Here is a 461,373-nt window from a genome sequence, read left to right on the forward strand (position 1 = left end):
GAACACGTTCCACTTGCAGCTCGTCCCGGTAATCGGATCGGTGTGACCGCCAGGAACGATGTGAAAGATATTCTTCTCGTTGGTCACCTGCGACATCGCATAGGCGATGCCGGAATTCACGTCACCGAGGATGACTGCGACATTGTCGCGATCGATCAGCTTCCGGGTCTTCTGCACCCCGGTGCCGACATCGTTCGCGGAATCTTCGACGAGGAGTTGGACCTGGCGACCGAGAATGCCGCCCTTCTTGTTGAGTTCGGCTTCGGCATATCGGGCGCCGTCGACCTCACTCTGCGCCAGCGCGGAAAGCACGCCGGTCAGTGGATTGACCATTCCGATCTTGACCGGCTCGTCCGCGAGCGACTTGACGATGAAGGGCGCGCCAATCGCCTGGCTGCTGGCCAAAGCCAATCCGGACTTGATGAGCGTGCGACGATTGATCGACAACCGAATCGTAGCCATTCCAGACCTCCCGGTTTTGCAGTTTTTCGCGGACGTTATTTCATGAAGACAAGGTCACTCCGGCTGCTCCAAGTGATCGTGAAGAGATCACGATCTCAGAGATCAAGGGCGATTTGACATCGCTGTTTGGAATTGGGCGCGCGAGGCGGCTGGCTCTTCTTTCCGCATCGCAGGATGCGGCAGTCGCGGCGCTCCGATGCGGCAGATTGCCCCACTCCTCCTGCGGCACAAATCCACAATTCGTCTAACCGGATGCGGATGTAGCGCCCGGGCCGCCGCCGGCGGTGTCACACACCGAAACGGCAGCCAACGTTTGGTTCGGCGTGGCGGCAGCGTGGCTGACCTGGAAGATCAAGGCGATCGGTCCGTCGGTCGAGATGCCCGGATCACCGGCGGTCACTGCTGGCGCGGCGGACGCTCGGCAAGGCGTTCCGCACGATCATGCTCATGGTGCGGCCGCGACGCACCGCGATGAGACCATCGCGCCAACTGATCTATTTGAACATATAATACACCTAGTCGTCTGCGTCCGCCCGCTCGAGCTGCGGATGGGCGAGCCGGCTGGCCGCATCGATGTGGCTGCGCATCAGCGCCGCCGCGACCTCCAATTCGCCGCGCTCGATCCGGTCCAGGATCTCCAGATGCTCGTTGCAGGACGCGACGACGCGCTCATGGCCGAACGTCCAATCGTAGTTGACGAAACGCCGTAACCGGTTCTGCTGCTCGAGCGCCAGGAGCAAGTAGCGATTGTCGGCGCCGGCCGCGATCCCCTGGTGGAACGCGGCGTTCATCTCGAAGAAATCGACACTCGAGGATTTGCGCCAGGGCGCGGCCAGTGCGGCGCGATGACGTTCGCGCATCTCGGCCATCCAGGCCGGATCGAGGCGAAAACGCGGCATCAGGATCGCCGCAGGCTCGAGCAAGCGGCGGAAGGCAAAACTCTCTGCCCTCGCTTTGGGATCGTCGATCGCTTGCGAAAACAGCCAGCCTCGCCCCGGCTTGCGCTCGATCAGCGCGACCCCGGCAAGCCTGTTCAAGACCTTTAGCAGGAACGGCCGCGTCACCTGATAGCGCCGCATCAGATCGGACTCGGAGACTTCGAGCGGCAGGCGACCAGCGAGCCTGTCGCGGGCAATCTCGACGCAGAGCTCGCTCGCCTCGTCGGAAGTGGCCGGCGCGTCGTCAAGCGACAGGCTCGTGACGCTCTTGCGCAATACGAAACCGCGGCGCGGGCGCGCCTCGACGAGACCGCGCCGCGCCAGATGCTGGAGGGCGGCACGCACCGGCGTGCGCGATACCTGCAGCCGCGCCGCAAGGTCGGCTTCGGTCAGGCGCGCACCCGGCCCGAGCCCGTCGCCGCGCACCAGCTCGACGATTTGCGGCAACAGGTCCCGTTGCAGGCGGGTGGGACGAGATGTCGATTTTTGTTTCATGTGGCTATAAAATACACTAGTGTCCCCGCCATGACCAGAGGAGAGTGAGCATGACCGAGCGGATCGCTGATGACGCGAGGCGCGCGCAAGACGCGCCCGGATCGCTCGACGGCCCACTCTGGCGCGCTGACGCCACCGCGCTCGCCGCAGCAATCCGGGCGCGGAAGATTTCGGCGCGCGAGGCGGTCGAAGCGGCACTCGCGCGCATGGCCGACGTCAATCCTTCGCTCAATGCCATCGTTCTGTCGCTCGCCGACGAAGCGCTCGCCACCGCGGACGCGCTGGACGCCAAGCAGCGCGCCGGCGAGGAATTGGGCCCGCTGCATGGCGTGCCGGCGACGATCAAGATCAACATCGATCAACGCGGCTGCCCGACCGACAACGGCATCGTCGCCAACAAGGGTCTGATTGCCGAGCAGGACAACCCGGTCGTCGCCAACCTTCGCCAGGCCGGCGCCATCCTGATCGGACGCACCAACGCGCCGGGCTATTCGATGCGCTGGCACACCGGCAACGCATTGCATGGCGAGACCCGCAATCCATGGCGCGCCGATCGCACCTGCGGCGGCTCCAGCGGCGGCGCGGCGGTTGCGACCGCCATTGGCATGGCGCCGATCTCCCATGGCAACGATATCGCCGGCTCGATCCGCTACCCGGCCTATTGTTGCGGCGTGTTCGGCCTGAAGCCGTCGCTTGGACGGGTCCCCTCCTACAATCCGAGCTTCCAGGGACTATCGCCGATCTCGTCGCAGTTGATGGCGGTGCAAGGCCCGCTGACGCGCAGCGTCAGGGATTTGCGCCTCGCTTTCGCGGCGATGGCGAAACCCGATGTGCTCGATCCCCGCACCGTCGCACCGGCTCCCTTCCCTCCGGCGCGCCAGCCGATCCGGGTTGCACTCGTCGACAGCCTTGACGGCGCCGCGTTCCATCCGGCGGTGAGCGCAGCGCTCAAGGCTGCCGCACGTGCACTTGAGGACGCCGGCTATCGTGTCGAGCCGGCTTCGCCGCCGGAGCTCATCACCGCCGCCGAAACCTGGCCGCGCCTCGCCATGCCCGATCTTCTCGCCCAGCTCGAACCCTATATCGAGACGAACGGCGATGACGGCGTCCGCCGCGCCGCCGGTCTGTGGCGGCGGGTGTGGCCGCAACGCGATCCGACCGAAGTGCTCGTTGCGCTCGGCGAACGGCTGAGATTGCTGCGGCAGTGGCAGATCTTCCTGATCCGCCATCCGCTCATCCTCATGCCGGTCTCGACTGAGCCGGCTTTCGAGGTCGACGCCGACGCGCGCGACGAAGCGACGACGGCTGCGATCATCCGCTCCCAGCGACCGATGACTGCGGTCTCGCTGCTCGGCCTGCCCGCAATCTCGGCGCCTACGCTGGTGTCCGATGGACTGCCGATCGGCGTCCAGCTCGTCGCTGCGCCCTTCCGCGAGGACCTCTGTTTCGATGCGGCCGAAGCGATCGAGTCGCGGCTTCCGCCGGCGCTGCCGCCCGAGCCGCGGCGATGAGCTCATCCGCCCCGAAGCGCCAAGGCCACGGTGCGCGCCTCTCCTACTATGATTTCGGCCGCACGACCGTCTATTGCTGCCAGCGCGACCCGCGCTTTTCCTATTGCGCCTACGTTCCGGAAAGCTATGCCGAGGATGGCGCTGATCGCTACCGCCTGCTCGTTGCCGTCCACGGCTCGCGCCGCGAGATGATCGCCTATCGTGACGCCTTCATCGCGCTTGCCGAGCGGCGCCGGCTGATCGTCCTTGCGCCCTTGTTTCCGGTCGGCATCGTCGCACCCGACGATCATTCGAGCTACAAGATGCTGCGCGTCGGTGCGATGCACTACGACGCGGTGCTGTTCGCGATGATCGCAGAGCTTGAGGCGCGCTACCGGCTCGATGCCGATCGCTTCGGTCTGTTCGGCTTTTCGGGCGGTGCGCAGTTCGCCCAGCGCTTCCTCTATCTGCACCCGGAGCGGCTCAGCGCCGTATCCATCGCATCGCCCGGCGTCGTCACCCTGCTCGACGTCGAACGCGACCACTGGGTCGGCGTCCGCGACTTCGCCGATCGCTTCGGCAAGCCGCTCGACCTTGCCGCGATGCGTCCCGTCGCCGTGCAGATGGTCGTCGGCGCCGACGACAGGGACACCTGGGAAATCACCATCAAGCCGGGCGACGCGTGGTGGCAGCCGGACGCCAATATTGCCGGCGCCGACCGGCCGGCTCGGCTCGATGCCCTCAAGGCGAGCTTCGAGGCACATGGCATTTCGGTGCGACGGGACATCGTTCCCGGCGTCGCCCATACGCTGCCCGGCCTGATCCCGGTCGTCGAGGATTTCTTCAATGCGGCTTTCGCTGGTGAAGCGGATCATAGGGAGGGCGTGCGATGAAACGAGCGCTGGTGGCAGCCTGGCTTTGCACGATGCTGGTCACGCAAGCCGTTGCCGAGGAGCAACCGAAGCAAGGCGGCCTGCTCACGATCCGGCTCAATTCCGACATCCGCAGCCTGGAGCCCGGCGTCAACCGGGACACCAACACCGATAACGTCCTCAACCATATCTTCGAGGGGCTGGTCGCCTATCGCGCCGACATGAGCGTCGGGTCGGCGCTTGCGGACTCCTGGACCGTCTCCGGCGACGGCAAGACCTATCGCTTCGTGCTGCGCGACGGCGTGATGTTTCACAACGGCGCTCCATTGACCTCGGCCGAGGTGAAATGGAGCTGGTCGCGATTGCAGGCCAATCCCGCCTGGCAATGCCGCAACGTCTTCGATGGCAGCCAGGGCGTCAAAGTAATCGACGTCGAGGCGCCCGAGCCGCGCATCGTCATCTATCACCTGGAAAAGCCCAGCGGCATGTTCCTCAAGCAACTGGCGAACATCCAATGCGCGGTGCTCGTCGCCCATCCCGACAGCCTCGACGCGCAAGGCCAATGGCGTGCGCCGATCGGCACCGGCCCGTTCAAGCTCGCCGAATGGAAGCACGATCTGTCTATCGACCTCGATCGCGTCGCCGCCTACCGGCCGAGCACGGCACCGGCCAGCGGCTACGCCGGCGCGCGGATTGCCCATGTCGATCGTATCAGCTTCAGGATCATCCCCGATGACAGCGCGGCGCGAGCCGCTTTGCGGACCGACGCCGTCGACGTGATCACGGAAGTGCAGCCTGAGCGTGTCGCAGAGTTGCAGGCGGGCGGCGTGAACGTGCAGACGACGCCCGGACTTGCCCGCGACGCGCTTCTGATCAACGACAAGGACCCGCTGCTCGCCAATCCGAAAATGCGCGAGGCGATCGCCACGGCCATCGATCGCGAGCAGATCGCGGAGACCCGCAGCCAGGGCCTTGCCAAGGCCAACTCCTCGGCGGTCAGCACGTCGATGGCTTATTTCGATCCGGCCTTTCTCGCTTGGCCCGCGTATGACCCGAGCCGGGCCGCGGCACTTTTGAAGGAGGCCGGCTATCACGGCCAGCCGATCAAGCTGCAGACCAACAAGCGCTATCCGGGGATGGACGCCAATTCCATCCTGCTGCAGGCGATGCTGTCGGCGGTCGGTCTCAATGTGCAGATCGAGACCCTCGATTGGGCGACACAGCTCGATCGTTACATGAAAGGCGAATTTCAGCTCCAGTCCTTCACCTATTCCGGCCGCTTCGACCCGGCCCTGACTTACGCGACCTTTCTTGCCGACCGCGCCAGGTTCAAATGGGCGCAATGGGACGATCCGAAGGCGCTCGAGTTGCTGCGCGAGGCGATGGAAACGGCCGACGACGCCCGGCGCAAGCAGCTCTTCCTCGACCTGCATGACTTGCTGAGGGCGCAGATTCCAACCATCGGGCTGTTCTACGAGCCGGCGGTTGACGCAACGACAAAGCACGTGCACGGCTATCGGGTGTGGGCGCCGGACCGGCCGATTGCCTGGGGCGTGTGGAAGGACTGACGTCAGGCAAGCAACAAGGCGACGACCTCATGGCCCAGCAATCAGCGAGCGGCTCGCCACCCGCAACCGGCGACAAGTTCTTCTCCGCACCGCATTTCCGCCAGCCCGATGCGGCGCAGGCGCTGCAATGGCTGCGCCGCTATCCGTTCGGAGTCCTGATCACCACGGGCGCGTCGGGCGTGCGCGCGACGTCCCTGCCCTTCGTCGTGGAGAAGGACGATCCCACCGACATCCGGTTGCTCGGGCATATCGCCTTGAGGAACAGCCACGCGGCAGACCTCCCGTCCGTGAGCGAGGTTCTGATCGTTGCCAATGGTCCAAGCGCCTATATCTCGCCGCGCTGGTATGCCGGCCCCGCCAATGTGCCGACCTGGAACTATGTCGGCCTGCAATTGCGCGGACGGATCGAGCTGCTGCCCGCCGAGACGGATCGGCGCCATGTGCTGGAGCGCACCGTCGATGAGTTCGAGCGTCGTGCTGCCACGCCCTGGCGGTTGAGCGATGCGCCGGAGGATCTGGTCGCGCGGCTTCTCGGCGGCATCGTCGCGTTTCGGATCGGCCCGTGCCGGCTCGAATGCGTCGAAAAGCTCGGGCAGAACAAGCCCGGCGCCGACGCCGAGGGCACCATGGCCGGCTTGCGCGAAGAAGGCGACGAGATGGGCCATGCGGTGGCCCGCATGATGCAGCAGATCTTCGCAAGCCCAGGCTAAAGCGCGATGTGATTGAGTTGAATCGTCATCGCGCTTTAGCTCTTTGTTTGAGCATGATCTTTTCGGAAAAACCGCTTCACACTTTTCCGGATCATGCTCTAGATCAGGCGGCGATCGACGCCGGCACGCGCTCATCGACCAGCGCGATCGCATCGCGCAGCACATCGGCACCGGCCCCCGGCTTGACGCCATGCTCCGCCAGGTGGCGGCGGAACGCACGCGCGCCGGGGACGCCATGGAAGGCGCCAACGAAGTGTCGCGTGATCGCATGCAGCCGCGTCCCGAGCGCGAGCTGCGCCTCGATATAGGGCATCATCGCCGCGAACACGTGCTTCATCGTCGCATGCGGCGACGGCTCGCCGAACAGTTCGGAATCGACGGCAAGCAGCCGCCACGGCTCCTGATAGGCCGCCCGTCCGAGCATCACGCCGTCGACATGCGCAAGATGCTGCCGCGCCTCGGCAAGGCTCGCGATGCCGCCATTGATGATGATGGGCACATCGGGCAACGCCGCCTTCAGGCGATAGACGCGGTCGTAATCGAGCGGCGGGATATCGCGGTTCTCCTTCGGCGACAGCCCGTTGAGCCAGGCTTTGCGGGCGTGAACGATCAGCATGTCCGCCCCCGCCGCAACCACCCCGCGCGCCAGCACATCGAGTGCGACTTCCGGATCCTGATCGTCGATCCCGATCCGGCATTTCACCGTGACGGGAATGCTCACCGCGCGCTTCATGGCCGCGACCCCGTCGGCGACCAGCGCTGGCTCGGCCATCAGGCAGGCGCCAAACCGGCCGTCCTTCACGCGGTCGGAGGGACAGCCGACATTGAGGTTGATCTCGTCGTAACCGAAATCCTCGCCGATCCTGGCGGCTGTCGCGAGATCGCGTGGATCGGAACCGCCAAGCTGCAGCGCCACCGGGTGCTCGCTCGCATCATGCCCGAGCAGCCGCATCCGATCGCCGTGGATCACCGCGCCGGTCGTCAACATCTCCGTGTAAAGCCGCGCCCGCCGCGACATCAGCCGATGGAACACGCGACAGTGCCTATCGGTCCAGTCCATCATGGGGGCTACGGAAAATTTCCAATGACTTTCAACCACTTAGGTGCACCGCTGGTCCAGTCCTGGGAAGACACGGCACCGTATCTATACTGATTTCGCTGGTTTTTTTAGTCCCAATACGCTCGTGGTGAGACTATCGAACCAGTTTTTGGCGGTGATTTGCTACCAAATTTGCTACCGGTCCGATGCTCATGATCGCGCTTTTTCTTGGTAGCAAATCGAATGCAAACTGGCCGTTACCCAAAGAAAAAGCCGCAAGGAGGCGGCTGTCGTCTGGACGATCAACTCGTCAATTAGGGCGTGTCCTCATCGGGCGAAGCGCCGTCGCGAAAATAGTCCGTTTCACCAATCCCGGCGACGGCCACACGGCTCCGCAGCGTTCGCGCGTCTCGACCGCGCCCCGTCACGGCTTGGCATTCTGTCGCGAGGGCTGGCTGCCGAAGGCTCCGCCTGCGGCAAGGCGCGCGATTTCCGCTTCGTCGTAGCTGAGCAACTCGCGCAGCACATTTTCGGTATGTTGCCCAACGGCCGGTGCCGCTACGGGATCGACGATCGGCGTCCGCGAATAGCGGATCGGCAGGTTCACATTCGGCACCCATCCGACCGTGTCATGCGGGATCCGGGTGACGATGCCGCGCTCCCGCGCCTCCGGGGAGCGGATCGCCTCGCCGACGGTGCGCACCTGGCCGCAGGGCACCCCGGCTGCCCGCATCCGCGACTGCCAGTGCAACCAGGACTGTCGGGCGAAGGCCTCGCCGAGAATCGCGAACAACTCCTCGCGACGGCGGATTCGATCGGGGCCGGTTGCATAGATCTCGGCCGCCGCGAGATCCTCGCGCTCAAGAACCTGCGCCATCAGGCGCTGGAAGATCTTGTCGTTGCCGCAGTTGATATAGAAGGAGCAATCGCTGGCCAGGAACACACCCGACGGACACGTGTCCGGGCTGGTGTTGCCGCTTCGCTTCGGATCGGTGCCGCTGAACAGCGACTGCATGGTCGCATAGCCGGTCATCAGGACGGCATTCTCGAACAGCGATACCTCGATGGCCTGACCCTGCCCGCTGCGCTCGCGGGCGAACAACGCACCAAGGATCGCATTGCTGGCCATCATCGCGGTGCTGATATCCATCACCGGAGACAATGCGCGCACGCCCTCCCGGTCGACATAGCCGTTCATCGACACGAAGCCACTCTCGACCTGCGCGATCGGATCGAAGCCGAGCCGGTCCGAAAACGCCCCATCGCGGCCATAGGCCGAGACCGAGCAATAGATGATCTCGGGATTGATCTTGCGGCAGCTCTCGTAGTCGAGGCCCAGCCGCGCCATCACGCTCGCCGAGAAATTCTCGACGAGGACGTCCACCGTCGCGATCAGCTCACGCGCGACCTTCAGACCCTCTTCAGACTTCAGGTCGAGGGCAACGCTGCGCTTGTTGCGGTTGGTCCAGAGAAACGGCGCACCGTGCCTGAGCTCGGGATGCACCGGCGGATAGCGGCGCAAATCATCGCCGCGGCCCGGCGCTTCGATCTTAATCACCTCGGCGCCCATGTCGGCCAGGATCATGGTCGCAAACGGTCCCGCGATGAAATGCGAGAAATCGATCACACGGACCCCCTCGAGTGCCCTTGGTGCATCGACAGGGCGCGGGGTGTGCTCGGGGAAGTCGGCTTCAAGCTGATCCAGCATCGGGATATCCGTCAATTTGATGTTCTAGAGATCGAGCACAAGCGTGCGGGACTTTGCTCCTGAGCAGCAGATCATGACGCTCTTGTTCGCCGCCTGCTCGTCCTCGCTCAGAAACTGGTCGCGATGGTCGGGTATGCCCTCAAGCACGCGCGTCTCGCAGGTGCCGCAGACCCCCTCGGTGCAGGCGTAGTTCGCGGTGATGCCGGCATCCAGCAACGCATCGAGGATGGTCTTGCCTGCCTCGACCGCGATGGTGCGATTGCTTCGCGCCAGCTTGACGGCGAAGCCACCCCTGGTGGCCGGAGCTTCCCGCGCCTTGAAATACTCGACATGCAGGTGATCGGCCGGGCGACCGGCCGACGCCGCCTCGAACGCCTCGAGCATGGGCACCGGACCGCAGCAGTAGAGATGCGCGCGAGCCGGTGCGTTCCTGACGATCGTCGCGAGATCGAAAGCCAGTCCCGATCGCTCGTCGTCGAAATCGAGATGTACCCTCGATCGATATCTGCCGAGCTCGTCGAGAAATGCGGCAGCGGCGCGCGTCCTCGCGGCGTAGAACAGCTCCCATCGGAGCCCGAGCGCTTCCAGACGCCGGATCATTGACAGCAGCGGCGTGATGCCGATGCCCCCGGCGATCAGGATCGAGTGCTCGGCCTGCTCGTGGAGCGCGAAGTTGTTGCGCGGCCCGGAGACCGTGATGATATCGCCGACCCTGACGGCGTCGTGAATGTGGCTTGAGCCGCCGCGACTCTCAGCATCCCTGTTGACCGCAATGACATACCGGTGACGCTCGCGCGGATCGTTCACCAGCGAGTAGCTGCGGATCATGCCGTTCGGCAGATGCAGGTCGATATGGCTACCGGCCGTGAACGAGGCCAGCTCGCCGTCCGTCCGCGCGATCAGCTCGTAGGACTGGGTCCGCTCAGCTTCGTAGCCGATGCGCTTGACCAGAAGCTCCTGCGTGTCAGCCATATGGTTGGATGCGTTCACAGCTCGTACCCGAAATCGGCACCAAGCTTCGCCCGCATGAACGGGGCGCTGACGTCGACCCAGGAATCCTCCGGCGGCAGCCGCAGCGACACGGCTCGCACCATGAATACGTCGGGATCCGACACCCCCTTGGGCCTGATCGCGTGATCGCGATAGGCGCCGAGCGCCTCCAGAATGAAGCGCCGCGTCATCGCAATCCCGGTATCGCTCGAGCAGAGCGTTTCCTTGGTGCGATCAAAGATCGGCGAGACACCACTCTGACACGCACCGTCCTGCACCCAGAGCCCCGGCAGGCCCGAGAACCAGGTGGTCCGCTGCGCCTCGTAGTCGAATTGAAAGCCGTTCTGCGGATTGTATTTGGTCCAGTAACCCGCATACGGGACGGGCGGCGGATGCTGCACGAGCGCGTGGCGGCTGGCATGTCCGCTCTCGCGGCCCTTGTGTCCTTCGGCGAACACCTGCCGCGTCTTCTCCAACAGCGGCTCCGACGGATGATAGGAGAACATGATGCACAGCGTATTCTCGTCGTCGATCGGCACCCAGGCGTGTCCGCTTAGATCGGGAAACGGAGACAGCGGGGGCACCAGCGTATAGAATGGCAACAGGAACTGGTTGACCCGCCAGTACAACGTGTTGGCATCGTAATTGCGCCGCGCGGCGATGCTCATGCCGAAATCCTGCTTGATGCATTCGAAGGTCGGCCGGAGGTCGCGCTTCTGGATCCAGGCGCTCGTCGTGCCCTGGGCATCCAGTCGCCCGTGCAGCAGCGGCGCATGCGCCGAATCGATCTCGCCCTCGACCGCCTGCAGCCAATTGCACTCTTGGACGCGAACCGAAATGTGCACCTGCTCGGCCGGCACCAGATTCCATTCGAGGTTCGGCAGCGGCGGAAGCTCGGCCTGATCTGGCCCCATATAGGTCCAGATCATCCCGTTGCGCTCCTTGCAGGGATAGGCCTTGATCCGCACCCGCTCCTTGAGGCGGCTACGCACCGGTTCTGCCGGCATGTCGGTCACCGCGCCGGCAACGTCGAATTTCCAGCCGTGATAGACGCAGCGCAGGCCGCAATCCTCGTTTCGTGCGAAGATCAGCGGCGCACCGCGATGTGGACAGGCCTGATCGACCAATCCGATGCGGCCCTCGGAATCCCGGAATGCGACCAGATCCTCACCAAGCAGCCGGATGCGCTTCGGCTGCCCGTCCTTGGCGAGGTCCGCCGACGGCAGGAACGGAATCCAGTACAGGCGAAACAGCTCGCCGAGCGGCGTGCCCTTGCCGACCCTCACCAGCCTCTCATTGTCTTCGTGCGAGAGCATGAGCTTTCTCCATGTGATCTAGCGCTGCATCCCGGCGAGCCTATTTGGCCGCGCTGCCGAGCAACGCTGCGACTCCTGCGGATAGACCGAGATCGTTGGCCGTCCAGAGCGGATCGGAAGAGGCAAGTGGCTCGCGCGGAACGGGAGGCTGCTTCCCCGCTTCCACAAGACTCACGATGATCTCGACCCGGCGCCGTTCGAGTTCTCTCAGCACGTCTTCAAGCAGATGGCCCTCTGCGGTGCAGCCAGGCAGCTCGGGATAGGCAAGGCGCAGCCGCCATCTGCCGGCCTCGGCTTCGACGGCCTCGGCCTCGAGCAGATAGGGAACCGACAGGAGCTCGCGCAGGTTCAAGCCACCCTCCCGGGGGCGACGTCGATCCGCGCCCCTCATTATTGATACGTATACGTACTACATCCGCGACTGCATGGCAAGGCCGGATCAGATCGCCCTCAAGACCATTCCGATCTTCGCCTTCGACGGCAGCGGGGTTGAGGGTCGGGAATCAAGCTGCTAACGGCTACGGATAGATTTTCAGATGGATGACATGACGAACGACGAGGCAAGCAAGACGGGTTCGCCGAGCGAGATCGCGCGCCGTTGGCAGCTCGAAGGCGGCATCGGCTTTCTGCTTCGCCTGCTCGAAGCCCGTTACGACATGCTCTATCAAACACTGACCGAGCAGAACGATATCACCCCGCGTCAGTTCGGTGTGCTGATGGCGCTCTATCAGGATGGCCCCCTCACCCCGTCCGTCCTCGCCGAACGAATCAGCTCCGATCGCAATACGCTGAGCGAGATGCTCAAGCGCATGACGACGCGCAAGCTGATCTCGAAAAAGGACAATGCCGAGGACCGCCGCTCCATCCAGGTCCAGATCACCGCGAGCGGCGAAGCGGCGCTCTTGAAGGTGATCCCGGCCGCAGCAAAGCTGCAGGATCTCCTGCTTGCACCGCTCACCAAGAAAGATCGCGCGCATTTCATCAAATGCATGCGTGCAATCGCAAAGGCCTCGCCGTCGCGGGCTTCAATCCCGTCCGGCGACTAGGCGTCGTCTGCACGCGATCGCGGCCGGCACCGCACCGGCAGCCGCTTGACGCCGCCGAGGAAAGAGGTCTCGGTCCAGGCCGGCTTGCCTGCAAGCTCGACATGGTCGATCCGCCTGAGAAACTCGCGGAAGAATGCCACGATCTCGGCCTTGGCGAGATGCCGACCGATGCAAGCATGAATGCCGAAGCCGAAGCCGAGATGCCGGTTGGGCGAACGGTCCGCAATGAATTCAAAGGGACGATCGAATGCTTCCTCGTCCCGATTGCCGGACGGAAAGCTGATGAAGAGACTGTCGCCGGCCTTGATCTTCTTGCTGCGGATTTCGTAGTCCGCCGCCGCGGTCCGGAAAAAATGTTTGACGGGTGAAACCCAGCGCACCATCTCCTCCGCCGCACCGGGAATCAGGTCGGGCTCGCGTTGCAGGCGGCTCATCGCGTCGGGATTCTCGATCAGGGCCAGCAGGCCGCCCGCAATCGTGGCGCTGGTGGTGTCGTGCCCGGCGCTTGCCAGCGCCACGTAATAGGAATAGGCCTCAAAATCCTCGATCGGTCTGCCGTCGATCTCCGACATCGCGATGACGGTCGCCACGTCATCCCTGGGATTTTGCCGCCGCTCCTTTGCGACGTCCTTGAAATAATTGACATAGGCGAGCGTCGCATCGATCAGGTCACTGCCCTGTTGCATCTCCGGATCGCCGCCGCCGAAATAGGCCTGCGTGATCTTCAAGAGACGCTGCTCGTCTTCGCGCGGCAGTCCGAGGATCGTCATCAATACGCGCAGCGGATAGTAGATCGCGATGTCATTATAGAAATCGCACTCGCCGCCGATAGCAAGAAGCCGGTCCACGCTTTCCTTCGCCAGCGCCTCCATGCGATCCGACAAGGTGCGGAGCTGGCGCGGCTGAAACCACGCATGTGTCAGTTTCTGGTACTTGGCGTGATCGGGATTGTCCATCTGCGGCAGCGCCCGCACCAGCATGGGCCGGCCGTTCATGGCTTCCCGGACCTTGCTTTCGAAATCGATGCTCAGAAGCTTGGTCCGCGGTGTGTTGATGAAGCGATCCGCCTGGCGTTCGATCTCGATGATGTCGGCATATTTCGTGACCGTCCAGAACGGACGATAGCCCGCGGGCTCCGTCCAATGGATCGGATCCTCGCGCCGCAGCCGGGCAAACAGCCGGTGTTGCAGCTCGACATCGCCGTAGGTCTTATGATCGGCGATGGCGTTGTCCAGCGTTGTATCGCGCATTTCATTCCCTCCCTGGTGTACGACGCCCTCGCTTTCGTTCGTGCGAGTTCGGCGTCAAAAGGTCATTGCGGCCGACCTCTCGCCTGCTTCTCTCTCCGTTCTTCCCTTGGTTCTCCGAAGGCCCCGCGCCTCACGAGCGCGGTGATTGCCTCAGGTGAAAGCCCGAGCGTGCGCGACAGCACCTCATCCCGGTGCGCGCCGATGGCGGGAATGTCGCGACCGATGCTGGTCTCGGCGCCGGACATCCTCCAAGGCGCATTCACGCCGGAAAATTCGCCGGCGCCGTCGGCAATCGTCGCGAAGGCGCCACGTTCGAGGAGATGCGGATCCGTCAGCGCCGCCCCGGGATCGCGGTACCGCGCACAGGGCACGCCGGCGGCATCAAGCGCCGCCAAGCATTGGTCGACCGTATGCCGCGCGGTCCATTGCTCGACCACCTGCATCATGGCCGTCCAGTTGGCGCCGCGCGCCGGTAGCGCGTTGAATCGCGGATCGTCAGCGAGTTCACGCTGCCCCGTTACTTCGCACAGAGCGACGAAATTGCGGGCGGTCACCGGCGCGATCAGAAGGTCACCATCGCGCGCCCGCACCGGGCCATAGGTCGGGCGCGGCGCGCGGATCGCGAATTGCGCTTCCTGAAGCTCATAGACCAGCAGATTCAGCATGCAGTCCATCAAGGCCACATCGACGTGCTGTCCCTTTCCGGTGCGCGTACGCTGCACCATCGCGGTCTGGATCGCGGAGTAGCCGAAGATGCCGCCGAGGATATCGGCGACGAAAATGGCACCCGGCGCGGGACGCTCCCGGTCGCCGGCATAACGCATCAAAGAGCGATCGAATCCGCTCTCGGCATGCACGATCATCGCATAGGCTGCGCGCCCGGCCTCCGGGCCCGATTGGCCATAGCCGGAAATCGAGCAGTAGATCAGCCGGGGATTGATCTCGCGCAACGCCTCATAGCCGAGGCCGAGACGGTCCATCACACCCGGGCGGAAATTCTCCACCAGGATGTCGGTCTCGGCGACGAGGCGGTGTACAAGACGGATCGCCTCCGCGCTCTTCAGATCGAGTGCAAGGCTCTTCTTGCCGGCATTGAGCTGGCCGAAATAGGTGCTGTGGCCTTCGCGTAGCGGCGTCCGCAGCCGCATGTCGTCGCCTTCCGGCGGCTCGATCTTGATGACCTCGGCGCCCACGTCGGCGAGCAGCCGCGCGCAATACGGACCCGCCACCATGATCGAGAAATCGAGCACCCGTACGCCGGCGAGTGGCGCCCTGTCGCCATCCTTCTGCATCCGATCTCTCCTATCTCGGCAACCCGAGAGCGCGTTGCGCGATCAGGCTGCGCTGGACCTCGTTGGTCCCGATGCTGATGACCCACATCAGCGAATGCCGCAGGTTTTGCTCGAAGCGGCCATTGTCGATCGCGCCCGGCATCTGCTCGGACAGCGCGGCGCGCATCCCGAGGATATCGAGCGCGGCCTCGCCGAAGCGCTCCATCAACTCTCCTGAGAACACCTTGCTGATCGCGCCATATTCCGGCGGCGTCACGCCGTCGGCGGCGAGCTCCGCGCAATGCATCATCAAGAGACGGCCGATCTCGATCTCCGACGCCAAGGTCGCCATCCTGTCGCGGACGATCGGATCATCGGCGAGAGACCGATCACCGTCTTTCGCCACCACATGCGAACGCAACTGCTCGAACGCGTGCGCGACCTTCAGGACGATCCCGCCACCAACCAGCCCGCGCTCGAAGGCGAGCGCGCCGGTCAGCACCTTCCAGCCGCCATTGACATCGCCGACCAGGTTCTCGGCGCGAATACGGACATTGTCGTAGAAGATATTGGCAAACGTGCCGTCATACATGGTTGCAGATGGCCGGATGGTGATGCCTGGCGCATCCATCGGCACGATGAACATGCTGATTCCGGCGTGAGGCGGTTTGGCATCCTTGTCGGTCCGCGCGGCGAGGAACATGTATTTACCCCACCAAGTGGTGGTCCAGATCTTCTGGCCGTTGATCACCCAGTGATCGCCGTCCTTGACCGCGCTGGTGCGCAGCGCTGCGAGGTCCGAGCCCGCCTGCGGCTCGCTGTAGCCCATGCCGTGCATGGCTTCGCCGCGCAGGATTTCCGGAAGGTATTTTTGCTGCTGCTCGGAGGTACCGAACATCATCAGAGCATTGGCCTGGATCGCCGCGCCGATCCGCGGGGCTTCGCCCCGCTCCATCGTCTCCATGAAGGCGATCTGCTCCAGTGGGGAGCGTGCCTGGCCGCCGAATTGCTCCGGCCATCCGAGGCCGATCCACCCGGTCTCGCCCATGTTTCGAGCAAAGCCGGCATCGAACTCGCGCTTGGCGAACGGCCTCTGGTCGAACGCCTGCTTCGTGTCTCCGGTCCAGTTCTGCTCGAGCCAGCGCCGAACCTGCTCGCGAAACGCATTTCCGGCGGACCCGAGGTCGTATTGCGGCAAGCCGGTGCCGCCTGCATCCAGCAGCCGCGCGGCCAGTCTATGCTTGGCATCCGAGGTGCCGCCGAGCGCGATCGTGTCGAGATGCACGCGCTTGAAATGGATTGGCGCCTCGTGCTCCTCGGCATAGCCGATCGCACCGAACGTATGCTGGGTCTCCAGTGAAACCTGCCGCAGCGCATGCCCGGAGAACGCCGATGCGCAATCGGCGAAGTAGCGCCAGTCGTGGTTGCCGCTGTCATGCAGTCTGGCGGTATGCTCGAGCATCAGCCTGATGCCTTCGAGGGCGATGAGGCAGTTGGCCAGCTTGTGCTGGACTGCCTGGAACTTGCCGATCGGCTGCCCGAACTGGTGGCGCTCCTTGGCGTAGTCAACGGCCAGATCAAATGCACGCCGCGCCGCGCCGTAGGCGCGCGCGGTCAACGCCACCCTGCCTTTGATGCGAAGATCGTCCAGATCGATCGTCCCGACAGGAATGAGTGTGACCGGCGCCGCGTTCAGCTTGACTTGGTACAGCCCCCAAGCCCCCATCGCCCGGGTCGCGACGCGTTCGACACCGGGACCACCGAGGTCGATCAGCACCATGTGAGCCTGATCGAGCGCGACCAGAAGGTGCGTGGCGCCTCCGGCCGCCTCGACAAAACGCAAGACGCCCGTTGCCTTGAGGTCCGCGACCTCGACCGAGCCCGCGCCGATGTCCGGATCCAGCGCACCGAACGAGAAGGCGACGGTCACCTCCCCCGAGTGCAGCCGCTCAAGCAGATTCAGCACGACGTCGACCTGCGATCCGGAGATCGCAAGGTTGGTGAGTGCCGCAGACCACATCGGTGCCGGACAGCCGGCCCGGCCAAGCTCCGCCATGACGACGAGAATCTCGGCGAGGCCGCCTTCACTACCTGCTGCACCGAGCTCTGCTACGCCCTGTCCGACCAGCTTGCGCCAGATGGCCGACACCTCGTCTGGCGACGACGACGCAGCCACCCCAAGCGGACGCCAATGCTCGTCCAGGAACCCCCGCACGGAATCGCGCAGCATTCCTGCGACATCGCCATCCGATGCTTCGATCGCGGCCATGGGCCCGGCCTATGCCTGGCCGAACCTCGGCTTGCGCTTCTCCTTGAACGACATCGTCGCTTCCTTGTGGTCCGCAGTCTCGAACGTTACCTGCTCCAGCGCCATGGACGCCTCAAGCAGCAGGTTGACCCGCTCCTTGACGATCTGGTTGATCGACAGCTTGGTCCAGCGAATGGCCCAGGCCGGACCGTTCGCGAGCTCAACCGCGATCGCGCGGGCCGTGGCCAACACCTCCGCACGCGGCGCGACGTGATTGACCAGCCCGATCCGCTCCGCCTCATTGCCCTTCAGGAGCGTGCCGCGGATCAGGAACTCCTTGGCCTTGTTGATGCCGATCAGCAGTGGCCAGATCACCGTGCCGCCGTCGCCCGCGACCAAGCCGACGCGCGAGACGTGGGTGTCGCCGATCCGCGCGTCCTCCGCCATCACGGTGATGTCGCAGAGCAGCGCGTGGGTCGCCGCAAGGCCGATGGCGTCACCATTGATCGCGGCAATGATCGGCTTGTCGAGTTCGAGCTGGCGGGTGACGCCGCGCCGGCTGATCATGGGATCGTGCACCTCGCCCTCTTCGAGCACGTCACCCCCCGGACGTTCGGACATCGCCTTCACGTCACCACCGACGCTGAAGAAGTCACCGGCGCCGGTCAGCACCACGGCGTTGACGGCGTGATCGTCCGCGAGATCGTCCCAGATCGTCCGCAACTCGCGGATCAGCTTCTGATTGATGGCATTGCGAGCCTGCGGGCGATTCAGGGTCACCGTCGCGACTTTGTCCGCGACCTCGACTGTCAGACATTCATACTTGGCGTAGCTGGACACGTTTGCCTCCGCTGTTATCGCTGCTTGAATTGCTGATTTATTTGCAAGATGAGCACACTATCGGCGCATCCCGGGCTGCACGTCAGCCAATGCGACATGAAGCGACATGGCGCCAGGATCCTGCTCGAGCATGCGCTGCACGGATTCCAGGTGCGATCGCAGCAGCCGGCTTGCCAGCGCCACGTTTCGCTCGCTCAGCGCAGCAAGGAACTGCCGCCGCTTCTCAGCCAGTCGCGCCATCGCGACGCCGCTGGAGGCTACCTTGGCGTAGACGAAGCGCATGTGGATCTCGGTAACGGAGTCCACGATCATCGCAATCACCTTGTTGCCGGTCGAGGCCGCCAGCAGCTTGTAGAACTCGCGCGAACATTCGACCCGATCGAGCAGGCGCCCCTCCTTCGTCGCAAGCTCCGTCCGCTCGATATTAGCTTCCAGTGCATCGAGATCGGCCCGCCGCGCATTGGCGCACGCTAGCTGCACCACGAGCTCGAGGACGTGGACGCGCGCCTCCGACAACTCCCGCACGGAAATCGTCCCGAGGCTCAGCATGTCGCGCATGACCTCGTTCATGCGGCGGGTGTCGCCCTGCTGGATGAAGGCGCCGCCCTTGACGCCTTTCTGCAACCGCAGCACGCCGGCCATTTCGAGGCTGCGCAGCGCCTCCCGCAACACATTGCGGCTGACGCCAAGCTGCTGCGCCAGCTCGCGCTCGGCCGGCAGCTTGTCGCCGGGCTTTAGCACGCCGAGCGCCAGTTGCTCGCGAATCCGTTCGCAGATCTCCTCGAACGTCCGCCTGGTGTGGATCGGCTTGAATGTCGGTGCTGCGACGGAGCCAGCCGTCCGGTGATCGGTGGCCCGCTCGCGGCGGTTCGGCGAGGCGGTACGGGAGCGCTGCGGCGCGCGAGGGCTTGACTTGGTGCTCATGCGGTGGATTATTAAATGGATCACCCATTCAATGGAAGACCCTTTTTGGCCTTCCGATAAATAAAACAAACAGGGAGCCCGCATGAGTTTTTCCGAGGAGCAGGTCGCATTCCGCGACAACGTGCGCAGGATGGTCGCCAGACACGTGGCGCCGATCGCCGCCGAGATCGACGAGACCGATCGCTTCCCGCTCGAATTGGTCAAACTTTTCGGCGAGATGGGACTGATGCAGCTCTGGGTGCCGGAGCCCTATGGCGGTCCGAACGGCAACCTGACCATGGCCTGCATCGCGCGCGAGGAGATCTCGAAAGTCTCGCCCGCCTGCGCATCGATCGCGGCGCTCAACACCATGTTCATCATGCCGCTGCTGCATTTCGGCTCGGAGGAGCAGCGGAAGAAGTACCTGCCGATCATCGCCCAGGGCGGCGTGGTCACCGCCATCGCGATCTCGGAGCCGCAGGCCGGCTCCGACGTCGCCGCGCTCAACACTCGCGCCCGGAAGGACGGCGACAGTTACGTCCTCAACGGCCGCAAGCAGTGGTGCAGCTACGGCGTCGTCGCCGACTACATCGTGGTGATGGCGCGCACCAGTGACGGCGCCGGCGCGGACGGCATCAGCGCCTTCATCGTCGAGCCGAAGAAGACACCGGGCATCACGTTCGGCCGCCACGAGCGCAAGATGGGCTTTCGCGGCGCTCCCAACACCCCGATCTTCTTCGATAATGTCCGGGTCCCTGCGGAAAATCTCGTCGGCGAGGAAGGTAAGGGTTTTCGTGCGTCGATGCGCGCGCTCGACCTCAACCGTCCGACCATCGGCGCGCAGTCGGTTGGCCTCGCACAGGGCGCGCTCGATGCCTGCATCGCCTACGCCAAGGAGCGCAAGCAGTTCAAGCAGCCGATCGCCGAGTTCCAGGGTGTGCAGTTCATGCTCGCCGACATGGCCATGCAGATCGAGGCGGCCCGCGCGCTGGTCTACGAATGCGCCCGCGCCGGCGACGCCGGCGACTGGAAGCAGCTCAACGTGCTCGCAAGCATGGCCAAATGCGTCGGCAGCGACATGGCCATGAAGGTGACGACCGACGCAGTCCAGATCTTCGGCGGCTACGGCTACACCATGGACTACCCGGTCGAACGCATGATGCGCGACGCCAAGCTGACCCAGATTTTCGAAGGTACCAACCAGATCCAGCGCGTGGTGATCGCCCGCGAACTGCTGCGCTAGCGCAGATCGATTTCAAGAAGAAACAATTGCAGGGAGGAACGATCTTGTACCACATCATCAACCGGGCATTGATAGCCGGCGCGCTGTCAGCCCTGCTAGCGGCGCCGTCCTACGCTCAGAAAGCCTACAGTCCCGGCGCCAGCGATACCGAGATCAAGCTCGGCCAATCGACGCCGCTGAGCGGCCCCGCCTCCGCATTCGGCGCGGGTGCCGGGCGAGCGGTGGTCGGCTACTTCGAGATGCTGAACGCCAAAGGCGGCATCAACGGCCGCAAGATCAACTTCACGCAGCTCGACAACGCCTACAGCGCGCCGAAAGCGGTCGAACAATCACGCAAGCTGATCGAGGATGTCGGCGTATTGGCCGAGGTCGGCACGATCGGCACCGCGCCGAATGTCGCGATCCAGAAGTACCTGAACGCCAGGCAGGTGCCGCAGCTCTTCATCACCGCTGGCGGACGCCGCTTCAACGATCCCAAGGCATTTCCCTGGACGATCCCGCTCTATCCCGACTTCGAAACCGAAGGCCGCGTCGTCGCCAAGTACATCCTGACCGCAAAGCCAGACGCCAGGATCGGCGTGCTCTATCAGAATGACGACTACGGCAAGGACTACCTCAAAGGTCTCCGCACCGGTCTCGGACCGAAGGCCGAGCTGATCGTCGCCCAGGCCTCCTACGAACTCGCCGATCCGACCATCGACTCCCAGATCGTGCAGCTAAAAGCCGCCGGCGTCGACACCCTGATCGAGCAGTCGTCGTCAAAGGCGGCGGCACAATCGATCCGCAAGGTCTACGAGCTCGGCTGGAAGCCGCTGCACGTGATCGGCGGCTCGACCGCATCGGTCGAAACCATCCTGAAGCCCGCAGGCCTCGAAGCATCGAAAGGGCTGGTCACAACGCAATTCCTCAAGCAGCCGGGCGACCCGGCCTGGGCCAATGATGAGGAGGTCAAGGCCTACAAGGAGTTCTTGAAGGCGTATGCACCTTCAGCCAATCCGGACGACTATTCTGTGCTCGTGGCCTATATGAACGTGCACGCCGTGGAGCTGGCTCTGCGCAAATGCGGCGATGACCTGACCCGCGAGAACCTCATGAAACAGGCGACCGCGCTGACCGGCGAGCGACTGCCGATGATGCTTCCAGGCGTCGCGATCAGCACCCGACTCGGCGACTACACGCCATTCCGAACTCTGCGGATTGCGACATTTGACGGCGAGAGCTGGACCTTGACCGGCGCGCCCCTATCGGCCGACTAAACCAGACCGCGGCGAGAGCCACCAAGGCTCTCGCTACGTCGGGACACGGCCGGCTCGGGTAGGGCTGCTCGAAGGAGCAGCTATGTCGCTATGGAGTTGGAACGGGTCCGACCCCACCAAAACTCGAAAACAACCCCATGCAAAGTAGCATCACCATCGCAGGGGCTCTTCTGTCAACCCGAAGACGCTTGACACGTCGGGCAACTCACGTACCGGCTATCCGGGAAGTCGACAGACATCCGGATGCAGCAGCGCCGCCTCCTTTATCCAGATTTTCGCGCCTTCTGGGCCAACCGCGGCTTTCAGGTCGACGCCCGCGGGGAGCCGACCCCAGCTCTGCGGCTGCAGCGTCTCACCCCCGATTGTTAGTCCCCCCGATAGAACAAAGAACTCGAGCCCGCGCGCATTCGCAAGGCTGATGGTTTCATCCGGCCGCCAGTCTTCAAGGCGGACCTCCTCGTGGCCGTCGTCAAAGAGAACGCGAACGCCGCTTGCGCCGGGGCGCGGTGGTGCAACCTGTCGGCCCTGACCTGGCTGGCGCACGATCTGGGTCCTGTCCCCGTCCCGGAACTGCCAGAGCCGCACGAAGATGGTACAGCCATCCTTCGAGGCGGGAACATGTGACGTCCCCGGAGGATTGCGGAAGTAGCTGCCGGTGGGATAGTCGCCATGCTCATCCTGAAAGATGCCTTCAAGGACGACAATCTCTTCTCCACCGCCATGCGTATGACGCGGGAAGGCGCTCCCGGGAGCATAGCGCACGATCGAGGTGGCGCGCGCGACTTCGCCGCCAATTCGGAACAGCATGCGCCGATCCACGCCGGCCGACGGACTGGCCACCCAGTCCAGTTTCGCGGCGTGAACGATCACAGGCTTCGATAGATCATCATTGATGCGCATCGTTGCTCTCCCTCAGGGTAGCATCATCCGAAACTCGCCGGTCCCTATCTTACCAGGGCTATCGCATGTGCCGCCTTAGGCGGCTGCGTACGTACTCGGCCTCGTGGTTCGAGACGCGCCGCAAGCGGCGCTCCTCACCATGAGGGTCTACTATTGTGCCGCAAGACAACACCTCATCCTGAGGAGCCCGCCAAAGGCGGGCGTCTCGAAGGATGGCCGCAGGGCGCTTTTCTCTCAAATGCAATTGCCCTACCGGTCTTACCATTACAGGTCCCCTAAACGGAGACACCTTTGCAGTCGTGAGCTAGTCTAACGAACTCCCTTCTTCAATCCGGCATTCGTCCAGGAATTCTTGCAGGAAAGCTGCCCTCGTCTGCTCTAGATCCCCGCGAGCGGAACGCCGCTCGCCGCATTCTGTGGTCGTCGTGAGGCGATCAGCCGCCGCGCCTCGTCAGCCCGACCACTGCGCAGCAAGGCGCACGTCACGGAATATTCCAGCAGGTCGCGCTGGGCGCGGCTGCCTCCAACCCTTTCATGGGTTGCCAGGACGGGCCTCAGCTCGTCCACGACCCGCGTCCAGTCGCCTTTGGCCAAACCATCGAAGCCGCGCGCGATCGGCACCACGATGTCCGCGGCAGGTCCCTTTGGGTTCTCGATGATGCCAGCCAGCGCCTCCGCATCGCCAGCCATTGCGAAGGCAAGCGCACTGTGCACATCGGCAAAGATGATCCCTGAGTTCGGAAACCACTTCGCCGCATACTGGCTGATCTCTTTCCACAATTCCGGAGATCGCGGCTCGCCCGCCATCTCGGCGCGCGCAAGGAACGAGGCGCAGTCCGTGAGGACATTGATCTGCGGCCCCCACGAGCCGCCCGGATGCAGCGCCTCACGATAGATCTTCCAGGCTTGATCCCGCCTGCCGGTCTCCAGCGACCAGAGGGCAAGATGCCAATTGATATGGCAATGCAGTTGCCCCTCGCGTGGATAGGCATCGTTCCATTGCCTGAGGTAAGCCAGCCCTTCCTTGCGCTGTCCTTTCTCATAGAACAGATGGGCCTTGATATGCGCAGCGTGGGCGTTACGAGGAAAACCACGAAGTGCGGTCTCGATATTCTTGAAACCACTGTCGAACCTGTGCAGCTCGATTTCGGCAAACGCGAGCACAGTTCGAAACCACCAGTCATCGCCGTAGTGGGTTGCAAGCGGCTCCAGCATCGCCAGTTGCTCGACCTCGCGGCCGGACTTGCCGGAGAAGCCGATCAAACCGAAGACACCGGTGGCCGGCGCCAGCACCATGGCATCGCGCGGCCAGTGCTTCATGTGTTCGGCGATCATCGAAACCGCCGCAGCGCCTTGACCGCTGAGGATCTTGGCGAAGATCGCAATATGACCTTGCTCGCGTGACGTCGTAGCCGGCGCCAGCGCCACAGCGCGTTCGAGCGGCGCTTTGGCTTCGTTGCCGCGACCGAGCACTTGCAAGGCTCGCGCAAGCGCGATGTGCGCCAGAGCAAAACCTTCGTCGGCGGCGATCGCATCGCGGAATGCCTGGTCAATTCTGGAGCCGGCCGAGAGCAGCTTGTCGACGCCGACGACATATGCGTCGCGGGCGGCGGCAGAGCTTGTGCTCAAGCGGTTACCGTACCGGTCTTCAAGAACGCGCGCGCGATTTCCCGCCGAGCTCTCAGTCATTTCGATGAACTCCCCCGACGGAAGCCTGCTTGGCCTTGGCTTGCCGCTGGCGGCGCTCATCACCCAGCTTGAGCAGCCGCTCTCGATCCTCCGGATTTACTCGTCCGTATCGCGGCCGCCAGAGCGAACCGTCCTCCTTCCACGCGAATGGCGCCTTCACGGTCGTTCGCGGCGCCGTCGCCGTGTCAAAAAGCGCGAGCGCCTGGCGCATGATGTCACGCTGCATGTCAGGTCACCACGGATGCCCGCACGGATTGCCGAGAGGAAAATCCGTGAAGTAGAACCGTGGAACGCCGCAGTGCTCCACAACGTCCAGTGCCGAGCCGATAATGACGGTCGGAATGCCGTTCGCTTCCAGATGCCGGGCCACCAGACTTACGGTCTGATGACAAACCGGGCATAGCGGGCAAAGGATGGCAGCATCCGCCCCATCTTTTCGCACACGCGCCAGGATTTCAGGTGCATCCTCGGTGCTCGTTTTCCGTTGGCTGTATTCTGTCGGCACGCCATGAAAGTGCCGGGTCAGCCCGACGAGCGCTCCTTCGCGGACCAATCCGAACGCGGCTTCTATGGGCAAGAAGCTTCCGGGGTCATTGGTGTGGGTCGACTCCTTGTCCCACGCAACATTGTCCGTAAACAGCTTCTTGGGCGGCGGCGAAACCAAACCGGACCACACCCGCTTCACGCCGTCAAAATCCGCCGGACTCGCCGTGGTGATCAGTGCGATCCGCAAGTCCGATGACGGCTTGGCAGGCAAGGTGAAGGGGACATCAGCGAAGGTCGCCCAGACATAGTCGTTGTCGTAACCGAGGGCACGGTAATAATGGCGGGTTCGCTCCATGTACTGAACTGGGGTTTCCGCTGCGGTCATGTGGAATCTCCTCGAGACGCTAGCTTCGTCGTGCGGTGGGCCGACATGAAAAGCCAATGAGTGCCAACAAGGCGGCGAGCAACGGTGCGAACGACAGCATCAGGACAGTCGACCAGCCGAACGACGATAGCAGGCCGCCCGAAAGGAAGGAGCCGATTGTCATCGTTCCGAAGACCACGAAGTCGTTGAGCGACTGCACGCGCGCCTTTTCCTCGGGACGATGGCACTCCAGAACCATGGCCGAAGCGCCGATGAAGCCGAAATTCCAGCCGATCCCGAGCAAGCTCAGCGTCGCCCAGAAATGGACGACATCGATCCCAAGCAGGCCCACCGACGAAGAGGCCGCGATGAGCGCGAGGCCGACGGCGACGACAGCGGAGGCACCGAACCGCGTGATCAGACGTCCGGTCCAAAAGCTCGGGGCGTACATCGCAATGACGTGCCACTGCAGACCGAGATTGGCCGATTCCTGCGACAGCCCGCAGAACTTCATCGCCAAAGGGGCCGCCGTCATGAGGAAGTTCATCAGCAAGTACGAGACCACGCCACAGATCACGGCCAGGATGAAACGCGGCTGCCGGGCGATGACGGCGAGCGGCCTTCCGGCGCTTGGATGAGCTGCAGCCAGCGGAGGAAGCTCAACGCCGGCCAGAATGACCGCCGAGAGCGCGGCAACTGCCGCCTGGCCGACAAAGGTCGCGGCAAAGAGGTAAGGCGCCCACAGGTTCATGGTGTGCGTCACAAGCTGTGGACCGATCACACCGGCGAACACGCCGCCAGCCATCACGGCGGAGAGCGCACGCGGACGCCGTTCCGGTGCTGCGCAATCGGCCGCCGCAAAGCGAAAGGAGAGCACCACTGCCGCGTAGACGCCACCAAAGAACGTCCCGGCGCAGAATAGCCAGAACGACGCGTGGAGGACCGCGAGGAGCGCAATCAAGCCCGCGAGGACGCCGCTTCCTGCACCGAGCAGAAATGTTGGACGCCGGCCATACCGCTGCGCGATAGCGCCCGCCGGCAGCGTGCACAGGGCCATGCCGACGACAAAAACCGAAACCGGCAGCGTCGCAAGCGCCTTGCTGGGCGCCAGCATGTCGCCGACCACAGCCCCGGTTGCGTAGACCACCGTAGAATTGGCGCCCGCGAGGGCCTGGGCGATTGCAAGCCTTACGACGTTGCTGCGCTCTCGGCGAATGGCCGTCGGCGCCTCATGGCCGAGAGCGGAGAAATTGAAGTTCACGCTGCCGCTTGCTCCACTGGTCGATGTCCATCGGTAAAACGTGGCCGGCAAGACCGGTGGCGGGTCCAGCAGGCCGTGGTTCACACGGCAAAGTAAGAAGAAAATCGTTGGACTTTTCCCTCTACAGAATGCCAATTTATATCGATGAAACGTCACATATCGCCGGGGAATGCTGGCTGGAAGACCGTCGAGGCGCCGCAGGGCCTTGGATCGCCGAAGCCCTTGATCGTTCGCGTGCAGTCGCTTCCCGCGAGAAGCTACTTCGCCGAACACAGTCACACCTGGAATCAACTGGTCTACGCGGTCTCGGGCGCGCTCACCGTAAACGCGGACGGACGGAGCGTCGTCATTTCTCCAGAACAAGCCGTCTGGCTGCCGGCCGGCACGAAGCATTCGGTTGGCTCCCTCATGGGGGCGGAATTCCGGAGCCTGTGGGTCGCCAACGATGCCAGCCAAGGTATGACGTCCGAGACGACGGTCATCCATGCGTCCCCGCTCCTGCGGACGCTGATCGTGGAAGCAGCGTCGCTGAAACGTGAAGATCGTCACTACGCCGCTCGCGTGATCGCACTCATCCTCGATCAGTTGCGGCGGGCGACGCCCATCTCGGGAGCGCTACCGTGGCCCACTCACCCTGGCCTGCTGGCACTCTGTGAAACTCTCTACGCCGATCCTGCGAATCCCCGCCACGCTGACAAATGGGGGCGCGAGATCGGCATGTCCGCGCGGACCCTAACGCGGCACTTTGAGCGCGAGGTCGGCATGAGCTTGCGCGCCTGGCGCCAACGCCTTCGCCTGTTCAAGGCTATCGAATTGTTAGCCAGCGAACTGCCGATCACTGAGATCGCGTTGCGTCTGGGCTACTCGTCGGCCTCGGCATTCATATTCATGTTTCGCTCGGAAATGCGCATCAGCCCCCTGCAGCATCGACGCAACCTCGGCCACAGCTCAACTAACAGAGGCACTTCATAAGCGGATCGATCCGGACCTCAGACGCGCTCATCCAACGCCGACGTTCCAGACACACCGTCATGGCAAGCTCCCGGTCGGCGCGATGCGCCGCCGGATGACAGGCTCCGCGAAGCAATCCATCGCGCCGCATATGCGGAGGAATGGATTGCTTCGTCCGTCGCTACGCTCCTCGCAATGACGGTATACAGGAGCTTCAACAAGGAACTGCGCCGCTCCGACGATGGTTACATCTCGGGAGAGTCCCATGGCCAACAGGATCAGCGCGCCAGCTCCGAGGAGGAACGACGAGGGTTGGAGCGCCGCGGCGGCGCTCGTGCTGCTGGCGGCGGGCTTTGTGGTGGGACGTCTTATGTCGTCCGGCTGGCAGATGCTTCCATCGCAACGGGGCGGCGATCGGAGCGCTTCCGCCATCGGCTCGACGATCGAGACCGGCAATCGCGGCCGATCGACGGGCTCTCCGGCAGACGTTCCTGCTGCGGGGTGGAAGGACATCCTGCTGCGGGTCTATGGCAATATCGGCCAGCATCGCGTTCTCGCGCTGGCAGCCGGCATCACCTACTACAGCATCCTCGCACTCTTTCCCGCCATCGCGGCTCTGGTCGCCATTTACGGACTATTCTCCAATCCCGCCAGCATCGCCAGACAGCTCGACAACGTTAGGGGGCTGATGCCGGGTGGCGCAATCGATGTGGCGCACGAACAGCTCATACGCGTGGCCGCAAGAGAACACCACACGCTCGGCCTGACATTCGTCGTCGGTCTCACTGTCGCGCTCTGGAGCGCGAATGCCGCGACGAAAGCGTTATTCGATACCCTGAACGTCGTCTACGGCGAGGAGGAGAAGCGCGGCTTCCTCAAGTTGAACGCGGTCTCGCTTTCGTTCACCGTCGCGGCGATCGGGTGCGTTCTTCTGGCCCTCGGTGCTGTCGTCGTAATACCGGTGGCATTGAACTACCTGTCGCTCTCGAGCTCAGCCGATCTGCTCATTCGTCTCGCGCGCTGGCCAGCCCTGGTCGTGGGCTTGGCGCTGGCCCTCGCCTGCGTCTATCGCTTTGGACCCAGCCGCAAAGCGCCATATTGGCGATGGATCACGTGGGGAAGCGTCGCTGCGGGCTTGCTCTGGCTTGTCGCGTCGGCGCTGTTCTCCTGGTATGCCGCAAACTTCGGCACCTTCAATCAGACCTATGGCTCGCTGGGCGCGGCCATCGGGTTCATGACGTGGCTTTGGATCTCCGCCATCGCGATCTTGCTTGGCGCAGAACTCGACGCCGAGATAGAGCACCAGACGGCGCGCGGCACCGGGATGGGTACTGCAAACCGGTGAAAGCGCGAGCGGCACACACGTCCGACTCGACCAATGCGATCAGCGATCGCGAACCGGTTCCGCAGCAGACCCTTATCCCGAAAACCTATCCGTCACACATCCACGGCGTCGAGGCCAAACCAGCGACTAAGCCGCCGTCTGCCTCTCGCGCAGCCGCGCGATCTTCTGCCGCGCTCGACTGATTCGGCTTTTGACGGTGCCGATGGGAAGGTTGAACGTGTGGGCAAGATGCTCGTACGAGCAGCGTTCGTTCAAGAAGGTTGTTAGCAAACTGCGTTGCTGAGCCGGCACTGCGTCAAGTTCGGCCTCGGTGAAATCGTCGGTCGAGTCAGCAGGCTTGGTCATTGCACTACGTCTCCCTTTCTCAAGAACATCATGCCGGTCCGTCGATTGGCGCGGCTCTCGGAGCGTCGATGTCCATCACAGCGTGCCAACGTCGAACAAAACGGACCGGCAACCGGATCTCCCGTCTGAGCCGCCAGGCCTCCGCGGATGATGAAGGGGACGCGGATATTCACCTCCATCTCGTCCGCAGAACCAAAGCCCGGCCTTATCGAGCTCCGTCATCACCGCAAGGGCGATGGCAGCGAGGTCCATGATACCCCTCGGGCCGGCGCGATGCTGGCACCGGCCGCCAACGCTCAAGAGCGAGTTTTCGCATTGCCGTTCTTCTGTTTCATCTGGGGCAATAATGCGTGATTTACCTGCGGGTTCCTAAGCCGCCTCGGGCTAGGTCGGACACGGCGCGCCCAAGGAACCCGCTAGGCAGTTGCGGTGGGCTTCGCGGGGTGGGCTGTCCGCGGATGGTGATCGTGCAAATAGACAGCAAGACTTTGCCGGAGAGCTTCGTCACCTGCGACGGCATCCTCGAACAGATGCTCCTGCACGTCGCGCGGCATATCGGCCCAGATACGCAGTGCAGCACGTCCGAGGACCTGCGCAAATCGTGTCGCGTCGCTCATTGCTTCACTACCCAATCTTGGTCGAAAGGCCGGCGCCAACCGCATTGCTACGCAGCGCCTCCCTCCCCCGGGAATACGATCATGTTGGAACGCGGAGGATAAAGGCTCGTTCCCGTTGCACGGTCGATTGGCCGGAACTCACCTAGGAACGTCTGTCTTCCGCATCCATTTGCACAGCAGGAGATGGAGGCGACAACGCATGCGGTCTCGCGGTGAGACTCCGGAATCAAGAGCAGAACCCATGGCAGACGCCGAGGGGCACCGGCGCGCAAGCCTCGCACAAGCGGAGCGGTTTTATGCGGACGTCCTGTCGGATCTGCTCAAGGCTCGGGTCCGGTTCCTGGTCGGCGGCGGATATGCCGTGAACGCCTATACCGGCGCGCGTCGTCCGACCAAGGACATCGACATCTTTACGACCTCGGATGAATTGCCCCGCCTGCTCGACTGCCTGCAGCAGGACGGCCGCACCGCATCGATGGTGGACGAGCGCTGGATCGGAAAGATCCACCATGGAGCCAATTTCGTCGATATCATTTTCGGTTCGAGCAATGGCCTCGTCCCGGTCCAAGACCAATGGTTCCGGTACGTGCAGGAAGCTCGCGTTCTCGGGCATGACGTACCTCTGATCAGCCCCACGGAGCTCATCTGGTCCAAGGTCTTCGTTCAGAAGCGGCAGCGCCACGATGCCAGCGACATTGCCAACGTCATCTTGATGCAACGCAATGATATCGACTGGCACCGCCTCGTTGCCTACGTGGACAAGCATTGGGAGATCCTGCTTTGCCATGTGCTCAGCTTCCGCTGGATTTATCCCAGCGAACGGGACGCCATTCCAGGGTGGCTGCTCGACGAGCTTCTCGATCGCCTGGAGCGACAGCGCAAGCACGCAGCGCCCGGTACCAGGATCTGCCGCGGTCGATTGCTGTCGAGCTCCGACTATCGGATCGCTGTCGAGAAGTGGGGCTTTCTGGATGCAACAGGTGAACATGGCAATGACAGGTGATGCCAACTCATTCACATTTGCGAGCATCGGTGATCTTCACGTCAAGGACAATCAACCGATCTTGCTTCGAGAAATGTTCGAGGAGATATCAAAGCGCGCCGGCGCGCTGGTCCTTTGCGGCGATCTCACCGACACCGGGACGCCGACGCAGGCTGAACTTCTGGCCAAGGAGCTGCGTGCCTGCGCGATCCCGGTGATTGGAGTTCTGGGCAACCACGATTACGAGTCCGGGCATGCGGATCAGGTGAAGCAGATCCTGTGCGACGGAGGCATGCGCCTGCTCGACGGCCAGGTCACCGAAGTGGACGGGGTGGCGTTCATCGGCGTCAAGGGCTTTGCCGGAGGATTTGGCCCGCGAATGCTGAGCTCTTTCGGTGAACCGGCCATCAAGACGTTCGTCGCCGAAGCAATGAACGAAGCGATGCGGCTGGAAAACATCATGCGGACCGTCAACAGGGAGCGCGTCGTTGTGGTCTTGCACTACGCCCCGATCGTCGAGACGGTCGAGGGCGAACCGTTGGAGATTTACCCGTTCCTCGGCTGTTCGCGCCTCGCGGAGACGATCGATCGGTTCAAGGTGAGCGCGGTCGTGCATGGTCACGCCCATCGCGGCAGGTACGAAGGCCGCACGCCTGCCGGAGCGCCGGTGTACAATGTTGCCAGGCCTGTGTCGAAGCCGTCAGCGCTCCCCTATGCGCTCGTTTCCGTCTGACGAATTCCGCTGCAGGCGCCGCGAAAGGAAACGACATGCCGGGGACGCCGCTGCCCTCGCCCGCAGGTGGAAGCACCCGCGGGTAGGCATCGCGCTCGCGAATGCAGGGACCTCTTAGGCAGAGGCCGAGCTCTGGTTGTGCTGCTGGCTCGGACGAGCAATACCATGCAGTGCCTTGGCGGTTCCGGCTGAATGCCGCGCCAAGTCGCTGAGCGATACGATCCCAACCAGGCGCTTGTTCCGGTCCATGACCGGCAGCCGCCGTACTTGGATCTCGCTCATGTTCGCACAGACGTGAGCGATGTCCTCGTCCTCGAAACAGTATTTCACTTCCTTGCTCATGGCGTCGCGAACCTTGGCGTCCGGCCCTTTGCCCTCCGCAATACAGCGCACTGCGATATCGCGGTCGGTGATCATGCCCACGAGGTGGTCGCCGTCGCCGACCGGCAATACACCGCAATCGCACGCTTTCATCAGCTTCGCGGCGTGCTGAAGGGTATCGTTGGGACTTACGAGCTTCGCGTCCCGTGTCATCACATCACTGATCTTCTTCATGGTCGCCTCCGATGCCGGGTTTACCACCGGCACGTCTCGCTCATGCGGTGGCGTCATCGATTGAAAGGTCGATCCGATTTTAACGGACGCAATTGTGACGCGTTCCAAAAGGGACGCCGCTGATGTCGAACGCGAAGTCGCCAACGCGAAGCGAGTTCCTCGCGAAAACGCTTCCGGGCGGTCTGTACGATGTGACGCGCCGCGCGCAGGAATAGCAACGATCCGGAGCGTTGCATGTTGTTCGGACGGTGAGCGATGACTGGTTCGGCCAAAATCGGGCGCAACGGTCTCGCGCCGGAACGATCTCGCGCCGGGAGGACATCGTGGCTCGCTCACCTCGACCAAGGCCAGGAATGCGAACAGGAAAGCGAACAGATGCGACATGAAGGTTTGAGCAATCCGATCGCCGTGTATCCGAAGCCGCCCTTCAAGAAACAGTCGCAGCCATGGCCTGGCCTTGCCGGCGGGATGGATCCGCGTCCCGATCATGGCGAGGCCAGCTACAAGGGATCCGGCCGGCTGGCAGGACGAAAGGCGCTGATCACGGGCGGCGACTCCGGGATGGGACGCGCGGCGGCGATCGCGTTTGCGCGAGAGGGCGCCGACGTTGCGATCAACTATTTTCCAACTGAGGAGCCGGACGCGCAGGAGGTCATTGCGTATATCAAGGCGGAAGGCCGTGTCGGCCTCGCCATCCCCGGCGACCTCACGAGTGAGGCGTTCTGCCGAGACCTGGTGGACCGGGCCGTGAAGGGCCTCGGAGGGCTCGACATCGTCGTCAGCAATGCGGCGCGCCAGCAAGCCCGCGAGTCGATCCTCGACGTGTCGTCAGACGACTTCGACGCGACGATGAAGACGAACATCTATGCACCGTTCTGGATCATCAAGGCCGCGCTGCCGCATCTGAAGTCAGGTGCGTGCATTATCGGAACGACTTCCGAGCAGGCCTACGACCCCTCGCCCGAGCTCTATGACTATGCGCAAACCAAGGCCGCGACCATGAACTACGTGAAGTCGCTGGCAAAGCAGCTTGGTCCGAAGGGGATTCGCGTGAACGCGGTGGCGCCCGGCCCGATCTGGACCCCGTTGCAGGTCTCCGGCGGCGCACCGATGGAAAAGCTCGAGAAGTTCGGCGGTCAAACGCCGCTTGGCCGTCCCGGCCAGCCTGCCGAACTGGCTTCAATCTACGTCCAGCTCGCAGCGGCGGATGCCAGCTACACGACCGGCCAGGTCTATGGCGCATCGGGCGGTGCCGGACAACCATGACGCCTCGGCGATCGGAGCACGCCGGGCGCTAGCACGCCGGGCGCCAGGTTGCTCCACTCATTTGGGATTCGGATCGTCCAGGCCCTCGCTGGGATTCTCGAGCCGACCGGAGCGCGCAAGCAAGACCGCCCGTCCAAGCGCACGCGCGGCGTTCAAGGTCTCCTGCTGAAAGGCTGTGTCCCTGTCGAGCGCCGCATGCGAGGTCGCGTATGGCTCCATGTAGCCGAGATAGCCGTCCACCTCCCCGGCCCGTCCGCTCGAGACCAGGCTCATGTCGGTCAGCCAGTCGGACAGCGACCGTCGCAGCGTTTCGGCGCCAGCTCTGTCACCATGCACGACGATGCCGAAATGACGGCCGGCCAGGTGGCGAGGATATGGCCAGCCCTTCAACTCCAACGCCTTTGCCTCGTCAGCGTGCTTGCCATGCGTCGAGGTCGGGTCCGGGTTGCCGCCGTCGGCACAGACCAGGCGGTCCATCATGGCCTTCAGGCCGGTGGGCGCATGGTACCAATTCACGGGTGTGACAATCAGGATTCCGCGCGCCGCGACCCACAACGGATAGATCTCGTTCATCCAGTCTCCGGTCTGCCCGAGCGAATAGTTGGGATAGCAACTGCACGGCCAATGGCAGAGCGGCATCGCCGTTGCGACGCACGACTTGCACGGATAAATCCGCCGGCCGAACTCGGACGCGAGCCTCGACAGGTCGAGGATGTCCACCGCAAGTCCCATCTCGCGGAAGACCGGCTCGGCAAGCTTGACGAGCCGCCACGTCTTCGACATCTCGCCCGGGCACGTGTGCTCACTTCGCGACGAACCATTGATGATCAGGATACGGGCCGGCTCATCGGCCGCGTCGTGACGGCGTTGCGCTTCCATCAGCTCCCGGCGTGCCGCAAGCCAATCGATAGCCACTTCGTAGGTCGGGTCGGCAAACCCGGGACCCGCCCGGCTGGTCCGTGGCGCCTTGCGCGAGTGGCTATAGGCATCCCACGCCGCCCCGATGATCGCGTCGATCTCGCGCTGCAAGGGATCGAACGCAGGATCGGTGAAACCGCGCCGATACCGTCGCTCGAACTCCTCGCGCGACAATTTGGCCGGCGGCATTCCTTTCCGAATGGCAGCGTCTGGTAGATCCGTCATTTGCTACTCCAGCTCACGCCCGACGATGTACTGCGCGACGCAATGGCCGTTGACGATCTCAATCGTAGGCTTCGTCCTGCTCTCTGCCGATCGATGTTCGCGCGTGAGAGTCAACACCCTAATCCCTCGCCGGGTTGCTGCGCCGACTGGACAGCTTTGCAGGATCAGCGCGATAGCGGGTTGCAGACCCTTGATCGGTGTCCCAACGACGATGCCGGCGAGGCGTCGCAAACCACCCGGCTCTACCGCTGAGCGGGCGTCTGTATCGGAACGCCGGGCGCGCGATCTAGCGGCGGATGGGGCTTCGCCAGCCCGGTCGTGCCCGGTGGCGTGTCATTGCTGGCCACGCGCGTGTTGACGTTGTTCAGCGTGAGTATGGTTGCGGCGACGCATGCGATCGCGAGGGCGACAGCGAAAAGGACCAGTGCCGTTCGATGACTGTTCATCACACCCACCTCCAACGGAAACTGAGATAACGAACTGCAGCGAATTTGGGTTCCCGGCCAACCTGCCTGAAGCATTTTCGGTTCTGATTGAATCAAAACCGAAGCTCTAGATTGTTGTTTTGACGCGTTTTCTTCTAGCGAACCGGTTTCCACTTCGCTCGAAAACGCTCTAAGGGGATTTCGACTTTACGAAACAAAGGGCTGCCTCAACGGGAGGCGAACGAGAAACGCTGGTGCTTCAAGCCAGATCATCGCCACCAGACATTCCAGCGGGGAGCCCCTCGTCCACATTTGGCGTGAACGGTTGGATGCTCCCCGCCGGGCCTTTTCCCGGGATGGACGAAAGGCGTGCGGAAGCCGTCGTGGCCGCGAACGTTCCTACTTCAACATCTTCGCAACATTGTCCTTCGTCACAATGTCGAGGCCGGTGTAGATGATCTCCGGCACCTTCTGACCCTTCTTGATGGCCAGCAGCGTATCCATCGCCTTTTCGCCCATCTCGAACGGACGCTGACCGACCAACGCATTGGCATAACCCTCGTTCAGAAGCTCAAGCTGCATCTTGAGAGTATCGGCCACGACGAGCGTGAACTTGCCGGCATCGATGTCCTTCTTGCTCTTGCTGGCGAATGCCTTGAAGCCTTCCGGCGCGAACATGGGCCAGCCGCCGACCGGGACGATCGCCGCGAGGTCAGGAGTCGCGGTGCGCAGATCCGTCATCTGCTGTACGCCAAGCGCCGGGTCGTCGTTGCAGAACGCGGGCGAGCCCGAGACTTCAGTCCACTTCGAACCCTTGAGCGCTTCGCGGACGCCGTTGACACGTTCGGCCAAATTCTCCGCACCCGGCCCGCCCGAGATCATCGCGTACTTGCCGCCATTGGGCCGGAGCGCCAGCAATTGCTTGCCAAGGGCGACGCCGAACTCCTTGTTGTTGGTGCCGATATAGGCAATCCGCTTCGAGCCCGGCGCGTCCGCGTCGAACGTGATGACGGGAATGCCGGCGGCGGTGGCCGCCTCGATCGACTTGGTCATCGCGGCCACGTCAGCAACCGAGATCGCCAGGCCATCCACCTTCTGGGTGATGAAATCCTGGATGATCTGCGCCTGCGTCGCCGGCTCGTGCTCGACAGGACCTTTGTAGACGCATTCGATGTTGCCCAGCTCCTTGGCACGCTTCTGGCAGCCGTCGCGCGCGAAATCGAAGAACGGATTGTTCATGGCCTTGGGAACGATCACGAATTTGTAGCTCTGGGCGAACGCTGGCGTCGCCATCATGGCAACTGCGATGCCGACAAGAAGTACCTTCCTCATTGCTTCCCTCCACATTTCTTGTGCCTATCCCTTGCAGTCAGCGGGCTCCGGGAGGCGGATAGGCGAACATGATGATCCTCCGGGATGAAACTCCTTAGGCCAGGCGCGAGCGGAGACGATCGACCAGCACCGCCGCGATGATGATCACGCCCACCAAAGCCTGCTGCCAATAGGAGTTGACTTGCGCGAGCACGAGGCCGTTGCGGATCACCTCCAGCAGCGCGCAGCCGACAATGGCTCCGAGCGGGCCGCCGACACCACCGGCGAGATTGGCGCCGCCGATGACGGCGGCGGCAATGACGTTGAGCTCGTAGGACGTCGCCATGTTTGCGGGCGCCGATCCGAGCCAGCCGGAGACGATGATCCCCTGCAGTCCCGCTGCGAGCGCGCAGATCACGTAAACCCCGATCTTCACGCGCACGACAGAAATGCCGGTCAGCGCAGCCGCCTTCTCGTTGCCGCCGAGCGCAAAGACGTGACGGCCGAAACTGGTGTGATGCAGCACGGCCGCCATCACCGCTGCGAGGATCACGAGATAGACGAACGGCGCGGGCATGCCGAACACGACGCCCGATGTCAGCGCATAGAAATAATCGGCGTCGGGGCCGCCGGGAAAGCTGCCGCGGCCGTTGGAGACCACGTAGCCGAGGCCGCGCACGATCGAGAGCATGCCGAGCGTGGTGACGAAGGGCGACAGCTCAAGCACCGCGATGCAGAAACCGTTGACGAGGCCGACCAGCAAAGCGACGCCGAGCCCCGCCAGGACCGAGACCAGCAGGATCAAACCCGGGACATTGGCGATCACGGTCTTGCCGTCAGCCGCCAAATGCACGAACCACTCCGCGCCGGGCGCGCCCGGTGTCGACAGATGCGTCATGACCATCGAGGTGATCATCGCGGAAAAGCACATCATCGAGCCGACCGAGAGATCGATGCCACCGGTGATGATGACGAAGGTCATGCCGAGCGTGGCGATGGCGATGAAGGAAAAGTTCTTCGCCACGTTCTGCATATTGCCTTCGGTGAAGAAATAGGGGCTGGCGAAGTTCATCACCACGAACAGCGCCACCAGCGCGAGCAGGACATATCCGGTCTGCGAGGCAAAGAAACCGGTCTGCCACCATTTGGCCCGGCCGACATTGCTGAAGGTGATGCCAGATTCCAGAGGTGTGGCCATCACGCAGTCTCCTTCGCTCCCGTGATGAGGGAGGTGACTTCCTCGGGACTGGTCTCGCCGATCGCCTTGTCGGCGCGCTTCTCGCCGCGCCGCATGACGACGACGCGATCGCAGACCGCGAACACGTCGGGCATCCGGTGCGAGATCAACATGACCGCGACACCCTGCTCCTTCAGACGATGGATCAGGCTCAGGACCTGCTCGACCTGACGAACCGAGATCGCGGCTGTCGGCTCGTCCATCATCACGAGCTTCGCATTGGAGAGCCGCGTCCGCGCGATCGCGACCGCTTGACGCTGGCCGCCCGACATCTGCTTGACGAGGTCGTGCGGACGGGTCTCCGAGCGCAGCTCGCCAAACAGCTCCAGCGCGCGCGCCGCCATCGCCTTGTGATCGAGAAAGGCGAACGGACCGAGCTTGCGCTTGAGCTCGCGGCCGAGGAAGACATTGGCTGCCGCCGTGAGATTATCGGCAAGCGCGAGGTCCTGATACACCACCTCGATTCCGACTGCGCGGGCGTCGATCGGACGGGCGAAATGAACCGTCTTGCCGTCAAAGCAAATCTCGCCGTGGCTCGGCGGGAAGTTGCCTGCGATGATCTTGACCAGCGTCGACTTGCCGGCGCCGTTGTCTCCCATCAAGCCAACCACCTCGCCGGCGAAGATGCGCATGTCGACGTCGTGCAGCGCGCGAATGGCGCCGAACTCCTTGCCGATGCCCTTCAACTCCAGGACCGGTCGTCCGGCATCGTGAGGGGTTACCATGGTCGGCCTCGTTCAGACGGGCTGGTTGACCAGCGATTTCCAGATAGTCCTGGCGTCCCGAACGCGGTTGCGGATCGAACCCAGGCGCATGCGCGGTCGCCGAGCGAACCCTCCTTCGCGAGGATTGCTCGACCCCGGCATGGCCCATCCCTCACACCGCGTCAGGGTCACTCAATGCTTTGACCCGGACAGGTTATGTCCGCATCAGAAGTGAACCTCGGTGCGCATACCAAGAACCACGGCATTATCGGTCTTCACGCCGGCGCCATTATACCCGCGCCCGCCGGGATTGATCACGTACTGTGCGTCGAACTTGAGGTTCATCCAGCCCGTCGCCTGCCATCCGTACCAGACTTCGATCGGAACTTCGTTGCCGCCCGCATTCGGGCTGAGTGCGGCAGAATTCACGTGGGTCGTGCCCACCGCGAAGCCGACTTCGTCGTCCGGGCGCCAGGAGAACGTTCCGGTGTGCTTGAAGCCCAGGGCGATCTGGTAGTCCTGGAACGACGTCCGGTGATCGGCAACGGTCGTGTTGAGGAAGGTATACCAACCCTGCGCCTTCGGACCCTCAACGGTCAACCGCTGCAGGATCGACTCATAGATGCCATAGCGGCCGCGTTGATCGCCCAGATTCTGGTCCGGGACACCGCCGACACCCGGGATGGTCGTGATGATACCCGGGAGGCCACCATCAATCGTCGACGCATCGTCATACCAGCCGCCGAGTCTCCAGGTGCCGTTCAACGGACCGCTCGGCGCCCAGACCAACTCCACCGGCACCAGCACGCCGGAGGCCCGGCTCGAGCTCGGCACGCCCGGCAAGAAGTAAACGCTGGAGTCTGAGGTCGTCAGATAATTCGGATTGGCGTCGTAGACGCCGACCGACAACGTTAATTCCTTGGCAAAGTTGTAGTGGACCACACCGCCCCATTGGCTCACCGGCCAATTGTAGATGTAGCCGCCCTGGATATTGCCGGGCTGACCGCCGCAGAAGGTCAGGTTGATGAACTCGCACAGGCCGAAGAAGAAGTCGGAGCCCACCGGAAGACGGCCGCCCTTGATTTCAAGGCGATCGTCGAAGAGCTTCTGAGAGTAGTAGAGTTGGGTCAGGCGTAGAATGTTGCCGCGGCCGAACACTTCGTTGGTTAGCTGGAGCGCCGGAATTCCAGCCTCGGAATTCAGATTGTCGCCGAAGCGGTCGACCAGCGTAAGGCCGACCGTGCCCCCCGGGATACCGGCAAGCTTCCCCATGTCCAACTTGGCACCGAACCAGAGCTGTCCGGCGTTGGCCGCGGTGTTCCTGCTTCCGCCCGATACGTTGCCGACGGATTCATTACCCAACGTCAGGCCGATATCGATGCCTTGCTCCTTCAGCCTGGTTCTGCCGAGATCGCCGAACAGATACGGCCTTGTCCAGAAATCGTCGGTCTCCGCATAAGGAAGAGGCGGAGCTTTCGTCAAAAGATCGGCGGCATACGCTCCACCGCTCAACAAGGATGACAAAGCAATCCCCACACCGCACAGCCGTGCCGCGTTTACAGACCTATGCAACATTTTTGCACTCCCAGCGTCCCCGGCTTTGCCTGTTTCGTCACGTTCCTGCCCAAAGCCCTGCAGCCTGGAACGCGCCCCGTAGATTCCCTGTATTTCGCTCTCATGCATGGTCGCCCGTTCTCGTTGGCAACGCAGTTGCTCCACGCGGCGACGCGCTCTGCTTTTCTTGCGCAGGTGTAGATCTCGGCGCCGTTCGAGCCAGCCCGGCCAGCGCCATCTTTTGCCGCCGACGGGCCTGCAATTGCTGATCCGCCAGCACACCGAGCAGAATCACCGTCCCCATCACCGCGAAGTTCAGCGAATTCGGGATGCCCAAGATATTCACCAAGTTCTGCAGCACCTGCAGCAACGCCGTTCCCAGCACGATGCCGAGAATGGAGCCCTCGCCCCCGCGCAGGCTGCACCCGCCGAGAACGGCGGCCGCGATCGCATAGAGCTCGTAGAAGTTGCCGAACGAACTCGGAGAGACGGAGTTGGTGTAGAACACGAACAGCACGGTCGAGACGCCGGCGAGCCCGCCGCTGATGATATAGGCCGTCGCGATCACGATATTTGTGCTGATGCCGGAGAAGCGCGCTGCTTCCTCGTTCTTGCCCACCGCATAGAGCCAGCGCCCGTAGACAGAGCGGTGCAGCAGCACGCCGAGGATCAGCGCCAGGATGATCAGGAAGATGAAGGTGTTCGGGATGCCGGCGATATTGCCGGACGCGATGTTGCTCAGCGTGCTCGCCTCGTCACCGTAGCCGAAGCCGCGTGTCGAATCGCTCGTGTAGTAGCGTGCGACGCCGCGATAGATCAGCAATCCGCACAAGGTCACGATGAAGGGCTGCATCTTCAGCCGAGTGATCAGGAAACCCTGGATGCCGCCCAGCGCCAGCCCGCCCAGCAGGACCAGCAACAGCGCGAAGGGCCAATAGATCTGATAAGTCGTCAGAAGGTCGACGAAGACGACACCGAGCAGCGCGAACATCGAGCCGAGCGAAAGATCGATGCCTCCGGTGATGATCACCAGCCCCTCACCGAGCGCGAACACACCGAACAGGCCGATCAGATTGGCCATGTTCAGCAAGTTCACCAACGACAGAAAGGCCGGATTGATCGCGCCTGTGATGGCGAACACTACCGCCAGAAGCAAAAACAGGCCCAGTTCTTTCTTCATCATGACGCAGCGGCTTCCATGGTTTCCAGTGTCTGGCCCATCGCAAGCCGCAACACGTTGTATTCGCTGAACTGATCGCGCTCGAGCACGCCGCTGATACTGCCTTCGTGCATCACTGCGACCCGGTCGGAGACGCCGATGACCTCCTCCATGTCCGAGGAAATCATCACGATCGCGACGCCCTGGTCGGCGAGCTCGCGCATCAAGGCGTAGATCTCGCTCTTGGCACCGACATCGATGCCGCGGGTCGGCTCGTCGAAGAACATCACTCGCGGCTGCATCGAAAGCCACTTGCCCAGCACGACTTTTTGCTGGTTGCCGCCGGAGAGCGTCACCGCCTCGATGTCGATGCTCGGCGCCTTTATGGACAGGCTCCTGGCCTGTTGTTTTGCGACCTTGCGCTCGGCCGCGCCGCTCACCAGCCACATCCGCGCATAATTCAGCAAGTTCGCGAGCGTCACGTTCTCGCGGATCGGCAGCTCCAGCACCAACCCGGACTTCTTGCGGTCCTCCGGCACCAGATAGATCCCTTGCCTGATCGCGTCCCGCGGCGAGGCAACACCGACCGGCGTGTTGTCGATCCTGATCTCGCCACCCAGCAGCGGGTCAATGCCGAAGGCCGCGCGCGCAAGCGAGGTGCGACCTGCGCCCACCAGCCCTGCCAGGCCAAGGATCTCGCCGCGCCGCACAGAAAGATCAATCCGCCGGTCGGGAAAGGCTGATGTCACAAGGCCGGCGATATCGCAGCCGCCCGGCTGCGGCGGCTGCATCGGCGGCGTGTACAGCGCCTTCAGGTCGCGGCCGATCATCAGTCGGATCATCGCGGCATGGCTTAGCTCGTTGCGCGCCAGCTCCCCCACGGTGCGGCCGTCACGCAGCACCACGACGCGATCAGCGCAGGTCATGATCTCGCCGAGCCGGTGAGAAATATAGATCACCGAGATGCCGTGCGCCTTCAGGTCGGCAATCACCTCAAGCAGCCGTTCCGTCTCCGAAATCGTCAGACTGGAGGTCGGCTCGTCCATGATGATCACGCGGGCGTCAATCGAGAGCGCCTTGGCGATTTCCACCATCTGGCGTTCCGCGATGGACAGATTGTCGACCAGCGTGTCCGGCGTGAAATCCGCGCCCAGCCTCTCCAATAGCGGCGTCACGCGGGCGCGCATCTCCGCGTTGTCCACCAGCTTCAGCGGACCGCCGGTGCGCTTCTCGCGCCCGATGAAGACGTTGGCCGCGACGTCGAGATTCTCGAACAGGTTCAGCTCCTGATGCACGAAGGCGATGCCGGCCTGCGTCGCCTCATTCACCGTCATCCGGGCGTGGTCGTTGCCGCTGATACGGATCACGCCCTCGCTCGGCGCGATCACGCCGCCCAGCACGCGCATCAGCGTCGACTTGCCGGCACCGTTCTCGCCGATCAGGCCCAGCACCTCGCCGCGATACACGCGCAGGTTGACATCATCGAGAGCCTTGACACCGGGATACGTCTTGCTGATCCCGATGAGCTCGAGCAGCGTCTCTGCCATTTAGCGGTTCCTCCGGCTCATCGCCCGGCAGCTTGTGGCAGCCGGGCGATGAGCATGCTGATGTTACTTCTTCAGCAGCTCCTTCAGATTTGCGGTGAACTCCGCGACATTTGACTTATTGATCACCTTGGTCGGCACGATCAGCTTGCTGCCCGCCGGGATCCACGACTTGTCGCCGTTCAGCGTCTTGATGATGTTGGTGGCGGAGAGGTAGCCGAACTCATAGGGCTGCTGCACGACCGTGGATTCGATCGTTCCGTCGGAAATGCCCCGCAGCGTGCGCTGGTCCTCATCGAAGCCGACAATCTTCACCTTGCCGGCCTTGCCCGCCGCCTTCACCGCGTCATAGATCAGCGGCGTCTCGTAGCTCCACAGGCCGGACAACAGCGCAATATCGGGATATTTGACGAGCACGTTCTCCATGTTCGCCTTGGCCTTGGCGAAGTCCACCTGGTCGGTGAACACATCGACCAGCTCGACCTTGGTGCCGGCAATCGCCTCCTTGATACCCTGCACCCGCTCGCGAGCGTTGTCAGCGTCCATCGTTCCCACGAACAGCGCGATCTTGCCGCCGTTGGGCAGCGCCTTTTTGATCTCCTCGCCCGCCTGCCGGCCGGCCGCGACGTTGTCGGTACCGATATAAGCGAGACGATTGCTCTGCGGTGCGTCGCTGTCCGTCGTAATCAGCACGGTCTTGGCCGCAACCTTGTTGAGCTCTTCGGTTGCATGCGGCGCATCGTCGACGGAGATCGAGATGCCGGCGACGCCACGCACCAGGAGGTCGTCGAGTTCGCGCCGCTGGCCTGCCGCCGTTCCTTCGTTGGTGACGATCAACTCGATATTGTAGTCCGGATGCTCTTTCTGCGCTTTCTCGAGCCCACGACCCGCGATGGTCCAGAAATCGGCCGCGACATTGGTCACCAGCGCGATGGTCTTCTTTTGCTGCGCCTGCGCCATCCCCGTTGCCATCGCGAGCGCGGCTGCGCCCACCAATAGCGGCGCGATCAATTTTTTCACTGAGTCATTCATGCGTACCTCCCTGTCGACACCCCCGATGAGGGGATTTCACACGCGACGCCTGTTCGCGCCTTATTTTATTCACGCAACTAATAAATTATCGCGACAAATTGTCCAGTCAAGGACGCTCTCGATCGAACCTTCAACCAACAATAGTTTCAAGATGATGCAATTCAGCAACTATCCGCGCCTTTTCCGCCCGTGCCCGATTCGGCCGGATTGAATAATTTCATTGGCTGAATTAAAGGGGACGTATGAACGAACAGCCCGAGCCGCTGAGACGCGCTTCCAGCTTGGCCCGCGGATCGAACCGCGGCCGCCTCGTCGAAGTCTTACGACGTCAGGGGCCATTGCCGCGCGTCGAGCTCGCACGCAGCACGGGGCTGAGCTTCCCGGCCATTTCCGCCATCACGTCGAAACTGATGGCGGAAGAACTGCTGTGCGAAGCCGAGACCGAAACGGTGGCGGCAACGCAGTGGCCCGACGATGCCGATGAGGAGGATGCGGACGGGTTGAACGGCCGTCGCCGCGGCCGGCCAGCGACCCTGCTGACCCTGAACCCCGAATTTGGCCGCATCGTCACCGTCTCGCTGCGCATGAATCTGATCGAGACATTGATCGCTGATTTCAGCGGCGCTGGCCTGGCACAGTCGCGACTTGAACTCGCGACGCGCGCGCTCGATGCAGACGCGTTGTGCGATCTCGTGATCGCACAGATCGACGCCATGCTTGATGCGACCGCCACGCCGCGGCATCGGCTGCTCGGAATCGGAATAGCGCTGCAGGGCATCGTCAACGCCGACACCGGCCGGCATCTGTGGAGTCCGGCGCTATCGATCACAGACGTCGACCTGGCGACGCCGGTCCGTCAGGCATTCGGCGTCGACGTCGTGATGGCGAACGACGCGGTCGCCGTTGCGCTGGCGCTCGCAGCCGCGGAACCGGCGCTGGCGCAGGGCCTCACGGCCACGATCATGGTGGGCCATGGCGTCGGCATGGGCGTCATTGTCGACGGTGAAGCGCGCTTGGGTGCCGGCGCGGGCAGTGAGATCGGCCATGTCAAGCTGGCGCAGAACGGCCCGCAGTGTCGCTGCGGTCAGCGCGGCTGCATCGAGGCTCATCTCGCCGACTATGCGCTCTACCGCGACGCCCGCACCTTTCTCGACTTGCCGCCGGCCGTGTCGCAGCAGCCATCCGAGGCGCAGATGGCTTTGCTGCGCGAGCGAGCGCGCGGCGGCGATCCCCGTCTCGAGCACTTGTTCCGGCAGGCCGGCCACGCGCTTGCCGAGGCGGTCGCCACCACGATATCGGTGCTGCGCCCGCATCATGTCATCCTGGCCGGTCCCGGCGTGCAGGCCTTCGACATGATGCGCAGTGCCTATGAAGAGCGGCTCGATCAGGCCGTGTTGCCGTGGCTGCTGAAGTCGACGGCAATATATGTGCGTCCGAGCGAGTCGGCGGCCATTGTCGACGGCATGGTGCGGCGGACGCTGCCGGTCGTGGATCGAAGCCACATGGAGACGACCGAGTGAATACCGGGAGCTGCGCCCCGTGGTTGGGCCGCAGCAAACGCAACCGACGCCCTTCAGGCGCCAAATCGAGAGGATGCCAATGCAGGGTGCCACCTATCCAAGCCTCAAGAACCGGACTGTGCTCGTAACCGGCGGCGGTTCCGGTATCGGCGAGGCCATCGTCCGGCAATTCGTCAACCAGGGCTCGCGGGTCGGCTTCATCGATATCGATATCGACGCCTCAAAGCAGCTCCTGGAAAGCTTGCCGGCGCATGCGAGTGTGCACTTCGAGCACGCCGACCTGCGCGACATCGGCGCGCTGCGACGCGCGATCGCCGCCGTCCGCGAGACGTTCGGGCCGATCACCATCCTGGTCAACAACGCGGCCCGCGACGACCGTCACGCGATCGAGGACGTCACCCCGGAATATTGGGACGAGCGGATCGCGGTCAATCTGAAACACCAGTTCTTCAGCGCCCAGGCGGTTGCGCCGGACATGAAGCATGCAGGGGGCGGCGCAATCGTCAACATGGGCTCTGTGAGCTGGGTGATCGGCCAGGGCAACATGCCCTGCTACACCACAGCCAAGTCAGCCGTTCAGGGCCTCACCCGTGCGCTCGCCCGCGACCTCGGGCCGAACAACATACGGGTTAACTCCATCCTGCCCGGATGGATCATGACAGAGCGGCAGCGGGATCGGTGGTTGACGCCCGAAGGTGAGGCCGAGCTCATGCAGCGGCAATGCCTCAAGCGCAAGCTCGTGCCGGACGATATCGCCCGCGTGGTCCTCTTCTTCGCATCCGACGACAGCGGCGCCTGCACCAATCAGAACTACATCGTCGATGGAGGCTGGGTCTAACCATAGCCGATGCCGGTCGGGAAGCGGCGGCGTCTTGCCGTCGTCAACTTCAATCAGGGGTATCCCCCGAGCCGCCGTCCCGCCGAACGGCGCTGCCCGGGGGACGGCGAGCCGGACGTCCAGCTTGCAAGCGCGTAAGGGACACCAAGAAATCCCAGACCATCAATCGAGTTCCGAAAAGACAACAAAGGGAGTGACCAATGCCGAGGCTAACAACCACTATCGCAACGCTGGTGCTCGCGGGCCTTTCCGCGATCGCTCTGGGTAACGGCGCGTTAGCGCAAAACAAGCCGACGATCGGGATCGCGATGCCGACAAAATCGTCCGCGCGCTGGATCGATGACGGCAACAACATGGTCAAGACGCTGCAAGGGCGCGGCTACGGCACCGACCTGCAATATGCCGAGGACGATATTCCAAACCAGCTTTCGCAGGTCGAAAACATGGTGACCAAGGGCGTGAAAGCCCTTGTCATCGCCGCCATCGACGGCACCACGCTGTCGGACGTGCTCAAGCAGGCCAAGGCCGCCGGCATCACCGTGATCGCCTACGACCGTCTGATCCGGGACACGCCCAACGTCGACTACTATGCGACGTTCGACAATTTCCAGGTCGGCGTGCTGCAGGCGCAATCGATCGAACAAGGGCTCGGGTTGAAGGATGGCAAAGGACCATTCAACATCGAGCTGTTCGGCGGCTCGCCCGACGACAACAATGCCTATTTCTTTTACAATGGCGCGATGTCGGTGCTGAAGCCTTATATCGACAGCCACAAGCTCAATGTGGTCAGCGGGCAGATGGGCATGGACAAGGTCGCGACCCTGCGCTGGGACGGTGCGACAGCTCAGGCCCGCATGGACAACTTGCTCAGCGCGTACTACGGCAACAAGCGTGTCGATGCCGTGCTGTCGCCATATGACGGCCTTTCCATCGGCATCATCTCCTCGCTGAAAGGCGTCGGCTATGGCAGCGCCGATCAGCCGATGCCGATCATCAGCGGGCAGGATGCGGAAGTGCCGTCGATCAAGGCGATGCTGCGCGGCGAACAATATTCCACCATCTTCAAGGATACCCGCGACCTCGCGAAGGTGGCAGCCGACATGGTGGATGCAGCCCTCGCCGGCAAGCAGGTCACCGTCAACGACAGCAAGACCTATAACAACGGCGTCAAAGTGGTGCCCTCCTATCTGCTGAAGCCGGTCGTGGTCTACAAGAGCAATTGGGAGAAGGTCCTGATTGACTCCGGCTACTACAAGCGCTCGCAATTTGAGTGATGCAATGCCACCGGCGGGCGCGAGACCGCGCCTGCCGGTGGCGCGGCGATGCGGGACATGATGCGATGACGGCAATGCTTCAGATGCGCGGTGTCAGCAAGGCGTTTGCCGGCGTGCAGGCGTTGCGCGACGTCAGTTTCTCGGTGGAGGCCGGCCAGATCCACGCCCTTGTGGGCGAGAACGGCGCGGGCAAGTCCACGTTGATGAAGGTGCTCAGCGGCGTCTACCCCCATGGCAGCTACGAAGGAACCATCACCTTCGACGGCGAGGAGCGGCGCTTTCGCGACGTCAACGATTCGGAGGCGCTCGGCATCATCATCATTCATCAGGAGCTCGCGCTGATCCCGCTCCTGTCGATCGCCGAGAATATCTTTCTGTCGCACCCTCCGGCGCGGTTCGGCGTCATCGACCGCGACGAGGTATACCGGCGCACGCGGGACCTTTTGGCCCAGGTCGGCTTGCGCGAGCAGCCTGATACGCTCGTGACCGACCTCGGCATTGGTAAGCAGCAACTGGTCGAAATCGCCAAGGCGCTTTCCAAGCGCGTCCGCCTGTTGATCCTGGACGAGCCGACGGCGAGCTTGAACGAGTCCGACAGCACAGCCCTGCTCGACCGCCTGATTGCCTTCCGCGACCAGGGCCTCGCCTCGATCCTGATTTCCCACAAATTGAGCGAAGTCGCCCGCGTCGCTGATCGCATCACGGTGTTGCGCGACGGGCTCACTGTCGACAGCCTCGACTGCCGGACCGAGCCCGTGGAAGAGCAGCGGATCATCCGCAGCATGGTCAACCGCGACCTCGCCCATCGGTTTCCCGAGCGCGACGCGCGCATCGGCGATACGGTGATGGAGGTCAAAAACTGGTCCGTGCACCATCCGCTCCACCCCGAGCGGCAGGTCATCAAGAATGTCGACTTCCACCTCCGACGCGGTGAGGTCGTGGGCATTGCCGGCTTGATGGGCGCGGGGCGTACCGAGTTCGCCATGAGCCTGTTCGGCCGCGCATGGGGCACCGCGATCAGCGGCCGCATTACGCTCGACGGGCGCGAGGTCGAGCTGTCCAGCGTCCCGGCGGCGATCGACGCGGGGCTCGCTTACGTCACCGAAGACCGCAAGCAGCTCGGCCTGATCCTGGCCGACGACGTGCGCAAGAACGTCACCCTGGCAAGCCTCGAGCAGGTGGCGCCAAGGTGGGTGATCGACGACATCGGTGAATTGAAGGCCGCCACAGCCTATCGGAACCGGATGCGCATCCGCTGCTCCGACGTCTATCAGGAGGCCGCGACCCTGTCCGGCGGCAACCAGCAGAAGGTCGTGCTGTCGAAATGGCTCATGACAGACCCAAAGGTTCTGATCCTCGATGAGCCGACCCGCGGCATCGACGTCGGGGCCAAATACGAGATTTACCGCATCATCAACGAGCTCGCCGCGGCCGGAAAGGGCATCGTCGTGATCTCGTCCGAAATGCCGGAGCTGCTCGGCACCTGCGATCGCATCTACGTCATGAACGAGGGGGCTTTTGTTGGTGAATTTGCGCGTGATGATGCGACCCAGGAAAAGATCATGCATGCTATCATGCGCAACAAAAGCCTGGGGAACGGGACCAGCGTCAACGACGCGCAGGCGGAGGGAATGAGGCCATGACCGACAAGACGGTATCGCTGCCGGAAGAACGGCGGCATGCCAGCTTCATCAAGAACAACTTGCGAAACTACGGCATGCTGCTGTCGCTGTTCGCGATCATGCTGTTCTTCGAGCTTGTCACCAACGGCACGCTGCTGCAGCCGCTCAACCTGACGAATCTGGTGCTGCAGAACAGCTACATCGTCATCATGGCACTCGGCATGCTGCTTGTGATCGTCACCGGCCATATCGATCTTTCGGTCGGCTCGGTCTCGGGCTTCGTCGGCGCGGTCGCGGCCGTGCTGATGGTCCGCTATCACCTCGACCCGCCGCTCGCCTTCCTCGCCTGCCTCCTGCTCGGCGCGGCGATCGGCGCGGCTCAGGGTTATTGGGTGGCCTATTTTGGAATCCCCTCCTTCATCGTCACCTTGGCGGGCATGCTGGTGTTCAAGGGCCTGGCGCTGGCGGTCCTGCAGGGCCAGTCGGTGGGGCCGTTTCCGCCGACCTTCCAGAAGCTCTCGTCGGGCTTCATTCCTGAACTGCTCCCCGACACCGGCACGCTGCATCCGACCTCGCTCCTGATCGGAGCCGCGCTTGCGTTTGCGATGGTCTACGCCAGCGCGAGGGGCCGCGCGCGGGAGCAGTCGCATGGCATCGAGGTCGAGCCCTATGCACTTTTTGTCGGAAAGAGCGTGGTGCTGGCCGGCGTGGTGCTCTATTTCACCTACATGATCGCCTCGCATCGCGGCTTGCCGAACGTGCTCGTCGTCATGACGGCGCTGATCGCGCTTTACGGCTTCGTGACGCGGCGAACCGTGGTCGGCCGTCACATTTACGCGGTCGGCGGCAATGCGAAGGCGGCGAAGCTATCCGGCATCAAGACGGAGCGTCTCACCTTCCTGACCTTCGTCAACATGGGCGTCCTGGCGGCCCTGGCCGGGCTCGTCTTCGCCGCGCGCCTCAACACCGCAACGCCGAAGGCAGGCCTCGGCTTCGAACTCGACGTCATCGCCGCCTGCTTCATCGGCGGCGCCTCCGCCTATGGCGGCGTCGGCCGGGTCGGCGGAGCGGTGGTCGGCGCCATGATCATGGGCGTGATGAACAACGGCATGTCCATTCTCGGCATCGGCATCGACTATCAGCAAGTCATCAAGGGGCTCGTCCTGCTGGGTGCGGTGTGCATCGACGTCTACAACCAGCGCAGATAACGAGCGGAACGCACACTGACATCCGCCCGCTCCTATCGCGGCATCGTTCCGCTTGTCCCGGCCAGCGGCCGACGCGAGCGGCATCATTTGGAGCCAAGCAACGTCAGCCGCCAAATCGCTTGACCAGCTTTGAGCCCTTGGCCGTCTCAATTTGCTGCTTGGTCAAGTCGCTGCCGACGCTCAAGCCTTTCGTCATGAGGTTGCCGCGCAACGCCGCCGCCTGCTTTTCGTTCATGTAATCGATGTCGACGTGATCGACACTCATGAGATGACCGAGTTCATGCGCGAAGGCACGTCCATTCGCGAAGTCATCGCCGTACCACTGGACAAAGCTGGCCGGCTCCGGATCGCTGTGAAGGTACGAGCCTCCGCCGGCTGGAAGATTTTGAATCGGATTGACCAGATAGATATGGACTGCATTGTCGGGATCATGGCGGAGGCTGAGCACACCCAGCATCCGCTTATCGTCGTTGCGGGCGCTCTTGGCGATGTCGAGCGGCTTGTCTGTCAGGCAATCATTGATCACGAACGAAATCTTGGCCTTTGACCAGATCGTATTGACCACATCCAGTGCCTTCTTGGCCGCATCGCAACTCCATTTTCCGGGCTCCAGAACACCTTTCTCAGCAAACGGCGTGATGTAAATTCTCAGCGGAATGGACATAAGGTTCTCCAAAATTGGATTTCGATTCAATCTTCGTACGTTCTGAGCAAATGGTGTTGGATAATGATTTGCAGATCAAGCGAGGTGAGCGCCGCACTGGCTCCGCATCGGGCAATGCGAGCAGGCGCGACATGTCGGCCGTAATCACCACCATGGGAACCTTCGAGCCGTTCTCTCCGGTCTGTCCGATCAACCGCTGCCAGCCTTCGCCCATTTCACATGCCGCTCGCCGAAACGTGTATTTCGAACGGCGTGCTCACGGCGCTGTGGCAGGATCGCGCGAGGGCTTCAATCACGAGCCATATCAATGCCTTACGGCACAACTGACAGCAACCGATAACCCCTCATTCGAGCCCGTTGGCCGCCACAATCTTCGCTGCGGGCTTGAACATGTTCACTGCGTAGAACGACAACATGAGGAATGGATCGGGCTCATAATTGTCGCTGTACGCGGACAGGTGGCCGCCAGTAGCGTGCGAATTGGTTCACTGAGCATTTTTTAGGGCCATCTTCGCAAGGCTACCTGTCTTCGGGCAGCCGCAGGATGTTTCGCCATGAGATTGCATAGGCACCTTCGCGTTTGCCTTCTTCTTGCTGCTTCGCTGTTCCTGACCTGCCAGCCGGCTTGGGCGACCAAGCGCGTGGCCTTGGTGATCGGCAATTCCAGCTATCAGAACGTCCCATTGCTTCCAAACCCGGCCAACGATGCGGCCGCCATCGCCGCAACCCTGAAAGGCGCCGGCTTTGACGTGGTTGACTCCAAGCTCAACCTCGCCGCCAGCGACATGCGGCGGGCACTGAGAGATTTTGCCGATCAAGCGCGGGATGCCGACATTGCGCTGGTCTACTACGCGGGCCACGGTATCGAGATCGACGGGACGAACTATCTGATCCCGACAGACGCGAAACTTGAACGCGATACCGATATCTATGACGAGGCGTTCTCGCTCGATCGTGTCCTGCTGGCGATTGAGCCGGCGCGGCAGCTCCGTGTCGTGATCGTGGATGCGTGCCGCAACAATCCCTTTGCCGACACGATGAAGCGAACAGTTGCATCGCGATCAATCAGCCGCGGGCTGGCCAGGGTCGAACCCACCGTGTCCAATACGTTGATCGCATTCGCGGCGAAGGCCGGATTGACGGCGCTCGACGGCAACAGCAAGAACAGTCCTTACGCGACGGCTCTCGTGAAATATATCGCCAAGCCGGGGCTCGACTTGCGCAGAGCTTTCGGCTTCGTCCGCGACGATGTCTTGCAAGCCACGGGCAACCGGCAAGAGCCTTATGTCTACGGCTCGCTGGGCGGCGAGGACGTCGCTCTCGTCCCCGCGCCCAAGACGGAGGAGCCGACGCAAGCGGCCAATCCCCAGTCCGAGATTCGTCGTGACTACGAATTGGCCTTGCAGCTCCGCAACAAGGCCGCCTTGAACGCGTTCCTGACCCAGCATCCGGACGGATACTACGCTGATCTGGCCAAGCTGCAGCTTAACCAGCTCGAGGCCGAGGATGCACGCGTCGCAGCGATCGAGAAAGCGCGGCAAGCCGAACAGCAGCAAGCGCGGCTGACGTCCCAAGGCGCGCAGCGGGCCGACCGGGAGAAAGCGGCCGCCGATCTCAAGGCCGCGGAAGACGCCCGCATTGCCGCCGAAAATGCAAAGCAGGCGGCGCAAGAGCAGGCCGCCGAGGCCGAACGGAAGCGAACTGACTCGGAAACCGCAATGGTGGCTGCGCTCTCCGCGAACAAGCCGGCTGTTGAGAACAGCGTCGCGGGCAATCCCGAGACCGCCGCGCCTGTCCAGGCTGACAAGGCTCCCAACCTCGCCGCGCTGAGCCCGGAGCCCGGCCAGACCGATGTTGCCAAGACTGATGCCGACAAGGCCGATATCGCCAAGTCCGTGCAGAGCGAGCTCAGCCGCGTCGGCTGCTTCACCGGTGCCATCGATGGCCAATGGAATGCGGCTTCGCAGCGCTCGCTGGCCCTCTTCAACCGGCACGCGGGAACCAAGTTTGACGCCAAGCTCGCAAGCCTCGATGCGCTTGACGCGATCAAGCTCAAGCCGTCGCGGGTCTGTCCCCTGATCTGTGAGCACGGCTACAAGGCCGACGGCGGCCAATGCGTGAAGATCACCTGTGCCGAGGGCTCGTTCCTCAACGACGACAATGAATGCGAGAAGCGGCGCGGGAAGAAGCCGGTTGCAAAACGAAATACCGACGAGCGTCCGTTACGTGCGGATCGTCCAGTCCGCGAAAGGCGAGAGCCGACAGTGGACGCTCCGCGCCGACAGGCGACCGCGAAGTCCGGCGGCGGCACCGGTCAGATCGTTTGCGATCAATATCTGTGCCGGCAGGTCAGGAGCGGCTGCCACCTCGAGTATCGCGGCGGCGGCGGCCCCGGCGGCAACACCGGCAATGTCGAGGTCTGCCACTAGACGCGGAGCAGCCTTGTGGTGGCGTGCGAGCTTGAGCAGAATGACGTCAACGCCTTTCCGGGGGTGACGCTCTTCACGAAGCGCCAGGCGCCCGGCATGAAGCCGACAGCAGTCTATTTTCCGCCAAAACACGTCAACGCCGCGACCAAGTTCGATGTCGTGATCTGGCTGCACGGGTTCTACGTCAAGGATCATGAATTCCTGTTCCACAACGATCCGGCGCGATTGCGCGAGCAGGTCCGCGATTCCGGCAAGGACGTGGTGCTCATCGCACCATTCCTGGGCTACGAATACGCCGTCGCCGACGGCTTTGCCGGAAGCTACAGTGTCAAGGACCTCGCAAGCCCGAAATGGGGCGAACGCTACCTCGATGAGATCCTCGGCGCTCTTGCAAGCTTCCTGGGCGCCGCCTCCACCTCCATTCCTCAGCTCCAGATCGGCAAGCTCATCATCGCCTGCCACTCCGGCGGCGGCAATGCGATGCGCAATCTCGTCGGAAGCCTCGGAAAGTATGACTCGAACCTGACGGCATGCTGGGGATTTGACTGCCTCTACGGTGCCAGAGCGCAGCCCGACGATGCGACGTTCTGGTACCAGTGGCTGTCGGGACAGAGCGGCCGCGTGCTCGAGATCGTGTACGGCCCCTCAACTCTGCCCCAATCCGTGAAACTGGCCCTGATCGGACGCGGGCTGGCGACAATCGACGGCAATCGAGCTCAGCCAGAGCGTCCCGCCCTCAAGAACCTCAACGTGAGCCTGGGCCATTACGACTCGTTTCCAGCGTTTGGGCAGATGGTCCGGGTCAACGATCTGGACCCGGCCTTCGTGGATCGGTTCATGATTCCGCAGGTCGCCGACCAACCCCGGTTGCACCACAGGCCGGCGCCACAGCACGGGGAGTTTCTCCAGCAAGCGATCTCCAACGTTCGCGACGCTTTTCCCTTTCCGAAGGATATTCATTACATGATCGCCCGGGGTGGCTTTTTCAGCCGCCTGAGCAAGCTGTAGCGTCACGGAAGTCATTTGATGGAATAAGGCTTGGCGTCGAACGACCAGTTGTTGGTCACCAGCTTTTCGCCGTCCGGTACCCGCAGCTCACTGGTCCAGGTCGATAAATAGCTCAATGCTTCCGCCTGCCCTTGCAGCTTGCGGGGCAAGTCGGGCAGATCGAGCAACTGCAGGCGCCGCTCGCTCAGGATCGCCACCATCAGCGCAGCCCCGGTCGGCGGCGCGACGACATATTCAAATCCGCGCTGACGTGTCGCCGGCGTCGGAATAACGAATTCGACCCCAGGCCTGACGAGATTGATGTCGCGTCCGTCCGTCTGCGCCAACAGCTCGGGAGTCGGAAAGATCTGAGACATCCGCCCTTCCGCGTCGACATCGACCAGGATGAGATATCCCCGCTTCCTGGCGGTCACGCCGAACGAGATCTTGGCACCGACGTCGACCGTCTGGCTCGGCAGTATCTCGAGGGACACATTTGCTGTATTGGTCTGCCCGCGTGCGGCCTGTACGGGCCAAACCCATGGTGCGTTCGCCGTGTTCACATATGGCGATGCCGATGGCAGCGGCGCTGCGAACGCAGCCCCACTTCCCGCCAGCAGCAGCAGAAATACGAGCCAGGATCGCTCGTGGAGGATCGGCTGCGATGACGACATGGCCTGCTTCTCCCCAAACGTCAGGGAGCGCTGAAGAAGCCGATCGAGGCAATCCGTGCGTCCGCAGGCAGGTAACGCTCGAGGCTCTTGATGACCTGCCCCGAGGCACGGCGCCGGTTGAGCTGCATCAGCACCGTCTCAAGATCGGCCATGCGCTGTTGCGAGGTCACCGCAATAACCTGTTCCGCGCCGAACGGCTCGCCCACCCTGAGTGGCAACCGCAGACTTGCCGACCGAGACAGCGCCGCATCCGAACCCACCGGATACAACATCTGGATGGTGCCATCGCCGGACACATTGAACAGCAGAACCGCCCTTGAGGCGACGTCAGACAGGTCAACTTCGATCGTCTGGCCGGCGCGCTGCTGTCGATCGTCCGGCCAAATACGCATCATCTGCGGCGACCGGGTCGCCATGCGTTTGAGCTCACGGATCGCTGCGGTCCGGTCAACCACCGTCGGCAAACCGGTCACGTCCACCCCATAGGCGACCACGTCACCCCAGGCGATCACGTCGTGGGACACAGGATCCCATATCAGATCCGGATTGTCCGTCGGTTGAACCGCCTGCACTGTGACGTCCTTTGGCGTCACGCTGGCAAAATAGTTGGTCTTGCCGTCGAGCGCTGCCAACCGGATCGGCGCCGCGAGGTGTAGGGGCGCCGGCGCGGAGCTGGTTGGAGCTGCTACCTTGGTTGCAGCGGTAAACGTCTGAGTGGTGGGCGCCTTGGCCATGACAGTCGACGGCGCCTGCGCCTGTCCTTCGACGGGCGCCACCGCTCCGGCCTGACCAGAGGCCGCTCTCGCGGACGGTCCCTGGATCAGCACCACGCCGCGTGTCAGTTCGAACGCGACGTCGGTTTCCGGCGTCTGCGCCGGCGATGATATCGTCACGATGTTCTGGCGCTGGTCCGAGAGCTGATACACCACCTGCCGAACATTGCTGAAGAGCTCCTTGAGCGTCACCTTCCCATCGTGATTGATGTCCGCGCTGCCTTCCATCGCCCGCGCCACCGCGTAGCTGAGAGCCCCGCGCAGACCATCGATGCCGGGAATACGCACTTCCGGCGCCTTGGTGTAGCGATCAACCGCAGCCAGGAACGCGGTATGGTCGAAATCGAGCTCGGACTTTGGATCGTTACTGTCCGATACCGGCTTCAGTTCGTCGACCAGCAACGTGTAGCGCGGCACCTGCCGGAAGCTCATCTCCGCGGCACGCGGATCGATATCGCGCACCATTCCGCCGCCATGACAAGTGTCGGCCACGAAGATCACCTTGGCGCCGCGCAGCTCGAACTGCCGAATGAAATGGTTGAACTCACTGCCCAGAATGCGCTCGACGGAGCCGCTTGGCGTCGTTTCGAAGCCCGGCAGCAGAAACACGTTCTCCATCCCATCCGGTTCCGAGCCCTTGACGCGCTCCGGCTCCTGGCTGCCATGACCGGCGATCGACAAAAGGATGAGGTCGTTGTTCCTGGTGCGCTCCACCAGCGCGCTGATCTCACGCAGGACGCTTGCCCTGTCGGCTTGGGCGTTGGTCAGCTCGATGACATCGCCAACACCCATGGACTTCAGGCTGGTCACGATGTCAGTAGCGTCGGCCACCGCGCCCTTCAGCTTGCGCACGTGCTGATAGTCGTCGATGCCGATCACGAGCGCGCGTACGGCTGCACCGTCCGGATTGCTGATCGACAGGCCATCTGCCGCGCGCGCCGGTGGAATTGCCAGACCGATCAATACGGCGAGCCCGATCGTGACGAATAGCCGCCCGACCCCGCGATCAAGTCCTCTGGGCATCCGCATCGTGACCCACCTCGCCATCATGCCTACCCATTCTGTAGCGCCAACGACACGCGTGGTTCAGCGTCTCTTACTTGCCGTTTTGCGGGCCGCCGGCGCTTCGGTCTCCTGATAGGCGCTCGCTGAAACGGTGGTCTGATCATCCGCAAAGGCGCGAAAGCGGACCGGAACGTAGCCGCGCGCGAGCAGGCTCGCCAACGGATAGACGTTGCGGCAGACGCGGCCGTTACAGCCTCCCGTCGAGGATTCCATGACCTCCGCCTTGCGATCAGGCGTGAACCGCAGGAACAGCATCACGTGTGAGCCCGGCTTGTTCAGCGCATCGCCAGGCTTGAGGTCCCACGGATTTGCCACCGACGCTGCGATCGCGGGAATGGCGGCGGTCGTATAATGGACGGACAGTCCCCACGCGGCGCTGACGAATGCCGAACAATCAACGCCCGCCACATCCGGGCGTGGCGCGTTGCGAGTGCAGACATTTCCGGCCAGCGTCCCGCTCTCGATCCGTTGCCGGAAGTTCGCGAGCGAACCATGGCAGCCCCAGCAATAGGGTACGCCGCGCACCTCCTGGTTCACCTTGCCCTGGAGATACCACGGCCGGCGAATCCGGTTGAAGCCGCTGCATTGGCTGTCCGGATCGCTGCCGTAGTTCGCCTGCGTCAGCTTCCACTGGAAGCCTTCGAACGCAAACGCGGTCTCGATCGCCTGCTGACGATTGGATGGCCGCACGGCGGCTGTCGCGTTGAACTTCACCTCGGGTTTTTCGGCCGGCGCCGCGGCCGTTCGCGACGGCCGCACATCGATCGCTGCAACTTTGCCTAGCGGACGGAATCCGACACCAACCACTTCGATACCGTCCGGCTTGGTGCGCAGGAAATACACATCGCCATCGCCCGAGACTGTGACGAACCGCCTCGTCAGCGGCGTGTTTTCCAAGGGCAGTTCGTAGATTCCCTCGAGACGGCCGTTCGCAGCATAGCGCGCGACGAATGTGGCGGCGTTCTTTCCCGATGGCGGAATGTCCTCGGCCAACACATAGAAGCGGTCGCTGTTGTCTATCTCGAGAAACTCCACGGTGCCGAGCTGGTTGCGCACGCGCAGGCCGAGCTGTGCGATGATCTCGTTGGTGACCATCGTCTGGATCTCGATCCGCACGCTGGCGTTGCCCTTGTCCGGAATGATGTCGGCGATTACCGAGCCCTTGCTTCGGGACGCGACATATTGCCGGTCGGGTTGCCGCGTCGTCTTGATGATGGCCGCACGGGTGTTCTGATCAAGCAAGTCGGTCGCGCTGTCGAGCGCCTGCGATCCCATCTGGGCGAAAGCCGACACAGCGACCTGATCGTCCGCACCACGGCTCGAGACCTCCTCGAGCTGGATCACGTCGCCACCGAGTCCGCGCGTGGATTGTCCTGGTGCCGCCTTCAGCGTCCGCACCCCGCCGTCCCAAACCATGATGTCGTCGTTGTGGACGACAAGGTCGGTCGGCTGGACGTCCTTCGGCATCTTGAGGACGTCAGGATCGGAGCTCGGCTGTTTGGGATCGAACTGGAGAATGCGGCCGTTGACCTGATCGAGCACAAACAAGTTGCCCTGCCCGTCGGCAGCGAGCGCTTGCGGGCCTGCGAGTTCCACGTCCTCGCTTGCCGGAATGATGCCGACCATGGAAGCCGCCGAGCCACCGACAAAGCTGCGCACGACCGTATCGTCGGCATGCGCCCCGACAGGGAGAAAAATCGCGCCAACGATGAATAACCAGATCCAATGAATTCGACGAAGCATGTTCGCCTCAACATACCCCGAACCGAATGCCGCGCCGGACCGACTAACTCGACATGCCAGTAATGCGGCACGTCAATTAGTGGTTGGAAATTTCAATCGCGTTCAATTCATCACCGGACGGTGATCGTCCGAACCTCTTCAGCTTGCGGTGCGAAATCATGGCTCGAAATCGATTTGAGCAGGTCAATGAAGTCCAGCCCGACGCTATCACGCTGGTCCTGAAGCGCGACAGCAATGGCGCCACCGGATCGGTCGTGCTGCCCGCCGCCGCGACTGGAGGACGGCTGACCACAGATCAGGTCAGCGCCCAGTTGCCGGCCCAGGACGCCTTTCGCGGCGCGATCCGGCTGGCCAACGACCTGAAGCTCGCGATCGTGGTGTGCGATCCTGATGCGGTCTGGACGTCCGAATGGGGTGATCTTTACCAGGCGATCGATTGATCCATACCGGCTGGAACGGGCATATGTTGCGGCGCCACATGGACAATAGCATGGTGGACAAAGCGCTCATCTCGCCGTCGCTTCGACTCCGGACCTTCGTGGTCGCGCTGTCGATCGCGACGACCTGGCCGGCGCGGGCCAACGACTCGGCTGCGGAACTGTCGATCGGCGGGCTCCAGTTCGTTCGCACCAATGACGTGGCCATGGCGAGCGAGGACCTTCATATCGCGCTCGACAGGATCAGCGTTCGCTACCAGTTCACGAACCTCACCAGCAAGCCGGTGACGCTGACTGTTGCTTTTCCGCTGCCGGACATCGACCTGTCTGACGCCGAGACCATTGCGCTGCCGTCGAACGATCCGGTGAACTTCGTCGACTTCGAGACCAAAGTCGACGGCAGCCCGGCGCCGTTGACCATCGATCAGCGCGCTATGGTTGGCAACAAGGATGTCAGCGCCCTGCTCCGTGAGCTCAAGCTGCCGCTCCTGCCGGTCGGTGGCCGCGAGATCCGGGCGGCCGACCTGCCTGCGGCGACCCGAACCCGGCTCGTAGACGACGGGCTGCTCATGCCTGCCGGCATGAGCGACAACGGGCGCCAGCAATATGCGCCGGGCTGGGTCACCAAGACCTCGGCCGTGCGCCAGCAGGTATTTCCGCCCACGCGAACCGTCACGGTCGAACACCAGTATCGGCCAAGTGTCGGCTCCAGCCCCGACACCATTCTGCGCTCCAGCCTGCGCCGTAGCAGCGCTCTCAGTCAGGAGGTCGCGCGTTACCGGAAGGAGTATTGCATCCAGGATGCGCTCCTCGCCGAGATCGACAAGCGCGCAGGCGACAGCCAGGCCAACACCGCGAAGCTGCAGGAGCGGCGCATCTCGTACGTGCTCAAGACCGGCGCGAATTGGGCCGGGCCGATCCGGTCGTTCAAGCTGACCATCGATCCAGGCGGCAGCGACCGCTTGGTCAGCTTCTGTCCAGGGCGGCTCAAGCCATCCTCTCCCGGAAACACGCTTGAATATACGGCAAACGACTTCAAGCCGGATGCCGATCTGAAGATCCTGGTGATCGGAAAGTTCTGAGCGTGCCGATCAGTTCGTGAGCAGCACGTAGCGCGCCGCTGCGGTGATTGTGATCTTGTTGCGCTGCGCCTCGCTGAGCGCCTGCAGGAAAAACGTATCGGCAGCCGTCGGTCGCGGCTGGCGCAACGAGTCCAAGACCTGCGGGGTCGCCACGACCAACAGCAGTTGCGGACCGCTCGCGCGCGCGATCGGAAGCGTAAACGAAAGCGAATCGATGCCGGGCTTGAGCAGATAAGACAGGCTCTGAACCTCGCCGCGATCAGACACCATGAGCAACTCCACCACGCGGTTGGCGAAGTTCTCGATCGTGCCATTAAGCGTTTCGCCGGCCTTCAGCTCGGTCGCCGACAACGTGATGCGCGGCGCTCGCGCCTGATCGCCGCCGACCTGACTCAAGAACTGTACGGCCGGACATTGCGCGGGGGTCACCTGCCTGACGCCGACCGAGGCCTCGAATCCCTGCTCACGCCGGAACGCCTTGTCGAAGGTCTCGAACGGGGCCGTCGAGGCGCCGAAGCCTTCGATGATGGCGGCGCTTTGGCTCACGGCCACCGGAAGGATGAAGAAGCAGTCACCGCCGGAATATTGGGCCACATATTTGCGGATCCGCTCGGCTCGCCCTGGCCCATCGAGGGCCGGAGTCGGTGTCACCGTCGGCTGCGCTGACAGCTTCACTGGCTCCTGGCGTCCAGGCGGCGGTCCGGCAGGTTCGACCTTCGGGGGTGACGGTGTCCCGGCGAGCTTCGGAGGTGGCGGCAAGGCCGCAACGCCGGGCGCGGACCAGATCAGCTTGTAGAAGCCATATCCACCTCCGCCGAGCAGAAGCAGCACCATTGCCACGCCCGCACCCAGCCAGAGGCCGCGCAGGCTCCGCGCCGTTGGTGGAATCCCGTCCCGCGGCGCCGGCGCCGTGCTTTCCGGTCGCCGCAGCGGATCGAAGCCGTACATCGGCGTGGAAGGCGTCTCAGCCGAACCGGTCGGCATCCAATTGGCGACCTCGGCCATGGTCGGACGTAAGGCCGGATCAGGCTGGAGCATCTGCTCCAGCAAAGGCCGGATGCGCATGTCTACCGCACCGAGATCCGGCACACGCCGGCGCTTCTCCACCAGTTGAAACTGGCTGCCGCCCATGTCGAGCTTCTGTCCGGTCAGCGCATGGAACAGCACGAGACCCAGGCTGTAGACATCCGATTTCGCGGTGACCTCATTGCCGTGCAGCCCTACCTGCTCCGGCGATGCGTAATTGTCCTTGCCGGCAAAGCTCGAGCCGATGATGGTCTTGTCACCCACTTGGGTCGACCGGGCGATACCGAAGTCTATGATCTTCGCCCGCCTGACATCATCGAGCGGCACGATGATGTTATCGGGAGAAACGTCGCGATGGATGATGCCGTGCTCATGGGCGGCGTCCAGACCCGATGCGACGCGCTGCTTCAGCTTGATCAGTGCCTCGAAGGTCAACGGTCCTTCGTCGAGCATGTTCGAGAGCGAGCGGCCGTTCACGAACTCCATCGCGAGGTATGGTCGTTGCAGCACCGGCTCCACGGTGAACAGGAAGTAGCGGACGATCGCGTCGTGCGGAAGATTGTGGAGCGCTGCGGCTTCGCGGCGGAACAGTGCCAGCGCCGCCTCGTTGTCGATCATGTCGGGCAGCAGCATCTTCACGGCAACCGCCGATCCGGTTTGGATCTCGCGGCACTTGTAGACCTCGCCCATGCCGCCGGCGCCGATCATCGCTTCGATCTCGTAGATGCCATTGAGCCGGGTGCCGGGCGGCACGCCGTGATAGGACGCTCGGAACGGATCGTTCGAATTCATTGTTGCGACTCCCGATCGAGCGGCGATCGTGTCGGCTCCGAAGATCGCGGCATCAGCAGCCGCACGATCACGATCGTCACGTTATCGAGCCCGCCGCGATCAAGAGCCATGGCGAGCATGTCATCGCAAGCCGCCTGGGCGCGCCGCGTGACCGCCTGCTGCAGGATCTCGTCATCCTGCAAGTGCTTGGTCAGGCCATCGCTGCAGATCACGAAGATGTCCTCCGGCTCGGCCGGCCCCGTCACCACCTCGAACTCCGGATCATCGGCAACGCCGACGGCCCGGGTAATGGCATTGTTCGGCCAATCCTTCACGTCCTCACGCGACAGCGCGCCTTCGGCGATCAGTTCCTCCAGTTCGCTGTGATCATGCGACACCTGGTGGATGCGGCCGCGGTTGATCAAATAGACCCGGCTGTCACCCGCCCAGATGCAGGCATAATAGCCGTCGCGCACGAGCAGAACCGCCGCTGTCGTACCCACGGTGGCACCCTGCCGCTCGCGGCTAAGTGCCAATATCTGCTGGTTCGCGCTGAACAGCCGCTCCTCGCATTCCGCCAGCAAGTCAGCCGCCGATTCCGGCGTGCCGATCGTATCGAGCGACTCCACGACGATGCGACTGGCGAGATCACCGGCCTCATGACCGCCCATGCCGTCGGCGACCGCCCACAGGCCGACATCGGTTCGGACCAGACATGAGTCCTCGTTCCGCGCCCGCACCCGTCCGGCGTGGGTCACGCTACCGACGTCGAACGAGGATGGGATGTGGATCATCGCCCGTCATCCCGACCTGGATGCTGCGCGGTCGAGATCGCCGGTCATCAGCGCGGAATAGTGGAACGGATCCGGCAATCCGCGGCTACACAGCGCCAATGGAGGAAAGTCTTCTCCTCCGGCAGTCCACCAGAAGCTGGCCGCCGCAAAGACTCGTGGGTTGGCGGCGCAAAGTGCGGCAAACGATCCGGCGAATGCGTCGATCGCCGAAGCCCTCCCGATGGTCGCGGCGCCCAGCGATGTGATCGGTGGACCGTCGGTGACGGCCCTCTGCAGTCGCGGCACCGCGAGACGATCGAGCGCATCGGAGATTTGCTCGAAGGTTGCGGCGCGATCCAGGGTCGAGAGCAGGAAGGCCTCCGCCTGCCCGAACCATTCGTCCTGCGGATCAATGTTCGGAGGCGGCAGCGACGCGTCATCGCCTGTCACCGCGTGCAGCGTCAATGGATAGTACCGCCCGACCCCGTCGAGCGAGGGCATCACTGCACCCGCCACCGTGGTGCCGCAGATCGCGGCGCCGAGCCAGAATCGCCAGACCGGCGCGGTCAGGAACGCCTGCTGCCAGGCTGGCCCAAGCTGGTGGCGGCTTGCCGACAGCGCAGCCTGCATCCACGGCTCCCAGGCTTCAAGGAAGCTGCGCGGGGTCGCGATCGCGATGAAATCGCGCTTCGCGCCGATCTTGCCGAACAAACCGCAGCGCATGGTCATATCCCGGTCGGGCAACGGAACTCGCGGAGCACTGACAGATTCAGCGGATTGCGTAACGAACCGGTCGAAATGCGATAGTTGAGCTCGCGCCCCGCGACGATGAAGGTCGCGCTGGCGGTTTCCGCCTTCGCCACCAACGAACCCGCTTCCAGCATCCGGAACAACGACCAGGGACCGATGCGCTCCAGCACGGACGGCGGGCCGGTGTCGTTGCTGACTGAAATCGCCGTCCGCGGCGATGGGCCCGGCCACAGGACGGTCGTCGGCGCGTTGCTCTGTGGCTGTGGTTGCGGCGCTGGCGGCGGACCGGCGAACATGGACGAAGCGGCCGGTGCCGGCGTGGTGGGGCTTGTAATAACGGTGCCGCCGATCTCAGTCTTGACGGTCACGCCCGGCTCGCCTGCCCCAGGCGGCCGGATCGCGAATGACACCGCCGGCACGCCGCCGCCCGTCTGAAAGAAGGCGTCGCGGATATAGGCCGCATGCTGGAACTGTTTGAGCGTGTCCGGTGAGAACGACCGGCCGACGGGGCTCTCTTTTCGCCAGACCCAGTCCGACCGCGACGTGTCGGCATAAGGTGCCAGGTACTGGCTGAAGAACTTGTCCATGACGCCGTTGGGGCTGAACAGCTTCGCGAAGTCGGCGAGCGGGACCTCCTGGCTGCTGCTGCGGACAAACGGATAGCGGTTGGTGATTGTCTGTTGGCAGACCGGCGTCACCTGATCGCGCAGCGTCTGAAGGATCTGTCCGGCGGTCGAGGCCGCGATACTGCCTTCGAACTCCCCGGCCGCCGCCCGCAGCATGTCGGAAAATGGCGGCGGCATGCGCGAGGCGTTGTTGCGAAGCGCTGCGACCTGGGTCTGAAGTGCAGCGGTCGCCTGCGCGGTCAGTTGCGGATTTTCGATGATCAGCGTCAGGTTCTGCGCGATGTCGTTCAGATTGGCGATGGTCGAATCGATCGGCCGGCGGGTGCTCTCGCCTTCGAGCACCGCATGATAGGGTTTGAACTGCGCCTCGATCGTCGCCCCGAGCGGTCCGTCCTGGGCATTGCTGAAGAGTGCCGGCGCGGTCGCCGCGGCGGCCGCGGCAGGCGCTGTAGCGGTCGCGGACTTCGGCCTTTCCTTGGTCAGCATCGTCTCGTCGCGCACCGATTCCAGGATTTGTCGCATCGGCGAAGTCGGCGCCGACAGCGCTCTCAGCACCTCGTATTTTGGCTTGTCGGCGAGCAGCTTCTTCAGGCGCAGGCTGCCGAGCGCCGTTCGCCAGGCCGTCACGAACTCGTTGGAATAGATGTTGAGCAGATCGCCGGCCAGACTGTCGTACTGCTGATCGATGGCCGACTGCTGACCGGCATCGCCCAACACCCAACGCTCCCGCTTCATGCGTTCCGACAATCCGGGCAGCCGGGAGATGAACTTCTCATGGAACCCGTTATAGGTGAAGAACTCAGGCACCCGCACCGCGTCCAAAGGCTGCCCTGTCGTGGTTTCGAACACGACGGCCATGTCGGGACCTCCGCGGCGGCCGGCGATCCAGTCGCCCGCAGTCGACGTGCGCGCTTCCGATTTCAAGAACTCGTAGGCGCGCTGCGACACACTGAGGCGCGCCAGGGAAGTCTGGGCCTGCTTGATCAATCGACCGTCGAGCTCGACCAGTGGCGGCTGCTCGGTCTCGAGGTCGAACATCGCCACCAGATTCTCGTCGAGCAGACGCCTCCCTTCCGCGTTGGTCGCGCCGGGATAGAGATTGTCCGCCCAGTCACGTTGCATCCAGGAGCGGATCAGCTCGCGGTCGGGCGCCTGCAGGCCACCGAGCATCAGATAGACCTTCAGCGCCTCGTAGACGAAGGCAGGTTCGTTGATGCGGGCATTGAGCTGCTCCTCCAGCCGATACAGCAGGCGGGGCCGGAACATACGCTCGAGCGCCGTGTGATAGGCCGCCTTCGAGGGCGACAACAGCCGGGCGTGCTGGCTTAGCCCATAGCGCGCCGACAGTGCCACCGGCTCGTTGCGCGATTGGTACCCCGCCGGGGCGTTGCGCAGCCGGTAGAGCAGCGGCAGCACCTTGTCGAGATCGTGATCGGCGATCAGCGTCTGCTTGATGAGGGGCGCTCCGGCAACCGCGTACTCGCTATCCGCCTGCAGGCTCTGCTCGATCAGATCGGAGTTGCGCTTGTAGCTCGTCAGCCACGCCGCGATCAATCCGACCGAGATCAGGCCGATCAGCGACAGCGCTGCGGTTTTCAGGATCAGTGCACGACGCACCGCGGCTCGATCGGTCGAGACCCAGTCGGCCTCGCCGATGATGACCTTGGAGATCAGATCGGCAAGGAAGTAGCTCTTGCCCGTGCCGGAATAGGACCCGGCGCCGACCTCCTCCGCGCCGAACGTGCGCGCCAGCGAGCCGATCAATTGGTCGATCGGCGTGCCCTGCTGTGTGCCGGACGTAAAGTAGAACCCGCGCAGGTTCGCGTTGACGTGATAGCGCGTCGGCTCGAAGATCTGATTGAGGAAATCGTGGATCTGGGGCTTGAGCCGCGCCATCTGCGCCGGAAAGCCGAACAATTGCACGCGGTGCTGCGGCGTCGGTTCGTCCTGCAGGCGATCGAGCGTCTCCTCGCTGAGGCGCTCCAACAGACGGTCGAACTCGACCGGGATCTGTCCCACCAGATTGCGGGTTTTGTCGGCGGTCTGGAACGTGGCGCCCCAGACCTGGCGGCGGCCGGCCTCGTTAAGATAGGCGAAGTATTCGGTGAAGCCGGCGACGAGATCGGCCTTGGTAAACAAGGCGTAGACCGGGAAGCTGACCTTGAGCCTTTGGTGCAGCTCGAGCAGGCGCATCCTGATGGCGTCGGCGTGAAGCGCGAGCTCCTGCTTTGGCAGCGTCAGCACGTCTTCGATGCTGATGGCGACAAGGACGCCATTGATCGGCTGGCGCGACCGGCTCTTCTTCAGGATGTCGAGAAAGGCCAGCCAGCTATCCTTGTCGGCCTTGCTGTTGGAATCCTGGGTCGTGTAGCGGCCGGCGGTGTCGATCAGCACGGCTTCCTCGGTAAACCACCAGTCGCAGTAGCGGGTACCGCCGACACCCGCGATCGCCGCCGGCGTCGCCCCGTGCGCGAGCGGAAATTTGAGCCCGGAATTGACCAGCGCCGTTGTCTTGCCGGCGCCGGGCGGACCGATGATGACGTACCAGGGCAGATCGTAGAGATAGCCCGACTTGTTGCCGCTTGCAGTCTTGAGCGTTGCGAGCGCATCCTTCATGCGCTCCTTGAGCACCGGCTCATCGCTGGCTGGTTGATCCGCGCCGGCGATGCCGTCGGCAATCTCCTTGGCATTCTTGCGCCGCTTGAACAGATTGAGGCCGACGATGCCTGCCACGGCCGTGGTGAGCAGCAGAATGGCGATCTCGCGGACGATATGGTTCTCCAGCGGACGCCAGTCGCCGAACGCGACAAAGGGACCGGCGAAATAGATCACCGCGCCGAGAGAGCTGAGCCCGACGCCGTAGAGAACGATGCGGAGAATGTCCTTGGCAAGCATCTAACCCTACCTGTCGCAGACCGCGTGAGCTGGCGGTATCTGCCTATTCGCTGCGTTCGATAAAGATCTCGACGCGCCGGTTCTTGGCGCGCCCCTCAGGTGACGTATTGCTCGCGATGGGCGCATCGGCCCCCTTGCCCTCGACGTCGACGCGCGAACCATCGGTCAGGCCCGGTTTCAATGCGGCCGCAACTGCCTTGGCGCGCTCGACCGACAATTCGAAGTTCGAAGGGAAGCGCACGGTGTGGATCGGTGAGCTGTCGGTATGACCGACGACCCGGATTCGTCCCGGCTCCTTGTCGAGGGTGGCCGCGACACGGGATGCGACCGGCTTGAAGCCGTCGAGGATGGTGGCCTGCCCCGACGCAAACAACGCCAAGGCGCAGACCCTGATCACAATGAAGCTCGCGGTCTGGTCCGCCGTCATGGCACAGACGGTGTTCTCCTTCGCGAGCGCGTTGCGGATGCGCTGCAACTGGGTGATGCGGTCCGGTGGCGGCGGCGGTGGAGGCGGCGGCGGTGGCGCAGCAACCTGGCGCTTGAGCTCGATCGGGTCGCCCGGATGCAGCGCGAGCGCAACCTGGGCAGCATTCTCTGCGCGGCCAGCAAGCAGCGTCCGCAGGACGAAATAGGATCCGGTCAGCAGCGCGGCGGCGACGGCCGCCACCAGCCAGACCGGAACCCGCAAACGCTGCCGGCGGCCAGCCAGCGCCTGCCCGCGCCAGTTGGGCGACAGGTCGCCCATCGTCTTGGGCCGGACGCGGCGCAGCGTTTCATAGAGGTTGCGCTGGATCACTTGCAAGCTCGCGAGCCCGCCCGCCGACGTGCGGTGAATGCCCTGGAAGCCGAGCGCAAGGCAGGCGTGCTGAAGCTCGAGCACCGGATAGTTGACCAACGGATCGGCCTTCAGATGGTCGAGGATCTCGAAGAAGCGGACGCCGCCGACCCGCTCGCCAAAGAACCGGCTCAGCATCGAATATTGCGTCCAGACGTGGCGATCCTCGGTCGGGATGTGTTGCACGATGTCGTCGGCCGTGGCGCACAGGATGTATTTCGCCGTGTTGGCCTGGTGCTCGGAAATGCCCGCGGAACGGATATCCTTCTCGAAGAATTTGATGGCGTCGGCGACCTGCTCCATGAGGCTCGCGAAAGACGCACGCATCAGCGCCACCCGCAGCCGGCCAAGCAACTGCAGCAACGGACCCGCAGCGCGCATCACCGGATTGGCGTTCGGCGCAACCAGATCGTCGACGCGCAACGGCGGTCCCGGCGGCACTATCGGATGCGGCGTCTGGGCTTGCGCCGACGTCGAGATCCATTCTTCGGTCGGATGACTGATCGGTGCGGCGGCGTAGCCCGGGCCCTGCGGGACGGGAGAAAAAGATGACAGCGGCGCCGGCGCGTCAGCGGAAGGCAGAGGCGACGGCGAATAGGCCGGACGTGCCGCAGGTCCCTCCCCCGGAGGAGGCTCAGAGGTCGGCGCCGGCGGCACCTTCCCGCCGGGGTTGGGACGGATGATGGTCCGTTCGCCCCGACCGAAAGGATTGACCGGCTTGTCCCTGTCGTTCATGGCCTGTCTTCCAGGATAGCCCAAAGGTACAGCTCGAGCTCTGGCCAGTCGCCGGAGAAGTGCATCCCGATCGAGGCCGCGGTGCTGAACTCGGGCCACAGCGGCGACTTGCGGTCGAGATAGAAGTAAACGTGATCCGTGATGGCCCGGATGTGCGGCGGCGGCGTTGGCAAGTGCACCAGCGTCAGCCCCGGCAGGTTTGCGTGCACGATCTCGTTCATCTTGGTGTTCGGGCCGACCTTGAACAGGTGCGGGAAGTCGTTCTGAATCTCGACGAGCGGCCGCCGTGCGGCAACCTCAAGCACCAGCGTCGCATTGCGGAACAGCGCCCGATCGCGGATCGGCGATACGAATGCGTTCTGCGCGCGTTCGATGATTTCCAGCCGGATCGCCCGGCGACCCAGCCGCGCGCTCAGGAAGTCCTGAATGTCGCTCACCAAGGGTGTGAAGACGTTCTCGAGATCGTCATGATCGTACGCCGGATAGTTGCGCGCGCGCCGCTCCGCCGTGGCAAATGTCGCAAGCTCACCCGCGAACCTCAGCAATTCCTCGTACAGCCGCTCGGGGTGCACGCAGCCCGAACGCTGGAAATGGGTCAGCACGGGAATCGTGCGATTCAGGACTTGCAGCACGAGGTAGTCGACGCTCTGCAAGCCGCCACCGGACGACGGATCAACTGCGTAACGGGCGAGCTCGTCGAGCTTGGTCTCGACCCAGCCAATGATGCGGTTGAGCCAGCCATCGATGATCGGATGTGCGGCGCAAACCAGCATCGGCGGGACGAATTTGTCGTCAAAAAGGATATTCTTGTCGCGTACCTCCAGAATGCGCGCGATGCCGAGGCCCATGTATCCGGGCTTGCTGGTCTTGCGCAGTTCGAACGACAGCCGGGGATAAGCGATGTCGATCTCTTCCTCGATGCGCAACGCCGAGGTCGAGTCAATGAAGGTCTCCGAAGTACGAACGTAACGACTGGCACTCTCGGTGCGGTCCTCATCCACCTCGCGGGTGTTTGGCGCAGCGACCGGCATCATCAGCCAGACGATCTGACCTGCGGCCGAATCCGGCACTTCGATCGCCTCCGGGATGGGACTATCCGCAGGAAGATCGAACGGCGTTCCGTCCGGCATGACGCCGGATGCATTGCGCAGCGCGAACTTGCTTTGTTCAGTAAGGTCCCTATCGATCTCGAGCTGAGCGAAGCCCCAGGGGTAAGGAGTCGTGTAGCGAACGCGCTTCTCCAGCAAATGTTCGATGTAGCGATCGTTCTGCTGCAGATGATGCGGTCGCAGAAACAGACCTTCTGACCAGAAAACCTTGCTGTACCAAGACATTCCTGCATCCACTTAGCAATTTGTCGGCGACCGCGTGGTCGCCAGTAGTTCATTTTGACCCGGCCTTGTCGGCGCGGTCGTAATAGTCCGAGAAATGCAACATAAAGGTATCGATCGGCGCGCTGCTGTCGCGGCCGAGATGCGCCTTCCAGCGCGTCAGAAATTCGTCCCAGAGCTTGCTCTTGTTCGTGCCGAGCCAGGAGCTTGCGCCACGCTGAAGCTCGAGCTCTCGCGCCATCAGCGTCGGATCGATACTGGCGATCAGCTCATGGACGGCGTGCTGCATCGCCGTGTAGGTCTTCAACTGATGCAATTTGAGGTCGCTGAATCCTTGTGCAAAGGCACGCTGCGCGTCGAGGTAGCTACGCGTCGGCGGCCCGAACAGAATGCGCATCGCCTCTTCCGAGGTCGGCGAAAACTTCAGCGGATTGTTCTCGATGGCCTGGATGGTGGTCTGGCTCGTGCTGCGGGTGAGCTGCTTGGCCTGTGTTCGCGCCTGCAACAGCGCCATCAGATTATCCACCGTCATGCGCAAGATGATGCCAAGCTGCTCGGCGAGCTCAGCATCGGTGTTGTCGGCGAAGAAGTTGTCCGGCAATCCGGCCGCGCGAGCCACCAGCGGAGCGAACTCGGCACGGCCGACTGGCGAGGTCATGGCAGCCGCTCCGGCTGCTGGCTGCGCCGGTTGCGGCGCGTCACCCTGCGGCCGAGCTGCTGATGGCGATGGCTCGATAGCCACAGGCTCATCACCGGCCCACACCGACGGCCGGCGCGGGATCGGTACGGCGGGCGGGCGCTCGACCTGCGGTTTCGGCGCGGCGACCGGACCGGCCGCCCAGCTCATGTCGTCCTGGATAGACGGCTGGTACCGAGGCATCGGCGATGAACGTCGAACGGGATCCACACCCGGCGCCGGGACGCTCGCTGCCCAATCCAGAAATTCCGGATTGACCGGCCGCGCGGCCTCGCGCGGCGTCTTCAACTGCTGCGGATCAATCGGCGGCGGCACGTCACGATCGGCCGCCCAAAGCTCTTCGCCATTCGCGTGTTGCCGGACGGGTGGCTCGTGCGGTTGTGCGTCATGGTAAGGGACGCGATCGCCACCCTCACCTTCCAGCGAAACCGCGATGATGTAATGGCCGATCGTGAGCCGATCGCCGTCGCGCAGCCGGTGCGGCGCCCGCATGCGGTGGTCGGCGCCATTGAGAAAGGTGCCGTTGGTCGAGACGTCGTGCAGCCAGTAGCCGCCGTCGCGAAAATGTACCTCACAATGCTTTCCCGAAATCATCCGCGCCGGGTCCGGCAACGTCCAATCGAGGTGGCGGTCGCGGCCAATATCGACCGAACGCCGGCCGGTGACCGCAAATGACACAGGGCCGCCGTCGGGAAGGTTCGGTTCGTTCTCGATATGGAAGCGAAGCACCATCACATCGTCTCGTCAGCGTGAAGGGCGCGGTTCGCCGCGTGCCAATTGAATACCATCCTCCAGGCAAGCCGTCATTATCCGGTCGCGGGAGTCGCGGGGCAGCCGGCAAAGGCCGATCAGCAGGGCCGCACGCACCGCCCGCGCGGCCTGGTCTGGCTTGGCCTCGACCGGCGGAAATTCCGCGGGAACCACGCTTCCGCCGGACCAGCCGGCCGCCAGCGCCAGCCATGTCGCCGGCTGCTCGGGATCGTTGGCATTGCCGACAGCCAGCGCCTTGTTCCGGGATTGCTCGTCCGGTTGCCGAACCCAGGTCTCGGCGAAGTTCAGCGACCTAGTATCGTTGGCGTCGAAATGGTCGAACATGCGCCGCAACGATCGACAGCCCCAGGCGATGGCCACGCGCCTGGGGAGCAGATAGGCGCAGAACGACACGGCCTGGTGCCAGTTGCGTGCATCCGCGGCCTCCTGAAGGAAATCCAGCGAAGGCCTGTCGGCGTCGGCCTTGCCGACGTCATAGCGCGCCATGGGATAGGCCTGCAGCAGATCCTGAACCATGGCGAACCGAAGCTGACCCATGAGCGTCATCCGACCAGGGTTGGCGTGCCGTGGGCCACCAGCGGGCCCCCGGCTGCAAGTGCCATCGCGCCTTGCGCCGTCATGGCGATCGTCGGCGCGTTGATCACGATACCTGCGGGCGACAGGATGATCTGGCTGGGACCAACCTGCAGCGTGATGTTGACGTTGGCCATCAGTGTAATGCTGATGCCCGCGTTGACCGATTGATCCATCGCAAGCGTGATGTGCTGGCCGCCCAACTCGATATCGAGCTTGTCGTTGCCGTTCTTGAGCGTGGTCTTGCGCGTGTCACCGCCCAACGCAGCTTCGCCGATGGTCCGCGTCTCGCTGTCGCGGACCGTGACGTCGTAGTCCTTCTCCGCATGGAGCGTGATCTTCTCGGATCCCTTCTTGTCCTCGAAGCTCCATTCGTTGTAGCCGCCGCCCCCCTTGGTGGAGTCCGACTTCAATCCGGCGATGGTCTTGTTCGACGGCAGATCGTAGGGCGGCTTGTATTCGTCGTTGTACACGGTCCCGATCACCAGCGGCCGATCCGGATCCCCTTCCAGGAATTCGACCACCACTTCCTGTCCGACCCGCGGTATGACCTGGCCGCCCCAGCGCTTCCCGCACCAGACCTGACCCACGCGCAACCGGCACGATCGCTTGTTCTGATGGTCCCAGAAGAAGCGGACGTAGATCTCGCCCAGTGACTCGACGTCGATTTCCTCGTTCGAAGTATCCTTCTTGGTCACCACCTTGGCCGTCTGGATGCCATTAATCCTTGGCTTCGGGGTCATCATCGGTGCCCGGAACGGCCGGTCGCTCGGCAGAAGCTCGTAGCTGCCGAAATAGACGTGTTGTCCGGCGTCGCTGAGACCACCGGACCGATAGGATTCGATCGAGAACGAATGGGTGGCGCGCACCACGAGATATTCGACGTTTTGCGAATCCTTGGAGTGCTTCGCGAGCCTGGTCAATCCGCCGGGGAACAGGTTGACCGCGTCGCCATTGCCGCGGCGCCGGCGATCCATCGCCTGTTCGGCCTGGAGTTGGATCTTCGCGTAGCGCTCGCCGTCGGATTTCTCCTTGTACTTGCCGGGATAGTCGTAGAACTTCATCTCCGAGCGGGCGTAGTGCTCGGAGCCGTTGGCATCACAAAGCATCTGCGCATTGGGCTTCTCGTAGTTGTAATCCTTGAGCTCGACCTTCCCGGTGCGAAACCGGCGCTCGGAGACCCACTCGTAGATGTGCTGCTCCCCTCGACGGTCGGCGCCGGTCAGTGGGATGTAGGGAATCGTGGCGAGGCCCTGGATCGGACTGTGCGACGACTTGGAGTCTGCCAGCACCAGCGTGTGCTTACCGCCCTCATGCTTGAAGAAGTAATAGATGCCATGCTGTTCCATGAGCCGGCATACGAAATTGAGGTCGGTCTCACGGTATTGAACGCAATACTCGAGCTCCGGGCAGGAGCCCTCCTCGGTCAGCCTGGATTCAAAATCCGTGAAGCCACGTTCGGTGAAGACCTCCTTGATGATGTCGGGCGCCTTCTTGTCCTGAAAGATCCGGCAATCGGTGGTGCGCGACAGCAGCCATAACCATGGCCTCAGCACGATCCGGTAACTGAAATAGTCGTTCTTCACGCCGAGCCACTGCGCTTCCGTCAGAATGCCGCTGAATTCGCGCTCTTTTCCATGCAGCTTGATCGTCAGCGTGCACTGCTGACCGATCGCACGGTCGAAGTCGAGGTCGGCATCTTCGCTGATGCACTCGATGCGATATTCAAACAGTTCGCTGAGACTTTCCGAACCTTCGAATCCGACAAAAACCAGAACGTCCTTGCCGAGAGGCGTCTTGAGTTCGCAGAGCCGGGTATCCTGGGTAAGCTGGCCCATGTGGGCGTTTAAACTCCCTGACTAGCCACCTGATCGGCCACAGCACAGCAGATCTGGCGTCATGCAAGAACCACGGAAATCCCGCCCGCCATTGGCAGTGCCGGCAAATCCGCCCCGGGGCCGAGCCTCCTGACGCGCCACAAGCAGCCGTCCAAAGAACCACCCCGGCCCTCAAGTAGTCGGCTTCAAGAGCTTGCCGGTTCACGCGAAAATGTCATGATCGTCGGGAGTGAACCGGGACCGGCAAGCATCTGACCCATAAGGAATCGGATCATGATGCCCCCTGCGTGATCCGCCACCGTCGCGTTCGGCAGAGGGGCCATGGCCGAGCAGAGGACGATCCTCGCATGCTTGATGTCGCCTCCCTGACACAGCCGATAGCCGCGGAAGATCCCTGCGGGCCGGATCTCGATGCCATCGGAGATGTCCAATATCTCAACTTCTTCGCAAGTGCGGAATCGCTGCTGCCGATGTCGTTCTTCGAGGTCGTCAACGCCAACGGAGAGCGCGGGCGCTTCGACCCGAAGGCGGTCGACTTTGCCGGCCAGTTTGTCGCCGCGCAGCCGCTTCTGACACGTACCCGCGATCTGCGGCTGAACGTGTTGCTGGCCAAGTTTTCCATCCTCAACCGTGATCTCGACGGCTTTCTCAACTGCCTGAAGGCAACCAACCTGCTGCTGCGCGAGCAGTGGGACGCGGTGCATCCGAGGGGCGAGGACGGCAACTATGCACTTCGCGCCGTCACGGTCGAAGCGATCGACGTGTTTCCGACGGTGATCAATCCGCTCCAATTCCTTCCTTTGATCGAGAACCGCCGGCACGGCAGCCTCAACTACCGTGCCTATCAGGTGGCCAAGGGCGAAATTCCCGCCGGCGACGCCGACGTCGACGGGCCGGATCTTGCGACCATCGAGCGCATCGTCAGCGAAACGGACCTCGACACGCTCAAGGCCGCCAGCGCGCGGTGCGCCGCAGTCGCCCTCGAACTCGCAGACCTCAAAGCGATCTGGCACGAAAAGTTGAACTCGGGCCAACCGATCAGCCTCGACAGGCTCTCCGGCTTGGTTAACGGAATGGCTGCCTGGCTTGCGGGTCTCGTCACGGCACGTGACCCGGCTGCGATCGCCGCGCCTGCTGAAGTCTCCGCCGTCGACGAGCAAGTGGCGCCCGACATGATCGGCGTGCTGGCCTCCTCAGCGCAGGCCTCCGCAGCACTTGCCGCTGTTGCCGACTACTTTGCCCGAATGGAACCATCCAGCCCGGCGCTGTTGCTGGTGCGTCAGGCGCAAGAGATGGTCGGCAAATCGTTCATCGAGGTGATGCGGATGCTGGTGCCGTCCCACCTGGAGAACGCTGCGATCAACATCGGCCGCGACAGGGTCTTCGATCTGCCGATCGAACGGATGGCGGAGCTTGCCTCCGCGCCAACATCGACGGCCGAGAGCGATGCTCAAGCTATTGTCTTTTCAATAGAAAACAGGACTCAAGCCCTGGACTTGCTGACCAAGGTGGCGTCGTTTTTCCGGGCTGCGGAGCCCTCCAGCCCGATCCCGTTTTTGGTTGATCGCGCGCGCGATCTCGCACAACGAGACTTCCTCAGCCTGTTGAATGACGTCCTGCCCGAGGGCGCGCTGAAGACAATCGACAAATCGCATTGAACCCGCTTTTCGCTCGAGCGGACTAACCGGACATAAGGAAGCTTTGCCGACCGTGAGCTGAGGCGCCTTGTCACCCCGCGTCGCGCAAATCGGCTTCCCAAAGCGATTTCGTGGAGAGGAAATCATGGCTACCGACAGCGGTCAGAAATTCATTCGGCGCAATCGTGCACCACGGGTGCACATCACCTACGAAGATCCATACGATGCCGAGCGGCTGATCGAATTGCCGTTCGTCATGGGCGTCCTCTCTGATCTGTCCGGCAACAATCCCGGCGTCGAGAAGCCGAAGGTCGAAGAACGCAAGTTCCTCGAGTTCGACATGGACAATTTCGACAACCGCATGGCGGCCATCCAGCCCGGCGTGACGGCCCGCGTCGCCAACCGGCTCAGCGATGCCGACGAGAAACTCTCCGTCAATCTGCGCTTCAACAAGATGGCCGACTTCACGCCGGTGGCGGTCGCCCGCCAGGTGCCGGCTACGGCCAAGCTGCTCGAGGCGCGCGAACAACTCGCCAACCTGCTGCGCTACATGGATGGCAAGGTGGCCGCCGAGGATCAGCTCAAGAAGCTTCTCGCCGATCCTCAACTGATGGCCGCGCTGCACGAGCGCGCCACCAGCCAGTCTACCGAACCCGACGTTCAGAGCTAAGGGAAGGAATGGGGACCATGGCAAACGAAGCTGCTCATCAAGTCACCACCCAGGTCGGGACCGTCGAGGCAGACGAGTTCGCTGCTCTGCTGAAGCAAAGCTTCAAGCCGCGCACCGAACGCGCAGCGACCGAAGTCGAGAACGCGGTATCCACGCTCGTTCAAGAAGCGTTGAAGGACTCGAGCGTCATCAAGTCGGATGTGCTCGATACCATCGAGGAGATGATTGCGCGGATCGACCAGAAGCTGACCGCGCAGATGAACGAGATCCTTCATGCACCCGAGTTCCAGGCGATCGAAAGTGCCTGGCGCGGCCTCCACTACCTCGTCTTCAATTCGGAAACCGACGCTAACCTCAAGATCCGGGTGATGAACGTCTCCAAGAGCGAGCTGTATCGGAATCTGCGGCTCTACCCCGATGCGCGCTGGGATCAAAGTCCGCTGTTCAAGCAGATCTACGAGTACGAATTCGGCCAGTTGGGCGGCGAACCGTTTGGTTGCCTGATCGGCGACTACTATTTCAGTCACCTGCCCACCGACGTCCAGTTGCTTCGCGACCTCAGCAAGATCGCCGGCGCGGCACACGCCCCCTTCTTCAGCGGCGCAGAGCCGACACTGATGGGAATGGATTCGTGGACTGAACTGTCCAACCCCCGCGACATCGGCAAGGTGTTCGACACGCCGGAATATGCCGCGTGGAAGGGACTACGCGATCAGGACGACTCGCGCTATCTCGGCCTGTGCATGCCGCGTGCGCTGGGGCGTCTGCCCTACGGCGCGAAGTCGGAGCCCGTGGAAGAATTCGCCTTCGAGGAGGAGACGGACGGGCACACAGGCGACAAATACGGCTGGATTAACGCCGCCTATGCGATGGCGGTCAACATCAACCGCGCCTTCAAGGAGTTCGGCTGGTGCACGCGCATCCGCGGCGTGCAGTCGGGCGGCGAGGTCATCAACCTGCCGACGCATACATTCCCAACTGACGACGGTGGCGTCGACCTGAAATGTCCGACCGAGATCGCGATCAGCGATCGCCGCGAGCACGAACTTGCTAAGGCGGGCCTCATCCCGCTGATCCATCGCAAGAACACCGACAAGGCTGCCTTCATCGGCGCCCAGTCGCTCTACAAACCGAAGAAGTATTTCGGTGAGAAGGGCGTGGATGCAACCGCGTCCGACAACCTGTCGTCACGTCTGCCCTACATGTTCGCAGTATCTCGCTTTGCGCATTACCTGAAGTGCATGGTTCGCGACAAGATCGGATCCATGAAGGAGAAGGATGAGCTGACGGTCTGGCTGCAGACCTGGATCAACGAGTACGTTGACGCCAACCCAGCCCTGTCGTCAGAAGCCGAGAAAGCGCGCAAGCCGCTGGCCGCTGCGAAGGTTGAGGTCATAGCAAACGAGGAGAACCCGGGATATTACAACGCGCGCTTCTTTCTTCGCCCACACTTTCAATTGGAGGCGATGGACGTCGGCCTCAGCCTGGTTTCACGCCTGCCCGGCCCCAGCTCCTGACGCCACACCGTCGCAACCGCAAACATGCAGAATTTTGAGAGGACTATATTATGGCTGTCGATATCTTCTTAAAGCTCGATCCGATCAAGGGCGAGTCGCTGGACGACAAGCACAAGGACGAGATCGACGTTCTGAGTTGGTCGTTTGGCGAGAGCCAGAGCGGCACCTTTCACAGCGGCCCGGGCGGCGGCGCCGGCAAGGTCAACGTACAGGACCTCCACTTCACGCACTTCGTCGACAAGGCCACGCCCGAACTGTTCAAGGTCTGCGCGAACGGCAAGCATATCGATAGCGCCATCCTGACTGTCCGCAAGGCCGGGGAGCACCCGCTTGAATATCTCAAGATCGAGATGAAGCAGGTTCTGGTCAGCAGCGTATCGACGGGCGGCTCGCACGGCGAGGATCGCCTGACCGAAAACGTCAGTCTGAACTTCGCGAAGGTCAAGATCACCTACAAGACGCAGACGGAAAAAGGCGGCGCCGGAGCTTCGCCGACGTTTGGCTGGGACATTCCGGCCAACAAGGAGTGGGCCTGATTGCAGGCCTCGCCTGGCGCCGGATGCGAATAGCGCGAACCGGCGCCAAGCGTGCGATTGGCGACTTGGCGTCGCAGGCCAACCGACGCGCCGCCAAATCGTATGCAAGTCGGGTGTCATGGGGACATGAATGACCATTACGCCAAAGAAGGATCGGCTCTGTCCCCCGTTAATGCTGGCCTTTCGCTCGGCGCATGGCGCGCGCGATGCGCGCAAGAAACTCAATCTGCGCGATGAGTCCGGTGAGCGGGTCATTGCCGGGCGGCGCAGCGCAGGCCGTTTTCCGATCTCGGAAACATTGCTCCGGCGCGAGGTGTCCCACGACCTTGAAATGCTCCTCAACACCATCGCCCTGGAATCGACCTTGGACCTGAGCGGGCGGGATTGCGTTCGAACATCAATTTTGAACTACGGCTTTCCCGATATTGCCCACCGTTCGATCGACGAGGTCACGGACGACGAGCTCACCGACGCGCTGCGTGCAACGCTGACGACCTATGAACCCCGGCTCGATCGCAAGACGATCCGGGTCCGCCGCGACGGCTCGGTCGGCCCCGAGCAGCTCAAGCTGCGCTTCATCGTTCATGCCGACCTGAAGGCCGAGCCGCTCGACGTCCCCGTGGAATTCGTCGCCGACGTCGATCTCGACAGCGGCGATATCCAGATCAACCGACTTTAACATGAATCGCGAATTCCTCGATTTCTACAATCGCGAACTGTCACTGCTGTACGAGCAGGCAGGAGATTTCGCCGAGGAATACCCGGGCATTGCGGAGCGCCTCGGCGGCCTGATCCGGGATCGCTCGGATCCGATGATCACCGGGCTGTTGGAAGGTGCCGCGTTTCTCGCCGCCCGCGTTCAGCTCAAGCTCAAGCACGAATTCCCGGAGTTCACCGCAAACCTGCTCGAGCAACTGGTTCCGAACTACCTTGCTCCCACTCCGTCGGCCATGCTGGTCGCGGCGCGGCCACCCTATGCCGACCCTGCGCTGCGCGATGGCAAGAAGATCGCACGCGGCGCCTATTTCGATGCCACCTACCGCGAGCGGGAGCGAAGCCTTTCCTGCCGGTTTCGACTTTGCAGCGAGATCGTGCTCTGGCCGTTTGACGTCACTGGCGCCGAGTACTTCTCGACGGCAGGCGCGCTGCAAGCGCTCGGGATTCCGGTCGGCAGCGACGTCATCGCCGGACTGAGGCTGTCGTTAACGCATCGCACTGCGGCCCGGCTTGATGAGGAATTGCCAGACGCAGAGGCCCGGGCCAAGCCGGAAACCTGGTTTGCAGGCTGTCGCGTCAGCGACCTCCCGATCTACCTGTCCGGCGCGGAATCCGATGCCATCGCGCTCTACGAGCAATTGATCTCGAATTGCAGGGGTGTCTACTTCCGCCATCTCGACGACTTCGGCGATCCCGTGGTGACCCGTGCGCCACATGACTGCGTGCAGCAACTTGGCTTCGGCGAGAGCGAGGCTCTGTTTCCAAACGACAACCGGATCTTTCGCGGCTCGGAGCTGCTGCGAGAATATTTCATGTTTCCGCGCAAGTTCCTCGGCATCAACCTGACGGGCCTTCGCGGCCTGATGCCTCGGCTGCGCAGCAAATCGATCGATATCGTCTTTGCCTTCGATGAACACAATTCGCGGCTTGCCGCCGCGGTGCGTCCCGACACCTTCCGGCTCTACACCGCGCCAGCGATCAACCTGTTCGAGAAGACGAGCGATCGCATCCCGGTCAAGTCGAACACCCATGAGTACCATGTGGTGCCCGATCGCAGCCGTTATCTCGAGTACGAGCCGCACCAGGTACTCGACGTCTACGCGCATTTTCCGGCAGAGAGGGACAAGCGGCCGGTGCGCCCGCTGTACTCGGCCGCCGTCGACCGGACCAGCGGATCGGTCGAGGGACTTTACTTCACTGTCCGCCGGTTGCCCCGGCGCCGCACGGTGGAAGAGAAGACGTATGGCGCGTCCTCCGACTACACCGGGACGGATATGTTCCTGTCACTGCTCGAGCCCGGTGAACTGAGCGGCGAAGGCGCCGTCGCCGAACTCAGCGTCCGGGCTCTGTGCTCCAACCGCCATCTCACCGAGCACCTGCCCGTCGGCCAGGGCGGCGCCGATTTCCGCTTGCTGGACGATACCTCCCTTGACCTGATCTGCGTCGCTGGCCCCACGCGGCCTCGCGAGCCGGTGGTGGCTCAACTGCGCAGCCGGAGCAAGATCGCCAATAGCGGAGCCGTCAGTTGGTCGCTGATCAACATGCTGACCCTGAACTACCTCGGCCTCGTCGAGCGCGGTGGCGGCAAGAATGCCGGAGCGCTGCGCGAGATGCTGTCGTTGTTCGCCGACCAGTTCGACGATGCCACCGAACGCAAGATCCGCGGCGTACGCAGCATCGAAAGCCGGCCCGTCGTCCGCCGGGTGCGCGAGCGCACCGGCAGCGGCGCAGCGCGGGGACTGGAAATCACCGTCACCCTTGACGAGAAGGCATTCGAAGGCAGCGGCGTGTTCTTGCTCGGCGCCGTGCTGGAACGCTTCTTCGCCGACTATTCCGGCTTCAACACATTCACGCAGACGGTCATCTCGACGCCGGAACGCGGCGAGATCATGCGGTGGCCGCCGCGCATGGGCACGCGGAGACCGCTGTGACGCTGATCGAGCAGATGAAGGCCGAACCCTGGCGGTTCGATTTCTTCGACACCCTCCGCCAGTTCGAGCGGGCCCATCCGGATCGGCCGCGGATCGGGGATAGTGCCGCGCGCCGCGAGGAATACATCGATCTCGGCCAGGCGCCCTATCTGGAGTTCCCCGCCTCAAACCTTGCGGCGGTCGACGACCAGAACGGCCGCCTCAGGATCCTCGTCAAGTTTCTCGGTCTGCTGGGACCGCAAGGCGCGCTGCCGCTTGCCACCACCGATGAAAGTCTCGGCTGGTGGCTGATGCGCGATGACGCCTTCCCGCACTTTCTCGACCTTCTCAACGGACGCTTCCTGCAATTGTTCTTTCGCGCCTGGGCCGACGCGCGGCCGATCGCCCAGCATGACCGGCCGGCCGAGGATCGCTTCATCGCCTATGTCGGCTCTTTCGCCGGCTTGGGCTCCGACGTTTTCGCCAATCGGGACACCGTACCCGACATGGCGAAGCTCAGCTTCGCCGGGCTGGTCGCACCCAAGGCCAAGTCCGCGTCGCGGTTGACGCGGTTCTTGCAGGGGCTGTTCGACGTCAAGGTCGAGATCGACGAATTTGTCGGAACCTGGCTCTCGTTCGACACGGGTCACTGCAGCCGGCTGGGCGGGACGCATGCCAGCCTCGGCCGGGATGTTCTTCTGGGCTCTCGCGTGTTCAGCGTCGAGGACAAGATCAGGGTTCGTGTCTTCGTCAAGGATTTCACCCAGTACGAGAAGTTTCTGCCGTCCGAAACGCGCAACTTGTCGGAGCCACTGGCGGATGCCGTCTTCTTCTATATCGGCGACGAGTTGGACTGGGAGGTGGAGCTCGCCATTCCGGCGGGCGAAGTGGTGCCGGTCAGGCTCGGACAGAGCGGACGACTGGGATGGACCACCTGGGTGTCGCCGAACTGGACCTCGACGGACGACTATCGCCGCGACGCGCGCTTTGCGCTCGGCGAACGCTTGAGGGCCCGTCGGAGCGCCGCGGACGATGCCGCAAATTGAACCTAACCAACACGCCGATCGCCCAACTGCAAGGGAGTCGAGGCGATTTCCGCCAACCCGGGCATCCCGGAGCAATTGAGCAGGAGGTGCCGCAATGACCGACATCAGCCTTGAAGCCGTGACGGGCAAACTGAACCGGGCCGGCTACGATGCCTTCATCCAGGCACTGCGCCACGCCAAGAGCGCCGGCAACCGCAACGTCGAGCTCGCGCACTGGCTGTTTCATATCCTGCAGCAGGAGCGCAACGACCTCAGCCTCTCGGTGGATCACTACAAGCTCGACCGGTCTCGACTATTGTCGGACCTCGCCGGTGTCATCAATGGCTTTCGCAAGAACGAAACCGACATGCCGGGTGTCGCCAATTCGGTCATCGATCTCCTCGACCGCGGCTGGCACTATGCCACGCTCTTCTTCGGCGAGACCCAGATCCGCACCGGTCATCTGCTGGTGGCAGGACTGAAGTCGAACGATATCCGTCGTGCACTGAACAATCTCTCGCAGGAATTCTCCAAGCTCAATGTCGACGCGCTCGCCACGGAGCGCCGCGCCGTTTGGGCCGGCTCCGACGAGGAGACCATGAGGCCGATGGACGGCTCGGGATTGGTCGGTGCCGGCACAGAGGGCGCCGGCCAGGCCGGCGCCAGAGGAACGACACCGCTCGACCGGTTCTCCCAGGATCTCACAGCCAAGGCCAAGTCCGGCCAGATGGATCCGATCCTCGGCCGGGACGAGGAAATTCGCCAACTGATCGACGTGCTGATGCGCCGGCGCCAGAACAATCCTATCCTCACCGGCGAGGCCGGCGTCGGCAAGACCGCCGTGGTCGAAGGCTTCGCCCAGCGCATCGCCGCCGGCGATGTGCCGCCGCCGCTGCGCAATGTGAGGCTCTGCGCGCTCGACATCGGCCTGATGCAGGCCGGCGCCTCCATGAAGGGCGAATTCGAACAGCGCTTGCGCTCGGTGATCGATGAGGTCCAGAGCTCACCCACTCCCACCATCCTGTTCATCGACGAAGCCCATACCTTGATCGGCGCCGGCGGCGCGGCCGGCACGGGAGACGCGGCCAATCTCCTGAAACCCGCCCTCGCCCGCGGCACGCTGCGTACGATCGCCGCCACCACATGGGCCGAATATCGCCAGCACATCGAGAAGGACCCCGCGCTTACGCGACGCTTCCAGCCGATCCAGGTCGATGAACCCGACGTGGAGACCTGCTGCGTCATGCTGCGCGGCCTTCTCGGTCCGATGGAAAAGCATCATGGCGTGCGCATCTCGGATGTGGCAATCGTTGCAGCAGTCAATCTTTCGCACCGCTACATTCCTTCACGGCAGTTGCCGGACAAGGCAGTCAGCCTGCTCGACACCGCCTCGGCGCGGGTGGCCATCAGCCAGAGCGCGACGCCGGCCCTGATCGAGGACACTCGCGTTGCGATCACCGCTCGTGAGGCGGAGCGGTCGGCCCTCGTCAGCGATGGCGATCTCGGGACCGAAGACAGCGAGCGCATTGCCGCGATCGACAGCGACATCGCCGCACTGAAGGACAAGCTGGCGCGCCTCGAGGCCGATTGGGCCGCCGAGCAGGAACTCGTCAAGGACATCCGCAGCCTTCGTGATCTGCTGTCCAAACCGGAGGAAGGCCAGGATCCGGCAACGACGCGCGCGGAGCTGCGCAGCAAGTTCGAGACGTTGGAGCGTGTCGATCCCGACAAGCGGATGGTCTACGCCCACGTGGACCAGCAGTCGGTTGCGTCTGTCGTGTCTGACTGGACCGGCATCCCGGTCGGCCGGATGATGCGGGACGAGATCGAAACTGTGCTGAAGCTGCCGGAGATTCTCAACCGCCGCGTGGTCGGCCAGTCCCATGGACTGACCATGATCGCCAAGCGAATTGAGACCAGCCGCGCCAAGCTGGACAATCCGTCAAAGCCGATCGGCGTGTTCATGCTGGCCGGACCATCCGGGGTTGGCAAAACCGAAACCGCCCTGGCGCTGGCAGAGACCCTCTATGGCGGCGAGCAGAACATGATCACGATCAACATGTCGGAATTCCAGGAGGCGCACACCGTCTCCAGCTTGAAGGGTGCACCTCCCGGCTATGTCGGCTATGGCGAGGGCGGCCGTCTCACCGAGGCGGTCCGGCGCAAACCCTACAGCGTCATCCTGCTCGACGAGGTGGAGAAGGCCCATCCCGATGTCCACGAGATATTCTTCCAAGTATTCGACAAGGGAATCATGGAGGACGGCAATGGCCGCCGGATCGACTTCAAGAACACCTTGATCATTTTGACCACCAACGTCGGCACGGATCTGATCATGGGCCTGTCGCGCGACCCGAAGTATCGCAACGAGCCGGAAGAGCTCGCCAGGCTGCTGAGACCGGAGTTGCTGAAGGTGTTTCCGGCCGCGCTGCTCGGACGTATCGTCTCGATTCCATACTTCCCGCTGTCGGACGAGATGCTCGGCGGGATCGTTCGGTTGCAGCTCGACCGGATCGGACGGCGTCTCCGTGACAATCACAACGCGGCCTTCAGCTACGACGACGCGGTCGTCGAGCACATCGTGTCGCGCTGCAATGATCCCGATTCCGGCGGTCGCATGATCGATAACATCATCACCAACACCTTGCTGCCGGAGCTATCGCGCGAATTCCTCAGCAAATCGATTGCCAAGGAGGAGGTAAAGCGGGCACGGGTCTCGATCGAGAACGACAAGTTCGCATACTCCTGGAACTGAGGCGATGAACGTTCAAACCGAGCATCGCTCTCCGGCGATCGGTCTCACGCCATACGACGAGGTCTACTATCCCGGCCACGTCTACGGCCTCACTCACCCGAACCACCTCGCGACCATTGCCGCCGTTTACGGCATGCAGCCGGCTCCGGTCGAGCGCTGCCGTGTGCTGGAGCTCGGCTGTGGCGTTGGCGGCAACCTGTTGCCGATGGCTTTTCAACATCCGGCCAGCGAATTCATCGGTGTCGACCTGAGCGGCGTGACGATCGAGCGCGGCCGGCGAAACATCGCGACACTGGGCCTGAACAACATCAAGCTCCTGCATTGCGACATCATGAACGTCGACGCCAGCTTCGGACTGTTCGACTACATCATCGCACACGGCGTGTATTCTTGGGTACCTCCGGCGGTGCGTGAGAAGATGATCACGATTTTCAAGCAGAACCTTGCGCCGCACGGGGTCTGCTACGTCAGCTACAACGCGCACCCGTTCTCGCATCTTCGCGACATGGTCCGCGACATGATGCGGTATCACACCCGCCGCCTCACCGGCATGAAGGAGAAGGTAGGACAGGCTCGCGCGATCCTAAAGTTCCTGAGCGAGGGCTCGAAAGCCAACTCGGTGCACGGTGCGGTTATGCGCGACCAGTACAACCGGGTCCTCAAGGCTCCGGACGAACTGCTGTTTCACGACGATCTCGACGAGGGCGCCGAGGCCTTCTTGCTGCATGAGGTCGTCGAAGACGCGGGCCGCCATGGTCTGCAATATCTGAGCGACGCTGATTTCTCACGACGCTATCTCGCCGGCTATTCCGAGGAAATCCGCACGACGTTGCAGCGCTTCCCGGACAGTGAATTCATGGCGCGCGACCAGTACCAGGATTTCATCGACGGCAACGGCTTCCGGCGCACCTTGCTCTGCCACGACAGCGTCTCACTTCGCCGCCAGATCGACCTCGATTTCGTCACCAGGTTTTACCTCCTGAGCACCACCAGCCCGGTCGATCCCGACGCCTGCGTGACCGACGACTCCGCGATGGAATTTGAGCAGCAAGACGGCAGCAGGGTTACGGTGGCCAAGCCGCTCTTGAAGGCTGCGCACCTCTGTCTCGGCCGGGCCTGGCCACGCGCGCTGTCCTTTGGCGAATTGCTCGATGGCGCCCGTACGCTGCTGGGCGGCCGGCGGGCAGATGATGATCAACAGGTGCTGACGGAGGCGATGTCCATCCTGGCTTGCAGCGGCGAGGTCACCTTCCTGGTATCACCTCCCTTTCTCCGGAACGAAGCGAGCGACCATCCGCAGGCGAGCCTGCTCGCGCGAAAACAGGCGCAAACCGGTCCGTTGGTCACCAACCTGCTCCACCAAACGGTACAGTTGGAGAACGATCGGACGCGGGATTTTCTGCAGTTGCTGGACGGTGTCCGGACCATCGACCAGATCATTGCCGAGATGACCGAAAGATTCGGCCCAACCATCCGGATAGACCAGACCGATACTGCCGGGCAGCCTGCCGAGCCGTTGCTGCTGTCAATGCGAGAGAGCGTAGAACGCTCGCTCGCGATGGTAGGCAAGCTGGGCTTGCTGGTCGCCTGACGCGCTCAACGGCATCACCCCCTGTCCAGGAAGGGCAAGAAGCCGGAAGCCCGTGCCGCCCTTTTTGGAAGCGGCTCGCGCCACTCAGCCATCGTGGGTGTATTGCTGGCCGAGGAGCCATCCGGTGAGAATGCCGGCGGGTCCTCTGGTATAGACCGGATCAATGCCGACACCGGCGCGCAACAGCCGCCATTCGTGCTCGCCGACCCAGGGAATTCCGGGGTCCCCCTTTTGGTATTGCGATAGCAACGTTCGGGCGACCCCAGCGGCATTGGCGTAGATCGGCCCGTTCGCCCACCGAGGTCGCGGCAGACCTGTCATGCGGCAATAGAGCGCCGTGCAGACGTAGGCAGACGCCTCTTCCGCATTGGCGTCAAGGCCGGTGCGCAACAGATCGTAGGCCGCATGCAGACTCTCATGGACGATGTAGGCTTCATCCAGCCGCCCGGTCGCGGACACGACCTCCAACGTGTTCGCCGCAACCACTGTACCGTCCGCTCGGGTTCGCGCGACATCGTTGTATTGCGCTGCGACGTCTGCCGCGAGGTCCGTCGGAACCCTGACGTGGACCTGCCCCAACCGGATCGCGCGCGCGACATGCTGGAACGTCTGTGGCGCGATCGTCACGTGGCTCCCGCGGATCGGAAACCGGAAGCGAATGCGCGCGACCGCCGGACCATTGAGCACGTCTAGCACCCTGCTCCGCAGTGACATCGGATCGTCCTCGTTGTTGACACCGCCCCACGGATGGTGGTCGGCGGTTCTTGTTGGGAGGTTCAAACAGCTCTACGCGGGCATGACGGGACGTCGACCTTCACCGGAAAGCGCCGTCGGCAAAGTCATTCAGCCGGCCGGCATTGAACCCCACCCCGTTCGCGCCAGACCAATCGGAGATCAGCCTTGACCCGGAGGCGGCCCCGTGACGACCATCAACCCGACCACGACCGACACCTACCGGAAGATTGCGGCGCGGCTGACCATGTTTCGGCCGCAGATCGATCTGGCGCAGTACTTCGCCGGGCCCAACCCGGATGTGCGCCTCCATGACGAGAAGCCCTACATCCGACACCAACTCGAGAAGTACGGCGTCGCTGCCGCGACAAACACACTCGACGGCGTCACCTTCCTGCCGAAAAACTGGGACGACCTGATCCAGAAGCTGCGCATTGCCAAGACAACGGACGGATACGATGCCTTCGCCGAAGGGCAGAGCCTGGACAAGCCGCATTGGGCCCTCGATTTGTCGATGGCCGCCACGATCGGCAAGGGATTTCGCGAGATCTGGCGGCCAAAGCTGTCCGACAGGCCGCTCTCGACGCGAGATCTCCCGGGCCGACACGGCTTCGGGCTCGGACGCGACCGCGGGCAGTGGAGCGACGCCTACAGTTCGCAGTTCGGCAAGGACCCGCAGCCGCAGGACATCACCTCGCTGCATTTCGCGGTAGCACCCGATCGGGTGAACGTGCACATCGACGAAACGGGATTCGTGTTCGAGGGCGCCGACGGTGCACTCACGGTCGGGCCGAACTTCGCGCACCACGCCGGCAATGAACTGTTCTGGAAGAGCAATCCGCACCTGCCGCGTTGGGCGGCCGAACACATCGACCTGATCCTGCCGAACAGCGCGAACGACTTTTCGCGCATGGGCATTTCGGTCGACATGTACCAGCGCAAGGATCTGCGCGTCACGGTCACCGGCTCCTGCGGATTTTTCGGCGGATTCGAGTGCTCGGGAACGGTGAGCATCAGCGGGACGCACGATCTGCTTGGTTCGAAGCCCAAGGGCGCGCGCTGAGGTGGGTCTGGACTATGGAGTTTTTGGGAGAAAAACGCCCTGCGGCCATCCTTCGAGACGCCCGCCTTTGGCGGGCTCCTCAGGACGACGGAGAGGGTGCGCGCGCTCCATCCCCGTCATTGCGAGCGGAGCGAAGCAATCCAACGCGCCGCGTACGCGGAAGCATGGATTGCTTCGTCGCTTCAGCGCAAAATTGCTTTGCAATTTTGTCGCGAGCTCCTCGCAATGACGGCCACATAGATACACAGCCTCATGAGGTCTTGTTTTGCGGCACAACAGTAGACCCTCATGGTGAGGAGCGCCGCTTGTGGCGCGTCTCGAACCACGAGGCCGAGTATGTGCGCAGCCGCCCAAGGCGGCATATGCGATAGCCCTGCCGTCGGGAGAGGTGACCTCCGCCGCTGGTTCAGATCAAGCTCATCCCATCATGCGTTAGTGGCTGATCATCCATGGGCGCGCGGTCGGAAAGGCCTTCGCGCCGCTCCTGGTCTTGGTCACCAGCCGCGCCGGCTTCTTTCTGCCGGTCGAACAGCAGCCGCAACCCGGACCATGCACGGCCTTGTACTGATCGAGCGTCTTCGGCGCATGCCGGCTCTGCTCGTTCACCGCGTGCGCCTTGCGCCTGTCCGAGGGCATGCAAAAGAACGCCGGCGCAGTGAGGATCACGCGCGGCGACGTCGCCTCGCATTGCGGACAGTCCTGCGGCAGGTCGCATTCCGCCATCGGACGCATATCGGTGAACGGACCACAGTCATTGCAGAGATATTCGTAGATCGGCATCTTTGATCCTTGCGATTTGGGTGCGGCGCCATCAGGCGGCGGACGCGGGGCGGTCGAACTGCGCCGTCCCGCGCCCTTGCCGCAAGCGTCACTTGTCAGGCGAGATCGGCATCTGCACGTCGCCCTTGATGTGCTTGATGGGTCCTGCCGCCGACGGCATCACGTCGAAGTCGAAGATTTCCGTCGGCAACCACAGCGTGGCGCAGGCGTTGGGCACGTCGACAACGCCGGAGATATGGCCCTGGCACGGCGCGGTGCCGAGGATCGAATAGGCCTGGGCGCCGGAGTAGCCGAACTTCTTCAGATACTCGATCGCATTCAGGCAGGCCTGGCGATAGGCGATGTGCACGTCGAGATAATGCTGCTTGCCGGCCTCGTCGACCGAGATGCCCTCGAAGATCAAATAGTCCTTGTAGTTCGGCGTGATCGGCGACGGCTTGAACACCGGGTTCTTGATGCCGTATTTCGCCACGCCATCCTTGATGACGTCGACCTTGATGTGCAGCCAGCCCGCCATCTCGATGGCGCCGCAGAAGGTGATCTCGCCGTCGCCCTGGCTGAAATGCAGGTCGCCCATCGAGAGACCGCCGCCGGGCACATAGACCGGGAAGTAGATCTTCGAGCCGCGCGAGAGATCCTTGATGTCGCAATTGCCGCCGTGCTCGCGCGGCGGTACGGTGCGGGCACCCTCGAGGCCGATCTTGGCCTTGACGTCACCCTTGGCCTGGCCGGCATGCGCGGTCGGTGCGAACGGCGGGTTGGCGAGCCCCGGCACGCGGGTCGGGTTGGTGGCGATCAGCTCCGCTTCGCGCGCATTCCAGGCCGCGAGCATCTTGGCATCGGGCAGACAGCCGATGAGACCGGGATGGATCAGACCGGCGAAATTGACGCCGGGGACGTGACGCGAGGACGTGTAGAGACCCTTGATGTCCCAGATCGACTTCTGCGCGAGCGGGAAGTGATCGGTCAGGAAGCCGCCACCGTTCTGCTTGGAGAAGAAGCCGTTGAAGCCCCACAGGCTCTCCTTGAGCGGCCCGACGTCAAGCAGATCAACCACGAGAAGATCGCCGGGCTCGGCGCCCTTGACGCCGATCGGGCCGGAGAGGAAGTGCACGATCGACAGATCGATGTCGCGTACATCGTCGGCGGAATCGTTGTTCTTGATGAAGCCGCCGGTCCAGTCGACGGTCTCGATGATGAAGTCGTCGCCGGGGCTGACCCATTCGACGATCGGAACCTCCGGATGCCAGCGGTTGTGGATCTTGTCGTTTTCATAGGCCGACTTGCTGAGATCGACCTTGATCAGTGTATCAGGCATCGAGTTGCTCCCCTTGGTTTACTGACAGTCAGACGGACAAGTATTTGGAGATCTGCGCGGCATCGACGCTCTGGCGCGGATCGTCGCGCACGATCTCGCCGTTCTCGATGACAAGAACCCGATCGGCGATGTCGAGAGCGAAGCTCAAGACCTGCTCGGAGACGACGATCGACAGGCCCCGCTCATCACGGATGCGCTTCAACGTGCGCGCCATGTCCTTGATGATCGACGGCTGAATGCCTTCGGTCGGCTCGTCGAGCAGCAGCACCTTCGGCTTGGTCGCGAGCGCGCGGGCGATCGCAAGCTGCTGCTGCTGGCCGCCGGAGAGATTACCGCCGCGGCGGCCCTTCATCTCGAGCAAAACCGGAAACAATTCGTAGATATCGCCGGGCACTTCCGAGCCGCCGGAGACGACAAGGCCGGTCTCGATATTCTCCTTCACCGTCATGGCGGAGAAGATCATGCGACCCTGCGGCACGTAGGCAAGGCCCCTCGCCACTCGCTCGTAGCTCTTCAGCGCACCCAGCTCAATGCCGTCCATGGTCACCTTGCCGCTCTTAGCCGGCAGGATGCCCATCAGCGACTTCATCAGCGTCGTCTTGCCCATGCCGTTGCGGCCCATGATCGCAACGATCTCGTTGGGCGCGACTGACACGTTGAGCCCGTGCAACACTTCGCTCTGGCCGTAGGCGACGTGAAGATCATTAATTGCCAGCATTGACTAGCTCCCACGACCGATTGGTCTTCTTCACCTCTCCCCATCGGGGAGAGGTCGGCGCGTAGCGCCTGGTGAGGGGCAACAGGTGCCGCGAGAGAGCAAAACCCCTCACCCGGATCGCATCTAGCGATGCGATCCGACCTCTCCCACAAGGGGAGAGGTGAACCGAGTTCGCGGCTCGACCTATCGCAACCATGCGTCAATGCCCCAGATAGACTTCGATGACCTTTGGATCGTTCTTGACGTGCTCCATCGTCCCCTCGGACAGGATCTGGCCCTGATGCAGAACGGTCACCTTGTGGGCGATGTCCTCGACGAACTTCATGTCGTGCTCGATCACCAGCACGGAGCGGTCCTTGATGATGCGGTTGAGGAGCTCCGCGGTCTTGGCGCGCTCCGAGACGCTCATGCCGGCGACCGGCTCATCGAGCATCAGGAGGTCGGGATCCTGGATCAGCAGCATGCCGATCTCGAGCCACTGCTTCTGGCCATGGCTGAGCTGATCAGCGTACGTGTGGAGCCGGTCCTTCAGGAAGATCATCTCGGCGACCTCCTCGACGCGCCGCTTGACCGTCTCATCGCGCTGGAAGGTCAGCGAGCCGAACACGGTGCGGCCGCGCGGGAAGGAGATTTCGAGGTTCTCGAACACGGTGAGATCCTCGAACACCGACGGCGTCTGGAATTTGCGGCCGACACCGGCTTGCACGATCTCGTTTTCCTTCAGCCTGGTCAGCTCCTCGCCACGGAACTGGATTGAACCCGACGTGGCCCTGGTCTTGCCGCAGATCAGGTCGAGCACCGTGGTCTTGCCGGCGCCGTTGGGACCGATGATGACGCGGATCTCGTTCTCCTCGACATAGAAGGAGAGATCGTTGACCGCCTTGAAGCCGTCAAAGGAGACCGTGAGACCGGAGACGGCGAGCAGGAAGTCCTTGGGTTGATGACCGATGAGCATGGTGATCTCTCCTCACTCGGCCGGTGCGCCGTCGGCGACATAATTGGCCGATTTCGGCTTGCGGGACGCCAGCAGGCGGTCGATGCGCGGCTGGACATGGTCCTGCCAGATGCCCGACAGACCGTTCGGAAAGGCCAGCACCACTGCGATGAACAGCGCGCCTAGGCCGAACAGCCAGAGCTGCGGAAAGGATTCCGACAGGCTCGTCTTGGCGAAGTTGACCAGGAGCGCGCCCCAGACTGCGCCGAAGATCGACATTCGCCCACCGACCGCGGTGTAGATCACCATCTCGATCGACGGCACGATGCCGACAAACGATGGCGACATGAAGCCAACCTCGAGCGTGAACATCGCGCCGCCGATCGCAGCGAACACCGCCGCGGCGCAGAAGGCGAAGATCTTGAAGTTGGCGACGCTGTATCCGGAGAAGCGCACGCGGTCCTCCTGCTCCCTCATCGCCACCAGGATGCGCCCGAGTTTTGTCAGGCGGATGAATTGCGCAGCACCGATGCAACCGAACAACAATGCCACCTCGACGAAGTACAGGATATATTTGGCGTGATCGGTGCGGATATCCCAGCCGTGCAGGGTGCGCAGGTCGGTAATCCCGTTGATGCCACCGGTATAGCCCTGCTGTCCCACGATCAGGATGGTCATGATCGCCGCAATCGCCTGCGTGATGATCGCGAAATAAACGCCGCCGACCCGGCGCTTGAACATTGCTGCGCCAATGATGAACGAGAAGAGCGCAGGCACCAGGATGATCGCGATCACAGCCTCCGGGAAGCTATGGAACGGCTTCCAGAAGAGGGGTAACGAGGTGATCTGGTTCCAGTCCATGAAGTCGGGGATCCCCGGGGTCGACTGGATCTTGGTGTTCTCGACGCTGGATGCTTCGAGCTTGAGATACATCGCCATGCAGTAGCCGCCGAGGCCGAAGAACACGCCCTGCCCCAAGCTCAGAATGCCGCCATAGCCCCAGCACAGCACCAGCCCGATGCCGACGAAGGCATAGGTCAGATATTTGGCGACCAGGTTGAGACGGAAGATATCCAGCGACAACGGAAGAATGACGAGCAGGAGCGCCGCGAGCGCGAGGAAGCCGATCAATTCTGATCGATTGAAAAAGCGCGAGTTGATGATCATGGCGGCCTGCTCCTACTTGCGGACCTTGAGCGCGAACAGTCCCTGAGGACGTAGCATCAGGATCGCGACGATCGTCAGCAGCGTGATGACCTTGGCCATCGAGCCCGACATAAAGAACTCCAGCGTCGATTGGGTCTGCGAGATCGAGAAGGCGGAAGCAATGGTGCCGAACAGTGACGCGGCGCCGCCGAACACGACGACCAGGAAGGTATCGACGATGTAGAGCTGGCCCGCGGTCGGGCCGGTCGAGCCGATCATGGTGAAAGCAGAGCCCGCAATCCCGGCGATGCCGCAGCCGAGGCCGAACGTGTAGCGGTCGACTTTCTCGGTGTTGATGCCGACGGCTCCTGCCATCACGCGGTTCTGCACCACGGCCCGGACCTGCTTGCCCCAGCTCGACCAGAACAGGACGTAGGCCACCGCGATGGTGATCAAGATGGTGAGTGCCATCACGAACATGCCGTTGATCGGGATCTGGATCGCATCGGTCGCCTGCCAGGAACCCATCATCCATTCGGGCAACTCGACGCCGACCTCACGTGCGCCGAAGATCGAGCGATAGGCCTGCTGCAGGATCAGGCTCAGTCCCCAGGTTGCCAGCAGCGTATCGAGCGGCCGCTTGTAGAGATGGCGTATCAGGGTCCACTCGACCAGCATGCCGAGCGCACCGGAGGCGATGAACGCGAGGATCATCGCGATGAAGAAGTAACCGGGAAACAGCCAAGGCACGAAGCTCTGCACCGCGTTCGACGTCATCCAGGTGACGTAGGCTCCCAGGATCATGAACTCGCCATGGGCCATGTTGATGACGCCCATCTGGCCGAAGATGATGGCGAGCCCCAGCGCCATCAGCACGTAAACGGAGAACAGGATGAGCCCCGCAAATCCCTGCATCGCAAGGATGGCACCGAGATCGCTGATCGAGTAGTCGCCGAACATGGTGGGTCCTGCAGTTCAAGAAGCATGCGCCGTGGCGCCCGGTGCGCGCCGCGGACGATTCACGCCGCGATGCGCTGAGAGTGAGCTTGCACCTTAGGCGCCCGGTCTCACTGGTATCCCTTCGGGAACGGATTCGGCTCGACGAGGTCGGCGGTTTCGTAGATCAGCTCATACTGGCCGTCGGCCTTGGCCCGTCCGACGCGGGTCTTCGACCAGAGATGGTGATTCTCGTGGATGCGGACATAGCCTTCCGGCGCCCCCTTGAACTCGACACCGGGCGAGGCGGCCGCGACCTTGTCGATGTCGAACGAGCCCGCCTTCTCCACCGTCAGCTTCCACAGCCATGGGCCGAGATAGGCGGCCTGCGTCACGTCACCGATCACGGTCTTCTCGCCCCACATCTTCTTGAAGGCAGGCACGAAGGCCTTGTTGTTTGGATTGTCGAGCGACTGGAAGTACTTCATGCAGGCATAGGCGCCTGCGATGTTTTCGCCACCGATACCGTCGATCTCGTCCTCGGTCACGGAGATCGTCAGCAGCGTCTGCTTCGACAGATCGATGCCGGCTGCCTTGAGCTGCTTGTAGAAGGCAACGTTCGAGCCGCCGACGATGATCGCGTAGATCACATCGGGCTTTGTCAGCTTGATCTTGTTGATGACGGAGTTGAACTGGGTCGAGCCAAGCGGGAAGTACTCCTCGCCGACGACCTTGCAGCCCTGCAGATGACCCTCGATATGCTTGCGCGCGATCTTGTTCGAGGTACGCGGCCAGATGTAGTCCGAGCCGAGCAGGTAGAAGCTCTTCGCGCCCTTGGTCTTGTTGACCCAATCGAGGCCGGCGATGATCTGCTGCGTCGCCTCCTGGCCGGTGTAAATGACGTTCTTGGACTGCTCGAGGCCTTCATAGAAGGTCGGGTAGTACAGCATGCCATTGTACTGCTCGAACACCGGCAGCACGGCCTTTCGCGAGGCCGAGGTCCAGCAGCCCATCACCGCGGCACACTTGTCGTTGACCAGCAGCTTCTTCGCTTTTTCCGCAAAGGTCGGCCAGTCACTCGCGCCGTCCTCCTGGATGAACTTGATCTTGCGGCCGAGCACCCCGCCGGCGGCGTTGATCTGCTCGATCGCGAGCTTCTCGGCCTCGACCGACCCGGTCTCGGAAATCGCCATGGTGCCGGTGACGGAGTGCAGGATGCCAACCGTGACCTCGCTATCGGTGACTGCAAGACCGGTCGTGTTGACCGCGGAGGTTGCAGGAATGTCCGCCAGTGAGGGGCGGGACAGCATCGAAACGGCCGGCAATGCGGCCATTCCCATCAACAGCTTGCGGCGGAGCTGCGACTGCAGCCCTGCTTTGGTTTCGTCTGACATGAGCACCCCATTGGTTCGAGAACGCTTATTGACGAGGCGAGGATTGCTCACTTTTGTGCACCGCACTGATACGCAAGATCGCGTATACGGCACCGCAAAATAGCGACGTAGGTTTTGGTACGGGATTTGCTCCGCAACGGGAGCGAGGCATCACGGACCAGGAGCAAGAGCGCGTGGCAGGGCGGCAGCGGATTGACCGCGTCAGACGCCAGTACAACCAATGGGTCGCGAACCAGACGCTGGAGGACTACGCGCTGCGCTTTACGGCCAAGGGCGCACGAAGATGGTCGGCCGCCCGGGTCGCCAACACGGCGCTCGGCGCCATTTCCTTCCTCGCGCTGGAAGCGATCGGCGGCACCATCACGCTGAACTATGGCGCGATGAACGCCTCCGCAGCGATCCTGGTCGTCAGCGTCATCATCTTCCTGTGCGGGCTGCCGATCGCCTACCATGCCGCAAAATGCGGCATCGATATCGACCTGCTCACCCGGGGCGCGGGTTTCGGCTATATCGGCTCGACCATCACCTCGCTGATCTACGCCTCCTTCACCTTCATCTTCTTCGCGATCGAAGCCGTCATCCTCGCCAGCGCGCTCGACATGTGCTTCGGCATTCCGCGCCCGATCGGATATCTGATCAGCGCGGTCGTGATCATTCCGTTGGTGATCTACGGCATCACGCTCATCAGCCGCTTCCAGCTCTGGACCCAACCGCTCTGGATCATTCTTCACATCATGCCGTTCGCGGCCATTGCCTGGGCCAATCCGCATTCCTTCGCTGAGTGGCGCAAGTTCGCCGGTGAACACGGCGATCCGACGGGCCATCTCGACCTCCTGCTGTTTGGCACGGCCGCCTCCGTCGTATTCGCGCTGGTGGCGCAGATCGGCGAGCAGGTCGACTTCCTGCGATTCCTGCCGCGCGACCGCCGCACCTCGCGAAAAGCATGGTGGATCGCGCTGCTCAGTGCCGGTCCCGGCTGGATCGTGCTCGGCGCGCTGAAGCTGCTCGCCGGCTCCTTCCTCGCCTTCTTTGCGCTCAGCCACGGCGTCTCCGCCGAGCACGCCGCCGAGCCCGCGAGCATGTATCTCGAAGCCTTCCGCTACGTATTGTCGCAGCCGGATCTGGCGATGGCGCTGACCGGAGCGTTCGTGATCCTGTCGCAGGTCAAGATCAACGTCACCAATGCCTATGCCGGGTCGATCGCCTGGTCGAACTTCTTCTCACGCCTCACCCACTCCCATCCCGGCCGTGTGGTGTGGCTGGTGTTCAACGTCGTCGTCGCGCTGCTGTTGATGGAAATCGGCGTCTACAAGACGCTGGAGCAGACGCTCGCGCTCTATTCCAACGTAGCGATCGCCTGGGTCGGCGCGCTGGTCGCCGATCTCGTCATCAACAAGCCGCTCGGCCTGCGCCCACAGCACATCGAGTTCAAGCGCGCGCATCTCTGCGATATCAATCCGGTCGGCGTCGGCGCAATGACGATCGCGACCGTCGTCTCGATCAGCGCGTTCTATGGCCTGTTCGGACCGACCACAAAAGCGTTGTCGGCCTTCGTCGCGCTGGCGGTCGCATTCATCACGGCGCCGCTGATCGCCTGGGCGACCGGCGGCAAGTATTACATCGCACGCAAGCCGAAACGGAGCTGGCAAAACCTGGAGTCGATCCAGTGCTGCATCTGCGAGCACGCGTTCGAGCCCGAGGATATGGCCGCCTGCCCGGCCTATGCCGGCTCGATCTGCTCCTTGTGCTGCTCGCTCGATGCGCGCTGCCACGATCTCTGCAAGCCGCATGGGCGGATCGGCGCGCAGGTCTCGGACGCCCTGGGCAAGGTGATGCCGCAGCCGCTCTACGCCCGCATCAACTCGCAGCTTGGCCATTATCTCGGCGTGTTTGCGGTCTCCTCCGGACTGGTGGCGCTGGTGCTCGGCCTGATCTATCTGCAGACGTCGGCGGCGATGCATACCGACGAGTTGCTGGCCGACGTGCTGTGGAAGGTGTTCTTCGCGCTGATCCTGATCATCGGCGTGGTCGCGTGGCTGTTCGTGCTGGCACAACAGAGCCGGCGCGCGGCGGAGGCGGAAACACGCCGGCAGACCACGCTGCTGATCCAGGAGATCGACGCCCACAAGCGCACCGACGCCGAGTTACAGCGCGCCAAGGAGGTCGCGGAATCAGCCAATCTCGCCAAGAGCCGCTATGTCGTCGGTCTCAGCCACGAGCTGCGCTCGCCGCTGAACGCGATCTCCGGCTACGCCCAACTGCTGGAGCAGGACGAGAGCTTGCAGACAAGGCCGCGCGAGCAGGTGCGTGTGGTCCGCCGCAGCGCCGATCACCTGTCGGGACTGATCGACGGCATCCTGGATATCTCCAAGATCGAAGCCGGGCGTCTCTATCTTTCGCGCGACGAGGTGCGCTTGAGCGACTTCCTCGAGCAACTGGTCGGCATGTTCCGCCTGCAGGCCGCCGCCAAGGGCATCGACTTCGTGTTCAAACGGCCTGCCGTGCTCCCCGCCGTGGTCTATGCCGACGAGAAGCGGCTGCGGCAGATCCTGATCAACCTGCTTTCGAACGCGATCAAGTTCACCCAAACCGGACAGGTGCAATTTGTCGTGCATTACCGCAGCCCGGTCGCCGAGTTCGAGGTGATCGATACAGGGCCGGGCATTCAGCCCGATGACCTGGAGCGGATTTTTGCACCCTTCGAGCGCGGCGCGCTCGGCGTCTCGCAGCCGCAAACCGGCACCGGTCTGGGCCTGACCATCAGCCGTCTGCTCGCGGGCGTGATGGGTGGCGACATCAAGGTGGTGAGCGCGGTGGGCGCCGGCAGCACGTTCCGGGTGAAACTGCTGCTCTCGGAGGTGACCAATCCGCGGCGCGAGGCGCCGGTCGATGCAACCGTTTACGGTTACCATGGCCCGCGCAAGACCATCCTGATCACCGACGACGACCCGACGCATCGCGACCTGCTGCGCGAGGTGCTGGCGCCGCTCGGCTTCATCCTGCTCAGCGCGCCCGACGGACCAGGCTGCCTTGCGCTCGCGCGGCATTGCCGGCCGGACCTGTTCCTGCTCGACATCTCGATGGCCGGCATGGACGGCTGGACGGTTGCCGAAACCTTGCGCTCCGACGGGCATCACCAGGCCCGCATCCTGATGATCTCGGCAAGCGCGCTGGAGGCCCATGGCGCACCACTGGCCCAGCCATTCCACGACGGCTATTTGATGAAGCCGATCGACATCCCGCGGCTGCTCGAGACCGTCCGCCAGTTGCTCAAGATCGAATGGCAGTATGAGCCCGACCAGGCCCCTCCCCCACAATGGAAGCCCGACAGCGCCATCTGTCCGCCGGTGAAATATGTCGAGGAGCTGATAAGCCTCGGCCAATTGGGTTACATCAGGGCGATCCAGCTCAAGCTGGACGAGATCGGCAATGAACATCCCGAACATGCCGACTTCGTCGCGGGGATGCGCACGCTGATCGACCGCTTCGACCTCGACCAATACATGGCGACCTTAAAGATATTGCACAGTTATGACCATTGACCAGAAGAAGCGTGACATCGCCCTCGTTGTTGACGATTCACCCGAAACGTTGCGCTTGCTGACTGATGCGCTCGACGGCGCCGGCATGACGGTGATGGTCGCGCTCGACGGCGCCTCCGCGATCCGGATCGTCGAGCAGATCACGCCCGACATTGTGCTGCTGGATGCCGTGATGCCCGGCATCGACGGATTCGAGACCTGCAGGCGGCTGAAGCGCGACGCCGGGCTCGACGGTGTGCCGATCATCTTCATGACGGGACTGGCCGAAACCGAGCACATCGTCCGCGGGCTGGAGGCTGGCGGCGTCGACTATGTCACAAAACCGATCGTGGTCGAGGAATTGCTGGCGCGCATCCGCGTCCATCTCGCCAACGCGCGGATGACACGGAGCGCCCGTGCGGCGCTGGATGTCTCCGGCCGTTATTTGCTTGCGGTCAACGCTGCGGGCGAGCTGCTGTGGGCGACGCCGCAGGCGCAGAAACTGCTATCAGATACGCTCGTCGACGCTGCCGACAACTTCGCGCTGCCCGCCCCGATGCTGCAATGGCTCGACCAGATGCAAAAGGGCAAGTCGGATTCGAAGACCGCGACCGTGGCGTCGTTGCCCGGTGACGAACAACTCCGCCTGCAGTATATGGGCAAGCTCGGCCCGAACGAGTTCCTGCTTCGGCTCGCCAAGGACACCAGCGGCGACGTGCCGACCGAGTTCTCCAGCGATCTCGGCCTGACCACCCGAGAGGGCGAGGTGCTGTCCTGGCTGTCCAAGGGCAAGACCAACCGCGACATCGCGCAAATCCTGGGCGTGAGCCCGCGCACCGTCGACAAGCATCTGGAGCAAATCTATGCGAAGCTGGGGGTCGATAATCGAACCGCCGCGGCGACGATCGCCGTCAACGCAAGACATCGAAAAACCTGACCGCTCAAGTGGTCGCTAGATTGCATCTCGACAAACCTGCGAATTCCACGCTGGCCTCGTCCAAAGTGGGGCGCGACCCGAACTATCCGCTTGCTCCTCAAATGGTCGCGATGCCTGGGAAGAACAGATAACAGGCGACTCCAACGAGCACGAGATAGACCAGCAGCACGAAAGTCCAGCCCATGTTATGCCGGATCACTGCACCTTCGTCGCGGACAAACCTTGTCGTCGAAACACCGACGCTCGCAGTCTGCGGTGCAACCGGTTTGCCGATCTCAGCTCCGACCGAGTTGAGCGTTGGCAAGATCAGCGGCGGGAAGCCCAGCAGTTGACCGACCAATGCCTGGAACTTGCCGAACATTGCGTTGGTCGAGGTATTGCTGCCGGACAGCGCTACACCGATCCAGCCCAGAATTGGCGCCACTACTATGAACGCCACGCCGATCTCGGAGAACGCCTTCGCAAGCGAGCCTGCCATCCCGGAATAGTTGTAGACGTACGCAAGTCCGAAAATGAACACGCCGACCAGGCAGGCACCCCACATTTGCTGCCAGCTCGTTGTCCAGATCTGCGCGAGCTGCCGACCGTTGATACGCAAGAGCAGCGCAACGACGATCCAGGAGACGAGGATCGCGGTCCCGCCGACGCCGGGTTTGAAATCGAATGCAACCGAGACGGTCGCTCCCTGGGTTACCGAGGACTGCGCGGTCACGGCTGCGTGGAGCCAGTTGATCGTCGGCAACCTTGACCAGGGACCGGTCCATGCCACGACGACGACCACGAGCACGATGATCGGTAACCAGGCTTGCAATATTTCGCCCGCGCCAAGCTCGGCGTCGCGCTCGCTTTTCGGAAGCTCGCTGATCGCCAAGACCGTGCCGCCATAGCCAAGCACACGTCGGGGACGCCAAAACTTGAGCAGAACGAGTAACGCCACGAAACAGACGATCGCTCCGGTCACATCCGGCAAGTAAGGTCCGAGATAGACCGCGACGGGAAATTGGCCTGCGATATAGCCCAAAGAGCCGACGATCGCGAGCGGCCAGCCGTCCCGGAAGCCATCCCTGCCGGCGACGAGATAGATGAGAAGCCATGGTGGCAACAAGGCCAGAATGGCCACGATATGGCCAACTGAGGCCGAAAGCGCCATCAACGGATAACCGGTGACAGCGGCAAGCGCGATGATCGGGGCGCCGAGCGCTCCGTAGGAAACCGGCGCATTATTCGCGATCGCAGCCACGCGCACCGCGTCGAGGTCGGGTATTCCGAGTGTGATCAGTATGGGCGCGACAAACGCCCAAGGGTAGCCGAAGCCGACGAGTCCCTCGAGCAGCGCGCCCAGCGCCCATGCGAACAGCATGGTCTGGACGCGGACATCCTCGGTACCTTGGGAAATCAGCCATCGGCGGAATTTCTCGAAGGTGCCGGTCACCACGAGCGTGTTGAACAGCATCACGCCCCAGAAAGTAATCCAGTCGACGTTCCAGATGCCCGTCGCCGAACCATAGATATAGGCCAGTGCGCCATTCCCGAGCGGCATCTTCCAGACCCAAAGGCCAAGAAAGAACGTTACGACCGATCCGATCAATACGGCGAGCCATGCCGACATGCGAAACGCGGCGAGCAGAACCAACAGGAGAATGACTGGGATCAGAGCCACGATCCAGGTGACGAAGAGGTTTCCCGTGGGGTTGAGTATTTGCGAAAACATCGAAGGGATTCCTCAATCGATCCCAACGGGCGCCGCGCCATGTGGCCCGACGGCGTACGTGGCTCACTCCACCTGCCGCCTGAACAGAGCTGCCTCCCCGGCAGCCGCACAACAGTTCTCGCGTCGACGGCTCAACGTATCGCTCACACACGTCACCACATGTATCGGCTGTGAGGTCGACGTTACGCCGACGGCACAACGCGCGCCTTCGCTGTTGGTTCCAGCATCCTGCCTGCCCGAGCGATCTCCCTCTCCGCCTTGGCGGTGCGTGCGAGACATCCCCGTCGGCTGCACGCGCCGCAAGCAAGGACGTCGCTTCCAACTGCCGATGTCGTTCGTGCATTCACACCGCTGGCTGGCGGGCTCTTGCGCCTACCTTGCCTCCGATTGTGCGGCGGCCTTCACCAAACTGCACGTGCCTTTCTCTTCGGCAAGCGGGCGGAATGCCTGGTCAGCAGGGATCGTGGAGAGGACCTTGAAGTAATCATAAGGACTCTTCGACTCCGCTGGCTTCTTGACCTCGACTAGATACATGGCATGAACGGCCCGTCCGTCCTCGCGAACCATGGTGCTTCCAAAGAGCGGATCGTCGTAGCGGGCAGCCTTCATGGCTTCGACGACCTTCGCGCCATCAGTCGCAGATCCGGTCTTGGCGACGGCTTCGAGATAATGAAGCAGCGAAGAATACACCCCGGCCTGAACCATGGTCGGATACTTGCCGCCGTTCCGGGCAGCGAAGCGTTTGGCGAACGCACGAGTGTGATCGTTGAGGTTCCAGTAGAATGCCGTCGTCAACGTCAGGCCCTGTGCAGTCGGCAAGCCGAGGGCATGAACGTCGGTCAGGAAAACGAGAAGTCCGGCGAGCCGCTGCCCGCGTTGCACGATCCCGAACTCGGCGGCCTGCTTGACCGAATTGATGGTGTCGCCCCCGGCATTGGCAAGCCCGATGACTTGCGCCTTCGAGCCCTGTGCCTGCAGCAGATACGAGGAGAAATCGGCCGTGTTCAGCGGGTGACGCACAGCGCCGAGCACCTTGCCACCGGCCGCTTCCACGACGGCCGCCGTATCGCGCTCAAGGGCATGGCCGAAGGCGTAGTCAGCCGTCACGAAAAACCAGCTCTTGCCGCCCTGCCGCACGATCGCACCGCCGGTTCCATGTGCAAGTGTCCACGTATCATAGGTCCAGTGCACCGTATTGGGCGAGCATTGCTTGTCAGTCAGATCGGAATCGGCTGCTCCCGAGACGAGAAAGACGCCGTTCTTCTCGCGCGTCACGTTGCTGACCGCCAGCGCAACCGCTGAGTTGGGTACATCGGCAATAGCATTCACCTGCTCCGTGTCGAACCACCTGCGAGCAATCGCTGATCCGATGTCCGGCTTGTTCTGATGATCGGCGGAAACGATCTCGACCTTCATGTGATGACTTCCAGGATTGAAGTCTTCGACCGCCATTTGCGCGGCAGCAACCGAGCCTGGTCCGCCGATATCAGCGTAGAGCCCGGACATGTCGCTGAGGACGCCGATCTTGACCGTGAGTGAGGTATTGCTGCTCGGCTGCTGCGCCAGCGCCGGAGTGGTGAAGAGCGCAATGGTCAACGGCATCACCAACGTGATTGCAGCTCTCATCTTCCGTCTCCCTCGTGAGAGCGCCCCCACACCGATTTTGTTGAGATGAACGCTGTTCGGGCCGGTTTTGATCCTTTGGCATAAAGTCGGATCAGTCTGCCGAAGACCTTGGCGCCATCCGAGGCCAGCTTATGCTGATCCCCGCGCCGCACCTGAGCAGCGTGCGGCGACGCAAGCGGACAACGCTGTTCGCAGCGAGCCGTTTTGTGTACACTCCCACTGCATCTCGATCCCGTTGGGAGAACTGCAATGAAAGCCTTCTTGCTTGCCTGCGCGGCCGCCATCGCCGTGGCGGCGGTCGCGGCCGCGGTTCTTAGCCGTGTGCAGGAGCCGGTCGAACAGGCCTTTGCGACAACGGGCGTGCGGCTTTAGCGAGTGCGCGCTGGCCGGCCAGGAGCGCGTGTCTCGTCTACTCCGCCGCGGTTGCGGAGGGCTGAGGCCGTGCACCGCCTGCGCCGGTACGCGCATTTTCCTGTTCGAGCCAGAGGCTGTGATGCTCCCTGGCCCAGTTGACATCGACGGTGCCGCTGCCCATCGCCTCGAACGCGCCTTCCATGCCGATCGTGCCGATATAAATATGCGCGAGCATCACGGCGATGAAAAGCATCGCAACGATGGAGTGGACCACCTGCGCGAGCTGCATCCCCTCGATTTCTGATAGATAGAAGGGAAACATCAGGTTGTACCCGGTAGCCGCCACCAGCGCTCCGCCGATTATCACCACCCAATAGATCGCTTTCTGTCCGGCATTGAAACGATAGGCCGGCGGCTGATCGTGACCAACGATGCCGCCGCCGCGCTTCAGCCAATCGATGTCCGCCTTGTTCGGGATATTCCCTGAGATCCACATCAGGAAAATCAACACGACGCCGATCGTAAAGGGGAAGCTCAGGTAGTTGTGCGCGTATTTCGCCCACTGCGACCACGTGGAGAACGCCTCGTGGCCGATCAACGGCAACAGCAATGGACGGCCAAAGCTGATGTTCAATCCGGAAATCGCCAGTACGATGAAGCAAGTCGCAGTCATCCAATGCACGAAGCGCTCGAACGAGGTAAACCGCACGATGGTTCGGCCGGAACGACCGTGCTCCAGTCGCACCATGCCGCGGGCGAGATAGAAGATGATCAGCACAGCCAGCATGCCAAGAATTGAGATGCCGCCAATCCAGGGCAGCGCAACGTTCCGGAACTCCCGCCATTCGCGGCCCGCCGGCTGTTCAAGCAGTCCGGATTTCTCATCGGGGATGCTGACGCGTCCCTGGACCCGGTTCAGTTCTTGCAGCAGTTGTTGCTCCTTGACCGAACTGGCGGTCGGGTTGACCTGTTGGGCCATCGACGGTGAAGCTGCAGCGACGAACAGCACCAGCGCCGCCGCGCCGATGGCGAGCCGAATAAATCGTGCAACACACGCCATACCTTCCTCCAGATTTTGACGCGACAGCAAACGGTCGCGCCGTCAGGACTCGATCGTCTCGCGATACGCGGTCTTCCAGCCCCAGGCACCGGAGCCGTAGCCGCGCTTCATCACCCGCTCCTTGTAGATCTGGGCAATGATCTCGCCGTCGCCCGCAAGCAGCGACTTGGTTGAGCACATCTCGGCGCAAAGCGGCAGCTTGCCCTCGGCCAGACGGTTCGCGCCATATTTCTCGTACTCCTCCTTGCTGCCGTCCGCTTCCGGACCGCCGGCGCAGAAGGTGCATTTATCCATCTTGCCGCGCGAGCCGAAATTGCCGACCTTCGGGTATTGCGGCGCTCCGAACGGACAGGCGTAGAAGCAATATCCGCAGCCGATGCACAGATCCTTCGAATGAAGCACAACGCCGTCGGCGGTGGTGTAGATGCAGTTCACTGGGCAGACCGCCGCGCACGGCGCGTCGGTGCAGTGCATGCAGGCCATCGAGATCGAACGCTCGCCCGGTTTGCCGTCATTGATGGTGACGACGCGGCGCCGATTGATGCCCCAAGGCACCTCGTGCTCGTTCTTGCAGGCGGTGACGCAGGCATTGCACTCGATGCAACGGTCGGCGTCGCAGAGGAATTTCATACGTGCCATGGTCGTTGCTCCCTATGCTGCCGCGATTTGGCAGAGCGTCACTTTGGGCTCCTGCATGCCGGTCGCCGGATCGTAGCCGTAGGTGGTGATCGTGTTCGCGCTTTCGCCAAGCACGATTGGGTCGGTACCTTTCGGATAATTGCCCCGAAGGTCCTTGCCCGCGAACCAGCCGCCGAAGTGGAATGGCATCCAGGCAACGCCCTTGCCGACACGGTCGGTCACCAGTGCCTTCATCCGGGCGCGCGAATTGTTCTCAGCGCCCGTGACCCAAACCCAGCCGCCGTCCTTGATCCCCCGGTCGGCCGCATCGGCAGGATTGATCTCGATGAACATGTCCTGCTGCAGCTCGGCAAGCCACGGGTTGGTGCGCGTCTCCTCGCCGCCGCCTTCGTACTCGACGAGACGGCCCGAGGACAGGATGAGCGGGAATTGCTTGGCAATCCCCTTCTCGACCGCGGCCTTTTGCACGGAAAAGCCGATGTTGGGCATCCTGAACTGCTTGGCATCGGGCAGCGTCGGATATTTCGCGACCAGATCGACGCGCGGCGTGTAGATCGGCTCGCGATGAACCGGAATGGGATCGGGCAGCCCGAATGCATTCATGCGCGCCTTGCCGTTGCCGTACGGCACGCAGCCGTGCTTCAGCGCGACGCGCTGGATACCGCCGGACAGGTCGAGTGACCACGACACCGCATCCGGATTGGCGGAATTGACCTTGGTGATGGTGGCCATTTCCGCTTCGGTCAGGTCCTTGTCCCAGCCGAGCTTCTTCAGGCTCGCCAGCGTGAATTCCGGATAGCCGTCCTGGATCTCCGAGTCCTTGGAATAGGATCCCTCTGCAAGCAGGCTTACCTTCCGGCTCGTACCATCGGCGAGCTTTTCCTCGCGTTCGACGCCGAAGCGCGGACGGAACGTGCCGCCGCCGTCCATGACGCTGAGATTGGTGTTGTAGAGCAACGGAGTGCCGGGATGCCGCACCTCGGGTGAACCCCAGCATGGCCATGGCAGGCCGTAATAGTCACCGCCGACTTCCGGAGCGTCCTTCGGCGCGCGCATGGTGAGCATGTCGAACTTGGCCTGGTTCCTCATATGCGCCTTGAGCCGCTCGGGCGATTGCCCGCAATAGCCGGTTGACCAACTGCCGCGGTTCATTTCCCGAAGCACGTCCTCGGCCTCCGGCAGATTGTTCTCGACCTTGATGTGCTTGAACATCTTGTCGGCGAAACCGCACTTCTTCGCCATCAGGTAAATGACCTCGAGGTCATCCTTGGACTCGAAGACCGGCTTGACGATCTGCTCGCCCCACTGCAACGAGCGGTTCGAAGCGACCCGCGAACCCTTGCACTCGAATTGCGTAGCGACCGGAAGAAGGTAGAGGCCATCTTTGCGCCCGGCCTCCACCGCCAGCGATGCCCAGGTGGTCGGATGCGGGTCGGCGACGACGAGCAGTTCGAGCGCCTTCAGGCCCTGCAGGGATTCCGGAATGCGCGTGATGCTGTTGCTGGCGTGCCCCTGCACGAAGATCGCCCGCACATTGTCCTTCTGCGCGACCTGGTCTTTCGGCAGTATCACCGCTTCGAACCACCGGGTGAGCGGGATGCCCGGGGTCTCCATGATCTGCTTGGAGTCGAAGCGCGACTTCAGGAAGTCGTAGTCGACGTCCCAAACCCGCGCCCAATGCTTCCACGCGCCTTCGGCAAGGCCGTAATAGAACGGCAGGGTGACGATATCGAGCCCGACGTCGGTCGCCCCCTGCACGTTGTCATGGCCGCGGAAGATGTTGGCGCCCGTGCCGGGCTTGCCGACGTTGCCGGTCAACAGCAATGCAATGCAGCTTGCCCGCACGTTTGCGGTGCCGACCGTCTTCTGGGTCTGGCCCATGGCCCAGATCAGAGTGGCCGGCTTCTCCGTGGCCAGCATCTTGGCGACGCGCTTGAGCTGCTCGCCGGGAACGCCACTGACGCGCTCGACTTCTTCCGGATTCCACTTTTCTATTTCCTTCCGGAGATCATCAAAGCCATAGACCCGTTGCTTGATGAATTCCTTGTCCTCCCACCCGTTCTGGATGATGTGCCACATCATGCCGTAGAGCACCGGAATATCGGTGCCCGGGCGCATGCGCACATATTCGGTTGCATGGGCTGCGGTACGCGTCAGCCGCGGGTCGATGACGACGAAGTTGGCCTTTTGCATCTCCTTGCCCTCGAGGAGATGCTGCAGCGATACGGGATGGGCCTCAGCGGGATTGCCGCCCATGATGATTTGGGTCTTGGCATTGCGGATGTCGTTGAAGCTATTGGTCATCGCGCCGTAGCCCCAGGTGTTGGCGACGCCGGTGACGGTGGTGGAATGGCAGATGCGTGCCTGATGGTCGGTGTTGTTGGTTCCCCAGAACGCACCGAGCTTGCGAAAGAGATACGAGCCCTCGTTCGTCATCTTGGCTGATCCGAGCCAATAGACCGAATCGGGGCCCGACTTCTCGCGAATTTCGGCCAGCTTGTCGCCGATCTCGTTGATCGCCGTGTCCCAGGAGATGCGCGTCCACTGTCCGCCCACGAGCTTCATCGGATAGCGGAGCCGACGTTCGCTATGCACGAGCTCGCGCACCGAGGCCCCCTTCGCGCAATGCGATCCGCGATTGATCGGGGACTCCCAACTGGGCTCCTGACCGATCCAAACTCCGTTCAGCACCTCTGCGGTCACGGTGCACCCAACCGAGCAATGCGTACAAACGTTCTTGCGAACGGCCGCTCCTGAGGTCAGAGGGCCCGCCATCGCCGCATTCGCCTTGCGGACGCTGCCGACCGGCAACGCTCCCAGCGCGGCCAGCGCGCCGCCGGCAAGGCCGGATCGGCGCAGGAAGGTGCGGCGGTCGAGACCATCGGTTTGGCCAGACAGGCCCGCAGCGATTGATCCGCGTGAAGCGGCTTCGGAATGCTGGTGTGTTCTCCTGATCAGCACGACCGCCTCCCTCAGCCAGGGTAACGATTGACGCGGTAGTAGGCTTTCACGTGGTCGGTTTCCTTGTAGCGCGGCTTGCGCTTCTCGTCGTCCGACTCGCTATCGGCTTGCGCCGAAGTCGTCAGGGGGGTTGCCAACGTCGCCCCGGCGCCGGCGGCACCGATGCCGAGCTTGCGAAGAAAGTCGCGGCGACCGACGGTCGTTCTCTTGCTGTCTCTCATCGCATCTCTCCCAGATCAGCGGCAGTGATCAGTTGGCGAACGTGAACGCTTTCAATTCGATCTCCAAAAAAACTCGTCCGATCATTCCGACCGAACGATAGAATTTGGCGCTTTCCGCCTTCTCCATGTCGGCGAACAAGCGTCCCATCCAGCACGACAGGTGCCTCTCGAAGAAGGCGTGTTGTGCTTGCGCCGATGCTCGAAAGGCGCCGGTCGCGAAGCCCGCCATGATCTCGCACAGCGTCGCCGCGTGATCCTCGGGCTCTTGGCTGTCCTCCACGCGTTCGATGCCGAGCGCGGCAAGATCGCCGCGCAGACGGGACAGCGGACGTTCGTTGAGGAAGCCAGTTAGGTAATAGGAAGCGTAAGGCAGCAGCTCGCCACGGCCGAGACCGACGAACAAATCAAAATATTCGCGCTCGACTTCGAATGCGGTCGCGATCGATGCAGCGTCTGCCAGGATTGCATGAGCGCGGCCAAGCGGCGTCGTATCACCCTTGAGCTGCGCGATTTGATCCAGCAATGCGGCCGGCGGTGCTGACGAGAGCAAGCTCGCGAGCAGCGCGTATTCCCGCGCGCGATCCACATCGATCGGATCAACCGAATCGTTCGTTACAACTGGCTCGCTATAGAGATCCGGACGAAGCACCTTGCGCGATATGCCGGTTGCCCCTTCGACCGCAATGACGCGCTGCGCGGGCACCCTGTTCCAGTTCGACACCGAGGGCTGCGCAATACCGATTTTCCGGGCAAGCTGGGCAACGCCGCCCGCCGCATCGATGGCACGTTCAAGGCCTGCATCGCGCACGCTGACCTCCCCATCCTCGGGGTCAATTGCGTTTGCACGCCAAAGATTACGACGCGCCTCGCGAAGCGGTCAATGAAGGAGCATAGCTTGAGGCTATCGCACTTAGTCGCAGTCTACCGGGGCAGCGCTCCGCCATGTGTGCGACGCAGAACAGGAGCTTGTTCGCCCGGAGCCGCCGGTTGCGATGCAGCAGAATTCGGCGACAGGCCCGCGACCGCAAGATCGCTCTGCGACTGAGGATCCGTGGCCACTTTCGCCGCGTTCAATGATTCCGAAAAGCCGACCTCCTCTCCTGCCGGCCCCCCAGCAGCTTCGTCTCGGGGCTGGCTGGTGAGGTTCTCCGCGGTCTCTGCGACTCCGCCAACGACGCGGCGAACCAGGGCGTCAATCCGCTCGGCCGAATAGTCCAGAGGACCGAAGCCGGGCATGGCGTTCGGATCATTGAAGTCCCACGCGTTCTCCGCCAACCCCACGAAATCGCGGATGGCCGGATCAGCGCTCCAGGCGCGACGGAGCGCCGCGCGGCTCAACTCCTGCGGAATGCCTTTGCGCAGGAAGGCCGTGATGTCGGTGGCGGCATCGATCGTTTCAATCGAGGGCAAGTTTGAAAGTTCCGGCTCGGCTGGACTTGGCGCTGACGCGACGTTGTCTAGGGACGCCGGCCCAGACGCCTGGGAGGCTTCTTCAGCGTGACCGGCCTTCGCGTTCTGCTTGCGACGCGACCAGCGCGCCAGGAATTGCTCGTCGCTCATTCGTGCCCGCCTCCGGGATGTCGTCGCGCCAGCGCCTCCGGATCGGCGCGCCGCCGCTCGCGCTTGACGAACTCCGTGTCGACGTGGTGCTCGGCGATGAAATATTCAATCGCCTCACGCAGCGCCTCAGGCATCGGCACCGCTTCGACCAGATTGTCGCCGGCTTCGGTGAACGCTTCCCCCTCCGCGGGGTCCGCGGTGATGGCTGAAACAGCGTAGGGCCAGGCGCCCTCGGACGGAGTCAATATGATCCAGATACTGGGCGCACCGCTCGCAAGGTTATCACGGTAGCGCGCGGTTTCCGAACAATAGAGATCGATCGTCGCGCTCCCGGCGTAGAAGAGGGTCGCCCCCTCCTGCTCCCGTAGAACGGTCCACGGCATCATCTCCGGTTCATCCGGCAATACGCCGGTGCCGCGCCAGACAAAATCGATCCATGCAGACTCCGCTTTTCGCCGCTCAACCACGACGCCGACCGGAATGCGCAAGGCTGGAACGACGGCCGGGCTCACGTTGCAGCCTCCAAATGTCTGATCGGCAACCCCGTCAACAGATTCTGCGGCTTCATCCGCACCAACTGATCCGAGCTCATTGCCAGGATCAAATGGACCGGCTCGCGCCCGACGGCATCGACGACCAGGTCCCCCTCTGGAAAGGTAAGCTGGAACAGGGCCAGCACACGGCCCGCGGTGCGCTCATCCAGCGTCTCTCCATGCCAAAGCCGGTCGCCTATCCGGGTGGCTTCAGCATCTAGGCCAACGTACCAGGAGAGGCTTGCGTCGCGCACGGCGGTGAGCGGTTCGATTGCGACGTCGACGCCAAGCAAATGAGAAATCCATAGCCTCATGGCGTCGGCCAGCGCCGCCGGCCCCCGTGTTCCACCGGTGAGATCGAACGCCAGATCGAACTGGTCGCTGCGCCGCCAATAGGCGTCGGCATTTCCCGCGCTCAGTATTTCGAGCTCGGCGCTTGCTGCCCCCAGCATCGATATCAACGACAGCACCGGCGTGACGTTTGACCCGCCAATGACTTCTTCATCTCCCAACAGCAGCATATGTTCGTGCGGCACGATGCGCTGCGGCCGGAAGAACAGCTCGGCTGCACGCAGCACGAACGGATCCTCACAGCCATCAAGCGCATTTCGCAGGATCACGTGAACGAGATGGTTCACAAACAGCGGCGGCAAGTTGACGGATCCTGACCGAACCAACGCAAGATAGGCCGCTTCCAGCGTAGGCTCACGCAGTAGAAGCTTGCGAAGCGCCAGCACGAATTGCCAGTTCTCCCGTGCATCCGCATCGGCGATCGCGGCGACCTCCTCCGCAGCCACGGCCCGGCGCGGGTCAGCGAGCAGCTCTTGGTGCAGCATGCGCTCGACCGCACAAGCCTCCTCGGGCGGCATGAGCTCCGGACGTGCCAAATAGGCCCTCAGAAACTCATCGGTGACCACGAGTCCGCCACTCGCATCGTGATCGAGCAGGTGATGGCCGCAGGCGATCCAGAAATCCTTCATCGGCGCAACTGCTCCTCGCTCATCTTCGCCAGGTCAAGAGCGCTGTCAGGCTCGATCTCCTCCTCCATTTCCATGAACGAGAACGCCTTGCCGTGACGCTGGCCTTCGCGCAGTTGCAATCTGCGGAATGACTCGCGGATCTCACCATCGCTCGCCGCGCGGTGGACCGCAACCAGCGCACCGATGGGATGCGTGCAGAGCGATTGCACAAAGGCGACCTCCTCTTCGGCGGCCAGGCGTGCGGTTGCAAGATCCGGCGCCCCGAACCGCTCGACAAGTCGGCCCGCAAGGAGTTCCACCAATGTCCGGCGATCCTCCTCGGTCGCATGGACGATTTGCGCCAGCGTCGACCAGCCCCAGGACCGCACTCCGAGAAAACCGCTGCGGAACGCCGACCGCTCTTTGCCGCCCAGCTTCGCCGGATCCCGGTCACAAAATCGGAACGCACCCGACACCGCCCAATCGCCCGGCTCAGCCCACGCGTCGAACACGAAAGTGTCGGATCGATCGAGCGCGATGGTGCGCAGGAGCTTCACAGGCGCGGCCCTCCAAGGAGCGGATCGAGCCACGACGGCAACAGCAAATCTCGCTTCAAATCGCGCCGATCGGCCTTGCTTGTCCCGACCCGGCGCACCAAAAGGTCGCCGTTACCGTCAATCATGCGGGACGTGTTCTGATCGCGTGTCAGGCGATTCAGAAACTCTCGTCCGATGGCGTTAAAGCCATCGACCTGCCAGGTATCTGTGGCCAGCATCAGATGCCTCGCAAAGCTCTCGGTGATCTCAATCGCACCAGCCTCACCAAACCCCTCCCGATCCAGTGCGGAAGCGAGCGGATGCACGCCGGCTTCCCTGTCGGTCATCGCCACCATGCGGACCACGGCACCGAACACCAACCAGCGCGGCGGCTCTTCTTCCCTCGCGCGTGGGGGCCAGCCGAGCCGCCCGCCGCCAACAAGGCCGCCATCGACCCGGATCGCGTCGGGCCAGTCGATCGCGACCTCCTTGTTCGGCGGTGCATAGGCGCGCAGGGCGTCGGTCAGGGCCACCATTCCTGCGTAGAAGGCGCGGCGCGCGGTGCGCAGGGGCTCGCCGGGCTCAAGCACAACCGCGAACTCGGCAAGATCAAACCGTCCGACATAGGTCAGCGTCCCTGCCCCGCTTTCGTCCGCGATATCGATGGCGTGGGCAAAGGCGTCACGATTCTCGCGCAGCCGCACCAGCGTGAATGGCGGCGGCAGAGTGATCGGCTCCGCGATCGCGGAGCGCCTAGGGGCCGTCGGTATCAGTCGGACCTCCAGCTTCCTTTTCTTCTCTTGTAAGAATAGCTTAATCGAGCGGGAGGATCGAGGCGAGTCCGCTCGCCGGTTCTTAGCCTCGTCGAAGGTCGTAGCTGCGTATGCCGGATCCGCCGAAAACCATCCTGATCTGCTCGTGCGAAGACACGATGCGTCTCGACACGGCCGCTATCAAACGAGGATGCGGTAAGAGCGAAATCGCCGAATTCCGTCAGCTCTGCCGGGCCGAGCTCGATCATTTTCGCGACGCGGCAAAGGCGGAACGACCGCTCGTCGTCGGCTGCACCCAGGAGGCCGCGCTGTTTGAGGACGAGGCGAAACGGTGCTCCCGGACATTGCAATTCGTCAACCTTCGCGAGATGGCCGGCTGGTCGACGGAGGGAGCCAAGGCTGGGCCAAAGATGGCAGCGCTGCTCGCAGCAGCGTCCGACGACGCGCCGGCTTCTCCCTTTGTCACCTTATCGAGCGAAGGAGTGATCCTGATCTACGGCCGCGACGATGTTGCGGTCGAAGCAGGCCAACTGCTCGCCGATCACCTCGATGTCACAGTCATGATCACGAAGCCCGCGCAGATCATGCCACCGTCCGTGACAGCCTTTCCGATCGTCCAGGGGACGATCCGCAACGCAACGGGTCATTTGGGAGCGTTCGAGGCAACGATCGATGACTATGCGGTCGCCCGGCCCTCCTCGCGCGATTCGCTCACGTTCGGGGCTTCCCGCGATGGCCTGACCTCGCGATGCGACATCGTGCTCGATCTTTCCGGCGGCAGGCCGCTGTTCCCCGCTGATGGCTTGCGCGATGGCTATCTGCGCGCGGATCCGGGAGATCGGTCTGCAATGTTACGCGCGGTGCTGCGCGCGCGCGACCTTGTGGGCAGCTTCGACAAGCCGAAATACATCGATTTCGAGGCAGACCTCTGCGTCCATTCGCGCTCCGGGCTGACCGGATGTCATCGCTGCCTCGATCTCTGCCCAACCGGAGCGATCACGCCGGATGGCGATCACGTCAAGATCAGCGCCGAGGTGTGCGCCGGGTGCGGCCAGTGCGCCGCAGCCTGTCCGACAGGTGCGGCAACCTATGCCCTGCCGCCGGCCGACGCGCTGCTCCACAAGCTGCGCGCAATGCTCTTGACCTTTCGAGAAGCCGGCGGTGCCAATGCCATTGTGCTGTTCCATGACGGCCAACACGGCGCCGCGCTGATCGATGCCCTCGCCCGGCATGGCGACGGGCTTCCGGCCAATGTTCTGCCGTTCGCCGTCAACGAGGTGACGCAGATCGGACTCGAAGCACTCGTGGCGTCCTTTGCCTATGGCGCGATCGGGATCCGTCTTCTGCTGCGGGCAAAGCCGCTCCACGACACAGCCGGCCTCTCCCAGACCATCGCCACGGCCGATGCGATTGTTTGCGGGCTCGGGCTTTCCGGGCAGCGTGTCTCGACGATCGAAACCGACGATCCGGACGTCCTGGGTCAAGAGTTGCGGGCGATCGAACCACTGCCGGGCGTCGAGCGTGCGGCCACCTTCAAAGCGACAGGCAGGCGCCGCGAGTTGCTTCGCTTCGCCCTTCATGAACTGCATCGTGTTGCGCCTGCGCCGACCGACATCATTCCGTTACCGCAAGGTGCGCCGCTTGGCGCGGTCGCCATCGATACGGACGGATGCACGCTTTGCCTGTCTTGCGTCTCGGCTTGCCCCACCGGCGCGCTGCGCGACGATCCCGACCGTCCCATGCTCAAGTTCGTCGAAGACGCCTGCGTGCAGTGCGGGCTGTGCCGAAGCACATGCCCGGAAAAGGTCATTACGCTGAAGCCGCAGATCGATTTCGGCGCCGCAAGAGCTCCGGCCCGGATCATCAAGGAAGAAGAGCCGGCGCTTTGCGTTCGCTGCGGCAAGCCGTTCGGCGTGAAGAGCACGATCGACAAGGTCGCCGCGAAACTCGAAGGCCGGCACTGGATGTTTCCCGCGGGCGACAGGCGGCTGGACGCTGTCAGAATGTGTGCGGATTGCCGCGTCGTCGCCATGAGTGAGCAACAGTTCGACCCGTTTGCCGACATGCCCGAACGCGCACCGCCGCGGACAACCGACGATTATTTGCGCCAACGGAACACCAAGGCCTAAGACGCGGACCGACGAAAGCAGCTATTCCCTGGGCAGCAAACCGCGGGAGCACGTGATGTCTCGATTCATCAAGGTGACGTCCTTCATTGCCGCGCTATGCTTCGGCGTCGCCGCAGCAATGCCTCGGCCCGCTGACGCTGCGACCCCGTCCAAGGCCGACAAGGTCGCCCTCAAGCGGGCGATCGTGGCCTGCAAGGCGGAAGCTAAAGGCAAGAAGATCAAGTGGCTCTCGCGCCGGAAATACGTCAACGCCTGCGTCACCGAGGCTATGAAGGCCCATCCCACCGTAGACGTCATGACCATGCTCAAAGAGCATCCGGACTTGACCGATCTTCCCGTCGAGCGGTGGCCCGGCTTCTAGACGAGAAGCCGGGATACAATCCAGACGGCCAGAACTTACCTTGACCTGCACCACCGATGACCAGCGCCCTTCATTTCGATGTTGCCCGCCCCAGAAAATCGGTGAGCGCCTTGCGATCCTCCGCCGATCCAATTCGTTGCTCCGGCATCTTGGTTCCCGGCGTATAGGTATTTGGACCGAGCTCGAACAGTTTTGACACCGTCTCGGGCGTCCACACGATAGTCATCCCTTTCAGGGCCTCCGAGAAACGATAGCCGGGCAGCGACGCAATCTTGCGGCCGTACAGGCCAGCGAGCGTGGGGCCGGCGCGCTGCGGATCGTTCGCCGACAGGGTGTGGCATGCAACGCACGCTCTGAACACCTCGGCGCCACGGTCTCCGGTAAAGCCTGCAAGCGGATCACGCGACGTGGCTTGCAACGATGAGCCAATGGCATCGCCGGTCCGCGCATTCCAGCGCCGGATCTTGCCGTCGGCGCCGCCGGTCAGCAATGTTGCGTTGTCCCGCAGGAATGCGACCGACCATACGGGCGAACCTGGATCATCCAACGATCGCGCGATGCCGCGCGAGGTTCGGTCGATGATCGTCACGGCTCCGGCAATTCCTGACGCAGCGATCAGCGAGCCATCCGGCGAGATCGCCAGCGCAACGATCGGCATCCGGCTCGCTTGCGCCTCATCAGTTTCCGAACCATCCGATCTGAGAAAGCGCAGCCTGCCGTCGGCGCCGGCGGCCACGATCTCGCCGTCGGGCGCGATTGCCAGGGCGTTGAGCGGGGCGGCCAGCCTGATAACGCTCGGGGTGCCTCCCGCGAGCGGCCATATCCTCAGCTCACGGTCATAACCCACGCTGACCAGTGATCGTCCGTCCGGCGTGAATGCGACGCCGTTGACGTTCTGCGCATGCCCCTCCAGCACCTGTTGCGCGCCGTCGCGGAGCGACCAGATGCGAACCGTATGATCCCAGGAGGCGGAAGCCAGCCTTTCACCGTCCGGCGAGACGGCGAGGGAAACGATCGGCGCGGTATGGTCCTCGTAAACCTGATCCGGCTGCTGCCGCCCGGCCGTCCAGATTGCGATCTTCGCGTCCGCTCCGGCGGTCGCCATTCGACCATCCGTCAGGAACGCGACTGCGTTCACCGCGCCGGCGTGGAAACGAAGCACCTGCTCGGCCGCTTCGGTCTTAAGCGACCATCGGATGGCCGCGGTGTCGAAGCTGCCCGACAGGACACTGTCGCCGTCGCTGGAAATCACAATCGCCCTCACCGGTCCGCCGTGACCGGCCAATTGCGCATGCGCCGGCACTGAATGGATCGCCAGCAAGGCGGCCACAACGCGGAGACTGCTGGCAAAACGTCGGGCCCAACGCATCTGCAATCTTCAGATCGCCTGCGATCAATCGGATGTTCAGGCGCTCGGTGTCGTCGACGGCCGAAGCCATCCTACGGCCAATGCTGCATCGCAGGAGTGGTCCCCTGCTACTCGATGCCGCAACGGCGGTTGTTAACTTGAACCGGGCATAGCCTGGACCTATCGTCGATGTATGCATTGAGGACGACGTCATGCAAATACGGCCGAAGGCGTATCTGCATTTCATCTCCCGGTGGCGATCACATCGCGATACGCTGCCGCCGCAGCATTCTGACGTACGCGACAGAGCGTCGCCCACGCTCATCTATGCCACGGTCGTGCTGGCGTTTCTCCTGGCTGTTCTGGAAATTGACGCTCATCGGCTGGAACTGGAACAGCTTGGTCTGCTGAGCGGTAACCATCCCGTCCAGGTCGGCTTGTTCAGCCCGTAAGCGCGGGTCCCCTCGGCACCGATTCATCTTCGGCCAAGGGGCCGCATGCGCCGCCTTGTGCCTAGCGCTTAGAGTCCCTTGGAAAGACCAATGACCGATCGTCAAAGTCCTCGGCCTGCAGCTTGCCTCCGAGGGTGCTTTGCATGTCGTGCAGTGTCGATGTGTTTGCCGGCCCGGCATGTCCGATCGTCGAGCCCGAGTTTGGTCGCGGGATGCCGGTCGCAGCAGCCAGCAATCCGGCCGCGGCGATGACAATGATGATCAGGGGCTTCATGCAAATCTCCCGTTGGGTTGAAATCCAGGAAATGCTTGCGCCGACCTGATTACTGCGAGGCGCGAGGACAGGGTGTGAACCGCCTCACAGCCACTGGAATTCTTGCTGCAAAGCCCCCGCAGGTTCCCGGGCCGGAACTTACAAAGCCGCGAGCCAGAACGGAGCAACGCTCCGTTCGTTGCGTTTTCCTCATAGGGGATATCGGACAAGGATGAACGGCCATGAAGGCTTCAACCGTATTGGCTGCGCTCGTGATGATGCTGAACACTAGCGTAGTCGCATTCGCGCAATCGAATGTCCAAGGCGCAGTCGAGCTCAGCAACGGCACCAAGATTTCGCAGGATCCATCGCTGCCGAAACTGAACCTGACAAACATGCAGCGCGAGCAAATTCGCAAGGCGGTGCTTACCGAGCACAACGAAGTCCAATTTCGATTGCCGACCACCAAGTCAGCGAAGGACTTCACCCCCGCTGTTGGCGCAAAGATCCCGAACGGAGTTAAGGCGCAATCGCTGCCAACGCCGGTTCTTGCGCAAATGCCAGAGCTGCGTGACTACATGTACGTCAAAATGAAGGATCAGGTGCTGATCGTGAACGGCATGACGAGCAAGATCGTTGATGTGTTCCCGGAGACGCAGCCCCCCTCCTGACCGTCAACGGACTCGATGGCGATCATGCGAGGTTTGCGTCGCCGAAGGCGCCCTTGGACGCGTAGTCGGACACTTCCCTTTGCGTCCATCCGAGCCAGTTCTCGAACACCTCGAAGGTGTGCTCGCCCAACGTCGGCGGCGGGGTCGAAGGCGCCGGCGGACGATCATCGAAGCGCAGCGGACGGGCGACGAACTTGACTTCGCCGGCGAGCCTGTGCGTCACGGTTTGGATCATGCCGCGTTGGATCAGTTGCGGGGCTTCACAGACCTCGCCGACCGTCCGGATCGCGCCGCATGGAACGCCGGCGCGGCTGAGGACTTCGAGCCAATGGTCGCGCGGCGCGGACTTGAATATGGGCCGCAGAATCCCGGCTAGCGTCGCGCGGTTGGCCGCGCGCTTGGGAGCGCTATCGAAGCGCGGATCGGTTTCCATGTCGTTGCCGCCGATGACGCCGCAGAACAACGACCAGAACTTATCGTTGGCGATCCCGAGATTGAGCCAGCCGTCACTGGCTTCGAAGGTTTCGTAGGGACTGATCGTGGGGTGGGCGTTGCCCCGGCGCTTCGGGCTTTCTCCGGACGCGAAGTACATGCCGGCGTTGAACGTCAGCAATGAGGCCATGGCATCGAGCATGGAGACGTCGACGCGCCCGCCGACACCCGTCCTCTCGCGCCTCATGAGCGCCGCCAGCACGGCCTGCGACGCGTAGAGACCGGTCACCAGATCGGCGATCGAGGTTCCGACCTTCGTGGGCGGACCGTCCGGATCGCCGGTGATGTCCATCACGCCGGATTCCCCCTGCAGGATCAAGTCGTAGCCAGGCCGATTGGCGTCCGGACCGATGCGCCCGAACCCGGAGATGCTGCAATGGATCAGCCCGGGGTTGCGAGAGCTCATCGCCTCATATGTCAGCCCCCATCTGTCAAGCGTTCCGGGCCTGAAATTGTCGATCACGACGTCGGCGACATCAGCGAGCGCGATGATCGCGCTCCGGCCCGCAGACGACTTCAGATCGATCGCGCAGCTTCTCTTGTTGCGGTTGACCGACAGGAAGTACGAACTCTCCCCGTTGACGAATGGAGGACCGTACCGCCGACTTTCGTCGCCGACACGGGGATCTTCGATTTTCACAACGTCCGCACCGAGGTCGCCGAGATGCATCGTGGCGAAGGGGCCGGAGACGACGCGGCAAAGGTCCAGGACCTTGATGCCGCAGAGAGCTTCCGTCCTAGACGATCGCATCCGCAAGGTCCTTCATCGTCGGGACGGTGATGTCGGGCTTGTGCGGCGTCTCTTCGAACGGCCGGTCGCGCCGATTGATCATGGCGCTGCGCATGCCCGCCGATTTCGCGCCGATGACATCGAAGGCATGGTTGGCGACGAAGAGGATCTGTTCCGGCTTGAGGCCAAGGATTTCTGCGGCCCTCGTGTAGGTCGCGCGATGCGGCTTGAAGGAGTTCGCTTCGGCAACCGATATCACCTTGTCGAAGGGGACCTTGTGATACTGCTTGGCCGCCTCGAGCATGTCAGGATCTCCGTTGGAGAGCACGACCAGCTTGTACTTGGTTTGCAGCTTCGCCAAAGCCGCCGGCACCTCCGGGAAACACTCCAGCTTCACGATCTCGCCGACGAGATACTTCACCTCGTCCTTTGTATATTTGATGCCGGAGCGGTCCATGACGTGCGAAACCGCACGGTGGCCGATCTCACGATAAGGCGTGTGCTCGCGGTGGAGCAGCGCATCGATCATCGAGTTCTCGAAGTGTGTTCGCCGCCACCAAGTGACGAAGGAGTTCGGATTGCCGGTCCAGCCCTTCCCCTTCAGGAACGGCGCCGCGATCTTCACCAGGCCGCCCTGCATATCGACCACCGTGCCATATTGGTCGAACATGCAGACTTTCACTTCGCTCTTGATGCTCTCAAAGCTCATAGGCGCCTCCTCGGTTGCGCTCGGTGTGTACCGAGTCCGGCATGATCGGTGAAATGGATTTGTCCTCTGCTCACATTCACGATATCAATGATCGGATGAACCTTCGCTCGATCGACCTCAACCTGCTCGTCGCGCTGGATGCGCTTCTGACGGAGCGCCACGTCACCAAGGCGGCCGAACGCGTCGGTCTCAGCCAGCCGGCGATGAGCAATGCGCTGAGCCGGTTGCGAGCGATGTTTGAAGACGAGCTCCTGGTTCGGACGACAACCGGGATGAAGCCGACGCCCCGCGCGAGCGAGCTTGCCGAGCCGCTGCGGCAAGTGCTGCGTCAGGTCGAACGCGTGATGGTGAGCGATGCCGGGTTCGACGCGTCCCAGACAGAACGCACCTTCACCATCCGAATGTCGGACATTCTCGCTTGCCTCCTGCTTCCAAGGCTTGCAGCCGCGAGACCGGCGAATTCGAGAATCTCCTACAACACGATCCATCTGTCGCCTTCGCTGACCGTAGATGCGCTGGAAAGGGACGAGATCGACATCGCCGTCAGCATGGGTCTCGAGCACTCGGCCTCGATTCGTTCGGAGACGCTGCTCGAGGACCGTATGGTCTGCCTGATGCGGCGTCTTCACCCGATCAAGCGCGGCCGGCTGACCTTCGACAGCTTTATCGCTCAGGAGCAGATGAAGGTTTCCATGAGCCCGACCGACCTGCGGTTTGTCGATGATGTGCTCGCCGAACGGGGCCATCGGCGGCGGATAACCCTGAACGTACCACATTGGCTGGTTGTGCCCCACGTGCTCAAGCAGACCGACCTTCTTGCGGTGATGCCGAGACATCTCGCCGCCGTCCTGATGGACGACGAGCTCAGGATGGAGGACCTCCCGTTCGAGTCTGCGCCGTTCGACTGGATGTTGTACTGGCATCGACGCTATGACCAGAGCAACGCGAATGCATGGCTGCGCGAACGGATCAGGACGGTCTGCACCAATCTGAGCTAGGCGCCGACATCGACGGCCTCGCGCGAGACCGAGGCTCGGCTCTCATCGGGTGCGACCGCGGACGCATTCTCCAGGGACCGACCTTTCGTCTCGAATCCGAAGATAAGAAAAATTACGGCCTGAAAGACCAAGATGCCGGCCAAGATCGTCAGCACGCCGGTCAGTCCCTGCCAGGCGAAGATCGCTACCACAACGTACTGGACCAAAGCGGTTGCGATGCGTCCCGACGTGGCGCAAATGGCGGTGCCGCGAAGCCGATATCGCGTCGGAAACAGCTCGGGCACGTGCATGGCGAACCCGGTCGCCAACATCACGTAGATGGCGGTGACGAGCAGGAATCCCGTGCCCGCGAGAGCGGCGCCGTCGGACATATAAGGGTATGCGATCCCGAGCGCTGCGGCGGCCACCGATGAGAAGATGATCGACGGCCTGCGCCCGAGCCGGTCCGCCAGCGCGAGCCCGATCAGCGATCCGAGCGGGCCGCCCAACGCCATCACCGTCGTGTAGCCGAGCGAGGAGACGACGCTGTGGCCACTCTTGACCATGAATGTCGGGAGCCAGCCGATGAAGCCATAGAGGCTGAATCCGACGACGATGTGGAGCAGACTTCCAAGCAGCGTGCGCCTGAGATAGGGCGGCTGGAACAGCCGCCAGACCGAACCTGGGCTCTCCACCGCGGCCGCCTTGGGCGCAACGGGAGCAAGCACGCCCTTGCGCGCGGCCTCGGCTTCGATGGCGGCGAGGATTGCTTCGGCGTCTTCCGCGCGTCCGTTAGCCGCCAGCCAGCGAGGCGACTCCGGCATCGACTTGCGCAAGAACCAAACGATCATGGCGAGCACGCCGACGAGGCCGAACATGTAACGCCATCCGAAATTCGGAATCACCCACAGGCCAACCATGGACGACACGAACAGCGAAAAATTGGTGATTACGGCGAGAAGGCCGATCCAGCGCCCGCGCGACGATGCAGGGACGAACTCGGTCAAGGTTGCATATCCCACGACGATCTCGGCGCCGAGACCGATGCCAATGATGAAGCGAAGACCGATCAGGACGGTCATGTTGGGCGCGAAGGCAGCCGCAATCGATGCCAGGCCGAAGATCGCAAGATTGACCTGGTAGGAGAAGCGGCGGCCGAAGCGGTCTCCGAGGATGCCGGAGCACCAGGCCCCGATGGTCATGCCGACGAAGGTCGCCGCGACAAAGGCGGCGTTCAACTCGATGGTGGACCACCCCTCCTTCACGACTGCCCCCAGCACGCCTCCAGCGAGATAGATGTCGAAAGCGTCCAGGAACATGCCGGCGCCGATCAAGGCCAAGATGCGCCAGTGGAAACTGCAGATTGGCAGCCTATCGAGGCGTGCACCGGCGTTGACGTCGACGAATGCGGATCGAGCCACTTGTAACCTCCCCTGCCCGGCGTCTGGGCGCCGAATGCTCCGATCGGCAATTGATCAACGCGCGCGAGAGCGCCGTCCAATCGAAATCGGAAATTCAAGTATTTGCTTCAGTGATGGACGGAATCGCGATCGACACTGCACACCCGCACGGCGTCCGGGCCTGCACGAGCGCGCATGGGGCGCACGGCGAACGGACGAGACCCAGGCTCCCTCCGCAACGTCCACTCCTTCGGCTCACCTGATCCGTCGTGCGTCCGAAGCGCCGCGCTGCCGCAGAGGCCGACTGATCCTCGCCGGCGCGATCGCAATCGTCCCGATTCTCTTGATCCCGGCGGGGGTGATCGATCAGGATCGCCTTGCCGGTCCAGCGCCAGAGGCGCTGGACCTTGCCAACAGCATGGAACTTGCTGCGTTCCCCTCACGGATCACCCCCTGCGCCGGAATTTCGGGAACGACTTCCTCCACCATCGGTTCTTTAAAGAGGCCGCTGATATTACCGTCCTCAACACATGCAAATGGAGTTGAAGCATGCTCGGCGCTGCCACCACTCCACTTCCGCTCGTGATGCTCTGGTGGGCCGGGGCCGCCCTGCTCGGACTTGCCCTGGTCTTTGCCGTGGTGCGAGCGGGCCGGCTGCGCCGCGACGAGCGGGAGCGGCTCGATCAGACCACACGGGAATTGGTGGATGAGGAGGACACGAGGGCGCGGGCCGTCTCCGAACAGCAAGAGCAGGCGGCGCGTTCTGCGGGTGCGGGATTCGCCCCACGCCCGAGCGTTTCTAGGGAATTCGGCTTGCCGGGTGCGCTTGCGTTCCTTGCGATCGTGCTGATGATCTTGGCGACGACGAAAAACCCCGAACCGGCGAGCGAAGTAACGACGACTGGTCGTGCGCCCGATCAGGCCGCGCAAAACCAGCCTGGTGGCCAGCAACAACCGGCCCAAGCCAGGCCCGGCAACGAGCCCGGTAGCGACAGCGCACGTGGCTCCCAGGAGCCCTTGACCAAACGTCAGTGAGGCCGCGGTCACCACCCGCACAAATCACCGACAGCGGTCAATTCGCTGACCTTAAGGAGTCGGCGAGCAGTCGAAATGGTCAGATAACAATTCGATCGAAGTCATTTGCAATTCTGCTGTTCGGGAAGACACTTGCCGCCTCGGCCAGTATCTCCTCGTCTGGGTACCGCCCCGAAATGTGCGTGAGCAACAACGCCTTGGCGTTGGCCTCGGCTGCGAGCAACGCCGCCTCCCGTGCCGTGAGATGGCCATAGCCCCGAGCCATGGTGACATCGCGATCCAGAAATGTCGCCTCGATCACCAACGCGTCGGCATCGGCGGCGTAGCTGGACAGGTCATCGGTTGTCTCGGCGTCGCCGATAACGACAAGCTTCTTGCCGCCACGCAGGGGTCCAAGAACGTCCTCGGGATCAATGGTCCTGCCATCCGCGATCGTCACCGATCTTCCTTCCGCGAGCTCTTTGCGCAGCGGGCCGTCCGGCACGCCGAGGGCCGCGAGGCGGTCCGGCTGAAGGTGGCGACGCGCGGGGATTTCGAAGGTGAAGCCGAAGCTGTCGGTGTCGCGATGGCGAACCTGGAAGCAGCCAATCACGCATTCCCTGGTGTCGATGACTTGACCTTGCATCAAGGGGATGAGCTCCAGCGGTAGCGGCGCTCTCCCTTCGCCCCAGAAACCTGCAAGCATCCGGATGACGACATCGAGAGTTTGCGGGCCACCGTGGATCGCCATGGCCCCGCTCCCCTGCCGCAATCGCAGGGTGGACAACAGGCCGGGAATGCCAAGCACATGGTCAAGATGGGCATGGGTCAGAAGGATGCGTTCAAGCCGGCGAAAGCCGGCGCCGGCGCGCAGCAATTGGCGCTGGGTGCCCTCGCCGCAATCGACCAGAATGCGCCGGCCGGCCGCCTCCACCAAAAGCCCCGGATGATTGCGATCCGCCGAAGGAACGCTTGCCGATGTCCCCAGGAATGTGAGAGCGAACATGCGATGTCACTCGTCCAGAAGGTCCAGGAACTCCTCGACCCGATCAAATGGGTCCTCATGCGTCTTGCAGATGCAGACCACGCGATCGCCGTCGCGTTGTAGCGATCGTGCCTTGGATTTCCGCAGTCGCCCGGGCAAGAAATTCGCCGCGATCGCCTCCGGTCCGATATCGAGCCGGATGATCCCCCTCCGCTTGCACTCCATCCTCAGCTTTGCAGCCGCGAAGAACGCCTGGGCCGGCGCCGGCAGCCTGCCGAAACGACGCGTCGTTTCATCTTCCAGGTCGTCGAGATCGTCCTCACTCAGGCATCTGGCAACGCGACCATAGATCTCGAGCCGGACCGGCTCCGATTGGACGTAGCTCGTGGGCAGCGTGTCTTCGAGGGGCAGGTTGAGATCCGGCACCCAAAGATCGGCAGCGCCGTTATCGGCTTTCTCCGAGGCAATCTTCAGAAGGTGACTATAGAGCACAGGTCCGAGCACCTGGACATGGCCCGATTGCCGCTCCGAAAACAGATCGCCGGCGCCCCTGAGGTCGAGGTCACGCTCGCTGATGGCAAAGCCGGCGCCTGGTCTGCTGAACTCCTCCAGCACGGCCAAGCGCTTCTCGGAATGCTCCGAGCCGGACTCAGTCAACAGGTGGGCGAACGCGCGCGTTCCGCCTCGCCCCACGCGTCCCCGGAGTTGATGCAGTTGCGCAAGACCGAACCGTTCGGGCCAGCAGACCACGATGGTGTTCGCGCGTGGAATGTCGAGACCGCTCTCGACGATGTTGGTTGCCAAGAGAACGTCAGCCTCGCCCTCGACGAAGCTCATCATCCGGTCGTCAATCTCGTCGGCGGGCAGCTTGCCATGGAGGCAGACGATGCGAAGGTCGGGAGCCACTGCCTGCACACGCGCCAGGATCGGGTCGAGATCCTGAACGCGGGGACAAATCAGGAAGCTTTGGCCGTGCCGACTGCGTTCGCGCAGCAATGCGGAGGCGATAGCGGCATCCGAAAGCGGAGCTATTCTGGTCACGACCGGCAGCCGGTGGACCGGCGGGGTCGCGATGACGCTGAGATCCCTGAAGCCCGCGAGACCCGCCGCAAGAGTCCGCGGGATCGGCGTGGCGCTCATCAAGAGCGTATGAACTCCCTTGGATAGCTCCGAGAGCTTCGCCTTCTCCGCCGCTCCAAAATGCTGTTCCTCGTCGATGATCACGAGGCCGAGATTCGCGAACTTCACGTCCTTCGATGCCAGCGCTTGCGTGCCGATCACGATCTTGAGCTTTCCGCTCCTGAGCCGCTCCTTCGTATCCCTGGTCTCGGCTGCCGAGGTGGCCCGCGAGAGGCCTCCCACCTCGATGTCGAACGGACCAAAGCGTTTGCGGAAGGTCGCGATATGCTGTCGCGCCAGGACGGTTGTCGGCACCACAACCCCCACCTGCTTGCCTGCCAGCGCCACGGCCGCCGCCGCCCGCAGCGCCACCTCGGTCTTTCCAAATCCGACGTCACCGCATATGACGCGGTCCATGGGATGACCCGATGCAAGATCATCCAGGACATCTCGAATAGCCTTCGCCTGGTCGATCGTCGCAAAGTACGGAAAGCGTGCAACGAACTTCTCGTAGGCAGGGCCCGGCGGCACCAGCTTGGGAGCGCGCCGGCGGCGCCGCTGTCTGATGTGTTTGGCGAGCTCTTTGGCGGACGTTTGAATCTCCTTCTCCGCCTCGCTACGCCGCGCCCACCAGGAACTTCCGTCCGCCCGGTCGAGTGTCAGCTTGCCCAGCTCCGCGGCATAAGGCCAGATCAGAGCCAAGTCCGCGGGCGGAACGAGGACGGCATCATCTGCCGCGAATACGAGTTTGACCATCTCGCGCGACGCTCCGCCTCCCGTTTGCACGGCCTGCAAGCCATCGAGCAACGCCAGTCCTCGTTGCAGATGAACGACCACCGTGCCCTGCTCCGGCACATCCGGGTGATCGAATGCCGCATTCCAGGCTCTGGCCATGGGTTGCGGATGATGAGCCCTACTGCCGAGGACATCGGCCGCCGTCACCACGACAAGAGGCTTTGCGCCGGCCCCGACAAAGCCTGCATCGAAGTCAGCCAGGAGCGCCCCTTCTCGGCTCCGCCCCGCCGTCGCTTCGCGCCAATCCGCAAAGCGCTCCGCCTTGATGCCGGCGATCCGCTCCATCGCTCGCAAGTCCTCCTCCAGCGCGGCAACGAAAAGCAGCCGCGATCCGGCGCGCTGCGTGTCGGCGACAAATGCACGGAGGGCCTTCCTCGGCGAGGTCAGCTTTGAGAAATCCGGCGTCGATTTGAACGCCGACTTGTCAGGCAGCATGCTGACGCGCTTCGCCAGTCCCTTCCAGTCACTCCGTGCGAGATATTCGCGCGCGGCCTCCTTGCGACCAGCCGCCTCTCCGATCGTATCCAGCCAGCTATCGGCATGCGCAGGCACGCCTGCATCCGCGATCCACTTGGCTCCGCCACAATAGTCGAGCAGCGTCGCCCGTCCCGCACGCTTGCCGGCGAACGCAAGCCGCTCCGACATCGGGTCGATCGGAAGCTCCTTGGTCTCGTAGATGATCTCGTGTTCGACCGGGTCGACCGCCGCAATCTTTCGGATCACGCCTTTGGCGTGCTCTATCCTGAACGGACCGAGAGCGCCTGCAGGAAACACCTCGAACGTCATTCCGTGGAACAGTACGCCGCCTGGATACTCCGCCTCTTCATCCACGGCGTATCCGAGCGCTTCGAGGCGCGTCTTCAGATCCCGCTCGGAATAAGCCGCTCCGACCTTCAAGCCCAACCCAACGCGCGACCAGGCCGACGGCATCGGCAGCCGTTCCATCACGGCCTCCGCCGTCGACACCAGCAGGACAGGCTTTCTTGCCTTGGCCAGACGTCGCAACACCGAGCTTCGTCGACCTGCGATCTCCCGGGACGGCTCTAACTGGTCAAACGGTAGCGTATTCAGCCTCGGGAAAACCAATACGCCGCACGAAGGATCAAGCGAGTGAACCACACTCCCGAGCCGCTCCGCCCTGTTCTCGTTTTCAGCAAGAAAGACGACGCCGCCGCGCGCGGATTTTCGCAACTGTGCAAGAAGGTGAAGAGCCAGCATGCCGAGCGGCGACGACGAGGAGACTTCGATACGCGATGCCCTCTTGCTCTTCTTTGTCGCACGGCTGGCGGCGCGCACCTTTTTTGAATGTCCCACGCTGAATCCGTCGTTGTTTCGCGGTCACGGCTGACGCGAGTACCTCTGATCGACCCGGTTGATGCCGCTGGCCTAGATCTTGATCCTGTTGGACTGGCCGCAGAAAAGCCACCACCGCGGCAGGCTTGGCGGCCGGCGGGGATATCCCACTGTGCAAGGTCAATCCAGCAATTGCCTGCACGAACGGCCTAGGTCAAGGTCGTTCAGCTCGATCGATGGGGAACGCCGAGCGTTCCGGAGGAATGCTCCCCTCAGCACCATGTCTCATCGGAGCACCCGGGACGGTCAGTTCGAGTCCAAACGCTCTCAATCCGCGAGTTCAACGAACACCGGTTGATGATCGGAGGCACTGGTCTCGCCATTGACATCGATGTGATTGATACGGCCGACCAGATCTTCCGTCACGAAAATGAAGTCGCGACAATCGGGTCCATTGGTCCATTGGACGTGATCATATAGTCCGCAGGTCGGTGACCGCTGACGATCGGGACGACCAGCCGTCCAGGCATCGCGATAGTTGAGGCCTGGACGGCTCGACCGGTGTATCAAGGCGTGCTGCGGATCGGTGACATCGAAGTTGAAATCGCCGCACATCAGGCTCGATGCCGCAACGGTCTGGCTTTCATAGGGTTCGTCGGGCGGCGCTGTGGGCGCCTTTGGGCTGGTCGATGCGTCCTGCTGCAAGTCCAATAGTTGCGTAATCTGCGCTTCTCGCTGAGCGGCCGAATAATACTCGAGATGAGTATTGACGATGCGTAGCGTGCCAAAGGGCGCCCGAACCGTCACGTCCAGGGCATGGCGGCGCATGCTACGCACTGTGCCCGCCTCAGGCCAAGGCAGAAGATGATTGGTGATCTGGACGACCGGCAGGCGCGACAGGGTCATGTTGCCGAACTGATGCAGCCGGCCGGCTTGATCGACGGTCTCGATCGCCGGTCGGAACACGGGCATGTAGTCAGGCAGCAGCGCGGCAAGTTGCGCGCTCTGATCGCCTCCCCCGTCGTGTTTGGAAAAATTCGAGCTCACCTCCTGGAAGCAGAAGACATCCGCATCAGATATCCGCTTGGCGGTCGCAACGATCCTCGCAAGATCGGTCACGCCATCGCAGCCCTTGCCGCATTGAATGTTCCAGGTGAGGAGATGCATCAACGAATCCCTGCGCGCATGAACGACTGGACGAACTGTCGCTGGAAGAGAAGGAATGCAATCAGCAGCGGCGCCATTGTCATCACGGTTGCCGCTGTGATGACCGACCAGTCCACTCCCGTCTCCGGCGCGCCGAACACCGCGAGGCCAACTGTCAATGGCCGCGCCTCGACCGAGTTGGTGACAATCAGCGGCCACAGAAAATTGTTCCAGTGATAGCTGACCGAGACGAGCCCGAACGCCACATAAGTCGGGCGCGCCAGCGGGACGTAGACCCGCCAGAGAATCCCCAAGGGCCCCGCTCCCTCGACCCGAGCGGCTTCGACGAGTTCCTGCCGGACGCTCTTGAACGTCTGCCGCAACAGGAAAATGCCGAACGCGCTGGCGAGATAAGGCACAGCAATCGCGGGGATCGTGTCCAGCAGGCCCAACTTAGCGATCATGCGGTAGTTCTCGACGATCAGCACGTCAGGCATGATCATCAGCTGGAGCAGAACGAGCGCAAACGCGATGCCGCTGCCCTTGAATTTGAAGCGCGCGAAAGCATAGGCGGCCAGCGTCGACAGGATCAGTTGCCCGATCAGGATCAGGCTCACCAGCACAATTGTGTTGAGGTAGTAGCGGGTGAACGGCGCCTGTTTCCAGGCCCGGGCGAAGTTCTCCAGCGTCCACGGCGCCGACAGGCTGAACGACGTTGCGTAAGCGGCTGGATGCACTGCGCTCCAGAACGCATAGGCCAATGGCGCGAGCCAGATCAAGGCCAGGAACCAGGCGGCGGTCACCTCGACGGGATGGGTCCGGCCTCTCATTGATAATGGATCCTGCGGTCGAGATAGCCGAACTTGACCAGCGCGACGGCGCTCAGCAGCACCAGAAGCACAACGGTGAGCGTTGCCGCGTAGGAAGAGTCCTGGAAGGTGAAGGCGACCTCATAGATATAATAGAGCAGCAGCGTACTTGCATTGTTCGGACCGCCCTTGGTCATGATGACGAGGTGATCCACCAGCTTGAACGAGTTGATGACGGCGTTGATCGCCACGAACAGCGTGGTCGGCATCAGCAATGGAAACGTGATCCGCCGGAACGTGTACCATCGGCTCGCACCCTCGATCGCCGCGGCCTCGTCGAGGTCCGGCGAGAGTTGCTGAAGGGCCGCCAGGTAGAAGATCATGAAGAAGCCGGCTTCCTTCCAGATCACCATCACGATCAGGCACCCCATGACCGTCGAGGGATCGCCCAACCAGTTCCAGCCGGCGAGACCGAACAGTCCACGCAACTGATCGAGCAGCCCGTAGTCCGGCGTGTAGAAGAACAGCCAGATGTTGGCGACCGCGATCATCGGCAGCACCGTCGGCGTGAAATAGGCCAGGCGCAGGAAGCCGCGGCCGCGCATGTTGCGATTGACCCAAATCGCCATCACCAGTGCGAGCGCGATCGACGTCGGAATCGTGCCGAGCGCGAACCAGAAATTGTTGACCAGCGCTTTCCGGAAGATCGGATCGGCCGCCATGGCCTGGTAGCTGTCGAGGCCGACGAAAACCTCGGTGCCGTTCCGGCGCGTGACGAACAGCGAATGCCGGATCGTCGCCAGGATCGGGTAATGGGTGAACGCGATCAGCAGGACCGCCGCCGGCAACAGCAGCAGCCAGGCATTCGCTGCATTCCACCACGCCTGCGATCCAGCGCGACGTCGGGAGATCGGCGATGAGGCGGCGTAGTCGGACATCCGTCAGTGGTGGGATGGCGGCGAGCCGCCACCCCACCATTTCCCTTACTTGTAGGCGCGCAGCACGCGGTCGGACTGCTGCTGTGCGGCAGCCAACGCCTCCTGCGGCTTCTGCGTGCCGGTGACCGCGGCCTGCACGGCATCATTGACGAACTTGTAGATGCGGCCGTTCTCGTGGACGGAGAGCTCCGGAATCGCGTGCTCGAGTTGATCGCGCGCGACGACAGCCTGCGGAAAGCCCTTCGCATATTCCTGCATCGCGCTGGTCTTGTAGGCGGCCGGCGAGACGGCGACGTAGCCCGTCTTCATGCTCCATTCTGCCGCACGCTCCGGCGCCGTCATCCACTGGATGAACTTGACGGCTGCCTTCTGCTGCTCGGGAGACGCGCTCTTGAAGAGGTAGAAGTTGCCGCCACCGGTCGGCGAACCCCGCCGTTCCTTGGCGGGCAGCATGGCGACGCCGAAGGGAAACTTTGCGGCATCCTTGACGGCAGTCAGGTTGCCGGTGGTGTGCCACATCATCGCCGTCTTGCCTTCAACGAAGTCTGTGCGCAGCGTCGCCCAGTCGATGCTGCCCGCCGGCATCACATTGTGCTTGCGCGACAGTTCGACCCAGTAGTCGAGCGCGGCGACCGTCTTCGGCGCGGTCAGATAGACCTCGTTACCGGGCTCGTTCATCATCTTCTGGCCGTTCTCGATGGTCAGTGCCTGCAACATCCAGTAGCCATAGCCGGTCGAGGGAATTTCGACGCCCCAGCGCGTGGTGTTTCCGGAGCCGTCCTTCTTGATCAGCTTCTTCGACATCTCGACCATTTCGTCCCAGGACGCCGGCGCCTTTTCGGGATCAAGGCCTGCCTCCTTGAAGGCTTCCTTGTTCCAGTACAGCACAATCGTCGACCTCTGGAACGGGATGCTCCAGGTCTTGCCGTCGATCTGCCCGTTCGCCATGAACGCCGGATAGAACTCCTTGAACCACGCCTTGTCGCTGACCAGCCCGTCGATCGGAACGATGGCGTTTTCGTCCATCAGCGTGAAGACATCGGTGGATAGCAGGACCGACAGTTGCGGTGGCTGCCCGCCCTTCATGGCCGTCATCGCCTTGGTCATCGTATCCGTGTAGTTTCCGGCGTAGACGGCCGTGACCTTGATGTCCGGATTGTCCTTCTCGAACCGCGCGACCATGTCATCGATGATCTTCGTAACGGGACCGCCGACGGCAACCGGATAATACATCGTCAAATCCACCGCGGCTGCAGGACGGGCGCCCATGGACAGCGCAGCGAGTGCAGCCGCCATCAATATCGTTCGTCGCGCAAACATCTTTTAGTCTCCCTCATTGAACCGATTCCGCCGACCCGAAAATCACCGCGATTGGCCCGACGCCGTGAGCTGCCCCTCTTTGAAGGTGCTCGCCAATCGCCGTTCCGAGACCGGATCGAACCGATGCTCGTCGCGAGGCTCCCACGCAATCCAGACGTCCTCGCCTGGCTGAACTCTGCTGAAACCGTCGAGCCGAACCGCGGCCGGCTGACCGTCGATCTCGCACAGGATGATGCTGTCAGCTCCGAGATGCTCGACGGCCTTGACCCGCGCCGCGTGATTGCCACCCGACACGATGCGGATGTGTTCAGGCCGGATACCGATGAGATGATCACCTTGACGCAGCAGGTTCATCGGCGGCGTGCCAATGAAGCGTGCCGTGAACGCCGTTGCTGGACGGTTATAAAGCTCCTCGGGCGAGCCGTTCTGCTCGATCCGGCCGTCGCGCATCAGCACGACGCGATCGGCCATCGTCATCGCCTCGGTTTGGTCGTGAGTCACGTACACCATCGTCATTCCAAGGCGCTGTTGCAGCGCGCGGATCTCGGTGCGCATCTCGTGGCGCAGCTTGGCATCCAGATTTGAAAGCGGCTCATCCATGAGGCAGACCCGCGCTTCCGCGATGATCGCTCGTCCCAGCGCCACACGCTGGCGCTGACCGCCGGACAACTGAGACGGCTTGCGTTCAAGCAGGTGCGACAGGCCGACAATGTCGGCGACGCGCCGGAGCCGCTGGTCTCTCTCGGCGCGCGACACGCGCCGCACGCGGAGGCCGAAAACGATATTCTCGGCCACGCTCAAATGCGGAAACAATGCGTAGGACTGGAAGACCATGGAGATCTTCCGTTGCGCCGGGGTGAGATGGGTCACGTCGATGCCACCGATGGCAATTGTGCCGGCATCGGCCTCCTCAAGCCCCGCGATCAGGCGAAGTGTCGTCGACTTGCCACAACCCGAGGGACCGAGCAGCACCAGCAAACAGCCTTCATCCGCCGTCAGACTGACATCGTCGACCGCGCGCATCGCCCCCCAAGACTTGGAGACGTGACTCAGCGTAATCGCTGACATGCCCTGCTTGCTCTTAGCTGCGGGGATCGGTGCGGAGTGCAGACATCACCACGTGCACTCGCCGCGTCCTGCTCCGGCGGAGCAGCCGAAGGCCGGCCACCAGAAGCAGACCGATCCATATCGTTCCTCCCAGACCGCGCACCATTCATCGGCGCAGTGCGTATAATGTTCATATGAACATAATGTGACGCCATATGAAACAGAAAATTGCCTCCTCGGCGTTCAAATGATACTTTGGTGGAGACGGATAACCCAATGCTCAAGACCGCCGCGTCACGTCAGGCCCACATACTGGAGATCGTGCGCGAGGAAGGCTTCGCCTCGATCGAGCACCTTGCGACGCGCTTTGACGTGACGCAGCAGACTATTCGCCGTGTCGTGAATGCGCTCTGCGATCAAGGACTGCTCCGCCGAATCCACGGCGGCGTCAGCCTCCCGGTTCAGAACCAGAATCTTGCCTATGGCAGCCGACAGGGATTGAATGCCGACGCCAAACGGCGCATTGCGCATGCGACTGCGAAGTTCATTCCCAACGGCGCCTCGCTGATGATCGGGCTAGGCACGACGCCCGAATACGTCGCGCAGGCGCTGTCGCGTCGTCACGATCTGCGCGTGATCACCAACAACCTGAACGTCGCCGCCGCGTTCGCACATAATCCGGACATAGAGATCACGATCGCCGGCGGGACGCTCCGCCCGCTTGACCGCGACATCGTCGGCGAGGCTGCCGCGCGCTTTTTCGCGGGCTTTCGAGCCGACTACGGAATCTTCGGGGTTGGCGGCGTCGACCAGGATGGCACGCTGCTCGATTTTCACCTCGGCGAAGTTCAGGCGCGGCAATCCATCGTCGCGAATTCACGCACAGCCGTGCTCGTCGCCGACACCACGAAGTTTGGTCGCAACGCGAGCGTGCGAGGTGGCCATCTCGACGAGTGCCATCACCTCTTCACCGATGGTCCGTTGCCGACAGCCTTTGCGCCGATCACCGCAAAGTACACCGATCGCATTCACGCAAGCAGCGACACCGCTCTGGCTCGATGAGTCGACGGCTGACGGAATCTTGCGGACGCCCCCTTGCGAGACAGCTTGACAAGCTCCCCGGAACAATCGGCCGACGGAAAGCGGCCAGACCGACCGATCCGCTCATCGCCCGGCCGCCTGTCTGCACGCGCACCTTCACTGCTTCGCCGCCGGTTTGCCGGTTCGCTATTGGCCATCGAGATAGTTTAGGCCTAAAGTATTCACCCAAAGCCATAGTCGCAGCACGGGCTGCGTGCGAAGGGCGCCGCCCGCTGGGCGGGCCCGAAGGCGTCAAAAGGAGCCAGGGCCGCAATGAGCCGCGACATCCGCTATCGATCGCCAGCCGATGCTTTCGCGGCCACAGCCGCAAGGCTACCGGACGTGCCCTTCCTGATTGCGCCGGCGAGCGCGGGGCTGCCCTACGCGCCAGACGGGTTCAGGATCAAATACGGGAGTTTCAAGACCGACGTCGATCGCCTGCGCGCGGAGTATGCGGCCGCCGGCTATGGACGCGGCGCCCGGGTTGCCCTGCTGCTTGAAAATCGTCCGGTCTTCTTCCTGCATTGGCTGGCGCTCAATGCGCTCGGAGTTTCGATCGTTCCGATCAATCCCGACGTCCGCGCCGAGGAGCTGTCCTTCCAGCTCGAGTTGTCGCAGGCCGACCTGCTGGTGGCGACCTCTGATCGCATCCATGTGACCCGGGATGCACGACTCGGACGCGCTCGCCTGATCGATACCGACGGCCGCATTCCCGCGTGCGAAAGCGACGTTACCGGCCAGCATCCGAATTTCGAAGACGAATGCGCGCTGCTGTTCACCTCCGGCAGCACCGGAAAACCGAAGGGATGCATGCTCTCGAACCGCTATTTCCTTCAGGTTGCCGACTGGTATCTCGCGCAAGGCGGCGTCGCGGCATTACAGCCGGACCGCGAAATCAACCTGACGCCTTTGCCGATGTTCCACATGAACGCGCTTGGCTGCAGTGCCGTCGGGATGATGGTGCTTGGCGGCGCCGTGGTGCCGCTCGACCGCTTTCACGCCAACCGCTGGTGGCAGTGTGTGGCCGATAGCGGCGCAACTGTCGTGCATTGCCTCGGAGTCATTCCGGCCATTCTGCTGCAACTTCCAGTGACCGAGGTCGAGCGGCAGCACCGCGTGCGCTTCGCCTTTGCACCCGGCGTCGACGTCCGCCACCGCGCCACTTTCGAGGAGCGCTACCGCATCCCGATCGTCGAGGCCTGGGCGATGACCGAGACCGGAGGCGCCGCGGCCACCACCACCGCACGGGAGCCTGCCGGCTTCGGCGCGCGCTGCGTCGGCCGGCCATCCGACGGCATGGAGTATCGCCTCGTCGACGATCAGGGCGCCGACGTCGCGCTTGGCAAACCCGGCGAATTGCTGGTCCGCGCCAAGGGCGACGCCCCGCGAGCCGGATTCTTCAGCGGCTACCTGAAGGATGAAGAGGCCACTGAAGCGGCCTGGGACGGCGGCTGGTTCCATACCGGAGATCTTGTATACGCCGACGAAGACGGCCTGATGTATTTCTTCGACCGCAAGAAGACCATCGTGCGTCGCAGCGGCGAGAATATCGGAGTGCTCGAGGTCGAAAGTGCGCTTTACATGGATGCTCGCATCAGCGGCTGCGCGGTGACCCCTGTTCCGGACGACATCCGCGGCGAAGAGGTTTTTGCCTTCATCGTGCCGAACGCAAAGGTCGACGACGCCGACGCGCTCGCGACATCGATCGTCAAGGCCTGCGCGGAGCGCCTTGCCTATCACAAGGTGCCGGGCTACGTCGCAATCGTCGACGAACTGCCCTTGTCATCGACGCGCAAGCTTGCCCGTGGCGAGATCAAGACGCTGGCGGCTGCCGCCGTCGCGTCCAACCGCGCGATCGACATGCGCGCCCTCAAGGCGAAGTTGCGTCATAGCTGAGCTGCGGGCCGCAGCCATTACGGCAGCAGCTTGTACTTGCCGTTCTCGATCTGGACCAGAATCCGTGCGCGGTCGTCGACGCCGTGACGGTCGGCCGGCGTATAGGTGTAAATGCCGTGCGCACCCACCACGTCCTTGGTCGTGAACAGCGCCTCGCGCAGCGCGTTGCGGAACGCTGGCGTGCCCGGCGCCGCACCCGTTGCCTTGGCGCGCTTGGCGGCATCCATGAACACCAGCCAGCCGTCGAAAGCATAGGGGGAAAAGGCATCTGCCGGCGCCTCGCCGTTGGCCTTCTCGTAGGCTGAGCGGAACGCAAGCGCGACCTTGCGGATTGGATTGCCCTCGGGAAGTTGCTCGGCGGCCGTCACCGGCCCGGTCGGGCAGATGATGCCCTCCGCCGATTTGCCGGCGAGCCGCAGGAAATCGGCGCTGATCATGCCGTGATTGCCGTAGAGCGGACCCTTGTAGCCGCGCTCGGACAGCGCGATCACGGGCAGCGCGCCGGGCGTCCCGGTGCCGCCCAGCATGATCGCATCGGGCCGCGCAGAGATCGCGCGCAGCACCTGCGCGGTGACCGAAGTATCGGAACGCGCATAACGTTCGTTCGCGATCACCTTGATCCCGACCTTCTCGGCGCCTTGCACCAAGGACGTGTACATCAAATCGCCGAAAGCATCGGAGAAGCCGATGAACGCCACGGTCTTCACGCCACGGCTCTTCATGTGATCGACGATGCCCTGCACCAAAAGCGGCGTCGGCTGCGGCGTCTGCACCACCCATGGTCCGCCCTCGCCCGCCGGCACCGGCGCGATCGGCGAAATCGCGACCATCGGCACCTTCATTTCGACCGCGGCCGTGGCCATCGCCAGCGTCTGCGGCGCGCCTGATGTCCCGATCAGGAAATCAACCTTTTCCTGCTCCACGAGCTTGCGCGCGTCGCGCGTCGACGCAGCCGGATCCGAGCCGTCATCGAGCTGGATGACGCGGACCTTCTCACCGTCGATCTCGCCGACATACGCCTGGCCCGCAGCCAGCCCTTTGGCGTTCGGCACGCCGATCGAAGACACCGGCCCACTCAGCCCGGTCACGAATCCCACAAGGATTTCAGCGCGTGCCGGCGTCACGAGGCCCAGCAAGAGTGTGGCGCCGACAACAAATGTCTTGTTCATGATTTCACTCGATGCGAACGGAGAACTCTAACCCTGCGGTGCGGGCACCAGCGCGAGCACGCGCAGCGGGCTACCGGAACCGTTCTGGATCTTGAGCGGCGCGGCCACGACCACTGCGCCGGTTGCCGGGAGCTGATCGAGATTGCACAGGCATTGCAGCCCGTAGCGTCCGCCACCATGCAGGAAATGGTGCGCCGGATACGGCGGATCGAGATGACCGGCTTGGCCGGCATCGGTCCCGATCGTCTCCGTACCGAGCCCGATGATGCCGCGCTCCTCGACGAGCCAGCGCATGACGGCAGCATCCGGTCCGGGCGTGTGCGCACCGTCGTCCCTTAGATTGGCGTAGTCGCGCCAGCCCTTCTTCGACCAGTCGGTGCGCAGGAGCACCCAATGGCGTTCCGGGATCCGTCCGTGGTTTTTCTCCCAGGCCTCGACGACCGGTATCGTCAGCAGGAAATCCGGATCCTGCGCAGCTTGCGCCGAACAATCAATCACGCAGGCCGGCGCAATCATGTCGCGCACCGGCAGCGTATCGACCGAATTGTTCGGCAGATCCTTGCCAGTAAACCAATGGATCGGCGCGTCGAAATGCGTGCCGGTGTGCTCGCCGAAGCTGAGGTTGTTCCAGTACCAGGCGGGACCGGCGGCGTCGTATTGCGAAATCCGCTGGATGCGCACGGGCGCGGCCTGGCCAAATTCCGGCGGCAGCACGATGACCGGGAAATCCGGACTGAGCGTGAAGGTCAGATCGACAACCCACACCGCGCCGGATGCCACCGCCCCGGCAAATTGCATCAGACTGCTGCTGTCCATTGCGCTTCTCCCGTTTCGACAAGCTGGTTACGTCCCTAGCTCGCGTTCGACCGCCTTGGGATTGGCCGCAAGACGCTGGCGAATGTCCTCGGCGACGTCGCCCACGAACACGTCCTCAAGTCCGCGCTTCAGCGCCGATACGATTGAGGTCGCGACCACGCGAGGCGCGACCTTCGGCGGCGGCACTGTCTGGAACCACTCGATGTCGAGCGGGCCCGTAAGCACATTCACCACCTTGACGCCGCCGGGCCGAAGCTCCGCGCGCAGGCAGTGCGACAGCGACAGACAGGCGGCTTGCGAGGCCGAATATGCGCCGAACACCGGCCAGTTCGCCAGCGCATAGACCGAGAGGATATTGACCCAGGCGGCAGCGCTATTAATGCCATCGGCGCCGCGCATCCGCATCACCGGACCGAACGCCTGCGCCAGATGCACGAAGCCGAGATAGGCCTGGTCGATCTCGTCGCGCACGACGCTGGTCCCCCGGCGATCGAGCAACCCGCCGGAGCGGACGTGCTCGGCGGTGTTCACGAGGATATCGACCTTGCCGCCGATATCCGCCGCCAGATCGGCGACAGACTTTTCGTCGCCGACGTCGAGCGGCACGATCTCGACGCCGTCAAGCGCGCGCAAGGCATCCTCGCCGCGGAACGGCTTCCACGGCTCGGCGACGCCGACGAACACAATCGACGCGCCGGCAGTCTTCAGCGCGGTCACCACCTCCTGACCGACGACGCTCCGTCCGTTCGTCACCAGGACGCGTCGAAACTTCGGATCGGCCGTCATCTCACGCCACTGCTTGTCGTCCGTCATGTTGGGGGTCTCACGTTCGGGGTGCGCGAAGGCCACGGCCTGCCCGCTCTTGTCGAGTTGAAGCGACATCACGACCGGCCGCCCCTCCTCGCAATCGGCATGGAGATGCGTCACCAGCGTGGGTCCGCAGTCCATCGCAACCAGCCCAATGCGCCACGGCGCGCGCTCGCGGAAATGCACGTCGGCCGGAACATGCAGCGTGGTTTCGCTCAACAGCATTCCGCGGCGCGGCGCATCTGCAAAAACGAGATCGGCCGACAGGCACACAGGGCAGGCATCGCGCGCCGGATAGCAAAAGCTCGCGCAAGCGCTGCAACGTTGCAGCACGAAGCGCCCCTCGGCAGCGGCGCGTGTAAGGCCGTGCGACGCACGGCTTCGTGCGCCCGGCGGCGACGTCGGCAGCCGCGTCCGCGCAAGGGGATTCTTCCGACGCGGCTTTGCGATCGGGTCGATCATGAGCCTCGTCCCGCGAGGATCGCCGCGCCCGAGGCGAGGCCGCGATCATAGTTGATCATTCCGAAGCCCGACGCCAGGCCGATGCGAGCATCCTTGACTTGTGTCGAACCGGCGAGCCCGAGAACCTGGCGCAACGCCTCGACCAGCCCGAGATAGGCGCCCCCCGCACCGGCCTGCCCGACCGACAATTGACCGCCGGAGGTGTTATGCGGGAACGAGCCGTCGATCGTGAGGTCGTGCTGCCGCACGAAATCGGGCCCTTCACCCTTGCGGCAGAAGCCAAGATCCTCGAACTGCATCATCGAGATCACGGGGTAATCATCATAGGTCTCGACGAAATCGAGATCGTCCGGCGTGACGCCGGCCATCCCATAGAGCTCGTCGACGTCCATCGCCCAGCCGCCGCGAACCTGAACGGGATCCTCGCTGAAGGCATTGTGGCGCTCGATGGTGGCCAGGATTTTTGCGGACGGCAAATTCAGCGACGCGGCAACATCCTCCCCCATCACCAGGAAAGCCTCCGCGCCGGCGCACGGCATCACGCAATCGAACAGATGGATCGGATCGGCAATAGGGCGCGCCGACATGTACTGCTCGATGGTCAGCGGCGTTTTCATTAAAGCGTGCGGATTGCGAAGCGCGTTGCTGCGCTGGGCGACGGCGATCTTGCCGAAATCCTCACGCCGGGCACCGTACGTGCGCATGTAGTTGCGCGCGATCAGCGCAAAGCTGGCATTGGCGCCGCCAGCGCCATAGGGATAGACCGCATCCTGGTTGAAGCGCGAGAAGTTCTCGAGCGTGGAACGAAACGAATCGACATGGTTGGTGTCGCCGGCTACGCAGGCCACGATGCGGGCATCGCCCGCCTGCACCGCCCGTGCGGCGCGACGCAGCGCGGCAATCGCGCTCGCACCGCCGAGCGGAATGGTATCGACCCAGCGCACGCACAGCCCGAAATGCTGGGTCAGCCCGATCCCGCTGTCTAGCCCCGCCGTGAAGCTTGAAACGCAGAACCCATCGAGATCGCGCGGTGTGATCCCGGCACCCTCGACCAGCGATTTCAGCGCACGGCCGATCCACCATTGCGCGCTTTCAATCGAGTAGCGCACATACGGGATCGTCACCGGAACCGCCATCACAACCCGGTCATAAGGTGTTCGGACGGAGCGCTGCATAAGACTGCCGGTTCCCTACCGCAAGGCCGCTCAGAGCACGGTCAATTTGACGTCGACATTGCCGCGCGTTGCGTTCGAATAGGGACAGCGCTCGTGCGCGCCGGCAACGATTTCCTCGGCGACGGATTCCTCTACACCGGGGAGCAGCACCTTGAGCTCGACGGTGAGCGCGTAGCCGACCGCGACCGGTCCCATGCCGACCTTGGCGGTGACGGTGGGCTCTGCCGATTGCGCGATCTTGCGCGTGCGCGCAACGAGGTTCACCGCGCCGAGAAAGCAGGCTGCATACCCTGCGGCAAAAAGCTGCTCTGGATTGGTTCCTGGCCCGCCCGGGCCGCCCAAGGATTTCGGCAGCGACAGCGACACTGACAGAAGCCCGTCGTCACTCGCGGCCTTGCCGTCGCGTCCGCCGGTCGCAGTGACTTCGGCCTCATAGAGAATCCTGGCGGGCGACAGCATGCTTGTCCTCGGGGTATCCGGGTTCGTTGCTCTGCGTGCGGGTCACGAGTGCGCGAAAATCCTGGCGGGCGCGGTCATTGGCCAGCGCGAAGCTCGGCCCGCGGCTCGGTTCGGTGCCGTTGAGGCGCTGCAGTTGCACCCACATCTCGGCGCTCTTCAGCGCGACCGCCGCGCAATTGACCACAGGCGCATGACCAACCTTGAAACCATGCTCGCTCGCAATCAGAAGCCCCGGCAGGACGCCGGCCGGTATGACCACGTCGGCACCGCGATCGACCAGCGGCTGCGCGCACACTGCAAAATCGCTCAGCATACGTGCCCTTGCCGTCGCATCGCCCGCGAACGCGGCGCTAAAATCCTCCGGCCGGCAGCCCATGCCGGTGACGTGCAACACCCGGCCGCTCAGGCCATAGCGGTCGGCCTGTTCGTAATGCCAAACTTCGAAAGCTGAATCGAGCGTAACCAAGCCAAGGCGCCGTCCGAGCTGGGAGGCGGCCAGCAGCGTGGCCTCGCCAGCGCCGACCACGGGAATCGTCAGCGCCGAGCGCAGTTCATACAATCCCGGATCCTGGAAGTGGCCCATGACATAAGCGTCAAAGCCGCGCTCTTGCGCCGCAAGCCCATTGTCGACCGCCTGAATCGCGCAGCGAAATTCGCTCAAGCGGCCAAAGTCGCGATCGGCGGGCGTGATGCCCTCGACGTGCACGGTGACGCCAGGCGCGGCAATCTCGTTCAGATAAGTCGCAAGTCGCGCCATGTAGGACGCGCTCGTTGTCCGGTCGACGAAGCTCTGCCAGAAGATGCGCACAGCGGACATCCTGTTCACGGGCGGACGGTGCCGGTCCTCGAACTGCCGACGTCTGAGAGACCGACAACACGCACAAGCATGTCGTTGCCAGCGCCACGGCGATGACGCCCTCGACCAAAATATTTCAATCACAAAATAATTTTGGCGTCAATTCAACGGCGCGCCCGCACGCTCTGGATGCGACGAGGATCGACTGCCGGGAGGACAGGCAGATCGCGCCCTCGTAGTTTGCACAAGCGAATTCAGCGTCCCGTGAGCACGTTCGCCGCGACAAACTTTTCCGCAGGGCACCAAGCGGGCATATTGACGTTCAGCCGAAAGATACTTTAGGCTTTAAACAATTGACGGGGAGACCGGCGCTCCGCACGCGCGCGTCGCGTTGATGGTTGCGTCGATCAAGGGTTCCTCCAACGTGGCTGAGATCATCGACCTCCGAACGACGTGGGCAGCCGGCGGGTTCGCATTCGCCGCGGCCGATGCTTGCATGTCAGCGTTCGGCGATGTGGGCGATCACGAAGTCGCGCACGAGGCCGGCAAAAGCCTCCGGCATCTGATCGGGAAGCGGCACCATGCCTCCTGAGAGTTCGCGCAGGATGCTGCCGCCGATAGCTCCAGCGACCTTAGGGGCCACGGGATGAGCGTGCGGATCGCCTGTCGGAGCAATAACCAACGTGGGGCACTGGATGTGTCCCAGACGGTCTTCCATCCGATAGCGATTCACTACTCGGTGGCCCTCCGCCGCCATCTCGCCGGCCCTCAGGGCGTCGATCATGAAGCGCCGCAGCAAGTCCGTATCCCCAGCCGGATAGAATGGCTGCCGCCGCGCCCAGAGCTCCGCGAGATGGACGCCGTCGGTACGCGTCTCGACATCATCAATAACCCGCATGCCGGCGTGCTTGGCGCGGCGCGCTGCATCGACAAAGGGACAGGCCGAGAGCACCAGCGCGCGTACCCGCGTGGTTGCCGCAGCGGCCACTTCCACGGCGATCGCCGCGCCGCTGTGATGGCCGACGATCGCAGCATATGGCTCGTCCAGCGCGTCGAGCAGCCCAAGCGCCGACTGCGCCCACAATTCGATCGAAGGCATACCGGCCGGCCGGTCGGAATCGCCGAAGCCAGGCGTATCCATTGCGATCACGCGGAAATCGCGGCCGAGCAGCGGCAGCACATCACGATACTCATCCCACGACCGCGGCGTCTGATGCAGGAGCAGGACAGGAAATCCCACTCCCGTGATCGCCACATGGATGCGGCCATGCCTTGTCGAAACGAAGCGGCGTTCGACGCGGGAACCGGCTCCGGTGGCGCTCATTTCACAACTCCTGTCGGCACGCGAGGACCAGCCAATCCAGGATATCAATCGCGGCATCGATCACGCTGGTCCGATCTCGATCCATGCTGACATCTCGCTCAGGTCACCGCTATTTGCAACCAAGGGGGAATGCAATGCGCAACATATTGGGTTTGACTGTTTTCGTCGGCGGCCTTCTCGCAGCCTCGGTCGCACAGGCCGACATTACGGTCGGCTTCGTGACATCGCTGAGCGGACCCGGCGCCTCGCTTGGCATCCCCTACGGGCGCGGCATCCAGGCCGCGCTCGAGTACAAGGGCGAAGTCAATGGCGAGAAGATCAAGTTGATCCAGCTCGATGATGGCTCCGATCCGTCCGCCGCCACTCGCGCCGCGCGCAAGCTGATCGAGGAAGAGAAGGTCGATCTGCTGATCGGCACCGCGACCACTCCGTCGACCATCGCGATGACGGCCGTCGCGACCGAGTTGAAGGTGCCGATGATCGCCGTCTCCCCGCTTGCCGGGCAGCCCGATCCGGCCGATCAATGGGGCGTCTCCGTTCCGCAGCCCGCCTCGCTGCTGGTCAAGGTCGTCGCCGATCGCATGAAGCGCGATGGGATGAAGAACATCGGCTACATCGGCTTCTCCGACGCCTGGGGCGATCTCGTCTACAGCGGCGCCAAGGCTTCCGAAGCTGCAGATGGCCTCAAGGTGCTGACCAACGAGCGCTATGCACGCGTCGACACCTCGGTGACGGGCCAGATCCTCAAGGTGCTTGCCGCACGTCCGGATGCCGTGCTGATCGGCGGATCGGGCACGCAGGGTGCGCTGCCGCTGCTGGCGCTCAGCGAGCGTGGCTTCAAGGGCAAGACCTACGGCACCGTCGCACTGGTCAATCCGGATTTCGTACGCGTCGGCGGCAAGGCAGCGGAAGGAATCCAGGTCTCCGCAGGTCCGGTCATCGTGGCCGAGCAGCTTCCGGACAGCCATTTCGCCAAGAAGCTCGCGCTTGAATTCCGCGCGGCCTACCAGAAGGCCAACAATATGCCGACGACGGACGGCTTCTCGGCCTATTCCTTTGACGGTTGGAGGATCTTCACCTCCGCCGCGGAGCGCGCCCTGAAGACCGCGAAACCCGGCACCGTCGAATTCCGCAAAGCCCTGCGCGACGAGATTCTCAACACCAAGGAACTCGCCGGCGTGCACGCTATCTACAACTTCAAGCCTGGCGCCTATCATGGTGTCGACGAGCGCGCGCTGGTGATCGTGCGCTTGAGCAATGGCGCTTGGACCTACGCGCCCTGAGCCAAGGACCGCAAGAAGATCGGCTGAGACCATGACGGCAGACATCGCAGCGATCCTTGCGATCGACGGAATAGCGACCGGGGCGGTCTACGCCCTGGTGGCGATCGGTACCGTGCTGATCTTCACCGTCACTCGGGTGATTTTCATTCCGTTCGGCGACATTGCGGCCTTCACCGCCCTGACGCTGGCGGCGCTCGACGCGAGGCAGCTTCCCGGGACGGTCGGGCTGGTCGTCGTGCTGGCCTGCCTGGCTTGCGTCATGGAGATCACCACGCTGGCGCGCGCAGGTGAACTTCGCGCGGTACCGAAGGCCGTGCTCGGCTATCTGGCACTTCCCTTGCTCGCGGTCGGCATCGTCTGGCTCGGCATGCGCTTCAATCCGCCGATGCCAGTCAGGATCGTGCTGGCTCTGCTATTGATCATGCCGGTCGCGCCCTTGCTGGACCGGATCGTGTTTCGTCCGATCGCGGACGCCTCGGTGCTCCTGTTGCTCACGGTCTCTGTCGCGCTCCATTTCGCGCTGGTCGGACTGGGGTTGCTGTTCTTCGGCCCCGAAGGCGTCAGGACCGAGCCACTGACCTCGCTGGCGATCGAGATCGCCGGCGTTAATGTGTCCGGACAGACGATGCTGATCCTGACGGCTGCCCTCGTGTTCAGCGGCCTGCTCCTTCTGTTCTTCGACTTCACCCTCATCGGCAAGGCGTTGCGCGCGACCGCCTTCAATCGGACCGGCGCACGGCTGATGGGAATCAGGCCGGCGCGCGCCGGGACCATCGCCTATCTCTTGGGATCGCTGATGGCGGGTGTGTCCGGCATCCTGATCGCGCCAGTCAATACGATCTTCTACGACTCAGGCTTCCTGATCGGCCTGAAGGCGTTCGTCGGCGCCATCATCGGCGGCATGACCAGCTATCCGGGAGCCGCACTTGGCGCGTTCGGCGTCGGTCTTCTCGAAAGCTTCGCCTCATTCCAGAGCAGCACCTTGAAGGACGTCATCGTCTTCTCGCTGCTGATCCCTGTCCTGCTCTGGCGCTCGCTCGCCTCGCAGCATTCCGAAGAGGAAGTCGAGGAATGACCCGGACGCAGATTCGCCTCATCATTGCCGCGGTGATCGCCTGCTTCCTCGCCGCTCCGCTGGTGCTGAATCCGTTCAGCATCACATTGATGAACTACATTGGCATTTACTCACTCGCGGCCATCGGGCTTGCGTTGCTGACCGGGGTTGGCGGCATCGTGTCGTTCGGTCAGGCTGCTTTCGTTGGGATCGCAGCCTATTCGACGGCGTGGGCCTCCGCACTGAACGGCTATTCGCCCTGGCTCGGACTGGTGTTGGCCGTCCTCCTGACCGGCGGCGTCGCGGCGATCCTCGGCTTCGTGACGCTGCGCCTGCAAGGACACTTCCTGTCGTTGAGCACGGTTGCCTGGGGACTGGCGATCGCATTCCTGTTCGGCAACATCGAGGGGCTCGGTGAGCATAACGGCATCTCGGGCATTCCGCCGATCTCGATCGGCCCGTTCGCCCTGGTCGAGAGCTGGCAGATCTATTTCCTGATCTGGGCCATCGTCGGGGCGGTCCTGCTCGTCTGCTACAACCTGCTGGACTCGCGCATCGGGCGCGCGATGCGTGCGCTGCGCGGCGGCAATACGCTGGTCGAAAGCCTCGGCATCAATTCGTTCCAGATCAAGCTGGTGACATTTGTCATTGCTGCGTTCCTTGGCGCGCTGTCCGGGTGGCTCTACGCTCATCTCGGCCGCTTCGTCAGCCCAGGGCCGTTCGACGCCAGCATGGGCATCGAATATCTGATGATGGCGATGGTCGGTGGCGCAGGCAGCGTGTTGGGCGGCGTGGTGGGGGCTGCGATCGTGACGCTGCTGAAGAATTCCGTGCAGGACTACCTTCCCTTGATCGCGAAGGGCGCCTCGGGCCAGTTGGAGATCGTCGCCTTCTCGGCCTTGTTCATCCTGTTTCTGCAACGGGCGCGACAGGGTATCGTGCCGCTCGTTGCCGGCTTCCTGCCGGACCTGAAATTGTCTCGTCCGGACGCCGCCGCGCCGCTTCCGCGCCGCGAGCAGCCCGCGCCAGGCTCGCTCCTGCTCAAGGTCAGCGGCGCGCAACGGCGATTTGGCGGCCTGGTCGCCGTCAACAATGTCAGCTTCGAGGTGCGGTCCGGCGAGATCCTCGGCCTGATCGGGCCGAACGGCGCCGGCAAGACCACGATGTTCAACCTGCTCACCGGCGCCCTTCGCGCCAACCAAGGCGAGATCAAGTTCGCCGGCCGGTCGATTACCCGTGACCAGCAATTCCGCATCGCCCGCTCCGGGATCTCGCGCACGTTCCAGCATGTCAAATTGCGCCCGCGCATGACGCTGCTCGATAACGTCCTGCTCGGCACCTATTCACGCACCAGGATTGGTCTGCTCGCCGGCGCCTTTCGCCTGAACCAGGCCGAGGAAGCGAGTGCGCGCTACGAAGCCTTGCAGCAGCTCGAACGGGTCGGGCTCGGCGAGAAGCCGTTCGAGCTCGCCGGCAACCTACCGCTTGGCAGTCAGCGCGTGCTCGAAATCGCCCGCGCGCTCGCGGCGGATCCGACCCTGCTCGTGCTCGACGAGCCTGCGGCCGGGCTGCGTCGCCAGGAGAAGCTCAAGCTCGCCGAGCTGCTGCGGTCATTGCGCGCGGACCACCTGACCATCCTGCTCGTCGAGCACGACATGGAGTTCGTGATGTCGCTGGTCGACCGCATCGTCGTGCTCGATTTCGGCTCGAAGCTCTGCGAGGGCGGGCCGGCGGCGATCCGGAGCGACGCTCGCGTGCAAGAGGCCTATCTCGGAGGCGTCGCGTGACACAGATGCTCTCGATCGAGAATGTGTCCGTCGCCTATGGCAAGGTGGAGGCGGTGCGGAACGTCTCACTGTCCGTCCAGCAGGGACAGATCGTGACCGTGATCGGCCCCAACGGCGCCGGCAAGACCACGCTGCTCATGGCGGCGATCGGCCTGTTGCGATCGACGGGACGAATGATCTTTCAGGGGACCGATCTGGCGAAAATCGACGTCGAGGGCCGCGTCGAGCGTGGCCTCTGCCTCGTGCCCGAGAAGCGCGAGCTTTTCGCTGACATGACGGTCGCCGACAATCTGTTGCTCGGCACCTACAGCCTGCGCGATCGTTCGGCGACGCGGAGATGCCTCGATGACGTGTTCGATCGCTTTCCGCGGCTGAGGGAACGCAGCAAGCAGGCCGCCGGCACATTGTCGGGCGGAGAGCGGCAGATGCTTGCGCTCGGCCGCGCGCTGATGGCGAAGCCGAAGCTGCTCGTGCTCGACGAACCGAGCCTCGGGCTCGCACCGCTGATCGTCCGCGAGATCTTCCGCACCATCGCCTCGTTGCGGAGCCTTGGCGTATCGGTTCTGCTCGTCGAGCAGAACGCGCGGGCTGCGCTCGAGACCGCGGACTACGGCTATGTGCTGGAAACGGGCGAGATCATCCAGTCGGGCCCTGCCGACACCCTGATCCACGATCCAAAACTGATCGCGGCCTATCTCGGCGGGCATTAGAGAGCGGGACTAAAAACTGCGAAAACAACCCCATGCAAAGTAGAAATGGGGCTTCGCAATCATCCGACCTACTAAATCTGGGACGCGTGCTCTATCAATCTTCGTCGATGTCCGGTTCGCCCGACACCGACCGCCTTGTGCAATCGCAACCGATGCCGCGATGGGGCAACAGCCGACGTCCGGGCGACCAAGGGGCGGCGTCCGGAATGAGGCGCCCCGCCGCAACAAGCAGCGCTGCGATCCGCAATGAGCGTTCTGGCCTTCGTTCCCGCGATCTATGAGGACGGAACGCCAAGCCTTTCGGCGAAGGCGTCGCCAACTTGATATGCTGCTTCGGCGCTTCACTCCCTCGAGGTCTTATGTCTCAAGTCGACTGGTTGAGTCATCTCCTGCAAATCATCACCGTTACCGGCCAACTCGAGGTCCGCTGCGTCTACGGAGCACCATGGCGTGTTATCTGGCCCAAGGCGGCGGCGAATGAGATCCCGTACCATGTCATCGTCAAGGGCCGGGCCATTTTCGAGGACCCTGATTCGAGAACGGTGCAGGAGCTTGGGAATGGGGATATCGTGCTGCTCCCTCACGGTTCGGCGCATATGCTGCACGACGGCAGCGGCGAAACGCCAGTCAGCACGCACGAAAGCACGGGCTCCGCAGGATGGATGTTGAGCGAGAACGATGGACGCGGTGAGCAACTGGATCTGCTGTGCGGACGGTTTTTCGTCGTGCCACCCCATGATCGACTCATCCGCAACTACCTGCCAACAAATCTGGTCGTGCGGGCTTTGGAAAATCATAGAGAAGAGGACATCGCGTCGGCATCGAGTCAACTTTCCGGACTGGTCGGGCTGATGCGAATGGAGTCCGCTGGTGACCGAGCGGGAGGACGCGCCATTCTCAACGCGCTTTCTTCGGTCTTATTCACTCTAGTTCTGCGCGCCGCAAGCGAAGCCGGAAAATCCACTGAAGGCTTGTTGGCCCTTGCTGGCAATCCGAGGTTGGCACCGGCCATTGCGGCGATGTTCGCTGATCCGGCGCGCCCTTGGAAGCTTCCCGATCTGGCCGATTTATGCGGCATGTCACGGGCGACATTCATGCGCCAGTTTCAGGACAAGTTAGGTCGCTCCGCCCTCGACCTGTTGACCGATCTTCGCATGAGTATGGCCGCCAACGAGCTGAAGAAGCCAAGGATCAGCACGGAAGCCGTGGCTGAGACGGTCGGATATCAATCCGTTTCGGCATTCCGGCGCGTATTTGCGGAGAGGATGGGGATGACGCCGGGGGAATGGCGCCGACACGTACACAACGGCGAGTAGTCCAGAGGGGATCCACACTGGCGCAAATGATCCTTTTGCGCATCATTTTGAGCCAATAGAGGCTCGAAATCATCAACGCTATCCGTAAGTTGGGCTCCGTAATCACTTGATGAGGGAGTCACCCAATGAACTACACCGCTACAATCGCTGCCGATCCCGAAACCTCCCGTTCGCTCGCGGGGCCGCTGCCGACAAACGCCGTGCTCGAAGCCATTCTGAGCCGCAGTGCTGCCAAGTACTATGACTCGACCGCTACCTTAAGCGATGATCATATCCGCGACCTGGTGCGGATCGGGACTTCGGCGCCGACATCCTTCCATCTGCAGAACTGGCGCTTCATCGCCGTGCGCTCACCGCAAGCAAAGGCACGGCTCCGACCGATCGCCTGGAATCAGCCCGCAATCACCGAAGCAGCCGTTACCTTCATCATCATCGGCCAGTTGGCCGATGCCAGCACCGTCCCTGAGCGCCTGGCGCCAGTCGTGGAAGCCGGAATCATGCCGGCACATATGGTGCCGGAATGGGAAGGACCTGCGCGCGGTCTGTACGACAATCAACCGCAGCGCCAGCGCGACGAGGCCGTACGCTCCGCGACTTTCGGTGCCGCAGCTATCATCTATGCAGCCCGCTCGCTAGGCCTGGGGTCGACACCGATGATCGGTTTCGATGCAGAGGCCGTGCACAAAGAGTTCGGCCTGGCCGAAGACGAAGTCCCGGTCATGCTGCTGACCGTCGGGCCGGAGCGGCCTGGCAACTGGCCGCAGAAGCCGCGCCTGCCCGTGGCCGATGTGCTGCACTTCGCATAACCAACCCCGAAGTCAATCATTGCAGGAGAAATGTCATGGCGAGAGCTGCTGCTCTGAAGCCGGAACATGTGCCGGCCGATTCGAAACCAACCCTCGATACGTTCACCAAGAACATCGGGTTTACTCCAAACATGATGGCAACCTTCGCGCAAAGCCCGATCGCGTTCAACGCATGGGCCACTCTGCTCGGCTCGTTGAGCAAGGCGCTCGACGTCAAGACGCGCGACAGCATCGGCCTCGCGGTCTCCGAAGTGAACGGCTGCGACTACTGCCTGACGGTGCACAGCTTCACGGCGGAGCATATGGCAAAGCTGCCGGCCGAGGACATCATCCTCGCCCGAAAGGGTCACGCCAGGGACCCGAAGCGGGATGCCGCCGTGCAGTTTGCACGCAAGATCATCGAGAGCCGTGGCCATGTCACGGACGCCGATCTGCAAGCCGTCCGCGATGCGGGCTACACGGATGCGAACATCATGGAGATCGTCGCGCTTGTGGCCATGTATTCGCTGACGAACTTCTTCAACAACGTGTTCCATCCGGACAAGGACTTCCCCGCGGTGGCACCGGCCGGCTCGATCTGAGCACGGTGCTCTCGGTTCGCAGACCGGGAAGCTCGGAATCTGAAACGACATCACACATACAGGAGTCGAAGATGAAAGCGATTATTGTGACGGACCAGGCTGCCGGATTTGCCGGGATGAAGCTGGTGGACCGGCCCGAACCTCAACCAGCGATCAACGACGTGATCGTGAAGGTTCACGCATCTGGATTCGTTCCGACGGAATTGGAGTGGCCCTCGACATGGACCGATCGTCGCGATCGGGACAGAACTCCGTCGATCCCTGGGCACGAATTCGCCGGCATAGTCACGGCGCTTGGCTACGGCACGACGGGACTGTCGGTGGGACAGCGCGTATTCGGCCTTGCCGACTGGTATCGCGACGGCACGCTCGCTGAATATATTGCCATCGAGGCGCGCAATCTCGCGCCATTGCCGGGCGACGTCGATTTCAAGGTGGGCGCAAGCCTGCCGATCTCGGGCTTAACCGCGTGGCAGGGGCTTTTCCAGCACGGCCATCTTCAGGCAGGCCAGAGCGTGCTCGCGCATGGTGCGGCGGGCGCGGTCGGTTCTATGGTGGTTCAACTCGCACGAGAGGCTGGTGCCTATGTCATCGGAACGGGACGCGCAGCCGACCGACAGAAAGCGCTCGACTTCGGCGCCAATGAATTCGTCGACCTCGAGAACGACGCGCTCAAGGATGCCGGCAGCGTCGATCTTGCCTTCGACGTCATCGGCGGCGACATCCAGAAGCAGTCTGCAGCCCTTATTAAAGCCGGAGGGACGCTGGTGAGTGTCGTCGGCCCGGCGGAGGCTCGGCCGCTGGACGGATTGGCCATCGACTTCGTCGTGGAGGCCGATCGTCGTCAGTTGAGCGAGATCATCCAGAGGGTGCGGGACGGAAGGCTGCGGACAAACATCGGACAGGTTTCCTCCCTCGACGATGCTGTCGCCACCTTCAGCTCGGCGCAGCGACGCCAGGGCAAGACGATCATTCAGGTCCGCTCGTAACGGCTTGGCAGAACGAACGATTCAGCTCTCCCCAGCAAGTCATCGTTCCGCTTCTGGATCATGGCAAGTGCCTTGGCGCACTTCCAGGCGAAGGGGAATCGCATTTGGGAGAAGAGCGCCTGCGGCCATCCTTCGAGACCGCCCGCCTTTGGCGGGCTCCTCAGGATGAGGTCTCGTTTTGCGGCACACTAGTAGACCCTCATGGTGAGGAGCGCCGCTTGCGGCGCGTCTCGAACCACGAGGCCGAGTATGTGCGCAGCCGCCCAACGCGGCATATGCGATAGTCCGGCCTCCAGGCGGAGGATGTAATCGTCAGTCCGCCTGGGGTCACGAGTGTCGCTTCGCCCCAGCGCCGATCACGTCGGAAATGTCCCTGTTAGCCGACGTCGAGACAAGCGCGGGAGGTGTCCGAAAAAGGGCCAGAAGGCGACATCACTGACACATCACAATTGTCGCCGACGACCTCTTCGATTGAACTGCCTAGCTGTGAAGTTGCGCGTTGAGGCCGTCCCAATTTGGTGTACGTCTGGTTGCCTCAAGAGCGCCGCTCTGGGAATTACGGCGAAAAAGAAGACCCTTCTGGCCCGAGAGGTCTCTAGCTTTCAGGACTCGGCCATCTTCCAAACGGATGCGCGCGCCTGCCGTGACATAACAGCCCGCTTCGACGATGCAATCGTCCCCCAATGAAATGCCGATACCGGCGTTGGCTCCGATCAAGCAGCGCTCACCAACTGTAATCCTCTCTTTCCCTCCTCCGGACAGAGTGCCCATGATAGACGCTCCGCCACCAACGTCGCTGCCGCTTCCCACAACCACGCCGGCGCTGATCCGGCCTTCGACCATGCAGGCACCAAGCGTACCAGCATTAAAATTGCAAAAGCCTTCATGCATGACGGTTGTGCCCGGAGCCAAGTAGGCTCCGAGTCTTACGCGATCCGCATCTGCAATTCTCACGTCCGCAGGCGTCACATAATCAGTCATGCGCGGAAACTTATCCAGGCCGGTCACCTCAAACGCGAGAGCACGCTTTCGCGCCAGGATTCGCGCCTCCGGCACACGAGAGCATTCACAGGGACCGAGTGTCGTCCAGGCAACGTTAGGTAACAGACCGAAAATGCCTTCAAGGTTCAGGCAATTGGGCTGGACGAGCCGGTGGCTCAGTAGATGGAGTCGAAGATATGCGTCGTGCACATCAGTCGGCGCAGATGCAAGGGAGGCAATTTCCGTGCGAATGGAAACGATGTCGACATTGCGGATGTCGTCGTGTCGCGCATATCCGTCCGCCGACTCACCCAACGATCTGCTGATCTCGTTGCCCATCAGCCGCACCGTTGCCGCCTTGTCGGCCTGCGCAACCAACTCTAGCCGAAGAAACCAGGAATCCAACACACGACCATCAGCGGCAATGGTCGCAAATCCCTCTCCTCTCGCGCCTCCCAGTTCCATCGTCATTTGAATTTCTCGCGCTATGATCCAACACGTAGTGCATACGCGAGTTCTCGCAGAAATGGCAACTTAGGACACTCGAACACGTCCGCTCAGGGTCAAAAGCTGCCGATAGCGACCGACTTGGAGGGCTTCCGCTTCACCCCGCAGAGCCGACGTTCCCGATGGTCATACAGATGGTCAGCTAAGAGCCAGAACCGGACTTGTCTCACACCGCCGCGAGGCTTTGCGATTCTGGCAAACGCTGCGGCCGGGGACAAGCCACGATCATGGCTGGCAGCCAGGATCGCAGGAGCGTTCTCTTTTGCCCGCCGTCGGTGTTTGGTCGCGACCAGCGGGAGGACGGGCGATGCGGGGATTCCTCGGGGAGAAGATCAATCAGGGCGGCACGGCGGACATCCACGCCTGGGCGCCAGGTCAGGTCGTAAAACTGTTCAAGGAAGGCTTCCCGCCGCGGCTCGGCCAGCAAGAGGCGCGGATGACCCGCGCAGTCTTCGCCGCCGGCGCGCCTGCGCCGGAGGTGTTCGGCGAGGTGACGCTGGACGGACGCTTCGGCATCGTGCTCGGCCGCCTCGACGGGCCGACCCTGCTGGAGCTCACGCGCAGCGGCGCCGTGACATTCGCCCAGGCGGGCGCAATCATCGCGTCCCTCGGCTTGTCCGTTCACAGGTTGTCGCCACCGCCAGAGACCTTCCATCTGCGCGGCTGGATGGACACCACCTTCAGGCGCTCGGGCGATATCGTGCCCAAGCACATCGCCTCCGGCATCCTCGCGCTGATCGACCGCCTGCAGCAGCCGGACGACGGGCTGTGCCATGGCGACATCCATCCTAATAACGTGATCATGACGACGGATGGTCCGCGGCTGATCGATTGGACCTTCTCGATCCGCGCGCCTGCGGCCCTCGATCATGGGTTCACTCACATCAGCCTGACCGAGTTCGCCCTCGACGTCACCGACAATCCGCAGCGGCCGCTTGCAATCAATGCGGCCGCGCAATCCGAATACGCGCGGCTGTCGGGCACGCCGATCGCGGCGCTGACGCAGGCGATGGAGGCCTGGCTGCCGATCGCGATCGTCCGCTACTTCCTGATCATGGGCGGGCCGACAAGTGAGCGCTGGCAGCGCATGATGCAGCGAGCCGAAGCGGCCCTGCGCCCGCAGGACTGATTTCTTCAGCGCGCGTTACGCGACAGGCTCGCGCGCCAGACCCATGGCCCGCAGCGCCGAGGCAAAGGCCGCCAGGCGCTGCTCGCGATAGGCGGCCTGGTCGACGCCGTCATAGTTCATAAAGCCCTGCCCGGTCTTCATGCCGATGCGTCCCTCGCGCATGTTCGACGCGATGATCTCCGGCGCGGCGTAACGGCTATTGCCCAGCGCCTCGACCAGATAGCGGCTGGCGTGATGCAGGATGTCGCCGCCGCCCCAGTCGATGAATTCGAGCAGGCCCAGCACGGCGAAGCGGAAGCCGAAGCCATAGATGACGGCCTTGTCGATATCCTCCGCCGAGGCAACGCCCTCCTCCACCATGCGGGCCGCCTCGTTCATCGCCAGCGTCTGGATACGCGGCACGATGAAGCCCGGCCGCGCCGCACAGACCACCGGCACCTTGCCGATGCCTTCGAGCAGCGCCTTCATCCGCGCCGTGGTCTCAGGTGCGGTGCGTTTGCCGGGCGACAGCTCGATCAGCGGCACCAGGAAGGCCGGATTGAGCCAGTGCGCGTTGAGGAAGCGACCAGGGTGCTCGATCGATCCGGCGAGGTCATCGACCAGGATCGTCGACGTGGTCGAGGCGATGATCGGACCCTCGCCGGCAAGCCGCGAGGCCTCGGCCAACGCAGCCTGCTTCAGGTCGAGGATTTCCGGCATCCCCTCGAAGATGACATCGCAGCGCGGCAGCGCCGCGGCCGCCTCCTGCCGGGACACGATCGTGATCCTCTCGGCGATGGTGGACACAAGCTCCGACGGCAGGAGATCGATGCGCGAGAGAATATCGAGCGTCGCGCGGATTTCCGCCGTAGCGTCGGCCGCCAGCGCATCAAATGCCGATGCGTCCCGTTCCTTGAAGTCCACGACCACGACCCGGTGCCCAGCGAATGCGAAGACCACCGCAATGCCGCGCCCCATTCGTCCGGCACCGAGGCATCCGATGACCGGCTTCATCGAAAGCCCTCCGTGAGAAGGTTTTGCAATGCAGCCCTATCGAGATCTCCAAGGCCGAGCGAGGCCAGGGTCCGGCCGGTCGCCGTGAAATCCTCGCCGGCCACGGCAGAGCCGATCGCGAGGAACGCCTTCACCAGCGGTGTCCGCACGCCAGCAAGATCGCCCACCGAGGCGAGGAATGACAGACCCAGGCGCAGGTCCTCCAGCATGTAGCGGTGCTCGGTCAGAACAAGCCGCTCGGACCAGTCGCCGGAATCGGTGAGCTGCTCATGCGCGTCGCGCGCATACATCCAGGGCTCGCCATCGCGTGAATAGTGGTCAGCCAAAGGGAAATGCGGACCTCGATAGCCAAGCGCCTCGCGAATCGCGATACGTTCGGCGTCGAGCGCATCAGTGACGCGGCGGATTGCCGGCTGGGTTCCCTCCTTGTGGATATCCCACTTATCAAAATGCTCGATCGGACCGGCGTTCATCGTGATCAGCGGCGGATGGATGATCGGGCCGGCATTCATAAGCGCCCCTGAGAGCGCATCGCCGCACGGTTCGATCGCATTCGGAAACGCGCGCCCGATCACACCCAGCGCGTGGCGGGTGAGACGCGAGGGAAACACGCCGGTCGGCAGCCGCGCACCCCGGCCCGAGATGCGAACCGCATAGGGACCTTGCTTGCGCGCAAGCCATGGCAACGTCCCCGTCTCGGCGGTTGCGATCTCTGCCTGATTGCCGGCATCGCGCGCGGCGCGGGCGAAGATGTAGGAGCCGAACGTGCCAGGCGGCAGGAACACGGCCTGACCGCTGCGCAAGTGCGGCGCTGTGAGCTCGGCAATCGCCGGCTGCGCGAACGCGGGCGCCGGACACAGGATGAGATCAGCCGCCTCGACGGCTTCTGCGATCGACGCGGTGATGGCCGCGAGCCTGGCATCGCGGCGGCCCGACCGATCGATGACGGTGATCGTGCCGCCCTGGGCCCGATGCGCCTCGACATCCTTCGGATTGCGTCGCCATAGCGTGACGTCGTGCCCGGCCAACGTGAGATCGCCCGCGGCCGCGAACGAACCATTGCCTCCACCCAACACTGCGATCTTCAAGATGCCCTCCCAGTTCAAACCGTTACGCAGGCTTCGCTTTGAGTTGCTGTTCCTGCCAGGCCGCCCAGGTCGGGCGATCAATCTGAAACAAGTCGGTGGAGCGCGCATACCAGCCGCTGCCGTGCATGCGGGCAATCAGACCCAACGCCTGGGTGTTGATGTGGCAGCGCTCCTTATCCAGGATCACCGCGTCATCGATGTGGGCGCGGACGACGCGGCCGATGACGGCGGTCTGCCGCGGCCCCGTGACCAGCGACGCGAGGACCCGGCATTCGAACGACACGGGCGATTCCGCAATGCGCGGCGGGCGCACGGCCTGCGAAGCCGCCGGCGTCAATCCGGCCAGCCGGAGCTCATCGATCTCGGGCGGCGCATCGATGCAGGTGATGTTCATGGCTTCGGCGTTGCGCTCGCCGACGAGATTGACGACGAACTCGCCGGTATCGAGAATATTCGCGGCGGTGTCCTTGAAGCCATCCGCGCCCGCCAGGAGCCCGATCGCGATGGTGGGCGGCTCGTGCCCCATCACGTTGAAGAAGCTGAAAGGAGCGGCATTGATCACGCCGTTTGCGGAGAGCGTGGTGACCCAGGCGATCGGCCGCGGCGTCACCGTGGCCGTCAGGATCTTGTAGCGGTTCTCCGCTTCCAGCGTCTCCATGTCGAAGATCATGGCGACCTCTCAGATCGCCACCACCGGGTGGCGCAGGCGGCCGATGCCCGTCACTTCCGCCTCCACCACATCGCCGGGCCACAGCCACTCCTGCGGGCTCCGCCCGGCGCCGACGCCCTCGGGGGTGCCGGTTGCGATGATGTCGCCCGGCTCGAGCGTCATCGCGGCCGAAATATCCGCGATCAGATGCGGTACCCTGAAGAGCATGTGGCGCGTGTTGGACCGTTGCTTCTCGACCCCGTTCACGGTCAGCCAGAGATCGAGCGCGTGAGGGTCCGCGATTTCGTCCGCGGTGACGATGCATGGCCCAAACGGCGCATAGGTGTCCTGGCCCTTGGAATAGATCCATTGGCCGGCGCGGCGATTGTCGCGCGCGCTGACGTCGATCATCACGCTGTAGCCGAACACGAAGCCGAGTGCGTCGGCCTCCGCCACGCGGCGCGCGGTCCGTCCGATTACCACGGCAAGTTCGACCTCCCAGTCGAGTTGCTGGGTGATCTTCTTGTCGTGATGGATCGCTTCGCCCGGTCCGATGACGCTGGTCGGCGGCTTCGAGAAGATGATGGGCTGCTTGGGCAGGTCCCTTGCCGTATCGAGGGCGCGCGAGGACTCCGCAACGTGCTCGACATAGTTCAGGCCGATGCCGAAGATGTTCTTGCGGGGACGCGGGATCGGCGCCAGCAGGCGGACATTGGCAAGCGGCAATGCAGCGCCGACCGGCCAACCGCCTTTGCCTTCGTTCAATAGCCTCTTGAGCGCCGCCAGCGCCGGTGGTCCTAGATCGACGAAATCCAGCATCGATGATGGAAGGCAAGCCCCGGCATGCTGCCCTGCCTTCTCGACGTCCACGATGAGATCGTCGACAACCGCGCCGAGACGGGCGGCAGCTTCAACGCCGCTGCGAAAGGTGACGAGACGCACGGATTCTCTCCTAGGACACCAGGATAATCACATATGACATTTGCGGAGGCTGTCCGCCGGCTCCATTCGCCTCTCCCGCTTGCGGGGGAGGCCGACGCGTGCGCAGCGCGCGGCGGATGGGGGCTCTTTCCACAGTACGACTCGTGGAGAGAGCCCCCACCCCAGCCCTCCCCCGCAAGCGGGAGAGGGAGCCGACTGCCGACGTCGTTGCCACGCGAATCCCATATGCGATAGCCCTGCCTAGGAGATGAGGGGCTGGCGACCGCCATTGTCGCCGTAGGCTTCCTCACGATAGAGCCCGAGCGCGTGCATGACCGGCAGATCGTTGAAGGTAAAGAGACAGGCGTCTTCGCTGGCGGAGGCGTTCACATGCTCATGCCAGGCCCAGGATGGCACGCAGAAGATGTCCCGCTCCTTCCAGTCGAAACGCTTGCCGTCGATGATCGAATGGCCGCGTCCCTTGGCGACCTGATAGATGAAGCTGCCGGTGTGGCGATGGGCGCGCGTGCTTTCACCGGGCCGCAGCATCTGCATCGATGCGCCGATCGTCTGCATGACAGGACCACCAGTCACCGGATTCACATAGTTCATGAGAACGCCGTCAAAGAGCGAACCGTCGGCGGCCTTGGCATAGCGTTGCAGGGCCTCATAGGTGGGGCCCCACTCGTATTTCAGCAGTGGCGAGTATCCCCTCGACCATTCAGCACCCGCCGGACGCAGGCCCGGATTGCCCCAGGTGTGCGTCATGTCATCGACGGGATAGCCGACGCTCTGCTGCAGGTCGGGGTGGACCACATAGAAGTTGGCCTCGAGCGCGTTGACCAGGGGAATATCGAGACCGTCCTGCCAGATGCAGGCCGTGCCGTCGCTGGAGACGCCATGTTCGTGCCAGGTGCCGTTCGGCGTCAGCACGAAGTCGTTGGCGCCGAGCGTCATCTTGTGACCATCGACGATGGTGTAGGCACCCTCGCCCTCCATGATGAAGCGAAGCGCGGATGCCGAATGGGCGTGGGCGGACGCGACCTCGCCCGGATGCATCACTTGCAGACCCGAATAGAGCCAGCCAACCGCGGCGGCGTGGTCGCGGCGGCCGGGATTATTCAGATAGATCACGCGCCGCCCGGCCTTCTCCGGCGACACCAGTTCGACGGAGCGCAGCACGTGTGCGCGGAGATCCTCATAGCGCCACAGCACCGGAACGGAAGACGATTTGGGCTGCCAGGGCTCGATCTTGTTGGCGACCGTCCACAGCGCCCCGGTGTCCAGCCTTTCGAGCTCATCATAGTAGGCGAGCAGTTCAGGCGTATCCTCGACATTGGCGCGTCCGGCCACGTCTTCCCGATGGTTTTCGCGCGCTTTCGTACCCATCTCGCCCTCCCGTGCTGGCGCCTAGTCGGTCGCCACGACGTCAATTGACCCCGACGTGATCCTTGATCAGGCCCCCTTCAGGACGTCGCGTCCAATGATCAGCTTCTGGACCTCGGTCGCGCCTTCATAGATGCGCAAGGCGCGGATCTCGCGATAGAGCTGCTCGACGATCTCACCCGAGCGCACGCCGCGGCCACCGAACATCTGCACCGCGCGGTCGATCACCGCCTGCGCGGTCTCGGTCGCAACCATCTTCGCCATCGCCGCTTCGCGGGTGGTGGACGCCTTCTGCACATCGCGCCGCCATGCGGCCCGATAGGTCAGAAGCGCACTGGCATCGACGCCCGCGGCCATGTCGCCGAGCGCGGCCTGCGTCAATTGCTGGTCGCCCAGCACCCCGCCGAACATCCGCCTGCTTTTTGCATGCGCCGTCGCCTCATCGAGCGCGCGACGGGCGAAACCGAGTGCAGCGGCAGCAACCGACGCACGGAAGATATCGAGCGTGCGCATCGCGATCTTGAAGCCTTCGCCCGGCGAGCCCAAAAGCCGGGCCGCCGGAATCCGGCAGCCCTCGAACCGCAACGTCGCAAGCGGGTGCGGCGCCATCACGTCGATGCGATCGGCGATCGAAAAGCCGGGATCATCAGGCAGAACCACGAAAGCCGAAATGCCGCGCGCGCCCGGCGCCTCGCCGGTGCGCGCAAACAGCGTATAGACGTCGGCAATGCCGCCGTTGGAAATCCAGGTCTTCTCGCCATCCAGGATGTAGTGGTCGCCCTCACGTCTGGCACTGCAGCTCATGGCGGCGACGTCAGAACCAGCCTCCTTCTCCGACAAGGCAAAGGCCGCCACCCATTCGCCGCGGCGCGCCTTCGGCAGCACCAGCGCACGCAACTCGGGCGAACCTGATATCGCCACCGCGCCCGTGCCAAGCCCCTGCATCGCAAAGGCAAAATCGGCAAGCCCGCTGTGCCAGGCCAACGTCTCGCGGGCGAGGCAGATCATCCGGGAATCGATCACGGCATCGATCTGATCGCCGGCGACCGATGCCTCGAGCAGGCCTGCGGCGCCGAGCCTGCGAACCAGAGAGCGGCAGGTTCCGTCGACGTCATGACCATGGGTGTCGCCGAGATCGGCGGCAAACGCGTCGAGCGCGGTTGCATAGTCGCGGTGGCGGGACTCGAAGAACGGCCACGCGAGGTGCTCGCGCGACGGCCCGCGTGGTGGCGAAACCGGGGTCATGTGACTCTCCCGCAAAGGCCCGCACGCCGCCAAGCGCAACGCGCGTCAATAATGTTTCACTATTAAAATATCATGTCAAGCAGTGCCGATCGCAGCGCAGAGCGCGGCATCGTGCATAAAGCCTGCGAAACAAGCTCGCAATGCACGCAAACCGATATTCTGCCGTAGTCCGCGCACCGGCGCCGGCGAGTCCAATTGACATCATTTTTGTTTGATGACTAAACTATATTCGGTCTTGCGGAACACCGCGGATGGCCGAGGAGACGAGCATGGCAGAACGCTCTTTCGCGCGCGAGGTGGAAGACCTCAAGCTCGGCGCCGGCCAGGAATTTCGCGGCGAAGGCATCCTCGCCATCACCAAGGCCTTGCTCGAATGCGGCGTCAGCTATGTCGCCGGCTATCAGGGCGCCCCCATCTCGCATCTGATGGACGTGCTCGCCGACGCGCAGGACATTCTGTCCGATCTCGGCGTCCATTTCGAATCCAGTGCCAGCGAGGCAACAGCGGCGGCGACGCTGGCCGCATCGGTGATGTATCCGATCCGCGGCGCGGTCACCTTCAAGGCTCCGGTCGGCATCAATGTCGCGTCCGATGCTCTCGCCAACCTCACCTCGGGCGGCGTGACCGGCGGCGCGCTGATCATCATCGGCGAGGATTACGGCGAAGGCTCCTCCATCATGCAGGAGCGGTCGCACGCCTTCGCCATGAAATCGCAGCTCTGGCTGGTCGATCCGCGGCCCAACGTGGCTTCGATCGTCAAGGCGGTGCGGGACTCCTTCGAGCTATCAGAGGCGTCGAACACACCGGTGATGCTAGAAGTGCGGATTCGCGCCTGCCATGTGCATGGCCGGTTCGCCACTCGCGACAATGTCCGGCCGAGCTTTCCACTGTCCCGCGCGCTCGACCAGCCGTCGCGCGACACCAATCGCATCGTGCTGCCGCCGGCCTCGTTCCTGCACGAAAAGGAGAAGATCGAGAAGCGCTGGCCTGCGGCGATCGAATTCATCCACGCCCGCGGCATGAACGAGACCTTCAACGGCGATCTCGACGATATCGGCATCATCATGCAGGGCGGCATGTACAACGGCGTCATCACGGCGCTGCGCGAGGCCGGGCTCGCCGATGTCTGGGGCGAGACGCGCGTGCCGCTCTATGTGATGAACGTGACCTACCCGATCGTCGACCGCGAGGTGATCGACTTCTGCCGTGGCAAGAAGGCCGTGTTGATGGTCGAGGAGGGCCAGCCCGAATTCATCGAACAGGCACTGCACAAGATCCTGCGCAATGCGGACGTTCCGGCGAAGCTGCACGGGAAAGACCTGTTCCCGATGGCCGGCGAGTACACCGCGCAAGTGATGAACGAGGCGATCGGCGCCTTCATCCGCCGCTGGCGGCCCGATGCGCTGCCGGATTCCGCGCGCGCGCCGAACATCGACCGCGTCGAGGTCGACGACAAGATCCGCGCGCTGGCCGACGTGGTGCCGCCGCGGCCACCGGGCTTCTGCACCGGCTGTCCGGAGCGGCCGATCTTTTCCGCGATGAAGCTGGTGGAAAAGGAGCTCGGCCCGCATCATGTCGCCGCCGACATCGGCTGCCACCTGTTTTCGATCCTGCCCCCGTTCAACATCGGCGCCACCACGATGGGTTATGGCCTCGGCCCCGCGTCGGCATCGGCCTTCAACGTACCGGCGGGGAAACGCTCGATCTCGATGATGGGCGACGGCGGCTTCTGGCACAACGGGCTGACCAGCGGTGTCGGCAACGCCGTCTTCAACCAGCACGACGGCGTGATCGTCGTGGTCGACAACTACTATTCTGCCGCGACCGGCGGCCAGGACATTCCCTCTTCACGCGCCAACAACCGTTCGCGTTCGACCAAGCATCCGATCGTCGAGGCGGTGAAGGGTGTCGGCGCCACATGGGTGCGCCAGATCGACCGCACCTACGACGTAACGAAAATGCGGGATACGCTGCGCGAGGCGCTGACGACCGAGGAAAAGGGCCCGAAGATCATCGTCGCCTCGTCCGAGTGCATGCTGAACAAGCAGCGGCGGGTGAAACCCTTGGCGGCGGCCGCCGCCAAACGCGGCGAGCGGATCGTGCGCGAGCGCTTCGGCGTCGATGAAGACGTCTGTTCCGGAGACCACGCCTGCATCCGACTGTCCGGCTGCCCATCGCTATCGGTGAAACCGACCAGCGATCCGCTGAAGGACAATCCGGTCGCTGCCGTCGACAACAGTTGCGTCGGCTGTGGTCACTGCGGCGAGGTCGCGGACGCCGCCGTGCTGTGTCCCTCCTTCTATCGCGCCGACATCGTGTCCAATCCGACCGCGTTCGAGATGAGGCTCGACCGTCTCTGGCGGCAACTGATCGGCGCCTTGCAGCGCTGGCGGGCGGGCCGGCGGGTCACGTTTGAGCAGGAGGCGGCATGAACGTCTCCGTCGCACCCTCCTCCATCGGCCTCAGCCAAGCGCGCCCGATCAGCGTCGCGGTGCTCGCGATGGGCGGCCAGGGCGGCGGCGTCCTGGTCGACTGGATCGTTGCGCTGGCCGAGCGCCGCGGTTGGTACGCACAATCGACGTCGGTGCCCGGCGTCGCGCAGCGCACCGGCGCCACCATCTACTACATCGAGATGATCGCACCCGATGCGAGCAGGCCCGACCGCCACCCTGTGCTGTCGCTGATGCCGGCGCCTGGCAAGGTCGACGTCGTCATCGGCGCCGAGCTGATGGAAGCCGGCCGCGCCATCCTGCGCGGACTGGTTTCGCCCGACCGAACGCTCTTGATCGGCTCGTCACACCGCTCTCTGGCCGTGATCGAGAAGACCGCGCCCGGTGACGGCACCGCCGATGCGGCGCAGGTTTACGAGGCCGCGAATGTCGCAGCCAATCGCTTCATCGCATTCGACATGGCCGAGATTGCCGATGCCACCGGCAGCGTGGTCTCCGCCGTGCTGTTCGGTGCACTGGCGGGCTCAGCCGCCCTGCCCTTCGCGATCGAGGATTTTGAAGCCACGATTCGAGCCGCCGGTGTCGGTGTCGATGCCAGCCTGCGCGCCTTCGCCGCCGGCCGCGAGCGTAGCGCCGCCGCGCTCAAGCAGGACCCGAAGGTCAAGCCCGCGGCCAAACCGGCACCCGCAAAGCGCTTTCCGAGCCTCGAGCCGATCGGTCATGCCGGCTACGACGCGCTGGTCGCGCGGGCACGGAAGCTGCCCGCCGAGCTGCATGGCATCGTTGCGGCCGGCCTGCAACGCGTGGTCGATTTCCAGGACGTCGCCTACGGCGACGAGTACCTTGAGCGGCTGGAAGCCCTGCCGCGCGACGCGACCGGCCTGTTGCAGGCCTTTGCCAAGTATCTCGCGGTGGCGATGGCCTATGACGACGTCATTCGCGTCGCCGATCTCAAGACCCGCGCAGGGAGGTTCAACCGGGTGCGCCGCGAGGTACGGGCTGGCGACGATCAAGTCCTCGCCATCACCGAGTTCTTTCATCCGCGGATCGAAGAAATGGCCGGACTCCTGCCGCCGCGGCTTGGCGAGAAGCTGGAGCGCAGCAAACACCTCGCCCGGCTCATCGATCGTGGACGCAAGCTGCGCACCAGCGCGCCGCCGTCTTTCCTGCTTTTGTACTGCGTTGCCGGCCTGCGCCGCTTCCGTCGCGGCACGCTGCGGCACGCTCGCGAGATGCGCCATCTCGACGCGTGGGCGCAGCACGTGCAGAGATTTGCGGCAAGCGATCCCGCGCTTGCAACTGCCGTCTGTGAAGCCCGCCGTCTCGTCGGCGGCTATTCGGATACGCATACCCGCGGCGAATCCAAGTTCGACAAGGTGATGCGCGCCTCCGAGCGCCTGGCCGGCCGGCGCGACGCCGCCGAATGGGTGCAGCGGCTGACCAAGGTCGCGCTCAAGGACGCCGATGGCGCCGAACTCGACGGCGCGCTGCGCACCGTCGAGACGCTGTTCGAGGACGCCTGAGGATGGATCACTTCGAAGTCGTGGTGTCGAAGACCGAGGCGCTCACGCCGCGCATTCGCGAATTCGTGCTCAAGCGCGGCAACGGCGCGCCGATGCCGGGCTGGGCGGCCGGCGCGCATATCGACATCCATCTGCCCGATGTCGGCCGGCGTTCCTATTCGCTGATCGAGACCAATTCGCCGCGCGCGGCCGCCGAACACCCGACCAGCTATCGCATCGCCGTGCTGCTGGAAAGCAAGAGCCAGGGCGGCTCGACTCATATGCACGGTCTCAAGCTCGGCGATCGCGTGACGATCTCGCCGCCGGCGAACAACTTTCCTCTCGGCTCCGGCGCGGGCGAAGTTGTGCTGGTCGCGGGCGGCATTGGCGTCACACCACTGCTCACGATGGCCTGCGAGCTCAGCGTCGCGAGGCGTCCCTTTTCGTTCTACTACGCCGGGCGCAGCCGCGCCGAACTCGCTTTCCTCGGCGAGATCGAGCGGCTCGCAGGTGCCAACGCGAGCATCCACGCCGACGACGAAGCCGGCCGCTTCTTCGATCTCGATGGCTTGATGACGCGGCTCGGCTCCGACGTACCGCTCTACCTCTGCGGACCGCTGCCGATGATCGAAGCAGCGATCGCGCTGGCAAAGCGGTTGAACTGGCCGCAGGGACGGCTGCATTTCGAGATCTTCTCCGCGCCCGAGGAGAAATCCGGCGACGCCAGCTTCGAGGTCGAACTTAAGAGCAGCGGCCGCGTCTACGAAATTCCCGCCGGCAAAACCATCCTCGATGTCCTGCTCGAGGCCGGCGAGGATCCGATACACGACTGCAAGCGCGGCGATTGCGGGATTTGCCAGACCGCGGTGATCGAGGGCATCCCCGATCATCGCGACTACATCCTGAGCGATAGCGAGCGGGCGTCGAACAAGGTGATGCAGATCTGCATTTCGCGCGCGAAGACCAAGCGACTCGTGCTCGACCTGTGATGGAGGAACGCATGTCCCGGTATGCCGGCAACTCCGCGGCGATTCGCGCTCTGGTCCGCGACCAGGAGGTCCACCGCGATGTCTATGTCAGCGAAGAGGTGTTCCAGCTCGAGATGGAGCACATGTTCCCGAACAGTTGGGTCTATGTCGGCCACGACAGCCAGGTGCCCAACCCCGGCGACTATTTCGGCACGACGATCGGCACGCAGCCGGTTCTGCTGGTTCGCCACACCGACGGCACCGTGCACGTGCTGTACAACCGCTGCCCGCACAAGGGCACGCGCATCACCTCCGAGACCTGCGGCAACACCGGAAAGTTCTTCCGCTGTCCCTACCATGCCTGGAGCTTCAAGACCGACGGCTCGCTGCTCGCGATCCCCCTGAAAAAGGGTTACGAGAACACCGGCTTTGAACAGAGCGAGGCCGCGCGCGGCATGACGCCGGTGCGCCACGTCCGCAACTATCGCGGCTTCGTGTTCGCCAAGATCAACGACGGCGGCCTCGACTTCGAAGAGTTCTTCGGCGACAGCCTGTCCAGCTTCGACAACATGATCGACCGATCGCCGGTCGGGCAGCTCAAGGTCGCCGGCGGCGTGTTGCGCTACATGCACAACTGCAACTGGAAAATGCTGGTCGAGAACCAGACCGACACCTGTCACCCGATGGTGGCGCACGAGTCATCCGCCGGAACCGTGGTCGAGGTCTGGAAGAAGGCGCCACCCGGCACCAAGAAGCCGATGGCGGTCGAGATCATTGCTCCCTTCATGAGCCCGTACGAGTTCTTCGAGAACATGGGCATCCGGATCTGGGACAACGGCCACGGACATACCGGCGTGCACCACTCGATCCATTCCGACTATTCGGCGGTGCCCGGCTATTTCGAGAAGATGACGGCGGCCTATGGCGAGGAGCGCGCGAAGCTGATCCTCGGCGAGAACAGGCACAACACGGTCTACTTCCCCAACATCATGATCAAGGGGCCGATCCAACTGTTGCGGCAATTCAAGCCGATCGCGGCCAACAAGACGCTGGTCGAGTCCTGGACGTTCCAGCTCGTCGATGCGCCCGACATGCTGCTCGAGCGCACGCTGATGTACAACCGCCTGATCAATGCCCCCACCTCCATCGTCGGCCACGACGATCTCGAAATGTACGAGCGCGCACAGGAAGGCTTGCATTCGAACGGCAACGAATGGGTCAACCTTCAGCGCCTCTACAGCCCCGACGAAGCCGGCCAGACCAATGTGGCAGTCAACGGGACCAGTGAGTGGCCGATGCGCCACCAGTTCCGGGCCTGGACCAAGTTCATGACGATGGGGATGTGACCATGACGATCGTTGCCGAAGCCCCTCTTGTGAATGCCGAGCCCACCGATCGCGAACTGATCGACTTCGTGATACGCGAGGCGCGGCTGATCGATCAGCAGCGGTTCGACGAGTGGCTCGCCCTGTACGCCGATGATGCCTTCTACTGGATGCCGCTGGAATGGAATCAAACCGATCCACGCCTAACCTGCTCCCTGATGTATGAGGATAAGCTGTTGCTCTCGATCCGGGTCGAGCGGCTCAAGGGCGCACGAACCTTCAGCCAGAAGCCGAAGAGCCGCTGCCATCACGTGCTGCAGACGCCGCAGGTCGATGCGCGCGACGCTGCCGCCAACCGCTACGTCACCTGGACCCCGATGCATTATATCGAGACCCGCATGGAGGAGCAGACGCTCTACGCCGCCTGGGCCACGCACCATTTGAGCGTCGAAGACGGCAGGCTGCGGATCAAGCTCAAGCGCGTCGATCTGATCAATTGCGATGCCGCCTTCGGCAACATCCAGCTCTTCATGTAGGGAACAATGAGCGTGGCCAACTACACGGCAATCGTCACCGGCGGCAATACCGGGATCGGGGCTGCGATCGCGCGTGATTTCCTTGCCGAGGGCTATCGGGTGATCTCGCTGTCACGCCGCAAGCCGGACTGGAGCCATCCGAAGCTCTCTTCCCACGAGGTCGACCTGCTCGATGCGGCGGCGACGCGCCAGGCGGCCGCGGCGATCGCCGCGACGGTTGCGATCACTCATATCGTGCACAATGCGGGAGCGATCCGGGCCAAGCTGCTGGAAGAGGTCGAGGACGAGGACGTCGGCGCCCTGGCGCAACTGCATTTCGGCGCCGGAATTGCGCTGGCGCAGGCGGCATTGCCCAGCATGAAGCAAGCGCGCTTCGGCCGCATCGTGCTGCTGTCCTCCCGCGCGGCGCTCGGCGCTGTCACCCGCACGGTCTATTCGGCGACCAAGGCCGGTATCATCGGCATGGCGCGGACCTGGGCACTGGAGCTCGCCCCGTTCGGGATCACGGTCAATGTCGTAGCCCCTGGCCCGATCGGAGATACCGAGATGTTCGAGAGCGTGATGTCGCCGGAATCGGAGCGCGCCAAGGCACTGGCGCGCTCGATTCCGCTTGGTCGTCTCGGCAAATCCAGCGACGTTGCGCGCGCAGTCAGTTTCTTCAGTTCACCGGATGCCGGCTTCATTACCGGGCAGACGCTCTATGTCTGCGGCGGGGCCAGCATCGGGTCGATCTCCATTTAGCTTCGGTGAGAACGCCAGCCATGGACGCCACGGTCAAACGAAAGACCCGATCCCCGAAGAACGCGCGCCCACCGCCGCTGCGGTCGATCGAGCCCGCGCACGAGTCCGACGGCGCGCATCTCGAGCTACGGATCTGGCTCCGACTGCTCGCCTGCGCAACCAGGATCGAAAAGGCGCTGAACGCGCGGCTGCGCAAGGAGTTCAGCACCACGCTGGCCCGCTTCGACCTGCTGGCGCAGCTCGAGCGCAAGCCGGAAGGCGCGACCATGTCCGAGGTCTCCGATCTCCTGATGGTCTCGAACGGCGCCATCACCGCGCTGGTGCAGAAGCTGGAAGCCGACGGCTTGATCCATCGCGAGGTCGATTCCGAGGATCGGCGCACCTTCCGCTTGCGCCTGTCGCAGGAGGGCGCAAAGGAATTCGGCCGTATGGCGCGTCGCCACGAGGAGTGGGTGATTGCCCTGATCGGCGAGCTGTCGCCCGTCGCGCAGTCCGATCTATTGCAACATCTGACCCTGCTCAAGCGCCGCCTCGACAAGCATGCCTGACGACCCCGGCCACTTTCAACGGGTCGATGTCCCGCCGAGATTCCAGCCGCGGCCGTTTTCGCCGAACATCTCGTATCCGGTCGCCGTCACCGCAATCGTGTCCTCGAGCTTGATGAAGCCGCGCTCGGGATGCTTCATCGTGGTTTCGACTGAAATGACCATGCCGGGTTCGAGCGGGCGATCGGCATCGGCCGCATCGTAGCGGACAGGACCCGAGGCGGTCAGCCGCGGCGCTTCGTGGCTGACAAGGCCCATGCCATGAGCCAGGAACTCGGTGTTGTTGCGCTGGCTCGTCCCCTTGAGCGCGCGTTCGGCTGCGGTATAGATCACGCCGCCCATCGCGCCCGGTTTGATCACCGCGAAAGCCGCTTGCTCCACGGCGTCGATCTCGGCCAACAGGTCCCGCAACTCGGCATCCGGCTCGCCGAGCACAGCCATGCGGGCGAGGTCCCCGATATAGCCGTGATAATTGCCGCCTGAATCAAGCGAGAGCACGTCGCCCGCTTCCCAGCGCTGCTCCGACGGCGCGCGGTTGTGGCTCTTGCCTGCGGCCAGCAGGCAATATTCAAAGGTCAGCCCACGCTTCACCTCGGCGACCCGTAGTGCTTCGAACAACTGCCGCTTGGTGACGCCGGGGCCGTGATGGGCAATCACATCGAGCATGGCTTCGGTCACGAGTTCGGAGGCGGCCCGCAGCTTGGCGAGTTCGGCAGGCGTCTTCACGGCGCGCAGCCGTTCCAGCGCAAACAGCGCATCCTTGATCTCGCTATTGGGAAAGGCGTCCTGCAGCGCCTTGCCGGCATCCATCGGCAGGAAGGCGGTCTCGACGCCGATGCGCCTGGCGGGCACGCCGCTGGTGCGGATCATTTGAACGGCAGTCGCGATCGCATCCAGGCTACCATGGCCGGAGGTCTTGAGCGTCGGCACCCAGGGACGCACCACCTCTCGCTGATGCGTCTCCAGTCCGTGGCCAACATAGCCGGCCTTGTCAGGCGCACCCTTGGCGTAGATCATCACGGGCAGATAGCGGCTGATGCCGAGCGCATCCATATAATCGAAGAAGATCGCCCGCTCGACATCGAGCATGTATTGCACGTTGTGTTTGGATGTGACGAGCAGCACGTCGAGGCCCGCCTCCTCCATCAGCCGGTCAAGCTTGTCCGTATCGAAGGGGATTGCCCGGGAGCCCTGTCCAGTCTGAACGCTGTCCTGCATGACATCCTTCCCTGTCTTCCGTGTTTGTCGTGACGGCGCTTGGGCAAAAGCTATGATGGCGTCGGCCGCGCCGCAACGCCGACCTCTGCCTCGCGGCCGGGACGGGCGACACCTGTTCCCGCACCTTCACCAGGTTGCGACGCCTCTAACGCGAGCGGGCGGCCATGGGTTTCGATACCAAGCACCGTGAAAGCGAGCCCGATCGCCAGCCCGCAGGCTGCAAGGAACAGGAACGCCGGCGTTACGGCATCGATGGTGGCCTTGGGCGTAATCAGGTTGGAGGTGCCGGCAATCAAGGCGAGGCACAAGGGACCCGCGATCTTGCCGACGCCATTGGCGGCCTGCGCGAGCCCGACGCCGCGCGCACTGAGGCGGACGGGAAAGATTTCCGCCGAGTATGGCGCGATGTTGGAGAAGCCGCCGTCAAAGAACAGTGCTGCCGGGATCAGGAGCACCACGAAGGCAGGATAACCGAACAGCGTCCGGTCGAAGAACAGTCCGGCCGCGCCGAGCGACAATGCGATACCATAGCCCATGATCTCGCCACAGCGCCGGCGGCCGATCCGCTGCGCCAGCACGGAAAAGATGGCACGCCCGATCATGCCGGTGAGCGAAACAATCACGAATAAATGAGCTACCTCGACGGCCGACACACCCATCAGCAGAGCGACGATCGTTGGCCCCCACAGAAACACGCCGTAATTCGCCGTGCTGGCGCCGAACCAGACGATCAGTGTCAACCAGATCCGCCTTGGTTCCTGTAGCAGCTCCGCAAAGCCCGCACTTTGCGCCTTGGCGACTGTCTCGATCGCCGGTGACGACGGCAACGCTTCCGGCGCGACGCGCAGCGCGCGTGCGACGATCCGGCGCGCCTCCGCATCGCGGCCGCGCGACACCAGCCAGCGCACTGATTCCGGCATGATCAGCCCAATCAAGAGCGCCGGCAGCAAGGGCAGGAAACCAAGCGCGGCAAGGCCACGCCAGCCGATCTGGTCCAGCAGGGTCGCGGCCGACAGCGATGCGGCAAGGATGCCGAGCGAGACCGGGATGACGGTCGCGCTGGTGACGAGGGTGCGGTGGCGCGTCGGCGTATACTCCACGATCAACGGCACGGCGACCGAGGCTGCGGCGCCGACGCCAAAGCCGACGAAGAAGCGCAGCACGGCGAACGCGATCCATGCCCCGTCCGGTATCAGCGAAACAGAGCCCGCGCTCAACGCGCAGAGCGTGACACCGGCGACCAGAAGCACCTTGCGGCCGAACCGGTCGGCAAGCGCGCCCCACGCCAGCGATCCCATGATTGCACCGACGCCGGCGCTGAGCAGGATCAACGAGGTCTGCCCGAAAGTGAGCTGCCATTGCGGCGCCAGCACCGCAACCAGGAAGCCGACGACGTAGTAGTCGAAGTAGTCGAACACGCTGGTCGAGATGCCGAGCGCGATGCTGATCCAGTAGCGGGCGTCGAGCCGCGCTCCGTCATAGGCTGTGACGAGATCCTCCCCTGCCTTCGCCATGGTCGTCCTCCTCCACGATTGCTTTAGTTATCGTTTTGCAGAAAGGCTCTCACTTGCGCCGCCATCGACGCCGGATCCTGAATCGTGCCGACATGGCCAACGCCTTCGACAATGGCGGTGCGCGCGCCCGGAATCTCTCGCACCAGCGACAGCGTGTGCGCGGGCGGAATCAGGCGGTCCTCGCTTCCCGCCAACACCAGGGTCGGCGCCTTGACGGCAGCGAGCGAGATCTCGACCGGCTGCGCCAGCACCGCACTGCGACGTTCTCTTCGTCCGGCGTCACGCTTGTTGCCCGTGAAGAGGGAGAGCGCATCCGGATGAGCCGCGACGTAGCCTGGCGTGAAGAAATATTCGGCGAAGGCCGGCAGACTCTCCGGCAGGCGTGCGCGCAGCTCGGCAAACCTCGGAAAGCCTTCCGGGTTGATCGAGGCGACGGGCACACCGACGCGGAAGGTCGAGGCGAGTATCAGGCAATCAATGCGTGCGGGGTGACGAACGGCTGCCACCTGTGCGATCGCGCCGCCGAAGGAAGTGCCGAACACATGTGCGCGCGCATAGCCGAGCACTGCGACCAGCGCGGCGAGGTCGTCGGCAAGCTCACCCAGGCCATAAGGCTGCGGCGGGTTGCGCGTAGCACCGGAATCGCGCTGGTCATAGGCGATGACGGTAAAATGTGGTGCAAGCGCCGCCGCAAACGCGTCGAACATGGCATGATCGGCTTCCGCGCCATGCAGCAGGAACAGGGGTGGCCCCTCGCCGCGGCGCCTGAAGCTGATCGAGATGCCGTTGGCTTCAACCGTCTCCATGGCTAGTGCAACACGGAGTGCAGAGCGCCGGCGAGCTCGCGCGCGGGATCCTGCGGGATGTAGGGCATGCGCCAGGCCACGTGACCGTCCGGCCGGACCAGCGCGGCGCCGCGCAGGCCCATCTGGATGCCGTCCGATTGATGCGCGTTCGGCAGTTGCTGCAGATTGAGCGGGATGCCAAGCCTGTCGGAAACTGCGCGGCCGGCCTCCAGCCAGTCACCGCCTTGCGGGCCGGTGACGACGGTGAACTCCTTGTCGAACCAGTCGAGCGTCGAGCGCTTGCGTGCCATGTCGAGCCACAGATGCGGAAAGCGTCCCCCCGGGCGGTCCGATGGAAAATAGGTCCGGGTCAGGTGGCCGCCCCGTGGCGTGCCGTCGGGGATCACGGCGCCTTCCTCGTAGGAGAAGCCGAGCGCCTGGCCGATCGAGTGCAGATGGTTGTCGAGGTCGTTGACCCAGAAGCGGATGCGGTCCTCGTTGCCGGAACGCACCGCCTCGTCGAGGCGGCGGAAGCGGATCATGTTGCCGTAGCTGAAATCGGCATTCGATTGCGCAACCGGGCGGCGCTCGACGTCATAGCTCTCGAGCAGCCGCTCCGAGGCTGCCCCGCGCAACACATAGGCGAGCTTCCAGGCAAGGTTATGTGCGTCCTGCACGCCTGAGTTCAGGCCGAAGCCGCCGGTCGGCGGAAAGCGATGCGCGGCGTCGCCGACCACGAACACGCGGCCCTTGCGGAACTGCGCGGCAACCTGCTTGCTCATCCGCCAGATCGAGCGGTTGAGCAGCGTCACGTCGAGGTCGGGGACGCCGGCGTGGGTCCGGATGATCTCGATGGTCTCGGCATCCGTCCACGGCCGCGGCCGCTCATCCTTCTCCTCGCCGATCTGGATCACCGACAGCCAACGGTCGCGGCCGTTGGTGTTGAGGATGCCGGCTCGCCGCGGCATGCCCGGCTGGTCGCTATAGACCTGATAGCCGGCGGCCTCTCGCGTGATCGGAAAGCGTGAGAGATCACCGCGCCAATATTCGTTGAGCATGACGGCAAGCGTCGCCGGGCCCACCATATCGATGTCGGCGCGGCGCCGGGTCTGGCTGCCGGCACCGTCGCAGGCAAGAAGATATCGTGCGTGCCAACGCTCGCTGCGACCGGTCTCCACCGAGCGGATCTCGCAGATGACGCCGTCTTCGACCTCCTCGAAGCCAACGAATTCGGTCGAGAAATGCACCTGCACGAGGTTCGAATGCTCGATGACCTTGTAGATCTCCTCCTCGACCGCATCCTGCGCGACCAGCGATTTCCACGCCGGGGTCTGGCCGAGATTGGGCTCAGGGCGCGAGCGGCTGATCTCGCGGCCGGCGATGCTTTCCACCTGAACGAACATGTCGGACGAATCCTGCAAGCCGCGATCGCGGATCGCCTGCTCAATGCCCCATTGGCGGAAAATCTCCATGGTGCGGACCCAGCAGCCGCGCGACTTCGGATGATCGGTTGTGGTCGGGCTCTTCTCGACGATGATGGCGTCGATGCCGAAGCGGTCGAGCAGCAGCCCCATCGCGAGCCCAACCGGTCCGCCGCCGACGATCATGATCGATGTCCGGCGCGGCGTCTCGACAGACGTGCCCATGTGCGTTTCCTTCCCGTTGCGCGTTGTTGGCCCACAGGATGCGCCGCTTTTGACATCTCGCAAGAATATGTTTGATATGCTCTCCATCTCATTCCGAGATGGAGGCGGCGATGGACCTGCGTCAGCTTCGCTATTTCATCGGTGTGGCCGAGCGCGGCGGCTTTGGCGCCGCCGCCAGCGCGCTGAACGTGGCGCAGTCCGCGCTCAGCCGTCATGTCAAGGAGCTCGAACGTGAGCTGGGCGGCGCGCTGCTCACGCGCACCGCGCGCGGTGTCGCAGTGACGGAGTCCGGCAAGGTGCTGCTGGAGCGCGGGCGGTGGCTGCTCGGCTTGGTGGACGACGTCAAGGCGGAGGTGCGCACCGAGAACCGCGAGCCGAGCGGCACCGTGCGGCTGGGCGCGCCGTCGAGCGTTGCGGAGATCTTCTACCCGCCACTTGCCCGCCTCGTTGCCGATCGTTTTCCCCGGGTCCAGCTCGAGCTCGGCGAAGCTCTGACCGAGCTTGCCTGCGACCGCCTGCTGCGCGGCCAGCTCGATCTTGCGATCGTCACGGCGCCGCAACCGAACGACCATCTGGCCTATGAGACGCTGGTGGTGGAGCAGGTGTTTCTGATCGGCCCGCCGCGCGATCCCCTGCTGAAGCGCGGCAGGATGACAGTCAATGACGTGAAGCGCCTGCCGCGTGCCATCCTCCCGTTGAGCCGCACGCCGTTCCCCGCGGAAGTCCCCTCGTTCGTGCGGGTAGAGAGCAGCACGCCGATGAAGCGCATCGTCGCATCCGGTCTTGGCTACGCACTATTGCCGTACTCCGGCATCTCCCAGGAGATCGTCGCCGGTCAGCTCGCCGCGGCGCTTTTGCCCTGGATGCGCGCCGAACGGGTGCTCGCTCTGCCGCGCGGCCGCCCCATCAGCAGAGCAACGCGTGAAACCACGACCCTGCTCAAGGAAATCTGCGGCGACCTGATCCGCGATGGAATCATCCGGACTGCGCAGCGCGCGATCGCGCGCAAGAGGACGACCTGACGGGCCGTCCCCGAAGCGACGCATCCCGTCGGTCGCAGCAACCGGGCTCCTAGAGCATGATGGGATTAGGTTGGCCTGAAAACAGCGTCGGAGGCCACCTGTCCCTTGGGAGAGGTCGATTTGCGCAGCAAATCGGGTGAGGGGTTACGGTCTATCGAGAGCGCAAGGCCCCTCACCCGGATTGCTTCGCAATCCGACCTCTCCCCGTCGGGGAGAGGTGGGCAGAAGCTGCTGCGAGTCGATTCGACCCGATCCCATCGCGCTTTAATCCCGAAGGCTCTGGATGCCTGTCGGCGCGCGGAGCGGCGATAACGCAAAAATCCGGAGCGCCGGTTCTGATGCGACCAAAACCGACGCTCCAGCCTCGATGCGGTCGATGCTCTACTTGCCTTTCCAGTTCGGCGCGCGCTTTTCCGCAAAAGCAGTCGCTGTCCAATTCAGCGGGGAGCCATCCGGATGGCGCCGTCCAGTCGGACGTCCTCGCCGTTGAAATAGCCGTTCTCGATCATCGTAAGGGCGAGATGCGCGTATTCGTCGGCGCGGCCAAGCCGCTTGGGGAACGGCACGGAAGCGCGCAGTCCGGCCTTCACATTCTCTGGCGCACGCGCCAGCAAGGGCGTGTCGAAGATGCCGGGCAGGATGGTGTTCACACGGATGTTCTCGCCGGACAGATCGCGAGCAATCGGAAGGGTCATGCCCACGACCCCGGCCTTTGACGCTGTATAGGCAACCTGCCCCATCTGCCCGTCCTCCGCCGCGACCGAAGCCGTGTTCACGATCGCGCCGCGGTCGCCGTCCTCCTGGGGTGGCAGGCTCAGCATGCCCGCGGCGGACTTGGTGATGCAGCGGAATGTCCCGACCAGATTGACCTCGATGATCCGGTAGAAGTTGTCCAACGGATATTCCCGGATCGAACCATCCTCTTTCGAGCGGCTGGCCGTCTTGGTCGCGCCGCCGCCGACGCCTGCGCAATTCACCAGGATGCGCTCCTGGCCGTGAGCCGCGCGGGCCTTGGCGAAGCCGGCCACGACGGAGGCTTCGTTTGCGACATTCACCTCGCAATAGATGCCGCCAATTTCCTTGGCGACTGCTTCGCCAAGTTCGCGATTGAGATCGAACAGCGCGACCTTGACGCCCTTGGCGGCAAGCGCGCGCGCCGTCGCGGCGCCAAGACCCGAGGCTCCGCCCGTGACAACGGCAGCGACCGAGGAATCGAGCTTCATTGCAGTATCCTTTCGAGGTCAGATGCGTTCGATGATGATGGCGGGCGCCATTCCGCCGGCGGCACACATGGTGACAAGACCATAACGTCCGCCGCTGCGCTCGAGCTCGTCGAGCGCGGTGCCGATCAGGATCGATCCGGTCGCGCCGATGGGATGGCCGAGCGCGATGGCACCGCCATTGATGTTGACCTTTGCCCGATCCAGCTCGAGGTCGCGAATGAACTTCTCGGCGACCACCGCGAAGGCCTCGTTGATCTCCCAGACGTCGATATCGGCCTTGGTCAGGCCGGCCTTGGCGAGAACCTTCTTGGCGGCAGGAACGGGAGCGTTCAGCATCAGCGTCGGGTCGTCACCCTGATTGGCATAGGCCACGATCCGGCCGCGCGGCTTGAGACCGTGTCTCTCGGCATATTGCTTTGAGGTGATCAGAACGGCGGCCGCGCCGTCCACCACGCCGGAGCTGTTGCCGGCGTGATGCACGCCCTTCCACTCGAGGCCTGGATAGCGGCGCTGGATCTGCTTCTTGAATGTCGTGCCGTTGCCGAGATCGAAATCGGCAAGCTGCTCGAAGCTCGGCTTCAGCGCGGCGAGTCCTTCGGCCGTCGTCTCAGGGCGTGGAAACTCCTCGCGATTGAGGGCGACGCTGCCGTCGTCGTTGTAGACCGGAACCACCGACTTGGCGAAGCGGCCTTCATCGATTGCCCTCTTGGCCCGCTGCTGGCTGACCAGCGCCAACGCATCGCAAGCCTCCCGGCTGATGCCCTCGCGGGTGGCAATGGCGTCGCCGCATACGCCCTGGTGAGACTGCGGGTGAACCGCATCAAGCGCCGCGTTGCCCGCGCCCATCGTCCGCGCCGGCTGTCCCGCCTTGGATCGCTCCGCTGCGAGAGTCTGTTGATAGCTCATCATCTCGGTGCCGCCCGCGATGACGCAATCCTCCATTCCCGACATCACCGAAGCAGCCGCAAGGTTCACCGATGTGATGCCGCCGCCGCAGAAGCGATCCAGCGTCGTCCCGCTGGCATTGATATCGTATCCGGCCGCAAGCGCCGACATGCGTCCAAGATCACCGCCCTGCTTGCCCTCCTGGGTCGATGTCGACCAGATGATGTCATCGACCGTCGACGTATCGAGCTTGTTGCGATCCTTGAGCGCCTTGAGCACCGTCGCGGCCAAATGCTGCGGGTGCAGGTGCGACAACGCTCCCTTGCCCGGCTTGCCGATGCCTCGCGGCGTGCGAACGGCGTCAATGATATATGCTTCGGGCATGCGTTCCCCTTGGTTTCGAATGTTATTGTTTCATTGAGTAGTGACGATGGTTCGGACCATACGATGCGTCGGTCCCACGCTGGACCAGCGCAGCGTTGATCTTCAAAGCGCTCAAAGCACGAGTTGATCTCTCGCCACGTGGACGCTCGCGCTGCCGTGGAGCTCCTGCTCTTCGATACAAACCGCCTTGTCGCAGCCTTCCGCAAATAGCGAGGCGCCGAGCGCGATGGCATGGGGGCCCAGAGCATATTTCTGCTCTTGCGGCAGGTAGATCAGTTGGCCGATCCGGGTGAGGGTCAACATGAGGCGGGAGACCGTCGACCGAGGAAGGCCGCATCGGTCGGCGATTTCCCGATTGCCCAGGCGCATGCTCCGACCTTCGAAACAGCGCAAGATGTCGAATGCGCGCGACACGACCTGTATCACTTGCCTGTCTTCCACGCCGGAAGACCCGTCGTGCGCCATCAGTTTCTCAGATCGACGTCCCATCGCTTACGCTCCCAAACAACCCAGTCCCACTTTTGTACGCGTGAACCGATGCCACCCTGGTTCGTGCAAGCCCGCCGCTTGATCTTGACTTCACCAGGTTGAAGACCCGGGCCCTCAAGGGCTCCACCCACATCAGACTCGAAGCGGCCGAGAGCGGCTTTGACCGGCAGGCCATCTTCTTTGCCGATGCGTTCCTTCCCAAGGGCTTGCGGTCGAACCTTAATTAGTTGATTAATTAGTTAATCAGGTGATTAAGGGGGTGGACGTCCCCTGTCAACCGTCCTTGCAGCAGACCCGGCCCGCGCGGCCGGGGGATCTGTCACCGGGCCGCCCCCGCTTGGCCACGGCTGGTCAGATCAATGCTTGCGCTCCCATCGCGGATGACATCTCTCGCGGCACTGAATGGGCGATCGAGCCGGCCGTGGCGGCATGAAAATCCACCCCAACCGGCAGAACTCTGCCGATTCAGCGCATCAATGGGAAATCAGCGATCGCTCGACGAATGTCGGCAATCCGGGGCATGGATCAGGCTTGGTGAGAAGCACGACGTGATTGAGGAGCGAACGGGCCGCCATTGGACGGCCTTCGCTCCTCATCAGGATCCGCGTTGCAGTGGCCAGGTCACGCCGCCGCCGATCCGGCCGGCATCGTTGCCCGCAACCGGGCCTCAAGCGTGGCCACCGTCGAGAGCAGTTTGGCTCTGCGCTCCCTGAGGTGCTTCGCGAGCGTAGGATAGGTACAGCTTGTCTCGTCGCGGACGCGCGAACGCTGCTCCTCTTCCGCGATGTCGGAGCTGAGGAGCTGAATTCTCCAGTTAAGGTCCGCGATCAACGCTTGTAGCGATAAGGCACTCTTCGTTCCGTAATCGGACGGCTGCTTCATGACGATTGCCTCATGGTGAAGCAACCCCTCTCGGGTTGCCAGATAGGTCAATCAAACAGCAAGAGCGATGCCATGCTTGCGACCAGCGTCGCATTGCTGCGGAATCCGAAGCCGCGCCCAACGGCACTCCAGCATTCAATGGCGTGTCATATTTTTTTCGTCCTGCTGTAGTCCGGCTCTGAAACAGTCGGCGCGCTGGGGCAAATCGCCGCAGAAATCCCCTTCGATTTGTCTTTGAGGACCCACAGGGAGAAACCTCCAATGCACTTGTCCAAAACGCTCGGACTGGTCTCTGTTCTCGCGCTGTCGCTGATGGGCGCGGGCGCTGTTGCCGAAGACGACCACGGCCGCTCTGACAACTCAAATTTCGGCCGCGACCACGACCGTGATGGCCACCATCACGTGCATACGGCGACGCCGATCAAGCACCTCGTCGTGATCTTTCAGGAAAACGTTTCCTTTGACCACTATTTCGGCACCTACCCGAACGCGGAGAACCGCCAGGGCGAAACGCCGTTCCATGCAAAGCCGTTCACCCCGGTGGTCAACGGCCTGAAGACGCCGCTCGACGTCAATCACGGTTTTTCAGCGCTCAAGGGCGTCGATCTGCTCGCTCATAATCCCAACAGCAATCCGAGCGCTCCGGTTGCCCCCAACAACAAGGTCCAGAACGGCGCCGGCGCCTCCAATCCGTTCCGCCTCGCACCGGGACAGGCGCTCACGGCCGATCAGGGCCACAATGAAGCGCCCGAAGAGAGCGCCTACAACAACGGCCATATGGACGGCTTCCCGGCCTTCACCGGCACCGCGGGTCCGCCGCCGGCCGGTATCGGCACCAAGGCGTTGGTGATGGGCTATTATGACGGCAACACGGTCACAGCGTTGTGGAATTACGCCCAACACTTCGCAATGAACGACAACAGCTACTCTTCGCAATTCGGTCCGTCGACGCCGGGTGCGCTGAATCTCATCTCGGGCCAGACCAACGGTCTCTCGGCGACGATGAATGTGATCAACGGCTCGGGCACGTTGCTGCACACCACTCATGAGGCGTTCGGCGACGCCAGCCACACCACGAGCAACATCACCTTGATCGGCGACGCCGACCCGATCGGCGACGTCTGCTCCAATCCGACCGGAGACCAGGTGACGCTGGGCGGCCGCAATATCGGTGACTTGCTCAACGACAAGGGCATCACCTGGGGTGCATTCATGGGCGGCTTCGACCTCACCGTCGTCAACGCCAACAAGACGACCGGCTGCCAGCGCGAGACCGATCCGACTGCGCCCGGCACGGCTGCATTCACGTCGGCTGACTACATCCCGCACCACGCCTGGTTCCAGTACTACGCCTCGACCCGGAATCCGCAACACACCCGGCCAAGCTCGGTCGAAGCCATCGGCCACAGCTTCATCCCCGGGACCAAGACGCCGGAGCCCGCCAATCACCAGTACGACAGCAATGATTTCTTTGCTGCGCTCAAGGCCCACAACCTGCCCTCGGTCAGCTTCCTGAAGGCCCCCGCCTACCAGGACGGGCATGCCGGCTATTCCGATCCGCTCGACGAGCAGAATTTCATCGTCAGCGTGATCAATGCGGTGCAGCAGAGCCGCGATTGGGAAGATACCGCCATCATCATCGCCTACGACGACTCCGATGGTTGGTATGATCACCAGATGCCCCCGATCGTGAACACCTCGGCGAGCCCGACCGTCGATACGCTGAACGGCCCCGGCGTTTGCAACACCAGCAACGGCTTCCAGCAGGGCCGCCAGACTCCAAGCCAGCCGCTCAACGGCAACTTCGGCCAGCCGGCCTGGGGCCGCTGCGGTTACGGCACCCGCCAACCGCTGCTCGTGATCTCGCCGTTTGCCAAGCGCAACTACGTCGATCACACCTTGACCGATCAATCGTCGGTCCTGCGCTTCATCGAGGACAACTGGCTCAACCGCGAGCGCATCCAGCCCGGCGGATCGTTCGACACCATCGCAGGTCCGATCGACAACATGTTCGACTTCGACCGTCGCGACGAAGAATATCCGCGCAAGCTGATCCTCAACCCCAACAACGGTAGCGTGGCGTATCTCGGGCATTGAGGCTCAAGACCCGGTCCCCGTGCGTCCACGAACACGTCCCCGGCATCAAGCCGGGGACGTGCTGTTTTGAAGACGCCGGCTTGCTCGCGCTTCGGTCCCGATGCCAGTTAGCGGCGAGCTGCCGCCTTCCGCATGACGTACTGACTATGCGCGATGAGGTTTGTGAACGGCGCGGGACCCACACCGACCGATCGTGCCCCTCTTGCCCCTAAGGGGAAATGTCCGTTCCCATCACTGCGGCTTCTGGTGATGGTCGAGCGCTTGTCTTAACGCCGCATAGTGTGCGTCATGGACCTTCGGGTTGAACAGCGACCATTGCTCGGCATTGTAGAGCAGCGTCGGAACTTCGATCTTCATCTCGCCGCGATAGAGCTCGTAGTCCGCGGCTGCATCGTCGAACCGTCCGTCGGCAGCCGCCATGTCGATGCGTCGCAGCGTGAGAACCTGCTCCTTGAGCGCCTGACGCACCAGCATGCGCTCGTTCAATCCGTCGGGCGTCAGGCTGGTGTCCTTGCGATCGGGATATTGCTCGGTCAGATCGCGCAGCTCGGCGCCGATCGTGTCGACAGCAAGCGCGATCACGTCCCTGTCGTGGTTCGCGATCGCCGTACCCAACACACTCGCGAAATCGTTGAGCTCCTTGGTCGTCGCGACATAGCCTTCATACTCGTTGGGTGACATGCCGGCGCCGACAGCCTGCAGGTAGATCACGAGATCCTGCCGCTCCGCGTCCGACAGGCCGAGGTCGAAGCTGCGGTTGAAGAACGCGACCACCTGGTCGTAGCTGTCGAAACGGCCATCATGGAAGTAAGGCGCGTTGTAATTGGCGTTCAGCAATGTCGGCGTCTTGAACAGGCCGCCGGAGCCGACGTCGTGCTGCTGGTGATCGACGAATGCCGCCGAGGGAACGTGGCAACCGGCGCAACTGAGTTTCGGATCGTGCGGAAACGGCTTGAAGAACAACGCTTCGCCGCGCTGCTCGCTGTCCATCGCCAGCGGGCCGAGCCGTCCGCCCGGACCGAGATTCGGATTTGCCAGGAAATCGATGTCCTGAATGTAGGCAATCATGGCGTCAAGCAGTGCCGGCGACGGCTCGGGGCCGGCAAACTCATTGACGATCACGTTGTGGACGAAGTCGCGCAGCGAAGCAATGCGGCCGTCATGGCCATAGGGGCCGAGAAACCGCGCACCGCGGAGACTTGGGATGCGAACGGGATCGAACACCAGATTGTCGGCCTTTGGATTGAACAGCGGCCCCGTGGTGTCGAAGGTGCCGGGATGGCCAGACATCTTGGGCATGTAGAATTTCGGGTTGGCGGCACCGTTCACGTGGCAGGTCCCGCAACTCATTCCGGCTTGCCGCGCCACCCCACCCAGGACGCTCGGCGAGTTGAAGGCGAGATCTCCGAGATTGACCAGATAGGATTTATGGCCGCGATTGAGTTCGCTATGAAACGCCTCGCGCGGCTTGATCAGCGCATCCTCATTGAGCTCGGTGGTGACGGGCAGCAGCGTCTGCCGTCCATCGAGCGGAAATGCCGCGAGCCGACCGGCCGCAAACACAGCACAACCGAGCATGGCGAATGCCCAAATGCCTTTCTTTGCCATTTCGGGAAGCTCTCCAGCGACGCGGGACGCGTGTCACGCGCTTGCAAATATTGTCGAGTTCCTTTGCCGATTTGTGACGGCCGACTGCGCCGCGGTCATATCAAGGCCTCGGCTCGCGCGTCTGGTCGGCAATCCATACGTCGCTTTGCTTGATCTGTTCGATCAGCTCCTCCGGGCTGAACTTCCGAGCGCGCGGCGGCAGCTCAAAGAGTGCAGCCGACGGCGGTTCATCCTTGATATTCTCAACCGAAATCACCGTCCCGTCCTCGCTTTTGATCCGCAGCGGAAACCTTCGCTCGCGGTCAATCCAGCCGAGAAGCGCCGGCCCGGCCACGGGAACGGCGCGGACCATGATCATGTTGCGGCCCTGAATCACATCCTCCCCTGTTCGCTCGCAGCGCCAATCGCCGCCCTCTTGCAGTCCGGCGAGATGCGCCATCGACTGCCATTGCCGGCAAGGGTCATCCGGATCGAGGGGCACCAATAGCCGGGTGAACTCGCTCGACTGCCGGGCATCCATAAAGATCCGTGCGGCGGGCCGAACGAACCAGGCCGCCGGCTTTGCCGCGTCGACCAGAAAGAAGCCGTCGGCAAACTCCGGCGTTTCGATCCTGATCTTGCTGCCGAGCACGTGGAGCCGTCCCGCTGGCGACGACACGGCGCCCCGCTGCACGGCAACATCGGCGGAGAATTGTTGCGCCTCTGCCGCAACCGCGCTGCCGACAAGGGCGACGCCAACCGCCGCGATGCGCATCATTCCGCAAAGAGCGGCCAGAATCCCGTCCTTCACCATCGTCTTCATCTCAACCAATGGGCGACGCCGACCGAACCGCGAGGTTCGATCGGCGCCGGTCGTGGACTCGATCTCAGGGCCGATCACTCGAGGTAGGAGATATCCACCGGCTTGTCGAAGTCGAACGCATCGAAGAGATCAGCGAGCGCCGGGCTGTTGGTCGGCACATAGTGATTGCCCTTCGTGTACGTTGGGTTCGGCAGGTTATCGCGGCTTCGGTTCGTGAGCGGCTTCAGGTTCCAGTTGCGCTCGATGAACTTCAGCAACGACACGTGGTCACCGTAGTTGTGATAGACCTTGCCGCCGGTCGAATACGGCGACAAGATCAGAATCGGCATGCGCGCGCCATCGCCGAAGAAGTCGATCGACTGGATGTAACCCGAATCCCAGTAGCCGCCGGCTTCGTCCCAGGTGATGAACACCGCCGTTTCCGCCTTCAGCTTCGGATTGGCTTCGAGCGCACCGAGGATGTTGGCGACATAGGCCTCGAACAGATCAACCTTCGAGCTCTGCGGATGACCGTCGAGCAGGCCATCCGGCTTGCCGAACGCCACCGAAGGCAGCTCGTTGTTCTGGATCGCGGTGATCAGATCGGAGGTGTCCTTGATATGCGCCGCCCGGATCGTCGGGTCGGCCATGATCGAGGTCGCGTACTGGAACGGGTTGCAGATCTGGCAATAGGCCACGCCGAGCGCGTGGGCCGGATCGGCAAGGGCCGCACCGTTCAGGTCCGGGCTGGTCGCATTCTTGGCCACTGCCTCATTCGAGAGCACCACGGCGTCATTATACGCACCGCCATAGTAGGCCCACGAGATCTTCTTTTCGATCAACGCGTCGCCGATCGTTCTGACCGACGATGGCGGCAGGGTCTTGCCACCGGAGAGCGCGCCGTTCGGTAGATAACCGGGGTTGGTATTGTTGAGCATATAGTAGTGGTTCGGCTTGCAGTTCGGCTCCGCCGCGTAGGGCAGCCCCTCGAGGTAGCTGACGATCGGCTTCACGCCCGGCTGGCTGAAATCGCCGCAATTGCTGAAATTGCCGTCGACCGTGTACTTGTTGACGGTGCCCGCGGCCGGATTCGGATTCGCGATCAGGTTCGCGGGCGGCGTGACCGGGTTACCCTGACCGTCGCTCCAGAAACCCGCGTCACCGGTGCCGAGCATGAAGTGGTTGGCGCCGGTGCCACCGTGGAACGACTGATGGAAGTTGTCGCCCAGCGTGAAGCGATCCGCCAGCATCTTCAGGATCGGGGCCTGTCCCTGCTCGACGTTGTAGAAGCCCATCTCGTTGCCCTGGCTCCTGTTGGTCGCCGAGTAGGTCGCCATGACGAACGGAAACAGGTCGCTCAAGCAACCCGAATTGTTGCTCTTCGACGCGGTGGCCGCGCTGCAATCTTCCTGCTGCCAGTCCTGGTAGAACCGGTGGGTCGTGTCACCGGTGTAGTCGTCGTCGGTGATACTTGCACCCTGCAACAGGAACGGGCCGGCGAGGCTGCCCGCACCGGGAACGCGCGTATCGAGGGCGCCCGTCGGCAAACCGGTGGCGCCGGTCGTCAGGATGTCGAGGTCGCTCGGATCCATGTCCTTCTCGACGCCAGCTTCCGTAACCGTCTTGAACGGAGCGCCCGTGTCGCTCTGCGCCTGCGGAGCACCGTTGGTGTTCGGCTGCGGCATCACATTGGTCGGGCTGTAGGGTGTCTTCGCGATCGCCGGAGCACCGACATAATAGGACGACTGCGCCGCGGCCGAGAACTGCTGCGCCTTGGCGAAGTTCGGGCCCGGTGAACCGTCCTCGTTGACGATGCCCTTCGACAGCAGGTTCGAGATCGTCTCACCCCTGCCCTTCGGCTTGTACACCCCGAATGTGTGATCGAAGCCGCGGTTCTCGCCGATCAGGACGATGACGTGCTTGATCGGCGATGCCGTCTTCACCTTGCTCGCCGGATCATGGTCCCCGTTGGGGCCTTTGTGCTCCTGGGCGTTGGCGTTTTGGTGATGCGCGTGTGAGCGCGTGTCCCAATCGCTGCGTCCACCGAAATTCGCTGCGTAAGCTGCCGTGGTCACCACGATCGTTGAAGCAATGCAAAGCGCCGTGGTTGTTCGCCAGTGATCTCTAAAGTTGAAAGCCATGTCGACTCCAAGCGGTTGTTGTTTAGCGCCGCCGGTAACTAGTGCATCAACATGACGCAGGCATATCGCCGCGATGAAACGACGCACGAAACGCAGAATGATGCCTGTTATTTTTCTCCTTCTCGCACGCAATGAGCTCGACGCGTCATCTCTCGCATAACTACGCGCTTGAGGTCGCGCGACCTCAGCGCTCATCCCGATGTAAGCCTATTCGGGTCCGTCATTGCGAGGAGCGCAGCGACGAAGCAATCCATCCTTCGATTTCTGCGGAGCTGTGGATTGCTTCGCTTCGCTCGCAATGACGCGGATAGCTTTGAGCTGCGCGATCGACGATCCCAGCACTTCCGATCATCGGCCGCCCGACCAAATGCCGGGCAGGCGTTATCGAGCTACGTGCCTTGATTCAAGAATGCGGCGGAGAGCGGCGTAATGCTGGTCGTGCACAGCGGGGTTGAACAGCGACCATTGTTCGGCGCCGGCCAGCAGCGAAGGCACGGCCGCAGCCATGAGGTAGCGATAGTTGCGGTAGTCGGCCGCGGCGTTTTCGGTTCTCCCCTCGTCGACCGCGACCTCAATCCGCCGCAGCAGCAGGACAACCTCCTTGAGAGCAGCACGCGCGTTCACGCGCTCCCGGTCGCCGCCCGACACGCTGGTGTTCTTGCGGTCCGGATATTGCTCCGTCAGCTCGCGCAGCTCGCCGCCGATCGTCTCCACGGCCAATCCGACGACATCCCTGTCGCCGGCGGCGATGGCCGTCCCCAACACGGTCGCGAAGTCGTTGACCTCCTTCAGCGAAGCGCCGGCGCCCTCGTGCTCGTAAGGCTGGGTACCGTCGCCGACCGCCGTGAGATAGGCCACCAGATCTCTGCGATCCTGCGCGGTCAGGCCGAGTCCGAACACCGTATCGAAATGCGTCACCACCTGATCGAACGTATCGAAGCGACCATCATGAAAGTATGGCGCGTTGAAGTCGGCGTTGCGCAGCGTCGGCGTCTTGAACAGACCGCCCGATCCAACGTCATGCTGCTTGTGATCGACGAAGGAACCTGACGGGACATGGCATCCGGCGCAGCTCATGCCGGGATCATGCGGGAACGGCTTCCAGAACAGCGCTTCGCCGCGGTGCTCCGCTTCGCTGATCTTGCCGACCAGACGGCCCGTGGGACCGAGGCTCGGATTGGGCAGGAAATCGATATCCTGGAGATAGGCCACAATGGCGTCGAGGATTACGGGCGACGGTTCGGGACCGGCAAATTCATTGACAATGACGTTGCGCACGAAATCGCGCAGCGAGGCCATCCGGCCATCGGCACCGTAAGGCGCGAGATAGCGCGCACCGCGCAGGCTCGGAATTCGCACGGGGTCCAGCAATCCATTGTCCGCCTTCGGATTGAACAGGGGCCCGGTCGTGTCGAAGTTGCCAGGCCGTGTCGACATCTTCGGCATGAAGAACCTGGCATTGCCGGCGCCGTTGACGTGACAAGTGTCGCAACTGACGTTGGCCTGCCGCGCAACGTCACCGAGGATCGATGGCGAGCTGAAGGCCAAATTGCCGAGATTGACCAGGTATGACTTGCCTCCTGACATCTCCGAGCGAAACACCTCGCGCGGTCGTTCCAGCGCGTCCTCGTTCAGCTCGGTGTTAACAGGCAGCGCCGTCTGGTTACCGTCGACCGGAAAGGCCAAGACCGGTCCATGCCAGGCAGCAATCAGGAGGCCGAATGCGGCAGCGACGGTGCCGAGACAACGCAAGCTCATCGCGACTGAGCCTCCAGCGTCGGCCGCTGCAATCCGAGCCTGAGCGAGGCGGCCTGCAGCGAGACCACCAGCTCTTCGCTGGCGCGCCGCAAGGCGCGAACATCGACATGCGGCAGATCATGCGCTGCGACGATGGTCTTGAGTTCGTCGATGCGCTCGGTCACCTGCTTGGCGAGCCGCGCGTCGGTCACCTGAAGCGTCTCCGCAAAGATGGTTCGATAGGCAAAGTCGATGCCGTCGACATTGTTGCGCATGTCGTCGAGCGAGGTCCCGCTGATCCGGGACTCGCCGCCATCCGCTTTGCTCTCACCCACCTCGTAGGCAAGGCGCACGGTGCCGTCGAGCAGGCCTTGCGGGGTCAATGCCATGGTCGGCAGCCTGCTCTCGAGCTGGTCGAGGTGCCCGATCAGCGCATCGGTGTCGCGCACGACATCGATCTCTCCGGTGCCGAACAATTTTGCTTCGATGGCGTGGAATCCGCTGTCGGCATTGGGCCAGGCGTCGATCAGCGTATCGAGCTCAGGCACGAAACCGGCCGTGAAGACTTCCGAACGCTCCCAACCGGCGCGGGCTGATAGCCAGGCCCTTTTCGCACCCGCCAGATCCTTGGCGGCGACCCGTTCGCGCAGCTCCTTGATGCCCGCCAGCGCCGACCCGATGCCCTCGATCATGTAGGGACGATAGCGCTCCGCGGCATCGTCCAGCGCGGTGGCGCCTACCGGACCGACGCTATTCGCAATAGCGAGCGAAACAAGGCACAGCACCACGCTCTTCTTCATTGCCCCCTCCACCACGCGGAGTGCAGCCATTCGCGACGCTGCGTCCAACGATCCCACAATATTGTCGGCTTGTTATACTGTTTTGTGACGGTATCGCGTTTCTTCACGCCTTCCCCGCCAATCAAACAGAATTGCCGCGGAGCAACTCCTTGCTTGCGCATCATCGCCAAGCGCATGGGCACGCGGGTCGGCGACAACAATAGTTTCTTCGAGTAAACTTCATGCCCTGGCGGCAATGCCAAAGTTCGTCGATCGACGCCGCGTTCCTTATCCTTCAGCGAGTGACATGACAGCCAACACGCCACCGCTTCTGATTGCAGGATTCTTCGCTGCGCTATGCCTGCTGTGTAGCAGCCTCGCTTTGATCGACTTTCGTCGGGGCATCATTCCAGACGCCCTCAACCTTGCAGTCGGCGGTATTGGTCTGGCCCGGGCTATCGTTACGGGGGGCGCCGTGGCCGGCGTTGAGGCCACAGCGGAGGCTATCATTGTCGGACTCATCTTCTGGTTATTTCGCAGGCTCTATTTCGCCGCGAGAAAAATCCAAGGGTTGGGGCTTGGGGACGTCAAGTTTCTCGCCGCGGCCACGTTATGGATCGGCCTCCCTGGCATCCCCGTTCTGATCCTGATTGCTGCGCTCTCGGCATTGATCGCAGTCGGTGGCGCGCAACTGGCCGGACAAACCCTGACACGGCAGACCTCGCTGCCGTTCGGCCCATTCCTGGCGCTCGGCTTGCTGTCGGCCGTCGCCGCCCAGCAGTGGTTCGGCTTGAGCTAGCGCGCGATGAGATGAGGTTGAGCTGGAGCGGCGGCGGTGCTCCACCCCTCCCTTGGGAGAGGCATAGGCCGCCTTCGGCGGCCGTCCTTAAGAGAACGCCGAAGCGCTGCTTCGGCTACGGCGCAGCGCCGGGTGAGGGATTACGGTCCCTCGTTAGCGCCGCAGCCCCTCACCCGATTTGCTTCCGAAAATCGACCTCTCCCCGTTGGGGAGAGGTGAACCGAACGCGTGGCTAAAGCACTGGCTGATGTCAGTGATCCCAACCTTCGCCATGGCCACCGTGGTGGTGGCCGTCGTCGAAGTCGAAGAGGTCGAACAGATCGCTCAGCGCCGGGCTGTTCACCGGAACGTAGGCGTTGCCCGGTGCGGCAACCGGGTTCGGAAAGTTGTCGCGGCTGCGGTTTGTAATCGGCTCCAGGCGCCAATTCCGCTCGATGAATTTGACGATCGAGACATGATCGGCATAGGCATGCGAGATGTGCCCCTGCTTCACGAACGGTGAGACCACGATCAACGGGATGCGGGTGCCGTCGCCGAAGAAATCGAGCGGCTGCACGTAGCCCGAGTCGAAGTAACCGCCGCCTTCGTCGAAGGTGATGAAGATCGCGGTGTCGTCGGCGTAGTCCGAGGCCTCGACCTGATCGACGATCTTCTTCACGAAGCCTTCGAACAGGTTGAGCTTGGAAGAGGCCGGATGACCGTCGGTGTAGCCGCTCGGCTTCACGATCGAAACGGCCGGCAGAGTGTGCTTGGAGATATCCGAGTACAGATTGACCGTGTCCTGGATGTGGGCGGCAACCTGATCCGGATGCGACATGATCGACGTGTCGTACTGGAACGGATTGCAGATGTTGCAATATTCGTCGGCGGTGGGTCCGGCTACGCCCCAGTTGAGCTGGTAGGGATCGTTGACATAGTTGTTCCACTGGTCGCCGTAATACTTCCACGAGATGTGCTTCTCGTTCAGGCTGTCGCCGATGCTCTTTCTCGTCGACGGCGGGATCGTAAACGGCGTGTTGGACGGGTTGGTGTCGGTATAGGCGTTCTTGCCGTTGCCGAAATAACCGGGATTGTAGTTGTTCAACAGATAGTAGTGACCCGGCTCGCAATTCGCTTTGATCCGGACCGATTTCAGATAGTCGAGGATCGGCTTGACGCCGGGCTGGCCGGCATCCGAGCAGTTGCTGTAGGAGCCGCCGCCGGAGACCGGGTTCGTCGAATAAGGCGGCGGAGAGCCGCCATTGCCGCCCGCGCCGTAGCCATCCTGGATGTACCAATTGTTGGTGCCCATCGCCGGGTTCGGATTCTCGATCTCATGGACCGTACCGGCGTCGGGAGTGCCGCCGAAAACCTGCGTGCCGTCCGGCGGCGCGACCGGATTGCCATAGGTGTCGCTGAAATAGATCATGTCGGCGTGTCCGAACATGATGTGATTGGCCCCGGTGCCGCCGTTGACGGACTGGTGGAAATTGTCGCTCATCGCGTATTTCTGCGCGAGACTTGTGAAGTAAGGCACGTCGCCTTTCTGCACGTTGTAGAAGCCGAGCGCGGTCGACCCCTCGCCCGTGGTCGTCGCGGTCGGCGAATACTCCGTCGAGAAGTTGGAAGGCGGCTGCGCGCCATTGCTGCCAGCACCGACCGTCACCTCGACCCAGGCGAACAGGTTGCCGTTGCAGCCCGACGGATTGTCGCGGCTGGCGGCGGAGGTGTTGCAGTTGAGCTGCTGCCACATCTGATAGAAGCGATGCACCGGGCTTGCCGCATAGGCGTCGTAGGGCATGGCATCGCCGTTGGTGAGCTGGAACGGGCCGGCCGGCAGCGCACTGACATTCGTGATGCGCTGGTCGGGCGTCTTCGACGTCTGCCCGGTGCCGCCGGTCAAAAGATACTGGTAGTACTCGGATGGGAGGCCGGATTCGGATTGCTGCGCCAGCGCCAGGGACGCCTCGCAGGTCGTGATCGGCGAGCTTCCGCACTGATTGGGGATGTAGGAGTCCTTGGGACCGCCCACCAGCGGAGCCGGCAATTGATCCTTGGGGAAGGTCTGCTTCGGCGGGCTCAGCAGGAACGCATCGTTCAGGCCGGTGTCGGTGGCGGAGAGCTGATGTGCCTTTTCGAAATTGGGCCCGGGGACTGCGTTCTTGTTCTGATCGAGCTTGACGATGCCCTGCGACAGCAGGTTCATCACACTCTCGCCAGGCCGGTTTGGCACATAGGTGGCGAACACATGATCGAAGCTGCGGTTCTCGCCGATGATCACGATCGCATGCTTGATCGGCGTCCTCGTCTCATGGCCACCGTGGTGCCCCCACTCTTCCGCAAGCACGGGACTTGCAGTGAACTGACCCAGCGCCAGCGCGCTGAGCGTAAGGCGGCACCCCTGCAGCCAACGTGACGTGTGCTTGTCGCGCATCAAAGCTCTCCTCTCTTCTGTTGGTCGGACGACGTCGTTGACGTTGCGGTATTCCTCGGCACCACCTTGATCCGTCCCATCATGCCGCCATCCTCATGCTCGAGGACGTGACAGTGATAGACGAAGGTGCCGACGATGTTGGGATCGCGGAAATCCATGCGCAGTCGCACGCTGGGATATTTCAGCATTCGGCCGTTGTAATAGGGAACGTTCACCGTATCGCGCAGGAACGGCTCGTTGACCGCGATGCCGGACCAGTCGCGCAACTGGAAGTGAAGCTGGTGGATATGGAAATCATGCAGCTCCATCGAGCGGTTCTCGATGATCCAGTCCTCGACATCGCCCTGCCTCACCTCGATGTCGGGGACGTCGGACTGCGGATCGAACGGCTTTGGCGTGTTTCCGTCGATGGTGAGAAAGAATTGCGTGGGACTGTTCGGATCGTTCGGGTTCTCCGGTCGCTCGGAGAAGAACAGCTTCCTGATGCGCACCGGTGCAACATCGCCAACCCATGGCCGATCGGGCGGCGGCAACGGCTCCGCTGCGATCGGCAGTGTCGCTTGCGGCTCGCCCGCATCTACCGTGCCCCTGATCGCCATCAGCGCGCGGTTCGGGTCGTTCTCGCCGGCTGGCCCGGTATCGACGGCGCGCGTCACCAGCAATGCGGACGCTCCCGCCGGCGGACCTTCGACGACGAACTCGGCGCGAGAGCCAGGCGGCAAGCCGATATGATTGACCCATTGCACCGCCGACGACGGGCTGCCCTGGAAGCGCAGCGGGATACCGTCGATACCGACCACGCCGATCTGCTGCGGCGCGCGGCCGACCAGCAAAGCGAGGTTGAGATACGTGATCGCGGACGCGTTCAGAACACGCCATAGCTGGCGCTCTCCCGGCTGCATCGAGAGCGTCGCCGGCGGGTAGTTCGGATACGGCACCGGCACGAAATTGACGGACAGGTCCTTCGATGGCTTGCCGAATCCGGTGCCGGAGTTGGCAACGTCCCCGTCATTGTCGAGCTGGCTCTTCGACATCACCGGCTCGAACTTCGACGGCGGCGCGTCGGGGTTGACCAGATCCTGGTCGCGGATCACGAGCACGCGCTCGGGCAATCCGGCAAGCGATGGGTCGGCACGTTCGATGCCTTCGACGATCAGGGCGCCGGAGGCGCCGCCGAGCACCTGCGTCTTGCTGAAGCCGTGAAGATGCGGGTGATACCAGTAGAGCCCTGGCGGCGCATCGTCAGGAATGCGCAGGCGATACTCGAATGGCTTATCGTCGGGCTGGATTGATGTCTTCAGCACATCGTCCTGGTGACACACCGGCGGCACTGTCAGCCCGTGGAAGTGCAGATTGGTAGACACCGGCGTCATTGCGCCGCTCTCGCAAGGATCCGCCTCCTGCTTCGCCGTGCAAATCGGTCCACCGGCGAGTGCCCGATCAATCACGGGCGTTGTGGCAGCAAGGTCAACAAGGTCGTTCTTGAAATGGATGACGAGCTGATCGCCCGGCTTCACGCGCAAGGTCGGCGACGACTTCCCGTCGGACGTCACGTAGCAGTACCGGCTCGTCCCGTCCGGCAGCCGCTCGTCATGTTCGCTGAGATCGACCTCGAGGATTCCGTCGCGACTCCGCAGCTCCGCCGGTTCGGCGATCGCGCTTCCAGGCTCCGGTCGGGCGCACACATCATGCTGCGCGCGCGGCGAGCCGGGCAGCTCCGCCGCGCCCAGCCAGGCGGTTATGCCACTCGTGGCGAGCCCGATGCCGGCCGCGACGATGACACAAGAAATTGTCGAGTATCGTCGAAGCACGCCATCCTGCCCATGCGCCGCGGCCATGCAAAGGCACGCTCACGCCACGCATGGCGCCAGCCAGCCTCGCGACCGCAGTCGCCAACGAGTGTTCTGTTTGACCTCGCAACGCTACATGCGCGTTGTTGCGGGAATCTGGCAGGTTTCTAACAGCCAAATGACAGTGGATTGCGGCATTTCAGCGCGGAACACTTTCACGATGCTGACAGGCCACGTCTCCCGGGGGCGAAGCGCAGCCGCGCAGCAAATTGACGTTTCATCGCCGCCTCAGCTCGGCCTGCGGCGTCGAGCCGTCGGCGCTGACCGGCGTCACCAGCACTGGCGCATTGGCGTGTTCGCCGGGTTGCGGCAACGTCAGTATCGCTGCCTCGTGATCCATTTCCATCGTGACCTCGCGGCCCTGGATCGTAAGCAGCTTCCAGCCTTGATAGTTTTCGCCGAGCTTCAAGCGCAGGGCCTGCTTGGTCGACTGATCGAGAAAGATGCCAAAGCTCTCGTCGTCGCTTGCGATCGTTCCAACCAGCGACAACGGTGGCGGTCGGATTTCCTTCTTCCGCGGCGGCGCGGGTGGCGGCGCGGCCGCAGGCTCCGAGGCGACCACAGGCGGCGGCCGCCGCGACGGCGAAAAAATCGGACGATCGCGCGTTCCCGACAATCGAGCGAGCGGTATCGCCCATAGCGGGTTGGCGCTCAGCGGCTGCTCTTGCGCCGGCGGCGGGGCAACAACACGAACGGACGTCACCGGTTCGCTCGAACGCGGCGCGGCCGGCCCCCCAAGCCGCGTCTCCTCGGCAATGCCGGCGTCGAGGTCGTCGGTCGTGATTGCGACCGTCGCCGCCCTGGCAACATGGAGCGACAGCCCAAGCGCCACTATCAGAATGATAGTGATAAAGCTGCGGTTCATTTGGCGCCTCGCCATTGCCCGGACACTCCCAGCAGAACCCGTAACTTGCCGGGCTGCGACCCGGATGAGGTTGTCGGGGTCTGGACCACCAACTGATCGACAAACAGGAACGGCATTCCCGCCTCGATATCGTAAAGCAGCTCCTGCAATTGAGGCTGCTCGATCTCACAGCTCGCGATCATGCTGAGGAATCCCGGCTTGCTCGATGAGCTCTGCACGTCAAGCTGTGTCGACAACACGTTGCCGCCGAATTTCGTGACGGCGTTCGCCACCCGCTGCAACAAAGTCGCGCCTGCAATCGTGACGGTGGCGCCCTCGAGGTACGGCGACCCGGCCGGCATCGCACCCTCTGCATTCGGCTTGGCCGCCGCGCGGTGCCCCCCGAGTTGCTCCAGCATGGTCACGGCGGCAGCGACCTCGCTGCGCTGGTCGATCAGATCGGAGATCGACGTCACCACGGTGAACAGCAGCATGATGACCAGGCCGACATAGGCCACCGCCGCCAAGAGCGGCGAGGACGTTACCAACCTTAAGGGTGTGGACTGGATATTCACGAGCCTGATCCGAAATAGGCGGTGATGTGAGCTTCAATGTGGAATCGTTCGCCGGGCTCGTTCGCCGCATGCGTGGTGGGCGCAAAGAAGGTGGCGCGGGTGAATTGTGGGGAGGACTGCTCGATCAAGCGGATCAGCGAGGGGGCATCCTGGGTCATCCCGACGATCTGGATCTTGTCCCCCTCGATCCGCAATTCCGTCACATAGGTGGAATCGGGCAACGCCCGCGAGATCGCCTCCAGCACCATGACGCTCGATGGCGTGGTTTGCTTGCGCTTGGCGAGCAGGCCGAGCCCTGACGCAGAGCCGTTCGTGCCAAGACGCAATGCGGCGCGGCGCTGGGCGATATGCTGCTGCAGGTCGTCGAGCTCCGATTGCAGCGAGCCGCCAAGATAAGCACTGACCAGGAGCGACGCGGCCGCGGCGAGCGCGCTCGACAGCAGGATGCCGCGCAGCAATCGGGGCACGTTGACCGCGGCGCTGATCACGCTGCGCAGCGGCCGGTCCAGCAACTTGATCGGCGCGGACGGATCGGCTGGCGCCAAGATCGCAACCGATGCAGCGCCGACGGCCTCAGCGAACCGCAACAGCGGCGCGACCTTCTCTCTCGACGTTGCCGCAAAGCTCACCTCGATCCGGTCATTCGCAGCAGACGTGGGTGCCCCCCAGCCGAACACCGCATCATTGGCCGACCATGGCGTCAAACGATCGACCTGAGCCCTGATCATTCCATCGAGGAAATCGGCCGCCTTGCTCGGGAAATCGAGCTGGTCGGTCATGACGTGATCCGCGCGCAGCAGCGCCTCGATGCGGCTTCCCCGGAACGCGACGTTCCACGTCTCCGGCAGCGGCGGGTCCGGCGCGTCGCCATCGAAACGGAAGGACAGGTCGGGCAGATCGACCCCGCCCTTCGCGTTGCTCGCACTTGCCGTGAACGTGCCGTCATCGTGTTCCACGAGCTCGATGCGTGGCGCGCGGCCGAAGCGGCCAGCCATCGCGTCGATCGCGCGGCTCACCGCCTCGATCCATTCGGTCAGGAACGATTTCGCGTCCGATATCAGCGCCATCAGGACCTCCGGCGAAGAGGCAGGTGAGCGGATTCGACATCGTCCTGCCACGACAGCACGCGATAGGGCTCGCGCTTGTCGCCGAGAGCAATCACCACTTCCGACGTGGCGCGCCGGCCGTTGGCAAAGCCGATCGTCGTTTCGACGCGGTAGCACGGGCTCTTGGCTTTCGGCAGGTTGCTCTTCGCCGGAACGGACGGGTCGGCACCGGCAAGCGGATCGTTCGAAGGTCTGATCGCACTGCCGAATGGATCCGCGCCTGCACTGGAGCGTTTTGCGAAGGCCGCGACCACTTCCGGCGCCGCGATCGTCGCATCGATATCCGCCGACCCGTTGAAGATAGTAACAAACGGCAAAGCGCGATCGACGAGTGCCGGCGGAAGCCCAGCGACCAGGGCAAGCTCATTGACATGCGTGAACAACGACTGCCGTGGCGTGTACCCCAAGGCCGCGTAGCGCGCCGCCTCTTCGTTGGTGCTGCCCGGCGCGGGACGGGTGCGCCAGCCGACGATGCGGTCAGCATCCTCGTTGGCAGCGTCCTTGCTGGCACCGAGCCCAGCCAGAAACGCGGCGAGCACCTCTTTCGACGCAAGATTGAGATCGATCCGAGCCGCTTCCGAGGTGAAGGTCACGCCGACATCGGCGTCGTCCATCCGGAAATGGAATGAACCCTGCGCCGGCCTTGCATCGTCGCTGGCCAGGATCAACTGATAGGCCGTGAGCTCGACGCCGGCTGATACCAATGCTTCATTCTGCAGGGCGGTGTCGCCGAGCGACATCGCGCGAGCCGATGCCGACAGATAGAGCGTAAAGATCATCGCCAGCGATGACAGCGTCAGGAGAATCCACAGCACCACAACGATCACGAACCCGCGTTGGGACTCATCGGCAGCGCGTCGCGCACTGGTCATAACTGACCTCCCTGCCCGACGGCGTTGGCCGGCCCGCCGCTGCCGGGGTTGTTCGGCTTGTCGGTGCAGTTACCGTCCGGCCGCGTGCAATCGCTCGGCACCTGGGCATGGACCGGCGCAATGGTCGAGACCGAGAGCACGCGCTGGCTGGCGGCGTCCCGGATGGTCAGCTTGATCATGACGGGCAATTGCTCGGCCTCGCGCCATGTGCTTTTCCAGACCCGGTCCGGCCCCGCATAGGCAAAGGACAGTCGAAACGACGAGCGCAACAACACCACGGGATCGCGGAAATGCAACTGCTCGGACAGCGACGAGCCGGCCGGCAGCGGCCCAAACCGCGTCCGCGAGCGCACCGTCACGAACTCTCGGCGATCGGAGCTCTCGCCGAGATGCACGACGTCGAGCCCTGGCCCCGCGTTGGGGCCAATCGCAGTGCGTACGAAGGTGATCGAGAGCTCCGAGCCATCGAACAGTGGACGGCGGGATTCGCGATTGGCGGGAACATACTCGGCTGCGGCGAGGTCAGCCGCAATGCGCTGCAGCGCCGTACCAATCACTTCATCGCGCTGGACCCGGTCAATTCCCCGATTCCAGTTCGGCAGCCATTGCGCGGTGATGCTGGCAAGCGCCGACAACACGAGGCCCATCAACGCCAGCGCCACAATGGCTTCGATCAAGGTAAAGCCAGCCTCACGCTCGCGCCGGGTCGCCATCACCGCCGTCATTGGGAGGCGACCTTTTTCATCAAGCGCACCGTACGAACGTCCGATGTGGCTCCGCTGGGCGATCTGACGCGCACCCTGACAAGCTCGGGTATCCAGGCCACGTCGGAATCCGGAACCGTCCAGTCACCGCCAAGTGGAGTGACGTCGACCGTCCAGCCGTAGCCGTCGGCCTGCCCTGACGAGGTTCCCTGCCGAAGCTGATCGCGCGGCGGAATCGCTGCGGCCATCGCGGTGCGCGTGGCCTGCATCAGCGCGACATGTCGCTCCAGCGAACGCACCCCGCGTACGTTGGTGCCCATCACCGAGCCGATGGCAACGATCACGACGGCGACGAGCGCCAGCGCCACCAGCACCTCGATGATGGTGAAGCCGGCGTCACGGCGTTCAGTTGATGGCGACGTGGCGGGGAACAATCTCGACCCTCCCGGTCAGCCAGTTGACGCGAACCTCATAGCCTGCGTCGAAACGCGTCAAGGCGATGGTGCCGCCGCACGACGTGCCATTGGCTAGAAAGCGAATGGTCGACACCGCAGCCTGCCGCTGGCACGTCTCCGGCAGCACCGCATCAAAGCGCACGTCTTCCGGAATCCGGATCGCGCGTTGCGAGGCGCCGGACCGGATCATGCGCCCCTCGGCATCGACCAGCGTCGCGACGCTGACCTGCCGGCGGATCGCGGCATCGCGGTCCCCCTTCAGGAGCGTCGCCGCCTGCAAGGCATAGGCCTCCAGTCGCGAACGCGAGGTCTCGCGCGGAACGAAGGGCAGCAAGACGGCCGAAAGCAGCGCGATGATCGCGAGCACGCAGACCATCTCGAGCAAGGTGAAGCCTTGTTCCGCCGATCTATTCATTCTTCGCAGTGAGCTTTTCCAGCGAGATGTCGGCGGCCGTGCCGCTGCCCCCTTCCTGACCATCCGATCCGTAGGAGACGATGTCATAGGGGCCGTGCTCGCCCGGTGAGCGATAGATATAGGCATGGCTCCACGGATCGTTGGGAACGCTGCCACCCTTGAGATAGGGCCCGTTCCAGGCTGCGACGCCCGGGGTCGACCGCACCAGTGCAGCCAATCCCTCCGCGCTCGACGGATATCGGCCGGCATCGAGATAGTAGAGGTCGAGGGCGCTCGCAAAGCTCTGCAGTTGAATCCTCGCCGCCTTGACCTTGGACTCACTGAGATAATTGAGCACGCGCGGTCCAATCAAGCCCATGATGAGACCGATGATCGCGATCACGACCAGCATTTCGACGAGGGTAAAGCCGGCCTCGCTGGCGCGCGAGCCTTCACGTCTGGCGCGCTGTCGGGCCGTTCCGTCGATGAGATGCTCGCCGATATATTTGAATGAGATCATGGTGAACCACCCTCCGGCCTAGTTGACCAGTTGCGTAACCGACAGCAACGCTGTCATGACCGACACGATCAGGCCCCCGACGACCGTGCTGATGGAAATGATGGCGAGCGGCCCGACAATGCCGACAATGCGGTCGAGGCTGCGCTGCAGCTTGGCCTCATAGAATTCGGCGACGCGGCCGGCGAGCGTCGGCAACTGCCCGGTCTCCTCGCCCAGCCGCAGCATGCGCACCGCCATCGGCGGCAGGCTGTTGGCAACCGCAAGCGCGTCCGACAGTTTTCCGCCGTGCCGCACGCGGTCGGCCGCCGCGCTCCAGCTTTGCTCGTTCCCGGTCACCGCCATGATATCGACGAGGATGCGCAGGGTCGCCGTGAGGTTGACACCGCTGCCGAGCAAGACGCCGAGATTCCGGCAGAACAGGCTGCTGCGATAGAACTGGAAAATGCTGCTGACACCAGGCAAGCGCGACAGGCCGCTCACCATCGCCGCGCGCGTGCCGGGCCGGCGCAACAGCCCCCAGCCGCCGGCGATTGTGGCCGCGGAGACCAGCATCGCCGGGGTCGCGTTGGCACGCAGAAAATCCGACAGCTTGATGAAGGCGCCCAGCGTCGTATCCGACTTGCTGCCGAAATCCTGCAGCACCGACGAGAACTGGGGCAGCACGAACAGAATAAAGAACAGCATGACGCAAGCCGACGCGACCAGCACGAAAGCCGGATATTGCATCGCATCCGTCAGCTTGCGTCGCATCTGCTCCGAGCGTGCACGCTCCGCGCCAAGCATGTCCAGCACCTGATCGAGCGTGCCCGACACCTCCCCGACGCGGACCAGCGCGGCATACATCGGCGAGAACAGCGCGGGATGATTGGCGATGGCATCGGCCAGGCTTTCGCCCGTGAGCAGCGAGGCGCGAAGCTTGGCGACCACGGGACGCAACCGTCCGACATCGGCATCGCCGGCCAGCAGCTCGAGCGCATCGTCGAGCCTTGCGCCTGCCTTCAGCAGCAGCGCAAGGTCGCGCGTGAAGGTGGTGATCTCGGCGGCACTTGGCCGGCCGAACAGTCCGTAGGCCATGGCGCCCGAGGGCGACCGCTTGTCTTCGGTCGTCTCGATCGGAAGCAACCGCAGATATTCAATGCGGCGTGCGACCTCGGCCGAGGTCGGCGCCGAGATCGTGCCGATCACGATCTCGCCGTTCTGTGTCAACGCCCGGTAGCGGAAGTTCGGCACGGCATCACCGCAGGGTTGTGACACGGAGGATTTCGGCAGGCGATGTCAGGCCCGCACGGCACTTGACCACGCCGTCGTCGAGCATCGTCGTCATGCCACCCTGGATCGCCATCTCGTCGATCTTCCGTCCATCCGTCTTGTCGCCGATCAGTTCGCTAAGCTCGCCGGTGAGCTCCAGCACCTCGAAGACGCCGAGGCGGCCGCGATAGCCCGTGCCGCCGCAGCGTTCGCAACCAACGGGGTCATGGATCACATCGCCGCAATGGAAGCCGAATGCGCCAAGCCGCGGGTCTTCGGCAAGATCGGCATCGGCGAGCACGCGGGGTGCCTTGCAGCGCTCGCAGAGTTGGCGAACCAGCCGCTGCGCGATCACCGCGCGCAGCACCGAACGCAAAAGATATCCCTCGACACCAAGATCAAGCAGACGGGGCACCGCAGCCGCGGCCGTCTCGGTATGCAGCGTGGTGAGCACCAGATGCCCGGTCAGCGCGGCATGAACCGCGACATGCGCCGTCTCGGAATCGCGGATTTCTCCGACCATGATCACGTCCGGATCCTGGCGAACAAACGAGCGCAGCGCCGCCGCAAAGGTCAGGCCGATGGCCGGCTTGACCTGCGCCTGATTGATTCCGGGGATTTCGTATTCGACGGGATCCTCGATGGTCAGGATCTTGCGGATCGGTTCGTTGAGGATCGACAGCACGGTGGCGAGCGTCGTGGTCTTGCCGCTGCCGGTCGGACCGGTGACGACGATCATGCCGTGCGGCAATTTCAGCAACCGCCGCAACCTCGCTTCGTCGGGAGGAGAAAATCCCAGCTTGTCAACGACGAGCAGCCCGCGATCCTTGGGCAGAATGCGGATCACCGCCGACTCGCCGTGCTGCATCGGCATGATGGCGACGCGGATATCGATGTCGGCCCGACCGGCTCTCAAGCGCGCGGCGCCGTCCTGCGGCAGTCGCCGCTCGGCAATGTTGAGGTTGGCCACGATCTTGATACGGGAAATGACCGCCTGCGGTAGCACATTGGCCGGCGCAGAGACAGATCGCAGCAGGCCATCGATGCGCATGCGCACCACGAGGCCGCTTTGGAAGGGCTCGATGTGAATGTCGCTGGCGCGCAGTTCGACCGCCTTTTCAAGCAGATCGTTGACCGCGCGCACCACCGGCGCGCCGCTTGCGAGGTCGCGCAGGCTCTCGATGTCGTCCTCGCGAAGCTGCGCCGGCAGGGCATCGCTGGCTTCGGCCTCTTGCTGCTCCAGACGCTGATCGAGGACCACCGCCAGATCTTCGGAGGTCGCAACCTTGATGGCGACGCCCGTGCCGAGCACGATTTGCGCCGCACGTTGCGCGGATTGATCGGTCGGGTCAGCCACGGCGAGCACCGCTTCGCCTTCCGGCGAACGATACGGAAAGACAACGGTTTCCCTCAGGAAGCGCGGCGAGAACGACGATGCCAGCGATGCCGCCGACATCATGTCCTGCAACGTCACCCGCTCATGCCCATGAAAACGTGCGGCCTCGTCGGCGAACTCCCCCGCCGACAGGTCCACGAGCTCCCACAGCTTGGCCCGTCGCTGATCGGCACCAAGCTGACCCGCGGCATCGTCGCGGCCATCGACCACCGTCAAGTGCTTGGCTTGACGGAGATGTTCAGCAAACTGCGAGGATAAGTCGCCAGCCATACGTCGCTCCGGAGGCGCAAGCTTTGAGCTAGGCCGCCGTGTCATGGGCCGTCGAAGGCGATGCGTGCGGTTACCAGCTATCCGGGATGTTATTGACCCGAAGTATGACAGCCGTACGAAGCTTCGCGCGCCGCCACCGCCCAAAAAGCGTTCAACGATCGGTAGTCACCGGCGAACGCCGACATCATCTGAAATCAACATAGGTCCACAAACCACCGGTCGATGTAGCGACCAATTTATTTCTGTCATGTTCGATCGCTAAGAATTCAATCCCGGAGAGGTGACACAATCAGATCGTCACAAACGATCCACAAAACACCGGTAGTCGGAACGGCGAAGTCTTATGATGCGTGTCACCAAGCTTAGCCGTCATCCGGCGATCCGTCGTGGCATGGCGGCGGTCCTTCTTCTGTCTTCGCTGACGCTCCTGGAGTCCTGCAATTCCGCGACCGTCGGCTCCAGCGTCGACGGCTCCCAGCTCGACATTACGGACAAGATTCGCTCGATCGACCTGTTGCCGCGTCAGTCTCAGCCGGTGGGTAACGGGTCCGCCGCGGCTGGCAGCAACCGCGCCGGCTCCCCGGCGATCTATGAAGGCGCAGCGATCACGGCTGTTTCCGATGACCGGCCGCAACCGACGTCGAGCGGCAACGGCTTCGACCTGAATTTCGAGAACACGCCGGTCGCAACCGTTGCCAAGGTCGTGCTCGGCGACATCCTCCAGGTCGGTTACACCATCGATCCGCGGGTGCAGGGTACGGTGAGCCTCGTGTCGGTCAGGCCGGTGTCGAAGTCGGACATCATCTTTGTGCTGGAGGATGCACTGCGGCTCAGCGGCGTGGTGCTGCTTCACGATGCCTCCGGCTATCGCCTGACGCCGCTGGGCGATGCGGTCGGCGCCGGTCGCGTTGATGCCGCGGCGGCACGTCCCGAGCCGGGCTTCGGGGTGTCGGTGGTGCCGCTACAATATGTGTCGGCCCAGACGCTGCTAAAGCTGATGGATAGTTTTGCCACCCGGGCCGGCACGGTGCGCGCCGACACCACGCGCAACCTGCTCCTGATCCAGGGCACCGGCGCCGAGCGCCGCACCGCGGTCGATACGGCGATGAGCTTCGACGTCGACTGGATGCGCGGTCAGTCGGTCGGAATTTTTCCGATCTCGAGCGGCCCTCCGGCGCCGATCATCGCCGAACTGGAGAAGATCGTCGATTCCGGCGAGAACGGTCTCAGCCAAAACGTCGTCAAGTTCGAGCCGATCGCCCGGCTGAACGCCATCATGGTGGTGAGCAAGCGCCCTGACATGCTGCGCACCGCCGCGACGTGGATCAAGCGGCTTGATCACGCCGACACCGCGCGCACCAGCGTTCATGTCTATCACGTGAAATACGGCGAAGCCCGCCAGATCGCGCGCGTCTTGACCGACATGTTCCTCGGCGGCTCGAGCGCCTCGAGCCTGCTTGACAGTGCCGACAACCAAGTTGCGCCCGGCTCGGGCACGTCGGCGACGTCAAGCGCCGACCGCCTGTCGCTCAATGCCAACAATCCCGCCACCGCCAACAGTTTTGCTGCGCGCGGAGGCACTGCGAATGGCAGCGCGGCCGGCCTTGGCGCGCAAGGCGCAAATGCCTCCGGCACCAATGGCGGCGCGCTCGACGCCGGCCATGGCGCGACGCCGTCGGGCAATGGCCAGCCGATGCTGCAGGACGTCCGGATCACTCCGGACGCCACCAACAACTCGCTGCTGATTTACGCCGATCAGGCGAACTACCGGATCATCGAGTCGACCTTGCTGCAGATCGACCAGCCACAGGTGCAGGTCGCGATCGATGCGACGATCGCCGAGGTGACGCTCAACAATACCCTCTCCTACGGCGTGCAGGCCTACATCACCGGGCAGAATCTCGGATTGCGTCCGAACTCCGGATCGATCCTCAATACCCAGGCGACGCAGGCGCCCGCAACCACCATCGATGCCAGCACAGGCGTTGCCTCCGTGACGGGGTCTTTGACCAACGCCTTCATCAACCAGGCCTTTCCCGGCTTCAATTTCCTGGTCGGTTCGGCGACGCAGCCAAGTCTCATTCTCGATGCGCTGCATGCCGTCACCAACGTGAAGGTGCTGTCCAATCCCTCGCTGGTCGTGGTCAACAATCAGGTCGCAACCCTGCAGGTGGGCGACGTGGTGCCTGTTTCAACGGGCAGCGCCACCGTGCTGACCACCAGCAACACCGTCGTCAACACCATCGACTATCGTAACACCGGCATCATCTTGCGTGTCTCGCCCCGCGTCAGCGTCAACGGCACGGTCCGGCTCGACATCGAGCAAGAGATCAGCAACGTGCCGAACACGGGAACAGCCAGCACCCCCAACCTGACGCCGACCATCTCGGAGCGCCGGGTCAAGAGCCAGATCGCGGTTGCGAACGGCCAGACCGTGCTTTTGGCCGGCCTGATCAGGGAGCAACAGACCGGCGCGCGCAATGCGATCCCCGTGCTCGACCAGATACCCGGACTTGGCGACGCGTTCGGCCATCAGTCCAACAACACCGAGCGAACCGAACTGATCATCTTCATCAGGCCGCAGATCATACGCGATGGCTCGGACGCGCATGTCGTGGCCGAAGAACTTCGATCCAAACTGCGCGGAACGATCGCGACCACGAACACCAATGCTCCAATCACGACCAGCTACCATTGACACCAGCCGTCCGGCGTCACTCCGACGTGCTCTGCGGCACTGCTTGCCGGCTGCCCTGGGAGTTGCGCTCGCCGTCTGCGGCGGCCTGCCCGTTGCTCGCGCGGACGCGCTCAGCCGCGGCGTCGCGGCGCTCGACCGTGCCGACTATCTCCGGGCCGTGCGGGAATTGTCGCCGCTCGCCGCGCGGGGCAATCCAAGAGCGCTCGGCCTGCTCGGCTTCATGTATGAGCATGGCTTCGGCGTCCCGCAGGCCTATGATGCCGCATTCGATCTCTATTGCCAGGGCGCAACTGGAGGCGATCCGTTCGCGCAAGCCATGCTCGGATTGATGTACGACAAAGGCCACGGTGCGCATCAGGACTTCATCCAGGCCTACAAATGGCTCAATCTCGCGGCGGCCCGGTCGCAAGGCCACACGCGCGATGTTTACACGCGACTTCGCGATGCGGTCGCCTCAAAGCTGTCGCGCGATGAAATCATCGTCGGACAACGACTCGCCCTGAGTTGGTTGCCCGGCGCTCCAGCTTTTCCCTAGATCCGCAACGGCTCACGCTCATCTGGTCGCGATACGGGTCCAGCGGTCCGCATCATCGCCGAGGCCAACAAACGATGACGAGGTAAATGGTCAGCCTCGTGGGGTCTGCGGTCTGCTGCATCGATCGATCAGAGATCGGTCCGCTCTTCGGAGATATCGCGACGCTGCTCCATGTTGAAGCGCCCCGCATAGATTGGTCGCCCGCCGGTGGTCGGACCAGGATACTGCACGATCAGGATCTCGCCGCCCGTTGACGTCTCGAACTTGCCTTCGAAATGCGGATCCGGATGGAAGATCATCGTGCCCGGCGTATGGAGCTTGTCGTCGATCTTGAATTCGCCGCTCAGGATGTACCAGACCTGTGCGAAATCGTGATTGTGGATTGGATGATGCGCACCGGGCTCGAGCCGCAGGATGCCGGCATTCGGTTCGGTCGGCCGCTCCGGCCGCGGATGAAACAGCATCTTGCCGGTCTCGCCGGGCCAGCGGATGGTCTCCCATTCCACATCGTCGATGTGCTTCGCCTCATAAGGCAGGTGCCTGCCGGTCCCGGTTGCCGTCTGCATGGATCAATCTCCTTGGGGCTTGCTCTTGCTTGATCGGACTGGAGCGGCGGCGCTCGGCACGCGCCACCAATCGAAATGCTCGGCCTTCTGCGGTGATTTCGCGACCACCATCAGGATGCGCGCCTCATCCTCGCTGATATTGTCGGCGCGGTGCGGCAGCTCGGAATTCAGGAAGATGCCTTCGCCGGGCGCCAGATCGAACACCTCGGCGCCGACGTGGAAGCGGATGCGCCCGCTGATCACATAGCAATATTCCTGCCCCGGATGCGACACCATCAGGTCCATCCGGTTCTTTCGCGGAAACGAGAGGTGAAACACCTCGAGATCGTCGTTCGGCATGCCGCCGGCAAACAATCGCCAGCGATAGCCGGTGCTCGGGATGCTCTGGTCCTCACCGTCGTCACCGTGCCGATGCACCGTGACATGGCTGCGCGACGGGTCCTGTGGCGCGGCGAAAAGCTCGCTGACACCTATGTCGAGCGCCTGGGCGATCTGGATCAGGTTGGCAACGGAGCTCGAGACCTGGCCGCGCTCGAGGCGCGACACGAAGGCGTCGGACAGCCCCGTCACGTCGGCGAGCTCCTTCAATTTCATGCCGCGCTCCTCCCGCAGTGAGCGAATGCGTGCGCCAAGCCTCGCCAGCGTCTCGTCCTGCGTCCTCATTGCTCCCATCCTCCCGCCAATTTGCTTCCTTGTCAACATAAATTGCCCTATAGGCAATTAGCTTGCAGCCGATGTGCGGAATTCTTCGGAGAAATCCGTCATCCCGAACGTTGGCGCGCGAGCAAGTTGCGTATCACGCAATCAAAACGAAGAGCAAACAATACCCTGGAGGAAACCCCTGACATGACGATGCCTTTCAAAACCACCCTGTGCGCGGCGACCACCGCCATGCTGTTGCAGATCCCGTTCGCGCACGCCACGATGTCGGACAACGTCATCCGCATCGGGATTCTCAACGACCGCTCGGGCGCCTATGCCGACCTCGGCGGCGAAGGCTCGGTCGTCGCAGCGAGGATGGCGGCGCAGGAATTCGACAACAACATCGGCGGCGTGCCGGTGGAGATCGTCTCGGCCGATCACCAGAACAAGCCGGACATCGGGCTCGGCATCGTGCGGCGCTGGTTCGACACCGAGAAGGTCGACGCCGTCGCCGACATTTCCAATTCCGGCGTCGGTTTCGCCGTGACCGCGCTGGCCAAGGAGCGCAACAAGATCGTGTTGAACGCGTCAGCGTCATCCGACTTCACCGGCAAGGCCTGCACCCGCACCTCGTTCCAGTGGGTCTACACCAGCTACACCAACGGCTACGGTCTCGCACGGGCCCTCACGGCGCAGAAGCTCGACAGTTGGTTCCTGATCACGGTGGACTATTCGTTCGGCCATGCCTTCGCTGCCGACATGCGCCAGGCGGTCGAGAGCGGCGGAGGCAAGATCGTCGGCGAGGTGCGCCACCCCCTCAACACCGCGGACTTCAGCTCCGTGCTGCTGCAGGCGCAGGCATCCGGCGCCAGGGTGATCGCACTCGCCAACGCCGGCGCCGACATGACCAACTCGGTGAAGCAAGCCGCCGAGTTCGGCATCACCCGCGGCCAGACTTTGGTGGCGCCGACCGTATTTCTCACCGACGTCGATGCGATGGGCCTCGCCTCCGCGCAGAACTTGCAGTTCATCACCGCCTTCTACTGGGACCGCGATGCGGAGTCGCGGGCGTGGGCCAACACGTTCTTCGAGAAGTACGGGCGGATGCCGACCATGACGCAGGCCGGCATCTATTCCGCCGTGCGCCACTACTTGCGCGCCGTCCAGGCGGCGAACTCCGACGACGGCCTCGCGGTCGCGGCCAAGATCCGCGAGCTGCCGGTCGCCGACGCGTTCGCTCATGGCACGGTCCGCGCCGATGGTCAGTTCGTGCACGACATGTACCTGGCGCGCGTCAAGACGCCGGCGGCCTCGACCCGGCGTTGGGATTACTACGATATCGTCGCGACGATCCCCGCAGCGCAGGCGTTCCGCCCGCTCAGCGAAGGCGGCTGCGAGCTGGTCTCGCAGTGACGACGCCGGTGGCGGACGGCGTACCGCTGTCCGCCACGATCCCCGGATGGCGTTTGCTGCGATGCACCGGTCGGCTTGGGCCGACGGGCGTCGACAGGACTTGTGGCCGAACGGGCCAATAGCAGCATTGCGGAAGCCGCTTGCCAAGGGCATCCTGATCCCATGGGCTCGACGCTGATAGTTGTGGCAGTGGTCGGCGCCGTGGCGCTGACCGAACGCAGCACTGAACACCTCCCGTTTGCCATCGCGGCGCTGCTTTGTAACGCAGCTCTCTTGCTGATCTTTGTCGCCGATTTCGACAGAGCGATCCTGTTGGCTGGCATAGTGGCGATCGCCATTGCCGGAGCATCCACGGTAAAGTTCGATCACAGCGCCCTCAAACTGACCATTTCGGATTTACCGCTGGTGTTTGCAGGCACCGTCCCATTCCTTGCGCTGCAATATCCACGCATGATGTTGGGAATGCTCGTCAGCATTGTCCTGTTCGTTGCCGTTTCGATTGCGGTGCTGCTCTACGCTGCCGGGCCACCGATCTCGCTGGCGTTTCGACTCCTGCTATTCAACGTTGCTGTCATTGGCTTCGCCGCTGCTGTCGCGACGAAAGGCGGCGTCGCGCCGTCGCGGCTGATGTTGACGCAGCGGCGCGGCTTCTACTCGACCTTCATGGCTTCGCTCGTCGATCGTGTGTGCTGGCGGCAGTTCGGCGGCCTCGCGCTGAGCGATATCGCCAACGACCCGCTGCCGCTGAAGGAGGCGACACCTGCGCGGTCAGACGACTCTCCTGACATTATCATCATCCAGCACGAGTCGGTGTTCGACCCGCGCATCTTCGGACTGCCCGTCGAGCCAATCGTTGAAGAGCTGCTGTCGCCCGCAGATGGTCAACATGGGCGTCTCAACGTCGACATCTTTGGCGGAGGCTCCTGGCAGTCCGAATTCAGCCTCTTGACCGGCCTTTCGAGCGCGAGTTTCGGGTCCAGCGCGTACTATCTCTTCAAGAAGGGTGCCGGCCGATTCCACAGCAGCCTTCCCCATTCCTTGGCATCGCTCGGCTATCGCACGACACTCATGTCGAGCTGTCGTCGCGGCTTCCTTAGCTACGACCGATTCTACAGCTCGATCGGCATACATGAGCGGATGTTCATCGAAGACCTTCCGCCTCCGTTCGATGCCCGATGCTTCGAGGCGACAAATTCCGATGCAATGTTTCTGGATGCGGTGATCGACGCCCACATCAAGAGCGTTACCGATCATCCGGCACCGCACTTTCTCTACGTGCTGACCAACTTCAATCACGGCCCGCACGATCGCCGGCTCGTGCCGGCTGGACAATTTGAGAAGCAGCGCGCCTTTGCCGCGGCGAGCCTCCCCGATGCCGGCTACGCCGAGTATTACGCGCGACTGGCTAAGACCGCTTCCACCTGGCAGAAACTCAAGCGCAGGCTGGCAAGCCGTTTCCCGGGACGCCCCATGCTGATTGTCCATTATGGGGATCACCAACCGGTATTGACGCGACGGATCGCCCACCGGCTCACGTGCCGGGGAGATGCGCGAGACGCGTTCACGACATTTTATGCGATAGAGGCTTTGAATATGTCCCGGACGCCATTTGGCTCCGGACGCGGCGCAGATCTCGACATCGCCTTTCTTGGGACCGTTGCCTTGCAACACGCGGGGCTTCCGCTTGACCCGGTGTTCTCAACCCGCGCGAGCTTGCTGGACGATTGCAGGGAAGCCTACTTTGGCTCGGCTTCCGAACGGAAACGCCAGTTCCATCGTACACTGGTGGATCTCGGCCTGATTGATCTCGTGCCGAACGTTCCACCTGCACGTTAATCGGCGTATTCGGGATACCGCCGCGTCGAGCGAAACGCCTGCAATTATCTGCGCAATCCACAGTCTTTTGGTCGATGGAGATTGCGGCGGATTCTCCTCCTGTCCAAAACGGCGTTGCCCTGCGTCCACACCGGCCCGTCCTCCGAAACATGAGGCGCTCGACTGGCCGCGATCAGGTTGATAAGCCCCACTCGCAAGGAGACTTTGAGTCGAGACATGACCGTTGCGATCGAGATGGGGCATACGACGGCGGGCGGCTCGGCCACTCTGGACCTCGAGGAACTGCTGGCAACGCGGCTGCTGGTGCAGGGCAATTCGGGGTCCGGCAAGTCCCATCTGCTGCGCCGGTTGCTGGAGCAGAGTGCCCCATGGGTGCAGCAGACCATCGTTGACCCGGAAGGTGACTTCGTCACGCTGGCCGAACGTTTTGGTCATCTCGTCATCGACGCCGAGGACCATACCGAACGAGGCCTGCAGGTCGCCGGCGAACGCGCGCGCGTTCATCGTGTCTCCACGGTGCTCAATCTCGAAGGGCTCGATGCCGAGAACCAGATGCGGCGCGCCGCCGCCTATCTGAACGGTCTGTTCGAGATCGCCCGTGATCACTGGTATCCGATGCTGGTGGTGGTCGATGAGGCCCAGCTCTTCGCGCCGGCGGTTGCCGGAGAGGTGTCCGACGAGGCGCGCAAATTGTCGCTCGGGGCCATGACGAATCTGATGTGCCGCGGCCGCAAACGTGGTCTGGCGGGCGTGATCGCAACCCAGCGACTGGCAAAGCTTGCCAAGAACGTCGCGGCGGAGGCCTCGAATTTCCTGATGGGCCGCACCTTCCTGGATATCGACATGGCGCGCGCCGCCGACCTCCTGGGCATGGAGCGCCGACAGGCCGAAGCCTTCCGCGATCTCGAACGCGGTCAATTCATGGCGCTGGGCCCAGCCCTCTCCCGTCGTCCCGTGGGTCTGCGCATCGGTGCTACCGAAACCCAACCGCGCAATGCGCCGGCGAGACTCGTTCCGCTTCCTGGAGCGGCGCTGGAGGACGCGCGGGCCGTTATCCTTGCAGCACCGCCCCCCGAACATAGCCGGCCCCAGCGCCGGCCGGCGCCAGATCTGCTCGGTCAACTCATGGCCGCGAAGTCCGCAGCGGCGGAGATGCGTCCCGACGTCGTGGAGCAGGGCCTCAGCGCTGAGGAATTGGCCGAGCGACGGGCGCGGCTCGATCGGATCCTGTGCGCCATCCTGGCCGAGCCTGACGCGGGTTTCCGCGCCATCGGCGTCCTCTATCAGGAGTTCGTGGTCCGCTGCCGGATCGAGGGCCTCGGCGCGGCCGTGCCCGACCTTGGCGACTTCCGGCGCATGCTGACGCACGCCCGCGCCGGGCTTGCCACCGACATGGCAGAGGATGACGCGTGGCAGGATGTCTCGGTCCGCGCTTCCATCCTGCCCGAGGACATGCAGGGTGTGTTCATGATGATCGCCCGCGCAGCGAAGGAGGGCCGGCCCTGTCCAAGCGATGCCGCGATTGCCCGTGCCTATGGCACACACTCGTTTCGTCGCGCCCGTCGTTTGCTGACCTACATCGAGGAGCAAGGCCTCATCGTCTGCCAACTTGACGGCGCCGGCCGGCGAATCGTGACGCTCGTCGAACTGGCCTGGGCGACGGCTCCGGGTGATCCAACTGCCGAGGAGCTGCCCGCCGAAGCAGACCCAACCAGCTTGGCTCAATGATGCGAGGTCGGGCGGGCGAGGCTGAATCTCCTCCGTCCTTGCCCGCTTAAAGCGCGACGAGATTGAGTTGAATCCTCATCGCGCTTTAGCTCTTTGCTTGAGCATGATCTTTTCGGAAAACCGCTTCACACTTTTCCGGATCATGCTCTAGCGAAATTGCCAACACCACGATGCGTCGCCGCGATCGCGGCGCTCGGTGACGTCGACGCGAATGAAGCGGTCATGCGCCAGCGCGGCTCCAATCCACAGCTCATTCCATGCGTCAAAGATGGCCGAAGACAAAGCCTCGCGTTCCGCCATCAGCCGCCATGAGGTCTGCCGGACGGTTGCGAGGCCGCGTTCCATCAGCAGTTGCGCATCGTCGCCCTGCCCGGCCGCAAGCCTGGCGAACGCCGCCGCGAACCCGGCGGCTCCCGGGCCGACGCCTCCTAGCAGCGATGCGACCTCGTCAAAGGTGTGCATTCCGACCAGACGCGCGGCCGCGCCGGCGAGATGGCCGCCCATCTCGGGCCCGAGCACCGCGATCGTCTCCGGAACGATCGAGGTGATGTACTCCATCGCATAGTTGCGCAGCACCTTCTGCAGCCGCGCTTCGGGCCAGGCATTTTCGGGGAGCCGCGGGGCGAGATCGGCCCGGAACGGAGGGCAGCGCTCACCGGGCGAAAACTGCAAGCGCTCCTCGGGAGCGAGGTCGTGATTCCACTCCTTGTAGTAGCCTTCGAGGCCGGGCTGTCCGTCCACGGTCTGGCCCGTGCATACAAACCCCAGTCTCGGATTGCCGAGGACGACGCCGTTGTTGGCGTGCCATCCCCACAACATCGCGCGCGACACCTCGGAGGGGATGCCGCAGATCGCCGTCCCCGACCAGATCCACCGCGGCGGCGGATAGCGCACCCAGGCCTTTGTGTCGCTTTCGTAGACGTACTCGACCTTCACGCCGCCGACCTGGTTCGACAGATAGTGATATTGCGCACAAGCGACCGCATGAGGAAGCTGATCGAGGCCGAGCTTCTTCAGGCCCGGAACGAAACGTGCCAGCTGCTGGCGCCTGAACGTCCTGAACACCACGTCGGCGGCGCGGATAGCACCGACGCGGGACGAGATCATCAGGATCAGCCCCGTCAGGTAGGAGTGATAGATCAGCTCGATCGCGCGATAGGCCGCGATGTCGTCCTTGGTGGTGCCCGATCCCTGGTTCATTTCTTCTTCTCCAAGCCGGCGACCACGAAGTCGGCAATCTGCTCCGCGAGACGCTTCTTCGCCGCCTGTGTTTCCCCCGAGCGCGGCTGGTACCAGCGCGACGTCCAGTTCAGGGCGCCGAGCAGCGGCTTTGCCGCGAGTTTCGTATCCACCGGCCTGAACTCGCCGGACTCAACGCCATCTCTGATGACGCGGATATAGAGGTTCTCGTTCGCCTCGCGCAGCGCGGCGACCTCCGCAAGCTCCGCCCGTTCGCTTTCGTTGGTGCGCTCCAGAAGATGCAATTCCAGCCCCTGCGCGATCACGCGCAGATACGGCAGGCGATCGATGACCAGGATCGTGTGCGCGACCGCCATGCCGTGCAGCCGTTCGCGCGCGGACAATTTCGCGTCGAAAGACGGCCGGATCGCGGCTTCCGTCAGCTCCATGCCGCGGCGGTGCACCGCAAAGAACAGCTCCGACTTGCTGCGGTAGTAGTAATAGATCGCGCCTTTGGTCGAGCCGATCTCGTCGCTGACCCGATCGAGCGACGTCGCGGCGAAGCCCTGGCGCATGAAGGCGCGCGCAGCAGCATCGAGAATATCGCCCCTGCGATCGGCCAGCGGTTGGCTGCTCTCGATCCTGCCCAGCTTGCTCACATGGCTCTCCTATCGTCGGCACCGTTGACATCACAACATACTACTCGGTAGGTTTCAACATACTACTCGGTATCTAAGGCAGGAGGGTCGGTCGGTGACGGCCGATCGCCCCTCGTCGAGAACGGCACGGTCATCGCCGCACAACAAGAAAAGGCAGGTTGGAAAATGACAGCAAAGATGAAAGCGGGCGCCGCGGTCGCCGGGCTTCTGGCGATCCTGACGGCTTCCACCGCGACGGCCCAGGTGTCCGACAACGTCGTGCGCATCGGCATCCTCAACGACATGACCGGCATCTATGCGGATGCCGGCGGCAAGGGCTCGATCCTTGCGGCCCAGCTCGCGGCCGAGGATTTCGGCGGCAAGGTCGCCGGCGCGCCGATCGAGATCGTGTCGGCCGACCACGCCAACAAGCCGGACATCGCAGCCAATCTCGCCCGCCAGGAATACGACGCCCAGGGTGTCGACGTCATCGCCGACGGCGGCTCGTCGGCGGCGGCGCTCGCGATGCAGAACGTGTCGCGCGAGCGCAAGAAGATCATCCTGCTATCAGGCCCCGCCACCGCCGAGATCACCGGCAAGGCCTGTTCGCCGTACAGCTTTCACTGGATGTACGACACCTATGCGCTGGCCGCGGCTCCTCCGGCGGGCGTGTTGAAGCGCGGCGGCGACACCTGGTTCTTCATCACCGCCGACTACGCGTTCGGCAAGTCGATGGAGAGCGAGGCGACGAAGCGCATCGTCGCCGACGGCGGCAAGGTGATCGGCGGCGTGCGTTCGCCGCTCGACACGCCGGACTTCTCCTCGTTCCTGTTGCAGGCGCAGGGCTCCGGCGCCAAGGTGCTTGCGCTGGCGACCGCCGGGAGCGATACCAGCAACGCGATCAAGCAGGCACAGGAATACAACGTGATCGGACCGAATACGCAGGTCGTCACCTTCCTGATGTTCATCAACGACGTCGACGCCATGGGCCTCAAGAACGGACAGGGCCTCGTCTCCTCGACGACCTACTATCATGACCTCGACGACGGCAGCCGCGCATTCGCAAAGCGCTTCTGGGACAAGATGGGACGGCCGCCGTCGATCGTGCAGGCCGGCGTCTATAGCTCCGTGGTCCACTATTTGAAGGCGGTCGCCGCGACAGGAACTGACGATGGCGACAAGGTCGCCGCCAAGATGCGTGAGCTGCCGGTCGAGGATGCCTTCACCCACGGCGCCAGGATCCGCGCCGACGGTCGCCTGCTGCGCGATCTCTACGTGACCGAGGTGAAGAAGCCGGAGGAATCGAAGGGCCCCTGGGATTATTGGAAAATTGTCGCAACGATCCCCGGAGAGAAAGCATGGCGGCCCGCAGACGAGAGCGAGTGCCCTCTTCTGAAAACCCATTGAGCCAGGGAGTGTCGGGGCATGACGGATCACCGCAAGCTTGTTGTCGAGAACGATGGTCCGATCACGATCATCACCATCAACCGCCCGGACGTTCGCAATGCGCTCGACAACGAGACGGCCTCGGCCCTGACCGCTGCGCTACGCGCGTTTGACGCGGCGCCGGACCAGGCCGTCGCGGTCCTGACCGGTGCCGGAGGCAACTTCTGCGCCGGCGCCGACCTGAAGGAACTTGCTGCGGGTCGCGAGTACCGGCCGTGGGCGGGCGATCCTGATGGTCCGTGCCATGACCTGCTCTCGAAGCCGGTCATCGCCGCGGTGGCAGGCTACGCGTGCGCGGGCGGCCTCGGCGTCGCGCTGCGCTGCGACCTCCGCGTCGCGGAGGAAGGCGCGACCTTTGCCGTCTTGTCGCGGCGATGGGGCGTTCCGATGAGCGACGGCACCACGGTGAGGTTGCCGCGCCTGATCGGCACCGGACGCGCGCTCGACATGCTGCTGACCGCAAGGAAGGTGTCGGGAGCGGAAGCCGTCGCGATGGGGCTCGCCGACCGGCTGGTGCCGAACGGGCAAGCCCTGCCCGCGGCGATCGGGCTCGCGCGCGAGATCGCCGCCTTTCCCCAGATCGCCATGCGCTCGGACAGGATGTCCGCGATACGTCAATGGAATCTGTCGGAGGAGCAGGCGCTCGCGCTTGAAACCAGCCTGTCGATCGAGGCGAGGCAGAAGGAAGCGCGCAGTGGCGCTGCCCGCTTCGCAGCCGGCGCGGGGCGTCACGGCTCGATCGAGAAGGAATAGTTCATGCGCGCGGTGGTTGGACATCAGTTTGGCGGCATCGACAACTTGCGTCTCGAAGACGTGCCCGCTCCGTCTCTTGCGCCGGGCACTATCCGCATCTCGGTCCGCGCGGCCGGCGTGAGCTTTGCAAACCTCTTGTTCATTGCAGGCAAGCACCAGAACCGACCATCGCTGCCCTTCATTCCCGGAACGGAGATCGCCGGCATCGTCACCGAAATCGCTTCCGATGCCGCAACGCCGCTCAGCGTCGGCGACCGCGTGTGTGCCGGATTGCCCTCGGGGGGATTTGCCGAGGAAGCCCTCGTCGATGCCGGCAACGTCTTCGCAATTCCCGATGCGCTGAGCTTTGCGCGCGCGACACTGTTTCCGACCATCTACGCGACGGCCTACGCGGGCCTGACCTGGCGTGCCAACCTCAAGGCGGGCGAAACCCTGCTCGTCCACGGCGCCGCCGGAGCAAGCGGATTGGCCGCAGTCGAGATCGGCCGTGCGCTCGGGGCGCGGGTGATCGCGACGGCGAGCGGCGAGCGCAAGCTCGAGACTGCGAGGCGCTTCGGCGCGGACCACGCGATCGACTACAAGCGCCAGGATTTTCGCGAGGCCGTTCTCGAGCTCACCAACGGGCGCGGCGCCGACGTCGTATTCGATCCGGTGGGCGGCGACGTCTTCGACAATTCCCTACGTTGCATCGCCCCGCTCGGCCGCATCCTGCCGATCGGCTTCGCCTCCGGCCGCATCCCCCAGATACCCGCCAACATCGTCCTGGTGAAGAACCTCACGGTGATCGGTCTCTATTGGGGATTCTACATGGCGTGGGGCAAGTCCAGGGCCGACACAGCCCTGCGCGCGCAAGTCGGGACCTTGTTCCACGAGCTGTTTGCGCTCTTTGAGGCCGGAAAGCTCGGCGCTCCGGTCGACCAGACGCTTCCCCTTGCGCAATTCGCCGACGGCCTTCGACGCGTCGAGCAGAGGCAAGTCATCGGCAAGGTTGTCCTTGTCCCAGGAGAAGCGGCGTGACCGAACAAGCCGTCGGACTGACTTGGCGCCATATCGCGGCCTGTGCACGCTCGATTTCGGCCGGACGTGGCCACTCCTGTCGCCACGCGACCGCCACAGCGGATGTTGTACGCGTCAGTCTCCGCTGGTCGCCCTGGCGAAAGCCGAGCCGCATCCACTGCTGTCGTCCCGGCGAAGGCCGGGACCCATAACCACCGCACTTGGTGATGAATGGGATTGTGGCCCCGGCGTTGCGCAACAATGAACATTTGGGGTAATGGGTCCCGGCCTTCGCCGGGACGACGGTGGGGTAGATCTTGCTCGATGTCTCCCGCGCCGTCGGGCAACTCAGTGATTGGCAGATTCAGCGCGCGTCGTAGAAGACGTCGACGACAGTCAGCGTCAGCGCAGCCTTGCGGGTTTCGACGAGGTGAATTGTGCAGGCGGTTTCGACACGAACAAAGTTGCGCGCCGGCGTGACCGAGAGGAATTCGGCCTGCAGGACCAAGGGCGCGTTCGTCTCGACGGGATGCCTGAAGCGGACATGGCGATATTCGGCGACCAGGCATTTCTCGAAATGCGTGACGCTGTAAGTCTCTTGCAGCAGGCGCGGGAGCCGCAGCAACAATAGATTGCCGGGCACGATGGTGCGACCACCCGGCAGTTCCAGCTTGGCTCGCTCGACATCGGAGTGAATCCACTGGCGATCACCGCTGAGTTCGACGAAGCGATCGACATCGGACTGAGCAAGTGCGAATGGCTCGCTCCGCAGTCCGACGCCGACGAACGCGGCAAGATCGGCGGGGCGGTCGACACGAACCGGCATGGGCCCCTACTCCACGCGAAGCAGCACGGCGGAGCCAAGTCCGCCTGCCGCGGCGATCGCCGCAAGTCCGCTCGCCCCCGCAGGCATGCTCTGCAATTCATGCCAGGCGCGCACTGCCACGATCGCCCCGGACGCGCCGATCGGATGCCCCCGTGCCAGCGCGCCGCCGCCAGGATTGACGCGAGCGGGATCGAGGTCGAGCCCGCGGATACAGGCCATGGCCTGAACGGCGAAGGCCTCCATGATTTCTGCGACAGAAAGGGACCATGTGGTCAATCCCGCACGACGCAGAGCCGCGCGCGAAGCCTCGATCGGCGCCAACCCCGGGCGCTCGGGATCACCGCCCGTCCGCCCGGCACCGACGACACGGATCACGCGAGTGGAGCAATGCAAGGACGCCAGCGTGCGCTCCGACACCAGCAGCACCGCAGCGGCGGCATCGGCTTCGACCGCGACGGTTGCGGCAGTCACGCCATAGGCCGCGCTTCCTGCAAGAACGGGAAGCCGCGCACAAAGTCCGGCCGCCAGACGGCGGGCAAAAGGATCTCCCGCATGCTCCGCGACGGGCACGAATTCCTGCGCCGGGACGCCGCGAGCCAGAGCCTTGCGATGGCTCTCGATGGCGAACGCCTCTTGATCACCGCGCGTGATGTTCCACTCCGCCGCGAGCATCGCGGCGGCCGGAATCATGTCGGGATCACGCTCCGGCCAGGGCGCGAAAGGCGGCCTGTCGTAGGTCTGCGCGACCTCACCGGGAACCAGCGGGCGGCGCGCGCGAATTGGACTGCGGCTGAAGCTTTCGACGCCGCCCGCGATGATGGCATCGGCTTCTCCGGCCTTGATGCGCGCGGCCCCCAGCAGGATCGCATCGAGGCCTGCGCAACATTGGGTGTCGATCGTGCTTGCCGGGACCTCGACGGGTAATCCTGCTTTCAGCGCCGCGACGCGTGCCGGGTTGCCGCCGCCATACAGCGCGTTGCCCAGGATCACCTCGTCGACATCGGACGGTGGAAGACCCGCGTCGTCGAGCACCGCTCGAATGGACGCTTCGGCCAGATCGACGGCCTCGACCCTGGCAAACGCGCCGCCGCGCGGCACGACCCCGGTGCGACGCGCGGCAACGATGAAAGCCGCGCTCATGATAGTCTCCGCGCCATCGTGCCCGCACTCCAGGCCCGGCGCAGCCGGTCGAAATCGGTTTTCCCGGATCGCGTCAGTGGCCATTCCGGCACACTCGCATAGACACGCGGCACCTTGTAGAGCGGCAACACCGCGCGCAGGTAAGCGATGAGCTCCGACGCGGCTACGATCGCATCCGCGCGCATGTTGATCAGCCCGATTAATCGCTCGCCGCGGCTGGCGTCGGGCGCGCCGAGCACGACCGCGGCCGCGACCGCGGGGTGACGCTCCAGCACTCGCTCGATTTCCTCGGGATAGACGTTCTTTCCGGACGTCACGATCTTCCGGCTGGCGCGGCCGACCAAATGCAGGAATCCATCAGCATCGAGGTAGCCGATGTCACCGACCGACACGGCATCGCCGCGACGGAGCAGATCGGATGATTCACCGCAGGCGTAGTTCATGAACAGAAACGGACTCTCGACGAACACGTAGCCGGTCTTTCCGGCCCGCAGGGAGCGGCCGGCACGGTCTCGGATCGTCACCACGGCGCCTGAGAAGGCGCGGCCGACCGATGTTTCGGGACTGCCTTCGTCGGCCTTCGCCACCGTCATGAAGCTCGTCTCCGAGGCGCCGTAGAACTCAGCGATGCGGGCATTGGGAAACGCGCGCCGCAACGGCTCGCGCTGTTCCGCCGGCAGCTTGGCCCCGGACGACAAGACCCAGCGCATCGAGACGAGCGGAACGTCGCCCGCGGCCTTGACGATCATCTGGAGCTGCGCCGGCACAGCATAGAGCACAGTCGCACGCTCGGCTTCGATCAGGCGCGCGACCGTGTCGGGCCGGAATTTTCGGCAGAGAATGACGCGGGCGCCGACGTTGAGCCCGTGGACGAGCGCATAAAGGAACAGCGAGTGGGTGAGCGTCCCGGGCGCGAGGATCACGTCCTCCGCGCCAATTCCAAACTCCTTTGCGTCGTGGCGGATGCTCTCGGTCCACGATCGATGATGACGGCGGTAGCCTTTCGGAAGGCCGGTCGATCCGGAGGTAAAGCCGACGTAGAAGGGCTCGAGGCCATCCGGCGCGGCGACCGGGATTGCTTCGGGCGCCGCGCCGAGGATCGTCCCAAGCTGCGTGAAGGACGACAGAGGATCGGCAAGGACGATCGCCCGGTCTCCGGCGAACCGGGCATCGAAGCTGATCAGCAAAGCAGAGGATAGCTGCGCCAGGATCGCGCGCGTCATCTCGGCCGGCCAATCGGGATCCAGCACCTGCGCCTCGCGCCCGGCGCGCGCAACCGCGAGAAACAGCAGCGCAAGTGCGGGGCCGGTCGGCAGATGCAGCGCGACGCCGCTGCCTGCCGGAGTCGCGGCGGCAATGACGCTCGCCAATCGATTGACCTCGTGGTCGAGATCTCGCCAGGAGATCCGCTGCTCCTCGAATACCAGTGCGGCGCGGTCCGGCGTTCGCGCGGCGTGATGCGACAGCGGCTCCGTGATGCTCACGCGCGATACCCGAGCGCGGCCGGATAGGCCTGTTCGGCGGCCTTGGTCAGGAACGCCGCGGCAACCACCTTGACGAGGTCACCCGGCAGGAACACCGAGGTGGCCAGCAGCGCCTGCAGCGCCCCCATGTGCGCCACGATCATGAGACCGACGATGCCACAGCCATAGACGACGACGATTCCGCCGGCGATCGCGGCTGCGAATGCGGCGGCGAACACCGGCACCTTGGTGAGACGCTGCATGACGGCGCCGGTGACGAAAGCGCCGGGAATCCAGCCCAGCAGGAAGCCGGTCGAAGGAGCGAAGAACACGCCCAGCCCGCCTCGCCCGCCCGCCAGAAGCGGCGCACCAAGCGCGACCACGAGCAGCAGCAGCACCACGGCAAGCGCGCCCTGACGCGGCCCGAGCACAATGCCCGCAAGCATCACGCCGAGCGTTTGCGCCGTGATCGGCACGCCGCCGGCCAACGGGAGATGAAACGTCGGCAGCAGGCCGAGCACTGCGATCATGGCAGCGAGCAGCGAGATTCGAGCAATGGCGCGCGAGTCCATCAGCGTGATCCTTTGGGTTGGCGATCCGCGCGGCCGTAGCCGCGCGCATCGAGCGCGTCGGCGACGTGGTCGGCAAGTCGCAGTGTTTCGATCAGGAACAGGACAACAATGCGAAGCGGAACGCGTCGCTGTGACCGCGACCGCCACGCCTCTTCGCGTGCGTGCCAGTTGGCCAGCAGCACCGGAATGAAACGCAGCACCAGCGCGACCGACAACGCGATCTTCTTGGAGTTGATACCCAGCGGGCGCAGCAGCCGGAACAGCGGCTCAACGGCTTCCATCAACGCCGACATCGTCGTCGTCATCGTGACGAGATCGGCGACAAGCACCATGACCAGGAGTCGCAGCACCACGCTGGCTCCCTCGTCCCACCGGCTGGATATGCCCTGCAAGCCACCGACGATCACGAGCAGCGGAACAAGCGGCCTCAGCAGGCCGAGCCGCCGCATGGCATCGCGGCCGAGCGCCGCATAGACGCCGACAACAACAGCGAGGCAGAGCGCGAGCAGCCGCCAGTCCTGCATCGGCAACAGCACGATGCTGATGCCCGCGACGGCGAGGAGCTTGAGACCCGCCGGAAGCCGATGCAGCCACGTCGCGCGGGATAGATACCCGCCCATCATGCCGCGCCGCTCTCCAGCATCAACGCGCCCCGCGCGGCGGCGTGCGCTCGGTATTCCGGGAGCACCTGCGAAGGCGTGCCGTCGGCCCTCACCTCGCCCTTCTCCAGCCAGATCACCCGATCGAAGTCGTTCAGCAGATCGAGGTCATGGCTCGCCATCACGATCTGCTGCGGCAACCGCGCAAGCCTTGCCGACAGCGACAGCCGCGTCGGCAGGTCGAGGCTGGAGAATGGTTCGTCGAGCAGCACGATCTTCGGCTCTGTCGCGAGAATCGCCAGGATGCAGACGAGTTGCTTTTGCCCCTCCGACAGGTCGTGGATCGCGTGATCGATCCACTCGGCGCAGCCGTGATCGGCCATTAGATCGCTCGCCGCCTGCCTGGCCTGAGCCGCGGTCCGGCCACTCTCGATCAGCCCAAAGGCGACTTCCTCGCCGACGGTCGGAAAGATGATTTGATGGTCCGGATTCTGAAACACGAATCCGACATCGGCGTGCGGTTCCCTGCCCGCCCGCGTCGTGCGATGTCCGTTGACGATCACCTCGCCGTGTTCGGGCGACAGCAGGCCGTTGGCGAGGCGCAACAACGTGCTCTTGCCCGAGCCATTGTCGCCGACCAACCCAATTCGCCGCTCACGCAGCTCGAGCGACAGGCCATCGAAAATCCGGTTGCCTCCCCGACTGAGGCAAACCTGATCGAACACGACCCCAACAGACGGCGCCGCAGGGCGAGGCTCGCCCACATCGCCCTGGTGCCCGCCGGGGCTGCGCCTTGACCGCAAAATATCGAGGAATCCCATAGTCTTCGGCCGTTCTCAAAGCCCCTGTCGCAGGCCAGGAAGCCCGCCACCAGTAGCCCGTGCGCGCCGAAAACTCCACCCGGTCGAATGAATGGTGGATGTGTAGGATCTGAGCGGACTTATCCATGGGTATTGGGGAACGGAGATAGCTGACACTTCCGGCTGGCTTGCCCCGCACCCAGACCGGCGATCGCGATACCGTCACTGGCTACAGATCCTTCTCGGCCAGCTTGCGGAACGCGTCAGGCACCGAACGAGAGAAGCCAAGCACCACCGAGCCGTACCCGATCGCATCCCATCCGAAGCGATCGCGGATCCGGTCGATGGCACAGTCCGCCGCCCAACGCGCCAGGCCAAGCCTACTGCCGGGACGCCGGGCCTGATCGTCAAGCCCAAACAACGGGAGCTCGAGCGCAAGATCCCAGTGCTCCTCGAGATGCGAGACGGAGATCGCCAACAGCGAGATGATCGTCTCATCCGGATGATCCGCCAGGATCGCACCCACCAATTCCTCGGCGAGTTCGGCGAGGATCACAGTGGCGGAGATCGGCGCATCGAGCGTGGTCGAGCGCGTCACCGACCTCAAGTCGGCGAAGCGCACGCGCACCGTAATCGTTCGGCCGGGCCTGGACTTTGCCCGGAGCCGGGTGGCGACGCGGTCCGCGAGGTGAAGCAGTGTCGGCCGGATGACGCGCTCAACGGCGGGCTTCCTGCCGATCGCCGACTGCGCGCCAGCCGATCGAGCCCGACGGTGAGGCTTGAGCTGCCGCGGATCACGATTCCAGGCCAGCTCTGACAGTTTTTGCCCCGCGGCCGGTCCGAGCAACCGCTCGAGCGACCAGCCGGGCAATTTGGCAAGCTGCCCGATCGTCGACACGCCGACCGCCGCCAGCCGAGCCTTGGTGACCGGGCCCACGCCCCACATCAATTCGACCGGCAGTTGATGCAGGAATTCCAGCTCACGGGCGGGATCGACCACCACGAGCCCGTCAGGCTTGGCAACCTGCGAGGCGATCTTGGCGAGGTGCTTGGTGCGCGCGACGCCCACCGAGATCGGCAGGCCAAGCTCGATCCGCACGCGCCGGCGGATCGCCGCCGCGATTTCGGCGGGCGTGCCGAACAGATGAGTGCAGCCGGCAACATCGGCAAAGGCCTCATCGATCGAGATGCGCTCCACGAGCGGTGTGAAATCACCGAGCACCCTGATGGCGGCGTCACCCAACCGCTGGTAGTCCTTGAAGTGGCCACCGACAAAGATGAGCTGCGGACACAGCTCGCGCGCCTGCCGTCCCGACATGCCGCCGCGGATTCCAAACGCCCTCGCTTCGTACGAAGCGGCAAGCACCACTCCGCCACCGACGGCGATGGGCTGGCCGCGCAAGGATGGATCGAGCAGTTGCTCAACCGACGCATAAAATGCATCCAGGTCGGCGTGGAGGATGGTGCCTGCTGTTGCCATCCCAACCCCTCACCTGTGCTGACCAAAACTTGATGCCGCTATCGCAGGGCCGCGATTGACATGAGAACAAAATAGGAACATCATCAAGGCCGGTCAATCGGGAAGCTCTAGGCATGCCGGCCGTTTCAAAGACGCAGCAAAGGCGCGATCCGCTGGACACGGTGGCCGATCAAGTGATCGCGGTGTGCGACGGCGATCCGCGTGCCGCCGTCCGCGCACTGATCGTCGCCAAGGGGCTTCTCGAGGCCGAACTCGAGGACATCTGCGCGGCGACCTCGAAGGGTTACACGCGCGGACGACGCACAGGGCGTGCGCGGGATTAGGCCTCGCCTTCGGGGCATCGATAGATTTTGCTCCTTGAACTGCGAGGAGCGGATACAACTCTGTCATTGCAAGTTCGGACCGGCGTGAAGTCGTCGACCCGCTTTGAATGAAAGTGGGTGAGTGCACCGGACCGAACTTGATCTGGCACTCACCCACTTTCTTTCTTGATGGCGGAACGAGATGCAAGGCTCGGACAAATCATGTCGCGAGAATACGGATAGACATTCTCTCGCAGTCGTCATGGCCCGCGCAGGCGGGCCATCCAGTACGCCGCGGCCTCTCGGTTCAAGCACCAGCTTCTCTGGAATACTGGATCACCAGCATGCGCGGGCGATGACGTGGATCGAATCGTGTGCACCATCACCCGGTGCTGTCGAAGTGTTGTAGCGCCGACGCTCTGGCGCAGAGCGCAGGAGTTCTTCAAGCGGCACGGTGCGATGCCGACGGCCTACTAGGCCGGCATGAATTCGGCGCTGCGGCACTCTTAAGGCGGTGACTGCCACCAGTTCAACCCAATCTCATTGCGCTTTAGGAGCACAGCGGCGTTCACAGATAGCTTGCAAAGCTGTCGCGTTGCGCGCGCGTCAGGTGCAGGCCGTGCTTGGTGCGCCTTTCAAGAAAATCAGCGGCCCTTGTCGCCCACTCGGTCTCGCGGAGATAGACAGCTTCGCGCTCGTAGAAATTGCCGCCGAAATGGCGGCCGAGGTCGGCCACGCTGCGTGCCGATCCAAGAAGATCGCGTGCGCGCGTACCGTACAGGCGCGCATAGTGATGGACGACCCGTTGAGGCAGATCGGCATAGGCGCGTGCCAGATCCGTCGCAAAGCCCTCGAAGGTGCCGCCGATGTCGCCGCCCGGCAGCGGCTTTCGCGCCGTCCACGCCGATGACATCAAGGGAAACCAGGGCTGCAATCGACCGAGTGCGTGCTCGGCGAGCCGGCGATAGGTCGTGATCTTGCCGCCGAAGATCGCGAGCAGCGGCGGCTGCTCCGTCGTTCCATGAACTTCGAAAACGTAGTCTCGCGTCACTGCGGAAGGGTTCGCGGAATTATCGTCATAGAGTGGTCGCACGCCGGAAAAGGCGTGCACGATATCCTCTTCGGACGGGGACGCGCGAAAATAGCGGCGCAGTATCCCGAGCAGATAGGCAATCTCGCCGCCGTCGATCGCGACGTCCTCCGCGCGGCCGTCATAGGGAATATCCGTGGTCCCGATCAGCGCGAGATCGCCCTCGTAGGGGTTGACGAAGATGACGCGGCGATCCTCGTTCTGAAGCAGATAGGCCTGCGGACCGCTCCAGAACTTCGGCACGACGACATGGCTGCCCTTGACCAGCCGCACATTGTGCGCCGAGTTCAACCCTGCGACGCCCTGCACGACGTAGCGGACCCACGGGCCTGCCGCATTGATAAGCGCTCGCGCGCGCACCACCTGCAGGCGGCCGTCCTCAGCCAGCATCTCGAGGCGCCAGCTCTCTCCCTCGCGCCGCGCGCCCACCGCGCGCGTTCGCGGCAATATCTGGGCGCCGTTGCGGGCGGCATCGATCAGATTGAGAATCACGAGCCTGGCATCGTCGACCCAGCAATCCGAATACTCGAAGCCACGGTGAAATTCGGGACGTAGCGGCGCGCCCTCAGGCACCCGGGACAGATCGAGCCCGCGGCTCGGCGGGAGTTGCTTGCGGCCGCCGAGATGATCGTAGAGAAACAGCCCGGTCCGCACCAGCCACGCCGGCCGTTGCTCGGGTGAGTGCGGCAGCACGAACCGCATCGGCCAGATGATATGCGGCGCCGACGCCAGCAGCACCTCCCGCTCGATCAGGGCCTCGCGGACCAGCCGAAATTCGTAGTATTCGAGGTAGCGTAGCCCGCCATGCACGAGCTTGCCCGAGCGCGACGAGGTGCCCTCGGCAAAGTCATCCTTCTCGCACAGCAAGACCTTGAGGCCGCGGCCGGCCGCATCCCGGGCAATGCCGGCGCCATTGATGCCGCCACCGATGATGGCGACATCGACGAGCCCGTGGTCGCTGCCCGTGCCCGGTGCGGCTGCAGTCATCGCGTCCCGCTGCGCTTCTTGTCGACCCGCCGGCGGGCTGCGGCTTTTCCAGCCGTGCGCGCCTTCGCGGGCTTTGGCTTCGGCGCCTGGAGACCATAAGTCGAAAATCCCTGCGCCGTTTCCGCGATCTGGTCCTCGCTGAGAATGTGCGGGGTCTCGAGCGCAAGCGAGAGATAATATTGACGCGCGATGGTCTCGAGCTCGACCGCGAGCCACATTGCTTTGTCCAGGTTCGGGCCGACGGCAATCATGCCGTGATTGGCCAGCAGGCAGCCGTTGCGACCCTCGAGTGCGGCGAGCGCGAGTTCGGACAGCTCCGCCGTGCCATAGCGCGCATAGCCCGCGCAGCGAATGTCGTGGCCGCCGAATGCGGCCATCATGTAGTGACAGGCGGGAATCGACTTGCGTGCGATGGCGAGCACCGTGGCGTAGGTCGAATGGGTGTGCACGACGCTGCCGACGTCGGGCCGGCCGCGCATGATGTCGAGATGGAAGCGCCATTCGGTGGAGGGCTGCAGCGGCCCTTCCCACGCCCCATACTCGCCCTCGAGCGGCATCGATGCGATCATTTCGGGCTTCATCGCGTCATAGGGCGTGGCCGACGGCGTGATCAACATCCTGTCCTTGTAGCGGGCGGAGATGTTGCCTGACGTTCCCTGGTTGAGACCCGACGCATTCATCCACCGGCACTTGGTGATGATTGCTTCGCGCAGCTCTCGTTCCTCACGGGTCATATCAAGGCACCTTTCGTCTTCAGCACGGATTGAGCGGCGGCTCGCCGGCCAGAAAGCGGCGAACCTCCTCGGCCGCCTGATCGGCGGCAAACGTCACGGTACGCACGGAAGCGCCGGCGATATGCGGCGTCAGCGTGACATTGGGCAATTGCAGCAGCGGCCAGTCGGCCGGCACCGGCTCGACCGCGAATGTGTCAAGCATCGCGCCGCCAAGCCGTCCGGTGGACAACGCTTCGTAGAGCGCCTCATAATCGACCAGCGGGCCGCGCGCGGTATTGATGAAGACCGCATCCGGTTTCATCCGCGCGAGCGCCGCGCGATCGATGAATCCGGTCGTCTCGGCCGTGACCCTTGCATGCAGGCTGATTACGTCGGCACGCGCCAGAAGGTCCGTCAGCGCGACATGCTCGACACCGTCGTTACGGTCCTGTGCCGTGAGCTGAACATAGGGATCGGCCACCAGGATCTTGCAGCCGAACGCCTTGAGTAGCCTCACCACGCGGCTGCCGATCGCGCCATAGCCGACGACACCGACCGTCATCTCGCCGAGCTCGCGGCCTGTCCGGTCGGCGCGATAGAGGTCGCCGCGCCATTCGCCGCCACGCAGGGCTTCATGGCCGCTGCGGATCAGCCGCGTTTCGGCGAGAATGGCGCCGATCGTGAACTCGGCCACCGCGCTCGCGTTGCGGCCAGGAGTATTGACGACAAGCACCCGGTGATCCCGCGCCGCCTGCATGTCGATGTTGACCGGACCGCCGCGCGAGACCGCGATGAATTTGAGATTCGGCAGCCGCTCCAGTATCGATCGCGATATCGGCGCCAAATGCGTCACAAGCATTGGTGCATCGGCAATGAAGTCGGCGATCTCGCTTGGATCACCCATGAACTCCTTCAAGCCATCGAGCTTGGAGCCGGCATAGCCATGCTCCATCGGCTCGTCGGGCCATGGCTGCTCCAGGATGCGAATGTCGACAGCGTCGCCGCAAGCCGCCCTGATCCGCTCGGCAAAGACCGACGGCAGCATGAAGCGGTCGCCGATGATGGCGATGGTTCTAGACATGGCCGCCTCCTGTCCGCAGCGCTGCGAGTTGCTTCCAGACGGGCGGCGCGGCCAGCCTTGCGCCGAGATAGGCCGGGAACATCCGCGAATAGAGCGAAGCCAGCTCCGGATCATGCGTTTGCGCCGGGTTGAGACAGGGTGTCACCCAGTCCTCGGCGCACGCCGCCATATCAGGATATATGCCGGTCGCGACCGCCGCGATCATGGCAGCACCTGCAGCGCCGGCTTCACCGCGGTTGCAAACGCGGACATTGCACTCAAGCGCGGCGCCCAGGATCGCGCCGAGGGCGCGACTTCGCGCCGCGCCGCCGGTGATCCGCAGGTCACGCGGCAACGAGCCCATCGCCGCATAGCAATCACGTGCAGCGAAGGCGAGCCCCTCCATCACGGCTCGCATCAGGTCCCAATAGCCGTGACGGGAGCGCAATCCCAAGAATTGAGCACAGGCCTCATGCGAAACAAATGGACCGCGCTCTCCGGCATCCGAGATGAAAGGATGAAACAGCAGTTCGCCGGGCCGCGCCCCGAGCACACGCTCATCCAGCCGCCGGATCAAGTCGGCGCGCGAACGCGTCACTCCCTCAGCGGCCAAGAGGTCGCGCGCCAGATCGATGAGCCAATCGATGTTCAGCGTGGCAGCCATGTTGGACTGCATCTGGGCATAGTGACCGGGCACAGGGAACGGCATGGTGTAGCCGGTCGCCTCGGTGTTCAGCACGACGGCATCGGCGCGTGGGGCGAGCCGCATGTGCATGCCGGTCGATCCGATGATGGTGCAGCCGACGTCCGGCGCCGGATCGTAGAGCCCAGCCCCCAACGCATTGCAGATCACGTCGACATAACCAAGGGAAACCGGTACGCCCTGCGGAAGTCCTGTCTCCAGCGCCGCCCCAGCGTTCAGTGGATGCGTCGTCGAGACACCGTCGACAACGTCTGGAAAAAGCGCCGTGCAATCAGTGATGCCGATGAGCCTCGCCGTCTCCGCATCGAACCCACGCTTGCGGAAATTCCCGCATGTAAAGCTCGCTTCCGACGGATCGGTCGCGCGCTGGCCGGTGAGCAGAAAATAGAGCCAGTCCTTGCAATGAAAGGCCGTGCTTGCCTGCGACAGCGTCTCCGGCGCGTGGGCTTGCAACCAGGCGAGCTGGGCGCCCTGCTGGCAGGCGTTCAGCCCCGAGCCCGTCCGCTGATAGAGGGCCGTGTTGCGATCGCTGGAGCGGATGTCTTCCACCAGACTTGCTGCCCGGGAATCCAGCCAGAGCAACGCTGGCGCGACCGGTCGGCCATCGTCATCAATCAGCCACGTGCCGTCGCCCTGCCCTGTGACCGCGATCGCAGCGATCCGCGACGGCAGATCCGGCACGGCCGCCACCAGCCCGCGCAGCGCGGCGACGGTGTCATTCCAGGTCCGCGCCATATCCTGCTCGACACGGCCACCTGGCAACGTGCCGTACGTGTTAGGCAACGAGAAGTCCGCGAGCTGTCGACTGTCTCGCGTGAAGGCGACGGCCTTGATCAGCGATGTTCCGGCATCGATGCCGATAATCACGTCGCGGCTCTGCGGGATCGACATCTTAGACGGCCTCCGCATGGCGGATGCAGGCTCCGTCGGCGCCGAACATATGCAGATGCCGCGGCTCGAGCCCGAACGGAATGATGTCTCCAGGCCGCGCCGCGACCCGGCTTGACGTCACCGCGATCAGGACATGACCCGCGCATTCACCGGCGACATGCGACTGATCGCCCAACCATTGATTTGAGATTACGCGCAGCCGCGCTTCACCCGCTCCGACCGCAATCTTCTGCGGCCGGATGCCGACCCGGACCCGCTTGTTCTGCTCGAGCGCGCGCTGGGCGGCCTTATCGAGTGCGCCGCCAGCAAGGTGCAAGGCAATATCCGAGCCGACAGACAGGCGGAAACCGCCATCCGCGGCCGCCACGTCGGTCTCGAGCAGGTTCATCGGAGGTTCGCCGATGAAGCTTGCCACGAACAGATTCGCAGGTCGGCTCTTCAGCTCCTTTTCGCTCGCGAACTGCTGGAGTACGCCATCCTCCATCACGGCGATGCGATCGGCGAGCGCGCTGGCCTCCGTCTGGTCGTGGGTGACAAAGATCGCAGTCATGCCGCGCTCCGCCAGCAAGCCCTTGATCCGCCCGCGCAGCACGGCCCGGAGCTGAGGCTCCAGTTGCCCCATCGGCTCGTCGAGCAAATAAAGATCGGCGTCGCGCACCAGCGCCCGCGCCAGCGATACGCGTTGCTGCTGGCCGCCCGAGATCGAGCGCGGATATTTGTCGAGCGTGTCCTCAATCTCGACCAGCCGCGCGATCGCATCGACGCGGCGCGTGACCTCGCTGTGCGACAACTGCTGCGCCTTAAGCGCGAACGCGATGTTCTCGCGAACCGTGAGCGGCGGATACAGCGAATAGCCTTCGAAGGCCATCGCCACCTTGCGCCTCGCCGGCGGCAGTTCGTCGATGCGCCGCTGGCCCAACGTGATCGCTCCCGAGGTGACGCTCTCAAAGCCTGCGATCATGCGTAACGTCGAGGTCTTGCCGCAGCCCGAGGACCCGAGCAGCGCGACGATCTCGCCCTTTCCGACTTCCATATCGAGCGCGCGGACAGCATGGACGGGCGGCTTGCCGCGACTGCGGTAAACCTTGTCGACATTCCGGATCTCGAGCATGCCCATAGTCATTCCGCCTTCTTCACGCCGCCTGCCGATGATCGGATTGACCGACGCGGAGCCCGGATGCGCGATCGAACAGGAGTGCCGCCTGCGGTGCGAACCGAACGAAGACATCGTCGTCCGCGCTCGCGGCCGACGCATCAGGCGGTAACGCGGCCAACCATTCGGAGCCATCGGCAAGGCGCAGCAGCAACACGTTCCGCTCGTGCATTGGCGTGATCGCGACGACCCTGGCGGGAATGGCGTCATCTCCGGGATCGCGGCTGATCGCAAGATCGTCGGGACGAATACCGAGCCAGCAGGGACCATGAGCGGCCGGCTGATCCGCCGAATCGAGCCGCACTCTCGTTCCCGCTATCTCGGCGCTCAGTCCTCCCTGCCCGACTTCAGGATCGACTTCGGCAAGATTGATGCTGGGATCGCCAAACAGCCGCGCCACCGCAACCGATGCCGGCTTTGCGTAGACCTCCGCCGGTCGTGCGAGTTGCACAAGCTGGCCCCGAACCAGGACGGCGATCCGGTCCGCGATCGCCATCGCCTCGCGATAGTCTTGCGTGACATAGAGGACCGCGGCGGAACTCCGGCGTAGCAGACTCGGAAGCTCCAATCGCATCTCGTAACGAAGCTTGGCGTCGACGTTGCGAAGCGGATCGTCCAGCAACAGAACATCCGGATTGCCGATCAGGGCACGCGCCAGCGCAGTGCGCTGCTTCTGCCCGTTCGACAATTCCCGAGGCATGTGACCAAGGACGTGCTCGATCTTGAGAAGCCTGCTGATCGACTTGACGCGCGAGGTGACGTCGGCATCACCTGCCTTCGCGCGCAGGCCGCTTGCGATGTTGTCCCGCGCCGTCATGTGCGGAAACAGCGCAAAGTTCTGGAAGGCCATGCCGACCCCGCGCCGCTCCGGCGGCGCGCCTACGATCGACCGGCCGCCGACCAGGATATCGCCCTCGTCGGGTTCGTACATGCCCGCGATCATGCGCAGCAGCATCGTCTTGCCGCTGCCCGACGGCCCGAACACCGCGACGATCTCGCCGGGTTCGACAGTGAAGGACAACGCATCGGCGCAGCGCACTGGACCGAACGACTTGCCGAGGGCGTTGATGTCGAGACGCGCCATGCCTTCAGCCTTTCACCGCGCCGAGCGACAGACCTTCGACCAGATAGCGCTGCGCGTAAAGCGCAAGCAGAAGGGTCGGCGTGACGGACAGCACGATCGCCGCCGCGATCTGTCCATACTGGATACCGGATGCCGTGACGAACGCCAGTGCGCCCACGGTCACCGGTTGCTTGTCGGCGGATGCCAGGATCAGCGCGAAGACAAAATTGTTCCAGCAGAAGATGAAGGACAGCAGGCCAGCGGCTGCGATACCGGGACCTGCGAGCGGCACCGCGATGCGCGTAAACGTTTCGCGCCAGGAATGTCCGGCCAGGCGGTAGGCGTGCTCAATGTCAGGGCTGATATCCTCGAAATAGCCGCGCACGATCCACAGGATCAGAGGCAGCGCGATGAGCTGATACACCCAGACGATGCCGAAGTAGGTGTCGCTGAGCCCGAGCTGCTGGTAATAGAGCGACAACGGCAACAGCACGAGCAGCGGCGGCGCGAACCGGAACGACAGCAGCGTGAAGGCGATGGACTCACCGAGGCGGAACTTGAAGCGGGCGAAAGCATAGGCCGCGGGCACGCCGAGCAGCAGCGCCAGGATCACCGCGGCGCTCGACAGCACGAAGCTGTTCATGAGGTTGCGCATGAAGGAGATCTCGAGATTGCCGGCCGTAGTACGAAGCTGCCCCGAGATCAGCGCCTGATAGTTGGCAAGCGTCGGCTCGAACAGGATATGCGGCGGAATTCGCAGAATTTGCTCGTTGGTCTGGAAGGACATTAGAAAGATCCAGACGATCGGAAACATGAAGAACACCAGGACGAGCGCGAGCGCCACACCGCGGAAGACGCGACCTGCCAGACTGGAGTGATCCATCGCCGCCTCCTCGTTACGCGTGACCATGGGCGCGCGCACGCAGCCGCAGCCAGTTCTTGATGAAGATGTTCGACAGGATGTTGGTGACGAGCCACAGGATCATCAGCAGCGCTGCCGAACGTCCGACATTGGTGTACTGAAAGAACTCCAGATAGGCCTGGACCTGGAACACCATCAGCCGGTCGCCCGGGCCGCCTTGAGTCATCGCATAGATGATGTCGAATTGCTGGATGGAATCGAGCAGGCGGAACAGCGACGCCGTGATGATGTAGGGTGCGAGCATCGGCAGCGTGATGCGGAAGAACACGAAGCTCGCCGGCACTCCATCGAGCGCAGCCGCCTCGAACGGCTGGCGTGGCAGCGAACGCAGTCCAGCCAGCAGCAGGATCATGATGAAGGGGGTGTAAACCCAGACGTCGACCAGCACCACGGTGAACAGCGCCGTCGACGGATCGGACGCCCACTTGAAATCATGGACGCCGAACAGGCTGACCAGATAGGACAGGATCCCAAAGCCCGGATTGGTCATCAGCTTCCACATCAGCGCGGCGATGGCCGGAGCCGTCATCAGCGGCAACAGCAGTACGATCGACACCGCGTTGTGGAAACGGGTCGGACGCCGCAACAGCAAGGCGATTCCGAGGCCGAGCAGAAGCTCCAGCACCACAGTCAGCGCGGTGTAAACCAGCGAGATCCGCAGCGTGTTCCAGAAGGCGGGGTCCGAGAGGAAGTCGATGTAGTTGTCGGCCCAGATGAAGCCGCGCAGATAAGGCAGGTTCAGCCGGTAGCGCTGCAACGAATAGACCGCCGCTGTCACGAACGGCACCAGGATGGCGATGCAGACGAGCAGAGCCGGCAGGCTCAGGAGGTAAGGCAGAATGCGTCCGCGCGGCCGAGGGCTGCGGCGGGGGACCGCGTTCGTCTGGGAAAGCTGGACCGTGCTCATGACAAGATCACTTCTTCGCTGCAACATCGCCGGTCCGGATCGGCTTGCCGTCCGGACCGGCGGGTTGTCGTGGTGCGGAGGAATCAGGGCACCACGCAAGACGTCAACCGAGGCCGGCCTGCTTGAGCTGGCGATTGATGCTCTCGGCGAGCTTGTCGAGGCCCTCGTCGACGCTCACCTCCTTGGCCACCATCTTCTGCAACGATGCGGCCCATTCGGTGGTCAGGTCGAAGAACAGTGGCTGCGCCGTGAAGTAGATCTTGGCGCCGGGCGATGACACATCATGCTGCTCGAGATAGCCCGGATAGGATTTGGCAATGCGGTCCCGGAACTCGCTGTCCTTCCACACCGAGGCACGCACTGGATTGACGAAGTCCATTTTGCGCGCGCCGAACAGATCGTGCTCGGTCGACGCCGCCCACTGCATGAACAGCCACGCCGCATCCTTCTGCTTGGAGAAGCTCGAGAGCGCGAGTGACCAGATCCAGACATTCGGGGTCGGCGCCTTGGCCGCCGGATTGGCGGCAAACGCGGCGTAACCGAGATGCCCCTTCTCCTTGTTGTCGCCGCCGTTCATGAAATAGCCGAGGATGTCGGCATCGAAGATCATGCCGGATGCGCCCGCGCCAAGGTCGGTCCCGACCTGATACCAGGTGTAGGTCGACCAGTTCTTCGGGCCCGAGGTCTGGATCATCTTGACCCATTTCTCGTGAAACTCCTTCGACGCCTTGGTGTTCATCGCGGCCTTCAGCTTGCCGCCTTCCATCACGAAGTCTTTCTGGCCGAAGTTCGAATAGGCGGACAGGAAGCCCGGATGGATGGTTGCCCAGGAGCGTGAACCGCGCACGCCGACACCATAGGGCCCACCCGCGTCCTTGGTGATTTTTGCCGCGACTTCGAGCAAATCGTCGAGATTTTTCGGCGGCTTGACGCCGACCTTATCGAAGATGTTGCGGTTGTAGGTGATGTTGTTGAGCTCGTAGCCCCAGGGAATGCACCATTGCTTGGCCTTGCCTGAACCGAGCTCGGAGCCGGCAACACCGTCCCACGCCGTCGAGGCGCGCAGGCCCGGCAGCACGTCGTCCCAGGCAAAGGCCGGGTTGGTCTTGGCGGGATCCTTGATGTAGGTGTTGAGATCCTCGATCCAGCCGGCCGGACCATATGTCCAGGTCATGTAGGCGCCGGTCATGAAGGCGTCGTACTGATCCGACTTCGACGACAGCGCCGCGGTCACCTTGTCGAAGTAGACGTCTTCCGGGAAGATGTCATAGGTGACGTTCATCCCGGTGAGAGTCTTGAACGCCTCGAGATCGCCGATCATCGCATCGACGTAGGGATGCTTGTTCAGCAGCAGCTTGACCGACTTGCCGCTATAGGCCTTCCAGTTGAAGTCCGCGGCCATCGCGCGCGATATCGAGGACGCAAAGGCGGCATTGGCAGCGACGCCGGCGATGCCCAGCTTGGCGGCGCCATCCAGCAGATCACGCCGGCTAATGCGCTTGGCGGCGTAGGAGTCGAATAGATTCTTCTCTCGATCGTACATTGTAACCTCCCATTGTGCGCGTTTACTTTCCCTTAGGACCCTTGTTTCTGGTCTTGCCGGATGTTGCCTCCGGCTTGTCGGTAGCGAGTGATTGAGCGGTGGCCTCATCGATGATGAGGCCGTGCAGAAGGCCGCTGCGCAGCACCGCGCGCAATGCAGTCACCTTGGCCGGCCCGCCGCCAATCGCGACGATGCGATGCGCCCTGAGATCCGCTGCCTCCATCGACGTGGCGCGCGCGGACAGATCGATGTCCAGGATCCGGCCGTCGGCGCTGAAAAAACGTCCGAGCAAATCGGCGCAGGCGCCGACACGCTTCAACTCGACGACCTCATCCGGCTTGATCATGCCGCTTGAGACCAGAAACCCGTCGCTGTGGATTTGCCCGATGCCGACGAACAGCAAGGATGCCTGGCGCGCCAGCGCAAACACCTCGGCAATGCCATATTGCTGCATCAACACGGCGCGGTCCGCGACCGAATTGGCGAACACCGGCACCGGCAGCAGGTACGCCTCGGCCCCCGTCCGCTCCGCCAGCCGATGAATGACGTCGAACGGGTTGGCGGCGAACTTGCGGGTGAGACCGCCGAGCAGCGACACGAACTGCACGTCGCGGGTCGGCGTCTGCGGCAACTGCTCGACCACGGCTGCGAGCGTACGGCCGTGGCCGACGCCAATGATCCGGTGCTCGCCACGCTCGAGGAGCTGCCGCAGGAAGCTCGCCCCTTCGAGCGCGAGCGCCTTCAGCGGCAGGTCGCCCTCGCCGAGATCCGGCGCCACGCGACAGAACGCAAGGCCGTAGCGTTCGGCCAAGGCATTCTCCAACGCCACGCATTCCGCCACGGGTCCCTCGACGAAGACACGGATCATGCCTTCGCGGCTCGCCCGCGCGATCAGCCGATGCGCCTTGGTGCTCTGGATGTTGAGCCGGTCGGCAACCTCGGACTGGGTGAGCCCGGCAGCAAAGTAAAGCCACGCCGCCCGCGTCGCGAGCGAGGCTTCGCCATCAACCATCGGCAGCCTGTCGAGGGAGATGCTCACGCCGCAAAAGCCCGCTTGCAAAATTATTCAGACGCTGCAAAAAATTGCAGACGTGGGTCGGGACGTCAATCCCCCAAACGTGCTGCAGTGCGATCAGACAACCGCCGCTCTTGGACGGAGTTGATCGGAGGTCACGAGATCGCCAATCGCGGTGAGGTCGAATGCCAGGTTTATTCCTCGGAATTGACGTCGGAACGGGTGGTGTCCGCGCCTGCGCGATCGACGCGCATGGCGATATCAGGGGAATGGACTCCGTTGCCCTGCCGTCGCCACGGCAAGACGGCAGTGCGATCGATCAGGATCCGGAACTGTGGTGGCATGCGGCCGATGCCGCCATCCGCAAACTTGGCGGCAAGATCGATCTCACACACATCGAGCGAATTTCGGTCGACGGCACCTCGGGCACCCTGCTCCTGATCGATGCGGCCGGCCAACCGCGCACAGCGGGCCTCATGTATAACGATGCGCGCGCCTCAACGGAGGCTGCGCGCATTTCCGAGGTGGCTCCTCCGGAAAGTGGCGCTCACGGCGCGAGCAGCGCGCTGGCGAAGCTGCTCCATCTGTTGCACCACACGGAGCGTCGGAATGTCCGCTTTGCGGTTCATCAGGCCGACTGGATTGCGGGGCGCCTTGCCGGACGCCACGGCATCAGCGACGAGAACAACGCGCTGAAGCTCGGATATGATCCGATCACGCGGACTTGGCCGGACTGGCTCGACCGGCTCGACGTGCCGCGCGAGTTGCTGCCGAAGGTTCTGGTGCCGGGAACACCATTTGCGGATATCGACCCGACGGTCGCGGCCACACTCGGCCTGCCGCGATCGGCTCGCATCGCAGCCGGCACCACCGATGGCGTCGCCGCCTTCATCGCCACCCGCGCCGATGCTCCGGGCGATGCGGTCACCTCGCTCGGCACGACGCTGGTGGTGAAGCTGCTGGCGACGACACCGATCTTCGCCGCCAATCAGGGCGTCTATTCGCACCGGCTCGGCGACAGTTGGCTCGCCGGCGGCGCTTCAAACTCCGGCGGCGGCGCGCTGCTGGCCCATTTCAGCGCCGCGGAGATGGAGCGGCTGACGCCACAGTTGAACCCTGACGAACCGACCGGCCTCGACTACTACCCCCTCGCCAAACCGGGCGAGCGATTTCCGATCGCCGATCCGGCACTGCCGGCACGGGTCACGCCGCGTCCGCCCGAGGATCACCGCTTCTTCCAGGCTCTGCTCGAGGGCATCGCCGCGGTCGAGGCCCTCGCCTATCAGCAACTCTCCCGCCTCGGAGCGCCGCCGCTTCGCCGTGTCATCAGCATTGGCGGCGGCGCAAGGAACGATGCGTGGACCGCAATCAGGCATCGGCGTCTCGGTGTGCCCGTGACGGTCGCCGAGCAAACCGAAGCCAGCTATGGTGCGGCCCTGCTCGCCCTGCGGGGCGGTCCGCAATGAGAGACGGGCCGATCGACATCGCAGGCCTTGGCACGATTATCGAGCACTTCGATCACGTGCTGCTCGACCAATGGGGCACACTTCACGAGGGGCGCTCAATCTTCCCGCGGGCCCGAGACTGCGTGACGCGGCTGCGCGATGCCGGGAAACGCGTGCTGGTACTGTCGAATTCCGGCAAGCGCGCAAGCAACAACGCGCAGCGGCTTGCCTCGCTTGGACTGCCCACGGAAGCTTATGACGGGATCTTGACGTCGGGCGAAGTCACCTGGACCGGCTTGAAATCACGCACGCAGGCACCGTTCAAAGAGCTTGGCCACGCATGCTTGCTGATTTCGCGCGGTGGCGACCGCACGATCGTCGACGGGCTCGATCTCGATGTCGTGGACGATATCGAGAATGCCGAGTTCGTTCTGCTCGCAGGGCTCGATGATGCCGCGGCCGAACCCGAACAGTGGCGCCAACGCCTCGCCCGGGCCGCGGCACGCGGACTACCGATGCTGTGCGCCAATCCCGACCTCACCATGTTCGGCGCCAACGGATTGATGCCTGCACCGGGCGCCTTGGCGCGCTTCTACCAGGCACTCGGCGGACATGTGACGTTCGTCGGCAAACCGCATATGCCGATCTTCGCGGCGGCGCTTGACCGGCTAGGCCATCCGGCGCCGGCGCGCGTCCTGATGATTGGCGATTCGCTCGATCACGATATCGCCGGTGCACGCGCGGCCGGCATGTTGACGCTGTTTCTCCGTGCAGGAGTGCACAGAGATCGCCTTGTGACCGATCAATCCGGGCCAGAAGGAGACGCCCGCACCCCGAACTGGACGATGAATCATCTAGCCTGGTGAGATCCAGACAATGCAACAGCCCGCGCGACTCGACGACCTCCGCAGCATGTCGGCCCGCGTCGGCAGGAACATCCTGCTCGTGCAGGGCGCCGGCGGCAACTCGTCGATCAAGGATGGCGACGTGCTTTGGGTCAAGGCGTCCGGGACCTGGCTGGCGGACGCCAACGACAAGGATATCTTCGTTCCGGTTTCGCTGTCCGCCGCACGCGCGGCGCTGGAGCGAGGCGACGAACGCGTGCCGCTCGCTCATGGCGCGGAAACAGCATTGCGCGCCTCGATCGAGACCTCGCTGCATGCTCTCATGCCGCATCCGGTCGTGCTTCACGTTCACTCCGTCAACACGATCGCATGGGCGGTGCGGACCGCAGCGTGGCTTCCACACCGCCTCGCGCTGCCGCGGCAAGGGGCTGCCGGCCGAGGATGAAGTCGGCGCCCTTCTCCGCAATCATGATCGTCGGTGCATTGGTGTTGCCTGAGACCAATCGCGGCATGATCGATGCGTCGATCACCCGGAGCCCCTCGATCCCGCGGACGCAGAGGCGCTCGTCGACGACGGCGAGCGGATCGGACCCCATCTTGCAGGTGCCTACCGGATGATAGATCGTCTCGCAGCTCTGCCGGACATAGCTGTCGATATCCGCATCCGATGTCGCACGAGAGCCCGGGGCATATTCCGTTCCCCGATAGGGATCAAAGGCCTTCTGGGCGATGATCTCGCGGCCGATCTTGATGCCGTCGCGCATGTTGCGCACATCCTCCGGCGCCTCCAGATAGTTCGGACGGATTGCGGGATGTTGCAGCGGATCAGCCGACCTGATCATGATACTGCCGCGGCTCTGCGGCCGTGCGATGTTGAAGTAGGCCATGAAGCCGTGCTCGTCCACGATCTTGCGGCCGTGATCGCCATAGATCAGCAGGACGAAAAAAAACTGGAGATCCGGCGCAACGAGATCGGGTTGCGATTTGAGGAACGCCATGGCTTCCAGACCATGTGAGGTCGCAGGACCCGTCCTGGTCAGCACGTACTGGATGAAGGCCTTGGTGGCCCCGAGCGGCTTGGTGTGCTTGAGGAACGAGATCGGCTGGGTGCACCGCTGCTTCACACCGCAGGCGAGATGATCCTGCAGATTCTGTCCAACGCCCTTGAGCTCGTGGACCACCTTGATGCCGAGCGACGTCAGGTAGTCTCCGTCGCCAATTCCTGACAACTGCAGCAGTTGCGGCGAGTTGATCGCACCGCCCGACAGGATCACCTCCCGTTCCGCCTTCAGGGTATGGACCTGTCCGTTCCTGATATATTCGACGCCGACGGCGCGTCCGCCCGCGACCAGGATGCGGGAGACGAGCGCCTTCGTGATCACCTTGAGATTGGGACGGTTGATGACCGGATGCAGATAGCACCACGCGGCACTGGCACGCCTGCTGTCCGCAATGGTGCTGTCGACGGGGCCGAAGCCTTCGAGTTCGGCACCGTTGAAATCGTCGTTGGCGCGAAATCCTGCCTGTCTTCCGGCCTCGAACCAAGCCTTGGTCAGCGGATGTGTCAACTCCGGCAGACGGCTCGTGCGCAACGGGCCATCGCCACCATGATAATCGTCGGCGCCGGCCTCGCGCCCCTCGGAGCGAATGAAGTATGGCAGGCAATCTGCATAGGACCAGCCGCGGTTGCCGAGTTGCGCCCACATGTCGTAGTCGGACGCGTGGCCGCGGATATAGACCATGCCATTGATCGAGCTCGACCCACCCAGCACCTTGCCGCGCGGCCAGAACAACACCCGGTTGTCCAGATGCGGCTGCGGCTCGGTGTGATAGTGCCAGTCGACACTGCCAGATTTCATCAGGGCGAGATATCCCGCCGGCATGTGGATGAATGGATTTGTGTCCTTGCCACCGGCCTCGAGCAGGACGACGTCACTCTCCGGGACAGCCGACAGACGGTTTGCCAGGACGCATCCGGCGGAGCCCGCGCCGACAATGACGTAATCCACCATGCTCTCCTCCGTCTTCTTATCCGCCGATAGCCATCAACAATTGGTCCGCCCGCGGTTGCACCTCGTCTATCCGGCGAGGTCCGAGCTCCAGCTTGGGCGGCTAAGCTCTCATCGCGGCACGCGGCCTGGTCTCGTCAGAACCGTTGATGACCTTGCCTGTCGCAGGGTCGAACAGGCGAATCCTGTCCAGAGCGGGCACTAACCTAATCGCGTCATCCGGCGACAGCTCGAGGCGATCCTGCGTAATGGCGCAGACTTCCTGCCCGCCGATGTCGGCATAGATGTGAATCTCAGGGCCGGTCGGCTCGACCACGGACACCTTGGCGGGAATGCCTTCGTTGCCCGCGCCGGGCCATAAATGTTCGGGCCGGATTCCGTATTTGACGATCTGCCCTGGTGCGACGTTCGCGCCGGGAGGCAAAGGGAGCGCGACGCCGTTGGCACGAACGATAGCGCGTCCCGCCTCCGTTGCGACCTCGCCGGTCAGGAAGTTCATCGAAGGTGATCCGATGAACTCGGCAACGAACAGATTTGCAGGACGGTCATAGATCTCGAGCGGCTTGCCGATCTGCTCGATATTGCCGTCGCGCAGCACCACGATCGTATCGGCCATCGTCATGGCTTCGATCTGGTCGTGCGTGACGTAGATCGTCGTCGTCGAAAGCTTGTGATGCAGCTCCTTGATCTCGGTGCGCATCTGCACGCGCAGCTTGGCGTCCAGGTTCGACAACGGCTCGTCGAACAGGAACACGGAGGGATCGCGCACGATGGCACGGCCCATCGCCACGCGCTGGCGTTGTCCACCTGACAATTGCCGCGGCTGGCGATCGAGATAGGGCGTGAGGTTGAGGATCGATGCCGCCCACTCTACCTTGCCCCTGATCTCCTCCTTCGGACGTTTCTTGAGCTGCATCGAGAACGCCATATTGTCGAATACGCTCAAATGCGCATAGAGAGCGTAGTTCTGGAACACCATCGCGATGTTGCGATCCTTCGGATGCAGCTCGTTGACGACGACGTTGCCGATGCTGATCTGGCCGGAGGTGATCTGCTCCAGCCCGGCGACCATCCGCAACAATGTCGATTTTCCGCAGCCGGAAGGCCCCAACAGTACGACGAACTCACCATTGGCGATGGAGAGATCGATGCCGTGCAGCACCTCGAATCCGCCGTAGGACTTGCGCACATTGCTGATCGTGACCGATGCCATGCCTTGACCTTCCCGCTATACGCCCGCCCGCGCCGACAATATTCGCTCGGCGATCTCGACGAAGCCATCCGCGCCCCGCTTGCTGGCGACGAACGCCGGAGTTGCCGCCATCATGCCTTCGAAATCCCTCACGTTCGCTACGCCGCAGGCATAAGGAAAGAAGCCAAACATCGGCGCGTCGTTTGGACTGTCACCGCAGAACACGATGCGGTCCTTCGCCTCGTCGAGATCAAGGCCCAGCCTGTCGCGCAGAAAGATTCGGGTCATTGCCAGCTTGTCATAGCGGCCGAACCATCCATTGACGTGGATGGAGGAAACCTTGGCGACGCCGCCCGCGCTTTCGAACAGGGAGACGATCTTATCGACCGCAGTGCGCGGCAGCGGCGCTACGTCCTCGCACACGTCGATCGCAAGATCAGCTTCCCGGTAAAGCTGATCGGCAGAGATCGCTGCTCCCGGCACTTCGGACAGAATTCTTTCGCCGAGCGCCAACAATTTGCGACGGTTAGCGGCGCGCTCGGCCTCGCTCGCAACGAACTTGCGAACCATTTTCCGCGCCACTGGATCGTATCGGAAATAGAACGCACCATTCTCGCCGATCACGCCTTCGACGGGCCAGAACCGCGCAATCATGTCGCACCAGCCCGCGGGCCGGCCGGTCACCGGAACGACCGCTAGCCCAGCGTCGCGCAGCCGCTCCAGCGCAGCATAGGAGGCGGCCGGGAGCTGGCCTTCAGTGGTCAGCGTATCGTCGATATCGGTCAGGATGCAGACGACGCGGCGCGCGGCCTCGTCCGGGAAACTTGCAATGGGTTTCATGACGGCACGCCCTCGGCAAACGAAGCCAGGCGTGCATTCCAGTCGAGCAGCTTTGGCCAGAGATCGGCGTGGATGGCGCGCAACTCGGCGTAGCGCGCGACATTGTTAGGTTCAGGCTGGAATGTCCTTGCTGGAGGTCTCGTCATCGCCGCAGTGGCTTCGGCGATGGTGCCGTACCAACCCGCTCCTTTGGCGGCAGCGATCGCCGCGCCGAGCGACGATGCTTCCCGCGCCGGTGAGCGACACACCGGACGGCCCGATGCGTCGGCCAGGATCTGGAGCCAGAGATCGCTGTCCGAACCACCCCCGATCGCAGTGAGCTGCGCGATCGCGCCACCTGTCGCCGCCACGATCCTTTCGATCTGGCCGGCGAGCTCAAGCGCTATGCCTTCCAGCAAGGCCCGATAGATGGCACCGCGTCGGGTCGAACCCGACAAGCCGGCAATCACGCCGCGCGCATAGGGATCCCAATACGGCGTCATGCAACCAAGCCAGTACGGCAGCACGACGACTCCACCCGCCCCGATCGGACAGCCTGCGGCTTCCGCTTCCAGCGCCTTGAAGATGCTGCGTTCAGCCGCCGGATCGGCTGCGAACATTTCGCGCGCCATCCAGTCGATCAAGAACGTTCCGGTGCGAATGACCTGCTCATAGATGTAGCCATCGTCACATACAGCCTTCTCGGTGCGGAATGCGCGGTCATAGGCGTAGCTGTGGCCGTAGCTTCCCGAGACCACCGCGGTCCCCAAATTGATGTAGGCGCTGCCCGGAGACGTGACGCCGGCGCCAGTGCTCGCGCACTGCCCGTCGCCACCGCCGGCGATAACGGGCGTTCCGGCAGACAGACCCGTGAACGCCGCTGCTGCGTGCGTGACTTCACCCATCCGGGCGCCGGGCCGCGCCAGTGCCGGCAATTTCCCCACCGCAATGCCCGCAGCATCCAGGATCGCTTCAGACCAGGCGCCGCTCGTCATATCGAGCAAGCCGGTCGGATCGGCCGATGCCGTCGACGTCCGCCATTGACCGGTCAGGCAATGCGTCAGGTAGCCGTGAACTTCGGCAAACCGCGCGGTACGTGCAAAAATCTCGGGCTCCTGCTCCGCCATCCAGATCATGCGATAGAGGCAGGGCAGAACATCGAGCGGCTTGCCGGAAATGGCATGAACGCGCTCCGCTCCGAACGATTTGCCGAAGCGCACGACCTGCGGCCGCGCCCGCTCATCGAGCCAGGTCATGCCCGGCCTGATTGCGGTCCCGTCCTCGGTGAACGCACTGAAGGTCTCGCGCTGATTGGAGATCGCAACCGCGGCGATACGCCCGGCGCCGACCTGATCGGTGACACTGCGCAAGGCGGCTGCGGCCGAATCCCACCATTCGTCCGGGTTCTGCTCGAAATATCCCGGCTGCGGATTGGCAAGGCCGATGCCCTTGCGTCCCTCCGCGACGGCGCGGCCACTGCGGTCCCAGGCGATCGCCTTGGTCGCAGAGGTCGAACTGTCGATGCCGATCACCAGATCTTGTGTCATGCCGTGTTGTCTCAAAAGGAGCGAAGGCGACGTCGGCCGCCTTCGCCAGCTCTTGCTCTGCGGGCCCTACAGCAGCCCGGCATCCTTCACCTTGGCGTCGATATCCTTTGCGAGCGCATCCATGCACTTCTGAGGATCGCCGCCATAGGCCTGCCCGGTGAGCAGCTTGCCGAGCTCCGTCGGTATCTCGTTGGTCGACAGACCGGCCCACAACGCCATGTGCGGCTCCGTGGCCATCGCGTTGTCGATGACCCACTTCACCGTTTCGAGATGCCGTGTCGTGCCCGGGCCGACCTTGGCCTTGGCCTTGACACGCGGATCGGCAAACGAGGAGTTTCGCATCGGCGCGAAGCCGCCAAGCAGCGTGCAGCGGGTCATGATCTCCTTGCAGCAGCCCCACTGCATGAAGATCCACGCCGCTTCCTTGTTCTTGGAATATTTCGACAGCGAGATGCACGAACCGCCCTGATGGCCGAGATTCGGCTGCTCGTTGAAGCCGGCGTCGGACGGCGATCGCAACTTCTTCGCGGTCAGCGGCTTGGCCGGCTCCCACAGGCCCTTGACCTTGGAGTCGTCGGCATCGAGACCAGGGAAGAATTCATCCCAGCTCTGCACCAGCGCCACCTGGCCCGAGTGCATCATCTCGAACTGGCCGTCCCAGGTCGATGCCGTCGAGTTCGGTGGCGAGACCTTCAAGAGCTCCTGGTACCATTTCAATCCGGCAACGCCCTGCTCGTCATTACCAGAGAATTTCTTGTTCTTGTTGAAGATCGAGCCGCCATGGCCCCACACCGCCTGGCTCCAGTCGCATTCGAGCGAATAGTGCCCGGACTTCGCCTGCAGGCCGGTGCCGAACACGCCGTTGCCCTTCTCGGCCTCGGAGATCTGCCTGGCCGCCGCGAGGAAGTCTTCGTAGGTGGTCGGCACCGCGATCTTGTGCTTCTCGAGGATGTCCTTGCGGTACATCAGCGTGAAGATCGGGATGTCGAAAGGAATGCCCATCCACTGCCCCTCGACCTGGGCGACATTCTTGACGAGCGGCTTCGAGAAATCATCCCAGTCGAAATCCGGCATCGCCAGTTCGGGCTTGTCCTTGTAGTAGGCTACCGGGTCGATGCAATCGGGCTGGAACATCGAGATCCACGACTGGTCAAGGTAGTAGAGGTCGTAAGAGCCGAGTTGGCCCTGCACGTCCTGTGTCGCCTTGGCGAGCACCTGCTCGAGCGGCACGATCTCGACCTCGACCTCGATGCCGGTCGGATCGGTAAACTCCTTCTTGATCTGGTTCAGCACCACCGACGGCGGCGTCGATTCGGTCGAGTAGCGGATCTTGGCGCCCTTGAACTTGCTGCCGACCTCTTTCAGCCATTTGGCCTGGTTATCGGGCAGGCCCTCGGCAAACGCCTCGGTGCCGAGCATGCTCCCTCTGCGCAGCCCGCGCGGATTGCCAAGCATGCCCAGGCTGAAGGCTGAAAAGCCCACGCCGGCCAATCCCATCTTGCGCAGGAATTCGCGCTTGGAGATTTGTCGGTTGGTATAGGCGTTCGCCGTGTCGACGATGAAGGTCTGCTGATCGAACTTCTTGAAACTCATTGCTACTCCTCCCGATGTTTTGTTGACTTGTAGTCCCGGTTCGTACGCCTACTCCTTGAGAGATCCCAGGGTCAGGCCGCGCACAAGCTGCTTCTGGACGAGCAAGATGAAGATGAAGCTCGGGATCACGGCCGTCGTGCCGAGGGCAGCGATGAAGCCCCATTCCGATCCTGTCGAGGTGACAAAGGTCGTGATCTTGACGGGCAGCGTTCGGATCGAATTGGTCAGGAACAGCGACAGCAGAAATTCCGTCCACGAAAAGATGAAGCAAAGCACGGCGGTGGCCGCGACGCCGCCCTTCACCATGGGCAGAACGACGCGCCAGAAAATCTGCAACCGCGAGGCACCGTCGATCATGGCGGCCTCGTCGACGTCGACGGAAACGTCATCGTAGAACGATTTCATCAACAGCACAGCGATCGGCAAATTGATCAACGTATCCACGAGGATCAGGCCGAGCCGCGTATCGAGCAGCGACATGTAGTGAAACATGAAGACAACAGGCACGATGATCGCAATCGGCGGCATGAAACGCTGCGACAGAATCCAGTTCAGATAGGCCTGCCGCCAGCGGAACCGCATCCGAGACAATGCGTAGGACGCGATCACCGCCAGCAGTACCGTCAACGCGGTGGCTCCCACCGCGATGATCAGCGAGTCGATGATGGTTTGGCGGCTGTCATAGGAACTCGCACCTCCGACGCCGAACGTGTTGCCGGATTCGATCGCAAGCTCCGCCCGCGACTTGCCGAGCATCGTCACGGCATAATTCACCAGCGTCGGCTTGAAGTTGAACCAGACGATTTCATCCTTGTTGAAGATCGCGGACGTGGGCTTGAACGATGTCAGCGCCCACCAGAACAGCGGAAACATGAATATGCCGACAACGAGCACCGCGGCTACGTCACGCAATCGCTTCTGCCAAAACGTTTCCTGCATCAGAACCGCACCTTGAACAGCTTGATGAAGATGCTTGAGGTGATGATCACCAGCAGCAGCGTGAACAGCGAAATGGTCGAGGCGTAGGGAAAATCGGCGTTTTTGAAATAGATCGTGCCGGCGTAGGACGTCAGCGTCTCGGTTGCGGTGCCCGGTCCGCTGTCCGTCATGACCTTGACGTAATCATAGATGCGGAACAGATCGACTCCGCGGATCAGGACGGCGAGCGCGATGATCCTGGAGAGCATCGGGAGGGTCAGGCGGAAGAAGGCCTGGCTCGGGGTCGCTCCGTCGATCGCCGCGGCCTCGAAAGGCTCTTTCGGCAAGGCGCGCAATCCGGCGAGCATGATCAGCACCATGAAGGGCGTCCACTGCCAGATGTCAGCCAGCAGAATGCCGGCCAGCGCCGAACCGCTGGAGGCGAGAATCGGATACTGCGGCGGCCAAAGTCCGAGCGATACCAGACCCATGCTCAACACGCCGAAGGACCCGTCCAGCATCAGCAGGAACATCATGCCGGTGACGGCGGGCGGCACCACCAGCGGCAGCGTCATCAGCGCCCGGAGCAATCCGTAACCCTTCCGGTCGCTGTCGAGCAGCAGCGCGATGGCGAGACCAAGGCAAAGTTCGATCAGCAGGGCCGTGATGGTGTAGAGGTAGGTGTGCCCGATCGCACCCCACACCCGTTCATCGGCGATCAACTTTCCCCAATTCCAGGTTGGGTTGAAGACGTTCATACGGGTGATGGGATTGCGCTTGAAGAACGAGAGCCACAGCGCATACAGAAGCGGATAGACACCGAACGCCAGCAGCAGCGCGGTGATCGGCGCCAGCCACGGGAACGGGTGTTCCGAGGTCAGAAACCGTGGCCAGACACTGCGCCGCGGCGTGCCCGGTAACGACACATCGACAGCCAGACTCTGCGCATGCTGCGCAACAATTGACGTTTCCTCGCGCATCGCTGTTCTCTCGGCGCCGGGCTCTATCGGCCCGGTTCGCTATCTTGCTTCAGGACCGGCGTAATACTCCGGATCGGTGAGACCGGGCCGCGCGCGGCACCAGCGCTTTCGCTGTTGCCACGTCCGTGACCAGTATCGTTGCATAGTTATTGTTGAGCGCGGCATAAACCGCATCGATCTTGTCGCTGCCGCCGGCGATGCAGATGCGTTCCGGCACCTTGGCGATCTCGTCGAGGGTGAGGCCGATCATCTGGTTGTCGAGCGCGCCCAGGATCGGCTTTCCCTCGCTGTCGATGAAGCGCCCGCTCACCACACCGACCGCGCCGCGCGCCAGATACGGCGCGATCTTCTCCGGCGTCATGTAGCCGCTGCGCATCGCGGTGCCGGCATCGTCGACGCTACCGACACCGAACAGCACCTTGTTGCTCGACTGGATAATCTTGAAGGTCTCAACGAGCGCCGGCTCCTGCATGAACAGGCGCTTGATCTGGGCGGTGGAGACGATGCCCGGCGCATGCAGATTGACGCAACGCGCGCCAAGCCGGTTGGCAATGTTAGAGGTGCACAGCTCGGGCGAAAACTCCGTGGTTCCGATCGAGCAGCCGGTGATCTGAGCAACGGTCACGCCGGGAAGCTTCATTTCAGGCAACGACGCCGACAACGCCTGAACCGTGCGGCCCCAGGAAACGCCCAAGACATCATCGGGCTGCAGCCGCTCGATCAGGAGCCGCGCGCCCGCCATGCCGATCCGTTCGTGCACCGGCAGACGACCGCCGTCATCAGGCACAACGAGGCAGCTCGTGAGCCCGTACGCATCGGCCAACTCGCGCGCAAGACCAATGGACTGCAGGTGCCGCGACGAGACCGCAATCGTGACGATGTTGCGGTCGCGCGCCTCCTGCAGGAAATTCACCACCGAGGCGCGGGAGACGCCGAGCTGATCGGCGACCTCTTCTTGCGTCATGCCCTCTTCGTAATAGAGCCACGCCGCCCAGACGACTGGATCGCTGTCGAACTCCGCCGGGATCGAGAGCGCCCTGCGCTTGATCCGCGACGGTGTCACTTGGCGTTGCAGCGTTCTGGTCATCAGCGATCCGGCCTCAGCCACGGCATTCACAAAATGCATGCCGTGTTGACAATTGTCAATCAGCTCAGCAAATTGTCAATACAGCTTGTCAAATGTCACCACCAGGCGCGACGCCGATGACGCAGCGCGGGATTTGCCGATGCCAAAACACAATTGGACCGCGCTGATCGATGATCTGGTGGCAGGGCGCTGGATCAATCCGCTCACCGGCGCGCCGGTCAAGGTGCCCTACGATTCCATCGTGATCGAAGACAGCCTCGACGGCCGCGAGGCTGAGTTGGTCGCGTCCCTGAAGCTGGGACATCGACTTGCCGTCGTCGCCGACCAGGCAACCTATGAAGCGATGGGCGCGCGCATCGCCAAGGCACTGCGCGAACTCGGTCCGATCGAGGCGATTGTGTTGGATCATCCTCACGCCGACATGGCCGAGGTTCGCAGCCTTGCGGAAAGGCTCCGCGCATTCGACGCCGTCGTTGCTGTCGGATCCGGCACCGTCAACGATCTCTGCAAGTATGTCACGGGTTTGGACGGCAGGCCCTATTGCGTCTTTGCCACCGCCGCCTCGATGAACGGCTACACCTCATCCACGGCTTCGCTGACGCTCGACAGCGGCTTGAAGGTGTCCCTGCCCTCGCACACGCCCGCCGGCTTCTTCGTCGACCTCAAAGTGTCCGCCGCGGCGCCGCCCCACCTCGCCGCCTCCGGGTTCGCCGACTGCCTGGCCCGTTCGGTCGCGCAGACCGACTGGTGGATGTCGCATCGGCTGTTGGGAACGGCTTACTTCCAGGAGCCGTACACGATCCAGGCCGACGACGAAATCGAACTCAACAAGCGTGCCGGGAATCTACCCAAAGGCGACATCGAGGCGATGGGGTATCTCTACCGCGTGCTCACGCTGTGCGGGCTCGGCATTTCCTTCACCGGGGTTTCGCACCATGGCTCGATGGGCGAGCACCAGATTTCCCACTACATCGATTGCTTTGCCGGCGAACGGCATCCGGGCAGCCTGCACGGCCAGCAGGTGGGCATCGCGTCATTGAGCATGGCGCGGCTGCAGCAGCAGATGTTGGCCGCCGATCGCCCACTTTCGGTTCACGCGACCAACATCGATGTCGCCGACATGAAGCGCCGTTTCGGCGACGAGGTTGCTTCCCAATGCGTCGCTGAGTTGAAACAGAAGGCTTTCGACCATGAGGGAGCCAGCGCATTCAACCACAAGCTCGAAACGATGTGGCCGGAGCTTCGCCGCGAGCTCGCCGCCTTCACAATTCCAGTCGACGAGATGAAGCGGCTGTTGTCGGCCGCGGGCGGCGCCACGACTGCCGCGGAACTCGGCGTGCCCGTCGATTTCTATCGCGAAGCCATCGTGCATTGCCGGGAAATGCGCAACCGCTTTTCGTTCCTCGACATTGCGGCGGATGCCGGAACGCTGGAGGCATTCGCGCAAGGCGAACTCTGATGGGAGGGCCGTGACATGACTGCAAAACCGTTGATTGCCGTGACCGGTGCCAGTTCGGGTATCGGAGAAGCGACCGCCCGCGCCTTCTCGGCGGCCGGCCATCCTGTTCTGCTGATGGCTCGCCGGATCGAACGGCTCAATGCGATGCGGCTACCCAGTTCGGTTTGCCGCCAGGTGGATGTGCGTGATCGTGCAGCGTTGGCGGCCGCCGTGCGGGACGCCGAAGCGGAGTTCGGCCCGGTCGACATGATGTTCGCCAATGCCGGCGTTGCTAGGCTCGCGGATATCGGCAAGCAAGATCCCGCCGACTGGGATGAAATGATCGCCATCAACATCAATGGCGTCATGAACAGCGTCTACGCCGTGATGTCCGGCATGATGGAGCGTCGTCACGGTACGCTCGTGATGATGAGCTCGATCGCGGGACGCAAGGTCTATCCCGACCACACCGTCTACTGCGGCACCAAATTCTTCGTGCACGGCGTCTCCGAGAGCCTGCGCGAGTACCTCTCCAGTTACGACGTCCGCGTCCTCGTCATCTCGCCGGGCATCATCGAGACCGAAGTACTCGATGGCGTGAAGGATCCCGGCACCCTTGCCAACTACAAGGCAAACAAGGCGGCCATCGGCGGCGGCATCGGGGCCGAGCACGTCGCCAAGCTGATTCTCGATGCCTACAACCTTCCGCAAAATGCGCTGGTGCAGGAGATCTGCATCACGCCGACCCGACAGAAATACTGAGCGCGGCCGACGCCGATTTCCAGGAGCCCATCATGACCGACACCGAACTTCAGTTGCGCGAGGCCATCATTGCGAAATGCCGCTGGATGAATGCCACCGGGCTGAACCAGGGCACGTCCGGCAACATCTCGGCACGCCATGGCAACACCATGCTGATTTCACCGTCCGCGACGCCCTACGACTCGCTGACCCCCGACATGATTGTGGCAATGCCGATCGACGGAGAATACGGATCATGGAAGGGCCCGCTCAAGCCCTCCACAGAATGGCGCTTCCATCTCGACATCATGAAGGCGCGGCCGGACGTCGGGGGGATCGTCCACACCCACTCGACCTACGCCACCGTGCTGGCGATCGCGCGCAAGGAAATCCCGGCCTGCCACTACATGATGGCGGCGTTCGGCGGCATGAATGTTCGCGTCGCTGGCTACGCGAGGTTTGGCACCAAGGAGTTGTCCGAGTACGCGCTCACCGCACTCGAGGGTCGAACCGCCTGCCTGCTCGCCAATCACGGCATGATTGCCACGGGCGCATCGCTGGACAAGGCGATGTGGCTGGCGGTCGAGCTCGAGACGATTGCCCGGCAGTACTATCTCTCGCTGGCGATCGGTGGGCCGGTGCTGCTGAACGAGGCCGAAATCAGCGAGACCGCCGCGGCATTCGGCAGCTACGGCGTGCAGGATCCGCCCGCCGAGAATTCGCGGGCATAGCGCCGACGGGAGCACGAAGCGATCTGCTGGATCGGCGCCTCATTGAGATAAGCGGGTAACCGCTTATTTCTTCAATTCGGCATACAGTTGCATCACCCGCTGCGGCAGCACCTCGATCCGCGGTACATGCAGCGCGTAGCGCTCTCCGAAGATCCGATCGAGCTGAGCAAGCCTGTCGCCGCCCATGCCGAACGCGAAGATGTCGATGCCACGCCGCCGCAACTGCTGGACGGCACGACGGGCGTCTTCTGCAAGATAGCGCGGGTCCGGCACATCGACGTCAGAAGGTTCGCCATCGGTCAGCACCAGCAGCACCCTTCGGAATGCCCGGCGCCCCGTAAGGTAGCTGCCTGCATGGCGCAGCGCTGGACCGAGTCGCGTCGAACGGCTGCTGCCAAGTCCCGCGAGCCGTGAACGCACCACCATGTCGATCGGCTCGTCAAAGCCCTTGATATGCAGGTAGCGTACGCGTTCGCGGCCGTCCGAGTTAAATCCGTGGACAGCGATTGCGTCATTGGCGGCCTCCACCGCCGCCGTCATGATCGCGGCAGCCTTGCACTCGACGTCGAGAACGGTTCGGCCCGAACGGTCGCGATCGGCGGTGGACTGCGACAGATCCATCAGCAGCAAAACGGCGAGGTCGCGCGGGCCTGGTGCATCGCGCTGGTAGACTCTCGGCTCGCTGAGGTAACCGGACCGCCGCTCGACGGTCAGCGCGATCGCGGCATCGATGTCGAGCGCGTCGCCGTCGCGTTGAGCTTTGTGGCGGAGGCGGCGGCCGATCGACGCATCGCGGGTCAACCTCGTGACCCTGCGCATCGCGTCCGTATCCGCAGGGAGATCGAAGGGTTTTGCGGACGCGCCGGCATCCGCTTCGAGAATGGTGGTCCAGTCCGCCCGCTCGATGCCGGCCGCGTAGTCCCACTCCGGATAGGTTGCAACCGGAAGACCGTCGAGGTTCGTCACGGCGCTTGCCCGCGCACGCAGCGTCTCTTCGGGCTTCGCGCTGTCGTCCGCGGAACGGCCGTCCGCGTCTTCCCGTCGTTCGATTCGCACGGAATCGACGGCGAGCTCGATCGTCTCGGTCTCGGCATCGGGCAGGTCGCCGAAATCCCACAGGGCCAGATTATCGTCGCGATAGGCGGGCTCGACGACATAGCTCTTGGGGTTGAACTGCAGCCGCATCTGTCCGATGTCGTTGCCCAGCAGTCCGCCGATCTCGCGGCTGATCGAGGGATCGGTCCAGCGCTCCGACGCCGCGGCAAACAGCGTTCGTCCCTTGACCACCCAGGCATCGGAATCCTGATAGTCGGGATCGATCAGCGCCCGCGACAGCCGCGTCATCAGGCCCACCGCGGTTGCCTGGTCAGATCGCGCGGCGACGTGAAATGGCAGCCACAGCCGGCGCAAACCAGGCATTTCCCGTAATGCCAGGGCCTCGACCCTGGCATCCTCGATCAGCGAGACCAGCGCGAGTTGCAGCGCCTTCAGCCGCCCGACCGGAAATCGGACCGTGGAGTGAATCAAATGGGCGCCGGCATGCGCGACCGCTGCGAGATAGATCGTATCGGCGCGGTCACCCTCGAAGCCGGCAAAGCTTTCCGGCAGCCCGATCAAGCCCGCGGCGAGCGAGGTTCGCTGCGGCGCCGACGTTGTCGCCATCGGCAGCTTGCGGAAGCGCGGCCGTCTGCCCCACAGCGCTACCGTCGTTGCCGCGAGGCGCTTTTCCAGCCGCGCAAGATCGTCGCTGGTTCGGCCGAGCGCAAACAGCCGCTTTGACAGCGCATCGTCGAGCGCGAAATAGGCACGCTGCCGCGCGGCGCGACCGCCGCTCGCGCGCAAGCCGGCGGAAACCCAAGCCGCGAAATCCTCGGCACTAGCATGTGCGAGCAATTGCTCCAGCCGGTTGATAGCGAGGCCCACCGATTCCGGCCCCTCCTCGGAAAGTCGGCGGAGAGCATCAAGAACAACCGTCAGCTCTCCGGCGCCTGCGAGCCGCGACAGAATCTTGGAAAGCTCCGCCAACAGGGCGTGAGCGACACGGCTTCCGGTGTTGCGGCCGATGTCCCTGCCGGCACGTCCGATCGCAATCAGATCGTCGACCGATCGTTGCGCCGGCCATTGCTCCGACAGGCGAAGAAAGACGAGAACAACCGCCTCGCCAAGATTGGCCTCAAACAGACCATGCACGGTCTCATCCCAGAACGCGAGACGATTGATCGGTTCGGAACGGCTCTGCAACGCCATCCGCGCCGCCTGCACGGCTGCGCCCACATCGTCGTGGCCACGCAACAACGACGCAAGCCTGCGGCTGGACCGGAAACTCTCAAGCGAACTGATTTGCGCGACCGCCACCCGCCAACTTCCATGCTACGCACAGGCCGAAATCACGTCCCGCAACGTGTTCCTGGTATCCGTATCATCGGTCAAGGGAACGACGATTGTGGTCTCGCAGGCCTTTTCGAGGCCGATGCCATATCCGATCAGCCGTCCGGCGTTGACCAGCATCCGGGTCGACGCGCCCTCGTCGAGGCCTTGGCCTTTCAGGTTGCGGCTGTGCAGCGCGATCTTCACCAGCAGGTCGGCGATCTTCGGATCGATGTCGGCTTCCCGCGAAACCACCTCGACCTCGGCCGAGCGATCCGGGTAGCCGAAGTCCAGCGCCGCGAAGCGTTGCTTGGTGGATTCTTTGAGGTCCTTGATCGCGCTTTGGTAGCCGGGATTATAGGAAATCACGAGTTGGAAATCGGAATGGGCGTGGATCAGTTCGCCGCGCTTCTCCAGTGGCAGGACTCGACGATCATCGGTCAGCGGATGGATGACGACGGTCGTATCCTGGCGCGCCTCGACGATCTCATCCAGGTAGCAGATCGCGCCCAACCGCACGGCGGTTGTCAGCGGTCCATCGCTCCACACGGTGCCCTGGGCATCAAGTAGCCAACGCCCAACCAGATCGGCCGCCGTCATGTCCTCATGGCAGGCCACCGTGATGAGCGGACGGCCAAGCCGCCATGCCATGTACTCGATGAAGCGTGTCTTGCCGCAGCCGGTGGGCCCTTTCAGCATCACCGGCATGCGGCTCGCATAGGCCGCGCCGAACAATTCGACCTCGTCCCGGAGGGGCCGGTAGTACGGCTCATTCGGAATGCGGTACTGGTCAAGCAGCAAGGCGGGATTGGACAATCCTCACGTCCCCCATGTTAGCGCAGCAATCCTTGGCGAGCGATTGACCTCACGATGCGAGCAGTTCCTTCAGCTTGCCATCGATGAAGGCGACATCGACCGGATTCGTCCCCGGCCCGCCTGCGAAATGCCCCCAGATCGACGGCACCGGCACGAGCTCCGCGTTCGGCATGTTGGCAACCTCGAACTTGCTGTCCTCCGGCGGGAAATAGAGGTCGGTCTGTCCCGGCATGACAAAGGCCTTGGCCTTGATCGCGCCAAGTGCCGCCTTGAAATCGCGGTTGTAAATCTCGTTGTCGCTGATGTCGCCATTCTGCCAGGTCCACAGCATGGTCAGCAGATTGTTGGCATCCTTCGGCAGGAAGAAGCCCTCCCAGAAGGCCACCAGAAAATCCTCCAGCGAAGAATAGCCCAGCGTCTTGATGTCCAGTTGCTCGCGATAGAAGGCCTGCGAGAAACCCCAGCCGGCATAGACGCGCGCGGCAGCACGCAGGCCGCGAGCCGGCTTGTCGGTGTACCAGCCTTCCTTCCAGGCCGCATCCGCGGTCAGCGCCGCCTTGACGCCTTCAAGAAACACGAAATTGTGTCGCGAGCACTTGGCCGAGCCGCAGAACGGCGCAAGCAGATCCATCATATCAGGATAGAGTGCGCCCCAATGGAAGGTCTGCAGCGCTCCCATCGACCACCCGACCACCAGGCGGATGTGCTTGATGCCGAATTTCTCGGTCACCAGCCGGTGCTGGGCGCGCACATTGTCGTAGGCCGTCACCTGCGGAAAGCGCGGCCCATTATATGGCTCCGGCGTATTGCTCGGCGACGACGACAGGCCGTTGCCGAACATGTTGGGAATGATGATGAAGTATTTTGCGGGATCGAGCGCCCTGCCCGGACCGATCAGCCATTCGTTGTCATAGTGCTGGCCGGAATACCAGGTCGGGTAGACGATCACGTTATCTTTGGCCGCATTGAGCTGACCGAAGGTCTTGTAGGCAAGCTTGCAATCGCGAATGGTCGCGCCCCGCTGCAACGCCACGTTTCCGAGGTCATAGATCTGATCGTCGATGCTCATGGATGCACCTCTTCCTGTTCTTGTTTCGTCACCCCGGGGCGCCCTACCCGTTCGGCGCGGCGCCGATGCGAAACGCCGCGCCGACGCCGATTCGTCCGATGTCGCTCAGCGATGCGCGACCTTCTGGTTTGGAATGCCCTCGATCGGACATTCATCGGTGCCGACGGTCGGACGGGTCATGGCTTCGACCATTTCCCGCGTGCCTTCGGGATCCGTGATCCAGTTCTTGTAGAAGGTGTAGGGACACACGGCATGGCCGCGATTGCCATCCCCCGAGTTGATGAGGCCGGTATAGCCACGGTGCATCAGCTTGAAGAGATGGTTCTGCGACTGCATGTTGCGGCGCGCATCGCGGATCAGCGATACCGAGAGCTGCGCATACTGGATGCCATTCTCCTCGGTGCCGCACTCGCCCAGCGTCCGGCCGTCGAAGCCGATGATCGCCGAATGACCGAAATAGGAGTAGACACCATCGAAACCGGAGGCGTTGGCGACCGCCACGTAGCAATTGTTCGCCCACGCCATCGACTTCGAGATCTGGATCTGCTGCTCCTTGGCCGGATACATGTAGCCTTGGCAGCGGACGATCAGTTCGGCGCCGCGCATCGCGCAATCCCGCCAGATCTCCGGATAGTTGCCGTCGTCGCAGATGATCAGGCTGATCTTCAGACCTTTCGGGCCTTCCGAGACATAGGTGCAATCGCCGGGATACCAGCCCTCGATCGGCACCCATGGCATGATCTTACGATACTTCTGGACGATTTCGCCCTTGTCGTTCATCAAGATCAGCGTGTTATACGGCGCCTTGTTGGGGTGTTCCTCGTGACGCTCGCCGGTCAGTGAAAATATGCCCCAGACCCGCGCCTTGCGGCAGGCATCGGCGAAGATCCGTGTCTCCTCTCCCGGCACCGCCGACGCTGTCTCGTACATCTCCTTGGAGTCGTACATGATGCCGTGCGTCGAGTATTCCGGGAAGATCACGAGGTCCATACCCGGCAGCCCGAGCTTCATGCCCTCGACCATCTTGGCGATGTTGCGCGCATTATCCAGCACCTCGGCCTTGGTGTGCAGGCGCGGCATCTTATAGTTGACCACGGCAACGCCGACCGTGTCCTTGCTGCTCGATATGTCTCCATGCAACATGTGCTCGACTCCCTTTCAAGTGGACGATGGTGCCCGCTACACCGCCATGTGTAGCTGGATGAGGTCTTCGGTGAGCTCGTCGATCGCGCCTTTGGCCACGACGCGCCCTTTTTCCAGCAGCGCGAAGCGATGGGACGCGCGCCGCGCGAATGCGACGTTCTGCTCGACCAGTACAACGGTGATTCCACGCTCGCGATTGAGCTTGACGATGACGTCCTCGATCTGCTCGACGATGTTCGGCTGGATGCCTTCGGTAGGCTCGTCCAGCAGGATGACCTTGGGCTGAGCGAGCAGCGCACGGGCGATTGCGAGCTGCTGCTGCTGGCCGCCGGAGAGATTGCCGCCGTAGCGACCTAGAAACTCCTTGAGCACCGGAAACAGCTCCAGCACCCATTCTTCAATGCCGTTTGCCGACTTCGCAGCAAACGTGCCGAGCGTCAGATTCTCCCGCACGGTGAAGCGCGGCAGGATACCGCGCCCTTGCGGCACATAGGCGATGCCGGCTTTGGCCCGCTGGTGGGTTCGCAAGCCTGAAATGTCGGCGCCGTCGAGCGAAAGCCGTCCGGTCACGCGATCCATGAGGCCGAGGATGCTCCGCATCAGCGTGGTCTTGCCGACGCCGTTGCGGCCAAGCACCGACAGGAATTCGCCGGTGCCGACCATCAGATTGATGCCTTGCAGAGCCCGGCTGTTCCCATAGAAGGCGTCGACGTCGGTCAGCTCAAGCATTGCTGATGCCTCCCGATCCGAGATAGGCCCGCCGCACGTCCGGATGAGCCTCGACCTCTGCCGCAGTTCCTTCCGCCAGCATCTGTCCCATATGCATCACCGAAATGATGTCCCCGATGGCCTTCACGAAGCCCATATCGTGCTCGACCACGATCAACGTGTGCTTGCCCTTCAATCGCGCAAACATCTCCGCAGTCTTGCGGGTTTCCTGGGCGGTCATGCCGGCCGTGGGCTCGTCCATCAGGATCAGCTCAGCGTCCTGGGCGACCAGCATCCCGATTTCCAACCATTGGGTCTGACCATGCGACAGATAGGCGGCTGGCCGGTCGAGCCGCTCCGTGAGCCCGACCAACTCCGCGAGACGTTCGACGCGCTCGCGCCCCGTGTTGCGGACGTCCCACCGCAGATTGTCGAACACGCCGGTGCGCCTGGCCCGCGCCACCTCAAGGTTCTCTCTGACTGTGAGGTCGCGGAATACGCTCGGAACCTGAAACTTGCGGCCGACGCCGGCGCGGGCGATCTCGTATTCCTCGAGATCCTGTAGCGCAGTGCCGGCAAACGTCACCGTGCCGGCGCTCGGCTTGATCTTGCCGCAGATGATATCCAGCGCCGTGGTCTTGCCCGCGCCGTTGGGCCCGATCAGACAGCGCAGCTCACCCTTGCGCACGCTCATGTTGAGCGCATTGAGCGCCTTGAAGCCGTTGAAGCTGACGGAGACGTCGCGGAGATCGAGATGGGAGGTCATGTGCTGCCCTCCGTCTGGCTGACGCCCTGTGGCACGTCCCGCTCCGCGACTTGCCGACGCTGAACGATCCAGCGCCAGACGTTCTGGGCGAGACCGGCGAGTCCCTTCGGCAGGAACAACACCACCAGCACGAACAGCGCGCCCATCACCAGCGTCCAGGTTTCCAGGAACGCTGCGGATTCCGAAAGCGCTCCCTGCATGCCCGCCACCAGCACGGCACCGAGAAACGCGCCGACCAGACTTTGCCGCCCACCGACCGCGCACCACACGACAACCGACAGCGAGAGCTGCACGCCGAGGAACGTCGGCGAAGCAAATTCCATCACCACCGTGTAGAGCATGCCCGCGAGCCCGGCGATCGCCGCCGACAGCGCGAACACGAAAATCTGGTAGAGCGCAACGTCGTAGCCGAAATAACGCACCCTGCTCTCGTGGTCGCGGATCGCCTGCACGATCAAGCCAGCCCTCGACTTCGTGAAGGCAAAAGCCACGAGCAGGCTGAGCATCACGCTTCCCGCGACGAGATAGTAAGTGGCGCGGCCATAAGCATCGAAGGCGACGCCGAATATCTCGAGCTGGGCCAGATCGGTGATGCCGTTGAAGCCGCCGGTGTAGCTTTGCTGGTCGATGATCACGAGATTGATGACCACCATTGTCGCAAGCGTGACGATCGAGACATAGACGCCGGTCACGCGGCCTCGGAACATGAACCAGCCGAGCGCCGCCGCCACCAACGCCGGTACGATCAGGCCCGCGGCGATCGCAAATGTCAGGGATCGAAACGGCTCCCAGAACCAGGGCAACTGCTGGACGTTGTTCCAGACCATGAAGTCCGGCAGGCCGCCCGCTCCTGTGTGCACCGGGACGGTCTTGAGCTTCAAGGCCATCGCCATGGCGTACGAGCCGAGGCCAAAACTCATGGCTTGGCCGAGGTTGAGTATCCCGCCGAATCCCCAGGACAATCCGAGCGACACCGTGAGGATGCCGAGCACAAGGTAGCGCGCGACCTTGTTGAGCAGAAAATCGTTATTGAGCAGCACCGGCAGCGCGAACACTAGCGCGCAGACGATGAGCGGCGGCGCAAGTTGCACTGTGAGGCGCTGCAATCCGCTGGATGTGGAAGGGTTCAATGACATCGATAGGCAATCTGTCTCAGGTTCGCACACGCGCGGTGAAAAGCCCTTCAGGACGAAAGCGGATCAGCACGACGATGGCGAGCAGCACCATCGCTTTGGCGACCGTATCGTTCTGAAGGAAGGCGATGGCGCCGGAGAGCTCGCCGAGGATGAAGGCGCTCGCGACGGTCCCGGCAAGGCTCTGCACGCCGCCGAGCACGACCACCATGAAGGCGTCGACCACGTAGCCGGTGCCCATGTCCGGCGACACGCTCTTGAGCGGTGACACCAGCGCGCCGGCGAGCCCCGCGAGCCCCGCGCCATAGGCGAAGGTCAGGGCATAGACGCGCTTGGCGTTGATGCCGAACGAGGCTGCGACCGACCGGTCCTGGATGATGGCGCGCAGCTTCATACCGACGGGCGTCCGGTTCATGAGCAACCAGGTCGCCGCGAACAGCGCGATCGCCACCACGAACAGGAAGACCCGGTAGGACGACACCGACAGGCCAAACACATTCATGCTGTCGGACAACGCCGGCGGAAGCTGCACGTAGCGCAACTCGCTGCCCACTGTCAGCCGCACCGCCTGCTGCAACATGATGCCGACGCCCCAGGTCGCGAGGATCGTATCGAGCGGACGGTTGTTGAGCAGGCTCAGGATGTAGCGTTCGATGACCCAGCCAAACGCCGCAACCACGAGGAAGATCGGAACGAGGCTCGCCAGCAGGCCGAGCCCGAGATAGGTGTGCAACACCCAGGCCGCGTAAGCACCGAGCATCACGAACTCACCGTGCGCAAGGTTGATGATGCCCATCGAGCCGTAGATGATCGATAGGCCCATCGCCACAAGCAGCAGGATCGATCCGATGCTGAGGCCTGTGATGATCTGTTCGATTAGTTGGTCCACGCTAGGGAATCCGCTTTTCTAAAGTTCATTTCTCGCCGCAACGTCCGCGCAGCGCCGCCCGGGAGCTCGTTTGCTCGAGGCTGGACGCCAGCCGCCGGCGCGAACGCCGACGGCCAGCAGCAGCCCCCGTGGCGTCAACTCTTCTCGACCAGGCCCTTGTCGGTGCAGACCTGCCCGGGATAGGCGGCGTAAGGCAGCGGCTTCAGCCACTCCTTCGCTTCGACGAGAATCTCGAACTGACCGTTGGACCTCGCCTGAGCGATCTTTGGCCACAGCCAGGTATGCAAGTTCTCCGGCTCGATCTGCACTTTCCCCTGCGGTGCGATCGTTTCCTGCCCCTTGACTGCATCGCGGATGTTCGGCGGCGTGAGATCGCTGGTCGCCAGCTTCTCCACCGCTTGCCTGAACAGGTGGACCTGGAAGTAGCAGGCCTCCGACACGAAATGCGTGACCTTGTCGGCGCCCCACCGCTTCTTGTAGGCCTCGACGAACTTCTCGTTCTCCGGCGACTTGTGAACCATGAAGTATGGCGCCGAGGTGAAGTGACCAGCGGCGGCATCGCCACCCATCGCCGCCACCTCGTTCTCCGAGGTCGTCAAACTCGCCATCGGCATCTTCTCCGGATCGAGCCCGGCAGCGCGATACTGGCGATGCAGCGCGACCACGGAATCCCCGACTACGGTCGAGAAAATCACGTTTGGCTGCGTCGAGCGGATCTTGTTGATGACGGAAGAGAACTCGGAATGGCCGAGCGGAACGTATTCTTCAGCGACGACCTCGCCGCCGTGCTTCTCCAACAGCTTCTTGCAGTAGTTATTCTCTTCCTTCGGATAGATGTAGTTGGAGCCGATCAGGTAGAACTTCTTGCCGAACTTCTTGACCAACCAGGGCACGAATTCGTCCTGCTGCTGGTTCGGCACCGCGCCGGTGTAGATCACATTCTTCGAGCACTCGCGGCCCTCATAGAGGGTCGGATACCAGTAGAGATTGTTCTGCCGCTCGAAGACCGGCAGAACTGCCTTGCGGCTCGCGGACGTATAGGAGCCAAATACGCTGACGCACTTATCGCCGACGACGAGCTTGCGCGCCTTTTCGGAGAAGGTGGCTGGATCGGAGGCAGGGTCCTCGACGATCGGCACGACCTTGCTGCCCTTGATGCCGCCGGTGGCGTTAATCTCCTCGATTGCAAGCAGTGTCGCCTTATTGAGCGATTCCTCGATGATCGCAGTCGTTCCCGTCAGCGAGAACAGCACGCCGACCTTGATCTCGCCGCCAGCGGCATTGGCGAGATTGGCATTCTTGATCCAGATGTGCGGAAATCCGGCGCCGGCGAAAGCGCCCAAAGCCGCAGTATTCCTCAGCAAAGTCCGCCTTGAAATGCTCATCCCTAGCTCCCTTCAGGACACTGAAAAAACAAAAAGCCCTCCCGATGCGCGCTCACGCGAGCATTGGGAGGGCTTTGTTGCCGGTTGTGTCGATGGCGGCGCTGTCGCCGCCGGCCCCGCTATTGGGGCTTACTGTTGATGATCGTAGCCAAGCAGTTCGAACGAGTCAACAATCGCCGCGGCGACGGCGCTCGCTGACACCCGACGATCCATCGCCTGCCGCCGGATGAAGCCATAAGCTTCGGTTTCCGGCATCTGCCGCGTCGCCATCAGGATCGCCTTGGCGCGCTCGACGGTGCGCATCGAGCGCAGATTATCATCAAGCTTCTCGATCTTGCTGCGCAGGCGCCGTTCGTAGCCGAACTGGCTGCGTGCGAGCACAAGGCTGGACAACACTGCGTTCGGCGTGAATGGCCGGGGCAGGATCGCGTTGGGGGTCGCATGACAGAGCGCCTCGGCGTGAATGGCTTCCGTCGCGGGCAGGATGATCACCAGAGCCGACCGCGCATCGCCGGGAATCCACGGCAAGCGACGCGCCAGATCCGGCGCGTATTCGCAGTACACGACGTCGGCATCCGCCGGAACGCTCTCCGGCATCGGCCACACCTGTCGGACTCGCATCCTGAAGCGCTGCAATTCGCGCAGCAGCATGCCGACCTGATCGTCGACCGGGGCGACCACCACGGCCGACAAATCCGCAAGCTCCTGTACCATGGTCCTGCGGCCGGCCATGTCCCGGCTGACGGACGGCTTACGCGACATTTCGTTCATTGGACGCTTCCTGTTTGCGTTGCGCGACCGTACCCGATCAGGAACGGATCCGCATGCACGGGCTCTTTCGACTGGCTGAGAACGTCGAACTGGCCCTGGCGGTTGGCCCGCCCGATGCGAGTCCACAGATCGGTATGCCCCGACATCGGGTTGACGGTGACCGCGCCTTGCGGCGCGTCGAAGCTGGTGCCGAACACCATCGAGCGGAGCACTTCGGTATCCAGCGTATTCACCTGCTCGAGCGCTTTCGCAAACAGATGGAGCTGAAAGTACGACGCTTCCGCACACATATTGGTCGAGATATCCCCACCGAAACGCTTCTTGAAGCGCTGCACAAACGCATTGTTGGCGCTGCCCTCGACACCCTGAAAGTAGGATGCCGCCGTAATGTGCCCCTGGCCGACGTCGAATCCCATCGCCGCGATCTCGGCTTCCGTGGTGGTCAGGCTGGCGATCGGCATCTGCTTCGGATCAAGCCCGACATTCGCGTAGGCCTGATAGAGGAACACCGTGCCCTCGCCCACGACGGTCGAAAAGATCACATCGGGCCGGACCCGCTTGATATCCTGAATGATCGGCAGGAAATCCTGCCAGCGCGCGCGAACATTGACGTAGCGCTCGCCGACCACAGAGCCACCATTGGCTTTGAGCAGTTCGCGCATCACGCGGTTGGACTCGCGCGGATAGATGTAATCCGAGCCGACGAAGTAGAACCGCGTCCCGAAGGTATCCATCAGGTAACGGCACAGCGCGAGGCTGTTCTGGTTGGGGGATGCGCCGGTATAGATAACATTCGGCGACGCCTCGAAACCTTCGTAGAGCGTCGGATACCAGAGCAGGCCGTTCAACCGTTCGACGACCGGCAGCACGGCCTTGCGGCTTGACGAAGTGTAGCAGCCGAAGATCGTGCTGACCTGGTCCTCGACCATCAGCCGCTTCGCGTAATGACCATAGGCCGCCGAATCCGAACCGGGGTCATAGGCGACCGGGACCAGTTCACGGCCGCAGACCCCGCCAGCGTCATTCACCTCCTCGATCGCGAGCTGTGTCCCCTGGTACTGGGTCTCCTCGATCACCGACATGAAGCCGGTTCGCGAGAACAACACACCAATCCGCCACAGAGCGGACGTCGTTTGCGAAAGGTTCGACATGATCAAGCCCTCGACTTAGCGGGAGGGACGAGAGTGATTGTTGTTCTTGTTGCTCTCGAACAGGATTGCCGGCCGCGGACAATTGCATGTCATCTTCCGCCAGACAAGGACCCAAACAACTAATGTTGCCAACGAAACCGACGCGCAATGGGGACCGAACGAAAAATAGGCAACGACAACATTGTTGCCGCATCGCGTGACGAACGAACTATCGCAGGTAGACGCGCGAGTGATTACCCGCGCCGATAGCATATCGCGACCGCAAAACAGACTTTATACGATACGGCAAGCCGCAGATGCCGCTCGCCTTCGGCGCTGCGGGCTGCACGACCTCTTGCGCGGTGCGTCTGGCGCGAGCGGAAGCCTGCCCAAGTGCAAGTCATGCGAGCAGCCCATTTGCTGCAATGCTGTTCATTTCCGAACCTGCTGCCAGGCTTCCTTCAACGGGCCGCGCACAAGCCGGCCAGTGCCAAGCCGCGCCTCAGGCAGACGTCGCCTTCGCGAGCACGGCGTTCAGGATCGGACTTCCCGCCTCCGTGAATTCGTTCAGGATATCGAAATGGCCCCATCGCGGCAGGGTGTGGACCTCCGGCGTCAGACCGCTTCGATGAAGATGGTGCGAGTAGCGGTAGGTCTGCTCGATCCAATGCCATGGCTCGAGACCGCCGACGAAGAGCGTTGACGGGCATTTGACAAAGACCTGCCGAGTTTCGACATCGCGCCGCACCGCAATGTCTTCGGTCAAACGGACCTCGGCATTGACGCCGGTGCCCATCACTGGACGCGGATCGTAGATGCCGCTGATCATGACGGCGCCGATCAGGAAGGCTGGGTCCACGCCGGCCTCCGCCCAACTATGCGCCAGGCATTCGGCGACCAGATGGGCGCCGGCCGAGTGTCCCGACAGGCTGATCCGGCGCGGATCACCGCCGAAACCGGCTGCTTCACGTCGAGTCCAATCGAGGGCCGCGATAGCGGACTCCGCCACGCCATCAAGGGTCGAAGCCGGGCAGAGCTCGTAGTTGACGATAACAGTCGTGACGCCGGCGGCCACCAGCGGCGCGGCGATAAAAGCAAAGTTCTCCTTGTCCTGCGTACGCCAATAGCCGCCATGGATGAACACGTGAACCGGAGCGGGCTTGCCTCCCGTCGCGGCTGGATAGACATCCACTTTGCGCAACGGGTGATCGCCATAGGCCTGATCCGCGAGGCGCACCAGGCCCGTCAATGCCTTGGTATTGATTGCTGTCCGGCCCGCCTGAGCATCCCTAAAATTGGGGAATGCGGCCTGCGGGTTGTACTGAAATTCGTGTTCGGCCGGCGTGAGGGACGACCAGAATGGCTGTCTAGCGGACATAGGATCCTTTGCTGCTCGGGAGCGATCATCGCCCCTTCAACTCAATCGGCATACCGGTCTGCATTGTCAGCGACGCCTGCTCGCCGTCTACGTCGTGCGCTCACACATTTGCAAGGGTAATTCCAGTCTGGACGCGCTAGCCCCTCCCCGCAAAATCTTCAGAAGCGGCGGACGCCCATGCGGCACCTGTCCGCAATGATCGTCGTCGGCGCCGGCGACCGACAGGCGAATGCGGCTTCCGGCAGAAAAGCGCCACGCGACTGGCAACAGCGGAATACGGATGCGCTCGATCACGCCGGGGTCAAGCGGTGCGGCATCGGCGCGCGTGAAGCTGCGGAACGGCCAAGTGCTGCGATAGGTCTCGGGCGCTGCCTGCTCCTTCCGATGCAGCGCTCGTAGCAAGCCCTCGGTGACGTAGCGCTCGCTGCCGTCGGCCTCGACTTCGGTCAGATAGACGAACAGCGCGGCGTCGCGCTCGCTTGAGGAGATCCAGAGATCGACGAGACCATGACCGGCAAGTTCGCCAGCCGTCTCAAGCGGCTCCGACGTGTAGCTCAGCATCTTCTCGGTACGGCCCTGCCAATCCGCGTAATACTGGCGGCTGTCAATGCCGGCGATGCGCTCATAACGGGTTTCGGTGCCGGTGCCCAGGGTGAAGTCGACCTGGTAGCGGTCCTCACCTGCCGAGGAAGCGACCTTTGCAAGGCGACCGTCGGGCGCAAGGAAGAAACTCTGCTGTGCCGAGATCGGCGGCCAACTCTCCGCCGCGCGCCATTGTTCTGCGTGAACTGCGAAGTAGTGGATAGGAGCTTCTTCGTGCAGCCCGGTGTCGAGCCCCATCAGATAGGTATCGAAGAAGCGCAGCAGCTCTCCGAGCAACGGAAAGTCCGGTTCGATAGCCCGCCGCCACGGTGAGACGTCGATGCGCGCGCCGTGGTCCCACGGACCGAGCAGGAGATGGCGAGGATTGTCCTTCTTGGTCAGGTAGCGCGAGATCGCGCCGTTCATGTAGCCGGCGCCATCGAGCCAGCCGGACACGGAGAGAATGGCAACATCGGGATGCATCTCATGCGCGACGGAATAGGGGCTGATCGAGGCCGAGGTGAATTCGGGGTCGTATGGCAGCCCCTCCTCGCGAAATCGAAATTCCGCCATGAAGTCGGTTTGCCTGAAATTGTTCAGATGCTCCTTGATCGCCGCGCTCACGAGCGCGCCTTCCGGGTCTCCGTCGACGGGTTGCGGACCTTCGAAATCCGGATTGCTGAAGTACGAGAACTGCCTGAGGATATCGCGGCGGTCGTGGTCGAGCCCGATCATCAGTTCGTCATAGACCCTGGTCAGCGACTTGAGCTGAATGCCGCCGGGAAAGTAATTGTCGGCATAGGTATCCCAGACCGAGGAAATCGGCGCGATCGCCTTCACGGCGCGATGGCCGGTCGAGGCCAGAAAATCGGCCGCCGCGCCGAGATAGGAGATGCCGGTCGCGCCGATCGTCCCGTTGGACCACGACTGCGCCACGATCCAATCGGCGATCTCGCGGCTGTCGTCACGTTCGCGCGGCGAACGGAAGCCATCGCGCGTGCCGAAGCTGGCGCCGGTGCCGCGCACATCGACGACCACGACTGCATAGCCGCGTGGCACGAAGAAGTCGCGAAATTTTCCAGTGTTCGGGTTCGCCTCGCCTACGCCACCCGGCCGCAGCTTGAATCGCCGATAGTAGGGCGTGAAGAAGACAAGGGTCGGAAAGGAGTTCTCGACCGCTGTGGTGGCGGACTGCGGGACATAGACATCGACTGCCAGCCGACAACCGTCGCGCATCGTGACATATTGCGAGCGCGGCGGCGCGAGTTGAAAGCTCACTTGGCGTTGCGCCAAATAGGTTGCGGGCGACACATGCCAGGCGCGATCACGATTTGCGGCGACACTCATGGACTAAGCGACCCACTCGGCCTTGAGCATACGGCCGTTCCGCTCCGGCGCCTTCCAGGGGGAGAGTTCAAAGAGCCCGACCGGCGCGACCTGGTGCAGGTCGGCCTCGTCCACGTCGCGCGCGATAATGACGAGCCCGGAAAGCGGCGCAGCATTCATCTGGAATACGCGCGGTGGTGAGAATGTCGTACCCACGCACTCGATCAGGAGCGGTCGTTGGCTTTCGACGACTTGCACCAGCCCCTTGATCCGCAACAGGCGTTCGCCAAGCGCGCCGGCAAGGTTGTCGAGCCAGGCTGCGACATCAGGATAAGCCACCTCGCCCGTCGGCTTGGCGAGGCAGACAGCGACTCGTGGATGCGCGTTGCCCTTGACTGGTGCGATCTCGACTCGGGGCGGCGCGGTCAATGGCGCAAACGCCGTCAGCACCGAACGCCCCCGGTCTGCCGTCGCAACGACCTCCGCGAGCGGGTTGAGCTCGGCGATGATCGATGGCGCGTCGGCGAGATCGGCGGGCGCGACGAGGTCGGCCTTGGTCGCCACAATGCGATGCGACGCCGCCCATTGTGCTACAGCTTCTTCATACGTCGCCACGTCGCTGCCGCGCGCAAGATCGAAGGTGCCGATCACGGCCACGCGCATCCGATGTTCGGCCAGCGTCGCGAGCGTGCGCAGCACTGGCCCCGGCATCGAAAGCCCGCTGGTCTCCAGGACAATGCGCCGCAGCGGACCGGCCCCGGCTGGCCGCGGTGCCATGATGAGGCGATCGATCGTGAAGGCGAGATCGCTGCCAACCTGGCAGCAGACACAACCGTTAGCCAGCGTCGCGATCGGAAGGTCGTCGCCGCTCTCGCGCAGCACGATGCCATCGAGCCCGATCTCTCCCGCCTCATTGACGATCACAGCGGTATCGGCCGCTTCGGGATGCCCGAGGAAGTCACGCAGCAGCGTGGTCTTTCCCGATCCCAGGAATCCCGTCAGCACGAAGAAATCGAGCGCACCGTTGCTCATTCGGCGGCGACCCGCGATGCGTATTTCTCCGGGATATCGCTCTCCCAGCTCGCCTTCACGAGCTCGCGGACGTCAGCCAGCAGCTCCTCGGTATCGTAGATGATGCCGTCCTTGATGGTGTATTTCAGGCCGTGATGCCATTCGACGGCGTTGGTCGCATCGTTGAACCGCATCGCACCGGTGCCATAGAGCAGCTTGAAGTCGGTGAGCGGGTTGTGATCGTGGACCAGCATGTCGGCACGCATGCCGATGTCGATGGTGCCGACCTCATCCTGAATGCCGCATAGCGCGGCGCCTTGCGAGGTCGCGGCGCGGATCACCTCGAGCGGATGGAAGCCGGCTTCCTGCAAGAGCTCCAGCTCGCGGATGTAGCCGAAGCCGAAGATCTGGTAGATGAAGCCGGAGTCGCTGCCGGCGCAGACGCGCCCTCCTCGGTTCTTGTATTCGTTGATGAACGCCATCCACAGCCGGTAGTTTTCCTTCCACTCGATTTCGTTCTGCGTGGACCAGCGATACCAGTAGGAGCCGTGGCCGCCACGCTGTGGCGTGAAGTAGTCCCACATCGACTTCCAGGTGTAGTCCTTGTGCCAATAGGCCTGGCGGGCGCGCATCAGGTCGCGATTGGCATCGTAGATGGTGAAGGTCGGAACGAAGGTGAAGCCGATCTCGAGAAACTTCTCCAGCGTCTCCTCCCATTTGCGCGTGCCGGGCTTGGCGGCCTGGCCGAACATCTGTCCCGAGATCGAGAAGCGGAAGTATTCGTCGGTGTAATTGTAATCGAGTGGGAAGTTCTGCACGACGCGATCCTCGTACAGCGCTTCGGGCAATCCATAGTAGTGCTCGGCGCTGGTGAGACCCCAGCCGGCCGTGGTCAGCGCATTCATGCGCGTCACCGCCATCTGCGCGTGATGACAGCCGGACCGCAGGCCGAGCTTCCTGCACTCATCGAGCGCTGCTTCCATGATCGCCGGCGGCGCGCCGAAGAACTTGATGCCGTCGGCTCCGCGCTCCTTGACCTTGCGCAGCCACTCCCGGCCCTGCTCCGGCGTGTAGATAGTCTTGACCATATCATTGACCGCCGGAAAATAGGCATAAGCGAGCAGCCTGGGCGCCGCGATGGTGTTCTGCCTGGACCGCTCGCGCTGATCGATCACCCAGCCGAGGCCGTTCATCGAGCCCATTTCGCGCACGGTGGTCACGCCGTGGGCAAGCCAGAGCTTGTAGACGTAATCGACCGGTGGCACCCAGCCATTGGCGGAGTGAAAGGCAACGCCGGCATGGGCGTGGCAATCGACAAAGCCCGGCGTCACCCATTTGCCGCGGCAATCGATCTCGTGGTCCGCCGGCTCGCTCGGCCCCGCGCCATAGCCCGTGACCTTCTTCAGGCTGACGATACGTCCGTCTTCCACAACGATGTCGACCGGCCCGATCGGCGGCGCGCCGGTCCCGTCGATGACGGTCGCGCTGCGCAGGGCGAGGCGCTTGAACGGCCCGATGCCGCGATCGCGCGAGGTCGCCTTCGCGACGACCGGAACCTCACCCTTGTTGCGGATACGCGCAAGCTCATCGCCCGGGGATATCTCCGACTTCGCCTGATCAACCATGAGCGCATTTCCTTCTCGTTGAGCGGGTCTTTTTGTTCGTTGTGCGGCTATCTCACTCGGTACCGCCGTGCAAAGGCGATGCTGCCGAAAATCGTGAAGCTCATCGTGACCGCGAGCAGCATGAAGGCCAGCGTGGCGCCCATCGGCCAGTTGTTGCCGCGCACAAACTGGTCAAAGATCGCCGGTGCCATCATCTTGAAACGAGGGCCGCCGAGAAGCACCGCGGTTGCATAGGTGTTCATGCACAAAACGAAGACCAGGATCGAGCCCGCGGCGACGCCCGGCGCGGACAGCGGCAGGATCACTCGCCAGAATTGCTGGAACGCCGACGCTCCGAGATTGGCGGCCGCTTCCTCCAGATTGCGCGGAATGCTCTCTATCACGGCGGCAATGGTCAGGATCATATACGGCAGGACGACCGCAATGATGCCGAACACCACCGCCTTCGGCGTGTACATCAATGTCAGCGGCTCGCTGATCGCGTGCGCCTTCAGGAGTACCGTATTGACCAAGCCCTCGCGTGTGAACAGCGCCATCCAGCCGGCCGATCGGACCACGTTGCCGACCAGGAGCGGAAACAATGTCGCGATGACCACGAGACTTTTCCAGCGGCTCTCCAGACGCCCGAGCCAGTAGGCTGCCGGAAAGGCAATGACGAGAGTGAGCGCCGTGCAGAGCAGCGCCATCCCCAGCGTTGTCAGGATGACCTCCTGATAATAAGGGTCCGCGGCCGCCTGCAGATAGTTGTTGAAGGTGAAGGCCTCGATCATCAACTGCGTCGGGCTGAACTTGTTGAGCGAAATCCTGAACATCAGGGCCATCGGGCCGATCAGTAGCCCCAGCACCAGGAGACAGGCGGGCACGACCAGCAACGCCATCCCGCGAGAAGCCAGTCTCACATTCTCCCCCACTTTCCCGCGATGCCGGTCACCGAACGTCAATCCACCGCTCCCACAGGTCGCAACAATCTACCTCCAGCCTCTCAACTCCAACGCATGCGACAACGGGTCGACAGCGTTGCGAAGGAGGAAGCTGGATCCATCAACCCTTGAACTGCTTGTTCCAGAAATCGAGCGTGCGTTGCGAGCGCTCGGTTTGATACTTGTAATCCGGCTTGAGGAGCTTGGCGCGGTCGGCCTCGCTCAGGCTGACGTGCTTGGCGAGATCCTCCGGCAAAACGGCGTCCGAGACCGTTGGCACGTATCCCATCTTGTCGGCGAAGGCGATCTGCGCCTTGGGATCGAGCATCGCATCGAGATAGGCAAAGCCGCCTTCCTTGTTGCGCGCATTACGCGGCACGCTAGCTTCGAACACGATCGACACCGCACCTTCCTTCGGCACGACGTGGGAGAGCGGGATGCCCGCCTTCTTCCACATGAAACCCCGCGCCAGCCACATGCTCGTGAGCCAGACCTCCTCGGATTTGAGGCCAGCCGCGAGCGCCTCGTTGGACGGATAGATCTTCACATCGAGCGACCGCAACTCCATCAGCTTCTTTTCGGCGGGATCGTAGTTCGAAACGCCGCCGCCGCCGGCGAGCGCCGCAGCGAGAGTATTTGCGGGATAAAGGATATCGGCGAGACCGACACGGCCGCGCCATTTGGGGTCCCAGAGGTCGGCCCAGGACGTCGGCGGCGTCTTCACAAGGTTCTCGTTGTAGAGGATCACCTGCGCCGAATAGATGTGAGGAATGGCGGTATCGGTGCGAAGCTCGGGAAACACCTTGTCGAGCCGCGAGACCTTGCTAGCATCGACGGTATCGAACACGTTGGTGGTGGCGACGATATAGTGGTCGCTATCGGACAGACAGGCCACGTCCATCGATCCGCGCCGGCTCTGTCGCTCCGCCAGCAGCTTGGTCTTTCTCGGATCGGCGTTGGCGACATCCTGCAGCACTTCGATGCCCTTCGGCGCCAGCAGCGGTTTGTCGATCAGGTCGCTGAGCAACTGGCCATAGTCGCCGCCCCACGTGCCGACCACAACCTGGCCCGATGCCGCGTGCGCAACGTGCGCTCCGGAAGCCAGCACGGTCGCAGCTCCGGCGCCCGCAGACAGAAAATGACGTCGCGATATCATGACGATCCTTCCTCAGACGGATGTTTGCGGCACCAGCCGCGGAGCCCTGCTGTCCCATTGCAGGGAAACCTGGTCATCGGGCTTGAGCGCGGCGAGCGGCTCGCTTGCATCAGGGGTTTGCCGTATCACCACGAAGACCTCCTTGCCGATGCGCACATGGTATTCGGTCTGCGATCCCAGATACGTCACGGCCTGAACCGAACCCCGGAGATCGCCCTTCGCACCCGGATGGATCGAAATCCGTTCCGGTCGCAGCGCAAAGGCGTTCGCATTCTTGCTCTCGCTCGGCGCGATGTCGACCGACAAAACGAGCCCGTTCGCGGTCCGGAATTGGGTCTCGTTCTCGCGCTGCCCGAGGAGGATATTGCAGCGGCCGACGAAATCCGCGACGAACGCATCTTGCGGTGCGTCATAGAGGTCGCGTGGTGAGCCGACCTGGCGCACCCGCCCGCTTTCCATCACGACTAGGCGATCGGCCATCGTCAGCGCCTCCTCGCGATCATGCGTCACCAAGAGCGTGGTCAGGCCGAGCCGCTGTTGCAGCGCCCGGATTTCGATCCGCACCTCGGCGCGCAGCTTGGCGTCGAGATTCGAGAGCGGCTCATCGAGCAAGAAGAGCTTCGGATTGATCACCAGCGCACGAGCCAGCGCGACGCGCTGCTGTTGCCCGCCGGACAACTCCCGGGGAAAGCGAGTGGCAAGATGCGACAGCCGAACCAGCTTCAACGCCTCTTCGACCTTGGTCTCTCGCTCCGCCCGGCCGAGCCCGCGCATCTCCAGCCCGAAGCCAACATTCTGCGCGGCGGTCATGTGCGGAAAGAGCGCATAGGACTGGAACACCATGCCGGTTGAGCGCCTGTGCGCGGGCAAACGGGTCACATCCTCCTTGTCGAACAGCACGCGTCCGCCGGTCGGCGGCAGAAACCCTGCAACCATGCGTAAGGTCGTGGTCTTTCCGCAACCGGAAGGCCCAAGCAGCGCCACCAGCTCGCCTTCCTGCACCGTGAGATCAAGGCCGTCGACCGCGACCGAGGCACCGAATCGCTTGCACAGATTTTCGATCGACAGACTTGCCATCAGACGACCCGCGACAATTTGACGAAGCGATCTGTCACGACCATCAGCACTCCGACGATCAGGATTTGCACCGTAGCGACCGCGGCCAGCGTCGGGTCGATCCGAAACTCCAGATAATTGAGCATCGCGACGGGCAGCGTGATGCGGCCGGGTCCGACCAGCAGCAATGACAGGTCGAGATTTTCGAAGCTCTGGATGAAGGAGAACATCGCGGCGGCCACGATCCCTGGCCGCATCATCGGCAATGTGATGCGGCGAAACACCGTGAAGGGATTCGCACCGAGATTGGCCGCGGCCTCCTCCGCCGCGCGATCAAGGCCCTGCAGACTTGCGACCACCAGCCGCACCGTCCACGGAATGGTGAGGAGCACGTGAGCGGCGACCAGGCCCTCCGTCGTCGCCTTGATATCGCGGTCGAGCGCGTTCTCCGCGAGCACATAGAACATATAGAGTCCCGAGCCTGCCACGACCCCGGGCACCGCCAGGGGCGCAAGCAGGAGCGCGCTGATCGCCTGCTTGCCCCAAAACTGGCCGCGCACGATGGCGAGCGCGGCGGCGGTGCCGATCGGCACGCCGATAGCGGCGGCGAGCAATGCGACCTGAAGGCTGGTCATCAGGCCACGCAGGAATTCCGGCTTGTCCCAGGCGTTGACGTACCAGTGCCAGGTCAGTGCCGGCGGCGGGAAGCTGACAATCTCCTGGGCAAAGAAGCTGGTCGCAACGATCATCGCGACCGGCGCGAAGATGATGACGTAGGCGAGCACGACCAGCGTCCGCATGAAGACGCGCCTAAAGGACGGCCGCTCCGTCAAGTTGGCAAGCAGTGACGCCGGCATCCTTCGCGATTTGTCCCCGGAAGCGACCAGTCTGCGCCCATCGTAAGCCGATTGCGCTCCGTTCGCCAAGCCTGGATGTGGCGAGAGATACGCCGCTTCGCGTCAGGCTGGCTTGGCCCAGTTCTGATACATCGCCAGCAATGCGACGATGTCCTGCCCGCGGAACCCCTCGGCCAGCGCGAGCGCGTAGAGCTCGCGGGTAGCAGACGCCGACGGTGTGGGCATCCGGGTCATCCGCCCCAGTTCGACGCCGAGCGCCAGATCCTTCTCGCCAAGCTCCATCTTGAAGCCGGGCGAAAAATCGCCCTTCAGCGCGTTCGGAAAGCGCTTGGTGAAATGGTGCGAACGGCCGCCGCTCACCGACAGCACATCGTAGAGCTTCTCCGGCTCAACGCCGGCGGCGACACCGAGCGCAAAGGCTTCCGCGGCAACCAGCACATTGCCCATCGACATCATGTTGTTGACGATCTTGACGACCTTCGCCGTGCCGACGGCACCGGTGTACTTCCAGTCGGTGCCGAGCAACTTGAGGATCGGTTCGGCCCGCTTCACGTCGGCCTCTTCGCCGCCCGCGATCAAGATCAGCTTGCCGGCGCGCGCCTCCTTGGGGCTGCCGCTGACCGGACAATCGACGACAGCGATGCCACGCGCGGCGGCGGCGCCGGCAGCCTGGCGCATCGTCTGCGGATCGATGGTGCTGAGCTCGATGCACAGCGTGCCCTTGGCCGCGTGCGCGACGACGCCGTCGGCACCGAGCCAAGCCTCCGTCACGGCCTTGGGATCGGGCAGGCTCGTCAGCACCAGTGCCCGGCCCTCCAGTGCCTCCGCAAAGCTTGACGCCATCCGGAAGCCGTCCCTGGCGAGGCGAGCGCGCTGGTCGGCGCTGACATCGTAACCTATGACGTCGAGGCCGGATTCTTTCAGGCGTCCTGCCATCCCGGATCCCATCTGTCCCATTCCGATAACAGCGACCTTCTCCGACATGGGCATTTCCTGCTTTTCGTGGTTGTTTGCTGAGTTGGATTACCATTGGCACGCCCGTTAGTCGCCATCGGACGTGCAGGCGGGCCAGCATCCATCGCTGGCCATCTGGCACAATCTCGTCGTCCGCAGCCAGTCGCGGGACGCAAGGGCGGCCGCTTCAGCCGCATATCGCAGGGAACACCGATACGGCGGCAAACGGCGCTTTTGCGAGACAGCTCATTCTGCGCCATGAATCTTGTTGCAACCGGTACCGCATTGCGGCACCAAGCGCCGACACGCCGGACGCTCGATCAGCAAGGTTTCACATCGAGCGCTCCGGCGTCAAAGGCGCAGCATGACGATCACGTCGCCGGTCAACCCGCCCAAGAACCCAGCCGCAGCGGTTTATCTGCTGCCCGCCGCGTTGCGCAATTACGTCCGCAACCGGGAAACCGGCCTGGTCGCGGTTGCCATCGTGATCGGGCTGCTGTCGGGACTGCTCGTCGCAGCGATCTCCTATCTGAGCCAGGCCACACATTCTTTCCTGTTCGACATTCCGCTGGACGCACATCTCAGCGCGACCGGCGTCATATCCTGGCAACGCACACTGCTGATTCCCACCATCGGTGGCGTCGTGCTGGCCGGGATCGCCGTGTTCTTTGCCAAGCGCGTCAAGGGGCAGCAGCTCGCCGACGCGATCGAGGCCAATGCCCTGTATGGTGGACGCCTCTCCTTCAGAGGCAGCCTGCTGATCTCCCTGCAAACCCTGCTGTCGAACGGATTTGGCGGCTCGGTCGGCCTGGAGGCCGGCTATACCCAGATCTGCTCGATGTTCGGCTCGCATATCGGACAACGGCTGGCGGCCCGCCGCAACGACATGCGGCTCCTGGTCGCCTGCGGCGCGTCCGGCGCGATCAGCGCCGCGTTCTCGGCTCCACTCGCCGGCGCATTCTACGCGTTCGAGGTGGTGCTGGGCGCCTACACCTCCGCGGGGCTGGTCCCGGTCATCGCCAGCGCGGTGACATCCTGGCTCGTCGCGCGCCATCTGACCCATCAAGCCTTCCTGATGGTCCCGGGCTTTCCGTCGCCGGTGTCAGTCGAGATGGTCGGGCAAAGCGTCATCATCGGCATCCTTTGCGCCTTCGCCAGCATTCTGATGATGCTGGGGGTCGCCTCCTCCGAGCGCTGCTTTCAACGCATCTCGGTTTTCAGAGGCGCGTTGCGGCCGGTGCTCGGCGGTGCGCTGCTCGGCAGCCTCGCTTTACTCACACCAACCGTGCTTGGCGCAGGCCACGGCGCCATGCAGATCCTGCTCGTCAGCAACCCCACATGGCTGCTGTTGACGACCACGATCCTGTTCAAGATGGCGGCTTCCGCGGTCTCGCTCGGCTCCGGATTTCGCGGCGGACTGTTCTTCGCATCGCTTTTGCTGGGCGCACTGCTCGGCCAGCTTTACAGCATCGTGGCCACCGGCTTCCTGCCGGGAATCGCTCTGCAGCCGGGAACCGCGGCGATCGCCGCACTTGCCGCATTCGGGACCGGCGTTCTCGGTGCGCCCTTCAGCATGGTCTGTCTCGCGCTTGAGATCACGGGCGACTTCTCGGTCACGGTCGGTGCCGTGGTCGCCTCGTCGGTTTGCGCGCTGATCGTCCGCGAGCTGTTCGGTTACAGCTTCGCGACCTGGCGCTTCCATCTGCGCGGCGAAGTGATCCGCGGCCCGCAGGACGTCGGCTGGGTTCGGCAACTCAGCGCAGCCTCACTGATGCGTACCGATTTCGAAAGCGCGCTCAGCACGATGCCGATCGCGGAGGCCCAAAAGACCTTCTCGCCAGCGCAGGTCCGACAGATCGTGCTGCGCGATCCCAAGGGCTCCTACGCCGGCATCGTCACCTCGGCCGACCTCTATTCGACCGCAGCGCAGGACGAGACACTGGCGGACCTGGCGCGGCAGACCGACGAATTCCTGCTGCCGGGCGCTTCGATCCGCGACATCATGAAGATGTTCGCACGCAGCGAAGCCGACGCGTTAGCGGTGATCGACCGCAGCGATCACCGCGCCGCAATAGGAATCGTCAGCGAGTCACACGTGCTGCGAACCTATGGCGAAGAGCTCGAGCGCCGTAACGAGGAGCTGTTCTTCCGCTAGATTGCAGCGGATGCTGCAGCCGTCTCCTTCGGATCACTATGGCCTCAAATCCATATCAATCCGCACGAAGTCGCCGCGATAGGTCACCTCACCCAAATAGATCACCGTCTGGTCCGCGCTGGAGAACACCCGGCGAACCTCGGCGACGGGCGAATTCAGCGGCACCTTGAGCAGCCGCGCGACGTCGAGATCGGCGGTGCCGATCGTCAAGGTCTGCCGCGCACGTGCGATCTCGGGCTCGCGGAGGTCGCTCAGGATCGGGATCACCGTCTCGTTCCGGAAACGCTTCGGATGGCGACGAAAGATCCTCTCGTCCAGGTAGATCGAAATGACGCAATACGGCTCCTTCTGACGCGAATGGACGCGTCGCATGAAGACGTATTTCGAGGCCGGCTTGCCATCCTCCGGTAGCAGCGGCGCGTCGGTGCGGCTCTCGGAAATATTGATGATCTCGGGCGACGTATCGCGATACATCTCGGCCAGATCCGAAAGCGTGGTCTCGACCTTGAGCCAGCGGTCCTGCTTCACCGTGCCCGTGACGAAGGTGCCGCGTCCCTGTTGGGCTTCGATGACCCCCTCGCGCGACAGCAGTTCAACGGCCTGGCGAATGGTCACCCGGGAGACACCGAATTCGCTGGCCAGTTCCTCGTTGGCCGGCAGCCGCAAGCCCTTGGCCCAGGTGCCGCGCGCGATGCGCTGCCGGAAGATGTCAGCGATCTGCGCGTATTTTGGAACGTGACTTTCGGAATTCAATTCCATCGCGCGCTCCCGCGTCAGGATGTCTGCTCAGGACAGAACGAGGGCCGCGCCCCGTTCGCCGATCATCAGGCTCGTCGCATTGGTATTGGCGGAGGTGATCTGCGGCATGACAGACGCATCGATGACGCGCAGCCCTTCGACGCCGCGCACCCGCAACTGCGGATCGACCACGGACCGATCGTCGCTCCCCATCCGGCACGTGCCGACACAATGGAACACCGTGCCGCCGGTGTTGCGCGCAAACTCCCAAAGCCCGGCGTCATCCCGGGCTGCGTCGCCCGGAACCATCTCGGTATGCCACAGCGGACGAAAGGCCTTCTGCCGATAGATGTCGCGCAGGATCTTGAGCCCGGCAACGATGGTCTTTCGGTCGATCTCTTCCGAGAAGTAGTTGGGCTCGATGCGCGGCTGATCGAACGGATCGGCCGATCGGATCGCAAGCCGTCCCCGCGACCGACCGTGGCATTGCCAGACCGAGGCGGTGAAGCCGGAGTAGCTGTGGAGGGGATCGCCGGGTTTGTCGACAGAGAGCGGCATGACGTTGAACTGCACGTCGGGTCGCCCGCCGACGGCATATTCGGTGCAGGCCGCGCCGCCGACCTGCCCGGCCCCGACCGTGAGCGGGCCGCGACCTGCAAACAGCCATTGCAATCCCATTGATGCGAGCGCGACGGGGTTGCGGACCTGATCATTCAGCGAAATGGGGTCCTTCAGTCGCACAATCAGCCGTGCTTGATAGTGGTCTTGCAGGTTTTCGCCGACGCCGGCGAGATCGGCCACGACCGGAATGCCGTGCCGGCGAAGCAGATCGGCCGAACCGATACCAGACAGTTGCAGGAGCTGCGGCGACTGCAACGCACCGGCGGACAGGATGACTTCGCGATCGGCCGATGCGGCAGCAACCTGCTTGTCCTTGATCCACTGCACGCCAATTGCCTTCTGGCCACGGAAAAGAACCTTACTGACCTGTGCTGCTGTCACGACCGTAAGATTGGGACGCGCAGAGATCGGGTGCAGGAATGCCGATGCCGAGCTGCTGCGCCAGTGCCGTCCGATTCCGAGCTGGTAGCTGCCGACGCCAAAGGTCGTTTCACCGTTGAAGTCGCAGTTGCGCGGCAGGCCGTATTCGACGCCCGCCTCCACCCACGCCGCCGACGCCGGATTGTCGTTGCGCAGCTCCGACACGTCGAACTCGCCGAAGCCGCCGTGATATTGGCTGTCGCCGCCGCGATAGCGCTCGTGGCGCCGGAAGTAGGGCAGCAGTTCACGATAACTCCAGCCGATCGCGCCAAGGCGCTCCCAATCGTCGAAATCCTCGTGCTGGCCACGGATGAAAATGAGACCGTTGATCGAGGAGGACCCGCCGATCACGCGGCCACGCGGCCACGTGATCGACCGGCCGCCGCTGCCTTCGCTCGGCTCCGTCTTGAACAAGCGCGAGAAGCGCTCGTTGTAGATCGTGCGATAGTATCCGACCGGAAGCTTCAGCCAGAAATTCCGGTCCGAACCTCCGGCTTCCAGGAGCAGCACGCGGCACGACGGGTCGGCCGACAGGCGATTCGCGACGATGCAGCCGGCCGAACCGGCGCCGACGATGATGTAGTCGTAACCTTGCGCGCTCATGCTAGGCGGTCCGATACTGTTCGATCGCGGCCAGATCTGGCTCGACGCCAAGGCCCGGTTCATCGCCCAGCATGATCATGCCGTCCCGCACATCGCGGACCGGGCCGCAAAGCCTGTCGCGCAGCGGATTGTCGTTGGCATCGACTTCCAGAAGTCCATCGCCGCCGACGCCGGCCAAAAGATGCGCCGACGCCAGCAGGCCGATGCCGGCGCCGAGATAGTGCGGGCAGAACGTCTTGCCAGTCTTGATGACGTCGCGCGCAATGTCCGCGCAAGCAGATAGCCCGCCCCACTTTGCAATATCCGGCTGCACGACGGACAGCACATCGCCCGTGAGCGCCTGTTCGAAACCGGCGCGGCTCGCGATGTTCTCTCCCGCCGCAAGCGGAATACCTGCGCTGGCTGCAAGCGTCATCCACTCCCGCCAGGGCCGATCGGCGCGGATCGGCTCCTCCAGCCAGGCGAGATCGAACTCCCGCAACCGCGCCGCCGTCGCCAGCGCCTGCTCGATCGACCATGCCTGGTTGGCGTCAGCAGCCAACAATCCGTCGCCGACGAGTTCGCGCAACGCGGACAGATTGGCGCGATCGGTTTCGGGCGCAAAACCGATCTTCAGCTTCAGCGCACGATGTCCCCGCGCCAACGCCGCCTCCGCCATGGTGCGCGAGCCGGTGGGGTTGATCCCGCTCGCATAGACCTTGATCCTGCTTCGCGCGCCGCCAAGCACCTTCCACAAGGCGGTCTTGCGGCGCCGCGCGTAGAGATCCCAGATCGCAAGGTCGATGCCTGCAATCGATTGTGCGAACGGGCCAGCCTCGCCGGATTGCAGCGCAAGAACGGATGTACCCGACGTCAATCTCTCGAACAGTTCTGCTGGCTGATCGATAGTGACGCCGATTGCAGCAGGCGCCAGCACCTCGTTGACGAGGCGCACGCGATGCTCGGCTCCTGGCGAAGGGAAATTGCACCAGACCTCGCCCCATCCGACCATACCGTCCGCGTCCTCGACGCGTACAAGCACCGCGGGCCGGCTCAACATTCTACCGAATGACGTGACGACAGGCGTCGACAGCGGATGGCGGTAGCAAAGCGCCTGGACGGTTTTGATCGTGAAGGCCTGTGATGTCATGCCTGAAACCCGCGCATCGTGCGCGGCGAGAACACTCTTGTATGGTCATCCTATTTATAATATGAGTTCGCCGACATCAACCAGAATTGCAAGGTGGGGAAGCGCTGAATGAATGGACAGGTCGTGCGACGCCTGTTGCTCGGACTCGCGCCTTGGGTCGGCGCGATCCTGCTGTGGTACGGCGTCCGCTGGAGCGGCTTCGTCAACGCATCGCTGATCCCGGCGCCGCATCAAGTCGCAGCCAAGTTCTACGAACTTCTGACGCGCGAGAATCTGCTGCTCGACATCTACGTCTCCTCGCGTCGCGTGCTTCTCGGCGTGATCCTCGGAATCCTGGCCGCCGTTCCGGTCGGCTTCCTGCTCGGCTGGTACCGTCCGGCACGCACTTTCGCCGATCCGATGATCAACTTCTTTCGCGCGCTGCCGCCGATCGCGCTGATCCCGCTCGTGATCGTCTATTTCGGGGTCGATGAACTCGCCAAGCTCGTCATCCTGTTCTACGCCGCGTTCTTCTCCGGCGTGATCGTGATGTATGAGGGCGTCTCGCAGATCACGCCGCTTTATATCCGGGTCGCCAAAACGCTCGGCGCCAACGAATTCGAAATCTTCCGCAAGGTCATCATTCCCCTCACCGTGCCGCACATCCTGACCGCGCTGCGCGTGGCGCTCGGCGTCGCTTGGGCGACCCTGGTCGCTTCCGAGCTGATCGCGGCGCAGCGCGGACTTGGCGCCATGATCCAGAACGCATCGACATACTTCCTGCTCGACGTCATCTATGTCGGCATCATCTGCATCGGCGTGATCGCCCTCATCATGGACCTGATCCTGCGCAAGATCAGCGCCCGCCTTCTGGTCTGGCAGGAACGGGCGATATCATGAAGAAGCGCGCGCAGTTCGACCACGTCTCGCTTGCCTTCGAGACGCCCAAAGGCCGGCTCAATGTCGTCGAGGATGTCTCCTACGACATCAACGATGGCGACTTCATTGCCGTGATCGGCCCGTCCGGATGCGGCAAGACCACGATGATGAGCATGCTTGCGGGCTTCCAGAAACCGACAACCGGAAAGGTCCTGTTCGACGGTGCCCCGGTGACCGGCCCCGGTCCCGAACGTGGCGTCATCTTTCAGGAGTATGGCGTCTTCCCATGGTTGACGGTGAAGCAGAACATCGCCTTCGGGCTGAAGCTCAAGGCCAACCGCGTTCCGGATGCGGAGCGCGACGCGATCTGCGACCATTACCTCAGCCTGATGGGCCTGGCGGATTTCGCCAACTCCTATCCGAAGCATCTCTCGGGCGGCATGCGCCAGCGCCTCGCCATCGCTCGCGCCTACGCCGTCAAGCCGCAGTTCCTGCTGATGGACGAGCCGTTCGGCGCGCTCGATGCCCAAACGCGAGCCAACATGCAGAATCTGCTGCTCAAGGTGCTCGCCGCCGAAGGCAAGACCGTCATGTTGATCACTCACTCGGTCGAGGAGGCGATCTACCTCGCTTCGCGCATCGTCGTCGTGACCGCGCGGCCGGCGAAGATCAAGGAGATCATCGAGGTGCCCTTCCCCTACCCGCGCGACGAGTCGATCCAGGAGCGTCCTGAGTTTGGCGAGCTCCGTAGCCATATCAGGCAACTCGTGATGGACGAGTACCGCGCACAGCAGGCGCAGATGCGCCCGGCATCATTCTCTGAATAGTTAAGATATTGAGGAGGAACACCATGGATCGCCGACAATTTCTGACCACGACCGCCGGTCTCGCCCTCGGGACGTTCACGGCGGCGTCGCCCGCGATCGCGCAAGCCCGCACCAAGCTTCGCGTCGGCTATTTGCACACAGTCGCGGTCGATGGCCAGATCTGGACCGGCATGGACCGGGGCAGTTTCGAGAAGCAAGGCCTCGATCTGGAGCTGCGCCAGTTCAACACCGGGCTCGAAATCTTCCAGGCGCTGATCGGCGGCAGTCTCGACGTTCTCGCAACCGGCGCCGTGCTCTCGAACTTCCCGGCCCGTGGACAGGGTAAGGTGTTCCTGATCAACGACATCGAGGTCGCGACCGCCCAATTGTGGGTGCGGTCCGATCAAGGCATCAAATCCTTTGCCGACCTCAAGGGCAAGCGCATCGCGACCGCGACCGGCACCACCGCTCATGTCTTCCTCGACAAAGCGCTGCGCGCCAACAAGATCGACCCGAAGGACGTCGAGCTCGTCAACCAGACCATGCCGGCGGCCGTGACGGCCTTCGTCTCGGGCGCGGTGCCGGCCGTCGCGCTCTGGGTCCCGTTCAACGTGACGGTTCGCGACAAGGTGCCGGGCGCCGTCAAGCTCGCCGACGCATCGGCCTATTACCCCCAGGCTGCCATCATCGGCGGCTGGGCCGCGGCCAATGACTATTACGAGCCGAACAAGGAGACTCTCGCCAAGCTGATCCGAGGTTGGGCCGACGCCAACGACTACATCGTCGCGAACAGCACCGAAGCCATGGAGAAGCTACAGAAGGGCCATTACAGCCAGACCCCGCTCAGCGACATCAACGAGTCCTTCAAGGCCCAGAAGATGTTCACGTCGCGGGACTGGAAGCGCCTCTATTCGGACGGCACCGTCACGAACTGGCTGCAGCAGTCGACCGACTTCTTCATGGCCAATGCGGGCGTCAAGGATTTCACTCCGGCAAGCAAATATTTCGACCCTAGCCTGTATCTGAAGACGATCGCGTAACCGCCTCGACGTCCTCCCTTGGGACAGCGAGCGATTCGCTCGCTGTCCCGGCACGGGAACGCTGCGGTTGACCCAATCAACAAACATCGCCAATAATCAACTGGATCACATCGCCAACGTGGAAGAGACGGCGGTTTCTATTGGAGTCCAGCAGCCGCCAGCGCAACGCATCAAAGGGCAACGCGCCTTCGAGGTCGCGTGCGCTGAAGGCCGATGCCGCAAAGCAGGCCCCAGGTCTTGGCTCGAAGCCCCTTGTCTCGAAGCCTCTTCCGACGAAGTCTGAGAAATCCCGCAACCTGATTTTGCAATCGGCGGCCAGGCTGTTTCACGAACAGGGATTCTCTGCGACGACGCTGCGCCAGATCGCGGCCGCCGCCCGGATCGAAGCCGGCAGCATCTATTATTATTTCGATTCCAAGGAAGCCATCCTGGACGAAGTGCTCGACCGTGGCCTGCGCCACGTCTTCGAGTCGGTGAAGGTTGCGGTGAACGGCGCTGCTGGGGCGTCGCACCGCAAGCGCATCGAACTGGCGATCGAAGCCCATCTTATTGCGCTCTTGGAATCCAGCGACTTCACATCAGCCAATATCCGAATCTACGGCCAGTTGCCCGAGCATCTGAAGAAACCGCATCGGCCGCTGCGGCGCGCCTACGCGCGCTACTGGGACAAGCTGTTTCTCGATGCCCGCAAGGCCGGCGAGATCCGCGCCGATATCGAGATCGTGCCGCTGCGCATCTTCGTGATCGGCGCGCTGAACTGGACTGTCGAATGGTTCAGGCTGGAGAGCAAGGACGATGTCCTCAAGCTTGCGCGGCGGACTCAGATGATGGTGTTCGACGGCATCAAGAAGTAGCGGCCCACGTCCGGGGGAGCCGCGCGCTTCGCCGTTCGGGTCCTACCCTAGCGCCCCTGCCAGTTCGGCTTCCTCTTCTCGGCGAACGCCCGTGGCCCCTCGATCGCATCCTGGCTGGCGTAAACCTCGACATGCAGGCGATCGCCTTCGATGGCGCCTCGCTCGTAGCCGAGGTCCATCGCCGCCAGCACGGTTGCCTTGGCGGCCTTCACCGATAGCGGAGCGCCCTCGGCGATAGCGCGCGCCAATTGCAAGGCGCGGGCGCGCACCGCATCCGGCGCCGGTTCGAGATAGTTGAGAAAGCCATGCGCGGCCAGGCTCGATCGGCATCGTCTCGCCGGTGAGCACCAGTTCCATCATCAATGGTTGCGGCAGCATCCAGAGCATCGGCACCGACCACGGCGTTCCCCGCCCCATCTTGACCTCGGTGATCCCGGCACGGCTACCGCTCAAGCCGACCCGAAGATCGGATTTGAGCGCGAGCATCATGCCCCCGGCCATCAACGATCCCGTCATGGCCGCGATGATCGGCTTCGTCACCTTGCGCATCGCGGTCTGCATGGGGTCCCGCATCAGCGTCAGGATATCGACGCCGTCCCGCGCCCTGATCTCAGCCGCCTGCTTGAGGTCGAGTCCGGCGCAGAACACGCCGCAATCGGCGGAGGTCAAGATGATCGCGCGCACCGCAGCATCGGCCTCCGCGCGTGCCCAAGCCTCGGTCAGGCCATTCATCGCTTCGACTGATAGCGCGTTCTTGCGCTCCGGCCGATTGATCGTCACGGTCGCGATGCCTTCGCTGATGTCGTAGCGCACGGGTTCCTGGTCGGACATTGTTCGCTTCCGTCTTTTCTAACATCTGTTAGAATACATCGACGCCGGTCAAACACAACGGACACGTTGTCGACGATGCCATATCTCTGGACGCCACCGCCGGAACTGGTGGAACAAAGCAACCTCACCGCCTTCCTGCGCGCGACCGGACAACCGGACTACGACGCCTTGGCGGCCAAGGCGGACGGGGACCCGGCGTGGCTGATGGCGGAGGTGTTCCGGTTCTGTGATATCAGGTTCTACCAACAATACGACGAGATGCTCGACGTGTCGCGCGGCCAGCCCTGGGCGCGCTGGTGCGTTGGCGGCACCACCAATATTGTATTGAATTGCCTCGACAAGCACCGTGGCACGCCGGTGTGGGATCAGACGTTCCTGGTGTGGGAAGGCGAAGACAGTAACGAGCAACGGACCCTGACCTACGCGGCATTTGCGGCCGAGGTCGACCGTCTGGCAAGCACGCTGCGCAAGCTCGGCTTCGGCCGCGGCGACGTGGTGGCGATCTATATGCCCAACCTGCCGGAGACCTTCATCGCGTTCTTCGCCATCCTCAAGATCGGCGCGATCGTCATGCCGCTGTTCTCCGGCTTCGGCCCGAGCCCGATCCAGGCGCGCTTGAACCATGGCGAAGCCAAGGCGGTGATATCGGCGAGCGGGACCTGGCGCAGGGGCGCCGCCGCTCCGCTCAAATCGGTGCTTGATGATGCGCTGCAAGGCGTTTCCAGCGTCCGCCACGTGATCGTGGTCGAACGCCAGGGGCTGAATATCGAAACACCGATGCAGCCCGGCCGCGATCTCTGGTGGCACGAGATCGTGCCTGCGGCCGAGGGCGATATCGCAACTGTTGAGATGCAGGCCGAGGATCCCGCGATCCTGCTCTACACCTCGGGCACCACGGGCGAGCCGAAGGGTTGCGTGTGGACCCATATCGGCTTCATCGGCACGATGGTGACGCGCGACATCATCATCTGCGGAGACTTCAAGGCATCCGACCGCTTTTTCTTCCTCAGCGATATGGGGTGGATGGTCGGCGCCATGTGCGCCTGCATTCCGAGCTTTGCCGGCGGCAGCCTCCTGATCGCGGAGGGTACGCCCGACTATCCCGACACCGGGCGCTTCTGGCGCCTGATCGCCGATCACCGGGTGACTTATCTCGGGGTATCGCCCACGATTGTCCGCAGCCTGATGCGTCACGGCGACGAGGTCGACACATACGATCTCTCCAGCCTTCGGATCACGGCCTCGGGTGGTGAGGCCTGGACAGAAACGCCGTGGATTTGGTTCTTCGAGCACGTCTGCAAGAAGGCCATTCCCATCATCAACATTTCCGGAGGCACCGAGATCGGCGGGTGCATTTTCACCGGCACGACCAATCATCCGATGAACCCGTGCTCGTTTTCGCGGCCGGCGCTCGGCATGGGGGCCGACATCGTCGACATCTCGGGAAAGCGCGTGGCTGACGGCGAAGTCGGCGAGCTGGTGCTCCGCCACGCCTCGATCGGACTGACCAAGAGCCTGTGGAAGGCTGACGCGCGCTACATCGAAAGCTATTGGAGCACGATTCCAGGCCTCTGGGTGCATGGTGACTTCGCCATGCGCGGCCATGATGGTCTCTATTACATCCTCGGCCGGTCCGACGACACCATCAAGATCTCAGGCAAGCGCACCGGTCCTGCGGAGCTCGAAGGCATCCTGATCGGGACTGGCAAACTCGCGGAGGCGGCGGTGTTCGGCGTTCCGCACTCCGTCAAGGGTTCGGCTATCATCTGCGCCTGCGTACCGCTGCCGACGATTGGCAGCACAAATGGATTAGCCGAAGAGCTGTCGGCCGCGCTGGTGCGCGGCATGGGCGCATCCTATCGCCCCGAAAAGATCATCCTGGTCGACGATCTGCCGCGCACCCGCAACATGAAGATCATGCGCCGGGTGCTGCGCGCGATGTTCGAGAACAAGGATCCCGGCGACCTGTCGGCGCTCGCCAATCCCGAGGCGATCGCGCATATCCGCGAGCGGCTGGCGGCCGGATAGAAATCAAATCGGGCAGTCCGGCGGGAACGATGGCTTGCGCTTCTCGAGATGCGAGGCCAGCCCTTCCCGCGCTTCCGCGCCGCTGAAGCCGAGGATTTCGAGCGCGGTCGAGGTATCGAACAATGGGCCGTTGACACGAAGCCAGTTGTTGAGCGCGTATTTGGTCCAGCGAATCGCGCTCTGCGCGCCGCTCGCCAGATCCTGCGCGGTTTCGAGCGCAATCGTCTGCAGCTCTGCGTCCTCGACGCAGAGCGACACCAGCCCGATGCGCTCGGCCTCCTCGCCCGACAGCGGCTTGCAGGTCAACAGGTAGTATTTGGCCTTGGCGAGGCCGCACAGCAGCGGCCAGATGATGCAGGCGACATCGCCGGCCGCCACGCCCAGCCGGGTGTGACCATCGACGATCCGAGCCGATTTTCCGCAAATCGACACGTCGGCAAGAATGCCGACCACGAGACCAGCGCCGACCGCGACGCCGTTGATCGCCGAAATGATCGGCTTGTTGCAGTTGATGACGTTGTAGACGAGATCCTTCGCCTCGCGCCAGGTCGCCATCCGCGCGACCGGATTGTCGAGCAGGCTCTTGATCAGCTCGAAGTCGCCGCCGGCCGAGAACGCCTTGCCAGCACCCGTGACGATGACAGCGTTGATGTCAGCATCGTCGTTGATATCGCGCCAGATGTTGGTGAGTTGGGTGTGGGTCTCGGCGTCGACCGAGTTGTAGGTCTCGGGCCGGTCGAAGGTCAGCCGCAGGATCCGATCGGCGGGATAGTCGATCTTGAGCCGGGTATAGGCCTTGTAACGATTCGACATCGGCATTTCCTCGTGGTTCCCTCGCCGCGCCAAGCGCGTTCGGCCTATCAATTCTTTCTAACAGATGTTAGAATTTAGGACCGATCGACGGGCGTCGCAAGCTCGGAGTTTGGACCAAGATTGTCGACAAAGACAGCGCGTCCTTTGAGGAAACATGATGACCGGCCAGGATAGCCTTCCCGCTCAGGCGGGCTCGATTGCAACCGTCGGCGCGCTGTTCGGTGCGTGCGCCGCGCTGAATGCGGGATCGATCGCCATCGAATACCGCGATCGCCGCATCAGCTACCGCGAACTGCTCGATCGCGTCCGGCGCGCCAGCGCCATGCTGGCGGCGCAGGGGTTACGGCGCGGCGATCGCGTTGCCCTGCTCTCCCGCAACCGCCCGGAATATTTCGAGATCGAACTGGCCGCCGCCCATCTCGGAATCATCACCGCTTGCCTGAACTGGCGCCTGTCGCCGCGCGAACTCGCCTACTGCGTCGAGCTGGTCTCGCCCAAATTGCTGATCGTCGAGCCCGACCTGGCTGCTTCGCTGGGATCCGGCCCCTCCTGTCCGCAGATCGAACTGGGCACGCAATATGATCGCCTTCTCGCGCAGCAGGACGGTCGCGGCGTGCCCGTGACGGCCCGGCCCGAGGACGGTCTCGTCATCCTCTACACCAGCGGGACCACCGGCCTGCCCAAGGGAGCGGTAATCTCGCATCGTGCGATGATCATGCGCGCCCTGGTGTTCACGTCCGAACTCGGAATCACGACGTCCGAGAGCTTCGTTGCCTGGGCGCCGCTGTTCCACATGGCCTCCACCGACCATGGCCTCGCAACGCTGCTGCGCGGCGGAACGGTCGTGATCATCGACGGCTTCCAGATCGAGCCGCTGCTGAACGCGATCAGCTCGCATCGCATCGGTTGGCTCGTGTTGATCCCGGGCATGGTGGAGGCGCTGGTCGAAGGCATGCGGGCGGAGCGGACGATCGCCAAGGGCGTGCGCGTCTGTGGTGCAATGGCCGACCTTGTCCCGCCGCATGCGATCGCGGCGGCGACCGACTTGATCAAGGCGCCGTATCTCAACAGCTTCGGCTCGACCGAGACCGGCCTGCCGCCCGCCTCCCGCGATTTGATCCCGATCGGCGTCGCGCCAACGCGGCTCTCGAAGCGCCAGAATGCCTTCTGCGAGGTCAAGCTGGTCGATCCCGCCGACAACGAGGTGCCGGGCGGCAGTCCCGGCGAGCTTGCCATTCGCGGCGGCACAGTGTTCTCGGGTTACTGGCAAGCGGATGACGTAAACGAGCGCGATTTTCGCGGCGGCTGGTTCCACATGGGCGACGTATTCCGCCGCAACGACGACGGCACACTCGATTTCGTCGACCGCGCCAAGTACATGATCAAGTCGGGCGGCGAGAACGTCTACCCCGCCGAGATCGAGCGCGTCCTGTTGACCGACAAGCGCATCACGGAAGTTGCAGTAGTGCGGGCGCGCGATGCCAAATGGGGCGAGGTGCCGGTGGCATTTGTCGCGCGCCGGGACGACAGCCTGACGGAAGCCGAGCTCGTCGAACTCTGCCGGCGTGATCTCGCTGGCTACAAACGCCCCCGGCAGTTTCACTTCATCGACTTTGGCGATTTTCCGCGCTCGACCAGCGGCAAGGTCCAGCGTCACGAGCTCGAAAACCGCATCAGCAAGGTCGCGCCATGAGCCGCGACAATCTCCGCGGCAAGGTCGCCATTATCGGGATCGGGCAGTCGCCGGTCGGCAAGGTTCCCGGCCGCAGCCCGCTGTGGCTCGCGGCCGATGCGGCAAGGAAGGCGGTCGCCGACGCCGGCATCGACAAAAGCCAAATCGACGGCGTGCTGTCGAGCCACGCCATGGCCTCGCCGTTCCATCGCTTCAGTGTGGCGTTCAGCGAGTATTTCGGCATCCAGCCGACCTTTTCCAACAATCTCCAGGTTTCGGGCGCGACAGCCGCCACGATGTTCAACATCGGCGCTGCGGCGATCTGCGGCGGGCTGGCGGAGGTCGTGCTCGTGGTGGCCGCGGACAGCCTGATGACCGGGCTCACGCCGGACCTTGCGCTGCGCTCGCTGACGGAAAGCCGCGACCAGCAATACGAGATGCCGTTCGGCATTCCCGTCGCCAACACCTTCGCCATGACGGCGCACAGGCACATGAAGGAATTCGGCACCACGCCCGAACAGCTCGCCAAGGTCGCGGTCACCCAGCGCCACCACGCCTCGCGCACCCCGGGCGCGCAGCAGACCGCACCGATCACGGTCGACGACGTCCTCAACTCCGGCATGGTGACCACGCCGTATCACAAGCTCGATTGCTCGTTGATCTCGGACGGCGGCGCCGCGTTCATCCTGACCTCGGCCGAACGCGCCAAGGCACTTGGCGTCAAAACGCCCGTCTATATCCTCGGCGGCGGCGAATGCTACACGCATGAGCACATCTTCCTGATGCCGTCGCTGACGGTCACGGGCGCGGTCGAGTCAAGTCGGCGCGCCTATGAGATGGCGGGCTTTGGCCCGGACGACATGCACGTCGCCGGCGTCTACGACTGCTTCACCGGCACCGTCATCATGATGCTGGAAGACCTTGGCTTCTGCCCGAAGGGCGAAGGCGGACGCTTCGTCGCCGACGGCCAGATGACCTACGGCGGCAAAATCCCATCCAACACCCATGGCGGTCTGCTCTCGTTCGCCCATTCCGGCATCCCCGGATCGTTGTTTCACTTCCACGAAGTCGTTGCGCAGTTGCGGGGCGATTGCGGTCCGCGTCAGGTCGCGGACGCAAAGCTTGGCCTGGTCCACAGCCTTGGCGCCGGATTTGCCACCAACGCCACCACGGTGCTCGGAACGGAGGACACGCTGTGATCTCAGCCGAAGACGCCGCGCGCAAGCCGCTGCCGACCCCGGACGCCGATACGGCCGCCTTCTGGCGCGGCCTGCGCGACGGCCAATTGCTCCTCCAGCACTGCTTGGCCTGCGGACATGTGCAGTATTATCAGCAGGCGACGTGCCGGGCCTGCGGGCGCGAGGAGCTCGAGCAGCGGCCCGCCAGCGGGCGCGGCAAGGTGCACTCCTTCAGCGTCGTTCACCGCGCACCGGGACCGGCATTCAAGGCCGACGTGCCCTACGCCGTCTTGCTGGTCGAACTGGAGGAAGGCCCGCGGATGATCAGCACCTATACCGGCGGCCCGCCGGACGACGTCACGTTCGATATGCCAGTTGTGCTCGCCTTCGAAAAGATCACGGACGAGGTGACGTTGCCGCGATTCCGCAAGGCTTGATCGGCAAGCACAGCACTTTCTAACAACCGTTAGATTTAGCCGTTGAACTCGACGGCGCCCCCGCCTAAGAATGGTCGTGCCGATCAGCCTATCGACGTGCCGTCTAGGGAGGACGCATGGATTTCGATCTCACGCAGGAGCAGCGGCAGATCCTCGAATATGGCGACACCATCGCCCGGAGATTCGATCGCAAATACTGGATGGACTGCGCCGAGAAGCGCGTGTTTCCGGAGGCCCTGTATCGGCAGATCGCTGAAGACGGCTTTGTCGGCACCATGGTGCCCGAAGACTATGGCGGGGCCGGTCAGGGCATGGTCGAGATGCATCTGTTCCTCGAAGGTCTTTCCAACAACGGCATCCCGCTGTTGAACCTTGTCGTCGGTGCCGCGATGAGCCTCGGCTTCATCGCCAAACACGGCTCCGAGACCCAGAAGAGGCGCTATCTGCCTGATGCGTGCCGGGGTAACACCCGCTTCTGCTTCGCCATCACCGAGCCTGATGCGGGCACCAACACCATCCGTACCGCAACGATCGCAAAGCGGCGCGGCGATCGCTTCGCGCTGAGTGGTCAGAAGACCTTCATCACAGACGCCGACGGTTCGGATTTCGCTCTGGTGGTGGCGCGCACCACGCCGCATACCGAGGTGCAGCGCAAGACGGAAGGCTTCACGCTCTTCATCGTCGACCTGAAGGCCAAGGGTGTGCAGAAGCAGTACATTCCGGTCAGCATCCCCGCTCCCGAGACGCAGTGGCAATTGTTCTTCGACGAGGTCGAGCTCGGCCCGGACGATGTCGTCGGCGAGATCGATAAGGGCTTTGGCATCCTGTTCAAAAGCCTCAATCCCGAGCGCATCCTGGTCGGCTCCATCTGCTGCGGCCTCGGCCGCTATGCGCTGAACCGCGCGGTCGCCTATAGCCGCGAACGTAAGGTCTTCAACAATGTACCGATCGGTGCCTATCAGGGCCTGCAACATCCGTTGGCGAGCACGCGCACCGATATCGAGCTCGCCTCGCTGATGACGCTGAAGGCGGCGTGGGTCTTCGACCAGGGACGCGAAACCGGCGAGTTCGCCAATATGGCCAAGCTCGCGGCGGCCGATGCCGGCATCAAGGCCGTCGACACCGCAATCCAGTGTCACGGCGGCAACGGCTTCACCAAGGAATACGGCATCTTCGATCTCTATCCGTTCGTGCGCCTGCTCAAGACCGCGCCGCTGAACAGGGAGATGATCCTCAACTATATCGGCGAGCACGTCATGGGCTTGCCGCGCAGCTATTAGGACCAGGCCATGGCGGTGATGAAATCAGATGTTGCGGTCGGCAGCGAGGAATATCGCCGCAACCGGCAAGCCTATGAGGTCCGGATCGCCGATCTGCGCCGGCGCCGCTCAGAAGCCGCACTCGGTGGCCCCGAGCGCGCGCGGCGTCTGCACAAGGAGCGTAACCAGTTGCTGCCGCGTGAGCGGATCGCCGCGCTGATCGATCCGGGATCGCCTTTCCTGGAATTCTGCCAGCTTGCGGGCGAAGGCATGTACGAGGGCGTGCCGCCCGGCGGCAGCATCATCACCGGCGTCGGCATAATCAAGGGCCGCCCCTGCATGATCATCGCCAACGAGCCGACCGTGAAAGGCGGCACCTATTACGGCATTACCTGCAAGAAGCATGTCCGCGCCCAGCGCTTTGCCTGGCAGCATCGCCTGCCCTGCATCACCATGGTGCAATCGGGTGGCGCCAATCTTCCCGACCAGCCCAACATCTTTCCCGACGAGGGTCAGTTCGGCTCGATCTTCTACAACCAGATCCGGATGTCCGGCGAAGGCATCCCGCAGATCGCTATCGTCCACGGTCCCTCGACGGCAGGCGGCGCCTACATGCCGGCGCTCTGCGACGAAACGGTGATCGTGCGTAATCAAGGCGCAATGTTCCTCGGCGGACCGCAGCTCGTCTACGCCGCGACGCGCGAAGAGGTCGGCATCGAAGAGCTCGGCGGTGGCGAGATGCACAGCCGGATCAGCGGCGTCACCGATCACCTCGCCGAGAACGACGGCCACGCCATCGCGATCACCCGCGACATCGTGGCCAATCTGGGTGATGTTCCCGCGCAGCGCCGGACGGTGGCGCCGGCACGCGACCCCGTGTTCGATCCGAGCGAGATCTACGGATTGATCAGCTCGGATCCCCGCATCCCCACCAACAATCGCGACATCGTTGCGCGCCTGGTCGACGGCAGCGAATTCCACGAGTTCAAGCCGCTCTACGGCGACACATTGATCACGGGCTTTGCCAGGATCATGGGCTTCGAGGTTGGCCTCCTCTGCAACAATGGCGTCCTGTTCTCGGAGAGCGCATTGAAGGCGACCCACTTCATCGATCTCTGCTGCAAGCGTAACATTCCGCTGCTGTTCATTGCCGATGTCACCGGCTTCATGGTCGGCCGCGAGGCGGAGGAAGGTGGCATCTCCAAGGATGGCGCCAAAATGATCACGGCGATGGCGAGCGCCAACGTGCCGAAATACACGCTGATCGTCGGCAACGCCTATGGGGCCGGATATCTTGCAATGTGCGGCCGCGCCTTCAAGCCCAATGCGATGATGATGTGGCCGAACGGCCGCTCGGCGATCATGGGTCCGGACCAGGCCGCCACCACGCTCGCGATGGTTCGCGACGAGGTCCACAAGCGCGAAGGCAGCAGTTGGACCGATGCGGAGCGCGAAGCCTACATGGCGCCGACCCGCAAGACCTTCGAGGAGTTTGCCAACGCCTACAATTTCGCGCGCAACACCTGGTGCGACATGGTGATCGACCCGCTGGAAACGCGCCACGTGATGGGCCTGCTCCTCGACCTCGCCGGCCGCCTGCCGCCCCAGCCGACGAATTTCGGCGTGCTCCGGATGTGACCGATGGAGGACCGCTTCCGTGTTTAACAAGATCCTGATCGCCAATCGCGGCGAGATCGCATGCCGGATCGCCCGCACCTGCCAACGGCTCGGCATTGCCGTCGCAGGAGTCCATTCCTCGGCGGATGCGGGCTCCCTCGCCGTCAAGCTGATCGGCGAATCCGTCGAGATCGGGGGCGCCCCGGCGGCCGAAAGCTACCTCAACATTGACGCCGTGATCGGCGCCGCCAAAGCCACCGGCGCCGAGGCCATTCATCCCGGCTTTGGCTTCCTCGCCGAGAACGCCGGCTTTGCCCGTGCGGTGGAGGCTGCCGGCCTCGTCTTCATCGGCCCCACGCCGGAGACGATCGAACGGCTTGGCGATAAGGCCTCCGCCAAGGCGGAAGCGGCGGCCGCTGACGTGCCGACCGTTCCGGGCAGCACGACGCCGAGCGAAGATCCAGGTGAGATTGCGCGGATCGTCAGCGAACTCAGTCTTCCCGTCATGCTCAAGGCCGCGGCCGGCGGTGGCGGCAAGGGAATGCGCGCGATCACGACGCTGGACCGCCTCAGCGAAGAGATCGAATCTGCGATGCGCGAGGCCAGGAATGCGTTCGGCCACGCAGGCCTCATCGTCGAGAAGCTGGTCGGGCGCGGCCGTCACATCGAGGTGCAGATTGCCGGAGACGGCAAAGGCAATGTGGTCCACCTGTTCGAGCGCGAATGTACGCTGCAGCGGCGCCACCAGAAGCTGATCGAGGAAGCTCCGGCGGCCAACCTTCCCGATCCCATGCGCAAGCGTATCCTTGCCGATGCGGTTCGCCTGGGTCAGCGCCTGGAATATCGCGGCGTGGGCACCGTCGAATTCATCGTCAGCGGCAGCGAGTACTACTTCCTCGAGGTCAATCCACGGCTCCAGGTTGAGCATCCCGTCACCGAGATGGTGACCGGCCTCGATATCGTCGAGCTCATGCTTCGGATCGCGGCTGGCGAGGGGTTGCCGTTCGCGCAAGACCGGATCCGCCTGCGCGGGCATGCCGTCGAAGCCCGGCTCTGCGCCGAGGATTCCGATCACGGCTTCATGCCGTCAACCGGCGAGCTTGCTCATGTGCGGTTCCCCAACGGCGACACTCGCGTCGAGACCGGCATCGAGACCGGCTCCGTGATCACGCCGCACTACGATTCCATGTTGGCCAAACTGATTTCTTATGCCGACACGCGCGAAGCAGCGATCGACCGGCTGGCAACCGCCTTGGACGAAACCTCGATCCTCGGCCTGACGACCAACCAGGATTTCCTCCAGCGCCTGATCGCGCTGCCCGCGACGCGGAATGCCACGTTCCACACCCGCCTGATCGATGACGAGATCATCTCTCTCACCGCAGCAAACCGGGCGCTGGACGTCGAGGCGCTGGCGATGGCGGCCTGTTTCTGGCTGCTGCAAAGCCGGCCGGCCGCATCGACTAATCCCTGGCAGACGCGGCAACTCACGGGATGGCAGATGGCGGCCGCCGACGAGGGACTGTCCTCGATCCCGATCCTGCACCTGGAGAGTGGAGATGCCAGTGCGGAGATCCGCTTTGCGCCTCTGGCCGCCGACGGCTCGATGCTGGTCGGCATCGATGACGCGCGCATCCGCGTCAAATTGACCAGCCTTGGCGACCACCTGTTCGCGGCGGTGACCGGGTCGCAACATCGAACCGTCCGCATCCAGCAACAGGATCAAACGATCTTCGTTCAGGATCGGCGGAAACGCCACGCGCTGACGGCGATGCCGTATCTCGGCTACATCAGCGCGGCGACCGAGGTCAGCGGAGAGGTGCGGGCACCGATGACCGGCGTCGTGCTGAAGGCCGACGCCACGGTCGGCGACCGCGTCAAGGCAGGCGACACCGTCGTCGTGATGGAGTCCATGAAGATGGAATTGCGCCTCGCCAGCAAGGTCGACGGCATCGTGAGCGCCGTGCATGTCTGCGCCGGCGAGACGGTCGAGCGCAATGCCGTGGTTGCGGTTGTGGATGTCGAGCAACTTGCGTCCGTGGAGGCGCCATAAGGTCTAGATCGCGATGCGATCCGGTTGAGCCGGAGCGGCGGCGGTGCTTCACCTCTCCCTTGGGAGAGGTCGGCGCGCAGCGCCGGGTGAGGAATTACGGTCTCTCTTTGGCGCCGCGGCCCCTCACCCGATTTGCTGCGCAAATCGACCTCTCCCAAGGGAGAGGTGAACCGAACGCCTGGCCCAACTCGATTCGATCTAAACTTATCGCGGTTTGCCCCGCCGCTGCCCATGCCCATGACCGATGCGAAGTTGGTTCAAGGCGCCGCGATCGCCTGCCCCGACGCGCGGTCGAACAAGTGCGCGCGTTGGAGATCGAGGTTGACGTCGAACGGACGGTCCGGCTCAGCCGCGACGCCGACGTGCATCTGCGCCGTGAAGGGGAACGCGCCGACGCTACCGATCACCAGCGTGTGCGGGCCGAGCGGCTCCACGTCCTTCACGATCATGCGGATAGAAGTATCAGCCGGCGCTCCCTGATGCAGGACATGATCGGGTCGGACGCCCAGCACCACCGGCTTGCCGACGCTGCCGGCATAGGCCGCCTCGCGGGACTTCGGCAGCCTCAACGCCGTGCCGGATGGCTCGGTGAAAAACAATCCGCCGTCGCGCGCAACAATCTCGCCGTGGATGAAGTTCATGCTGGGTGCGCCGATGAAGCCCGCGACAAACAGGTTGCTCGGCTTCTCGTAGATCGTGATCGGATCGGCCGCCTGCTCGATCCGGCCGCGGTTCATCACCACGACACGGTCGGCCATCGTCATGGCTTCGACCTGGTCGTGAGTCACGTAGACGATGGTCTTGGCAAGCCGGCGGTGCAGCGCCTTGATTTCGGTACGCATCTCGATGCGCAGCTTGGCGTCGAGATTGGACAGCGGCTCGTCGAACAGGAACACGTCGGGGCTGCGCACGATGGCGCGGCCGATCGCCACGCGCTGACGCTGACCGCCCGAGAGCTGCTTGGGGCGACGGTCGAGATATTGCTCGAGGTCGAGGATCCGCGCCACGTCCTTGACGGACTTCTCGATGCTGGTACGCGACTCGCCGCGCACCTTCATGCCGTAGCCGATGTTCTCGCCGACCGTCATGTGCGGATAGAGCGCGTAGTTCTGGAACACCATCGCGCAATTGCGCAGTCCCGGCCGCAGTTGCGTCACGTCGCGATTGCCGATCCGGATCGTGCCGCTGGTGACGGTCTCGAGCCCCGCGATCATCCGCAGTGTCGTCGTCTTGCCGCAGCCGGACGGACCGACCAGTACGACGAACTCCTCGTCGACGACGTTGAGATCGAGCCCTTCGATGATCTTGTAGGGTCCGTATGCCTTGCTGACGTTCTCGATCTCGACGTGCGCCATGGAATCTTTTCTGTCTCTCGCAGATAGTCGTTGAGGTCCCGGACGACATCACGGGTCATCCGGGACCTCATGAGCATGTTAGTTCTTGGGCGGCAGGCCCATCGCCGCACGGTAGGCGGCGAGCTGCTTGGCGCGGCCGAATTCGTCGGTCAGACGATTCCATTCCTTCGCCATCGCGTCGAGAGCCGCCTGCGGCGTGGTCTGGCCGGCCAGCGCCTTGCCGAGCTCGATTTCCACGACCTCGGTGTAGGAGAAGTAGCCGGGCAGCCGCATGTCGAGCGCCACGTTCTTGGCGTTGATCGAGTCCGACTGCGCGCCGAGATACTCCTTGGCCTCTTCAGACGTGAAGATCTTGCTCCAGAGCTGCAGATTGGCCGTGTGCGACTTGCGATAGGGATTGACGCCGCTGCCGCCGGTGATCGCCGCCTGACCGGACACTTCCGGGCTGGTCAGCGTCTTGACGAAGTCCCACGCCGCCTGCTGGTTCTTGCCGGCCTTCGGCACGGCAATCTGCCAGCCACCGAACGCCATGAACGGGCCCGGCAACACCGACGGGAACTTGTCCCACTTCTTGGTCTTGGCGTTCCAGATCTCATCCGAACCGGGTAGCATCGCCGAGCCCACCTTGCCGGAGATTTTCGATTGCTTCGGATCGGCCGCAATGACGCCGGTGTCGCCCCATCCGATCGACTCCGCTACCTGACCGCCGGCCACCGCCGCGTTCACCTCGCCGAAGGAGAAGTTGAGCGCGTTGGGCGGTCCAAGCTTCGAGGCGCGGATATATTCCTCCAGCCCCTTCACCCAGCCGGGATTGTTGATCTGGGCGTCCATCGTCTCCGGGTCGAAGAACATCGCGCCCGGATAGTTCGGGTTGTTGGTATAGGCCGCCGCATGGCTGAAGAAGAACCAGAACTGCTGGCCGCCGCGACGGAACGCTTCCGCCGTGCCCCACAGCCCCTTGTCCGGGCGCTGGAAGAACTCGGCGATGTCGAGATACTGCTTCCAGGTCTTCGGCGGCGCCAGGTCGTAGCCGTATTTGGCCTTGAAGCCGTCCTTCTCCTTGGGATCGCTGAACAGGTCGGTGCGGTAGGTGTAGGTGTGCACGTCGCCGTCCATCGACTGCGAATAGATCTTGCCTTCCCACACCATCAGGCGTTCGCGATAGGCAGGCTCGATATCGTCCCAATCCTTGCCGGACTGCATCTCCTTCGGCATCTCGCTGAGATAGGGCACGAAGTCCGGCAGCCAGGCCGGTGCAAAGCTGACGAGATCGAAGGTCGCATCCGACGACGTCAGCGACGTCGCGATCTTAGGATACAGCTCCGACCACGGAAACTCGACGACATTGACCTTGCCGCAGGTCTTCTTCGTCCATTCGTCCGCGCCGAGCTTGAGCGCGGAGGCGATATATGGCCCGGTCTGCGACGCCACCGTCAAGGTGACGCCGGAATAATCCGGACTGCAGGCGGCGTTCGCCTGGGCCGTGATACAGGCCGTGGCGAGCGAGGTGGCAAGCATCAGGAACGTTCGTCGCAACATCGTCTACTCCTCCCTACCTAAGTCTTCTTACTTGATGGCTCCGAGCAGCAGGCCGGAGCGCATCATGCGGCTCAGCAGGCCCGCCATGATCATCATCGGAATGATGGCGACCAGCGCCGCCGCCGAAATCGCCCACCATTCATCGCCGCGCTGGCTGTTCTGTCCCGCCACCAGAATGGGAAGCGTCTGCCATCTGGAATTGGTCAGGAACAGTGCGAACAGGAACTCGTTCCAGACAAAGGCCAGCGTGATCATGAAGGTCGCCAGCAGTCCGTTCATCGACATCGGCACCACGATGCCGAAGAAGATGCGCCAGCTCGGCACGTTGTCGACCATCGCGGCCTCCTCGACCTCGATCGGCACGGCCTCGAAGAAGTCCCGCATCAGCCAGACGACGATCGGCAGCGAGAACGCGACGTAGCACAGCGTCAAGCCGATGTAGCTGTCGATGAGCTGGAATCCGAGCCTGCCGATCTCGCTGTAGAGCAGATACAGCGCAAAGGCCGCGACGATCGGCGGGAACATGCGCTGGCTGACGAACCAGAACAGGATATCCTCATTGCCGAGGATCGGTCCGGGCAAGGGAAGCCGGTTGGCGATAACCGCGACCACAAGTGCGATCGGGAAGGCCAGCAGCAGCGCCTGCGGCCGCGTGAAGCCAAGCGTGTTGTTGAAGACGAGATAGCCGCCGAGCGCGAGCAGGAGGAAGGCGAGACCCGCGCCGAGGCGGACCTTGAACTCGAACCGCACCAGCGCATAGGCCGCCATCGCACCGATCGTGGTGGCGATCGCCGCAGCCGAGAGGCCCACGATGGTCGAGTTCAGGAAGGTCCGGAAGAACTCACCGCGGATGCCATGGTAGAGGTCGATGAAGGCCTGCAAGGTCGGCGTGAAGTCGACGAACGGCAGGTAGGTCGGGCCGCCGACCACGCCCGGCGGCGTCTTGAACGCCGTCACCACCACCCAATAAAGCGGAAACACCGTGATCAAGCACCAGACGAGCACGCCGGCAGCGACCAGGCGGCGGCTCCAGGGGGAAAGTCCGGTCAGGTCGCGGCCGCTCATCGGCGCTTCTCCAGATGCGGCCGCAGCAGCGCCAGATAGGTGACGCCGATGATCGTAATCGCGATCAGGAACAGGAAGCTCAGCGCGGACGTGTAGCCGAGATTGAACTTCTTGAACCCTTCCTGGTAGGCGAACAGGGTCAGCGTCTCGGTCTCCACCCCCGGTCCGCCGCCCGTCATCACGAACACGGTGTCCATGATCTTGTAGCTCTCGATCAGCCGGATAAAGACGACCGCGGCCGAGATCGGCAGCATCATCGGAAAGGTGATGCCCCAAAACTGTTGCCAGGCGCTGGCATTCTCGAGCTCGGCCGCCTCGTAGACATCCTGCGGCAGCGTTTGCAGCCCGGCCAGCATCATCAGGATCACGAACGGCGTCCACTGCCAGATCTCGACCGCGATGATGCAGGCGAGCGCCCAATGCCCGTTGGTGAGGAATGGCAGGTTGACCAGGCCGAACTGGCTGAGGAACTGGTTGAGCGGCCCCATGGTCGGGTTGAACATCATGCGCGCCACCAGCGCGACAGCCACCGGCGCGAGCAGCATAGGCAGCAGCAAAGCGACACGAAACAGCCGCTCGCCCGGCACACGCGCATTGAGCGCCAACGCCACGCCGAAGCCGATTGCGTATTGCAGCCCGACCGCGATGAAGGCGATCAACGTCGTGGTGGAGATCGCATTCCAGAACCGCGGCTCCTGCAGCAGCGACGCATAATTGCCGAGCCAGACCACGCGGGGCGGGATCGGCGGAATGAGGCGATAGCTGAGGAAGCTCGTGGTCAGCGAATAGATCAGCGGAAAGATCGAGATCGCCAGCACGACGAGCACCGCCGGCCAGATAAAGACATGCTTGATCGGATCATTCCGCATCATCGAGTGGATCACTCCCTCAAGAGAGCTTCGATCTCCGCGCGCCGCGGCATCGAAGGTGCCGTCCCGGCTCGCGTCACCGAAATCCCGGCCGTCGCCGAACCGAAGCGCGCAGCGGCGAGCGGATCGGCGCCGTCCGCGAGCGCCGCCGCAAAGCCGCCGACGAAGGCGTCGCCCGCACCGGTCGTTTCGATCACCTTGCCGGCAGCAAACGGCGGCACATGCAGCGAGCGATCGCGGCCATGGAACAGCGCACCGCGCTCCCCGAGCGTGATCAGCGCCGTCCCCGCTCCCTTGGCCAGCAGCGCGTCGGCGGCGCGTCGCGCACCGGCGAGGTCGCCAACGGCGATCCCGGTCAACGCTTCGGCCTCGGTCTCGTTGGGTACGACATAGTCGCACAGCGTGAACAGGCTGCTATCGAACTTGATCGCCGGCGCAGGGTTGAGCACCGTGATGCAGCCTGCCGCGCGCGCGAGCTCAAGCCCGCGCCGCGCCGCATCGACAGGCTGTTCGAGCTGCGTCACGAACACCCGGCTGTCGCGGATGGCATCGGCCGCCGCGTCGACATCGGCCGGACAGAGACCGCCGGCCGCCCCGGCCACCACGATGATCGCGTTGTCGCCGCGCGTCTCGTGCACGTAGATAAACGCCGCGCCGGTCGGCGTGTCGGCGGTCTTGGCGACGCGCGGCCGGATGCCCTCGGCCTCCCACGTCTTGATCGCGAGTTCGCCGAAGGCATCGCTGCCGATCCGGGAGATGAAGGTCACGCCGGCGCCCGCGCGCGCGGCAGCGACCGCCTGATTGGATCCCTTGCCGCCGGGACCCATCGCAAATCCCGATCCGGCAATGGTCTCGCCGATCGCCGGCATGTTGCCGGCGCGGAAGGCCAGATCGACGACGAAGACGCCGAGGATGGCGACGCCGCTCCTGCTCATGGTCATCACTCTCCGTCCGGTCCGATGACGCCCTTGCTGAACAGGAAGCAGCCGTAGAAGCGGCGCTCGCCCGTTGCGATCACGCAGTAAGCCGTCTTGGCCTTTTCGTAGAAGGCGTGGCGCTCAACGCCGACAAGCGGCCAGGACCGCCCCTCGGCGTGGTCGATCGCGGATTGCACCTCGCGCTGCACCGGCGGCACTTCCTTGGGCTGGCCAACGATCTCCATCCGGATCGCCGCATCGTCGACGAAGGTGTCGAGCGGGAGCACCGAGAGAATAGCTTCGACGGCCTTGGCGGCGCTGACATTGTCGATGCGCAGCAGCCGGCCAAGCGCCGTCTGGCGCGCGATCGAGTCGGCCGGAAAATTGGTGTCGCAGACGACCAGCCGATCCCCATGCCCCATGGCGCGCAGCGCACAGAGCACGTCGGCGTTCAGCAGTGGATTGATGCCCTTGAGCATATTGCCTCCTCCCTTCCTCGAAAACGTCCGGACTCTGACGGCCCGGATTCTCCGCTCGCCTCACGGCGAGGCAGTCTCCCTAGTCTCCATAGGGAATCCAGATGTTCTTCACCTGCACCGCATGGCGGAGCAGGATCGGGCCTTCGGATGCCGCCCCGTCATACCAGTCAAGCATCAGGCCGTAGTCAACCAGCGTGCGCTTGAGATTGCCGACCGACAGCCGCTCGGCCGCCGCCGAGGCTTCCTGCGAACCGAATACCCAGAGTGCGTCGACATCGTCATGCTCGGCCAGCACATTCGCGAGCCCATCACGGCTGCCGGTGACGATATTGACGACACCTGCCGGGACATCCGACGTCTCCAGCACCTGATAGAAATCGGTCGCGGCGAGCGGATGCCGCTCGCTCGGCACGGCGACGACACGGTTGCCCATCGCAATCAACGGCGCCACCAGGCTGACGAAGGCAAGCAATGGCGCCTCGTCGGGACAGGCGACACCAACCACGCCGATCGGCTCGTGCATCGCCAGCGCAACGCCGCGCAACGGCGGCGCATGGATGCTCCCCTCGAATTTGTCGGCCCAGGCCCCATAGCTGAACAAGCGCTCGATACTGGCATCGACTTCCGCGCGCGCCTTCGCGCCCGATACACCGGTCATGTCGGCAATGCGTCGGGCGAATTCTTCCCCGCGCGCGGAGAGATTTTCGGCAAGGTAGTAAAGGATTTGGGCGCGATTATGCGCGGTGGCCTTCGCCCACGCCTCGGCCGCACGCGCCGCGGCCACGGCATTGCGGATGTCCTTGCGGTTACCCTCGCCCACCTCGCCCAGATTCCGCCCTTTCGCTGACAGCACGGCACGCGAGTAATTGCCGTCGGGGCGCACCTGCTTGCCGCCGACAAAAAGCTTCGCGGTCCGGTCGATCGGCGGCACGCCGAAGCCGGCATTCGAGCCAGCCGGAGCCGGCTGCGGAGGCGCCACCGGGCGCGGCTTACGCCCGCTCCAGGCCTTCGGCTTGAGATATTCGTGCACGCCTTCGCGGCCGCCCTCGCGACCGAACCCGGACTCGCGATAGCCGCCAAAGCCGACACTGGCATCGAATAGATTGGTCGCGTTGACCCAGACCACACCGGCCAGGAGCTTTGGCGCGATATCCAGCGCCAGCCCGATCGTCTCGCTCCACACGCTGGCGGCAAGCCCGTAACGTGTGTTGTTGGCGAGCATCACGGCCTCGTCGGGCGTGCGGAACGTCATCGCCACCAGCACCGGCCCGAAGATCTCCTCGACCGCGACGGTCGAGGACGGCTGCACGTTCCAGAGCAGGGTCGGCGGATAGAAGCACCCTTCTGCCGGGATCGCGCCGGGCGCTTGGTATTTCTCGGCGCCCTCCCTCACCCCGGTCTCGACCAGCGCCTTGATCCGCTCGAGCTGCACCGGCGCCACCACCGCACCCATGTCGATCGCCTTGTCGAGCGGCATGCCGACACGCAACGTTTCCATGCGGCGGATGAGGCGCCTGCGGAAGGTCTCGGCGATTCCTTCCTGCAGCAGCAGGCGCGAACCGGCGCAGCAGACCTGACCCTGGTTGAACCAGATGGCGTCGACCACGCCTTCCACAGCGCCGTCGATGTCGGCATCATCGAACACGATGAAGGGCGACTTGCCGCCGAGCTCGAGCGTCAGCGACTTGCCGCTCCCGGCGGTCGATTGCCGGATCAGCCGCCCGACCTCGGTCGAGCCGGTGAACGCGATCTTGTCGACGCCGGGGCTCTCGACAAGCAGCGCGCCGGTCGCGCCATCGCCCGTCACCACATTCAGCACACCCGGCGGCAGACCGGTGTCCGCCGCAAGCTCGGCGAACAGCAAGGCGGTCAGCGAGGTGAACTCGGCCGGCTTCAGCACCACCGTATTGCCCGCGGCCAGCGCGGGCGCGATCTTCCATGCCAGCATCAGCAGCGGGAAGTTCCACGGGATGATCTGCCCGATCACGCCGACCGGCACCTGATCGGCGAACTCGCGCTCCTGCAATTGCGCCCAGCCGGCATGATACAGGAAATGGCGCGCGGCGAGCGGCACGTCGAGATCTCGCGTCTCGCGGATCGGCTTGCCGTTGTCGATCGCTTCCAGCACCGCAAACAGGCGCGCATGACGCTGCAGCATGCGCGCCAGCGCGTAGAGATGGCGTGCGCGGCCGTGACCGCCGAGCTTGGCCCATAGCGGCTGCGCTTTGCGCACGGCGCGCACCGCGGCCTCGACGTCGGCGGCGGAGCCTTCGGCGATTTTGGCCAGCGTCTTGCCGGTGGCAGGCTCGATCGTCGTGAGGTGCTTGCCGGAATGCGGCGCGACGAACTTGCCGTCGATAAAGTGCCCGAACACGGCTCCGTGCTGCTTCAGCCAGGCGCGCGCTTCGCCGTCCGCCTCTGGCGCGGGACCATACTCCATGGTCTCGTAGTAATGTGCGACGCTCATCGCCGGAGTCTCATCCCACGGGGTGACGGTTGAAGGCCGAGTAGCGGCCGGTGACGTGATGCTCGAGCTGGCGCTCGATATCAGCAAGCAGGCTCGACGCGCCGATCCGGAACAGATCCGGCTCGAGCCAGTCGCGGCCCAATTCCTCCTTCATCAGGAACTGATAGTTGAGCACGTCCTTGGCCGTCGAGATTCCGCCGGCGGGCTTGAAGCCGATCTTGTAGCCGGTGCGCTCCTGATACACGCGGATCATCCGCAACATCGCGAGCGTAACCGGCAGCGTCGCATTCACGCCCTCCTTGCCGGTCGAGGTCTTGATGAAATCGGCCCCGGCCATCATGCAGACCATCGAGGCCTTGGCGACGTTGCGCAACGTCTTGAGATCGCCGGTCGCCAGAATGGTCTTCAGATGCGCATCGCCGCACGCGGCGCGGAAATCCCGCACCTCGGCATAGAGCCCGCGCCAGTCTCCGGTCAGCACGTGTTCGCGGGTGATGACGATGTCGATCTCCTGCGCGCCGTCCCGGACCGAGGCTTCGATCTCCTTGAGCTTCAGGTCATGCGGCACGAGACCGGCCGGAAATCCGGTCGAGACCGCGGCGACCGGAATATCGGATCCGTCGAGCGCTTCGACTGCGGTTGCAACAAAGCGGTGATAGACGCACACCGCCCCGGTGTGCAGCTCACGGCTGGCGAAGCCGAGCGCCTCGAGAATGTCGCTTCGCACCGGGGCCTTAGCCTTGGCGCAGAGGCGTTTCACCCGCTCCGCGGTATCGTCGCCGTTGAGGGTCGTCAGATCGATGCAGGTGATCGCCTTCAGAAGCCACGCAGCCTGTGCGTCCTTCTTGACGGTGCGCCGGCCCGGCAGGCTCGCCACGCGTCGCTCGGCGGCGGACAGGTTGATCCTGATCTCGTCGATCCAATCCATCTCGAGCGCGCGACCGCTGTTGCGCGAGACCGCAAGCGCGCGCGGCTCGCCCCGACCATGAGGCTGCACCGGCACTGCGGATGGATTTTGGATGAAGACGCTCTGCGTCATCGAACCGCGATCCTAGCGAATCGACTGAAGCGCCAGATAGACTGAATGACCCGATCGCAACATGTGATCCTCCCGTTCACTGGAGCTCATCGCCTGCCGGTCGCACGACTCGCCGGACACTGGGATGAATTCACTTAGCCCGAATGTTATTATTGTAACATATGGCCGTTGATAAACTCACAACATTGTAAGATCATTGTCAACGGGATAAGCAAAGCTCGGTGACCAAAATGACTGAAACACCGACACGACCAAGCGAGACGCGCGTTCAGCGCCTGCAACGGCTGCGTCGCGCCGTCGAGAGCAGCGGCGCGCTGCACCTGAAGGACGCCGCCGAACTGCTCAAGGTGTCTGAAATGACCGTGCGACGCGACCTCGCCGGGCCGGAGGCCGCGCTTGCGCTGCTCGGCGGCTACGTCGTCAACGCCGCGTCACCGACCGGGATCAAGTACACCTTCGAGCAGGAGATCGACCAGCACACCCAGGACAAGCTGCTTGCCTGCCGGTCTGCCGCCGCCTCGATCAAGGAAGGCGACACGATCTTCATCGACTGCGGCACCACGATGCAATCGCTGGCGGACTGCCTGCCCGAGGATCTGCCGCTCTCGGTAATCTGCTATTCGATGAACGTGGCGACCATCGTGACGCGGCGCCCGGCCACGCAGGTGATGCTGATGGGCGGGCTCTACCATCCCTCGTCGCAGTCCTTCTCATCGGACGATGGCTTGGCCTACCTGCGGCGGCTCGGGATCAACAAGGCCTTCATCTCCGCAGGCGGCGTGCACTGGAGCCGCGGCGCGAGCTGCTCGAACTTTCACGAAGTCGCCATCAAGCAGGCCGTCATTGCCACCGCGATGGAAAGTATCCTGGTGGTCGATGCGAGCAAGCTCGGCAGCCTCAAGCCGGCGTTCTTCTCCGACGTCGAGGCGTATTCGCGGATCATCGTCGGCGGCATGGCCTCAGCGGAGATGCGCAAGCACTTCCGCAGCCTGCCCGTCGAGTATGTGACCAACGCAACCTGACCCGGGCGGGGGCTGGCTCGCCCGGATCAGGCCGGTCAGCGGTTGCACGCCGTTGCGACACCGTGCAACCGCGAGCGAAGAGCTCAGTTGCAGGCCGGCTTCGCCTTGTTGCAGGCGTCGGTCAGCTCCGGTGGAGGCTCCTTCTTGAACACCGTCTTGTAGGACTCCAGCACGTTCGACTGCGTCACCGGCAGCGCGACTGCACGCCGATCCAGGCCGGCGTTTCCTTGCCCAGCAGCGCGTTCATCATCGCCATCGCCTCTGCGACGCCCTGATCGTAGGGACGCTGCGAGCCGGTCGCCTTCAGCGGACCGCTCTTGGCGATCTCGATCGCCGATTGCAGGCCGAGGTCGACCGTGGTGACGGGGATGTCGATGCCCTGCGCCCGCATCGAGCTCAGCGTATCCAGCGCCGGCTGATCCCACACTGCGAACAATCCCTTGATATCGGGATTGCCGGTGAGGAAGTCACCGGCAATCTGCGAGACCTTCGGCGGATCGGTGAAATCGACCTGCTTCATCTTGATGTCCGGCCGGTTCTTCTTCATCCACTCGCGGACGCCCTTGGTGCGCTCGTTGGTGCTGAAATAGTCGACGCCGAAATTGACGAGGCCGATGGTGCCGCCCTGCGCCACGCAGGAGGCCAGGATCTGCGCCGCGATCTGCCCGTTGCCCTGGCTGTCCGCCGAGACCATCGCGGCGTATTCCTCGGGATGCTTCAGGCCGGTCGGAATGCTGTCCATCAGGACCAGCTTGATGCCGGCCTTGGCGATCTTCTTGTAGGTCGGCGCGGTCGCGGTGAAGTCGACCGGGATCGAGATGATGCCATCCGGATGCTGCTGGATGGTGTTCTCGATGTCGGCGATCTGCTTGTCGACCTGATATTCGGCCGACGCGACTCCGGTGACGGTCACGCCGTATTTCTTCAGCGTGTCGGTGATGCCCTGGATCTGGAGCTGCGACCAGTCGAGATTGACCGTCTGCATGGAGATGCCGACCTTGAAATGGCGCTCCTTGATCTTGGCCACATCGGCCTCCGACAGCGCGAGCACCTCGGGCGACGCAGCCTTCTCGCCATGCGGCCCCTGTCCGACGATCGATTTCGGTCCGAGTGTCGAAAGATCGACGCCCTTGATGCAGGTTGCCGGCACTTCGGCCATGGCTGCGGGAACAGTTGAAATCACCGTTGCCGCAATCAGCGCGGTCAGCGGCACGGTTTGTCGCAAGATTGGCTTCATGGTTTCCTCCCATTTTGGTCGCCGATTGACCGGAGGGCCAGCGACCTTGCCCCTACCCGCGCAGCGCAATGAATCTGTGCGTCATGCGATGCGCCTGACCCCGCCTAGCGTTTCGTGAAAGCCACCGCGGCAACGATGATCGCGCCCTTGATCACGAGCTGCATCGGCGAGCTGACGCCGAGCAGCACGAGACCATTGTTGAGCATTCCGATGATCAGGCTGCCGAACAAGGTGCCCAGGATGTAGCCGCGCCCGCCGAACAGGCTGCAGCCACCGAGAATGACGGCAGCAATGACGTCGAGCTCCATGCCCTGCACGACATCCGGCCGCGCCGCGTGCGAGCGCGCCGACAGCACCAGCGCCGCAAGACCGGCCAGCGTGCCGGTGAGGACGAAAGCTGCCGTCGTCACCCATTTGGTGTTGATGCCCGAATAGAGCGCCGCCGTCGGGTTGCCGCCGACCGCATAGATCCGCCGGCCAAACACGTTGTAGTGCAGCAGCAGGATGCCCGCGATCATCGCGGCCAGCGTCCAGGCGATCGGCACGGGAATGCCCAGGAATGAGCCCTCGCCGAAGACCGAAAAATACGTCTCGTTGGTGATGATGACCGGTTTGGTGTTGGTGACCATCATTGCGAACCCACGCGCCACGCTGAGCGTGCCGAGCGTCACCAGGAACGATGGAATCGAGAGTTGCGTGGTCAGGATGCCGTTGAGCAAACCGACCAGCGCGCCGGTGCCGAGCCCGGCCACCGCGCCGACGATCCAACTGTTGTCGATCCGGCTCATTGCCAGCGCCGCCGCCATGCCCGAGAGCGCCAGGGTCGATGCGACCGACAGATCAATCTGGCGCGCAATGATGACGAAGGTCATGCCGACGGCGATGATCGACACCAGCGTGGTCTGCCGGCCAATGTTGAGGAAGTTCTCGACCGACAGGAACCAGGGCGAGGACAGGCTGAACACGACGAGCAGGATGACGAAGGCGATGTAGAGCATGTACGGCCGCTCGCCGCGCAGCAGGCTCTGCAGCAGCTTGCGACGGCGATCGGACGGTGTCGGCGGGGCGACGATATTGGACGCGGTCAATTCGGTCATGCTGGCAGCTCTTGCGATACGCCTCTTTCCAATGCGCTTTGGCCGGAGGCCTGGAACACCTGGAGGAGATGATGAAGCTCCTCGGCATCGTCGATCTCACCACGCACCAGGGTCCGGACGACGCGGCCGTCGACGATCACGGAAATGCGGTCACAGAGCTCGATCAGCTCGACCAGGTCGGAGGAGACGACGAGAACGCCGGTGCCATCGCGGACGGCATGCCGGATCACGCCGTAGATTTCCTTGCGCGCGCCGACATCGACGCCGACGGTGGGCTCGTCGAGAAGCAGCACGCGCGGCCGCGGATCGTTCCATTTGGCGAATACGACCTTCTGCTGGTTGCCGCCGGAGAGCGTCCTGACCAGGCTCGCGGCGCCCTGCGCCTTCACCGCGAGCTTGCCGATCGCATTCTCCGCGCGCCGCAGCGCCGCGCGGTGCTGCATCCAGCCCCAGCGCGATAAATAGGGGAGCCGCGACAGCGTGACGTTCCGCTCGATCGAATGATCCAGCACCAGGCCCTGCACGTGACGATCCTCGGGCACCAGCGCGATGCCCCGGTCGATCGCGTCGGCCGGGCTCTTCGGCAGCCATCGACGGCCGTCGATTTCGAATGTGCCGCTTTCGACCGGCCGCAGGCCGAAGATGGTTTCCAGGATCTCGGTGCGGCCGCTGCCGATCAATCCGGCCAGGCCATGGATCTCGCCCTCCCTAACCGACAGGTCCACCGCACGGAGGCTGTCATTGGATACGTTCGATAGAGATAGAACGAGCGGCGCCTCGACGGAACGCGTGGCCGGCGGTTTAGCGCGAGGTGCAGACGGCGTCGCGCGATCGCTTCCGACGATCGCATTGACCAGCCGCTTCATGTCAGTCGCCGCGGTGACGAACGTGCCGGCATTGGCGCCGTCGCGCAGCACCGTGACGCGCTGCGAGATCTCGAACACTTCGTTCAGCCGATGGGTCACATAGATCACACCGACCCCGCGGCGCGTCACCTTCCCGATCGCGTCAAACAGGATGCGGACCTCGTCCGACGTCAGCGACGACGTCGGCTCATCGAGGATGAGCAGCCGCACCTCACCCATCAGCGCTTTCGCGATCTCCGTCATCTGGCGATAAGCAAACGGCAACGAGCCCACGGTCGCCCTGATGTCGAGGGGAATGCCGAGTTGCGCCAAAAACTCTCGGGCCTGCGCCATCAATGCGCGCTTCCGGACAAAGCCGAAGCGGCCGAGCGGCTCGCGGCCGAGCAACAGATTGTCGGCGACGCTGAGCGATTCAACGAGGCTGAGGTCTTGGTAGACGACGGCGATGCCCGCCTCGCGCGACTTCGCCGGGCTGTCGAACGCCACCGGCTGGCCTGCGATCTCGATCGCGCCGCTATCGAAGGCATGCACGCCGCTGAGAATCTTGATCAGCGTGGATTTTCCGGCGCCGTTCTCGCCGAGCAGCGCATGCACCTCACCGGCGCGGACCTCGAGGTTCACATCGCGCAACGCACGCACGCCGCCGAAGCGCTTGTTGATGCCGTTGACCATCACGAGCGGCGTCGGCGATCCGGGCTGTGCTGCAACCGAACCAGACGGCTCCACCTTCTCCTCCCGCTCAGCCCATCGCTGCTACGATGGTGACATTTTGTTATTATTGCAACTTGCTATGTTATAATTCTATCATATCGACCAACCTGTCAATGGGAGATCGAACCAGCGAGCGGCGAACAACCTGACGGGAGGCCAAATGGGCGGGCGCATACAGATCCAGGCGGTCGGCACGCCAGGAAGGCGGCTTCGTCCACGGGTGGCGCGTGATGTCGGACAACAGTCCAAGGCCAGGACCAAGCCGGCCGCGTATCTGGAGCGCGCGCCGTTACACTGCGCGGTTCTGCGTCGGCGCCCGGCCGCCGCCGTCGGCAACCAGCACGGCGCCCGTCACGAAGGATGCTTCGTCGGACACGAGGAACAGGCAGCAGGCGGCGATCTCCGCAGGGTTCGCCATCCGTCCCAGTGCAATCCGCCGCTCCACGGCCTGGCATTCCGCCTCGGGCGTGGTGCCGTTCTGCTCGGCGAGCAATCGCATTTCATAGTCACTCATCGGCGTGCGCACCCAGCCGGGCGCCACGGCGTTGGCGCGGACGCCGTCGGCACCATGCGCATAGGCCAGCGACCGCGTGTAGGCGACGACGGCCGCCTTGCTGGCTGCGTAGCTCGCGCTGTCCGGACTGGCGTTGAAGGCGGCAACGGAGGCGATGTTCACGATAGCGCCACCGCGCTGCCTGAGCAGCGGCAAGGCCGCGCGACAGACGCGCATCGTTCCGGTGAGGTTGACGTCGAGGGTTTTGGCCCAGACCTCGTCGGAGACGTTTGCGGGTTGATCGGGAACGATCAGACCCGCCGCATTGACGACGATGTCGAGCCGCGCGCCGCAGGCATCGATGGCCTTCGCGATATCGGTTACTCGCGTGACATCGCCAGGGATCGCCTGTCCGCCGGATTCGGCCGCAGCCGCCGCGAGCTCGGCGTCGCCAAGACCAAACAGCAAGACATCGGCGCCATTCCGCGCCAGTAGCAGGGCCGTCGCCCGACCGATCCCGGTTGCGGCGCCGGTGACCAGTGCGGTCTTCCCGTCAAGCCGCGCCATCTACAGTCCCCATTGCCGTTCAACGGCAAATCCAGTCTCCGGCAACGTTGAACCGCCGTCGACGACGATGGTTTGCCCGGTGACATACTTGGCCTCAGCCGACGCCAGATAGAGCATCGCGCAGGCGATATCGTCGGCGCTGCCCATGTGCCCGACCGGGATGAATCGCTCGAGCCGCGCCCTGTTCTCAGGCTTGCTCATGGTGCCACGGCCTGGCTTCTCGATGAAGCCGGCCTCGACACCGTTGACGGTGATGCCGTCTCGCGCCAGCTCGAGGGCGGCGCCGCGAATGAAGGCGTTGACGCCGGCTTTCGCGGCCGAGTAATGCGCACCGCCGCCCATCGCGACGCGCGCGGAGACAGAGGATGTCACCAGAATCCGCCCGAAGCTGATAGCACGCATATGCGGGATCGCGGCCTGCGCCAGCCAGAAGCTGGCATTGAGGTTCAACGCCAGCGTCTCCTCCAGCGTCGTCTCGTCGAGCTCTTCAAGTGACGACCACGGACAGCCGCCGGCATTGTGCACGACGATGTCGAGCCGGCCGTGCTGGCTGGCGACGCCGTCGATCATCAGGCGCAGGCTCGCCCGGTCGAGCCTCTCGAACGGCAGGTATCGCACCGCCAAGCCGTCGGCGGTGAGCTCGCGTGCCAGCGTCTCGGCGACGTCCTGCGTCCGATTGGCGATCACGACGGTGGCGCCGGCTTGCGCCAGCCGCGTGACGATGGCGGCGCCGATGCCCCTGCCGCCGCCGGTCACGACGGCAACCCGTTCCGCAAGATTGAACGGAGGCTCTTGCATCAGACCACTCCCGCCTCGCGCAGCAGATCGATGAACTGCGCGAAGATCGTGGTGTGTCGCGCTGCGTCCTCCGCTGACGTCGTCGGGCACATCAGGAACATCGTGTGGAACGGCGTCACCAGGATGCCTTCGTTCATGTAGAACGCGTGCAGCAGGGTCTCGAGATCGGGCTGGCGCCCAGCGATGACATCGGCGCCGCTGCGCGGCGGCCGCGGCATGAACATGATCTCGGCGCGCGCGCCGACCTGCGTGACATGCCAGGGCAGCTTGTTGGCCTCGATCAGTTCGCGGGCCTCGCTCGCAAGCTGCGTTGCGGTGGTGATCATGTGATGGTAGTTCGCCGGCGTCAGCACCTTCTCCAGCACCGCGCGCATGGCCGCAACCGTCAGCGCATTACCGGCAAGGGTGCCACCGAATCCGAGATGCGCTGACTGCCGCTCGCGCGGATTGACGTGCGGAACGATGGCCCAGAGCCGCTCGGCCATCTCACGGCTCAGGCCGAAGATACCAGCAGGAATGCCGCCGGCGATCGCCTTGCCGGCAACCAGGATATCGGACTCGAGCCCATTCGCCTGGCTGTAGCCACCCGGTCCGCAGGACAGCGTATGCGTCTCGTCGATGATCAGCACCGCGCCGGCGCGGCGTGTCAGATCGCGCAATGCCCGGTGAAAGCCTGGATCGACCGGAATCATGCCGAAATTCGTCATCAGCGGCTCGGTCAGCACGCAGGCGACATCGCCATGCGCGAGCGCTGCTTCCAGCCCGGCAATATCGTTGAACTCGACGACCCGGCTCACGGCATCATGATCGACGCCGTTGGGATGGATCATGTTGCGCAGGCCGACGCGGCCGTCTCGAATTTCAACATGCGCCTCCTCAACGCCGCCATGGTAGCAGCCGGAGAACACCAGCACCTTGCGGCGCCCGGTGATCATGCGCGAGATGCGGATCGCGGCGCGGTTGGCATCGGTCGCCGAGGTCGTCAATGTCCAATACTTCGGACCGAAGCGGCGCGACAGCTCGGCGCCGACCCACAGACTGTCCTCGGTCGGCAGCATCATCGTGGCGCCACGTTTCAGTTGGCGCGTTGCAGCCTCCGTCACTGCCGCAGGCGCATGACCGCACATGCCGCCGGTGTCACCGAGGCAGAAATCGACGTAATCGCGCCCGTCGATATCCCTGATATGCGCGCCGTCGGCGTCCGCGACATAAACCGGGAAGCCGCCGGCCCAGCGCCGCATCCAGTGCGACGGGCCACCGTAGAGAAAATGCTGCTTGCCGTCCTGCCAGGCCGCCGCCGAGCGCGGATGCAGCGCGCGAAAGCGCTCTTGCTCGGCATCCAACAGCCGGTTCACGATGGCGTTGCGCTCGTCGGCTGCGACGGTCATAGCGCGATCCATGCGGTCTTGAGGTCGGTGTAAGCATCGAACGCATGCAGCGACTTGTCCCGCCCGAAGCCGGACTGCCTAAAGCCGCCGAGCGGCACGGTGATATCGGCGCCGCCATAGGTGTTGACATGCACGACGCCGGCCCTGATGGCGCGCACCATGCGATGCGCGGTCGACAGCCGGCCGGTCCACACGGCCGACGCGAGCCCGTAGGGCGTCGCGTTGGCGAGCGCGATCGCCTCCTCCTCAATGTCGAACCGCGTGACGGCAAGCACAGGGCCGAACACCTCCTCGCGCCACAGCTCCATCGCGGGCGTGACGTCGGCGAGAACCGTGGGCGCCATGAAGTTGCCGCCGCTCTCAATGCGAATCTGCTCGCCACCGGCCAGGCGCGTCGCGCCCTGCTCCTCGGCCCGCGCGACCGCGTCGAGATTCTTGCGCAACTGCGTCTGGCTCGAGATCGCGCCGATGTCGGACGTCAGCTCCAGCGGATCCCCGACCCGGAGCTTTGCCGTCGCCTGCAGCAGTTCGTCCATGAAGCGGTCATAGATCGAAGGCTGTACCAGCAGCCGCGAGCCGGCGACGCAGACCTGGCCGGAATTGCGGAAGATGCCGTTCGCCGACACCTTCGCCGCCTGCTTGATGTCAGGTACATCGGCGAACACGATGTTTGGCGACTTGCCGCCGAGTTCGAGATGAACGCGCTTCAGGTTCGAACGGGCCGAGCATTCCAACAGGCGACGGCCGACCGCGCCGGAGCCGGTGAAGGCCAGCACATCGACATCCATGTGCAGCGCGAGCGCCTCGCCGGCCGATGCGCCGCGGCCGGTGACGACATTGAGCACCCCGTCCGGCAATCCCGCTTCACTCGCCAGCTCGGCGAGCCGCAGCAGCGTCAGCGACGCCAGCTCCGGCGGCTTCACCACGACCGAATTGCCGGCGGCAAGCGCCGGACCGATCTTCCAGGCGCCGATCATCAGCGGGAAATTCCACGGCACGATCACGCCGACGACGCCGAGCGGCTCGCGATGGACGAGGCCGAGGACATCGCCTGAAGTCGGCGCGATCTCGCCATAGACCTTGTCGATCGCCTCGGCGTAGTAGCGGATGGTCCCGGCGGCCGACAGCGGCTCGGCTTTGTAGGCCATGGCGATCTCGGTGCCGTTGTCGCGTACGCCGAGCACCGCGATCTCGAGCGCGTGCTGCTCGATCAGCTCGGCGAACCGCAGCAGCACCTTCTTGCGCTGCGCCGGTGCCGCGCGCGACCAGCCGCCCTGCTCGAATGCCTGCCGCGCGCGGCTCACCGCGAGGTCGATATCGGACGCATCGCCGTCGGCGATCGTGGTCAGCACCCGGCCGTCAATCGGCGAGACGACATCGAGCCGCACATCGCGCGCGGCCGGCACTGACCGGCCACCAACGAAGAGTTGTTGGGTCGGAATTGCGGCCGACCTCAATCGATCGATCTGGGCTTGCTGCATCTGATACTGTAGCTATCGGCAAACGCGCGCTCGCACGGCGGAGCGCTGAAGTGGCGCAATCCTCGCCAATTCAAGCCTTTGGCAGCAATCAACCGATAGGTGGATGTCATCGCATCCATCGTCCCCATAGCGTGATCTGACGATAGCCGAACGCCCTGCCCGCTCGGTGCAAACACGTCGCTCCTCTATCCCTCACGCCTGCCGCCGAGCACTGACAAGGTCATGCCAGAGATCACGCAGCCCCGCATCCTCCTGATCGGAACCGGAGACACCAAGGCCGACGAACTGCTGTTCATGAGCGATTGCATCGCCCGGGCCGGCGGCACCACGATCATGATGGATATCAGCGTGCTCGGCGATCCACCCTACCGGCCCGCGCATGACAAGCACGCGGTGGCCGCCGCCGCTCAAACCACGGTCGCCAAAATCGCATCCAGCGGCGATGAGAATTCGGCAATGTCGCTGATGGCAGTCGGCGCCGCTAATCTGGCGCGCGATCTCGCCGAGCGCGACGCCATCGATGCGGTGATCGCGATCGGCGGCACGATGGGGACCGACCTCGCGCTCGACGTCGCACAGGCGCTGCCGCTCGGCCTGCCGAAACTGATCGTCTCGACGGTCGCGTTCTCGCATCTGATCCCGCCGGAACGCGTCGCGGCCGATCTGATGATGATCCTGTGGGCGGGCGGCCTCTACGGCCTCAACGGCACCTGCACCGCGGTGCTGTCGCAGGCTTGCGGCGCGATCGTCGGCGCCGCGAAGAGCGCGATCAAGCCGCAGAACAAGCGGCCGGTGGTCGCGATCACCTCGCTCGGCAAGAGCTGCCTGCGCTACATGGTCGAGCTCAAACCGCAGCTCGAGAAGCGCGGCTACGAGGTCGTGATCTTCCACACCACCGGCATGGGCGGCCGCGCGATGGAATCGATCGCCGCACAGGGCGGCTTCGCCGCGGTGCTGGACCTCAGCCTTCAGGAGGTCGCCAACCAGTTCACAGGATCGATGGTGAATTCGGGCGCGGACCGGCTGGAGAATGCCGGCCGCGCGGGCATTCCGCAGATCGTCGCTCCCGGCGCCGTCGACATGGTGGATTTTCCAGCGTGGCTGCCGGTCCCAAAGGATCTTGCCGACCGTCCCTTCCATGCGCACAACCGTCTGCTCGCATCGGCGACATCGAAGTCCGCCGACCGCCGCCGGATCGCACGCGCGATCGCCGAGAAGCTGGCTCGCGCCAAGGCGCCGGTCGCCTTCGTGCTGCCCACAGGCGGCATCCAGCAATGGGACCGCGCCGGCGAACCGCTGCATGATCCCGAGGCCCTCTCCGCCTTTGTCGATGCGATGCGCGCGGCCATCGCGGCGCCAATCGAGCTGCACGAGATCGAGGACCATATCAACAGCGCCATCTTCAACGAGACGGTGCTCGGCATCTTCGACCGCTGGGTCGAGGCCGGCATCGTGCCGGCCGGCCGCACGACGGTTGCCGCGTGAGCAGGCCGATCGCCAAAGCCTTGGTGCTGGATTTCGGCGGAGTTATCTCCAAAACGCTGTTCGAGACCCACGACCTGACGGAGCGCACGCTTGGTCTCGCCAAGGGCACGCTGACCTGGCGCGGTCCGTTCGCCCTCGACAGCGATCCGCTCTGGGCCGCGATGCAGCGCGGCGAGATCTCTGAGCGCGACTACTGGCTGACGCGCAGCCGCGAGATCGGTCGCATGCTGGGCGAGGACTGGCCTGACATGGAGACCTTCGTAAGGCGCGCGCGCGGCGCTGACCCCGAAACCGTGATCCGCCCCGAAGCCGAGCACGCGACCCGGATCGTGGCCGACGCCGGCTTCAGGCTCGCCATCCTCTCGAACGAGCTCGACTTGTTCTATGGCGCGGATTTCCGCGCCCGCCTTCCGATATTGGCGCGCTTCGATGCGATCGTGGACGCGACGCATACCGGAATCCTGAAGCCCGATCCGCGCGCCTATCAGAGCGCGCTGGACGCGCTGTCGCTTAACGCGGATGATTGCGTGTTCGTCGACGACCAGCGCCGCAACATCGCGGGCGCGGAGGCGTGCCGCATGCGCACGGTGCTGTTCGACGTGAAGAACCCTGCTGCGTCGTACCGTGAAGCGCTGCGCCATTTCGAACTGCAATTCGACTGAGCCGGACGGGAAACCACCATGCGCGACAGAAACTTTTTGGTCGAGAACAACGCCAAGCCGATCTGGCACCCGATGGCCCATCCGGCCGAGATGCGGGCGCAGCCGCCGCGGATCGTGATGCAGGCCGAGGGCGTGCACGTCACCGACATCGACGGCAAGACCGTGCTGGATGCGGTCGGCGGCCTCTGGAACGTCAATCTCGGCTATAGCTGCGATCCCATCAAGCAGGCGATCGCTGATCAGCTCAACGCGCTGCCCTACTATTCGGGTTTCCGCGGCACCTCGACCGGCCCGTCGATCGAGCTCGCCTACGAGCTCACCGAATGGTTCAAGCCGGAAGGCATGGTGCGCGCCTTCTTCACCTCGGGTGGATCCGACTCGGTCGAGACCGCGCTGCGGCTCGCGCGGCAATACTGGAAGATCAGGGGCCAGGCCGACCGGACCAAGTTCCTGGCGCTGAAGAAGGGCTATCACGGCACGCATTTCGGCGGTGCCTCGGTCAACGGCAACGCCAACTTCCGCCGCAACTACGAGCCGCTGCTGCCGGGCGTGTTTCACATCCCCGCGCCCTCGACCTACCGCAATCCCTTCAACGAGACCGATCCAGCAAAGCTCGCGCAACTCTGCGCGGCGGCGATGGAGGACGAGATCGCATTCCAGGGCGCCGACACCATCGCCGCCTTCATCATGGAGCCGGTGCTCGGCGCCGGCGGCGTGATCGTGCCGCCTGAGAACTTCATGAAGTTGGCGCGCGCGATCTGTGACCGCCACGGCATCCTGATGATCGCGGACGAGGTCGTCACCGGCTTCGGCCGCACCGGCGCATGGTCGGGCTCGCGGCTGTGGGGCGTGAAGCCCGACATGATGACGATGGCCAAGGCGATCACGTCCGGCTATTTCCCGCTCGGCGCGACGCTGATCGGTGAAGCCGTCGCGGAGGTCTTCGAAGCCGACACAAGTTCATTCGGCTCGATCGGGCACGGCTACACCTATTCGGGCCATCCGGTCGGTTGCGCCGCCGGCCTTGCGGCGCTTGCCGAGACACGGCGCCTGAAGCTCGATGAGAATGCCGCCGCCAGGGGCGTGGAGCTCGCGGCCGCGCTCGCAAGGCTCAAGGCCAAACATCCGCTCGTCGGTGACGTCAGGGGCAAGGGCCTGATGGCCGCGCTCGAATTGGTCGCCGATCGCGATAGCAAGAAGGCCGCTGACAAGAAGACGATGGCCAGGGTCGCCGATGCCGCCTACGAGGCCGGCGTGATGCTGCGCGTCTCCGGCAACACCATCATCCTGTCGCCGCCCCTGATCCTCACCGCCGCCGATGTGAGCAGGATCGCCGAAGGGATCGACGCCGGGCTCTCGGCAGCCGCCTGATCCGTTATGAAGCTTCATCGTCATTGCGAGCAGCGAAGCGACGACTTGTCCGCCGAAGCCCTTGGCGAAGGCAGAAGCAATCCATTTCCGCGTATGCGTCGGCCGTGGGTTGCTTCGCGGAGCCTGTCATCGGGTGCGCGTTCGCGCGACCCGTTGGCTCGCAATGACGGGGATGGGACCACACGCAGAATTCATCTCGCGCTCACGCAGGCGATGGCCCGCTCGAACAGCGCGCCATCGGTCTTGTCGCGGTCGAGGCAATCGGCCAGCGAGGCCGGCGACATAGTCTGGTCAGTGCAGAAAATCCGCATGAAGTCCGCTGCGAGCGCGATCCTGCGCGGCGCCGGCTGCTTCTCCCAGTCGCTGCCGCTCAGATAGAGTAAGGACGTGTCCACGCTCATCGGCTCAGGCGAGATCGTCGCGCCACGCGCCGCTTGCGCCGCGACGAACGGCAGTAGGACGCAAGCGATCGCAGAGAGACGATGCAGGCGGCCGCTCATTTTGCGGCCTTGACGTCGACGGCCGCGGGCGGCACGTCGAGCGCCGGATTGCGATCGAAGAAGTTGAACGGGCGCAGCCGGAAACCGTGCCACAGCCCAGGCATGACCGGCCAGTCCTCGGCGCGCGGCACGTGGCGGAAGCCGACGGTGTACCACAGCACGAGATCGCGATCCTCGATCGATCGCTTGGCGGCAGTCCATTTCGGCAGGCCGTCCACCTCAGCATTTTCGTTCGGATAGAGACCGGCCGCGTATCTCTCGTCCTTGGCGTAAGCCGACGCCCACAGCGTGTAGCTGCTGAAGCCGGCGCGCAACTGGATCGGCTCGTCCTTGGCGAGCAACGAGACATCGGAATGGCCGGGCATCAACTGATAGCTGGTGTGATAGCCTTGTTTATTGGTCTTGCCCGTGCTCTCGACCCTGAACTGGGCTGCGTTGAGCGGTAGCGTGATCGGCCCTTCAGTCGCAACCGGCTTGGTATCGACCTGCCAGAGGCTCTTGCGCGCGCCCTGCTCCAGCTTGCGAACGCTGAAGCGGTCCTCGACCAGCCGGTTGCCGGTGCCGTCGACATCCATGTCGATCCGGAACGTCATGTAGTGATCGTGGTTGACCGCAAGCAGTCGCTCGTCGATCAGCGTGCCGTACGCCGTATCCTGCGCGCCCGTCGGGTCGCTCAAGGTGCGGCTCGCGACGCCCTTGGTGGCGTCGATGCCGTAGGCGCCGAGCCGCACGTCGATATTGCCGGCACGATCGAACACATAGTCGACCAGATAATCGTAGTTGCCGACGACCGGCGCCATCCGCACCACGAGCTCGTTGTTCGGCCGCACCTCGGCGGTGTCGTTGAGCAGCTCGCTGTGACGCCAGATCGGATCACCGGTGGGGCGCTCGAAGATGCAGACTGCGCCCTTGGAGACGACCGGCATGCCCTTGGTATCCGAGATCATCAGGTCGAGGAAGTGCGCGCTCGCAGGGCAATCCTCGCCGGGACGTAGTTCGCTGGCGAGCACCCCGAAGCCATATTCGCCGATATCCATATAGGCGCGGAACGACCAGGTCTGGTCCGGATCCATGTAGGGCACGAACATCTCGCTCGCCGAGATCTGGTAGGCGATCTCGCGCCATGAGCCGCGGTCGTCGTAGCGGATCAGCGACAGCACCGCGCCGGCGCGCGGGTCGAGACGAACATGGAACGACCAATTGTCCCAGCGGACCTGGCCGCCCTCCACCATCACGTTGCTGCCCTCCAGCGTCGCGATCTCGACCGGTTTCGGCGCTTTGCGATATCTCCCGGAGTCAGCATAGGCGTGCGACGGCGTCGAGGAAGGCGCCGGCACGACGCCGAGATCAGTCACGGACAGTACCGATTTGGTCGTGAGATCGACCTGGGCGATTACGTTCTCGATCGGCTTGCCCCACAGATTGTTGCCCGCCCCCGACCGGTCGAGACAGGGAACGTTGAGCAGGCGATGTCCGCGCAGTGCGGGATCGGTTACCGGGCCGACCGTCAGCGGCAGGCACAGCACGTTGCTGAAGTCGGTGATGCCGCGCTTGGCCATCGCCGCGACCCACCGCGGATCCTGCTTCGGCAGGTCGCCGGCGGAGATCAGCTCGTCGATCGTGAGCGCCGCCTGCTTGTCCTTAATCTCGTCCCAGCCGGTCAGGCTGCGCGCGGCGAGATCGACCCGCGCCTCATACAGGTGCCCTTCACCGAGCAGCGTCGCCACGGCGCGCCGCGTGAACGGCTGTCCAGGCCGCCACGCCCGCACCTCGTCCTTGGGATCCTCCTCCAGCGCCATCGAGACGACCCGCATCGCGTCGTTGAACTTGCCAGCGCCACGAAGCACGTTGGACACGGACTGGATCTCGTCCGCGGTGAGCCCGTCCATCGGATGTGTTGCCGTGACCGCCGGCCACATCCTGCTCTCGGCCTGCGATTGCAGCGGCGCGGCCAGCGCCGCAACGATCACCCCGATCCATGCCCAAGCGCCACGACGGGACATCACAGCCATTCAACTTTCCCCATTTGAATCTGGTGTCGCCAGCATACAGGCAAAGGCGCCAGCATGAAGCCCCGCGCTCATCCCGCCGTCTGTTCCGACACACCTGGTAACACCGCGGTTGCGGCCGGTCGCGGTGCGGCGCGCTGCACGTCCAGGAGGCGTAGACCAATGCGGTCGCGCAGCACCGGCCAAATCCCGCGTGGCGCCACCATCATGACGATAACCGCGATAACGCCGAGCCCGACGAGATACCAGCCGCCGGTCAGCCCGAGCGGCCCGGTCATCACTTCGCGCAGGCCGAAGAAGATGATGACGCCGATGATCGGACCTTCCAGCGTCCCGATCCCGCCGATGATGACGATGAACATCATGTAGACGGACCAGTTGACGTCGAACGCCGCCAGCGGCGCGATGAAGAGATTGCCCATGAAGCTGAGCGCACCGGCGAGGCCACATCCCGCCGCCGACAGCACGAAGGCAACGAAGCGGTTGTGCTGGACGTCGACGCCGACGCTCATCGCGGCCAGATCATTGTCGCGCACGCTCATCAAGCCGAGCCCGAAGCTCGAGGTCATCAGGCGGTACAGCGCCGCGATAGTGACCAGCGTCAGCCCGCCGGCCAGCCAGAACATGATCGGCTCGAACCAGTCGAAATCGATCAGCCTGCTGGTGGCGAGCGGCACACCCGACGTCCCACCAACGGCTTGCGACTTCATTGTGAACGCGCCAATGATCTCGGCAAACACCCATATCGCGATCGAGAAATAGGCGTCGCGCAGCCGGAACAGCGGAAAGGCGATGACGGCGGCAACGGCGGCGGCCACGAGCGGAGCCACCGGCAGCACCCAGACCGGATTGACCTCGAGCCAGCCTGAGGTCAGGAACAGCGCATAGGCGCCAAAGGCGATGAAGACCTGATGACCGAGCGACACCAGCCCGGCATAGCCGGCGAGCAGGTTCCACATCTGCGCCATCGTCAGCAACAGCAGGCACTCGGTCGCGAGCCGCAGGAAGCCCTCGTTGACCACGAACGGCGCGCCAGCGATCACCGCGACCAGGACGACGGCACAGGCTGCAAGGATTGTCCGCATTGGCATCGGCGTCACACCTTGCTCGCCACGAGGCCGGACGGCCGGATCAGCAGCATGATGAAGAACAGCAGGTGGGCGTAGAGCAGCCCGGCGTTCGGATCGATCTTCAGCCCGATCAGTTGGGCCATGCCGAGCGCGATGCCGCCGAGCAGTGCGCCCCAGAACGAGCCGAGCCCGCCGAGCACGACGACCTCGAAGGCGATCAGGAGCCGCTCTGCGCCGGAGAACGGCGTGAAGCTCGAGCGCACCGCCAGCAGCACGCCGCCGATGGCGCCGAGCGCCAGCGACAGGCCCATCACGTAGTTGTAGACCCGATCGGGCTTGACCCCGGACAGCCGGACGATGTCACGCCGGTCGGCGGTGGCGCGCACGATCCGCCCGAACTCGGTGTGGCGCAGGATCAATTGTAGCGCCATGAACAACAGCGCGGCCAGCACCAGCGTCAGCAGCGGCATGATGCCGATGTTCAAACCACCGATCTCGAGGCTCGCGCGCGAGAGTTCGCCGACCTGAAGGCTGCGCACATCGGCACCGAACACCTCGACCATCACGTTGCGCAGGATCACCGACACGCCGAAGGTCAGCAGCAGTGGCGAGAGCGGATCGGGTGACGTCACGACCCGGTTGACGATGACGGCCTGGTAGATCCATCCGACCGCAAACGACAGGCCAATCACCGGGATCAGCATCAACAGCGGCGGCACCGACGGAAACAGGTTAGCGAGCAATACCGCACAGAACGCGCTCAGCACCATGAATTCGCCATGCGCGATGTTGACCACGCGCATCACGCCGAACACCAGCGCCAGCCCGATGCCGAGCAGGCCGTAAAGCCCGCCGAGCAAGGCCCCGTTGATCAACGTCTCAACCCAGATCATGTCTCACCGCTTAGTTTGTGAATGGTCGGCGCTATGAAAGTCCGCGCGCCCACTGATCACCTCTCCCCGACGGGGAGAGGTGGCGCGCCTCCCATGTGGCACTGGCTCGATCCGACCTCATCATGCTCAATTGCCAAAATACGCATGTGTCAGTTGCTCGGGCTGTAGTCCCTGTGCCGGCCCGGTCAGCGAGACCCGTCCCTTCAGGAGGCAGTAAATCCGCTCCGACGTCGCGAGCGCACGCTTGACGTCCTGCTCGACCAGCACGACGGCGGTGCCCTCTCCGCGGATATCCGCAAACGAGCGATAGATCTGCTCCACCACAACGGGCGCGAGCCCGAGCGAGATCTCGTCGCACAGCAACAACCGCGGATTCGACATCAGGGCGCGGCCGATCGCTGCCATCTGCTGTTGGCCCCCGGAGAGCTGCCCGGGATACATCCGCTGCCGCTCCTCCAGAATCGGAAACAGATCGAACACCCGGCGCAGCGTCCAGCTCCCAGACCGCCGGTTCACCGTGCCCATCAGCAGGTTTTCCTCGACGGTCAACGAATCGAACAGCAGCCGTCCCTCCGGCACCATGATGAGGCCGAGCCGCGACACCTGTTCCGCCGGCATGCGCGAGATATCGGCGCCGTCGAAATGGATCGCGCCCGACCGCTCCTCGTTCAGCCCGACCAGCGCCTTCAGGAAGGTCGACTTGCCCGCGCCGTTGGCGCCGACCAGCGCCACCGCCTCGCCATCCGCAACGGTGAAGTTCATGTCGAACACCGCCTGGAGATCGCCGTAGAAGATCTGCAGGCTACTCACGTCAAGCAACGCCATCGGCCTTCAGCCCCATGTAGATTTCGCGCACCACGGCGCTGTCCATGACTTCCGCCGGCGGTCCTTCCAGCACCTTGCGGCCGAAATCGAGCACCAGGATCCGATCCGACACCGCGCGCAGCGCGTGCGGAATATGCTCGATCCAGATGATCGCATGATCGGCCTTGACCGTCTTGATGATCGCAACGAGGCGCTCGACCTCGGGCTCGGTCAACCCTGCGGCGATTTCGTCGAGCAGGATCAGCGCGGGCCTCGAGGCCAGCGCCTTGGCGAACTCCAGCCGCTTGCGGTCGATCAGCGGCAAGGCGCCCGCGAGCTTGTCCGCCTTGGCCTCAAGCCCGGTACGTTGCAATACCTCCATGGTCCAGGCGCACGCCGTCTCGCCGCGCAGGCCCGCACCGTAGGATGCCGCCACCAGCGCATTCTCATAGACCGACAGATGCGGAAACGGTTGCGGAATCTGGAAGGCGCGCCCGAGACCCATGCGCGCGCGGCGGTGCGGCTGCAATCCGGTGATCTCCTCACCGTCAAGCATGATCGAGCCGGCGTCGGCCGTGAGCAGGCCGACGATCAAGTTCAACAGCGAGCTCTTGCCGGCACCGTTGGGGCCGATCACGCCGAGGCACTCTCCACGCGCCAGCTCGAAGCTGACGTCGTCGGCGACGACGATTTCGCCGAAGCGCTTGGACAGGCCGCTGACGCGCAGAAGCGGTGCCATCTCAGGCCAGCTTGGAGAGCAATGCGAGGTCGGCCTGCTTCGGAATGAACGGCGCCGTTCCGTTGTGCACGATCAGCAGCTCGTATTTCGACTTGCCGCCCTTGGTCTTGCGCCACTGCCCGCCCGACAGCGAGGTCACGGCAACGCTCTTGATCGGACTGTCCTTGAACTTCACCTGTCCGACGACCGTCTCCATGTCGAGACCCGCGATCGCGTTGCGCAGCGAGTTCCTGTCCTTGGGATCGCTGTTTTGCAAAGCTGCAAGCGCGACCTCCCACAACGCATGAGCGTAGCCGATCGGCTGGGTCCATTGCTTGCCGGTGGTCTTCTCCCATTCCGCGGCGAGTTCCCCGGCGCTCTGCCCGGTCAGCGACGACTTGAATGGATACGCCGGCGTCCACCACACCTCGGTCGACATCCCATCGCCACGATCGCCGAGCGCATTCACCGCGCTCGGAAACAGGAACGCCGCCGCCACGGTGCAGATCTGCGGCCGGAAGCCGGCCTGCGCCGCCTGGTTCCACAGCGTCACCCAGTGATTGCCATAGGTGAAGCCGGAGACGATATCGACGCCGTTGTTCTTGAACGCAGAGACCTGGTTGGTGAAGTCATCGGTGGCGATCTGGAACTTGCCGGCCGAGAACTCTTGGTAGCCGGCCTTGGTGATGCCGCCGGGCAGACCGACCTTGGGATCGGAGAACGCCTGCCCCGCCGGATTGTCGATGTAGAGCGTGCCGACCTTTTTGTTGGTGTCGACCGACTGCCACATGCCGAGGAAATTCTTCACGACGTCGTCGGCGCCCCAGAAGAAATGGAAGCTGTAGGGGAAGCCCTTGTCCGGCGTGCCTTTGCGCGGGAACATCCAGCCCTGCCACGGCACCATGGTCGAGATCGAAGGAATGCCGCGCGCGTCGGAGAGCTCCTGCACCGGCGCCTGCGCGTCGCCGTCCTCGATCAGGATCAGGTCGCATTTCTCGCGCAGCACCAGCTCGCTCGCCACGACCGACGAGCGGTTCGGATCGGATTGATTGTCCTTGAAGACGAACTCGACCTGATAGGTCTTGCCGCCGATCTTCAGGCCGTCCTTGAGGCGGGCCTTGATGCGCTCGTGGATCCAGGTGTCGGGCTCTGCGAACGGCGCGCGGACACCGGAGAGGCAGCCGACCCAGCCGATCTTGATGGTGTTGCTGGCGGCACGCGCAATGTTGGCCAGCGGCACGTTCATCGCCGACGCAAGGCCGGTCGCACCGGCCGCCTTCAGCAGGGTGCGCCGATTGAGCCGCCCTATGGATGGTGATTTGGCTTTTGAATCCTCAGTCATGTCCCTCTCCCTCACCAATCGTTGAAATATCCGTTGCCTCAAGCTGCTGACTGCTGGATGGCCGTGTGGCTGACGGCCGCGAATTTGCACAATGTGGTCTCGATGATCTGGCGCGGGATGCCTCGCACGATGAAGACCAGCCGCGAGCGCCGGTCCCCCGATGGCCAGCCGTCAAGCGTAATCGGCGGGTGGAAGACGTGCTGGACGCCATGCACCACGACAGGCGTGTCTGGCTGTTCGGCGACGTTGACGATCGCCTTGAAGCGCAGCAGATCCTCGCCCTTCAGCGCCGCGACATAGTCGAGCCAGCGCGCAAACGCATCGCGCTGGATCGGCTCGTCGATGATGAGGCTGTAGGTCGACACCTCCTGATTATGCGCATCATGGCTGTGGTGGTCGCACTGCTCGCCTTCGCAATCATGATGCGCGTGATGGTGAGGTTGGTTCGCCGCCTGCGACGCCGCCTCGAACCAGCGCACCACATCGGCGGACCTTGCGGCCGGATCGAACAGGCCGGCGTCGAGCACCCTGGCCGGATCGACGATGCCGTTCCGGACGTGATGGCGAACCGCGACCGGATTGATCGCCGCAAGCCGCGCCTCGAGCCGCGACAGCGCATCACCAGAGGCGAGATCAGTCTTGGTCACCAGCAAGCGATCGGCGACCGCGATCTGCCTTATCGCTTCCGGATGCGCATGAAGCGATTGTGCGCCGTTGACCGCATCGACGGTGGCTACCACGCCGTCGATGCGGTAGCGGGCGACGACGTCGGGCGCGGTCATCAGCGTGTGCAGCACCGGCACCGGATCGGCGAGCCCGGTGGTCTCGATCAGCACGCGGTGAAACGGCGGGATCGTCCCTGCGGCGCGGCGGCAGGCCAGATCGGCGAGCGTCTCGATCAGGTCCTCGCGCACCGAGCAACAGATGCAGCCATTGTCGAGCAGGGCGAGCCGATCCTCGCTGCTCTCGACCAGCAGGTGATCCAGCGCCACCTCGCCGAATTCGTTGATGATCGCGACCACGCCGTTGAGCTCGGCCTGGCGCAGCAGATGGTTCAGCACCGTGGTCTTGCCGCTGCCGAGGAAGCCGGTGAGAACCGTGACCGGGATTTGATCCGCGCCCATCACTTGCCCCGTTCGTACACCTTGCGGCCCTCGAAGAAGGTCATCTCGACCCGCGTATCCGCGAGCTGGTCCGGCGGGATGTCGAAGATCATCTGGTCGAGCACGATCAGGTCAGCCGATTTCCCTGCTTCGATCGAGCCGATGGTCTGGCCGAGGCCGGCGGCGCGTGCGGCATCGATGGTGTAGATATCGATCACGGTCTTGAGGTCGAGCGCCTGCTCAACCCAGAGCGACTTGCCGGGAAAATCGCCGGTCGGGTTCTGCCGCGTCACCATGCCCTCGATGCCCTGCCAGGGATCGGGGATCGGGATCACCGGCCAGTCCGAGCCGCCGGCCATCAGCGCGCCGGCGGTCTTCAGGTCCTTGTTCGGCCAGAATCGCTGCGCCCTCTCGTCGCCCATCGCGGCCTTGTGCGCCTCGAGGAAGATGGTCGGATACCAGATGATCGGCGACAGGTCTGCCGCCACGCCGAGCTCGGCGAAGCGCGGCACGTCCTCCGGCGCGATGTAGCTCGCATGCGCGATATGGTGGACCAGATGGGTCGGGCCGTTGAAGCTGCGCACGACGTCGATCGCATCGAGCGCCTGCGTCACCGCGGCGTCGCCGGCGCAATGGATCTTGGCAGCGAGCCCAAGCTTTTCGCAACGCCCGAGCCAGCGGATCAAGTCCGGCACGGTCAGCATCGTTGAGCCACGGAAGCAGCAGCCGCGCACCGGATCGGCGAGATACGGCTCGTGGAACGCCGCGGTCTTGGCGCCGGGCACACCGTCGAGGAACACCTTGACATAGTCCGGCTTCACATGCGCGCCGCGATAGTCCTCACGTAGCGCAAACAGCTCCTCGCCCGCCTTGCCGAACATGAAGCCGGGTTCGACCACCGGCATCGCGCACACCGCCCAGGCGGTGAGTTCGCCGCGATCGTCGAGCCCCTTCAGCGCGGCCATGATCGGCTGCATGCTCGCGGCGTCGATGAAGGCGGTGACGCCATAGGCGTTCAGCACCGAGATCGAGCGCGCCACCGCGGCGCGGTCCATCTCGGCGGTGTAGTGGCCGGACGCCGCGAGCGCCCGCTCCACCAGGCCCGATGCCGCCTCGATCATCACGCCGGTCAGAGTGCCGTTTCTTAGGTCGCGGCCGATCTCGCCGTCGGTCGGGTTTGGTGTATCGACCTGCACGCCTGCCAGCCGCAGCGCCGCCGAGCTTGCCCAGCGATTGTGGTAGCTGTCGTCGCGCAGCACGACGGGATGGCCGAGGCATGCCGCATCCAGGAGCGCGAAGGACTCCGCGGTGTTCAGCTCGTTCAGAAGGTTATTGCCGAACTGGCCGCCGACAATCCAGGCACCGGGCGCCGCAGTGGACGCCGCCTTGTGCAAGGTCTCCGCGATCCGCGGAATGCTGTCGCTGGAGGCGAAGCGCAGCTCGTAGAGATCGGCCTGCCCACCCATCATGATGTGGTTGTGGATGTCGACGATGCCCGGCATCGCCATCCGCCCGGCGAGTTCGATGGTCGTGGTGCCCTCGCCGATCAACGGCGCGACGTCGCGCTCCTCGCCGACCGCAACGAACCGGCCCGCCTTCACAGCAGCGCATGTCGCCCAGGGCTGCTTCTGGTTCGACGTGTAGATGCGGCCGTTGCGAAACACCGCGTCGGCGAAGCGATTGTCCATCTGCATCAACTTCCCGGTTGAGATGCGTGTCGGCTGGCGCCAACGCCCACGCAGCGGAGGCCCGCAGATCCGCGGACGGACAGCTCGGCATCCTGGCCAAAAAGGTTCGGCAAGTCGCGCTTTGGAACAATCCACCATCCGGTGGATGCTCACCCGGCTGCCGCAGCGCAGGCGCCCGACCTTGGCTCAAAACCCGAGCGCCAGCCCGTCCTTGCGATGATCGGAGGCGCCGAACAGCACGCCGCGCGCGTGGTCGATGCGGATCGCCTGGCAGCCGCCGATCGGCTCCTCGGAGAAGCGCGCCTCGTGTCCCCGCGCCCTCAGTTCGTCGCGGATCGCAGGCGGGATCGTCGTCTCCAACGACAGCACGCCATCGAAGGCGAAGGAGCGCGGTGCTTCCGCCGCGGCCTGGATGTCCATCTTCATATCGAAGATGTTGGACAACAGATTGGCATGACCCGCGGCCTGATAATGCCCGCCCATCACGCCGAACGACATCACGGTCTTGCCGTCCTTGCGGAGCAGGCCCGGGATGATGGTGTGCATCGGGCGCTTGCGCGGCCCGAGCGAATTCGGATGGCCGGGCCTGGCGCGAAAGCTCCAGCCGCGATTGTGCAGCAAGATTCCCGATTTCGGCGCATAGATCCCGCTGCCGAACGGATAGAACAGCGAGTTGATCAGTGAGACCGCGTTGAGGTCGCGATCGACCACGGTGACGTAGACCGTGTCGCGATGTTCGATGTCGTCCCAGGTCGCGGGCATTGACGCGCGTGCCATGTCGATCCGGCTGCGGATATCAGCAACGTAACCCTCGGCGAGGAACGTAGCCGGGTCGACGTTGCCCATCGCGGGATCGCAAAAATAGGCATCGCGGGCACGGTAGGCCGCCTTGGTCGCCTCTGCCAGCAGATGGATGCGATCGGCCTGCGACAGAGCGCCGACGTCGAAGCCTGCGAGCGTGCGCAGGATCATCAGGGCGGCCAGGCCCTGCCCGTTCGGCGGACATTCGACCACGTCGTGGTCGTGGTAGCGCGCCGAGATCGGGCGCACATAGTCCGAACTCTGCGTGGCAAAATCATCCGCGGTGTGCGCGCCGCCAAGTGCACGGAGGATGCCGACCATCTCGTCCGCCGCCGCGCCAGCATAGAAGGCATCGCGTCCGCGCCGAGCGATATCGCGCAAGGTCGCCCCCAGCGCCGGCTGCGTCCGGATCTCGCCAGTTGCGGGGGCCGCGCCGCCGGGAAGGAACTGCGCCGCCGCATGGGCGTCGATCTCGATCCGCGCGCGAAAGCGGCGCCAATCCTCGGCGACGCGCGGCGTGACGCAAAAGCCCTGCTCGGCGGCCAATATTGCCGGCCGAAAAATCTCCTCCAGCGATTTGCTGCCGTGATCGGCGACCAGCCGGCACCATGCATCGATCGCGCCGGGCACGGTAACTGCTTCAGGCGCGGTCGGTGGAATGTCGCGCTGACCGCTCTCGGCATACTTTCCGACATCGGTCCCGGCAGGCGTGCGGCCCGAGCCGTTCAGCGCGACCGGCTCGCCGGCCTTCGGGGAGTAGAGCGCAAAGCAGTCGCCGCCAATCCCGGTCATCTGCGGCTCGACCACGCCCTGCACTGCCACCGCGGCAACCGCAGCATCGACAGCGTTGCCGCCGGCCTTCAGCATCTCGACCGCGGCAAGCGTCGCCTGCGGGTGCGAGGTCGCGGCCATGCCCCGCTCCGCAACCGCCACCGATCGGGCAATAGCCATAAAATCGCGCATGTCGTCTCCTTCCATGTGGCAAGCGGCAGCCGCTCGCCGACATTGTCGAAGACGACACCGATCGTTCAGGGAAACTCGATCCGGCGCGCCAGTGGCAGCAATCGACCAAACGGTGGATGGAATGCCAGCCGGACGCGCCCAAAATCCGTCAATCATTGCGAGCCAACGGAGAACTCCGTCGCCCCGGAATTCGGACGATCGGACCGTACGCACGCCTCAATGCGGCCGCGACATCAGTGCCACGACGGCGGATCGCGTCTCGACGCCGAGCTTCTCGAAGATGTGGATCAGGTGCGTCTTCACGGTCGCGAGCCCAATGCTGAGGCACTCGCCGATCTCGCGGTTGGTCCGGCCGCAGCACAGGAGCTCGACGACCTCCATCTCGCGCGAGGTGAGGCCGTAGCGGGCCGGCTCGTCGGTCGCGGACGACAGTCGGCTGGTCAGGTTGAATTCGAGATAATCGTGGATCTTCTCCGCGATGTTCATGCTGCCGTCCGGAATCTTGCAGCCCGGCGCCCACAGCACGCTCATCCCGGCGACGATCCGCTCGTTGCGGCGGAAGAAGAATTCGATCATGTCGGCAACGCCGCATTGGCCGGCAAAGGCGCGATAGGTCGCGGCCTCCGCGGTGGCGCAGCGATCGAGCGCGACGCTCAAGCGGGCAATCGGCTGATCGCTCGCGGAGCGCGGATGCAAGGGATCGAGCCGGTTCATCCCGGCCAGATACTGGTCGTGAAAGCTCGGCGGGACGTTGCTCGAGAGCACGAAGCGGTTGAGGTTGAGGTTGCCGTCGACCTCATAGAACGCGGTCGCGGACCCCTCGAGAATTCCCCTCGCGAAATTGATGGCTTGCGTGGTTGCCGGATCCGGTCGGCCCAGAAGCGCGAACATGACCTTCCCTCCCGATGTTTCCCGATGACGGACGTCTGCGCGTCGCGTGGTCGGCCACGCTGGGGCAGACGCGCGGCATAGTCAAGCAAATTGCGGGCCAACCATTGGAGTCTCACACCTCCGACGAGGTGGCGTCGAGGTCACTCGCGCACCTGGCTCCACCATACGGTGGATTGCGTGCCGTGCAGCGCACGCGGAACCTTGATGCGTTTCCACGTCATTGCCGGACCAACAATGAATTCGCGTCGCATCATGGCCACCTTTCCTCCGGCGGCCGAAGACCAGGTCACGCTCGCCAACTGGCGGCAGCATCCGTTCAGCGAGTGGGCGTTCCGCAACGTGCGCGAGCTTCTGCCCACCGCGAACATCGCGCGCTCGCGGGAGCCGTCGCCGTTGTCCGTTACGCCGCTCCATCTCGAGGACGTCAGCTTCGCGAACCCACGTGGCTCGGCGATCGACCTCAATCAAGCGCTGCGCACCAGCCATACCGACGGCATCGTGGTGTCGCATCGCGGCCGCATCGCCTTCGAGTGGTACGCCCACGGCCTGACGCCGGACAGTCAGCATCTGATCTTCTCGGTCAGCAAGTCGATCGCCGGCACGCTCGGCGGCATCCTTGCCGACAAGGGCAAGCTCGATCCCGACGCGCCCGTCATCAGCTATATCCCGGAGATGGAGGGATCGGTCTATGGCGGCGGCTGCGCGGTGCGGCATCTGCTCGACATGAGCGTCGGCATCCGCTTCGACGAGGACTACATGGCGCGCGACGGCGACGTCATGAACTATCGCCGCTCGACCGGATGGGAGCCGCCGGACCCGAGCCTGCCGCCGACCAACCTGCGCGACTATCTCAGGACGCTGCGGCCGAACGGCACGCCGCATGGCCAGACCTTCCACTACGTCTCGACCAACACCGACGTACTCGGCTGGGTCTATGAGCGCGCCTGCGGCATCTCCTATGCAAAGATCCTGTCGCAATATCTGTGGCAACCGATGGGCGCCGAGCACGACGCCTACATCGCGGTCGATTCCCGCGGCGCCGCCCGCGCCGCCGGCGGGATCTGCGCGAGCTTGCGCGATCTCGCCCGCTTCGGCGAGATGATGCGCAACCATGGCGTCAGCAACGCCCGGCAGGTGGTGCCGAGCTGGTGGATCGACGACATCAGGCACAACGGCAATGCCGAAGCCTGGTCGCGCGGCGACCTGACCAAGGTGTTTCCGAACGGCAATTACCGCAGCAAGTGGTACACCATCGATCGCAGCGAAACGCCGTTCGCCGCCGTCGGCATCCATGGCCAGTGGATCTACATCGACCCGGCCAACGAGACCGTGATCGCGCGCGTCTCCTCGCAGCCGCTGCCGATGGACCTCGATCTCGATCACATGTGGCTGCGCGGCTACCGCGCAATCGCGGCAAGGCTGGCCAGGACAACCTGAGCGACCAGCGACGCGGCAGGTGTCTCCCGCGAGATGCGCAGCATCTTCGCGAGACGGTGACAACCAAGCCTAGTCTCGCCGGGGCGAGCACGTATAAGCCGTAACCCATCGCGCCGGGAAAGCCGGGATTGCTCCGGTTACACCTGTCGTCCTACCCCCGAGCTTTCTACCATTGCTCGGGGCCCATGGGTGCGATCGGCACCCGGCTTTCCCTGCGCCCTCTGTTCAAGAGAGGGCGAAACGAGATGCAAGCTCGGACAATTCATGTCGCGAGAACGCGGAGTCACATCCCTCTCAGTCGTCATGCCCGCGCAGGCGGGCATCCAGTACGCCGTGGCTTCTTGGCTCAAGCACCAGCGTCTCTGGAATACTGGATCACCCGCATGCGCGGGTGATGACAGCGTCACCAAGCTGTTTGACAGTTGAATCCGAAACGCGCGTCCTCGCCACAGCACACGCCCGGCCCTCCCCCTTTGCCCGCCTGACGCCTTGGTCTACAAGCACCGCCATGACCGACTCCTCGAACCCAACCCTCCCATTCGACGAACTGACGCGCGCCATCCAGGCTCGACGCTCCATCTATGGCGCAATCAGCGGGCTGCGCCTTGACCGTGCCGCGCCTGGCGAAGCCTGGTCAAGCCTGGCCTATCGCCCGGAGTTCGTCGGCGACACTGAGACCGGTGTCCTACACGGCGGCGTCGTCACCGCCATGCTCGACGAGAGCTGCGGCATGGCGGTACAAGTCGCGCTCGACGGCACCCGCGCGATCGCGACCCTCGACCTGCGGATCGATTACCAGAAGCCGGCGACGCCGGGGCTCGACATCCGCGCGCACGCGGTCTGCTATCGCGTCACGCGGCTGATCGCCTTCGTGCGCGCCACCGCCTACCAGGAGTCCGAGGACGATCCGGTCGCCACCGCGACTGCCTGCTTCATGATCGATGCCAACCGGAGCAACATGCTGACGGATCGTGCATCGGCCCTCGGCGTGGCGTTACCGGACCTCGAAGCGGCGGATGATCCGGATGGGCCGTTCGCCAGCAGCCCGTTCGCGCGATGTCTGGGAATCCGCACCGGCAATGACGACACGTTGGTGATGCCGTTCTCGCAGCAGATCATCGGCAACCCGATCCTGCCCGCGATTCACGGCGGCATCACCGGCGCATTCCTCGAGACGACAGCGATCGTCGGCGTCACACGCGAGCTCGGCGTCGAGGCGCGGCCGAAGCCGATCGGCCTCACCATCAATTATCTGCGCTCCGGCCGCGCGCTCGACAGCCACGCCCGGGTGTCGATCGTCAAGCAGGGACGGCGCGTCGTCGCGTTCGAGGCGCAGGCCTGGCAGGACGATCCGGCCAAGCCGATCGCATCGGCCTTCGGTCACTTCATGCTGCGGCAGGCCCCCGGCCTCGATGAGGGATAGCACAGCGAACGCTCATCCACCCGGCGTCAAGATCACCTGCCGATGTTCAGTAGTCGATCTCGGAGAGATCACCGACCACCAGCAAGGCGCCGGTGACATCGTCCTCATCGAAATAGGCGCTGCGGGTGATCAGGGCGGGAATCCCGGCGCGCGACGCGGCCATGAGACCGTTGCCGGAATCCTCGATGGCGATGCAGTCCGCCGGACCGAGCCCGAGCCGGGCCAGCACCTCGAGATAGACGTCGGGCGCCGGCTTCTTGCGCGGTACATCGTCGCCGGCAACGATGGTCTCGAACAGGCTGGCCCACTCGGGGCCGAGCGCGACTGCGAGCAGCGCATCGATATTGCCGTGCGAGGTCGTCGTCGCGATCGCCAGACGCTGGCCGCGGCTCCGCGCGCTCCGCAGCCAGGCCCGGACACCCGGCCGCAGCGGACAGCCGCCCGACGCAATCAAGGCGGCGTAGCGCGCGGTCTTGATCCTGTGCAGGTCGGCAATATCGGCAAAGGTCAGCGACGGCACCGCGTTGCGCTGGTCGAACGCGCGGATGCGCTCCTTGCCGCCGGCGACGCGAAGCAGCCGTCCATAGGTGACCTTGTCCCAGAACCAGTCGAGGCCGGCTACGGCGAACGCCTCGTTGAAGGCGCGGCGATGCACCTCCTCAGTTTCCGCGAGCGTGCCGTCGACATCGAAGATCAGCGCGCGAGCGCTGGCGATGACATCACGCATCCCGGCGGTCCGGATCGCTGCGAGCGCCTGGCTCATCGCCCCTCGCCCGCGGTCCCCTTGGTGAACACGCGGCTCGCGAGCACATCGCCGGCCTCGATCGCCATCACGTCGTCCGCCGTGAGCGTGCGGTCGAGCTTGGCGACGATGCGGTTGGCCTGGCGAAGCCGGATTCGGTCCAGTGCGTTGCGGATCGAGCGTGCGTTGGAGAACAAGGGCTGCACCTTGCGGGCAGCGACGTAGCGGATGAAAGCCTCGCGTGCTTCCGGAGAGAAGCGATAATTCTGCTGCTGCAGCATCAACTCGGCGATCCAGAGCAGCTCGGCGTCCGAATAGTCGGGGAAGTCGACGTGATGGGCAATGCGCGAGCGGAAGCCCGGGTTGCTCTGGAAGAACTTCTCCATGCGGTCGCCATAGCCGGCCAGGATCACCACCAGGTCCTCACGCTGCTGCTCCATCACCTGGAGCAGGATCTCGATCGCCTCCTGGCCATAATCGCGCTCGTTCTCGGGCCGGTAGAGATAATAGGCCTCGTCGATGAACAGCACGCCGCCCATCGCCTTCTTCAGGATCTCCTTGGTCTTGGGCGCGGTGTGGCCGATATACTGCCCGACCAGATCATCGCGCGTGACGCTGATGACGTGGCCGCGGCGCACGAAGCCGAGCCGGTGCAGGATGCCGGCCATCCTGAGCGCCACCGTGGTCTTGCCGGTGCCGGGATTGCCGGTGAACGACATGTGCAGGGTCGGGAATGTGGTCGCGAGCGCCATCTTCTGCCTGATGCGTTCAACCAGCAGCAGCGACGCAATCTCGCGGATGCGCGTCTTCACCGGCTTGAGCCCGATCAATTCGGAATCGAGCTGGTCGAGGACTTCGCCGATGCCAAGATCGGCGAATTCATGCCGGAGGTCGACGGTCTCGAGCGGCGTCTGGCGGATTTGTTCTTGCGGTTGCGTCATCGTCCTCTCTTATCGAAAAGCTCCGTCGCCGCGCGGCAGCGACGACGGAGAAGTGCATCCGGACCAGGGCGGCCGAGGGAGCAATCCGCCTGGCTTCGACCGGACGCGGTCACTGGTCGGCGTAGCGCTCCCCCTCCGGGCGCGTGGCGGCATAGCCATGCGTCGCGTAGCGGATGTTGCGCCCGACGGATTCCTGGCGGTCGAGCCGGAAGCCCGGCTCCTCCCGCGGCCGGTTCACGATGAAGGAGATGCGAACCGATTCCCAGCCATGGCTCGAATCGAAGCCGGAGATCCGGATGTAGCGGTCGCCGTAGACCCGCCGGCAGTCGGCGAGCTCCTTCATGATGCCCGCGGCATCGCGCAGGTCGAACATCGGCAGGCCCCACATCTCCCAATAAGTGTTGCGGGGATGCGGATCATCGGTGAACTCGATGTTCACCGCCCAGCCCTTGTCGAGGCAATATTGCACCTGCGCGGCGATCTGGTCGTCGGTGAGATCGGGCAGGAACGAAAAGCAGCCCTGGGTTATGCGCATGAGAAACTCCTCTCAGACCGCCATGCTCGGCGTGGGAACGAAATCGGGAGCATCCGTGGAGTCGTAGTTGAAGGTGACGTCCTTCCAGACCTCGAGCGCCTCGCGCAGCGGCGTGCAGGTCTGCGCCGCCTTGGCCAGGATCTCCGGACCTTCGTGGACGTAGTCGCGCCCCTCGTTGCGGGCGAGGATCATCGCCTCCAGCGCGACGCGGTTGGCGGTGGCGCCGGCCTGGATGCCGCGGGGGTGGCCGATCGTGCCGCCGCCGAACTGCAACACGACGTCCTCGCCGAGCAAGTCGAGCAACTGATGCATCTGGCCGGCATGGATGCCGCCGGAGGCCACCGGCATCAGCTTGTTGAGGCTCGCCCAGTGCTGGTCGAAGAACACGCCGTGCTCGAGTTGCATCGGATTGAAATCCTCCCGGCAGATATCGTAGTAGCCGCGCGTCGTGTTGGGGTCGCCCTCGAGCTTGCCGACCACCGTGCCGGCATGGATGTGATCGACACCGGCCAGCCGCATCCACTTGGCGATCACGCGGAACGAGACGCCGTGGCTGCGCTGCCGGGTGTAGGTCGAGTGGCCGGCGCGGTGCAGATGCAGGATCATGTCGTTCCTGCGCGCCCACTTCGCCATCGACTGGATCGCCGTGTAGCCGATCACGAGATCGATCATGACGATGTTGGAGCCGAGCTCGCGCGCGAACTCCGCGCGCTCGTACATGTCCTCCATCGTTGCCGCGGTGACGTTGAGATAGGTGCCCTTGATCTCTCCGGTCGCGGCTTGGGCGCGGTTGACCGCCTCCATGCAGTACAGGAAGCGCTCGCGCCAGTGCATGAAGGGTTGCGAGTTGATGTTCTCGTCGTCCTTGGTGAAGTCGAGCCCACCCTTCAACGCCTCATAGACGACGCGGCCGTAGTTCCGGCCCGACAGGCCGAGCTTCGGCTTGACCGTGGCGCCGAGCAAGGGACGGCCGAACTTGTCGAGCCGCTCGCGCTCGACGACGATCCCGGTCGCCGGGCCCTGGAAGGTCTTCACATAGGCGATCGGCAGCCGCATGTCTTCGAGCCGCAGCGCCTTCAGCGGCTTGAAGCCGAACACGTTGCCGATGATCGAGGCCGTCAGATTGGCGATCGAGCCCGGCTCGAACAGATCGAGGTCATAGGCGATATAGGCGAAGTAGCTGCCCGGCGAGTTCGGCACCGGATCGACGCGGTAGCATTTCGCCCGGTATTTTTCCGCAGCGGTCAGCCGGTCGGTCCACACCACGGTCCAGGTCGCGGTCGAGGATTCGCCCGCCACCGCAGCGCAGGCCTCCGTCGGATCGACGCCATCCTGCGGCGTCACGCGGAACAACGCGATGACGTCGGTGTCCTTGGGCTCGTAGTTCGGCTCCCAATAGCCCATGCGCTTGTATTCCATCACGCCGGACTTGTAGCGATCCTTGCCGCGCACCGTGATCGACTGCTGCATATTCATCTGGATCTCCTGTCGTTCGCCGCGGCTTCAGGCGGCCTGTGTCATCTTTCCAATCTGCGGATCGAGGGCGCCGGCGCGATAGCGCTTGGCCATCTCCGGCAGCGGGACCACCTTGATCTTCCCGGCATTGCCGGCCGTGCCGAACTGCTCGAAGCGGTCGCGGCAGAGCTCGCGCAATGCGTCCATCGCGGGCTTCAGGAACTTGCGCGGATCGAACTCGCTCTTCGTCTGCACCGCGACCTTGCGGAACGCCGCCGCCATCGCCAGGCGGCAATCGGTGTCGATATTCACCTTGCGCACGCCGTGCCTGATGCCGCGGACGATCTCCTCGACCGGTACGCCCCAGGTCTGCGGCATCTCGCCGCCGAACTGGTTGAACAGGTCTTGCAGCGGCTGCGGCACCGAGGACGAGCCGTGCATCACCAGATGCGTGTTGGGCAGGCGTGTATGGATCTCCTCGACCACGCGCATCGCCAGGATCTCGCCGTCGGGCTTGCGCGTGAACTTATAGGCGCCGTGCGAGGTGCCCATCGCGATGGCGAGCGCATCGACCTTGGTGGCGCGGACGAACTCGACGGCCTGGTCGGGATCGGTCAGAAGCTGGTCATGACTGACCTGGCCCTCGACGCCATGGCCGTCCTCCTGCTCGCCGCCGCCGTGCTCGAGCGAACCGAGCACGCCGAGTTCGCCCTCGACCGAGGCGCCGACCCAATGTGCCATGTCGACGACGCGGCGGGTGATGTCGACGTTGTAATCATAGTCCGCCGCGGTTTTGGCGTCCGCTTTCAGCGAACCGTCCATCATGACCGAGGTGAAGCCGTAGCGGATCGCGGTGGCGCAAGTTGCCTCCTCGTTGCCATGATCGAGATGCAGGCAGAGCGGGATCTGCGGGTACATCTCCTCCAGCGCATCGATCATCTTCGCCAGCATGATGTCGTTGGCGTAAGCCCGCGCGCCGCGCGAGGCCTGGATGATGACCGGCGCATCGCAGGCCGCCGCCGCCTCCATGATGGCGAGGCCCTGCTCCATGTTGTTGATGTTGAAGGCCGGCACGCCGTAGCCGCGTTCAGCGGCATGATCCAGCAATTGCCTCAGGGTTATCCGAGCCATGGGGTGGTCCTCCTTTCAGTTCGATCGACCGGTCACACGCTTTGCCGCGGCGGCGACGGCGGCAGGCGTGATGCCGAATTCGCGGTAGAGCGTGTCGGCGGGCGCGGAGGCGCCGAAACCGGTCATGCCGATAAACGCGCCGTCCTCGCCGAGCCAGCGTGCCCAGTCACCCTCGACGGCGGCTTCAACACCGACCCGCGGCGCATCGCCCAGCACCTTTGCGCGATAGTCGCTCGGCTGCTGGCGGAACAGGTCGAAGCACGGCGCCGAAACCACCGCCGCCTTGATCCCTTCTTCCGCCAGCAGCTTTGCGGCTTCGAGCGCGATCGCCACCTCCGAACCCGTCGCAATCAGGGTGACGTCACGCGCGAAGTCGGGCTCGACAAGGACATAAGCGCCGAGCGCGACCTGGTTGTCTTTGCTGCCGTCGCGAACTGTCGGCAGCGCCTGCCGCGACAGACAGAGGATCGACGGCGAGGTTTCGGCCTTCAATGCACAGTCCCAGGCTTCGGCCGTTTCGACCGCATCAGCCGGGCGAAACACCAAGAGGTTCGGGATGGCGCGCAACGCAGCCAGATGTTCCACCGGCTGATGCGTCGGCCCGTCCTCGCCGAGCCCGATCGAGTCGTGGGTCATCACGTGGATGACGCGGATTCCCATCAGCGCCGCGAGCCGAAGCGCCGGGCGGCTGTAATCGGCGAAGGAAAGGAACGTGCCGCCATAGGGAATAAAGCCGCCATGCAGAGCGATCCCGTTCATCGCGGCGGCCATAGCGTGCTCGCGGATGCCATAGTGAATGTAGCTGCCGTCGAGCGTTTCCGGCCGCACCGGCACTTGCGTCTTTGCCAGCGTGAGGTTGGAGTGCGTGAGATCGGCCGATCCGCCGAGCAGGTTCGGCAAGGCCTGCGCGATGACATCGATCACCTGCTGCGAGGCCTGTCGTGTCGCGAGCTTCGGCCGCTCCGACGCAAAGCGCGCCGTCAGCTTGGCCATCGCCTCGGTATAGGCGCAGGGCAATTTCCGGTTCAGCGCATCATGGAACGCGGAGCGCTCGCCGTTGCAGGTCCGCCGCGACCGCTCGATCCAGGCGCGGCGGGCATCGCGGCCGCGCGCGCCGATCGCGCGCCATTCGGCGAGCACGGCATCCGGCACCTCGAATGCCGGATACCGCCAGCCCAGCGCAGCGCGGGTCTTGCCCACCTCCTCGGCGCCGAGCGGTGCGCCGTGAACCTTCTCGCTGCCCTGCCGGTTCGGAGCACCGAACCCGATGATCGTGCGGCAGGCGATCAGCGACGGACGATCGCTGGCCTTGGCCTGCCGGATTGCCGCCGCGACAGCCTGCGGATCGTGACCGTCGATGCTGGCAACGCTCCAACCGCTGGCCTTGAACCGCGCGACCTGGTCGTCGGAGCAGGACAAGGAGGTGGCGCCGTCGATCGAGATGCGGTTGTCGTCGAACAGCACGATCAGCCGGTTGAGCCGCAAATGACCGGCGAGCGAGATCGCTTCGTGGCTGATGCCCTCCATCAGGCAGCCGTCGCCGGCGATCACGTAAGTATAGTGATCGACCAGGTCGTCGCCGAAGCGCGCGTTCATCAGCCGCTCGGCAAGCGCCATGCCGACCGCGGTGGCGATGCCCTGCCCGAGCGGCCCGGTCGTGGTCTCGACACCCGGTGTATGGCCGTATTCGGGATGGCCTGGGGTCTTCGATCCCCACTGCCTGAACGCCTTGAGCTGATCGAGCGTCATGCTCTCGTAACCCGTCAGATAGAGCAGCGCATAGAGCAGCATCGAGCCATGGCCAGCCGAGAGCACGAAGCGGTCGCGGTCCGGCCAGGCCGGATCGGTCGGGTCGAACTTGAGGAAATCCGAGAACAGGACGGTCGCGACGTCGGCCATGCCCATCGGCATGCCGGGGTGGCCGGACTTCGCCTGCTCCACGGCATCGATCGCAAGAAAGCGAATGGCGTTCGCCATCTCGGCATGGCCGACGTCGGGGCGGCTGGCTACGGACGCAAGTGCGGTCATATCGTTCGCCTCTTTCGTTCGATCAGTTGCAGGATCAGCGGGGTGAGGATGAGCTGCATCGCCAAATCGAGCTTGGCGCCATGAACCACGATCGAGTTGGCGCGCGACATGAAGCTGTGCGGAATCATCGACAGCAGATAGGGAAAATCGATGCCACGCGGGTTCTTCAGCCGGATCACCACCATCGATTCATCCGGCGTCGGGATCCAGCGTGCGATGAACGGATTCGAGGTGTCGACCGTCGGCACGCGCTGGAAGTTGATGTCGGTCTCGGTGAACTGCGGACAGATGTAGTTCACGTAGTCGGGCATGCGCCGCAGGATGGTATCGGTCACAGCCTCCGTGGAATAGCCGCGATGGCTGCGGTCGCGATGCAGCTTCTGGATCCATTCGAGGTTGATGACCGGGACGACGCCGATCTTGAGGTCGGCATGCTGCGCGACGTTCACCTTGTCGGTGACCACGGCACCATGCAGGCCCTCATAGAACAAGAGATCGGAATTCTCCGGCAACGGCTCCCAATCGGTGAAGGTGCCGGGCTTGGCGCCGTAGAGCCGCGCCTCCTCCTCGTCGTGCACATAGTGGCGCGTCGTTCCGCTGCCGGTTTCGGCGTAATCGCGGAACAGCTTCTCCAGCTCTTCGAACAGGTTGGTCTCGGGGCTGAAATGGCTGAAATGCTTGTTGCCCTGCTCGGCCTTCTCCAGCATCTTGCTGCGCATCTCGGCCCGGTCGTAGCGATGGAACGCGTCGCCCTCGATATAGGCAGCGACCACGTTCTCCCTGCGGAAGATGTTCTCGAAGGTCTTCTTGACCGAGGTGGTGCCGGCGCCAGACGAGCCGGTGATCGAGATGATGGGATGTCGACGAGACATACGATCCCCCCTCAGCGGAACAGGCCGCGCCGTGCGAACAGCGGGGCATCGCTGCTCTCGAACAACGGCTCGACGGTCAGGTGGATCGCATCGACGTCGCGCACGGCGCGCGTCGATCCCATGATGAGGGGCACGCGCTGATGCGGCGTGCGTGCCGACAATTCGAGGATGCGCGACCGGCCATTCGACGCGGCGCCGCCCGCCCATTCCATGATCAATGCGATCGGATGGGCTTCATACAGCAGGCGCAAGCGGCCTTCGCGATAGCCCGGACGCGCGTCGGCGGGATAGAGGAACACGCCGCCGCGCATCAGGATACGGTACGCTTCGGCGACCAGCGAGCCGATCCAGCGCATGTTGAAATCCTGACCGTGCTCACCGTTGACGCCGGCAAGACACTGGTCGATGTAGCTGCGCACCGCACCACTCCAGTGCCGCCGGTTCGACGCGTTAATGGCGAATTCCGGCGCATCCGACGGCACCCTCAGATCACGCCCGGTCAGGAGAAACTCGCCCGTGCGCGGATCGAGCGTAAAGCAGTCGACGCACTGGTCGAGCGCCAGCACCAGCACGGTCTGCGGGCCGTAGATGAAGCAGCCGGCGGCACATTGCGCGGTGCCGGGCTCGAAGAAGGTCGAGATGATGTCGTGGGCTTTCGGCCTGATCGAGAAGATCGTGCCGACCGAGATGTTGTTCTCGAGGTTGGCGGATCCGTCGAGCGGATCGATCGCGATGCAGAGCGGCGCATCGGCGTCGAGCGTCTCCGGCAGCTCCGCCTCCTCCGACAGTACCGCCGCGACCGGCGCGGTCCGCAGCGCGTCGCGCATCAGGCGGTCGGCAACGATGTCGATGGCCTTCTGGCGATCGCCGTCGGGATTGATGCCGCCGCTCTCACCGCCGATCGCGGCAAGCGAGCCGGCGGCAATGGTGCGCGCGAGCTCGACTGCGGCACCCGCGAGCGCCTCGATCACCGCGACCGTGGCCGCGCGCATCGGGTTTTGCTGCGCCGGCCACTCCAGATGGGCATGCAATGACGGACGAATCTCCACGGGCCTCTCCCTTTGATCGCGCCCACTTGCCGAGGCTTCGACCGGCGACCCACTGGAGTCGCCTTGCCGCTATCAACGCGCGAATTGCGGAATTAGGGAAATTTTATTATCTTTGGTCCTGCCAAAGTATTTCTTATGGAAGGGCTCTTCATGGCCGGCCACTTCACGCGCGACCTCACCATCCGCCAGCTCCGCGCGCTGGCCGCCGTGCACGAGGCCGGCTCGATCACGTCGGCCGCCAACCGCCTCAATCTGACCCAGCCGGCGGTGACGTTGCAGCTCCGCAACCTGCAGGCGCTCGCCGGGTTGCCGCTGATCCAGCGCACCGGCGACGGCATGGCCTTGACCGACGCCGGCGCTCATGTGCTGACTTTGGTCGAACGGATCGAGGCGGCGCTCAAGGATTGCGAGCAGTCACTCGACATGATCGCCGGCCGCAGCGGTGGACGCGTTGCGATGGGCGCGGTCAGCACCGCGAAATACTTCGTGCCGTTCGTGATCGCGGCGTTCTCGCATCGCTTTCCCCAGATCGAGGTCACGCTCAAGATCGGCAACCGCGAGGAGATCCGCGACGCGCTACGCGGCTACGACCTCGACATTGCCGTGATGGGACGGCCGCCGGCCGACGTCGAGGTCGAGATGCGGCCGCTCGGCCGTCATCCGCACTTCATCATCGCCGCGCCGGATCATCGTCTGGCACGACGGCGCCACGTCGCCGTCTCCGAGCTCGCGGGCGAGACCTTCATCACCCGTGAGCAGGGATCCGGCACGCGCATGCTGATGGAGCAGTTCCTCCAGCGGGTCGAGCTGACGCCGAAGATCGGCATGGCGATGGACAGCAACGAGACCATCAAGCAGGCGGTGATGGCCGGACTGGGCATAGCCTTCATCTCGCAGCACACCGTGTTTCACGAGCTGGAGGACGGCCGCCTCGTGGTGCTCAAGGTGAAGGGACTGCCCATCATCCGGCAGTGGCACGCCGTCCGCCGCACCGACAAGATCCTGCTGCCACCGGCGCAAGCCATGATGGACTTTCTCGGCAAGGAGGGTTGGCGCTATCTGCCGAACACTCGCTAAGCGCGTCAGTGAAGCTTGAGCCGCAACCAGGTCCAGGCGATCACCAGCCCCGGCGCGCCGACCGCGAGCCAGGACAGATAACGGCCGACGTCGCCGAGCAGCAGCGCGGCAAGCAGCCCTGCCATTGAGAGGACTCCGAGCACGATGGGCGCGCCAAAGACGGCGACCCAGCCCTGCGATCGACCGGGAGACGACGTCATTGCGCCGGCACCGTTTGCCCCAGCGCCGTGGCGCGCGCCCGCTTCCGCCGCCGGGCGAACCAGAGATAAAGGCCGCTGCCGATCACGATGATCGTAAGGACGTCCAGCACGGCCCAGATGATCTTCAGCGGCATACCGCCATAGTCGCCGAAATGCAGTGGCTGGGAGATCAAGAGCGCCTGCAAGTAGGCCGGCAGCGCCCGCGTGTCCGAAACCTCGGCGGTCTCGCCATCGAGTAGAACGGGCTTCAACAGCCGGGAGGTCAACGGCGTGTCGCCGCGCATGAAGGCGGCGTAGTGATGCGACGAGGTGAACGGCGTCCCGGGATAGGCGATGAACGCAACGTCCATGCCGGGCGCAGCCTGCTTCGCGCGCGCCACGACCTGATCGAGCGGCGCGAGCTTCGCCGGCGGTGGCTTGCCGGCATAGGGCTTCACCATCTCGGCGAGCTCGTTTGCCTTCCACTGGTTCAGCATCAGCTCCGCCCAGGTGTTGATCACCCCGGTCAGGCCGACCACCAGCGCCCAGACGATCGTGACCACGCCGATCAGATTGTGCCAGTCGAGCCAGGCGACGCGGCGCGCCGAGCGGTCGCGGATGGTGGCAAAGCGCAGCCGGCGTGTGAACGGCCAATACAGCACCACGCCGGAGATGATCGCGACCGCGAACAGCAGGCCCATCCCGCCGAGGAACAGCTTGCCGGGCTGACCGCCGAACATGTCGGTGTGCAGCTTGAGCACGATCAGCATCGGGCCGACGCCGACCAGCCCGAGCGGTTTCGCCGTCACCGCATCGAACGCACGCACGGTCGCGTCGTCGGGCTTTCCGTCAGGCGCATTGTTGGTGAACGCCATCACGGTCCCGGGCTCGTCTTTGTCCCACGACACATACTGCATCACCCGTCCCGGGTCGGCCGCGAGCGCAGCCTGCACGATCTGTTGCGCGGACAGCGGCGGCCGCCCGGCCGCAGCTTCCGGCTGCGGCGCATAACCGAGCGCCTCGTCGATCTCGTGGTGGAAGATCAACGGCAGCCCGGTGAGGCAGAGCAACAGCAGAAATACGGTTGAGATCAGGCTGGTCCAGGTGTGAACCAGCGACCAGATCCTGACGGTTCGCGCCTTCAGTCGTCCCTCCCCGTCACCATTTGTAACCCAGGCTCGCGGTGATGCGCCGCCGGTCGCCGTAGAAGCAGGACGTCGTCGACGAGCAACTGGCGACATAGGTGGTGTCGGCGATGTTGATGACGTTCAGCGCGGCGCGCCAGCCCTGCCATTCGTAATGGATCGCAGCGTCTCCGAGCACCACCGAGGGGACCTCGAGCGTGTTCGCCTGATCGGCGAAGGACGAGCCGACGTAGCGCACGCCACCGCCGAAGCCGAAGCCCGTCAGCGGCCCCTGCTGGATGGTATAGTCCGCCCAGAGCGACGCCATCTGCTGCGGCGTGTTGGTCGGGGTCTTGCCGATCAGGGCCGGGTTGAGATCCTTGCTGGTGAAGAGATCGTAGGTCGTGAGCGCACCGATCAGCTTCAAGCCGGGCAACGGATTGGCGACGGCCTCGACCTCGAAGCCGCGCGAGGTGACCTCGCCGGTCTGGTTCTGCAGCAGCGGATTGTTCGGATCAGTCGTCAGCGCATTCTGACGCTTCAGATCGAACCAGGCGAAGGTGAAATGGCCGTCGAAGCCCTTCGGCTCGACCTTGACGCCGACCTCGGTCTGCTGACCGGTCTCGGGCAGCAGCAACTGGTTCGAGGCGTTGAGGCCAATCACCGGATTGTAGCTGGTCGCATAGGAGACATAGGGCGCGACGCCGTTGTCGAAATTGTAGATTAACCCGGCGCGGCCGCTGAACTTGCTGTCCTCGCGATTGAGTAGCGTGACGCCGCTCGTCCTGTCACCCTGGCTGGTCGACACCCAGTCGTTGCGGCCGCTCAACACCAGCGTGAAGCGACCGAACTTCATCTGGTCCTGCAGATAGGTGCCGAGCTGCTCCTGCGTGATCAGGAAGTTGCGGAACGGTGCGCTCGTGAACGGCAGGCTTCCGAGGCCGTAGACCGGGTTGAACACGTTGAGCGACGGCGTCGTGCCAAACTGGAAGTTCTGGTAGTCATCGATCCGGTAGTCTCGGAGGTCGAGCCCGAACAGCACCGTGTGCTGAACCAGGCCGGTGCCGAAGCGATATTCGAGTTGGTTGTCGAGATTGGCCTGATTGGCCGTGTCCTTCGCGTACCAATTGTAGCGACCGAGGTCGCCCGCTGCCATGTCGGTATAACCGTTGCCGACCAGGCCCCGATAGGTCACGTCGACATGCGCGAAGCGGGCATTCTGACGGAACGTCACGTTGTCGGAGAGATTGCGCTCGAACTGATAGCCGAGCATCTCCTGCTCGCGCGTGAAGGTGTCGATCGAGGGATCGCCGACGAACAGGCTGGTCGGAATCCGGCCGAATGGCGCGTTAACGACGGTACCGACATAAGGTAGGAAGTTGATGCCGCGCGTTTCGTTGCGCGAGGCAGAGGCGAGCACGGTGAAGGTGGTGTCGGCATCCGGCTTGTAGGTCACCGATGGCGCGATGAAGTAGTTGTTGTCGGGCGTAAAGTTGACCTGGGTCCCGCCATTCTGGACCTGGCCCACCACGCGATAGAACAGCTTGCCGTCTTGCTGCGGCGTCGCAACCGGCCCGCCGACATCGAAGCCGAGATAGGCATTGCCGAAATTGTTGACGCCGGTCTCGATGTAGCGGATCGGCTCGGCCGGCGGCATCTTGCTGATCGCGTTGACGATGCCGCTCGGGCTGGAGCCGCCATAGAGCACCGCCGAGGGACCGCGCAACACCTCGACACGCTCGAGATTGAACGGCTGCAACTTCCAGCTCGCATAGGCTGTGTAGAAGAGTTGCATTCCGTCGAGGAACAGGCCGACGTCATCCGACTTGAAGCCGCGGATCAGGAACCAGTCATTGCGTGTGTCGGCGCCGAACGTGCCGGCCAGCACGCCGGCCGAATAGCGCAGCGTCTCGTCGAACTTGTTGGGCTTCTGGTCGCGGATCTGCTCGCTGCCGATCACAGACACCGACTGCGGCGTCTCCATGATCGGCGTGTTGGTTTTAGTTCCGGACGAACTGCGATGGGCGACATAGCCCTGGATCGGGCCGCGCGGACTCTCGACAAAGCCGACATCGCGAACCGGCTCGGGCTTTTGCGACGCGACCGGTTGCGCGGCGCGCTGGATGCGACGTGGTGCCACAGGGGTGGTTCGCCGACGCGCCTCGGGAGACGCAACCACCACCGGCGGCAGCGCCTGTGCGCCGGATTGCTGCGACGAAGGCGCTCCCTGCGCGATGGATGAATGCGGCACCAATGCCAATGCGGATGCGGTCGCCGACGCGGCGATCCGCAGACATGAATAGTTCAACGCGCCCTGCCCAACTGCAACGGAGTCCCACGGCACGCCGATGTCATGTCGAGGTGTGCCGTTGCAGGGCTTACGCGAGGGATGAAGATTTCTCTAATAGAAGCGCTCTTAGAAGCGATCCAAGAGTTCGAGTTTTACGTGCAGCACGCGATCAGGCTGACACACTCTCGCGCGATGGTTGCCAGGGCAATTGGTGCCCGAAATTCGTACTGGTCGATTGCGCCGCGCTTGAGGCAAATTCATCACAGGTCCGGCGGGGACCAGTACAAGGGCAATTTGTGTGCCGGCGCGGTCCGCCAAGCGCCGAGGGCTGCGCGTTCGGTTCAAAAGTCAAGGTGGGTACCACACCTTAATCATTGCGCTCGACCGGTGCGCGTGCGACATCTTGGCTGCGGAACGCGCCCGGCTCCATATCCCTGCGAGGGAGGATGAACCTGCAGACCCCGTCCCCGCCGATGCCTGACTTCAAGGCGTTGTTCGAGGCGGCACCCGGCCTCTATCTGGTGCTGACTCCACCCGACTTTCGTATAGTGGCGGCGAGCGACGCCTATCTGCGCGCCACGAAGACCGAGCGCGCGTCGATCCTCGGGCACGAACTGTTCGAGATATTCCCTGACAATCCTGACGATCCGGCCGCCGATGGCGTGCGGAATCTGCGGGCGTCGCTTGAGCGCGTGGTCCAGTACAGGCGAGCCGACACCATGTCGGTGCAGAAATACGACATCCGCAAACCCGATTCTGAAGGCGGCGGATTTGAGGAGCGCTTCTGGAGCCCGCGCAACTCGCCCGTGCTCGGACAGGGCGGACAGCTCACCTACATCATCCACCGGGTCGAGGACGTCACCGAATTCATCCATCTGAAGCGCCGCGGCGCTGAACAGGACAGGCTGGCGGATCGGTTGCGCGAGCGTACCGAGCAGATGGAAGCCGAAATCTTCATGCGCGCGCGCGAAGTCGAGGCCGCCAAGGAACAGCTCGAGGCCGAGCAGAAACTGCGCCAGGTGCAGAAGATGGAGGCGGTGGGGCACCTCACCGGCGGCATCGCGCACGACTTCAACAACATCCTGACCGTCATCACCGGGCTGATTGACATTCTTGCCGATGCGGTGGCGCACGATGCCGCGTTGTCCTCGGTCACCAAGATGATCAGCGATGCGGCCTCGCGCGGCGCGGAAGTAACCAAGCACCTCCTCGCCTTCTCGCGGCAACAGCCGCTGCAACCGCGCGAAGCGGACCTCAATTCGTTGGTCCAGGACACTGCGCGACTGCTGCGTCCCTCGCTCGGCGAGCAGATCGAGATCGAGACGTCGCTCGAGCCCGACGCCTGGACGGCCTTCATCGATCCCAATCACATGGCGACCGCGCTGCTCAATCTTGCGGTCAACGCCCGCGATGCGATGCCCGAGGGCGGCAAGCTGATGATCGAGACCGGCAACGTCGTCCTCGATGAGACTTATGCCGCCGCTAATCCGGAGGTGACACCGGGCGAATACGTGATGGTCGCCGTCAGCGACACCGGCGATGGGATTCCCGAGACGATCCGCGAGAAGGTGTTCGAGCCGTTCTTCACCACCAAAGACACCGGCAAGGGCACAGGCCTTGGCCTCAGCATGGTCTACGGGTTCATCAAGCAGTCCAACGGGCACCTCAAGATCTATTCCGAAGAGGGCCACGGCACCTCGATCAAACTCTATCTTCCGCGCAGCAGCGGAGACGTGGTCGAGGCCGAGCCGCCTGCCGTGGTCGACGGGCGGGGCGGTAGCGAATCCATCCTCGTGGTCGAGGACGATCCCCTGGTCCGCAACTACGTCAGCGCCCAGCTCGAGCAACTCGGCTACCGCACCGTGGTCACCGCCAACGGCCCCGAAGCATTGGCCGCGATCGACAAGGGATTCGTCTGCGACTTACTCTTCACCGACGTCATCATGTCCGGCGGCATGAACGGCCGGCAGGTCGCCGATGCTGTCACCGCCAGGCTGCCATCGGTGCGGGTGCTATTCACGTCCGGTTACACCGAGGACGCAATCTTTCATCACGGCCGCCTCGACCCCGACGTGACACTGCTGCCAAAGCCCTATCGCAAATCCGATCTCGCGCGCATGATCCGGCAGGTCCTGGCGCAACCGCCTGCGTCAGCGGCTGGCAAATAGCGCGGCCTCTTAGGCCCAAAGCTCGAACGGCTTTGGATCTTGCAGGCGCTTCCAAGCAGGCACGTAGAGGGAATAGACGCCGCGGCATCATGCGTCTCCACTCTTCTTGCCAGCCCCGTCGGGACGCGTGGCGCATCCTGACAGGAACAGCGTCGCACAGGCCTTGGCACGCGCTTCGATCTCGCTGCGCGGCGGCACCGGTTTATGTCCGAACATCACGTCGCGCTGCGGCTGGAAGATGAACATGCCGAGCAGCATGCCTGCGGCGGCCTGAACATCATCGAGAACGACCCGTCCTCGCTTCTGCTGGACACCAAGCCACGAAGCCAGCACGCCAACCGTGCGCTGCATGGCCTTTTCGTAGAACATCCCGGCGAGGTCCGGAAACTTGTCGCCCTCGGCGAGAATGATGCGCTGGATCGCAATGACCTCGGCCGCCAGCGCGAGATCGGCGCAGGTCAGGAGCGCGGTCTCCAATGCCGAGTGAATATCTCGACCATCACACGCGCCAAGATTCACGATGGAGACGAACCGGTCCATCCGGTCCGTCACCATGCCCTCGAACAGCGCCAGCTTGGTCGGGATCAGACGATACAGCGTCTTCGTGGATACGCCGGCGCGGCACGCCACGTCGGCAATATTCGTCGCGGCGAACCCGCGCTCCGCGAATTCATGCCGTGCAGCCTCATAGATCACGGCGCGTGTTTCATCGTCTGAGCGAAGCTGCGGCCGTCCGCGGCCGCGCCGCTCCGGCGCGCTTCCCTCAGCCTGATCTTTGTCTTTCACGCTCATCCGCCGATCCGAGCCATGCTTTTAGATGATGCCTGTCATTCCATTGACAGTCCCAATATGGGCTCTATTTTGGAAAACATCAAGTTTCCTAATTAGTCCACCGAGGGGTCACGAAAAATATCGCGACTTTCCAAAGGGATAGAGCGATCAGGAGCGCCCTGTCATGAGCCAGCACGAAACGTCATTCAAGGCCGAGAGCCAGGTTCCGGCCGAGACCGCCAAGCAGTTGCTCGCAAATCCCGAAGTGGCGACACCTCCAGCCGGCAAGGGCAAGCTTCGCCACCTGCTCCTTGCCGGCGCAGCCGTCGCCGTGCTTGCGGGCGCTGTCTGGTACGGCTGGGACTACTGGACCGTCGGCCGCTTTCTGGTGTCCACCGACGACGCCTATGTGAAGGCTGACAACACCACGATCGCGCCCAAGGTCTCCGGCTATCTCAGCAACGTGCTGGTCGGCGACAACGAGCATGTGCATGCCGGCCAGATGCTGGCACGGATCGATGACCGCGACTTCAAGGTGGCGCTCGATCAGGCCAAGGCCGACGTCGCCGCTGCGGAAGCCGCCGTCACCAGCAAGCGTGCCCAACTCGACGTGCAACAGTCCGTGATCGAAGCAGCCCGCGCCACGCTTGCGGTCGACACCGCCGCGCAAACCTTCGCTGCACAGGAGAACAAGCGCTACACCGACCTCGCCGGCACCGGCTTCGGCAGCGTGCAGAATGCGCAGCAGGCGCAGTCGCGTTACGCCAGCGCGCAGGCCGCCATTGCCCGCGATACGGCCAAGCTCGCTTCCGCACTGCGTCAGGTGGAGCTGCTCAAGGCCGAGATCGCCCAGGCGATTGCGGCGCAGGAACGAGCGAGCGCGCTCCAGCATCAGGCCGAGCTCAATCTCGGCTACACCACCATCGTCGCGCCGATCGACGGCGTGGTCGGCAACCGCACGCTGCGCACCGGCCAGTTCGTCCAGGCCGGCACGCAATTGATGTCGCTGGTCCCGGCCACCGGCGCCTATGTGATCGCGAACTTCAAGGAGACGCAGCTCACCGACGTCCGCAAGGGCCAGGCGGTGGAGATCGCCGTCGACATGTTCCCCGGGCAGGTCGTGCGCGGCCACGTCGACAGTCTCGCGCCTGCGAGCGGTCAGGAGTTCGCCTTGCTGCCGCCGGATAACGCAACCGGCAACTTCACCAAGGTGGTGCAGCGCATTCCCGTCAAGATCGCGCTCGACGCGACCTCCGTCGAGCTGCGGCCCGGCATGTCGGTGATCCCGACCATCGCGACGCTGTCGCGTCTGGCCCCCGCCTCGCACGCGAACTCAACTCCGAAAGTTGATGTCGCCTCCTTCAAATAGGTGAAGCCATGTCCGATCTCGCGCTCTCGTCCCCGGCCACCTCCCCCGGCGCCGCAGCCGCAGCCGTCGATCCCGACCGCGCCAGCGCGGCGGTGTGGATTTCCGTGTTCGCGGCGATGATCGGCGCCTTCATGGCGATCCTGAACATCCAGATCACCAACGCCTCGCTGCTCAACATCGAAGGCGGCATTGGCACCGGCGTCGACAACGGCTCCTGGATCTCGACGTCGTACCTGATCGGCGAGATCGTGGTGATCCCGCTCACCGACTATCTCAGCCGCGTGTTCTCCTTCCGCAACATCATGATCGGCCACGCCACGCTGTTCGCGGTGTTCTCGGTCGCCTGCGCTTTCACCCACGATCTGCCGTCGATGATCGCAATGCGCGGCCTGCAAGGCTTCTTCGGCGGCGTGCTGATCCCGATGGCTTTCACGCTCGTGTTCACCAAGTTGCCGAAGCCCCAGCAACCGATCGGGCTTGCGATGTTCTCGCTCGCCGTGACCTTTGCGCCGGCGATCGGCCCGACCATCGGCGGCTATCTCACCGAGAATTACGGCTGGCAGACCATCTTCTTCGTCAACGTGATCCCGACCGCGGTGATGGTCATGATCCTCTATTTCACGCTGGAACGGCAGCCGATGCAGCTCAAGCTGCTGCGCGAAGGCGACTGGCTCGGCATCGTGACGATGGCGATCGGCCTCTCGGCGCTGCAGGCGGTGCTGGAGGAAGGCAACAAGGACGACTGGTTCGGCTCGCCCTTCATCGTCCGCCTCGCCGTGATTGCCGCCGTCTCCCTTAGCCTGTTCGTCTGGATCGAGCTCGTCGTGGAGAAGCCGCTGATCCGGCTGCGGCTCTTGACCCAGCGCAGCTTCGGCTTCGGCACCATCTCGGCGGTGTTCGTCGGCTTCGCGCTGTTCGGTTCGGTGTACCTGCTGCCCGCCTATCTCGGCCAGGTCCAGCGCTACAATGCCGAGCAGATCGGCCAGGTGCTGGCTTGGACCGGGCTGCCGCAGCTCATCCTGATCCCGCTGGTCCCGATCCTGATGAAGCGCTTCGACGCCCGCTTCATCGCCTTCAGCGGCATGATGCTGTTTGCGGTGAGCTCTTTCATGAACATCTCGATGTCGCTCGATTACTCAGGCGATCAGTTCTTCGTTCCGAACATCGTCCGTGCAGTCGGCCAGGCAATCATGCTGGCGCCGCTGTCCGCCGTCAGCCTCGGCAGCGTCGCGCCGCAGGACGCCGCTGCTGCCTCCGGCATCTCCAACATGATGCGCAATCTCGGCGGCGCGATCGGCACCGCCCTGCTCGCCACCATCGTGACCAAGCGGGAGCAGTTCCACTCCAACATCATCGGCCAATCCGTCGACCTCGGCCGCGAGGAAGTGCGCTCGAGGATCGCCGAGGTCACCAACTACTTCCTGAGCCACGGCGTCACCGACCCCGCCACCGCGCATCAGCAGGCGATCATCGCGCTCGGCAATATCGTGAAGCGCCAGGCACTGGTGCTCGGCTTCAGCGATACCTTCGCCGTCATCGGTATCGTGCTGGTGCTCGCCGCGATCGCGATCCTGCTGACCGGCAAGCCGAAGGGCACGGCCGGAAGCGGCGCGGCGCATTGACCTTCCAGGGCCACGGCCGCTGTGCGCCATCGCCCTTCTCTCAAACTGCCTCGCGCAGCTTGAAGCGCTGGATCTTCCCGGTCTGGGTCTTCGGCAGCGCCTCGACGAACGAGATCGCGCGGGGATATTTGTAGGGCGCGATCGTCGCCTTCACGTAATCCTGCAACAGCTTGACCTCGAGATCGTCGTCCCGCGCGCCGGGTTTCAACACCACGAAGGCCGAGACGATCTGCCCGCGTTCCATATCCGGCGCGCCGATCACCGCGCACTCCGCGACGTCGGGATGTCCGAGCAGCGCCGCCTCGACCTCGGGACCGGCAATGTTGTAGCCCGCCGAGATGATCATGTCGTCGGCGCGCGCCACGAACGACAGCCGCCCATCCTCGTCGCTGACGAAGGCGTCGCCAGTGACGTTCCAGCCGTCGCGGACATAGTTGGTCTGCCTTTCGTCAGCGAGATAGCGACAGCCCGTCGGCCCACGAACCGCGAGCTTGCCGACCGTTCCCGGCGGCACTTCGTTCATGGTCTCATCGACGATCTTGGCCTCATAGCCGGTAACCGGATGGCCGGTGGTCCCGCCCACCGCGCTCCCGACGCGGTTGGTGATGAAAATGTGCAACAGTTCTGTGCTGCCGATGCCGTCGAGGATCGGCTTTCCGGTCTTCCTCGTCCAATTCTCGAACACCGGCGCCGGCAGCGTCTCACCCGCCGAGACCGCAAGCCGCAGCGACGACAGGTCGGCGCCGTTGTCCATCGCGGCCATCATGGCGCGATAGGCGGTCGGCGCCGTGAAGCAGATCGTCGCCTTGTAGTTTTCGATGATCTTGACCATCTCGCTCGGCGCCGCGTTCTCCAGCAGCGTCGCGGTGGCGCCGAAGCGCAGCGGGAAGATGGCGAGGCCGCCGAGGCCAAAGGTGAAGGCGAGCGGCGGCGAGCCGACGAAGACATCATCCGGCGTCACCTCGAGTACTTCCTTCGCATAGCCGTCCGCGACGATCAGGAGATCGCGATGGAAATGCATCGTCGCCTTCGGCTCGCCCGTCGTGCCCGACGTGAATCCGAGCAGCGCCACATCGTCGCGGCCGGTCTTCACCGCATCGAACTTCACCGGCTTGTTCAGCGCGATCCGGTCGAGCTCGGCGTCATGGTTCTGCGTGCCGTCGAAGTTGACGACCTGCTTCAGGAATTTGCTGGTCTTGGCGCAGGCGACCAGCTCATCCGCGATACGGCTGTCGGTCAGCGCCAGCGAGATCTCGGCCTTGTCGACGATCTTGGTCAGCTCACCCGCGCGCAGCATCGGCATTGTGTTGACGACGACGGCGCCCGCCTTGGTCGCGGCAAGCCAGGCCGCCACCAGCGCCGGATTGTTACCCGAGCGAATCAGGACGCGATTGCCCGGCTTGACGCCATAATTCTCCACCAGCGCGTGCGCCAGGCGGTTCGACCAGTCGGTCAACTCCTTGTAGGTGCGCTGGCGGCCGTTGCCGATCAGCGCGATGCGATCGCCCATGCCCTGCTCGACGATGCGATCGGTCAATTCGACCGCGGCGTTGAGATAGTCGGGATACCTGAACTCAGGCCGATCGAGCAGCAGCTTCGGCCATTGGTGGAACGGCGGCAGGTTGCGCCGTGCGAAATCGTCAACGTGCCCCGACGGGCCAAGCCCGGGAATTTCACCTGACATTCGATTGCCCCTTGCTTTCCATCCAGAAAGACCAAGACCAACATCGAGAAGATCAATATCGAGGACGCCCGGCAGCGTTCCAGTCGCGAGTTATTTTATACTTAAAGTAATTTGGCGCAAGAGCGGAGTCGACGCATCCCACGAGAACGTCAGATCTGTGTGAGCTCCTTCAGCCGCAGCACCATCGGGGAATCCGGATCGGCAAGCGGCGCTATCGCGGTAAAATGATTGGCGTCGGACACAAGGCCGAACCGCGTTGTGACGCCGGCTTTGCCCCAGACGTCAGTGATCGTGCGGCTTTGCCGGTGGTACTCGGCACTCTCGTTGCCGCCGACGACGGCGTCGAGCGTGCTTCCCTCGGGCGCGGTCCAGAACAGCGGGCTCGCCGCCCTTGCTGCGGCGCGGTCTAGGCCGAGCGCCTTGTTGACGGAGGTGCCGACCAGCGGTTCGAGCTCAAACAGACCCGAGATCGCGTAAGCAGCCCTGACCAGATTGCGCGGCAGCGACGCGTCATAAGCCGGCCAATCGGTCGCCAGCATGCAGGCGGCAAGGTGTCCGCCCGCCGAATGCCCGCTGACGACGAGCGGTCGGCCGAGCTTCGCCAGCTCCCGCGATGCCGCGCGCATCTGGCCGATGATGTCGCCAACCGTAACATTGGGGCAGAGGTCATAAGTCGGCACCGCGACGCTGACCCCGTGCGCATTCAGTCCCCGCGCGCAGTGGCTCGATGATGAGCCATCGAGCGCTTGCCAGTAGCCGCCATGGATGAAGACGACCAGCGGGCCTTCGCTGTTGCCCTCGAACAGGTCGATGGTGTTGCGGCTGCCCGGACCATAGGTGAGCCGCCGCGGCGGGTGCTGCTCGCGATAGGCCGCGGAATCCCGCGCCCAGCCCGCCATCAGCGCCGGGTTCTCCGGCACCCGTGCGCGATTGTTGTATTCCACCTCGTAGTCGATCTCGGCCACGGCTAGCTCGTCCTCGCCTTGGCGGCGCGCTGCGCGGAGCCCTTGGCCTTGGCGAGCAGCCGCATCAGCTCGCGCATGTCCTTCGGCGACAGGTCGCCAAAGACATCGGCGATCCATTTCTCGTGCTCGGCGGCCATCTTGCGGAACTCGGCGCGGCCGAGCTTCGTCAATCGGATGAACTGCACGCGGCGGTCGGTCTCCGAGGTGCGGCGATCGAGATGCCCGGACTCGACCAGGCGCTCGACCAATCCGGTGACGTTGCCGTTAGAGACCATCATCCGCTTCGACAGGTCCGACAGCGTCATGCCATCCTGTACCTTGTCGAGCTGGGCCATCAGGTCGAAGCGCGGCAGCGTCACGTCGAACCGCTCGCGTAGGCGGCTGCGCACCTCGCCTTCGATCAGCGTGGTGCAGGTCAGAAGCCGGAGCCACAGCCGCAGCTCCGTGCCGTGATCATCGGGCAGTTCGACGGCTTTGGTTTCGGAATCGAGGTTCATGCGGCGATCGCGCCTCCGCGGCGGGTCGGGTCGTACTGATTGTTTTGAGCTTCAAGCAATTCGCGGCGGGCCGCAAGGACAATTGCGAATCGACGCGATCTCGTCGGATCAGCCCTGCAATTTCTTTAGACTTCAAGCAATTGGCGCGTCCCTTGCATGCCGCGTGACCATCCGGACGCAATGCCACATCGCTTGCGGCGGTCATGCTCGGCAGAATAAGCTGACGCCCAAGCAACGCGGCAACGATCGGGGGAGCGACATGAAACGGCTGACGAGGTTGGCGGGACTGGCAGCGATAGTGGGACTCGCGATCGCTCCCGCGGCCGCGCAGGACAGTAGCCAGGGCAAGCTCAAGATCGGCGTGCTGGTGACGACTTCGGGTCCGGCGGCTGCGCTCGGCCAGCAGGTGCGCGACGGCTTTGCGCTGGCGATCAAGGACCTCGGCGGCAAGATGGCCGGCCGCGACGTCGAGGTCATCAACGCCGACGACGAGCTCAAGCCCGACGCCGCCGTCACCAAGGTGCGCGGGCTGCTCGAGCGCGACAAGGTCGATTTCGTGGTTGGCCCGATCTTCTCCAACATCCTGCTGGCGATCCACCGCCCGGTCACCGACAGCAAGACCTTCCTGATCAGCCCGAATGCCGGCCCGTCGAGCTATGCGGGCAAGGAGTGCAATCCGTTCTTCTATGTGACGTCGTACCAGAACGACCAGGTGCACGAGGTGCTCGGCAAAGTGGCGCAGGATCGCGGCTACAAGCGCGTCTGTCTGCTGGTGCCGAACTATCAGGCTGGCCGCGACTCCGTTGCGGGTTTCAAGCTCGATTACAAAGGCGAGATCGTCGAGGAATCCTACACGCCGCTGAATACACTGGATTTCCAGCCCGAACTCTCCAAGATCGCATCGCTGAAGCCGGATGCACTGTTCACCTTCATGCCGGGGGGCATGGGCGTGAACCTGGTGAAGCAGTACAAGCAGGCTGGCGCCACGGTGCCCGTGCTGTCCGCCTTCACGGTCGACGAGTCCACCCTGCCCGCCCAGCAGGACGCCGCGGTCGGCATGTTCGGCGGCGCGAACTGGGCGCCTGATCTCGACAATCCGCAGAGCAAGAAGTTCGTCGCGGCTTATGAGGCGGCCTATAACGGCGTGCCCGGCACCTATGCCATGCAGGCCTATGACGCTGCGATGCTGATCGACAGCGCGGTCAAGGCGGTGAAGGGCAACCTCTCCAACAAGGAGGCGGTCGCGGCCGCGTTGAAGAAGGCCGACTTCACCTCGCTGCGCGGTAACTTCAAATTCAACAACAACGGCTATCCGGTCCAGGATTTCTACCTCACCAAGGTGGCGAAGCGGCCGGACGGCAAATTCCAGACCGAGATCGTCGAGAAGGTGTTCTCGAACTACGGCGACCGCTACGCCAAGGACTGCGCGGCCAAGTAAATCGCAGGAGCATGTATGACCATGAAAGACGAGATCGCCGGCATCACCCGCGCCAATGAGGGCATTCAGGGCATCTCCTGGAACATCCTCGGCCAGACCTACGTGCCGAAGAGCCGCTCCGACCATTCATTCTCCTGGCATGCGACCTTCCCGCCCGGCACCTTCGTTCCGCCGCATATCCATCCCGATCAGGACGAGTACCTCTACATCCTCGAGGGCAAGCTCGATTTCATGCTCGACGGCGCCGACGAGTCCGCAACGCCCGGCGATCTCGTGCGCCTGCCCATGGGCAAGCCGCACGGCATCTTCAACAAGTCGCAGCAGCCGGCCAAGACGCTGTTCTGGGTGTCGCCGACGAAGCGGCTCTACGACCTGTTCTGGGCGATCCACAACATGAGGGAGCAGAATCCGGATGACGTGGTGCGGCTCGCCGCCGAATACAACATCCACTTCCTGCCGCCGCCTCCGGCGGCGTAGCATCCGTCCCCACTCTCTCCCCTCATCCTGAGAGGCTGTGAATCTAATTGAAGGTTGGCAGCTTTAGCGGAGAGGGACTGCGGCGGGCAGAGGCTAGCGGTGATTGTTTGATTAGGCGGCGGCCTGCAGCAGGCGGTGTCCGGCCAGGATGTTGTTGGTGAGGGCGAACCAGCGCAGCACCGTTTGGACCTTTTCGAGGCCGCGGACCATAAACCGCTGCAGGCCCCAGTTGCGGAAGCGGGCGTTGATGCACTCTGCCTGGACGCGACGCCTGTAGACTGACTTGCCGTGCGGGCTTCTCATGCGGACGCGCCAGGCGGCGACACCCGGTCCATCCCTGTCGCTCGGCTGATAGGGATCGCGCCGATGCTTGCTGCGTGAAGGTGGCCCGTAGATTTTGATCCCGCGGCCAGCCGCCCACTCGGTATCGTCATTCTTGTTGAAGCCGCCATCGACCAGATGGCGCTTCGGCCATCGGCCATAGCGGCGGTTGATCTTGTCCAGCATCGGCCGGGCCAGGCCGCGGTCGGAACCGACCGTTGTGACGTCGGTGACGAGCACGATCTGACCACCGGCGGCAGTGGAGAGCTGGCAATTGTAGGCGGGACGGAAGCCACCATCGGCCATCTTCATGACGCGAGCATCGGGATCAGTGGTGGAGGCGCGCGGTTCCTTCTGCTTCTCGACCTGCTTCTTGTTGGTCGTGCTGCGCCGTTCGCGCTCGGCCTCGATCTCGGCCAGCTTCTTCAGCGCCGAGGCCACACGCGCCTCGCGTTCACGTGCGGCCCGTTCCTCGGCCGCAACGATCCGCCGGTTGCTGGCTTGCGGATCGTCAGTGGCTTCTTCCTTCAACTGGCGGATCAGCCGTTGCGCCTTGCGCAGCTCTTTGTGAAGCTTCTTGCGGCGACGGAACGATTTGGTCCCAGCCGACGCACGCACCCGGACCCCGTCCTGTGCCACCTCATCCAGGTCGATGACCCCGGCCACCGACAGGCTGGCGACAGTGTCGCTCAACAGCCGATCCAGAAGCTCCGGATGCGCCGTGCGGAAGTCGGCCAAGCCGTGATAGTTGACGCTGACCCCGCCGCACAGCCACCGATAGACGTCGTGGCTCTCACATAACCGCGCCAGCGCCCGCGCGCTGCCAACGCCCTCGCTCGTCGCATAAAGCCATAGCGCCAGCAAAAGCCGCGGGCTCGCCGGCGCCTGTCCCGGCGTGTGGGTGCGGGCTCTGATCGCCTCTTCAAGCTCCTGCAGATCAAGTTTCTCAACGTAGGCCCAGATCACCCGCACCGGGTGGTCGGCAGCCACCAATGCCTCTAGATCGACCGCCCGAAGTTCGATCTGATCGCGCACCGGCTCTCGCATCCGCGGCTCGCCCGCATCGTTCGCACGTGCTCGTGTCTGCTGCGGAAGATCCGAAAAGAGTTCATCGCCGGACATCGTTGCACCTCTCCAGTGTCCACAATCAGGAATCACTGCAAGCGTGCAAACTCAATCAAAATCTGCACAAAGATTCACAGGCTCTGAGGAGCGCGGAACGCGCGTCTCGAAGGATGAGGCCCCCAGTGGGGCCACATGGTTCGAGACGGCGCTTGTGCGCCTCCTCACCATGAGGGGCAATGGTCTCGACTCGGGTCGGACGTATCCTCCTTTTCAGCAGCGACTCCTATTGCCGCGCCACCACGCGCGCGGCGAAGCCGGCCTTCGCGGCATAGCCGCGCACGATCGCTTCGCGGGCCTCGTAGCTGAGGATGGTATCGACGTCGGTGAAGCCCTGCGGCGCGAGCTGCTCGACCGCGTCGATCACACCCTCCGGTCCGCCACGGCGGTTGGAGGCGACGACGTCGGCGGTCATCGGCAGCCGCTGCCGCTCATAGGCGACCAGCGCCTGGCACGGATGCTCCGCCCGCGCCAGCATGTCGGCGAGGCAGCGCGCATCGAGGATGGCCTGCGACGCGCCGTTCGAGCCGACCGGATACATCGGATGCGCGGCATCGCCAAGCAGCGTGACCCGGCCGCTCGACCAATAGGGCAACGGATCGCGGTCGCAGCACGGATACTCCCAGAACTCCGGCGTCGCGTTGATCAAGCCGGTGAAATCGACCTGCGGGATCGTGAAGCTCGTGACATAGGGCATCATTTCCTCGCGCCGGCCGAGGTTGGACCAGCCCTCGCGGCGCGGCGGCGGCGAGGAGCCGTCGCCGATCCGCACCAGTACCGCCCAGTTGGTCAGCCGGCTTGCTGGGCTCGAGCCCGGCCCGATCGGATAGATCACGGCCTTGGCATTCAGCCCGCCGGCGATGATCATCGAGCGTCCGGTCAGAAAGGTTGGCCAATCGGTGGCGCCCCGCCACAGCATGAGGCCGTTCCAGCACGGGCCGCCTTCGCCCGGAAACAGCGTCTCCCGTACCTTGGAGTGAATGCCGTCGGCACCGATCAGGATGTCGCCGCGCGCGGTGTGCACGTGGCAACCGGCACGATCGAAGAAATGAGCCGAGACGCCGCCTTCATCCTGGGTGAACGAACCGAGCCGGCACCCGGTGTGGATCGCATCCGCGCCGAGACGTTCGATCACCGCCTGATGGATCACGCCCTGCAGCCGGCCGCGATGGATCGAGAATTGCGGCACGTCGTGACCGGCATCGAGCCCGCGCTTCTCATGCCAGACCTGTTGGCCATGCCGCGTCAGATAGAACAGCTCAAAGGTGCGGATCGCGACCTCGTCGAGTCTATCCAGCAGGCCGAGCCCGGCCAGCTCGCGGATCGCATGCGGCAGCGTGTTGATGCCGACGCCGAGCTCGCGGATGGTGTCGGACTGTTCGTAGAGTTCGCATTGGATGCCGCGTGAACGCAGCATCAGCGCGGTGGTGAGGCCTCCAATTCCGCCTCCGACGATTATCGCCTTCATCGTCCCTTACTCCACTCGAACACAGGACGTCTTACATTTGCCCTCAGGGTCGCACGCCGCGTTATCCAGCCGCAAGCGGCTTTGTTGCCTCAACCTCTCACCCGCCGGCGCTGTTTTGGCTTACGATTAACATTGTCGCAGCACGCTCCCATGTATCCCCGTCATGCTGAGGAGGCCGCGGAGCGGCCGTCTCGAAGCACAACGGCCACCGGTCGGGCCGCTCACCCTTCGAGACGCGCGTCCCGCGCTCCTCAGGGTGACGGGGTTGGCTGGATCGCGCGTCCCTTAATCTGGCACCACCGCGATCGCCTGGATTTCCACCTTGGCGCGGTCCTCGATCAGGCCGGCGACCTGGATCGCAGTCATCGCCGGAAAGCGCCGGCCCATGACGTCGCGATAGACCACGCCGATCTCCTTCAGCCGCGCGGAATACTCCTTGCGGTCGAGCAGGAACCAGGTCATCGACACGATGTGCTCCGGCCCAGCCCCGCCGGCGGCGGCGATTGCGACGATGTTGCGCAAGGTCTGGCCGATCTGCGCGACCAGGTCGTCACTCTCGAACACGCATTGCCCGTTCCAGCCGATCTGGCCGGCAATGAAAATCTGTTTGCCACGCGCGGCCATGCCGTTGGCATAGCCGATCGGCTTTGCCCATCCGTCCGGTTGCAGGATCTCGCTCATCTCAATTGCCCTCGAAGGCGGGTTTCTGCTTGGCGGCGAACGCGTCGAAGGCGCGGCGGAAATCGCCGGTCACCATGCAGATCGCCTGTGCCTGCGCCTCCGACTCGATCATCTCGTCAACGCCCATCGCCCATTCCTGGTTGAACATGGTCTTGGTCACGCCATGGGCGAACCACGGCCCGTCCGCGAGCGAGCGCGCCAGCTCGTGCGCGGCGGCGGAAAGCTCGGCGGCCGGCACCAGACGGTTGTGGAAGCCCCAGGCGAGCCCCTCTTCCGCGCTCATCGCGCGTCCCGTGTAGAGCAGATCGGCGGCGCGGCCCTGCCCGATCACGCGCGGCAACAGTCCGCAGGCGCCCATATCGGCGCCGGCGAGGCCGACCCGGGTGAACAGGAACGCGGTCTTGGCCTGCGGCGTCGCCAGGCGGAGGTCGGAGGCGAGCGCCAGCATCGCGCCGGCGCCGGCGCAGATGCCGTCGATTGCGGCAACGACGATTTGCGGGCATTTGCGCATCGCCCGCACCACTTCGCCGGTCATGCGGGTAAAGGCGAGCAGGTCCGGCATCGCCATTCGCGTCAACGGCTCGATGATCTCGAACACGTCGCCGCCGGAGCAGAAATTGCCATCGGCCCCCGTCAGCACAATCGCGCGCACATCGGAGGCATATTTGAGATCGGTGAAGAGGTCGCGCAGCTCCTCGTAGGACCCGAACGTCAGCGGATTCTTCTTGTCGGGCCGGTTCAGCGTAATCGTCGCGACGCGGCCGGTCGCATCGGTCGACCAGCGGAAGTGCTTCGCCGGATAATCCTTGAACGGACGGAGCTTTGCTTTCATCTCGGACATGACGTGGTTCCTTTTACCCGGTAAGGACTTCGCCGCCGGCCACCGCGACGGCTTGTCCGTTGATCGACGATGCACCTTCGGAGGCGAGCCAGAGCACGGCATCGGCCACCTCCTCCGGCGTCACCAGCCGCTGCATTGGGTTGACCTTCGCCAGCGCCGCGCGCGCCTCCCGCTCGCTGCGCCCGGTCTTGGCGACGATGTTGGCGGCGGCATCCGCCACCAACGGCGTGTCCGTATAGCCAGGGCAGACCGCGTTCACGGTGACGCCGCGCCGCGCATATTCCAGCGCCAGCGCGCGCGTCAGGCCGACGACGCCGTGCTTGGCGGCGACATAGGCCGAGACATAGGCGTAACCGGTGAGGCCGGCGGTCGAGGCGACGTTGATCACGCGCCCGCGCCCGCGCTGCGCCATGCCGGGCAGCACCGAATGCGTCACCAGGAACACGCTGGAGAGATTGCTCGCCAGCATGTCCGACCATAGCGCCGTATCGGTCTTGTCGAACGGCGCGCTGGCGGCCTTGCCGGCATTGTTGACGAGGATGTCGATCGGCCCCGCCCCGGCTTCGATCTGCGCGACACCTTTGGTCACGGCCGCTGCGTCGGTCACGTCGATCGCAACGATTGCACCGGCACGATCGCCGAGCAAGGCAGCGGTCGCCTGCAGCGCCTCCATCCGGCGACCGGCGATGCTGACGCGCACGCCGGCCTTGGCGAGCGCGATCGCGGTCGCAGCGCCGATGCCGGACCCGGCACCGGTGATAAACGCGTGGGCATTGGGCCAGAACCGGGTCATGCTTTCGCTCCCGCGGCTGCGCGTTCGAGATTGGCCTCATATTGCGACCTGCCCGACAGATACTGCTTGGGCCAGGGGACCGACTTCACCCCGATCTTCGCGGCCTCGTGCAACGTCCAGGCCGGATCGGCCAGATGCGGCCGCGCGATGGCGCAGAGGTCGGCGCGGCCGGCGGCGATGATCGAGTTGGCGTGGTCGGCTTCCGAGATCGCGCCGACCGCAATGGTGGCGATGCCGACCTCGTTACGGATCTTGTCGGCGAACGGCGTCTGATAGAGCCGGCCGTACACCGGATGGTCGTCAGCCCAGACCTGGCCCGACGAGCAATCGATCAGGTCCGCGCCTGCGTCCTTGAACAGCTTTGCGAATTCGAGCGCATCCTCCGGCGTGTTGCCGCCCTCCGCCCAGTCGTGACAGGACAGCCGGACTGAGATCGGCTTGTCCTCGGGCCACACGTCGCGGATGGCGCGGAACACCTCGAGCGGATAACGCGCGCGGTTCGCGATCGATCCGCCATACGCGTCGGTACGGCGATTGGTCAGCGGCGACAGGAAGCTCGACAGCAGATAGCCATGGGCGCAGTGCAGCTCCAGGATATCGAAGCCGACCTTGGCGGCACGTCTGGCGGCGGCGACGAACTGTTCGCGCACCTCGTCCATCTCGGCACGCGTCATCGGCTCGGGCACCTGGCCGTCGGGCAGATAGGGAACTGACGAGGCCGACATCACCGGCCAGTTGTGATCGGGCAGCGGCTCGTCCATCCCCTCCCAGGCCACGCGGGTCGAGCCTTTGCGGCCGGCATGGCCGAGCTGGATGCCGATCTTGGCTTGCGAATTGCGGTGCACGAAATCGACAATGCGCTTGTAGGCCAGCGCCTGCGCGTCATTCCACAGCCCGCAGCAGCCGGGCGTGATCCGCGCCTCCGGCGAGACGCAGGTCATCTCGGTGAACATCAGGCCGGCGCCGCCGAGCGCGCGGGAGCCGAAATGCACCAGATGGAAGTCGTTGGGAACGCCCTCTTCCGCCGAGTACATGGCCATCGGCGAGACGATGATGCGATTGTTCAGCGACAGCCCGCGGATGCGGAACGGCGTCAGCATCGGCGGCGTGACGCGGTCGTTGGTCGCGGGCAGTCCGCTGCGCTCGGCGAACCAGCGTTCATAGCCTTCGAGCCATACCTTGTCGCGCAGGCGCAGGTTCTCGTGGCTGATGCGCTGCGAGCGGGTCAGCAGCGAATACATGAACTGCTCCGGCTCCAGTGTGTCGGCATAGCGCGAGCCGACCACCTCGAACCATTCCATCGCATTGCGTGCGGCGTTCTGGATCCGCGCCACGTCGACCCGGCGCAGTGCCTCGTAGCCAGCCAGCACCGCGAGAATGTTCTCCTTCACAGCGCCGTGTACCTTGAACTGGTTGGTGAGCTCGATCGCATCCTCCAGCGCGAGCTTGGTACCCGAGCCGATCGCGAAATGCGCGGTGTGCGCGGCATCGCCCATCAGCACGACTTGGCTGTTGCCGTTGAAGGCGGTCCATTTGCCGCAGATCAGCCGCGGGAACGACAGCCAGGCTGAGCCGCGCAGATGGCGGGCGTTGGAGACCAGGTGATGCCCTTCGAGGATTTCGGCGAACACGTTCTCGCAGAATGCGATCGAGGCATCCTGGTCCATCTTGTCGAGGCCGTGGGCGAGATATGCCTCCTCGGTGGTCTCGACGATGAAGGTCGCCGCCCCCTCCTCGAATTTGTAGATGTGCGCCTGGAACCAGCCGTGCTCGGTCTTGCGGAAGTCGAAGGTGAAGGCGTCGAACGGCCTGTTGGTGCCGAGCCAGATATAGCGGTTCGGCCGCATCAGCATGTCCGGCTGGAAGGTCTCGGCATACTTCGTGCGGATCTTCGAGTTCACGCCGTCGCAGGCGACGATCAGATCGGCGTCCGGGAACTCGAGATCGGAATTGACCTCGCGCTCGAAGATCAGCTCGACGCCGAGTTGCTCGGCCCGCGCCTGCAGGATGTTGAGCAGGTGCTTGCGCCCGATGCCGACGAAGCCGTGGCCTGTCGTCCGCATGCGCCGGCCCTTGATCAGGACCTCGATGTCATCCCAGTGATTGAAGGCCTGCTCGATCGTGTCAGCGGTGATCGGATCCCACTTGCGCATGTTGTCCATGGTGGCGTCGGAGAACACCACACCAAATCCGAACGTGTCGTAGGGCCGGTTGCGCTCGACCACGGAAATGACGTGCGCGGGATCCAGCATCTTCATCAGGATGCCGAAATACAGCCCGGCCGGCCCGCCCCCAATGCAAACGATCCGCATGGCGATCTCCCGTTGGCTCCGGCGGCCGGGGCAGCGTCTTCCGGCGAGCCGAAGCCGGATAATATTTTATACTTAAAATAATTGTCAAGGGTGGGATGGCACCGACTCGCCGCTTGTCGTCCCCCGCGAAGGCGGGCGACCCAGTATTCCAGAGACGCCGGTGTTCGAGCCGAGAGGCCACGGCGTGCTGGATGCCCGCCTGCGCGGGCATGCCAATGGAGAAGTGTTGAGTTGAGATGCGATGGACGCCAGGTTCGCTGCTCCGCCGCCCCGGAATGACGTCCTCAATGCACCGCGGCGTACAGGATCTTGTCCTGGGTCGCCTCGGCGGCGTCGAATTCGGCGACGATGCGGCCGGTGCGCGCGACCAGGATGCGATCGGAGACGGCGAGGATCTCCGGCAGGTACGACGAGATCACGACCACCGCCTTGCCCTCGTCGGCGAGACGGCGGATTTCGCTGTGAATATGCGGAATGGTACCAACGTCGACGCCGCGGGTCGGTTCGTCGAAGATGATGATCGAGGGGTCCTGCACCAGCGTCTTCGCCAGCACCACTTTCTGCTGGTTGCCGCCGGACAGCTCGATGATCTTTGCCTTCCGTTGCAGGGCGCTGATCTTCAGCCGCTCGACCCAGTAGTTCGCCAGCTTGCTGCGGCGGGCACGCGACAGCAGGAAGCTCCAGCCCTTGCGGGTGGCGAGGCCGCCGATATAGACGTTGTCGTCGACCACCATGGTCTCGAAGAACCCGTTGGCCTTGCGGTCCTCGGTGATGTAGGCGATGCCGTCATTGATCGCCTGCCGCGGCACGCGATAACGGATCAGCTTGCCGCGCAAGCGGATGGTGCCGCCATTGACGAGGTTCCGCTTCAGCGCGCCGTAGATGATCTTGGCGATCTCGGTGCGGCCCGAGCCGATCAGGCCGGCGACGCCGACGACCTCGCCGGCATAGACCGAGAACGACATGTTCTTGACCGCCATGCCCATGGTGACGTTCTCGACCGTCAACACCTTCTCGCGCCGCTGATGGGTCTTTTCCTTGCGGCCGTAGACGGCCTGCGCCACCTCGCGGCCGACCATGTGCTGCACCAGCGCATCGCGCGTGAGCTGCTTTGCGGGTGCCGTTATCACCAGCTTGCCGTCGCGCAGCACGGTGATGCGGTCGGCGATCTGCAAGGATTCTTCCAGCGCGTGCGAGATGTAGATGATCGAGACGCCGCGCCCGCGCAGATCGCGCACCAGGTGGAAGAAGTGGACGATCTCCTCTGGCGTCAGGCTCGCGGTCGGCTCGTCGAAGATGATGATGCGCGCCTTGTTATAGATCGCGCGGGCGATCTCGACCATCTGCTTCTTGGCGGTGCCGAGCAGCGCGACCGGCGTTGCCGGGTCGACATGGAAGTTGAGCGACTGCAGAAGCTGCTGGGCCTGGATGTTCAGGGTGCGGAAGCGCGTCAGCAGCTTTTCGTTGCCGAGCTCGATGTTCTGCGCCGCGGTCATGGTCGGCACCAGGCTGGTTTCCTGATACACCATGCAGATGCCGGCGTTGAGCGCATCGCGCGGCTGCTCGAAATCGACCGGTTTGCCGTCGAGTAGATAATCGCCCGAAGTGAGCTGGATCGCGCCCGCGATCGCCTTGCACAGCGTCGACTTGCCGGCGCCGTTCTCGCCGACCAGCGCGTGCACCTCGCCGGGATAGAGATCGAAGTTGACGCCCTCGATGGCGTGGACGCCGCCATAGATCTTGGATCCGTTGCTGATCCGCAGCACCGGCTCGCGGGCCGCAGTCCGGGTCTCGGTCACCGCCTGCATCACGCCGTCGTTCATCGCAGGTCTCCCGTATAGAGCAGCAGCCGTCCGGCGCCGCGCGCCGCGATCACGATGCCGCTGGCCGTCGCGCAAGCGGCGGTGATGCCGTGGAAACGGCCGCCGGCGCGGCTGTGCAGGCTGTCCGACGCATCGCCCTCGGCGTCGAGATGCACCAGCAGCCCATAGGAGCGCGGCGGCGCCCATGGTTTCTGGATTCCGAGCGCCTTGACGCCGCCGATCTGCATCGGCTCCAGGCAGTCGCTGCCGCCGGTAAGCGCCGGCGCCACCCAGTAGTCCGGCGGCATCGTCGCCATCATCTCCTCGCGGAAATCGTCTTCCTTGAGCACAAACTCGATCAGATGCGTGCGGCGCGCGAAAATGCCGAGCAGGAAGCCGCCATGACCATCCGGATGCAGCCGCGCCGGATAGCCCGGCATGTTGCCGGCGACGATCTCGCGCGGACCGAGGCCGTTGCCGCCGAGCGCAAACCGGCTGAGCCGATGCGCCCAGCTCTCGGTGAGCCACAGGCTGTTGCCGTCGGCGGAGACTGCAATGCCATAAGGATAAGGCAGGTCGCGCAGCAGCACTTGCGGATTGTCCAAGCGGGCGCCGCAGGTGACGAGCCGACCGCCTGCGCGCTTCTCCATCAGGTCGTGGCGCCACTGATCGGGACGCCGGCCGGTGCTGCCTTCGACCATATAGACGCGGCCATCCGGCGCCGCGGTGACCGACAACAGTCCCGCGAGCGGGCTGCCATCGGCGGCCTCCAGCCAGCGTGGAACGGGCTTTGCGGGATCGATCGCAGCAAGCCCCCTGCCCGCCACGCAGACCAGCAAGCGGCCGTCCGGATGCAGCGCAAGCCCGCCGGCGTCGTCCTCGAACTCGGCAACGATCGTGCGTGTTGAGAAATCATCGCCGGCGAGTTTCAATACACGTCGTCCGACGGAGACATAGAGCGCGCCGTCGCCGCTGGCGATGACATCGTCAACGCCGGGCAGCGGTTCGCCGATCGCAACCGCGGTGTCGAGCCGGTCGTTGGGACTGAGCGCGCCATCGAGCGGCGGGATCGCGTTCTGGCCGCCGTCCCGATCGATCACGCTTCTGATGTCGCGCAACAGATGATCGAACAGTCCCATTATGTGGTCACCCTGCTCTTGCTGCCCCAATAGGCGTCGTAGCCGGTCCAGCTTTCATCGACGCCGTCGAGCTTGATACGGCCGATCCGGTTGTTCTCGAGCCCGCCGAGATAGAGATAGCCCTTGTGCTCGCGCATCGAGGTCAGCGTCGAATGCGAGATGCCGGTCGGGTCCCACCACGATTCCAGCGCCTCGCCCTGCTCGTTGAACTTGAGCACGCAGCCATGATTGAGGGCGGGCGCCAGCCACTCGTCGGTCGGCACCTGCTTGACCATGCGCAGCCGGAAGCCCGGCTTGCGCGCGGCAAGATCGAAGGTCGGTGTGCGAATGCCGACCAGCGCCAGCCAGTAGGTACCGTCGGAGGCGCGGTTGATGTTGTCTGGATTGCCCGGCAGCTCGTCGATCAGGATCTCGGTGCGCCCCTTCTTCGGCCCGTCGATCCAGTGCCGGAACACCTTGCAGAGCGAGGTGCTCGCGATCAGGATCGACTTGCCGTCATGGGACACGCAGATCCCGTTCGGGAAATAGAAGTGGTTGATTACCGTCCGCGTGGTCTTGGTCGCCGGATCGTAGCAGACCACGCGGCCGTTGGGCCGACCCTCGAGAATGTCGAGGGTGTTGGTTGTCATCTCGTAGCGCGTGGTGCAGTCGCTGAAATAGATCTTGCCGTCGGGCGCGATGTCGAGGTCGTCGGCCATGCGCAGGCGGGAATCGTCGTTCAGCTTGTACCAGGTGCGGTTGGTCTCGTCGGTGACCTTGAAGATGCGGCCGTCGGGCGCGACGCCGTAGACGCCCATGCCGGCAACCGCGACGATCAGGTTCTCGTCGCGATCGAACTGCATGCCAAGCGGCCGGCCGCCGATATGGGCGAACACCTCGCGCGTTTCGAAATTCGACCCCGAGAAACGGATCACGTTGCCGTCGCGGGTCGAGCCATAGAGTCTGCCCTGGCGGTCGAGGATGACATCTTCCGGCCCTTCGACCTGGTCGAGGCCAATCGCCTGCGCGTGGATCAGCCGATCGTTCTGCGCGTAGGGCGATACGGCGCCCGGCTGCACCGACGGCGCCGAGGCCAGCGGCACGAAGGCCGGGTTGACGTAGATTTTCTGGATCGCCTTGCCGCGGTTCTTCGACCATTTGACGTCGATGCCGACGGCGGCAAGCAGGATCACGCCCGTCACCGCGGAGGTGACGTAACCGGGGATGCCCATGCGCACCAGGCCGTTGATCAGGAGGAAGATGATCAGCGCGCCGATCATCGCCCGCCACACCGTGCCCTTGCCGCCGGCGAGCGAGACGCCGCCGAGCACGACAGCCGTCAGCGCCTGGAACTCCCAGCCGACGCCGGTCGTGGAATCCGTCGAGGCCTGCCGCGCGGCGTAGAAGATGCCGCTCGCCGCGCACAGCGTGCCCGACAGCACATAGGTCATGAAGAGCATCAGGCGGACGCGGATGCCGGCATGGCGCGCCGCCTTGCGGCTGGCGCCGATCGCAGTGAGGTGCCAGCCATAGCGCGAGCGCGACAGGAAGATGTGGCAGATCAGCAGCACCACGAGCAGCGTCGCGGCATTAACGGGAATCCCGAGTACGCTGCCGCCGCCGATGAAATCCCAGGCGTCGCTGTCGACCGAATTGGTGGCGAACACCTGCGCGTAGGAGGTGTTGAGCAGGTTGACCGAGGCGCGCAGGATGATCAGCGTCACCAGCGTGGTGAGAAACGGCCGCGTCTTCAGGAAGCCGATCAAAAAGCCGTTGATGCTGCCGAGCAGTGCGCCGACCACCAGCGTCGCCGGCACCGCGAGGCCAACCGGCCACTCCCGCACCAGCAGGAAATACAGCGCCGCGAAATTGCACAGCGCGAAGATCGCGCCGACCGAAAGATCGATGCCGCCGGTGACGAGGCAGAAGCCCATCGCCAGCGCGACAAAGCCGAATTCGGCGAACAGCCGCAGCAGCGACACCGAGTTCTGCACCGAGGCATAGTCGGGAATCGTCAGCGCGAAATAGGCCCACAGCCCGATCATCACGGTGAAGGGAACGACCGGCTCGAACCACTGCTTGAGCAACAGCTCCGAGAGCAGGAGCCTGGGTGAAAACCGCCGCACCGATGCGGCCAAGGAATCGACAGCCATTGACATCGCCAGAAGCACTCCCTCGATCCGGCTTCCAGGTTCCGGATCATGCTCGTTGATACGGCCGGCGCGGGAATGCCCCCCGCGCCGGCCGCCCGCGCCCTCAATCATGAAGCGATTGCAAGCAATCGCTTCATGATCTCGTTCCCCTGTTTGAGCATGATCTCCGCGCAAACGCGTTCCGCGTTTGTCGCGAGGGAAAACCGGTGCCCACTTTTCCGGATCATGCTGTTAGTTCTTCTTGGGTAGCGCGAAGCAGTTGGCGCCCGAAGCGTTCGACTTATCGAGCCAGATCGGCCGCGTATAATAGGCAAGGTTGCGGGTGCCGGGCTTCTCGCCAGACATCAGCAGCGTCTCGGTTGCGAACATCAGGTCGTGGCCCTGCTCGGTCGCCTTGTAGCTCAGGAACTTGGCGAAATTGCCCGAATTGACCTGATCGCAATCGAGTTGCGAGCCCTCGCCCGAGGCGAACACCTTCACGTCGTCGATCTTGCCGGCATTGCGGATCGCCTGCGCAGCGCCCGACTCCATGATGCCCCAGAAGCCGATCGAGGCGCAGAGATCGGGATGCTGCTGGATCACGGTCGCGGTGATGTTGAGCGCGGTGTTGGCGTCCCAGTTCGCCGCCTGGTTCGACACCACCTTGATGTTCGGATCCTTGTTCAGCACTTCCATGATGGCGCCGACCTGGTCGACGCTGGCGGCCGCGGTCAGCTCACCCTGCACGATCTGCACCTTGCCCGACTTGCCGGAACCGGTGCCGCAGGCCTTGACCGTTTCGTTGGCGAGCAGCCGGCCGATCTCGCGCCAATCGACGCCGACGAAGGCGCTCGACTTGTAGTTCGAGGCCATGTTGACCTGGATCACAAGCGTGCCCTGGCTCTCGGCACGCTTCAGGTCTTTCATCAACAGCGTCACGCTCGGATTCTGCACCACCAGCACGTCGGGCTTCTGGTCGACCAGCGCGGTGAGCGCCTGCTGCATGGCGGACGGATTGTTGTTGGGGTCGCGCACGACGTATTTCATGCCGCGCCATTCGGCCTCTTCCTGCAGCACCCGGGCCCATTCGTCTTGCAGCGGCACGCCGAGCGCGATCGGCAGAAACGCGATGGTCTTGCCCTGCAGCGCCTTGTCGTAACCGGCGCGCAGCTCGCGCCCGGCCTTGGTGCCTTCGTCCTGCGCACGCGCCACGAACGGCAACGCGATCACCGCGAGGCCGGCCAGCAGGAATGTCCACAACTTGGTCGTCTTCATCGTCTCCTCCACACAGATATTCTTTTGATTGATTGCTTGATCGATGTCGTGACGGCCCACCCCTTCGGCAGCGTCAGTCGCCCTGGCGCGCAGTCTCCTCGTCGCGAGGATGCAGCCAGTTGTCGAGCACGATCGCGGCGAGCAGCACCACACCCTTGATGATGTTCTGCACCTCGGTGTTGACATCCATGATGGTGAAGGCGTTGAGCAGCGTGCCGATCAGGATGCAGCCGACCACGACGCTGAACACGCTGCCGCGGCCGCCGACCAGGCTGATGCCGCCGATCACGACGACGAGCACGACGTCGAAGATCATGGTGCCCTGCGTGATCGCCATCTGCATGCTGCCGGTGGTACCGACCCAGACCAGACCTGCAATCCAGGCGAGTAATGCAACCAGCACGTGCTCCAACACGATCAGCGGACGCAACGCGACACCGGTGAGCCGCGCAGCCTCTGGATTGTCGCCCTGCGCATAGATGAAGCGGCCGATCGAGGTGCGCGACAGGAACAGATGCATCGCGATCGCAGCAACGGCGAACACGAGGATTGGAACCGGGACGCCGAACAGCCGGCCGGCCCCGAGATACATCAGTGCCGGCGCATTCTTCGGCGCATAGACCACCCAGGCCGGCGCGATCCAGAACGCGAGGCCATAGATCACAAAGCCCGCGGCGAGCGTCACGAACAGCGCCGGTGCCTCGACAAAGGCGACCATCACGCCGTTGACGACGCCGATCAGCACCGCGATCGCCAGCGCCAGCAACACGGCAGTGAACACCGGCATGCCGTTCTGCATCTCGATCAGCGCGATCGCCCAGGAGCCCGCCATGATCGCGACCTCGGACAGATCGATGCCGCGGCTGATCACGATCAGCCCCATGCCGAGCCCGAGCACGCCGAGGATGGAAATACTCCGCAACAAATTCAGCAGATTGGAAACGGTGGCGAAGCCGTTCAGCGTCAGGCCGAACACGATCAACAGCGCGATCGTGATCAGCAGCACGATCTGCTCCTGGCTCGGCTTGACGAAGATCGAGCCCGAGCGGGATGGCGCCGCCGGGACAGCGACGCCGCGCGATGGCGATTGCACGCTCATCGTTTCCTCCAGGTATTATTTTGCTTGAGACTTTAAGAGCGCCGCTTAGTATTCGTCAAATGCATTCGACGGATAGGGATTGATCAACCTCATGCATGTGCGCGACATCGATCTGAACCTGTTCGTCGTGTTCGATGCGATCTATTCCGAGGGCGGCGTCAGCCGCGCCTGCTTCCGCCTCAATCTGACCCAGCCCGCGGTGAGCCATGCGCTGGGCCGCTTGCGCGCGCTGTTCAACGATCCGCTGTTCGTGCGCCGCCATCACGTGATGACGCCGACGCCGCTGGCACGCCAGATCATCACCACCGTGCGCCAAGCGCTCAACGGGCTGGAGACGACGCTGACCCACACCAACCGCTTCGATCCGGCGAAGACGCCGAAGCGGTTCGTGATCGGCCTGCGCAACAATCTCGAGGCGCCGATGCTGAGCGCATTGGTGAACCGGATCAGCACCGTTGCGCCGCTGGTCGAGATCGCGACCGTGCGCTGCGAGCGCAACAACCTGGAGCGCGAGCTTGCCGCCGGCACGCTCGATGTCGCGATCGATACGCTGCTGCCGCAATCGGCTGAAGTGCGGCGCGAGCAGATCCTGACCGAGCATATCGCGGTGTTCGCCCGCCGCGACCATCCCGACCTGCGCTCGCGGCTCGACAAGAAGACCTATCTGCGCCTGGAGCATGTCTGTGTGACGTCGCGGCGCAGTGGACTGTCGTTCGAGGATTTCCAGTTCCAGCGGCTCGGCATCAAGCGCACCGTGCGCCTGCAATGCCAGAATTTCGCGACCGCCTGTCACGTCGTCAGCCGCAGCAACATGCTGCTGACGGCGTCCGAAAGCGCGGCCTCGGTGCTGGAGCAGCCGGGGCTGCTGCAATGCTTCCCCTGCCCGTTCCCGATCAGCCCGCACGTCAACTATCTCTACTGGCACGCCACCGCAGAAGGCGACACCACCAATCAATGGCTGCGCGAGCAATTGCGGGCCGCCGCAAAATTGCTGGCGGGCAGCCAGTTCGGCAAGAGGAACCGGCGGGCGGTCAAAGCACGGCCGAAGGCCGCGATCCCGCTGCCGACCAGTATCGCCGCCGAATAGTCGCGGCGCGCTACCTGGCAAAATGACTTTGCTGCGATCGAGCAGCGGGAGATGAAGCGGTCGTGCGGACAGACCAACCCTCGCCGCCCGCTGGCTGCATAATCACTTCCGGCGGCGACCGAAGACCGAGATCAATACCGGGGTTCAGCCATGCGGTTCCGCGCTTGAATCGGCTGGCACGGACGGGCATAAGGACGCCGTCTCCCTTAAAAAATGCCCTTAGCCCAAGGATTTGACATGCCCGCCTATCGCTCCCGCACAACCACCCACGGCCGCAACATGGCGGGTGCGCGCGGCCTCTGGCGCGCCACCGGGATGAAGAACGAGGATTTCGGCAAGCCGATCATCGCGGTGGTCAATTCCTTCACCCAGTTCGTGCCGGGCCACGTGCATCTGCAGAATCTCGGCCAGCTTGTCGCGCGCGAGATCGAGAAGGCCGGCGGCGTGGCGAAAGAGTTCAACACCATCGCGGTCGATGATGGCATCGCCATGGGCCATGACGGCATGCTCTACAGCCTGCCCTCGCGCGAGCTGATCGCCGACAGCGTCGAATACATGGTCAATGCGCATTGCGCCGACGCGATGGTCTGCATCTCCAACTGCGACAAGATCACCCCCGGCATGCTGATGGCGACACTGCGCCTCAACATCCCGACCGTGTTCGTCTCAGGCGGCCCGATGGAATCAGGCAAGATCGTGCTCAAGGGCAAGAAGCGCGCGGTCGACCTGATCGACGCCATGGTGGCTGCGGCCGATTCCAACGTGTCGGACGAAGAGGTCGCGGTGGTCGAACGCTCGGCCTGCCCGACCTGCGGCTCCTGCTCCGGCATGTTCACGGCGAACTCGATGAACTGCCTGACCGAGGCGCTGGGCCTGGCGCTGCCCGGCAACGGCTCGGTGCTGGCGACCCATGCCGACCGCAGGAGCCTGTTCGTCGAGGCCGGTCATTTGATCGTCGATCTCGCTCGCCGCTACTACGAGCAGGACGATGCCAAGGTGCTGCCGCGCTCGATCGCGAGCTTCAAGTCGTTCGAGAACGCGATGACGCTCGACATCGCGATGGGCGGCTCGACCAACACCGTGCTGCATCTGCTCGCCGCTGCCCGCGAGGGCGAGGTGCCCTTCACGATGGCCGACATCGACCGGCTCTCGCGCAAGGTTCCGGTGCTCTGCAAAGTCGCGCCCTCGGTGCAGGACGTGCACATGGAGGACGTGCATCATGCCGGCGGCATCATGGCGATCCTCGGCGAGCTCGACCGCGCCAAGCTGATCACGACCGACGGACCGACCGTGCACAGCCCGACCCTGGATGAAGCGCTCAATCGCTGGGACGTCGTGCGCACCACGAGCGAGAAGGTGCGCAACTTCTACCGTGCTGCGCCGGGCGGCGTGCCGACCCAGGAAGCCTTCAGCCAGGATCGCCGCTTCGACGAGGTCGATCTCGACCGCGTCAAGGGTTGCATCCGCAACGCGGCGCACGCCTATTCCAAGGACGGCGGCCTCGCCGTGCTGTTCGGCAATCTCGCCGAAGACGGCTGCATCGTGAAGACCGCCGGCGTCGACGAGAGCATTCTGAAGTTCTCCGGCCCCGCCCGCATCTTCGAGAGCCAGGACGCGGCGGTCGAAGGCATTCTGGGCAACAAGGTGAAGGCCGGCGACGTCGTGCTGATCCGCTATGAGGGTCCGCGCGGCGGCCCGGGCATGCAGGAGATGCTCTATCCGACCAGCTATCTGAAGTCGAAGGGGCTCGGCAAGGCCTGCGCGCTGATCACCGACGGCCGCTTCTCGGGCGGATCGTCGGGCCTGTCGATTGGCCATGTCTCGCCTGAAGCCGCCGAAGGCGGCCTGATCGGTCTCGTCGAGGAAGGCGACATCATCGAGTTCGACATCCCGGGCCGCAAGGTCCATCTCGCCGTGGACGATGCCGAGCTGAAGCGCCGCCGCGCCGCGATGGTCGCGAAGGGCAAGGCCGCGTGGAAGCCGGCCGCGCCGCGCAAGCGCGCGGTCTCGACTGCGTTGAAGGCCTACGCCGCGTTCGCAAGCAGCGCCGCGAAGGGCGCGGTTCGCATCGTGCCGGAGCAATGAGCGAGGCGCGGTAACGTCACCTGATGTGAAGATCGGCCGCTTCGATCCGGATGCGGTCGGCATGGAGCGACCAGTCGCACAGCGACTGTTGCTGACAGAATTTGAGCTTGGCCATCTCGGTGGCCTGGCCTTCGCTCAAGGCGTCGATCTCGAGCGCCCCTTGGCAAACCTCGCGCTCGCGACCGTTATCGCCGAGCACGTCCTTCATAAATTGAACGACAAAACGTGACATGGAACCCTCCCTGCTGCGGCGGCAGCGCGCCCGGGAGAACACATGGTAGCACTGGTGCGGGATCAGGTTGAGTTAATTCGGCGCCGCGGCGTGCGGCGGTTCGCAGCGGGCAAGACTACGCGCCGGCCTGAGGCAGACTGGCCGCGGCGATAGCGACAATCTGCGCAAGGCGGCGGCGGATCTTGGCCGGAGCGGTGCGGAGCAATGTCTGGACTTGTCGCATGATGGATTCCTTCCGCGCCCGGAACGGCCGGGCACGCAGGGAACGTGGCGACATCGGGCCAGGCGGTCGATATCCCGGGGAAAATAACAACGGACGCTTCGCGAGGCGGCCCGTCGACAGTGGATTTATTGCTGCAATCGAGGCTGCGACGACGGAGATTTTCTCCGGCGATTTCGGGCGGCGCTCGGGCCGCATCGCGCACTGCACCTCTCCCGCTTGCGGGGGAGGTCGACGCGCTCGAAGAGCGCGGCGGGTTGGGGCTCCTTCCACTCAAAGGCTCTCGCTCGCGGAGACACCCCCACCCCGCCCTCCCCCGCAAGCGGGAGAGGGAGCCGGCGGTCCGTGTATGTGGCGCGTCGCGGCGCCCTACCCCGGCATGAAGCCGAACGCCCTTTCGAACCGCCGGGCATAGGCCGGCCAGACCTCGGGATTGATGACCCGCGACGGGCGCTTGCCGTCGAGCGCGTCGAGGATCTGCTCGGCGGCGATCCGGCCCATGTTGATGCGCGCCTCGCGGGTGACGCCCGCCGTGTGCGGGCTCGCCAGCACATTGTCGAATTGCAGCAGCGGATGATCCGGTGGCGGCGGTTCCTTGGCCCAGACGTCGAGGCCGGCGCCGGCGATCCGCTTTTCGCGCAGCGCTCCCTCCAGCGCCGTCTCGTCGTGGATGAAGCCACGCGCGGTGGTGACGAAATAAGCGTGCGGCTGCATCAGCGCGAATTCGCGCGCGCCGATCATGCCCCTGCTCCTGCTGTCGAGCGGGCACGAGATCGAGACGAAATCCGCACGGCGCAAGAGATCGTCGAGCTCGACCTTTTCTCCGCCCCGCTTCGCCATCTCGTCCGCCGACAGATACGGATCAAAGGCAATCACCTTCATATGCAGGAGGCCCCTGCACAGTTCGGCGATACGGCGGCCGACATTGCCGAGACCGACGATGCCAACCGTCTTCTCCCTCAACTCGTTGCCGATCAGGTCGTTGCGGTTGACATTGGCCTCGCGCCGCAGCCGGCGGTCGGACTGGATGATGCGCTTCGACAGCGTCAGCATCATGCCGAGCGCGTGCTCGGCGACCGAATTGGCGTTGCCACCGGACTGGTTGACGACCAGCACGCCCGCCTTCGTGCAGGCGTCGACGTCGACGGGATCGAAGCCCGCACCGTTCGAGGATACGATCAGCAGGTTCGGCGTACGCTTCAACAGGTCCGCATGGGCATGGAAGTGCGGCGCCAACTCGTCGCGCGCCGCGCCGATCTGATAGGCATGGGCCTCGGCCAGGATCGGCGCGAACTGCGCCTCCGGCGTCTCGTTCTCGAGCCGGTCGAGCCGCACGTCCGGCCGCTTCTTCAGGATGTCGACGTAGATGTCGTGGGCGAGATATTTGACGTAGAACACACGCTTGTTGTTGACGGTCATGTCTTCGAGCAGCTCTCAGTTTGGGAAGCCATAGAGTCTTGCGGGGTTGTCGACGAGGATGCGGTGCCGTGTCGCGGCATCCGGCGTCCATTCGTGGAACAGGTCGAGCAGACGGCCGGCGTCGGGCATCTCGCCCTCGACGCGCGGATGCGGCCAGTCGCCGCCCCATACCAACCGCTCGGAATTCGCTGCGACCAGCGCCTCGTGGAACGGCCGCGCGTCGGGATAGTCAGGCGCCTGAAGGCTCAGGCGATGTGCGCCGGACAGTTTGGCCCAGCACCAGCCCTCCTCGACCGCGCGCAGCAGGCTCTGGAAACCCTCGGTGTCGATGCCGGCGCGAGCGTCGGTACGGCCCATGTGATCGACCACGACCGGCAGACCCAGCTTCTTCAGCGTCGGGATCGTCGCGGGCAGATCCTTCACATCGATCCAGAGCTGCAGGTGCCAGCCGAGCTCGGCCATCACCGCGGCGTGCGTCGCGGCGACATCAAGGGGAATGCCGCCGCGGTAATGCAGTTGCCCGCCGCGGAAGAAATGATTGAAGCGCAAGGCGCGCACACCCAGCACATGCCATTGCCGCAACATCCCCGGCGACACATCGGCGTCAGCCACCGCAACGCCGCGCAGGCGCGCAGGTTCGCGCTGCAGCGCATCCAGCATCGCCGAATTGTCGCGGCCGTGCGCGCTGCCCTGCACCAGTACGCCGCGGGCAAAGCCGAGCGCATCGAGCATGCCGAGATATTTTTCCAGTGGTGCGTCCGGCGGCGTGTAGCTGCGATCCGCCGCATAGGGAAAGCGCATCGCTGGGCCGAACACATGCGCGTGCGTGTCGCAGGCCTTTGCCGGCAGCTTCTGCTTCGGCGGCGTCACCGGACGCGGCGGCAGGCAGGCGGGAATATCTGACGCGGCCATCGCCTCACTCCGCCGTCATGCCGGCGGCCTTGATGATCGGCCCCCATTTGTCATAGTCGGCGTGAATCTTGGCGTCGAATTTTTCCGACGTGCTGCCGATCGGAATCGCGCCGAGCTTGCCGAGACGTTCCTTCACCGATTCCGTGTTCAGCGCCGCGACGAAATCATGCGAGATCCTCGCGACGAGATCGGCGGGCATGCCGCCGGGCCCGAGCAGGCCCCACCACACCTCGGTGTCGTAACCCGGCACGGTCTCCGACATGCTGGGCACGTCGGGCAGGAACGGCGCGCGCGTCGCGGTCGTCACCGCAAGCGCGCGAACTGTGCCGGCCTGCAACTGTCCGACCGATTCCGGACCATTGTTGAACGACATCGGGATCTGGCCACCGAGCAGATCGTTGATCGCGGGCGCGCCGCCCTTGTAGGGGATCGCGCTCAGATCGATCTTGGCGAGGCTGTTCAACAGCTCTCCGGCCAGATGCGTCGAGGTTCCGTTGCCGGCATGGGCAAAGGACAGGCTGCCGGGCTTCGCTCTCGCCGCGGCGATGACGTCGCTGACCGACTTGAACGGTGAATCGGCGCGCACCAGCAGCACGTTCGGCGACCAGGCGAGCAGCGAGATCGGCGAAAAATCCTTGAAGGTGTCGTAGGGCAGCTTCCGATAGAGGAACGGATTGGTGGCATGCCCGCTCGCCACCATGATCAGGCTGTAGCCGTCCGGCGCCGAGGTCGCGATCGCCTGCGAGGCGATCACGCCGCCGGCGCCCGGCCGGTTCTCGACCACGATCGATTGCCCCCAGCTCTTCGACACCGTGTCGGCGAGTGTGCGCGTCAGCACGTCGACGCCGCCGCCGGGTGGATAAGGCACGAGGATATGCACGGACTTGGTCGGGAACGGCTCGGCCGAGGCGATACCGGCCGCGATCATCGCCGCTGCCGCAATGGCCATTCGCCAGACCCACCGGGCCATGCACGCCCTCCCCTCATTATTGTTGGCGTTTCTACCGCACGCTGGATCGGTGCCGGTATCGCCGAATTCCGCAGATCGCGTTGCGGCCGGGGCATGTTGACAATCCCGCGCACCGCGTCAAGTTTTCAGCCCCGCAAGCGGCCACAAGTGTCGCGCGATCAGGGAGACCGGGATGGCCGCATCAGCGGAACAGAGCTCAGCCCAGAAGCCGGGGCCGGCCGCGACGGCCTGGCACGACATCGTGCTGGAGACGCTGAAGCGCAACGAGATCCGCCTGGTCCCCTATGTGCCCGACCGGGTGCTGACCACGCTGATCAAGAACCTGCACGCCGATCCCTATTTCACGACGTTTCCGACCGCGCGCGAGGAAGAGGCCGTCGGCATCGTCTCCGGCGCCTGGATGGCCGGGATGCGCGGCGCGGTGCTGATGCAGACCTCCGGCTTTGCGACGCTCGCCAATGTGTTGGCCTCGCTCGCGGTGCCCTACCAGATCCCGCTCATCATGTTCGTCTCCGAGCGCGGCACGCTCGGCGAGTTCAATTATGGCCAGGCGCTGGTCTGCCGCACCATGCGTCCGGTGCTGGATTCGCTGGCCGTAGAGCATCACACCATCACCCGGCTCGACGAACTCGAATTCATCGCCGACCGCTCGATCAAGCAGGCCGTCACCACCCAGGCGCCGGTGGCGCTGATCCTCTCACCGCTGCTCACCGGCGGCAAAGTGTTCGACAAGTGAGATCAGCCATGACCGCAACGCCAGCGCGCAACACCAAGGTGATGAACCGTTTCGATCTCACCCGGCGGCTCGTCGCCAAACTGAAGGACGAGGCCGTGATCGGCGGCATCGGCAACACCAATTTCGACCTCTGGGCCGCCGGCCATCGCCCGCAGAATTTCTACATGCTGGGCAGCATGGGGCTCGCCTTCCCGATCGCGCTCGGCGTCGCGCTGGCGCAGCCGAAGCGGCGAGTGTTCGCGCTCGAAGGCGACGGCTCGCTACTGATGCAACTCGGCTGCCTCGCGACGATCGCGGCGCAGGCGCCCAAGAACCTCACCATGGTGGTGATGGACAACGGCATCTATCAGATCACCGGCAGCCAGCCGACCCCGGCCGCAGGCCATACCGATATCGTCGCGATCGCGGCGGCGAGCGGCCTTGCCAACAGCTCCTGGGCCGCCGACGAAGACGATTTCGAGCGGTTGATCGAGCAATCGATGACGGTGGCGGCGCCGACGCTGATCGGCGTCCGCATCGACGACAAGCCCGGCACCGGCACGACACGTCGCGATCCCGTGCAAATTCGCGAGCGGTTCATGCACGGGATGGGGGTCAGGCAACCGCTGTAGGCAATCAGCCGCAGTAGCTCCACCCGGCATTGCGATCGAAGCGACTTGTCCGCCGAAGCCTTTGGCGAAGGCGGAAGCAATCCATCCATCCGCATGCGCGGCACGTGGATTGCTTCGTCGCGATCGCTCCTCGCAATGACGGCGGTGAGATGCTGCGTCAATTCATCCGCAATTCCGTGATGTGCCGCGGATCCGGCGCGAGCTCACCGCGCTCGACGCGCTTGACGATATCCGTCAGCGCGGCATTGGCATGGCACGCAAGGCCGAGCTTTTCGCCCTCGCGAACCACGAAGCCGTTGAGGAATTCGATTTCGGTGCGCCGGCCCTTCTGCATGTCCTGGCCCATCGAGGGACGCTGCGCTGACGAAGTGCGCTTGGCATCCTTGAAGCGCTGCTCGTCGCAGGCGCGCATCGCCGCCTCGTCGCCTTCACCGGCCCGCGCGATCGTCTCGGGCGGCAGATGCAGGATCTCCTCGAGCTGATAGCCGTAGGCCTGGCCGACGCGGATCGCCTCGCTGCCGAGTCGCGTCGAGAAGCGGCGCAGCGGCTCGCTTTGCAGCACCTCGCCGCCCGGCAGGCCGGTGCAGGCCGAAAGTCCGTTGCCGATCACGTTGGCGACCAGCTTCGACCAGCGCTCGCCCCAGAGGTTGCTGGTCACCTTCGCGCTGTCGGAATAGCCGACCAGGCGGCAGACCTCTTCGGCGCGCGACGTGACGCGGCCGTGCACCTCGCCAGCGCGAAACACGGTGTGCGCCGCGCCGCCCTTGCCGGCGCCGCGATGGATGTGGCCGGGCTCGGGCAGGTTGACGGTGATGCTGCTCGCGATGCAGCCGAGCGTCTTGCCCCAGCCGACGACGCCGGCGATCGTCTCCTCGTTCATGCAATTCTGCAGCGACACGACGTAGCCGTCCGGCGCCAGATATTGCCGGATCAGCATGGTCGCCCAGGCCGTGTCGTAGGACTTCATGCACACAAAGGCGATGTCGACCGGCTTCTCCTTTGCCAGTTGCTGCGCATCGGTGACGTGGAGCGCGCGGACCGGCACCGAGAATTCCGCAACATCCATCGCGTGCGTGACGCGCAGGCCGTGCGTCCTCATATGCTCGACATGCGCGGGCCATGGATCGATGAAGGTGACGTCCTCGCCTGCCTGCACCATATGCGCACCGGCGTAGCCGCCGACGGCACCAGCTCCGACGATCGCGATCTTCCGACCCATGCGTCCATCCCCTGCCTGTTTTTTGATCGTGGCGGAGCAGTGTAGAGGATTGCGCAGCGAGGCCAACCAGCCGCTTCATGCCAAAAGCGGGGCCGAGCCATGCAGGTACCCCGCGCAAATCCAGTCCCGCCGAAGTTCCGGCACAAATAAAAATGCCGCTTCGGATATGCCCGAAGCGGCATCTATCATTCGTTCAGAATTGTATCAAAGCAGGCCTGCGCCGCGCGCCCATTTGTACTTGGCGCCGAGCACCTCGACCGGCAGCTCGGTCGAATAGGCATAGGCCGGGATGCCGTTCTGGTAGAGATATTCCGCAGCCTCCTCGACCTCGACGTCACCGGCCAGCGAAGCGACGATCGGCTTCACGAAGCCCTTGGCCTCCATCTCCTTCTTCACCTCGACCATGTTGCGCGCAAACACCATCGGCGGCGTCACGATCGTGTGCCAGTAGCCGAGGATCAGCGCGTGGATGCGATCGTCCGACAGGCCGAGCTTCACGGTGTTGACATAGGTGATCGGCGGCTCGCCACCGGTGATATCCACGGGATTTCCGGCCGCGCCGAACGGCGGAATGAACTTGCGGAACGCGGCATCGAGATCCGGCGGCATCTGCATCAGCGACAGGCCGTTGTCGACGACGGAGTCGGAAAGCAGCACGCCCGATCCGCCGGCGCCGGTGATGATGAGGACGTTCTCGCCCTTCGGTGTCGGCAGCACCGGCACGCCGCGGGCGAATTCCAAGAGCTGCCGCAGGCTGCGGGCGCGGATCACGCCGGACTGCTTGAACACGTCCTCGTAGATCTTGTCGTTGCCGGCGAGCGCGCCGGTATGCGACGAAGCGGCCTTGGCGCCGGCCGAGGTGCGACCGGCCTTGAGCACGACCACCGGCTTCTTCTTGGCAACCCGCTTGGCGGCTTCCGCAAACGCGCGGCCGTCCTTCAAGTCCTCGCAGTGCTGCGCAATCAGGTTGGTGTTCGGGTCCTGCTCGAAGAAGGCGAGCAGATCGTCCTCGTCGATGTCGGACTTGTTGCCCAGACCGACGATCGCCGAGACGCCCATCTTCGCCGAGCGCGAGAAGCCGATGATCGCCATGCCGATGCCGCCGGACTGCGACGACAGCGCCGCATGGCCCTTGACGTCGTAGGCGGTGCAGAACGTCGCGCAGAGATTGGCCGGCGTATAATAGAAGCCGTAGATGTTCGGCCCCATCAGGCGGATGTTGTACTTCTTGCCAACCTCGACGATCTCGGCCTGCAGCTCAGGCGCGCCGGCCTCCGCAAAGCCCGAGGGAATCAGCACCGCGCCGGGAATCTTCTTCTCGCCGCATTCGGCGAGCGCGCCGGCGACGAACTTCGCGGGGATCGCGAACACCGCCGTGTCGATCACGCCGGGCACGTCCTTGACGCTCTTGTAGGCCTTGTAGCCGAGGATCTCGTCGGCCTTGGGGTGGATCGGATAGATCTCGCCCTTGTAGCCGCCGTTGATGAGATTCTTCATCACGGAGTTGCCGATCTTGCCGTCCTCGGCGGAGGCGCCGATCACTGCAACGCCCTTCGGCTGCATGATGCGGTTCATCGCCGCGACGATCTCTTCGGTCGGACGCGGCGCCGGACGCGGCTTGTAGTTGAAGTCGACGACGATGCGGACGTCGGCGGCGATCGCGTTCTTGCTGGTGGCGAAGACGGGATTGAGGTCGAGCTCGACAATCTCCGGGAAATCGCTGACGAGCCGCGAAACCTTGACAATGACGTCGGCCAGCGCCTCGCGATTGACGGGATCGCCGCCGCGCACGCCCTTCAGCATCTCGTGCGCCTGGATGCCGTCGAGCATCGACAGCGCATCCTCCTTGGTCGCGGGCGCGAGGCGGAAGGTGATGTCCTTGAGCACCTCGACGAGCACGCCGCCGAGACCGAAGGCGACCAGCTTGCCGAACGAGCCGTCGGTGATGGAGCCGACGATGACCTCGGTGCCGCCGCCGAGCATCTGCTGGACCTGGATGCCTTCGATCCTGGCGTCGGCCTTGTACTTCTTGGCGTTGGCGAGAATCGCCGCGTAGCTCTTCTCGGCCTCTTCGGCGCTCTTGACGCCGACCACGACGCCGCCGGCCTCGGTCTTGTGGAGGATGTCGGGCGAGACGATCTTCATCACGACGGGGAAACCCATGTCGGAGGCGATCCGCGCGGCATCCGCCGCGGACTTGGCAACACCCTCCTTCGGCACCGGAATTCCGTAGGCGTCGCACACCACCTTGCCCTCGGGCGCGGTGAGGCTCGCGCGTTTCTCGGCCCTGACCGCATCGAGAACTTTGCGGACCGCATCCTTTGAGTTTGACATTGGCTTCCTCCTGGGACAAATTTCATGGCATTTGGTATGCCAGCGTGGGAATTGTCAAGGTCGCCGAATGCTCAAAAGCGCCGAAAATAAAGGTATCTTGACATTCTGGTATTTGGTATGCCAAAAACTAAGGTAATTTCTTCTGCTAAGAAGACGTCTCCAAAAGGAGGAGACGAGTCGTGGCCGAACCAAAGCAGACCAAGGCGTCGCCTATCATGGCAGACACAGATATCGCCATCGTCCGGATCGCGCCGGAGACCAGCTTCAAGAACAAGGCCTATGAGGCCTTGAAGGAAGCGATTCTGAAGATGGACATCTACGCGACGCCGGAGCCGGTGATGCTCGACGAACGCGCCCTGTCCGAACGGCTCGGCGTCAGCCGCACGCCGATCCGCGAGGCGATCGCGATGCTCGAGCAGGACGGTTTCGTGAAGACCGTGCCGCGCCGCGGCATCGTCGTGGTCCGCCGCAGCAAGGCGGAGATCGTCGACATGATCCGCGCCTGGGCGGCGCTGGAAAGCATGGCCGCGCGGCTGATCACGACGACCGCGCGCAAGAAGGACATCACGGCCCTGCGCGACTTCTTCAGGGATTTCGGCCCCGACCGCCTGCCTGAGGATCACGTCGAGGAATATTCCAAGGCCAACATCGCATTCCATCAGGCGCTGATCTCGCTGTCGGAATCGCCCGTGCTGGTCGACCTCACCAACGACTTGCTGCTGCACGTGCGCGGCTATCGCCAGCTCACGATCGGCCGCAAGGACCGCACCGCGACCTCGCTGCCCGAGCATCTCGGGATCATCGAGGCGCTGGAAGCGCGCGACACCGAGCTCGCCGAGAAGCGCGCGCGCGATCACACGCTTGGGCTGGCGGCCTATGTCGAGGCGCACGGCCAGGAACTTTTTACGTAGCACTCAAGTCCACACGCTTCAGACGACCATCAGATCGTCCGAAACAAAGAACGATCAGGGAGACGATGCCGATGCTGAATACCGCTGCGAAGTCCGAGGCACCGGGCACCGAGCAGGAATTGACCGATGGCTTCCACCTCGTCATCGATGCACTCAAGCTCAACGGCATCAACACCATCTACGGTGTGCCGGGTATCCCGATCACGGACCTTGGCCGCATGGCCCAGGCGGCGGGCATTCGCGTGCTGTCGTTCCGCCACGAGCAGAACGCCGGCTATGCCGCGTCGATCGCGGGCTTCCTGACCAAGCGCCCCGGCGTCTGCCTCACGGTGTCGGCGCCCGGCTTTCTCAACGGCCTCACCGCGCTCGCCCACGCCACCACCAACTGCTTCCCGATGATCCTGATCTCGGGCTCCTCCGAGCGCGAGATCGTCGACCTGCAGCAGGGCGACTATGAGGAGATGGATCAGCTCGCGATTGCCAAGCCGCTGTGCAAAGCCGCGTTCCGCGTGCTGCACGCCCAGGACATCGGCATCGGACTTGCGCGCGCGATCCGCGCCGCGGTGTCCGGTCGTCCGGGCGGCGTCTATCTCGATCTGCCCGCAAAGCTGTTCTCCCAGGTGATGAATGCCGACGCCGGCCAGAAGTCGCTGGTCAAGGTGATCGACGCGGCGCCCGAGCAGATCCCCTCGACTGCGGCGGTCAAGCGTGCGCTCGACGTGCTCAAGAGCGCCAAGCGGCCGCTGATCATTCTCGGCAAGGGCGCGGCCTACGCGCAGGCCGACGAGCAGATCAAGGCCCTGGTCGAGAGGAGCGGCGTGCCGTTCCTGCCGATGAGCATGGCCAAGGGCTTGCTGCCCGACCTGCATCCGCAATGCGCCGGCGCAGCGCGCTCGACCGTGCTGAAGGAGGCCGACGTCGTGATGCTGATCGGCGCACGGCTCAACTGGCTATTGTCGCACGGCAAGGGCAAGACCTGGGGCGATGCTCCGAAGAAGTTCATCCAGATCGACATCGAGCCGAAGGAGATGGACTCCAACATCGAGATCGCGGCCCCCGTGGTCGGCGATATCGGCTCCTGCGTCACGGCGCTGCTCGAGGGCATGGGCGCGAACTGGCCGGCAGCGCCGGCCGAGTGGGTCAGCAAGATCACGACCAAGCGCGACGAGAACGTCGCCAAGATGGCGCCGAAGCTGATGAGCAACGCTTCGCCGATGGACTATCACGGTGCGCTCGGCGCGCTGCGCGCGATCATCAAGGAACGTCCGGACACCATCTTCGTCAACGAGGGCGCCAACACGCTCGACCTCGCCCGCGGCGTGGTCGACATGCACAAGCCGCGCAAGCGGCTCGACGTCGGCACCTGGGGCGTGATGGGCATCGGCATGGGCTATTCGATTGCGGCTGCGATCGAGACCGGCCACCCCGTGCTCGCCGTCGAGGGCGACAGCGCCTTCGGCTTCTCCGGCATGGAGGTCGAGACCATCTGCCGCTACAAGCTGCCGATCTGCGTCGTGATCTTCAACAATGACGGCATCTATCGCGGCACCGACGTCAACAGCGCAAGCGCCGATCCGGCGACCACCGTGTTCGTCAAGGGCTCGCGCTACGACAAGATGATGGAAGCCTTCGGCGGCGTCGGCGTCAACGCGACCTCGCCCGACGAGCTGAAGCGCGCAGTCAACGCGGCGCTGGATTCCGGCAAGCCGACACTGATCAACGCGGTGATCGATCCGGCTGCCGGCTCGGAGAGCGGCCGCATCGGCAACCTCAATCCGCAGAGCGTTCTGAAGAAGAAGTGAACCGTTTAACCCACCGGTGTCATTCCCCGCGCAGGCGGGGAATCCAGTAAGCGCCGAACCATCGTTTGACCGACGGTTCGGCCCGACTGACCAACGGTGATTACTGGATGCCCGCCGCCGCGGGCAATGACGACAACAGGTAGTAGAAGGAGCAGACATTATGACCAAGGCGCTCACGGGCGTTCGCATTCTCGATTTCACCCACGTCCAGTCGGGCCCGACCTGCACGCAGTTGCTGGCCTGGTTCGGCGCCGACGTGATCAAGGTCGAGCGCCCCGGCGTCGGCGACATCACGCGCGGCCAGCTTCAGGACATCCCGAACGTGGACAGCCTGTATTTCACCATGCTGAACCACAACAAGCGCTCGATCACGCTCGACACCAAGAACCCGAAGGGCAAGGAGGTGTTGACCGCGCTGATCAAGAAGTGCGACGTGCTGGTCGAGAACTTCGGCCCCGGCGTGCTCGACCGCATGGGCTTCTCCTGGGAGAAGATCCAGAGCATCAACCCGAAGATGATCGTCGCCTCGATCAAGGGTTTCGGCCCCGGCCCGTATGAGGACTGCAAGGTCTACGAGAACGTCGCGCAGTGCACCGGCGGCGCCGCCTCCACCACCGGCTTCCGCGACGGCCTGCCGCTCGTGACCGGCGCGCAGATCGGCGACAGCGGCACCGGCTTGCATCTCGCGCTCGGCATCGTCACCGCGCTCTATCACCGCACCCATAGCGGCAAGGGCCAGCGCGTCACCGCGGCGATGCAGGACGGTGTCTTGAACCTGTCGCGCGTCAAGCTGCGCGATCAGCAGCGCCTCGCCCACGGCCCGCTGAAGGAATACAGCCAGTTCGGCGAAGGCATCCCGTTCGGCGACGCCGTGCCGCGCGCCGGCAACGATTCCGGCGGCGGCCAGCCGGGCCGCATCCTGAAGTGCAAGGGCTGGGAGACCGATCCGAACGCCTACATCTACTTCATCACCCAGGCCCCGGTCTGGGAGAAGATCTGCGACGTGATCGGCGAGCCGACCTGGAAGACCGATCCGAACTACGCCAAGCCGGCCGCCCGCCTGCCGCGGCTGAACGAGATCTTCGCCCGCATCGAGCAGTGGACGATGACCAAGACCAAGTTCGAGGCGATGGAGATCCTCAACAAGGACGACATCCCCTGCGGTCCGATCCTGTCGATGAAGGAGCTGGCGGAAGATCAGTCGCTGCGTGCGACCGGCACCGTGGTCGAGGTCGATCATCCGGCCCGAGGCAAGTATCTCTCGGTCGGTAACCCGATCAAGCTGTCGGACTCACCGAGCGACGTGAAGCGCTCCCCGCTGCTCGGCGAGCACACCGACGAAATCCTGCGCGAGGTGCTCGGCTTCTCCGATCACCAAGTTGCCGAGATCCACGATTCCGGCGCGCTCGATCCACCGCAGAAGCAGGCGGCGGAGTAAGCCTCGCACTCAAGCAACACCACGAATGGCCGCGGGCAACCGCGGCCATTTTGTTTGGAGCAAGAAGCTCCATCCGTTCGGCGGCGGCTCCACCTTTTTGAGCTAACGCGCGATGAGATCGGGTCGAATCCTAATCGCGCTTTGGCTCTTTGTTTGAGCATGATCTGTTCGGAAAACCGCTCCACACTTTTTCCGGATGATGCTCTCACGTTTGCAATTTGCGCACGGACCGTCCGTGACGGGTGCGCAGAAATCCCAGAAACCGATCGGCAGCGGTCTCATCATCGTGATCGACGGCAAGATGTGGAGAATCTCACATCAGGCAGTGGCATCAGAGCGTATTCTTCCGGATGCGATTGAAAGTTCGGTTATTGACGGGAGGATACCATGAAGAAGGTCATTCTTGTTTCGATCGCAGTTGCGTCTCTCTCTACGGCGGCACTCGCCGATGCACGCACCGCAGTACACCAGGCGCATCATCGCCATCTCGTGATGAGTACCGGCGTCAATCCTGTTCTGCTCAACGCCAATGCCAGCCTCAACGGCGACGGCAGTGACCACGCGATGCATATGCGGAACCTTCGCGATTCCGGCTACAACCCGAAGAACGACTTTGACTCTGACGGCAATGTGTCGGTCGCCAATTAACGGCGCACGGGAGGGCATGGGGAGCCCTCCCTCAAACCAAGCTCGAACTGGTTCATGCCCGCTCAAGGTCGGAAGGTGACATCGTTCAGCCTCACCGCGACGTCCTCCTTGAACTCTTTGCGATGGGCGCATCGGCGAATTGACTTAAGTACCGGCGCCTCGGCCATCGAGCCTGGCTTGCACAGCGGCGCCAGCGCGGCGACGGCCGGCCCGGCGGCTTTTAAGTCGAACCACGCCTTGCTTGCACGTCCGCCTCGAGTCACCCGAATGTTAACATTCGCGAGCGAGCCGGCGTCGGAGTCAAGCGATGCTCGCCGGGCCGTGAGCTGGTGGCTCTTGCCGGGGCGAGGTGGTAGCGTGTGGCCGCATCCAAGATGACCCGCTGCCGGCGGGTTTTTCTTTTGCCCAGCGAGGAGGCAACGTGTGACGGCCGAGCCCAACTCATCTCCCGCGCCGGCCCGGATCCCTGCGGGAGTCTGGGCGCTGGGCTTCGTATCCATGCTGATGGACATCTCGTCGGAGATGATCCACGCGCTGCTGCCGGTCTATCTCGTCACCGTGCTCGGCACCTCGATGGTGACGGTCGGGTTCATCGAGGGCATCGCGGAAGCGACCGCCTCGATCACGAAGATATTCTCAGGAGCGTTGTCCGACTGGCTCGGCAAACGCAAGCTGCTTGCGGCAATCGGCTACGGAATCGCCGCCTTCACCAAGCCGGTGTTTCCGTTGGCGCCGACCGTCGGCTGGCTGATTGCCGCCCGCTTCATCGATCGCGTCGGCAAGGGCATCCGCGGCGCGCCACGCGACGCGCTCGTCGCCGATATCGCGCCTGCCGCATTGCGCGGCGCAAGCTTTGGACTTCGGCAATCGCTCGACACGATCGGCGCTTTCGTCGGCCCCCTGCTCGCCATCGCGCTGATGTGGGCCAGCGCGGACAACTTCCGCGCAGTGTTCTGGCTTGCCGTCATTCCGGCCTTCCTCTCACTCGCCTTGATCGTGCTGGCCGTCGAAGAGCCGAAGCGTCACGTCGACGAACGGCAAGCGAAGAATCCGCTCAGCCTCGCCGCCGTCAAGCATCTCGGCAAACCCTATTGGCGGGTGGTCGGGATCGGCGTCGTATTCACCCTCGCCCGCTTCAGCGAAGCGTTCCTGATCCTGCGCGCACAAAATGTCGGACTCGGCGCGATGTGGGTCCCCGCAGTGCTGGTGCTGATGAACATCGTCTATGCGCTATCGGCCTATCCCGCCGGCGTGCTGTCCGACCGGATCAATCGCACCGGCCTGCTCACCATCGGCCTCGTATGCCTCGCCGCTGCCGATCTCGCGCTCGCCACCCTCGCGAATCTTGGCGGGCTGGCACTCGGCGTCATCCTTTGGGGCCTGCACATGGGACTGACACAAGGCCTGTTCGCAACGCTGATCGCTGATACCTCGCCGGCCACGCTGCGTGGCACCGCCTACGGCTATTTCAACCTGTTGTGCGGCATCGCAATGCTGTGCTCGAGCGTCATCGCGGGCGCGCTCTGGGACGCATTCGGGCCCGCGGCCACGTTCCTGAGCGGCCTTGCCTTTGCCCTGTTGTCGCTCGGCGGACTGCTTGCCATCGACCCCATCGTCGAGCCGGCGAACGGCCGGGAACGTTGAGGAGTTGCCACGCACCCGGAGCCGCGTCCCAGGGCATCGCAGCCGAGTTCCCACGGCCGTGGAACAATCTGGGATGCCAATCGGGTCATTTTTGCTGCAATGCACAGTGACCCATGCTGCTATGCAAACAAGTCCGTTGTGCCTGGCATCTGGTATACCTAGATTGCCCCCAGACGATGAGCCGGCACGTTGCTGGCCTCCAGATAAAGGGGACATCAATGTCCAAGACCACCGCTATTGCGCTCGCACCGTCCACGACCCTGCTCGGCCGCCTGTTGGCCACGATCGACCGTCTCCTAATGAAGAGCGCGGAGATTTCCAACCGGAACGGCGATCTGCCGCGCTTCGGCCTGTAAGGCGCAGAGGCTCCAGCGTCCGCGATCGAAACGGCTTCCTCGCGGGACCAGAACCGACATCGAAGAATTCGTGCAATGGCCCCGATCTCCGGGGCCATTTTTGTTGCGCTGAGCCAATCCATCCACTGCGACCACGCGCAACGCTGCGGCATAAGCGCACGCTGCCGCTGCGACCGCTTGAACCTTGGCATATCGAATACCAAGATGCTCGCGGCGCGCCGAGAGCACAATCACGACAAGCGCGTTGGGAGGATCAATGTCGGAAATGGCTCAGGCAACTGCGGCCCCAGCGGCCGCGCGCGTCAGCGACACCTATCGGTGGACACAACTTGCGATCGGCGTCGCCGCAATGGTGATGATCGCAAACTATCAGTACGGGTGGACATTCTTCGTGCCCGACATCCAGAACAAATTCGGATGGGATCGCGCCTCGATCCAGTGGGCCTTCACCCTGTTCGTGCTGTTCGAGACCTGGCTGGTGCCGGTTGAAGGCTGGTTCGTCGACAAATACGGTCCGCGCATTGTCGTGCTCGTCGGCGGCATATTGTGCGCGCTCGGCTGGGCGATCAACGCGCAGGCGACCACGCTCAACGGCTACTATCTCGGCATGATCATTGCGGGCATTGGCGCCGGCGGCGTCTACGGCACCTGCGTCGGCAATGCGCTGAAATGGTTTCCCGACAAGCGGGGCCTTGCGGCCGGCATCACCGCGGCAGGCTTCGGCGCCGGTTCGGCGCTGACGGTCGCGCCGATCCAGGCGATGATCAAGGACTCCGGCTTCCAGACCACCTTCCTCTATTTCGGTCTGGGCCAAGGCATCATCATCGTGCTGCTCGCCTTCTTCCTGCTCGCGCCGAAGGCCGGACAGGTGCCGCAGGTGGTGCAGAACGCCAACCTGGTGCAGACCCGCCGCAACTATCAGCCGACCGAAGTGCTGCGGCAGCCGATCTTCTGGCTGATGTACTTCATGTTCGTGATCGTCGGCGCCGGCGGCCTGATGGTGACGGCGAATCTGAAACCGATCGCGGTGGACTGGAAGGTCGACAACATTCCGGTGACCCTGGTCGGCATGACCATGACCGCCGTGACCTTCGCAGCCACCATCGATCGAATCCTCAACGGCCTGACGCGCCCGTTCTTCGGCTGGATCTCCGACATGATCGGCCGCGAGAACACGATGTTCCTCGCCTTCGGCATGGAAGGCATCGGCATCTGGATGCTCTACCTCTGGGGACACGACCCGGTCTGGTTTGTGCTGCTCTCCGGCTTCGTGTTCTTCGCCTGGGGCGAGATCTACTCGCTGTTCCCCTCGACCTGTACCGACACGTTCGGGGCGAAGTTCGCCACCACCAATGCAGGCCTGCTCTACACGGCAAAGGGCACCGCGGCGCTGCTGGTGCCGATCGCCAATTACATGCAGCAGTCGTCGGGCCATTGGGACAACGTGTTCGTCATCGCGGCCGGCGCCAACATTCTCGCATCCATCCTCGCGATCGCGGTGCTCAAGTCCTGGCGCAAGGTCGTGGTGGCGAAGTCGACAGCGTAAGCGTCTGCCGCACATCCAACTCCGCGAAACGCCCGGCCCGACGCCGGGCGTTTTCATTTGCAGAGGGATCAACAAGCGCGGAAATCAGGCCCGCCTTGCATGCCAATTTTGCTGCGGCGCACCCTAAGGATAAGCTTGCTTTCTGGGATATAGTATACCAACATCCGCCGATGCCTTGTGACAATAAGCCACAAGGATTGCGACACTCGGTCACAAGAACTAGAGCGCGCTCGGGAGGACTTGATGGTTTCCAGCAATACGGCTGTCACGCAAGCACAACCTTCGTCCAGTGGCTTTCGCTGGCTGCAGCTCATCATGGGCATCGTCTGCATGGCGATGATCGCGAACCTGCAGTACGGCTGGACGCTGTTCGTCGATCCGATCGACGGCGCCCATCACTGGGGCCGCGCGTCGATCCAGCTCGCCTTCACCATCTTCGTGGTGACCGAGACGTGGCTGGTGCCGATCGAAGCCTGGTTCGTCGACAAATACGGCCCGCGTCTCGTCATCATGTTCGGCGGCATTATGATCGCGTCGGCATGGGTGCTCAATTCCTACGCCAATTCGCTCACCCTGCTCTACGTCGCCGCCGTGTTCGGCGGCATCGGCGCGGGCTCGGTCTACGGCACCTGCGTCGGCAACGCGCTGAAGTGGTTTCCCGATCGCCGCGGCCTCGCCGCGGGCGCGACGGCCGCCGGCTTCGGCGCGGGCGCTGCGCTCACCGTGGTGCCGATCGCCAAGATGATCGCCGCGAGCGGCTACCAATCCGCATTCTTCAATTTCGGCATTGGGCAAGGCCTGATCGTATTCGTGCTGGCCTTCTTCATCCGCCCGCCTTCTGTCGCGATCCCGCCGAAGAAGAAGCAACTCAACCTGCCGCAGACCAAGATCGACTTCACGCCGCCGCAGGTGCTGCGCAGCCCGATCTTCTGGGTCATGTATCTGGTGTTCGTGATGGTCGCCGCCGGCGGCCTGATGGCGGCGGCACAGATCGCGCCGATCGCGCACGACTACAAGATCGCCACCACTCCGGTCACCCTCGCCGGCTTCCAGATGGCGGCATTGACCTTCGCGATCTCGCTCGACCGCATCTTCGACGGCTTCGGACGTCCGTTCTTCGGCTGGGTCTCCGACAATATCGGCCGCGAGCACACGATGTTCATCGCCTTCGGCACCGGCGCGCTGATGCTGCTGACGCTCTCGACTTGGGGCCACCATCCGCTGGTGTTCGTGCTGGCGACCGCGGTTTACTTCGGCGTGTTCGGCGAGATCTACTCGCTGTTTCCCGCGACCTGCGGCGACACCTTCGGCGCGAAGTTCGCAACCACCAACAACGGCATGCTCTACACGGCGAAGGGCACGGCATCGCTGCTGGTGCCGGCCGCCAGCATCGTCGCCACCAACTTTGGCTGGCATGCTGTGTTCGTGATTGCGGTTGCGCTGAATGCCACCGCCGCATTAATGGCCGTGTTCGTCATCAAGCCGCTGCGGCGCGCCTTCATCCATGGCAACGAGGCCGCCGCCGAGGCCGCGACGGCGGCCACCGCCAAGACGGCCTGATCCCGCATTGCCGGCTCAATCGTTGGAGGCGCACTTCGGTGCGCCTCTTTCTTTTTGCCCGACCTCCTAGGTATACCAGATACAAGGTGGCGATCTGATATGCTGCTTGCTTGTAAGCTGGCCCATGGCGATCACCGACAAACGTCAGAAAGCCTGCCTAATCACTGCGAATCTTCGTCGTGGAATCCTGTGAGACTGTGTTGACAAGTGGCATTATGTATACCAGACTCGCGCCGTTGATGACCCAAAGGAGGTTGCCATGCAAGTCGGAGATATCCTGCGCAAGAAAACCGCCCGCGTTGCAACGGTTCGCATGAACGAGACCGTGGCGATCGCCGCGCAACTGATGCGGGCCAGCAATATCAGCGCGCTCGTGGTGAAGGATGTCGTCCGCACCGAGGGCAACACCGCCGTCGGCATGTTTACCGAGCGCGACGTGGTGCGCGCGATCGCCACTCACGGCGCGGCGGGTGCCGGCATGCGCGTATCGCAATTCGTCGCCGTGCAGCAGCTCGTGTCCTGCAACTCGACGGATACGCTCGATCACGTCCGTCATCTCATGAACAAGCACCACATCCGCCACGTGCCGGTGATCGACAATTACAGCCTGATCGGCGTCGTCAGCATGCGCGACATCTCGGCCGCGTTCGACGAGCAAGCGACCACCTCGGTGCGTCAGGCCGTGCCGGCCTGAGATCATCACGTTCAGCGCATGTTACGCTGAACGCAGTATGATCGCGATCGATCGCTCGCGCTGGCGGAGACGCATCGACAGCGGCGTCTGCGCTCGTGCGCGAGCCTTCCATTTCCGCATGGGCGCGCCGCCCCTGCCCGGTAGACATTTGCCTGATACGACTGCATCCTGCCGCTCGACATCCATAACAACCGTGCGCGGCCGTCCGCGCCACGGAAAATTCCAGTGGAAACGAGGGCAGAATGATCACGACACGCTTCACCGAGATGTTCGGCGTCGAGCACCCGATCGTGCAGGGCGGCATGCAGTGGGTCGGGCGCGCGGAACTGGTAGCGGCCGTCGCCAATGCCGGCGCGCTCGGCATGATCACGGCGCTGACCCAGCCGACGCCGGACGACCTGCGCAAGGAAATCGCGCGCTGCCGCGAGATGACCGACAAGCCGTTCGGCGTGAACCTCACCATCCTCCCCGCGATCAAGCCGCCGCCTTACGCCGAATACCGCCAGGCGATCATCGAGAGCGGTATCAAGATCGTCGAGACCGCCGGCAACAAGCCGCAGGAGCATGTCGACGAATTCAAGAAGCACGGCGTCAAGGTGCTGCACAAATGCACCAGCGTGCGCCACGCGTTGTCCGCCGAGCGCATGGGCGTCGATGCGATCTCGATCGACGGCTTTGAATGCGCGGGCCATCCTGGCGAGGACGATACCCCCGGCCTGATCCTGATCCCGGCCGCCGCCGACAAGGTGAAGATCCCGATGATCGCCTCTGGCGGCTTCGGCGACGCCCGCGGCCTGGTCGCCGCCCTCGCGCTCGGCGCCGACGGCATCAACATGGGCACGCGCTTCATGTGCACCAAGGAGAGCCCGATCCATCAGCTCGTGAAGGAGCGCATCGTCGCCAATGACGAACGCGAGACCGAGCTGATCTTCCGCACCATGCGCAACACCTCGCGCGTCGCCAAGAACGCGATCTCGACCAAGGTGGTGCAGATGGAGAAGGAAGGCGCCAAGTTCGAGGATGTTCGCGAGCTCGTCGCCGGCGCCCGCGGCAAGATGGTTTACGCGACAGGCGATGCCGACGAGGGCATCTGGTCGGCCGGTCAGGTGCAGGGCCTGATCCACGACATCCCGTCCTGCGCCGAGCTCATCTCGCGCATCGTGCGCGAGGCGGAGGCGATCATCGCTGAAAGGCTCGAGGCTATGATGTCCGGAGGCAAGCGCCAGGCCGCGGAGTAGGAAATAGAAAGGGTGATGCTCGGCCCCTGTGATCCGTCACCCTGAGAGGCTGTGAATTTATGTGGCCGTCATTGCGAGGAGCGATAGCGACGAAGCAATCATGCTTCCGCGTATGCCGTACGATGGATTGCTTCGCTTCGCTCGCAATGACGGCGTGGAGCAGTGCGCCTGTTCACCCTTGAGGAGGCCGTGAAGCGGCCGTCTCGAAGGGCGAACGGCCACCAGCCGGGCCGCCACCCTTCGAGGCTCGCCCAGCGGCGCAAGTGCGCCGCAAGGCTCGCACCTCAGCGTGACGGAGCGGCTATTCGCGTCAGACGACACAAACGAGAGCAAGCCCATGAAAGCCTATGTGTACGGTGCCAACGGCCCCGAAATCACCGACGTCGCCAAGCCCACACCGAAGGGCACGCAGGTGCTGGTCAAGGTCCACGCCTGTGGCCTCAACCGCGCCGATCTCGGCATGACCAAGGGCCACGCCCATGGCGCGGCCGGCGGCGTCGGCACCGTGCTCGGCATGGAATGGGCCGGCGAGATTGCCGAGCTCGGCCCCGATGCGAAGGGCGTCAAAGTCGGCGACAGGATCATGGGCTCTGGCGGCGCGGCGTTTGCAGAGTACACGCTGGCCGATCACGGCCGACTGTTCCGCGCGCCGTCGAACATGAATTTCGACGAGGCCGCCACCCTCCCCGTCGCCCTTGCCACCATGCACAACGCCGTCGTCACCAACGGCGCGCTGCAACCGGGTCAGACCGTGCTGATCCAGGGCGCGAGCTCCGGTGTCGGGCTGATGGCGATGCAGATCGCCAAGCTGAAGGGCGCCAAGCTCGTGGTGGGATCATCGACCGATGCAATGCGCCGCGGGCGGCTGAAGGAGTTCGGCGCCGATCTCGCCGTAGACTCCAAGGATCCCGGCTGGGTCGATCAGGTGTTGCAGGCCACAGGCGGTGAAGGCGTCGATTTGATCGTCGATCAGGTCTCCGGGCCGGTCGCGAACCAGAATCTCAAGGCGACCAAGGTCAAGGGCCGCATCGTCAATGTCGGCCGGCTCGGCGGCACCCACGCCGACTTCAACTTCGACCTGCATGCGGCGCGCCGCATTCACTATATCGGCGTCACCTTCCGCACCCGCACCATCGAGGAGATCCGCGAGATCTTCGAGGAGGTCCGGAAGGACATCTGGCCCGCGGTGGAACAACGCAAGCTGCAGCTTCCGATCGACAAGGTCTACAAGTTCGCCGACATCGGCAACGCATTCGCGCACATGGAAGCGAACAAGCACCTCGGCAAGATCGTGGTGACGCTGTAGCGGCGTTTGCGCGGATGAGCATGTCGGGCGGATCATGCTGCGATCATCCGCCCCGAGCGCCAGCCAGGAGGGTTGCACTCTCGCTCTTTCGGCGGCGACGTTCAGCCGACCGGTCCGGGGGTCCAATAGTCTCCCGAAAGCGGAATAACTCTTACGTCCTTAATGACTCCGAGCTGCAGGCTTGGATCGAAATGGCGCATCGTCCGCTCATTGAGGTCAATGATGCGCCCAGGCGTGAGCGGCCCCACGTCATTGATCTTGACAATGACCTTCTTGCCCACAGCCTCAACGAGGGCAAATTTCGGCTTCGCGCCAAATTGCACGCCACCGAATTTCTGACGCAAGCTCGTCTTGATGGCGGCCGCCCAGCCAGAGGGATCATAGCGCTCGCCCGAGGCCGTGCTCGGACCGCCCTCCCGCCATCCGGGCCGGAACGGATTGTACATGGATGCTGCGCCGACGATCGCATTCCCGGAAGCGGCAATGACGGCTGCGGCTGAATGAACCGTACTGGTTTCACTTCGCGCAACTGTAACAGACATGGCAAGCGCAATCACGGCGCCGCAAATTGCGGCGCTCGAGCCGAATAGCATCAGGACTCCTTGACTGATTTCTTTGATCGTTCGGTTCCCGATGCCGCAAAAGCATGGTCAAACGAACGCGGAGGCGTTTTAGGAACTCGTTTCAATCTTCTTGCGGACTCGTTCCCAGCGATGGAACTGTTGTGGGAACCGGGGAGGGTTTCTCACGCAGTGTTTTAGTTGTCACCGACTAAGACAGAGATTGCGTCAGCAACATGACTGAACACGGTTCCTTCGACTGCGGGTGAGGAGCAGCAAGCGCTCATCGGCGCGGCGATCGCGCACATGCAAGCGAACAAGCAACTCGGCAAAATGTGGTGACGCTGCAGCGGACATCACGTCGCGCAGCGGGCAACGGACGCAGCGCGCAGGATGGCTAGAGCCAACGGGTCCGCGCAGCGCGCGGCCCGATGATAAACTCAGCGAAACCCATCATCTCACGACGCGGACAAAACTTGATGGGTTTCGCTTCGCTCTACCCATTCTACGAAGCCATGACTACGAGGCGATGGCGGACAAGTCGCTCGACCCGTCCTGCGATGCTACACGTTCGCCGACCTCGGCACGGCGTCCGCGCACATGGAAGCGAACAAGCACCATGCAGCCAACAAGCGCGACGGCCGCAAATGATGATCAGCGCGTCTCGCCGGAAAAGGCCTGCCGCAAGGCCGACAGCCTGTCGAGCGCAACTTGCGGCAGCGGGCCTTTCTGAACCGCTGCGAGAGCCTCCTCGAATTGTTGCGGCGTCGCCATGCCAACCAGGATCGTGCCCATGGCCGGATGCGACAGCGCGAACCGCGCGGCGGCTTCGGTCAGACTTGCAGCAAATCCGTCCTCGACCAGCGGCAGCAGTCGACGCGCGCGATCGATGTCGGCATCGTAGCTCATCGCCGAACCGATTGGCTCGGGCGCAGGGCCTGCAATCGGATGACGCTCGGCTGATGCAGACAACGCGCCACCGGCGAGCACGCGGATGCCCACGACGCCGACGCCGGCAGACTTGGTGTGGTCGAACAATCGGCCATAGTCCTGCGCCGGATAGCTCGGTGGCAGATCCTCCCCGGCTGACGGATTGAGCATGTTGTAGACGACCTGCGCGCTGTCGAAGACGCGGGCATCGATCACCTGCCGCAGGGCCACGGTCTCGCCGACGGCCGTCATCCCGAGGAAACGAACCTTCCCCTGGTCACGCAGGCGCGCGAACGCCGGCACCACCTCGTCCAGCACCTGCCGCGTGCTGAGCGTCGCGCCGCCGCCCGCTTCGGTGACCGGATTGTGCAGATGAAAGATGTCGACCTGATCGAGGCGGAGACGAGCGAGGCTACCTTCGAGCGAAACCCTGACGGCATCGGCAACGCGGCCATACTCCCCGGGCTGCAACCGGACCTTGGTGCCGACGACCACATCGGGCGGCTTGAATTGCCGCAAGGCGCGGCCAAGGTTCTGCTCCGACGCGCCATTGCCGTACTGCACCGCGGTGTCGAAATAATTGACTCCGGCGGCGATCGCCCGCGCAACCGTACGCTCCTGGTCGCCGGCATCGCCACGCACCATTAATCCACCCACGGCACCGCAGCCGAAGCCCAGGACCGAGAGCTGCATTCCGGTGCGCCCAAAGACCCGCAATTGCATCGCCGTCCCTCCGAGGGAGTAGACACTGCGCAAGACTGAACGGCTGTTCCTCAACTCTGGAATTTGCCGCCGTGGCCGCGTCAGGCTCGCGGCCTTCGCAGCCTACTGGATCGCCCGGCCCCGTCTACGCCAAGGCTTCGACGGGGCTCGAGTATCAGGCGCATTCAATCGCAATCGCCTCTGGAATACTGGATCCCTGCATTCGCGGGGATGACAACCGAGGGTGTGGCTCGCGGCTCACCCGTAGCGCCTACGCCGGCGGCTGAAAATTTCGCAGCGCGTAGGATGGGTAGAGCGAAGCGAAACCCATCGTCTTTGCCTTGTCGATCGCGCAGTCTGTGTCCCCGTATTCCGCGGGCCGGGCCGAACGCTAATGAGGCGCTGGCCGCTTCTCCGGCTCTCCGCTCTTGTTGCCGGGCAGTCCCTTGATGCGGGCGGAGTCCTGCTCCTGGGTCGTGATATTGCCCTGTTTGGTTGTCGCCGTCGAACCGACCGTTCCCTTTTGCGGTGGCGGCCCGTTCTTGTTGCCGGGCTGGCCTGGAATCCCAGCGCCGGAGTTCTGCCCGCTGGGTGCGGTGGCCGGCGGATAGTTCGATTGCGCCGACGCCGTCACGCCCGACAGAACCAATGCACATGCAACTGCGCCAATGGTAGTGAACTTCATGGCGTTCATCTCCGATTGTGACTTCGTTGGGTTCGAACGTTCACTGCGGGCGCCACGTTCCTGTTTTCGCCTATTTTTAAGCATTGAAAGTGGTCACAAAATTACCCAGCAGTGCGTAGGATGGGTAGAGCGAAGCGAAACCCATCGTCTCACCGCGCTGACAAAACTTGGTTGGTTTTTGCGTCGCTCTACCCATCCATGAGGCAGACCGTGATGGCGCCGGGTGTTGCCCATTCGACACGACGGGCAACTCAGCAAAAACACGTCAATCCCCCGCCTCAAAAGTATTTCGCTTTATCCGAAATGCAACTCGGCATTTGATCCGCTCGTCTCACCCGATCGAGGGGCGCTTCGCGATCGTCACGAGTGTTGCGGTGAGATGCGGTGGACGCGGATTGCGTGACTGACGAGCGCGCATGAGGCGGACGGTGAAATCGTGTGGTCCTGACGCCCCAGTGGCTGGTGTCCTCTTGCAAGGCGCCACGCGTCTTGCACGGGCGGTGACAACAAAGCCCGGTCTCGCCGGGGAGAGCACGTATAAGCCGTAAAACCATCGCGCAGGGAATGCCGGAGTGTCTCCCGCTGAACCTGTATGCTCGTGTGCGTTTCCCTATCCACTTTTGCACACGAGACCGCGGGTGCAGCGCGCACCCGGCATTCCCTGCGCCCTCTTGCTTGGAGGGCGAATGATGAGCAAGCCTCGGGCGACAACGCGCCGCGAGAACGTGAATTCGCATCTCGAAGTGAGCCGGTGAACCTTGCGCCAGACGGTTTCTGAATTCGGACCAATTCGCAACATCTCTGCTGTTGCAACTGAGTGGCGATTGCGCGTCGCGAGTAACACTTGATGTTCACCTGCGCCCTGCTAAACCGCCCGCCATGACAGTCCACGCCCCCAGCACCAAGACATCGGTCGCCGCGATCTCGGTCCTCGCCAGCGGCGGCATGGCCGCGGCGAAATTCGTGGTCGGCGTCGCGATCGGATCGCTCGCGCTGATCTCCGAGGCGCTGCACTCGACGATCGACCTGGTGGCGACCATCATCACCTGGGCCGTGGTGCGGGTGTCGGACCAGCCGGCGGATGCCGAGCATCATTACGGGCACGGCAAGTTCGAGAGTGTCTCCGCACTCGGCATCATCGCCCTGCTCTATGTGCTGGCCGGCGGCATCCTGGTTCAGGCCTACAGCCACCTGCGCGAGGGAGCGCCGCCGCCCACCATCTCGACCATTCCGTTCATCGTTCTCGTGCTCGACATCGCCGTGAACGTGTGGCGCGCCCGCGCGCTGCATCGCGCGGCGCGCGACACCAGGAGCCAGGCGCTTGCCGCCGACGCGCTGCATTTCGCCTCCGACGTGATGGGCTCGACGGCCGTCATCATCGGCCTGGTGCTGGCGGGGCTCGGCTACTGGTGGGGCGATGCCGCTGCCGCGATCGCGGTTGCGGTCATGATCGCCCTGCTCGGGCTCCGGATGGCGCGTGAGACGGTCGAAACCCTGCTCGACCGCGCGCCCGAAGGTGCGCTGGAGCAGGCCACGGCCGCGATCAAGGCGGTGCCCGGCGTCGTCGACGTCGACCGGCTGCGCGTCCGCATGGTCGGGGCGACCCACTTCATCGATGCGATTGCCAAGGTGCCGCGCACCTATCCGATCGACCGCGTCGAGGAGATCAAGCGCCGGGCGCAGGAGGCGGTGACCAAGGCGTTCGGCGACGCCGACCTGACCTTTACCGCGGTCCCGGTCGCACGCGACAATGAGAGCGTGCGCGAGCGCATCATGGTGATCGCGCGCAATTCCGGCCTCGCCATCCACCACGTCACCGTGCACGATCTCGGCGGCAAGCTGATCGTCGGCATCGACCTCGAGGTCGATGGCGAAATGCAGCTCGACGCAGCGCACGCCATCGCCCACGACCTCGAGCGCGCGATCCGCGAAGACTTCGGCGAGGACGTCGAGGTCGATACCCATATCGAGCCGCTCGAGCCGGAATTGCCATGGGGCACCGACGCTTCTCCCGAACGCGTCGAGACCATCAAGGCCGCGCTGAGCCGCTTCGCCGCCGACGGCGGCGCGATCCATGACATCCATAATGTGCGGGTCCGCGACACCGACGCCGGCGAGATCGTCAACTTCCACTGCCGGGCCGCGCCCTCGATGAGCGTGATCAAGGTGCACGACAGCGTCGACGAGATCGAACGCGCGCTGCGCCGCGCGTTCCCGACCATCAAGCGCGTGATCAGTCATGCCGAGCCGCCGCGCGAGTAGTTCTACGGACCCGTTCCCGTTTCGGACTCGTTTTGCGGCCGCCGATTCTCTCTTGGACAAGAATTATTTCGCATTAACGAATCGTTGACTCTCGACAGCTCCGAAAAACTGGATTCAAATCGTCTTGATTCGGATGCAACGTGGGGAGCGTCCGAACCGGGTAAACACCAGCTTAGCGTGGGGGTCTAGGGCATGGCGCGCGCGCATGCAGCGAACGTGTGCGTCCAATCCGATTCGATCAAAGGATTGGCGCAGTCGATCGCAAAACCGGCATATCACAGGCTTCTCACCGCCGAGCCTGCACTGCGCCGCGCTGTCCCTACTCTGATCATCGCCTTCCTGATCACCATCTGCCTCGGCGCCTTCGTGCAGGTGATCGACCAGAACCGCCAGAAGCGCGCAGCGATGAAGCGTGATCTCGCCGCGCTCTCCGACATCCTGGCCGAACGTCTCGACCGCCTCACCTCGGCACGTCACGACCGGCTGAACAACATCGAGCGTCTGCAGGAACTGCTGCCCGACCTGATCCCGTCCTGGGGCATCGCCTTCGGCCGCCACGTCATCATCACTGGAGCCGATCATCGCGTGCTGGCGCGCGTGCCGATCGATGGCCTCGGCGAGAGCGATCGCATCCTCGACGTCATCTCCACCGCGCAGTTGATGGCAGCGCCCGGCCAGCAGGGCGTAGTCAACGACATGACGCTGCCCAACGGCAGCGGTGCACTGGCGATCTCGCGCCTGGTCAAGTCGCTGCCCGGCCAGATCGTGGTGATCCAGGAAATGAACGAGCCGATCTGGGGATCGGACGCGGCGCTCTCGGTGACGCTGTCGGCGACCACGAGCTTCGTGGTGCTGATCCTCGGCTTCGCCTTCCATTGGCAGTCGACCCGCGCCCGCGAGGGCGACCTGATCAACGACGCCGTACGCGGCCGGATCGACACCGCGCTCAATCGCGGCCGCTGCGGACTGTGGGACTGGGATCTGTCGCGGGGCAGGATCTTCTGGTCCCAGTCGATGTTCACCCTGCTCGGGCTCGACTCCCGCAACGACCTGCTCACCTTCGGCGAGGTCAACGCACTGGTGAAGTCCGACGACATCAACCTGTTCGACATCGCCGACCAGCTCATCTCGGGCGAGATCGACCATATCGACCAGAGCTTCCGGATGCAGCATGTCGGCGGCCATTGGATCTGGCTGCGCGTGCGTTGCGAGCTCAGCCAGGCCGCCGCCGACGGCGGTCTGCACCTGATCGGCATTGCCGTCGACATCACCGAACAGAAGAGCCTCGCGGAGAAGAGCGTCGAGGCGGACTTGCGGCTGCGCGATGCGATCGAGACCATCCCGGAGGCCTTTGTGCTGTGGGACGCCGATGATCGCCTGGTGCTCTGCAACTCGCATTTCCAGCGGCTGCACAAGCTGCCGGACTCCGCCGTCACCCCGGGCACCTCCTACGAGACGGTGATCGAGGTCGGCAGCATGCCGGAGGTGCGCAGCCGCCTGCACGAGAGCGGCACGCCGGCGCCCGGCGCGCGTACCTTCGAGGCTCAGCTCGACGACGGCAGTTGGCTGCACATCAGCGAGCGGCGCACCAAGGATGGCGGCTATGTCTCGGTCGGCACCGACATCACCCGCATCAAGGCGCACGAGCAGAAGCTGGTCGACAACGACCTGCGGCTGCGCGCTACGGTGGCCGACCTCAAGCGCTCGCAGTCCGAATTGGAACGGCAGGCCGTCGAGCTCGCCGACCTCGCCGAGAAATACTCGCAGGAAAAGACCCGCGCCGAGGACGCCAATGCCGCGAAGTCGAAATTCCTGGCCAATATGAGCCACGAGCTTCGCACGCCGCTCAATGCCATCATCGGCTTCTCCGAGATCATGGGCAGCGGCCTGTTCGGCGCGCTCGGCTCGGACAAGTATCAGGAATATTGCCACGACATCCTGACATCGGGGAAATACCTGCTCGAAGTCATCAACGATATCCTCGACATGTCGAGGATCGAGGCCGGCCGCATGAAGTTCGACATGGAATCGCTCGATATCTCCGGCATCCTCGCGGAGTCCCTGCGGGTTGTCTCCGGCCGTGCCGAGGACAAGGGGCTGTCCCTGGAATCGAACATCGAAAGCACGATCTCCGTGGTCGCCGACCGCCGCGCGGTCAAGCAGATCATCGTCAACCTGCTCTCCAACGCCGTGAAATTCACGCCCGACAACGGCCGCGTGCTGGTGCGCGGTCAGATGCTGAGCGACTCGATCGTACTGTTGATCGCCGACAGCGGCATCGGCATTGCGCCGGATTCGCTGCGCCGGCTCGGCAAGCCGTTCGAGCAGGTCGAGAGCCAGCTCACCAAGAGCTATCAGGGCTCCGGCCTCGGGCTCGCGATCGCACGCTCGCTCACCAATCTGCACGGCGGCTCGATGCGGCTGCGCTCGAAGCTCGGCGTCGGCACCGTGGTCCGCGTCACGCTGCCCCGCGACCCGCGTACGCTGCAGGCGAAGCTGCCGGAAGCGGCCTAGACTCCGGGTGACTTCGCCAGCACTGCCGCCAGCAGCGCAGGATCGCCGAGCACGGCGAGCGTCTCGCGAGGGGTGAGATGGCGAACCGCCTCGTCAAAGCTTTCACTGGCCTCGATCCGCGCGCGCGCCACCGCAAGGTCGAGATCGATCTCGCCCGGTCCGCCGCGCCTCGCCGGCGGAAGCGTGGAGAGATGACGATGCAGCAATCCGGACTCCTGCCGCAGTACCGCGAGCGCGGGGGCGGATGCGGGCGCGGGCTGCGAGGCCAGTTCGTTGGCGCGAACCAGCACACGAGGCGGCGCCACCTCCTCCGGCGTCATGAACAGCGCCCGGATCTCCGGCTTTGCCGTCCAGGCGCCGATCGGGATCGCAAACAACAGGCCGACGATCACCGGCGACATCCACAACAGCAGCGGAAACGACACCGCATAGGCACTCGCCGCCATCGCGATTCCGCACGCGGTCGGAATGCCATACTTCCGATAGAGCTCCCGCCGCTCGACCTCGCCGTCGTCGCGCCGCTGCGTCTGCCAGCCCGCATCGCGCCCGAGCAGGATTTCGACGACGGCAATCGACTGGAAGACCATCATGACGGGTGCGATCATCGCCGATATCATCAGCTCGGCAATCACGCCTGAGAATGCTCGAAAGCCGCCGCCGAACTGCCGGCGCGCGTCCCGCCTTGTCAGCAACAGGATGAAGCCGAGCAGCTTCGGTATCACCAGAAGCGCCATGGTGAGGCCAAACACCCACGCGGCGAGCACGGGATCCTGGGCCGGCCAGTTCGGGAACAGCGAAAAGCCCTTCGGAAAATACTCCGGGCGAACGAAACGCGCCTGCAACGAGATCAGGATTCCGAGCAGCAGGAACAAAAGCCAGAGCGGCGCGGTGATGTAGGAGCCGATCCCGGTCATGAAGTGCAGTCGCGAAATCCAGTGCAGCCGGCGCGTGGTCAGCAAAGCGAGGTGCTGCAGATTGCCCTGGCACCAGCGCCGGTCGCGCGCGGCAAAGTCCAGCAGCGACGGCGGCACCTCCTCGAAGCTGCCGCCGAGCGTCGGCGCCATGTAGATGCCCCAGCCGGCGCGCCGCATCAGCGCCGCCTCGACGAAATCGTGGCTCAGGATATGTCCGCCGAACGGCTTTGGTCCGGACAGTTCGGGCAGCCCCGCCTGCTCCGCAAACGCCTGAATCCTGATGATGGCATTGTGTCCCCAATAGTTGCCCTCGGAGCCATGCCACCACGCGACGCCGGCGGCGATCATCGGCCCGTACAGGCGGCCGGCGAACTGCTGCAGGCGGCTGAACAGGCTGCGCGCATTGACGATCACCGGCAGCGTCTGGACCAGCGCTGCCCGTGGATGGCTCTCCATGGCATGAACCATCCGCACCATGGTGTCGCCCGACATCAGGCTGTCGGCGTCGAGCACGATCATGAACTGATAGGCGCCGCCGAACCGCGTGATCCACTCGCCGATATTGCCGGACTTCCGCGCCGTGTTGTCGGCCCGGTGCCGGTAGTAGAGCCGCCCCGCGCCGCAGGCGTCGCAGAGTTCGAGGAATGCCCGCTCCTCGGCGATCCAGATATCGGGATCGCGCGTATCGCTCAGCACGAACCAGTCGAAGCTTGCGGCCTGTCCGGCTGCCTCGATGGACTCGTAGATGGCGCGCAAGCGCGCCATCAGTTGATGCGGATTCTCGTTGTAGGTCGGCAGCAGCACCGCGGTCCGGCTCGCGATCGGCGGCAACGGACCATCGCCGCGGATCGGCAAGGCATTGCCCTTGCGTCGAAGCAGAACCCAAAAGCCTGCGAGCGCCGAGGCAAACGAAAAGGCGATCCAGGCGAGCAGCGCGACGAACAGCACCAGCACCATGCCTTCCATGATCGTCACGCCGCCGACTTCGACCACCCGGTACATCTCATAAGCGCCCGCGCCGGTCAGCGCCGCTGTCAGCACCAGCACGAACGCGCGACGCATGACCATGCCCGCGCTGACCGACACCGGCTTCGCGGCGGCGCGCGGCGGCTCGCCAAGATCGGCGGCGGACATCGCGAGCGGGCTCTCCTGCGGAAGGAAGCCGCCGGACACTGTGGCGACGCCGGGATCAGGCGACGTGACTATGGCGCCCATCGATAGACCCAAATCTCCGAAAGCGGCTTGTCGTCCTGGGCGAGATGAGCCCGAAGCTCGATCGGCTCCTTCTTGACGGCACATTGGAAGCTGAGCCGCCATCCACCGGTGTTCGGGTTCGGCTGCGTGACGATGTCAGTGACTTCGGACTTCTCGGCCGTCACAACGCCCTTGACGCTGTTGGGATCGATCCCCTTCAGATTGTCCCCGATCAGGTCGAGCACGAACAGCTTGCTATTCGCGCCGCGGGCGCCGACGCCGCTCCGCGTGAAGCGCGCGAGCGCATGGGGCTTCGGCGCGTCCGGCCCCCAATGCAGGCGATAGGTGAGATTGTTCTCGCTCTTGGCCTTGAGCGGCGCCTTCGGCCGCCAGAAGGCCGCGATATTGTCGTGGATCTCCTCCTTGGTCGGAATCTCGATCAGGGTCACCGCGCCCTCGCCCCAGTCACCGATCGGCTCGACCCACAGGCTTGGGCGTTTCTCGAAGCCCGATTCGATGTCCTGATAGGCGAAGAAATTCTTCTCCCGCTGCATCAGCCCGAACCCGCGCGGATTGACGTCCTGGAACGTGCTGATTTGCAGGTCGCGCGGATTGCTCAGGGGGCGCCAGAGGCTCTCGCCCTTGCCGTTGTAGATCGCAATCCCGTCGGAATCGTGCACCGAGGGTCGAAAATCATCGACCTCATTGCGATCGTTAGGCCCGAAGAAGAACATGCTCGTCATCGGCGCCAGGCCGGCATGATCAAGATCGGCGCGCGGATAGAGCGATGCCTCGACATCGAAGACCGTGGTCTTCCCGGGCCTGATCGTGAAGCGATAGCTTGCCGCGCAGCTCTTGCTGTCGAGCAAGGCGTGAATGACGAGCGAGGTCGCGTTGGGCACGGGCCGCTCGAGCCAGAATGCCTTGAAGTACGGAAACTCCTCGCCCTTTGCCTCACCGGTGTCGATCGACAGACCGCGCGCCGACAGGCCGTAGGTCTCATCCTTGGCGACGGCGCGGAAATAGCTCGCCCCCAGGAAGACACAGACCTCGTCGTAATAGTCCGGCTTGTTGATTGGCGCGTGGATGCGAAATCCGGCGAAGCCGAGATCGGTCTCGGTGAAGGCAGGCACCTTCTCACCGAACGAGAAATCGTCCTTGCTGTAGCGGACTTCACTGACCTTGCCGTCGACGACTTCGAAGATGCTGACCTTGTTCTTGTAGAAAAATCCGCGATGGAAGAACTGCGCCTGGAACGGCAGCTTCTCGCTGCGCCACAGCGCACGCTCGGGCCGAAAGCGGATCGACCGGTATTGATCGTAGGTCAGGTCGTTCAGACCGCCGGGCAACTTCTCGTCGGGCGCTTCGAACGACTTGCTGGCGAGATTGCGGGCAAGGTCTCGCACCATGGAGGGGTTGAAAGGCGCGTCTGACGTGTTCCCTGCGGCTGCGGCCTCTCGCCGCGGCAAGAGCATCAGTGTCGGCAACACGGCCGATCCATGGAGAAGTTGGCGGCGATTCAAGGCATCTCCTGCTCGCTGGGCGGAACGCCGCAATGAAACCGCCGAGCCGTCGCGGAGTTCCATCGCTGCTGCGTGCACGAGAAGATTGCTTGGGACAACGCGGGTGCGGCTCTCTCCAAGTGAGCAGACAAACCGCAACAGCTTCGAGCCCGGTCCGGCGATTGTCTCACACGGGAACCGTCACCGAAGCGTCTCGGCTGATGGCCGAGAGCTACTGCGTCTCGAGCGTCGGCGCGACCTCGCGCGCGACTTGCACCAAGGCCGCGATCAGCGGCGTCATCGGATCGCGCTGCGGGATCACCATGCCGATGCTGTAATCCACAACCGGATCGACGATCGGGATACTGCGGACCGCGTCGGCCAGCCCGAGTGTCTCGGCAAGCTTCGCCGGCATCACACTCGCCCAGCGACCGGTCTTCACGTGGGTGTAGAGCACGAGCAGCGAATTGGAGGTGAGCGTCGGCGTCGCCTCGCCGCCGACCGTGGTCAGCGCGCGATCGATTATGCGGCGGTTCTGCATGTCGGGCGTCAGCAGGCAAAGCGGCACAGTGCCGACTTCCTTCCACGTCACCTGCTTGCGGTCACCGAACATGGCATCGGGCGCCGTCAGCAGGCGATAGCTCTCGTTGTAGAGCGGGATGGTGCGGACCTTGCCGATCGGCTCGTTCTCGATGTAGGTCAGCCCGGCATCGACCTCGAGATTTTCGAGCAGGCCGAGCACGTCGGCCGAGGTGCAGGACTGGATGCGGAAGCGCACGTCGGGATGGCGGGCGCGGAACGGCGTCGTCAGCGACGCCACCATGCCGAGCACGGTCGGGATCGCGGCGATCCGAATCTCGCCCGACAGCTTGTCCTTGAGGCTGTTGATCTCCTGCTTCATCGCCCGCGCATCGCCGACGATGCGCCGCGCCCAGTCCAGCGTGCGTTCGCCTTCCGGCGTAAACCCCTGAAAGCGGGAGCCGCGCTGCACCAGCATGACGCCGAGGATTTCCTCGAGCTGCTTGAGGCTGGTCGACATGGTGGGCTGGGTGACGCCGCAGGCCTCCGCGGCTCGCCCGAAATGCCGCTCCTTGGCCAGCGCCAGCAGAAGTTCCAGCTTGTCGATCAAGGATCAACCCCCATCGCGAAAACGGTGTCTCAACACAGTCACAAGTAGCACGGTCGCGGCGCCATCCTAACCCAAAAAGCGCGCCGGAAGTTCGTGATTTCCGGCCATTATTGCAATCCCAAATCACCTCATTGTGCCACGCTATTAATCGTGTTTCGCAATCGCCGCATGAGACGGCTTTATTGATGTTTCGAAGGATTCCAACTCTCATACGCACAGTCGAAGAACTGATCGTGAGAGCGCGGATGACATCGGAATACGAACCCTGGTACGAGGCGCGCGGCGCCGAGATCATCGCCGAGCATGCCAAGCTCGAAGGCGCCACGCTGGTCATCCTGCACGCGTTGCAGGAGGCATTCGGCTACGTGCCGGAGCCGGCGATCCCGATGGTCGCGCAAGCGCTCAACCTGTCCCGCGCCGAGGTGCACGGCGTGTTCACCTTCTACCACGACTTCCGCAAGCAACCGGCCGGGCGTCATGTCCTGAAGCTATGCCGCGCCGAGGCCTGCCAGGCCGCCGGCGGCGACGCGCTGGCGGCGCGAGCGGAGGCCAGGCTCGGCGTTTCCCTCGGCCACACCACGGCGGATCAGCGCGTGACGCTGGAGCCGATCTACTGTCTCGGCCTCTGCGCCACCGCCCCTTCAGCGATGCTCGATGGCCGCGTGGTCGGTCGGCTCGACGAGACACGGCTCGACGCGCTGGTCGCGGAGGCGCAGCGATGACGATGCGGATATTCATTCCCCGCGATGCCGGTGCGATTGCGGTCGGTGCCGATGACGTTGCCCTGGCGTTCGCGCAGGCAGCGGCCGCGCGGAGCGTCACGATCGAGATCGTCAGGACCGGCTCGCGCGGGCTCTACTGGCTGGAGCCGATGGTCGAGCTGGCGACTGGGCAGGGCCGCGTCGCGTTTGGCCCGGTCGCTCCGGCTGGTGTCCCTGCCCTGCTCGATGCGATGACCAGCAACGGCCAGCATCCCCGGCGGCTTGGTACCACGGACGAGATTCCCTGGCTGAAGCGGCAGACCCGCCTGACCTTCGCGCGCTGCGGCGTGGTCGATCCGCGCTCGGTCGACGACTATCGCGCCCACGGCGGCTACAAGGGCCTGGAGCGGGCGCTGACGCTGACGGCGGACCAGATCCTCGCCGACGTCACCGCATCGGGCCTGCGAGGCCGCGGCGGCGCAGGCTTCCCCACCGGCATCAAGTGGAAGACGGTGGCGCAGGCGAATGCCGACCGCAAATACATCGTCTGCAACGCCGATGAGGGCGACAGCGGCACCTTCGCCGACCGCATGATCATGGAAGGCGACCCCTTCGTCGTGATCGAAGGGATGACGATTGCCGGCATCACGGTCGGCGCCACCAAGGGCTACATCTACATCCGCTCGGAATATCCGCACGCGGTCGAGGCCATGAACGCGGCGATTGCCGCCGCCAAACGCGCCGGCTTGCTCGGCGATCGCATCGGCGGCTCCGCGCACAACTTCGACCTCGAGGTGCGCGTCGGTGCCGGCGCCTATGTCTGCGGCGAGGAGACCTCGCTGCTGGAAAGCCTCGAGGGCCGCCGCGGCATCGTGCGCGCCAAGCCGCCATTGCCCGCGCACAAGGGCCTGTTCGGCCGTCCCAGCGTGATCAACAACGTGCTGTCGTTCGCCGCGATCCCCTTCATCCTCGACAACGGCGCCAAGGCCTATGCCGATTTCGGCATGGGGCGGTCGCGCGGCACAATGCCGATCCAGCTTGCCGGCAACATCAAATACGGCGGGCTGTTCGAGACCGCGTTCGGCGTCACGCTCGGCGAGCTGGTCGACGACATCGGCGGCGGCACTTTCACGGGGCGTCCCGTGCGCGCGGTGCAGGTCGGCGGTCCGCTCGGGGCCTATTTCCCACGCGCGCTGTTCGACACGCCGTTCGACTATGAGGCATTCGCTGCCCGCGACGGCCTGATCGGCCATGGCGGCGTGGTGGTGTTCGACGATAGTGTCGACATGGCGAAGCAGGCGCGCTTCGCGATGGAGTTCTGCGCCGTCGAATCCTGCGGCAAGTGCACGCCGTGCCGCATTGGCTCGACCCGCGGCGTCGAAACCATCAGCAAGATCATCAATGGCGAGCGCGTCGCCGAGAATCTCGCGGTGGTCGAGGACCTCTGCAACACCATGAAGTTCGGCTCGCTCTGCGCGCTCGGCGGCTTCACGCCCTACCCCGTGATGAGCGCGCTGAAACATTTCCGGGAAGATTTCGGCCCGGCACCGGCCCGGCTGCAGGCCGCGGAATAACAGGAGATCACGATGTCGCTGATCCACGAAACCGATTTCGGCACGCCACAATCGAAGTCCGAGACGATGGTCACGCTGACCATCGACGGGCGCAGCATCACGGTGCCCGAGGGTACCTCGATCATGCGCGCCGCGATGGAGGCCGGCACCCAGATCCCGAAGCTGTGCGCCACCGACATGGTCGACGCATTCGGCTCGTGCCGGCTCTGTCTGATCGAGATCGAGGGACGCGCCGGCACGCCTGCCTCCTGCACCACGCCCGTGATGCCGGGCCTCGTCGTGCACACCCAGACCGAGCGGCTGAAGAAGCTGCGCAAGGGCGTGATGGAGCTCTACATCTCCGACCATCCGCTCGACTGCCTGACCTGTGCGGCGAACGGCGACTGCGAATTGCAGGACATGGCCGGCGCGGTCGGCCTGCGCGACGTGCGCTACGGCTATGAGGGCGAGAACCACGTGTTCGCCAAGTCCCATGGCACGGCCAACCCGGCCTGGATGCCGAAGGACGAGTCCAACCCCTATTTCACCTACGATCCGTCGAAATGCATCGTCTGCTCGCGCTGCGTCCGCGCCTGCGAGGAGGTCCAAGGCACCTTCGCGCTGACGATCGCCGGCCGTGGCTTCGACAGCCGCGTTTCGCCCGGCATGAGCGAGAGCTTCCTCGGCTCCGAATGCGTCTCCTGCGGCGCCTGCGTGCAGGCCTGCCCGACCGCGACGCTGACCGAAAAATCGGTCATCGAGATCGGCCAGCCCGAGCATTCCGTCGTCACCACCTGCGCCTATTGCGGCGTCGGCTGCGCCTTCAAGGCCGAAATGCGCGGCGAGGAAGTGGTGCGGATGGTGCCCTACAAGGATGGCAAGGCCAATCGCGGCCATTCCTGCGTCAAGGGCCGCTTCGCCTGGGGCTACACCACCCACAAGGAGCGCATCCTGAAGCCGATGATCCGCGAGCGGATCGAGGACCCCTGGCGCGAAGTGTCATGGGACGAAGCGCTCGGCTTCGCCGCCGCCAAGTTCAAGGGCATCCAGCAGAAATATGGCCGCGACGCGGTCGGCGGCATCACCTCGTCCCGCTGCACCAACGAAGAGACCTATCTGGTGCAGAAGCTGATCCGCGCCGGCTTCGGCAACAACAATGTCGACACCTGCGCCCGCGTCTGCCATTCCCCGACCGGCTACGGCCTGTCGCAGACCTTCGGCACGTCGGCGGGCACGCAAGATTTCGATTCGGTTGAGCATTCCGATGTCGTCATGATCATCGGCGCCAACCCGGCCTCGGCTCACCCTGTGTTCGCCTCACGGCTGAAGAAGCGGCTGCGCCAGGGCGCGCGGCTGATCGTGATCGATCCCCGTCGCACCGAGATGGTCGAATCGCCGCACGTGAAGGCGCTGCACCTGCCGCTGATGCCAGGCACCAACGTCGCCGTGCTCACCGCGCTCGCCCATGTGGTCGTCACGGAAGGGCTGGTCAACGAGGCCTTCGTGCGCGAGCGCTGCGACTGGAGCGAATTCGAGGATTGGGCGGCATTCGTCGCGCAGCCGAGCAACAGCCCGGAAGCGACCGCGATCATGACCGGTGTCGATCCGAAGGATCTGCGCGAGGCCGCACGAGTCTACGCCACCGGCGGCAACGCTGCGATCTACTATGGACTTGGCGTCACCGAGCACAGCCAGGGCTCGACCACCGTGATCGCGATCGCCAACCTCGCGATGGCGACCGGCAATGTCGGCCGGCCCGGCGTCGGGGTGAATCCGCTGCGCGGCCAGAACAACGTGCAGGGCTCCTGCGACATGGGCTCGTTCCCGCACGAGCTGACCGGCTATCGCCATATCTCGGGCGACGCCGTGCGCGAGCAGTTCGAGGCGATGTGGAACGTCAAGCTCAACAAGGAGCCGGGCCTGCGCATCCCCAACATGTTCGACGCCGCGATCGAGGGCACCTTCATGGGGCTCTATGTGCAGGGCGAGGACATCCTGCAATCCGATCCCAACACCAAGCATGTGGTGGCCGCGCTGTCGGCGATGGAATGCGTGATCGTCCATGACCTCTTCCTGAACGAGACCGCGAACTACGCCCATGTCTTCCTGCCCGGCTCGACCTTCCTGGAAAAGGACGGCACCTTCACCAACGCCGAGCGCCGGATCCAGCTCGTGCGCAAGGTGATGTCGCCGAGGAACGGATACGCGGACTGGGAGGTTACCATCCTGCTCGCCAAGGCGATGGGTTTCGAGATGCACTACAACCATCCGTCCGAGATCATGGATGAAATCGCGGCGCTGACGCCGACCTTCGCCGGCGTCTCCTATGCCAAGCTGGAGGAACTCGGCTCGGTGCAGTGGCCCTGCAACGAGAAGGCGCCCGAGGGCACGCCGGTGATGCATATCGGCGGCTTCGTGCGCGGCAAGGGCAAGTTCATCATCACTGAATATATCGCGACCGACGAGCGCACCGGCCCGCGCTATCCGCTGCTGCTCACCACCGGCCGCATCCTCAGCCAGTACAATGTCGGCGCGCAAACCCGCCGCACCGACAATGTGGTGTGGCACGCCGAGGACCGGCTGGAGATCCATCCCCACGACGCCGAGCAGCGCGGCGTGCGCGACGGCGACTGGGTGCGGCTGGCCAGCCGTGCCGGCGAAACCACGCTGCGCGCGCTGATCACCGACCGCGTCGCCCCCGGCGTGGTCTACACCACGTTCCACCACCCTGACACCCAGGCCAACGTGATCACGACCGACTTCTCCGACTGGGCCACCAACTGTCCGGAGTACAAAGTCACCGCCGTCCAGATCTCGCCATCGAACGGTCCGACCGACTGGCAGAAGGCCTATGACGAACAGGCGCGGCACTCCCGCCGCATCATGCCGGTCGTGGAGGCCGCGGAGTAGCGATGCGCGAACCCGTGCACAAGGCGAACCGGAAAGTCTGGCGCAACGGCGCATTCAGCGAGGGGACGCGCCTGATCCCGGACGAGACGCCGCTGGCGCTGACCTACAACGGCGGCACATACGCCGTGATGATGGGCTCGCCCGAGGACCTCGGCGATTTCGCCATCGGCTTCAGCCTCAGCGAAGGCATCGTGCAATCGGCCGACGAAATCGAGACGCTCGACATCGACGAGCTCGACGATGGCATCGAGCTCAGGATGTGGCTCAAGCCGGCGAAGGCCGCGCTGATCGCCGAGCGTCGCCGGCACATTGCGGGACCGACCGGGTGCGGCATCTGCGGCGTCGATTCCATCACTGAAGCGGTTCGCCCGGCCGCGGTCGTAGCTGCCGGGCGATCGTTTGCGCCGCGCGAGGTGATGACCGCAATGGCGGCCATCGCGCCGCTGCAGGAGATCAATCACCAAACCCGCGCCGTGCACGCCGCCGCGTTCTGGACGCCTGGGCGTGGTATCGTGGCGCTGCGGGAGGATGTCGGCCGGCACAATGCGCTCGACAAGCTCGCAGGAGCGTTGGCGCGGGAGCAGATCGCGACGAGCGAGGGCATGGTGCTGTTGACCAGCCGCGTCTCGGTCGAGATGGTGCAGAAGACCGCGGCGATCGGCGCGCCGTTGATGGTCGCGGTGTCCGCCCCGACCGCGCTTGCGGTGCGGATGGCTGATGCCGCCGGCGTCGCGCTCGTCGCGATTGCTCGATCGGACGGTTTTGAAATCTTTACGCATCCGGAACGCGTCATCGGCGCGGTGGCCGGCAAGGAGTCCGCTTATGTCGTCGTCGTCTGACAAGCTCGTCTATATGGCGAACCAGATCGGAAAGTTCTTCCAGAGCCAGGGGCGCGACCGCGCGGTGCAGGGCATTTCCGAGCACATCTGGAAATTCTGGGATCCGCGGATGCGCAAGCAGATCTTCGCCCATCTCGACGCCGGTGGCGCCGGCCTTGATCCCGATGTCCGCGACGCGCTGCAACGGCTGAAGCAGGCGTAGAGCTGGACGAAATTGTGGTGCGTGCAAAGACACGCTTGCAGCCAAGCTGCACAATAATGGCATCGAGCTCGCCTACGTCCTACAGGGCGTGATGGCGGATATCCGCGATCAGCTTCGTGGCATGCAACAAAGGCCCGAGCGGACGCTTCGGATTCCGTCAAGGCATCGGCAGTGCTCTTCCGCGCCAGCATTCTCGTAGCTCCGCCGACGTCGCGATTGAGTCGCCAGATGCGTGGCGGACTGGCGGCGATTAGGTGTCCGGTGCCGACACGATTATTACGCATTGGCCGCTTAGACACCGATGAAGGAGAAAGAGCAGCGAGAGCACAAACCTAATGAGTCAGAACACTGCCGGCGGCGCAACGCCGTTTCCTCTCGGCGTTTTTGTCGGGAACCCGAACTATTACGATTCAAGCGAGGAAGCGAGTTTCGAAGCGAACTTCAACGCTTTCTCAACCTTGATGAAAACCACGCCGCAGTTCCTCGACCAGTATGGCGATCAACGCCTGCCCATTTCGGATTGGGTTGGTCAATCGAGCTGGAATGCAGCATCGATGGCGCAATCGCCGGTGCTCAAGGGGGTCACGCCGGTGATCGGACTGCCGATGACCTCGACCGCATCGGGCTCGGAATCCCCGGATCAGTTCTACAAGGATTTTGCGGCCGGCCAGTACGATTCGGTGCTGACGAACATGGTGAAGGCCTGGGCCGACAATGGCTTCACGACCCAGATCTGGCGGCCCGGCTGGGAGATGAACATCAACACAATGCCCTCCTATGCCGGCGACGACGCCGCGACGCGCGCCGATTGGGTCAAGGCATTCCAGCACATCTACACCGTGTTGCATGCGGCAGGCGCGGCCGAGGGCGTGAACATCGAGGTGGCGTGGAACCCGGCCGTGACGAACTATAGCCACGCCGGCAATGTCATCCAGAGTGCATATCCCGGAGACCAGTACGTCGATATCGTCGCCGCCGACGTCTACGGCGACGTCTATCCCTACGGTTCGTCGACCCACCTTTATGACTGGGACAAGAGCGGGCAAGTCCTCGATTCGTCGCAACCGGTCTACGACTCCAGTGTTCAGCAGTGGGCGTCAGACCCGGTCAACCTTCAGCACTACTACACCTACCCGGCTTCCAACCAATGGTCGCTCGATGGCAGTGACGGCCATGCGACCACGCTTCAACAACTGATCGATCTCGCCAAATCGACAGGGAAGCCGTTTGCTGTTGCCGAGACCGGCGCGGGCAATACGCATGACGGCGCGGGTCTCACCGACAATCCGACATTCGTGAAGTGGCTCTCGGATACGCTGCATCAATCCGGGGTGAACGTCAGCTTCGTGAACATCTGGGATTCGAATTCCGGCGGATCATATGGCTTCACCGGTTCCACCGACAATAAGCCGCTCGAGGCTGCGGCATGGGCGCAGCACTTTGGCGACCCACCCGCGACAACAGCCGATTCGACGTCGACGGCGTCGCCGACCACCTCAGGCAGCTCTGCGGTGAGCGAGGCCGCAAGCGTCAGCCAACCGGCCGCGCCCGACGCCGCGGCGGCCCAAGGCACCATGACCGTCGAGACGGCAAAGGACGGCTTCCATTTCAATTCCGCCCCCACCGAAACCAGTCATCCAGGCACCGCAGCGCCTGCAGTCGGAGTCATTGGCAACAATGCTTTTGCCTTCCAGGAGCATGCCGACGCAAATTCCGGAAGCCGGGCCAGTTTCGCGCTGGGCGGAGATGCTGCCCATGGCAACTTGGCCGCGCTCGTGAACGAAGCCCACACGGCCGCCACTGGGCACGACGCAGTGATCGACCATTCGGTCGTCAACGCGGATCCAGCGAGTGCTCATCAAGTGGCATTGCACAGCCACTTCTTCACTCTCTAGTTCGGCAGCCAGCCACAGGCGGCCGTTCCCTGTCCGGACGAGTGTGGCTGAACAGACCATCGAGCGCGCGCAAGCGCGCTCGATGAAAGATCGGGCGGCCAACGCGTCGATATATAGGCGCTCCGCCTGTGTGCTCACCTTCAGAATTGAGCCGGTAGCTGCGTCGAGGTGTCCAGCCGGATATCAAGCGCTCGCGGGCTCCGTGATCGGTTCGGACGCTGGCCAGGAACATCGCGCGTTCCGCGCCGTTGACCGACCCTCGGAGAGGTATCGCTGGGCCGCTCCGTGGCGGCGATGGTGGTATAAATGCAGCCATTGCCCTTGGCGTTAAGGCAGCTCTGGCTCTTGGGGGGTGGCCAGGGCGCTCCGCCTGCTGGACCCACCGAAGCGGCTGAACGAGGCCGTACTTTACCGGGATTGAAGACTTTGGCAGGATGTTGGCATCTACCGGCGGATATCCTGACAGCGGCCGTCGCCGCAAGTCAGCCGGGGACGCCGCGGCGTCCGCAGGGATCATGGAGGAGGCGTTATGTTGGAGATCGTTCTGGCGAGCGGCATCTGCGGGTTGCTGCTGGGACGCTACTTCAGGGTCTACGTCTGCCTCTTCGCGATGCTCTTCGTTATCCCGGCTGCCTATTTCGTCGGGCACGCCGACGGTCTGACGATGGGAGTTGTTGCCTTCATTTCCGGCGTCGTTGCACTGCAGGGCTGCTTCCTGATCGGCGCGATGGTCCGCATCTTCATCGAAAACTTTGAGCCGCAACGGGCGCCGTCAGAAGATTTCATCTAACCGTTCGCCAGCAAGATCGCAGCGGCGAGTACGCCTTCGCACCCGTTCTAACCGCCGCCCACGATCGCGTTGAACACGCGGCGCACCTCGCTCTGCGTCTCGCGCAGGCGCGCTTCCAGCGCGGAAAAATCCGGTGTGTCGCCGGCCCGCGCCATCACGCGCAGCAGGTCTTCACCGGCGGTCTCCGGGTTGAACTTGCCGATCACGCAGAGTCGCAGGATTTGCGTCAGGTCGTGATACAGCCGCGCCGCCGAGCGCAGGACCTCGGCTTCGGAGTGTCCGAGCAGCCCGAGCCTGGCGGCATTGTCGAGCACCTGCATCGTCGAGACGCTGAGGATCTCGGGCTTTGCCGCCGCATGCACTAGCTGCAGGTATTGCGCGATGAAGTCGATGTCGACCAGCCCGCCCGCCGCGAGCTTGAGGTCCCAGACGTCGTTCTCGCCCTTCTCCAGCGCAATCGCGCGCCGCATGTCGGCGACATCGGTGGCGGTGCTCGCCGCATCGCGCGGCCGCGTCAGCACGCCGCGAATGATCGCCTCGATCCGCTCGCGGACATGCGGGGCAGCCGAGATCACCCGCGCGCGCGTCAGCGCCATATGCTCCCAAGTCCAGGCCTCGCGCTCCTGATAATCGGCGAACGAGTCGATCCGCGAGGCGACGGGGCCGGCACGCCCGGACGGACGCAGCCGCATGTCGACCTCATAGAGCACGCCGTAATTGGTGCGCGTGGTGAAGGCGCTGATCAGGCGCTGGGTAAAGCGGGCAAAATACTGCGCGCCATGCAATGAACGCTGGCCGTCGGAATCCGGCGCCTCATGGTCGTAGTCGTAGAGCAGGATCAGGTCGAGGTCGGAGGACGCTGTCATCTCACGGCTGCCGAGCCGGCCCATCGCGATGATCGCGGTCTCCTGCCCCTTGATCCGGCCATATTGCGCGGCGAACTGGTCGGTGACGAGACCGTGCACGGTGTGCACTATGCCCTCGGCGACATCGGCGAACGCGACGCTGGCGTGCTGCGCCGAGACCGTGCCGGACAAGATCCGCGTGCCGATCAGAAACAGGCTCTCCTGGCCGAACAGCCGCAGGCGATCGAGGAAGTCCTCATAGGACGACGCATCCTGCAAGGTGGTGGCGAGCCGTTCGGATAGTTCCTTCTTGTCCGGCATCGCGCCGAAGAAGCGCGGGTCGATCAGGCCGTCCATGATCTGCGGCTGCCGTGCAAGCATGTCGCCGAGCCGCGGCGCCGCGCCCAGGATCAGCGCCACCAGCGCGACGAGGTCGCGGTTCTGGCTGAGCAGCGAGATCAGCCGTCCGCCGCGCTGCAACGCGCCCAGGAAACGATCGAACGCCGCCACCGCATCATCGGGCTCTTCGGCATGCGCGAGACCGTCGATCAGCCCGGGAATGAATTCGAGGAACGCCGCGCGCGTCGCCTCGACGCGCAATGCGCGATAGTCACCCGTGATCCACTGCTGCACCGTCCCGGCGACGGCGACGGGTTTCTTGAACCCGAGATTGGCGAGATGCTCGATCAGGCGGGCATCCTCGGGACCGGCCCCATAGTCGATCTGCGGCAGCTTCGCGGTGCCGGTCGGATCGTCGCCCTCGAACAACTTGCCGTAATGGCTCTGGACAGTCTTGAGATGGCCGAGCAGGTCTTTCGCGAAGGCCTCGCGGTTCTCGTAACCGAAGAAATGTGCGAAGCGCTCGACGGCTTCGGCCTGCTCCGGCAGCGAATGGGTCTGCTCATCGGCGATCATCTGCAGCCGGTGCTCGACCCGGCGCAGGAACTCGTAGGCCGTGGTCAGCTCGTCGCGCGCTTCGTAGGTGATCCAGTTGCTGTTGGCGAGAACGTTCAGAGCCTCCAGCGTCGGCCGCACGCGCAATTCCGGATGCCGGCCGCCGGCGATCAGTTGCTGGGTCTGGGCGAAGAACTCGATCTCGCGGATGCCGCCGCGGCCGACCTTGACATTGTGGCCTTCGACCGAGATCTCGCTCTGGCCGCGATAGGTCTGCATCTGCCGCTTCATGTCGTGCACATCGGCAAGCGCCGCGAAATCCAGGTGCTTGCGCCAGACGAACGGTGCGAGCTCGGCAAGCAGCGCATCCCCGGCCCCGGGATCGCCGGCGCAGGGCCGCGCCTTGATCATCGCGGCGCGCTCCCAGGTGCGCCCCTCACGCTCGTAGTAGTGCAGCGCGGCGTCGGTGGAGATCGCGACCTGTGTCGAAGCCGGATCCGGGCGCAGCCGGAGATCGACCCGGAACACGTATCCCTCGCCCGAGCGCTGTTGCAGCATCCGCGCCATCGCCTGGGTGACGCGCACGAAGAACGGCTGCGGCTCGATATCCTCGGCGAGCGAGGTGGCCGAGCGATCAAAGAACACGATCAGGTCGATGTCGCTGGAATAGTTCAATTCACCGGCACCCATCTTGCCCATCGCGAGCACGATCAGGCCCGAGCCGATCTCGGGGTGCTCGGGGTCATCAGCCGTCATCCGGCCCCGGGCGACCTCCTGCCGGAGCAGGTAGCGCAGCGCCGATTGCACCGAGGCGACGGCGACATCGGTGAGCGCGGCCGTGACCCGCATCACCGGCCAGACGCCGCCGATATCGCACAGTGCGATCAGGAGCGCGGCCTCCGCCTTCAAGCGGCGGAGCAGATGCATCACGTCGGCCTCGCTGCCCGCGGCGAGCACCTCGCGCGAGGTTCTTTCGATCAGTGCGGCAAGGTGCGACTCCGGGTCGCATGACAGGATCCGGATCAGCCGTGCGACGTCGGCACGCGCGAGTTCGAACAGATATGGCGAGAACTCGGCGATGCCGCGCAGGATGTCCCTTGCGAAGGGATGTCCGAGCAACGCGTTGAGTGCGTCCGCTTGTGCCGGCTCGATCTCGGCGAACCAGTCGGTCAGGCGCTGTTCAGCGGATTGCGGCGCGGCGACACGTGGCCCGTCCGCAAACCGCGCGGCCAGTCCCTGTCGATCCGCGTTTCCCGGCGCGGCGGCATTCATGCCGCCTTCTGTGGCACATCCTGCGTTTGAGCCGCAAGCCTGTCACTGCCGGCCACCCGCGCGGGCAGGACCAAGGTCGCGACCAGGCCCGGATGGGAGTCGCCGAGCCGAAGCTCGCCGCCATGGAGCGTTGCGACGGCCGAGGCCAGGCTGAGGCCGAGACCGGACCCGGGTAAGGTGCGGCTCGCTTCGAGCCGGACGAACCGCTCCACCGCATGCTTGCGATCGCCCTCGGGAATGCCAGGACCGTGGTCGGTGACGCTGAGCAGCACCTGGTTGCCCTCGCGCCGCGCCTCGATCAGGATCTCGTTTTTCGCCGTGCTCGGCGACCCCTCGCCCGCTTCGGGCTTGCCATATTTGATCGCATTCTCGACCAGGTTGGCGAGCGCCTGGCTGATCAATTCACGGTTGCCGTGGATCGGCGCCGGCATCGTCTTCACCAGCAGCGTCATGCCGTCGTCCTCGGCCAGCGGCTCGTACAGCTCGTGGATACCGTTGGCGACGTCGGCACCGTCGAAATCGTCCATGTTGCCGCGCGCCTGGCCGGATTCGGCGCGGGCGATCATTAGCAAAGCATTGAAGGTGCGGATAAGCCCGTCGGACTCCTCGATCGTCCGCTCCAGCGCGGCGCGATAATCGGCCTCGCAGCCGGACTTCGCCAATGCCTCCTCGGCGCGGTTACGAAGCCGCGTCAGCGGCGTCTTGAGATCGTGGGCGATATTGTCGGAGACCTCCTTGAGCCCCGTCATCAGCGCCTCGATGCGCTCCAGCATGGCGTTGAGATTTTCCGCCAGGCGGTCGAGCTCATCACCGCTGCGGCCGACCGGCAGCCGGCCGGACAGATCGCCGGCCATGATGGTCTTCGTGGTGCCAGTCATGGCGTCGATCCGATGCAGCACGCGGCGCGCGACGAAAATGCCGCCGCCAATGCCGAGCACGACGACGACGAGGATCGACCACTGCGCGGCCTTGGCAACGATCCCGAACAACCGCCGCCGCTCCTCGAGATCGCGCCCGACCAGCAAGCGGAAGCCGTTGTCCATCTCGGTGACCCGCACCAGCGCGCGGTGATCGGTCTTGTCCTGGTCGTCGAGCCGCCGATAGGCCGTCTCCGACCAGCCCTGCGTGCCCATCACGCCCGGCGCCAGCGAGCCGACATTGCCGGCGAGCGCCTGCCCGTTCGGCGCCGTCACAAGATAGAGGTTGGCGCCCGGCCGCAACGCGCGGTTGCCCATCGTGATCAGCAGGCCGTGCAAGCCGCGGCGGTTGTAGATGTCGGTGATCTCCCCGATCTCGGCATTCACCGTCGTCGCGATCTGCTCGGTGATCAGACGCCGCGTGTTCCAAGCGAAATAGGCCAGCAGCGAGGCAGCAAACAGCGCAAACAGAAACAGATAGACCAGCGTCAGCCGAAACGCCGTGGTCCGGATCAGTTTACCGAATGCCGTCACGGATCATGTACCCAGCGCCGCGGATCGTGTGCAGCAGCGGACGCTCGAAGCCCTTGTCGATCTTGGAGCGCAGCCGCGAGATGTGCACATCGATGACATTGGTCTGCGGATCGAAATGATAATCCCAGACGTTCTCCAGAAGCATGGTGCGCGTCACCACCTGGCCTGCATGCTTCATCAGATATTCGAGCAGCCGAAACTCGCGCGGCTGCAGCGTCAGCTCATCCTTGCCGCGGGCGACGCGATGCGACAGGCGATCGAGCTCGAGGTCGCCGACCCGGTACGTGGTCTCCTCGGCCGGTCCGACATTGCGCCGCGACAGCACCTCGACGCGCGCAAGCAATTCGGCGAATGAATAGGGCTTTGGCAGATAGTCGTCGCCGCCGGCGCGCAAGCCCTTGATGCGGTCGTCGACCTGGCCGAGCGCGGAGAGGATCAGGACCGGCGTGCGGTTGCCCTTGTCGCGCAGGCTCCCGATCAATGACAGGCCGTCGCGCTTCGGCAGCATCCGATCGACGACCAGCACGTCGTAATCGCCGGTTTCGGCCATCGCCAGGCCCTCCTCGCCGTCGGATGCGAGATCGGCGACATAGCCGACTTCCCGGAATGCCTTCACCAGATAGTCGGCGGACTCGCGGTCATCTTCGATGATCAGAATGCGCATTTGTGGAGCGGTTGCGGTCACGGGAATTGGCCTTCTCTCACCATGGCGCGGCCGGCCTGCACATGCAAGACGACCGCGCATATTCTCGAAATGTTGCCGTCACATGATCGGGCCGGAAAGCCGGTTGGCATTCGTCCGGATCGTGCGGGGGTGAAAAAAGTGGGCGGTGAAGCTGGGGGACTTCACCGCCCTGAGCCCTTCCGACGGAGGGGGGCGTATTCCATCGAAAGGCACCGAAGGGAGCGAGCGAGGCGCCCGCCCCCCGGGAAGCGCCGTCGGCGGGGGCGACTGATGCCGGCGACGCCTCCCAACTCATATAGTTAGCCCTTGGCCAGCGGCACAGCCACGAAGCGCGACGAACCGCCGCTCTTCACGCGCATGAGAACACTGTTCTTGTTGTCGTTGCGCGCTGCAGTAATCGCATCGCGTACCTCGCCGGCGGTGCCGACGCTCTTGCCGGCGACCTCGAGAATCACGTCGCCTTCCTTGAAGCCCCGCTCGGCGGCGGCGCTCTTCGGATCGACCTCGGTCACGACCACGCCTTCCTTGCCGGCACCGGCCACGCTGTTGGCGGGCGCAACGGTCAGGCCGAGCTTCGGCACGTCGGTGCCGCGGTTGGAGTTGCCGCGATCGTTGTTTTCGTTATCGGCCTTGGCTTCCAGGTTGTTCGGCAACTGGCCGAGCGTGATGTTGACGACCTTGTCCTGGCCCTTGTGCAGCACGTTCAGCTTCACCGAATTGCCGGGAGGCAGGCCGCCGATGGTGCGGGCGAGCTCGCGCGCATCCTTCACCGTTTCGCCGTTGACGGCCGTGATGACGTCACCGGACTCGATGCCGGCCTTGGCCGCGGGGCCGTTGGCCTGCGGTTCGGCAACCAGCGCGCCTTCGGCCTTCTTCATGCCGAGGCTGTCGGCGATGTCAGAGGTCACTGGCTGGATCTGGACGCCGATCCAGCCGCGGCTGACCGAACCCTTGTCCTTCAACTGGGCGACGACGCTCTTCACGGTCGCGGCCGGGATCGAGAACGCGATGCCGACGCTGCCGCCGGACGGCGAGTAGATCGCCGTGTTGACACCCATCACCTCGCCCGACATGTCGAATGCCGGACCACCGGAGTTGCCCTTGTTCACGGGCGCGTCGATCTGGATGAAGTCATCATACGGACCGTTGCCGATGTCGCGGCCCGAGGCCGACACGATGCCCGCGGTCACGGTGCCGCCGAGACCGAAGGGATTGCCGACCGCCAGCACCCAGTCGCCGATCCGCGGCTTGCTGTCGGACAGCTTTGCGAACTGGAAGTTGGAACCGCCCTCGACCTTGATCAGCGCAAGGTCGGTACGCGGATCGGTGCCGATCACCTTGGCGGAATAGGTCTTGCCGTCGTCGGTCGTGACTTCGACCTTGTCGGCACCGTCGACGACGTGGTTGTTGGTCACGGCGTAGCCGTCAGCCGAGATGAAGAAGCCGGAACCCTGGCCGGTCACAACGCCACCACCACGCGGTCCGCCACGCAGACCCGGGGGGAGACCATCCGGACCGCCGAAGCGACGGAAGAAGCGCTCCATCGGCGAACCGGGCTGGAACGGCGAGTCTTCATTGCTGTCGTCCTTGGAGAGCTTCTCCCGGATGTTGACCTTCACCGAGATCACCGACGGTTTCACGCGCTCGACAATGTCGGCGAAGCCGACCGGCTGCTGAACCTTGCGGACCTCGTTGTTGACCTGCGCATGCGCCGGGGTCGCAAACAACGAAGCATCGTGCGAGGGGCTGAAGCCATAAACGGCGGCGCCGAGACCGGCGACGACTGACGCCATCAGCGCGAACTTGCGAGCAGACAACAGCGAGCGCTTCGGCTGCTTGTAGGACGGAAAGGACGAGAGGTCGTGACGGTCGGTCATTTCTTGAAATCTCCAAGGCCAGAATCGTGGTGCAAGGGCCGGCACCTGATGCGTCTGAACATGGGGTCATCAGCCTTACGGCGCGCTGGCGGCGGAATTAAACTTTTGTAATTAAGATAAGGCACTCTGCGGCAGAATAACGCAGGCAGGTGAATGACTTAGACGAACTCAAATCGGTTTGTCCGGTGCCGATTCCGCTGCCAGGAACCGCTCCAGGCGTGCCCGCTCGTCGGCTGTCAGGCCCGGGTCGGAAAGGCCTGCGGCTTTGGTCGCGTTTGCCCTCCGCCGGCCAAAGCGCCAGATCGCCAAACCACCCAGCAGAAGCGCCAGCGGCGGGGTCAGCCAGAGCAACAGCGTGTGCTCGTTGAAGCGCGGCTTGAGCAGCACGAATTCGCCGTAGCGCGCCACCAGGAAATCGATCACCTGCTGATTGCTGTCGCCGGCCGCGATACGTTCGCGCACCAGAAGACGGAGGTCGCGCGCGAGCGGCGCCTCCGAATCGTCGATCGACTGGTTCTGGCAGACCATGCAGCGAAGCTCCTTGGAGAGCTCGCGTGCCCTCGCCTCTTTCGCCGGGTCCGACATGACCTCGTCTGGCAGCACCGCGTGCGCCGGCATCGCGCCGAACACCAAGGCGGCGGCAAGCAGGCCGGCAGCGAGACCGCGCGACCGCATCACTCGGCCGCCTGCAATGCGCGCGCCGCCCTGGCCGGCTTCGGGGCACCGACCCGCAAGCGGCGGTCGGACAGCGACAGCAGGCCGCCGAGCGCCATCAGCACCGGTCCCCACCAGATCAAGAGCACCAGCGGCTTGTGATAGATGCGCACCGCGATCGCGCCGTCGGCGCCGGCGTCGCCAAGCGAGATGTAGAGCTGGCTCGCGCCGCGCGTCAGCAGCGCAGCCTCCGTCGTCGATGCACCACGTGTCGTGAAGTTGCGCTTGGACGGCGTCATCAAGGCGACCTGCTCTCCGTCGCGGGTCACGGTGAATTGGGCGACCATCTCGCGGAAGTTCGGTCCCTGGCGCTGCGTCAGGCCATCGAGCCGCAACTGATAGCCGGCGACCGCGGCGACGTCGTTCGCCTTCATCGCGCCGATATATTCGCTGTTCCAGGTGGTCTCGCAGACGATGCCGATCAGCGCGACGCCGAGGCCGGCATGCGCAAACACAGTGCCCCATGTCGCACGCGGCAGGCCGCGCGCGCGGCGCAGCGAGATCGAGAGCGGGATGCGGAACAACCCAATACGTTCAGCCAGATCGCACAGCGCGCCAACGATCACAAACACCGCAAGCCCGATCGCGAGCGGCGCGAGCGTCGCACCGCCATAGGTCCACGCCCAGACCAGCGCGATCACAACGAGCGAGACGATGCCGGCCACCGTCAGCCGCTGTGCCGCTCCGAGCAGGTCACCGCGCTTCCACGCAAGCAGCGGCCCGAACGGCACCGCGAGCAGCAGCGGCACGAACAGAGGCGCAAAGGTGAAATTGAAGAACGGCGCGCCGACCGAGATCTTCTCGCCGGTCAGCACCTCGAGCGCCAGCGGATACAGCGTCCCAATGAACACGGTTGCGCACGCGGTGGTGAGCAAGAGATTGTTGAGCACCAGCGCACCCTCGCGCGAGATCGGGGCGAACAATCCTCCCTGTTTCAGCGCAGGCGCACGCCAGGCGTAGAGCGAGAAGCTGCCACCGATAAAGATAAAGAGGATCAGCAGAATGAAGACGCCGCGCGTCGGATCAGTGGCGAATGCGTGGACCGACGTGAGTACGCCGGAGCGCACCAGGAAGGTGCCGAGCAACGACAGCGAGAAGGTCAGGATCGACAGCAGGATGGTCCAGACCTTCAACGCGTTGCGCTTCTCCATCACCAGCGCCGAATGCAACAGCGCAGTGCCGGCGAGCCACGGCATCAGCGAGGCGTTCTCGACCGGATCCCAGAACCACCAGCCGCCCCAGCCGAGCTCGTAATAGGCCCAGTAGGAGCCCATCGCGATGCCGAGCGTCAGGAAGATCCATGCGGTCAGCGTCCACGGGCGCACCCAGCGCGCCCAGGCAGCGTCGATCCGGCCCTCGAGCAGGGCCGCCACCGCGAAGGAGAACGAGATCGAGAAGCCGACATAGCCGAGATAGAGCATCGGCGGATGCACCGCGAGGCCGATGTCCTGCAACACCGGATTGAGATCGCGTCCCTCGATCGGCGGATTGGCGATGCGCAGGAACGGGTTCGAGGTGATCAGAATGAAGAGATAGAACGCGCTGGCGATCCAGGCCTGCACGGCCAGCACATGGGCGCGCAGCGACAGCGGCAGATTGTTGCCGAAGGCCGCGACCAGGCCGCCGAACAGCGCCAGGATCGAGACCCAGAGCAGCATCGATCCTTCATGGTTTCCCCACACGCCGGTGATCTTGTAGATCATCGGTTTCAGCGAATGCGAGTTCTCGTAGACGTTGACGACCGAGAAGTCCGAGGTGACGTGCAGCGTCACCAGCGCGATGAACGACGCCGCGACGAACAGCAATTGCGCAAGCGCGGTTGAGCGCGCGACGTTCATCAGTGCGACGTCGCGCCAGCGCGCGCCGAGCAGCGGCACCACGGACTGGATCAGCGCCAACCCGAGCGCGAGCACCAGCGCGTAATGTCCACTTTCCGCGATCATCGCATCGCTCCCTGCGTCGGTGCCGCCGACGCGCTCGGCTTGGCGGCGTAGTCGTCCTTCCAGTGGCCCTGCTTCTTCAAGGCGTCGGCGACGTCCTTCGGCATGTACCTCTCGTCGTGCTTCGCAAGCACGGTGTCGGCGCGAAACACGCCGGACGCATCGAGCATCCCCTCGGCAACGACGCCCTGCCCTTCACGGAACAGGTCCGGCAGGATGCCTTTGAAGGCGACCGGCAGGCTTGCGCTGCCGTCGGCGACGGTGAAGGTGACCGCGAGATTGTCGCCGCGCTTGACTGATCCCGGCTGCACCAGGCCGCCGAGCCGGAACCGTGAACCTGGGCCGAGATGCTTCTCGGCCACCATTGAGGGCGTCGAGAAGAACACGATGGAGTCACGCAACGCGTTCAGCACCAGTCCCGCCGCGATGCCGAGCACCGCGAGCGCGCAACCGATCAGAGTCAAACGCCGTTGCTTCCTGGTCATGGTCCATCCTTGCGCATCACGCTCGCCGAAAGCCGCTGCATCCGGTCCGGCGTCATGCGCTATCCATCCAGCCCGAGATTCTTCAGCCCCTCATTGAGCTGACGCAGTCGATCCGCATCTTTCGCCACCGCCTGCCGCGCATCGGCAAGCGCGCTCATCGCCTTGCCGCGCTCTCCCATCACGAGATAGGCGCGGACCAGCCGCAGCCAGCCCTCGACGTCGTCGCCGTTCTGCTTTAGCCGCGTCGCCAGCCGATCGACCATGCCGTGGATCATCGCATTGCGATCGCCCTCGCTCATGTCCTTGGCCGCGGCCATCGCACCATCGGGCAGCGTCGGCGCGGCGACGCCGCCAACCCGCACCAGGGCGGCCTGCACCAGCGGCCGCCACGGCGCGTCGGCCGGCGCCTTCGCCAGCATCCCCTTCCAGATCGCCGCGGCCTCCGCCTTGCGGCCGTCCTGTTCGGCCGCGATGCCGAGGAAGTAGGTGGCCTTGGCATTATCGGCGCTCTGTGCGACCGCGCGCTCGAACTCCGCCTTGGCGTCTGCAGTGACGACGCCGCCCGCCGTCCCCATCAACGCCTCGCCGAGGTCCGCGCGGCGATCGGCGCTGTCACCGGCATAAGTGATGGAATTGCGATAGGCGCGGACCGCATCGTCATAGCGGCCAAGGCGCGACAGCACCGGCGCCAGCACCGACCAGCCGCGGCCATCGGTCGGATTCTTCTCCAGGTGAGCTTCGACCTGGGCCACCAGATCGGCCAACGGCTGGTTGGCATCGGCGACCCGACTGCGCTCCGCGAGCGGAAAGTCGCCAAGGCGCGGCGACCCCAGCGGGAGGTAGAAGCCTGCTGCAACGACCGGCAGGCCAATCAGGGCCAGCGTCGCGGCCACGCGCCGCAGCTTCAGATTGCCTTTGGGCGGCCCCTCTCGCCCGCTCTGATCGGCGGCCGCTAGCAGCCGCCGGCTGATCTCGATCCGCGCGGCCTCCGCCTCGGCGGCGCCGATGTTACCGGATGCCATGTCACGGTCGATTTCGGCGAGCTGGTCGCGGTACACCACGACCTCGCTGCCGCCCGTATCCGCCGGCCGGCTGCGACTGAGCGGCCAGAGCACGGCAAAGACCGCGGCAACCGTCATCAGCGCGAACACAAACCACAGCGTCATCAAGCGGTTCCCGGGTGGAACGGCGACGTCGGGACGGTCACCGTCAAGCCGCTTTACACCACCGGCCGCAAGCCCGGCAATTGACAATTGCTGGATCACGGGCGGCAGCACCCCGCACCTTCGGACAGGGTGCCGGAGGCCCGGCTAGCTCGCGCGGGAGGATTTGCGTTCGCCGGTCACGGCGTTCTCCGCCGCCCGGTTCATCAGCGAGGCGTAGTCGTGACCGAACAGCACCTCGCAAAAGCGAATCGCCGCCTTGACCTGCTGTTGCCGGAACGCCCGGACCCGCATGTCGCCGCCGCGCAGCGACTGCACCAGCCCCTCGGTCGACTGCTCGACATAGTGCTGGAGGTCGGAGAAGGTCCGCAGCGTCACCTCGTTGATGGCAAGCTCGCTGGCATAGGTGCGGCACACCGCGACGAAATCGATCAAGGCGGCGGCGTCCTCGACCTCGGACATGTCGATTTTGACGCCCGCGACGATGTCCTTGTCGGCGCGCTGGCGGAGGATCCGGCGGACCCGCCCCGGCACGCTGTCGATCTCCGATTGCAGCGCATTGGAGGTGTCGGCCCGAACCGACGTCAGTTGGCGTCCCCAAGCGGAATCGTTGCGCAGATCGAGCTCGGTGCGCAGCCCGCGCACACCATCGTGCAGGGTCTTGAGCTGCTCGCCGACATACTCGAAATGGCCGCGCCTGATATCGGTTCGCAGGCAGGCTGCGACGAACGACAGGTCGTGCAACGCGATGGTGACCGCGACGCCGTAAGGCGTGGCGGCAACCCGCAACTCATCGTCGGAGCCGGCCATCTTGATGGCGAGCCGGATGATCTGCCACGGCGCGACCAGCCGCTGCGCAATCAAGGAGAGCGCGAACGGCAGCAATTGCGGCGTCTGCAGCGATGGAACCTTGAGCGCCTCCGCCACGGACACGATCTGGGCGTCGGCAAACACCCGGATCTGGCTCGGCAACCGGCTCCCGACCGTCTCCAGCGCATCGCGCGCCTGCAAGACCAAGCCGATCGGCAGCAGGTCCTCGACAACACTGGGCGGCCCCACGCGCGACAGCGCGCGCTGGCGGCTATCGGCCTGCATCGGCGTCGCGATCTTGACGATGGCGTCCGCGGCCGCGAGCTGGAACTTGCGTGTTGCGGCCTCCAACGGGCCGCTCTCCAACGCCGCCGCCAGTGCGGCCTCGAACTCACGGGCCGCTTCGACAGCCCCCTCGCGGGCCAGCCATTGCCAGATCGGCAGCAGCGAGGCGCGCCGGATCTGGCCCGGTCGCGTCGGGAAATTGGTCTCGGCAAGGAACGGCTCGAGCGGTCGGAACAGGAGCCGCGCCGGATCGTCGGTACGCGGCCGCATCTCCTCGTCTTCCTCGGCACTGCGGACGATCTTGCGAAGCTGCTCGAGCACTAGATTGGCGACCGCGACGTCCTCGCCGCGTTCGACCGCGCGCTCCAGTTCCCGCATCAGCAGCGCCTGCGATTGCGGCGGAAGCTGCGCAAGATAGTCCCTCAGCCGCTCGATCGATCTCTGGCTCATTCGCCTGGCGATGAATGCTTGATGCCCCACGGACCGCAGCAAGCGCGTCCGCTTCCGATCATAGCGGCGCCGGCGTTAAGAAGCCGTTTAGGAATAATGACGGCCCCACGACCGAGGGCCGTACCAGCTAGGCCCGGCTAGACCGCCGGCAACACGAGCTCGGCGCGCAGGCCACCGATCGGCGCGCTCCGGAGCGTGAGATTGCCGCCATAGAGGCCCGCGAGATCGGTCACGATCGAGAGGCCGAGCCCTGAACCGGGTTTTGACTCGTCGAGCCGCTGGCCGCGCCGCGACACCTGGGCGCGCTCGGCTTCCGAGAGGCCGCGTCCATCGTCGTCCACCACGATATGCAGCCTGGGTCCGGCGCCTTGCTCCTTTGGCGTGTCGACGGTGACCTCGATCAACACCTGAGACGCCGCCCACTTGCAGGCGTTGTCGACGAGATTGCCGACCATTTCCTCCAGGTCCTGCCGCTCGCCGCGAAACCGCGCTGCCGGATCCGCCTTCGCCTCGATCGAGATGGCGCGATCGCGGTGGATCTTCTCCATCGTCCGGCGCAACGCCTCGATCGCCGGCGCCACGTCGGTGATAGTGCTGACGATGGTGATGCGGGCGGCAAGGCGCGCGCGCTCCAGATGATGCGCGACCTGGTCCCGCATGATATCGGCCTGCTCCAGCACCTTGCTCGCGAAGGAATCGTCGGCATGGGCACCTGCTTCGTTGACGATCACAGACAACGGCGTCTTGATCGCATGAGCGAGGTTGCCGACATGCGTGCGCGAACGCTCTACGATCTCCCGGTTGGCGTCAATCAGCGCGTTGGTCTCGCGCGCGAGCGGCGCGATCTCGACCGGAAACCGTCCCTCCAGCCGCTCGGCGCGGCCAGAGCGAATGTCGGCAATCGCTTCGGAAATGCGCTTGAGCGGCGCAAGGCCATAGCGGACCTGGAAGATCGTGGTCAGCAGCAGCACGATGCCGAGGGCCGCGAAGGTGCCGCCGAGATAGTAGTCGAAGCTGCGCGTCTCGTCGAAGATTTCGGTGGCGTCGCCGGCCACGCTGACCAGAAACTTGCCGTCCGCGCCGAGATCCACCGGCCGCTCCACCATGCGCAGGCTCTGGCCTTCCGGTCCCTCGACGTAGCCGAGGCGGACGCCGGCGGCCGTCAGCTCCGCACCATGCTCCTCGAGCTTCGGCAGCTTCTTGTCCCACAGCGAGCGTGAGGCACGCGTCTCGCCTTTCTCGGTATCGGTGCGGGTAATCTGCCAGTACCAGCCCGACAGCGGCAGGTCGAACAGCGGCTCGCCGAGCGACTGGAACTGGCGGTCCGCCGGCTCGTCGGGGGTCGCCACCTCCGCGATCAGTGTGCGCAGATAGAGGTTGAGGCGCCGATCGAAGGCGCGCTCGGTGGCATCGCGATAGACCGACGACAGGATGACACCGGTGATCGCCAGGATCACCACCACCCAGGCGGTCGCCGAGACGAACAGACGGGTGGCAAGGGAGCTGCCGCGCATTAGAGCACGGTCTCGAAAATCGTGTCAGCGGGCTTCGACATGGCGAATCCAGTGTTCGGCGCAGATCATGCCGATGCCCGCACGCCGATCAAGCACCCGACGGCGGCGACGCCAGCATGTAGCCCAGGCCCCGCACGGTCTGGATGATGTCGACCTCGAGCTTCTTGCGGATGCGGCCGACGAACACCTCGATCGTATTGGAGTCGCGGTCGAAGTCCTGGTCATAGAGGTGCTCGACCAGCTCAGTGCGCGACACCACCCGTCCGGTATGGTGCATCAGATAGTCGAGGAGATTGTATTCGTGCGAGGTCAGCTTGATCGGATTGCCGTTGACCGTGACCCGCTTGGTGCGGGTGTTCAGCGTCACCGGACCGCAGACCAGTTCGACCTGGGCGTGCCCGGTCGCGCGGCGCAGCAGCGCACGGATCCGCGCCAGCACCTCCTCAAGGTGGAACGGTTTTGCGACGTAGTCGTCGGCGCCGGCGTCGAAGCCCTGGACCTTGTCGCTCCAGCGGTCGCGCGCGGTGAGAATCAGGACCGGCATCACTCGCTTGTTCCGCCGCCAGGCCTCCAGGACCGAAATGCCATCCATCTTGGGCAGGCCAATATCCAGCACGACTGCGTCGTAGGGTTCGCTGTCGCCGAGGAAATGCCCTTCCTCGCCATCGAACGCCCGGTCGACCACATAACCGGCATCCGTGAGCGCCGTGGTGAGCTGGCGGTTCAAGTCCGGATCATCCTCAACGACGAGCAGACGCACGATGGCCTCCGAGAGTGAGCATTGCGATATCCGACATAAAATGAGGCTTTCGGCGGTGAACGGCCTATGAACGGGTTAAGAGGTGGAATGTTACTTTTTGGTCATTTGCCGGCTTGATAACAGATTTTGCGACGGCCAGGCACGCGGATCATGCGGCCCCAGCGTTAACGATACCTATCGATCGTCCGGCAAAACCGGCCCGGTCACGGGCTTGCGGGTTGCGGCAAGGTCCGGCGGCGCCTACCCCCATGTCCATTATGATCCAAAAAATCTGCCGTATTGCGGGGTGGTTGGCTCTCGCGTTGATTGCATTCGTGACACTGTCGCCGATCTATGATCGGCCATCGATCGCCAATCCGCAGCTCGAGCATTTCGCGGCCTTCGCGCTGCTGGGCCTGGCGCTGATGCTGGGCTACCCGCGGCGTATGCTGCCGATCGCACTGCTCATTGTCGGGAGTGCGTTCGTGCTGGAGGCGATGCAATTACTGACGCCCGATCGCCACGGCCGCGTGCTCGATGCTCTGGTGAAAGTGGTGGGCGGGCTTGGCGGAATTGCCACAGGCCGTGGCATGCTGACGATTCTGCAGGACCATGTCGAACGCTTCAGGAAGTTGCGCGGGCAGTCCGCCGGTTAACGATGCGACGACGTCCAAGATCAAGTCGCGGCAGCCGATCCTTGCGCACGTCCGTTGATATGGCAAACTCGCTTGGCACCGCATAACCGGGAGTCGGGCGACCGATCGCAGGATGCGTCAAATTTACATTATCGCCGTGACAGTCGGTTGCCTGCTGTTGATCGGCTACGCGACCCTGACATCTCACTCGGGCCGGCCGGTTCTCTTGAGCCTGCACGAGAGCCTCGTGGTCGTGATTTTCGAGCGCTTCGCCGCGTACCTGGTGCTTGGCTTTCTCCTGTCCCGGCTTTTTCCCGGCCACATGATCCGGACCTGCGCGATCGTCGTGGCTATCGCGATTTCGCTCGAATTGCTGCAGGCACTGCAGCCGGATCGCGATCCTGCCGCAACGGATGCACTTCAAAAGGCAACCGGCGGCATCGTCGGCGTCCTGATCTCACGATGGCTCCCGCTCCAACGCCGGAAATGACGTGCCTCACGGCTTGAGGTAGCCGCCTGGGTTCTCCGTCGTCGACATCGTGACGAATGGCAGCGGCGCGTTCGACCGCTGCACGCCATGAAGTGCGCGGACAACCTCGCGCTCACGCGCGTTGATAGTCGTCTTCGATACGAACGATGTCATCCTCGCCGAAATAGCTGCCGGTCTGCACCTCGATCAGCTCGAGCTGGATCTTGCCGGGGTTCTCCAGCCGGTGCACCGCCCCGATCGGGATGTAGATCGATTCGTTCTCGTGCACGGTCTTGATCAGCTCGTTGACCGTCACCTGCGCGGTGCCGCGCACCACGATCCAGTGCTCGGAGCGGTGGTGGTGCTTCTGCAGGCTGAGCCGGCCGCCCGGCTTGACGATGATGCGCTTGACCTGGTGGCGGTCGCCGTTGTCGACCGACTGGTAGGAGCCCCACGGGCGATGCACCCGGATGTGGCTCTCCGTCACCTCGGGCGCCGTCACCTTCAGCTTGGCGACCAGCCGCTTCAGCCCGTTGGCGTCCTTCTGCCGCGACACCAGCACGGCATCCTGGGTCGCCACCACCACGAGATCGTCGACGCCCTCGAGTGCGACCAGCGCACGGTCGGTCGTGACGTTGCAGTTGCGGGAGTCCTCGAACACCGCAACGCCGCGCGCCGCATTGCCCTGGCTGTCCTTGGCGGACAGCTCCCAGACCTGGCGCCAGGAGCCGATGTCGGACCAGCCGCAGGCCACCGGCACCACCGCCGCCCGCGCCGTCTTCTCCATCACCGCATAGTCGATCGAGATCGCCTTCGCCGCGCCGAACGCCGGCGGATCGAGCTTGATGAAGCCGAGGTCGCGCCTGGCCTCCGCCACCGACTGCTCGACGGCCGCCACGCTGGCGGCATCGACGTTGCGATACTCATCGAGCAGCACCGCGGCGCGGAACATGAAGTTGCCGCTGTTCCAGAGATAGCCGGCCTCGATATAGCCGGCGGCGATTTCCGCATCCGGCTTCTCGACGAATTTGCCGACCGCCCGCACCTCGCCGGCGACCACCTCGCCCGGGCTGAGATAGCCGTATTCGGTCGCCGGCCGCTCCGGCTTGACGCCGAAGGTCACGATGCGGCCCCGCTCGGCCGCAGCGAGCCCCTCGCCGCACGCCGCGACGAAGGCTGACGTGTCGCGCACCAGATGGTCGGCGGCGAGCGCCAGCACCACCGCCTCAACGTCCCGGCTGTGCGCAAACGCCGCCCCGGCGGCGATCGCGGGCCCGGAATCGCGCCGCATCGGCTCCAGCAGCACGTCGGCCTCGCAGCCGATCTCGGCGAGCTGCTCCAGCACCATGAAGCGGTAGGCTTCATTGGTGATCACGATCGGCCGCTCGAACAGGGTCGCGTCCGCGACCCGCAGCAGCGTCTCCTGGAACGTCGAGCGCGCCCCGAACAGCGACAGGAACTGCTTCGGATGCACCTCGCGCGAGGCCGGCCACAGCCGCGTGCCCGCACCGCCGCACATGATCAGGGGGATAATTCGCCGGTCCATCGATGCCTCACGTGCTGACAAGATCCCGTTATCGCTCAGCAAGAATGGTGCCACCCGACAGCGAAGACATGTTCCGCTGTTTCAGCATCCGAGCTTGCTGTAAAGACGACGACGTCATCCCTGTGAAAGTTGGCCGAACAAGGACCATCGCTCCACATTTTGCACGTCATATTTCTGTCTCTTGCGATTGGTCTACGGCATTCGGCGCGGACCGCCTCCAGGCGCAAGATAGCGCAGTCGCGGCTTGGCCATTCCACCCGTCGCATTGCCGTTGTATCCTGCGCGCCGCAAGGGACGTTCGCCCTCTTCCGGTTACACTTTTAGAAAGAACTTTCCTTTGTGATGATGACGGATATCCGACACCGACCGGCGACAAGCCCACATGCAGTCAGTCCATCCAATCCAACAACGCAGAGACGCTGAATGATCCTGGTCACTGGAGGCGCCGGCTATATCGGCTCACATGCTTGTGTTGCCCTGCTCGCGGCGGGTGAAGAGGTTGTCGTCCTCGACAATTTCTCCAACAGCAGCCCCCTGGCGCTGGAGCGGGTCCAGCAGATCTGCGGCAAGCGGCTGACGGTGGTCGAAGCCGATATCCGCGACGAGGACGCGATCGAGAAGATCCTCGTGCAACACGGATGCACGGCGGTGATGCATTTTGCCGGTCTGAAATCCGTGCAGGACTCGGTCGCCCAACCACTCGAATATTACGACCAGAATGTCGTCGGCTCGCACCGGCTGCTCCGCGCCATGCAGAAGACCGGCGTGAAGAAAATCGTGTTCTCTTCCTCAGCGACGGTCTACGGCACGCCGAAATTCCTGCCTTACACTGAGGACCATCCGCTCAACGCAATCAATCCCTACGGACGCACCAAGCTCATGATCGAGGACATGCTCCGCGATCAATATGCGAGCGATCCGACCTGGGCCGTGGCGGTCCTGCGCTACTTCAATCCGGTCGGTGCCCACGAGAGCGGCTTGATCGGCGAGGATCCGAAGGGCGTTCCCAACAATCTGGTGCCGTTCGTCGCGCAGGTCGCGATCGGACGACGTGAGCGGCTCAATGTCTGGGGCGGAGACTACGATACGCCTGACGGGACCGGCGTTCGGGACTATATCCACGTGATGGATCTGGCTGATGGCCACGTCTCCGCACTTTCGTTGCTCAGCAGCCCGAAATGCTTTGCCGTCAATTTGGGCACCGGCGCGGGTAGCAGCGTTATCGAGGTGATCCGCGCGTTCGAAGCGGCGAGCGGAAAGACGATTCCCTACGACATCAAGCCACGTCGCGCCGGGGATCTTGCCGCCTATTACGCCGCAACCGACTACGCCAGCAGCCTGCTGGGTTGGAAAGCAACCCGATCACTTGAAATGATGTGCGCTGATCACTGGCGATGGCAGAGTACCAATCCGAACGGATATGTCTGACGTCGCTTTGCGTCCGAGTGCTGCCTCTTTCATCACATTCGAACCGCTGAGGAAGCGCGGGTCGGGAGCTTTGCGCGCGGTGGCTTCCTGATCGTTCAGGTTTGAACAGTCACTTGGGAGCGGCGCCGTCGTCCGGCTTGCCGCCATTCGCCACGCATTTGTTGTAATAGTCGATCTGTTCGCGACCTGATCCCTTGGCGCTACCCGCCGCCGGGTTCCCGGGCAAACGCGGCGGAAATTGTGCCGCAGTCAGGGCGTGACACTTTCGGGCAACTTCGGCGGTAATCGCCGAAGCCGAGTTGGAAACCAGGCTCAGCGCCAGGCATACCAGCGCGAACGTCGTGCATCCGAACTTCAAGTCGCCGAACATGGAACCCTCTCCCAGCCAGGCCGCGCTGACAACGCGCCGCCATCGTTGGCACATATTCTAGTCCAAAGGCCGCGATTTGGTTCAAGCGAAAAGCCCAGGCAACGGGGATCAAGCTGGCTGACTCCTCAACCATGCAGCAAACGACCCGGCAGGACTCGGCGAGTTCGCGCGACTTGATGCCGCACGATGATGGCCCGTTGGAGGACAATTCCAACGGGATTCAGTTTGCGCTTGTCATCGCGCGGATGATCGACACCGTCGAACATAGCCCCGAGCACCTCCGCCAGGCGGTCTACGATCTCGCCCGTTACAAGCTGCGCGAGCAGTTCACTTCCGCGAACGAGACGGACATCAAGCAGGCGCAACAGGCGCTCGAAGCCGCCATCCGCGGCGTCGAGGACTTTTCGAGGCAGCACATCGCCGTTGCGCGGCCGCAAACTCCAAGACTGGAAGCCGGTTCCGGTGGCGCGCCCCATCTCGACCGGCAACACCGGCCGGCCGTTTCGATCGACCCGACCCCGGCAGCGCGCAGACGGTTCTCGCATCCGTTTTCGCCGCTCGCTATGCGGACGATTGCCGTGCTGCTCGTCGTCGGCGGGGCCGCGGGCGTTGTCCAGCAGAGGGAGCGACTGGCATCCTGGGTGCAACGCTTGTCGCACCCGCAAGAGCAGCCCGCCGTCCCCGTCCAGGCGCGCGCGCCGATGGCAGCGGTCGCGGCCGCAGTTCCAGCCCCGCCCCCGAAACCCAACCCGCTGCGGCCAACGGACTACGGAGTCTACGCGGTCGAAGGCGATTCCCTGACCGAGTTGCAACTGCTGCCCGGCCGTCCTCCGGACATCCGTGTCGCCGTGTCGGCCGCGCTGCGGACGCCAAGCCACACGGTGCTGTCGAGCGGACACCCACAATTCATCGTATTCCGCCGCGATGCCGCGACCAACATCGCGGACCGCGCGGAGGTCCGCGTGATCGCCAAGGTCGCGCGAGAATTCTCCGCCGAGGTCGCGGGCAAACGACCGGAGGATGGCGATAGCTGGGTGATCCGAAACGTCGCTTTCCCGCTTCGCGTGTCACCACTGCCCGACAGCCCGGAAATGTACGAACTGCACAGCGAAGACCCCGCGCTTGAGCTGACGCCAGGCCGTTACGCGCTGGTGGTGAAGAACCAGGCGTATGATTTCACCGTCGGCGGCGACATCGTCGATCCCAAACAGTGCATCGAGCGGATTGTTGCGACCAACGGCACCTTTTATTCCGATTGCAAGAAGCCTTGAGCCTTTCCGCGCCGGCAACATGACCGCATCTTCCCGGCTTTCGACCCGGGGGTGCAGGCATCGTTGGCGAGGGTCTTCCGCCCCTCTATTGGTGAAGCATGAAGTTGTGAAACTCCGCGAGGTGAGCATCCGGCGATATCGTAACGTGGAGCGGCTCGACATGGTCGGTCGCCGGCAAGGCTGACCGCAGGCCGTCGAGCTGCGGCATCGCTGAGTGGCTGACAGGTTCAAGGCTGGACGCGCTCGTGCTCGCCGATGCACCGGCGCGATCAAAGGTAAAGCTGTCGCCCGCCATCCGCACGGCTGTCTGAGCCTCGGGGGCCGTTGTCGGTTGTGGCGCCGAAACCGAGCCGAAATCAAATCCATCCTTGGGCGGATCGATTACCAGCGTGCCGCCGCTGCCATCGTTCGAAAGATTGAACGTCGAGTGCGTGTAGTCACCGACCAGCGAAAGATGTGCTGTGTGGCTTTGAGCATCGGTCACGGTCAGCACGCCACCGGTCGTGTCTCCTGAATAGGATGCAGACGTTCCGGACCCGAACGCGATGTCCTTCAGGTCGATCTGGTTCGAATTGGATGCGGTCCCGTCGCCGCTGAGATGGATCAGCTTGCCGGTAAACTGCGACGCGTGATCGAGCACCAGCGTGCCGGTTGCCGCATTGAAGGTGATCGATCCGGAAACGGCACCGGTTAGTTCGAGCTTGGCACCGGCCTCGATCATGGCTGGCTGGCTCATTTTGCCCAAGGTCAGGATGATATTTCCGGAAATGTCGAGGACCGTGGATGGCGTGTTGATCACACCATCACCGTTGAGGTCCTGGTGGAAGACCGCCTCGACAGACATGAGTGATGCGTCGGTTCCGGACACATTATTGATGATCTTGGACACGAAGTTGCCGTTGCTATCGGTGCTCCAGGCTGCGTATTGCCCGCTGACGGAGTCCTTCCAGGCCACGTAGTAGCCGCCTGACGTCGCTTCCGCGCCAATCGGCGACCAGGTGCCGAATTGCCCCGCGACGACGGCGGCACCGGCATATTTCAATGTCGGTCCCTGGCTGCCGCCGATTGCGTCCAGCAAGTAGTCGTTGCCGAGCTTATCCAGACTGGTTGCACCGGACGCTTCGATCGACGTCGTTGCGGTCGGCGTCGAGCTGACCGGCGGGACACCGATGACGCCATCACCATTCAGGTCCTGGTGGAAGACCGGCTCGATCGATTCGAATGATGAGCTGGTGCCCGATACGTTACTCAGGATCTTGGATGCGAAGTTGCCATTGCTGTCGGTGGTCCAAACGGCGTACTGGCCGCTTACGGAATCCTTCCAGGCCACATCATATCCGCTCGAAGTCGCTTCCGCCGCCACCGGCGACCATGTACCGAACTGCCCCGCCGTGACGGCAGCGCCGGCATACTTCAGCAGCACTGCCGCATCGGCGACCGACATGTAGTAGTCGTTTCCGACCCTGGTGAATGACGTCGTGCCGACCGCCTCGATCGTCGTGCCGATCACCTCCGCCAGGACATTGGAGGACGGGCTTTGATTGCCGACCTCGTCGGTCGCGGTTGCGGAGAGCTTGTGCACGCCGGCAGCGAGCACTCCGGTGCTGACGCTCCACGTCCCGTTGGATGCGGCCACCGTGGTGCCCAGCAACGTCGCTCCGTCATACAAGTTGACGGTACTTCCGGCTTCCGCCGAGCCGGAAGCAGTGATGCTGCCAGATGCAAGCGTGGCCGCGATCAGGTTGGGGGCCACCGGTGGTTGCGTATCGACCGTCACGTTCAGCGCGACAGAGGCAGCGCTGAGATTGCCGATCGCATCCGCGGCCTTGGCCGTGAAGAGATGGCTGCCGTCGGCCAGCGTCGCCGTCGCGAACGACCAGGCGCCGGTTGCGTCGGCGACCGCAGTCCCGACGAGCGTTGCTTGGTCGAAGACTTCGATCGTGACGCCGGCTTGGGCACTTCCGGTCAGGGTCAAGTGATTCGCGGCGGTGAGGCCCGCGGCGGTCACACCGCTATCGGCTGAGAACGAAGCGGTTGGAGCCGCCAGCCCCGTCATCGTCATCGGCGTGTTCCAGTCGGTGACGAATGCGACGTCCGATGCGGTCAGTTGCGTGACGCCGACGACGTGCAGCGTGTCCGTTCCTCTTGCGTAGTGGATGGTCCAGACGTCACCGACATTGGTCAGGTAGGCGGAGGCATCGTAACCCTTCAGCGAGAGCTTGTCGTGTTCGGTGGTGCTGTTGGTCACCGAATGGAAATCAGCGATCGTGACATAGCCGCTGCCCGGAGTGTAGACGAAGGTGTCGTTTCCCGCACCTCCCGAGATCCAGTCGTTGCCGCCGCCACCGTTGAGGACATCGTCGCCGCTCGAGCCCACGATGCGATTGGCCAGTTGGTTGCCGGTGCCGGTGAGCGCGCCCATCATCATGGTCAAGTTTTCGACGTTGTCGGGCAGCGTATAGGAGGTCCAGGCCTCGACGCTGTCGATGCCGCCGCCCGGATTCTCGATGATCTTCTGGTTCGGGTTGTTGACGACATAAGTGTCGTCACCGGTCCATCCGATCATTGTATCGTCGTAGTTCAACGCCGTGATCTTGTCGTTGGCCGACGTACCGTAGATCGTGTGGCTGCTGGTGCTTCCGTTGATCCATGATGTGATCAGGCCGCCGACCGGGAGCGAACCAGGAAGCTGGAAATCGTCGCTGGTAAACGACGAGATCGTGGTGTTGCGCAAGACGAGGGTATCCTGGCTCGTCAGCGCCAGATAGACGTCGTTGCCGACCTGGGTCATCGCCGCCTGAATGTCGCTGAACGAGGTGAAGGCGAAGCCGTTGAGCTGGATGACGTCGTGTCCAATTCCGGAGCCCGGAGTGAAATCGGTGATGACGTCCGAACCGTCCCCGGCATTGAAAACGAACGTATCCGCGCCGCCGCCACCGGTCAGGATGTCATTGCCGAGCCCGCCGGTGATGACGTTCGCGGCATCATTGCCAATGATGATGTTGGACTGCGAGTTGCCGATGGCGTTGATCGCGGCCGAACCGGTGAGCGTCAGGTTCTCGACATAGTCAGGAAGCGTGTAGGTGACCGATGACTTCACGGTATCAATGCCGCCACCATAGCTTTCGACCACCTTAGCGTTCGGGTCGGACACGATATAAGTGTCGTCCCCGGCCCCGCCGCTCATGGTGTCGGCGCCGCCCGCTCCGTCGATCAAATCATTGCCGGACGTGCCGGTCAGGGTATCGGCAGCCGCGGTTCCGGTGATGGTGTTGGTCGGCGCTCCGCTGGCAAGCAGCGTATAGTTTGCGAGCGTATATTCCGGCAGTTGATATGCGGTAATGGAATCGATCGATACGCTGGCCGTCGCGTCCGGGGCAGCATTGCCGGCCCAACTCCCACCCATGGCAAGATTGGCGATCATGTACATCGGCGTGTTCATGTCGGAGGGAGTGGCCACCTGCCCCACCTCGGCACCGTCCACAAAGTAGGTCAGGGTGTAAGGCGTCCATTCGACCGCGAAGGTGTGCTGGCCAGCGGTCAGATCGGCCGTATTCGCCCAGTACCCCTGATCAGCCGTGGTCGAAGACCGGAACCCCCAATGCGACTGGTCGGGATGCGTGCCGAGCGCTTCGAGCACGTCGAGTTCTGTGGCAAGACCATGCGGATTGGTCGGCAGCATCCAGAAGGCAGGCCATGCGCCGGGCGTACCGGACAGCGTCGCCGTCATTTGAAAATAGCCGTAAGTCTGGGCGAAGCTATTCTGGCTCGAGATCATCCCCGATGAGAACTGGTGGCCGCCGACATAAGGCGCATCGGCCGCCGGCAGCGGCTGCGCGCTGATGACGAGATGGCCGTCCTGGATCGAGAATGGGTTAAGCCCGAGCGGCGCGGACGCCTGGCTTCCCGGCAGTCCCGAAAAGCTCGGGTCGACATAAATCTCCTGCTCGCCGGAGAGCGAGTAACTCGCCGCCCCGCTCCAGGCATAGCTCGTGCGCCATGTCAGATGCGGGTCCTGCCCCACTGAGAGCGTGTTGAAATCGTCGTTGAAGGTCTGCACCATGTCGGTGCGCGGTGCGACGATATTGATGTTGGCCGCAGTGAAATCCCCCACCTTGGCATTATTCATCCTGATGGTTTCGCCGCTGCTGAGCGTGAGGACGGTATCGGTGCCGACCTGCTTCATGGCAGCGGTGACATCGGACAGCGAGTGGAAGCCCGTGCCATTGAGCTGCAGGATGTCGCCGCCCGCGCCGGTGTGGAAATCGGTAATGACGTCGTTGCCGTTGCCGACGGCGATGACGAAGGTGTCGATGCCGCCGCCCCCGTTGAGCACGTCGTTACCCTTGCCGCCATCGATGATGTTGTTGCCGGCATTGCCGATGATGATGTTGTCGAGATCGTTGCCGGTCGCGGGCGACGAGTAATTGCCCCCCAAGATCAGGTTTTCGACATTGGGAGCATTGACGAGACTGTAGCCGTCGACCATCCCGTCGTTGATAGTATCGATGCCCTGGCCCGGCTGTTCGACGACCTTGGTGTTGTGATCATACATGAAGTAAGTATCGTCGCCCGTGCCGCCGATCAGGGTGACGCCGGTTCCGAGCGCCTGCAGGGAGTCGTTCATCGCGCTGCCGGTCAGCGTGCCCCCCGCTTGCACCGTGAGTGCCGCCGTGTTCGGCGCGGCGCTGCCCTGAAGCGGATTGTCGAGCACGACATTGGACGCGACGAGAGAGGACAGTGCGACGTTCTGCAACGTCAAGGTTTCGGTGGTGGACAGAGTGACGATTGTATCAGCGCCAACCTGCTTGGCAGCGGCAACAAAGCTTGCGAAGGTTGGAAATCCGTAGTTCTGAACGCGCAGGATGTCTCCGCCGGCGCCAGCCTGAAAGTCGCTGATCGTGTCAGAGCCGTACCCCTTCGAAATTGCGAAGATGTCGCTGCCGGCTCCGCCGGTGAGAAGATCGTTTCCAGTGCCTCCGAACAGAATGTCCGATCCGGAAGTTCCAACGATAATGCTCGCGTAGGTTGAGTTCACGGTCATGATGGCTACTGTGCTCCTTTGCACTCACACCCATCACGAAGGTGTTCAAGCCGGTTTACGAACTTCGAAACAAATTGAAGCATGCGTCTGAATGCATGCGCGCACGCGCGATGCGGTGCCGCAAGTTCCTTTGTGGGAACAACACGCCTCAATGGCGTGCAGATTACGCCACGTCCTGTAGCCGAGCTCTCAGCGCTGATCTAACCCGTAGTGCTACGGGTGAGAGCATGATCGCGCAGTCTCGAATCGCACGATTGTGGAAGGCACGCCCTCATGATCGCGGAGAACCGTGACGGCGCATTCAAGGCCCGGCCCGCACGGCTCCCAGGCGAAGGTTCCTGGAAAAGAGATTGCTGGAATCTGCCAGCAGCTTCGCTGGGGGCCCTTCCGCGCAAACCCGGCCGGCCTCGAGGCACACCACGTGATCCGCGTCGAGCACCGATTCCAGTCGGTGGGTGATGAGCAGCAAGGTCCGGCCGTTGAGCTGCTGTTGGATCGCACGCTTGACACTCTCTTCCAGTGAGCGATCGAGCGCGCTCATGGCCTCGTCAAGAATCAGAAACTCGGGCTTGCGCACAATCGCGCGGGCGAGGCCAAGGCGCTGGCGTTGCCCGCCCGAGAAGCGCGTGCCGTGCTGTCCGATCCAGGAGTCGTATTTGTCCGGCAACGATTCGACCATGTCCGAAATGCCCGCAACACGCAGCGCGTCCAAGATCTCCGCTTCCGACGCGTCGTTCTTGGACATCCGCACATTGTCGATCACGGTGCCTTCAACGAGGTCGACGTCCTGACCGGCAATCGCCAGCAGGCCAAGCCATTCCGTTCGGCGGAGATCCTCGATCGGGCGACCATCAACAAGGACGCATCCCTCGGTCGCGGAATAAAGACCAAGCAAGAGATTCACGATCGTGGTCTTACCCGCTCCGCTCGCACCGACGAGCGCGGTGATCTTGCCTGCCGGAATGTCAAAGGAGACGTCGCGAAGCGCGGGATCGGATCCGGCTTCGTAGCGGAAGGTGACATTGCGGAACGAGATCCTATCGGCCAGCCTGTCGATCGCGAGGTGTCCGGGCTTCGGATATTCCTTGTCGTCCTTCGCCAGCATCAGACGGATGGAGCGCAACTGCGGCTCGATCTGCGCCATGTACAACAGGCTGGTTTCCAGCTCACGCATGTGCGGCTGCAACCGGTAGAGCAAGGCGACCGCCGTAAGGCTGGTCGCGAATCCGACTCCCCATACGTTGGCGGACGCGATGACGAGGCAAAGTACCACGAGATATCCCACTTCGGTCAGCGGAGACACCAGCGCCGAAAGACGCGCGAGCCCCAGCGCGACCCGGCGCGCCTCCGCCGAAGCGCCCTCGAAGCGCTCCTGATGCACCTTCTCCTGGCCATACGCACGGATCGTTCGCATGCCCTGAAGGGTCATCAGCATGTGCTCTCCCAATCTCTGGTGAACCAGCTTCACTCCGCTGCCGAGCTCTTGCATCGGCCGGGAAAGGTGACGCATCCCGATCGATACGGCCATCGAGGCCGCGATAGCCATCACCGTGATCTTCACCGACAGCGCAAGAAGAAACGACAGGAACAGAACAATCGAGCAGGAGCTGACGATGATGCGGGTCAGATTGCTGTAGGCTCCGGAGATCAACCATGTCTCGGTCCCCAGAACCTCCATCAGGTAGGCTTCGTCGTGGCGCTGAAAGAACGAATATGAGGTCGACAGATATTGCAGGTGAACGCGGTTGCGCGCGACCTCGTTGATCTGCTCGCCGACATGGGCGCTGATCAGCGTATTGGCAAAGGCCAATGCGCCACGTACGACGATGAGAAAAAGCACCACCAAAGCGGTTTCAGTCGAGCTATGAAACCAACTGGTCGCGTGCCGAAGCGCATCGCCTAAAATGCCGCTCGTCGACGTCGCGAGCTCGACCTGCCCCATCGCAAGATAGAAGAAGAGCAGCACCAGCGTGATCCCGACCGTCTCCGCCAGCGACGAAGCCAGACCAAGGACGATCAGCAGCGGCGTCGCCCAACGCGGCAATGGAGCCACCTTGAGGAGCCGCCACAGCTCCGCCAGCGCTGCGCGCCGCGCGGCTCTTGGCTTCTTCATATCGTCTGTGTCTTCTGCCATCGGGATGGACTGGAGTCGCCGATCAGGAATGACGGCGATGGCCGCCGGAATTCTCTCTGCCGCAGGTTGCGGAATGCCCACCACGCCGCGGAGGCGATATCCCGCGGCAAGCCCAGCGCAGCGACCTTGACGGCCAGCACGGGATTTCGCCGGAACAGCAGCATAAGGACCGATGCAAAGTAAACCAACTGACCGCCGGTCAACGCTCTCCGAAGCAGCCACCGGGCGTAGTTGCTGATCCCGCGGTCCAGCAACGCGATGCGGTCGGGATGCCGGGCCGCCATCTCATCTGCGACCAGCATCCAGGAGCGGAACATCCGCGTCATGTCGCTCGACATGTTGTTGGGCAAGTAGCGGTAGCCGATCTCGTACTCAGGGACCACCGCGAAGTGATAGCTTTCCGCGACTCGACAATAGAACAGCAGATCTTCGCAGCCCTGAGCGCCCGATGCCCGCAGGCCGCTCTCGAATCCACACGCCGCAATCAGCGCATTTCTGCGAACCATCGCCGCGCTTCCGTTGCCGATGAAATTGCCCTCGAACAGATATTCGAGCACATCGCCGGCGTGAAACACCGGATCGGATTTCACGCTCACGCGGCTCTTCGCATCGATCCACGCATACCAGCTATAGACCAAGCCCGTCCTGTCTCCTCCGTCGATCATCGCCTGGAGCTGGTTTTCGATCTTGCGCGGCGCCCACAGATCATCAGCGTCGATGAACGCGATGAATTCCGCATGCGCAGCCTGCCACCCCGTGTTGCGAGCGGCCGCCACACCGGCGTTATCCTGCCTGATGATCGTGATACGCGGATCGCGCTTGGCATGGTATTCGGCGACTGCGAGCGTGTCGTCGGTGGATCCATCGTCCACCACGATGATCTCGAGCCGCTCGTGCGATTGCGATCGGACGCTGCGAAGCGTCTCGTCGATCGTCGCCTCGGCGTTGAACGCTGGAACGACAACGCTGACCAGGCACGTACTTGTACTCATTGATACCGCTCCAAGCAGTGCACAAATGTCTCCAGACTTTGGTCGCCCCTCACCTCGATGCGCGGAAGGTCGAGCAAGTCATCTTGCAGTCCGGCAGCCCGATCGACCGTGTTGAATATGGCCTTGTAGCCGCACTCCGCCGCTAGAATTCTGAGCCGCTGGTCGGTGCATCCAAACGGCGCCGCGAGCGATGTGGTCGGCCGCTCCAGCCAGGTCTCGAGCTGGATGCGGGACCGCAGCAATTCTTCGGCGAGTTCCGCGGTCGAAAGCCTGTCGCTGCGGGGATGGCGCGCGAGATGACTTCCGAACATCGCGCCTTCACCGGCAAGCGCGATGATGCTGTCGGCATCCATCAGCGGCGCCGGCATTCCGAACGATGCATCCCACTCCGCCCGTGCGCCGACCAGGTCCGTGACGATGAAGACTTCCGCGGAGAAGTCATTGGCTTTCAGGATCGGCCACGCCTGCTCGGCAAAATCCTGATAGCCGTCGTCGAAGGTGATTAGCAGCGGTCTGCCTTCAAACGGATGATTGTTGGCGACAAACCACGCGAGCTGCTCCGAGTTGATGGTGTGGTAGCCATTTCTCCGCAGCCACGACATCTGCTCGGCAAAGGCATCCGGATCGATGCGGTAGCGCGCAAGCTGCTCCGGCCCATCGGTCGCAATTCGATGGTACATCAAAACGGGAACATGCGAGCGTCTTTCCGATTGCAAGACCTCCGATCGCTGCTTGACGGCGCCATTCCGCACGACAAATCGCGCGACCTCCGTATCGATCGGCGCATCAATTCGCGCAATCGTCACCTGCGGCTCGAGCGCAACCTCGCCGGGCGCAAGGCGCCGGTAGCGATCGACGCGATAGAGCTCGGTCTGAATCGATGCCTCGAGCGCGAGTTCGGGCAACTGCGTCATCACTCGGGCTATTGTCTCGGCTCCGTACGGATTTTCCCAATCGAATCCGGTGCGACAGGCGTCGTCCTTCAAGACGTAGCTGTGCGCCGTGACGAGGTGACCGCCGGGACGCAAGGCGCGCGCAACCCTCTGCGCAACGCGCGCCAGCTCGGCCTCATCGTCCAGATAGTAGAGCACCTCGGAGCAGCAGATCAGATCCATCTCATCGGGAAGACAGTCGGCCGAGAGATCGAGCCTGGCGAACTCCACATTGCGGAGTCCGTCACATCGCAAGCGAGCCCGCGCAAGCGCGGTCGATGAAATATCGGATGCCAGGAGGTGCCCGACCTTCGGCGCCAACTGCCGGCTGAAATGCCCCTCCGCGCAGGCCAGCTCGAACGCACGTTGCGGCGGCTCGGCCGGCAACAACTCCAGTTGCCGACGGTACTTCTCCTGCTCATAGGGTGAGCCGTAGTTCCATGGATCCTCTCTCTGAAAGAATCTCTCCCAGAACACTTCACGTCCAATGTCGCGTGGACCACCTGCAAGAGTATGGCCCTCGCTGCTGCCGGATGCCTGCGCCCTTGATCCGATTTGCGATCCGGCTTCGCTCGACATGCGCCGCTGCAGCGCATGCAGGCGATGCTGATGGCTATCCGGCCCGTTCCGCCCAAGTTGGCCAATTCGCTTGATCAACTCGACCGGCCGGCTCAGATGCCGAAGCCGCCCGTCCCTTCCCGGCGGAACGGATAGATAGGAGAGGTGTTCGCGGATCAAGGTCAGCCAGAACTCCGTATCCACCGCTCCGAGCAAGCCGACGTCGAGCAACGCCAGGACCTGCGGTCCATCGCAAATGTAAGCGTAGAGCCGGTCGATCCGCCGTGGTGGGCGAAACGCCGGAAGCTCCTGGAGATCGACACGGAGGCCCAGTGTGAGGCTGAGTTCGCGCGGCGCCGACAGGTCGTCGTAATCGAGCAACATGCGCTCAAACCGGTACTGTATCTTCCGCGCTTCTGCCGGATCATGCCAAGCCTGCCCGATTGCAGTGATCAGTTCGGTCACATGCTCGCCGAACTCGCACCACCGACCGGCCAATCGCGCCGGCGTTGCGCGGGCCCCCACAGCGACCGAATCCAGCAGATTGAGCGCGATCTCATCCGCCGCGGGGACGGATTGCGGTATGTCGGCGAGTACCTCTCTTGAAAGGCGACTCCTGTTCCCTCGGGCGCAATCGATGCCGCAACACCAGAGCGCGAAGTAGGCCTGCGCTGCCGCCTGCGGCCTGCCGAAGGTGGCCGATGCCCCGTTCCGGTGAGCCGCGGATGGATGCTTCACACGCTCGTCGACAGAAAATCCCCGAGCAATAACCGCATTCCCGTCAGCCAGCATTTGCCGGATGTCGCTGGATAGCGAATGCTCGCTCGACCAATAGTAGCTGAGCAACTCGTCAACATGGGTCCAGGTGCCACCGGTTCGCGCGATCCGCTGCCACAGGTCCCACTCCTCGCAGGTGCGAAGACTGGCGTCGAAACCGCCAACCTCGAGGACTGCACTTCTTTTGACAAGGACACCGTGAACGGCGACCGGACAACTGCGCGCAAACGCCTCGAATGGATTGGCCGCAACCGCTGCATTGCGATAGCGAGGCGTCCCGTCACCATCAGGCGTCACACGACAATGATCACAGCAGGCCGCAATCGCTGACGGATTTTCGTCCAACGCAGCGTTCATTTTGGTCAGAAATTGCGCATCAATCCAATCGTCGCTGTCAAGGAATAGAAGTCGCTCGCCGCTTGCGCTGGACAGGCCGATATTGCGGGCCGTCGATACGCCCCGCCCGTCGGACTTTAGCAGAACGAAGCGGGCATTCCGCGCGGCATATTCGGCAACGATTGCCGAGGTCGCATCGACCGAACCATCATCGACGACCAGCGCTTCCCATCCGGGATCGGTTTGGGCCAACAGGCTTTCGAGCGTCCTGGCGATGGTCTTCTCGGCATCGTGCGCGGGGATTACGATCGAGGTAAGCGATCCGGATGTCATTTGCGCTTCCCCTTGCCATGGTAGAAGCGGAAGCCGGACACGCAGCCGGCGATCTCCTCCTTGAGAAAGCGGTCGTCAATGCGCTTGTGTCCGATGGCTCTGCGGAGCAGCCGATAGGAGTACCAGGTCGGCAGGTACAAATACGCGCGCACCTGATTCTCGCGGAGAGCCGTTCGTTCATACTGCACCAGCAGCGCCGCGATGTGGCCTCGCATGTAGTAGTAGATCTGACTCGCGAGCCCTTCCATCGTGCGGCGGTGAGAATGGAACGCCACAGAGGACGGCGCGTAGCGGCAAGTGTAGCCGCTGGCGAGCAAGCGGTACCAATATTCGGAATCACCGGAGCAGCCTGCCTGCCCGACGTCGAGCCGCTCGTCGAACAGGCCGATCTTTTCGAACACGTCGCGGCGAAATGCCATGCTGGCGCCGGCGCCGACGTCCCACGCCGGGAACGCGTCCCGGCGATGCGACTTGAAGCATGAGCTGTCGAAGTCGCGCTCCCGGTAGCCCTTGCCGAATCCCCAGTAGGTTTCGAAGTGCCGCTGCGCCTCGGTTGCGAGTTCGGCCGGAAGAACGAGCCCGGTGACGGCCGCGATCTGCGGCTGATCGAATGCGGCCACCAGCCGCTCCAGCCAATGAGGATGAAGCATGACGTCGTCGTCGGTGAAGGCCACGATATCGCTGCTTGCATGAAGCACGCCGGTGTTGCGGGCGATATCGAGCCCTGGTCTGTCCTCGCGGACGTAAACCGCTCCAGCAGCCAAAGCGACATCGCGCGTCCGCGGATCCCGTGAGGCGTTATCGACCACGATGATCTCACGCGGCCGGAAGCTTTGCCGCGGCAATGACGCTAGGCAGGCCGTGAGCTCTTCCGGTCGATCCCGCGTGCAGATGACGACACTTGCCGTGACAGTCGGCTTGGCCTGCCTTTGCAACTCGTCCCCGATCGCCTGAAGAAACTCGGCGTCGACGTGATCAATCCGCGAACCGCTTCGCCGCCCCTGATGCATCAGCACATGACCGATCGGGCGATCACCGTGCCAGAACACCGTCATGCCCTCGCGCAATTCGGTTGCGGCAATGTCCGCAGGCGATGTCACCGCAACGTGCGTGACCCCCTCGCCGAGCGGCAGGTCTGCGATGGAAGAGAGCATGGCCGTTTCGTTGCTGTGTCAGACCGGCGGATGACGGTCCCGCCACTCAAGTGCCGTCTCAATGATGAAGTCGATATCGGATTGCTGCGGCCGCCAGCCGAGCTCTCGCTCGGCCTTGGCGAACGACGCGACGAGCCTGGCGGGATCGCCCGGCCGTCGCGCGCCACGGCGCACGACCGGCTCGTTCCCAGCGACACGTTTCACCGCCGCGATCAATTCGAGCACGCTGGTGCCAACGCCCGTGCCAAGGTTGAACACATGAGTGCCACCCCGTTCGAGCAGCATTTCGCCGGCAAGCACGTGGGCTCGCGCCAGATCGCTGACGTGGACGTAGTCCCTGATGGCGCTGCCGTCCGCCGTCGGAAAATCCGTGCCGAGTATTGTGAATGGCCGATCGGTCCGGCGTGCGGCTTCGATGGCCAGAGGAATGACATGCGTTTCCGGCTCATGGCGCTCGCCAATCTCACCATCAGGATCAGCGCCGGCGGCGTTGAAATAGCGCAAGGACACCGATCCGATTCCGTAGGCCGTGCCAAAGTCCTCGAGCATTCGCTCGATGATCATCTTCGACCAGCCATAGGGATTGATCGGCGCTTGCGGATGGCTTTCGTCGATCGGGATGTGCTGGGGGATGCCGTAACTGGCGCACGTGCTCGAGAACAATAGCTTGCGGCAGCCTGTTGCGCGCATCGCATTCAGCAGCGCAAGCGTGCCCGCGGTGTTGTTCTCGTAATAGAGCGCCGGGTTTTCGACTGACTCGCCAACGTAGGCGAACGCTGCGAAATGCGCGACCAGATCCGGCTCATATGCCTCCAGCGCCCCCCGCACCGCAAGCGGATCGCGAACATCGCATTCCACCAGCGGCCCCCAACGCACCGCTTCGCGCCATCCGCGCGAGAGGTTATCGAGCGCCACAACATTCCAGCCAGCCCTGGCGAATGCCTTGCAGCAGTGGGAGCCCACATATCCCGCACCGCCGGTGACCAGCACCGTCCTGGTCATGTTGCCGCTCCGGCGCGGTAACAACTCAACTTGCCGATGCAACAGCCGATCGACCTTGCAACCGGTCGACGAAGTGGCGCGCACAACGCCCACCCAAGGCCTTCACGCTCGTCGATCACGACGGCTTGGCGCTCGGAAACCGGGGACACGCCGAAACTCGATAGTCTAATTTGTCGCGGAAATTTGATTGGCCTCACTCCTCGCGCAATCTTCTCTGTTCAAAGCGGCTCAGCAGTATTTCCAAGACGATTGCCAACCTATCGATTCAAAATGCGGCTTCTTCGCGATGAGGAACAAGCAGCGCACGCTACAGTGCGTTACCGGATGATGCCTTGTCGCGGATCCGCGGCGCGCAGCCGGGAGAAGGCAACGCGCACGTCGTCAGCGCGCCTCCGCCGGAGTTCCACTACATCAGCTACCGTGAGAATGAAGCGACGTGCCGGCTCACAAGGCAGGCGATGCCTTTGGACGAGCACAACAATGCCTGCGATTGCGGCAGCGGACGCCGAGTTCCGCCAAGTGGCAACAATGTGGCCACACAACCCCATCGGCAGGTACGGACGCCAGGTTTTGCTTAGGGTTGGTGTTCCGCGAGCTCGTCGGATGGATAATACCGTGCCCGATGCGCCTCCGACAAAACCTCCCCGGTCGCCGACTTGGCCTGCGCCGTCCATCGATACACGCCCGGATTGCATGGGCCGAATGTTCTAAAGGTTCCAGACGGCAAAATGCCATCCGAGGGGATGGGCAATTCCTCCCCGCCCATCTCCCTGACGCCTTGAGTCAGGGTCAACGACAGGCTTTTTGCGCCCGCCGGAACATTGCGAAGACGAAATTCGGGATTCGGAAAGAGCGTGACGCAACCCTTGGCGCCGCCCCAGGAAAAATCCAGCGTCATCGGATCGGCAAGGGCTGCGTGGCATGTTGTAAGCCATCCGGCGACGGCAATAACAACGAACCTAGCTGACATGGGACCCCCAAAGGATCGGTCTACTCGAAGGGCGCACTGCACGCGTCGTCCTCTGTCCAGCCATGCGACGATAGCCTGATAAGGCGCAGGCTCGAACGCGGGATCGAGGCACCGTCGCGTAGGCACTCCTTATGTGGCCGCTTTGAGGCAAGGACGCATGTCTCGATGACTTTTGAGCACGCCGTGTAGTGGTCCGTCGCCATTGCCGCCACTTGGCACCGATTTTGAATTCCCACCGACACAAGAATTTCTTACTCGTCGAATAGAAGCCGCGATCATGCCTCACTCCGCTGTTGTCCAATATTCGAGCAGAGTGCCTCCGAAACATGACGCCAACATGCACGCCAAGTTGCGCTGCCTTCAACAAGGTTCGAAATTGAGGATAATGCAAGCCGACGACAGGCACCTCCGATCCGCCGGTGCACAACGAACGATCTCGTATCGTGAGCATTTTCCCGACGGCCAGGCGCCGCTTGCTGGATGGGCGGTGCCGCTATGAAGATCTTCGTGCACGACTACGCGGGACATCCGTTCCAGGTCGATCTCAGCCGCGAACTGGCTTCGCGTGGACATGAGGTCAGCCATGCATACTTCCATGGCGATCTCGGTCCAAAGGGCAAGCTCGAGAAATCGTCCGACGATCCCGCCCACCTCTCTTTTGCCGGCGTCAAGCTCTCGCGGCCTTACGACAAGGCGTCCTTCGTGCGCCGTCGATTCGACGATGTCGCCTACGGCAAAGCCGTTGCGAAGCTGGTGCATACGGACAAGCCCGACATCGTAATCTCCGGCAATACGCCGACCGAAGCCCAATCGGCCATCGTCAACGCGTGCAAGCAGACCGGCACCAAGTTCGTGTTCTGGGTTCAGGACTTCTACAGCGTTGCCGTGTCTCAGCTACTGCGCAAAAAGCTGGGTCCGCCCGGTGCCGTGGTGGGCGCCTATTATCGGTTTCTCGAGCGGCGCCAGTTTCAGAGCTCCGATGCGGTTGTCGTCATCACGAACGCGTTCTCACCGCTTGCGAGCAAGTGGACCGGCACCGAAGACAACGTCTTTGTGATCGAGAACTGGGGTGCGTTGAACGATATCGCGCCACACCCGAAGGACAACGCATGGGCGCGCCGTCACGGTCTGCATAACTCGTTCAACTTTCTGTATTCGGGTACGCTCGGGCTGAAGCACAATCCCGACCTGCTGGTGCAGCTCGCCAAGATGGTGAAGGGACGCGCCAATGTCGTGACCGTGAGCCAGGGCGTTGGCGTCACCCGTCTCGAGCAGGCCAAGGCCGAGCTCGGGCTGGACAATCTGATCCTGTTGCCCCTGCAGCCCTTCGCGGATCTCCCGATGGTGCTCGCCACCTCCGATGTCGCCGTTGCGACGATCGAACCGGAGGCGGGAATATTCTCGGTACCTTCGAAGGTGCAATCCTATTTCTGCGCCGGACGTCCGGTGCTGCTGGCGGCGCCGAAGGAAAATCTCGCGTCTGATCTGGTTCGCCGCAATGGCGCCGGATTGGTCGTTGATCCCGTCGATCAGGCAGCGTTCCTGAAGGCCGCGCTGCGGCTTCTCGATGACGAAACCTTGAGAACAAATGCAGCCGCCAAGGCGAGATCATTTGCGCTCGAAAACTACGACATCAAATCGGTAACCGACCGATTTGAAACAGTATTTGACTATGCAATCGGTTCGAAAACTGCGGAAAGGAAAATCTAATGGCGACGAAGAGCATGTCCACCGCACTGGTCTGCGGCGCGGGTGGCTTCATTGGCGGGCACCTGGTCAAGCGACTCAAGCGTGAGGGCTTCTGGGTGCGTGGTGTCGACCTGAAATTTCCGCCATTCGCGGAGACCGAAGCCGATGATTTCGTGGTCGGCGATCTTCGCGACCAGAATTTCTGCCGACAGATCACCGACCGCAAATTCGACGAGGTGTATCAGCTCGCCGCCGACATGGGCGGCGCCGGCTATATCTTCACCGGCGAACATGACGCCGACGTGATGCACAATTCGGCGACCATCAACCTCAACATGCTCGATGCCTGTCAGAAGCGGAATGTGCGCGGCATGTTCTATTCGTCGTCGGCCTGCATGTATCCGGAGCACAATCAGAAGGATCCCGACAATCCGAACTGCGCGGAAGATTCGGCCTATCCCGCGGCGCCGGATAGCGAATACGGCTGGGAGAAGCTGTTTTCGGAGAGACTATATCTTGCCTACAACCGCAACTATGGAATGCGGAACCGCGTCGCGCGCTACCACAACATCTTCGGGCCTGAGGGCACCTGGGAAGGTGGCAAAGAGAAGGCGCCGGCCGCAGTGTGCCGCAAGGTCGCCCAGGCTTCCAATCATGGCGAGGTCGAGATCTGGGGCGACGGCACGCAGACACGCTCGTTCCTCTATATCGATGAGTGTCTTGAAGGCACCATTCGCCTGACCCGGTCGGACTTCGAAGGTCCGGTCAATGTCGGGTCGGAGGAGATGGTCACAATCAACCAGCTTGTCGATCTCGTCTCCGACATCGCCGGCAAGAAGGTGATCAAGAAGCACATTCCCGGTCCGCTCGGCGTTCGCGGCCGCAACTCGGACAATCGCCTGATCGGCCAGAAGCTCGGCTGGAAGCCATCGGCAACGCTGCGCTCCGGTCTTGAGAAGACCTATGAATGGATCGAACGCCAGATCCGCAGCAACACCAGGGCGGCCGCCTGACGGGCGGCCCTAGCCGGCCGGGCTCACGAAAAGGAGAAGATTCGCGCAAACCAGGCCATGACCGGCACGATCATTTGGAAGGCTCGATGGGTAACAACCGGTGGGAGCTTCGCAATGATTGCAGACTTGATTTATGACGTTGGCCTGCACAAGGGCGAGGATGCGGCCTTTTATCTCAAGAAGGGCTTCAAGGTTCTCGGGATCGAGGCCAACCCGGACCTCGTACAACATTGCCGTTCGCGATTTCGCAATGAAGTCGCGAACGGGCGGTTGCGGATCATCGAGGGAGCAATCGCAGCGGAGTCCGAAGGGCCCGCCATCACCTTCTACAGAAATTCGGACTCCGTTCTCTCCACCATCAACAAAGACAGAGCCGAGCGCAGCGAGAAATTGGGTCACAAGAGCGAATGCATCGTCTTGCCGCGCATCGACGTTCTCGATGTCTACCGCTCCTGCGGCGTGCCCTATTTTCTCAAGATCGACGTCGAGGGAGCGGATCATCTGGTGTTGGAAGGACTGAAGAAGCAGCCCAACCGCCCTCGCTACATTTCGATCGAATCCGACAAGGTCGACTTTGATGAGGTCGAGGCCCAGCTCGGCCTCTTGCGCGATCTTGGCTACCGGAAATTCAAAGCGGTGCAGCAGCAGCGAATTCCGGGATCGCAGGTCAAAACCAAGGCGCTGGACGGCTCGAGCGTCGCGCATGTCTTCGAAGGCGGCGCCTCCGGTCCGTTCGGCGAAGACCTCGGCAATGACTGGCTGGACTTTGACGGCATCGTCCGCCGCTACCGATCGATATTCCGCGACTACCGGTACTTCGGCGACGACTCCCTCTTGGCCAAATCTCCCGTTTTGGCACTGCCGTTCAAGGCGGTGTACAAGCTCTGCACAGGCCAACGCGGCTCACTGCCTGGGTGGTACGACACACATGCCGGCCTCTAGCCGATACTCTCCGCCTGGTGACATGCGCAGGACCTGATTGTGGATTCTGATTCAACCAGAAAGATCGAAGTATCGATCGTCATCTGCACGCGAAATCGAGCGAATCGCGTGTCGGGGACCTTGGGCGCGATGCGGGCGTTGCGCACCAATCACGCTTACGAGGTGATATGGGTCGACAACGCGTCGACCGACGATACAGCGGACGTGCTCCAGCGTGCTTTCGCCAACGACCCGGCCTCAAGATACATTTTCTGCAAGCGGATCGGTCTCGGTGCGGCCCGCAATCTCGGTTGGGAAAGCGCACGCGGCAGGATCATCGCCTTCACCGACGACGACTGCTATCCGTCGCCCGACTATGTTGATGCGATCTTCGCGGCATTTGCCGATCATCCCGGCGCGGGTGTGATCGGAGGCCGTATCCTTCTCCACAATCCGAGCCACGCCAGGATCACGATCGAGGAAAGCGAGGCACCACGTGTCTATCCGAAGCGGACCTTTGTCAGGGCCGGGACGTTGCAGGGCGCGAATCTCGCGTTCCGTCGCGAGGCCCTGCAGGCGATCGGCGGCATAGATCCCGATCTCGGGGCGGGCACGCGCTTTCCCTGCGAGGACATCGATGCGGTGACCGCTGTGCTGTGGGCCGGATTCGACGCCTGCTTCGATCCCCGTCCGACCGTGGCGCACGATCACGGCCGCGTCGACGCCGACGTGCCGGCGCTGCTCACGTCTTATGATCGCGGCCGCGGCAGTTTTTACGCCAAATACATCCTGCGGCCGGATACCCGCGCGACATTCATCTTGCGCTGGCTCAGCTCGACCTTGCGTCGCCGCGACTGGCAAGGGCTGCGCACGCTTCGAACCGAGCTGCACACGGCAAGCCAATACGCGATCGCCAAACGCAGATATGGAGCGCTTGCACTGGCCGTCCCGTTGGGCCTTGCCGCCCTGGCGGTGCAGTCCATCGTATCCTTCGGCTTCTCGTCCGGACGTCGCCTTTGGAGCCGGTGAGGCAGAGATGAGTCGCGTAACGCGAAGAGCGGTGCTCAAGGGAGCGGCCGGCCTTGCATTGACCACCATCGGCCCGCTCACCGTCTTCGACACGCCGGCCGCAGCGGACGGAGCCCTATCATTCGGCGACGCCATCATCACCGTGGAGAATACGACGGTGCGATCCACCGAGTTCTGGGTGGAAGTACCCGTCAAGCTCAACGCACCGACCGCCTGCACGATCGTGCTGGAGTACGAGACGCTCAATGGAAGCGGAACGATCGGGGCATTTCCGGGCGCGGCGACCGCCGGCGCCGACTTCATCGCAGCACGCGGCTTCGTGATCTTTCAGCCCGGCGAGCGGGTCAAATTGGTGAAGATCCGCCTTGTGCGGCCGCTTGCAGAGGGCAAGTCAATCGTCCTCCAGGTGTCGGATTTCGGACACCCACTGTTCGGTCTCGCGCACACCAGCGGCGAGGTGAGATGGGGCCCGCACCCCTCGATCGCGACCTCCTACCCCAAGGACGACGTACAGCTACCTCCGCTGCCCGCGCACGGTACGGTGATATTTTCGGATCGTCTGCTTGATCGCGAATTCGCCAGCGACGACGGGTTTACGCCCAACGGCAGACCATGCTGGCAAAGCCGTCTCGCCACCGGACGGCGCCAGGACGGCAACAAGGAACTGGGCTACTATGCCGACCCGGCACTCGATCCGGAGACGACGGTGTGGGGTATCGATCCGGCATCCGGCTGCCGCTTCATCCAGGCTGAGTATCACGAAGAAGGGTTATCGGATCGCCAGGGCGGCAAACTGGTGCCGGGCTGGCGCAAGGAAACGCCGTTTCGATTTTCCGCAGCCATGGTGACGTCGCGAACGCTGTTCAACCGCATCACCATCAACAGTTATGTCGAGTTCAATGTCAGATTGATGAGGGTCCCAGGCAGTTGGCCGGGGCTATGGCTGCTGCCCGTCGCCCCCGGCTGGCCCCCTGAGATCGATGTCATCGAGGCCTACATCACTGGATTGCCGCAGTATCGGGACGACGTCGTATTCTCGAGCATCCACTGGAAAGGCGAAAAGGGACCCGACGCGCGCGGCGCGGCGATGCCGCTTGGCCTGGTCGAGGAAGGCGCGAGTCTGTTCTCCCGATTCAACCGTTTCGGCTGCCTGATCGGGACGCAACAGATCGTCTACTACTTCAACGACAAGCCCTATTGCGCCATGCCGAACCTGGTCGGCGCCGGGCCCTGGTACATGCTGCTGGACGTCGCCGTTGGCGGTCCGGCGGGCGAGCCGGAGAATCCCAGCGCTTTTCCCGCCAGAATGCATATCGCCGGCGTCAAGGTCATCCAGTTCTGAACCTTGTCGAGCAAGGACGCCGCGCGCCTCGTTTCAACGATGAAAATCGCGCCGGATTTGATCGGCGGCGTCCTCAAGCTTCGCGACGGCCCTCGCGAGCGCAATATCGGAGCTGAGCACCGGCTCCATCTCGCTCAGTCGCCGCAATCCTCGCGCGGCTGCGTAGGGCAGCGTGTCATTGGCCGCGGTGACGGCCAATTGAATCAGCCGGTTCTTGCTGGACATCCAATTGCCGTCCCTGCCCGTCTTGGAAACCCAGAGATCATGCAACGTCGCAGGAAAGGTCGGGAATGGCCTGAGATCGAGTTTGAGGGCGCCTGCCCAATCCGACCATTTGAATCGGTGCGATCGGTGGAATGGAAGAACCGGCACCCATGGCACCCGTAGCGCATCCGCCACAATCGCGCCGTGCATCGCCTCGGTAATGACCGTGTTCGAGGCCTGGATCATGTCGAGGACCCGATCGACCGGCCAACGCGGATCGATCAGTTCGACGTCGGCCAATTCACAGGCTTTCGGCCAGTTGCCGTTCAACAGGCTCTGCCAATGCGGGATGTAGCTGAACTTGAAGCGCTTCGGCACCGCTTTCTTCAGGTGACGATTGACCAGAACAGCGGCATCGGCCGCGACTAGTCGTTCGTCGAGTCCCAGCGCTTGCGCGGTGAGCGGCCCACGCACGCAGTAGAACTTCCATCGCTCGTCGAGCCGAGGTGCCGCGGTGTACTGCCCGAATCCCGATCCAAACACCACCTTGGTGGCCTGCTGCGGATGATGGTCGAACAGGACCGACCCGATCGCGAGGAACAGGGTCAGATCGTCTTCGTCGAAGAAGCGCGGGAAAACCTTCGGCATAAGCACGTTGTTCAGATCGTCGCCGAAGTTCGGCGCGGTGCTCCGATAGTAGTAGAGTTTCATGATCGCGCCTGACGCAGCATGGTCGAGTAATATTGCACGGCTCCTCCAAACAGCGGACCCACGGCGGCGCGCTTCCTGATCTGTCTGCGGATGTCCCGCGCGATCTCCACGACGGTCGCAGGCGCATGCGCCGTCAAAAGGTGCTTGGCGTACACGGCGCCGGCGCCGATGTCGTAGTAGTGCCCGCGAACGAAAGCCTCGTCGTCAAAGCGGCCGTGATCGTGAGCCACGCTTGGCTCCGGGAAATAGCCGCCCGTCCAGCCGGCGTATGATGCTCTGACGGCGACTTCCCATTCCTCGCCGGCAAACGGAGTGCCAGCCCCAAAGCGATTGTCGAACATGCCGGCATCGGTCAAGCACTGACGCCTGAACGCCATGTTCGACCCCTGGACGAAGCCTCGCTGTACAAAGGTGGACGAGGACAGAATCTGTGTTGTGGTGCTGGTGTTGCAGCCGAGCGGCGACTGCCGTGCGTCATATGGCAGGATTCTTCCGGAGCCAAAGCCCAATCCGGGATCTTGTGCGAACACCGTTCTCCAGGCCGATGCAAAGCTGCGATCAGGGTAGCAATCATCGTCGATGAAAAGAATGACGTCGCCGGACGACGCCGCGATGCCGGTATTTCGCCCGGCCGAATTGCCGGGTTTGGTCTCCAGGATGGCACGCCACAGAGCGGGATTGACCTGACAGAACTCCTGCATCGCCGCGAAGGTGCCATCTGTCGAACCATTGTCGACGAGCACGACCTCAATGGCGTCAGCACCGTCCATCGACCGGATGTGGTCCAGGCAATTTCCGACGGTTCTCATTCCATTCCGAGAGCACAGGACCAACGTTAGTGCAACTTCGCGCATTTCTATTTGCTCGGGGCCTTGGTCAAATTCGAGAACCGGCGGACACCTAACGCCGTGAACGCCAGGCGACATTATGGTCATTGATCACGGTAGTGCAACCGACATATTCAACCGGGCGTAGACGCCACTCCTTGATGCCTCTGCGACTTCGAGCCGATCGATCCGGCGAGCAGTCTCGCGATATCCATGGTCTGGTCCCTGGCGATCAACAGCATCGTCGCAAGATACGACACCGCTCCAACAGCAATGCTGATACTCAGTGCAACGACTGGCGGAAGCTCCGGAAGGACATGTCGCGTGGCCGCAATGGCCGCGACCATGACCAGGCTGGAGCCGGCCGGACCGACGAAAACCCGCAGATACTCCGACACCGGTTCCGACAGCAGCCGCGAGGTCTTGATCATGGCAAACGGCCATCGCGCGATGGTCGCAACCAGAACGGTCGCCAACAGCGTCGTCACGCCAAACCTCGACATCAGCACCAGGATGGCCAGTGTGACTATTCCAGCGGCAAGCTGGTAGTAGAACCACCAATGCGCGTGTCCGCGGCTGTTGATGAGGCTGCCCTGAATCACGCCGATGCAGGCCATCAAGCCCAGGCCGCAATACAGCCTGATGGGATCGACCGTATCGATCCAGCGCGATCCGAATACGACGGGAACCGCGAGGTCCGCCACCATCGCAAACCCGATGAAGACCGGAAACGACAACGCCGACGACAAAAATGTCGCAAGCAGAAACCCCTTCCTGACCCGATCGACATTTTCCTGGATAGACGAGAACATCGGATGGGCCACCGCGCCGATGGGTGTCGCCAGGACGTTGAGTATCATCTGGAACAGGTTCCTGGAAAAGGCATAGATACCCGCTTGATGCGGACCCAAATAGAGCCCGACGATTGCCGGATCCGCCTGGGTCGTCAGAGCCTGCATGGCGCGCGTCCCCGACGAAAACGCACCGTAACGCGCGAGCGATTTGAGCGCGGTCAGGCTGATGCGGAATTTCGGTCGCCAACCGGCTCCCCACATCGCGGCTACGGTCGCGGTGACCGACGAGGACAGTTGGGCGATGAGGAGCGCCCAAACTCCGTAGCCTGCCACGAGAAGGAGCACGGTCAGCGCCGCCGATACCAGCGTGGCGAGC

General features: G+C 63.7%; 386 protein-coding genes and 4 pseudogenes (2 of these 390 only partly in view). 137 read left to right on the forward strand and 253 right to left on the reverse strand.

All coding sequences use genetic code 11. The annotated features are described in order from the left end of the window. A protein-coding gene (locus P6U30_RS22350) for an ABC transporter substrate-binding protein (RefSeq protein ID WP_407165069.1) crosses the window boundary here: on the reverse strand, positions 1–462 show its 5' end (the start). 789 nt of this gene lie to the left of the window's left edge; only the first 462 of its 1,251 coding nucleotides appear in the window; its start codon is at positions 460–462; the stop codon falls past the left edge of the window. Between the two features lie 515 nt (positions 463–977). Next, entirely contained in the window at positions 978–1,847 is an 870-nt protein-coding gene (locus P6U30_RS22355) for a GntR family transcriptional regulator (protein WP_407165070.1), read from the reverse strand. Between the two features lie 98 nt (positions 1,848–1,945). Between P6U30_RS22355 and P6U30_RS22360 the strand changes: the two genes are divergently transcribed. From P6U30_RS22360 to P6U30_RS22375, 4 genes are read left to right on the forward strand one after another with little or no spacing between them, the layout of a single operon-like run. Next, complete coding sequence (locus P6U30_RS22360) at positions 1,946–3,406, forward strand: amidase (RefSeq protein WP_407165071.1); 1,461 nt, start codon at positions 1,946–1,948, stop codon at positions 3,404–3,406. Further along, entirely contained in the window at positions 3,403–4,278 is an 876-nt protein-coding gene (locus P6U30_RS22365; protein WP_407165072.1) for an alpha/beta hydrolase, read from the forward strand. The genes P6U30_RS22360 and P6U30_RS22365 overlap by 4 nt, the downstream gene beginning before the upstream one ends. Beyond that, positions 4,275–5,825 carry an ABC transporter substrate-binding protein gene (locus tag P6U30_RS22370; RefSeq protein WP_407165073.1) on the forward strand — a complete coding sequence of 517 codons (1,551 nt, stop codon included), beginning with the start codon at positions 4,275–4,277 and terminating at the stop codon, positions 5,823–5,825. The genes P6U30_RS22365 and P6U30_RS22370 overlap by 4 nt, the downstream gene beginning before the upstream one ends. Positions 5,826–5,854: 29 nt before the next feature. Further along, positions 5,855–6,535: an FMN-binding negative transcriptional regulator gene (locus tag P6U30_RS22375; RefSeq protein WP_407165074.1), complete on the forward strand. Its 681-nt coding sequence runs from the start codon at positions 5,855–5,857 to the stop codon at positions 6,533–6,535. A 103-nt stretch (positions 6,536–6,638) separates the two neighbouring features. On the opposite strand, the gene dusA is transcribed toward P6U30_RS22375, so the two are convergent. The 5 genes from dusA to P6U30_RS22400 form a co-directional block, all read right to left on the reverse strand. Then, positions 6,639–7,598: a tRNA dihydrouridine(20/20a) synthase DusA gene (gene dusA, locus P6U30_RS22380; protein ID WP_407165075.1), complete on the reverse strand. Its 960-nt coding sequence runs from the start codon at positions 7,596–7,598 to the stop codon at positions 6,639–6,641. A 400-nt stretch (positions 7,599–7,998) separates the two neighbouring features. Further along, positions 7,999–9,282, reverse strand: coding sequence for a CaiB/BaiF CoA transferase family protein (locus P6U30_RS22385; protein ID WP_407165076.1), 1,284 nt, complete (start codon positions 9,280–9,282; stop codon positions 7,999–8,001). Between the two features lie 24 nt (positions 9,283–9,306). After that, positions 9,307–10,254: a PDR/VanB family oxidoreductase gene (locus P6U30_RS22390; RefSeq protein WP_407165077.1), complete on the reverse strand. Its 948-nt coding sequence runs from the start codon at positions 10,252–10,254 to the stop codon at positions 9,307–9,309. A gap of 14 nt (positions 10,255–10,268) precedes the next feature. Continuing rightward, positions 10,269–11,588: a Rieske 2Fe-2S domain-containing protein gene (locus P6U30_RS22395; RefSeq protein ID WP_407165078.1), complete on the reverse strand. Its 1,320-nt coding sequence runs from the start codon at positions 11,586–11,588 to the stop codon at positions 10,269–10,271. A gap of 40 nt (positions 11,589–11,628) precedes the next feature. Further along, positions 11,629–11,940: a type II toxin-antitoxin system HicB family antitoxin gene (locus P6U30_RS22400; RefSeq protein WP_407165079.1), complete on the reverse strand. Its 312-nt coding sequence runs from the start codon at positions 11,938–11,940 to the stop codon at positions 11,629–11,631. Between the two features lie 184 nt (positions 11,941–12,124). Here P6U30_RS22400 and P6U30_RS22405 point away from each other — a divergent pair, with 184 nt between their 5' ends. After that, positions 12,125–12,634, forward strand: coding sequence for a MarR family winged helix-turn-helix transcriptional regulator (locus P6U30_RS22405; protein WP_407165080.1), 510 nt, complete (start codon positions 12,125–12,127; stop codon positions 12,632–12,634). Here the strand turns inward: P6U30_RS22405 and P6U30_RS22410 are convergent. From P6U30_RS22410 to P6U30_RS22430, 5 genes are all read right to left on the reverse strand, one after another. After that, complete coding sequence (locus tag P6U30_RS22410; protein WP_407165081.1) at positions 12,631–13,884, reverse strand: cytochrome P450; 1,254 nt, start codon at positions 13,882–13,884, stop codon at positions 12,631–12,633. The genes P6U30_RS22405 and P6U30_RS22410 overlap by 4 nt on opposite strands. Positions 13,885–13,946: 62 nt before the next feature. Beyond that, positions 13,947–15,176 carry a CaiB/BaiF CoA transferase family protein gene (locus P6U30_RS22415; RefSeq protein WP_407165082.1) on the reverse strand — a complete coding sequence of 410 codons (1,230 nt, stop codon included), beginning with the start codon at positions 15,174–15,176 and terminating at the stop codon, positions 13,947–13,949. Between the two features lie 10 nt (positions 15,177–15,186). Continuing rightward, positions 15,187–17,424: an acyl-CoA dehydrogenase gene (locus P6U30_RS22420; protein ID WP_407165083.1), complete on the reverse strand. Its 2,238-nt coding sequence runs from the start codon at positions 17,422–17,424 to the stop codon at positions 15,187–15,189. 9 nt (positions 17,425–17,433) lie between these two features. Continuing rightward, positions 17,434–18,243, reverse strand: a complete 810-nt coding sequence (locus tag P6U30_RS22425; protein WP_407165084.1) for an enoyl-CoA hydratase/isomerase family protein — start codon at positions 18,241–18,243, stop codon at positions 17,434–17,436. A gap of 57 nt (positions 18,244–18,300) precedes the next feature. Continuing rightward, positions 18,301–19,167 (reverse strand): FadR/GntR family transcriptional regulator, encoded by an 867-nt coding sequence (locus P6U30_RS22430; protein ID WP_407165085.1) that lies wholly within the window; start codon positions 19,165–19,167, stop codon positions 18,301–18,303. An 82-nt stretch (positions 19,168–19,249) separates the two neighbouring features. On the opposite strand from P6U30_RS22430, the gene P6U30_RS22435 reads away from it, so the two are divergent. Further along, entirely contained in the window at positions 19,250–20,389 is a 1,140-nt protein-coding gene (locus P6U30_RS22435) for an acyl-CoA dehydrogenase family protein (RefSeq protein WP_407165086.1), read from the forward strand. 44 nt (positions 20,390–20,433) lie between these two features. After that, entirely contained in the window at positions 20,434–21,645 is a 1,212-nt protein-coding gene (locus tag P6U30_RS22440) for an ABC transporter substrate-binding protein (RefSeq protein WP_407165087.1), read from the forward strand. A 216-nt stretch (positions 21,646–21,861) separates the two neighbouring features. Here P6U30_RS22440 and P6U30_RS22445 read toward each other — a convergent pair whose 3' ends face one another. The 5 genes from P6U30_RS22445 to P6U30_RS22465 all read right to left on the reverse strand — a co-directional run bounded on the left by P6U30_RS22445 (position 21,862) and on the right by P6U30_RS22465 (position 26,300). Next, entirely contained in the window at positions 21,862–22,545 is a 684-nt protein-coding gene (locus P6U30_RS22445) for a cupin domain-containing protein (protein WP_407165088.1), read from the reverse strand. Between the two features lie 378 nt (positions 22,546–22,923). After that, positions 22,924–24,294: a tetratricopeptide repeat protein gene (locus tag P6U30_RS22450; RefSeq protein WP_407165089.1), complete on the reverse strand. Its 1,371-nt coding sequence runs from the start codon at positions 24,292–24,294 to the stop codon at positions 22,924–22,926. After that, positions 24,227–24,460 (reverse strand): hypothetical protein, encoded by a 234-nt coding sequence (locus P6U30_RS22455; RefSeq protein ID WP_407165090.1) that lies wholly within the window; start codon positions 24,458–24,460, stop codon positions 24,227–24,229. Before P6U30_RS22455 ends, P6U30_RS22450 begins: the two co-directional genes overlap by 68 nt. Before the next feature lie 6 nt (positions 24,461–24,466). Beyond that, positions 24,467–25,105, reverse strand: a complete 639-nt coding sequence (locus P6U30_RS22460; protein WP_407165091.1) for a hypothetical protein — start codon at positions 25,103–25,105, stop codon at positions 24,467–24,469. Between the two features lie 19 nt (positions 25,106–25,124). After that, positions 25,125–26,300, reverse strand: coding sequence for an MFS transporter (locus tag P6U30_RS22465; protein WP_407170508.1), 1,176 nt, complete (start codon positions 26,298–26,300; stop codon positions 25,125–25,127). A gap of 189 nt (positions 26,301–26,489) precedes the next feature. Here P6U30_RS22465 and P6U30_RS22470 point away from each other — a divergent pair, with 189 nt between their 5' ends. After that, positions 26,490–27,317, forward strand: a complete 828-nt coding sequence (locus P6U30_RS22470; RefSeq protein WP_407165092.1) for an AraC family transcriptional regulator — start codon at positions 26,490–26,492, stop codon at positions 27,315–27,317. 313 nt (positions 27,318–27,630) lie between these two features. Beyond that, positions 27,631–28,641 carry a YihY/virulence factor BrkB family protein gene (locus P6U30_RS22475; RefSeq protein ID WP_407165093.1) on the forward strand — a complete coding sequence of 337 codons (1,011 nt, stop codon included), beginning with the start codon at positions 27,631–27,633 and terminating at the stop codon, positions 28,639–28,641. 126 nt (positions 28,642–28,767) lie between these two features. Here P6U30_RS22475 and P6U30_RS22480 read toward each other — a convergent pair whose 3' ends face one another. Together P6U30_RS22480 and P6U30_RS22485 are read right to left on the reverse strand one after the other, a co-directional pair. Further along, positions 28,768–28,986 (reverse strand): RNA polymerase sigma factor, encoded by a 219-nt coding sequence (locus P6U30_RS22480; protein WP_407165094.1) that lies wholly within the window; start codon positions 28,984–28,986, stop codon positions 28,768–28,770. Between the two features lie 416 nt (positions 28,987–29,402). Further along, positions 29,403–29,603, reverse strand: coding sequence for a hypothetical protein (locus tag P6U30_RS22485; RefSeq protein WP_407165095.1), 201 nt, complete (start codon positions 29,601–29,603; stop codon positions 29,403–29,405). A 241-nt stretch (positions 29,604–29,844) separates the two neighbouring features. On the opposite strand from P6U30_RS22485, the gene P6U30_RS22490 reads away from it, so the two are divergent. Next, positions 29,845–30,606 (forward strand): nucleotidyltransferase domain-containing protein, encoded by a 762-nt coding sequence (locus P6U30_RS22490; RefSeq protein WP_407165096.1) that lies wholly within the window; start codon positions 29,845–29,847, stop codon positions 30,604–30,606. Then, entirely contained in the window at positions 30,596–31,318 is a 723-nt protein-coding gene (locus P6U30_RS22495; protein ID WP_407165097.1) for a metallophosphoesterase, read from the forward strand. The genes P6U30_RS22490 and P6U30_RS22495 overlap by 11 nt, the downstream gene beginning before the upstream one ends. 114 nt (positions 31,319–31,432) lie before the next feature. Here the strand turns inward: P6U30_RS22495 and P6U30_RS22500 are convergent, their stop codons facing one another. Next, positions 31,433–31,873, reverse strand: a complete 441-nt coding sequence (locus P6U30_RS22500; RefSeq protein ID WP_407165098.1) for a CBS domain-containing protein — start codon at positions 31,871–31,873, stop codon at positions 31,433–31,435. Between the two features lie 375 nt (positions 31,874–32,248). Between P6U30_RS22500 and P6U30_RS22505 the strand changes: the two genes are divergently transcribed. Continuing rightward, positions 32,249–33,139, forward strand: coding sequence for an SDR family oxidoreductase (locus P6U30_RS22505; protein WP_407165099.1), 891 nt, complete (start codon positions 32,249–32,251; stop codon positions 33,137–33,139). 57 nt (positions 33,140–33,196) lie between these two features. On the opposite strand, the gene P6U30_RS22510 is transcribed toward P6U30_RS22505, so the two are convergent. From P6U30_RS22510 to P6U30_RS22545, 8 genes are all read right to left on the reverse strand, one after another. Beyond that, entirely contained in the window at positions 33,197–34,282 is a 1,086-nt protein-coding gene (locus P6U30_RS22510) for a flavodoxin family protein (protein ID WP_407165100.1), read from the reverse strand. Positions 34,283–35,106: 824 nt separating this feature from the next. Next, positions 35,107–36,039, reverse strand: a complete 933-nt coding sequence (locus P6U30_RS22515) for a sugar-binding protein (protein ID WP_407165101.1) — start codon at positions 36,037–36,039, stop codon at positions 35,107–35,109. Positions 36,040–36,133: 94 nt separating this feature from the next. Next, positions 36,134–37,216 (reverse strand): ABC transporter permease, encoded by a 1,083-nt coding sequence (locus P6U30_RS22520; RefSeq protein ID WP_407165102.1) that lies wholly within the window; start codon positions 37,214–37,216, stop codon positions 36,134–36,136. Then, positions 37,216–37,980, reverse strand: a complete 765-nt coding sequence (locus P6U30_RS22525; RefSeq protein WP_407165103.1) for an ATP-binding cassette domain-containing protein — start codon at positions 37,978–37,980, stop codon at positions 37,216–37,218. Before P6U30_RS22525 ends, P6U30_RS22520 begins: the two co-directional genes overlap by 1 nt. A gap of 204 nt (positions 37,981–38,184) precedes the next feature. Then, on the reverse strand, positions 38,185–39,534 hold the full coding sequence (locus P6U30_RS22530; protein WP_407170509.1) for a carbohydrate porin: 1,350 nt from the start codon (positions 39,532–39,534) through the stop codon (positions 38,185–38,187). 100 nt (positions 39,535–39,634) lie between these two features. Continuing rightward, positions 39,635–40,696 carry an ABC transporter permease gene (locus P6U30_RS22535; RefSeq protein WP_407165104.1) on the reverse strand — a complete coding sequence of 354 codons (1,062 nt, stop codon included), beginning with the start codon at positions 40,694–40,696 and terminating at the stop codon, positions 39,635–39,637. Beyond that, the gene (locus P6U30_RS22540; protein WP_407165105.1) at positions 40,693–42,219 is read right to left on the reverse strand and encodes a sugar ABC transporter ATP-binding protein; all 1,527 of its coding nucleotides are present in this window, start codon (positions 42,217–42,219) and stop codon (positions 40,693–40,695) included. The genes P6U30_RS22535 and P6U30_RS22540 overlap by 4 nt, the downstream gene beginning before the upstream one ends. Before the next feature lie 63 nt (positions 42,220–42,282). Then, the gene (locus P6U30_RS22545) at positions 42,283–43,248 is read right to left on the reverse strand and encodes a sugar-binding protein (RefSeq protein WP_407165106.1); all 966 of its coding nucleotides are present in this window, start codon (positions 43,246–43,248) and stop codon (positions 42,283–42,285) included. Positions 43,249–43,490: 242 nt separating this feature from the next. Here P6U30_RS22545 and P6U30_RS22550 point away from each other — a divergent pair, with 242 nt between their 5' ends. The 5 genes from P6U30_RS22550 (at position 43,491) to mmsB (ending at position 49,710) form a co-directional block, all read left to right on the forward strand. Then, positions 43,491–44,768, forward strand: a complete 1,278-nt coding sequence (locus P6U30_RS22550; protein WP_407165107.1) for an ROK family protein — start codon at positions 43,491–43,493, stop codon at positions 44,766–44,768. Between the two features lie 79 nt (positions 44,769–44,847). Then, on the forward strand, positions 44,848–45,606 hold the full coding sequence (locus tag P6U30_RS22555) for an SDR family NAD(P)-dependent oxidoreductase (RefSeq protein WP_407165108.1): 759 nt from the start codon (positions 44,848–44,850) through the stop codon (positions 45,604–45,606). A gap of 200 nt (positions 45,607–45,806) precedes the next feature. After that, complete coding sequence (chvE, locus tag P6U30_RS22560) at positions 45,807–46,880, forward strand: multiple monosaccharide ABC transporter substrate-binding protein (protein WP_407165109.1); 1,074 nt, start codon at positions 45,807–45,809, stop codon at positions 46,878–46,880. 65 nt (positions 46,881–46,945) lie between these two features. Further along, positions 46,946–48,523: a multiple monosaccharide ABC transporter ATP-binding protein gene (gene mmsA / locus P6U30_RS22565; protein ID WP_407165110.1), complete on the forward strand. Its 1,578-nt coding sequence runs from the start codon at positions 46,946–46,948 to the stop codon at positions 48,521–48,523. After that, positions 48,520–49,710 carry a multiple monosaccharide ABC transporter permease gene (gene mmsB, locus P6U30_RS22570; protein WP_407146996.1) on the forward strand — a complete coding sequence of 397 codons (1,191 nt, stop codon included), beginning with the start codon at positions 48,520–48,522 and terminating at the stop codon, positions 49,708–49,710. Before mmsA ends, mmsB begins: the two co-directional genes overlap by 4 nt. 103 nt (positions 49,711–49,813) lie before the next feature. Here mmsB and P6U30_RS22575 read toward each other — a convergent pair whose 3' ends face one another. Continuing rightward, positions 49,814–50,374, reverse strand: coding sequence for a hypothetical protein (locus tag P6U30_RS22575; protein ID WP_407165111.1), 561 nt, complete (start codon positions 50,372–50,374; stop codon positions 49,814–49,816). 14 nt (positions 50,375–50,388) lie between these two features. Here P6U30_RS22575 and P6U30_RS22580 point away from each other — a divergent pair, with 14 nt between their 5' ends. Genes P6U30_RS22580 through P6U30_RS22590 form a run of 3 tightly spaced genes read left to right on the forward strand, consistent with a single transcriptional unit; the run spans position 50,389 to position 53,811 of the window. After that, positions 50,389–50,877, forward strand: coding sequence for a hypothetical protein (locus P6U30_RS22580; protein WP_407165112.1), 489 nt, complete (start codon positions 50,389–50,391; stop codon positions 50,875–50,877). A 51-nt stretch (positions 50,878–50,928) separates the two neighbouring features. Then, positions 50,929–52,803, forward strand: coding sequence for a caspase family protein (locus tag P6U30_RS22585; protein WP_407165113.1), 1,875 nt, complete (start codon positions 50,929–50,931; stop codon positions 52,801–52,803). 15 nt (positions 52,804–52,818) lie between these two features. Beyond that, a complete protein-coding gene (locus P6U30_RS22590) occupies positions 52,819–53,811 on the forward strand; it encodes a hypothetical protein (protein WP_407165114.1) in 993 nt (330 codons plus the stop codon). A gap of 11 nt (positions 53,812–53,822) precedes the next feature. On the opposite strand, the gene P6U30_RS22595 is transcribed toward P6U30_RS22590, so the two are convergent. Genes P6U30_RS22595 through P6U30_RS22605 form a run of 3 tightly spaced genes read right to left on the reverse strand, consistent with a single transcriptional unit; the run spans position 53,823 to position 58,045 of the window. Further along, positions 53,823–54,464 (reverse strand): DUF4384 domain-containing protein, encoded by a 642-nt coding sequence (locus tag P6U30_RS22595; protein ID WP_407165115.1) that lies wholly within the window; start codon positions 54,462–54,464, stop codon positions 53,823–53,825. A 20-nt stretch (positions 54,465–54,484) separates the two neighbouring features. After that, positions 54,485–56,266, reverse strand: coding sequence for a caspase family protein (locus P6U30_RS22600; RefSeq protein WP_407165116.1), 1,782 nt, complete (start codon positions 56,264–56,266; stop codon positions 54,485–54,487). A 57-nt stretch (positions 56,267–56,323) separates the two neighbouring features. Continuing rightward, entirely contained in the window at positions 56,324–58,045 is a 1,722-nt protein-coding gene (locus tag P6U30_RS22605) for a hypothetical protein (RefSeq protein ID WP_407165117.1), read from the reverse strand. A gap of 158 nt (positions 58,046–58,203) precedes the next feature. Here P6U30_RS22605 and P6U30_RS22610 point away from each other — a divergent pair, with 158 nt between their 5' ends. Then, positions 58,204–58,485 carry a hypothetical protein gene (locus P6U30_RS22610; protein ID WP_407165118.1) on the forward strand — a complete coding sequence of 94 codons (282 nt, stop codon included), beginning with the start codon at positions 58,204–58,206 and terminating at the stop codon, positions 58,483–58,485. Between the two features lie 50 nt (positions 58,486–58,535). Then, positions 58,536–59,564: a DUF4424 domain-containing protein gene (locus tag P6U30_RS22615; RefSeq protein WP_407165119.1), complete on the forward strand. Its 1,029-nt coding sequence runs from the start codon at positions 58,536–58,538 to the stop codon at positions 59,562–59,564. Between the two features lie 9 nt (positions 59,565–59,573). On the opposite strand, the gene P6U30_RS22620 is transcribed toward P6U30_RS22615, so the two are convergent. From P6U30_RS22620 to P6U30_RS22660, 9 genes are read right to left on the reverse strand one after another with little or no spacing between them, the layout of a single operon-like run. Then, on the reverse strand, positions 59,574–61,382 hold the full coding sequence (locus tag P6U30_RS22620; protein ID WP_407165120.1) for a protein kinase domain-containing protein: 1,809 nt from the start codon (positions 61,380–61,382) through the stop codon (positions 59,574–59,576). Beyond that, positions 61,379–62,155, reverse strand: a complete 777-nt coding sequence (locus tag P6U30_RS22625) for a PP2C family protein-serine/threonine phosphatase (RefSeq protein WP_407165121.1) — start codon at positions 62,153–62,155, stop codon at positions 61,379–61,381. The genes P6U30_RS22620 and P6U30_RS22625 overlap by 4 nt, the downstream gene beginning before the upstream one ends. Positions 62,156–62,161: 6 nt before the next feature. Next, positions 62,162–62,863, reverse strand: coding sequence for a type VI secretion system-associated protein TagF (tagF, locus tag P6U30_RS22630; protein WP_407165122.1), 702 nt, complete (start codon positions 62,861–62,863; stop codon positions 62,162–62,164). Then, a complete protein-coding gene (gene tssM / locus P6U30_RS22635) occupies positions 62,860–66,405 on the reverse strand; it encodes a type VI secretion system membrane subunit TssM (protein ID WP_407165123.1) in 3,546 nt (1,181 codons plus the stop codon). Before tssM ends, tagF begins: the two co-directional genes overlap by 4 nt. 43 nt (positions 66,406–66,448) lie before the next feature. Then, positions 66,449–67,975: a type VI secretion system protein TssL, long form gene (gene tssL / locus P6U30_RS22640; RefSeq protein WP_407165124.1), complete on the reverse strand. Its 1,527-nt coding sequence runs from the start codon at positions 67,973–67,975 to the stop codon at positions 66,449–66,451. Further along, entirely contained in the window at positions 67,972–69,309 is a 1,338-nt protein-coding gene (tssK, locus tag P6U30_RS22645) for a type VI secretion system baseplate subunit TssK (protein WP_407165125.1), read from the reverse strand. The genes tssL and tssK overlap by 4 nt, the downstream gene beginning before the upstream one ends. A 49-nt stretch (positions 69,310–69,358) precedes the next feature. Beyond that, entirely contained in the window at positions 69,359–70,735 is a 1,377-nt protein-coding gene (gene tagH, locus P6U30_RS22650) for a type VI secretion system-associated FHA domain protein TagH (RefSeq protein WP_407165126.1), read from the reverse strand. A 12-nt stretch (positions 70,736–70,747) separates the two neighbouring features. Beyond that, positions 70,748–71,290 carry a DUF6931 family protein gene (locus tag P6U30_RS22655; RefSeq protein WP_407165127.1) on the reverse strand — a complete coding sequence of 181 codons (543 nt, stop codon included), beginning with the start codon at positions 71,288–71,290 and terminating at the stop codon, positions 70,748–70,750. A 26-nt stretch (positions 71,291–71,316) separates the two neighbouring features. Beyond that, positions 71,317–73,185 (reverse strand): type VI secretion system Vgr family protein, encoded by a 1,869-nt coding sequence (locus tag P6U30_RS22660; RefSeq protein ID WP_407165128.1) that lies wholly within the window; start codon positions 73,183–73,185, stop codon positions 71,317–71,319. Positions 73,186–73,532: 347 nt separating this feature from the next. Between P6U30_RS22660 and P6U30_RS22665 the strand changes: the two genes are divergently transcribed. From P6U30_RS22665 to P6U30_RS22705, 9 genes are all read left to right on the forward strand, one after another. Beyond that, complete coding sequence (locus P6U30_RS22665) at positions 73,533–74,843, forward strand: ImpA family type VI secretion system protein (RefSeq protein ID WP_407165129.1); 1,311 nt, start codon at positions 73,533–73,535, stop codon at positions 74,841–74,843. 124 nt (positions 74,844–74,967) lie between these two features. Then, a complete protein-coding gene (tssB, locus tag P6U30_RS22670) occupies positions 74,968–75,492 on the forward strand; it encodes a type VI secretion system contractile sheath small subunit (protein ID WP_407147015.1) in 525 nt (174 codons plus the stop codon). A 17-nt stretch (positions 75,493–75,509) separates the two neighbouring features. Continuing rightward, complete coding sequence (gene tssC / locus P6U30_RS22675; protein WP_407165130.1) at positions 75,510–77,009, forward strand: type VI secretion system contractile sheath large subunit; 1,500 nt, start codon at positions 75,510–75,512, stop codon at positions 77,007–77,009. A gap of 50 nt (positions 77,010–77,059) precedes the next feature. Next, complete coding sequence (locus tag P6U30_RS22680) at positions 77,060–77,545, forward strand: Hcp family type VI secretion system effector (protein WP_407147017.1); 486 nt, start codon at positions 77,060–77,062, stop codon at positions 77,543–77,545. A 172-nt stretch (positions 77,546–77,717) separates the two neighbouring features. Further along, on the forward strand, positions 77,718–78,224 hold the full coding sequence (tssE, locus tag P6U30_RS22685; protein ID WP_407165131.1) for a type VI secretion system baseplate subunit TssE: 507 nt from the start codon (positions 77,718–77,720) through the stop codon (positions 78,222–78,224). Between the two features lies 1 nt (position 78,225). Next, entirely contained in the window at positions 78,226–80,193 is a 1,968-nt protein-coding gene (gene tssF / locus P6U30_RS22690) for a type VI secretion system baseplate subunit TssF (RefSeq protein WP_407165132.1), read from the forward strand. Next, complete coding sequence (tssG, locus tag P6U30_RS22695; RefSeq protein WP_407165133.1) at positions 80,157–81,218, forward strand: type VI secretion system baseplate subunit TssG; 1,062 nt, start codon at positions 80,157–80,159, stop codon at positions 81,216–81,218. The genes tssF and tssG overlap by 37 nt, the downstream gene beginning before the upstream one ends. 94 nt (positions 81,219–81,312) lie before the next feature. After that, positions 81,313–83,952: a type VI secretion system ATPase TssH gene (tssH, locus tag P6U30_RS22700; protein WP_407165134.1), complete on the forward strand. Its 2,640-nt coding sequence runs from the start codon at positions 81,313–81,315 to the stop codon at positions 83,950–83,952. Between the two features lie 4 nt (positions 83,953–83,956). Beyond that, the gene (locus P6U30_RS22705; RefSeq protein WP_407165135.1) at positions 83,957–85,543 is read left to right on the forward strand and encodes a methyltransferase regulatory domain-containing protein; all 1,587 of its coding nucleotides are present in this window, start codon (positions 83,957–83,959) and stop codon (positions 85,541–85,543) included. Between the two features lie 84 nt (positions 85,544–85,627). On the opposite strand, the gene P6U30_RS22710 is transcribed toward P6U30_RS22705, so the two are convergent. Next, on the reverse strand, positions 85,628–86,257 hold the full coding sequence (locus tag P6U30_RS22710) for a hypothetical protein (RefSeq protein WP_407165136.1): 630 nt from the start codon (positions 86,255–86,257) through the stop codon (positions 85,628–85,630). Between the two features lie 205 nt (positions 86,258–86,462). Between P6U30_RS22710 and P6U30_RS22715 the strand changes: the two genes are divergently transcribed. Continuing rightward, complete coding sequence (locus P6U30_RS22715) at positions 86,463–87,338, forward strand: hypothetical protein (RefSeq protein ID WP_407165137.1); 876 nt, start codon at positions 86,463–86,465, stop codon at positions 87,336–87,338. A gap of 432 nt (positions 87,339–87,770) precedes the next feature. Here the strand turns inward: P6U30_RS22715 and P6U30_RS22720 are convergent, their stop codons facing one another. The 7 genes from P6U30_RS22720 to urtA form a co-directional block, all read right to left on the reverse strand. After that, a complete protein-coding gene (locus P6U30_RS22720) occupies positions 87,771–88,118 on the reverse strand; it encodes an FmdB family zinc ribbon protein (protein WP_407165138.1) in 348 nt (115 codons plus the stop codon). Between the two features lie 88 nt (positions 88,119–88,206). Continuing rightward, positions 88,207–89,436, reverse strand: a complete 1,230-nt coding sequence (gene fmdA, locus P6U30_RS22725) for a formamidase (protein WP_407165139.1) — start codon at positions 89,434–89,436, stop codon at positions 88,207–88,209. Between the two features lie 28 nt (positions 89,437–89,464). Beyond that, a complete protein-coding gene (urtE, locus tag P6U30_RS22730; protein WP_407165140.1) occupies positions 89,465–90,154 on the reverse strand; it encodes an urea ABC transporter ATP-binding subunit UrtE in 690 nt (229 codons plus the stop codon). A 199-nt stretch (positions 90,155–90,353) separates the two neighbouring features. Beyond that, positions 90,354–91,109, reverse strand: coding sequence for an urea ABC transporter ATP-binding protein UrtD (gene urtD / locus P6U30_RS22735; protein WP_407165141.1), 756 nt, complete (start codon positions 91,107–91,109; stop codon positions 90,354–90,356). A gap of 12 nt (positions 91,110–91,121) precedes the next feature. Continuing rightward, positions 91,122–92,255, reverse strand: a complete 1,134-nt coding sequence (gene urtC / locus P6U30_RS22740; RefSeq protein WP_407165142.1) for an urea ABC transporter permease subunit UrtC — start codon at positions 92,253–92,255, stop codon at positions 91,122–91,124. 12 nt (positions 92,256–92,267) lie between these two features. Continuing rightward, complete coding sequence (gene urtB / locus P6U30_RS22745; protein WP_407165143.1) at positions 92,268–93,194, reverse strand: urea ABC transporter permease subunit UrtB; 927 nt, start codon at positions 93,192–93,194, stop codon at positions 92,268–92,270. A gap of 107 nt (positions 93,195–93,301) precedes the next feature. Further along, complete coding sequence (gene urtA / locus P6U30_RS22750; RefSeq protein WP_407147031.1) at positions 93,302–94,564, reverse strand: urea ABC transporter substrate-binding protein; 1,263 nt, start codon at positions 94,562–94,564, stop codon at positions 93,302–93,304. 173 nt (positions 94,565–94,737) lie between these two features. Between urtA and P6U30_RS22755 the strand changes: the two genes are divergently transcribed. Further along, positions 94,738–98,106, forward strand: coding sequence for an ATP-binding protein (locus tag P6U30_RS22755; protein WP_407165144.1), 3,369 nt, complete (start codon positions 94,738–94,740; stop codon positions 98,104–98,106). Next, positions 98,096–99,022, forward strand: a complete 927-nt coding sequence (locus P6U30_RS22760) for a response regulator (RefSeq protein ID WP_407165145.1) — start codon at positions 98,096–98,098, stop codon at positions 99,020–99,022. The genes P6U30_RS22755 and P6U30_RS22760 overlap by 11 nt, the downstream gene beginning before the upstream one ends. Before the next feature lie 97 nt (positions 99,023–99,119). Here the strand turns inward: P6U30_RS22760 and P6U30_RS22765 are convergent, their stop codons facing one another. Together P6U30_RS22765 and P6U30_RS22770 are read right to left on the reverse strand one after the other, a co-directional pair. Next, a complete protein-coding gene (locus P6U30_RS22765; protein WP_407165146.1) occupies positions 99,120–100,733 on the reverse strand; it encodes an L-lactate permease in 1,614 nt (537 codons plus the stop codon). A gap of 372 nt (positions 100,734–101,105) precedes the next feature. Further along, positions 101,106–102,335 (reverse strand): ABC transporter substrate-binding protein, encoded by a 1,230-nt coding sequence (locus P6U30_RS22770; RefSeq protein WP_407170510.1) that lies wholly within the window; start codon positions 102,333–102,335, stop codon positions 101,106–101,108. Between the two features lie 273 nt (positions 102,336–102,608). On the opposite strand from P6U30_RS22770, the gene P6U30_RS22775 reads away from it, so the two are divergent. Beyond that, positions 102,609–102,731 (forward strand): hypothetical protein, encoded by a 123-nt coding sequence (locus P6U30_RS22775; protein ID WP_407147036.1) that lies wholly within the window; start codon positions 102,609–102,611, stop codon positions 102,729–102,731. Positions 102,732–102,768: 37 nt separating this feature from the next. Here P6U30_RS22775 and P6U30_RS22780 read toward each other — a convergent pair whose 3' ends face one another. The 10 genes from P6U30_RS22780 to P6U30_RS22825 form a co-directional block, all read right to left on the reverse strand. Beyond that, a complete protein-coding gene (locus P6U30_RS22780) occupies positions 102,769–103,773 on the reverse strand; it encodes a formate dehydrogenase subunit gamma (RefSeq protein ID WP_407165147.1) in 1,005 nt (334 codons plus the stop codon). A gap of 42 nt (positions 103,774–103,815) precedes the next feature. Beyond that, a complete protein-coding gene (gene fdh3B / locus P6U30_RS22785; protein ID WP_280972248.1) occupies positions 103,816–104,412 on the reverse strand; it encodes a formate dehydrogenase FDH3 subunit beta in 597 nt (198 codons plus the stop codon). A 12-nt stretch (positions 104,413–104,424) separates the two neighbouring features. Further along, on the reverse strand, positions 104,425–107,373 hold the full coding sequence (locus tag P6U30_RS22790) for a formate dehydrogenase subunit alpha (RefSeq protein ID WP_407165148.1): 2,949 nt from the start codon (positions 107,371–107,373) through the stop codon (positions 104,425–104,427). Positions 107,374–107,384: 11 nt separating this feature from the next. Continuing rightward, positions 107,385–107,594, reverse strand: a complete 210-nt coding sequence (locus P6U30_RS22795) for a twin-arginine translocation signal domain-containing protein (protein ID WP_407165149.1) — start codon at positions 107,592–107,594, stop codon at positions 107,385–107,387. 28 nt (positions 107,595–107,622) lie between these two features. Then, entirely contained in the window at positions 107,623–108,402 is a 780-nt protein-coding gene (locus tag P6U30_RS22800; RefSeq protein ID WP_407165150.1) for a molecular chaperone TorD family protein, read from the reverse strand. A 113-nt stretch (positions 108,403–108,515) separates the two neighbouring features. Then, positions 108,516–109,154: a DUF3306 domain-containing protein gene (locus tag P6U30_RS22805; RefSeq protein WP_407165151.1), complete on the reverse strand. Its 639-nt coding sequence runs from the start codon at positions 109,152–109,154 to the stop codon at positions 108,516–108,518. Then, positions 109,151–109,666, reverse strand: coding sequence for a DUF3305 domain-containing protein (locus tag P6U30_RS22810; protein ID WP_407165152.1), 516 nt, complete (start codon positions 109,664–109,666; stop codon positions 109,151–109,153). The genes P6U30_RS22805 and P6U30_RS22810 overlap by 4 nt, the downstream gene beginning before the upstream one ends. Next, positions 109,663–110,667 (reverse strand): DUF6352 family protein, encoded by a 1,005-nt coding sequence (locus P6U30_RS22815; protein ID WP_407165153.1) that lies wholly within the window; start codon positions 110,665–110,667, stop codon positions 109,663–109,665. Before P6U30_RS22815 ends, P6U30_RS22810 begins: the two co-directional genes overlap by 4 nt. Continuing rightward, positions 110,664–111,203, reverse strand: coding sequence for a DUF6505 family protein (locus tag P6U30_RS22820; RefSeq protein ID WP_407165154.1), 540 nt, complete (start codon positions 111,201–111,203; stop codon positions 110,664–110,666). Before P6U30_RS22820 ends, P6U30_RS22815 begins: the two co-directional genes overlap by 4 nt. Next, a complete protein-coding gene (locus tag P6U30_RS22825; protein ID WP_407165155.1) occupies positions 111,200–111,886 on the reverse strand; it encodes a biotin/lipoate--protein ligase family protein in 687 nt (228 codons plus the stop codon). Before P6U30_RS22825 ends, P6U30_RS22820 begins: the two co-directional genes overlap by 4 nt. Before the next feature lie 227 nt (positions 111,887–112,113). Between P6U30_RS22825 and P6U30_RS22830 the strand changes: the two genes are divergently transcribed. Both P6U30_RS22830 and P6U30_RS22835 read left to right on the forward strand, forming a co-directional pair. After that, on the forward strand, positions 112,114–114,084 hold the full coding sequence (locus P6U30_RS22830; RefSeq protein WP_407165156.1) for a 4Fe-4S binding protein: 1,971 nt from the start codon (positions 112,114–112,116) through the stop codon (positions 114,082–114,084). 55 nt (positions 114,085–114,139) lie between these two features. Continuing rightward, complete coding sequence (locus P6U30_RS22835; RefSeq protein ID WP_407165157.1) at positions 114,140–114,445, forward strand: hypothetical protein; 306 nt, start codon at positions 114,140–114,142, stop codon at positions 114,443–114,445. Positions 114,446–114,515: 70 nt separating this feature from the next. Here P6U30_RS22835 and P6U30_RS22840 read toward each other — a convergent pair whose 3' ends face one another. After that, on the reverse strand, positions 114,516–115,814 hold the full coding sequence (locus P6U30_RS22840; RefSeq protein WP_407170511.1) for a c-type cytochrome: 1,299 nt from the start codon (positions 115,812–115,814) through the stop codon (positions 114,516–114,518). Between the two features lie 191 nt (positions 115,815–116,005). On the opposite strand from P6U30_RS22840, the gene P6U30_RS22845 reads away from it, so the two are divergent. Continuing rightward, positions 116,006–116,245, forward strand: a complete 240-nt coding sequence (locus tag P6U30_RS22845) for a hypothetical protein (RefSeq protein WP_407165158.1) — start codon at positions 116,006–116,008, stop codon at positions 116,243–116,245. A 61-nt stretch (positions 116,246–116,306) separates the two neighbouring features. Here P6U30_RS22845 and P6U30_RS22850 read toward each other — a convergent pair whose 3' ends face one another. Further along, positions 116,307–116,519, reverse strand: a complete 213-nt coding sequence (locus P6U30_RS22850; protein WP_407165159.1) for a hypothetical protein — start codon at positions 116,517–116,519, stop codon at positions 116,307–116,309. Positions 116,520–116,740: 221 nt separating this feature from the next. Here P6U30_RS22850 and P6U30_RS22855 point away from each other — a divergent pair, with 221 nt between their 5' ends. Then, a complete protein-coding gene (locus P6U30_RS22855; RefSeq protein WP_407165160.1) occupies positions 116,741–117,169 on the forward strand; it encodes a hypothetical protein in 429 nt (142 codons plus the stop codon). Positions 117,170–117,191: 22 nt separating this feature from the next. On the opposite strand, the gene P6U30_RS22860 is transcribed toward P6U30_RS22855, so the two are convergent. Both P6U30_RS22860 and P6U30_RS22865 read right to left on the reverse strand, forming a co-directional pair. Then, complete coding sequence (locus P6U30_RS22860) at positions 117,192–118,412, reverse strand: CaiB/BaiF CoA transferase family protein (RefSeq protein ID WP_407165161.1); 1,221 nt, start codon at positions 118,410–118,412, stop codon at positions 117,192–117,194. Further along, entirely contained in the window at positions 118,399–119,100 is a 702-nt protein-coding gene (locus P6U30_RS22865) for a haloacid dehalogenase type II (RefSeq protein WP_407165162.1), read from the reverse strand. Before P6U30_RS22865 ends, P6U30_RS22860 begins: the two co-directional genes overlap by 14 nt. A 95-nt stretch (positions 119,101–119,195) precedes the next feature. Here P6U30_RS22865 and P6U30_RS22870 point away from each other — a divergent pair, with 95 nt between their 5' ends. Continuing rightward, positions 119,196–120,098, forward strand: a complete 903-nt coding sequence (locus P6U30_RS22870; protein ID WP_407165163.1) for a LysR family transcriptional regulator — start codon at positions 119,196–119,198, stop codon at positions 120,096–120,098. Here P6U30_RS22870 and P6U30_RS22875 read toward each other — a convergent pair. Next, positions 120,095–121,498, reverse strand: coding sequence for an MFS transporter (locus P6U30_RS22875; RefSeq protein WP_407165164.1), 1,404 nt, complete (start codon positions 121,496–121,498; stop codon positions 120,095–120,097). The two genes, P6U30_RS22870 and P6U30_RS22875, sit on opposite strands and share 4 nt — an antisense overlap. Before the next feature lie 528 nt (positions 121,499–122,026). Between P6U30_RS22875 and P6U30_RS22880 the strand changes: the two genes are divergently transcribed. Next, positions 122,027–122,512, forward strand: a complete 486-nt coding sequence (locus P6U30_RS22880) for a hypothetical protein (RefSeq protein ID WP_407165165.1) — start codon at positions 122,027–122,029, stop codon at positions 122,510–122,512. Between the two features lie 79 nt (positions 122,513–122,591). On the opposite strand, the gene P6U30_RS22885 is transcribed toward P6U30_RS22880, so the two are convergent. Both P6U30_RS22885 and P6U30_RS22890 read right to left on the reverse strand, forming a co-directional pair. Continuing rightward, positions 122,592–123,497, reverse strand: a complete 906-nt coding sequence (locus P6U30_RS22885; protein ID WP_407165166.1) for an MBL fold metallo-hydrolase — start codon at positions 123,495–123,497, stop codon at positions 122,592–122,594. Between the two features lie 6 nt (positions 123,498–123,503). Further along, the gene (locus P6U30_RS22890; protein ID WP_407170512.1) at positions 123,504–126,608 is read right to left on the reverse strand and encodes a DEAD/DEAH box helicase; all 3,105 of its coding nucleotides are present in this window, start codon (positions 126,606–126,608) and stop codon (positions 123,504–123,506) included. Here P6U30_RS22890 and P6U30_RS22895 point away from each other — a divergent pair. Continuing rightward, the gene (locus P6U30_RS22895; RefSeq protein WP_407152740.1) at positions 126,607–126,738 is read left to right on the forward strand and encodes a hypothetical protein; all 132 of its coding nucleotides are present in this window, start codon (positions 126,607–126,609) and stop codon (positions 126,736–126,738) included. The genes P6U30_RS22890 and P6U30_RS22895 overlap by 2 nt on opposite strands. Positions 126,739–127,010: 272 nt before the next feature. On the opposite strand, the gene P6U30_RS22900 is transcribed toward P6U30_RS22895, so the two are convergent. From P6U30_RS22900 to P6U30_RS22920, 5 genes are read right to left on the reverse strand one after another with little or no spacing between them, the layout of a single operon-like run. Beyond that, positions 127,011–127,850, reverse strand: coding sequence for an endonuclease/exonuclease/phosphatase family protein (locus P6U30_RS22900; protein WP_407165167.1), 840 nt, complete (start codon positions 127,848–127,850; stop codon positions 127,011–127,013). Further along, positions 127,850–128,659 (reverse strand): carbohydrate ABC transporter permease, encoded by an 810-nt coding sequence (locus tag P6U30_RS22905; protein WP_407165168.1) that lies wholly within the window; start codon positions 128,657–128,659, stop codon positions 127,850–127,852. The genes P6U30_RS22900 and P6U30_RS22905 overlap by 1 nt, the downstream gene beginning before the upstream one ends. Next, on the reverse strand, positions 128,656–129,576 hold the full coding sequence (locus P6U30_RS22910) for a carbohydrate ABC transporter permease (RefSeq protein WP_407165169.1): 921 nt from the start codon (positions 129,574–129,576) through the stop codon (positions 128,656–128,658). The genes P6U30_RS22905 and P6U30_RS22910 overlap by 4 nt, the downstream gene beginning before the upstream one ends. A gap of 45 nt (positions 129,577–129,621) precedes the next feature. After that, on the reverse strand, positions 129,622–130,896 hold the full coding sequence (locus tag P6U30_RS22915; RefSeq protein ID WP_407165170.1) for an ABC transporter substrate-binding protein: 1,275 nt from the start codon (positions 130,894–130,896) through the stop codon (positions 129,622–129,624). Between the two features lie 42 nt (positions 130,897–130,938). Continuing rightward, positions 130,939–131,964 (reverse strand): ABC transporter ATP-binding protein, encoded by a 1,026-nt coding sequence (locus P6U30_RS22920; RefSeq protein WP_407165171.1) that lies wholly within the window; start codon positions 131,962–131,964, stop codon positions 130,939–130,941. Between the two features lie 255 nt (positions 131,965–132,219). Between P6U30_RS22920 and P6U30_RS22925 the strand changes: the two are divergent. From P6U30_RS22925 to P6U30_RS22935, 3 genes and pseudogenes are all read left to right on the forward strand, one after another. Then, positions 132,220–132,342 (forward strand): annotated as a pseudogene (locus P6U30_RS22925) (DeoR family transcriptional regulator); the annotation flags it as partial. 99 nt (positions 132,343–132,441) lie between these two features. Further along, on the forward strand, positions 132,442–133,005 hold the full coding sequence (locus tag P6U30_RS22930; protein WP_407170513.1) for a DeoR/GlpR family DNA-binding transcription regulator: 564 nt from the start codon (positions 132,442–132,444) through the stop codon (positions 133,003–133,005). Positions 133,006–133,296: 291 nt separating this feature from the next. Further along, positions 133,297–134,919 carry an AMP-binding protein gene (locus tag P6U30_RS22935; protein WP_407165172.1) on the forward strand — a complete coding sequence of 541 codons (1,623 nt, stop codon included), beginning with the start codon at positions 133,297–133,299 and terminating at the stop codon, positions 134,917–134,919. A gap of 17 nt (positions 134,920–134,936) precedes the next feature. On the opposite strand, the gene P6U30_RS22940 is transcribed toward P6U30_RS22935, so the two are convergent. The 7 genes from P6U30_RS22940 to P6U30_RS22970 all read right to left on the reverse strand — a co-directional run bounded on the left by P6U30_RS22940 (position 134,937) and on the right by P6U30_RS22970 (position 141,783). Continuing rightward, positions 134,937–136,088 carry an ABC transporter substrate-binding protein gene (locus P6U30_RS22940; protein WP_407165173.1) on the reverse strand — a complete coding sequence of 384 codons (1,152 nt, stop codon included), beginning with the start codon at positions 136,086–136,088 and terminating at the stop codon, positions 134,937–134,939. A 27-nt stretch (positions 136,089–136,115) separates the two neighbouring features. Then, entirely contained in the window at positions 136,116–136,904 is a 789-nt protein-coding gene (locus P6U30_RS22945; RefSeq protein WP_407165174.1) for a cyclase family protein, read from the reverse strand. Positions 136,905–136,931: 27 nt separating this feature from the next. Then, on the reverse strand, positions 136,932–138,173 hold the full coding sequence (locus P6U30_RS22950) for an SDR family NAD(P)-dependent oxidoreductase (protein ID WP_407165175.1): 1,242 nt from the start codon (positions 138,171–138,173) through the stop codon (positions 136,932–136,934). Continuing rightward, positions 138,170–139,348, reverse strand: a complete 1,179-nt coding sequence (locus P6U30_RS22955; RefSeq protein WP_407165176.1) for a thiolase family protein — start codon at positions 139,346–139,348, stop codon at positions 138,170–138,172. The genes P6U30_RS22950 and P6U30_RS22955 overlap by 4 nt, the downstream gene beginning before the upstream one ends. 30 nt (positions 139,349–139,378) lie before the next feature. Beyond that, complete coding sequence (locus tag P6U30_RS22960; RefSeq protein ID WP_407165177.1) at positions 139,379–139,807, reverse strand: organic hydroperoxide resistance protein; 429 nt, start codon at positions 139,805–139,807, stop codon at positions 139,379–139,381. Beyond that, positions 139,779–140,624: an aspartate/glutamate racemase family protein gene (locus P6U30_RS22965; protein ID WP_407165178.1), complete on the reverse strand. Its 846-nt coding sequence runs from the start codon at positions 140,622–140,624 to the stop codon at positions 139,779–139,781. Before P6U30_RS22965 ends, P6U30_RS22960 begins: the two co-directional genes overlap by 29 nt. A gap of 478 nt (positions 140,625–141,102) precedes the next feature. Further along, positions 141,103–141,783, reverse strand: coding sequence for an alpha/beta fold hydrolase (locus P6U30_RS22970; RefSeq protein ID WP_407165179.1), 681 nt, complete (start codon positions 141,781–141,783; stop codon positions 141,103–141,105). A 278-nt stretch (positions 141,784–142,061) separates the two neighbouring features. On the opposite strand from P6U30_RS22970, the gene P6U30_RS22975 reads away from it, so the two are divergent. The 8 genes from P6U30_RS22975 to P6U30_RS23010 all read left to right on the forward strand — a co-directional run bounded on the left by P6U30_RS22975 (position 142,062) and on the right by P6U30_RS23010 (position 150,453). Continuing rightward, complete coding sequence (locus tag P6U30_RS22975) at positions 142,062–143,210, forward strand: ABC transporter substrate-binding protein (protein ID WP_407165180.1); 1,149 nt, start codon at positions 142,062–142,064, stop codon at positions 143,208–143,210. Between the two features lie 31 nt (positions 143,211–143,241). After that, positions 143,242–144,285 (forward strand): branched-chain amino acid ABC transporter permease, encoded by a 1,044-nt coding sequence (locus P6U30_RS22980; RefSeq protein ID WP_407165181.1) that lies wholly within the window; start codon positions 143,242–143,244, stop codon positions 144,283–144,285. Next, positions 144,282–146,051 carry an ABC transporter permease subunit gene (locus P6U30_RS22985; protein ID WP_407165182.1) on the forward strand — a complete coding sequence of 590 codons (1,770 nt, stop codon included), beginning with the start codon at positions 144,282–144,284 and terminating at the stop codon, positions 146,049–146,051. Before P6U30_RS22980 ends, P6U30_RS22985 begins: the two co-directional genes overlap by 4 nt. After that, on the forward strand, positions 146,048–146,761 hold the full coding sequence (locus P6U30_RS22990; protein ID WP_407165183.1) for an ABC transporter ATP-binding protein: 714 nt from the start codon (positions 146,048–146,050) through the stop codon (positions 146,759–146,761). The genes P6U30_RS22985 and P6U30_RS22990 overlap by 4 nt, the downstream gene beginning before the upstream one ends. Positions 146,762–147,120: 359 nt before the next feature. Further along, a complete protein-coding gene (locus P6U30_RS22995) occupies positions 147,121–148,077 on the forward strand; it encodes an AraC family transcriptional regulator (RefSeq protein WP_407165184.1) in 957 nt (318 codons plus the stop codon). Positions 148,078–148,202: 125 nt separating this feature from the next. Next, positions 148,203–148,883 (forward strand): nitroreductase family protein, encoded by a 681-nt coding sequence (locus tag P6U30_RS23000; protein ID WP_407165185.1) that lies wholly within the window; start codon positions 148,203–148,205, stop codon positions 148,881–148,883. 35 nt (positions 148,884–148,918) lie between these two features. Beyond that, entirely contained in the window at positions 148,919–149,464 is a 546-nt protein-coding gene (locus P6U30_RS23005) for a carboxymuconolactone decarboxylase family protein (protein WP_407165186.1), read from the forward strand. A 71-nt stretch (positions 149,465–149,535) separates the two neighbouring features. After that, a complete protein-coding gene (locus P6U30_RS23010; RefSeq protein ID WP_407165187.1) occupies positions 149,536–150,453 on the forward strand; it encodes an NADP-dependent oxidoreductase in 918 nt (305 codons plus the stop codon). 480 nt (positions 150,454–150,933) lie between these two features. Here P6U30_RS23010 and dapD read toward each other — a convergent pair whose 3' ends face one another. Further along, on the reverse strand, positions 150,934–151,905 hold the full coding sequence (dapD, locus tag P6U30_RS23015; protein ID WP_407165188.1) for a 2,3,4,5-tetrahydropyridine-2,6-dicarboxylate N-succinyltransferase: 972 nt from the start codon (positions 151,903–151,905) through the stop codon (positions 150,934–150,936). Between the two features lie 343 nt (positions 151,906–152,248). Between dapD and P6U30_RS23020 the strand changes: the two genes are divergently transcribed. Next, positions 152,249–153,070, forward strand: coding sequence for a phosphotransferase (locus tag P6U30_RS23020; RefSeq protein WP_407165189.1), 822 nt, complete (start codon positions 152,249–152,251; stop codon positions 153,068–153,070). 15 nt (positions 153,071–153,085) lie between these two features. Here P6U30_RS23020 and P6U30_RS23025 read toward each other — a convergent pair whose 3' ends face one another. The 6 genes from P6U30_RS23025 to P6U30_RS23050 all read right to left on the reverse strand — a co-directional run bounded on the left by P6U30_RS23025 (position 153,086) and on the right by P6U30_RS23050 (position 159,352). Beyond that, entirely contained in the window at positions 153,086–154,027 is a 942-nt protein-coding gene (locus P6U30_RS23025) for a 3-hydroxybutyryl-CoA dehydrogenase (protein WP_407170514.1), read from the reverse strand. 32 nt (positions 154,028–154,059) lie between these two features. After that, positions 154,060–155,151: an NAD/NADP octopine/nopaline dehydrogenase family protein gene (locus P6U30_RS23030; protein ID WP_407165190.1), complete on the reverse strand. Its 1,092-nt coding sequence runs from the start codon at positions 155,149–155,151 to the stop codon at positions 154,060–154,062. 22 nt (positions 155,152–155,173) lie between these two features. After that, positions 155,174–155,809 (reverse strand): flavin reductase family protein, encoded by a 636-nt coding sequence (locus P6U30_RS23035; protein ID WP_407165191.1) that lies wholly within the window; start codon positions 155,807–155,809, stop codon positions 155,174–155,176. 21 nt (positions 155,810–155,830) lie between these two features. Beyond that, positions 155,831–156,742: a fumarylacetoacetate hydrolase family protein gene (locus P6U30_RS23040; RefSeq protein ID WP_407165192.1), complete on the reverse strand. Its 912-nt coding sequence runs from the start codon at positions 156,740–156,742 to the stop codon at positions 155,831–155,833. A gap of 240 nt (positions 156,743–156,982) precedes the next feature. Then, positions 156,983–158,110, reverse strand: coding sequence for a cupin domain-containing protein (locus tag P6U30_RS23045; RefSeq protein WP_407165193.1), 1,128 nt, complete (start codon positions 158,108–158,110; stop codon positions 156,983–156,985). A 66-nt stretch (positions 158,111–158,176) separates the two neighbouring features. Beyond that, positions 158,177–159,352, reverse strand: coding sequence for an acyl-CoA dehydrogenase family protein (locus P6U30_RS23050; RefSeq protein WP_407165194.1), 1,176 nt, complete (start codon positions 159,350–159,352; stop codon positions 158,177–158,179). A gap of 269 nt (positions 159,353–159,621) precedes the next feature. On the opposite strand from P6U30_RS23050, the gene P6U30_RS23055 reads away from it, so the two are divergent. From P6U30_RS23055 to P6U30_RS23085, 7 genes are read left to right on the forward strand one after another with little or no spacing between them, the layout of a single operon-like run. Next, positions 159,622–161,784 carry a thiamine pyrophosphate-dependent enzyme gene (locus P6U30_RS23055; RefSeq protein ID WP_407165195.1) on the forward strand — a complete coding sequence of 721 codons (2,163 nt, stop codon included), beginning with the start codon at positions 159,622–159,624 and terminating at the stop codon, positions 161,782–161,784. Further along, positions 161,781–163,325, forward strand: a complete 1,545-nt coding sequence (locus P6U30_RS23060) for an indolepyruvate oxidoreductase subunit beta family protein (protein WP_407165196.1) — start codon at positions 161,781–161,783, stop codon at positions 163,323–163,325. Before P6U30_RS23055 ends, P6U30_RS23060 begins: the two co-directional genes overlap by 4 nt. Before the next feature lie 2 nt (positions 163,326–163,327). Next, positions 163,328–164,293, forward strand: coding sequence for a PDR/VanB family oxidoreductase (locus P6U30_RS23065; protein ID WP_407165197.1), 966 nt, complete (start codon positions 163,328–163,330; stop codon positions 164,291–164,293). 11 nt (positions 164,294–164,304) lie between these two features. Next, complete coding sequence (locus tag P6U30_RS23070; protein ID WP_407165198.1) at positions 164,305–165,618, forward strand: aromatic ring-hydroxylating dioxygenase subunit alpha; 1,314 nt, start codon at positions 164,305–164,307, stop codon at positions 165,616–165,618. Positions 165,619–165,620: 2 nt separating this feature from the next. Next, on the forward strand, positions 165,621–166,133 hold the full coding sequence (locus P6U30_RS23075) for an aromatic-ring-hydroxylating dioxygenase subunit beta (protein WP_407165199.1): 513 nt from the start codon (positions 165,621–165,623) through the stop codon (positions 166,131–166,133). Between the two features lie 6 nt (positions 166,134–166,139). After that, positions 166,140–166,874: an SDR family NAD(P)-dependent oxidoreductase gene (locus P6U30_RS23080; protein ID WP_407165200.1), complete on the forward strand. Its 735-nt coding sequence runs from the start codon at positions 166,140–166,142 to the stop codon at positions 166,872–166,874. A gap of 20 nt (positions 166,875–166,894) precedes the next feature. Further along, a complete protein-coding gene (locus P6U30_RS23085) occupies positions 166,895–167,422 on the forward strand; it encodes a MarR family winged helix-turn-helix transcriptional regulator (protein WP_407165201.1) in 528 nt (175 codons plus the stop codon). 15 nt (positions 167,423–167,437) lie between these two features. Here the strand turns inward: P6U30_RS23085 and P6U30_RS23090 are convergent, their stop codons facing one another. The 4 genes from P6U30_RS23090 to P6U30_RS23105 form a co-directional block, all read right to left on the reverse strand. Continuing rightward, positions 167,438–168,637 carry a M24 family metallopeptidase gene (locus P6U30_RS23090; RefSeq protein WP_407165202.1) on the reverse strand — a complete coding sequence of 400 codons (1,200 nt, stop codon included), beginning with the start codon at positions 168,635–168,637 and terminating at the stop codon, positions 167,438–167,440. A 50-nt stretch (positions 168,638–168,687) separates the two neighbouring features. Beyond that, a complete protein-coding gene (locus tag P6U30_RS23095) occupies positions 168,688–170,151 on the reverse strand; it encodes an MFS transporter (RefSeq protein ID WP_407165203.1) in 1,464 nt (487 codons plus the stop codon). Positions 170,152–170,174: 23 nt separating this feature from the next. Then, the gene (locus P6U30_RS23100) at positions 170,175–170,858 is read right to left on the reverse strand and encodes an alpha/beta fold hydrolase (protein ID WP_407165204.1); all 684 of its coding nucleotides are present in this window, start codon (positions 170,856–170,858) and stop codon (positions 170,175–170,177) included. A 101-nt stretch (positions 170,859–170,959) separates the two neighbouring features. Continuing rightward, the gene (locus P6U30_RS23105; RefSeq protein WP_407165205.1) at positions 170,960–172,582 is read right to left on the reverse strand and encodes an FAD-dependent monooxygenase; all 1,623 of its coding nucleotides are present in this window, start codon (positions 172,580–172,582) and stop codon (positions 170,960–170,962) included. Between the two features lie 110 nt (positions 172,583–172,692). On the opposite strand from P6U30_RS23105, the gene P6U30_RS23110 reads away from it, so the two are divergent. Beyond that, the gene (locus P6U30_RS23110) at positions 172,693–173,604 is read left to right on the forward strand and encodes a LysR family transcriptional regulator (RefSeq protein WP_407165206.1); all 912 of its coding nucleotides are present in this window, start codon (positions 172,693–172,695) and stop codon (positions 173,602–173,604) included. Positions 173,605–174,041: 437 nt separating this feature from the next. Here P6U30_RS23110 and P6U30_RS23115 read toward each other — a convergent pair whose 3' ends face one another. The 4 genes and pseudogenes from P6U30_RS23115 to P6U30_RS23130 form a co-directional block, all read right to left on the reverse strand. Further along, on the reverse strand, positions 174,042–174,827 hold the full coding sequence (locus P6U30_RS23115) for an SDR family NAD(P)-dependent oxidoreductase (RefSeq protein WP_407165207.1): 786 nt from the start codon (positions 174,825–174,827) through the stop codon (positions 174,042–174,044). 18 nt (positions 174,828–174,845) lie between these two features. Then, the gene (locus P6U30_RS23120; protein ID WP_407165208.1) at positions 174,846–176,096 is read right to left on the reverse strand and encodes an acetyl-CoA C-acetyltransferase; all 1,251 of its coding nucleotides are present in this window, start codon (positions 176,094–176,096) and stop codon (positions 174,846–174,848) included. Between the two features lie 207 nt (positions 176,097–176,303). Next, a pseudogene (locus tag P6U30_RS23125) lies at positions 176,304–176,585 on the reverse strand (helix-turn-helix domain-containing protein); the annotation flags it as partial. Between the two features lie 621 nt (positions 176,586–177,206). Beyond that, positions 177,207–177,467: a hypothetical protein gene (locus tag P6U30_RS23130; protein WP_407165209.1), complete on the reverse strand. Its 261-nt coding sequence runs from the start codon at positions 177,465–177,467 to the stop codon at positions 177,207–177,209. Positions 177,468–177,728: 261 nt separating this feature from the next. Between P6U30_RS23130 and P6U30_RS23135 the strand changes: the two genes are divergently transcribed. Continuing rightward, positions 177,729–179,564, forward strand: coding sequence for a phospholipase C (locus P6U30_RS23135; RefSeq protein ID WP_407165210.1), 1,836 nt, complete (start codon positions 177,729–177,731; stop codon positions 179,562–179,564). Positions 179,565–179,795: 231 nt separating this feature from the next. Here the strand turns inward: P6U30_RS23135 and P6U30_RS23140 are convergent, their stop codons facing one another. The 5 genes from P6U30_RS23140 to P6U30_RS23160 form a co-directional block, all read right to left on the reverse strand. Next, positions 179,796–181,172 carry a cytochrome c peroxidase gene (locus tag P6U30_RS23140; RefSeq protein WP_407165211.1) on the reverse strand — a complete coding sequence of 459 codons (1,377 nt, stop codon included), beginning with the start codon at positions 181,170–181,172 and terminating at the stop codon, positions 179,796–179,798. 100 nt (positions 181,173–181,272) lie between these two features. After that, positions 181,273–181,974, reverse strand: a complete 702-nt coding sequence (locus P6U30_RS23145) for a hypothetical protein (RefSeq protein WP_407165212.1) — start codon at positions 181,972–181,974, stop codon at positions 181,273–181,275. A gap of 74 nt (positions 181,975–182,048) precedes the next feature. Next, positions 182,049–184,094, reverse strand: a complete 2,046-nt coding sequence (locus tag P6U30_RS23150) for an alkaline phosphatase family protein (RefSeq protein ID WP_407165213.1) — start codon at positions 184,092–184,094, stop codon at positions 182,049–182,051. Positions 184,095–184,475: 381 nt separating this feature from the next. Further along, positions 184,476–185,852, reverse strand: a complete 1,377-nt coding sequence (locus tag P6U30_RS23155; protein WP_407165214.1) for a cytochrome c peroxidase — start codon at positions 185,850–185,852, stop codon at positions 184,476–184,478. After that, positions 185,849–186,631 carry an EfeM/EfeO family lipoprotein gene (locus tag P6U30_RS23160; RefSeq protein ID WP_407165215.1) on the reverse strand — a complete coding sequence of 261 codons (783 nt, stop codon included), beginning with the start codon at positions 186,629–186,631 and terminating at the stop codon, positions 185,849–185,851. The genes P6U30_RS23155 and P6U30_RS23160 overlap by 4 nt, the downstream gene beginning before the upstream one ends. A 286-nt stretch (positions 186,632–186,917) precedes the next feature. On the opposite strand from P6U30_RS23160, the gene P6U30_RS23165 reads away from it, so the two are divergent. After that, a complete protein-coding gene (locus P6U30_RS23165; RefSeq protein ID WP_407165216.1) occupies positions 186,918–187,409 on the forward strand; it encodes a prepilin peptidase in 492 nt (163 codons plus the stop codon). Between the two features lie 250 nt (positions 187,410–187,659). Here the strand turns inward: P6U30_RS23165 and P6U30_RS23170 are convergent, their stop codons facing one another. From P6U30_RS23170 to P6U30_RS23225, 12 genes are all read right to left on the reverse strand, one after another. Continuing rightward, positions 187,660–189,822, reverse strand: a complete 2,163-nt coding sequence (locus tag P6U30_RS23170; RefSeq protein WP_407165217.1) for an alkaline phosphatase family protein — start codon at positions 189,820–189,822, stop codon at positions 187,660–187,662. Further along, positions 189,822–191,660: a multicopper oxidase family protein gene (locus P6U30_RS23175; protein WP_407165218.1), complete on the reverse strand. Its 1,839-nt coding sequence runs from the start codon at positions 191,658–191,660 to the stop codon at positions 189,822–189,824. Before P6U30_RS23175 ends, P6U30_RS23170 begins: the two co-directional genes overlap by 1 nt. A 229-nt stretch (positions 191,661–191,889) precedes the next feature. Next, positions 191,890–192,537, reverse strand: a complete 648-nt coding sequence (locus tag P6U30_RS23180) for a hypothetical protein (protein ID WP_407165219.1) — start codon at positions 192,535–192,537, stop codon at positions 191,890–191,892. After that, on the reverse strand, positions 192,534–193,034 hold the full coding sequence (gspM, locus tag P6U30_RS23185) for a type II secretion system protein GspM (RefSeq protein WP_407170515.1): 501 nt from the start codon (positions 193,032–193,034) through the stop codon (positions 192,534–192,536). The genes P6U30_RS23180 and gspM overlap by 4 nt, the downstream gene beginning before the upstream one ends. Positions 193,035–193,087: 53 nt before the next feature. Next, entirely contained in the window at positions 193,088–194,158 is a 1,071-nt protein-coding gene (locus P6U30_RS23190) for a PilN domain-containing protein (RefSeq protein WP_407165220.1), read from the reverse strand. Then, positions 194,158–195,069, reverse strand: a complete 912-nt coding sequence (locus tag P6U30_RS23195; protein ID WP_407165221.1) for a general secretion pathway protein GspK — start codon at positions 195,067–195,069, stop codon at positions 194,158–194,160. The genes P6U30_RS23190 and P6U30_RS23195 overlap by 1 nt, the downstream gene beginning before the upstream one ends. Next, a complete protein-coding gene (locus P6U30_RS23200) occupies positions 195,066–195,782 on the reverse strand; it encodes a type II secretion system protein J (protein WP_407165222.1) in 717 nt (238 codons plus the stop codon). The genes P6U30_RS23195 and P6U30_RS23200 overlap by 4 nt, the downstream gene beginning before the upstream one ends. Positions 195,783–195,790: 8 nt before the next feature. Then, positions 195,791–196,207 carry a prepilin-type N-terminal cleavage/methylation domain-containing protein gene (locus P6U30_RS23205; protein ID WP_407165223.1) on the reverse strand — a complete coding sequence of 139 codons (417 nt, stop codon included), beginning with the start codon at positions 196,205–196,207 and terminating at the stop codon, positions 195,791–195,793. After that, positions 196,179–196,643, reverse strand: a complete 465-nt coding sequence (locus tag P6U30_RS23210; RefSeq protein WP_407165224.1) for a Tfp pilus assembly protein FimT/FimU — start codon at positions 196,641–196,643, stop codon at positions 196,179–196,181. The genes P6U30_RS23205 and P6U30_RS23210 overlap by 29 nt, the downstream gene beginning before the upstream one ends. Next, complete coding sequence (gene gspG, locus P6U30_RS23215) at positions 196,636–197,142, reverse strand: type II secretion system major pseudopilin GspG (protein ID WP_407165225.1); 507 nt, start codon at positions 197,140–197,142, stop codon at positions 196,636–196,638. Before gspG ends, P6U30_RS23210 begins: the two co-directional genes overlap by 8 nt. A gap of 18 nt (positions 197,143–197,160) precedes the next feature. After that, positions 197,161–198,372, reverse strand: coding sequence for a type II secretion system F family protein (locus P6U30_RS23220; RefSeq protein WP_407170516.1), 1,212 nt, complete (start codon positions 198,370–198,372; stop codon positions 197,161–197,163). Positions 198,373–198,376: 4 nt separating this feature from the next. Then, positions 198,377–200,056 (reverse strand): GspE/PulE family protein, encoded by a 1,680-nt coding sequence (locus tag P6U30_RS23225; protein ID WP_407165226.1) that lies wholly within the window; start codon positions 200,054–200,056, stop codon positions 198,377–198,379. 343 nt (positions 200,057–200,399) lie between these two features. On the opposite strand from P6U30_RS23225, the gene gspD reads away from it, so the two are divergent. Next, complete coding sequence (gene gspD, locus P6U30_RS23230) at positions 200,400–202,754, forward strand: type II secretion system secretin GspD (RefSeq protein ID WP_407165227.1); 2,355 nt, start codon at positions 200,400–200,402, stop codon at positions 202,752–202,754. A 43-nt stretch (positions 202,755–202,797) separates the two neighbouring features. Next, positions 202,798–203,289, forward strand: coding sequence for a tetratricopeptide repeat protein (locus P6U30_RS23235; RefSeq protein WP_407165228.1), 492 nt, complete (start codon positions 202,798–202,800; stop codon positions 203,287–203,289). A gap of 128 nt (positions 203,290–203,417) precedes the next feature. Here the strand turns inward: P6U30_RS23235 and P6U30_RS23240 are convergent, their stop codons facing one another. After that, positions 203,418–203,855 carry a cupin domain-containing protein gene (locus P6U30_RS23240; protein ID WP_407165229.1) on the reverse strand — a complete coding sequence of 146 codons (438 nt, stop codon included), beginning with the start codon at positions 203,853–203,855 and terminating at the stop codon, positions 203,418–203,420. 3 nt (positions 203,856–203,858) lie between these two features. Further along, positions 203,859–204,518, reverse strand: coding sequence for a helix-turn-helix domain-containing protein (locus P6U30_RS23245; RefSeq protein ID WP_407165230.1), 660 nt, complete (start codon positions 204,516–204,518; stop codon positions 203,859–203,861). Positions 204,519–204,707: 189 nt separating this feature from the next. On the opposite strand from P6U30_RS23245, the gene P6U30_RS23250 reads away from it, so the two are divergent. The 3 genes from P6U30_RS23250 to P6U30_RS23260 all read left to right on the forward strand — a co-directional run bounded on the left by P6U30_RS23250 (position 204,708) and on the right by P6U30_RS23260 (position 209,474). Continuing rightward, complete coding sequence (locus tag P6U30_RS23250) at positions 204,708–205,910, forward strand: ABC transporter substrate-binding protein (RefSeq protein ID WP_407170517.1); 1,203 nt, start codon at positions 204,708–204,710, stop codon at positions 205,908–205,910. 102 nt (positions 205,911–206,012) lie between these two features. After that, the gene (locus tag P6U30_RS23255) at positions 206,013–207,746 is read left to right on the forward strand and encodes a sulfatase-like hydrolase/transferase (protein WP_407165231.1); all 1,734 of its coding nucleotides are present in this window, start codon (positions 206,013–206,015) and stop codon (positions 207,744–207,746) included. A 216-nt stretch (positions 207,747–207,962) separates the two neighbouring features. Then, positions 207,963–209,474, forward strand: a complete 1,512-nt coding sequence (locus tag P6U30_RS23260; RefSeq protein ID WP_407165232.1) for a helicase HerA domain-containing protein — start codon at positions 207,963–207,965, stop codon at positions 209,472–209,474. A gap of 147 nt (positions 209,475–209,621) precedes the next feature. Here the strand turns inward: P6U30_RS23260 and P6U30_RS23265 are convergent, their stop codons facing one another. Next, positions 209,622–210,674 carry a hypothetical protein gene (locus P6U30_RS23265; RefSeq protein ID WP_407165233.1) on the reverse strand — a complete coding sequence of 351 codons (1,053 nt, stop codon included), beginning with the start codon at positions 210,672–210,674 and terminating at the stop codon, positions 209,622–209,624. Further along, a complete protein-coding gene (locus tag P6U30_RS23270) occupies positions 210,671–211,312 on the reverse strand; it encodes a TetR/AcrR family transcriptional regulator (RefSeq protein WP_407165234.1) in 642 nt (213 codons plus the stop codon). The genes P6U30_RS23265 and P6U30_RS23270 overlap by 4 nt, the downstream gene beginning before the upstream one ends. A gap of 177 nt (positions 211,313–211,489) precedes the next feature. Here P6U30_RS23270 and P6U30_RS23275 point away from each other — a divergent pair, with 177 nt between their 5' ends. Genes P6U30_RS23275 through P6U30_RS23285 form a run of 3 tightly spaced genes read left to right on the forward strand, consistent with a single transcriptional unit; the run spans position 211,490 to position 214,507 of the window. After that, entirely contained in the window at positions 211,490–212,698 is a 1,209-nt protein-coding gene (locus P6U30_RS23275) for an ABC transporter substrate-binding protein (protein ID WP_407170518.1), read from the forward strand. 18 nt (positions 212,699–212,716) lie between these two features. Further along, on the forward strand, positions 212,717–213,490 hold the full coding sequence (locus P6U30_RS23280; RefSeq protein WP_407165235.1) for a crotonase/enoyl-CoA hydratase family protein: 774 nt from the start codon (positions 212,717–212,719) through the stop codon (positions 213,488–213,490). A 3-nt stretch (positions 213,491–213,493) separates the two neighbouring features. Then, positions 213,494–214,507: an NADPH:quinone oxidoreductase family protein gene (locus tag P6U30_RS23285; RefSeq protein ID WP_407165236.1), complete on the forward strand. Its 1,014-nt coding sequence runs from the start codon at positions 213,494–213,496 to the stop codon at positions 214,505–214,507. A 343-nt stretch (positions 214,508–214,850) separates the two neighbouring features. Here P6U30_RS23285 and P6U30_RS23290 read toward each other — a convergent pair whose 3' ends face one another. From P6U30_RS23290 to dinB, 7 genes are all read right to left on the reverse strand, one after another. Beyond that, positions 214,851–215,312 carry a MaoC/PaaZ C-terminal domain-containing protein gene (locus tag P6U30_RS23290; protein ID WP_407165237.1) on the reverse strand — a complete coding sequence of 154 codons (462 nt, stop codon included), beginning with the start codon at positions 215,310–215,312 and terminating at the stop codon, positions 214,851–214,853. A 6-nt stretch (positions 215,313–215,318) separates the two neighbouring features. Next, on the reverse strand, positions 215,319–216,452 hold the full coding sequence (locus tag P6U30_RS23295) for a thiolase family protein (RefSeq protein WP_407165238.1): 1,134 nt from the start codon (positions 216,450–216,452) through the stop codon (positions 215,319–215,321). Further along, positions 216,449–217,936: an AMP-binding protein gene (locus P6U30_RS23300; protein WP_407165239.1), complete on the reverse strand. Its 1,488-nt coding sequence runs from the start codon at positions 217,934–217,936 to the stop codon at positions 216,449–216,451. The genes P6U30_RS23295 and P6U30_RS23300 overlap by 4 nt, the downstream gene beginning before the upstream one ends. After that, positions 217,933–218,487, reverse strand: a complete 555-nt coding sequence (locus P6U30_RS23305; protein WP_407165240.1) for a biotin transporter BioY — start codon at positions 218,485–218,487, stop codon at positions 217,933–217,935. Before P6U30_RS23305 ends, P6U30_RS23300 begins: the two co-directional genes overlap by 4 nt. After that, positions 218,487–219,110 (reverse strand): energy-coupling factor transporter transmembrane component T family protein, encoded by a 624-nt coding sequence (locus P6U30_RS23310; RefSeq protein WP_407165241.1) that lies wholly within the window; start codon positions 219,108–219,110, stop codon positions 218,487–218,489. Before P6U30_RS23310 ends, P6U30_RS23305 begins: the two co-directional genes overlap by 1 nt. Further along, positions 219,107–219,811 (reverse strand): energy-coupling factor ABC transporter ATP-binding protein, encoded by a 705-nt coding sequence (locus P6U30_RS23315; RefSeq protein WP_407165242.1) that lies wholly within the window; start codon positions 219,809–219,811, stop codon positions 219,107–219,109. Before P6U30_RS23315 ends, P6U30_RS23310 begins: the two co-directional genes overlap by 4 nt. A gap of 304 nt (positions 219,812–220,115) precedes the next feature. Next, positions 220,116–221,366, reverse strand: a complete 1,251-nt coding sequence (gene dinB, locus P6U30_RS23320; RefSeq protein ID WP_407165243.1) for a DNA polymerase IV — start codon at positions 221,364–221,366, stop codon at positions 220,116–220,118. 113 nt (positions 221,367–221,479) lie between these two features. Between dinB and P6U30_RS23325 the strand changes: the two genes are divergently transcribed. After that, positions 221,480–221,689: a hypothetical protein gene (locus P6U30_RS23325; protein WP_407165244.1), complete on the forward strand. Its 210-nt coding sequence runs from the start codon at positions 221,480–221,482 to the stop codon at positions 221,687–221,689. 547 nt (positions 221,690–222,236) lie between these two features. Here the strand turns inward: P6U30_RS23325 and P6U30_RS23330 are convergent. The 10 genes from P6U30_RS23330 to P6U30_RS23375 all read right to left on the reverse strand — a co-directional run bounded on the left by P6U30_RS23330 (position 222,237) and on the right by P6U30_RS23375 (position 233,712). Beyond that, entirely contained in the window at positions 222,237–223,745 is a 1,509-nt protein-coding gene (locus P6U30_RS23330) for a glycerol-3-phosphate dehydrogenase (protein WP_407165245.1), read from the reverse strand. Then, the gene (locus tag P6U30_RS23335; RefSeq protein ID WP_407165246.1) at positions 223,742–224,479 is read right to left on the reverse strand and encodes a class II aldolase/adducin family protein; all 738 of its coding nucleotides are present in this window, start codon (positions 224,477–224,479) and stop codon (positions 223,742–223,744) included. Before P6U30_RS23335 ends, P6U30_RS23330 begins: the two co-directional genes overlap by 4 nt. A gap of 19 nt (positions 224,480–224,498) precedes the next feature. Continuing rightward, positions 224,499–225,539 (reverse strand): 2-hydroxyacid dehydrogenase, encoded by a 1,041-nt coding sequence (locus P6U30_RS23340; protein ID WP_407165247.1) that lies wholly within the window; start codon positions 225,537–225,539, stop codon positions 224,499–224,501. Next, complete coding sequence (locus P6U30_RS23345; protein WP_407165248.1) at positions 225,532–227,112, reverse strand: FGGY family carbohydrate kinase; 1,581 nt, start codon at positions 227,110–227,112, stop codon at positions 225,532–225,534. Before P6U30_RS23345 ends, P6U30_RS23340 begins: the two co-directional genes overlap by 8 nt. Position 227,113: 1 nt before the next feature. Then, positions 227,114–228,229: an ABC transporter ATP-binding protein gene (locus tag P6U30_RS23350; RefSeq protein WP_407170519.1), complete on the reverse strand. Its 1,116-nt coding sequence runs from the start codon at positions 228,227–228,229 to the stop codon at positions 227,114–227,116. A gap of 16 nt (positions 228,230–228,245) precedes the next feature. Beyond that, entirely contained in the window at positions 228,246–229,349 is a 1,104-nt protein-coding gene (locus P6U30_RS23355) for an ABC transporter ATP-binding protein (protein ID WP_407165249.1), read from the reverse strand. Positions 229,350–229,353: 4 nt separating this feature from the next. Continuing rightward, positions 229,354–230,211, reverse strand: a complete 858-nt coding sequence (locus P6U30_RS23360) for a carbohydrate ABC transporter permease (protein ID WP_407165250.1) — start codon at positions 230,209–230,211, stop codon at positions 229,354–229,356. Positions 230,212–230,224: 13 nt separating this feature from the next. Further along, positions 230,225–231,157 (reverse strand): carbohydrate ABC transporter permease, encoded by a 933-nt coding sequence (locus P6U30_RS23365; RefSeq protein ID WP_407147149.1) that lies wholly within the window; start codon positions 231,155–231,157, stop codon positions 230,225–230,227. Positions 231,158–231,260: 103 nt separating this feature from the next. Then, positions 231,261–232,700, reverse strand: coding sequence for an extracellular solute-binding protein (locus tag P6U30_RS23370; RefSeq protein ID WP_407165251.1), 1,440 nt, complete (start codon positions 232,698–232,700; stop codon positions 231,261–231,263). Positions 232,701–232,722: 22 nt separating this feature from the next. Then, positions 232,723–233,712: a sugar-binding transcriptional regulator gene (locus tag P6U30_RS23375; protein ID WP_407170520.1), complete on the reverse strand. Its 990-nt coding sequence runs from the start codon at positions 233,710–233,712 to the stop codon at positions 232,723–232,725. A gap of 188 nt (positions 233,713–233,900) precedes the next feature. Between P6U30_RS23375 and P6U30_RS23380 the strand changes: the two genes are divergently transcribed. The 3 genes and pseudogenes from P6U30_RS23380 to P6U30_RS23390 all read left to right on the forward strand — a co-directional run. Then, complete coding sequence (locus tag P6U30_RS23380; protein WP_407165252.1) at positions 233,901–235,181, forward strand: FGGY-family carbohydrate kinase; 1,281 nt, start codon at positions 233,901–233,903, stop codon at positions 235,179–235,181. Continuing rightward, the gene (locus tag P6U30_RS23385; RefSeq protein ID WP_407165253.1) at positions 235,178–236,026 is read left to right on the forward strand and encodes a TIGR01459 family HAD-type hydrolase; all 849 of its coding nucleotides are present in this window, start codon (positions 235,178–235,180) and stop codon (positions 236,024–236,026) included. Before P6U30_RS23380 ends, P6U30_RS23385 begins: the two co-directional genes overlap by 4 nt. 10 nt (positions 236,027–236,036) lie before the next feature. Beyond that, positions 236,037–236,396: pseudogene (locus tag P6U30_RS23390) on the forward strand (class II aldolase/adducin family protein); the annotation flags it as partial. On the opposite strand, the gene P6U30_RS23395 reads toward P6U30_RS23390, so the two are convergent. From P6U30_RS23395 to P6U30_RS23430, 8 genes are all read right to left on the reverse strand, one after another. After that, the gene (locus P6U30_RS23395; RefSeq protein ID WP_407165254.1) at positions 236,362–238,017 is read right to left on the reverse strand and encodes a choline dehydrogenase; all 1,656 of its coding nucleotides are present in this window, start codon (positions 238,015–238,017) and stop codon (positions 236,362–236,364) included. The pseudogene P6U30_RS23390 and the gene P6U30_RS23395 overlap by 35 nt on opposite strands. A gap of 100 nt (positions 238,018–238,117) precedes the next feature. After that, on the reverse strand, positions 238,118–239,227 hold the full coding sequence (locus P6U30_RS23400; protein ID WP_407165255.1) for an ABC transporter ATP-binding protein: 1,110 nt from the start codon (positions 239,225–239,227) through the stop codon (positions 238,118–238,120). 15 nt (positions 239,228–239,242) lie between these two features. Continuing rightward, complete coding sequence (locus P6U30_RS23405) at positions 239,243–240,046, reverse strand: HAD-IIB family hydrolase (RefSeq protein ID WP_407165256.1); 804 nt, start codon at positions 240,044–240,046, stop codon at positions 239,243–239,245. Next, complete coding sequence (locus P6U30_RS23410) at positions 240,043–241,572, reverse strand: FGGY-family carbohydrate kinase (RefSeq protein ID WP_407165257.1); 1,530 nt, start codon at positions 241,570–241,572, stop codon at positions 240,043–240,045. Before P6U30_RS23410 ends, P6U30_RS23405 begins: the two co-directional genes overlap by 4 nt. 66 nt (positions 241,573–241,638) lie before the next feature. Beyond that, positions 241,639–243,165: an ABC transporter substrate-binding protein gene (locus P6U30_RS23415; RefSeq protein WP_407165258.1), complete on the reverse strand. Its 1,527-nt coding sequence runs from the start codon at positions 243,163–243,165 to the stop codon at positions 241,639–241,641. Between the two features lie 48 nt (positions 243,166–243,213). Then, complete coding sequence (locus P6U30_RS23420) at positions 243,214–244,104, reverse strand: carbohydrate ABC transporter permease (RefSeq protein ID WP_407165259.1); 891 nt, start codon at positions 244,102–244,104, stop codon at positions 243,214–243,216. Next, positions 244,104–245,063, reverse strand: a complete 960-nt coding sequence (locus P6U30_RS23425) for a carbohydrate ABC transporter permease (RefSeq protein WP_407165260.1) — start codon at positions 245,061–245,063, stop codon at positions 244,104–244,106. Before P6U30_RS23425 ends, P6U30_RS23420 begins: the two co-directional genes overlap by 1 nt. Before the next feature lie 49 nt (positions 245,064–245,112). Beyond that, a complete protein-coding gene (locus P6U30_RS23430; protein ID WP_407165261.1) occupies positions 245,113–246,150 on the reverse strand; it encodes a sugar-binding transcriptional regulator in 1,038 nt (345 codons plus the stop codon). Between the two features lie 139 nt (positions 246,151–246,289). Here P6U30_RS23430 and P6U30_RS23435 point away from each other — a divergent pair, with 139 nt between their 5' ends. The 3 genes from P6U30_RS23435 to P6U30_RS23445 are packed head-to-tail and all read left to right on the forward strand — an operon-like array spanning position 246,290 to position 249,060. Then, complete coding sequence (locus P6U30_RS23435; protein ID WP_407165262.1) at positions 246,290–247,609, forward strand: sn-glycerol-1-phosphate dehydrogenase; 1,320 nt, start codon at positions 246,290–246,292, stop codon at positions 247,607–247,609. Between the two features lie 15 nt (positions 247,610–247,624). After that, positions 247,625–248,350, forward strand: a complete 726-nt coding sequence (locus P6U30_RS23440; RefSeq protein WP_407165263.1) for an SDR family oxidoreductase — start codon at positions 247,625–247,627, stop codon at positions 248,348–248,350. Positions 248,351–248,382: 32 nt separating this feature from the next. Continuing rightward, positions 248,383–249,060 (forward strand): class II aldolase/adducin family protein, encoded by a 678-nt coding sequence (locus tag P6U30_RS23445; RefSeq protein WP_407165264.1) that lies wholly within the window; start codon positions 248,383–248,385, stop codon positions 249,058–249,060. Positions 249,061–249,123: 63 nt separating this feature from the next. Here the strand turns inward: P6U30_RS23445 and P6U30_RS23450 are convergent, their stop codons facing one another. The 20 genes from P6U30_RS23450 to P6U30_RS23545 form a co-directional block, all read right to left on the reverse strand. Continuing rightward, positions 249,124–251,307: a nitric oxide reductase activation protein NorD gene (locus tag P6U30_RS23450; protein WP_407165265.1), complete on the reverse strand. Its 2,184-nt coding sequence runs from the start codon at positions 251,305–251,307 to the stop codon at positions 249,124–249,126. Between the two features lie 123 nt (positions 251,308–251,430). Continuing rightward, entirely contained in the window at positions 251,431–252,228 is a 798-nt protein-coding gene (locus tag P6U30_RS23455; RefSeq protein ID WP_407170521.1) for a CbbQ/NirQ/NorQ/GpvN family protein, read from the reverse strand. 64 nt (positions 252,229–252,292) lie between these two features. Then, positions 252,293–253,312, reverse strand: coding sequence for an alpha/beta fold hydrolase (locus tag P6U30_RS23460; RefSeq protein ID WP_407165266.1), 1,020 nt, complete (start codon positions 253,310–253,312; stop codon positions 252,293–252,295). Between the two features lie 105 nt (positions 253,313–253,417). Continuing rightward, positions 253,418–254,455: an aliphatic amidase gene (locus P6U30_RS23465; RefSeq protein WP_407147166.1), complete on the reverse strand. Its 1,038-nt coding sequence runs from the start codon at positions 254,453–254,455 to the stop codon at positions 253,418–253,420. 36 nt (positions 254,456–254,491) lie between these two features. Beyond that, positions 254,492–255,184: an urea ABC transporter ATP-binding subunit UrtE gene (urtE, locus tag P6U30_RS23470; RefSeq protein ID WP_407165267.1), complete on the reverse strand. Its 693-nt coding sequence runs from the start codon at positions 255,182–255,184 to the stop codon at positions 254,492–254,494. Further along, positions 255,177–255,929 carry an urea ABC transporter ATP-binding protein UrtD gene (gene urtD / locus P6U30_RS23475; RefSeq protein ID WP_407165268.1) on the reverse strand — a complete coding sequence of 251 codons (753 nt, stop codon included), beginning with the start codon at positions 255,927–255,929 and terminating at the stop codon, positions 255,177–255,179. Before urtD (P6U30_RS23475) ends, urtE (P6U30_RS23470) begins: the two co-directional genes overlap by 8 nt. Continuing rightward, on the reverse strand, positions 255,926–257,065 hold the full coding sequence (gene urtC / locus P6U30_RS23480) for an urea ABC transporter permease subunit UrtC (protein WP_407165269.1): 1,140 nt from the start codon (positions 257,063–257,065) through the stop codon (positions 255,926–255,928). The genes urtD (P6U30_RS23475) and urtC (P6U30_RS23480) overlap by 4 nt, the downstream gene beginning before the upstream one ends. 16 nt (positions 257,066–257,081) lie before the next feature. Then, complete coding sequence (gene urtB, locus P6U30_RS23485; protein ID WP_407147170.1) at positions 257,082–257,951, reverse strand: urea ABC transporter permease subunit UrtB; 870 nt, start codon at positions 257,949–257,951, stop codon at positions 257,082–257,084. A 134-nt stretch (positions 257,952–258,085) separates the two neighbouring features. Then, positions 258,086–259,336 carry a transporter substrate-binding domain-containing protein gene (locus P6U30_RS23490; RefSeq protein ID WP_407165270.1) on the reverse strand — a complete coding sequence of 417 codons (1,251 nt, stop codon included), beginning with the start codon at positions 259,334–259,336 and terminating at the stop codon, positions 258,086–258,088. A 129-nt stretch (positions 259,337–259,465) separates the two neighbouring features. Beyond that, positions 259,466–260,107, reverse strand: a complete 642-nt coding sequence (locus P6U30_RS23495; RefSeq protein ID WP_407165271.1) for an ANTAR domain-containing response regulator — start codon at positions 260,105–260,107, stop codon at positions 259,466–259,468. Continuing rightward, positions 260,104–261,258 (reverse strand): transporter substrate-binding domain-containing protein, encoded by a 1,155-nt coding sequence (locus P6U30_RS23500; protein ID WP_407165272.1) that lies wholly within the window; start codon positions 261,256–261,258, stop codon positions 260,104–260,106. Before P6U30_RS23500 ends, P6U30_RS23495 begins: the two co-directional genes overlap by 4 nt. A 481-nt stretch (positions 261,259–261,739) precedes the next feature. Continuing rightward, positions 261,740–262,486: an alpha/beta hydrolase gene (locus tag P6U30_RS23505; RefSeq protein ID WP_407165273.1), complete on the reverse strand. Its 747-nt coding sequence runs from the start codon at positions 262,484–262,486 to the stop codon at positions 261,740–261,742. Between the two features lie 216 nt (positions 262,487–262,702). Then, a complete protein-coding gene (locus P6U30_RS23510) occupies positions 262,703–264,475 on the reverse strand; it encodes a CocE/NonD family hydrolase (protein WP_407165274.1) in 1,773 nt (590 codons plus the stop codon). A 72-nt stretch (positions 264,476–264,547) separates the two neighbouring features. Next, positions 264,548–265,555, reverse strand: coding sequence for a CobW family GTP-binding protein (locus tag P6U30_RS23515; protein WP_407165275.1), 1,008 nt, complete (start codon positions 265,553–265,555; stop codon positions 264,548–264,550). Then, a complete protein-coding gene (locus P6U30_RS23520) occupies positions 265,552–267,159 on the reverse strand; it encodes an amidohydrolase family protein (RefSeq protein ID WP_407165276.1) in 1,608 nt (535 codons plus the stop codon). Before P6U30_RS23520 ends, P6U30_RS23515 begins: the two co-directional genes overlap by 4 nt. 47 nt (positions 267,160–267,206) lie before the next feature. Further along, a complete protein-coding gene (locus tag P6U30_RS23525; protein ID WP_407170522.1) occupies positions 267,207–268,037 on the reverse strand; it encodes an ABC transporter permease in 831 nt (276 codons plus the stop codon). A gap of 163 nt (positions 268,038–268,200) precedes the next feature. Beyond that, positions 268,201–269,235, reverse strand: a complete 1,035-nt coding sequence (locus P6U30_RS23530; protein WP_407165277.1) for a PotD/PotF family extracellular solute-binding protein — start codon at positions 269,233–269,235, stop codon at positions 268,201–268,203. Between the two features lie 12 nt (positions 269,236–269,247). Continuing rightward, positions 269,248–270,312, reverse strand: coding sequence for an ABC transporter ATP-binding protein (locus tag P6U30_RS23535; protein WP_407165278.1), 1,065 nt, complete (start codon positions 270,310–270,312; stop codon positions 269,248–269,250). Continuing rightward, entirely contained in the window at positions 270,312–271,091 is a 780-nt protein-coding gene (locus tag P6U30_RS23540; RefSeq protein WP_407165279.1) for an ABC transporter permease, read from the reverse strand. The genes P6U30_RS23535 and P6U30_RS23540 overlap by 1 nt, the downstream gene beginning before the upstream one ends. 159 nt (positions 271,092–271,250) lie before the next feature. Then, positions 271,251–272,132, reverse strand: a complete 882-nt coding sequence (locus tag P6U30_RS23545) for an NAD(P)-dependent oxidoreductase (protein WP_407165280.1) — start codon at positions 272,130–272,132, stop codon at positions 271,251–271,253. A gap of 334 nt (positions 272,133–272,466) precedes the next feature. On the opposite strand from P6U30_RS23545, the gene P6U30_RS23550 reads away from it, so the two are divergent. Further along, positions 272,467–274,257, forward strand: a complete 1,791-nt coding sequence (locus P6U30_RS23550) for a chloride channel protein (protein ID WP_407165281.1) — start codon at positions 272,467–272,469, stop codon at positions 274,255–274,257. A gap of 36 nt (positions 274,258–274,293) precedes the next feature. Here P6U30_RS23550 and P6U30_RS23555 read toward each other — a convergent pair whose 3' ends face one another. Genes P6U30_RS23555 through P6U30_RS23565 form a run of 3 tightly spaced genes read right to left on the reverse strand, consistent with a single transcriptional unit; the run spans position 274,294 to position 277,768 of the window. Next, positions 274,294–275,016, reverse strand: coding sequence for a GntR family transcriptional regulator (locus tag P6U30_RS23555; protein WP_407165282.1), 723 nt, complete (start codon positions 275,014–275,016; stop codon positions 274,294–274,296). Positions 275,017–275,043: 27 nt separating this feature from the next. After that, complete coding sequence (locus P6U30_RS23560; protein WP_407165283.1) at positions 275,044–276,639, reverse strand: GMC family oxidoreductase; 1,596 nt, start codon at positions 276,637–276,639, stop codon at positions 275,044–275,046. Between the two features lies 1 nt (position 276,640). Next, positions 276,641–277,768 (reverse strand): mandelate racemase/muconate lactonizing enzyme family protein, encoded by a 1,128-nt coding sequence (locus P6U30_RS23565; RefSeq protein ID WP_407165284.1) that lies wholly within the window; start codon positions 277,766–277,768, stop codon positions 276,641–276,643. A gap of 108 nt (positions 277,769–277,876) precedes the next feature. On the opposite strand from P6U30_RS23565, the gene P6U30_RS23570 reads away from it, so the two are divergent. From P6U30_RS23570 to P6U30_RS23590, 5 genes are all read left to right on the forward strand, one after another. Further along, positions 277,877–278,647, forward strand: a complete 771-nt coding sequence (locus tag P6U30_RS23570; RefSeq protein ID WP_407165285.1) for an ABC transporter permease — start codon at positions 277,877–277,879, stop codon at positions 278,645–278,647. Further along, positions 278,644–279,453 (forward strand): ABC transporter ATP-binding protein, encoded by an 810-nt coding sequence (locus P6U30_RS23575; protein WP_407165286.1) that lies wholly within the window; start codon positions 278,644–278,646, stop codon positions 279,451–279,453. Before P6U30_RS23570 ends, P6U30_RS23575 begins: the two co-directional genes overlap by 4 nt. Before the next feature lie 23 nt (positions 279,454–279,476). Beyond that, the gene (locus P6U30_RS23580; RefSeq protein ID WP_407165287.1) at positions 279,477–280,472 is read left to right on the forward strand and encodes an ABC transporter substrate-binding protein; all 996 of its coding nucleotides are present in this window, start codon (positions 279,477–279,479) and stop codon (positions 280,470–280,472) included. A gap of 67 nt (positions 280,473–280,539) precedes the next feature. After that, a complete protein-coding gene (locus P6U30_RS23585) occupies positions 280,540–280,755 on the forward strand; it encodes a hypothetical protein (protein WP_407165288.1) in 216 nt (71 codons plus the stop codon). A 19-nt stretch (positions 280,756–280,774) separates the two neighbouring features. After that, entirely contained in the window at positions 280,775–281,326 is a 552-nt protein-coding gene (locus P6U30_RS23590) for a TetR/AcrR family transcriptional regulator (RefSeq protein WP_407165289.1), read from the forward strand. A 47-nt stretch (positions 281,327–281,373) separates the two neighbouring features. On the opposite strand, the gene P6U30_RS23595 is transcribed toward P6U30_RS23590, so the two are convergent. Next, positions 281,374–281,595, reverse strand: coding sequence for an enoyl-CoA hydratase-related protein (locus P6U30_RS23595; RefSeq protein WP_407165290.1), 222 nt, complete (start codon positions 281,593–281,595; stop codon positions 281,374–281,376). A 115-nt stretch (positions 281,596–281,710) separates the two neighbouring features. Then, positions 281,711–282,157, reverse strand: a pseudogene (locus tag P6U30_RS23600) (enoyl-CoA hydratase/isomerase family protein); the annotation flags it as partial. A 75-nt stretch (positions 282,158–282,232) separates the two neighbouring features. Between P6U30_RS23600 and P6U30_RS23605 the strand changes: the two are divergent. After that, positions 282,233–284,185 carry an AMP-binding protein gene (locus tag P6U30_RS23605; protein WP_407165291.1) on the forward strand — a complete coding sequence of 651 codons (1,953 nt, stop codon included), beginning with the start codon at positions 282,233–282,235 and terminating at the stop codon, positions 284,183–284,185. A 3-nt stretch (positions 284,186–284,188) separates the two neighbouring features. On the opposite strand, the gene P6U30_RS23610 is transcribed toward P6U30_RS23605, so the two are convergent. Continuing rightward, positions 284,189–284,998: an enoyl-CoA hydratase/isomerase family protein gene (locus P6U30_RS23610; protein WP_407165292.1), complete on the reverse strand. Its 810-nt coding sequence runs from the start codon at positions 284,996–284,998 to the stop codon at positions 284,189–284,191. Between the two features lie 157 nt (positions 284,999–285,155). Here P6U30_RS23610 and P6U30_RS23615 point away from each other — a divergent pair, with 157 nt between their 5' ends. From P6U30_RS23615 to P6U30_RS23640, 6 genes are all read left to right on the forward strand, one after another. Further along, positions 285,156–286,691, forward strand: coding sequence for a class I adenylate-forming enzyme family protein (locus P6U30_RS23615; protein WP_407165293.1), 1,536 nt, complete (start codon positions 285,156–285,158; stop codon positions 286,689–286,691). After that, the gene (locus P6U30_RS23620; protein ID WP_407165294.1) at positions 286,688–287,869 is read left to right on the forward strand and encodes a thiolase C-terminal domain-containing protein; all 1,182 of its coding nucleotides are present in this window, start codon (positions 286,688–286,690) and stop codon (positions 287,867–287,869) included. Before P6U30_RS23615 ends, P6U30_RS23620 begins: the two co-directional genes overlap by 4 nt. Next, positions 287,866–288,285 carry a Zn-ribbon domain-containing OB-fold protein gene (locus P6U30_RS23625; protein ID WP_407165295.1) on the forward strand — a complete coding sequence of 140 codons (420 nt, stop codon included), beginning with the start codon at positions 287,866–287,868 and terminating at the stop codon, positions 288,283–288,285. The genes P6U30_RS23620 and P6U30_RS23625 overlap by 4 nt, the downstream gene beginning before the upstream one ends. A gap of 116 nt (positions 288,286–288,401) precedes the next feature. Next, positions 288,402–289,565 carry an acyl-CoA dehydrogenase family protein gene (locus tag P6U30_RS23630; protein WP_407165296.1) on the forward strand — a complete coding sequence of 388 codons (1,164 nt, stop codon included), beginning with the start codon at positions 288,402–288,404 and terminating at the stop codon, positions 289,563–289,565. Positions 289,566–289,574: 9 nt separating this feature from the next. Beyond that, complete coding sequence (locus P6U30_RS23635; protein WP_407165297.1) at positions 289,575–291,182, forward strand: carboxyl transferase domain-containing protein; 1,608 nt, start codon at positions 289,575–289,577, stop codon at positions 291,180–291,182. 19 nt (positions 291,183–291,201) lie between these two features. Further along, entirely contained in the window at positions 291,202–293,214 is a 2,013-nt protein-coding gene (locus P6U30_RS23640; RefSeq protein WP_407165298.1) for an acetyl/propionyl/methylcrotonyl-CoA carboxylase subunit alpha, read from the forward strand. Between the two features lie 257 nt (positions 293,215–293,471). On the opposite strand, the gene P6U30_RS23645 is transcribed toward P6U30_RS23640, so the two are convergent. From P6U30_RS23645 to deoC, 8 genes are all read right to left on the reverse strand, one after another. Then, on the reverse strand, positions 293,472–294,569 hold the full coding sequence (locus P6U30_RS23645; RefSeq protein ID WP_407165299.1) for an ABC transporter ATP-binding protein: 1,098 nt from the start codon (positions 294,567–294,569) through the stop codon (positions 293,472–293,474). Positions 294,570–294,647: 78 nt separating this feature from the next. Next, positions 294,648–296,087: an extracellular solute-binding protein gene (locus P6U30_RS23650; protein ID WP_407170523.1), complete on the reverse strand. Its 1,440-nt coding sequence runs from the start codon at positions 296,085–296,087 to the stop codon at positions 294,648–294,650. 48 nt (positions 296,088–296,135) lie between these two features. Then, positions 296,136–297,173 (reverse strand): carbohydrate ABC transporter permease, encoded by a 1,038-nt coding sequence (locus P6U30_RS23655; RefSeq protein ID WP_407165300.1) that lies wholly within the window; start codon positions 297,171–297,173, stop codon positions 296,136–296,138. Further along, a complete protein-coding gene (locus tag P6U30_RS23660; protein ID WP_407165301.1) occupies positions 297,170–298,045 on the reverse strand; it encodes a carbohydrate ABC transporter permease in 876 nt (291 codons plus the stop codon). Before P6U30_RS23660 ends, P6U30_RS23655 begins: the two co-directional genes overlap by 4 nt. An 8-nt stretch (positions 298,046–298,053) precedes the next feature. Continuing rightward, positions 298,054–298,977 (reverse strand): ribokinase, encoded by a 924-nt coding sequence (gene rbsK, locus P6U30_RS23665; RefSeq protein ID WP_407165302.1) that lies wholly within the window; start codon positions 298,975–298,977, stop codon positions 298,054–298,056. Between the two features lie 5 nt (positions 298,978–298,982). Beyond that, positions 298,983–299,438 carry an RbsD/FucU family protein gene (locus P6U30_RS23670; RefSeq protein WP_407165303.1) on the reverse strand — a complete coding sequence of 152 codons (456 nt, stop codon included), beginning with the start codon at positions 299,436–299,438 and terminating at the stop codon, positions 298,983–298,985. Positions 299,439–299,517: 79 nt separating this feature from the next. After that, entirely contained in the window at positions 299,518–301,905 is a 2,388-nt protein-coding gene (locus tag P6U30_RS23675; RefSeq protein WP_407165304.1) for an aldehyde dehydrogenase family protein, read from the reverse strand. A 10-nt stretch (positions 301,906–301,915) separates the two neighbouring features. After that, positions 301,916–302,833 carry a deoxyribose-phosphate aldolase gene (gene deoC, locus P6U30_RS23680; protein ID WP_407170524.1) on the reverse strand — a complete coding sequence of 306 codons (918 nt, stop codon included), beginning with the start codon at positions 302,831–302,833 and terminating at the stop codon, positions 301,916–301,918. A gap of 341 nt (positions 302,834–303,174) precedes the next feature. Here deoC and P6U30_RS23685 point away from each other — a divergent pair, with 341 nt between their 5' ends. Beyond that, positions 303,175–303,966 carry a DeoR/GlpR family DNA-binding transcription regulator gene (locus P6U30_RS23685; RefSeq protein WP_407165305.1) on the forward strand — a complete coding sequence of 264 codons (792 nt, stop codon included), beginning with the start codon at positions 303,175–303,177 and terminating at the stop codon, positions 303,964–303,966. Positions 303,967–304,150: 184 nt separating this feature from the next. On the opposite strand, the gene P6U30_RS23690 is transcribed toward P6U30_RS23685, so the two are convergent. From P6U30_RS23690 to P6U30_RS23720, 7 genes are all read right to left on the reverse strand, one after another. Further along, positions 304,151–305,203 (reverse strand): substrate-binding domain-containing protein, encoded by a 1,053-nt coding sequence (locus tag P6U30_RS23690; RefSeq protein ID WP_407165306.1) that lies wholly within the window; start codon positions 305,201–305,203, stop codon positions 304,151–304,153. A 104-nt stretch (positions 305,204–305,307) separates the two neighbouring features. Then, complete coding sequence (locus P6U30_RS23695; protein WP_407165307.1) at positions 305,308–306,300, reverse strand: ABC transporter permease; 993 nt, start codon at positions 306,298–306,300, stop codon at positions 305,308–305,310. Further along, positions 306,297–307,892: a sugar ABC transporter ATP-binding protein gene (locus P6U30_RS23700; protein WP_407165308.1), complete on the reverse strand. Its 1,596-nt coding sequence runs from the start codon at positions 307,890–307,892 to the stop codon at positions 306,297–306,299. Before P6U30_RS23700 ends, P6U30_RS23695 begins: the two co-directional genes overlap by 4 nt. A gap of 274 nt (positions 307,893–308,166) precedes the next feature. Next, a complete protein-coding gene (locus tag P6U30_RS23705) occupies positions 308,167–308,937 on the reverse strand; it encodes an SDR family NAD(P)-dependent oxidoreductase (protein ID WP_407165309.1) in 771 nt (256 codons plus the stop codon). Then, a complete protein-coding gene (locus P6U30_RS23710) occupies positions 308,938–309,735 on the reverse strand; it encodes an SDR family oxidoreductase (RefSeq protein ID WP_407165310.1) in 798 nt (265 codons plus the stop codon). Then, positions 309,735–311,123 carry a transaminase gene (locus tag P6U30_RS23715; protein ID WP_407165311.1) on the reverse strand — a complete coding sequence of 463 codons (1,389 nt, stop codon included), beginning with the start codon at positions 311,121–311,123 and terminating at the stop codon, positions 309,735–309,737. Before P6U30_RS23715 ends, P6U30_RS23710 begins: the two co-directional genes overlap by 1 nt. Then, positions 311,120–312,604, reverse strand: coding sequence for an aldehyde dehydrogenase (locus P6U30_RS23720; protein WP_407165312.1), 1,485 nt, complete (start codon positions 312,602–312,604; stop codon positions 311,120–311,122). Before P6U30_RS23720 ends, P6U30_RS23715 begins: the two co-directional genes overlap by 4 nt. A gap of 222 nt (positions 312,605–312,826) precedes the next feature. On the opposite strand from P6U30_RS23720, the gene P6U30_RS23725 reads away from it, so the two are divergent. From P6U30_RS23725 to P6U30_RS23735, 3 genes are read left to right on the forward strand one after another with little or no spacing between them, the layout of a single operon-like run. Then, positions 312,827–314,089 (forward strand): Tm-1-like ATP-binding domain-containing protein, encoded by a 1,263-nt coding sequence (locus P6U30_RS23725; protein ID WP_407165313.1) that lies wholly within the window; start codon positions 312,827–312,829, stop codon positions 314,087–314,089. An 8-nt stretch (positions 314,090–314,097) separates the two neighbouring features. Then, entirely contained in the window at positions 314,098–314,751 is a 654-nt protein-coding gene (locus tag P6U30_RS23730) for an HAD-IA family hydrolase (protein ID WP_407170525.1), read from the forward strand. 18 nt (positions 314,752–314,769) lie between these two features. Further along, entirely contained in the window at positions 314,770–316,122 is a 1,353-nt protein-coding gene (locus tag P6U30_RS23735) for an aminotransferase class III-fold pyridoxal phosphate-dependent enzyme (RefSeq protein WP_407165314.1), read from the forward strand. A 191-nt stretch (positions 316,123–316,313) separates the two neighbouring features. On the opposite strand, the gene P6U30_RS23740 is transcribed toward P6U30_RS23735, so the two are convergent. From P6U30_RS23740 to P6U30_RS23790, 11 genes are all read right to left on the reverse strand, one after another. Continuing rightward, complete coding sequence (locus P6U30_RS23740) at positions 316,314–316,622, reverse strand: hypothetical protein (RefSeq protein WP_407165315.1); 309 nt, start codon at positions 316,620–316,622, stop codon at positions 316,314–316,316. After that, positions 316,619–318,634 carry a tyramine oxidase gene (locus tag P6U30_RS23745; protein ID WP_407165316.1) on the reverse strand — a complete coding sequence of 672 codons (2,016 nt, stop codon included), beginning with the start codon at positions 318,632–318,634 and terminating at the stop codon, positions 316,619–316,621. The genes P6U30_RS23740 and P6U30_RS23745 overlap by 4 nt, the downstream gene beginning before the upstream one ends. Positions 318,635–318,702: 68 nt before the next feature. Then, positions 318,703–319,722 carry a branched-chain amino acid ABC transporter permease gene (locus P6U30_RS23750; protein WP_407165317.1) on the reverse strand — a complete coding sequence of 340 codons (1,020 nt, stop codon included), beginning with the start codon at positions 319,720–319,722 and terminating at the stop codon, positions 318,703–318,705. Positions 319,723–319,727: 5 nt separating this feature from the next. Beyond that, positions 319,728–320,594: a branched-chain amino acid ABC transporter permease gene (locus P6U30_RS23755; protein ID WP_407165318.1), complete on the reverse strand. Its 867-nt coding sequence runs from the start codon at positions 320,592–320,594 to the stop codon at positions 319,728–319,730. Positions 320,595–320,720: 126 nt separating this feature from the next. Continuing rightward, positions 320,721–321,419 carry an ABC transporter ATP-binding protein gene (locus P6U30_RS23760; protein ID WP_407165319.1) on the reverse strand — a complete coding sequence of 233 codons (699 nt, stop codon included), beginning with the start codon at positions 321,417–321,419 and terminating at the stop codon, positions 320,721–320,723. Continuing rightward, positions 321,406–322,137: an ABC transporter ATP-binding protein gene (locus tag P6U30_RS23765; RefSeq protein WP_407165320.1), complete on the reverse strand. Its 732-nt coding sequence runs from the start codon at positions 322,135–322,137 to the stop codon at positions 321,406–321,408. Before P6U30_RS23765 ends, P6U30_RS23760 begins: the two co-directional genes overlap by 14 nt. A gap of 1 nt (position 322,138) precedes the next feature. Next, positions 322,139–323,458 carry an ABC transporter substrate-binding protein gene (locus tag P6U30_RS23770; RefSeq protein WP_407165321.1) on the reverse strand — a complete coding sequence of 440 codons (1,320 nt, stop codon included), beginning with the start codon at positions 323,456–323,458 and terminating at the stop codon, positions 322,139–322,141. A gap of 38 nt (positions 323,459–323,496) precedes the next feature. Next, positions 323,497–324,582: a CobW family GTP-binding protein gene (locus P6U30_RS23775; protein WP_407165322.1), complete on the reverse strand. Its 1,086-nt coding sequence runs from the start codon at positions 324,580–324,582 to the stop codon at positions 323,497–323,499. Continuing rightward, on the reverse strand, positions 324,582–326,249 hold the full coding sequence (locus P6U30_RS23780) for an amidohydrolase (protein ID WP_407165323.1): 1,668 nt from the start codon (positions 326,247–326,249) through the stop codon (positions 324,582–324,584). The genes P6U30_RS23775 and P6U30_RS23780 overlap by 1 nt, the downstream gene beginning before the upstream one ends. Positions 326,250–326,435: 186 nt before the next feature. Beyond that, the gene (locus P6U30_RS23785) at positions 326,436–328,013 is read right to left on the reverse strand and encodes a gamma-glutamyltransferase family protein (protein ID WP_407165324.1); all 1,578 of its coding nucleotides are present in this window, start codon (positions 328,011–328,013) and stop codon (positions 326,436–326,438) included. 216 nt (positions 328,014–328,229) lie between these two features. After that, on the reverse strand, positions 328,230–328,904 hold the full coding sequence (locus tag P6U30_RS23790) for a response regulator transcription factor (protein WP_407165325.1): 675 nt from the start codon (positions 328,902–328,904) through the stop codon (positions 328,230–328,232). A 234-nt stretch (positions 328,905–329,138) separates the two neighbouring features. Between P6U30_RS23790 and P6U30_RS23795 the strand changes: the two genes are divergently transcribed. Continuing rightward, positions 329,139–330,341, forward strand: coding sequence for a serine hydrolase domain-containing protein (locus tag P6U30_RS23795; RefSeq protein ID WP_407165326.1), 1,203 nt, complete (start codon positions 329,139–329,141; stop codon positions 330,339–330,341). A 508-nt stretch (positions 330,342–330,849) separates the two neighbouring features. Next, complete coding sequence (locus P6U30_RS23800) at positions 330,850–331,764, forward strand: PaaI family thioesterase (protein ID WP_407165327.1); 915 nt, start codon at positions 330,850–330,852, stop codon at positions 331,762–331,764. Positions 331,765–331,810: 46 nt separating this feature from the next. On the opposite strand, the gene P6U30_RS23805 is transcribed toward P6U30_RS23800, so the two are convergent. From P6U30_RS23805 to P6U30_RS23840, 8 genes are all read right to left on the reverse strand, one after another. Continuing rightward, positions 331,811–332,527: an HAD family hydrolase gene (locus P6U30_RS23805; protein ID WP_407165328.1), complete on the reverse strand. Its 717-nt coding sequence runs from the start codon at positions 332,525–332,527 to the stop codon at positions 331,811–331,813. Continuing rightward, entirely contained in the window at positions 332,524–333,447 is a 924-nt protein-coding gene (gene cbbX / locus P6U30_RS23810; RefSeq protein ID WP_407165329.1) for a CbbX protein, read from the reverse strand. Before cbbX ends, P6U30_RS23805 begins: the two co-directional genes overlap by 4 nt. 109 nt (positions 333,448–333,556) lie before the next feature. After that, positions 333,557–333,982: a ribulose bisphosphate carboxylase small subunit gene (locus P6U30_RS23815; protein ID WP_407165330.1), complete on the reverse strand. Its 426-nt coding sequence runs from the start codon at positions 333,980–333,982 to the stop codon at positions 333,557–333,559. A 12-nt stretch (positions 333,983–333,994) separates the two neighbouring features. Continuing rightward, positions 333,995–335,452: a form I ribulose bisphosphate carboxylase large subunit gene (locus P6U30_RS23820; RefSeq protein WP_407170526.1), complete on the reverse strand. Its 1,458-nt coding sequence runs from the start codon at positions 335,450–335,452 to the stop codon at positions 333,995–333,997. 33 nt (positions 335,453–335,485) lie between these two features. Continuing rightward, on the reverse strand, positions 335,486–336,568 hold the full coding sequence (gene fba, locus P6U30_RS23825) for a class II fructose-bisphosphate aldolase (RefSeq protein WP_407165331.1): 1,083 nt from the start codon (positions 336,566–336,568) through the stop codon (positions 335,486–335,488). A 15-nt stretch (positions 336,569–336,583) separates the two neighbouring features. Next, on the reverse strand, positions 336,584–338,596 hold the full coding sequence (tkt, locus tag P6U30_RS23830) for a transketolase (protein WP_407165332.1): 2,013 nt from the start codon (positions 338,594–338,596) through the stop codon (positions 336,584–336,586). Next, complete coding sequence (locus P6U30_RS23835; RefSeq protein WP_407165333.1) at positions 338,593–339,468, reverse strand: phosphoribulokinase; 876 nt, start codon at positions 339,466–339,468, stop codon at positions 338,593–338,595. The genes tkt and P6U30_RS23835 overlap by 4 nt, the downstream gene beginning before the upstream one ends. Positions 339,469–339,479: 11 nt before the next feature. Continuing rightward, complete coding sequence (locus P6U30_RS23840) at positions 339,480–340,460, reverse strand: class 1 fructose-bisphosphatase (RefSeq protein WP_407170527.1); 981 nt, start codon at positions 340,458–340,460, stop codon at positions 339,480–339,482. 207 nt (positions 340,461–340,667) lie between these two features. Between P6U30_RS23840 and P6U30_RS23845 the strand changes: the two genes are divergently transcribed. Next, on the forward strand, positions 340,668–341,594 hold the full coding sequence (locus P6U30_RS23845; protein ID WP_407165334.1) for a LysR family transcriptional regulator: 927 nt from the start codon (positions 340,668–340,670) through the stop codon (positions 341,592–341,594). A gap of 196 nt (positions 341,595–341,790) precedes the next feature. Here P6U30_RS23845 and P6U30_RS23850 read toward each other — a convergent pair whose 3' ends face one another. Together P6U30_RS23850 and P6U30_RS23855 are read right to left on the reverse strand one after the other, a co-directional pair. Beyond that, positions 341,791–343,014, reverse strand: coding sequence for a PepSY-associated TM helix domain-containing protein (locus P6U30_RS23850; protein WP_407165335.1), 1,224 nt, complete (start codon positions 343,012–343,014; stop codon positions 341,791–341,793). Further along, entirely contained in the window at positions 342,932–345,241 is a 2,310-nt protein-coding gene (locus P6U30_RS23855; RefSeq protein ID WP_407165336.1) for a TonB-dependent siderophore receptor, read from the reverse strand. Before P6U30_RS23855 ends, P6U30_RS23850 begins: the two co-directional genes overlap by 83 nt. Before the next feature lie 392 nt (positions 345,242–345,633). Between P6U30_RS23855 and P6U30_RS23860 the strand changes: the two genes are divergently transcribed. Continuing rightward, on the forward strand, positions 345,634–347,355 hold the full coding sequence (locus P6U30_RS23860; RefSeq protein WP_407165337.1) for an ATP-binding protein: 1,722 nt from the start codon (positions 345,634–345,636) through the stop codon (positions 347,353–347,355). 87 nt (positions 347,356–347,442) lie between these two features. Here the strand turns inward: P6U30_RS23860 and P6U30_RS23865 are convergent, their stop codons facing one another. Beyond that, a complete protein-coding gene (locus P6U30_RS23865) occupies positions 347,443–348,147 on the reverse strand; it encodes a TetR/AcrR family transcriptional regulator (RefSeq protein WP_407165338.1) in 705 nt (234 codons plus the stop codon). A 163-nt stretch (positions 348,148–348,310) separates the two neighbouring features. Between P6U30_RS23865 and P6U30_RS23870 the strand changes: the two genes are divergently transcribed. Further along, a complete protein-coding gene (locus P6U30_RS23870; RefSeq protein WP_407165339.1) occupies positions 348,311–349,495 on the forward strand; it encodes an HlyD family secretion protein in 1,185 nt (394 codons plus the stop codon). Positions 349,496–349,503: 8 nt separating this feature from the next. Next, a complete protein-coding gene (locus tag P6U30_RS23875; RefSeq protein WP_407165340.1) occupies positions 349,504–351,117 on the forward strand; it encodes a DHA2 family efflux MFS transporter permease subunit in 1,614 nt (537 codons plus the stop codon). Positions 351,118–351,157: 40 nt separating this feature from the next. Here the strand turns inward: P6U30_RS23875 and P6U30_RS23880 are convergent, their stop codons facing one another. The 3 genes from P6U30_RS23880 to P6U30_RS23890 form a co-directional block, all read right to left on the reverse strand. Then, positions 351,158–352,801, reverse strand: coding sequence for an AMP-binding protein (locus P6U30_RS23880; RefSeq protein WP_407165341.1), 1,644 nt, complete (start codon positions 352,799–352,801; stop codon positions 351,158–351,160). 149 nt (positions 352,802–352,950) lie between these two features. Continuing rightward, positions 352,951–353,766 carry an alpha/beta hydrolase gene (locus P6U30_RS23885; protein ID WP_407165342.1) on the reverse strand — a complete coding sequence of 272 codons (816 nt, stop codon included), beginning with the start codon at positions 353,764–353,766 and terminating at the stop codon, positions 352,951–352,953. Positions 353,767–353,768: 2 nt separating this feature from the next. Then, positions 353,769–354,263, reverse strand: coding sequence for a MarR family winged helix-turn-helix transcriptional regulator (locus P6U30_RS23890; RefSeq protein ID WP_407147244.1), 495 nt, complete (start codon positions 354,261–354,263; stop codon positions 353,769–353,771). A 259-nt stretch (positions 354,264–354,522) separates the two neighbouring features. Here P6U30_RS23890 and P6U30_RS23895 point away from each other — a divergent pair, with 259 nt between their 5' ends. Together P6U30_RS23895 and P6U30_RS23900 are read left to right on the forward strand one after the other, a co-directional pair. Beyond that, a complete protein-coding gene (locus P6U30_RS23895) occupies positions 354,523–355,701 on the forward strand; it encodes an ABC transporter substrate-binding protein (protein WP_407165343.1) in 1,179 nt (392 codons plus the stop codon). 21 nt (positions 355,702–355,722) lie between these two features. Then, positions 355,723–356,178, forward strand: coding sequence for a cupin domain-containing protein (locus P6U30_RS23900; RefSeq protein ID WP_407170528.1), 456 nt, complete (start codon positions 355,723–355,725; stop codon positions 356,176–356,178). 111 nt (positions 356,179–356,289) lie between these two features. On the opposite strand, the gene P6U30_RS23905 is transcribed toward P6U30_RS23900, so the two are convergent. From P6U30_RS23905 to P6U30_RS23955, 11 genes are all read right to left on the reverse strand, one after another. Continuing rightward, positions 356,290–357,621, reverse strand: a complete 1,332-nt coding sequence (locus P6U30_RS23905) for an IS1182 family transposase (RefSeq protein WP_407165344.1) — start codon at positions 357,619–357,621, stop codon at positions 356,290–356,292. Positions 357,622–357,847: 226 nt separating this feature from the next. After that, on the reverse strand, positions 357,848–359,089 hold the full coding sequence (locus P6U30_RS23910) for a flavin-dependent oxidoreductase (RefSeq protein WP_407165345.1): 1,242 nt from the start codon (positions 359,087–359,089) through the stop codon (positions 357,848–357,850). Positions 359,090–359,374: 285 nt separating this feature from the next. Continuing rightward, positions 359,375–359,770: a RidA family protein gene (locus P6U30_RS23915; RefSeq protein ID WP_407165346.1), complete on the reverse strand. Its 396-nt coding sequence runs from the start codon at positions 359,768–359,770 to the stop codon at positions 359,375–359,377. Between the two features lies 1 nt (position 359,771). Then, the gene (locus P6U30_RS23920; RefSeq protein WP_407165347.1) at positions 359,772–360,611 is read right to left on the reverse strand and encodes an enoyl-CoA hydratase family protein; all 840 of its coding nucleotides are present in this window, start codon (positions 360,609–360,611) and stop codon (positions 359,772–359,774) included. A 13-nt stretch (positions 360,612–360,624) separates the two neighbouring features. Continuing rightward, entirely contained in the window at positions 360,625–361,404 is a 780-nt protein-coding gene (locus tag P6U30_RS23925; protein WP_407165348.1) for an SDR family NAD(P)-dependent oxidoreductase, read from the reverse strand. Continuing rightward, complete coding sequence (locus P6U30_RS23930) at positions 361,401–363,716, reverse strand: bifunctional salicylyl-CoA 5-hydroxylase/oxidoreductase (protein WP_407165349.1); 2,316 nt, start codon at positions 363,714–363,716, stop codon at positions 361,401–361,403. The genes P6U30_RS23925 and P6U30_RS23930 overlap by 4 nt, the downstream gene beginning before the upstream one ends. Before the next feature lie 284 nt (positions 363,717–364,000). Then, a complete protein-coding gene (locus P6U30_RS23935) occupies positions 364,001–365,539 on the reverse strand; it encodes a sugar ABC transporter ATP-binding protein (RefSeq protein WP_407165350.1) in 1,539 nt (512 codons plus the stop codon). Beyond that, a complete protein-coding gene (locus P6U30_RS23940; RefSeq protein WP_407165351.1) occupies positions 365,536–366,657 on the reverse strand; it encodes an SMP-30/gluconolactonase/LRE family protein in 1,122 nt (373 codons plus the stop codon). The genes P6U30_RS23935 and P6U30_RS23940 overlap by 4 nt, the downstream gene beginning before the upstream one ends. Beyond that, a complete protein-coding gene (locus tag P6U30_RS23945; protein WP_407165352.1) occupies positions 366,657–368,789 on the reverse strand; it encodes an ABC transporter permease in 2,133 nt (710 codons plus the stop codon). Before P6U30_RS23945 ends, P6U30_RS23940 begins: the two co-directional genes overlap by 1 nt. A 231-nt stretch (positions 368,790–369,020) precedes the next feature. Continuing rightward, a complete protein-coding gene (locus P6U30_RS23950) occupies positions 369,021–370,043 on the reverse strand; it encodes a sugar ABC transporter substrate-binding protein (RefSeq protein ID WP_407165353.1) in 1,023 nt (340 codons plus the stop codon). A gap of 73 nt (positions 370,044–370,116) precedes the next feature. Then, positions 370,117–371,142: an ABC transporter permease gene (locus tag P6U30_RS23955; protein WP_407165354.1), complete on the reverse strand. Its 1,026-nt coding sequence runs from the start codon at positions 371,140–371,142 to the stop codon at positions 370,117–370,119. 79 nt (positions 371,143–371,221) lie between these two features. Here P6U30_RS23955 and P6U30_RS23960 point away from each other — a divergent pair, with 79 nt between their 5' ends. Both P6U30_RS23960 and ilvD read left to right on the forward strand, forming a co-directional pair. After that, positions 371,222–372,229 carry a LysR family transcriptional regulator gene (locus P6U30_RS23960; protein ID WP_407165355.1) on the forward strand — a complete coding sequence of 336 codons (1,008 nt, stop codon included), beginning with the start codon at positions 371,222–371,224 and terminating at the stop codon, positions 372,227–372,229. Between the two features lie 237 nt (positions 372,230–372,466). Further along, positions 372,467–374,314 carry a dihydroxy-acid dehydratase gene (ilvD, locus tag P6U30_RS23965; protein WP_407165356.1) on the forward strand — a complete coding sequence of 616 codons (1,848 nt, stop codon included), beginning with the start codon at positions 372,467–372,469 and terminating at the stop codon, positions 374,312–374,314. A 16-nt stretch (positions 374,315–374,330) separates the two neighbouring features. Here ilvD and P6U30_RS23970 read toward each other — a convergent pair whose 3' ends face one another. The 4 genes from P6U30_RS23970 to P6U30_RS23985 form a co-directional block, all read right to left on the reverse strand. After that, a complete protein-coding gene (locus P6U30_RS23970; protein WP_407165357.1) occupies positions 374,331–374,546 on the reverse strand; it encodes a hypothetical protein in 216 nt (71 codons plus the stop codon). 589 nt (positions 374,547–375,135) lie between these two features. Further along, positions 375,136–376,185, reverse strand: a complete 1,050-nt coding sequence (locus tag P6U30_RS23975) for a hydroxyacid dehydrogenase (protein WP_407165358.1) — start codon at positions 376,183–376,185, stop codon at positions 375,136–375,138. 15 nt (positions 376,186–376,200) lie between these two features. Further along, positions 376,201–377,097: an amidohydrolase family protein gene (locus P6U30_RS23980; protein WP_407165359.1), complete on the reverse strand. Its 897-nt coding sequence runs from the start codon at positions 377,095–377,097 to the stop codon at positions 376,201–376,203. A gap of 4 nt (positions 377,098–377,101) precedes the next feature. Further along, complete coding sequence (locus P6U30_RS23985) at positions 377,102–378,067, reverse strand: tripartite tricarboxylate transporter substrate binding protein (RefSeq protein WP_407165360.1); 966 nt, start codon at positions 378,065–378,067, stop codon at positions 377,102–377,104. Between the two features lie 172 nt (positions 378,068–378,239). On the opposite strand from P6U30_RS23985, the gene P6U30_RS23990 reads away from it, so the two are divergent. Next, the gene (locus P6U30_RS23990; RefSeq protein ID WP_407165361.1) at positions 378,240–378,803 is read left to right on the forward strand and encodes a decarboxylase; all 564 of its coding nucleotides are present in this window, start codon (positions 378,240–378,242) and stop codon (positions 378,801–378,803) included. An 8-nt stretch (positions 378,804–378,811) separates the two neighbouring features. Then, the gene (locus tag P6U30_RS23995) at positions 378,812–379,414 is read left to right on the forward strand and encodes a thiamine pyrophosphate-dependent enzyme (RefSeq protein WP_407165362.1); all 603 of its coding nucleotides are present in this window, start codon (positions 378,812–378,814) and stop codon (positions 379,412–379,414) included. A gap of 157 nt (positions 379,415–379,571) precedes the next feature. Here the strand turns inward: P6U30_RS23995 and P6U30_RS24000 are convergent, their stop codons facing one another. Together P6U30_RS24000 and P6U30_RS24005 are read right to left on the reverse strand one after the other, a co-directional pair. Next, on the reverse strand, positions 379,572–380,633 hold the full coding sequence (locus tag P6U30_RS24000) for a ketopantoate reductase family protein (RefSeq protein ID WP_407165363.1): 1,062 nt from the start codon (positions 380,631–380,633) through the stop codon (positions 379,572–379,574). Between the two features lie 204 nt (positions 380,634–380,837). Next, entirely contained in the window at positions 380,838–382,967 is a 2,130-nt protein-coding gene (locus P6U30_RS24005; RefSeq protein ID WP_407165364.1) for an acetate--CoA ligase family protein, read from the reverse strand. A 215-nt stretch (positions 382,968–383,182) separates the two neighbouring features. On the opposite strand from P6U30_RS24005, the gene P6U30_RS24010 reads away from it, so the two are divergent. From P6U30_RS24010 to P6U30_RS24060, 11 genes are all read left to right on the forward strand, one after another. Further along, positions 383,183–383,878: a GntR family transcriptional regulator gene (locus P6U30_RS24010; protein WP_407152598.1), complete on the forward strand. Its 696-nt coding sequence runs from the start codon at positions 383,183–383,185 to the stop codon at positions 383,876–383,878. Between the two features lie 71 nt (positions 383,879–383,949). Continuing rightward, the gene (gene oxc, locus P6U30_RS24015; RefSeq protein ID WP_407165365.1) at positions 383,950–385,680 is read left to right on the forward strand and encodes an oxalyl-CoA decarboxylase; all 1,731 of its coding nucleotides are present in this window, start codon (positions 383,950–383,952) and stop codon (positions 385,678–385,680) included. Positions 385,681–385,840: 160 nt separating this feature from the next. Beyond that, positions 385,841–387,118, forward strand: coding sequence for a formyl-CoA transferase (gene frc, locus P6U30_RS24020; protein ID WP_407165366.1), 1,278 nt, complete (start codon positions 385,841–385,843; stop codon positions 387,116–387,118). A 387-nt stretch (positions 387,119–387,505) separates the two neighbouring features. Continuing rightward, complete coding sequence (locus P6U30_RS24025; protein ID WP_407165367.1) at positions 387,506–387,766, forward strand: hypothetical protein; 261 nt, start codon at positions 387,506–387,508, stop codon at positions 387,764–387,766. Between the two features lie 423 nt (positions 387,767–388,189). After that, positions 388,190–389,410 (forward strand): MFS transporter, encoded by a 1,221-nt coding sequence (locus P6U30_RS24030; protein ID WP_407165368.1) that lies wholly within the window; start codon positions 388,190–388,192, stop codon positions 389,408–389,410. A 218-nt stretch (positions 389,411–389,628) separates the two neighbouring features. Then, positions 389,629–389,766 (forward strand): hypothetical protein, encoded by a 138-nt coding sequence (locus P6U30_RS24035; protein ID WP_201456021.1) that lies wholly within the window; start codon positions 389,629–389,631, stop codon positions 389,764–389,766. A gap of 256 nt (positions 389,767–390,022) precedes the next feature. After that, on the forward strand, positions 390,023–391,312 hold the full coding sequence (gene oxlT, locus P6U30_RS24040) for an oxalate/formate MFS antiporter (protein ID WP_407165369.1): 1,290 nt from the start codon (positions 390,023–390,025) through the stop codon (positions 391,310–391,312). 243 nt (positions 391,313–391,555) lie between these two features. Then, a complete protein-coding gene (gene oxlT, locus P6U30_RS24045; RefSeq protein WP_407165370.1) occupies positions 391,556–392,872 on the forward strand; it encodes an oxalate/formate MFS antiporter in 1,317 nt (438 codons plus the stop codon). Positions 392,873–393,131: 259 nt separating this feature from the next. Beyond that, positions 393,132–393,566: a CBS domain-containing protein gene (locus tag P6U30_RS24050; RefSeq protein ID WP_407147274.1), complete on the forward strand. Its 435-nt coding sequence runs from the start codon at positions 393,132–393,134 to the stop codon at positions 393,564–393,566. Positions 393,567–393,808: 242 nt separating this feature from the next. Beyond that, positions 393,809–394,804 (forward strand): NAD(P)H-dependent flavin oxidoreductase, encoded by a 996-nt coding sequence (locus tag P6U30_RS24055; protein WP_407147275.1) that lies wholly within the window; start codon positions 393,809–393,811, stop codon positions 394,802–394,804. A gap of 337 nt (positions 394,805–395,141) precedes the next feature. Next, the gene (locus tag P6U30_RS24060; protein WP_407165371.1) at positions 395,142–396,110 is read left to right on the forward strand and encodes a zinc-binding dehydrogenase; all 969 of its coding nucleotides are present in this window, start codon (positions 395,142–395,144) and stop codon (positions 396,108–396,110) included. A gap of 101 nt (positions 396,111–396,211) precedes the next feature. On the opposite strand, the gene P6U30_RS24065 is transcribed toward P6U30_RS24060, so the two are convergent. The 3 genes from P6U30_RS24065 to P6U30_RS24075 all read right to left on the reverse strand — a co-directional run bounded on the left by P6U30_RS24065 (position 396,212) and on the right by P6U30_RS24075 (position 398,987). Next, positions 396,212–396,703 carry a septal ring lytic transglycosylase RlpA family protein gene (locus tag P6U30_RS24065; RefSeq protein WP_407147277.1) on the reverse strand — a complete coding sequence of 164 codons (492 nt, stop codon included), beginning with the start codon at positions 396,701–396,703 and terminating at the stop codon, positions 396,212–396,214. A 621-nt stretch (positions 396,704–397,324) separates the two neighbouring features. Continuing rightward, the gene (locus P6U30_RS24070; protein WP_407165372.1) at positions 397,325–398,323 is read right to left on the reverse strand and encodes an aldo/keto reductase; all 999 of its coding nucleotides are present in this window, start codon (positions 398,321–398,323) and stop codon (positions 397,325–397,327) included. Positions 398,324–398,693: 370 nt separating this feature from the next. Further along, complete coding sequence (locus tag P6U30_RS24075; RefSeq protein WP_407165373.1) at positions 398,694–398,987, reverse strand: hypothetical protein; 294 nt, start codon at positions 398,985–398,987, stop codon at positions 398,694–398,696. An 879-nt stretch (positions 398,988–399,866) separates the two neighbouring features. Between P6U30_RS24075 and P6U30_RS24080 the strand changes: the two genes are divergently transcribed. Further along, positions 399,867–401,249 (forward strand): cation-efflux pump, encoded by a 1,383-nt coding sequence (locus P6U30_RS24080; RefSeq protein WP_407165374.1) that lies wholly within the window; start codon positions 399,867–399,869, stop codon positions 401,247–401,249. A gap of 192 nt (positions 401,250–401,441) precedes the next feature. Next, on the forward strand, positions 401,442–403,763 hold the full coding sequence (locus P6U30_RS24085; protein WP_407165375.1) for an ATP-binding protein: 2,322 nt from the start codon (positions 401,442–401,444) through the stop codon (positions 403,761–403,763). On the opposite strand, the gene mdoH is transcribed toward P6U30_RS24085, so the two are convergent. The 3 genes from mdoH to P6U30_RS24100 all read right to left on the reverse strand — a co-directional run bounded on the left by mdoH (position 403,760) and on the right by P6U30_RS24100 (position 408,502). Next, positions 403,760–405,892, reverse strand: a complete 2,133-nt coding sequence (gene mdoH / locus P6U30_RS24090; protein ID WP_407165376.1) for a glucans biosynthesis glucosyltransferase MdoH — start codon at positions 405,890–405,892, stop codon at positions 403,760–403,762. The genes P6U30_RS24085 and mdoH overlap by 4 nt on opposite strands. Next, positions 405,880–407,346, reverse strand: coding sequence for a glucan biosynthesis protein G (locus tag P6U30_RS24095; protein ID WP_407170529.1), 1,467 nt, complete (start codon positions 407,344–407,346; stop codon positions 405,880–405,882). The genes mdoH and P6U30_RS24095 overlap by 13 nt, the downstream gene beginning before the upstream one ends. A gap of 259 nt (positions 407,347–407,605) precedes the next feature. Continuing rightward, positions 407,606–408,502 carry a LysR family transcriptional regulator gene (locus tag P6U30_RS24100; RefSeq protein WP_407165377.1) on the reverse strand — a complete coding sequence of 299 codons (897 nt, stop codon included), beginning with the start codon at positions 408,500–408,502 and terminating at the stop codon, positions 407,606–407,608. Positions 408,503–408,747: 245 nt separating this feature from the next. Here P6U30_RS24100 and P6U30_RS24105 point away from each other — a divergent pair, with 245 nt between their 5' ends. The 7 genes from P6U30_RS24105 (at position 408,748) to P6U30_RS24135 (ending at position 417,392) form a co-directional block, all read left to right on the forward strand. After that, positions 408,748–409,224 carry a formate dehydrogenase subunit gamma gene (locus tag P6U30_RS24105; RefSeq protein WP_407165378.1) on the forward strand — a complete coding sequence of 159 codons (477 nt, stop codon included), beginning with the start codon at positions 408,748–408,750 and terminating at the stop codon, positions 409,222–409,224. Beyond that, positions 409,221–410,777 (forward strand): formate dehydrogenase beta subunit, encoded by a 1,557-nt coding sequence (locus tag P6U30_RS24110; RefSeq protein WP_407165379.1) that lies wholly within the window; start codon positions 409,221–409,223, stop codon positions 410,775–410,777. The genes P6U30_RS24105 and P6U30_RS24110 overlap by 4 nt, the downstream gene beginning before the upstream one ends. Before the next feature lie 12 nt (positions 410,778–410,789). Continuing rightward, positions 410,790–413,666 carry a formate dehydrogenase subunit alpha gene (fdhF, locus tag P6U30_RS24115; protein ID WP_407165380.1) on the forward strand — a complete coding sequence of 959 codons (2,877 nt, stop codon included), beginning with the start codon at positions 410,790–410,792 and terminating at the stop codon, positions 413,664–413,666. Positions 413,667–413,668: 2 nt separating this feature from the next. Beyond that, positions 413,669–414,505, forward strand: coding sequence for a formate dehydrogenase accessory sulfurtransferase FdhD (gene fdhD, locus P6U30_RS24120; protein ID WP_407165381.1), 837 nt, complete (start codon positions 413,669–413,671; stop codon positions 414,503–414,505). Continuing rightward, positions 414,489–414,707, forward strand: coding sequence for a formate dehydrogenase subunit delta (locus P6U30_RS24125; RefSeq protein ID WP_407165382.1), 219 nt, complete (start codon positions 414,489–414,491; stop codon positions 414,705–414,707). Before fdhD ends, P6U30_RS24125 begins: the two co-directional genes overlap by 17 nt. A gap of 461 nt (positions 414,708–415,168) precedes the next feature. Beyond that, positions 415,169–416,602 carry a hypothetical protein gene (locus tag P6U30_RS24130; protein ID WP_407165383.1) on the forward strand — a complete coding sequence of 478 codons (1,434 nt, stop codon included), beginning with the start codon at positions 415,169–415,171 and terminating at the stop codon, positions 416,600–416,602. A gap of 532 nt (positions 416,603–417,134) precedes the next feature. After that, on the forward strand, positions 417,135–417,392 hold the full coding sequence (locus P6U30_RS24135) for a hypothetical protein (RefSeq protein ID WP_407165384.1): 258 nt from the start codon (positions 417,135–417,137) through the stop codon (positions 417,390–417,392). Between the two features lie 47 nt (positions 417,393–417,439). Here the strand turns inward: P6U30_RS24135 and P6U30_RS24140 are convergent, their stop codons facing one another. The 11 genes from P6U30_RS24140 to P6U30_RS24190 all read right to left on the reverse strand — a co-directional run bounded on the left by P6U30_RS24140 (position 417,440) and on the right by P6U30_RS24190 (position 432,537). Continuing rightward, entirely contained in the window at positions 417,440–420,403 is a 2,964-nt protein-coding gene (locus P6U30_RS24140) for a bifunctional [glutamine synthetase] adenylyltransferase/[glutamine synthetase]-adenylyl-L-tyrosine phosphorylase (protein ID WP_407165385.1), read from the reverse strand. Continuing rightward, complete coding sequence (locus P6U30_RS24145; RefSeq protein ID WP_407165386.1) at positions 420,400–421,854, reverse strand: ATP-binding protein; 1,455 nt, start codon at positions 421,852–421,854, stop codon at positions 420,400–420,402. The genes P6U30_RS24140 and P6U30_RS24145 overlap by 4 nt, the downstream gene beginning before the upstream one ends. Continuing rightward, entirely contained in the window at positions 421,838–422,518 is a 681-nt protein-coding gene (locus P6U30_RS24150; protein ID WP_407165387.1) for a winged helix-turn-helix domain-containing protein, read from the reverse strand. Before P6U30_RS24150 ends, P6U30_RS24145 begins: the two co-directional genes overlap by 17 nt. Before the next feature lie 320 nt (positions 422,519–422,838). Beyond that, the gene (locus tag P6U30_RS24155) at positions 422,839–424,416 is read right to left on the reverse strand and encodes a Do family serine endopeptidase (protein ID WP_407165388.1); all 1,578 of its coding nucleotides are present in this window, start codon (positions 424,414–424,416) and stop codon (positions 422,839–422,841) included. Positions 424,417–424,584: 168 nt separating this feature from the next. Beyond that, positions 424,585–425,091: a cytochrome c-type biogenesis protein gene (locus P6U30_RS24160; RefSeq protein WP_407165389.1), complete on the reverse strand. Its 507-nt coding sequence runs from the start codon at positions 425,089–425,091 to the stop codon at positions 424,585–424,587. Further along, positions 425,091–427,073: a heme lyase CcmF/NrfE family subunit gene (locus tag P6U30_RS24165; protein WP_407165390.1), complete on the reverse strand. Its 1,983-nt coding sequence runs from the start codon at positions 427,071–427,073 to the stop codon at positions 425,091–425,093. Before P6U30_RS24165 ends, P6U30_RS24160 begins: the two co-directional genes overlap by 1 nt. Continuing rightward, complete coding sequence (gene ccmE / locus P6U30_RS24170; protein WP_407165391.1) at positions 427,070–427,555, reverse strand: cytochrome c maturation protein CcmE; 486 nt, start codon at positions 427,553–427,555, stop codon at positions 427,070–427,072. Before ccmE ends, P6U30_RS24165 begins: the two co-directional genes overlap by 4 nt. Positions 427,556–427,614: 59 nt before the next feature. After that, positions 427,615–428,721 (reverse strand): c-type cytochrome biogenesis protein CcmI, encoded by a 1,107-nt coding sequence (gene ccmI / locus P6U30_RS24175; protein WP_407165392.1) that lies wholly within the window; start codon positions 428,719–428,721, stop codon positions 427,615–427,617. A 144-nt stretch (positions 428,722–428,865) separates the two neighbouring features. After that, on the reverse strand, positions 428,866–430,263 hold the full coding sequence (locus P6U30_RS24180; RefSeq protein ID WP_407165393.1) for a hypothetical protein: 1,398 nt from the start codon (positions 430,261–430,263) through the stop codon (positions 428,866–428,868). Positions 430,264–430,400: 137 nt separating this feature from the next. Further along, positions 430,401–431,777, reverse strand: coding sequence for an ATP-binding protein (locus P6U30_RS24185; RefSeq protein WP_407165394.1), 1,377 nt, complete (start codon positions 431,775–431,777; stop codon positions 430,401–430,403). A gap of 88 nt (positions 431,778–431,865) precedes the next feature. Next, the gene (locus P6U30_RS24190; protein WP_407147301.1) at positions 431,866–432,537 is read right to left on the reverse strand and encodes a response regulator transcription factor; all 672 of its coding nucleotides are present in this window, start codon (positions 432,535–432,537) and stop codon (positions 431,866–431,868) included. A gap of 248 nt (positions 432,538–432,785) precedes the next feature. On the opposite strand from P6U30_RS24190, the gene P6U30_RS24195 reads away from it, so the two are divergent. Further along, positions 432,786–433,172, forward strand: coding sequence for a VanZ family protein (locus tag P6U30_RS24195; RefSeq protein WP_407165395.1), 387 nt, complete (start codon positions 432,786–432,788; stop codon positions 433,170–433,172). A 157-nt stretch (positions 433,173–433,329) separates the two neighbouring features. Next, the gene (locus P6U30_RS24200) at positions 433,330–433,641 is read left to right on the forward strand and encodes a VanZ family protein (protein ID WP_407165396.1); all 312 of its coding nucleotides are present in this window, start codon (positions 433,330–433,332) and stop codon (positions 433,639–433,641) included. Positions 433,642–433,753: 112 nt separating this feature from the next. On the opposite strand, the gene P6U30_RS24205 is transcribed toward P6U30_RS24200, so the two are convergent. Further along, the gene (locus P6U30_RS24205) at positions 433,754–435,166 is read right to left on the reverse strand and encodes a mannose-1-phosphate guanylyltransferase/mannose-6-phosphate isomerase (RefSeq protein ID WP_407165397.1); all 1,413 of its coding nucleotides are present in this window, start codon (positions 435,164–435,166) and stop codon (positions 433,754–433,756) included. Positions 435,167–435,589: 423 nt separating this feature from the next. Here P6U30_RS24205 and galE (P6U30_RS24210) point away from each other — a divergent pair, with 423 nt between their 5' ends. After that, positions 435,590–436,594 carry a UDP-glucose 4-epimerase GalE gene (gene galE, locus P6U30_RS24210; protein ID WP_407165398.1) on the forward strand — a complete coding sequence of 335 codons (1,005 nt, stop codon included), beginning with the start codon at positions 435,590–435,592 and terminating at the stop codon, positions 436,592–436,594. A 109-nt stretch (positions 436,595–436,703) separates the two neighbouring features. Here the strand turns inward: galE (P6U30_RS24210) and P6U30_RS24215 are convergent, their stop codons facing one another. Next, the gene (locus P6U30_RS24215; RefSeq protein ID WP_407165399.1) at positions 436,704–436,964 is read right to left on the reverse strand and encodes a hypothetical protein; all 261 of its coding nucleotides are present in this window, start codon (positions 436,962–436,964) and stop codon (positions 436,704–436,706) included. Between the two features lie 131 nt (positions 436,965–437,095). Here P6U30_RS24215 and P6U30_RS24220 point away from each other — a divergent pair, with 131 nt between their 5' ends. Continuing rightward, positions 437,096–438,235, forward strand: a complete 1,140-nt coding sequence (locus tag P6U30_RS24220) for a hypothetical protein (protein WP_407165400.1) — start codon at positions 437,096–437,098, stop codon at positions 438,233–438,235. Positions 438,236–438,320: 85 nt separating this feature from the next. Here P6U30_RS24220 and P6U30_RS24225 read toward each other — a convergent pair whose 3' ends face one another. From P6U30_RS24225 to P6U30_RS24255, 7 genes are all read right to left on the reverse strand, one after another. Further along, positions 438,321–443,279: an Ig-like domain-containing protein gene (locus P6U30_RS24225; protein ID WP_407165401.1), complete on the reverse strand. Its 4,959-nt coding sequence runs from the start codon at positions 443,277–443,279 to the stop codon at positions 438,321–438,323. 301 nt (positions 443,280–443,580) lie between these two features. Beyond that, entirely contained in the window at positions 443,581–445,497 is a 1,917-nt protein-coding gene (locus P6U30_RS24230; protein WP_407165402.1) for an ABC transporter ATP-binding protein, read from the reverse strand. Beyond that, the gene (locus tag P6U30_RS24235) at positions 445,389–446,405 is read right to left on the reverse strand and encodes a glycosyltransferase (protein WP_407165403.1); all 1,017 of its coding nucleotides are present in this window, start codon (positions 446,403–446,405) and stop codon (positions 445,389–445,391) included. Before P6U30_RS24235 ends, P6U30_RS24230 begins: the two co-directional genes overlap by 109 nt. Continuing rightward, on the reverse strand, positions 446,402–449,341 hold the full coding sequence (locus P6U30_RS24240) for a glycosyltransferase (RefSeq protein ID WP_407165404.1): 2,940 nt from the start codon (positions 449,339–449,341) through the stop codon (positions 446,402–446,404). Before P6U30_RS24240 ends, P6U30_RS24235 begins: the two co-directional genes overlap by 4 nt. After that, the gene (locus tag P6U30_RS24245; protein WP_407165405.1) at positions 449,338–450,495 is read right to left on the reverse strand and encodes a glycosyltransferase family 2 protein; all 1,158 of its coding nucleotides are present in this window, start codon (positions 450,493–450,495) and stop codon (positions 449,338–449,340) included. Before P6U30_RS24245 ends, P6U30_RS24240 begins: the two co-directional genes overlap by 4 nt. Before the next feature lie 18 nt (positions 450,496–450,513). Continuing rightward, positions 450,514–451,497, reverse strand: coding sequence for a UDP-glucose 4-epimerase GalE (galE, locus tag P6U30_RS24250; protein WP_407165406.1), 984 nt, complete (start codon positions 451,495–451,497; stop codon positions 450,514–450,516). A gap of 574 nt (positions 451,498–452,071) precedes the next feature. Beyond that, entirely contained in the window at positions 452,072–452,467 is a 396-nt protein-coding gene (locus P6U30_RS24255) for a hypothetical protein (RefSeq protein ID WP_407165407.1), read from the reverse strand. A 495-nt stretch (positions 452,468–452,962) separates the two neighbouring features. Here P6U30_RS24255 and P6U30_RS24260 point away from each other — a divergent pair, with 495 nt between their 5' ends. The 5 genes from P6U30_RS24260 to P6U30_RS24280 all read left to right on the forward strand — a co-directional run bounded on the left by P6U30_RS24260 (position 452,963) and on the right by P6U30_RS24280 (position 458,461). Next, positions 452,963–454,177: a glycosyltransferase family 4 protein gene (locus P6U30_RS24260; protein ID WP_407165408.1), complete on the forward strand. Its 1,215-nt coding sequence runs from the start codon at positions 452,963–452,965 to the stop codon at positions 454,175–454,177. After that, positions 454,177–455,169 (forward strand): NAD-dependent epimerase/dehydratase family protein, encoded by a 993-nt coding sequence (locus tag P6U30_RS24265; RefSeq protein ID WP_280972453.1) that lies wholly within the window; start codon positions 454,177–454,179, stop codon positions 455,167–455,169. Before P6U30_RS24260 ends, P6U30_RS24265 begins: the two co-directional genes overlap by 1 nt. A gap of 57 nt (positions 455,170–455,226) precedes the next feature. Next, entirely contained in the window at positions 455,227–456,111 is an 885-nt protein-coding gene (locus P6U30_RS24270; protein WP_407165409.1) for an FkbM family methyltransferase, read from the forward strand. A gap of 108 nt (positions 456,112–456,219) precedes the next feature. Beyond that, entirely contained in the window at positions 456,220–457,119 is a 900-nt protein-coding gene (locus tag P6U30_RS24275; protein ID WP_407165410.1) for a glycosyltransferase, read from the forward strand. Positions 457,120–457,126: 7 nt separating this feature from the next. Then, positions 457,127–458,461 (forward strand): hypothetical protein, encoded by a 1,335-nt coding sequence (locus tag P6U30_RS24280; protein WP_407165411.1) that lies wholly within the window; start codon positions 457,127–457,129, stop codon positions 458,459–458,461. A gap of 33 nt (positions 458,462–458,494) precedes the next feature. On the opposite strand, the gene P6U30_RS24285 is transcribed toward P6U30_RS24280, so the two are convergent. The 3 genes from P6U30_RS24285 to P6U30_RS24295 form a co-directional block, all read right to left on the reverse strand. Beyond that, entirely contained in the window at positions 458,495–459,376 is an 882-nt protein-coding gene (locus tag P6U30_RS24285; RefSeq protein ID WP_407165412.1) for a polysaccharide pyruvyl transferase family protein, read from the reverse strand. Beyond that, the gene (locus P6U30_RS24290; protein ID WP_407165413.1) at positions 459,373–460,230 is read right to left on the reverse strand and encodes a glycosyltransferase family 2 protein; all 858 of its coding nucleotides are present in this window, start codon (positions 460,228–460,230) and stop codon (positions 459,373–459,375) included. The genes P6U30_RS24285 and P6U30_RS24290 overlap by 4 nt, the downstream gene beginning before the upstream one ends. A gap of 107 nt (positions 460,231–460,337) precedes the next feature. Further along, on the reverse strand, positions 460,338–461,373 hold the 3' portion of the coding sequence (locus tag P6U30_RS24295) for a lipopolysaccharide biosynthesis protein (protein WP_407165414.1). It continues 470 nt past the right edge of the window; 1,036 of the gene's 1,506 nt are visible here — the last part of the coding sequence; the start codon falls outside the window, past its right edge; its stop codon occupies positions 460,338–460,340.

The organism is Bradyrhizobium sp. ORS 111 (genome assembly GCF_045571485.1).
Lineage (GTDB): Bacteria > Pseudomonadota > Alphaproteobacteria > Rhizobiales > Xanthobacteraceae > Bradyrhizobium.

Bases quoted from the DNA above. Each gene is read 5' to 3' on its own strand.
- P6U30_RS22360 (WP_407165071.1), top strand. From the start codon at position 1,946: ATGACCGAGCGGATCGCTGATGACGCGAGGCGCGCGCAAGACGCGCCC.
- P6U30_RS22365 (WP_407165072.1), top strand. From the start codon at position 3,403: ATGAGCTCATCCGCCCCGAAGCGCCAAGGCCACGGTGCGCGCCTCTCC.
- P6U30_RS22370 (WP_407165073.1), top strand. From the start codon at position 4,275: ATGAAACGAGCGCTGGTGGCAGCCTGGCTTTGCACGATGCTGGTCACG.
- P6U30_RS22375 (WP_407165074.1), top strand. From the start codon at position 5,855: ATGGCCCAGCAATCAGCGAGCGGCTCGCCACCCGCAACCGGCGACAAG.
- dusA (WP_407165075.1), bottom strand. From the start codon at position 7,598: ATGATGGACTGGACCGATAGGCACTGTCGCGTGTTCCATCGGCTGATG.
- P6U30_RS22385 (WP_407165076.1), bottom strand. From the start codon at position 9,282: ATGCTGGATCAGCTTGAAGCCGACTTCCCCGAGCACACCCCGCGCCCT.
- P6U30_RS22390 (WP_407165077.1), bottom strand. From the start codon at position 10,254: ATGGCTGACACGCAGGAGCTTCTGGTCAAGCGCATCGGCTACGAAGCT.
- P6U30_RS22395 (WP_407165078.1), bottom strand. From the start codon at position 11,588: ATGCTCTCGCACGAAGACAATGAGAGGCTGGTGAGGGTCGGCAAGGGC.
- P6U30_RS22405 (WP_407165080.1), top strand. From the start codon at position 12,125: ATGGATGACATGACGAACGACGAGGCAAGCAAGACGGGTTCGCCGAGC.
- P6U30_RS22410 (WP_407165081.1), bottom strand. From the start codon at position 13,884: ATGCGCGATACAACGCTGGACAACGCCATCGCCGATCATAAGACCTAC.
- P6U30_RS22415 (WP_407165082.1), bottom strand. From the start codon at position 15,176: ATGCAGAAGGATGGCGACAGGGCGCCACTCGCCGGCGTACGGGTGCTC.
- P6U30_RS22420 (WP_407165083.1), bottom strand. From the start codon at position 17,424: ATGGCCGCGATCGAAGCATCGGATGGCGATGTCGCAGGAATGCTGCGC.
- P6U30_RS22430 (WP_407165085.1), bottom strand. From the start codon at position 19,167: ATGAGCACCAAGTCAAGCCCTCGCGCGCCGCAGCGCTCCCGTACCGCC.
- P6U30_RS22435 (WP_407165086.1), top strand. From the start codon at position 19,250: ATGAGTTTTTCCGAGGAGCAGGTCGCATTCCGCGACAACGTGCGCAGG.
- P6U30_RS22445 (WP_407165088.1), bottom strand. From the start codon at position 22,545: ATGCGCATCAATGATGATCTATCGAAGCCTGTGATCGTTCACGCCGCG.
- P6U30_RS22450 (WP_407165089.1), bottom strand. From the start codon at position 24,294: ATGAGCGCCGCCAGCGGCAAGCCAAGGCCAAGCAGGCTTCCGTCGGGG.
- P6U30_RS22455 (WP_407165090.1), bottom strand. From the start codon at position 24,460: ATGCAGCGTGACATCATGCGCCAGGCGCTCGCGCTTTTTGACACGGCG.
- P6U30_RS22460 (WP_407165091.1), bottom strand. From the start codon at position 25,105: ATGACCGCAGCGGAAACCCCAGTTCAGTACATGGAGCGAACCCGCCAT.
- P6U30_RS22470 (WP_407165092.1), top strand. From the start codon at position 26,490: ATGAAACGTCACATATCGCCGGGGAATGCTGGCTGGAAGACCGTCGAG.
- P6U30_RS22480 (WP_407165094.1), bottom strand. From the start codon at position 28,986: ATGACCAAGCCTGCTGACTCGACCGACGATTTCACCGAGGCCGAACTT.
- P6U30_RS22485 (WP_407165095.1), bottom strand. From the start codon at position 29,603: ATGAGCGACGCGACACGATTTGCGCAGGTCCTCGGACGTGCTGCACTG.
- P6U30_RS22490 (WP_407165096.1), top strand. From the start codon at position 29,845: ATGGCAGACGCCGAGGGGCACCGGCGCGCAAGCCTCGCACAAGCGGAG.
- P6U30_RS22495 (WP_407165097.1), top strand. From the start codon at position 30,596: ATGACAGGTGATGCCAACTCATTCACATTTGCGAGCATCGGTGATCTT.
- P6U30_RS22500 (WP_407165098.1), bottom strand. From the start codon at position 31,873: ATGAAGAAGATCAGTGATGTGATGACACGGGACGCGAAGCTCGTAAGT.
- P6U30_RS22505 (WP_407165099.1), top strand. From the start codon at position 32,249: ATGCGACATGAAGGTTTGAGCAATCCGATCGCCGTGTATCCGAAGCCG.
- P6U30_RS22510 (WP_407165100.1), bottom strand. From the start codon at position 34,282: ATGACGGATCTACCAGACGCTGCCATTCGGAAAGGAATGCCGCCGGCC.
- P6U30_RS22515 (WP_407165101.1), bottom strand. From the start codon at position 36,039: ATGAGGAAGGTACTTCTTGTCGGCATCGCAGTTGCCATGATGGCGACG.
- P6U30_RS22520 (WP_407165102.1), bottom strand. From the start codon at position 37,216: ATGGCCACACCTCTGGAATCTGGCATCACCTTCAGCAATGTCGGCCGG.
- P6U30_RS22525 (WP_407165103.1), bottom strand. From the start codon at position 37,980: ATGGTAACCCCTCACGATGCCGGACGACCGGTCCTGGAGTTGAAGGGC.
- P6U30_RS22530 (WP_407170509.1), bottom strand. From the start codon at position 39,534: ATGTTGCATAGGTCTGTAAACGCGGCACGGCTGTGCGGTGTGGGGATT.
- P6U30_RS22535 (WP_407165104.1), bottom strand. From the start codon at position 40,696: ATGATGAAGAAAGAACTGGGCCTGTTTTTGCTTCTGGCGGTAGTGTTC.
- P6U30_RS22540 (WP_407165105.1), bottom strand. From the start codon at position 42,219: ATGGCAGAGACGCTGCTCGAGCTCATCGGGATCAGCAAGACGTATCCC.
- P6U30_RS22545 (WP_407165106.1), bottom strand. From the start codon at position 43,248: ATGAATGACTCAGTGAAAAAATTGATCGCGCCGCTATTGGTGGGCGCA.
- P6U30_RS22550 (WP_407165107.1), top strand. From the start codon at position 43,491: ATGAACGAACAGCCCGAGCCGCTGAGACGCGCTTCCAGCTTGGCCCGC.
- P6U30_RS22555 (WP_407165108.1), top strand. From the start codon at position 44,848: ATGCAGGGTGCCACCTATCCAAGCCTCAAGAACCGGACTGTGCTCGTA.
- chvE (WP_407165109.1), top strand. From the start codon at position 45,807: ATGCCGAGGCTAACAACCACTATCGCAACGCTGGTGCTCGCGGGCCTT.
- mmsA (WP_407165110.1), top strand. From the start codon at position 46,946: ATGACGGCAATGCTTCAGATGCGCGGTGTCAGCAAGGCGTTTGCCGGC.
- mmsB (WP_407146996.1), top strand. From the start codon at position 48,520: ATGACCGACAAGACGGTATCGCTGCCGGAAGAACGGCGGCATGCCAGC.
- P6U30_RS22575 (WP_407165111.1), bottom strand. From the start codon at position 50,374: ATGTCCATTCCGCTGAGAATTTACATCACGCCGTTTGCTGAGAAAGGT.
- P6U30_RS22585 (WP_407165113.1), top strand. From the start codon at position 50,929: ATGAGATTGCATAGGCACCTTCGCGTTTGCCTTCTTCTTGCTGCTTCG.
- P6U30_RS22595 (WP_407165115.1), bottom strand. From the start codon at position 54,464: ATGTCGTCATCGCAGCCGATCCTCCACGAGCGATCCTGGCTCGTATTT.
- P6U30_RS22600 (WP_407165116.1), bottom strand. From the start codon at position 56,266: ATGCGGATGCCCAGAGGACTTGATCGCGGGGTCGGGCGGCTATTCGTC.
- P6U30_RS22605 (WP_407165117.1), bottom strand. From the start codon at position 58,045: ATGCTTCGTCGAATTCATTGGATCTGGTTATTCATCGTTGGCGCGATT.
- P6U30_RS22610 (WP_407165118.1), top strand. From the start codon at position 58,204: ATGGCTCGAAATCGATTTGAGCAGGTCAATGAAGTCCAGCCCGACGCT.
- P6U30_RS22615 (WP_407165119.1), top strand. From the start codon at position 58,536: ATGGTGGACAAAGCGCTCATCTCGCCGTCGCTTCGACTCCGGACCTTC.
- P6U30_RS22620 (WP_407165120.1), bottom strand. From the start codon at position 61,382: ATGAATTCGAACGATCCGTTCCGAGCGTCCTATCACGGCGTGCCGCCC.
- P6U30_RS22625 (WP_407165121.1), bottom strand. From the start codon at position 62,155: ATGATCCACATCCCATCCTCGTTCGACGTCGGTAGCGTGACCCACGCC.
- tagF (WP_407165122.1), bottom strand. From the start codon at position 62,863: ATGACCATGCGCTGCGGTTTGTTCGGCAAGATCGGCGCGAAGCGCGAT.
- tssM (WP_407165123.1), bottom strand. From the start codon at position 66,405: ATGCTTGCCAAGGACATTCTCCGCATCGTTCTCTACGGCGTCGGGCTC.
- tssL (WP_407165124.1), bottom strand. From the start codon at position 67,975: ATGAACGACAGGGACAAGCCGGTCAATCCTTTCGGTCGGGGCGAACGG.
- tssK (WP_407165125.1), bottom strand. From the start codon at position 69,309: ATGTCTTGGTACAGCAAGGTTTTCTGGTCAGAAGGTCTGTTTCTGCGA.
- tagH (WP_407165126.1), bottom strand. From the start codon at position 70,735: ATGGTGCTTCGCTTCCATATCGAGAACGAACCGAACCTTCCCGACGGC.
- P6U30_RS22655 (WP_407165127.1), bottom strand. From the start codon at position 71,290: ATGGTTCAGGATCTGCTGCAGGCCTATCCCATGGCGCGCTATGACGTC.
- P6U30_RS22660 (WP_407165128.1), bottom strand. From the start codon at position 73,185: ATGGGCCAGCTTACCCAGGATACCCGGCTCTGCGAACTCAAGACGCCT.
- P6U30_RS22665 (WP_407165129.1), top strand. From the start codon at position 73,533: ATGCTTGATGTCGCCTCCCTGACACAGCCGATAGCCGCGGAAGATCCC.
- tssB (WP_407147015.1), top strand. From the start codon at position 74,968: ATGGCTACCGACAGCGGTCAGAAATTCATTCGGCGCAATCGTGCACCA.
- tssC (WP_407165130.1), top strand. From the start codon at position 75,510: ATGGCAAACGAAGCTGCTCATCAAGTCACCACCCAGGTCGGGACCGTC.
- P6U30_RS22680 (WP_407147017.1), top strand. From the start codon at position 77,060: ATGGCTGTCGATATCTTCTTAAAGCTCGATCCGATCAAGGGCGAGTCG.
- tssE (WP_407165131.1), top strand. From the start codon at position 77,718: ATGCTGGCCTTTCGCTCGGCGCATGGCGCGCGCGATGCGCGCAAGAAA.
- tssF (WP_407165132.1), top strand. From the start codon at position 78,226: ATGAATCGCGAATTCCTCGATTTCTACAATCGCGAACTGTCACTGCTG.
- tssH (WP_407165134.1), top strand. From the start codon at position 81,313: ATGACCGACATCAGCCTTGAAGCCGTGACGGGCAAACTGAACCGGGCC.
- P6U30_RS22705 (WP_407165135.1), top strand. From the start codon at position 83,957: ATGAACGTTCAAACCGAGCATCGCTCTCCGGCGATCGGTCTCACGCCA.
- P6U30_RS22710 (WP_407165136.1), bottom strand. From the start codon at position 86,257: ATGTCACTGCGGAGCAGGGTGCTAGACGTGCTCAATGGTCCGGCGGTC.
- P6U30_RS22720 (WP_407165138.1), bottom strand. From the start codon at position 88,118: ATGCCGATCTACGAATATCTCTGCAATGACTGTGGTCCGTTCACCGAT.
- fmdA (WP_407165139.1), bottom strand. From the start codon at position 89,436: ATGCCTGATACACTGATCAAGGTCGATCTCAGCAAGTCGGCCTATGAA.
- urtE (WP_407165140.1), bottom strand. From the start codon at position 90,154: ATGCTGGCAATTAATGATCTTCACGTCGCCTACGGCCAGAGCGAAGTG.
- urtD (WP_407165141.1), bottom strand. From the start codon at position 91,109: ATGCTCATCGGTCATCAACCCAAGGACTTCCTGCTCGCCGTCTCCGGT.
- urtC (WP_407165142.1), bottom strand. From the start codon at position 92,255: ATGATCATCAACTCGCGCTTTTTCAATCGATCAGAATTGATCGGCTTC.
- urtB (WP_407165143.1), bottom strand. From the start codon at position 93,194: ATGTTCGGCGACTACTCGATCAGCGATCTCGGTGCCATCCTTGCGATG.
- urtA (WP_407147031.1), bottom strand. From the start codon at position 94,564: ATGTCAGACGAAACCAAAGCAGGGCTGCAGTCGCAGCTCCGCCGCAAG.
- P6U30_RS22760 (WP_407165145.1), top strand. From the start codon at position 98,096: ATGACCATTGACCAGAAGAAGCGTGACATCGCCCTCGTTGTTGACGAT.
- P6U30_RS22765 (WP_407165146.1), bottom strand. From the start codon at position 100,733: ATGTTTTCGCAAATACTCAACCCCACGGGAAACCTCTTCGTCACCTGG.
- P6U30_RS22770 (WP_407170510.1), bottom strand. From the start codon at position 102,335: ATGCCGTTGACCATTGCGCTCTTCACCACTCCGGCGCTGGCGCAGCAG.
- P6U30_RS22775 (WP_407147036.1), top strand. From the start codon at position 102,609: ATGAAAGCCTTCTTGCTTGCCTGCGCGGCCGCCATCGCCGTGGCGGCG.
- P6U30_RS22780 (WP_407165147.1), bottom strand. From the start codon at position 103,773: ATGGCGTGTGTTGCACGATTTATTCGGCTCGCCATCGGCGCGGCGGCG.
- fdh3B (WP_280972248.1), bottom strand. From the start codon at position 104,412: ATGGCACGTATGAAATTCCTCTGCGACGCCGACCGTTGCATCGAGTGC.
- P6U30_RS22795 (WP_407165149.1), bottom strand. From the start codon at position 107,594: ATGAGAGACAGCAAGAGAACGACCGTCGGTCGCCGCGACTTTCTTCGC.
- P6U30_RS22805 (WP_407165151.1), bottom strand. From the start codon at position 109,154: ATGAGCGACGAGCAATTCCTGGCGCGCTGGTCGCGTCGCAAGCAGAAC.
- P6U30_RS22815 (WP_407165153.1), bottom strand. From the start codon at position 110,667: ATGAAGGATTTCTGGATCGCCTGCGGCCATCACCTGCTCGATCACGAT.
- P6U30_RS22830 (WP_407165156.1), top strand. From the start codon at position 112,114: ATGCGTCTCGACACGGCCGCTATCAAACGAGGATGCGGTAAGAGCGAA.
- P6U30_RS22835 (WP_407165157.1), top strand. From the start codon at position 114,140: ATGTCTCGATTCATCAAGGTGACGTCCTTCATTGCCGCGCTATGCTTC.
- P6U30_RS22840 (WP_407170511.1), bottom strand. From the start codon at position 115,814: ATGCGTTGGGCCCGACGTTTTGCCAGCAGTCTCCGCGTTGTGGCCGCC.
- P6U30_RS22845 (WP_407165158.1), top strand. From the start codon at position 116,006: ATGCAAATACGGCCGAAGGCGTATCTGCATTTCATCTCCCGGTGGCGA.
- P6U30_RS22850 (WP_407165159.1), bottom strand. From the start codon at position 116,519: ATGAAGCCCCTGATCATCATTGTCATCGCCGCGGCCGGATTGCTGGCT.
- P6U30_RS22855 (WP_407165160.1), top strand. From the start codon at position 116,741: ATGAAGGCTTCAACCGTATTGGCTGCGCTCGTGATGATGCTGAACACT.
- P6U30_RS22860 (WP_407165161.1), bottom strand. From the start codon at position 118,412: ATGCGATCGTCTAGGACGGAAGCTCTCTGCGGCATCAAGGTCCTGGAC.
- P6U30_RS22865 (WP_407165162.1), bottom strand. From the start codon at position 119,100: ATGAGCTTTGAGAGCATCAAGAGCGAAGTGAAAGTCTGCATGTTCGAC.
- P6U30_RS22870 (WP_407165163.1), top strand. From the start codon at position 119,196: ATGAACCTTCGCTCGATCGACCTCAACCTGCTCGTCGCGCTGGATGCG.
- P6U30_RS22880 (WP_407165165.1), top strand. From the start codon at position 122,027: ATGCTCGGCGCTGCCACCACTCCACTTCCGCTCGTGATGCTCTGGTGG.
- P6U30_RS22885 (WP_407165166.1), bottom strand. From the start codon at position 123,497: ATGTTCGCTCTCACATTCCTGGGGACATCGGCAAGCGTTCCTTCGGCG.
- P6U30_RS22895 (WP_407152740.1), top strand. From the start codon at position 126,607: ATGCCGAGCGGCGACGACGAGGAGACTTCGATACGCGATGCCCTCTTG.
- P6U30_RS22890 (WP_407170512.1), bottom strand. From the start codon at position 126,608: ATGCTGGCTCTTCACCTTCTTGCACAGTTGCGAAAATCCGCGCGCGGC.
- P6U30_RS22900 (WP_407165167.1), bottom strand. From the start codon at position 127,850: ATGCATCTCCTCACCTGGAACATTCAATGCGGCAAGGGCTGCGATGGC.
- P6U30_RS22905 (WP_407165168.1), bottom strand. From the start codon at position 128,659: ATGAGAGGCCGGACCCATCCCGTCGAGGTGACCGCCGCCTGGTTCCTG.
- P6U30_RS22910 (WP_407165169.1), bottom strand. From the start codon at position 129,576: ATGTCCGACTACGCCGCCTCATCGCCGATCTCCCGACGTCGCGCTGGA.
- P6U30_RS22915 (WP_407165170.1), bottom strand. From the start codon at position 130,896: ATGTTTGCGCGACGAACGATATTGATGGCGGCTGCACTCGCTGCGCTG.
- P6U30_RS22920 (WP_407165171.1), bottom strand. From the start codon at position 131,964: ATGTCAGCGATTACGCTGAGTCACGTCTCCAAGTCTTGGGGGGCGATG.
- P6U30_RS22935 (WP_407165172.1), top strand. From the start codon at position 133,297: ATGAGCCGCGACATCCGCTATCGATCGCCAGCCGATGCTTTCGCGGCC.
- P6U30_RS22940 (WP_407165173.1), bottom strand. From the start codon at position 136,088: ATGAACAAGACATTTGTTGTCGGCGCCACACTCTTGCTGGGCCTCGTG.
- P6U30_RS22945 (WP_407165174.1), bottom strand. From the start codon at position 136,904: ATGGACAGCAGCAGTCTGATGCAATTTGCCGGGGCGGTGGCATCCGGC.
- P6U30_RS22950 (WP_407165175.1), bottom strand. From the start codon at position 138,173: ATGATCGACCCGATCGCAAAGCCGCGTCGGAAGAATCCCCTTGCGCGG.
- P6U30_RS22955 (WP_407165176.1), bottom strand. From the start codon at position 139,348: ATGCAGCGCTCCGTCCGAACACCTTATGACCGGGTTGTGATGGCGGTT.
- P6U30_RS22960 (WP_407165177.1), bottom strand. From the start codon at position 139,807: ATGCTGTCGCCCGCCAGGATTCTCTATGAGGCCGAAGTCACTGCGACC.
- P6U30_RS22965 (WP_407165178.1), bottom strand. From the start codon at position 140,624: ATGTCCGCTGTGCGCATCTTCTGGCAGAGCTTCGTCGACCGGACAACG.
- P6U30_RS22975 (WP_407165180.1), top strand. From the start codon at position 142,062: ATGCGCAACATATTGGGTTTGACTGTTTTCGTCGGCGGCCTTCTCGCA.
- P6U30_RS22980 (WP_407165181.1), top strand. From the start codon at position 143,242: ATGACGGCAGACATCGCAGCGATCCTTGCGATCGACGGAATAGCGACC.
- P6U30_RS22985 (WP_407165182.1), top strand. From the start codon at position 144,282: ATGACCCGGACGCAGATTCGCCTCATCATTGCCGCGGTGATCGCCTGC.
- P6U30_RS22995 (WP_407165184.1), top strand. From the start codon at position 147,121: ATGTCTCAAGTCGACTGGTTGAGTCATCTCCTGCAAATCATCACCGTT.
- P6U30_RS23000 (WP_407165185.1), top strand. From the start codon at position 148,203: ATGAACTACACCGCTACAATCGCTGCCGATCCCGAAACCTCCCGTTCG.
- P6U30_RS23005 (WP_407165186.1), top strand. From the start codon at position 148,919: ATGGCGAGAGCTGCTGCTCTGAAGCCGGAACATGTGCCGGCCGATTCG.
- P6U30_RS23010 (WP_407165187.1), top strand. From the start codon at position 149,536: ATGAAAGCGATTATTGTGACGGACCAGGCTGCCGGATTTGCCGGGATG.
- dapD (WP_407165188.1), bottom strand. From the start codon at position 151,905: ATGACGATGGAACTGGGAGGCGCGAGAGGAGAGGGATTTGCGACCATT.
- P6U30_RS23020 (WP_407165189.1), top strand. From the start codon at position 152,249: ATGCGGGGATTCCTCGGGGAGAAGATCAATCAGGGCGGCACGGCGGAC.
- P6U30_RS23025 (WP_407170514.1), bottom strand. From the start codon at position 154,027: ATGGGGCGCGGCATTGCGGTGGTCTTCGCATTCGCTGGGCACCGGGTC.
- P6U30_RS23035 (WP_407165191.1), bottom strand. From the start codon at position 155,809: ATGGAGACGCTGGAAGCGGAGAACCGCTACAAGATCCTGACGGCCACG.
- P6U30_RS23045 (WP_407165193.1), bottom strand. From the start codon at position 158,110: ATGGGTACGAAAGCGCGCGAAAACCATCGGGAAGACGTGGCCGGACGC.
- P6U30_RS23050 (WP_407165194.1), bottom strand. From the start codon at position 159,352: ATGACCCCGGTTTCGCCACCACGCGGGCCGTCGCGCGAGCACCTCGCG.
- P6U30_RS23055 (WP_407165195.1), top strand. From the start codon at position 159,622: ATGGCAGAACGCTCTTTCGCGCGCGAGGTGGAAGACCTCAAGCTCGGC.
- P6U30_RS23060 (WP_407165196.1), top strand. From the start codon at position 161,781: ATGAACGTCTCCGTCGCACCCTCCTCCATCGGCCTCAGCCAAGCGCGC.
- P6U30_RS23065 (WP_407165197.1), top strand. From the start codon at position 163,328: ATGGATCACTTCGAAGTCGTGGTGTCGAAGACCGAGGCGCTCACGCCG.
- P6U30_RS23070 (WP_407165198.1), top strand. From the start codon at position 164,305: ATGTCCCGGTATGCCGGCAACTCCGCGGCGATTCGCGCTCTGGTCCGC.
- P6U30_RS23075 (WP_407165199.1), top strand. From the start codon at position 165,621: ATGACGATCGTTGCCGAAGCCCCTCTTGTGAATGCCGAGCCCACCGAT.
- P6U30_RS23080 (WP_407165200.1), top strand. From the start codon at position 166,140: ATGAGCGTGGCCAACTACACGGCAATCGTCACCGGCGGCAATACCGGG.
- P6U30_RS23085 (WP_407165201.1), top strand. From the start codon at position 166,895: ATGGACGCCACGGTCAAACGAAAGACCCGATCCCCGAAGAACGCGCGC.
- P6U30_RS23090 (WP_407165202.1), bottom strand. From the start codon at position 168,637: ATGCAGGACAGCGTTCAGACTGGACAGGGCTCCCGGGCAATCCCCTTC.
- P6U30_RS23095 (WP_407165203.1), bottom strand. From the start codon at position 170,151: ATGGCGAAGGCAGGGGAGGATCTCGTCACAGCCTATGACGGAGCGCGG.
- P6U30_RS23100 (WP_407165204.1), bottom strand. From the start codon at position 170,858: ATGTTCGACGCGTTTGCGGCGGCGCTTGCACCACATTTTACCGTCATC.
- P6U30_RS23105 (WP_407165205.1), bottom strand. From the start codon at position 172,582: ATGGGCACGTCTGTCGAGACGCCGCGCCGGACATCGATCATGATCGTC.
- P6U30_RS23110 (WP_407165206.1), top strand. From the start codon at position 172,693: ATGGACCTGCGTCAGCTTCGCTATTTCATCGGTGTGGCCGAGCGCGGC.
- P6U30_RS23115 (WP_407165207.1), bottom strand. From the start codon at position 174,827: ATGAAGCTCGATTCCTCGGTCGCTGCCGTTGTCACGGGCGGAGCCTCG.
- P6U30_RS23120 (WP_407165208.1), bottom strand. From the start codon at position 176,096: ATGCCCGAAGCATATATCATTGACGCCGTTCGCACGCCGCGAGGCATC.
- P6U30_RS23130 (WP_407165209.1), bottom strand. From the start codon at position 177,467: ATGAAGCAGCCGTCCGATTACGGAACGAAGAGTGCCTTATCGCTACAA.
- P6U30_RS23135 (WP_407165210.1), top strand. From the start codon at position 177,729: ATGCACTTGTCCAAAACGCTCGGACTGGTCTCTGTTCTCGCGCTGTCG.
- P6U30_RS23140 (WP_407165211.1), bottom strand. From the start codon at position 181,172: ATGGCAAAGAAAGGCATTTGGGCATTCGCCATGCTCGGTTGTGCTGTG.
- P6U30_RS23145 (WP_407165212.1), bottom strand. From the start codon at position 181,974: ATGAAGACGATGGTGAAGGACGGGATTCTGGCCGCTCTTTGCGGAATG.
- P6U30_RS23150 (WP_407165213.1), bottom strand. From the start codon at position 184,094: ATGGCTTTCAACTTTAGAGATCACTGGCGAACAACCACGGCGCTTTGC.
- P6U30_RS23155 (WP_407165214.1), bottom strand. From the start codon at position 185,852: ATGAGCTTGCGTTGTCTCGGCACCGTCGCTGCCGCATTCGGCCTCCTG.
- P6U30_RS23160 (WP_407165215.1), bottom strand. From the start codon at position 186,631: ATGAAGAAGAGCGTGGTGCTGTGCCTTGTTTCGCTCGCTATTGCGAAT.
- P6U30_RS23165 (WP_407165216.1), top strand. From the start codon at position 186,918: ATGACAGCCAACACGCCACCGCTTCTGATTGCAGGATTCTTCGCTGCG.
- P6U30_RS23170 (WP_407165217.1), bottom strand. From the start codon at position 189,822: ATGCGCGACAAGCACACGTCACGTTGGCTGCAGGGGTGCCGCCTTACG.
- P6U30_RS23175 (WP_407165218.1), bottom strand. From the start codon at position 191,660: ATGGCCGCGGCGCATGGGCAGGATGGCGTGCTTCGACGATACTCGACA.
- P6U30_RS23180 (WP_407165219.1), bottom strand. From the start codon at position 192,537: ATGAACCGCAGCTTTATCACTATCATTCTGATAGTGGCGCTTGGGCTG.
- P6U30_RS23190 (WP_407165220.1), bottom strand. From the start codon at position 194,158: ATGGCGCTGATATCGGACGCGAAATCGTTCCTGACCGAATGGATCGAG.
- P6U30_RS23195 (WP_407165221.1), bottom strand. From the start codon at position 195,069: ATGACCAGTGCGCGACGCGCTGCCGATGAGTCCCAACGCGGGTTCGTG.
- P6U30_RS23200 (WP_407165222.1), bottom strand. From the start codon at position 195,782: ATGGCGACCCGGCGCGAGCGTGAGGCTGGCTTTACCTTGATCGAAGCC.
- P6U30_RS23210 (WP_407165224.1), bottom strand. From the start codon at position 196,643: ATGAATAGATCGGCGGAACAAGGCTTCACCTTGCTCGAGATGGTCTGC.
- gspG (WP_407165225.1), bottom strand. From the start codon at position 197,142: ATGATCTCATTCAAATATATCGGCGAGCATCTCATCGACGGAACGGCC.
- P6U30_RS23225 (WP_407165226.1), bottom strand. From the start codon at position 200,056: ATGGCTGGCGACTTATCCTCGCAGTTTGCTGAACATCTCCGTCAAGCC.
- gspD (WP_407165227.1), top strand. From the start codon at position 200,400: ATGATGCGTGTCACCAAGCTTAGCCGTCATCCGGCGATCCGTCGTGGC.
- P6U30_RS23240 (WP_407165229.1), bottom strand. From the start codon at position 203,855: ATGCAGACGGCAACCGGGACCGGCAGGCACCTGCCTTATGAGGCGAAG.
- P6U30_RS23245 (WP_407165230.1), bottom strand. From the start codon at position 204,518: ATGAGGACGCAGGACGAGACGCTGGCGAGGCTTGGCGCACGCATTCGC.
- P6U30_RS23250 (WP_407170517.1), top strand. From the start codon at position 204,708: ATGCCTTTCAAAACCACCCTGTGCGCGGCGACCACCGCCATGCTGTTG.
- P6U30_RS23260 (WP_407165232.1), top strand. From the start codon at position 207,963: ATGACCGTTGCGATCGAGATGGGGCATACGACGGCGGGCGGCTCGGCC.
- P6U30_RS23265 (WP_407165233.1), bottom strand. From the start codon at position 210,674: ATGAACCAGGGATCGGGCACCACCAAGGACGACATCGCGGCCTATCGC.
- P6U30_RS23275 (WP_407170518.1), top strand. From the start codon at position 211,490: ATGAAAGCGGGCGCCGCGGTCGCCGGGCTTCTGGCGATCCTGACGGCT.
- P6U30_RS23280 (WP_407165235.1), top strand. From the start codon at position 212,717: ATGACGGATCACCGCAAGCTTGTTGTCGAGAACGATGGTCCGATCACG.
- P6U30_RS23285 (WP_407165236.1), top strand. From the start codon at position 213,494: ATGCGCGCGGTGGTTGGACATCAGTTTGGCGGCATCGACAACTTGCGT.
- P6U30_RS23290 (WP_407165237.1), bottom strand. From the start codon at position 215,312: ATGCCGGTTCGTGTCGACCGCCCCGCCGATCTTGCCGCGTTCGTCGGC.
- P6U30_RS23295 (WP_407165238.1), bottom strand. From the start codon at position 216,452: ATGAGCGCGGCTTTCATCGTTGCCGCGCGTCGCACCGGGGTCGTGCCG.
- P6U30_RS23305 (WP_407165240.1), bottom strand. From the start codon at position 218,487: ATGGACTCGCGCGCCATTGCTCGAATCTCGCTGCTCGCTGCCATGATC.
- P6U30_RS23310 (WP_407165241.1), bottom strand. From the start codon at position 219,110: ATGATGGGCGGGTATCTATCCCGCGCGACGTGGCTGCATCGGCTTCCG.
- dinB (WP_407165243.1), bottom strand. From the start codon at position 221,366: ATGGCAACAGCAGGCACCATCCTCCACGCCGACCTGGATGCATTTTAT.
- P6U30_RS23325 (WP_407165244.1), top strand. From the start codon at position 221,480: ATGCCGGCCGTTTCAAAGACGCAGCAAAGGCGCGATCCGCTGGACACG.
- P6U30_RS23330 (WP_407165245.1), bottom strand. From the start codon at position 223,745: ATGACTGCAGCCGCACCGGGCACGGGCAGCGACCACGGGCTCGTCGAT.
- P6U30_RS23335 (WP_407165246.1), bottom strand. From the start codon at position 224,479: ATGACCCGTGAGGAACGAGAGCTGCGCGAAGCAATCATCACCAAGTGC.
- P6U30_RS23340 (WP_407165247.1), bottom strand. From the start codon at position 225,539: ATGTCTAGAACCATCGCCATCATCGGCGACCGCTTCATGCTGCCGTCG.
- P6U30_RS23345 (WP_407165248.1), bottom strand. From the start codon at position 227,112: ATGTCGATCCCGCAGAGCCGCGACGTGATTATCGGCATCGATGCCGGA.
- P6U30_RS23350 (WP_407170519.1), bottom strand. From the start codon at position 228,229: ATGGGCATGCTCGAGATCCGGAATGTCGACAAGGTTTACCGCAGTCGC.
- P6U30_RS23355 (WP_407165249.1), bottom strand. From the start codon at position 229,349: ATGGCGCGTCTCGACATCAACGCCCTCGGCAAGTCGTTCGGTCCAGTG.
- P6U30_RS23360 (WP_407165250.1), bottom strand. From the start codon at position 230,211: ATGGATCACTCCAGTCTGGCAGGTCGCGTCTTCCGCGGTGTGGCGCTC.
- P6U30_RS23365 (WP_407147149.1), bottom strand. From the start codon at position 231,157: ATGAGCACGGTCCAGCTTTCCCAGACGAACGCGGTCCCCCGCCGCAGC.
- P6U30_RS23370 (WP_407165251.1), bottom strand. From the start codon at position 232,700: ATGTACGATCGAGAGAAGAATCTATTCGACTCCTACGCCGCCAAGCGC.
- P6U30_RS23375 (WP_407170520.1), bottom strand. From the start codon at position 233,712: ATGGTTGATGGCGAAGCCTCGCTCGCGACGCGGGCGGCGTGGCTTTAC.
- P6U30_RS23380 (WP_407165252.1), top strand. From the start codon at position 233,901: ATGCCAGGTTTATTCCTCGGAATTGACGTCGGAACGGGTGGTGTCCGC.
- P6U30_RS23385 (WP_407165253.1), top strand. From the start codon at position 235,178: ATGAGAGACGGGCCGATCGACATCGCAGGCCTTGGCACGATTATCGAG.
- P6U30_RS23395 (WP_407165254.1), bottom strand. From the start codon at position 238,017: ATGGTGGATTACGTCATTGTCGGCGCGGGCTCCGCCGGATGCGTCCTG.
- P6U30_RS23400 (WP_407165255.1), bottom strand. From the start codon at position 239,227: ATGGCATCGGTCACGATCAGCAATGTGCGCAAGTCCTACGGCGGATTC.
- P6U30_RS23405 (WP_407165256.1), bottom strand. From the start codon at position 240,046: ATGAAACCCATTGCAAGTTTCCCGGACGAGGCCGCGCGCCGCGTCGTC.
- P6U30_RS23410 (WP_407165257.1), bottom strand. From the start codon at position 241,572: ATGACACAAGATCTGGTGATCGGCATCGACAGTTCGACCTCTGCGACC.
- P6U30_RS23415 (WP_407165258.1), bottom strand. From the start codon at position 243,165: ATGAGTTTCAAGAAGTTCGATCAGCAGACCTTCATCGTCGACACGGCG.
- P6U30_RS23420 (WP_407165259.1), bottom strand. From the start codon at position 244,104: ATGCAGGAAACGTTTTGGCAGAAGCGATTGCGTGACGTAGCCGCGGTG.
- P6U30_RS23425 (WP_407165260.1), bottom strand. From the start codon at position 245,063: ATGCGCGAGGAAACGTCAATTGTTGCGCAGCATGCGCAGAGTCTGGCT.
- P6U30_RS23430 (WP_407165261.1), bottom strand. From the start codon at position 246,150: ATGACCAGAACGCTGCAACGCCAAGTGACACCGTCGCGGATCAAGCGC.
- P6U30_RS23435 (WP_407165262.1), top strand. From the start codon at position 246,290: ATGCCAAAACACAATTGGACCGCGCTGATCGATGATCTGGTGGCAGGG.
- P6U30_RS23440 (WP_407165263.1), top strand. From the start codon at position 247,625: ATGACTGCAAAACCGTTGATTGCCGTGACCGGTGCCAGTTCGGGTATC.
- P6U30_RS23445 (WP_407165264.1), top strand. From the start codon at position 248,383: ATGACCGACACCGAACTTCAGTTGCGCGAGGCCATCATTGCGAAATGC.
- P6U30_RS23450 (WP_407165265.1), bottom strand. From the start codon at position 251,307: ATGGCGTTGCAGAGCCGTTCCGAACCGATCAATCGTCTCGCGTTCTGG.
- P6U30_RS23460 (WP_407165266.1), bottom strand. From the start codon at position 253,312: ATGAGCATCGACGATCAGATCTATGACCTCGGAAACGTGGCGTTGCAG.
- P6U30_RS23465 (WP_407147166.1), bottom strand. From the start codon at position 254,455: ATGTTGCATGGAGACATATCGAGCAGCAAGGACACGGTCGGCGTTGCC.
- urtE (WP_407165267.1), bottom strand. From the start codon at position 255,184: ATGCTTGAGCTGACCGACGTCGACGCCTTCTATGGGAACAGCCGGGCT.
- urtD (WP_407165268.1), bottom strand. From the start codon at position 255,929: ATGACCTCCCATCTCGATCTCCGCGACGTCTCCGTCAGCTTCAACGGC.
- urtC (WP_407165269.1), bottom strand. From the start codon at position 257,065: ATGTCATTGAACCCTTCCACATCCAGCGGATTGCAGCGCCTCACAGTG.
- P6U30_RS23490 (WP_407165270.1), bottom strand. From the start codon at position 259,336: ATGAGCATTTCAAGGCGGACTTTGCTGAGGAATACTGCGGCTTTGGGC.
- P6U30_RS23495 (WP_407165271.1), bottom strand. From the start codon at position 260,107: ATGAACGAAATGTCGCGTAAGCCGTCCGTCAGCCGGGACATGGCCGGC.
- P6U30_RS23500 (WP_407165272.1), bottom strand. From the start codon at position 261,258: ATGTCGAACCTTTCGCAAACGACGTCCGCTCTGTGGCGGATTGGTGTG.
- P6U30_RS23515 (WP_407165275.1), bottom strand. From the start codon at position 265,555: ATGAGCAACGGTGCGCTCGATTTCTTCGTGCTGACGGGATTCCTGGGA.
- P6U30_RS23520 (WP_407165276.1), bottom strand. From the start codon at position 267,159: ATGGTTGATCAGGCGAAGTCGGAGATATCCCCGGGCGATGAGCTTGCG.
- P6U30_RS23525 (WP_407170522.1), bottom strand. From the start codon at position 268,037: ATGGCGTTGCTGGTCGTGCCCGCCTGTCTCCTGGTGCTGGGGCTACTG.
- P6U30_RS23530 (WP_407165277.1), bottom strand. From the start codon at position 269,235: ATGATATCGCGACGTCATTTTCTGTCTGCGGGCGCCGGAGCTGCGACC.
- P6U30_RS23535 (WP_407165278.1), bottom strand. From the start codon at position 270,312: ATGGCAAGTCTGTCGATCGAAAATCTGTGCAAGCGATTCGGTGCCTCG.
- P6U30_RS23540 (WP_407165279.1), bottom strand. From the start codon at position 271,091: ATGCGGACGCTGGTCGTGCTCGCCTACGTCATCATCTTCGCGCCGGTC.
- P6U30_RS23545 (WP_407165280.1), bottom strand. From the start codon at position 272,132: ATGTCGGAGAAGGTCGCTGTTATCGGAATGGGACAGATGGGATCCGGG.
- P6U30_RS23550 (WP_407165281.1), top strand. From the start codon at position 272,467: ATGACGATCACGTCGCCGGTCAACCCGCCCAAGAACCCAGCCGCAGCG.
- P6U30_RS23555 (WP_407165282.1), bottom strand. From the start codon at position 275,016: ATGGAATTGAATTCCGAAAGTCACGTTCCAAAATACGCGCAGATCGCT.
- P6U30_RS23560 (WP_407165283.1), bottom strand. From the start codon at position 276,639: ATGAGCGCGCAAGGTTACGACTACATCATCGTCGGCGCCGGTTCGGCC.
- P6U30_RS23565 (WP_407165284.1), bottom strand. From the start codon at position 277,768: ATGACATCACAGGCCTTCACGATCAAAACCGTCCAGGCGCTTTGCTAC.
- P6U30_RS23570 (WP_407165285.1), top strand. From the start codon at position 277,877: ATGAATGGACAGGTCGTGCGACGCCTGTTGCTCGGACTCGCGCCTTGG.
- P6U30_RS23575 (WP_407165286.1), top strand. From the start codon at position 278,644: ATGAAGAAGCGCGCGCAGTTCGACCACGTCTCGCTTGCCTTCGAGACG.
- P6U30_RS23580 (WP_407165287.1), top strand. From the start codon at position 279,477: ATGGATCGCCGACAATTTCTGACCACGACCGCCGGTCTCGCCCTCGGG.
- P6U30_RS23605 (WP_407165291.1), top strand. From the start codon at position 282,233: ATGCCATATCTCTGGACGCCACCGCCGGAACTGGTGGAACAAAGCAAC.
- P6U30_RS23610 (WP_407165292.1), bottom strand. From the start codon at position 284,998: ATGTCGAATCGTTACAAGGCCTATACCCGGCTCAAGATCGACTATCCC.
- P6U30_RS23615 (WP_407165293.1), top strand. From the start codon at position 285,156: ATGACCGGCCAGGATAGCCTTCCCGCTCAGGCGGGCTCGATTGCAACC.
- P6U30_RS23620 (WP_407165294.1), top strand. From the start codon at position 286,688: ATGAGCCGCGACAATCTCCGCGGCAAGGTCGCCATTATCGGGATCGGG.
- P6U30_RS23630 (WP_407165296.1), top strand. From the start codon at position 288,402: ATGGATTTCGATCTCACGCAGGAGCAGCGGCAGATCCTCGAATATGGC.
- P6U30_RS23635 (WP_407165297.1), top strand. From the start codon at position 289,575: ATGGCGGTGATGAAATCAGATGTTGCGGTCGGCAGCGAGGAATATCGC.
- P6U30_RS23645 (WP_407165299.1), bottom strand. From the start codon at position 294,569: ATGGCGCACGTCGAGATCGAGAACGTCAGCAAGGCATACGGACCCTAC.
- P6U30_RS23650 (WP_407170523.1), bottom strand. From the start codon at position 296,087: ATGCTTGCCACCTCGCTCGCCACGGCCTGTATCACGGCCCAGGCGAAC.
- P6U30_RS23655 (WP_407165300.1), bottom strand. From the start codon at position 297,173: ATGAGCGGCCGCGACCTGACCGGACTTTCCCCCTGGAGCCGCCGCCTG.
- P6U30_RS23660 (WP_407165301.1), bottom strand. From the start codon at position 298,045: ATGATGCGGAATGATCCGATCAAGCATGTCTTTATCTGGCCGGCGGTG.
- rbsK (WP_407165302.1), bottom strand. From the start codon at position 298,977: ATGAGCAGGAGCGGCGTCGCCATCCTCGGCGTCTTCGTCGTCGATCTG.
- P6U30_RS23670 (WP_407165303.1), bottom strand. From the start codon at position 299,438: ATGCTCAAGGGCATCAATCCACTGCTGAACGCCGACGTGCTCTGTGCG.
- P6U30_RS23675 (WP_407165304.1), bottom strand. From the start codon at position 301,905: ATGAGCGTCGCACATTACTACGAGACCATGGAGTATGGTCCCGCGCCA.
- deoC (WP_407170524.1), bottom strand. From the start codon at position 302,833: ATGGATTGGATCGACGAGATCAGGATCAACCTGTCCGCCGCCGAGCGA.
- P6U30_RS23685 (WP_407165305.1), top strand. From the start codon at position 303,175: ATGACTGAAACACCGACACGACCAAGCGAGACGCGCGTTCAGCGCCTG.
- P6U30_RS23690 (WP_407165306.1), bottom strand. From the start codon at position 305,203: ATGAAGCCAATCTTGCGACAAACCGTGCCGCTGACCGCGCTGATTGCG.
- P6U30_RS23695 (WP_407165307.1), bottom strand. From the start codon at position 306,300: ATGACCGAATTGACCGCGTCCAATATCGTCGCCCCGCCGACACCGTCC.
- P6U30_RS23705 (WP_407165309.1), bottom strand. From the start codon at position 308,937: ATGGCGCGGCTTGACGGGAAGACCGCACTGGTCACCGGCGCCGCAACC.
- P6U30_RS23710 (WP_407165310.1), bottom strand. From the start codon at position 309,735: ATGCAAGAGCCTCCGTTCAATCTTGCGGAACGGGTTGCCGTCGTGACC.
- P6U30_RS23715 (WP_407165311.1), bottom strand. From the start codon at position 311,123: ATGACCGTCGCAGCCGACGAGCGCAACGCCATCGTGAACCGGCTGTTG.
- P6U30_RS23720 (WP_407165312.1), bottom strand. From the start codon at position 312,604: ATGCAGCAAGCCCAGATCGATCGATTGAGGTCGGCCGCAATTCCGACC.
- P6U30_RS23725 (WP_407165313.1), top strand. From the start codon at position 312,827: ATGCCAGAGATCACGCAGCCCCGCATCCTCCTGATCGGAACCGGAGAC.
- P6U30_RS23735 (WP_407165314.1), top strand. From the start codon at position 314,770: ATGCGCGACAGAAACTTTTTGGTCGAGAACAACGCCAAGCCGATCTGG.
- P6U30_RS23740 (WP_407165315.1), bottom strand. From the start codon at position 316,622: ATGAGCGGCCGCCTGCATCGTCTCTCTGCGATCGCTTGCGTCCTACTG.
- P6U30_RS23745 (WP_407165316.1), bottom strand. From the start codon at position 318,634: ATGGCTGTGATGTCCCGTCGTGGCGCTTGGGCATGGATCGGGGTGATC.
- P6U30_RS23750 (WP_407165317.1), bottom strand. From the start codon at position 319,722: ATGCCAATGCGGACAATCCTTGCAGCCTGTGCCGTCGTCCTGGTCGCG.
- P6U30_RS23755 (WP_407165318.1), bottom strand. From the start codon at position 320,594: ATGATCTGGGTTGAGACGTTGATCAACGGGGCCTTGCTCGGCGGGCTT.
- P6U30_RS23760 (WP_407165319.1), bottom strand. From the start codon at position 321,419: ATGGCGTTGCTTGACGTGAGTAGCCTGCAGATCTTCTACGGCGATCTC.
- P6U30_RS23765 (WP_407165320.1), bottom strand. From the start codon at position 322,137: ATGGCACCGCTTCTGCGCGTCAGCGGCCTGTCCAAGCGCTTCGGCGAA.
- P6U30_RS23770 (WP_407165321.1), bottom strand. From the start codon at position 323,458: ATGACTGAGGATTCAAAAGCCAAATCACCATCCATAGGGCGGCTCAAT.
- P6U30_RS23775 (WP_407165322.1), bottom strand. From the start codon at position 324,582: ATGGGCGCGGATCAAATCCCGGTCACGGTTCTCACCGGCTTCCTCGGC.
- P6U30_RS23780 (WP_407165323.1), bottom strand. From the start codon at position 326,249: ATGGACAATCGCTTCGCCGACGCGGTGTTTCGCAACGGCCGCATCTAC.
- P6U30_RS23785 (WP_407165324.1), bottom strand. From the start codon at position 328,013: ATGCGCGATTTTATGGCTATTGCCCGATCGGTGGCGGTTGCGGAGCGG.
- P6U30_RS23790 (WP_407165325.1), bottom strand. From the start codon at position 328,904: ATGTTCGCGCTTCTGGGCCGACCGGATCCGGCAACCACGCAAGCCATC.
- P6U30_RS23795 (WP_407165326.1), top strand. From the start codon at position 329,139: ATGAATTCGCGTCGCATCATGGCCACCTTTCCTCCGGCGGCCGAAGAC.
- P6U30_RS23800 (WP_407165327.1), top strand. From the start codon at position 330,850: ATGACCGACTCCTCGAACCCAACCCTCCCATTCGACGAACTGACGCGC.
- P6U30_RS23805 (WP_407165328.1), bottom strand. From the start codon at position 332,527: ATGAGCCAGGCGCTCGCAGCGATCCGGACCGCCGGGATGCGTGATGTC.
- cbbX (WP_407165329.1), bottom strand. From the start codon at position 333,447: ATGACGCAACCGCAAGAACAAATCCGCCAGACGCCGCTCGAGACCGTC.
- P6U30_RS23815 (WP_407165330.1), bottom strand. From the start codon at position 333,982: ATGCGCATAACCCAGGGCTGCTTTTCGTTCCTGCCCGATCTCACCGAC.
- P6U30_RS23820 (WP_407170526.1), bottom strand. From the start codon at position 335,452: ATGCAGCAGTCGATCACGGTGCGCGGCAAGGATCGCTACAAGTCCGGC.
- fba (WP_407165331.1), bottom strand. From the start codon at position 336,568: ATGGCTCGGATAACCCTGAGGCAATTGCTGGATCATGCCGCTGAACGC.
- tkt (WP_407165332.1), bottom strand. From the start codon at position 338,596: ATGACCGCACTTGCGTCCGTAGCCAGCCGCCCCGACGTCGGCCATGCC.
- P6U30_RS23835 (WP_407165333.1), bottom strand. From the start codon at position 339,468: ATGTCTCGTCGACATCCCATCATCTCGATCACCGGCTCGTCTGGCGCC.
- P6U30_RS23840 (WP_407170527.1), bottom strand. From the start codon at position 340,460: ATGCGCGCGGCCACGGTCGCGGTGATCGAGGCGCTCGCGGGTGCCGCA.
- P6U30_RS23845 (WP_407165334.1), top strand. From the start codon at position 340,668: ATGGCCGGCCACTTCACGCGCGACCTCACCATCCGCCAGCTCCGCGCG.
- P6U30_RS23850 (WP_407165335.1), bottom strand. From the start codon at position 343,014: ATGTCGCCAGTTGCTCGTCGACGACGTCCTGCTTCTACGGCGACCGGC.
- P6U30_RS23860 (WP_407165337.1), top strand. From the start codon at position 345,634: ATGAACCTGCAGACCCCGTCCCCGCCGATGCCTGACTTCAAGGCGTTG.
- P6U30_RS23865 (WP_407165338.1), bottom strand. From the start codon at position 348,147: ATGAGCGTGAAAGACAAAGATCAGGCTGAGGGAAGCGCGCCGGAGCGG.
- P6U30_RS23870 (WP_407165339.1), top strand. From the start codon at position 348,311: ATGAGCCAGCACGAAACGTCATTCAAGGCCGAGAGCCAGGTTCCGGCC.
- P6U30_RS23875 (WP_407165340.1), top strand. From the start codon at position 349,504: ATGTCCGATCTCGCGCTCTCGTCCCCGGCCACCTCCCCCGGCGCCGCA.
- P6U30_RS23880 (WP_407165341.1), bottom strand. From the start codon at position 352,801: ATGTCAGGTGAAATTCCCGGGCTTGGCCCGTCGGGGCACGTTGACGAT.
- P6U30_RS23890 (WP_407147244.1), bottom strand. From the start codon at position 354,263: ATGAACCTCGATTCCGAAACCAAAGCCGTCGAACTGCCCGATGATCAC.
- P6U30_RS23895 (WP_407165343.1), top strand. From the start codon at position 354,523: ATGAAACGGCTGACGAGGTTGGCGGGACTGGCAGCGATAGTGGGACTC.
- P6U30_RS23900 (WP_407170528.1), top strand. From the start codon at position 355,723: ATGAAAGACGAGATCGCCGGCATCACCCGCGCCAATGAGGGCATTCAG.
- P6U30_RS23905 (WP_407165344.1), bottom strand. From the start codon at position 357,621: ATGTCCGGCGATGAACTCTTTTCGGATCTTCCGCAGCAGACACGAGCA.
- P6U30_RS23910 (WP_407165345.1), bottom strand. From the start codon at position 359,089: ATGAAGGCGATAATCGTCGGAGGCGGAATTGGAGGCCTCACCACCGCG.
- P6U30_RS23915 (WP_407165346.1), bottom strand. From the start codon at position 359,770: ATGAGCGAGATCCTGCAACCGGACGGATGGGCAAAGCCGATCGGCTAT.
- P6U30_RS23920 (WP_407165347.1), bottom strand. From the start codon at position 360,611: ATGTCCGAGATGAAAGCAAAGCTCCGTCCGTTCAAGGATTATCCGGCG.
- P6U30_RS23925 (WP_407165348.1), bottom strand. From the start codon at position 361,404: ATGACCCGGTTCTGGCCCAATGCCCACGCGTTTATCACCGGTGCCGGG.
- P6U30_RS23930 (WP_407165349.1), bottom strand. From the start codon at position 363,716: ATGCGGATCGTTTGCATTGGGGGCGGGCCGGCCGGGCTGTATTTCGGC.
- P6U30_RS23935 (WP_407165350.1), bottom strand. From the start codon at position 365,539: ATGAACGACGGCGTGATGCAGGCGGTGACCGAGACCCGGACTGCGGCC.
- P6U30_RS23940 (WP_407165351.1), bottom strand. From the start codon at position 366,657: ATGGGACTGTTCGATCATCTGTTGCGCGACATCAGAAGCGTGATCGAT.
- P6U30_RS23945 (WP_407165352.1), bottom strand. From the start codon at position 368,789: ATGGCTGTCGATTCCTTGGCCGCATCGGTGCGGCGGTTTTCACCCAGG.
- P6U30_RS23950 (WP_407165353.1), bottom strand. From the start codon at position 370,043: ATGAAGACGACCAAGTTGTGGACATTCCTGCTGGCCGGCCTCGCGGTG.
- P6U30_RS23955 (WP_407165354.1), bottom strand. From the start codon at position 371,142: ATGAGCGTGCAATCGCCATCGCGCGGCGTCGCTGTCCCGGCGGCGCCA.
- ilvD (WP_407165356.1), top strand. From the start codon at position 372,467: ATGCCCGCCTATCGCTCCCGCACAACCACCCACGGCCGCAACATGGCG.
- P6U30_RS23970 (WP_407165357.1), bottom strand. From the start codon at position 374,546: ATGTCACGTTTTGTCGTTCAATTTATGAAGGACGTGCTCGGCGATAAC.
- P6U30_RS23975 (WP_407165358.1), bottom strand. From the start codon at position 376,185: ATGACCGTCAACAACAAGCGTGTGTTCTACGTCAAATATCTCGCCCAC.
- P6U30_RS23980 (WP_407165359.1), bottom strand. From the start codon at position 377,097: ATGGCCGCGTCAGATATTCCCGCCTGCCTGCCGCCGCGTCCGGTGACG.
- P6U30_RS23985 (WP_407165360.1), bottom strand. From the start codon at position 378,067: ATGGCCCGGTGGGTCTGGCGAATGGCCATTGCGGCAGCGGCGATGATC.
- P6U30_RS23990 (WP_407165361.1), top strand. From the start codon at position 378,240: ATGGCCGCATCAGCGGAACAGAGCTCAGCCCAGAAGCCGGGGCCGGCC.
- P6U30_RS23995 (WP_407165362.1), top strand. From the start codon at position 378,812: ATGACCGCAACGCCAGCGCGCAACACCAAGGTGATGAACCGTTTCGAT.
- P6U30_RS24000 (WP_407165363.1), bottom strand. From the start codon at position 380,633: ATGGGTCGGAAGATCGCGATCGTCGGAGCTGGTGCCGTCGGCGGCTAC.
- P6U30_RS24005 (WP_407165364.1), bottom strand. From the start codon at position 382,967: ATGTCAAACTCAAAGGATGCGGTCCGCAAAGTTCTCGATGCGGTCAGG.
- P6U30_RS24010 (WP_407152598.1), top strand. From the start codon at position 383,183: ATGGCAGACACAGATATCGCCATCGTCCGGATCGCGCCGGAGACCAGC.
- oxc (WP_407165365.1), top strand. From the start codon at position 383,950: ATGCTGAATACCGCTGCGAAGTCCGAGGCACCGGGCACCGAGCAGGAA.
- frc (WP_407165366.1), top strand. From the start codon at position 385,841: ATGACCAAGGCGCTCACGGGCGTTCGCATTCTCGATTTCACCCACGTC.
- P6U30_RS24025 (WP_407165367.1), top strand. From the start codon at position 387,506: ATGAAGAAGGTCATTCTTGTTTCGATCGCAGTTGCGTCTCTCTCTACG.
- P6U30_RS24035 (WP_201456021.1), top strand. From the start codon at position 389,629: ATGTCCAAGACCACCGCTATTGCGCTCGCACCGTCCACGACCCTGCTC.
- oxlT (WP_407165369.1), top strand. From the start codon at position 390,023: ATGTCGGAAATGGCTCAGGCAACTGCGGCCCCAGCGGCCGCGCGCGTC.
- oxlT (WP_407165370.1), top strand. From the start codon at position 391,556: ATGGTTTCCAGCAATACGGCTGTCACGCAAGCACAACCTTCGTCCAGT.
- P6U30_RS24050 (WP_407147274.1), top strand. From the start codon at position 393,132: ATGCAAGTCGGAGATATCCTGCGCAAGAAAACCGCCCGCGTTGCAACG.
- P6U30_RS24055 (WP_407147275.1), top strand. From the start codon at position 393,809: ATGATCACGACACGCTTCACCGAGATGTTCGGCGTCGAGCACCCGATC.
- P6U30_RS24060 (WP_407165371.1), top strand. From the start codon at position 395,142: ATGAAAGCCTATGTGTACGGTGCCAACGGCCCCGAAATCACCGACGTC.
- P6U30_RS24065 (WP_407147277.1), bottom strand. From the start codon at position 396,703: ATGCTATTCGGCTCGAGCGCCGCAATTTGCGGCGCCGTGATTGCGCTT.
- P6U30_RS24070 (WP_407165372.1), bottom strand. From the start codon at position 398,323: ATGCAATTGCGGGTCTTTGGGCGCACCGGAATGCAGCTCTCGGTCCTG.
- P6U30_RS24075 (WP_407165373.1), bottom strand. From the start codon at position 398,987: ATGAAGTTCACTACCATTGGCGCAGTTGCATGTGCATTGGTTCTGTCG.
- P6U30_RS24080 (WP_407165374.1), top strand. From the start codon at position 399,867: ATGACAGTCCACGCCCCCAGCACCAAGACATCGGTCGCCGCGATCTCG.
- P6U30_RS24085 (WP_407165375.1), top strand. From the start codon at position 401,442: ATGGCGCGCGCGCATGCAGCGAACGTGTGCGTCCAATCCGATTCGATC.
- mdoH (WP_407165376.1), bottom strand. From the start codon at position 405,892: ATGGGCGCCATAGTCACGTCGCCTGATCCCGGCGTCGCCACAGTGTCC.
- P6U30_RS24095 (WP_407170529.1), bottom strand. From the start codon at position 407,346: ATGCTCTTGCCGCGGCGAGAGGCCGCAGCCGCAGGGAACACGTCAGAC.
- P6U30_RS24105 (WP_407165378.1), top strand. From the start codon at position 408,748: ATGACATCGGAATACGAACCCTGGTACGAGGCGCGCGGCGCCGAGATC.
- P6U30_RS24110 (WP_407165379.1), top strand. From the start codon at position 409,221: ATGACGATGCGGATATTCATTCCCCGCGATGCCGGTGCGATTGCGGTC.
- fdhF (WP_407165380.1), top strand. From the start codon at position 410,790: ATGTCGCTGATCCACGAAACCGATTTCGGCACGCCACAATCGAAGTCC.
- fdhD (WP_407165381.1), top strand. From the start codon at position 413,669: ATGCGCGAACCCGTGCACAAGGCGAACCGGAAAGTCTGGCGCAACGGC.
- P6U30_RS24125 (WP_407165382.1), top strand. From the start codon at position 414,489: ATGTCGTCGTCGTCTGACAAGCTCGTCTATATGGCGAACCAGATCGGA.
- P6U30_RS24130 (WP_407165383.1), top strand. From the start codon at position 415,169: ATGAAAACCACGCCGCAGTTCCTCGACCAGTATGGCGATCAACGCCTG.
- P6U30_RS24140 (WP_407165385.1), bottom strand. From the start codon at position 420,403: ATGAATGCCGCCGCGCCGGGAAACGCGGATCGACAGGGACTGGCCGCG.
- P6U30_RS24150 (WP_407165387.1), bottom strand. From the start codon at position 422,518: ATGCGCATTCTGATCATCGAAGATGACCGCGAGTCCGCCGACTATCTG.
- P6U30_RS24155 (WP_407165388.1), bottom strand. From the start codon at position 424,416: ATGACCGACCGTCACGACCTCTCGTCCTTTCCGTCCTACAAGCAGCCG.
- P6U30_RS24160 (WP_407165389.1), bottom strand. From the start codon at position 425,091: ATGCGGTCGCGCGGTCTCGCTGCCGGCCTGCTTGCCGCCGCCTTGGTG.
- P6U30_RS24165 (WP_407165390.1), bottom strand. From the start codon at position 427,073: ATGATCGCGGAAAGTGGACATTACGCGCTGGTGCTCGCGCTCGGGTTG.
- ccmE (WP_407165391.1), bottom strand. From the start codon at position 427,555: ATGACCAGGAAGCAACGGCGTTTGACTCTGATCGGTTGCGCGCTCGCG.
- ccmI (WP_407165392.1), bottom strand. From the start codon at position 428,721: ATGACGCTGTGGTTTGTGTTCGCGCTGATGACGGTTGCCGCGGTCTTT.
- P6U30_RS24180 (WP_407165393.1), bottom strand. From the start codon at position 430,263: ATGAGCCAGAGATCGATCGAGCGGCTGAGGGACTATCTTGCGCAGCTT.
- P6U30_RS24185 (WP_407165394.1), bottom strand. From the start codon at position 431,777: ATGCGCGGCAGCTCCCTTGCCACCCGTCTGTTCGTCTCGGCGACCGCC.
- P6U30_RS24195 (WP_407165395.1), top strand. From the start codon at position 432,786: ATGTCCATTATGATCCAAAAAATCTGCCGTATTGCGGGGTGGTTGGCT.
- P6U30_RS24205 (WP_407165397.1), bottom strand. From the start codon at position 435,166: ATGGACCGGCGAATTATCCCCCTGATCATGTGCGGCGGTGCGGGCACG.
- galE (WP_407165398.1), top strand. From the start codon at position 435,590: ATGATCCTGGTCACTGGAGGCGCCGGCTATATCGGCTCACATGCTTGT.
- P6U30_RS24215 (WP_407165399.1), bottom strand. From the start codon at position 436,964: ATGTTCGGCGACTTGAAGTTCGGATGCACGACGTTCGCGCTGGTATGC.
- P6U30_RS24220 (WP_407165400.1), top strand. From the start codon at position 437,096: ATGCAGCAAACGACCCGGCAGGACTCGGCGAGTTCGCGCGACTTGATG.
- P6U30_RS24225 (WP_407165401.1), bottom strand. From the start codon at position 443,279: ATGACCGTGAACTCAACCTACGCGAGCATTATCGTTGGAACTTCCGGA.
- P6U30_RS24235 (WP_407165403.1), bottom strand. From the start codon at position 446,405: ATGAGTACAAGTACGTGCCTGGTCAGCGTTGTCGTTCCAGCGTTCAAC.
- P6U30_RS24240 (WP_407165404.1), bottom strand. From the start codon at position 449,341: ATGACATCCGGATCGCTTACCTCGATCGTAATCCCCGCGCACGATGCC.
- P6U30_RS24245 (WP_407165405.1), bottom strand. From the start codon at position 450,495: ATGCTCTCTTCCATCGCAGACCTGCCGCTCGGCGAGGGGGTCACGCAC.
- galE (WP_407165406.1), bottom strand. From the start codon at position 451,497: ATGACCAGGACGGTGCTGGTCACCGGCGGTGCGGGATATGTGGGCTCC.
- P6U30_RS24255 (WP_407165407.1), bottom strand. From the start codon at position 452,467: ATGTCAGCTAGGTTCGTTGTTATTGCCGTCGCCGGATGGCTTACAACA.
- P6U30_RS24260 (WP_407165408.1), top strand. From the start codon at position 452,963: ATGAAGATCTTCGTGCACGACTACGCGGGACATCCGTTCCAGGTCGAT.
- P6U30_RS24265 (WP_280972453.1), top strand. From the start codon at position 454,177: ATGGCGACGAAGAGCATGTCCACCGCACTGGTCTGCGGCGCGGGTGGC.
- P6U30_RS24270 (WP_407165409.1), top strand. From the start codon at position 455,227: ATGACCGGCACGATCATTTGGAAGGCTCGATGGGTAACAACCGGTGGG.
- P6U30_RS24280 (WP_407165411.1), top strand. From the start codon at position 457,127: ATGAGTCGCGTAACGCGAAGAGCGGTGCTCAAGGGAGCGGCCGGCCTT.
- P6U30_RS24285 (WP_407165412.1), bottom strand. From the start codon at position 459,376: ATGAAACTCTACTACTATCGGAGCACCGCGCCGAACTTCGGCGACGAT.
- P6U30_RS24290 (WP_407165413.1), bottom strand. From the start codon at position 460,230: ATGCGCGAAGTTGCACTAACGTTGGTCCTGTGCTCTCGGAATGGAATG.